370 protein-coding genes and 4 tRNA genes (2 of these 374 cut by a window edge) are annotated in these 461373 nt (G+C 63.4%); 195 read left to right on the top strand and 179 right to left on the bottom strand.

Going from position 1 to position 461373, the window contains the following annotated elements:
- The 9 genes from ISS97_RS11875 to ISS97_RS11835 form a co-directional block, all read left to right on the top strand.
- On the top strand, nt 1-258 hold the 3' end of the coding sequence (locus ISS97_RS11875; RefSeq protein ID WP_379986456.1) for an NAD(P)/FAD-dependent oxidoreductase. The gene continues 999 nt to the left of window position 1, outside the view; the window shows 258 of its 1257 coding nt (coding positions 1000-1257); the start codon falls outside the window, past its left edge; the stop codon is at nt 256-258.
- Nucleotides 255-2966 (top strand): molybdopterin-dependent oxidoreductase, encoded by a 2712-nt coding sequence (locus ISS97_RS11870; RefSeq protein ID WP_379986457.1) that lies wholly within the window; start codon nt 255-257, stop codon nt 2964-2966. The genes ISS97_RS11875 and ISS97_RS11870 overlap by 4 nt, the downstream gene beginning before the upstream one ends.
- Nucleotides 2967-2995: 29 nt before the next feature.
- Complete coding sequence (cysG, locus tag ISS97_RS11865; protein WP_379986459.1) at nt 2996-4435, top strand: siroheme synthase CysG; 1440 nt, start codon at nt 2996-2998, stop codon at nt 4433-4435.
- 26 nt (nt 4436-4461) lie between these two features.
- On the top strand, nt 4462-5301 hold the full coding sequence (locus ISS97_RS11860) for a uroporphyrinogen-III synthase (protein WP_379986461.1): 840 nt from the start codon (nt 4462-4464) through the stop codon (nt 5299-5301).
- A 25-nt stretch (nt 5302-5326) separates the two neighbouring features.
- Nucleotides 5327-5479 (top strand): hypothetical protein, encoded by a 153-nt coding sequence (locus tag ISS97_RS11855; protein WP_379986462.1) that lies wholly within the window; start codon nt 5327-5329, stop codon nt 5477-5479.
- Nucleotides 5480-5582: 103 nt separating this feature from the next.
- Nucleotides 5583-6248 carry a hypothetical protein gene (locus ISS97_RS11850; protein ID WP_379986463.1) on the top strand — a complete coding sequence of 222 codons (666 nt, stop codon included), beginning with the start codon at nt 5583-5585 and terminating at the stop codon, nt 6246-6248.
- A gap of 44 nt (nt 6249-6292) precedes the next feature.
- A complete protein-coding gene (locus ISS97_RS11845; protein ID WP_379986464.1) occupies nt 6293-6913 on the top strand; it encodes a helix-turn-helix transcriptional regulator in 621 nt (206 codons plus the stop codon).
- A 106-nt stretch (nt 6914-7019) separates the two neighbouring features.
- Nucleotides 7020-8870: a chloride channel protein gene (locus ISS97_RS11840; protein ID WP_379986466.1), complete on the top strand. Its 1851-nt coding sequence runs from the start codon at nt 7020-7022 to the stop codon at nt 8868-8870.
- Nucleotides 8871-9090: 220 nt separating this feature from the next.
- Nucleotides 9091-10719 carry a family 43 glycosylhydrolase gene (locus ISS97_RS11835; protein ID WP_379986468.1) on the top strand — a complete coding sequence of 543 codons (1629 nt, stop codon included), beginning with the start codon at nt 9091-9093 and terminating at the stop codon, nt 10717-10719.
- Here ISS97_RS11835 and ISS97_RS11830 read toward each other — a convergent pair.
- Both ISS97_RS11830 and ISS97_RS11825 read right to left on the bottom strand, forming a co-directional pair.
- Nucleotides 10716-11381, bottom strand: coding sequence for a response regulator transcription factor (locus ISS97_RS11830; RefSeq protein WP_404580102.1), 666 nt, complete (start codon nt 11379-11381; stop codon nt 10716-10718). The genes ISS97_RS11835 and ISS97_RS11830 overlap by 4 nt on opposite strands.
- Nucleotides 11357-12493, bottom strand: a complete 1137-nt coding sequence (locus ISS97_RS11825; RefSeq protein ID WP_379986470.1) for a sensor histidine kinase — start codon at nt 12491-12493, stop codon at nt 11357-11359. Before ISS97_RS11825 ends, ISS97_RS11830 begins: the two co-directional genes overlap by 25 nt.
- Before the next feature lie 149 nt (nt 12494-12642).
- On the opposite strand from ISS97_RS11825, the gene ISS97_RS11820 reads away from it, so the two are divergent.
- From ISS97_RS11820 to nadS, 3 genes are all read left to right on the top strand, one after another.
- Nucleotides 12643-13722 carry a serine hydrolase domain-containing protein gene (locus tag ISS97_RS11820; RefSeq protein ID WP_379986472.1) on the top strand — a complete coding sequence of 360 codons (1080 nt, stop codon included), beginning with the start codon at nt 12643-12645 and terminating at the stop codon, nt 13720-13722.
- Nucleotides 13723-13839: 117 nt separating this feature from the next.
- On the top strand, nt 13840-14172 hold the full coding sequence (locus ISS97_RS11815; protein WP_379986474.1) for a type II toxin-antitoxin system RelE/ParE family toxin: 333 nt from the start codon (nt 13840-13842) through the stop codon (nt 14170-14172).
- Between the two features lie 2 nt (nt 14173-14174).
- The gene (gene nadS, locus ISS97_RS11810; protein ID WP_379986476.1) at nt 14175-14465 is read left to right on the top strand and encodes a NadS family protein; all 291 of its coding nucleotides are present in this window, start codon (nt 14175-14177) and stop codon (nt 14463-14465) included.
- 104 nt (nt 14466-14569) lie between these two features.
- Here nadS and ISS97_RS11805 read toward each other — a convergent pair whose 3' ends face one another.
- A complete protein-coding gene (locus tag ISS97_RS11805; protein ID WP_379986478.1) occupies nt 14570-15565 on the bottom strand; it encodes an AraC family transcriptional regulator in 996 nt (331 codons plus the stop codon).
- 81 nt (nt 15566-15646) lie between these two features.
- On the opposite strand from ISS97_RS11805, the gene ISS97_RS11800 reads away from it, so the two are divergent.
- A complete protein-coding gene (locus ISS97_RS11800; protein WP_379986479.1) occupies nt 15647-16495 on the top strand; it encodes an NAD(P)H-binding protein in 849 nt (282 codons plus the stop codon).
- A gap of 60 nt (nt 16496-16555) precedes the next feature.
- Here ISS97_RS11800 and ISS97_RS11795 read toward each other — a convergent pair whose 3' ends face one another.
- The 4 genes from ISS97_RS11795 to ISS97_RS11780 form a co-directional block, all read right to left on the bottom strand.
- On the bottom strand, nt 16556-16927 hold the full coding sequence (locus tag ISS97_RS11795; protein WP_379986480.1) for a cupin domain-containing protein: 372 nt from the start codon (nt 16925-16927) through the stop codon (nt 16556-16558).
- Nucleotides 16928-17745: 818 nt separating this feature from the next.
- On the bottom strand, nt 17746-18072 hold the full coding sequence (locus ISS97_RS11790) for a carboxymuconolactone decarboxylase family protein (protein ID WP_379986481.1): 327 nt from the start codon (nt 18070-18072) through the stop codon (nt 17746-17748).
- 191 nt (nt 18073-18263) lie between these two features.
- Complete coding sequence (locus ISS97_RS11785) at nt 18264-18857, bottom strand: class I SAM-dependent methyltransferase (RefSeq protein ID WP_379986482.1); 594 nt, start codon at nt 18855-18857, stop codon at nt 18264-18266.
- A complete protein-coding gene (locus ISS97_RS11780) occupies nt 18854-19504 on the bottom strand; it encodes a DedA family protein (protein WP_379986483.1) in 651 nt (216 codons plus the stop codon). Before ISS97_RS11780 ends, ISS97_RS11785 begins: the two co-directional genes overlap by 4 nt.
- 172 nt (nt 19505-19676) lie before the next feature.
- Here ISS97_RS11780 and ISS97_RS11775 point away from each other — a divergent pair, with 172 nt between their 5' ends.
- Together ISS97_RS11775 and ISS97_RS11770 are read left to right on the top strand one after the other, a co-directional pair.
- Nucleotides 19677-20342, top strand: a complete 666-nt coding sequence (locus tag ISS97_RS11775; protein WP_379986484.1) for a response regulator transcription factor — start codon at nt 19677-19679, stop codon at nt 20340-20342.
- Complete coding sequence (locus ISS97_RS11770) at nt 20339-21736, top strand: sensor histidine kinase (RefSeq protein ID WP_379986485.1); 1398 nt, start codon at nt 20339-20341, stop codon at nt 21734-21736. The genes ISS97_RS11775 and ISS97_RS11770 overlap by 4 nt, the downstream gene beginning before the upstream one ends.
- A gap of 18 nt (nt 21737-21754) precedes the next feature.
- On the opposite strand, the gene ISS97_RS11765 is transcribed toward ISS97_RS11770, so the two are convergent.
- The 4 genes from ISS97_RS11765 to ISS97_RS11750 all read right to left on the bottom strand — a co-directional run bounded on the left by ISS97_RS11765 (nt 21755) and on the right by ISS97_RS11750 (nt 24157).
- Nucleotides 21755-21976 (bottom strand): hypothetical protein, encoded by a 222-nt coding sequence (locus ISS97_RS11765; protein ID WP_379986486.1) that lies wholly within the window; start codon nt 21974-21976, stop codon nt 21755-21757.
- 82 nt (nt 21977-22058) lie between these two features.
- The gene (locus ISS97_RS11760; protein ID WP_379986487.1) at nt 22059-22514 is read right to left on the bottom strand and encodes a fasciclin domain-containing protein; all 456 of its coding nucleotides are present in this window, start codon (nt 22512-22514) and stop codon (nt 22059-22061) included.
- A gap of 938 nt (nt 22515-23452) precedes the next feature.
- Nucleotides 23453-23755, bottom strand: coding sequence for a TonB-dependent receptor (locus ISS97_RS11755; protein WP_379986488.1), 303 nt, complete (start codon nt 23753-23755; stop codon nt 23453-23455).
- Nucleotides 23756-23851: 96 nt separating this feature from the next.
- Entirely contained in the window at nt 23852-24157 is a 306-nt protein-coding gene (locus ISS97_RS11750) for a hypothetical protein (protein ID WP_379986489.1), read from the bottom strand.
- 488 nt (nt 24158-24645) lie between these two features.
- Between ISS97_RS11750 and ISS97_RS11745 the strand changes: the two genes are divergently transcribed.
- Nucleotides 24646-25098 carry a fasciclin domain-containing protein gene (locus ISS97_RS11745; RefSeq protein WP_379986490.1) on the top strand — a complete coding sequence of 151 codons (453 nt, stop codon included), beginning with the start codon at nt 24646-24648 and terminating at the stop codon, nt 25096-25098.
- Here the strand turns inward: ISS97_RS11745 and ISS97_RS11740 are convergent.
- On the bottom strand, nt 25095-25991 hold the full coding sequence (locus ISS97_RS11740) for an NAD(P)-binding domain-containing protein (RefSeq protein ID WP_379986491.1): 897 nt from the start codon (nt 25989-25991) through the stop codon (nt 25095-25097). The genes ISS97_RS11745 and ISS97_RS11740 overlap by 4 nt on opposite strands.
- Nucleotides 25992-26339: 348 nt before the next feature.
- On the opposite strand from ISS97_RS11740, the gene ISS97_RS11735 reads away from it, so the two are divergent.
- The 9 genes from ISS97_RS11735 (at nt 26340) to ISS97_RS11695 (ending at nt 45710) form a co-directional block, all read left to right on the top strand.
- Complete coding sequence (locus ISS97_RS11735) at nt 26340-34964, top strand: GH36-type glycosyl hydrolase domain-containing protein (protein WP_379986492.1); 8625 nt, start codon at nt 26340-26342, stop codon at nt 34962-34964.
- An 84-nt stretch (nt 34965-35048) separates the two neighbouring features.
- Nucleotides 35049-36701: a phosphoglucomutase (alpha-D-glucose-1,6-bisphosphate-dependent) gene (pgm, locus tag ISS97_RS11730; protein WP_379986494.1), complete on the top strand. Its 1653-nt coding sequence runs from the start codon at nt 35049-35051 to the stop codon at nt 36699-36701.
- Nucleotides 36702-36854: 153 nt separating this feature from the next.
- A complete protein-coding gene (locus ISS97_RS11725; RefSeq protein WP_379986495.1) occupies nt 36855-37265 on the top strand; it encodes a hypothetical protein in 411 nt (136 codons plus the stop codon).
- Between the two features lie 69 nt (nt 37266-37334).
- Nucleotides 37335-38624: a TolC family protein gene (locus ISS97_RS11720; protein WP_379986496.1), complete on the top strand. Its 1290-nt coding sequence runs from the start codon at nt 37335-37337 to the stop codon at nt 38622-38624.
- Nucleotides 38621-39901 (top strand): efflux RND transporter periplasmic adaptor subunit, encoded by a 1281-nt coding sequence (locus ISS97_RS11715; protein ID WP_379986497.1) that lies wholly within the window; start codon nt 38621-38623, stop codon nt 39899-39901. Before ISS97_RS11720 ends, ISS97_RS11715 begins: the two co-directional genes overlap by 4 nt.
- Nucleotides 39898-43083 (top strand): efflux RND transporter permease subunit, encoded by a 3186-nt coding sequence (locus ISS97_RS11710; protein ID WP_379986498.1) that lies wholly within the window; start codon nt 39898-39900, stop codon nt 43081-43083. The genes ISS97_RS11715 and ISS97_RS11710 overlap by 4 nt, the downstream gene beginning before the upstream one ends.
- Nucleotides 43080-43379: a copper-binding protein gene (locus ISS97_RS11705; RefSeq protein WP_379986499.1), complete on the top strand. Its 300-nt coding sequence runs from the start codon at nt 43080-43082 to the stop codon at nt 43377-43379. The genes ISS97_RS11710 and ISS97_RS11705 overlap by 4 nt, the downstream gene beginning before the upstream one ends.
- Entirely contained in the window at nt 43372-43917 is a 546-nt protein-coding gene (locus ISS97_RS11700; RefSeq protein ID WP_379986500.1) for a hypothetical protein, read from the top strand. The genes ISS97_RS11705 and ISS97_RS11700 overlap by 8 nt, the downstream gene beginning before the upstream one ends.
- A 194-nt stretch (nt 43918-44111) precedes the next feature.
- Nucleotides 44112-45710 (top strand): hypothetical protein, encoded by a 1599-nt coding sequence (locus ISS97_RS11695; protein WP_379986501.1) that lies wholly within the window; start codon nt 44112-44114, stop codon nt 45708-45710.
- 239 nt (nt 45711-45949) lie between these two features.
- Here ISS97_RS11695 and ISS97_RS11690 read toward each other — a convergent pair whose 3' ends face one another.
- The 8 genes from ISS97_RS11690 to ISS97_RS11655 all read right to left on the bottom strand — a co-directional run bounded on the left by ISS97_RS11690 (nt 45950) and on the right by ISS97_RS11655 (nt 52780).
- Entirely contained in the window at nt 45950-46798 is an 849-nt protein-coding gene (locus ISS97_RS11690) for a class I SAM-dependent methyltransferase (protein ID WP_379986502.1), read from the bottom strand.
- Between the two features lie 54 nt (nt 46799-46852).
- Nucleotides 46853-48148 (bottom strand): S8 family serine peptidase, encoded by a 1296-nt coding sequence (locus tag ISS97_RS11685; RefSeq protein WP_379986503.1) that lies wholly within the window; start codon nt 48146-48148, stop codon nt 46853-46855.
- A complete protein-coding gene (locus tag ISS97_RS11680; RefSeq protein ID WP_379986504.1) occupies nt 48145-48783 on the bottom strand; it encodes an anti-sigma factor family protein in 639 nt (212 codons plus the stop codon). The genes ISS97_RS11685 and ISS97_RS11680 overlap by 4 nt, the downstream gene beginning before the upstream one ends.
- Nucleotides 48780-49379: an RNA polymerase sigma factor gene (locus tag ISS97_RS11675; protein ID WP_379986506.1), complete on the bottom strand. Its 600-nt coding sequence runs from the start codon at nt 49377-49379 to the stop codon at nt 48780-48782. The genes ISS97_RS11680 and ISS97_RS11675 overlap by 4 nt, the downstream gene beginning before the upstream one ends.
- Nucleotides 49380-49442: 63 nt before the next feature.
- On the bottom strand, nt 49443-50156 hold the full coding sequence (locus ISS97_RS11670) for a TorF family putative porin (RefSeq protein WP_379986508.1): 714 nt from the start codon (nt 50154-50156) through the stop codon (nt 49443-49445).
- Nucleotides 50157-50405: 249 nt separating this feature from the next.
- On the bottom strand, nt 50406-50771 hold the full coding sequence (locus ISS97_RS11665) for a c-type cytochrome (protein WP_379986509.1): 366 nt from the start codon (nt 50769-50771) through the stop codon (nt 50406-50408).
- Between the two features lie 61 nt (nt 50772-50832).
- On the bottom strand, nt 50833-52206 hold the full coding sequence (locus ISS97_RS11660) for a cytochrome C (protein WP_379986511.1): 1374 nt from the start codon (nt 52204-52206) through the stop codon (nt 50833-50835).
- Nucleotides 52207-52255: 49 nt separating this feature from the next.
- Nucleotides 52256-52780 (bottom strand): cytochrome b, encoded by a 525-nt coding sequence (locus ISS97_RS11655; RefSeq protein WP_379986886.1) that lies wholly within the window; start codon nt 52778-52780, stop codon nt 52256-52258.
- A 340-nt stretch (nt 52781-53120) separates the two neighbouring features.
- On the opposite strand from ISS97_RS11655, the gene ISS97_RS11650 reads away from it, so the two are divergent.
- The 15 genes from ISS97_RS11650 to ISS97_RS11580 all read left to right on the top strand — a co-directional run bounded on the left by ISS97_RS11650 (nt 53121) and on the right by ISS97_RS11580 (nt 68602).
- Complete coding sequence (locus ISS97_RS11650) at nt 53121-53558, top strand: sugar 3,4-ketoisomerase (RefSeq protein ID WP_379986512.1); 438 nt, start codon at nt 53121-53123, stop codon at nt 53556-53558.
- Entirely contained in the window at nt 53543-54208 is a 666-nt protein-coding gene (locus tag ISS97_RS11645) for an acetyltransferase (RefSeq protein ID WP_379986513.1), read from the top strand. The genes ISS97_RS11650 and ISS97_RS11645 overlap by 16 nt, the downstream gene beginning before the upstream one ends.
- 7 nt (nt 54209-54215) lie before the next feature.
- On the top strand, nt 54216-55169 hold the full coding sequence (locus tag ISS97_RS11640) for a glycoside hydrolase family protein (protein ID WP_379986515.1): 954 nt from the start codon (nt 54216-54218) through the stop codon (nt 55167-55169).
- Nucleotides 55156-56085, top strand: a complete 930-nt coding sequence (locus ISS97_RS11635; RefSeq protein ID WP_379986516.1) for a GNAT family N-acetyltransferase — start codon at nt 55156-55158, stop codon at nt 56083-56085. Before ISS97_RS11640 ends, ISS97_RS11635 begins: the two co-directional genes overlap by 14 nt.
- Nucleotides 56085-57197, top strand: a complete 1113-nt coding sequence (locus ISS97_RS11630) for a DegT/DnrJ/EryC1/StrS family aminotransferase (RefSeq protein WP_379986517.1) — start codon at nt 56085-56087, stop codon at nt 57195-57197. The genes ISS97_RS11635 and ISS97_RS11630 overlap by 1 nt, the downstream gene beginning before the upstream one ends.
- The gene (locus ISS97_RS11625) at nt 57194-58468 is read left to right on the top strand and encodes an O-antigen translocase (protein ID WP_379986518.1); all 1275 of its coding nucleotides are present in this window, start codon (nt 57194-57196) and stop codon (nt 58466-58468) included. The genes ISS97_RS11630 and ISS97_RS11625 overlap by 4 nt, the downstream gene beginning before the upstream one ends.
- Nucleotides 58465-59394, top strand: a complete 930-nt coding sequence (locus tag ISS97_RS11620; protein ID WP_379986520.1) for a glycosyltransferase — start codon at nt 58465-58467, stop codon at nt 59392-59394. The genes ISS97_RS11625 and ISS97_RS11620 overlap by 4 nt, the downstream gene beginning before the upstream one ends.
- Nucleotides 59395-59405: 11 nt before the next feature.
- A complete protein-coding gene (locus ISS97_RS11615; RefSeq protein ID WP_379986522.1) occupies nt 59406-60560 on the top strand; it encodes a hypothetical protein in 1155 nt (384 codons plus the stop codon).
- A gap of 18 nt (nt 60561-60578) precedes the next feature.
- Nucleotides 60579-61415: a Wzz/FepE/Etk N-terminal domain-containing protein gene (locus ISS97_RS11610; RefSeq protein WP_379986524.1), complete on the top strand. Its 837-nt coding sequence runs from the start codon at nt 60579-60581 to the stop codon at nt 61413-61415.
- A gap of 596 nt (nt 61416-62011) precedes the next feature.
- Entirely contained in the window at nt 62012-62896 is an 885-nt protein-coding gene (locus ISS97_RS11605; protein ID WP_379986526.1) for a class I SAM-dependent methyltransferase, read from the top strand.
- Between the two features lie 13 nt (nt 62897-62909).
- Nucleotides 62910-64115 (top strand): amidohydrolase family protein, encoded by a 1206-nt coding sequence (locus ISS97_RS11600; protein WP_379986887.1) that lies wholly within the window; start codon nt 62910-62912, stop codon nt 64113-64115.
- The gene (locus tag ISS97_RS11595; RefSeq protein WP_379986527.1) at nt 64115-64813 is read left to right on the top strand and encodes a class I SAM-dependent methyltransferase; all 699 of its coding nucleotides are present in this window, start codon (nt 64115-64117) and stop codon (nt 64811-64813) included. The genes ISS97_RS11600 and ISS97_RS11595 overlap by 1 nt, the downstream gene beginning before the upstream one ends.
- A 37-nt stretch (nt 64814-64850) precedes the next feature.
- Nucleotides 64851-66365: a B12-binding domain-containing radical SAM protein gene (locus tag ISS97_RS11590; protein WP_379986529.1), complete on the top strand. Its 1515-nt coding sequence runs from the start codon at nt 64851-64853 to the stop codon at nt 66363-66365.
- Nucleotides 66366-66377: 12 nt separating this feature from the next.
- On the top strand, nt 66378-67493 hold the full coding sequence (locus tag ISS97_RS11585; protein WP_379986531.1) for a glycosyltransferase family 4 protein: 1116 nt from the start codon (nt 66378-66380) through the stop codon (nt 67491-67493).
- Nucleotides 67490-68602 carry a glycosyltransferase family 4 protein gene (locus ISS97_RS11580; RefSeq protein WP_379986533.1) on the top strand — a complete coding sequence of 371 codons (1113 nt, stop codon included), beginning with the start codon at nt 67490-67492 and terminating at the stop codon, nt 68600-68602. Before ISS97_RS11585 ends, ISS97_RS11580 begins: the two co-directional genes overlap by 4 nt.
- A 701-nt stretch (nt 68603-69303) precedes the next feature.
- On the opposite strand, the gene ISS97_RS11575 is transcribed toward ISS97_RS11580, so the two are convergent.
- Both ISS97_RS11575 and ISS97_RS11570 read right to left on the bottom strand, forming a co-directional pair.
- On the bottom strand, nt 69304-70524 hold the full coding sequence (locus ISS97_RS11575) for a nucleotidyltransferase family protein (protein ID WP_379986534.1): 1221 nt from the start codon (nt 70522-70524) through the stop codon (nt 69304-69306).
- Nucleotides 70525-70529: 5 nt separating this feature from the next.
- Complete coding sequence (locus tag ISS97_RS11570; RefSeq protein ID WP_379986535.1) at nt 70530-72011, bottom strand: B12-binding domain-containing radical SAM protein; 1482 nt, start codon at nt 72009-72011, stop codon at nt 70530-70532.
- A gap of 339 nt (nt 72012-72350) precedes the next feature.
- Here ISS97_RS11570 and ISS97_RS11565 point away from each other — a divergent pair, with 339 nt between their 5' ends.
- Together ISS97_RS11565 and ISS97_RS11560 are read left to right on the top strand one after the other, a co-directional pair.
- Nucleotides 72351-73373 (top strand): serine kinase, encoded by a 1023-nt coding sequence (locus ISS97_RS11565; RefSeq protein ID WP_379986536.1) that lies wholly within the window; start codon nt 72351-72353, stop codon nt 73371-73373.
- Nucleotides 73374-73529: 156 nt separating this feature from the next.
- On the top strand, nt 73530-75254 hold the full coding sequence (locus ISS97_RS11560; RefSeq protein ID WP_379986537.1) for an ATP-binding cassette domain-containing protein: 1725 nt from the start codon (nt 73530-73532) through the stop codon (nt 75252-75254).
- A 723-nt stretch (nt 75255-75977) separates the two neighbouring features.
- Here ISS97_RS11560 and ISS97_RS11555 read toward each other — a convergent pair.
- The 4 genes from ISS97_RS11555 to ISS97_RS11540 are packed head-to-tail and all read right to left on the bottom strand — an operon-like array spanning nt 75978 to nt 79120.
- Nucleotides 75978-76589: a peroxiredoxin gene (locus tag ISS97_RS11555; RefSeq protein ID WP_379986538.1), complete on the bottom strand. Its 612-nt coding sequence runs from the start codon at nt 76587-76589 to the stop codon at nt 75978-75980.
- Between the two features lie 37 nt (nt 76590-76626).
- Entirely contained in the window at nt 76627-77544 is a 918-nt protein-coding gene (gene folE2 / locus ISS97_RS11550) for a GTP cyclohydrolase FolE2 (protein WP_379986539.1), read from the bottom strand.
- Nucleotides 77545-77565: 21 nt separating this feature from the next.
- The gene (locus tag ISS97_RS11545; protein WP_379986540.1) at nt 77566-78465 is read right to left on the bottom strand and encodes a hypothetical protein; all 900 of its coding nucleotides are present in this window, start codon (nt 78463-78465) and stop codon (nt 77566-77568) included.
- Between the two features lie 25 nt (nt 78466-78490).
- The gene (locus ISS97_RS11540; protein ID WP_379986541.1) at nt 78491-79120 is read right to left on the bottom strand and encodes a class I SAM-dependent methyltransferase; all 630 of its coding nucleotides are present in this window, start codon (nt 79118-79120) and stop codon (nt 78491-78493) included.
- A 267-nt stretch (nt 79121-79387) separates the two neighbouring features.
- Between ISS97_RS11540 and ISS97_RS11535 the strand changes: the two genes are divergently transcribed.
- The gene (locus tag ISS97_RS11535; protein ID WP_379986542.1) at nt 79388-79756 is read left to right on the top strand and encodes a YciI family protein; all 369 of its coding nucleotides are present in this window, start codon (nt 79388-79390) and stop codon (nt 79754-79756) included.
- 57 nt (nt 79757-79813) lie between these two features.
- Here the strand turns inward: ISS97_RS11535 and ISS97_RS11530 are convergent, their stop codons facing one another.
- Nucleotides 79814-81355 (bottom strand): FAD-dependent monooxygenase, encoded by a 1542-nt coding sequence (locus ISS97_RS11530; RefSeq protein ID WP_379986888.1) that lies wholly within the window; start codon nt 81353-81355, stop codon nt 79814-79816.
- Nucleotides 81356-81440: 85 nt separating this feature from the next.
- On the opposite strand from ISS97_RS11530, the gene ISS97_RS11525 reads away from it, so the two are divergent.
- Complete coding sequence (locus tag ISS97_RS11525) at nt 81441-82079, top strand: TetR/AcrR family transcriptional regulator (protein ID WP_379986543.1); 639 nt, start codon at nt 81441-81443, stop codon at nt 82077-82079.
- 376 nt (nt 82080-82455) lie between these two features.
- Nucleotides 82456-83637: an autotransporter outer membrane beta-barrel domain-containing protein gene (locus ISS97_RS11520; protein WP_379986544.1), complete on the top strand. Its 1182-nt coding sequence runs from the start codon at nt 82456-82458 to the stop codon at nt 83635-83637.
- Between the two features lie 627 nt (nt 83638-84264).
- On the opposite strand, the gene ISS97_RS11515 is transcribed toward ISS97_RS11520, so the two are convergent.
- Nucleotides 84265-84660, bottom strand: coding sequence for a carboxypeptidase-like regulatory domain-containing protein (locus ISS97_RS11515; RefSeq protein ID WP_379986545.1), 396 nt, complete (start codon nt 84658-84660; stop codon nt 84265-84267).
- 535 nt (nt 84661-85195) lie between these two features.
- Here ISS97_RS11515 and ISS97_RS11510 point away from each other — a divergent pair.
- The 4 genes from ISS97_RS11510 to ISS97_RS11495 all read left to right on the top strand — a co-directional run bounded on the left by ISS97_RS11510 (nt 85196) and on the right by ISS97_RS11495 (nt 91043).
- Complete coding sequence (locus ISS97_RS11510) at nt 85196-86863, top strand: ABC-F family ATP-binding cassette domain-containing protein (protein WP_379986546.1); 1668 nt, start codon at nt 85196-85198, stop codon at nt 86861-86863.
- A 129-nt stretch (nt 86864-86992) separates the two neighbouring features.
- Nucleotides 86993-87487, top strand: coding sequence for a hypothetical protein (locus ISS97_RS11505; RefSeq protein WP_379986547.1), 495 nt, complete (start codon nt 86993-86995; stop codon nt 87485-87487).
- A gap of 138 nt (nt 87488-87625) precedes the next feature.
- Nucleotides 87626-88042: an organic hydroperoxide resistance protein gene (locus ISS97_RS11500; RefSeq protein WP_379986548.1), complete on the top strand. Its 417-nt coding sequence runs from the start codon at nt 87626-87628 to the stop codon at nt 88040-88042.
- Nucleotides 88043-88148: 106 nt separating this feature from the next.
- Nucleotides 88149-91043: an ATP-binding protein gene (locus tag ISS97_RS11495; protein ID WP_379986549.1), complete on the top strand. Its 2895-nt coding sequence runs from the start codon at nt 88149-88151 to the stop codon at nt 91041-91043.
- 36 nt (nt 91044-91079) lie between these two features.
- Here the strand turns inward: ISS97_RS11495 and ISS97_RS11490 are convergent, their stop codons facing one another.
- On the bottom strand, nt 91080-91349 hold the full coding sequence (locus tag ISS97_RS11490; RefSeq protein WP_379986550.1) for a hypothetical protein: 270 nt from the start codon (nt 91347-91349) through the stop codon (nt 91080-91082).
- A 344-nt stretch (nt 91350-91693) separates the two neighbouring features.
- On the opposite strand from ISS97_RS11490, the gene ISS97_RS11485 reads away from it, so the two are divergent.
- On the top strand, nt 91694-92356 hold the full coding sequence (locus tag ISS97_RS11485; protein WP_379986551.1) for a class I SAM-dependent methyltransferase: 663 nt from the start codon (nt 91694-91696) through the stop codon (nt 92354-92356).
- A gap of 20 nt (nt 92357-92376) precedes the next feature.
- Here the strand turns inward: ISS97_RS11485 and ISS97_RS11480 are convergent, their stop codons facing one another.
- From ISS97_RS11480 to ISS97_RS11470, 3 genes are read right to left on the bottom strand one after another with little or no spacing between them, the layout of a single operon-like run.
- The gene (locus ISS97_RS11480) at nt 92377-93054 is read right to left on the bottom strand and encodes a response regulator transcription factor (RefSeq protein WP_379986552.1); all 678 of its coding nucleotides are present in this window, start codon (nt 93052-93054) and stop codon (nt 92377-92379) included.
- Between the two features lie 31 nt (nt 93055-93085).
- Nucleotides 93086-93457, bottom strand: a complete 372-nt coding sequence (locus ISS97_RS11475) for a response regulator transcription factor (RefSeq protein ID WP_379986553.1) — start codon at nt 93455-93457, stop codon at nt 93086-93088.
- A complete protein-coding gene (locus tag ISS97_RS11470; RefSeq protein WP_379986554.1) occupies nt 93457-96813 on the bottom strand; it encodes a PAS domain-containing protein in 3357 nt (1118 codons plus the stop codon). Before ISS97_RS11470 ends, ISS97_RS11475 begins: the two co-directional genes overlap by 1 nt.
- Nucleotides 96814-97070: 257 nt before the next feature.
- Between ISS97_RS11470 and ISS97_RS11465 the strand changes: the two genes are divergently transcribed.
- From ISS97_RS11465 to ISS97_RS11430, 8 genes are all read left to right on the top strand, one after another.
- The gene (locus ISS97_RS11465; RefSeq protein ID WP_379986555.1) at nt 97071-97484 is read left to right on the top strand and encodes an organic hydroperoxide resistance protein; all 414 of its coding nucleotides are present in this window, start codon (nt 97071-97073) and stop codon (nt 97482-97484) included.
- Nucleotides 97485-97498: 14 nt separating this feature from the next.
- Nucleotides 97499-98245, top strand: a complete 747-nt coding sequence (locus ISS97_RS11460) for a 3-oxoacyl-ACP reductase family protein (protein ID WP_379986556.1) — start codon at nt 97499-97501, stop codon at nt 98243-98245.
- Nucleotides 98246-98400: 155 nt separating this feature from the next.
- Nucleotides 98401-99774: an epoxide hydrolase family protein gene (locus ISS97_RS11455; RefSeq protein ID WP_379986557.1), complete on the top strand. Its 1374-nt coding sequence runs from the start codon at nt 98401-98403 to the stop codon at nt 99772-99774.
- Nucleotides 99771-99959 (top strand): putative signal transducing protein, encoded by a 189-nt coding sequence (locus ISS97_RS11450; RefSeq protein WP_379986558.1) that lies wholly within the window; start codon nt 99771-99773, stop codon nt 99957-99959. Before ISS97_RS11455 ends, ISS97_RS11450 begins: the two co-directional genes overlap by 4 nt.
- A 69-nt stretch (nt 99960-100028) precedes the next feature.
- The gene (locus ISS97_RS11445; RefSeq protein WP_379986559.1) at nt 100029-101081 is read left to right on the top strand and encodes an alpha/beta fold hydrolase; all 1053 of its coding nucleotides are present in this window, start codon (nt 100029-100031) and stop codon (nt 101079-101081) included.
- 24 nt (nt 101082-101105) lie between these two features.
- Nucleotides 101106-101615: a cytochrome P460 family protein gene (locus ISS97_RS11440; RefSeq protein WP_379986560.1), complete on the top strand. Its 510-nt coding sequence runs from the start codon at nt 101106-101108 to the stop codon at nt 101613-101615.
- Between the two features lie 171 nt (nt 101616-101786).
- On the top strand, nt 101787-102563 hold the full coding sequence (locus ISS97_RS11435) for an alpha/beta fold hydrolase (protein WP_379986561.1): 777 nt from the start codon (nt 101787-101789) through the stop codon (nt 102561-102563).
- Between the two features lie 106 nt (nt 102564-102669).
- Complete coding sequence (locus ISS97_RS11430; protein ID WP_379986562.1) at nt 102670-103491, top strand: alpha/beta fold hydrolase; 822 nt, start codon at nt 102670-102672, stop codon at nt 103489-103491.
- A 152-nt stretch (nt 103492-103643) separates the two neighbouring features.
- On the opposite strand, the gene ISS97_RS11425 is transcribed toward ISS97_RS11430, so the two are convergent.
- Nucleotides 103644-104891 carry an NHL repeat-containing protein gene (locus tag ISS97_RS11425; RefSeq protein WP_379986563.1) on the bottom strand — a complete coding sequence of 416 codons (1248 nt, stop codon included), beginning with the start codon at nt 104889-104891 and terminating at the stop codon, nt 103644-103646.
- A 568-nt stretch (nt 104892-105459) separates the two neighbouring features.
- On the bottom strand, nt 105460-107007 hold the full coding sequence (locus tag ISS97_RS11420; RefSeq protein WP_379986564.1) for a 2OG-Fe(II) oxygenase: 1548 nt from the start codon (nt 107005-107007) through the stop codon (nt 105460-105462).
- A gap of 112 nt (nt 107008-107119) precedes the next feature.
- On the opposite strand from ISS97_RS11420, the gene ISS97_RS11415 reads away from it, so the two are divergent.
- The 6 genes from ISS97_RS11415 to ISS97_RS11390 all read left to right on the top strand — a co-directional run bounded on the left by ISS97_RS11415 (nt 107120) and on the right by ISS97_RS11390 (nt 115712).
- Nucleotides 107120-107779: a TetR/AcrR family transcriptional regulator gene (locus ISS97_RS11415; protein WP_379986565.1), complete on the top strand. Its 660-nt coding sequence runs from the start codon at nt 107120-107122 to the stop codon at nt 107777-107779.
- A gap of 7 nt (nt 107780-107786) precedes the next feature.
- On the top strand, nt 107787-108479 hold the full coding sequence (locus ISS97_RS11410; RefSeq protein WP_379986566.1) for an HD domain-containing protein: 693 nt from the start codon (nt 107787-107789) through the stop codon (nt 108477-108479).
- A 502-nt stretch (nt 108480-108981) separates the two neighbouring features.
- The gene (locus tag ISS97_RS11405; protein ID WP_379986567.1) at nt 108982-111192 is read left to right on the top strand and encodes a DUF6531 domain-containing protein; all 2211 of its coding nucleotides are present in this window, start codon (nt 108982-108984) and stop codon (nt 111190-111192) included.
- Nucleotides 111189-114998, top strand: a complete 3810-nt coding sequence (locus tag ISS97_RS11400; RefSeq protein WP_379986568.1) for an RHS repeat domain-containing protein — start codon at nt 111189-111191, stop codon at nt 114996-114998. The genes ISS97_RS11405 and ISS97_RS11400 overlap by 4 nt, the downstream gene beginning before the upstream one ends.
- 18 nt (nt 114999-115016) lie before the next feature.
- Nucleotides 115017-115424: a hypothetical protein gene (locus ISS97_RS11395; RefSeq protein WP_379986569.1), complete on the top strand. Its 408-nt coding sequence runs from the start codon at nt 115017-115019 to the stop codon at nt 115422-115424.
- Between the two features lie 63 nt (nt 115425-115487).
- Nucleotides 115488-115712, top strand: a complete 225-nt coding sequence (locus tag ISS97_RS11390; protein WP_379986570.1) for a hypothetical protein — start codon at nt 115488-115490, stop codon at nt 115710-115712.
- 473 nt (nt 115713-116185) lie between these two features.
- Here ISS97_RS11390 and ISS97_RS11385 read toward each other — a convergent pair whose 3' ends face one another.
- On the bottom strand, nt 116186-116446 hold the full coding sequence (locus ISS97_RS11385; protein ID WP_379986571.1) for a hypothetical protein: 261 nt from the start codon (nt 116444-116446) through the stop codon (nt 116186-116188).
- Between the two features lie 412 nt (nt 116447-116858).
- Here ISS97_RS11385 and ISS97_RS11380 point away from each other — a divergent pair, with 412 nt between their 5' ends.
- The 8 genes from ISS97_RS11380 to ISS97_RS11345 all read left to right on the top strand — a co-directional run bounded on the left by ISS97_RS11380 (nt 116859) and on the right by ISS97_RS11345 (nt 122571).
- On the top strand, nt 116859-117224 hold the full coding sequence (locus tag ISS97_RS11380; RefSeq protein WP_379986572.1) for a type II toxin-antitoxin system RelE/ParE family toxin: 366 nt from the start codon (nt 116859-116861) through the stop codon (nt 117222-117224).
- On the top strand, nt 117221-117655 hold the full coding sequence (locus ISS97_RS11375) for a helix-turn-helix transcriptional regulator (RefSeq protein WP_379986573.1): 435 nt from the start codon (nt 117221-117223) through the stop codon (nt 117653-117655). The genes ISS97_RS11380 and ISS97_RS11375 overlap by 4 nt, the downstream gene beginning before the upstream one ends.
- Nucleotides 117652-118182, top strand: a complete 531-nt coding sequence (locus ISS97_RS11370; protein WP_379986574.1) for a hypothetical protein — start codon at nt 117652-117654, stop codon at nt 118180-118182. The genes ISS97_RS11375 and ISS97_RS11370 overlap by 4 nt, the downstream gene beginning before the upstream one ends.
- A 413-nt stretch (nt 118183-118595) precedes the next feature.
- A complete protein-coding gene (locus ISS97_RS11365) occupies nt 118596-118961 on the top strand; it encodes a PadR family transcriptional regulator (protein ID WP_379986575.1) in 366 nt (121 codons plus the stop codon).
- The gene (locus ISS97_RS11360) at nt 118958-119863 is read left to right on the top strand and encodes a sensor domain-containing protein (RefSeq protein ID WP_379986576.1); all 906 of its coding nucleotides are present in this window, start codon (nt 118958-118960) and stop codon (nt 119861-119863) included. The genes ISS97_RS11365 and ISS97_RS11360 overlap by 4 nt, the downstream gene beginning before the upstream one ends.
- Nucleotides 119864-119899: 36 nt before the next feature.
- Nucleotides 119900-121237, top strand: coding sequence for a hypothetical protein (locus ISS97_RS11355; protein WP_379986577.1), 1338 nt, complete (start codon nt 119900-119902; stop codon nt 121235-121237).
- 19 nt (nt 121238-121256) lie between these two features.
- Nucleotides 121257-121706: a DUF1579 domain-containing protein gene (locus ISS97_RS11350; RefSeq protein ID WP_379986578.1), complete on the top strand. Its 450-nt coding sequence runs from the start codon at nt 121257-121259 to the stop codon at nt 121704-121706.
- A gap of 76 nt (nt 121707-121782) precedes the next feature.
- Nucleotides 121783-122571 carry a hypothetical protein gene (locus ISS97_RS11345; protein WP_379986579.1) on the top strand — a complete coding sequence of 263 codons (789 nt, stop codon included), beginning with the start codon at nt 121783-121785 and terminating at the stop codon, nt 122569-122571.
- Between the two features lie 142 nt (nt 122572-122713).
- Here the strand turns inward: ISS97_RS11345 and ISS97_RS11340 are convergent, their stop codons facing one another.
- From ISS97_RS11340 to ISS97_RS11330, 3 genes are all read right to left on the bottom strand, one after another.
- The gene (locus ISS97_RS11340) at nt 122714-123916 is read right to left on the bottom strand and encodes a DUF1501 domain-containing protein (RefSeq protein ID WP_379986580.1); all 1203 of its coding nucleotides are present in this window, start codon (nt 123914-123916) and stop codon (nt 122714-122716) included.
- A gap of 10 nt (nt 123917-123926) precedes the next feature.
- Nucleotides 123927-125483 carry a DUF1800 domain-containing protein gene (locus ISS97_RS11335; RefSeq protein ID WP_379986581.1) on the bottom strand — a complete coding sequence of 519 codons (1557 nt, stop codon included), beginning with the start codon at nt 125481-125483 and terminating at the stop codon, nt 123927-123929.
- A 504-nt stretch (nt 125484-125987) separates the two neighbouring features.
- Entirely contained in the window at nt 125988-126275 is a 288-nt protein-coding gene (locus ISS97_RS11330) for a hypothetical protein (protein WP_379986582.1), read from the bottom strand.
- A gap of 114 nt (nt 126276-126389) precedes the next feature.
- On the opposite strand from ISS97_RS11330, the gene ISS97_RS11325 reads away from it, so the two are divergent.
- On the top strand, nt 126390-126995 hold the full coding sequence (locus ISS97_RS11325; RefSeq protein WP_379986583.1) for a class I SAM-dependent DNA methyltransferase: 606 nt from the start codon (nt 126390-126392) through the stop codon (nt 126993-126995).
- Between the two features lie 246 nt (nt 126996-127241).
- Here ISS97_RS11325 and ISS97_RS11320 read toward each other — a convergent pair whose 3' ends face one another.
- The 4 genes from ISS97_RS11320 to ISS97_RS11305 all read right to left on the bottom strand — a co-directional run bounded on the left by ISS97_RS11320 (nt 127242) and on the right by ISS97_RS11305 (nt 132158).
- Complete coding sequence (locus ISS97_RS11320) at nt 127242-128447, bottom strand: DUF3472 domain-containing protein (RefSeq protein ID WP_379986584.1); 1206 nt, start codon at nt 128445-128447, stop codon at nt 127242-127244.
- 759 nt (nt 128448-129206) lie between these two features.
- On the bottom strand, nt 129207-130013 hold the full coding sequence (locus ISS97_RS11315) for a DeoR/GlpR family DNA-binding transcription regulator (RefSeq protein ID WP_379986585.1): 807 nt from the start codon (nt 130011-130013) through the stop codon (nt 129207-129209).
- On the bottom strand, nt 130010-131230 hold the full coding sequence (locus ISS97_RS11310) for an amidohydrolase family protein (RefSeq protein WP_379986586.1): 1221 nt from the start codon (nt 131228-131230) through the stop codon (nt 130010-130012). The genes ISS97_RS11315 and ISS97_RS11310 overlap by 4 nt, the downstream gene beginning before the upstream one ends.
- 61 nt (nt 131231-131291) lie before the next feature.
- Nucleotides 131292-132158: a class I fructose-bisphosphate aldolase gene (locus ISS97_RS11305; RefSeq protein WP_379986587.1), complete on the bottom strand. Its 867-nt coding sequence runs from the start codon at nt 132156-132158 to the stop codon at nt 131292-131294.
- A gap of 108 nt (nt 132159-132266) precedes the next feature.
- On the opposite strand from ISS97_RS11305, the gene ISS97_RS11300 reads away from it, so the two are divergent.
- The 10 genes from ISS97_RS11300 to ISS97_RS11255 all read left to right on the top strand — a co-directional run bounded on the left by ISS97_RS11300 (nt 132267) and on the right by ISS97_RS11255 (nt 150935).
- Nucleotides 132267-133469, top strand: a complete 1203-nt coding sequence (locus ISS97_RS11300; protein WP_379986588.1) for an SIS domain-containing protein — start codon at nt 132267-132269, stop codon at nt 133467-133469.
- A complete protein-coding gene (locus tag ISS97_RS11295) occupies nt 133466-134437 on the top strand; it encodes a carbohydrate kinase family protein (protein ID WP_379986589.1) in 972 nt (323 codons plus the stop codon). The genes ISS97_RS11300 and ISS97_RS11295 overlap by 4 nt, the downstream gene beginning before the upstream one ends.
- Complete coding sequence (locus ISS97_RS11290) at nt 134434-135396, top strand: 1-phosphofructokinase family hexose kinase (RefSeq protein ID WP_379986590.1); 963 nt, start codon at nt 134434-134436, stop codon at nt 135394-135396. The genes ISS97_RS11295 and ISS97_RS11290 overlap by 4 nt, the downstream gene beginning before the upstream one ends.
- A gap of 172 nt (nt 135397-135568) precedes the next feature.
- Nucleotides 135569-138646, top strand: a complete 3078-nt coding sequence (locus tag ISS97_RS11285; RefSeq protein ID WP_379986591.1) for a TonB-dependent receptor plug domain-containing protein — start codon at nt 135569-135571, stop codon at nt 138644-138646.
- Between the two features lie 111 nt (nt 138647-138757).
- Complete coding sequence (locus ISS97_RS11280) at nt 138758-140815, top strand: alpha-galactosidase (RefSeq protein ID WP_379986592.1); 2058 nt, start codon at nt 138758-138760, stop codon at nt 140813-140815.
- Nucleotides 140816-140876: 61 nt separating this feature from the next.
- Nucleotides 140877-142367 carry a hypothetical protein gene (locus ISS97_RS11275; RefSeq protein ID WP_379986593.1) on the top strand — a complete coding sequence of 497 codons (1491 nt, stop codon included), beginning with the start codon at nt 140877-140879 and terminating at the stop codon, nt 142365-142367.
- Between the two features lie 110 nt (nt 142368-142477).
- Nucleotides 142478-145486 (top strand): TonB-dependent receptor, encoded by a 3009-nt coding sequence (locus tag ISS97_RS11270; protein WP_379986594.1) that lies wholly within the window; start codon nt 142478-142480, stop codon nt 145484-145486.
- 69 nt (nt 145487-145555) lie between these two features.
- Nucleotides 145556-146773, top strand: coding sequence for a metallophosphoesterase (locus ISS97_RS11265; RefSeq protein ID WP_379986595.1), 1218 nt, complete (start codon nt 145556-145558; stop codon nt 146771-146773).
- Between the two features lie 37 nt (nt 146774-146810).
- Nucleotides 146811-149045, top strand: coding sequence for an alpha-N-acetylglucosaminidase (locus ISS97_RS11260; RefSeq protein ID WP_379986596.1), 2235 nt, complete (start codon nt 146811-146813; stop codon nt 149043-149045).
- Between the two features lie 21 nt (nt 149046-149066).
- The gene (locus tag ISS97_RS11255; protein ID WP_379986597.1) at nt 149067-150935 is read left to right on the top strand and encodes a beta-galactosidase; all 1869 of its coding nucleotides are present in this window, start codon (nt 149067-149069) and stop codon (nt 150933-150935) included.
- Nucleotides 150936-151023: 88 nt separating this feature from the next.
- Here ISS97_RS11255 and ISS97_RS11250 read toward each other — a convergent pair whose 3' ends face one another.
- The 7 genes from ISS97_RS11250 to ISS97_RS11220 form a co-directional block, all read right to left on the bottom strand.
- Nucleotides 151024-152349, bottom strand: a complete 1326-nt coding sequence (locus ISS97_RS11250) for a carbohydrate porin (RefSeq protein WP_379986598.1) — start codon at nt 152347-152349, stop codon at nt 151024-151026.
- Between the two features lie 80 nt (nt 152350-152429).
- Nucleotides 152430-154277, bottom strand: coding sequence for a translational GTPase TypA (gene typA / locus ISS97_RS11245; protein ID WP_379986599.1), 1848 nt, complete (start codon nt 154275-154277; stop codon nt 152430-152432).
- A 207-nt stretch (nt 154278-154484) separates the two neighbouring features.
- Nucleotides 154485-155390, bottom strand: coding sequence for a hydroxymethylglutaryl-CoA lyase (locus ISS97_RS11240; RefSeq protein ID WP_379986600.1), 906 nt, complete (start codon nt 155388-155390; stop codon nt 154485-154487).
- 33 nt (nt 155391-155423) lie between these two features.
- Nucleotides 155424-157421 carry an acetyl/propionyl/methylcrotonyl-CoA carboxylase subunit alpha gene (locus ISS97_RS11235; RefSeq protein WP_379986601.1) on the bottom strand — a complete coding sequence of 666 codons (1998 nt, stop codon included), beginning with the start codon at nt 157419-157421 and terminating at the stop codon, nt 155424-155426.
- Between the two features lie 451 nt (nt 157422-157872).
- Nucleotides 157873-158391 (bottom strand): cupin domain-containing protein, encoded by a 519-nt coding sequence (locus tag ISS97_RS11230; protein ID WP_379986602.1) that lies wholly within the window; start codon nt 158389-158391, stop codon nt 157873-157875.
- Nucleotides 158392-158427: 36 nt separating this feature from the next.
- Complete coding sequence (locus tag ISS97_RS11225; RefSeq protein WP_379986603.1) at nt 158428-158817, bottom strand: VOC family protein; 390 nt, start codon at nt 158815-158817, stop codon at nt 158428-158430.
- 47 nt (nt 158818-158864) lie between these two features.
- A complete protein-coding gene (locus ISS97_RS11220; protein ID WP_379986604.1) occupies nt 158865-159659 on the bottom strand; it encodes an enoyl-CoA hydratase/isomerase family protein in 795 nt (264 codons plus the stop codon).
- A 130-nt stretch (nt 159660-159789) separates the two neighbouring features.
- Here ISS97_RS11220 and ISS97_RS11215 point away from each other — a divergent pair, with 130 nt between their 5' ends.
- From ISS97_RS11215 to ISS97_RS11205, 3 genes are read left to right on the top strand one after another with little or no spacing between them, the layout of a single operon-like run.
- Complete coding sequence (locus tag ISS97_RS11215; protein ID WP_379986605.1) at nt 159790-160032, top strand: FeoA family protein; 243 nt, start codon at nt 159790-159792, stop codon at nt 160030-160032.
- Nucleotides 160029-161879 carry a ferrous iron transport protein B gene (gene feoB / locus ISS97_RS11210; RefSeq protein ID WP_379986606.1) on the top strand — a complete coding sequence of 617 codons (1851 nt, stop codon included), beginning with the start codon at nt 160029-160031 and terminating at the stop codon, nt 161877-161879. The genes ISS97_RS11215 and feoB overlap by 4 nt, the downstream gene beginning before the upstream one ends.
- Nucleotides 161876-162178, top strand: coding sequence for a DUF6587 family protein (locus ISS97_RS11205; protein ID WP_379986607.1), 303 nt, complete (start codon nt 161876-161878; stop codon nt 162176-162178). The genes feoB and ISS97_RS11205 overlap by 4 nt, the downstream gene beginning before the upstream one ends.
- Nucleotides 162179-162274: 96 nt before the next feature.
- On the opposite strand, the gene ISS97_RS11200 is transcribed toward ISS97_RS11205, so the two are convergent.
- From ISS97_RS11200 to ISS97_RS11190, 3 genes are all read right to left on the bottom strand, one after another.
- Nucleotides 162275-163882, bottom strand: coding sequence for a carboxyl transferase domain-containing protein (locus tag ISS97_RS11200; protein WP_379986608.1), 1608 nt, complete (start codon nt 163880-163882; stop codon nt 162275-162277).
- Between the two features lie 239 nt (nt 163883-164121).
- Nucleotides 164122-164505 (bottom strand): hypothetical protein, encoded by a 384-nt coding sequence (locus ISS97_RS11195; protein WP_379986609.1) that lies wholly within the window; start codon nt 164503-164505, stop codon nt 164122-164124.
- Nucleotides 164506-164649: 144 nt separating this feature from the next.
- Nucleotides 164650-165834 carry a thiolase family protein gene (locus ISS97_RS11190; RefSeq protein ID WP_379986610.1) on the bottom strand — a complete coding sequence of 395 codons (1185 nt, stop codon included), beginning with the start codon at nt 165832-165834 and terminating at the stop codon, nt 164650-164652.
- 495 nt (nt 165835-166329) lie between these two features.
- On the opposite strand from ISS97_RS11190, the gene ISS97_RS11185 reads away from it, so the two are divergent.
- Entirely contained in the window at nt 166330-169146 is a 2817-nt protein-coding gene (locus ISS97_RS11185; protein WP_404580100.1) for a S8 family serine peptidase, read from the top strand.
- Between the two features lie 80 nt (nt 169147-169226).
- Here ISS97_RS11185 and ISS97_RS11180 read toward each other — a convergent pair whose 3' ends face one another.
- Nucleotides 169227-170384 carry an isovaleryl-CoA dehydrogenase gene (locus tag ISS97_RS11180; RefSeq protein WP_379986612.1) on the bottom strand — a complete coding sequence of 386 codons (1158 nt, stop codon included), beginning with the start codon at nt 170382-170384 and terminating at the stop codon, nt 169227-169229.
- A gap of 213 nt (nt 170385-170597) precedes the next feature.
- Between ISS97_RS11180 and ISS97_RS11175 the strand changes: the two genes are divergently transcribed.
- On the top strand, nt 170598-171131 hold the full coding sequence (locus ISS97_RS11175; protein WP_379986613.1) for a hypothetical protein: 534 nt from the start codon (nt 170598-170600) through the stop codon (nt 171129-171131).
- Nucleotides 171132-171161: 30 nt separating this feature from the next.
- On the opposite strand, the gene ISS97_RS11170 is transcribed toward ISS97_RS11175, so the two are convergent.
- The 35 genes from ISS97_RS11170 to ISS97_RS11000 form a co-directional block, all read right to left on the bottom strand.
- Entirely contained in the window at nt 171162-172004 is an 843-nt protein-coding gene (locus tag ISS97_RS11170) for an alpha/beta hydrolase (protein ID WP_379986614.1), read from the bottom strand.
- A 153-nt stretch (nt 172005-172157) separates the two neighbouring features.
- Nucleotides 172158-172598, bottom strand: a complete 441-nt coding sequence (locus ISS97_RS11165) for an excinuclease (RefSeq protein WP_379986616.1) — start codon at nt 172596-172598, stop codon at nt 172158-172160.
- Between the two features lie 58 nt (nt 172599-172656).
- Nucleotides 172657-173385: a 3-oxoacyl-ACP reductase FabG gene (gene fabG, locus ISS97_RS11160; RefSeq protein WP_379986617.1), complete on the bottom strand. Its 729-nt coding sequence runs from the start codon at nt 173383-173385 to the stop codon at nt 172657-172659.
- Nucleotides 173382-173846 (bottom strand): hotdog family protein, encoded by a 465-nt coding sequence (locus ISS97_RS11155; RefSeq protein ID WP_379986618.1) that lies wholly within the window; start codon nt 173844-173846, stop codon nt 173382-173384. Before ISS97_RS11155 ends, fabG begins: the two co-directional genes overlap by 4 nt.
- Nucleotides 173843-175033: a beta-ketoacyl-[acyl-carrier-protein] synthase family protein gene (locus ISS97_RS11150; RefSeq protein ID WP_379986619.1), complete on the bottom strand. Its 1191-nt coding sequence runs from the start codon at nt 175031-175033 to the stop codon at nt 173843-173845. The genes ISS97_RS11155 and ISS97_RS11150 overlap by 4 nt, the downstream gene beginning before the upstream one ends.
- Nucleotides 175030-175752, bottom strand: coding sequence for a class I SAM-dependent methyltransferase (locus ISS97_RS11145; protein ID WP_379986620.1), 723 nt, complete (start codon nt 175750-175752; stop codon nt 175030-175032). The genes ISS97_RS11150 and ISS97_RS11145 overlap by 4 nt, the downstream gene beginning before the upstream one ends.
- Nucleotides 175749-176252 carry an acyl-CoA thioesterase gene (locus ISS97_RS11140; protein ID WP_379986621.1) on the bottom strand — a complete coding sequence of 168 codons (504 nt, stop codon included), beginning with the start codon at nt 176250-176252 and terminating at the stop codon, nt 175749-175751. Before ISS97_RS11140 ends, ISS97_RS11145 begins: the two co-directional genes overlap by 4 nt.
- 248 nt (nt 176253-176500) lie before the next feature.
- Nucleotides 176501-177469, bottom strand: a complete 969-nt coding sequence (locus tag ISS97_RS11135; RefSeq protein WP_379986622.1) for an LpxL/LpxP family acyltransferase — start codon at nt 177467-177469, stop codon at nt 176501-176503.
- A complete protein-coding gene (locus ISS97_RS11130; RefSeq protein WP_379986889.1) occupies nt 177462-178073 on the bottom strand; it encodes an ApeI family dehydratase in 612 nt (203 codons plus the stop codon). Before ISS97_RS11130 ends, ISS97_RS11135 begins: the two co-directional genes overlap by 8 nt.
- Before the next feature lie 2 nt (nt 178074-178075).
- Complete coding sequence (locus ISS97_RS11125) at nt 178076-178621, bottom strand: COG4648 family protein (RefSeq protein ID WP_379986623.1); 546 nt, start codon at nt 178619-178621, stop codon at nt 178076-178078.
- Nucleotides 178609-178878 carry a phosphopantetheine-binding protein gene (locus ISS97_RS11120; protein WP_379986624.1) on the bottom strand — a complete coding sequence of 90 codons (270 nt, stop codon included), beginning with the start codon at nt 178876-178878 and terminating at the stop codon, nt 178609-178611. The genes ISS97_RS11125 and ISS97_RS11120 overlap by 13 nt, the downstream gene beginning before the upstream one ends.
- Nucleotides 178875-179669 (bottom strand): lysophospholipid acyltransferase family protein, encoded by a 795-nt coding sequence (locus ISS97_RS11115; RefSeq protein WP_379986626.1) that lies wholly within the window; start codon nt 179667-179669, stop codon nt 178875-178877. Before ISS97_RS11115 ends, ISS97_RS11120 begins: the two co-directional genes overlap by 4 nt.
- Nucleotides 179645-180391 (bottom strand): beta-ketoacyl synthase chain length factor, encoded by a 747-nt coding sequence (locus tag ISS97_RS11110; protein WP_379986627.1) that lies wholly within the window; start codon nt 180389-180391, stop codon nt 179645-179647. The genes ISS97_RS11115 and ISS97_RS11110 overlap by 25 nt, the downstream gene beginning before the upstream one ends.
- On the bottom strand, nt 180388-181638 hold the full coding sequence (locus tag ISS97_RS11105) for a beta-ketoacyl synthase N-terminal-like domain-containing protein (protein WP_379986628.1): 1251 nt from the start codon (nt 181636-181638) through the stop codon (nt 180388-180390). Before ISS97_RS11105 ends, ISS97_RS11110 begins: the two co-directional genes overlap by 4 nt.
- Nucleotides 181635-182861, bottom strand: a complete 1227-nt coding sequence (locus ISS97_RS11100; protein WP_379986890.1) for a beta-ketoacyl-ACP synthase — start codon at nt 182859-182861, stop codon at nt 181635-181637. Before ISS97_RS11100 ends, ISS97_RS11105 begins: the two co-directional genes overlap by 4 nt.
- Before the next feature lie 31 nt (nt 182862-182892).
- Entirely contained in the window at nt 182893-185256 is a 2364-nt protein-coding gene (locus ISS97_RS11095) for an MMPL family transporter (RefSeq protein ID WP_379986630.1), read from the bottom strand.
- Nucleotides 185253-185942, bottom strand: a complete 690-nt coding sequence (locus ISS97_RS11090) for a LolA family protein (protein ID WP_379986631.1) — start codon at nt 185940-185942, stop codon at nt 185253-185255. Before ISS97_RS11090 ends, ISS97_RS11095 begins: the two co-directional genes overlap by 4 nt.
- The gene (locus tag ISS97_RS11085) at nt 185930-186718 is read right to left on the bottom strand and encodes a glycosyltransferase family 2 protein (RefSeq protein ID WP_379986632.1); all 789 of its coding nucleotides are present in this window, start codon (nt 186716-186718) and stop codon (nt 185930-185932) included. The genes ISS97_RS11090 and ISS97_RS11085 overlap by 13 nt, the downstream gene beginning before the upstream one ends.
- A 15-nt stretch (nt 186719-186733) precedes the next feature.
- Nucleotides 186734-187003 carry an acyl carrier protein gene (locus ISS97_RS11080; RefSeq protein ID WP_379986634.1) on the bottom strand — a complete coding sequence of 90 codons (270 nt, stop codon included), beginning with the start codon at nt 187001-187003 and terminating at the stop codon, nt 186734-186736.
- 298 nt (nt 187004-187301) lie between these two features.
- The gene (gene yccS, locus ISS97_RS11075; protein ID WP_379986636.1) at nt 187302-189458 is read right to left on the bottom strand and encodes a YccS family putative transporter; all 2157 of its coding nucleotides are present in this window, start codon (nt 189456-189458) and stop codon (nt 187302-187304) included.
- Nucleotides 189459-189499: 41 nt separating this feature from the next.
- Nucleotides 189500-189799: a helix-turn-helix domain-containing protein gene (locus ISS97_RS11070; protein ID WP_379986637.1), complete on the bottom strand. Its 300-nt coding sequence runs from the start codon at nt 189797-189799 to the stop codon at nt 189500-189502.
- Between the two features lie 12 nt (nt 189800-189811).
- On the bottom strand, nt 189812-190171 hold the full coding sequence (locus ISS97_RS11065) for a type II toxin-antitoxin system RelE/ParE family toxin (protein WP_379986638.1): 360 nt from the start codon (nt 190169-190171) through the stop codon (nt 189812-189814).
- A gap of 149 nt (nt 190172-190320) precedes the next feature.
- Complete coding sequence (locus ISS97_RS11060) at nt 190321-191424, bottom strand: Glu/Leu/Phe/Val dehydrogenase dimerization domain-containing protein (RefSeq protein WP_311839154.1); 1104 nt, start codon at nt 191422-191424, stop codon at nt 190321-190323.
- Between the two features lie 246 nt (nt 191425-191670).
- Entirely contained in the window at nt 191671-194580 is a 2910-nt protein-coding gene (locus ISS97_RS11055) for a TonB-dependent receptor (RefSeq protein ID WP_379986639.1), read from the bottom strand.
- A gap of 203 nt (nt 194581-194783) precedes the next feature.
- On the bottom strand, nt 194784-196745 hold the full coding sequence (locus ISS97_RS11050; RefSeq protein ID WP_379986640.1) for a glycoside hydrolase family 127 protein: 1962 nt from the start codon (nt 196743-196745) through the stop codon (nt 194784-194786).
- Between the two features lie 333 nt (nt 196746-197078).
- A complete protein-coding gene (locus tag ISS97_RS11045) occupies nt 197079-199442 on the bottom strand; it encodes a twin-arginine translocation signal domain-containing protein (RefSeq protein ID WP_379986641.1) in 2364 nt (787 codons plus the stop codon).
- Between the two features lie 541 nt (nt 199443-199983).
- Nucleotides 199984-201393, bottom strand: coding sequence for an amino acid permease (locus ISS97_RS11040; RefSeq protein ID WP_379986642.1), 1410 nt, complete (start codon nt 201391-201393; stop codon nt 199984-199986).
- A gap of 68 nt (nt 201394-201461) precedes the next feature.
- The gene (locus ISS97_RS11035) at nt 201462-203219 is read right to left on the bottom strand and encodes a DUF885 domain-containing protein (RefSeq protein WP_379986643.1); all 1758 of its coding nucleotides are present in this window, start codon (nt 203217-203219) and stop codon (nt 201462-201464) included.
- Between the two features lie 184 nt (nt 203220-203403).
- Nucleotides 203404-204603, bottom strand: coding sequence for a M24 family metallopeptidase (locus ISS97_RS11030; RefSeq protein ID WP_379986644.1), 1200 nt, complete (start codon nt 204601-204603; stop codon nt 203404-203406).
- On the bottom strand, nt 204600-206198 hold the full coding sequence (locus ISS97_RS11025) for an aldehyde dehydrogenase family protein (RefSeq protein WP_379986645.1): 1599 nt from the start codon (nt 206196-206198) through the stop codon (nt 204600-204602). The genes ISS97_RS11030 and ISS97_RS11025 overlap by 4 nt, the downstream gene beginning before the upstream one ends.
- Before the next feature lies 1 nt (nt 206199).
- Nucleotides 206200-207105 (bottom strand): dihydrodipicolinate synthase family protein, encoded by a 906-nt coding sequence (locus tag ISS97_RS11020; RefSeq protein WP_379986646.1) that lies wholly within the window; start codon nt 207103-207105, stop codon nt 206200-206202.
- Nucleotides 207098-208417, bottom strand: coding sequence for an FAD-dependent oxidoreductase (locus ISS97_RS11015; protein ID WP_379986647.1), 1320 nt, complete (start codon nt 208415-208417; stop codon nt 207098-207100). Before ISS97_RS11015 ends, ISS97_RS11020 begins: the two co-directional genes overlap by 8 nt.
- A 261-nt stretch (nt 208418-208678) precedes the next feature.
- Complete coding sequence (locus tag ISS97_RS11010) at nt 208679-208924, bottom strand: (2Fe-2S)-binding protein (protein ID WP_379986648.1); 246 nt, start codon at nt 208922-208924, stop codon at nt 208679-208681.
- Complete coding sequence (locus ISS97_RS11005) at nt 208921-210033, bottom strand: NAD(P)/FAD-dependent oxidoreductase (protein WP_379986649.1); 1113 nt, start codon at nt 210031-210033, stop codon at nt 208921-208923. Before ISS97_RS11005 ends, ISS97_RS11010 begins: the two co-directional genes overlap by 4 nt.
- The gene (locus tag ISS97_RS11000) at nt 210030-210971 is read right to left on the bottom strand and encodes a 4-hydroxyproline epimerase (protein ID WP_379986650.1); all 942 of its coding nucleotides are present in this window, start codon (nt 210969-210971) and stop codon (nt 210030-210032) included. Before ISS97_RS11000 ends, ISS97_RS11005 begins: the two co-directional genes overlap by 4 nt.
- Before the next feature lie 142 nt (nt 210972-211113).
- Between ISS97_RS11000 and ISS97_RS10995 the strand changes: the two genes are divergently transcribed.
- The 3 genes from ISS97_RS10995 to pdxR (ISS97_RS10985) all read left to right on the top strand — a co-directional run bounded on the left by ISS97_RS10995 (nt 211114) and on the right by pdxR (ISS97_RS10985) (nt 214506).
- Nucleotides 211114-211854, top strand: a complete 741-nt coding sequence (locus tag ISS97_RS10995) for an AraC family transcriptional regulator (RefSeq protein WP_379986891.1) — start codon at nt 211114-211116, stop codon at nt 211852-211854.
- Nucleotides 211855-212338: 484 nt separating this feature from the next.
- The gene (locus ISS97_RS10990; protein ID WP_379986651.1) at nt 212339-212884 is read left to right on the top strand and encodes a helix-turn-helix domain-containing protein; all 546 of its coding nucleotides are present in this window, start codon (nt 212339-212341) and stop codon (nt 212882-212884) included.
- A 179-nt stretch (nt 212885-213063) separates the two neighbouring features.
- The gene (pdxR, locus tag ISS97_RS10985) at nt 213064-214506 is read left to right on the top strand and encodes a MocR-like pyridoxine biosynthesis transcription factor PdxR (RefSeq protein ID WP_379986652.1); all 1443 of its coding nucleotides are present in this window, start codon (nt 213064-213066) and stop codon (nt 214504-214506) included.
- Nucleotides 214507-214903: 397 nt separating this feature from the next.
- Here the strand turns inward: pdxR (ISS97_RS10985) and ISS97_RS10980 are convergent, their stop codons facing one another.
- From ISS97_RS10980 to ISS97_RS10970, 3 genes are all read right to left on the bottom strand, one after another.
- Nucleotides 214904-215260, bottom strand: a complete 357-nt coding sequence (locus ISS97_RS10980) for a hypothetical protein (RefSeq protein WP_379986653.1) — start codon at nt 215258-215260, stop codon at nt 214904-214906.
- 130 nt (nt 215261-215390) lie between these two features.
- Nucleotides 215391-215720, bottom strand: coding sequence for a hypothetical protein (locus ISS97_RS10975; RefSeq protein WP_379986654.1), 330 nt, complete (start codon nt 215718-215720; stop codon nt 215391-215393).
- Between the two features lie 200 nt (nt 215721-215920).
- Entirely contained in the window at nt 215921-216718 is a 798-nt protein-coding gene (locus ISS97_RS10970) for a M48 family metallopeptidase (RefSeq protein ID WP_379986655.1), read from the bottom strand.
- Nucleotides 216719-216827: 109 nt separating this feature from the next.
- Between ISS97_RS10970 and ISS97_RS10965 the strand changes: the two genes are divergently transcribed.
- Both ISS97_RS10965 and ISS97_RS10960 read left to right on the top strand, forming a co-directional pair.
- The gene (locus ISS97_RS10965; protein ID WP_379986656.1) at nt 216828-217430 is read left to right on the top strand and encodes a TetR/AcrR family transcriptional regulator; all 603 of its coding nucleotides are present in this window, start codon (nt 216828-216830) and stop codon (nt 217428-217430) included.
- Between the two features lie 19 nt (nt 217431-217449).
- The gene (locus ISS97_RS10960) at nt 217450-218385 is read left to right on the top strand and encodes an alpha/beta hydrolase (protein WP_379986657.1); all 936 of its coding nucleotides are present in this window, start codon (nt 217450-217452) and stop codon (nt 218383-218385) included.
- Nucleotide 218386: 1 nt separating this feature from the next.
- Here the strand turns inward: ISS97_RS10960 and ISS97_RS10955 are convergent, their stop codons facing one another.
- A complete protein-coding gene (locus tag ISS97_RS10955) occupies nt 218387-218722 on the bottom strand; it encodes a hypothetical protein (protein WP_379986658.1) in 336 nt (111 codons plus the stop codon).
- A gap of 216 nt (nt 218723-218938) precedes the next feature.
- Here ISS97_RS10955 and ISS97_RS10950 point away from each other — a divergent pair, with 216 nt between their 5' ends.
- Together ISS97_RS10950 and ISS97_RS10945 are read left to right on the top strand one after the other, a co-directional pair.
- Nucleotides 218939-220033 (top strand): sensor histidine kinase, encoded by a 1095-nt coding sequence (locus ISS97_RS10950; RefSeq protein WP_379986659.1) that lies wholly within the window; start codon nt 218939-218941, stop codon nt 220031-220033.
- On the top strand, nt 220030-220812 hold the full coding sequence (locus tag ISS97_RS10945; RefSeq protein WP_379986660.1) for a LytR/AlgR family response regulator transcription factor: 783 nt from the start codon (nt 220030-220032) through the stop codon (nt 220810-220812). The genes ISS97_RS10950 and ISS97_RS10945 overlap by 4 nt, the downstream gene beginning before the upstream one ends.
- A gap of 15 nt (nt 220813-220827) precedes the next feature.
- Here ISS97_RS10945 and ISS97_RS10940 read toward each other — a convergent pair whose 3' ends face one another.
- Together ISS97_RS10940 and ISS97_RS10935 are read right to left on the bottom strand one after the other, a co-directional pair.
- A complete protein-coding gene (locus tag ISS97_RS10940; RefSeq protein WP_379986661.1) occupies nt 220828-221688 on the bottom strand; it encodes an energy transducer TonB in 861 nt (286 codons plus the stop codon).
- Between the two features lie 63 nt (nt 221689-221751).
- Nucleotides 221752-222621: an energy transducer TonB gene (locus ISS97_RS10935; RefSeq protein WP_379986662.1), complete on the bottom strand. Its 870-nt coding sequence runs from the start codon at nt 222619-222621 to the stop codon at nt 221752-221754.
- A gap of 242 nt (nt 222622-222863) precedes the next feature.
- Between ISS97_RS10935 and ISS97_RS10930 the strand changes: the two genes are divergently transcribed.
- The 4 genes from ISS97_RS10930 to ISS97_RS10915 all read left to right on the top strand — a co-directional run bounded on the left by ISS97_RS10930 (nt 222864) and on the right by ISS97_RS10915 (nt 228794).
- Complete coding sequence (locus ISS97_RS10930; RefSeq protein ID WP_379986663.1) at nt 222864-223514, top strand: YceI family protein; 651 nt, start codon at nt 222864-222866, stop codon at nt 223512-223514.
- A 147-nt stretch (nt 223515-223661) separates the two neighbouring features.
- Complete coding sequence (locus ISS97_RS10925) at nt 223662-224783, top strand: PepSY-associated TM helix domain-containing protein (protein WP_379986664.1); 1122 nt, start codon at nt 223662-223664, stop codon at nt 224781-224783.
- A 95-nt stretch (nt 224784-224878) separates the two neighbouring features.
- Nucleotides 224879-228340 (top strand): methylmalonyl-CoA mutase family protein, encoded by a 3462-nt coding sequence (locus tag ISS97_RS10920; protein ID WP_379986665.1) that lies wholly within the window; start codon nt 224879-224881, stop codon nt 228338-228340.
- Between the two features lie 76 nt (nt 228341-228416).
- The gene (locus ISS97_RS10915; protein WP_379986666.1) at nt 228417-228794 is read left to right on the top strand and encodes a carboxypeptidase-like regulatory domain-containing protein; all 378 of its coding nucleotides are present in this window, start codon (nt 228417-228419) and stop codon (nt 228792-228794) included.
- A 41-nt stretch (nt 228795-228835) separates the two neighbouring features.
- Here ISS97_RS10915 and ISS97_RS10910 read toward each other — a convergent pair whose 3' ends face one another.
- Nucleotides 228836-229807: a hypothetical protein gene (locus ISS97_RS10910; RefSeq protein ID WP_379986667.1), complete on the bottom strand. Its 972-nt coding sequence runs from the start codon at nt 229805-229807 to the stop codon at nt 228836-228838.
- A gap of 330 nt (nt 229808-230137) precedes the next feature.
- Here ISS97_RS10910 and ISS97_RS10905 point away from each other — a divergent pair, with 330 nt between their 5' ends.
- A complete protein-coding gene (locus ISS97_RS10905) occupies nt 230138-233089 on the top strand; it encodes a TonB-dependent receptor (RefSeq protein WP_379986668.1) in 2952 nt (983 codons plus the stop codon).
- A gap of 27 nt (nt 233090-233116) precedes the next feature.
- Here ISS97_RS10905 and bla read toward each other — a convergent pair whose 3' ends face one another.
- The 4 genes from bla to ISS97_RS10885 all read right to left on the bottom strand — a co-directional run bounded on the left by bla (nt 233117) and on the right by ISS97_RS10885 (nt 236939).
- Nucleotides 233117-234040 (bottom strand): subclass B3 metallo-beta-lactamase, encoded by a 924-nt coding sequence (bla, locus tag ISS97_RS10900; protein WP_379986669.1) that lies wholly within the window; start codon nt 234038-234040, stop codon nt 233117-233119.
- A 135-nt stretch (nt 234041-234175) separates the two neighbouring features.
- Nucleotides 234176-234904, bottom strand: coding sequence for a hypothetical protein (locus ISS97_RS10895; protein WP_379986670.1), 729 nt, complete (start codon nt 234902-234904; stop codon nt 234176-234178).
- A 314-nt stretch (nt 234905-235218) separates the two neighbouring features.
- Nucleotides 235219-235851: a cytochrome b gene (locus tag ISS97_RS10890; protein ID WP_379986671.1), complete on the bottom strand. Its 633-nt coding sequence runs from the start codon at nt 235849-235851 to the stop codon at nt 235219-235221.
- Complete coding sequence (locus ISS97_RS10885) at nt 235848-236939, bottom strand: catalase family peroxidase (RefSeq protein WP_379986672.1); 1092 nt, start codon at nt 236937-236939, stop codon at nt 235848-235850. Before ISS97_RS10885 ends, ISS97_RS10890 begins: the two co-directional genes overlap by 4 nt.
- 195 nt (nt 236940-237134) lie before the next feature.
- Here ISS97_RS10885 and ISS97_RS10880 point away from each other — a divergent pair, with 195 nt between their 5' ends.
- The gene (locus ISS97_RS10880; protein ID WP_379986673.1) at nt 237135-237983 is read left to right on the top strand and encodes a helix-turn-helix domain-containing protein; all 849 of its coding nucleotides are present in this window, start codon (nt 237135-237137) and stop codon (nt 237981-237983) included.
- Between the two features lie 32 nt (nt 237984-238015).
- Here the strand turns inward: ISS97_RS10880 and ISS97_RS10875 are convergent, their stop codons facing one another.
- Together ISS97_RS10875 and ISS97_RS10870 are read right to left on the bottom strand one after the other, a co-directional pair.
- Nucleotides 238016-238786, bottom strand: coding sequence for a hypothetical protein (locus ISS97_RS10875; protein ID WP_379986674.1), 771 nt, complete (start codon nt 238784-238786; stop codon nt 238016-238018).
- An 11-nt stretch (nt 238787-238797) separates the two neighbouring features.
- Nucleotides 238798-239163: a hypothetical protein gene (locus tag ISS97_RS10870; RefSeq protein ID WP_379986675.1), complete on the bottom strand. Its 366-nt coding sequence runs from the start codon at nt 239161-239163 to the stop codon at nt 238798-238800.
- Nucleotides 239164-239434: 271 nt separating this feature from the next.
- Between ISS97_RS10870 and ISS97_RS10865 the strand changes: the two genes are divergently transcribed.
- Entirely contained in the window at nt 239435-241075 is a 1641-nt protein-coding gene (locus ISS97_RS10865) for a WG repeat-containing protein (RefSeq protein ID WP_379986676.1), read from the top strand.
- A gap of 48 nt (nt 241076-241123) precedes the next feature.
- Here ISS97_RS10865 and ISS97_RS10860 read toward each other — a convergent pair whose 3' ends face one another.
- Entirely contained in the window at nt 241124-241915 is a 792-nt protein-coding gene (locus tag ISS97_RS10860; protein ID WP_379986677.1) for a DUF2182 domain-containing protein, read from the bottom strand.
- Nucleotides 241916-242099: 184 nt separating this feature from the next.
- The gene (locus ISS97_RS10855) at nt 242100-242864 is read right to left on the bottom strand and encodes a DUF899 domain-containing protein (protein WP_379986678.1); all 765 of its coding nucleotides are present in this window, start codon (nt 242862-242864) and stop codon (nt 242100-242102) included.
- A gap of 133 nt (nt 242865-242997) precedes the next feature.
- Between ISS97_RS10855 and ISS97_RS10850 the strand changes: the two genes are divergently transcribed.
- Nucleotides 242998-244218: a helix-turn-helix domain-containing protein gene (locus ISS97_RS10850; RefSeq protein WP_379986679.1), complete on the top strand. Its 1221-nt coding sequence runs from the start codon at nt 242998-243000 to the stop codon at nt 244216-244218.
- 9 nt (nt 244219-244227) lie between these two features.
- Nucleotides 244228-244884, top strand: coding sequence for a Vgb family protein (locus ISS97_RS10845; RefSeq protein WP_379986680.1), 657 nt, complete (start codon nt 244228-244230; stop codon nt 244882-244884).
- 131 nt (nt 244885-245015) lie between these two features.
- On the opposite strand, the gene ISS97_RS10840 is transcribed toward ISS97_RS10845, so the two are convergent.
- The 6 genes from ISS97_RS10840 to ISS97_RS10815 form a co-directional block, all read right to left on the bottom strand.
- Nucleotides 245016-245576, bottom strand: coding sequence for a Spy/CpxP family protein refolding chaperone (locus tag ISS97_RS10840; RefSeq protein ID WP_379986681.1), 561 nt, complete (start codon nt 245574-245576; stop codon nt 245016-245018).
- 63 nt (nt 245577-245639) lie between these two features.
- The gene (locus ISS97_RS10835; protein ID WP_379986682.1) at nt 245640-245984 is read right to left on the bottom strand and encodes a hypothetical protein; all 345 of its coding nucleotides are present in this window, start codon (nt 245982-245984) and stop codon (nt 245640-245642) included.
- A gap of 239 nt (nt 245985-246223) precedes the next feature.
- Nucleotides 246224-248578 carry an XVIPCD domain-containing protein gene (locus tag ISS97_RS10830; protein WP_379986683.1) on the bottom strand — a complete coding sequence of 785 codons (2355 nt, stop codon included), beginning with the start codon at nt 248576-248578 and terminating at the stop codon, nt 246224-246226.
- A gap of 13 nt (nt 248579-248591) precedes the next feature.
- Nucleotides 248592-249203 carry a hypothetical protein gene (locus tag ISS97_RS10825; RefSeq protein ID WP_379986684.1) on the bottom strand — a complete coding sequence of 204 codons (612 nt, stop codon included), beginning with the start codon at nt 249201-249203 and terminating at the stop codon, nt 248592-248594.
- Complete coding sequence (locus tag ISS97_RS10820; protein ID WP_379986892.1) at nt 249193-250887, bottom strand: type IV secretory system conjugative DNA transfer family protein; 1695 nt, start codon at nt 250885-250887, stop codon at nt 249193-249195. The genes ISS97_RS10825 and ISS97_RS10820 overlap by 11 nt, the downstream gene beginning before the upstream one ends.
- Before the next feature lie 241 nt (nt 250888-251128).
- Nucleotides 251129-251938 (bottom strand): class I SAM-dependent methyltransferase, encoded by an 810-nt coding sequence (locus tag ISS97_RS10815; protein WP_379986685.1) that lies wholly within the window; start codon nt 251936-251938, stop codon nt 251129-251131.
- 131 nt (nt 251939-252069) lie between these two features.
- Between ISS97_RS10815 and ISS97_RS10810 the strand changes: the two genes are divergently transcribed.
- The gene (locus ISS97_RS10810) at nt 252070-252366 is read left to right on the top strand and encodes a hypothetical protein (RefSeq protein WP_379986686.1); all 297 of its coding nucleotides are present in this window, start codon (nt 252070-252072) and stop codon (nt 252364-252366) included.
- A gap of 30 nt (nt 252367-252396) precedes the next feature.
- Here ISS97_RS10810 and ISS97_RS10805 read toward each other — a convergent pair whose 3' ends face one another.
- Nucleotides 252397-253083, bottom strand: coding sequence for a hypothetical protein (locus ISS97_RS10805; protein WP_379986687.1), 687 nt, complete (start codon nt 253081-253083; stop codon nt 252397-252399).
- 224 nt (nt 253084-253307) lie between these two features.
- Here ISS97_RS10805 and ISS97_RS10800 point away from each other — a divergent pair, with 224 nt between their 5' ends.
- Together ISS97_RS10800 and ISS97_RS10795 are read left to right on the top strand one after the other, a co-directional pair.
- Nucleotides 253308-253517, top strand: a complete 210-nt coding sequence (locus ISS97_RS10800) for a CsbD family protein (RefSeq protein ID WP_379986688.1) — start codon at nt 253308-253310, stop codon at nt 253515-253517.
- 345 nt (nt 253518-253862) lie between these two features.
- The gene (locus tag ISS97_RS10795) at nt 253863-254204 is read left to right on the top strand and encodes a hypothetical protein (protein WP_379986689.1); all 342 of its coding nucleotides are present in this window, start codon (nt 253863-253865) and stop codon (nt 254202-254204) included.
- Nucleotides 254205-254305: 101 nt separating this feature from the next.
- Here the strand turns inward: ISS97_RS10795 and ISS97_RS10790 are convergent, their stop codons facing one another.
- The 7 genes from ISS97_RS10790 to ISS97_RS10760 all read right to left on the bottom strand — a co-directional run bounded on the left by ISS97_RS10790 (nt 254306) and on the right by ISS97_RS10760 (nt 267601).
- Nucleotides 254306-255178, bottom strand: a complete 873-nt coding sequence (locus tag ISS97_RS10790; RefSeq protein WP_379986690.1) for a DoxX family membrane protein — start codon at nt 255176-255178, stop codon at nt 254306-254308.
- 387 nt (nt 255179-255565) lie between these two features.
- On the bottom strand, nt 255566-256474 hold the full coding sequence (locus ISS97_RS10785) for a TolB family protein (protein ID WP_379986691.1): 909 nt from the start codon (nt 256472-256474) through the stop codon (nt 255566-255568).
- 136 nt (nt 256475-256610) lie between these two features.
- On the bottom strand, nt 256611-258110 hold the full coding sequence (pdxR, locus tag ISS97_RS10780) for a MocR-like pyridoxine biosynthesis transcription factor PdxR (RefSeq protein WP_379986692.1): 1500 nt from the start codon (nt 258108-258110) through the stop codon (nt 256611-256613).
- A gap of 81 nt (nt 258111-258191) precedes the next feature.
- The gene (locus ISS97_RS10775; protein WP_379986693.1) at nt 258192-258809 is read right to left on the bottom strand and encodes a hypothetical protein; all 618 of its coding nucleotides are present in this window, start codon (nt 258807-258809) and stop codon (nt 258192-258194) included.
- A 98-nt stretch (nt 258810-258907) separates the two neighbouring features.
- Complete coding sequence (locus ISS97_RS10770; RefSeq protein ID WP_379986694.1) at nt 258908-266614, bottom strand: autotransporter-associated beta strand repeat-containing protein; 7707 nt, start codon at nt 266612-266614, stop codon at nt 258908-258910.
- Nucleotides 266615-266793: 179 nt separating this feature from the next.
- The gene (locus ISS97_RS10765; RefSeq protein WP_379986695.1) at nt 266794-267156 is read right to left on the bottom strand and encodes an ArsR/SmtB family transcription factor; all 363 of its coding nucleotides are present in this window, start codon (nt 267154-267156) and stop codon (nt 266794-266796) included.
- On the bottom strand, nt 267140-267601 hold the full coding sequence (locus ISS97_RS10760; RefSeq protein ID WP_379986696.1) for an SRPBCC family protein: 462 nt from the start codon (nt 267599-267601) through the stop codon (nt 267140-267142). The genes ISS97_RS10765 and ISS97_RS10760 overlap by 17 nt, the downstream gene beginning before the upstream one ends.
- Before the next feature lie 176 nt (nt 267602-267777).
- Between ISS97_RS10760 and ISS97_RS10755 the strand changes: the two genes are divergently transcribed.
- Both ISS97_RS10755 and ISS97_RS10750 read left to right on the top strand, forming a co-directional pair.
- Nucleotides 267778-268575, top strand: a complete 798-nt coding sequence (locus ISS97_RS10755) for a creatininase family protein (protein ID WP_379986697.1) — start codon at nt 267778-267780, stop codon at nt 268573-268575.
- 53 nt (nt 268576-268628) lie between these two features.
- On the top strand, nt 268629-269822 hold the full coding sequence (locus ISS97_RS10750) for a YVTN family beta-propeller repeat protein (RefSeq protein ID WP_379986698.1): 1194 nt from the start codon (nt 268629-268631) through the stop codon (nt 269820-269822).
- Nucleotides 269823-269990: 168 nt separating this feature from the next.
- Here the strand turns inward: ISS97_RS10750 and ISS97_RS10745 are convergent, their stop codons facing one another.
- Complete coding sequence (locus ISS97_RS10745) at nt 269991-270257, bottom strand: GIY-YIG nuclease family protein (RefSeq protein ID WP_379986699.1); 267 nt, start codon at nt 270255-270257, stop codon at nt 269991-269993.
- Between the two features lie 99 nt (nt 270258-270356).
- Between ISS97_RS10745 and ISS97_RS10740 the strand changes: the two genes are divergently transcribed.
- On the top strand, nt 270357-270698 hold the full coding sequence (locus ISS97_RS10740; RefSeq protein WP_379986700.1) for a zinc ribbon domain-containing protein YjdM: 342 nt from the start codon (nt 270357-270359) through the stop codon (nt 270696-270698).
- Nucleotides 270699-270795: 97 nt separating this feature from the next.
- On the opposite strand, the gene ISS97_RS10735 is transcribed toward ISS97_RS10740, so the two are convergent.
- The 3 genes from ISS97_RS10735 to ISS97_RS10725 all read right to left on the bottom strand — a co-directional run bounded on the left by ISS97_RS10735 (nt 270796) and on the right by ISS97_RS10725 (nt 273312).
- Nucleotides 270796-271263: a DUF6491 family protein gene (locus tag ISS97_RS10735; RefSeq protein ID WP_379986701.1), complete on the bottom strand. Its 468-nt coding sequence runs from the start codon at nt 271261-271263 to the stop codon at nt 270796-270798.
- Between the two features lie 117 nt (nt 271264-271380).
- Nucleotides 271381-272187 carry an alpha/beta fold hydrolase gene (locus ISS97_RS10730; protein ID WP_379986702.1) on the bottom strand — a complete coding sequence of 269 codons (807 nt, stop codon included), beginning with the start codon at nt 272185-272187 and terminating at the stop codon, nt 271381-271383.
- A 111-nt stretch (nt 272188-272298) separates the two neighbouring features.
- Entirely contained in the window at nt 272299-273312 is a 1014-nt protein-coding gene (locus tag ISS97_RS10725; RefSeq protein ID WP_379986703.1) for an SGNH/GDSL hydrolase family protein, read from the bottom strand.
- A gap of 251 nt (nt 273313-273563) precedes the next feature.
- Between ISS97_RS10725 and ISS97_RS10720 the strand changes: the two genes are divergently transcribed.
- On the top strand, nt 273564-273938 hold the full coding sequence (locus ISS97_RS10720; RefSeq protein ID WP_379986704.1) for a hypothetical protein: 375 nt from the start codon (nt 273564-273566) through the stop codon (nt 273936-273938).
- A gap of 538 nt (nt 273939-274476) precedes the next feature.
- Here the strand turns inward: ISS97_RS10720 and ISS97_RS10715 are convergent.
- A complete protein-coding gene (locus tag ISS97_RS10715) occupies nt 274477-274773 on the bottom strand; it encodes a hypothetical protein (protein WP_379986705.1) in 297 nt (98 codons plus the stop codon).
- 84 nt (nt 274774-274857) lie between these two features.
- Nucleotides 274858-275121, bottom strand: a complete 264-nt coding sequence (locus ISS97_RS10710) for a metal/formaldehyde-sensitive transcriptional repressor (protein ID WP_379986706.1) — start codon at nt 275119-275121, stop codon at nt 274858-274860.
- Between the two features lie 56 nt (nt 275122-275177).
- On the opposite strand from ISS97_RS10710, the gene dmeF reads away from it, so the two are divergent.
- From dmeF to ISS97_RS10680, 6 genes are all read left to right on the top strand, one after another.
- On the top strand, nt 275178-276167 hold the full coding sequence (gene dmeF / locus ISS97_RS10705; protein ID WP_379986707.1) for a CDF family Co(II)/Ni(II) efflux transporter DmeF: 990 nt from the start codon (nt 275178-275180) through the stop codon (nt 276165-276167).
- A gap of 429 nt (nt 276168-276596) precedes the next feature.
- Nucleotides 276597-279488: a TonB-dependent receptor gene (locus ISS97_RS10700; RefSeq protein WP_379986893.1), complete on the top strand. Its 2892-nt coding sequence runs from the start codon at nt 276597-276599 to the stop codon at nt 279486-279488.
- Between the two features lies 1 nt (nt 279489).
- On the top strand, nt 279490-281724 hold the full coding sequence (locus ISS97_RS10695; protein WP_404580097.1) for a beta propeller repeat protein: 2235 nt from the start codon (nt 279490-279492) through the stop codon (nt 281722-281724).
- The gene (locus ISS97_RS10690) at nt 281721-283364 is read left to right on the top strand and encodes a GH35 family beta-galactosidase (RefSeq protein WP_379986708.1); all 1644 of its coding nucleotides are present in this window, start codon (nt 281721-281723) and stop codon (nt 283362-283364) included. Before ISS97_RS10695 ends, ISS97_RS10690 begins: the two co-directional genes overlap by 4 nt.
- Before the next feature lie 8 nt (nt 283365-283372).
- Nucleotides 283373-285895 carry a glycoside hydrolase family 3 C-terminal domain-containing protein gene (locus tag ISS97_RS10685; protein WP_379986709.1) on the top strand — a complete coding sequence of 841 codons (2523 nt, stop codon included), beginning with the start codon at nt 283373-283375 and terminating at the stop codon, nt 285893-285895.
- Complete coding sequence (locus ISS97_RS10680) at nt 285892-288759, top strand: TIM-barrel domain-containing protein (protein ID WP_379986710.1); 2868 nt, start codon at nt 285892-285894, stop codon at nt 288757-288759. Before ISS97_RS10685 ends, ISS97_RS10680 begins: the two co-directional genes overlap by 4 nt.
- Nucleotides 288760-289426: 667 nt before the next feature.
- Here ISS97_RS10680 and ISS97_RS10675 read toward each other — a convergent pair.
- Nucleotides 289427-290593: a XylR family transcriptional regulator gene (locus ISS97_RS10675; RefSeq protein WP_379986711.1), complete on the bottom strand. Its 1167-nt coding sequence runs from the start codon at nt 290591-290593 to the stop codon at nt 289427-289429.
- A 179-nt stretch (nt 290594-290772) separates the two neighbouring features.
- On the opposite strand from ISS97_RS10675, the gene xylA reads away from it, so the two are divergent.
- Genes xylA through ISS97_RS10650 form a run of 5 tightly spaced genes read left to right on the top strand, consistent with a single transcriptional unit; the run spans nt 290773 to nt 297387 of the window.
- Nucleotides 290773-292089 carry a xylose isomerase gene (xylA, locus tag ISS97_RS10670; RefSeq protein WP_379986712.1) on the top strand — a complete coding sequence of 439 codons (1317 nt, stop codon included), beginning with the start codon at nt 290773-290775 and terminating at the stop codon, nt 292087-292089.
- A gap of 7 nt (nt 292090-292096) precedes the next feature.
- Nucleotides 292097-293632 carry a xylulokinase gene (xylB, locus tag ISS97_RS10665; RefSeq protein ID WP_379986713.1) on the top strand — a complete coding sequence of 512 codons (1536 nt, stop codon included), beginning with the start codon at nt 292097-292099 and terminating at the stop codon, nt 293630-293632.
- A complete protein-coding gene (xylF, locus tag ISS97_RS10660) occupies nt 293629-294636 on the top strand; it encodes a D-xylose ABC transporter substrate-binding protein (protein WP_379986714.1) in 1008 nt (335 codons plus the stop codon). Before xylB ends, xylF begins: the two co-directional genes overlap by 4 nt.
- Before the next feature lie 8 nt (nt 294637-294644).
- Entirely contained in the window at nt 294645-296192 is a 1548-nt protein-coding gene (gene xylG, locus ISS97_RS10655; protein WP_379986715.1) for a D-xylose ABC transporter ATP-binding protein, read from the top strand.
- A 52-nt stretch (nt 296193-296244) separates the two neighbouring features.
- Nucleotides 296245-297387 carry a sugar ABC transporter permease gene (locus tag ISS97_RS10650; protein ID WP_379986716.1) on the top strand — a complete coding sequence of 381 codons (1143 nt, stop codon included), beginning with the start codon at nt 296245-296247 and terminating at the stop codon, nt 297385-297387.
- A gap of 35 nt (nt 297388-297422) precedes the next feature.
- Here ISS97_RS10650 and ISS97_RS10645 read toward each other — a convergent pair whose 3' ends face one another.
- Nucleotides 297423-298199 (bottom strand): IclR family transcriptional regulator, encoded by a 777-nt coding sequence (locus ISS97_RS10645; protein WP_379986717.1) that lies wholly within the window; start codon nt 298197-298199, stop codon nt 297423-297425.
- A gap of 206 nt (nt 298200-298405) precedes the next feature.
- On the opposite strand from ISS97_RS10645, the gene fucP reads away from it, so the two are divergent.
- Both fucP and ISS97_RS10635 read left to right on the top strand, forming a co-directional pair.
- The gene (gene fucP / locus ISS97_RS10640) at nt 298406-299698 is read left to right on the top strand and encodes an L-fucose:H+ symporter permease (RefSeq protein WP_379986718.1); all 1293 of its coding nucleotides are present in this window, start codon (nt 298406-298408) and stop codon (nt 299696-299698) included.
- 1 nt (nt 299699) lies between these two features.
- The gene (locus ISS97_RS10635; RefSeq protein ID WP_379986719.1) at nt 299700-300059 is read left to right on the top strand and encodes an L-rhamnose mutarotase; all 360 of its coding nucleotides are present in this window, start codon (nt 299700-299702) and stop codon (nt 300057-300059) included.
- Nucleotides 300060-300485: 426 nt separating this feature from the next.
- Here the strand turns inward: ISS97_RS10635 and ISS97_RS10630 are convergent, their stop codons facing one another.
- From ISS97_RS10630 to ISS97_RS10605, 6 genes are all read right to left on the bottom strand, one after another.
- The gene (locus ISS97_RS10630; RefSeq protein ID WP_379986720.1) at nt 300486-301628 is read right to left on the bottom strand and encodes an alpha-hydroxy acid oxidase; all 1143 of its coding nucleotides are present in this window, start codon (nt 301626-301628) and stop codon (nt 300486-300488) included.
- 212 nt (nt 301629-301840) lie between these two features.
- A complete protein-coding gene (locus ISS97_RS10625) occupies nt 301841-303160 on the bottom strand; it encodes an L-fuconate dehydratase (RefSeq protein WP_379986721.1) in 1320 nt (439 codons plus the stop codon).
- Nucleotides 303161-303209: 49 nt separating this feature from the next.
- Nucleotides 303210-304076 carry a fumarylacetoacetate hydrolase family protein gene (locus ISS97_RS10620; protein ID WP_379986722.1) on the bottom strand — a complete coding sequence of 289 codons (867 nt, stop codon included), beginning with the start codon at nt 304074-304076 and terminating at the stop codon, nt 303210-303212.
- Between the two features lie 13 nt (nt 304077-304089).
- Complete coding sequence (locus ISS97_RS10615) at nt 304090-304836, bottom strand: SDR family oxidoreductase (RefSeq protein WP_379986723.1); 747 nt, start codon at nt 304834-304836, stop codon at nt 304090-304092.
- Nucleotides 304833-305708: an amidohydrolase family protein gene (locus ISS97_RS10610; RefSeq protein WP_379986724.1), complete on the bottom strand. Its 876-nt coding sequence runs from the start codon at nt 305706-305708 to the stop codon at nt 304833-304835. The genes ISS97_RS10615 and ISS97_RS10610 overlap by 4 nt, the downstream gene beginning before the upstream one ends.
- Nucleotides 305705-306736 carry an aldo/keto reductase gene (locus ISS97_RS10605; RefSeq protein WP_379986725.1) on the bottom strand — a complete coding sequence of 344 codons (1032 nt, stop codon included), beginning with the start codon at nt 306734-306736 and terminating at the stop codon, nt 305705-305707. The genes ISS97_RS10610 and ISS97_RS10605 overlap by 4 nt, the downstream gene beginning before the upstream one ends.
- Nucleotides 306737-307198: 462 nt before the next feature.
- On the opposite strand from ISS97_RS10605, the gene ISS97_RS10600 reads away from it, so the two are divergent.
- The 10 genes from ISS97_RS10600 to ISS97_RS10555 all read left to right on the top strand — a co-directional run bounded on the left by ISS97_RS10600 (nt 307199) and on the right by ISS97_RS10555 (nt 326063).
- Nucleotides 307199-308215, top strand: a complete 1017-nt coding sequence (locus ISS97_RS10600) for a glucokinase (protein ID WP_379986895.1) — start codon at nt 307199-307201, stop codon at nt 308213-308215.
- Nucleotides 308216-308334: 119 nt separating this feature from the next.
- Nucleotides 308335-309939 (top strand): alpha-L-fucosidase, encoded by a 1605-nt coding sequence (locus tag ISS97_RS10595; protein WP_379986726.1) that lies wholly within the window; start codon nt 308335-308337, stop codon nt 309937-309939.
- Nucleotides 309908-311569, top strand: coding sequence for an alpha-L-fucosidase (locus ISS97_RS10590; protein WP_379986727.1), 1662 nt, complete (start codon nt 309908-309910; stop codon nt 311567-311569). Before ISS97_RS10595 ends, ISS97_RS10590 begins: the two co-directional genes overlap by 32 nt.
- Nucleotides 311566-312609 (top strand): glycosyl hydrolase family 18 protein, encoded by a 1044-nt coding sequence (locus ISS97_RS10585; protein WP_379986728.1) that lies wholly within the window; start codon nt 311566-311568, stop codon nt 312607-312609. Before ISS97_RS10590 ends, ISS97_RS10585 begins: the two co-directional genes overlap by 4 nt.
- Nucleotides 312606-314822, top strand: a complete 2217-nt coding sequence (locus ISS97_RS10580; RefSeq protein ID WP_379986729.1) for a glycoside hydrolase family 20 protein — start codon at nt 312606-312608, stop codon at nt 314820-314822. Before ISS97_RS10585 ends, ISS97_RS10580 begins: the two co-directional genes overlap by 4 nt.
- 96 nt (nt 314823-314918) lie before the next feature.
- Nucleotides 314919-317822, top strand: a complete 2904-nt coding sequence (locus tag ISS97_RS10575) for a TonB-dependent receptor plug domain-containing protein (protein ID WP_379986730.1) — start codon at nt 314919-314921, stop codon at nt 317820-317822.
- Between the two features lie 71 nt (nt 317823-317893).
- Complete coding sequence (locus ISS97_RS10570; protein ID WP_379986731.1) at nt 317894-319255, top strand: alpha-L-fucosidase; 1362 nt, start codon at nt 317894-317896, stop codon at nt 319253-319255.
- Between the two features lie 31 nt (nt 319256-319286).
- Entirely contained in the window at nt 319287-321950 is a 2664-nt protein-coding gene (locus tag ISS97_RS10565; RefSeq protein WP_379986732.1) for a beta-mannosidase, read from the top strand.
- Complete coding sequence (locus tag ISS97_RS10560; protein WP_379986733.1) at nt 321947-323389, top strand: glycoside hydrolase family 125 protein; 1443 nt, start codon at nt 321947-321949, stop codon at nt 323387-323389. The genes ISS97_RS10565 and ISS97_RS10560 overlap by 4 nt, the downstream gene beginning before the upstream one ends.
- 241 nt (nt 323390-323630) lie before the next feature.
- Nucleotides 323631-326063 carry a GH92 family glycosyl hydrolase gene (locus ISS97_RS10555; RefSeq protein ID WP_379986734.1) on the top strand — a complete coding sequence of 811 codons (2433 nt, stop codon included), beginning with the start codon at nt 323631-323633 and terminating at the stop codon, nt 326061-326063.
- A gap of 176 nt (nt 326064-326239) precedes the next feature.
- Here ISS97_RS10555 and ISS97_RS10550 read toward each other — a convergent pair whose 3' ends face one another.
- Nucleotides 326240-326737 (bottom strand): VOC family protein, encoded by a 498-nt coding sequence (locus ISS97_RS10550; RefSeq protein ID WP_379986735.1) that lies wholly within the window; start codon nt 326735-326737, stop codon nt 326240-326242.
- 207 nt (nt 326738-326944) lie between these two features.
- Nucleotides 326945-327346: an ExbD/TolR family protein gene (locus tag ISS97_RS10545; protein WP_379986736.1), complete on the bottom strand. Its 402-nt coding sequence runs from the start codon at nt 327344-327346 to the stop codon at nt 326945-326947.
- 176 nt (nt 327347-327522) lie between these two features.
- Here ISS97_RS10545 and ISS97_RS10540 point away from each other — a divergent pair, with 176 nt between their 5' ends.
- From ISS97_RS10540 to ISS97_RS10520, 5 genes are all read left to right on the top strand, one after another.
- Nucleotides 327523-328347 carry a DUF3014 domain-containing protein gene (locus ISS97_RS10540; protein WP_379986737.1) on the top strand — a complete coding sequence of 275 codons (825 nt, stop codon included), beginning with the start codon at nt 327523-327525 and terminating at the stop codon, nt 328345-328347.
- Nucleotides 328348-328425: 78 nt separating this feature from the next.
- A complete protein-coding gene (locus ISS97_RS10535) occupies nt 328426-328881 on the top strand; it encodes a MarR family winged helix-turn-helix transcriptional regulator (protein ID WP_379986738.1) in 456 nt (151 codons plus the stop codon).
- Between the two features lie 101 nt (nt 328882-328982).
- On the top strand, nt 328983-329546 hold the full coding sequence (locus ISS97_RS10530; RefSeq protein ID WP_379986739.1) for an isochorismatase family protein: 564 nt from the start codon (nt 328983-328985) through the stop codon (nt 329544-329546).
- A gap of 40 nt (nt 329547-329586) precedes the next feature.
- Complete coding sequence (locus tag ISS97_RS10525; RefSeq protein ID WP_379986740.1) at nt 329587-330885, top strand: MFS transporter; 1299 nt, start codon at nt 329587-329589, stop codon at nt 330883-330885.
- Between the two features lie 133 nt (nt 330886-331018).
- On the top strand, nt 331019-332230 hold the full coding sequence (locus tag ISS97_RS10520; RefSeq protein ID WP_379986741.1) for a multidrug effflux MFS transporter: 1212 nt from the start codon (nt 331019-331021) through the stop codon (nt 332228-332230).
- A 353-nt stretch (nt 332231-332583) separates the two neighbouring features.
- Here the strand turns inward: ISS97_RS10520 and ISS97_RS10515 are convergent, their stop codons facing one another.
- Nucleotides 332584-333081 (bottom strand): hypothetical protein, encoded by a 498-nt coding sequence (locus tag ISS97_RS10515; protein WP_379986742.1) that lies wholly within the window; start codon nt 333079-333081, stop codon nt 332584-332586.
- Nucleotides 333082-333307: 226 nt separating this feature from the next.
- Between ISS97_RS10515 and thpR the strand changes: the two genes are divergently transcribed.
- The 3 genes from thpR to ISS97_RS10500 all read left to right on the top strand — a co-directional run bounded on the left by thpR (nt 333308) and on the right by ISS97_RS10500 (nt 334988).
- Nucleotides 333308-333916: an RNA 2',3'-cyclic phosphodiesterase gene (gene thpR / locus ISS97_RS10510; RefSeq protein ID WP_379986743.1), complete on the top strand. Its 609-nt coding sequence runs from the start codon at nt 333308-333310 to the stop codon at nt 333914-333916.
- Between the two features lie 81 nt (nt 333917-333997).
- Nucleotides 333998-334762 carry a class I SAM-dependent methyltransferase gene (locus ISS97_RS10505; protein WP_379986744.1) on the top strand — a complete coding sequence of 255 codons (765 nt, stop codon included), beginning with the start codon at nt 333998-334000 and terminating at the stop codon, nt 334760-334762.
- Nucleotides 334763-334766: 4 nt separating this feature from the next.
- Entirely contained in the window at nt 334767-334988 is a 222-nt protein-coding gene (locus tag ISS97_RS10500) for an oxidoreductase-like domain-containing protein (protein ID WP_379986745.1), read from the top strand.
- 164 nt (nt 334989-335152) lie between these two features.
- Here ISS97_RS10500 and ISS97_RS10495 read toward each other — a convergent pair whose 3' ends face one another.
- On the bottom strand, nt 335153-336190 hold the full coding sequence (locus ISS97_RS10495; RefSeq protein WP_379986746.1) for an HDOD domain-containing protein: 1038 nt from the start codon (nt 336188-336190) through the stop codon (nt 335153-335155).
- Between the two features lie 179 nt (nt 336191-336369).
- On the opposite strand from ISS97_RS10495, the gene ISS97_RS10490 reads away from it, so the two are divergent.
- The gene (locus tag ISS97_RS10490; RefSeq protein WP_379986747.1) at nt 336370-337365 is read left to right on the top strand and encodes an LLM class flavin-dependent oxidoreductase; all 996 of its coding nucleotides are present in this window, start codon (nt 336370-336372) and stop codon (nt 337363-337365) included.
- Between the two features lie 453 nt (nt 337366-337818).
- On the opposite strand, the gene ISS97_RS10485 is transcribed toward ISS97_RS10490, so the two are convergent.
- Nucleotides 337819-338655: a DUF72 domain-containing protein gene (locus ISS97_RS10485; RefSeq protein ID WP_379986896.1), complete on the bottom strand. Its 837-nt coding sequence runs from the start codon at nt 338653-338655 to the stop codon at nt 337819-337821.
- A 159-nt stretch (nt 338656-338814) separates the two neighbouring features.
- Between ISS97_RS10485 and ISS97_RS10480 the strand changes: the two genes are divergently transcribed.
- Complete coding sequence (locus ISS97_RS10480) at nt 338815-339798, top strand: TolB family protein (RefSeq protein WP_379986748.1); 984 nt, start codon at nt 338815-338817, stop codon at nt 339796-339798.
- On the opposite strand, the gene ISS97_RS10475 is transcribed toward ISS97_RS10480, so the two are convergent.
- The gene (locus ISS97_RS10475; protein ID WP_379986749.1) at nt 339799-340584 is read right to left on the bottom strand and encodes a phosphatase PAP2 family protein; all 786 of its coding nucleotides are present in this window, start codon (nt 340582-340584) and stop codon (nt 339799-339801) included.
- A gap of 136 nt (nt 340585-340720) precedes the next feature.
- Between ISS97_RS10475 and ISS97_RS10470 the strand changes: the two genes are divergently transcribed.
- The 3 genes from ISS97_RS10470 (at nt 340721) to ISS97_RS10460 (ending at nt 344898) form a co-directional block, all read left to right on the top strand.
- Nucleotides 340721-342388, top strand: a complete 1668-nt coding sequence (locus ISS97_RS10470) for a serine hydrolase (protein WP_379986750.1) — start codon at nt 340721-340723, stop codon at nt 342386-342388.
- Nucleotides 342389-342509: 121 nt separating this feature from the next.
- Nucleotides 342510-344174, top strand: coding sequence for an alpha/beta hydrolase (locus ISS97_RS10465; RefSeq protein ID WP_379986751.1), 1665 nt, complete (start codon nt 342510-342512; stop codon nt 344172-344174).
- Nucleotides 344175-344367: 193 nt separating this feature from the next.
- On the top strand, nt 344368-344898 hold the full coding sequence (locus ISS97_RS10460; RefSeq protein ID WP_379986752.1) for a DUF3761 domain-containing protein: 531 nt from the start codon (nt 344368-344370) through the stop codon (nt 344896-344898).
- 91 nt (nt 344899-344989) lie between these two features.
- On the opposite strand, the gene ISS97_RS10455 is transcribed toward ISS97_RS10460, so the two are convergent.
- Complete coding sequence (locus tag ISS97_RS10455) at nt 344990-346918, bottom strand: CocE/NonD family hydrolase (RefSeq protein ID WP_379986753.1); 1929 nt, start codon at nt 346916-346918, stop codon at nt 344990-344992.
- Between the two features lie 449 nt (nt 346919-347367).
- Complete coding sequence (locus ISS97_RS10450) at nt 347368-347679, bottom strand: putative quinol monooxygenase (RefSeq protein ID WP_379986754.1); 312 nt, start codon at nt 347677-347679, stop codon at nt 347368-347370.
- A gap of 94 nt (nt 347680-347773) precedes the next feature.
- Between ISS97_RS10450 and ISS97_RS10445 the strand changes: the two genes are divergently transcribed.
- Together ISS97_RS10445 and ISS97_RS10440 are read left to right on the top strand one after the other, a co-directional pair.
- Nucleotides 347774-348130, top strand: a complete 357-nt coding sequence (locus ISS97_RS10445) for a winged helix-turn-helix transcriptional regulator (protein ID WP_379986755.1) — start codon at nt 347774-347776, stop codon at nt 348128-348130.
- A gap of 40 nt (nt 348131-348170) precedes the next feature.
- On the top strand, nt 348171-349055 hold the full coding sequence (locus ISS97_RS10440; protein ID WP_379986756.1) for an AraC family transcriptional regulator: 885 nt from the start codon (nt 348171-348173) through the stop codon (nt 349053-349055).
- A gap of 190 nt (nt 349056-349245) precedes the next feature.
- Here the strand turns inward: ISS97_RS10440 and ISS97_RS10435 are convergent, their stop codons facing one another.
- Entirely contained in the window at nt 349246-350061 is an 816-nt protein-coding gene (locus ISS97_RS10435; RefSeq protein ID WP_379986757.1) for a helix-turn-helix domain-containing protein, read from the bottom strand.
- 24 nt (nt 350062-350085) lie between these two features.
- Nucleotides 350086-352494, bottom strand: coding sequence for a DUF3772 domain-containing protein (locus tag ISS97_RS10430; protein ID WP_379986758.1), 2409 nt, complete (start codon nt 352492-352494; stop codon nt 350086-350088).
- A 92-nt stretch (nt 352495-352586) separates the two neighbouring features.
- Here ISS97_RS10430 and nfi point away from each other — a divergent pair, with 92 nt between their 5' ends.
- The 8 genes from nfi to ISS97_RS10390 all read left to right on the top strand — a co-directional run bounded on the left by nfi (nt 352587) and on the right by ISS97_RS10390 (nt 363683).
- Nucleotides 352587-353300 carry a deoxyribonuclease V gene (nfi, locus tag ISS97_RS10425; protein WP_379986759.1) on the top strand — a complete coding sequence of 238 codons (714 nt, stop codon included), beginning with the start codon at nt 352587-352589 and terminating at the stop codon, nt 353298-353300.
- A gap of 558 nt (nt 353301-353858) precedes the next feature.
- Complete coding sequence (locus ISS97_RS10420; RefSeq protein WP_379986897.1) at nt 353859-355706, top strand: ABC transporter ATP-binding protein; 1848 nt, start codon at nt 353859-353861, stop codon at nt 355704-355706.
- A 666-nt stretch (nt 355707-356372) separates the two neighbouring features.
- The gene (gene pilV / locus ISS97_RS10415) at nt 356373-356906 is read left to right on the top strand and encodes a type IV pilus modification protein PilV (RefSeq protein ID WP_379986760.1); all 534 of its coding nucleotides are present in this window, start codon (nt 356373-356375) and stop codon (nt 356904-356906) included.
- Nucleotides 356903-358216: a PilW family protein gene (locus ISS97_RS10410; RefSeq protein ID WP_379986761.1), complete on the top strand. Its 1314-nt coding sequence runs from the start codon at nt 356903-356905 to the stop codon at nt 358214-358216. The genes pilV and ISS97_RS10410 overlap by 4 nt, the downstream gene beginning before the upstream one ends.
- 46 nt (nt 358217-358262) lie before the next feature.
- Nucleotides 358263-358916, top strand: coding sequence for a pilus assembly PilX family protein (locus tag ISS97_RS10405; RefSeq protein WP_379986762.1), 654 nt, complete (start codon nt 358263-358265; stop codon nt 358914-358916).
- A 15-nt stretch (nt 358917-358931) separates the two neighbouring features.
- A complete protein-coding gene (locus ISS97_RS10400) occupies nt 358932-362654 on the top strand; it encodes a pilus assembly protein (protein ID WP_379986763.1) in 3723 nt (1240 codons plus the stop codon).
- Nucleotides 362644-363075 carry a type IV pilin protein gene (locus ISS97_RS10395; RefSeq protein WP_379986764.1) on the top strand — a complete coding sequence of 144 codons (432 nt, stop codon included), beginning with the start codon at nt 362644-362646 and terminating at the stop codon, nt 363073-363075. The genes ISS97_RS10400 and ISS97_RS10395 overlap by 11 nt, the downstream gene beginning before the upstream one ends.
- Nucleotides 363076-363080: 5 nt before the next feature.
- Complete coding sequence (locus ISS97_RS10390; protein WP_379986898.1) at nt 363081-363683, top strand: GspH/FimT family pseudopilin; 603 nt, start codon at nt 363081-363083, stop codon at nt 363681-363683.
- Between the two features lie 318 nt (nt 363684-364001).
- On the opposite strand, the gene recD is transcribed toward ISS97_RS10390, so the two are convergent.
- From recD to ISS97_RS10370, 4 genes are all read right to left on the bottom strand, one after another.
- Nucleotides 364002-365948, bottom strand: coding sequence for an exodeoxyribonuclease V subunit alpha (gene recD, locus ISS97_RS10385; RefSeq protein ID WP_379986765.1), 1947 nt, complete (start codon nt 365946-365948; stop codon nt 364002-364004).
- A complete protein-coding gene (gene recB / locus ISS97_RS10380; protein WP_379986766.1) occupies nt 365938-369615 on the bottom strand; it encodes an exodeoxyribonuclease V subunit beta in 3678 nt (1225 codons plus the stop codon). Before recB ends, recD begins: the two co-directional genes overlap by 11 nt.
- The gene (recC, locus tag ISS97_RS10375) at nt 369612-373136 is read right to left on the bottom strand and encodes an exodeoxyribonuclease V subunit gamma (RefSeq protein WP_379986767.1); all 3525 of its coding nucleotides are present in this window, start codon (nt 373134-373136) and stop codon (nt 369612-369614) included. The genes recB and recC overlap by 4 nt, the downstream gene beginning before the upstream one ends.
- A gap of 814 nt (nt 373137-373950) precedes the next feature.
- Entirely contained in the window at nt 373951-376410 is a 2460-nt protein-coding gene (locus ISS97_RS10370) for a TonB-dependent receptor plug domain-containing protein (protein WP_379986768.1), read from the bottom strand.
- A gap of 339 nt (nt 376411-376749) precedes the next feature.
- On the opposite strand from ISS97_RS10370, the gene ISS97_RS10365 reads away from it, so the two are divergent.
- Together ISS97_RS10365 and ISS97_RS10360 are read left to right on the top strand one after the other, a co-directional pair.
- Entirely contained in the window at nt 376750-377202 is a 453-nt protein-coding gene (locus ISS97_RS10365; RefSeq protein ID WP_379986769.1) for a DUF3574 domain-containing protein, read from the top strand.
- 166 nt (nt 377203-377368) lie between these two features.
- Nucleotides 377369-379042 carry a SulP family inorganic anion transporter gene (locus tag ISS97_RS10360; RefSeq protein WP_379986770.1) on the top strand — a complete coding sequence of 558 codons (1674 nt, stop codon included), beginning with the start codon at nt 377369-377371 and terminating at the stop codon, nt 379040-379042.
- A 224-nt stretch (nt 379043-379266) separates the two neighbouring features.
- On the opposite strand, the gene ISS97_RS10355 is transcribed toward ISS97_RS10360, so the two are convergent.
- Nucleotides 379267-380604, bottom strand: a complete 1338-nt coding sequence (locus tag ISS97_RS10355; protein ID WP_379986771.1) for an MFS transporter — start codon at nt 380602-380604, stop codon at nt 379267-379269.
- A 151-nt stretch (nt 380605-380755) separates the two neighbouring features.
- Between ISS97_RS10355 and cyoA the strand changes: the two genes are divergently transcribed.
- From cyoA to ISS97_RS10330, 5 genes are all read left to right on the top strand, one after another.
- Nucleotides 380756-381715: a ubiquinol oxidase subunit II gene (gene cyoA, locus ISS97_RS10350; protein ID WP_379986772.1), complete on the top strand. Its 960-nt coding sequence runs from the start codon at nt 380756-380758 to the stop codon at nt 381713-381715.
- 54 nt (nt 381716-381769) lie between these two features.
- Nucleotides 381770-383773 carry a cytochrome o ubiquinol oxidase subunit I gene (gene cyoB / locus ISS97_RS10345; RefSeq protein WP_379986773.1) on the top strand — a complete coding sequence of 668 codons (2004 nt, stop codon included), beginning with the start codon at nt 381770-381772 and terminating at the stop codon, nt 383771-383773.
- Entirely contained in the window at nt 383766-384401 is a 636-nt protein-coding gene (gene cyoC / locus ISS97_RS10340; protein WP_379986774.1) for a cytochrome o ubiquinol oxidase subunit III, read from the top strand. Before cyoB ends, cyoC begins: the two co-directional genes overlap by 8 nt.
- Nucleotides 384398-384805: a cytochrome o ubiquinol oxidase subunit IV gene (gene cyoD / locus ISS97_RS10335; protein ID WP_379986775.1), complete on the top strand. Its 408-nt coding sequence runs from the start codon at nt 384398-384400 to the stop codon at nt 384803-384805. Before cyoC ends, cyoD begins: the two co-directional genes overlap by 4 nt.
- Before the next feature lie 67 nt (nt 384806-384872).
- Nucleotides 384873-385643, top strand: a complete 771-nt coding sequence (locus ISS97_RS10330) for an SURF1 family protein (protein ID WP_379986776.1) — start codon at nt 384873-384875, stop codon at nt 385641-385643.
- Nucleotides 385644-385704: 61 nt separating this feature from the next.
- Here ISS97_RS10330 and ISS97_RS10325 read toward each other — a convergent pair.
- Nucleotides 385705-385779, bottom strand: a tRNA-Val gene (locus ISS97_RS10325).
- 157 nt (nt 385780-385936) lie between these two features.
- On the opposite strand from ISS97_RS10325, the gene ISS97_RS10320 reads away from it, so the two are divergent.
- Nucleotides 385937-386266 (top strand): lipid-A-disaccharide synthase N-terminal domain-containing protein, encoded by a 330-nt coding sequence (locus tag ISS97_RS10320; RefSeq protein ID WP_090454021.1) that lies wholly within the window; start codon nt 385937-385939, stop codon nt 386264-386266.
- A 41-nt stretch (nt 386267-386307) separates the two neighbouring features.
- Here ISS97_RS10320 and metH read toward each other — a convergent pair whose 3' ends face one another.
- From metH to ISS97_RS10305, 3 genes are read right to left on the bottom strand one after another with little or no spacing between them, the layout of a single operon-like run.
- On the bottom strand, nt 386308-388995 hold the full coding sequence (gene metH / locus ISS97_RS10315; protein WP_379986777.1) for a methionine synthase: 2688 nt from the start codon (nt 388993-388995) through the stop codon (nt 386308-386310).
- Nucleotides 388996-389000: 5 nt separating this feature from the next.
- Nucleotides 389001-390089: a homocysteine S-methyltransferase family protein gene (locus ISS97_RS10310; RefSeq protein ID WP_379986778.1), complete on the bottom strand. Its 1089-nt coding sequence runs from the start codon at nt 390087-390089 to the stop codon at nt 389001-389003.
- A gap of 10 nt (nt 390090-390099) precedes the next feature.
- Complete coding sequence (locus ISS97_RS10305; protein ID WP_379986779.1) at nt 390100-391026, bottom strand: ArsR/SmtB family transcription factor; 927 nt, start codon at nt 391024-391026, stop codon at nt 390100-390102.
- Between the two features lie 261 nt (nt 391027-391287).
- Between ISS97_RS10305 and ISS97_RS10300 the strand changes: the two genes are divergently transcribed.
- Nucleotides 391288-392448 (top strand): acyl-CoA dehydrogenase family protein, encoded by a 1161-nt coding sequence (locus ISS97_RS10300; RefSeq protein ID WP_379986780.1) that lies wholly within the window; start codon nt 391288-391290, stop codon nt 392446-392448.
- Nucleotides 392449-392568: 120 nt separating this feature from the next.
- Here the strand turns inward: ISS97_RS10300 and ISS97_RS10295 are convergent, their stop codons facing one another.
- Together ISS97_RS10295 and ISS97_RS10290 are read right to left on the bottom strand one after the other, a co-directional pair.
- Nucleotides 392569-395781, bottom strand: a complete 3213-nt coding sequence (locus tag ISS97_RS10295; RefSeq protein WP_379986781.1) for an efflux RND transporter permease subunit — start codon at nt 395779-395781, stop codon at nt 392569-392571.
- A gap of 14 nt (nt 395782-395795) precedes the next feature.
- Nucleotides 395796-397010 (bottom strand): efflux RND transporter periplasmic adaptor subunit, encoded by a 1215-nt coding sequence (locus ISS97_RS10290; RefSeq protein ID WP_379986782.1) that lies wholly within the window; start codon nt 397008-397010, stop codon nt 395796-395798.
- 403 nt (nt 397011-397413) lie between these two features.
- Between ISS97_RS10290 and ISS97_RS10285 the strand changes: the two genes are divergently transcribed.
- From ISS97_RS10285 to ISS97_RS10260, 6 genes are all read left to right on the top strand, one after another.
- On the top strand, nt 397414-398001 hold the full coding sequence (locus ISS97_RS10285) for an RNA polymerase sigma factor (protein ID WP_379986783.1): 588 nt from the start codon (nt 397414-397416) through the stop codon (nt 397999-398001).
- On the top strand, nt 397998-398636 hold the full coding sequence (locus ISS97_RS10280; RefSeq protein WP_379986784.1) for a zf-HC2 domain-containing protein: 639 nt from the start codon (nt 397998-398000) through the stop codon (nt 398634-398636). The genes ISS97_RS10285 and ISS97_RS10280 overlap by 4 nt, the downstream gene beginning before the upstream one ends.
- 2 nt (nt 398637-398638) lie before the next feature.
- Nucleotides 398639-399901, top strand: coding sequence for a S8 family peptidase (locus ISS97_RS10275; RefSeq protein WP_379986785.1), 1263 nt, complete (start codon nt 398639-398641; stop codon nt 399899-399901).
- 356 nt (nt 399902-400257) lie between these two features.
- The gene (locus tag ISS97_RS10270) at nt 400258-405192 is read left to right on the top strand and encodes an NAD-glutamate dehydrogenase (RefSeq protein ID WP_379986786.1); all 4935 of its coding nucleotides are present in this window, start codon (nt 400258-400260) and stop codon (nt 405190-405192) included.
- A gap of 151 nt (nt 405193-405343) precedes the next feature.
- Nucleotides 405344-406105: an NAD kinase gene (locus ISS97_RS10265; protein WP_379986787.1), complete on the top strand. Its 762-nt coding sequence runs from the start codon at nt 405344-405346 to the stop codon at nt 406103-406105.
- Between the two features lie 183 nt (nt 406106-406288).
- Nucleotides 406289-407227, top strand: coding sequence for a 5'-nucleotidase (locus ISS97_RS10260; protein ID WP_379986788.1), 939 nt, complete (start codon nt 406289-406291; stop codon nt 407225-407227).
- On the opposite strand, the gene ISS97_RS10255 is transcribed toward ISS97_RS10260, so the two are convergent.
- Together ISS97_RS10255 and ISS97_RS10250 are read right to left on the bottom strand one after the other, a co-directional pair.
- On the bottom strand, nt 407228-407746 hold the full coding sequence (locus ISS97_RS10255) for a hypothetical protein (protein ID WP_379986789.1): 519 nt from the start codon (nt 407744-407746) through the stop codon (nt 407228-407230). It lies immediately after the preceding gene.
- Nucleotides 407747-407960: 214 nt separating this feature from the next.
- Entirely contained in the window at nt 407961-408836 is an 876-nt protein-coding gene (locus ISS97_RS10250) for a DMT family transporter (protein WP_379986790.1), read from the bottom strand.
- A 157-nt stretch (nt 408837-408993) separates the two neighbouring features.
- On the opposite strand from ISS97_RS10250, the gene ISS97_RS10245 reads away from it, so the two are divergent.
- From ISS97_RS10245 to ISS97_RS10220, 6 genes are all read left to right on the top strand, one after another.
- A complete protein-coding gene (locus ISS97_RS10245; RefSeq protein ID WP_379986791.1) occupies nt 408994-410163 on the top strand; it encodes an acyl-CoA dehydrogenase family protein in 1170 nt (389 codons plus the stop codon).
- Nucleotides 410164-410262: 99 nt separating this feature from the next.
- Complete coding sequence (locus ISS97_RS10240; RefSeq protein WP_379986792.1) at nt 410263-410811, top strand: GNAT family N-acetyltransferase; 549 nt, start codon at nt 410263-410265, stop codon at nt 410809-410811.
- Nucleotides 410808-411347: a hypothetical protein gene (locus ISS97_RS10235; protein ID WP_379986793.1), complete on the top strand. Its 540-nt coding sequence runs from the start codon at nt 410808-410810 to the stop codon at nt 411345-411347. The genes ISS97_RS10240 and ISS97_RS10235 overlap by 4 nt, the downstream gene beginning before the upstream one ends.
- A gap of 135 nt (nt 411348-411482) precedes the next feature.
- Entirely contained in the window at nt 411483-413750 is a 2268-nt protein-coding gene (locus tag ISS97_RS10230; protein ID WP_379986794.1) for a thiamine pyrophosphate-dependent enzyme, read from the top strand.
- A gap of 73 nt (nt 413751-413823) precedes the next feature.
- On the top strand, nt 413824-414369 hold the full coding sequence (locus ISS97_RS10225) for an Ivy family c-type lysozyme inhibitor (protein WP_379986795.1): 546 nt from the start codon (nt 413824-413826) through the stop codon (nt 414367-414369).
- A gap of 539 nt (nt 414370-414908) precedes the next feature.
- On the top strand, nt 414909-415460 hold the full coding sequence (locus ISS97_RS10220; RefSeq protein WP_379986796.1) for an NADPH-dependent FMN reductase: 552 nt from the start codon (nt 414909-414911) through the stop codon (nt 415458-415460).
- A gap of 119 nt (nt 415461-415579) precedes the next feature.
- Here the strand turns inward: ISS97_RS10220 and ppk1 are convergent, their stop codons facing one another.
- Together ppk1 and ISS97_RS10210 are read right to left on the bottom strand one after the other, a co-directional pair.
- Nucleotides 415580-417754 carry a polyphosphate kinase 1 gene (ppk1, locus tag ISS97_RS10215; protein WP_379986797.1) on the bottom strand — a complete coding sequence of 725 codons (2175 nt, stop codon included), beginning with the start codon at nt 417752-417754 and terminating at the stop codon, nt 415580-415582.
- A gap of 161 nt (nt 417755-417915) precedes the next feature.
- Entirely contained in the window at nt 417916-418812 is an 897-nt protein-coding gene (locus tag ISS97_RS10210; protein WP_379986798.1) for a LysR family transcriptional regulator, read from the bottom strand.
- Nucleotides 418813-418903: 91 nt separating this feature from the next.
- On the opposite strand from ISS97_RS10210, the gene ISS97_RS10205 reads away from it, so the two are divergent.
- On the top strand, nt 418904-419884 hold the full coding sequence (locus ISS97_RS10205) for an NAD-dependent epimerase/dehydratase family protein (protein ID WP_379986799.1): 981 nt from the start codon (nt 418904-418906) through the stop codon (nt 419882-419884).
- 12 nt (nt 419885-419896) lie between these two features.
- Here ISS97_RS10205 and ISS97_RS10200 read toward each other — a convergent pair whose 3' ends face one another.
- Nucleotides 419897-420703: an AraC family transcriptional regulator gene (locus tag ISS97_RS10200; protein ID WP_379986800.1), complete on the bottom strand. Its 807-nt coding sequence runs from the start codon at nt 420701-420703 to the stop codon at nt 419897-419899.
- 105 nt (nt 420704-420808) lie between these two features.
- On the opposite strand from ISS97_RS10200, the gene ISS97_RS10195 reads away from it, so the two are divergent.
- Nucleotides 420809-422050: an MFS transporter gene (locus ISS97_RS10195; protein ID WP_379986801.1), complete on the top strand. Its 1242-nt coding sequence runs from the start codon at nt 420809-420811 to the stop codon at nt 422048-422050.
- Between the two features lie 550 nt (nt 422051-422600).
- On the opposite strand, the gene murB is transcribed toward ISS97_RS10195, so the two are convergent.
- The 5 genes from murB to amaB all read right to left on the bottom strand — a co-directional run bounded on the left by murB (nt 422601) and on the right by amaB (nt 428132).
- Entirely contained in the window at nt 422601-423629 is a 1029-nt protein-coding gene (gene murB, locus ISS97_RS10190) for a UDP-N-acetylmuramate dehydrogenase (protein WP_379986899.1), read from the bottom strand.
- Between the two features lie 10 nt (nt 423630-423639).
- A complete protein-coding gene (locus ISS97_RS10185) occupies nt 423640-424692 on the bottom strand; it encodes a quinone-dependent dihydroorotate dehydrogenase (RefSeq protein ID WP_379986802.1) in 1053 nt (350 codons plus the stop codon).
- Nucleotides 424693-424961: 269 nt separating this feature from the next.
- The gene (locus ISS97_RS10180) at nt 424962-425729 is read right to left on the bottom strand and encodes a class I SAM-dependent methyltransferase (protein ID WP_379986803.1); all 768 of its coding nucleotides are present in this window, start codon (nt 425727-425729) and stop codon (nt 424962-424964) included.
- Between the two features lie 5 nt (nt 425730-425734).
- On the bottom strand, nt 425735-426514 hold the full coding sequence (locus ISS97_RS10175; protein ID WP_379986804.1) for an SDR family NAD(P)-dependent oxidoreductase: 780 nt from the start codon (nt 426512-426514) through the stop codon (nt 425735-425737).
- A gap of 82 nt (nt 426515-426596) precedes the next feature.
- Nucleotides 426597-428132, bottom strand: a complete 1536-nt coding sequence (gene amaB / locus ISS97_RS10170; protein ID WP_379986805.1) for an L-piperidine-6-carboxylate dehydrogenase — start codon at nt 428130-428132, stop codon at nt 426597-426599.
- 612 nt (nt 428133-428744) lie between these two features.
- Between amaB and ISS97_RS10165 the strand changes: the two genes are divergently transcribed.
- From ISS97_RS10165 to ISS97_RS10150, 4 genes are all read left to right on the top strand, one after another.
- Complete coding sequence (locus ISS97_RS10165) at nt 428745-429176, top strand: nuclear transport factor 2 family protein (protein WP_379986806.1); 432 nt, start codon at nt 428745-428747, stop codon at nt 429174-429176.
- A 71-nt stretch (nt 429177-429247) separates the two neighbouring features.
- A tRNA-Arg gene (locus ISS97_RS10160) sits at nt 429248-429324 on the top strand.
- A 126-nt stretch (nt 429325-429450) separates the two neighbouring features.
- Nucleotides 429451-431943 carry a glucose/quinate/shikimate family membrane-bound PQQ-dependent dehydrogenase gene (locus tag ISS97_RS10155; protein ID WP_379986807.1) on the top strand — a complete coding sequence of 831 codons (2493 nt, stop codon included), beginning with the start codon at nt 429451-429453 and terminating at the stop codon, nt 431941-431943.
- 318 nt (nt 431944-432261) lie between these two features.
- A complete protein-coding gene (locus ISS97_RS10150; protein ID WP_379986808.1) occupies nt 432262-432738 on the top strand; it encodes a hypothetical protein in 477 nt (158 codons plus the stop codon).
- 60 nt (nt 432739-432798) lie between these two features.
- Here the strand turns inward: ISS97_RS10150 and ISS97_RS10145 are convergent, their stop codons facing one another.
- The 12 genes from ISS97_RS10145 to phnG all read right to left on the bottom strand — a co-directional run bounded on the left by ISS97_RS10145 (nt 432799) and on the right by phnG (nt 445988).
- A complete protein-coding gene (locus ISS97_RS10145) occupies nt 432799-435063 on the bottom strand; it encodes a TonB-dependent receptor (RefSeq protein WP_379986809.1) in 2265 nt (754 codons plus the stop codon).
- 651 nt (nt 435064-435714) lie between these two features.
- Nucleotides 435715-437316, bottom strand: a complete 1602-nt coding sequence (locus ISS97_RS10140; RefSeq protein WP_379986810.1) for a PepSY-associated TM helix domain-containing protein — start codon at nt 437314-437316, stop codon at nt 435715-435717.
- Nucleotides 437317-437323: 7 nt separating this feature from the next.
- Complete coding sequence (locus ISS97_RS10135; RefSeq protein WP_379986811.1) at nt 437324-437584, bottom strand: hypothetical protein; 261 nt, start codon at nt 437582-437584, stop codon at nt 437324-437326.
- Nucleotides 437581-437856 (bottom strand): hypothetical protein, encoded by a 276-nt coding sequence (locus tag ISS97_RS10130; protein ID WP_379986812.1) that lies wholly within the window; start codon nt 437854-437856, stop codon nt 437581-437583. Before ISS97_RS10130 ends, ISS97_RS10135 begins: the two co-directional genes overlap by 4 nt.
- A gap of 22 nt (nt 437857-437878) precedes the next feature.
- Nucleotides 437879-440101, bottom strand: coding sequence for a TonB-dependent siderophore receptor (locus tag ISS97_RS10125; protein ID WP_379986813.1), 2223 nt, complete (start codon nt 440099-440101; stop codon nt 437879-437881).
- Nucleotides 440102-440368: 267 nt separating this feature from the next.
- Nucleotides 440369-441511, bottom strand: a complete 1143-nt coding sequence (locus ISS97_RS10120; RefSeq protein ID WP_379986814.1) for an alpha-D-ribose 1-methylphosphonate 5-triphosphate diphosphatase — start codon at nt 441509-441511, stop codon at nt 440369-440371.
- Between the two features lie 35 nt (nt 441512-441546).
- Nucleotides 441547-442260 (bottom strand): phosphonate C-P lyase system protein PhnL, encoded by a 714-nt coding sequence (gene phnL / locus ISS97_RS10115; RefSeq protein ID WP_379986815.1) that lies wholly within the window; start codon nt 442258-442260, stop codon nt 441547-441549.
- Nucleotides 442257-443027, bottom strand: coding sequence for a phosphonate C-P lyase system protein PhnK (gene phnK / locus ISS97_RS10110; protein WP_379986816.1), 771 nt, complete (start codon nt 443025-443027; stop codon nt 442257-442259). Before phnK ends, phnL begins: the two co-directional genes overlap by 4 nt.
- Nucleotides 443024-443887: an alpha-D-ribose 1-methylphosphonate 5-phosphate C-P-lyase PhnJ gene (locus tag ISS97_RS10105; protein ID WP_379986817.1), complete on the bottom strand. Its 864-nt coding sequence runs from the start codon at nt 443885-443887 to the stop codon at nt 443024-443026. Before ISS97_RS10105 ends, phnK begins: the two co-directional genes overlap by 4 nt.
- A complete protein-coding gene (locus ISS97_RS10100; protein WP_379986818.1) occupies nt 443884-444966 on the bottom strand; it encodes a carbon-phosphorus lyase complex subunit PhnI in 1083 nt (360 codons plus the stop codon). The genes ISS97_RS10105 and ISS97_RS10100 overlap by 4 nt, the downstream gene beginning before the upstream one ends.
- A complete protein-coding gene (gene phnH, locus ISS97_RS10095) occupies nt 444967-445545 on the bottom strand; it encodes a phosphonate C-P lyase system protein PhnH (RefSeq protein ID WP_379986819.1) in 579 nt (192 codons plus the stop codon).
- A complete protein-coding gene (phnG, locus tag ISS97_RS10090; protein WP_379986820.1) occupies nt 445542-445988 on the bottom strand; it encodes a phosphonate C-P lyase system protein PhnG in 447 nt (148 codons plus the stop codon). Before phnG ends, phnH begins: the two co-directional genes overlap by 4 nt.
- 130 nt (nt 445989-446118) lie before the next feature.
- On the opposite strand from phnG, the gene phnF reads away from it, so the two are divergent.
- The 4 genes from phnF to ISS97_RS10070 all read left to right on the top strand — a co-directional run bounded on the left by phnF (nt 446119) and on the right by ISS97_RS10070 (nt 448645).
- Nucleotides 446119-446850, top strand: coding sequence for a phosphonate metabolism transcriptional regulator PhnF (gene phnF / locus ISS97_RS10085; RefSeq protein WP_379986821.1), 732 nt, complete (start codon nt 446119-446121; stop codon nt 446848-446850).
- Nucleotides 446850-447512: a DUF1045 domain-containing protein gene (locus tag ISS97_RS10080; protein WP_379986822.1), complete on the top strand. Its 663-nt coding sequence runs from the start codon at nt 446850-446852 to the stop codon at nt 447510-447512. The genes phnF and ISS97_RS10080 overlap by 1 nt, the downstream gene beginning before the upstream one ends.
- 11 nt (nt 447513-447523) lie before the next feature.
- Entirely contained in the window at nt 447524-448084 is a 561-nt protein-coding gene (gene phnN / locus ISS97_RS10075) for a phosphonate metabolism protein/1,5-bisphosphokinase (PRPP-forming) PhnN (protein WP_379986823.1), read from the top strand.
- A 150-nt stretch (nt 448085-448234) separates the two neighbouring features.
- Complete coding sequence (locus ISS97_RS10070) at nt 448235-448645, top strand: YybH family protein (RefSeq protein WP_379986824.1); 411 nt, start codon at nt 448235-448237, stop codon at nt 448643-448645.
- An 84-nt stretch (nt 448646-448729) separates the two neighbouring features.
- Here ISS97_RS10070 and ISS97_RS10065 read toward each other — a convergent pair whose 3' ends face one another.
- The 3 genes from ISS97_RS10065 to ISS97_RS10055 all read right to left on the bottom strand — a co-directional run bounded on the left by ISS97_RS10065 (nt 448730) and on the right by ISS97_RS10055 (nt 451209).
- Complete coding sequence (locus ISS97_RS10065) at nt 448730-449206, bottom strand: RidA family protein (protein WP_379986825.1); 477 nt, start codon at nt 449204-449206, stop codon at nt 448730-448732.
- A 161-nt stretch (nt 449207-449367) separates the two neighbouring features.
- Nucleotides 449368-450669 (bottom strand): DUF5690 family protein, encoded by a 1302-nt coding sequence (locus ISS97_RS10060; RefSeq protein ID WP_379986826.1) that lies wholly within the window; start codon nt 450667-450669, stop codon nt 449368-449370.
- Nucleotides 450670-450804: 135 nt separating this feature from the next.
- On the bottom strand, nt 450805-451209 hold the full coding sequence (locus tag ISS97_RS10055) for a hypothetical protein (RefSeq protein WP_379986827.1): 405 nt from the start codon (nt 451207-451209) through the stop codon (nt 450805-450807).
- A 67-nt stretch (nt 451210-451276) separates the two neighbouring features.
- Between ISS97_RS10055 and ISS97_RS10050 the strand changes: the two genes are divergently transcribed.
- Nucleotides 451277-451900, top strand: a complete 624-nt coding sequence (locus ISS97_RS10050; RefSeq protein WP_379986828.1) for a TetR/AcrR family transcriptional regulator — start codon at nt 451277-451279, stop codon at nt 451898-451900.
- Nucleotides 451901-451963: 63 nt separating this feature from the next.
- Here ISS97_RS10050 and ISS97_RS10045 read toward each other — a convergent pair.
- Nucleotides 451964-452039 (bottom strand) — tRNA-Ala (locus ISS97_RS10045).
- Between the two features lie 61 nt (nt 452040-452100).
- Entirely contained in the window at nt 452101-453216 is a 1116-nt protein-coding gene (locus ISS97_RS10040) for a ribonuclease D (protein WP_379986829.1), read from the bottom strand.
- Nucleotides 453217-453323: 107 nt separating this feature from the next.
- On the opposite strand from ISS97_RS10040, the gene ISS97_RS10035 reads away from it, so the two are divergent.
- The 6 genes from ISS97_RS10035 to lon all read left to right on the top strand — a co-directional run.
- Nucleotides 453324-455276 (top strand): SUMF1/EgtB/PvdO family nonheme iron enzyme, encoded by a 1953-nt coding sequence (locus tag ISS97_RS10035; RefSeq protein WP_379986830.1) that lies wholly within the window; start codon nt 453324-453326, stop codon nt 455274-455276.
- 236 nt (nt 455277-455512) lie between these two features.
- A tRNA-Leu gene (locus ISS97_RS10030) sits at nt 455513-455597 on the top strand.
- 76 nt (nt 455598-455673) lie between these two features.
- The gene (tig, locus tag ISS97_RS10025) at nt 455674-456966 is read left to right on the top strand and encodes a trigger factor (protein ID WP_379986831.1); all 1293 of its coding nucleotides are present in this window, start codon (nt 455674-455676) and stop codon (nt 456964-456966) included.
- 40 nt (nt 456967-457006) lie between these two features.
- On the top strand, nt 457007-457636 hold the full coding sequence (gene clpP, locus ISS97_RS10020) for an ATP-dependent Clp endopeptidase proteolytic subunit ClpP (RefSeq protein ID WP_379986832.1): 630 nt from the start codon (nt 457007-457009) through the stop codon (nt 457634-457636).
- 104 nt (nt 457637-457740) lie between these two features.
- Nucleotides 457741-459033 carry an ATP-dependent Clp protease ATP-binding subunit ClpX gene (gene clpX, locus ISS97_RS10015; protein ID WP_379986833.1) on the top strand — a complete coding sequence of 431 codons (1293 nt, stop codon included), beginning with the start codon at nt 457741-457743 and terminating at the stop codon, nt 459031-459033.
- A 170-nt stretch (nt 459034-459203) separates the two neighbouring features.
- On the top strand, nt 459204-461373 hold the 5' portion of the coding sequence (gene lon / locus ISS97_RS10010; protein ID WP_379986834.1) for an endopeptidase La. The gene runs 335 nt beyond the window's last position; only the first 2170 of its 2505 coding nucleotides appear in the window; it begins with the start codon at nt 459204-459206; its stop codon lies beyond the right edge, outside the window.

The following is a 461373-nucleotide window of genomic DNA, read 5'->3' as shown; positions in this document are numbered from 1 at the left end:
TCGGCGGGTGACTTCATCGGCGGCGCAGGCACCGAGGATCTGGTGTTGCGCGATCCGCGCCGTAGCATCTACAAGCGGCTGGTGCTGAGGGAAAACCGTCTCGTCGGTGCGGTGCTGTATGGCGATGCGAAGGATGGCGGCTGGTATTTCGAGCTGATCCAGAACGGCACCGACATTGCGCCGTGGCGTGATCGCTTGCTGTTCGGCCGTAGTTATTGCCAGCCATCGGCTGCGGGAAGCACCGGAGTGGCGGCATGAGCGGCGCGCTCGCCACCACCTGCCCGTATTGCGGCGTCGGCTGCGGCGTACTTGCCAGCGCCGGTGCCGATGGTGGGGTGAGCATAACGGGCGATCCCCGGCATCCCTCCAATCTCGGCCGGCTGTGCGTGAAGGGTGCCGCGCTGGGCGAGACTCTGGATCTGCAGGGGCGTTTGCTCCACCCCATGCTTCGCGAACCGGGCGGTGCGCTACGGCGAGCGGATTGGAACGAAGCACTCGATCGCGTGGCCAATAGCTTTCGCCAAGTTATCGATAGCCACGGCCCGGATGCGGTGGCCTTCTACGTGTCCGGCCAACTGCTGACCGAGGACTACTACGTCGTCAACAAGTTGGCCAAGGGATACATCGGCACCGCCAACATCGACACCAATTCGCGCCTGTGCATGTCCTCGGCGGTAGCAGGACACAAGCGCGCATTCGGCGAGGACATCGTGCCGGGTTGTTATGAGGATCTGGAGCAGGCCGAACTTATCGTGCTGGTCGGCTCGAATACGGCGTGGTGCCACCCGGTCATCTTCCAGCGCATGGTCGCAGCCAAGGAGCAAGGCGCAGGTGTGCGCATCGTGGTCATCGACCCGCGTTTCACCGCGACCTGCGAATCGGCGGATCTGCATTTGCCGATCAAGCCGGGCACCGATGTCTGGCTGTTCAACGGCCTGCTGTCGTTCCTGTTCCGGCATGGTGCGATGGACGCCGCCTTCGTCGATGCACATACGAAAGGGCTGGTGGAGGCATTGGCGGCGGCCGACGCCGATGCCGGCGACCCCGCCGAGGTGGCGCGCATCTGTGGTGTGCAGTTGGCCGACTTGCTGACCTTCTACCGCTGGTTCGCACGTCACGAGAAAACCGTCAGCCTGTTCTCGCAGGGCGTGAACCAGTCGTCCAGCGGTACGGACAAAGTCAACAGCATCATCAATTGTCATCTGCTCACCGGACGTATCGGTAAGCCGGGGAGGGGGCCGTTCTCGATCACGGGGCAGCCCAACGCCATGGGTGGCCGGGAAGTGGGCGGGCTGGCCAACATGCTTGCCGCGCATATGGAGCTGCACGACACCGTGCATCGCGACATCGTGCAGTCGTTCTGGGATTCGCCGCACATCGCCTCCCAGCCAGGACTGAAGGCGGTGGAACTGTTCGATGCGGTGTTGCAGGGCAAGGTAAAGGCACTGTGGATCATGGGCACCAATCCAGTGGTGAGCCTGCCCGATGCCGATGGCGTGAAGCGTGCGCTGGAAGCGTGTGAACTGGTGGTCTGCTCCGACATTGTCGAAGCGACGGACACTAATGCGTTCGCCCATGTGTTGCTGCCTGCGCTTGGCTGGGGCGAGAAGAACGGTACGGTGACCAGCTCCGAACGGCGCATCTCCCGCCAGCGGCCCTTTCTTCCGGCGCCGGGCGGAGCGCGAGCCGACTGGCAGATCATCTGCGACGTTGCACAGCGGATGGGCTTCGGGCGTGATTTCCAGTTCGGTGGACCACGCGATATCTTTGTAGAGCACGCGCGGCTGACCGCTTTCCGCAATCATGAACCGCAAAGCGACGGCTTGCCGGCGGCGCAGCGGCAGCTCAACCTCGGCGCGCTCGCCACACTAAGCCAGCAAGATTACGACGCCCTCGTGCCGGTGCAGTGGCCGGTGACCGACGAGGTAAGAGGGTCGTCGCGCATGTTTGCGGACGGTCGCTTTGCGCACAGCGATGGCCGCGCGCGCTTCATCGCTACACCCGGACGCGCACCTGCGCATGCGCCCGATGCCGAGTATCCGCTCGTGCTCAATACCGGCCGCGTGCGCGACCAGTGGCACACCATGACGCGCACCGGAAAATCTTCCCGGTTGGCGGGACATGTCAGCGAGCCGTACATCGACATGCATCCGCATGACGCGCTGCGCTTCGGCGTGCGCGAAGGCGAGCTGGCGCGAGTGCATTCGCGCTGGGGGGCAATGGTTGCGCGCGTGCGCCATGGTGGCGGCATCCTCGTTGGCCACGTGTTCGTGCCTATTCACTGGAACGACCAGTTCGCCTCCGATGCGCGTGTCGGCGGGTTGGTCAATCCGGTGGTGGATCCTGTTTCCGGCGAGCCGGAGTTCAAGCACACGCCGGTGATGGTGGAGCCGTTCCCGGTGCGCTGGTATGGGTTTGCGTTCGGCCGGCGGCCGTTTCCGCCGGCCGGGCCGAGCTATTGGACGCTCATCCGTGGCGAGCGTTTTCTGCGCTACGAGATCGCTCATCGCGATCGGCTGGCGGATTGCGGGGCCTGGGCGCGCGCGTGGCTTGGCGTCGACGATCCCGACGCCGACTGGCTGGAGTACGAAGACCGCAGCAGTGGCGTCTATCGTGCCGCCTATGTGATCGACGATCGCATCGAAGCGTGCATGTTCCTTTCCGCACGCCAGGACCTGCCGGCGCGCCAATGGCTGGCCGGCCTTTTTGCGCTGGACCGGCTCGAGGAAAGCGATCGCATCGGCCTGCTGGCCGGCGAGCCACCGGATGCTGGCGCCGACAGCGGACCCATCGTGTGCTCGTGCTTCGGGGTGGGGCGCAACACCCTTTGCGCAGCGATTCGCGAGCAGCGGCTGGAAACGCCTGCTCAGATCACCGCCAGCCTGCGTGCGGGCGGCAATTGCGGCTCCTGCGTACCGGAGTTGCGGCAACTGATTGTCGAGATGCACGCGGAGGCGAGCGCGTGAAGCGATGAAGCCATCACCGAGGGCAAGCTATGAAGCTGTATCCGCTATTCGCTGATTTGAAAGGGTTGCCGGTGCTGGTGATCGGCGGCGGCACGGTAGCCGAGCGCAAGGTTGCCGCTTTGCTTGGTGCGGGCGCGAAAGTGCGAGTGGGCGCGCCGCAATTGCATCCCGCCCTCGCAAGGTTGGCGGATGAAGGGCAGGTGGAGTGGTTGCATGGCGGCTATCAGCCGGCTTGGCTTGATGGTGTGTGGCTGGCGATTGCCGCGACGGATGATCGTGACCTCAATGCACGGGTTGCCGCGGATGCGACGGAGCGGCGCCTCCTTGTGAACGTGGTCGATGACGCGTCGCTATCGCGCTTCCACGTGCCTGCGGTGGTCGATCGCTCACCGCTGATCGTGGCTATCTCCACCGCCGGTGCGGCGCCGGCACTGGCGCGCCGCCTGCGCGAGATGCTGGAGCGCCTGTTGGATCACACGCTGGGGGCGCTGGTGACGCTTGCACAGCAGCATCGCACCCGTATCGTGCTTCGTTTTCCCGACCTGGCGGAGCGTCGCGGCTTTTACGACTGGCTGCACGATGGTCCCGTGCTGCCGCTGCTCCGCCGCGCCCAGCCCGCCGAAGCTGAGCGGACCTTGTTGAGTGCGTTGAACACGCGTGGCGTATCGCCGGGCAAGGGCTCGGTGACCCTGGTGGGCGCCGGACCGGGCGATCCCGGGTTGCTGACACTGCAGGCGTTGCGCGCACTCAATCAGGCCGACGTGATTCTCCATGACCAGCTGGTTAGTGCTGACATCCTGGCGATGGCCAGACGCGACGCCGAACGCATCGATGTCGGCAAGCGTTGCGCCGGCCGCCATGTACCGCAGGACCACACCCATCAGCTCATGCTCATGCATGCGCAGGCCGGCAAGCGCGTAGTGCGGCTCAAAGGCGGCGATCCGTTTGTATTCGGCAGGGGCGGTGAGGAGATGGCTTTCCTGCGCGAGCATGGTATCGATTGCGACATCGTGCCCGGCATTACCGCCGCGGTGGCATGCGCCGCCTATGCGGGTATTCCGTTGACGCATCGCGACTATGCCCAGTCGGTCTGCCTGCTGACCGCGCATGGCAAAGACGCGACCGATACACTGGACTGGCACGCGCTGGCCAATCATCGCCAGACCTTGGCCATCTATATGGGAGTGGAACGCATCGATGTATTGACCGCACGCCTGCTTGAGTACGGACGTGGGCCCGATACGCCCTTCGCCTTGATCGAAAACGGCACGCTGCCGCGGCAGCGCGTGATCACCGGCGCGCTTCACGCGCTGCCGGCCCTGGCCAGGCAGCACGCGGTGGGCACGCCAGCGCTGCTGGTTATCGGGGAGGTGGCAGCGATGGCGCGTGATCGCGCGTGGTTTGGCGAACTCATCACCCAACGGCCGGCTACGGCGGCTGCGCAGATGGCCTGTGCGGAGCCGGCGTGAGCGTGGCTTTCTTTCGGGAGTGATCCATGACGCCATCTGTCGAGTCGAGTCATGCCCTGGCGGGCCGGTGCATCGCGGTTCCCGAATCGCGTGAGCTGGATGTGTTTGCCGCACTGCTGGAACGGCGCGGGGCAGAGGTCTGGCGTTGCCCTTTGGTCGATATCTGCGATGCACCCGATCCGGCACCGGTGCTTGAGTGGTTGCGCATGTTCAACGCCGGAGGTTGCGACGATCTCCTGCTGTTCACCGGTGAAGGGCTGCGCCGCCTGTTGAGTGCCATCGACCGACACGCACCCGACCGGCGCGAGCGCTTTGTCGAACGGCTCGGCGAAGTACGCATCGTTGCGCGAGGGCCAAAGCCCGGGCGTGTGCTGCGCGAACTGGGCTTGCGACCAGCGCTGGTAGCCGAGCCGGCAACGACGGCCGGCATGATCGCGATGCTACGGGACCTCGATCTGCGTCGTCGGCGCATCGGCGTGCAGTTGTATGGCAGCGACCCCAACGCACCGCTGATGGCGTTTCTTGCCGAGGCGGGCGCGCTGGCCTTGCCCGTGGCGCCTTATGTCTATGCCGATGCCGCCGCCGATGCCGACGTGGTTACCCTCGTCGAGCGCATGCGGCAGGGCGGCATCGATGCCATTGCCTTCACCAGCCTGCAGCAGGTGGATCGTCTGTTCCGCGTCGCTGAGGAACGAAAGATAGGCACAGCGTTGCAGGAAGCGCTGGCGCAGGTGGTCGTTGCCGCTGTGGGGCCTCTTGTCGTCGATGCACTTGCGACGCGTGGTGTCAGTGTCCGGGTCGTTCCCGCGGGAAGCTACTACCTGAAGCCGCTTACCAACGCGCTGATCACTGCCCTGGCGCGCTGATGCCTCCACCCTGCTTGTCCTTCGCATGTGCACCGAGCTGACGCTGGTGGCGACCAACTTTCCCACGCTGATCATCTTCAAGCACCTGGAGTTTTACTGGGCAAGGACGCTGAGAATCCTGAAGCAATATGCGGAGCGCTACGACCGGCTCGGCTCGGAGGCTGCGCCCTCTATCTAGCTAACGCCTTATGGAATAGGCTTTACACATAGGTTTATTGCGTGCCATGAGGGCGCGCCCAGAATGAGCGCCGTCGCATAGGGCGACGTTCCGGGGTAAACCAATGAATATTCGACTTCTATTCGCAACGGCCTTGTCGCTGGCCTGTGCGGGCCTGGCTTTCGCGCAGCCTTTGCCCTTGGCGGCAGCTTCCATGATGGACGGCATGAGCATGGACGCAGGTGCATCGGTGGCGGCGCCCAAGTTGCAGGCAGCGATGCGTTCGCTGTGGCACGAACATGTGGTGCATACGCGTGACTATGCGCTGGCCGTGCACGCGCACGATGCGGCCAAGGCAAAGGCGGCGGAAGATGCGGTGGTGACCAACGCGAGAGCCATCGCTGATGCCGTTGGCGGCTTCTATGGCAAAGCGGCGGGCGATCAGATGTTTACTTTGCTGGCAGGGCACTGGGGTGGCGTGAAAGCGCTCACGGCGGCGGACAGCGCGCACGACGCGGCGGCCCAGGCAGCGGCGATGAAGACGTTGAACGCGAATGGCACCGAGATCGCAACGTTCCTCGCCGCAGCCAATCCCAACTTGCCGGAGCCCACGGTGGCCAGCCTGTTGGCCGGGCACGTCGCGCATCACTCCGCGCAGATCCAGGAAATCATGGCCGGCGACATGAAGACGGAGGCCACGACCTGGACGGCGATGCAGGCGCATATGAATGTCATCGCTGACGCGCTGGCCGGCGCCATCGCCAAGCAGTTTCCTGACAAAGCCGCGTGAGCATGAGTGGCCTCGGCCTTCTAGGCGAAACCCAGCAGCGTCTCATGAGGGCGCTGCTGGTCGAGCACGCGGGCTGCACGGTCGAAACGCTCTGCATGAAATTGCGCATTACGCACAACGCGGTACGCCAGCATCTGAGTGCGCTGATCGCACACGGTTATGTCGAGCGTGCCCAGTCCAGGCCCAGCGGAGGGCGGCCCCTGGCCACCTTCCGCATGACCGAGCAGGGGCGTTCGCTGTTTCCCCGCAACTACGGGGTGATAGCCACGGAAATGTTCGCCGCGCTTCGAAGCCGGCTGGGCGACGAACAGCTCGACCAGTTCATGCAGCAGATGGGGCTGTCGCTGGGGCAGCGAGAGGTGCCGTTGCCGGCGACGGCAACTCAGGAAGAAGTAGTGCGTGTGCTGGCTTCCCATCTTGATGGGCTTGGCTATGAGGCTTTGCCGGTCAAGTATCGGGACGAGTGGCAGATCGAGGCGTTCAATTGTGTTTTCCACGCCCTGGCCTCGCAGCACAAGGAAGTCTGCAAGTTCGACGTCGCTTATATGAAGGCGGCGAGCGGACGCAACGTCCACCATATGGAATGCATCGTGCGCGGCGGGCAGTGCTGCCGGTTCCGGGTCGATGCCGCAGCGGCGAAGTCGGACGGCGATGCGGATAGCTGACGCCGGCGGCCGGCCGATCCCGTTTTGGATGGCCATTCATTTTCCAGCCAGCTACTGAGCCTCCAAACGCGTACTCTTGCGCGGCCTCGGTTCTGAGTCGCCTTCCATGCACGACACCACTAACGATCCGCACTCGCGTGCGGCGATTCCGCTTGCCCCTTCGCTGGATCCGGTCCTGGCCGAGGCCCATATGCCGCGGCGCTTCCGGCCGCTCGACCGGCGGGTGTTGTGGATTTCCGCCATGGCGATGGTGCTGGGTGCGGTCATGGCCGGCGTGGCGCGCGCACTGACGGCGCTGATCGGGCTCATCACCAACCTGGCGTTCTATGGCCGCTGGAGCGATGCGTTTGTCAGCCCCGCGGGTAACCGGCTTGGATTGTGGGTCATCCTCGTACCTGTCATCGGCGGTCTGATTGTCGGGGTCATGGCGCGCTGGGGATCGCAGGCCATTCGTGGGCACGGCATTCCCGAGGCGATGGAGCAGGTGCTGATCAACGAGAGCCGGATCAAGCCGCGCCTTACCTGGCTGAAGCCGGTTTCCTCCGCGGTGGCGATCGGCACTGGCGGTCCGTTCGGCGCGGAAGGCCCGATTATTGCGACGGGCGGTGCGCTTGGATCGTTGCTGGGGCAGTTCGTGCATGTCACGGCCGACGAGCGTAAGACGCTGCTCGCTGCGGGTGCCGCGGCTGGCATGGCGGCGGTGTTCTCCGCGCCGGTATCCGCGATTCTGCTGGCGATTGAACTGTTGCTCTTCGAGCGCCGCGCACGTTCGCTGATCCCGGTGGCGTTGGCTGCTTTCATCGGCACCGGTGTGCGTTACGTCATCGAGGGCAGCGAGCCCATGTTCGCCATGCCTGCCTTGGCGGCGCCGGGTCTGGCAGCCTTGGTTGTCTACGCCTTGCTTGGACTGCTGACCGGCGTTGCCAGTGTCGGCATCACGCGGCTGACCTATGCCATCGAAGATGGTTTCGAGAAGCTTCCGATCCACTGGATGTGGTGGCCGGCGCTGGGTGGTTTGGTGGTGGGCGCCGTGGGTTACATCGCGCCGCTGACCCTGGGCGTGGGCTACTCGAATATCGGCGCCGTGCTCTCGGGCGAGCTGGGTCTGAGTGCGATGCTGGCGCTGTGCTGCTTCAAGTTGCTGTCCTGGTCCATCGCGCTCGGCAGCGGTACGTCGGGGGGGACGCTGGCGCCGCTCTTCACTATCGGCGGAGCCCTGGGTGGTGTGCTCGGCCTTGGCCTGTTGCATGCGGCGCCGTGGCTGCAGATCGATCCGCGCATGGCGGCGCTGGTCTGTATGGCGGCGATCTTTGCCGGTGCGTCGCGTGCTTTTCTCACCTCGATCGTGTTTGCCTTCGAGACGACCTTGCAGACTCATGCGCTGCTGCCGTTGCTGGGTGCCTGCGCTGCGGCGTACCTCGTGTCGGGCCTGATGATGAGGCACACCATCATGACCGAGAAGATCGCCAGGCGCGGCGTGCGCGTGCCGAGTGACTACGCTGCCGACCATCTCGACCGCATCCTTGTGCGCGACGCCTGCAGCCGCGACGTAGTCAGCTTGCGTGCGAACGATTCGCTGGCCACCGTCCGTCAGTGGATGGAAGGCGGTGGCGCCACCACCAGGCATCAGGGCTTTCCGGTGCTGGATGAGCAGGATCGGTTGGTTGGCGTGATCACCCGTCGCGATCTGTTCGATCACCCATCCCCTGAGATGCTGGTGGGCGCGCTGATCAGGCGGCCGCCGCTGGTAGTGGACGAAAACCACACGCTGCGCGATGCGGCGGACCATATGGTTGAAGCCGATGTCGGACGCCTGGTGGTGGTCGATCGTTCCAGCGCACATCGCGTCACCGGCATCATCACTCGCGGCGATCTGCTCGCGGCACATGCACGCCGGTTGCGCGAGGCGCGGGAGATCCATCGGCATTTTGCGGGCAAGGCATCGGCTAGTCGCTGAGCTGCCCGTACTCGGCAGTTTCCGGTGTTGACGCGCACCACGCGCAGCGTTTCGTCGGCCGAAGCGGGCGCGGCTGCTGGCTCCAGCTTCACCTGGAAGGCTTCCGCCGTCATCTAAAAACGTAACCGCTAATGGCAGGAATCGTAAGGCGCGCTTGCCCGAAGATGCGTGGGCGTTGCTGGAGCGTTTCCGGCTTCAACACAAATAAGAGAGTGAGGGTATGGTGGACAGCTCACGTCGCAATACCTTCAAGTTGTTGCTGGCTGGTGCGGCTTCCGCGCCGTTTGTCATGAGCCCGGCGGTGGCAGCTCAAGGCGCGGTGCGTAAAAGGCGCCTCGCATGGAAGCCCGGGATCGAAGGCCAGAGGAAAGCCGATCTCGGCGACGGCACCTATCTGAATCCGATCATGGCCGGCGACCATCCGGACCCCACCATCCTCAAGGATGGCGACAACTACTACATGACGTTTTCGTCGTTCTATGCCTACCCGGCGGTGATCATCTGGCACTCCACCGATCTGGTGAACTGGGCGCCGGTGGGGCCGGCGGTATCCAAGTCGCTCGGCCCTATCTGGGCGCTCGATCTGTGCAAGCACAACGGCCGCTACTTCATCTATATCCCGGCCAACCCGATCGGCAAGGGATGGTCGATCTACGCGGTGTGGGCCGATCGCATCGAAGGCCCATGGAGCGATCCGGTCGATCTGAAGATCCCCGATTGCATCGATCCCGGCCATGTCGTGGGCGAGGATGGCAAGCGCTATCTGTTCGTCAACGGCATCCGCAAAATACGCCTGACCGATGACGGCCTCGCCACTGACGGCACGCTGGAATCGGCCTATCAACCTTGGCGATATCCCGATGATTGGGTGGTGGAGAATTTCGCGCCGGAAGGGCCCAAGCTTCTTCGCCACGGCGAATGGTTCTATCTGATTACCGCCGTCGGCGGTACCGCGGGTCCGCCGACAGGGCACATGGTGATCGCCGCCCGTTCCAGATCGATCCACGGTCCGTGGGAGCATTGCCCGCACAACCCGCTGGTACGCACCACGAGTGTCGATGAGCCGTGGTGGTCACGCGGACATGCGTCGCTGGTGGAAGGCCCGGCCGGCGATTGGTGGATGGTCTATCACGGTTACGAGAACGGCTTCCGCACGCTTGGCCGGCAGACGCTGCTGGAACCCATCGAATGGACCAGCGATGGCTGGTTCCGCGCCAAGGGCGGCGATCTCTCCAAGCCGCTGCCGAAACCCAAAGGCGGGGAGGGCGGGCCATCGGGTCACGCTCTTTCGGATGATTTCAGCACCAACAAGTTCGGCGTGCAGTGGTGCTTTCATGACCCCGCGCCGGACGAGATGCAGCGGATCGCCTATGAAGCGAAGGGGCTACGCATCGCCGCCAGGGGACGCTCGCCGGCAGACAGCTCGCCGTTGAGCTGCATCGTCGGCGATCGCTCGTATGTCGCTGAAGTCACCATCGAGCTCACCGGCAAGGCCGAAGGTGGGCTGTTGCTTTTCTACAACCACAAGGCCTTCGTCGGCATCGGCTTTACGCCGGACGGCATGAAGACCTATGAATACGCCGAAGAACAACCCTGGATGCGCGTGGCGATACCGACATCCAGCGTGCGGCTGAGGCTGATCAACGACAACAACGTCATCACCTTCCACTACTCACACGACGGCGGACGGACCTGGGTCCTGCATGGACTTCGCATGGAAGTCTCCGGCATCCACCACAACGTGTTCGGCGGCTTTCTCAGCCTCAGGCTCGGTATCTACAGTGCGAATGAAGGAAGCATTCTGTTGCGGGACTTCACCTATCGCGCGACGGGCGACATTCAAGGCTAGATGATCTTCAGGGTGATGGCTTTCAGCACGGCGCGTGTCCGATCGCGCGTGTCCAGCTTGTCGAAGATATCGATGAGGTAGTTTTTGACGGTGCCTTCCGCGATGTGGATCGCCTGGCCTATCTCGCGGTTGGTGTATCCGCCCGCCAGCAGGCGAAGGATGTCGATCTCGCGCTTGTTGAAGCGCCCGCTGGGCGCGGCGTCATCGTGATAGGCATAGCGTGTGCGCAGCAGGTCGGTCGAAATCGGGGCGATGACGGTACGCCCTCTGGCGACTTCCTCGATCGTCGCGACCAGCTCCATCGGCGAGGCATCTTTCAGAAGAAAACCTTCTGCACCGGCTTCGGCGGCGCGCAGGGCCATGTCCGGGTCATGGAACGTGGTCAGCAAAATGACGGGTGGAGACTTTGGAAGCTGCCGCAGTCGCTCGCACAGGCCGAAGCCGTCGAGTCCCGGCATGCGGATATCGGAGAGCACGACATCGACGGCCGTTGTCGTCATCTGGTGGAGCAGTGACTCACCGTTGTCGGCCTCGATGACGACCTCGAACTGCTCGAAGCCGCCGAGTAGCGCCTTGAGGCCGCAAAGCACCAGCGCCTGGTCATCCGCCAGCGCGATGCGAATACGCTTCGGCCCGATCACGGCCACGCTATGGGCAACCATGCAGACAGATGGAACCCGGTGTCGCCGGCGCGCTCGAATTCGAGATCGCCGCCCAAGGCCTGGAGACGCTCCCGCATTCCGCTCAATCCATGTCCGGCGCGTACAGGGGCGCGCCCGCGGCCATCGTCCCGGATCACCAGTCGTACTTGGTCGCCGTCGCGGGACAAGGTTGCCCAGACATGCGCCGCGTCGCCGTGGCGCGCTGCGTTGGTGAGGCCTTCCTGGAAGGTGCGCAGCAGGGCCTCGGCCTGGTCGAGTGTGGCGACGCGTGCATCGTCGGCAATGTCCAGAAGTACGCGAGGCCGGGGGAAGGGCGCCGCAAGCCGATGCAGCGTTGCGCCCAGTTCCAGTCCGTCGTGCAGCCGCAGTTGGTGCACCACGCCGCGCAGATCGTCCAATAGTTCTTCGGTCAGACGCGAGCACAACACCACCGCCGCCGCCTGATCGAGGTGCCGGTTGTGGGTGATCGCCGCGAGGTTCAGGCGCAGCGCGGTGAGTTTGTGTCCCGCCACATCGTGCAGTTCGCGCGACAAGCGCAAGCGCTCCTGGTGTCTGGCGGACTCGGCCAGCATGCCGCGCGTGGTCAGCAGCTCGGCATGCGCGCTGGCGAGCATGTTCCGTGCGTGCTCCGCGTTCTGGGCGAAGCGTGCGACCATGATGGCGAACAACTGAAGGCTGGCGTGCAGGCTGACGTAGGTCAGCGGCGCATCCATTTGCCGGAACATCAGGACGATGGTCAGCAGCAGAGCGTTCAACGCCACGTAGACGGCGGTCAGCATCCGCACATTGAGTAACCGTGCGAAGGCCAGCATCGGCACGATCAGCAATGCGGCGGCGGAGTTGTAACGATAGAGGGCGACCAGGGCCAGTGTGATGGCGCTGAGTGTGGCGGCCAGTGCGAGCTGGACGGCATCGTGGCCGCGTATGCCAATCGATGCCAGGAACACCAGAAGAAACACTGCATGCAGCGACCTCGACAATCCGTGGACTGGAAACAGGGCGCCCAGCGTGGTGGCTGCCAGCGGGCCAGACCATAACTCAAGTCCAATCGCCGCCCATGCCATCAGGCCTGCCACCGCAATCGCCGATTGGGGAGATATCGCCAGCCTCATGCGGGCTAGCTTTCCGTCTGCCGATACGAAAGGCAAGCGGAAACGGAAAGTGGTGACTTTCGTCACCCGGCCTGGTGACTTTCGATGCCTGACGCAGTCAGCACGCGTGACCAGACTGCACGCCACATCCTGATCAAGGTCTGGCGAAAATGAAGATAAAGCTGGCACGTGCCGCGAAGATGGGGGGCCTCCTGTTTGCCCTGCTGGCAGCCATCGGTCTGGTAGTGACCTCGCTACCGGTCATATCGCGTGGAGAGCGCAATGCGTTCGCCACCACGTTGCAGCCCGCGTCCGTCAAGGACAGCGCACTCATCGAGCAGGCTTATGCCTATCTGCCGCAGAAAACGCAGTTCGATGCTTTCGTCGCACTGAAAGACGGCAGGCAACTGGCGCAATGGGGAGAGGCAGATCTTCCGATCAATACCCATTCGGTGAGGAAGAGCCTGCTCAGTGGGCTCTACGGCATCGCTATCGCGCGGGGCTACATCCGTCTGGACCAGACGCTGGGCGAGTTGGCCATTGACGATAAGGTGAAGCCGCTGACTGCGCTGGAGAAGTCGGCAACGGTGCGCGATCTGCTGATGTCTCGCTCTGGTATCTATATCGAAGCCGCCGGTGAGGCGCAGGGTATGAAGGAGGGGCGCCCTCGCCGCGGCTCGCATCGGCCAGGCGAATTCTTCTACTACAACAACTGGGACTTCAATGTGCTCGGCGTCATCTTCGAGCGCCGCACCGGCCTGAGCATCGGGCAGGCCTTCTACGAATGGATCGCCAAACCGACCGGTATGACCACCTTCAAGCCGGGACACGTCATCTACGACCAGCCCGGCTACACCGAGCATCGCCAGTTCGTGATCTTCATGAGCGCCGCGGATCTGGCGCGATTCGGCATGCTCTACGCCAACAACGGCGCGTGGAACGGACACCAGGTGATACCCGAAGCGTGGATTCGTGAAAGCACGCAGCCGTACTCGGACATCCACGACATGCCGCCCTTCGACGCTTATGGCTATCTCTGGTGGCTGGACCGCCGCAACCATGTGGTGTGGGCCGACGGATGGGGCGGTCAATTCATGATCGTCGATGCCAGGCATCATCTGGTGGTCGTCGCCCGCAATGACACCGGGCGTAGCCTGCTGCAGATGGGCCTGTTTGCCGCCTTTGGCAAAGACGGGTGGCGCAGTCACCTGCAGACGTTGCACGGGATGATGGTCGGGGCGTCCGATTAGTTTGTGGAGCCCGCCGATCGCTGCTTCTGCTGATGCTGCCTGGGCGTGCTTGGAGCGGTTTCGAAGGCACCGGATTGATGATATTGCTGGCTATACGCCATTGACGTATATACGTCAATGGCGTATATACGCGCCATAATCTTCATCGAGACTCCGGTTTTCACCCGTCAGATCGCTGCACTTGTGGATGACGACGATTACGCCGATTTCCAACGCGCATTGGCAAATGACCCCGAAGCGGGTGACGTAATTCCTGGAACGGGTGGACTCAGGAAGATTCGCATGGCCGCCAAAGGCCATGGCAAACGCGGTGGTGCGCGAGTGATCTATTACTACTTCAGCAGTGCGTCGCAGATAGCACTTCTGCTGGCGTATTCAAAAAATGAAGCCGAGAACCTCACTGCGTCGCAGAAAAAAGCGCTCAAGCAAGTGATTGAGCAGTGGAGATGACCATGAAAAAAGAACTTTTCAACGAACTCATGCAAAGCGTTACCCAGATGGATGAAATTCGTCGGGGCGAGCGTGCTTCTTCGCGCGAGGTCTACATTGCTTCTGAGCAGGTGAAGCGTATCCGTTCGCTCACCAAGCTCTCTCAGGCCAAATTTGCGAAGGTCATTGATGTGGAAATTGGCACGCTTCAGAACTGGGAGCAGGGGCGCCGCAATCCGACCGGTCCGGCGCGGGCCTTGTTGCGCGCTATCGAGAAAGATCCGCAACACGTACTTGCTGCGCTTATTGATTAAGGAGGCGATGTAACTGAGGGTTACATCGTCTGGAGTAAATGCCGCGCATCGCGCCCATTTCGAACCCATGAGAAAAGCGGGGCGGGTTCACGTCCCTCCACGTCTTAGTCCGAAAAACCGTTTTCCGCCTGCGCGCTTCTTTCCTGCCGCTGCTTCGCATGCTTCTGCCGATGCTGCCCCGGTGCCAGTCCGCGAATGCGCTTGAATGCCTTGGCGAACGCGAATTCATTTTCATAGCCGACACGGTCGGCGACGTGCGCAATGGCGTGCCCATCGGCGAGCAAGCCCGCGGCCACGGTCATGCGCCAGCGCGTGACATAGCTCAGTGGCGGCTCCCCCATCGCTTGCTGGAAGCGCCGCGCAAAAGCCGCTCGCGAAAGCCCGGCGCGCTGCGCCAGTGATTCGACGGTCCAGGCGTGCGCGGGATCGCCGTGTACGGCATGCACGGCAGGTCCGACGACCGGATCTTGCAGGGCGCCGAACCATGTCTGCGGGTGGCTTGCATCCTGCTGTGCGGTCCATAGCCTGAGCGCATAAACAAACAGGAGATCGACCAACCGGTCGATGATCAGAGCGGTACCGGGTGCTGCACCTTTGGCTTCCGCCGCCAGCCATTGCATTGCCGCTTCGAGCGGCGTGCCGCGCAGCGTATCGGCTGGCAGATGCAGCAGTTGCGGCAGGCCGCGCAGCAGCGGGTTCGTGCCATCCGGCGCAAACGAATAGGAGCCGCACAGCACGCTGGCCGACGCGCCGGTTCCCGGATTCGGCAGGCTCATGCGTTGGCCCGGTGCGAGGTCGCCAACCGCTTCGTGAATCTCGATGCTCGGAGTGTCGGGCTGGTCGGCCAGCACATGTCCGGCGCCATGGGGAAACACCACGATATCGCCCGCGCCGAGCTCGACCGCATCGGCACTGTCGTCGAGCATTGCCCAGCAACGCCCCTCGGTGACCACATGGAAACCGGCGCGACGGTTGGTGTCCGCGAAGTGCAGAGCCCAGGGCGCGCGAAGCTCGATGCGTGCAGAAAGCGCCCGGCCGAGATGGGCGGCCTCGAGGACTTGGGCGAGCACGTCGAAGCGGGAATCGAGACGTTCGAACATGTATGGTAGCTTTTCACCCATTCATAAGCGCGTCAAGCGGCCGTAGCCTGACACCTCACTCACCACCCTTGAGGTGCTTTCATGACTGCTACCGTTCTAGTGCTCGGCGCCACCGGAAAATCCGGTCGCCGCCTTGTTCCCTTGCTCGAGGCTCGCGACGTCACCGTGCGTGCGGCCAGTCGGCAAGCCAGTCCGCAACACACGCCGTTTCACTGGGACAAGCCCGAAACGCATCAGGCAGCACTGGAAGGCGTCGATGCGATCTATGTGATCGGCCCGGATTTTGTGGAAGACCCATCGGGCGTCATGGCTCCCTTCCTCGATCGGGCGAAACAGCTCGGCGTCAAACGCGTCGTCGCCGTTTCCTCGCTGGGGGTTGGCTTTCCTCACGAGCCGGAGGATTCAGGGCGGCGCAAAGTGGAACAGCTGGTGATGAACTCAGGCATGGAGTGGACACTGCTTCGTCCCGGCGGCTTCGCGCAGAATTTTTCCGAGTCATTCTTTCTGCCCGGCATTCTTCATGCGGATACCGTAGCTACGGCAACGGGCGACGGTGCCGTAGCCTTCGTCGATGCGGAGGACATCGCAGCGGTTGCCGCTGCCGCGCTGACCGAGCAAGGCCATGCGCAGGCCATCTATCCCATCACGGGCCCGCAATCACTCACCTTTGCGCAAGCCACCGCCGTCATCAGCAAGGCGGCGGGACGCGAGATCCGTCATCGGAACATCTCTTCGGACGAATTTGCCGCGATCCTGCAGGGCGGCGGCGTTCCGGCCGACTATGCAGCAGTGGTGGTGCGAGATCAGGAAGCGATCCGGGAAGGCGCGGGTGCTGTCGTAACGGATACCGTCGAGCGAGTGACGGGCCGCCCGCCGATGGCGTTCGATGCGTATGCCGCGCGCGCGGCGGCTGCGTGGGTGCGGGGATGAGGGTTGCCTGAAGGAGTCATTTTTCCGTTGGCGAAAAAATGACTCCGGATCCTCTGCTTGCTACACCGGGCGTAACTGATCGCTCAGCGAGCGCGTCTTCTCGGTCACCACGTTGCCCGTGTGCTGCGTGGTCTTGCGCTCGATCAGCATGAGCTGGCATTCGCTCTCGGCGACGGGGTTGTGCCGCACGCCTTTGGGCACCACGAACATCTCGCCTTCGCCCAGCTCCACCGCGCCATCATCCATCTCGATGCGCAGGCGGCCTTTCAGGATGAAGAACAACTCGTCCTCGCCTTCGTGGCTGTGCCAGGCCAGCGAACCCTGGACTTTGGCGACCTTGATGTAGGCGTCGTCGACTTCCGCGACGACGCGCGGAGACCATAATTCGGTGAGCGATTCGGCGATCTGCCTGGGTGATTTGATGGATGACATGGGTATATTTCCTGCCGGCGAAAGTGTCGGATGAGCATGACGCCAACGAGTGTTGGTTGCCAGATGTTCTATCGGCGAAAGCTGGGGGGAGTGGTTTGGGCTTGTTTGAAATCGCTGCGCTGGAATATGTGGAGCAGGTGCTGTGGTTGTGTGGTCGCGCCAATCGTTGCGTTATCGCGCTCTGGTCGCTTATGCAGCGGGCATGTCGGACGCCTGCCGGCGCCCGAGTCACTTTCTCTTTGCTGACCCAAAGAGAAAGTAACCAAAGAGAAATGGTCTGGAAGAGCGCGGTGTGCTTTGTAGCTACGCGTCTTCCAGTGTCGGACGTTGGGTTTGCTCGTGCCCCCTCCCCTGCTCGCAGGGGAGGGTTGGGGTGGGGTGAGTACTTGAGAAGGCGTATCGGGAGAGGTTGTCACAAGGGCTTACCCCCTCCCAGCCTCCCCCTGTCCCACGGGACTAGCTTTGCGTCGCAAGCAGGGGGAGGAGAAAATCGCGCGGCTCTGACAACGCCAATCAGCTCCAGCGAAGAGAGCACGAAGCGAAGCTATCCCGATGTCTGGCACTGGAGGATGCGCAGCTACGGAGCACGTCACCTGCTCTCAGGCCATTTCTCTTTGGTTACTTTCTCTTTGGGCCAGCAAAGAGAAAGTGACCCGGACCGCGGCAGCGGTTCGGAAGCCCGCGGCAGGCGAGCCCGGTCGCGATAACGCGACAACCATGCGCACCACTCTGGATTCCGGCCTACGCCGGAATGACGAAGCAGAAACGGTGAACCGCACACCCACCCCCTCACCCCAGCCGTGAGAGCGCGAACCAAGTCATTGACCTGCTTCTTCAAACGCACGCTGCGCAATAGGCAGTGCCGAGGCCGCCGTGGGCCAGCCCGAGTAGAAGGCGAGGTGGGTGATGACTTCGATCAGCTCGTCCTTGCTCACACCGTTTTCGAGCGCCTTCTTCATGTGGAAGGGGAGCTCGTTGAGGCGATAGAGCGAGATCAGGCTGGCCACGGTGATCAGGCTGCGATCGCGAGGCGAAAGCCCTGGCCGCTCCCAGACGTCGCCGAACAAGACGTTGTCGGTGTAATCGGCGAGGGCAGGGGCAATGTGGCCGAACGCCTTGCGGCCGTTGGTGGGCTTCTCTGACATGGGGGAAATCTCCGGATGTGGCGATCGATGCGTTGTGGCGGGGATGCGATGAGAGGATAGGTGTGGCTCGGTCACCGATAAAGGCCGGAAGACCGGATGCCTCTATGCGATGGGTTCATGAATGGCGGTAGGTGTGGCCATGCGCTGACGCCAGGCCCGCTTACGAGCTCGCCTTAGACCCGACAACCGCCTCAGATCGCCAGGCTGACCGACCTGCGGCGGCGGAAGCGATAGACCGAGGCCGGCGGCAAATTCAGCAGAGCGCTGCCCACGCGTGTAGCCTCCAGGCCCAGTTCGCGAAGCTCGTGCGGTGGCAGCGGGCAACGTGGTCCGTAAGTGAATTGGTGAAACGTGCCGTCCTTGCGTAACTGGCGCGAGAACAGGCCGTCGACGATAGTCAGGACTTTCTCTCGGGGCATCGATAGCAGTGGCAGCCCGCTGATGACCACACCGGCGCGCTCGATGCCGAACAGTGGTTCGGTTATCCCGAGATAGTCGGCATCCATGTTCAACACGCGTGTGTCCGGAAAGCGTTGCATCAGCGTGCTGGCAAATGTTTTGTCGCTCTCGACCAGGGCTAGCCGATGCGCGGGAACCCCTCGGTCGAGCAGGGCCTGAGTAAACACGCCGGTGCCGGGCCCCAGTTCGATCACCGGACCGCTGCGAGGTCCCATATCCCTGGTGATCAGCCGCGCAAGTGCGGCCCCGGACGGTGCCACGGCACCGATTTTCGACGGGCCGCGCAGCCATGCGCGCAGAAACAGCAAGGTGTCGGTGAAGGTCATGGTGCGGAGTTCCGGTGGGTGTCTGGATGCCGGGTGGCCAGCCAGCGCCATAGGGCGACGATGAGGATTTCGCATGCCAGCAGCACGATGAATGTCTGTAGCGCGAGCGCCGAAGCGTTGACCGAATCCGCCCATCGACCGGCGAGAAGGCCGATGCCGATAAACAACGTGTTCCAGAGCACGAGTCCCGGCAGCGTGCAGGCAATGAAGCCGAGGGCGCGCAGGCGAAGCAGGCTCGCCATGCCCGGAGCGATCAGACGCACCACCGGAATCAATTGGGCGATGAAGGCATAGCGGCGCTGATGCGCGCGCAAACGGTGAGCGATGTCCTGCACGGAGGCGGGCGGCAAGCGCATCAGCCGGGCCGAACCGTCGATCAGTGCCGTGGCACGGCGTTGCCCGAGCATCATGCCGGTCGAGTAGAACAACAGGCATCCGGTCAGGCCGCCTGCGCAAGTCGCGGCCAGCGCCTCCGGCAGCGACCATTCGCCATGCGCGGCGCCGATACCGACGGCAACCAGGACGGCGTAAGAGGGCAGCACCGGAATCAGCCGCTCGGCGACCGCCAGGGCGGCCAGCCCCAGCAAACCATGCATGGCGATCCATGCCATCAGTTGGCCCACGGGATCCGCGGCAAGGATCATCATGGCGGCAGTCGCCGTGAGGGTTCGGCGGGCGGAAGAGCAACGGCGGGCATGGCAGGTAACCTCGATGCGTAGGCTCGTGACGGGTGCATCGTCGGTTACCGGTTTTAAGGACGTCTTAATCGCGTGACGCCAAGCTCCAGGCATTCGGCATAGACAAGGGAGGGCATGTCCAATGCAGATATTGTTGGTGGAGGACGATGCCATGCTGGCCCAGGCCGTCGGCGACGGCGTACGCCAACAAGGCTGGGAGCTGGACTGGGTCGCGAATGCCGGCGCGGCAAAGACCATGCTGGTCGACCACGGCTACAACGCCGTGCTGCTGGATCTGCATCTGCCCGGCAGTTCCGGTCTCAGCGTGCTGACGGCGCTTCGCGAACGCTATGACACAACGCCCGTGCTGATCATCACTGCCCGCGATCAGTTGAGCGAGCGGGTGCGCGGCCTCGACGCGGGTGCCGACGATTACGTCGTCAAACCTTTTCAGTTCGATGAACTGTACGCACGGTTGCGCGCCGTACTGCGCCGAAGCCAGGGTAGGGTGGCTCCCTTGTTGAGCTGTGGCGAACTGCAGCTGGATCCCAGCCGGCGCGAAGTCACCTTTCGAGGTCAGCCGGCCGCGTTGAGCTTGCATGAATACCGGACACTGTTTGCGCTGATGGAGCGCAAAGGCCGCCCTGTGACGCGCAGCCAACTGGAGGATGCCGTTTACGGCGGCAACGGACATATCGAGAGCAACACCATCGCGGTCTACATCCACCAGCTTCGGCGCAAGTTCGGCGAAGAGCTGGTGATTACCGTCCCCGGTCTCGGCTACCGGCTGGGCGAGGCCTGCGCATGAATTCGTTGCGGCGGCGTTTGTTCGTGATGCTTCTGCTGTGCTTTTTGGCCTTCTGGGGATTGTGGGTGGGGCTGTTCGGTGTGTTCTTCAGTCATGAAGGCACCGGCCTATGGGACGACACGCTGTCGTCCCATGCGCGGGAAATCGTGCAGTTCATGCCGAAGGACTATCAGCTGCTGGCGATTGCGCCGGTGACGGGTCTGTCCGCCAAAACCTGGATGCGCGACGACATGAGTTACCAGGTATGGGTGGGCCGGCGACTGCTGGTTCGTTCACCGGGTGCACCGGATACGCCACTGAAACCGGATTTCCTCGACGGCTTTGAACGCCGCTCAGTCCGGGGCGAGCCCTGGCGGATCTATGCCGTCAGCGACGATGCGCGGCACATCCAGGTACAGGTAGGCAAACCGCAAAGCGACTACGAGGGCATCTATCTCTGGTTAGCTGGAGTGACGCTGGCCAGTCTGGTGTTGATGATGGGACTGCTCGGACTGGCCGTGCGCTGGGGCATCCGCTGGTCGCTCGCGCCGGTAACGACACTGAGCAAGACCATGCAGAGCCGTGTGTCGCTCGATCTGACGCCATTGCCTACGTCAACGTTGCCGGCGGAACTCCGCCCCTTGCTGGATGCCTTCAACGATCAACTGGTGCAGCTGGATCGGGCCGTGCAGGCCGAGCGCCATTTCATCGTGGATGCCGCACACGAACTGCGTACGCCGATGGCGGTGCTGTCGGCCAATGCGCAGGTCGCCCTGCACGCCACCGATGTGAAGCAGAAGGACGCCAGCCTGCGGCAATTGCTGGCCGGGGTGGAGCGTAGCGCGAGACTGTCTGAACAGCTGCTGGACCTGGCGCGGCTCGATGCGACGCGGCATGCCCGGCCGCGAGTGCCGATAGATCTGGCCGAGTTGATAACCATCGTGCTCGGCGATTTCGACATCGTGGTGCAACAGAACCATCAGCGCATCGTGTTGCAGATCGAGCCGACGCACGTCATTGGCGACATGGACGAACTCGGCATCCTGATGCGCAATCTGCTGGACAACGCGACACGCTACGGTGGCAGGGGCGCTTGTATTGAAGTGGCATGCGGACATGATGCTGGCACCGCTGCGTACCTGTGCATCGCCGATGACGGTCCTGGTGTGCCGTTGGAAGATCGCGAGCGGATCTTCGACCGCTTCTACCGTGTGGCAGGCACCGATCAGCGCGGTAGCGGCATCGGCTTGTCCCTGGTGGCGCGTATTGCGCAGTCGCACCATGCGCGGATCGAGCTGGGTCCGGGCGTCGGCATGCGTGGTCTTGGCATCACCGTTTTGTTTGGCGCCGGTCGTGGTCCAGGGGATCTCCGCGGCGCTACAACCACGGCGGGATTTCGTTCCGAGGCCACATAGTCGTTCCTTGGGTTTTGCTCACGCCATGGGATAGGGCACGCCTTGTCGCGTGCAGACTTCATCGATCTGGGCAGCCAGCCAGTCGTCGTCTTCATGATAGGCACTGCTGAAGACACTCGCGAAGATGCCATTCGTCGATTGCAGGAATTTCATGTCATTGGCGTAGCGGGTACGAAGGGCGGATATGGCGGCTTCAATGCGACTCAAAGTCCCTCGCATCTCTTGTCTGGACATGTTCATGGAGCTTCCTCCATTGCTGAAAAATCGGTGGTTGGGAGGTTTCTCGTGGTGAGGCTGATCCTCACCACAAGGCTCTTGCCCGTTATGGCTTGGTAGGCACGATGACGGTATCGATCGCATGGATGACGCCGTTGCTCGACGCGATATCCCGCTCCGTGATGCGGGCGCCGCCGATGCTGAGCTTGTCGCCATCTTTCCTGATCGGTGCCGACTGGCCTTGCATCATTCTCGCGGCGGTCAATTGCTCGACCTCGACGGAGGATGTCCGGCCTGGCAGCACGTGATATTTCAGCACCGAGATCAACTCCGCCTTGTTCTCCGGCTTCAGCCAGTTTTCCAGCGTGCCTTTGGGCAGTTTTTCGAATGCCGCATCGGTAGGCGCAAATACGGTGTACGGCCCTGAATCCTTGAGCACATGGGTGAGCTCGGCGGCTTCGAGGGCATTGCTCAACGTATGGAAGGAGTCATTGGCTGCTGCCGTATCGACAAGATTCTTGGGCGGCGCGCCGTTAGGGGTGTTGGAATCACGATTGGACATGGGGTTGCCTTGAGTGGTGATCCGCAAGGCGGATCTTGGGCGGACAAAACCGCGACTCCGATGCAGATCGGAGAAGTACTCAGATGGCGTTAGGGAGAGGACCGCGTGGCTGAGCTGCCTGCCAAGGAAGAGGCTTGCCTTCCTGGCACCATCGCAGCATGCGCTTGCGGTTGTTAGGTAGGGGTAACGTGCCTTCCGGAGATCGAAGAAGGCGCTGCGCGCCATCGATTCATGCGGAACATCCGGCCTTTACGGGCTGGAATCGATACGTGCTATCGGGCCTTCAGCGTGATGGGAGAAGGCCGTCCCTATTGGGTAAATTCCGGCGATCCGAGTTCGCCATATCGGCGGCTGCGATGTGCGCTTCGCTTTCTGAAACATACCAATGCGAGGTGACGCCGAATCGACCGCGGACGAGGCCTTCTGCACAGGTCAGATGCCAGCGGCCGCGCCAAAGGCCCGCTGCATTTGGTCCATCGGTCGATGTCTCGATGAGAGTCGGTGACATAGGCGTTCCCCCGCGCGTGTTCAGCCACGCTAGTCCTAAAGCAGGAGAGTTACAACACATAATCCGGGCGCAACACATCGCCGATCGACCTGCCATTCGCGATGACTTCGCGGCGCCACGGTATCCGTCAACTGAATAAGTAACGGGAGCGGTCGTATGATGGATTTCCTACAGGGGAATTTCATATGAAGGCGAATCCCTATCCGACGGAGGAATGTCTGCTCCGCTATCGGGCAACGCATGGATTCTTTGATCTCGCCGATTTCTTTGAAGTGCGCAAGGGCGCCTCTCGACTTGTGCCCTGCCGATGTCGATCCAGTTGCCTGGAGCCTTGCGTGGGCGGCTGCGGCTGCCAGGCATGCGCTTGGCGCTCGGCGGCGAACGGTCAAACGGTGAAGAGACATTGGCTGCAGCATTGAGCGGCGTATAGCTATGTCAGGTTGCCCACCGTGTGCTGCACAGGTGTCCTTGTTCCCAGTGCCTGGCCGGCGTCGCGTCGGCGGTCCGAGGCAGGCCTTGACTGGGCCCACGTGAGCTCGATGTCATCCTGCACGGCTTCATCGACCTCCCCGGCAGGGACCCCTAGAAGTTCGTTGACGCGCCCGTGCCGCATGCCGAAGAAGATGCCGCTACGTCGGTAGGACGCGGACCACGTGACACGATCCGCGCTTGCGTGCTCGTACTCACCTACGTAGGTAAAGCCGTTGGTGGTCTTGCCGGAAATGCTGGTCATGATGGTTGCCTTTGGGATGGATCGTTGCCTGCACCGACTTCCCCAGGATGGGGAAACGTGCGGACAGCTCGAGTGTTGCTGGACCGGCGGCTGTCGTCAGCGATCGTGAAGATCAGCGCTTGAGTAAGGTGCGCCATCGTCATGTATGCCATTGGCGTCCATGTCTTGCCAGTCCTTGCCCGGTTCTGGCGAATCGATTCCGGGAATGATCGCTCGCTGCGGCGTCGGGGCTTTTGCCCGCCGCGAAGCCACCGACGCGTCGTAGCCCGGAAACCAGCGATTGCGCTGTTCGCTGTCCGCGGCATCCGGAAGGGGCGCGAAGTGCGGCTTATGCGGGTGGAAGTGGAGCGAGTTCGTTTGATGGGGTGTATGCATGGAGTTGCCTCGAGTGTCGATCTGCATCCTGCAGGTCATAAGCAAGCGCTAGCCCGCGGCTCCGGCCAAGGCGGAGAGAACTCAGAGGCCTTGCAAGAACAACCACAGATAATCTGAGGCGACCGGAGCGGGTCTAACGAAGCCCCGGCGCACGATCAACATGCGCTTCGTGTTGTTACGCCCCTGTAAGGTCTTGCCGGGGGCGCGATGCAAGCCTGGCTCCGGAAGCGGTTCGCCTTTCCCGATTGCACTCAGGTATCTCGATGCTTGGGATCTTTGAAGTACAGGCCATGCTGGCTGCTTTGCGCCTGCGGGCCATGCCTTCGGATTACTGTCAGCTAACAAGTGCAAGCGCATGCTGCTGCGGCGCCAGGAAAGAAAGTCTCCTCCTTGGCAGGCGTCTCAGTTACGCGGTCCTCTCCCTAACGCCATCTGGGTACTTCTCCGATCTGCATCGGAGTCGCGGCTTCGGCCGCTCCGGATCCGCCCTGCGGATCACTACTCAAGGCAAACTTATGTCCAATCATGATTCCAATACTTCGCGCACTGTTGGCAAGAATATCGTCGAGACAGCGGCGGCCAACGGTTCCTTTCATACGCTGGGCAAAGCCATGGAAGTGGCCGGACTCACCAATATCCTGAAGGGCAACGGCCCTTACACCGTCTTTGCGCCGACGGATGCGGCGTTCGAAAAGCTGCCCAAGGGCACGCTGGAAAACTGGCTGAAGCCGGAGAACAAGGCGGAGCTGATCTCCGTACTGAAGTATCACGTGCTGCCGGGTCGCACATCAGTCGTCGAAGTCGGAAAGCTGACCGCGCCGAAGATGATGCAAGGCCAGACCGCACCGATTACGAAGGACGGTGACAAGCTCCGCATCGGCAGCGCCACCATTACCGAGCCGGATATTGCCTCGAGCAACGGCATCATCCACGCGATCGACACGGTGAACGTGCCCACTAAGCACTAACCAACAGGATCTTGTGGCGGGGTACGCCCCGCCGCAGGACTCCGTGCGGGTGTCCCATCACTGCCGCTCTCAGGAGTGGAGCTACGCAGCAGTTCGAACAACGAGCACGCGAGTACGGGGGTGGTCACGCTTAGCTCGGACGCTTCATCGAGAATCCACTTTTCATCGAACCCATCGCTCCGGTCGCTTGTCTGACGATCCACTCCCACCAGGCCGTTGGCTGTCAGATCAAGAAGACGAGCGCGCGCGGCATCGCCGTGGCTCCAGATCGTCGCCAGTTGAGAGAAATCGAGCGTGGGGTCTGTTTTGCGATGAAGGATGGCGAAACCCTCCTTGACCATCTGCGCCATGGCTGACGCCATGGCGGCATGGATCATCCTGGCGAAATGGCCCGATCCTTCCGGACCCACTCGACCCCAGGCTTGAGTGCGCGCGGGATTCAGCGCCTCGAAAAGCCAACTCAGATGCTCAATGGTTGATGGATCTCCTCCGATAGCCATGCCGCCACCTTCCGCAGATGGCCATGCTCCGCACTCGCCCACATCGATGAGCTGAAAGCGAAACCGTGAGAAGACGTGTGCTCGACGCTGTGTGTCCTTGTAATAGGAGCAGCCCGCGTCAATGACCGTGTCACCTATGCTGAGCAACGGCAGCAGCTCGGTATAGATATGTTCGGTTTCAGCGCGGTCAGGCAAGGCCATCCATAGCGTACGGGGAGGCGGCAAAGCTATCGCCAGGTCATCGAGGCGATCGACCAGCGTCAGCCCCGGATACAAGGTTCTTTCGTTCCCATCCCGGCCCGGACCGAAGCCGACGACCTGATATCCGGCCTCCAGCCATTGCATGGCGACGCGAGCGTTGGCCGCTTCGTATCCAATCATGCCGATTTGCATCGCTTGCCTCTTCGATCCTCTAGTATCGAGGAATACCGGCATCTGATCATCAAAGTCTGATCGGGATGCGGTTATGCCCTCGTGAGGCCCGCGACGTCGTTTCGACGTCCAGGTGGCCTTCCTTCGTGCCAATCATGGCCCATCTACCTGGTGCTCCCTTCACGCAGCGGCCTCGCCGGGCGGCGTAAAACCGCATGCCGGGAAGCAAAAGCCGGGCGTGATCGCGTTTGAGCGCGGAAAGGACGCTACATCCACAACCTCATAACGGGATGGTCGCTTTTGAAGATAAGCAGTCCTCTGGCTTTGCTCAGCCTACGCCACCTCCGGGCCATCCTTCGCAGAGAGTCCATGTTGCGTCGTGGCAGCTTTGCGCAAGAGCCGGCCTTGCGCTCGGAGCTGTACAGCGCTGACCAGATGGAGGCGTACGGCGCGGTGCTGGCAAGCCGGCATCGTTCGAGCAGGCACTCCAGGGCCAATACGTTGTTGACGCGTCTTGCCGACAACGAAGCGGTCCTCTCGCACACTTGCGAAATGCTCACGCGCGCCTTGGGCGGCGGACAGCGCATCACGCCCGCGGGCGAATGGCTGCTCGATAATTTCTATCTGATCGAGGAGCAGATCCGCACGGCGCAGCGACATCTGCCCAAAGGCTACAGCCGCGAGCTTCCGCGCCTCGTCCATGGGCCATCCGCGAGACTGCCGCGCGTCTATGACATCGCGCTGGAAACCATCTCGCATGGCGACGGCAGGGTGGACAGCGAGAGCCTGCGACGCTTCGTGACCTCCTACCAGACGGTCACCGCGCTCACGCTGGGTGAACTGTGGGCCATTCCGATCATGCTGCGCCTGGCGCTGATCGAGAACCTGCGCCGTGTGGCTGCCCGTGTGATGGAGAACTGGGGTGACCGCAACCTGGCCGACGAATGGGCGGACCAGATGACCGAGATCGCCGAAAGCGATCCCAAGAGCGTTGTACTCGCGGTAGCCGACATGGCGCGATCGGATCCTCCGATGGCCAGCTCGTTCGTCGCGGAACTGACTCGCCGATTGCAAGGACAAAGTCCGGCATTGGCATTGCCGCTGACCTGGATCGAGCAACGGCTCGCGGAATCGGGCCTGAGCGTCGAGCATCTGGTGCAGATGGAAGCTCAACAGCAGGCCGCCGATCAGGTGTCCATAGGCAACAGCATCGGCAGCCTCCGCATGCTGTCTGCGATGGACTGGCGCGAGTTTGTCGAAAGCACCAGTGCGGTCGAACAGGCGCTGCGCGAAGACCCTGCGGGTATCTATGCCGCCATGGATTTCGACACGCGCGACCACTATCGGCATGTCGTCGAAAGGCTGGCCAAACATTGCGGCCATGCCGAAGTGGAGGTGGCCCGTGCGGCGGTCGAGCTGGCCCGTTCCGGAAGCGGGCAGGGCGCTGCGCCGTCGCACGTCGGCTTCTATCTGGTGGACAAGGGGGCGGTTACCCTGGAGCGAACGATCGCCGCCCGGAAAACTTTTTCACAACGACTGCAACGGCTCGTTCTGGCGGCGCCGCTGGAAATTTACCTCGGCCTGGTCGCACTGCTGACCCTGATGCTCGCGCGTCCATTGATGCTCGGCATCGGGCTGAACGGCATCCATGGATGGATGGCCGCGCTGATCGCCATTCCCACGGTGCTTGTCACCAGCCAGCTGGCCATCGGTCTTGTGAACTGGCTGGCGACTATCGCCGTAACGCCGCAGATGCTGCCGCGCCTGGATTTCAGTGAAGGGATTCCCGAGCATGCACGCACGCTGGTGGTTATCCCTACGCTGTTTTCCAGCCTGCAGGATGTCGACGAGCTGGTCGAAGGTCTTGAGGTGCGCTTTCTCGCCAATCGCGACGAGCACCTCCATTTCGGACTACTGACTGATTTCACCGATGCAGCGACGGAAACCGTGGAGCAGGACGCGACCTTGTTGCTGTTTGCGAAGCAACGCATCGACGCGCTCAACGCGGCCTATCCCGATGTACATGCCGACCGGTTCTTTCTCTTTCATCGGCCGCGCCACTGGAATGAAGCCGACAAGGTATGGATGGGCTTCGAGCGTAAGCGGGGCAAGCTGGCCGAGCTCAACGCGTTGCTGCGCGGCACCGGGCGTGACCGGTTCTCGCTGATCGTCGGGCGCACGGATATTTTTCCGGAGATCAAGTACGTCATCACCCTCGACGCCGATACGCAATTGCCGCGCGATTCCGCCCGGCTGTTCATCGGTGCCATGGCGCATCCGCTCAATCGCGCTGTTTATGATCCCGCCAAGCGGCGCATCGTTTCCGGCTACGCCATTCTGCAGCCGCGCGTGGGCATCAGCCTGCCCAGCGCGACGCGTTCATCCTTTGCGCGACTTTTTGGCAGCGACGCAGGCGTCGACCCGTACACGCGAGCGGTATCGGATGTCTACCAGGATCTGTTTGGTGAAGGCTCCTTCATTGGCAAAGGCATTTACGACGTCGATGCTTTTGAACGGGCGATCGCCAGGCGTTTCCCCGACAACAGCATCCTGAGCCATGACTTGCTCGAGGGCTGCTACGCCCGATCCGGATTGATCAGCGATATCCAGCTCTACGAGGAATATCCCTCGCGTTACAACGCCGATGTGAAACGGCGTCATCGCTGGATGCGCGGCGACTGGCAGCTGCTGCCATGGCTTCTGCCTTGGGTACCCTTGCCGGGCAAGCGTCGCGAGCGCAATCCGCTTTCCGCGCTGTCGTACTGGAAGATTCTCGACAACCTTCGCCGCAGCCTGGTGCCGCCGTCGCTGCTGGCGCTGCTTCTGCTCGGTTGGCTGGATGTGTCGCAAGCCACTTCGTGGACTTTCGCCGTTCTGGCGGTTGTCCTGGTTCCGCCGGTGCTCGCCTCGTTGCTGGATCTGTTCCAAAAGCCGAGCGAGGTGGTGCTCGAACAGCATCTGGGAGGAGCGCTGTATTCGGCCGGACAGCATTTCGCCCGCGCACTGCTGGCATTGATATGGCTGCCACACGAGGCGCTGTACAGCCTGGACGCGATCGTCCGAACACTTTGGCGTATGGCCATCAGCCGGCGGCGACTTTTGCAGTGGAACTCATCCAGAGAAGTGGATCGCGTCCGCACCAACGATCTGGCTGAACTGTTCCGGTCGATGTGGATCGGCCCGCTGCTGGCCGTGGTGACCTTGACGGTGTTAGGGCTGCGGAGGCCAGAAGCATTACCGGTGGCCGTACCGTTCTTGTTGATGTGGCTGATGTCGCCTGTGGTGGCGTGGTGGATCAGCAAGCCACCGTTGATCAGCACGTTCCAGCCGACGCCGCGAGAGCGGCGATTCCTGCGCCGGCTGTCGCGCAGGACCTGGGCGTTCTTTGAAGCACATGTCGGACCGCAGGAGAACTGGCTTCCGCCAGACAACATGCAGGAGCAGCCGGAGGCCGTCATCGCGCATCGCACTTCCCCGACCAACATGGGATTGGCGTTGCTGGCGAACCTTGCCGCCTACGATCTCGGCTACCTGACGGCGGGGCGGCTGGCGGAGCGCACGGCCGCCACGCTGCAAACGATGCGGAGCATGGAGCGGTATCGGGGGCATTTCTATAACTGGTACGACACGCTGTCACTGCAACCGCTGCGGCCGCGATACGTATCCGCCGTGGACAGCGGCAATCTGGCTGGCCATCTGCTGACCCTTCGTCCTGGCTTGCTTGCGCTGCCGGATGATCCGGTGTTTGACGAGCGCATGTTCGAAGGCCTGCATGACACTTTGGACATCCTGCGCGAAGCCGTGGCCGCGGAACGCCCGGAAGGCGTCGAGGCGCTACTGGGTGTCGAGGCTGAACTCGAGGCCGCCCTCGCCGCACCGTCGGAAACGCTGGCGATCGCGCGGGATCGCATGCAGAAGATGTTGGATCGTGCGGAGAAGGCGGCCATCGAAGTGAAAGCCGTCCTCGATGGCCATGCCGATTTCTGGATGCAGCGACTGCTGGAGCAGTGCCGCGATATCCACGAGTACCTGGCCTCCTTGGCTGGGCTATCCGGTGTCGAAGGAGAGAGTGGCCAGGAGGGCATCCCGACACTTCGGCAAATAGCCTATATCGACATGCATGAAGCGAGCGGGGTGACGGATGCGCAGTCTTCGGTCCTGGCTGCGAAGCGGCGCGCGACCAAGTTGATCGACGCGCTCGTCACGTTGGCCGGGCAGGTGGCCGACCTGGCCGACATGGAATATGAATTTCTCTACGACACCCATCGCGACCTGCTGTCGATCGGATACAACGTGGAGGAACGGCGGCTCGATACCGGCTTCTACGACCTGCTGGCGTCGGAGGCGCGGCTCACCAGCTTTGTCGCGATTGCCCAGCAGCAGCTGCCGCAGGAAAGCTGGTTCACGCTCGGCCGGCTGCTGACCAGCGTGAGCGGTGAACCGGTGCTGCTGTCGTGGACCGGCTCGATGTTCGAGTACCTGATGCCGATGCTGGTGATGCCGAGCTATGAAGGCACGCTGCTGCACCAGACTTGCCGCGCCGCCGTCGACCGGCAGATCGAGTACGGCAATCAGCTGAGCATTCCCTGGGGCATTTCCGAGTGCGGATATAACGCGCGCGATATTCATTTCAACTACCAGTACCGGGCCTTCGGCGTTCCCGGGCTTGGCCTCAAACGCGGCCTGGGCGAGGAGCTGGTCGTTGCGCCTTATGCGTCGGCCCTGGCGCTGATGGTGGCCCCCGAGGCGGCCTGCGCCAACTTGCAGCGCCTTGCCGGCGAGGGGTTGGAAGGGCGCTTCGGTTTGTATGAAGCCATCGACTACACCCCCGCGCGTTTGCCGCGCGGACAAAACGCGGCGGTCGTTTACTCCTTCATGGCACATCACCAGGGCATGAGTCTGTTGGCGCTCAGCTACGTGCTGCGACCGCGCCTGATGCAGAAGCGCTTCGAATCCGAGCCAAGCTTCCAGGCCACCTTGCTGTTGCTGCAGGAGCGGGTGCCCAGAACGGCGGCGGAATATCAGCACGCCACCGGGTTCGCCTCGCTGGAAGCTCCGTCGCTGGTATCCGAAACCCTGTTGCGCGTGTTTGCCGATCCGAACCGGGCGGAGCCGGCCGTGCAGCTGCTTTCCAATGGCCGCTACCACGTCATGGTGAGCAGTGCGGGCGGTGGCTATAGCCGACACCGGGACATGGCCGTGACGCGCTGGCGGGAAGACATCAGCTCCGACAACTGGGGCATGTTCTGCTACTTGCGCGATGTCGCCAGTGGCGAGTTCTGGTCCAGCGCTTTCCAGCCGACCTTGAATAAACCCGAAGCCTACGAGGCGATCTTCTCCGACGCGCGTGCCGAGTTTCGCGTGCGCGAACGGGACTTCGACGCCCATACCGAGATCGTGGTGTCGCCCGAGGACGACATCGAGCTTCGTCGCATCCGCATCACGAATCGTGGGCGAGTGAGGCGGACCATCGAGATCACCAGCTACGCCGAAGTGGTCCTGGCGCCGCCGATGGCCGATGCGGTGCATCCCGCTTTCAGCAACTTGTTCGTGCAGACCGAACTCGTACGCGCGTTGCAGGCCATCGTATGCACGCGGCGCCCGCGTTCCAGCCAGGAGCCGGTGCCATGGATGTGCCATCTGCTGGCCGTGCATGATGCCGACATCGACGAGATTTCCTACGAGACGGACCGCGCCAAGTTCATCGGCCGTGGCCGCAGTGTGGCTTCGCCGCTGGTCATGGAGGGCACCGCGGAGCGTCTCTCGGACAGCGAGGGTTCGGTGCTTGATCCCATCGTCGCCATCCGCTGCCGCATTACGCTGGAGCCCGAGCAGTCCGCACTGATCGACATGGTCACCGGCATCGGTGACAGCCGCGATGCCTGCGTGCACCTGATGAAGAAGTATCGCGACCGTCATCTGGCCGACCGCGTGTTCGACCTTGCATGGACCCACAGCCAGGTACTGCTGCGCCAGTTGAATGCCAGCCTGGCCGACGCGCAGCTGTATGAGCGCATGGCGACGTCCATCATTTATGCGAACGCCTCACTGCGTGCCGACACCGGCATTCTTCTGGCGAACCGGCGTGGCCAGTCGGGCTTGTGGGGCCAGGCCATTTCCGGCGATCTGCCGATCGTGCTGCTGCACATCGCGGAGCTCGCCAATATCGATCTGGTACGCCAGCTGGTGCAGGCGCATGCGTACTGGCGCCTCAAAGGCCTGGCGGTCGATCTGGTGATATGGAACGAGGATCACGCCGGTTATCGGCAGCAGCTGCAGGACATGATCATGGGCCTGATCGCCTCCGGCGTGGAGGCGAGCCTGCTGGATCGCCCGGGCGGCATCTTCGTGCGGCCGGCGCAGCAGATATCCAACGAGGATCGCATCCTGGTGCAGGCCACCGCACGCCTGATCGTCGACGATAGCCGCGGCAGTCTGGTCGAGCAGATCAGTCGCCGGCGGGTGAGAACCCAGCCGGTGCCGTTCACCCCTGTGGCGGGCCGGCTCACCACTGACGAGGTCGCCGGTCGCACCGCGACCGAAGCGCCAACCAAAGAACTGTCGCTAAGCAATCCCTATGGCGGATTCAGTGCGGACGGCACCGAGTATGTGATTACCTTGAAGGCGGGACAGGTGACGCCCGCGCCATGGGTCAATGTGCTGGCCAATGCAAAGTTCGGCACGGTGATTTCCGAAAGCGGCGGTGCCTATACCTGGGGCGAGAACGCCCATGAGTTCCGGTTGACGCCCTGGCAGAACGATCCCGTGACCGACGGTTGCGGCGAGGCCCTGTACCTGCGCGACGAGGAAACAGGCTACTACTGGTCGCCCACACCGCTGCCGCGATGTGGTGCGGGTTCTTATGTCACCCGGCATGGCTTTGGCTATTCGGTGTTCGAGCACGCGGAAGAGGGCATCAGCAGCGAGTTGTGGGTTTACGTGTCGTTGGATTCCGCGGTGAAGTTCTCCGTGCTCAGGGTGCGCAACGCATCCGGACGCACGCGCCGTCTTTCCGCGACGGGTTATGTCGACTGGGTGCTGGGTGAATTGCGCAGCAAATCGGCGATGCACGTGGTGACCGAGTCCGATCCGATGACCGGGGCACTCTTTGCGCGCAACGCCTACAACACGGATTTCCCGGGAAGGGTCGCCTTCTTCGATGTCGACAACGCCGCGCGCACTTTCAGCTGTGACCGCAGCGAATTTCTTGGCCGCAACGGCAGCCTGCGCGCACCGGCGGCGATGGGGTACGCGCGCCTGTCCGGACGCGCCGGTGCCGGTCTGGATCCTTGTTCGGCCATCCAGCTCGCCTTCGAACTGGATGATGGCGACGAGCAGGAGATCATCTTCCGGCTTGGCATGGCCGGCGACGCCAAGGCGGCCAGCGATATGGTGCAGCGATTCCGTGGTATGGGCACGGCGGCCAACACTCTGGAAGCCGTGCGCACGCACTGGCGCTGGACGCTGGGCAAAGTGCAGGTGCAGACGCCCGATCCAGCAGTGAATGTGCTTACCAACGGCTGGCTGATGTACCAGGTCATCGCTTGCCGGTTCCTGGCGCGCAGCGGTTATTACCAGTCCGGTGGCGCCTACGGATTCCGCGATCAGTTGCAGGACTCCATGGCGATGATCCATGCCTCGCCCTACAGCTCGCGCCAGCATTTGTTGCTGTGCGCCGCGCACCAGTTCGTCGAGGGCGATGTGCAGCACTGGTGGCATCCGCCGCTGGATCGGGGCGTGCGCACGCGCTGTTCGGACGACTATCTGTGGCTCCCCTTGGCCACCAGCCGCTACGTACTCGCTACGGGTGACACCGGCGTGCTCGATGAGGTCGCGGGCTACCTTGAAGGGCGCCAGGTCGGGCTTGATGAGGAGTCTTATTACGACCTGCCAGGGCATTCGGATCTGCACGAAACGCTCTATGAGCATTGCGTTCGCGCCATCGGACACAGCATGCCGCGCGGCACGCATGGGCTTCCGCTGATGGGGATCGGCGACTGGAACGACGGCATGAACCGCGTCGGTGAACACGGCCGCGGCGAGAGTGTTTGGCTGGGATTCTTCCTTTACGACGTGTTGCTCCAGTTCGCGCCGGTGGCACGTCTGCGCGGTGATGAAGCGTTCTCCGCCTGCTGCGAGGTGGAGGCCGCCAAGCTGCGCACGAGCCTCGAGCAGCATGGCTGGGATGGTGCTTGGTACCGGCGCGCGTACTTCGACGATGGCACGCCCTTGGGTTCGGCTACCAACGATGAGTGTCGGATCGACTCCATTGCGCAAAGCTGGTCCGTACTATCCGGCGCGGGTGATGCGGCACGCCAGCAGCAGGCGATGAATTCGCTGGATCAGCATCTGGTACGTCGCGACGTTGGATTGGTGCAACTGCTCGAGCCGCCGTTCGACAAGTCCTCGCTCGATCCCGGCTACATCAAGGGATATGTGCCAGGGGTCCGCGAGAATGGAGGGCAGTACACGCATGCGGCGATCTGGGCAACGATGGCATTTGCCGAACTCGGCGACAGCAAGCGCGCGTGGGAATTGCTGGGCATGATCAATCCGGTCAATCACAGCCTGACGGCCGAAGCCATGGAGATCTACAAGATCGAACCCTACGTCGTGGCGGCCGATGTCTATGGCGTGGCGCCGCATACTGGACGGGGAGGGTGGAGCTGGTACACCGGTTCGGCCGGCTGGATGTACCGGCTGATCGTGGAGTCGCTGCTTGGCCTGCATGTGGAAGGCGAGCGCCTGCATATCAGGCCTGTGCTGCCCTCCGCATGGCGTTCTTTCAGCATGGATTACCGATATCGCGAGACGGATTACCACATCACCGTCCTGCAGGAGACCGGTCTTGACGATGGGGATCAGGTCAGCCTCGACGGTAAGGTGCAGGCGGAGCAGAGCATCTCCCTGGTCGATGACGGCAAGGATCATCAGGTGGAGATCCGGCATCGATCCGCGCCGCAGAGTCATCCCGGCACAGACATCGCGTCATGACGAGGCTGTCGATGTCTGAGCTTGACGTCTTGCCTCATCCCATGCCCTGATTCGGCAATACCACGACTACCTGGAATTCAAGCAATGAGCGCCACGATCCATCCGCTTGCCGGCAAGTTAGCTCCGGCGTCACTACTGGTGGATGTGTCCACGCTGCTGAGTGCCTATGCCAGCCTGCGGCCGGACCCTGGCGTGCCGGCCCAGCGTGTGGCGTTTGGTACGTCGGGACATCGCGGCAGCTCGTTCGACCGCAGTTTCAACGAGTGGCATGTACTGGCGATCACCCAGGCGATTTGCGAATACCGCAAGGGCAAGGGCATCGACGGGCCGTTGTACATCGGTTTCGACACGCATGCGCTGTCCCTGCCGGCCTTTGACAGTGCGCTGGAAGTCCTGGCCGCCAATGGCGTGGAAACGATGATCGCCAAGGGTGACGAGTTCACCCCGACGCCCGCGATTTCCCACGCGATACTGACCCACAATCGCGGCCGCACCGCGGGGCTGGCCGACGGCATCGTCATCACGCCGTCGCACAATCCACCGGATAGCGGCGGCTTCAAATACAACCCGCCCAATGGCGGGCCGGCCGATACGGACGTTACTGGCTGGATCCAGAATCGCGCCAATGCGTTGCTTGAAGGCGGCCTCAAGGAGGTGCGTCGTGTACCCGCTGAGCAGGCGCGTCGCGCGGCGACGACGCATCAGCACGATTTCATCGACGCGTATGTGAGCGATCTCGCCCAGGTCATCGACTTCGATGCCATTCGCGCCAGTGGCATCCACTTGGGTGTCGATCCGCTTGGGGGCGCTGGTGTGCATTACTGGGCACCGATCGCCGAGCGATACAAGCTCGACCTTACGGTAGTCAGCGAGGTGGTCGACCCCACATTCCGGTTCATGACGGCGGACTGGGACGGCAAGATCCGGATGGATCCCTCGTCGTCGTATGCGATGCAGCGGTTGATCGGCCTCAAAGACCGTTATGATGTGGCCTTCGCCTGCGATACGGACCATGACCGCCACGGCATCGTGACCCGGAGCGGCGGCTTGCTGCTGCCGAACAACTATCTGGCGGTATTGGTTGACTATCTCTTTCAGCAACGGCCGGCGTGGAACACCGCAGCGGCCGTCGGCAAGACGCTGGTGAGCACGGCGCTGATCGATCGCGTGACGAAGCGGTTGGGGCGCACGCTTTACGAAGTGCCCGTCGGCTTCAAATGGTTTGTCGATGGATTGTTCGATGGCTCGCTGGGCTTCGGTGGCGAGGAGAGCGCCGGCGCCTCCTTTCTGCGCAAAGACGGCACCGTGTGGGCGACCGACAAGGATGGCATTGCTGCCGCCCTGATGTCGGCGGAGATGACCGCGCGCCGCGGCCGCGATCCCTACGAGTCGTATCGTCTGCTGGCCGCTGAACTGGGCGATCCGGTATCGGATCGTGTCGAGGCACCGGCCAATGCCGAGCAGAAGTCGAAGCTGTCCAAACTCTCGCCGGCACAGGTCAAAAGCACCGAGCTGGCCGGCGAGAAGATCGAGAGCGTGCTCGACCGCGCACCTGGCAACGGCGCGGCCATCGGTGGGATCAAAGTGATCTCCGCCAGTGGCTGGTTCGCTGCGCGGCCGTCAGGCACGGAAGACATCTACAAGATCTACGCGGAGAGTTTTCAGGACAAGGCGCATCTGCAAGCGTTGTTGCAAGAGGCGCAGCAGATCGTCGACGTTGCACTTGCCGCAACGTAAGCGGAGCACTATTTGCGCGAATGCGGTCAACGACGGACGCTGGCGTTAGGGCGACGCTTCGATCCAATCGTTGGATCATGCGGCTCCCGATAGGCTCGACAGGTGACACCTCTTGACTTGACCAGGGTCCAGCTGCGCTAAGATGACCGAGCCATGCGCAAGCCTCTTCGCCTGACCCGCCGTCACCGCGCCCTCTGGATCGGGCTGGTGATGTTTTGCCTGCTGTTTCAGCAGCTGGCGATGGCGGCCTACGTTTGCACGCTGCCGGTAAATCCTGCGGATGTAGTCATGACGGGCGACTGCGCGGCAATGGGCATGACCGAGGCAAACCAGCCGGCAGCTCATCAAAGTCAGGATCCACGCTGCACGGAGCATTGCGCCGACCACACGGTGTCGAGCCACGATGCCCGCTTGCCGATGGTGCCGCCTTTGCTGCTGCCCGCGGCGTCGCCCGTCATGCCGGGAACCATCGCGCTGGCGCCCGAGCGTCGCGCGTTGCCCGATCCCACCCTGCAGCGTCCCGATCCACCGCCCACGCTGCGGTTCTGCTCTCTGTTGATTTAGCTCCCGATCGCCACGCGTTCGCCGGCTGTGTGCGCACGGCTGTTCTGACCTGTGTGATCGGAGCTCATCATGTTTTCCCGTCTTTATGGCGTCCGCACCTATGGGGTGCGGCATACGCGTTGGTTGCCATGGGCAGCCACACTTTTTCTGACCTTGCCCGCGTGGGCAGATAACTCTGTCGCGCTGACACTCGACGCGGCCACACGCCAGGCCGTCGAGCGCGCGCCCTTGCTGGAAGCGCGGCGTGCTCAATCGGAATCCGCGCGGCAGGAAGCCGCCCGCGCGGGCGCGCTACCGGATCCCCAACTCACGGTCGGTATCGACAATCTGGCGATCCAGGGACCTGGCGCCTATACCGCCGGTGGCGACAGCATGACGATGCGTACCGTGGGCATCAGCCAGGTGCTGCCGTCGCATACCAAGCGGCTCGCGCAGAAGACGATGGGTGCCGCCAGCGCGGATCTGGCTGCCGCCACCGAACTCATGACCCACCTGTCGATCCAGCAACAGGTGGCCGATGCCTGGGTGGGGGCCTGGGGCGCGCATCACGAAGTACGGATGTTGCAGATGCTTCGGCGAGCCTGGGCTCAGGACGTCGCTGTTGCCCAGGCACGACTGCGCGGCGGCACGGGCAGTGCCGCGGATGTGCTCGCGGCGCGGATGGAGGCACTCGATCTCGAGAATCGCATCGACGAAGCAGACGCCAGGGAAGCCCAGGCGCGAGCGAGTCTGACGCGTTGGCTGGGCACGTCGACCGATCAACCGCTGGCGGACGCACCGGATTTCTCATTGCTCCCACATAGCGAATCCGACTTGCTGGCCGGCCTGGATCGCCAGGGCAATTTGCTGGGTTGGCCGGCACGGGAGCGGGCCGCCGAAGCCGCTCTGGCCGTCGCGAAAGCGGACAAGCGGCCCGAGTGGAGCCTTGGCATGAGCTACGGCTCGCGCACGCGCGGCCTGTCCGACATGGTCTCGCTGCAGGTCGGTGTGAGCCTGCCGCTGTTTACGCGCAACCGGCAGGATCGCGGGGTGTTCGCTCGCACCGCCGATCTCGATGCGGTTCATGCGGAACACGAGGATGCGCGCCGGCAGCAGACCGAGGCGATCCAGGCCGCCTGGGCGCAATGGCAATCGTTGGGCCAGCAAGTGCGCCGGCATCGCGATGAACTGCTGCCGCTGGCGGAGGACCGTGCCGCGCTGGCCCTGGCCGCTTATCGCGGTGGCGCCGATATCCAGCCTCTATTGCAGGCGCGGCGCGACGAGATCGCGCATCACGCCGATTACGCACGCATGCAAACCGAATACGGCCGCGCCTGGGCGGCGCTGGCTTATCTGATGCCAGAAGGAGTGCTCCCATGAAGCGCATCGTGTGGGTTTCAATAGCCGCGCTGACGCTGTTGTTGACGGCAACGCTGGCCTATTGGGCGGGCCATCGGCAGAGCTCCGCTCCCGTTGTGGGTGGTCCCGCCAAGGCAGCCAGCACTGCCACCGTTCTCTATTGGTACGACCCGATGATCCCGGACCAGCATTCCGACAAGCCGGGACTGTCATCGATGGGCATGGAGATGGTGCCCAAGTATGCCGACGCGGGGGCAGAGAAGAATCTCGTGCGCATTGACCCGGCGACGGTGCAGAACCTCGGCGTGCGTACCGCATTGGTCGAGCGCCGCGTGCTTGCCGGCGATGTACGGGTGCCCGGCACCATCGCCTGGGATGTGCGACATGCGAGCACGGTGAGTGCGCGCGTCGATGCGGTGATCGCGAAACTCGATGTGCGCGCACCTTACACAGCTGTGGTTGCCGGCGAGCCCCTGGTCGAACTGCTCGCGCCGCAATGGAGCAGCGCCATCGCCGAGGCGGATGCCTTGCAGCATGTGCAGTCGGCGGACGCCAAGGCGTTGCGTGGAGCGGCCCAGCAGCGCCTGCAGGTGCTGGGGCTTTCTCCCTCCGATGTACGCGCATCGGGCCGCCAAGGGCAACCGACGATCACGCTGCATGCGCCGCAGGCCGGCGTAGTCACTTCGCTCGATGTCCGCGAAGGACAGCGTGTGAGTGCGGGGCAGACCTTGATGACCATCAACGGCCTCGACACCGTCTGGGTCGAAGCGGCCCTGCCGCAGGCCGTGGCCGGCACCGTGCATGCCGGCATTCCGGTGACGGTACGCGTCGATGCGCTGCCCGGCCGGGTCTTCGAAGGCAAGCTCGAAACCCTGTTGCCCGATATCGACATGAGTACGCGTACGCAGCGTGCGCGCATCGTGCTCGCCAATCCCGGCGCTGTGTTGAGTCCAGGCATGTTCGCCCGTGTCCGCTTTGCGCCTGTACAAGGCGAAGCTGTGCCGGTGGTGCCGGATGAGGCGCTGATCGCCGCGGGTGAGCGCAGCCGCGTGATCGTTGCCGAGGGCGAAGGGCGCTTCCGTCCTGTCACTGTGCGTACCGGACGAACCGCCGATGGTTATACCGAGATCGTGGAAGGACTGCGCGGTGGCGAGCGGGTGGTGCTCTCCGGCCAGTTCCTGATCGACTCGGAAGCGAGCCTGTCCGGTGCGCTGGAGCGCCTGGATACGGGAGCAGCCCAGCCGGCGCCGGGCAGCAGCGCGCCCATGCCGGGCATGCCGATGGGAGAAGGGCGATGATCGGCGCGCTGATCCGCAGCGCGATCGCGCATCGCGTGCTGGTATTGCTCGCGGCGGTGTTGCTCGCCGCCATCGGCGTGTTCTCGACGCTGCATACACCGATCGATGCCTTGCCGGACCTCTCCGATACCCAGGTGATCATCCGTACCAACTGGCCGGGTCAGTCACCGCAGATCGTGGAGGACCAGGTCACCTATCCATTGGCTACCACCATGTTGTCGGTGCCAGGTGCGAAGACGGTGCGCGGTTATTCGTTCTTCGGCGACTCGTATGTGTATGTCCTGTTCGACGACAGCACCGATCTCTACTGGGCGCGTTCGCGGGTGCTCGAATACCTGAGCCAGGTGCGCGACCGCCTGCCTTCCGGCGTAAGTCCGGCGCTGGGTCCCGATGCGACCGGTCTGGGCTGGATCTACGAGTACGCGCTGATCGACCGCACGGGCCAGCATGATCTGGGTCAGCTGCGCGCGCTGCAGGATTGGTTTCTTCGCTACCAGCTCAAGACTGTGCCCGATGTCGCCGAAGTCGCCAGTCTCGGCGGTATGGAACGCGCGTGGCAGATCGTGCCCGATCCGCAACAGCTGGCCGCCCGGCAGATCACGGTGGAACAGTTGGCGGAGGCGGTGAATGCGGCCAACGGCGCCAATGGCGGCTCGGTGATCGAGCAAGGCGAAGCGGAATTCATGGTGCGCAGCGAGGGTTATCTGCACACCCGCGAAGCCTTCGAATCCGTACCGGTGGGCACCAACAAAGAAGGTGTCCCCGTGTTGCTGCGCGAGGTGGCTACGGTGCGGCGCGGCCCGACCTTCCGCCGTGGCATCGCCGAACTGGATGGCCAGGGTGAGGTCGCCGGTGGTGTGGTGGTGCTGCGTTCGGGCAAGAACGCCAAGGCGGCCATCGCGGCGGTCAAGACGCGGCTCGACGAACTCCGGCGCAGCCTGCCGGCCGGTGTAGAGATCGTGCCGACCTATGATCGCTCGCAGCTCATCGATGCGGCGGTGGACAACCTCAAGGGCAAGCTGCTGGAAGAATTCCTTGTCGTAGCCCTGGTGTGCGTCCTGTTCCTCGGCCACCTGCGATCCGCCCTGGTGGCGGTGATCACTTTGCCGTTGGGCGTGCTGGCCGCCTTCATCGTGATGCATGCGCAGGGCGTGTCGGCCAACCTGATGTCGCTCGGCGGCATCGCCATTGCGATCGGCGCGATGGTCGATGCCGCGGTGGTGATGATCGAGAACGCGCACAAGCATCTGGAGCATTGGCGCGAGGCTCATGGCGACAAGGAGCCGCAGGGCGCCGAACGCTGGACGCTGATGGCGGAAGCCGCCGCCGAGGTCGGGCCCGCGCTGTTCGTGAGCCTATTGATCATCGCGCTTTCGTTCGTCCCGGTGTTCGCACTGGAAGCGCAAGAGGGACGGTTGTTCAAGCCACTCGCGTTCACCAAGACCTATGCGATGGCGGCCGCGGCCGGTCTCGCCGTGACACTGGTACCTGTGCTGATGGGCTACCTGGTGCGCGGGCGCATTCGGGCCGAACGCGACAACCCGATCAATCGCGGACTGATCGCGTTATACCGGCCGATCCTGGAAGCAGTGTTGCGCTATCCCAAGACAACGCTGGTATTGTCCGGCGTGCTGTTGTTGAGCGCGCTATGGCCGCTGAGTCGTCTCGGCAGCGAGTTCATGCCGCCGATGGACGAAGGCACGTTGTTGTACATGCCGACGGCACTGCCGGGGCTTTCCGCTGGCAAGGCGTCCCAGTTGCTGCAACTCACCGATCGCATGATCAAAACCGTGCCGGAGGTCGACCATGTCTTCGGTAAAGCGGGACGGGCGGAGTCCGCCACCGATCCGGCACCGCTGGAGATGTTCGAGACCACCATCACCTTCAAGCCGAAGGAGCAGTGGCGGCCGGGCATGACCATGGACAAACTCAAGGCCGAGCTGGACAAGGCGGTACGCGTGCCGGGTCTGACCAACCTGTTCGTGCCGCCGATCCGCAACCGCATCGACATGCTGGCCACCGGCATCAAGAGTCCGATCGGCATCAAGGTGCTGGGCACGGATGTCGCGACACTGCAGTCAGTGGCGGATCGGATCGAGGCCGTCGCGCGTCAGGTGCCGGGTGTCCGTTCGGCCATCGCCGAGCGCGCGGCCAGCGGGCGCTATATCGATGTGCGCATCCGCCGCGAAGACGCCGCGCGCTATGGGCTGACCCAGCAGCAGGTGCAGCGTCTGATCGCCACGGTGATCGGTGGCGATCCGATCGGCCAGACCGTCGAAGGGCGCGAGCGTTATCCGATCGTGTTGCGCTATCCGCGTGGCGATCGCGATTCGCTGGCCGCGCTCGCGCAGCTGCCTATCGTGGCGGCCAGCGGTGCGCAGTTGACCTTGGCGCAGGTCGCGGATCTGCGCATCGATGCCGGGCCGCCGATGCTCAAGAGCGAAAACGGCCAGCTGGCGACCTATGTCTATGTCGACACGGCGGGGCGGGATCTCGGCGCCGTGGTGAGCGACCTCCAGCGCGCGGTGGGCAAGCAAGTTCCACTGCCTTCCGGCGTCACCGTGGCCTGGTCCGGGCAGTTCGAATATCTGGCGCGGGCGATGGATCGCCTGACCTGGGTAGTGCCGGCGGCGCTGGCGATTATCTTTGGACTGATCTATGCCGTGTTTCATCGGGTGAGCGAGGCGGCGCTGATCATGCTCAGTGTGCCGCTTGCGCTGACTGGCGGCCTTTGGTTGATCTGGGCGTTAGGGCATGCCGTTTCGGTAGCGACAGTGATCGGCTTTATCGCGCTGGGTGGCGTGGCGGCCGAATTCGGTGTGGTGATGCTGCTGTACTTGCGCCACGCCTGGGATCGCCGGCTTGCACTCGACCCGCGGGCGGGCGAGGCGGTGCTGGACGATGCGATTCGCGAAGGCGCGGTGCAGCGTGTGCGTCCGAAAGCGATGACGGTCGCCGTGATTCTCGCGGGTCTGTTTCCGATTCTCCTGGGGCAAGGCGCCGGCTCCGAAGTGATGCAACGCATCGCGGCTCCGATGGTGGGTGGCATGCTCACGGCGCCTTTGCTTTCCATGCTTGTCATTCCCGCGGCTTTTCGACTGATGGCCCGGCGTCGATTGCGTCGGAGCCGTTTGGCGACTCACTCCACCTTCCCCCATCCGCAAGGGGATTCACACACATGAAAACCCATATCACGATGCTCGCCCTGGCCCTGTCTTCCACCCCGGTGTTCGCAGCAGGCCAGGACATGCCGAACATGCCCGGCATGTCTCACGCCGCCGCGCCAACCGAAGCTCAGGGTGTCGGTATCGTCAAGGCCATTGACGCAGCCAGAGGCACGATCACCTTGCAGCATGAAGCCATCGCTTCCATTCGCTGGATCGCAGCCTGCATGTTGCGGATGGCGGAGCGGTTCCTGGCCGATGCGCGGGCATCGGCTACCGCATGCCAGAATCGCAAACGATCGTTACATGGGTGATCTGGTTCGCACGGACCGTGGCCTCGACCGTTTCGCAACGCGGAAAGACAGCGTGCTGAACATCGATCCGCAGCTCATAGATGCCCGCAGGCACGGCCACTATGAACTGACCTTGCGTATGGGTGGTCGCGTGAGCCACGACGTTGCCTTGGGTGTCGCGAAGCTGCACGGTCACGCCCTGATAGGGCGTTGCGTCCGGTTCGCCGGCTCGCTGCGGTCCGGGGTGTGCGGGCGAGATGCTTACCGTCCCGCTTACCCCGGTGAAGTGGTTGGCACTCATGCAGGGCCGTGCCGGCATAGCCAACGCCATCGCACCGAGCACGTACACGAGTATTCCACGCCACACGAGATCGACCCCGAAAGTTGGCATGACGCCACGTACACGCTAACCATGCCACACACGCTGCCGATTGAACTGGTGCACAAGTTTCTGCGATTTAGCCTTGAGCGTTCGTGTGATCCGGCTGCGGATCATCGACAGCTTTGCGCAAGATTCTGGCAGGCGCGCTTCTCGCTTTGGTCAACTTCATCCGAATAACTCCGATTGACGAAACGCCAAATACAGGACTACGTTCTGGCGGCCTTATCGAGGGGGAGGCGTGACAGGACGTTGCGTGTCGATAGGCGATCCCGATGTGTGCATTGCGTGAGTGGCTGCCAACGCGGCCGCATGCGTCGTATGCGCATGCCGGGATACCAATCAAGACAACGTATCTCAACTGGAGGGACATCATGTTTGTGAGAGCAACAGGCATAGGTTGTAGCGCGCTGTGTATCGCTGTCGGCATCGCCCTTGCGGGCCCTGTCCACGCAGACACCCAGTCCGCACCGGAAGTGACTTCCGCCGCACAGCACGACACGCTGCATTCCTTGCGCGGCACCATGCCGCGACCCGATGATTTCTCCAAGAGCGGCCAAAATCATAAGGCGCGCCCCTTGCCGTGGCTGGATGGCCCCGGCAATCCAACGGATGCCGCCGTACAGGGTTCCGCGACCGGCAGCTTTGCACCGACGCTGGGTTCCGGTGTCGACGGTGTCGGCAACGGCTTCAGCGGTCCGCAGGGGACGTTCACCGTCAACAGCGCGCCGCCGGATACCAACGGTGCGGTGGGCGCGACCCAGTACGTACAGATCGTCAATAGCGGTTTTGCCGTATTCGACAAGGCCACCAAGGCCGTGACCTACGGCCCGGTGTCGACCAATACGCTGTGGTCGGGCTTCGGTGGCCCGTGCGAAACCGATAACGACGGCGACGCCACCGTGGTGTACGACAAGGCCGCCGGACGCTGGGTGATCTCGCAGTTCGCGGTGACGGCGTCGCCGTACTTCGAGTGCGTGGCCGTCTCGGCCACCAGCGATGCCACGGGTGCGTACTACCGTTATGCGTTCCCCTACGGCACGACCTTCCCCGACTACCCGAAGATGGGCGTGTGGCCGGATGCGTATTACGAGACCTTCAACATGTTCAACGGCAACACGTTCGCCGGTGCGAAGCTGTGCGCCTACGATCGCAATGCCATGTTGAGCGGTGCCGCCGCCACGCAGCAGTGCTTCCAGCTCTCAACCAGTTATGGCGGCGTCTTGCCGGCGGATCTGGACGGCAGCACCGCGCCGCCGGCGGGTTCACCGAACTACCTGATGAACTTCGGCACCAGCAAGCTGAACCTGTGGAAGTTCCATGTGGACTGGACCAACACCGCCAACACCACGTTGACGGGACCGACGGCGATTCCGGTGGCTTCGTTCGCATCGGCCTGCGGCGGCGGCACGTGCGTCCCACAAACGGGTACCAGCCAGAAGCTCGATTCGCTGGCTGACCGTTTGATGTTCCGCCTGGCCTACCGCAACTTCGGCGATCACGAGTCGCTGGTGGTCAGCCACTCGGTGAAGGTCGGTACGACCAAGCAGAACCCGTATACCGGCGTACGCTGGTATGAAGTGCGCAGTCCGAGCGCCACGCCGGTGGTGTATCAGCAGTCGACCTTCTCGCCCGATACCACCTACCGCTGGTTGAGCTCGGTCGCGATGGACAAGCAGGGCAACATGGCGTTGGGCTACAGTGCGTCGAGCAGCGCGATCCATCCGGCCATCCGTTACACCGGTCGTCTGGCCACCGATACGCTGAGCACGATGCAGGCGGAGGCCAGCATCGTCGAAGGTACGGGCTCGCAGAGCGGCAGCAACCTGTCGCGTTGGGGCGACTACAGCGCGATGACGGTCGATCCCACCGACGACTGCACGTTCTGGTACACCAACGAGTACCTGAAGACCACGGGCGCGTTCAACTGGAGCACGCGTCTGGCGTCGTTCAAGTTCGCGACCTGTCAGTAACCGAGAACCCCTTGCCCGACCGGGCAAGGGGTTCTCGTTGGTCTTGAATGGCTGTCCGAGCGTGGCCTTTATTTCGTCCAGATCCATCCGCGTCGCCAAGAAGGGATTCGGATGCTCCTGAATCCCGGTGTCCCAGGCGGTCGACGCATATGGCCCTCTCGGTAGACCAGTGACGACGCCGCGCTGGATGTCGCGATGCGGCGTGTCAATGGATCGGGCTCCTGCGACCTTCCATGGAATCAGTCGCCGCGCGCCCCGACCACCAGCGTGAAGCTCTGCATGAAATGAAAGTCTTCGCGACGCAGTGCGTAGTCTGCATGCTGTGGATCGCACAGGCGCGAGAGTTCGGCGTAGTCCTCGCTCGACAGAAAAGGCCGCAGCCGTTCTCCCCACGTGCCGCGGAAAATCGCCTCCAGAAGATAGGCCTCTGTGTCGGCGCTCACAGGAAAGATGCGCTCGATGATGAACGTCCGTGCTTTCACATGGCGAAGCCCCGCGTTGCGCATAAGACCTACGGTGGCGCGAACGGCCTTGAGATCCTGTTCTTGCAGCCCGTATCGCTCCCGGTAATAGCGCCGCACGGCTTCGTTGGTCAGCCGTTCGAGCCGCGAGTCCCACGCAAAGTACATATCGGGCAGGAACGAGCTCTGGCCAAGCGCGATTCGTCCGCCGGCGTGCAGTAACGAGGACAGCGCTTGCAGAGCAGTCAGGGGATCGGGAAGGTGATGAATGGTGTTGACGCACCAGATGAGGTCCAGGCTTGCTGCGTGAAGCGGCAACCGGGACAGATCCGCCTGAAAGACAAGGCTGTTCTTTCGGCCCTGCGCGCAAGCCGAAAGGTGGGGTGCCGAAAGATCGGTGCCGACAGCGAAGCCGCCAGGTTCGACGGTTTCCGACAACCAGCGCAGCGCCTCGCCCGTTCCGCAGCCAGCATCCAGTACGCGCATGCCTGGCCGTAGTTTCAGGCTGGCGATGGCTTCTCGCAGCTCAGGCTCGGCGAAGGTATTGAAGCGTTGCAATTTGCGTGAGTAATCCCGCCCGGCGCTATCGCCAAGCGGCCCGCCAGACTGCATCGGATCGGATCTCATGCAGCATTCCTTTCGAGGCCGCGCGCGACTATTGGCAGTCAATACATGACGGCGTCAGTGCGAACGCTTCTGCTGTTCGCGCAGTGCCACGACGGCCGCGGCCGCATTCACCTGAAGCATGTGATTGGACACCTTGCTGCTATCCAGCAGCAGTTGGCGGATAGCGTTTGCGTCGAGGCCAGGCGCCAGGGACAGCAGCAGCGCAGCGATACCGCTGACGTGCGCGGCAGCCATCGACGAGCCCGTAGTGAAGTCGTAGCCGCCGTTGGGCTGCGTGGTGAGGATGTCTCTGCCGGGGGCGCTGAGCACGCCGGGTGGGGCGGCGGAGGTGTTGCTTGCGCGTACGACGATGACGCCGGGCACTTGGTTGGGGAAGCCGTCCGAATCACCCTCCGGCGGCGAGGCCGCGATGACGATGCGGCCCTGGCGCAGCAGATGGGCGAGTAGTTGGTTGAGCAGCGGGTCGGCCGGGCCGCCAAGGCTCAGGTTGACGATGCGCGCCTTGGTATCGATCACGGCGGCGAGCGCCTTGGCGAGCGTAAAGGAGTTGCAGTGCGCGCCGCTTTGCGATGAGGGTGGATACCAGCACGCCTTGAAGATGCTCAGTGTCGCGCCAGGGGACATGCCGACGATGCCCTGGTGGTTGTCGCCGACGGCGGCAATGATGCCGGCCACTTCGGTGCCGTGGCTGTCACGGTTGAACGCCGAGGTATCCGTGTCGACAAAGTCGCGCACCTCCCCAATGCTCCCCTGAAGATCGGGGTGCGCGGTATCCGCGCCGGTGTCGACGATCGCGATATGGACGTCGTCGCCACGGCTCAGGTTGTGGGCGATCGCCGCACCGGTTTCGACGAAGCCATGCTGCAGATCGGTATAGGGATCGTTGTAGCGATGGCCGCTTTCCTGCGCATCGGCGTAGACGTCGTAGTCTTGCAGCGGTTGCGCGAGCTGCACGCGCGCATCCTTGGAGAGTGCCGCAAGCAGTGCTTCGCGGGTCATGCCCGCCGGCGGCTCCAGCACGATGCAGTACAGATCCAGCGCCTTGATCGGCCAGCCGGTGATTTCCCGGATGCCGTAGGTTTCTTTCAGCGACGTCAGCGTGGAAACGGCGCGTTGCCCGGCACCGTAATGGCCGGAAGGCAAGTAGCCCAGAACGCTCGAGCCTGCATGCGTGGTGGGTGGGTCGAGCGGATTGGCGACGGCCAGAATGACGTCGCGCTTGGGGTCCATGGCCAGCACATTGGCGGCGTTGGCATCGACGGAGGTCGTTCGTGGCGTCATCGGACGCGGCGGCGCGCAGGCGCTCAGCGCTGCCGCCACCACGACCATGGCGAGAATGGCCTGTTTCATGGGGTCGGTGCGACGGGCTCCGCCAGGCGGATGCTGCGGCTTGCGCGCAGCTTCCGCAGCGTGTCTGGAGATGCCGACGCGATGTTGACCGGCACGACCGTATAAGCGCCGACATCGTTGGGGCCGCCCGCCACTTGCAATTGCAGTTCATGGAGCAGAGCGTTCCAGTCGGCCAGCCTCATCGTTCCGTCCGGCACGACATGGATCGCGCCAGGTGCCGTCGGCGGAGCATGCTGGCTAAGCGTGCGATAGGACGGCTGCGCTTCCTGCGCGGACCACAACCTGGCGCCTAGCACGCCGATGCCCACGGCCTGCACCAGCACGGCGGCAACCAGTGCGCGTGTCACCCAGCTGGTGGCACGCGCGCGGGGCGGCATGTCATCGGCATCGGGAGCATCAAGGCGTGCCATCAAACGCCGCAACCCGGCCTCCGCGTCGACCGGGACGTCCGAAGGCAACGAGACGGCCATGCGGAGCCGGCTCTGCTGTTCGAATTCGGCACGGCACGATTCGCACTGCGCGAGATGCTGCATCAACCATTCGTCCTGCCGCTGTGGGTCGTTGTCCTGCAACGCCCAAGGCATGGCCTCCCAGGCACGGGCGCAATCTTTGCCGGTGTCGACGGACAACTTCATGGAGTGTTCTCTTTCTGGATGGGCCTGCTCTGTACAGGTATATCGCCGGCGAGTGCCGGCAGTGTATTGCGCAGCCTGACCCGCGCGTGAAACAGGCGCGCTTTCACCGTACCGACGGGGCACTGCATGATGACGGCGACGTCGTCCATGGTATGGCCCAGTCCATAGACAAGCTCGACGACCAGTCGCTGGTCTGCCGAGAGGCGGTTGAGCCCCTGAGCCAGCCAGTCGCGGAGCTCCCGTTCCTCGTCAGGGCAGTGGGATGGATATCGCGCTTCCGACCGTGCATCGTCCTCGACCGGTTCGTCGCCGTGCTGGCGTAGCGCCTTCAATCCGCAACGGTAGGCGATGCCGATGATCCAGGTGGATACGCGCGAGTCTCCGTGGAAGCTGCCGGCTTTCTGCCAGGCGATCCAGAAGCAGTCGTTAATGACTTCGTCGATCACGTCAGGCCGCCGCGTGAGGCGCGAGAGAAACCGGCTCAACCTGCCGTGGTAACTCCGGTACAGCATGGTCAAGGCCGCACGATCCCCTGCTGACATGCGTTCAAGCAGCATGCGGTCGGTCGCGTCTGCATCGATGTCCATGTCGTTCATGACCGTTTCTGGAGAGGGTTGGATACCGTGAGTGTCCTGCCGAAGGAAAAAGGTTGCTGCCGATCAGAAAGAGAACGATAGGGTCGCCACCCAGGGAGCGACGTCGAGGCTGTTCCGGGAACGTTTGTACCCGCTCGTCAGTATGCGGTCGAGTTCCAGATGCCAGGACTCGTACGTCCACGTCAGGCCGACATGGCCATAGCGGTAGGCATTCCATCGCGTGTAGGCGTAATAGCTTACCCCGCCGTCTTCGTGCGAACTTGCTTGATCGTGGTCGTAGTAGCGATAGGAGACGACTTTGGCCTGGGAGATACCCGCGCCGGCGGAAAAACCGAAGTGCCGGGGCAGGGGCCAATGAAAGCCGACGTCCGCCGCGCCGCGCAGCCGGCGGTCGCCGGGGCCTACGCCGTGAATGGCGGACAGCCCGAAGGTAAGCACGTCCCGGTACACCCAGCCCAGGCCCGCTTCGACCCGGTCATAGGCGCGTGCCTGCCTGGGGCCGTTCGGGTAGACGTAGTAACTCAGGCTGGCTCCCATCTCCCAGTCGGGCGCGAGCGTCCAGTAGCGCGCCGCCTGGGCGAATGTCTCGGTGAGGCGATCCAGCCTGCGGGCTTCCGCGCTTGCCGACAGTCGCAACGACCAGCCTTGGGGTGATGCCCAGGATATGGCGCCCTGCACGATGGGCGTCTCGCGCGTGACAGGCAATCCGCGGTCCACCAGTTGCGAACTCAGCGCCACGGTGCCGCTCAGATTCGCCGATTGGGCATGGATCGCCAAAGGGAGGCATGCGCCGATGGCAAGTGAGGTGCAGCCAAGACTGCGACGGAAAAGTCCCGTACGTCGTCGCCTGGTGAAGCCCTGGTGAAGCAGGTGTGCATGCCGGATGCGGTGGCCCGCTATGACCGAATCAAACACGCGCCACCGCAGAACCGCGAGGCCCTGCAGGTATTGGATTGGGTATGACAGTGCCCGCCGCCTAGTCATGCGTTATGCAACATCGGCTCATCGTCTGATTGCCCCGTGAAGCTAGTGGAACGTATCCAGGTACGAGATGAGATCTTCGAGCTGCTTGGGATCGTCAAGGCCACTGTACTTCATCTTGGTGCCGGGGTTGGCCTTCCTGGCCGGTTGCGAAAGATAGGCGTGGAGCTTGTCGGTCGTCCACGTCCAGGGCGCCTGGTGCAGGGCGTCGGAGTAGTGATAGTCGGGGAGGCTGCCGGCCGCACGCCCGACGATGCCGAACAGGCTGGGGCCTTTCTTGTTGTGTCCTTGCTTCACGCTATGGCATTCGGAGCATTCGCTCTTGAACACGTCGGCGCCGGCGTTGGCATCGCCAGCCCATACATAAGACGAGCCCGTCATCCACGCCATCAACATGCCTGCGGCAGCCATGCACCGCAGGGCCCTCGTCAAAATCGTTCGGGTCACTTACTTGCTCCTGTCGGATGTCTTTTTAGAACGCGACGCTTGCGGAAATGGAGAACTGGTCCAGATCCCGTGCGTTGGTCACAGGAGCACCTAAACCGGGAGCGACGCCGAAGATGTTGTTGCGGACGCCGTTGAACTTGGTGAAACGGAACCAGGTGGCCGCGAGCTTCAGGTTGGCGAAAGGCAGCCAGGAATCCTCCTTGCCAAAGGGTGCCCAGAACAGGGTGATGAGCTGGCTGGTCGTGGCAGGGTCGCCGTAAGGCGGGTACCGCACCGGGTCGCGCGAGCCGGTGCTCTTCAGGTAGGCCAGCGTGATGCCGTAGCTCTGTTTGAAGGTATAGGTCAGGCCCAGGGTCTGGTCGTGCGCGGCGACATGCGATTTGGTCAACAGACCCGGAGCGAAGGGCGCCGCGAAGGTGCTGCCGTAGTCGCGCTGCTCGAGAATGTTGACGTAGCTCAGCTGCACGATGTGTTCCCTGTTACCGATGAACTGGTAAGTGAGGTCGTAGCCCAGATCAGTGATGTCGTCCTCGCGTGCGTTGCGGGGAAGCTTGCGCTTGGTGGTCAGTCCGACCACGCCCGCGGAGAAGAACTGGTGCTTGAACTCTTTCATATAGGCCAGGCGCAGATAGCCGGTGCCGCTGAGTTTGCCCGGGTCATCCGACGGGCGATAACCGAAGTCCGACTGCGTGGAGCGGGGCATCGCCATGTAGGTGCCCACCGCGCCGAGCCAGTTCGAATCGAGCACACCGTAGGCCACCGCGCCGATGACCCGCGTCGCCAGCGCATTGGGACTCGAAGGATTGAGCAGCGTGCCCGAGATCGCCGGCGGACCAAAGTTCGCGGCATTGGGCAGGGCGCCGATCGGATCTTCGAATCCCGGACTGTTGTTGACGCTTACGCCCAGTGTCGTGTCGTGGCCGCCCATCTTCAGTTCCTTGGCGACATAGCGGATATCGACATTGCTCAGCTTGGTGTGGAAGTGATCGTTGCCGGTGTTGTCCGTTTCCACTTTGACGTAGCCGCCGACGTGGTCGGTGATGCGTCCCGCCAGATAGAGGTCGGCCTCCGTGAGTTGCGTCGTGTTGTCGCCACGGGTCGGCACCGTATGCGTGCCAATCAGCTGGACGGCCGCGGGAATGCTGGAACCTTTGCCGCCGGTGTCGGTATAGCCATTGAGCTTGAAGCGGATGCCGTAGGGGGTCAGTGCGGGGCCATAGGCGCCCGCGTGACAATCCGCACAAGGTGAGCCGGTTTGCCTGGCGTAGGCGGGCGTGGCATGGGCGCTGTGACTGGCCAACAGCAGCGTCATCGCCACGCACAGCCACACGCGAGTGACCAGGGAATGGCGTGCAGATCGGCACCAGCGCTTCGCGAATGGAATTAGATGGGTTGGCATGGGATGTCCTTGCCTTGATGGAATGGCATTGAAGAGGGCCATGGCCGCGTCAACCCCGGCGATGCGGCAGCATCATCCGAAGCACTCGGTCCTTGAGGATGAAGTGGTGCCATAGCGCCGCGACCACATGCAGCGTCACCAGGCCCAGCAGCAGCCACGCGACCGATTCGTGCCAGGCCGTCAGCGTGTCCGCCAGATCCTCGTCGGCGCCGACAAGCGCAGGCAGCGTGATGCCAAAGAAGTGGACGGGCTTGCCCTCGGCGTTGCTGAGCGCCCAGCCGAGCAATGGCTGGACCAGGATCAATACGTACAGCGCGAGGTGCGTCATGGCGGCGGCAGCGCGCAACGGCCACGCGGTATGCCCCTCTGACGGAAGCCGGCCCAGCCGCCAGCGAAGCGCCGCGCGCACGAAGAACAGCAACAGGATCAGCAGGCCGAAATGGCGATGCCCTTCGAGCAGCCATAGGCGCAGGGCGCGTCCGTCGACCTGGTCGCGAATCAGGATCAGGGTGACGCCGAGCAGCAGGAAGAGTGCGGTCAGCCAGTGCAGGATCATCAGCGATCGCGGCCGCATCAGCGGCAACGCTGCGTCGTTGCGATCCCCGGATAGTGCGGACGTGCGCACGCTATCCGATGACTGCTCATGTCTGGCCGTATCCGAGTTGCTTTTGTCTGCTGCCATCGTTCCGTGGTCCCCGTGCATGGCCTGTGCCATGGCTTCGCGCCGAGCGTTGGAACACGCATCGGTCATCGATGTGTTCCCCGGGAGGTTGGTGCCTGCTCGGCCGGGAAAGGTTGCATGCATCGGCTTCGACGATTCGCGGATGCCCTGGATAGGCGCACGCAACCTTTTGTCGGGCGTCCGGCACTCAGGAAACAACACCCTCATCCACGTCCAACGCCTGGCTACGGACATGAAAATCGAGCGCATCCAGTTGCAGCAGCATGGCGACAGCCGCGGCATGCTTATCGCCTTGGAGCAAGATCGCAACGTGCCGTTCCAGATCCGGCGTGTGTATTACCTGTTCTCCACCAAATGCGATGTGCATCGCGGCATGCATGCGCATCGCAACCTCATCCAGCTGGCCGTGCCGGTGCGCGGATCCGTCACTTTCCTGCTGGACGACGGGGAGGGACCGTGCGAGGTGGTGCTGGATGACCCATCGCAGGGCCTGCTGTTGCGGCGCATGGTCTGGCGCGAGATGTACAACTTCAGCGAGGACTGCGTGCTGATGGTGCTTGCGGATCAGCTCTACGATCCCGCGGACTACATCACCGACTACGCTTCGTTCCTACGTGACGTCCACGGCAGCGCGCATCAAGGGGATGTAGCCGCATGCCTCGGTCGCTAGTGCTCATCGGCGCGGGCGAGTTTGCGCAGATAGCCCGGGAATACTTCGAACACGACAGTGATTACGACGTCGTCGCCCTCAGTGTCGAGCGCGACTATATCGATCAGGCCCAGTCCGACGGGCTGCTGGTCGTCGCCTATGAAGAACTCGATGCGATCTATCCACCCTCGGAGGTCGAGGTATTCGTCGCGATTCCCGCGAGCCAGCTTAACCGGTTGCGCACGCGCTTCTACCTGGATGCGAAGCGCAGGGGCTACCGCTGTGCCAGCTACGTGAGCACCCACGCCTTCGTCTGGCGCAACGTGCAGATCGGCGAGAACAGCTTCATCTTCGAGAACAACGTGATCCAGCCGTTCGTCCGCATCGGCAACAACTGCATCCTGTGGAGCGGCAACCATGTGGGGCATCGCACGGTGATCCATGACAACGTATTCGTTGCATCGCATGCGGTGATTTCCGGCTACTGCGACATTGGCGAGGGCAGCTTCATCGGGGTCAACGCGACTTTCAACGATCACGTAAAGATCGCACCGGACAGCGTGATCGGCGCCGGCGCGCTGGTGACGCGGAATACCGAGCCGGGCAGGGTCTACGTCGGGTCGCCGGCGCGTCCGTTGCCCGACCGCTCCAGCTTCGACGTGACGTTGTGAGGGCTGGATGACTGCCTGGACCAAGAAAGGGCTGGTATTCGAGACCTCACGGCAAGGTGTGGGCGGATGGATGGCTCACTCGGCGTTGACTCCCACGCCGTACCGGATCAATGAGGATGTCATCCGCGTCTATGCCGGCTTCCGCGATGCCGATGGCGTGAGCCGGATCGGTTATGTCGACGTGCGCGCCGACGATCCGTCGCGCGTGGTCCGGGTCAGCGCCGAACCGGTGCTCGACATCGGCAGGGACGGCTGCTTTGACGACAACGGTGTGATCCTGGGCGATGTCGTCGATGCTCCTGGCGGCTTGCACATGTTTTACGTGGGCTTTCAGCGCGTGGCGAAGGCCAAGTTTCTCGCCTTCACCGGCCTGGCGATTTCCCGCGATGGCGGCGAGCGTTTCGTGCGCGCCCAGGAAACGCCGATTCTGGATCGCGCGCCGGGACGAAGCACCATCGGTGCGATACATACGGCGATCCGCGAAGCGGGCCGCTGGCGGCTTTGGTACGCGGTAGGCGACGACTGGGAGCTCATCGATGGGCAACCCTTTCCCCGGTATCACATCCGCCATGTGGAAACGTCGGACCTCACGGCGATACCCCGGGACGACCAGGAATGCCTGCGCCCGCACGGTAGCGAATATCGCATTGGCCGCCCGCGTGTGTATCGCCTCGATGACGGCTACGTCATGTATTTCACGCGGGGCAATATCAATGGCGAGTATTTCCCCGGCGTGGCCTTCAGCCGTGACGGCCTCCATTGGAAACGTTGTGACGAAGCACTCGGGCTGCCGCTTTCGGTCGCCGGATGGGATTCACGCCAGATCTGCTACCCCGCGCTGATCCGCCAGCGCGACAGGATGCTGATGTTCTACAACGGCAACGACATGGGCGTCGATGGCTTCGGCCTGGCGATAGCACCGCAAGGGCAGATCAACGGTGACAGCCATGCTCGCGGTTAGGCCCTACTCGCCAGCGGATGCCGCCGCCTGGGACGCCGTCGTCGAGCGGTCGAGGAGCGGCAACTGGCTGCATCGGCGCGATTACATGGACTACCACGCCGACCGCTTCGTCGACCGGTCGCTGTTGATCGAGCGGGACGGCGAGCCCGTGGCGGTCTTTCCGGCGAACCTCAAGGGAAACACCGTGGTCAGCCACGGTGGACTGACCTACGCGGGCCTCCTCAGTACGCCGGCGCTGCGCGCCGAATCGACGCTTGCCGTGTTCGAGCAGATTGGCGCGTTCTACCGGGCGCTGGCGGCGGAGCGCGTGATCTATAAAGCGGTGCCGCACGTGTTTCACCGCTATCCCGCGGATGAAGACCTGTACGCGCTCCACCGACTCGGCGCGCAGCTGCAGCGGCGCGACATCTCATCGGTGATCGCGCTACGGGAACCCTTTCGATTTACGGAAGAGCGGAAGCGCGCCGTCAGCAAGGCGAGGCGGCTGGGGTTGCGTGCGCAGGTCAGCAGCGAGCTTGCGGAATTCCATGACCTGCTCACCGAAGTGCTGCACAAGCACGACGCCACGCCGACACACCGTCTGGACGAACTGCAGCTGTTGCGGTCGCGCTTTCCCGAACAGATCGTGCTCTATGAAGTGCGCCACGAAGGCGAGCTGCTGGCGGGTGCCGTCGTCTACGACTTCGGCCGGGTCGTGCATACCCAGTACCTGGCGGCCTCGGACGAGGGCCGGCGGCTGAATGCGCTGAATTTCCTGCTGGCCGAACTGATCGACGTCTACGGCGACAGGCACTACTTCTCCTTCGGCATTTCCACTGAGCAGGAGGGCACATCCATCAACAGCGGCCTCATCTCGCAAAAAGAGTACTTCGGCGCGCGTGGCGTGGTGCATGACTTCTACGAGTGGAGGCTCTGATGGACGTGCCATTCCTCAGCCTCAAGGAGGTCAATGCGCGCTACGCCGACGAGCTGAAGGCGGCCGTGGGGCGAGTCATCGATTCCGGCTGGTACATCCTGGGGGAGGAGGTGGCTGCGTTCGAAAAGGAGTTCGCCGCGTACTGCGGTGCGCGTCATGCCGTGGGAGTGGGCAACGGTCTGGATGCGCTATCGCTCATCCTTCGTGGCTACAAGGAGCTCGGCGCACTGAGTGAAGGTGATGAGGTCATTGTGCCGGGCAACACCTTCATCGCCAGCTTCCTCGCGGTAACCGAGAACCGGCTTGTGCCGGTACCGGTGGAACCCGATCCTTCGACCTTCAATATCGATCCGGCGCGCGTCGAAGCCGCCATCGGCCCGCGAACGCGCGCCATCATGGCCGTGCATCTGTATGGCCAACTGGCCGACATGCCGTCGCTCGCTGCCATCGCCCGCAAGCATGGACTGTTGCTGATCGAGGATGCCGCACAGGCCCACGGTGCAGCGAGCGCGGGGCGCAAGGCAGGTTCGCTCGGCGATGCGGCCGGCTTCAGCTTCTTCCCCGCCAAGAATCTGGGAGCGCTGGGCGACGGCGGCGCCGTGGTCACCGACAACAGCGCGCTGGCCGAACGCGTGGCAGCCCTGCGCAATTACGGATCGGAGGTGAAGTACCACCATCCGTACCAAGGGGTGAATTCGCGGCTCGACGAAATCCAGGCCGCCATGCTGCGCGTCAAGCTGAGGTATCTCGATGGCGACACCGCACACCGCCGCGAGGTGGCGCGTCGCTATCGCGAGGCCATCTCGCATCCCGACATCGCACTGCCTGGCGTGACGCACGAAGAACAGCATGCCTGGCATCTCTTCGTGGTGCGCAGTCCGCGACGCGACGCGCTGCAGAAGCACCTCCAGCACTGCGGTGTACAGAGCCAGGTGCACTATCCGGTGCCGCCGCACCAGCAGCCGGCTTACGCCGAGTTGCAGGGATGCAAGCTGCCGCTGACGGAGCAACTGCATCGCGAAGTGCTGAGCCTGCCCATGGGGCCGTCTTTGCCGATGGACGCCGTCGAGCAGGTCATCGCGGCCTGTCAGTCGTTTGGAGGCGCGCCGTGAATCTGGTGCGGGCCAGCATCTATACCGCCGCCGCGACGGCCGCGCGCCTGCTCGCGGGCCTGGTGGTGATCAAGCTGGTGGCCTGGTTCGCCGGACCGGAGGGCGTGGGCAAGCTGGGGCAGTTCATGAGCCTGATGTCGTTGCTCGCGGTACTTGCGGGCGGTGGCATCAGCTCCGGCGTAGTGAAGTATGTAGCCGAGTATCGCCATGATCCCCGACGCCTGCGGCGCCTGCTTGGCGCCGCGCTCTGGTATGCGCTAGGCGCGTCGCTGGTGATGGGTGGATTGACGCTGGTCTTCAGTCCGCAGATCGCCCAGTGGCTGCTGGGCGATCTGCGCTACACCAGCCTGATTCGCGTACTCGCGTTCGCGCAGCTGGGGATTGCGCTGGCGAACTACATCCTTGCGGTGATCAACGGTTTCATGGACGTGCGTCGCCTGGCGCTGGTGCAGGTGGGCGGCTCCATCCTCAACGTCGCGATGGTGGCGTGGCTGTCGCAATGGCTGCATCTTTATGGCGCCTTGCTGGCCTTGGTACTTGGCCAGGCGCTATGGCTGGCGGTGGGGTGGCCGGCGTGGCGCCGCAGCCCGTACTTCAGGCGCAGCATGCTGCGGATGCGGTTCGATCGCGAGATGGTGGCGAAGCTCGCGGTGTTCTCGACGATGACGCTCACATCCGCGCTGCTGTCGCCGCTGGTCAATATCGCGATCCGGGATCACCTCGCGCTTCAGTTCGGCTGGGAGCAGGTGGGTTACTGGCAGGCGGTAAGCAAGGTATCGGATGCGTATCTGCTTTTCGTTACCACCGCCATCAGCGCCTACTACCTGCCCAGGCTGGCCTCGGTCAACGATCGGGCGGGGCTGGCACTCGAGTTTCGTCACGCTTATCGATTCTTCCTGCCGCTGGTCGTGCTGGCGGCCCTGGCGATCTATGCCATGCGGGACTGGGTAACGCTGGCGCTGTTCAATGCGGATTTTGCGCCGGCCAACGGTCTGTATGGACCGCAGTTGATCGGCGACGTCATCAAGGTCGCCTCGTTCGTTCTGTCCTATCTCATGCTGGCCAAGGCGATGACGCGCTTGTTCATCATCTCCGAGTGCGTGTTCGCGATGAGCTACCTCGCGCTGGTCTATGTCTTTGTCGCGCGCTTCGGCCTGGTGGGTGCGGTCTACGGATTCGCCGTCAACTACACCCTGTATCTCGTTTTCAACGTCGTCGTGGCGCGGCGCTATCTGGGAGGGCTGAAGCAATGGTCGGCGCAGTACCCATGATGCCGACGGAGGCGCCGCTGGTTTCGGTGCTGATCCCGGCGTTCAATCACGAGTGCTTTATCGAGCGCTGTCTGGACAGCATTCTGGAAGACCCGTATCCGTCGAAGGAGCTGGTCATCATCGATGACGGATCCACCGACGGCACGGGCCAGCGGATCGCCGACTGGATCGAGCGCCATCGCGGCGAGATATCCATCGAGTACGTGCAGCGCGAAAACCGCGGCGTGGCGGCCACGCTCAACGAACTGGCGGCGCGCGCGCGCGGCGAGTATCTGCGGCTTGGCGCGAGCGACGACTATCTCCTGCCCGGCGGCCTGGATACCCAGGTGGGCTACCTGCTGGCGCACCCGCGGAAGTGGGCGGTGATCGGCGACTCGATCGTGGTGGATCGGGAGGGCAGGGTGATGCACGAAAGCGGCATGCGCGATCTCCACCACGCGGACCTGCGCCTGTACAGCACGGACGAAGGCATCCGTTTCGCGGTGATCAGCCACTGGGCCATCGGTGGGCCGGTGGCCCTGGTCCGGAAACGCGCGCTTGAAACCGTGGCTGGCTGGAACGAGAACCTTTGCATCGATGACTGGGATTTCTTCCTGCGCTTGGCGGCCCACGATGCGATCGGTTTCATCGACGCGCGGGTCTGCGCCTATCGCATCCACGGCGAGAACATGAGCCGCACGCGCAATAGAAAGGCCAGGATCATCAATCTGACCGAAGCGCAGAATGTCGCCCTGCGCCGGCAGGTGATGTTCGGCGAGCCGTATCGCACCCTGCTCAGGGCGGAGTCGCATCACATAAGCGCCAAGATCTCGTTCCTGAGAGGCGAGCTGGGGCCGCTCATGATCCATATGGCTGCCTATCTTTCGCTGGGTGTCCTCTCCCGGCTGAAGATGCGGTCGGCGGCGCACATGGTGGAGCATGCATGATGAAAGCGGGCATGACCCATCTGCTGCGCCTCCCGTCAGCCTATCTGACGTTGCCGGTATCGATTTCCTGCGGTCTGACGCTGCTCAGCTATGACCTGCCGTCCGGGTATCTGGAGGGGATCATGCTGCTGTTGATCACCTCGCTGGCGATCATGGTGTTTGACGTGGCCGCGGGGCTCCGCTTACCGGAGTCGGCGCGGTTCCGTGCGAAGAGCTACGTAGGCACGCGGGAGTCTTTCGTTGCGCTGGGCTTCGCGGCCTTCATCATCCTGTTCTGCATCTTCGACCTGCTGCTGTTTCCCATTCCGTTGATCGACGCGCCAGCGTCCTACGCCAAGATGGAGGGCGGGCGCGAGCACGTTAGGCACATCTCGGACATGTGCTGGGTGCTGCCGCCGATCGGCCTGCTATGCACCAGGAACAAATGGCTGCGCAACGCGCTGATGTTCATCGGCCTGGTCTTTCCTATCCTAGTGATCGATCGCAACCGCGTGTTTGCGGCGTTGTTCGCCACGGCGCTGGTACTGGTGTTTCGCCGGGACGAGCACACGCCGCTGCCGTGGAAGACGGTCAGTCTGCTGGCGATTGCCGGAGGCACCATCTTCTCGGTGCTGGGTATCCTGCGCTCGGGCACGCTCGATACTGTCACGCTGCCTTTTAGCGACTTCTATCGGGCGGCACCGGTCGGTGTCCGCTGGCTGCTGCTCTATGCCGGCGCCGGCCCGTACAACTTCGCCGCCCTGCTGGCCAAACACTATTCAAACTCCACATTTCTGATCAACCAGCTGGTGCCGCTGGCCGGATCGATCGCGACCGCCGGCACGGATATCCCGCTTGATGCCTCGAACATCAACGTGGGATCGGAGTTCCTGCCATTCCTGCTGGCGTTTGGTCCTTACGGCGCCGTGTTCTCGATGGTTGCTCTCTATGCCATGCAGCGGTGGAGCGTGCGGCGGCTCTATCCGCAGGTATCGCTGTTCGCGCTGCTGATCTTTCTCCGTATGTCTTACGTCTGCGTGATGTCGCCGTTCGCGCCGCAGGCCTTCACCTGGACCAATGCCGGCTTCATAGCCCTTTGTCTGTTGCTGCAAGCCTTGGCGCTGTTGCTGCCCAACCGGCGTGTCGATGTGGTGGTCGGGACGCATGCGCAGAACCCTTCTTCGTAACACTTGGGGTGAGTCGAAATGATGGAAAAAGATGAGGTCTACCTGGTCGATATGTGGCGGATACTCGTCCGCGAGTGGCGATGGTGGCTGGCGATGCTGGTCCTGGCTGTCGCGGCTACGTTCGCCTTCACTCACCTGGCGAAGCGCCAGTGGGAAGCCACTGCGTGGATACAGATTGGGCAGGTCGGTGCGGTGCCCGCGGGCCAGGATCCGAAGGTCGAATCACTGGCCAGGGTGCTCGAACGCCTGCAGACAGCGGCCTTCCAGAATGAGGTGATGCAGAGCATCGGCTTCTCGCCCGAGTCGCGCGAATCGCGGATCTATCGCAAAAGCCTGAAGCTGGAACCCCTGCCTTACGCGGGGCCGCTGGTGAAACTGACCGTGCGCGGCAGCTCCCCACAACAGGCGCAACAATTTGCAGAGGCCACGGTGAGCCGGCTGCACGCGATCCACCAGGGACTGGAGGCCAAACCACTAGCGCTGGCTCAGGCGCGACTGAATGAAGTGCAGTCGGAGTTGAGCGGCGCGGTGGCCGAGCGCAATCAGTGGAAGCAGGCGGTGAGCCAGAGCGACCCCGCAGGCAAGGCAGGGCAGGGCACGGCGCTGACGGGAATGCTTGCCGCCAGCATGCGTGGCGATATCTATGGATTGTCGGCGGCTAGGAGCGATCTCTCCACTCGACTCAGTACGACATATACGTATGAGACGTCGTTGCTCTGGCCGGTCTATGTTCCTGAGCATCAGGCGTTTCCCAATCCGGTGTTGTGCTGGGGGATAGGTATTTTGTTCGGTCTGTGCCTGGGAGTTTTTGCTGCGATGGTGAGGAATGCGCTGCGGCGTCGGAAGTCGGACTAGGAGCCTGTTGAGGTTCTCTGCCTTTTTATATCGGTCTGCTCCTCCTCTTGCTCATGGAGGGAAGCCTTCGGTTCGCGGTTTCCTACTGTGATGTGGGGTTATCGCGACCTGGCCGCTTATGCAGCGGGCATTTCGGACGCCTGCCGGCGCCCGAGTTACTTTCTCTTTGCTGGCCCAAAGAGAAAGTAACCAAAGAGAAATGGCCTGAGAGCAGGCGGTGTGCTCTGTAGCTGCGCATCTTCCAGTGCCAGACGTCTGGAGGGTTTCTCTGTTTGCTCTCTCTTCTGGATCTGATTGGCGTCGTGAGAGTTGCGCGTGCCTTTCTCCTCCCCCTGCTCGCAGGGGGAGGCCGGGAGGGGGTAAGCCCTTGAGAAAACCTTTCCCGAAACGCTTTCTCAAGTACTCACCCCTCCCCAACCCTCCCCTGCGAGCAGGGGAGGGAGCAGGGCAACAACGCCGGCAGGCGTCCGACATGCCCGCTGCATAAGCGGCCAGGTTGCGATAACCCAACGATTGTCGCGAAGTTCAACCAAAGCCCCCCAGACAGGCACTCACCCACTAGACGAATACAGCGCACCGGTGAGGCGTAGATGGATATGAGCGGACAATACGGGCTCGGCCGCGGCAAGCAGCACCGGCCTGTGGGATGGGGCGCCCGCCCGCCACACCAGAGTTCATTGGATGATTGGCAACTGCTCGATACGCAGCAGGCATTCGACAGCGTTGCGGCTGACTACGACGGTCCGCGCGGCAACAACGAACTGATCCAGCGCATGCGCGTTTCCCTGTGGGAAACCGTGCTCAATACGATCCCGGTGGGATCGACCCTGCTGGATCTGGGGTGCGGCACCGGCCACGATGCCATCGAGTTCGCTCGCTTCGGTTACCAGGTGGAGGCAACCGACTGGTCGCCGCAGATGATCGCGCGCACCCAGTCGCGCGTCGCGCTGGCTGGCATGGAGTCGCGTGTGTCGGCCACGCATCTGGGCATTCATCAGCTCGACCAGCTGCAAGGGCAGTTCGACGGAATCTATTCGAACTTCGGTCCGCTCAACTGCGTGCCGGACATGCATGTGGTCGCCAGTGAGTGCGCGCGGTTGCTCAAGCCTGGCGGGCATCTGGTGTTTTCGGTGATCGGCCGGATCTGTCCCTGGGAGGTCGTGCACTACGCCTTGCGTGGCCGCTTCAAGCGCGCCGCGGTGCGTGGCCGTCGTGGCGCCTCGGCGGTGGGCATGAACCACCACACGATCTGGACCTATTACTACCTGCCGCGCGAGTTCTATCGCGTTTTCGAAGAGCACTTTGCGCTGCAGAGCTACCGGGCGTTGAGCCTGTTCCTGCCGCCGCCTTACCTGGTCGATTACTACCGCCGTCACCAGCGCCGATGCCGACGGCTCGGCTGGCTCGACGATCACCTGGGCGGGTTGCCGCTGTTGCGCAACATGGGCGATCACTTTCTGATCGTGATGCGGCGGCGCTGAGGCCGTGGGCGCGTTGCCATCCACCGTGAATGTCACGCTTTGCGGTGCGGCCACAATCACGCCCGCCGGCATCTCGCGCGCACCGCTGCCGGTTCGGTGCGGGCGGGTGGCCACATCGCCGGTGGCATCCAACTATCGGGTCGATCTTCACGACCATCTGATCTTTCCCGGTCTGATCAACGCGCACGATCACCTGCACGTGAATAGTGTTCCTCCCTTGCGGGAAGGTGCACCGTTCTCCAACAGCTACCAGTGGATCAAAGCGTTTCAACCGCACTTCGAGCAACCGGATGTCGTCGCAGCACTGAACTGGCCGAAGGCATGGCGACTGAAGCACGGCGCGCTCAAGAACCTGCTGGCCGGCACCACGTGCGTGGCTCACCACGATCCCTGGGATGCGGTGCTCGATGCCGTTGATTTCCCGGTGGCGATGTTGCGCGATTACGGCTGGAGCTATGCCTTGGGCTGGGCGGGTTACGGGCCGCCGGTACGGGAGAGTTTTCTCGCGACGCCGACCCAGTGGCCCTGGCTGATTCACCTGGCCGAAGGTACCGATGCGACGGCGCAATCGGAGCTGTCGATGCTGGAAGAGCTCGGCTGCCTGGCGGCCAATAGCGTGCTGATCCATGGTGTCGGTCTGAGCGAACGCGATATGGATCGCATCATTGCCGCGAACGCCGCCGTGGTCTGGTGTCCGGCAAGCAATCATGCACTGCTCGGCCGCACACTGGATCCGCGCCGGCTGGCGGCGGCGGGAAGGCTCGCCCTCGGTACGGACTCACGCCTGAGCGGCGCACGCGATCTGCTCGATGAAATGCTCGTGGCCTTGGCGCTCGACGGCCTGTCACCGCAGCAACTGCTCGAACTCGTGACTACGCGCGCTTCGCGAATTCTTCGACTGCCACGGCGCGGCCATCTGACCGCCGGCACGTACGCGGACATGGTCATCGTCAGGGATGGCGGCGGTGATGTGGCGGCCAATCTCGTGGGCGTCAGGCGCGCCGACATCCGCGCGGTGATTCGCGATGGCATGCCATGCGTTGCCGATCGCGATTTCGCCGACTGGTTCGCCGCGTTTGGCGTGGAGACCGTGCCGGTGCTGCTCGATGGCAAGCCCAAGCTGCTGGCCCGCTCGTTGGCCGAACCGAACCTGATGGCGATGGAGCCTGGGCTCGAGTTGTCAGTGCAGCACGATGTCCCTGCCGAGGTATGCCACTGATGAGCAACATACCCATCCTCGAACCCGCCGAGGCTTACTCGCTATGGGCACCGCACTATCCGGCGCGTGCGCACAACCCGGTGATGCAGGCGGAGCAGAACGCGATGCTGGCCCTGATGCCGGCCGAGCTTGCGGGATTCAGCGTGTTCGATGCCGGCTGCGGCAGCGGTCGCTATATGCGGCATGCACTGGTTCGCGGCGCAAAACGCGTAACAGGTGTGGACCCTTCGGCGGCGATGCTCGACCGGGCGCGCGATGAACTGGCCGACCTTCGCAGCAACGCCGTGATCGAGTTGGTACAGGGCAGCCTGGAAGCCTTGCCCATGCCCAGTGCCTGGGCGGACCTCACGGTCTGCGGCCTGGTCGTGGGCCATCTCGATGATCTGGAGCAGGCACTGGCCGAACTGCGCCGCGTCACCCGGCCAGGCGGCATGCTGTTGTGTAGTGACGTGCATCCGACCGGCCATGCGCTGGGCTGGCTGCGCGATTTCAAATCGGGCGACAAGCGCTACGCCGTGCGGCACACGCCGCATCTCTATAGCCACTGGCACGCCGCCTGCGCGACGCTGGGCCTTGAGATCGAGCAGGTGATCGAGCCCATGCTCGATCCTGCCGATATTCCGGCGGAAGCGCGCTTCGATCCGATCGCCTTGCGAGTGCCTGTCGCGCTGGTATTCCAGCTCAGGCGCACCCCCTGAATCACTCGAGCCACATCACTTCAGGCCGAACCCGCGTATGCCGAACCCGCCCAACACCTTGCTCGTCAATCCGACCATCACCCGGCGCGCCAGCGCGCGGTTTCCGCTATCGCTGCTGCATCTTTCCGCGACGCTGGATCGAAGCGGCAGCAGCCGGATCATCGACGGCAATATCGACCGCCACTTTGTGGCTTCTACGCTCCGTGCCATCGAGCAGGATCGGTTCGATGCGGTGGGCATCAGTGTCATGGGCGGTCCGCAGACGGCGCCGGCCATCGCGGTTTCGCAAGCGATACGCGAACGCTTTCCGGCTTTGCCGATTGTCTGGGGCGGGTACTTCCCGACGCTCTATCCGGAGGTGGCGTTGTCCGCTCCGTATGTCGACTACGCGATCCGGGGGCAGGGCGAGAAGACCCTGCAGGAGCTCGTTACTGCGTTGAGCGCGGAGCCTTCGGCAGCGCCGGCAAACATCGCCGGATTGTCATGGAAGCATCAGGGCACCGTGGTGCATAACCCCAATCGCCACTTCAGCTTCGCCGATCCGGGCCGCGTGCTGCCCTACGACAAGCTGGGAGATCCCCGGCAATACCTCGCACGCACCTTTCTTGGCCGGCGCACCGCGGCGCACCAGGTGGCGATTGGCTGCCGGTTCCGTTGCACTTTCTGCGGTGTGGCGGCGATGTTCGGCGGCACCACGATGCTGCCGGCCGCGGCGCGTCTCGAGCGCGATCTCAGCTATCTGAAGTACAAGCTCGGCGCGGACTCGATCCAGTACTTCGACCATAACTTCTTCGATCGGGAAGAAGACATGCTGCCGTTGCTGGAAGTGATGGCCAAGTACGCGATGCCGTGGTGGTGCTATGCCCGCGCCGATGCGCTGCTGAACCTGTCGGACGAAGCCTGGAAGCTGGTGCGCAAGAGCCGGTTGAAGATGGCCTACATCGGCGCGGAATCGCCCAACGGCCAGATGCTCAAGGAAATCCGCAAGGGCACGCGCCCCGACCAGACGCTGGCGGTAGCGGAGTTGTGCCGGCGCCATGGCGTGATCCCTGAACTCTCCTTCATGGTCGCGCCGCCCGAAAACACAGAAGAAGAAACCGAACACACCTTCGAATTCATCCGCGAGCTGAAGCGGATCAATCCGGAGTCCGAGATCATCGTCTATGTCTACACGCCGCTGCCGGAGAGCAGTCGCCACGAGAAGGACCGCGGCCGCCGTGCCGCCACGCCCTTGCGCGATATCAACGGTGAGCCTGTGATGTTCCCCAGCACACCGGAAGAGTGGACGCAGCCGCAATGGGTGAACTATGCATGCCACGCCGATGCGCCCTGGCTCGATGACAAGATGCGCCGGCGCATTCACGACTTCGTGACCGTGCTGCGCTGTCGCTATCCCACTGTGCAGGATCTGAATTCGCCACCGTGGGCCAAGCGGGCGCTCAGTGCCACGGCATCCTGGCGCTACCGTTTCCGCCGTTATGACCGCCCTTGGGAACTCAACCTGGCGAACCGGCTCGTGCGTCTGCGCATGCCACAGGTCTCAGGCCTGTAGACGGAGGCCGCCTTGCACGTCGCGCAGATCAACTTTCTACCGGCGCCGAAAGGCCAGCCGCTCGCCGAGACGCTCGAGCAATGGCCGTCGCTGGCGGATATCGCGGAGCTTGTGGCCGGCTCCGGTGCGCGCGTGTCCGTGGTCCAGGTGGCAGCGCATACCGAGCGCATGGCGCGTGCCGGTGTCGACTACCACTTCGTCGATGCTACAGGCGATGGAGCGGATCGAAGCCAGCGCCTTGCCGGTCTGCTCGATGAGATCAAGGCCGATGTGCTCCACGTTCACGGCCTGAGCTTCGCCGAAGACATCTATACGGTGTCGCAGCATCTGCCGCGGCTCCCGGTTTTGCTGCAGGACCATGCCGATCGCATACCCGGCTACTGGCAGCGCCGCCAGTGGCGGCGGTGGTATGCGGTGGCCTCGGGCGTCGCCTTCACATCGACGCGATTGGCGCAGCCTTTCGTGCAGGCCGGCCTGTTCGCGCCGTCGACGCGCCTGTTCGCCATACCGGAATCGAGCTGCCGATTTACGCCCGGCAGCCGCACCGACGCATGCGCCGAAACGGGCCTCTATGGCAATCCCTCGGTGCTATGGGTAGGGCATTTGAGCGAAGGCAAGGATCCGCTGACGGTGCTCGATGGCATCGCACTTGCCGCCGAGCGCCTGCCCGGATTGCAACTGTGGTGCGCGTTTGGCAACGCGCCGCTGCTTGGCGCGGTGCAGCGACGCATCGCCGCTGCACCGCGACTCGCAGGGCGCGTGCATTTGCTGGGCAAGGTCGCGCACGCAACGGTGGAGTCGCTTATGCGGGCGGCGGATCTGTTTGTCTCTGGCAGCCTCGCGGAAAGTTGCAGCTATGCCGCGCTTGAAGCGATGGCGTGTGGTGTCGTGCCCGTGGTCACGGACATTCCTTCTCATCGCGCGCTCACCGGCGATATCGGGGCGTTGTGGCCTCGCGGCGATGCCCATGCATTGGCTGAGGCGCTTGTGCGCGCTGCGGCCGATCGCCCCTCTCCTGAGCGGGTGCGCGCGCATTTCGATGCGCATCTGTCGTTCGCCGCCGTGGGCCGGCAATGGAACAGCGCCTATGCCCAATTGCTGGATCACCGGTGCCGGGTGGCTCCATGAAACTCGCGCTGGTGGTGCCAGGCGGCGTCGATCGTTCGGGCGAGTACAGAGTGATTCCGGTGTTGCTGGCGCTGATCGAGCGATTGGCCCGCGAGCACGAAGTGCATGTGTTCGCCTTGCATCAGGAGCCGCAGCCCGCGCGCTGGCGGCTTGCGGGCGCCTATATCCACAATATCGGGGACCACCGAACGCGTCTTCGTGCCATCCGCGCGATCCGCGAAGAACATAAGCGTGACCCCTTTGATCTGATCCAGGCTATTTTTTCGGGATCGTGCAGTCTGATCGCCGTGATGGCGGCTGCGCTGTTGAACCTGCCCAGCCTGGTGCACATCGCCGGTGGAGAACTCGTCGCCTTGCACGACATAGGCTACGGCGGACGACGCTCGTGGAAGGCCCGGCTGCGCGAGGCCTTGGTACTGCGCAGCACGAATGTGATCACCGTGGCCAGCGAGCCGATGATCGATGCCGTCGAAGCACTCGGCTTGCGTGCCCATCGGGTGCCGCTCGGGGTGGATCTGCGGGGATGGCCGCCACTCGCTCCGCGGCGGCGAGGGAATGGCCAGGCACGATTGATCCATGTGGCGAGCCTCAACCGCGTCAAGGATCAGGCGACGCTGTTGCGCGCGCTGGCGTTGCTGGCCGGGGCGGGGCTGTCGTTCCAGATGGATATCGTCGGCGTGGATACGTTGCAGGGAGAAATAGAGCGTCTGATTCGCGATCTGGGATTGGAGACGCATGTTCGCCTGCTGGGATTCAAGACCCATAGCGAACTGCGGCCGCTGATGGAGAACGCCGACGTGCTGGTGATGTCCTCGCGACACGAGGCCGGCCCGCTAGTGACGCTGGAGGCCGCTGTCGCGGGTGTGCCTACAGTTGGCACCGCCGTCGGGCATATTGCGGAGTGGGCGCCATGGGGTGCGCTGGCTGTCCCTGTGGGAGATCCGGAAGCGCTGGCCGATGCCATTCATGGTCTGCTTGTGGATGAGGAGTTGCGGCTGAAGCTGGCTATCTCTGCGCAGCGCAGGGCTATTGTCGAGGATGCGGACCATACGGCGCGCGCCTTCGAAGCGTTGTATTTGCAGTTGTTGGTGACGGATTCGCCGCGTTGAATCGGGAGTCTGCTTTCTAGGTTTGTGTCGATTTGCTCTTCCCCTTGCTTGGGGGAGAGAGCTGGGGTGAGGGTTCGGCCCTTGCGATGTCCCTTCCTCCTCGTCATTCCGGCGTAGGCCGGAATCCAGGGCGTTGTCGCTTCGGTTGTCGCGTTGTCGCGACCTGGCCGCTTACGCAGCGGGCGTTCCGACTCGCTGCCGCGAGCCGGGTCACTTTCTCTTTGCTGGCCCAAAGAGAAAGTAACCAAAGAGAAATGGCCTGAAGAGCAGGCGGTGGGCGTTGTAGCTGCGCATCGTCCAGTGCCAGACATCGGGATAGCTTCGCTCCTTGTTCCGCTCTGCTCTGGAACTGGTTGGCACCGTCAGACCCGCGCGTGCTTTTCTCCTCCCCCTGCTCGCAGGGGGAGGCCGGGAGGGGGTAAGCCCTTGGGACAACCTCTCCCGAGACGCTTTCTCAAGTACTCACCCCTCCCCAACCCTCCCCTGCGAGCAGGGGAGGGGGCACGAGCAAGCCCAACGTCTGATGCTGGAGGATGCGTGACTACAAAGCACGCCGCGCTCTTCCCGACCATTTCTCTTTGGTTACTTTCTCTCTAGGCCCCCTCGGGGGGCAGCAAAGAGAAAGTGACTCGGGCGCCGGCAGGCGTCCGAAACGCCCGCTGCGTAAGCGGCCAGGTCGCGATAACGCAACGACTGGCGCGTCATTCAACCGGCAAAGGGTAAGCCAGCGCCGCGCGCACAACATAGAGTGTGTCCATGCGAGGCGCCCCACTGGTAAGCCACCTAAGCATGCGCCGCCCACGCGATTGCGTAACCCACGGCTGATCCCGCAGCCAGAGCTGCGTGCGCACCATGTCGCTGCGCTCCTGGATCGTCTCTTTCGAAGGCTTCACGCGGTTAACGACGTAGTTTTTCGCCTCGCCCAGCGATCGGGACCATTCGACGCCAGCGAACGCATGCAGCCACAGCTCCGAGCAGGACACCTGCGTCAGCGTCTGGTGATGCGAGATGGTGCGGAGCAGTGGCGGGCATTCTGTTTCGAATCGATCGCGCAGTTGGGCGAGTGCGGCATCGTCGTAATAGCGCGTGGTCAAGGTGACCGGCGGAAGTGCCCACCAGGGTGCGTCGTCATCGGTGTGGGTGTGCCAGAGCGCATCCCATTCATGGGGATGCACGCGCATCGCCAGGAGTGCGATGTCGTTCAAATGGATCAGGCGAAGCGTCCTGTTGCATATGTTGCCTGCGGCGTGCAGTAGCAGGTGGCTCAACAGGGCAGCGGTTGACGGGTACGGGTTGAGTCCTGGCTGCGGATCGCCGGGATAGATGCGATCGGTGATATCGATGGTATGCACCGGCAGCCGTTCCTGGATGCGCGTATGCAGCTCGATGTTGATGGGCGTATCGCGGTGTTCGCCGAGCACGGCCGGTGGCGAACCCTCCCGCGGCTTGAAGACGCGATGCTTCCACTGCGCAAAGGAGGCCTCGTAACCGAGCGCCTGCAGCAGCCTGCCTGCCTTTTCGGCATCGTGTTCGTGGACCAGCAGGTCGATATCGGCCATCGGACGATCGCCGGGGAGGTAGAGTCCCGGCGCATGTAGCGCCGAACCTTTCAGCGGGACTATCGCCACTCTTTCGGCACGTGCCGCGGCGTCGATCTGTTCCAGCAGGGCGAAGATGCGCTTGCATCGATGTTCGACATGCGCGCGCTGGTCGACGAGAAACTCGGACCAAGCCGGGTTGCTCCATGGGGAGAGCGTACATAACAGCGGTGATATGCCATGCGCGGCGGCAACCGCCATGGCCATGCGCCATTCGAGATCGCTCCAGTCCGGTGCCGTTTCACTCGGTCGTGCGAGCTGGTGCGCAAGGGTCTCCGTCGTGCGTCGCAGAATAGCCTTGAGGGTTCTCAGCGGCGGCAGCATGTTGGCTAGCTCATGGCCTTGGCTTTGTTCTGCGCAGGCAGGGGCAGCGGAAGCAGGGCCTGTTCGGTGCGGTGCAGGTGTTCGCGGGCGAGCAATGCATCCCAGCGCGCATGGATCATGGCCTGTGCGCGGTCATGATCCTCCTGTCGTCCATTGATCGACGACTGCTGGAGCGTCACCTGCTCGTGCAGCAGGTCGCGCACTTGGCGGTAGAACTCCGAGTCATAGGCGCCATGGAACATCATCGCGAGGTCGTCGCTTTCCTGCCAATGCGTCTTGGCGCCAAGTTGTGACCTGACCTGCTCATAGAACTTCGTGCCCGGCAGTGGGTAGGACACGCTGACGCCGATGTCGTCGGGAGCTGCTTGCACGATCAAGTCGCGTGTCGCCAGCAGATCGACCAGTTGCTCGCCGAGATAACCCAGCTGGATAAAGAAGCCTACGCGAATACCGTTCTTGCCCAACCGCTCGCGTGCAGCGATGAGATCGGCAACTTTCGTACCCTTGTTCATGCTGTCCAGCACGCGCTGGCTGCCGCTCTCGGCGCCCAGCCATACCTCGGCGCAACCTGCACGTTTCAGTGCGGCGGCCATACGCTCGCTGATCAGGTCGGCGCGCGTCTGGATCGTGAATGGGACCGAGCCGTCGAGCTCATCCAGATGCATGGCGAACTCTTCCACCCAGCTCACGTGGAAACCGAAGATGTCATCCGCCAGCCAGATGTGGTCGGGCCTGAAGGCCGTCTTGAGGTGGGCCATTTCTTCGGCGACGTCGCGTGCGGGGCGCCTGTTGTAGTGATTTCCCCAGATGGGTTTGGCGCACCAGTTGCAGCGGAAGGGACAGCCGCGGGATGCCGCCATGTTCAGACTGAAATAGCCGTGTCGCTCCTGCCACATCGCGCGATAGCGCTCGATGTCGATCAGGTCCCATGCGGGATGTCCGGCGATGCGTGGATCGGGCGGCACGGCGCCGATGCGCTTCTGGCCGTTGGCCACCGATGCCACGCCGGCGATACCGGCTGTCCACGTCGCATCATCGATGTCGGGCGCGCGCTCCAGCCGCTTCACCAGTTCGACCAATGGCGCGATGCCTTCGCCGATAAGCACGACCTGTGCGCCGGCCGCCAGGAACACTTCCGGCTGGTCGGAGGCATCGGAGCCCGCGACGATCACCCTTGCGCCGTTGGCGCGCGCTTCGCCGATCATCTGGCAGGCCGCCTCGCGCATGCGCGCCAGGCACATCTTGGTGAGATAGTTGAAGTTGTCCTCGTAGAGCACGACGACATCCGGCCGCAGCGAGCGCACCGCTTCTTCGTACGCCTGCGTGTCTTGGGCGAGCATGGAGTCGAATAACGCCACGTCGTGCCCCAGCTGTCGCAACATCGCTGCGACCTGGATGGTGGCAAGGGGAGGGTAGGGCTTGCCACGCTCCCACTGCTTTCTATCGAAATGCAGGTAGTAAGAGTGGCCGACCTGGATCTTTAGCATCTCTGGAGAGCCTTATGGAGATAAGCATCGGGTGCACGCGTACGTCGCCATCGACCGAAGCCCGTAGGAGCGCACCCTGTGCGCGAAAGTGGCCGCGAGGCCGCCGCTTTACGGGGTGAGAAAGAACGGCAGCCTTGCGGCTGCTTTCGCGCACAGGGTGCGCTCCTACCGATAATCAGCGTTGCCTTAACGTTCAGTTGGAAGTGAGTGCCAAGTTGTCCGGCCAGGGTTGCCTTGTGGCAGAAAATTATTTGGATGACCGCTGGCGAAGCGTTGTGCTATCACATGCAGCGATCTTTCGATCGACGCTCATGCCCTCCACTTCGGGCCTTCAAGTTCATGTCTTCGACGTCAAGCCATCCCGAAAGCGCATTCGGTACCGATCCCTTCCTGGAGCGGGGCGACGATGGTCGCGTGTTGCGCAGGCAGTTGCTGGGGGGAAGTTTTCGGTTCGAAAGTGCCAGCGCCAGGTTGCTTGACCTGGTCGATGCGGCCTATGCCGGCCTGCCGCAACACAAGCTGCCGATCATCGCACCGGAGTTTCATGTCGAACTGCGACTGGTGCCGCCGCGCAGGAAGCCGGTAAGCGGCGAGCCGCCAGCGGTGCAGATGCAGTCGGGTGCCGATTTGCTGTGCGGCATGATGGATGCTTCCAACTATGTCGTGATGTCTCCGGCGCAGGGAAAGGCACTGGTGGTGGCATCGGAAGACATGCTCGATCACCCCTATCACGTGCGCTACGAGCTGATCGAATTCGCCGTCTTTACGTTGGCGACCCGCGGCCTTGGACTTGTTCCGCTGCATGGCGCTTGCGTCGGAAGGAACGGGCGGGGTTTGTTGTTGCTGGGGGCAAGCGGTTCGGGCAAGTCGACGCTGGCTCTGCACAGTCTGCTGTGTGGGCTCGATTTTCTCGCCGAGGATGCCGTGTTCGTCGAGCCGGGTAGCATGTTGGCCACTGGCATAGCGAATTTCCTGCACGTGCAGGCCGAAGCGCTGCGTTTCGTCGACGATGCCGAGGCCAGGTACTGGATCGGCGAAGCGCCGGTTATCCGCCGCCGGAGTGGTGTGGAAAAGCACGAGGCCGACCTACGACGTGGACAGGGCTCGATCGCCACTGCGCCGCTGGAGCTGGCCGGCGCCGTGTTTGTTTCCAGTGAGTGGGGCGATGATCCGGAGGTCCTGCTGGAAAGGCTCCCCGAAGCCGATGCCGTCGCGCGGCTGACCCTCGACCAGCCTTATGCATCCGGCCAGCCCGGTTGGCAGGCGTTCCAGCAGCGCCTTGCAACGCTGGGCATGTACGAACTGCGCCGGGGTGCCCATCCAAGGAACTCGGTGGACGCCTTGCTGACCTTGCTGCGCTGACTTACCGCAAGGCCTTCCCGGCCATGCACACGCAACCTTCCTTATGGCGTTGGGCACTCACGGTTTGGGACCGCGGTGGAGGGAGCGTCATTCTGCGTCGACACATCAGGCCGCTGCAGCCATGGCTCTCGCTGCCCCTAAGGGACGGTAGCCGACATGGCTGATCACGCATTCCGCACACCCGACGCATCCGAACCATGGTTGCGCGTGATGATGCGCACGCTCACCCGCAGCGACATGGCGGAAATCGCCATCTACGTTCTGCTTTCGCTCGGCGCGGCGCTGGCGGGCGGACTGGCCGCCGTAAGCCTTGTGCCGCTGATCCAGCCAGGGCTGCCGCCGCCGCTTGTGGGCGGTCTGCTCGACCTGCGCGGCGGATGGGTTGCGCGGGCACTGCTTTTTGCGGGCGTTACCGCGGTGTTTACCTTGTTGCGCTGGCAGACGGCGCGCCTGGGTGCGCGACTGGTCAGTCGCTATGGCGTGCGTCTTCGCCGGCAGGTTCACGCCAGGTTGATCGGTGCATCGCTGCGGGCGCTCGCCGATTCGACATCGGCCGAAATTGCCAATGCGCTTACCCATAATGTCGAGATCGCTGTGCAGGGATTCGCAGCGATGCTGCAGTTGCTGGTGGCAGGTCTCACCTGCATGGTCAGCCTGGGACTGGCGCTATGGGTGTCGCCGCCCCTGGTGCTCGCAGCACCGGTGCTGGCCGCGATTGGCCTGCTGGCATCGCGCATGTTCGGCCGCGAACAGGCGCAGGTGAGCCGGCGCTATGTGGCCGATATGACCAGCCTGTTCTGGCATAGCGAGGATTTCCCCCGCCGGTTGCGTCATGTGCGTTCGTTCGGCCGCGAAGAGGCGGAGAAGGCGAGTTACGGCGAAACGTCGGCGCGTCTCGGCGATGGCTATCGTCGTCAGCTGGAACTGGTGGCTTCAGGACGCCTGGTGGTGGAGGTCCTGGCGGCATGCGGCATTGTGCTCATCTTCGTGGTCGCCCAACGCTGGGGTGGTGTGGAGCAGGCATCGCTGATTGCCGTGTGCCTGCTGCTCGGACGGCTTCTGCCGTATCTGGCCGCTACGCGACAGAGCTTTCAACAGTTGCGCACGGCCGGTTCAGCGCTCGAACTCTGGCAGCGTTACATGGATGTGGAGCCGTCCGGTGCCAGCGCAGCGATCAGACGCCCGGTGTCTCGCGACACGTTGCATATCGATAGTCTGCGGGTGATACCGCCATCCTCAGGCGTGGTCGTCAACGGACTGATGCTGAAGCCCGGTGAGCTGACCCTTGTCTACGGCGACTCGGGCATCGGCAAGAGCAGCCTGACCGATGTCCTCGCCGGCATGATGGCGCCGCAGTCTTTCAGTGCGCGCATTGCCGGACGTGCCATCAGCTTCGACGAGTATTGCGAGCTGGTTCGGGATGGTGCGTACGTAAGCCAGAGTGTGCGCCCGTGGCAGCGCACCGTGCGCGAATGTCTCCTATGGGCCGAGCCCGATGCGACGGAAGACACATTGCGCAGTGTGCTCACGGACGTCGGTCTCGATGAGCGCCTGGCGCGATCGCCCGATGGACTCGATACGGCGCTGCACGATGCGACCAGCCGTATGTCCGGTGGTGAGCTGCAGCGGCTGCTGCTGGCTCAGGTGCTACTGCGCCAACCCTATCTGGCGTTGCTGGATGAAGCTACGAGTGCACTCGACGCGGCGGCCGAGCTGAGCGTGCTTTCGGTGCTGAAGCGGCGCCTGCCGCATACGATCATGGTTGTTATCTCTCATCGTCATGGGGTGATGGCGGTGGCTGATCAGCAGTTGATGCTTGATGGTGGGGTGGTGGCGTCGATCTGTCGGGATTCGTTGCGTGCTGTGGCTTCGCGGCCGTAGGGGCTTGTTCAAACTCTCCGAGTTTGTATCGATACGCTCTTCCCCTTGCGTGGAGGGGAGAGCTAGGGTGGCGGGCCACTCCCTATGCCATTCCCACCTACTTCGTCATTCCGGCGCAGGCCGAAATCCAGTAGTGAAGCGCTTCGATTGTCGCGTTATCGCGACCTGGCCGCTTACGCAGCGGGCGTTCCGAACCGCTGCCGCGGTCCGGGTCACTTTCTCTTTGCTGGCCCAAAGAGAAAGTAACCAAAGAGAAATGGCCTGAGAGCAGGCGGTGGGCTCTGTAGCTGCGCATCTTCCAGTGCCAGACGTCTGGAAGGTTTCTCTGTTTGCTCTCTCTTCTGGATCTGATTGGCGTCGTGAGAGTTGCGCGTGCCTTTCTCCTCCCCCTGCTCGCAGGGGGAGGCCGGGAGGGGGTAAGCCCTTGCGACAACCTCTCCCGAGACGCTTTCTCAAGTACTCACCCCACCCCAACCCTCCCCTGCGAGCAGGGGAGGGGGCAGGAGCAAACGCGACGTCTGACACTGGAAGATGCGCAGCTACGAGGCGTGTAACGCTCTTCCAGACCATTTCTCTTTGGTTACTTTCTCTTTGGGTCAGCAAAGAGAAAGTGACTCGGGCGCCGGCAGGCGTCCGACATGCCCGCTGCATAAGCGGCCAGGTCGCGACAACCCAACGATTGTCGCGACCAACACAAAGGACAATCCTCAGTGCCACCCAAAATCAGGGCGCCTTGCCCGCCTTGATCCCCTGCACGATCGACAGCGACTTCGACACATGCTGTTTCGGCGTCAGGTGATCGTCATCCGAAGAGAAGGTGGCAACTATCTTGCCGTTGCTGCCGATCACGTAGGTCACGCGAGGAATAAAGGCGTGGTCGATCACGGCGCCTCGCACGTCCTTCATGCCGGGCTGTGCTGCCATGGGTTTGAGGTCATAGGAGGCAGCGACTTTGCCGTCGGCATCGGAGGCGACGGGGAATTTGCCGGCGCAATAATCCGGGTCGGATGAAAACTGGTTGAGTCGTTTGAGGCTGTCGGCGGAGACGCCGATGATGGTGGCGCCGGCGGCATCGAATTTTTCCTTCTCTGTCGCAAAGGTATGCGCTTCGATGTCGCAGCCGCCGGTATAGGCCGATGGGTAGAAGTAGACCACCACGGGTCCTTTCTTCAGCGCTTCCTTGAGCGAGAAGCTGAAGTCTTTGCCGGCAAGGCTGGCCTCGAGAGCGAAATCGGGTGCTGCTGCGCCCGGCTTGAGCGCGGCGGTGGCCGGCATGGCGATGAAAAGTGCCGCTAGCGAGCCAAGGGTCGCCGCTGTAACAAAACGCTTCTTCATGCTTGATGTCCTATGGGTGGATAAACAGTCTGGTGAATTATTTGCTCGCGTTCGCGACGGCATTGTGCGGATGCAGGCTTTCTCGATGTTCGACCATGATCCTGAAATCGGCGATGTCGGTAGCGGCATTCAGCGCTCGCTGAATACGGCGTGCGGCGTCTTCACAGAACATCAGGTTACTACCGTTGGCGAGGGCGAAAGCCTGCTCGTCCTGGCGTTTCACCGCCGTCTGTACCGGCGTACCCAGCGATTGTTCGACGCGGTCGAGCAGGGCGATCAGATCGAGCGGTACGCCATCGGCCAAGCGTACTCGTATCCGCGCCACGCTGCGTTGCGCATGAGGGGTGGCGACCATGCCTTTCTCGCTGCCCAGCCACGCCAGCACGGAGGCATGGTCGACGGTGTGGCTGGCATCGAAATCTTTTGCGAACTGTTGCTGGATAAGCTGGCGCGATAACGCCGCCGAAGCGGGGCAGGTAGAGGAATAGACCACTTCGGTTCCCAGCTCCAGTTGGAAGCCATGGGCGTCCAGGCTCGCGTCGATCGATACGGGATAAATACGCCAGCCGCTATGTTCGCTGCGCAGCGCGGCGCGCCGGATCAGCTGTTCGAAGCTTATGCTGATACGCACGCGATCGGCCAATGCCTTGTGCGACTCAAGGAGCGCATGCATCAGGCTTTCGATCATTGGCACGGTAAGTGCGTGAGCACTCAGATGCTCGTCAATGAGCAAGTAAAGACGAGACATATGGATGCCGCGACGGTCGGGTCGAATCAGGTTGACGAAGACGCCGATACGGGCGCGGCAACGCTGGATCTCACCGTCGCCGGCATCGAAACGCACCACGCCATCGATCCGGTCCATGCCGACCCAGTCGAGCAGGCCATCCGAATGCGGCCGCGCATCGGCGGCCACATCCGGCATCAGCCCACTGGCTTCATGAACTCGCTTCACTTGGTTCCCGTCCGGCACGGGCTAGACCTCCGCAAGCGGCAAGTTCTGCCGGCGGCGATAGGCCTGATGAAAACCCGCCGTGTGATGCAACTGGGTGCCTTCCGCCAGAGATTCGTCAGAGATGATGCGGCCAAGGAAAAGCGTATGCGAGCCGATTTCCTGGCTATGTTCGATGGCGAGCTCCCGTACACGCAGTGCTGAAGCCACGGCGGGAATGCCGAACTCCCGCGTCAATCGGGCAGGAAACGGCAGTGCATCCCAATCCATCAGCGGTTGCTTGTGATGCTCGCTGAGTTTGTAGACAACCCCCTTCATTGTCGCCGGGATGCTGGACAGAGCCACCCGGCGCACTTCGCGCATGGTGGGCATGGAGACGTTGGTGCTGCGCAGCGCGAGCGAGAAGTAACCGCTGCGCTCGAGTGGGCCAATCAAATCCATCGGGAAGATATTCCGATGGTCCGGTGCGTCGACGGAAACAAGGATGACCGGCCGCGGACACAGATAGGCAATCATCAGCTGCTGGACCGCCGCAGGCTCCAGGGCAGAATGGGGCGACCCCTGATTTCCCAGCATAAGGCGGTTCTGCAGCCACGCATTCCACGGGCGCAAGGGCCAGCCCAGGCAGCGGTGTTCGCCAGCTGCAATGTGGTAGAGGGTGAGCGATGTGTCTTCGGTGACGACGTACGCCGTGCGTTCCAGGCGCAACGTTCCGAGAAGTCTTCCCGTAGTACGGTCGCGGTATTCGATGAAGGGATGCAGGCCGGCGTCGATGCTGGTGGCGATCACCAGCGGCTTGAGCGAAGCCACCGTGTGGTCCGCCGTGACGTCGGCTGACTTGCCGTCCCAATGCAGGGTGGCGGTGACCATTTGCTGCGGAGGAGCAACGGCAACCGTCGACCATTGCGGCAGTGGGCGAACCAACGGTCTTACCCAGTCCTTCCACATGTCAGGTACGCCGAAAGAGCAGGAACATGTAGAGCTGGGTGGCCGTGCCGAGGCCGCGCGGAATAAGGCGTTCCAGCCGGAAGTACGGCGCCGCCGCGCGCGCTACCACGCGGGGTGCGAAGCGATGGATGCTGCTCTCGCTCGGGATGGCGTAGTGACCTCTGCGCACGAGATTGACGACGTTCGCCCGCCACCAGCTGTAACGCGCATCGCAGAGGTAATAGGGATTGAGCATGCTGGCCAGGATAAAGCCGCCGTGGCGGACCACGCGCGATAACTCCTCAAACAGCGTGGTGTGATCCGCGAAATGGTTGAGGACCGCAAAGTTCGCTGTTACCGCCTGTACCTCGCAAGTGAGGGGCGACCCCACGGTAACGATGGTCTTGCGATCGATTTCGTCGCGGCAGTACTGCGCCAGGTATGCGCCCATTGCTGCCGAAGGCTCGTACACGAAAGTGGGGTGTCCGTTGGCCGCATAGGTCTTTGCATCAATGCCGGTACCCGCGCCGAAGTCCAGCACGTCCGCTCCTTCGGGCAGCAGATCCAAGGCCAGCTTCTGAAACCGGTCGCGCACCGCGCGGTCGCGCGGCGAGGCCAGAATGAATTGGTGGTACTGCTCTCCCGTATGCATGTCGTCCACTGTCTAGCTGGCGAAATCGGTGCCAGATGCCCTGTCACCGATATTCCGGTGGTCGAGTCACTGCTCGACGTGAGTGCCGGCCAGGTCGTGGAAGGTTGCGTGGGGCCAAGCGGTTCTCTATGCCATCCTGGCATGACAGCGAATCGCGCCCGCGCCTCAACGGCCGGAAAAGCTTTGCAGGAGGGTGTCGATTTTCGGAAACCCCGTTCGTCGTTCTGATGTCAGGACAACGAGTCCGGCTCAAACAGGAGACAGGCAATGCGTGTGATGGTGCTCGTGAAAGCGACCGAAGACAGTGAGAAGGGCTTTTTCTCCACGCCCGAAACGGCCGAGATGCTTGAGGCGATGGGCAAATTCAATGACGAGCTGGCCAAGGCCGGCATCCTGCTCGCCGCCGATGGCCTGAAGCCTTCCTCGGAGGGCAAGCGTGTTGCGTTCGATGGTCCAGGCCGCATGGTCACCGATGGGCCCTTCGCCGAGACCAAGGAGCTGGTTGCCGGCTTCTGGCTCTGGGAGGTCAAGGACATGGACGAAGCGGTTGCCTGGGTAAAGCGCTGTCCCAATCCCATGCCGGGACCGAGCGAGATCGAAATCCGGCCGCTCTATGAGATGGACGATCTGCAATGAGGGTCTGATGCATTCGGCCACGAAGATCCGTGGCTGGATGCGCGAGAAGCTCATGGGTCAGACTCGCGTATCCCTCGGCTCGCCGAACCATCGCGATGCGGCCTGGGCAACTTCATCAGGGGCAGGCGCGGCCTCCGTAGCCCAGGCGACGATGCCATCGGGTCGTACCAGCATGGCGCTCAAGCCCAGCCTGTTTTTCGCGTCGCTTGTGATGTAAGCGACGCGATCACCCCAGCGCGTTGCCACTGCCCGAAGCGCTGCACGAGCGTCAAAGTCCAAGAGCAGGCCGCTACCCGTCCTCAGGTGTTCGCCAAGTCTCGTTCCATGGGTGAGCTCGAAGTCGGGAGCGCTGCGCCCCACGAGCGGATGGCCATCGCCGAGGTCATGGCGGAGAGAAACGCCCCACACGCGTTCGGCGAAATATGTCGCGCCGTCGCGTGTATCGATGAGGTCGCGAATGATGGCTTCAAGCGCGCGCGAACTCTTGCTCGGCCGCATAAGCGCGACTTGCGCGCGCGACCAATCGAGGACTTTCGCACCGATCGGATGCCGTTCGCTCGAATAGGTGTCGAGCAGGCCATCCGGCGCGTAGCCACGGATAGTGGCTGCAAGCTTCCATGCAAGGTTCATCGCATCGCCAAGCCCGAGGTTGAGTCCCTGGCCGCCGAGCGGTGAATGGATGTGCGCGGCGTCACCGGCAAGCAGCACGCGTCCTCTGCGATAAGCGGTTGCCTGGTAGGCGCGATCCGTCCAGGTCGTTGCAAGCTGAAGGGCCGTCACGGTGACATCGGTGCAGGAGACACGACGCAACACCGCCTGCACGTGTTCGCGTGTGATCGGCTGGATCCGGTGGGAAGCCCCATCGTCGAACTCGACCATCGCAATCGTTCCGGGCTGCGCGTAGGTGTACATGCCCGTCGGCGTGTAGTGGCGGCCGGGGCGGAGCTTATCCGGATCGGCCAGGTCGACTTCAACGGAGTAACCGGTGAACTCGGGATCGGTACCGACGAACTCAAAGCCTCCCGCCTTGCGCACTGTGCTGCGGCCGCCATCACAACCGACGAGCCAGCGCCCGCGAAACGTTTCACCGTCCACGCGAACGGTTACGCCTTCGTCCGACGGGTCGAAGTCTTCGACGGTGAGGCCACGTCTGATGTCGACCCCCATCGCGCTCGCGCGAGTGGCCAGCGTGGATTCGAGGGACTCTATATCGACGGCCATGCTAGTGCCGGCCGGACTCGGCAGGCGGTACGGCCACTTCGATGCGTCGATATGGTCCTGGTAGAACTGGATGCCGGCGAAGTGGCCGCCCGGGCGGCGAGGCTGGTCCAGCCAATGCGCCGCCGCCGATGTGTTGCCACCACCCGCGCCACCTTTTGAAACCTGCAGCGCCGCGATGTCGTCCAGCAAGCCGCGGCGGTAGAAGGCTTCGATGGTGGGCGCCGAAAGGCCTCGCATACCGAACGGAAGGCGCTTCAAAGGGGAGCGCGGATCCTCGGCCCGCTCCAGCACCAGCACGGAGAGACTGGCGAGGCGCAGTTCACAGGCGAGAAACAGGCCGACAGGGCCTGCTCCGGCAATCACGACGTCATAAATCAAGGCAATGTCCTCAAGCGGGCGCCAGGCCAGCGGGGTGGGGAGTGTCATGGCGAAAATCTTACACTCGGTGTAAGATTGTTGGGTGATGAGCATCAGCATGTCAAACCGTCCAGGACACCGGGATCGCAAGAAGGCGGAGACCCGCCAGGCGATTTCAAACATCGCTACGCGATTGTTCGTCGAGCGTGGCTTCGAAAATGTTTCGGTCGATGAGATCGCGCGCGAAGCGGACGTCGCCAGAAAAACGGTGTTCAACTACTTTCCGCGAAAGGAAGACCTTGTCTTCGATCGCGAAGAGGAAGTGCGGGCGTTGGTGCGCGAGGCGCTTGCCGATCGCGGCAAGCAATCGCCCGTCGACGCGTTCCAGATGTTGATGCGTACGCTGGTAAAGAAGCGGCATCCGTTGTTCAGGATGACGGCGCGGCCCGTCCGGTTCTGGCGCACCGTCGCGGAGAGTCCGGCACTCACGACGCGTGCGCGCGAGCTGCAGGTAACGCTCTCCGATGATCTTGCGGAAATGCTGTCCGATGCGGCGGGCAGATCGCACGCCGACCCCGTCGCCCGCCTGGCAGCGACCATGCTGATGGGCACGCTGGTGGTTGCCTATGGCGAGGCGCTTCGCGCGTTTCGCGAGAAACGGAAATCCGAAGCGGCTTTCGTGAGGGTGATGGAGCGCGGCTTCGCCGGAGTCAACACCGCGCTCGCCGGGACGCCTTACGTCTGACGCCGATGAATCCCTTCAGGCGGATCGTTGGTCAATAAACGGTCAGATGTCTGTCACCAAAGTGTATACAGGACCGATAACCGAAGTGTGTAGCGCGAGTGCATGAAGGCACGGAAGTGTGAGGTGCGTGAGCTGCGCTATGTGGAGGCGAAGCTCATGAAGATCTGCAACAGTTCGCCACAAGCTTGAGCTGGCTCGCAGATGAACACCGCATTTCTATCGCGCATCGACGAGACCATGCACACATAATTTTGTGGTGCGACAAGGATACTTGGCAGTTGCCACGCTCGGTGGCGGTCATCGAGAGCCATGTATGCCTATTCGCAACCGCGGTCTCGGCGCGATGAGCGTTAGTGCCCCACACGATCAACCGTCCATGCACACTTCGGGACGGCGCATCAGGCGCCTGTTGTTCATCGGGACCGCGTTGGCGGTCGCCACACCTTTCTCAGCGGCGATGACGCAGAGCCAGCCTTTCGTCGCCTCCGGTTCGCCCAATCAGGTGGCGGTCGCCACTGCTTTGCAGTCACTGCCGGTGCGAAGCTCGTTACGGACATCCCTGCAAAGCCAGTGGCCCGCAGATCCGGCTAGCGCACGCGCGGGATACGACCGTCTGTCGGGCGAGATCCACGCTGCGGTTGGCACGCAGATGATCGAGGACAGTCATTTCGCCCGCGACGCAACCTTTGCGCGGCTTTCCTGCGCGGCCGGCTGCGCTGACGGCAGCCATCTGTGGGCACAGGCCGCTGGTGGCTGGAGCCATCAGGGCAACAACGGCAATGCCGGTGCGGTCACGCGCGATATGGGCGGCGTGATGGGCGGCATCGACACGCTGATCTTCGACAATCGTTGGCGCGCGGGCGTGTTGTTTGGTTACGACCATTCATCGCTCACCGCTGACAGCCGTTACTCGACCGCCAGCACTCACGACACCACCTACGGCGCGTATGCGGGAACGCAGTGGGGCGCGCTCACGTTCAAGATGGGCGCGGTGTTTGTGCGCCACGATATCGCCACCGACCGGTTCGTGCAGGTCTCCGGACTGACTGCGGCCCACCTTGGCACGGATTACTACGGGCATACCGCCCAGGCCTTCGGTGAACTCGGCTATGGCCTGCGTTGGGGCGGCAATACATGGCAGCCTTACCTGCAACTGGCCCAGGTGCGGCAGAGCTTCGAGTCATTCCGCGAATCCGGTGGACCGGCCGCGCTCGTTGGCCGCAGTCACGAAGCCGACGTGACCTATTCCACTCTGGGCGTGCACTTCGTAGCTGACAGCTTCCAACTCGGCACGATGGCGGTGAACGCGCGCGCCGGCATCGGCTGGCGCCACGCCATGGGTGACGTGGACGTCGATCACACGCTGGCGTTCCGTGCCGGTGGCAATGCCTACAACGTGCGCGGCCTGGTCGTGAGCCGGGATGTCGGCGTGCTCGACGCCGGTCTGGATTTCACGCTCGCACCCGACGCGGTGTTTTCGCTGAGCTATACCGGCCAGGCCGGCAGCCAGCGCACCGTGGACCAGGACCTGACTGCGGCTATGTCGGTGCGCTTCTGAAGCGTGCCGGGGTAGTTGTAGAGAAACGGCTCGATCGGGAATGCGCGGAAAGAATAGAACTCATCCGGCGCACAAGAAAATGCGCGCCCCCAAGGGGCGCGCAAGAGCGCCTCTATAGCGAGGCTTACGGCAATAGCCAGTGGATCAACAGTCCGAAAAAGTGCTTCAGATCATCGGTATTAACCATGGCGCACCTCCGAAGATGGGCGAATGCCTGTAAGCCCATGTCACGCAACGAGCCTCAGGTCCACGTCGGCATGGTCCACCTCCTCAACGAGTGAACGGATGCGAACGCGGCCGGAATCTAGCGCAGGCATGGCGCCGGCAATGCGACCGAAATCCCACAATTCATAGGGAGTGGCATGTCACAGGGAGTAGCACGTTCGCGCAACGCGGCGCGATCGCTTGAGCACGCGGAATGGCTTGGGCATGACGCCAAAATCCATGTACTTTTGGAAACCAATGCGCGCGCCGTAGGCGGCGTGATATGCGTAATCCCATGCGAGGGACGAGCGAGATCGAGATACGGCCGTTTAACTAAACGGCCAATTTGCCGTAGGTGGCCCGGGCGTGGGCGTCAGGTGTTTGGTGTCATGCCAGATGGCATGACACCAAGAGCCCGCGCGATCAGTGATTGAACGATCCCGTGCACTGGTCGTTGTCGCAAGCAAAATCCACTTCGGATGCCCTGGATGCAAAGAGCGGAACACCCTGCACCGTGGCGAGCGTCTTGCCGTCCTTTTCCAGCGACACCAGGTAGGTTCCGGGCAGCAATGCGGAGAGGTTGTAGCGGCCTTTGCTGTTAGGGGACCCGTGACGGGTAAGGCCCTTGTCACTGTGTACCGTAATGGTGCTGTCGGTTGGGGCCTTGCCCACAATGCTGGAGCTGGTTGACTGCGCGTATGCCGTGTTGAGTGCGATGGCGCCGAATGCGCTCACGGCTATCGCCGTCATGAACTTGAGCGCGTAGCGGCGAGTTTGATGCTGGTGCCCAATGGGCAAGAGTTTTTTGTTGGTTTTCATGTGGGGGCTCGGAGGTTATGGCGCGACAAACCGATCAACTGCTCGCATAGCAGTCGGTTTGCGATCGATATCAGTTGAATCGAGGCAGTGGGGTGGCTGCCGAGGTACTTATCTTCCTTGTTGGGGAAGCGTCTTTTCTTGCGACAACTTGGTTCACACCTGATCGCCGGAATCGTTCCGTTGGATGATCCACGAGAAGGTATGGTTTAAATTAACCGAGCAGGCTTGGGTGGGGCATGTGAAGGTCGTAATGCTTTTCTTGCCGCGAGCTCATTCCCACAATCTTTTAATTTTGGCGCCGGTCACCATGGCTTGTGCTTCGGCTTCGGTCAGGCGATGTACAAGCAAATGTAGCCCTCAAGCGCTAATATAAATTCCCTATCTGCAGAGATATCTCCTGACATGTGAGTAAAGCGATTCCCCCCGACGACCCATGCCGGACTGCGTGACGCTGAGGTTTCAGCGTTCATCGCCCCATCCGGTTGGCCCCTGCCTGACGCCTAACGTTGCGACGGGCTCCGACGGAGAATCCCATATGTCCGAAGCGCACATCCGCGTTTCCAATCTTTCTTTTGCCTGGCCCGACGGCACACCTGTTCTGGCCGATCTTTCGTTTGCGCTTGGCCCATCGCGCACGGGGCTGGTTGCCCCCAATGGCGCCGGCAAGAGCACCCTCCTGAAGCTTCTGGCGGGTGAGCTGCAGCCGTCGGCCGGCACGATAGATGTCCGCGGAATCCGAGCCTACCTCCCACAACATCTGCCATTGACGGAGGCGGCAACCGTGGCGGATGTCCTGGACATTGCGCCGAAACTGGTCGCGCTGGATGCCCTATTGGCGGGCCATGGGATGCCTGCCCAGCTGGATATTCTGGACGGTGACTGGGATGTTCGCGAGCGCGCCCACGCTGTGCTGACGCGCCTTGGGCTCGCCGACGTTGCCCTGGACCGAAAGCTGGCGACGCTCAGCGGCGGGCAAGTGATGTCACTGGGGATCGCCGCCAAACTCGTGCAGCGTCCGGACGTACTGCTGCTGGATGAGCCCACCAATAATCTCGACGTCGTCTCGCGGAGCCGCCTCTATCAGGTACTTGCCGAATGGCAGGGTTGCCTGGTGGTGGCCAGCCACGACAGGGAACTACTGCGCGGCATGGACCAGATTGCCGAACTGTCGCGCGGCAACGTCCGCTGGTTCGGTGGCGGTTACGACAGCTATCGCGACACAGTGGATGCCGAACAGCGCGCACTCGTCGAGCAGGTGCAGAACCTGCGCAGTGAAGTCCGGCGCGAGAAGCGCGACAAGCAAGAGGCGCGGGAGCGTGCCGAGCGCAGGGCGGGAAATGCGGCGCGAGGTCTCTCCGACGCCGGCCTTTCCCGTATTGCGGCGGGCAATCTCAAGCGCGGCGCGCAAGTGTCGGCGGGCAAGGCCGACGGCTTGCATGCTGATCGTCTTGCGAGGGTTCGCACGCGTCTTGCTGATGCCGCACGTGATCTTGAAGTGCCGACTGCATTGGACTTCACGCTGCCAGCCACCCGGGTTCCCGCTCAGCGCGTGCTGTTCTCATGCGAACACCTGCAGATATGGCATGGCAAAAAGCCGCTGTTCGGGGAGGATGGCCTGACCATGGCCATTCGCGGTCCAGAACGCATCGCTCTGTCGGGCGACAACGGTTCCGGCAAGACCACACTGTTGCGCGTCATGGCAGGAGAGCGTTCGGCCGATTCCGGTGCGATCCGGCGGGGGGAAGGGCGTGTGGCGTATCTCTCCCAGCGACTGGAGCTGGCCGATCCCACCCGTAGCGTGGCTGAGTGCCTGGCCGACTACGCGCCTGGCATGCCGGCCCAAGAGCGGGCGAACCTGCTTGCGCGTCTCCATTTTCGCGGCGAGCGCATGCAACTGCCCGTCGCCGACCTATCGGGTGGAGAGCGGCTGCGCGTGGTCCTGGCATGCGTGCTGCACGCCGATGTCGCCCCCCAACTTCTGCTGCTCGACGAGCCAACCAACAATCTGGATCTCACCAGCATTCGCCAGCTGGAGGAGGCGTTGCGTGCCTACGAGGGCGCGCTAGTGGTGGTAAGTCACGATGCCGCGTTTCTCGAGAACATGGGTTTGACGCGACGTCTTGCGCTGACCCATGGCCGTCTGATGGAGGAGGCATGTGAATGGAACACAGCGTCCCGGGCCACCGTCGCTAACGGGACCTAACACCAAATAACTGGCGATTCCGCCGACCGGTCTTCAGGCTAGCCAAAACAGCAAGGGCCACTGGCTGCGCGTCTCCGGACAAGGTGGCCAGATGGGCGGCGGCGATGGCTGTGGCCGGAGGGTGGAATCATGCGTGATGGGTATCACGGTGCTTGCTTTGAAACGGCAGGGCGCGTGTCCAATGAGGAGTTATGCGCCTGGTTGAGCGCCGATGCAAAGAGCGATAGCCGATCGTTTCAACTGTTGTTTCAGGCGACGACGCCGCTGCTCTTCGCGTTTTTCGAGGGGCAGCTGCGAGAGCGCAAGGCTGATCTGAATCTATTGGTCATGGAGACCCTTGTTGAGGTCTACCGGCAACGCGCGAGCTATGAGCGGAGCCAGCCATTTCGCGCCTGGTTGCTTGGACTGGCGCGTCTCCGGGTGGCCGACTACCTGCGCGGCGAGCATGGTCTTCCGGCTTCCGGAAAAGCTCGTGACGCATCGGGGAGCGATACCTGTGTGACTGCGGACGATACCGATAGTGAGTCCGTAAGTCTTCTTCGCAAGCTTGCCTTAAGCCACGTCAATGGCGCCCGCTCTATGCGCCTGACTCAAGCCGTCTCCGCCGAAGCTACAGCGCTATAGGCGGCGATCCTCTCTAGCTGCACATACGCCCTCCGGTTTTATTCGGCGGCAGGAGTACCAATGCCTGCCGCGTCTGGACGCGGAAAATACCTGCCAGTGCCGGATCGCAGTACCTCAAGTTGAGCTCCACGGAAAACCATGATCACGGTCCGGAAGATTCTTCATAGCGGCAAGACCTACACAACGGGCGGCCGTGACGGCGTGGCCCGCAGCGATGACGGCCGCCTGGACGTCAAGCTCTCGCCACCGGGTGCGCCGGGCGCCGGCACGAATCCCGAGCAGCTCTTTGCGGCTTGCTGGTCGGCTTGCTTCATCGGCGCACTTCGCCACGCGGCACATGCGCGCAAGATCGGTTTTCCCGCCGACGCGTCGGTGGTGGCAGAGGTGGACCTGGGGCACGGCGAACAAGGCTTTTTTCTTCAGGCCCGGCTGACGGTATCCCTGCCCAAGCTGGATCCCGACATGGCTCAACTGCTGATCGATGCGGCTCATCAGAACTGTCCTTATTCGAAGGCGACGCGCGGCAACATCGATATCGCCATCGGGTTCGTTTGACCGAACTGGTTTGAATAGCCAGGGATCGCCTATGATGTAAGAAATTTCGGCCCCGAAAGGTCGCCGTTGTTCCCCACGCCACACACGATCCCAGAGAGCGATTCCCGTGGAGTCCGCCCCTGACGAACTGCACGATTCGGGTCACGTGGCCATTGCGGTCGGTCCGTTCCAAATCGTCCCCGCCAAGCGTCTGCTGACCAAGGACGGCGTGCCGATAGACATCGGCGGCCGCGCGCTGGATCTCTTGATTGCGCTTGTAGAACAGCCCGGCCGGGTCGTTCCCAAACGGGAATTGCTACGGCGCGTATGGCCTGATGCCGTCGTTGAGGAAGGCAGTCTGCGCTTCCATATGAATGGCTTGCGCCGTGCACTGGGCGATGGGGAGGGTGGTGCCCGATACATCAGCACCCAGGTGGGTGTGGGTTACGCGTTCGTGGCCCCTGTCGAACGGCGGCCTCCGGCGGTGGACACTTTTCTGCCGGCAGCTGCCGGCAAAGCAAGCCGTGTGAATGGCCTGCCGCCGCGCATGCGGCTGATCGGACGCGATGACGATATTCATCTGATCGTCGATCGTCTTGCTTTGCCAGGTTTGTTCAGCATCGTCGGCGCCGGCGGCGTGGGCAAGACTAGTCTGGCCGTCGAAGCGGCCTATCAACTAACGGGCGGCAACTACGAGCGGGTGCACTTCGTCGATCTGGCCCAGGTCGAGGATCCCTTGCTTGTGCCATCGGCCCTGGCAGGTGTAGTCGGCATTCCAGTGCAGGCGGAAGACCCGGTTTTTGTGCTGTTAGCGCACCTGCAGTCGCGCAACGTCCTGTTCGTTATCGACAACTGCGAGCATCTCGTCGAGGCGGTTTCGAGCATCGTTGAGCGCATCCGGGAAGGTGCGCCTGGAACGGCAGTGTTGGCTACCAGCAGAGAGCCGCTCAGAGCCCGTCATGAACAGGTGCACTGGCTCGACCCGTTGGGTTTTCCGGCAGAGATTGGTGATTACTCCGTAGACAGCCTGCTTGCGTTCCCGGCAGTGAAGCTTTTTGTCGAGCGTGCATCGGCTGGCCATGCCTCGTTGATGCCGACTGCCGACGAAGTTCGCCTTATCGCGGACATGTGCCGCCGCCTGGACGGCATGGCGTTGCCTATCGAGCTCGCTGCCGGACGCGTGGCAACGCATGGCATCCAGGCCACCCACACCATGCTGGGTAAACGTTTTTCGCTGGGTTGGGCCGGCCGGCGTACAGCGCTGCCGCGGCAGCAGACCCTGCGTGCGATGCTCGACTGGAGCTATGGCCTGCTGTCGCCCATCGAGCGCCTTGTCTTTGACCGGCTGGCTGTTTTCGTGGGGCCGTTCTCGCAGGACGCGGCCTCGCAAGTCGTCTCTGATGCACAGATCGATCAGATGAACGCGGCAGCCGTACTGGATCAGCTTGCGGCGAAGGGGCTGGTGGCGCTCGATCATTCCGAGGCCATCCATTCCTATCGGCTCCTTGAAATGACGCGAGCCTATGTCAAGGAATGTCTGGCTTCGCGCGGACAGGACGAAGCGCATGCGGTCGCCTTCCGCCATGCGGCGTACTACACGGAACTGCTCGGTAGCCTGGGCTCATCGCCCGACGAGATATTCGACAACTCGACACGGCTCGTGAGCCAGCTCGGCAACATCCGCAGCGCGTTGGAATGGAGCTTTGGCCCGCAGGGCGATCCCGGCCTGGCCCTCCCGCTCGCGGCGGCAAGCGCGCCCTTGTTCCTGCATTTTTCCCTGCTGGTGGAATGCCGCACCTGGTGCGGCCGGGCGGTCGAATTGCTCGAGCTTGGCTATTTCGGTACGCCCGCCGAAATGGAGCTGCAGGCGGCGCTCGGGCTGGTGTTGATGTTTACCAGGGGCAACAGCGGTCCCGCTGAGGCCGCATTGCTGCGTGCCATGGATATCGCCGTGGCGTTGGGCGATCACTGGTCCCAGTTGCGTCTTCTGGGGCGTCTTCAGATCTTCTATGAGCGCATTGGCGACTTCGCTTCTTCACTGGCGTGGGCGGAGCAGGCCATGGGCGTGGGTGACGCCATCGGCGAGCCGGAAGCGATTTCGGTGGCGGCCTCGCTCGCGGGCGTTTCTCATCATTTGCTGGGCAATCAGGCACTGGCGCGCAGCGAACTGGAGAAGTCGCTCAAGCACAGCCTGCCGCCACGCCGAAGCCATACGATTCATTATGGCTTCGACCATCGCAACCGCACCTGCCTGGCGTTGGCCCGCACGCTGTGGCTGCTGGATTTCCCCGACGAAGCGCGGCAGTGGGCGATCCGTGTCGAGAGCGAAGCGGCCACGCTGGATCATCCGGTGACGCATTGCATTGCATTGGTCTGGACACTGGGCATCTACATCTGGCTGGGCGATCTGGAAAGGGCAGAGGCCAGTTTGCAAACCTTCTCGAGGATTGCTGAGGCGAACATGCTCGCGCCGTACATTGCCGCCTCATTGGGTATGCGGGGGGCGATAGCCATCAGGGCAGGCCAACCGGACGAGGCCATTGGCTGGCTGGAAGAAAGCCTGGCACGGCTGCATGGCATGCGTTACGAGTTGCTCACTACGACATTCGAGCTGGCACTGGCTGAGGGTCTGATCCTGAGCGGTCGTTACAACGAGGCGGATCGTTTGCTGGACGGCACGATCGATCATTGCCGCATGAGTGGCGACGCCTTCGCGCTACCCGAATTGCTGCGCGTCAAAGCGGGCATCTTCAAAGCGCGTGGCGATGAGGAGCGTGCCTCCCTCGAAGCCATGCTGCAGGAATCGCTCGCCCTGAGCCGAAGCCAGGGCGCGCGTGCGTGGGAGTTGCGCACGACCATGGATCTGGCTCGCCTGTCGCTGGAGGAAGGTCGGCCCTCCGTTGCGCTGGATATGCTGGCGCCATGGCGCGCCAATGCATGGGCGGATGCCGACAGCATGGATCGCCGCGACCTGGCACAACTCTGGAAGGACGGGCAGGCCGCTGTTCAAAAGCAGAAATGACATCGCACTGTCGCGCATCGGCACGCGCGAGCAGTGTCATCTTCGGTATTCCTCTTCAATGCCACGAAGGAATGCCAGGACATCGCTGACACGTCCGTTGTTTACCAGCGACTCGGCCGTCATGTCGCCCAATCCGGCGATGGGCGTATCGCGGTACCAGGACATGATCGCGGCGATGTCGGGCTCGACCCTGGCCGCGGCCTTGATCACTGCCAAAGCATCTGCGTTGAGGATGTGCCGGCCCGGCCTGTATGCCACCGGAGCCGATGGCACGACGGACATTCGGTAAGGACGTTCTGCGTTCATGGCATGACCTCGGCCCAGCGGTTGCAACAGGGGGAGCGACGGCCATGGGCTCGAGCGATGGCTTGAGCTACCGGATGGAGGAGGGCCGCGCAACGCAAGGCCATTGAAGCGAAGACGCCGTTGCCGGGCTATCGAACGAAGGTATCGGTCTTGAAGGGGGCGGCGGTCGTATAGCGATGATGCGCAGGGACAGCCGATATAGCGCGCCCTTTGCCAACACCTTCGTGTAATGGCATCTTTCGCCAGCTGCTGGTGATATCTGGCGCATCTGCACATGTCCATTCGGCGAGCCGCTATCCGGCAACTTCACTCGCCGCCATTTTCCTGGATCCCTGGATACTCCATTGAGCAACGACACCGGCAAAGGCGCGGGCATCTATTCCCCACTGGTTCTCAAACTGTATGACTGGTGGGTGTTGGGGATCTCCAATCACTACGCGTGGGAATGCCCGACACGCGACGTGCTCCTGCCGTTTTTTCGGCTGCACAGCGGCCGCCATCACCTGGATGTAGGCGTCGGCACCGGTTACTACTTTTCAAAGGCCGACCTTCCCGCATCGGCGCTGGTCACGCTGATGGATCTCAATCTGTCCAGCCTGCAAGCCGCGCAGCGGCGTCTGAATCGCCCCTCCACCAAGGTGATCCAGCACGACGTCATGACGCCCCCGCCAAGTGGCATGGAAGCCACGTTCGATGCGATCTCGCTCTTCTATCTGCTGCACTGCCTACCGGGCACGATGGACGAAAAAGCGGCCGTGTTCGCGCACCTGAAGCCGCTACTCCGGCCCAGCGGTGTGCTTTATGGTGCCACCATCCTCGGTGACGAAGTCGGCCACAATCGCATGGGCCGCAAGCTGATGGACGTCTACAACCGCAAGGGCATTTTTGGGAATCGCCACGATACGCGAAACGGCCTGGAACGGGCTTTGCAGGAGCATTTCGCCGAGGTCACCATCCGCGTCGAAGGAAAGGTGGCCTTGTTCGAGGCGCGCTGGCCAATGCTTTGACCGTTCCGGGGTGTGCCGCCTTACCCGGGCAGCGCCATGGCATGGCCAAGCAGGTCGGCCATCTTCACAAGCTCAGGTAGCGAGCGCGCTCCCATCTTGCGCATGACCCTGCCGCGATGAGCCTTTACCGTGATCTCGCTGATACCGAGATCCGCGGCGACCTGCTTGTTGAGCCGCCCTGTGACCACCATCGCCAGCACTTCCTGTTCCCGTCGCGTCAGTGAGGCGTAACTTTCACGCAGCGCACGCAACTGGCTCTCGTGTCCCAGTGCGGACCGGCTGGCTTCGATGGCGTCGGTGATCGCACGCAGCAGCACCTCGCTGTCATAGGGCTTGGTCAGCACCTCGACAGCGCCCGCCTTCATCGCGCGCACCGTGAGTGGTACGTCCCCATAGCCGGTGATGAAGATGATCGGCATGCCGGGACGCTTACCGGCAATGCGTGCCTGTAAATCCAGGCCGTTGAGGTCGGGCAAATGGACGTCCAGAAGCAGGCAGCTGGGGCCCGGCGGCTCGGGTTGCGACAGAAAAGCCTGCGCGGATTCGAGCAGCACGGGTTGCCAGCCTGCGTGATGAATCATCAACTCCAGCGACTCGCGCACGGAGAGGTCATCGTCAACCACATAGACGACGGGTGTCGGGGCAGGCATGGCCAATGCGGTAGATTCGTTGGCGTGGCGGGAATGTGCGTTCAACATGCCATGGCTTCCTCGTACTGTCGATTCGGTGTCAGGCGACCGGGAATGCGGCGCTGAGTGCCCGGAGCAGGGCGGCTTCGCTGAAGGGTTTGAATAGGCAATCGACGGCCCCGTGGCGCATCAGCTGTGGGCGATCGCCGGCATCGCCGTGGGCGGTGATGAAAATGACCGGAATGTCGCGGCCGCTCCGTTGCAGCTCCTGTTGCAGCTCCGGTCCACGCATCCCTGGCATGGCGATATCCACGATCAGGCAGCGCGTCGCATCCACTTGTCCGGAGGCGAGAAACGCCTCCGCCGAACTGAAGGCCGCCACCATGAAGCCGAACTCCCTCAGCAGGTCCGGCAATGATTCGCGCACCGACTCGTCGTCATCGACGACCGAAATAAGCAGCTGATCACCCATCACCGTGCTTCCTTGGCGCAGCCGGAAAGCACAGAGGTATCGGCCCAGGCCGAGTCATGTTCGAGTACCACATCGGTAGTCTCGGACCAGACAGGGATGGCCAAGGTGAAGCGGGCGCCGGGTCCATCATTCGGCGTCGCCCACAGCTCGCCGCCATGGCGTTCGAGAATGGAACGGCTCACCGACAGGCCGATACCCATGCCCGTACTCTTGGTCGTATAGAACGCGTGGAACAAACGCTCGGTGTCCTGTGTGTCAAAGCCGATGCCATTGTCGCGAACGGCCAGGCAGGCGCGCCCTTGGTCGTCGAGCGATGTACTCACGTGAAGGTGGTGCGGCCGGTCGGTTATGGCATGCATGGCGTCTGCGGCGTTGAGTATCAGGTTGACGATGACTTGCTGCAGCTGCACGCGGTCGCCGCGGATCATCGGAAGGCCATCGGCATATTCGGTTTGCAGCATCACGCTGTTGAGCTGAAGTTCGCCGAGCAGCATGGCGAGCACTTCGCGTGTGGCTTCGTTGAGATCGACCGGCTCCGCCGAGAGATCCTTCTTGGTGAACAGCGCCCGCAAGCGCTGAATCACTTCGGATGCGCGGTTGCCGTCGCGAATGGTGCGACGGGCCGTCTCGCGTGCACCGTCGACGTTGGGCGGGTCCGACGCGAGCATGCGCAGGCAGGTGTTGGCGTTGGTGATGATGCCTGCAAGCGGCTGGTTCACCTCATGGGCAATGGAAGCCGTCAGGGCACCAAGGCTTGCTACGCGTGCCACGTGAGTGAGTTCAGAGCGCACTTTGCCGAGGGCTTCTTCGGATTGCCTGCGCTGGGTGATGTCCTGCATCGCGGCAATGTATTCCAGGCCGCCGTCCTCGTCTTTTGTCGCATGGGCGACGAGGTGCACATGTTTCACGCGACCGTCGGGCATCAATAGACGGTGCTCGTGTTCGAAGTCCCGGCCATCGGTCCGTCGCCGCTTCAAGACATCCTGCACGGATGGCATATCTTCGGGGTGGATACGCGCGTACATCACGTCGAGCGTTGGCGTCTCTTCCGGATCGACTTCGACAATGCGATAGATTTCATCGGACCAGGTGATCTCGTCGGTGCTGACGCGCCAGGAGAACGTGCCGGTCAGGCTGAGGCGTTGGGCCTTGGCCAGGAATGCTTCGCTCTGCCTGAGCGCGGTCTCCCAGCGTGCGCATTCGATGGCGATATGCGCCAGGTGCGTAAACCGTGCGATGAAGGCCTGATGTGTGGGTTCGGGCTCCCGCACTTCGCGATACAGAATAGAAAGAATGCCGGCCACCATGCCGTTGACACAGGTGATCGGCACCGACCAGTTCGCCCGAATACCGTGCGACATGGCTACCGAACGCCATGCTTTCCAACGCGCTTCCCGTGCGATATCGGGCGATATCATCGGTTGCGCGGCGAGCGCGCTCCAGGCCACTGGGTCTGCATCCGCGTCAGCGGCACGGGCAAGCACGTGACCCATCAGCTCAGGAGGGACATTGGGCGACGCACCCGCCTGCAGGAAAAGCAGCGGACCTTCTTCGCGCAATGGCTGTGAGCGTCGCGGATCGATCAACACGATGCTACACATGGCGCCATCCATGATCGTTTCGATCAGGCGGCAGACCTCATCCAGTATCGAGGCCAGCGATGTGCCCCCAGCCATCATGGCCAGCAGTTTCTTCTCGCCTGCCAAAAGCGCTTCGGCCTGCTTGCGGTCTTCAATATCGGTGTTCGCGCCGTACCATTTCACTACGCGGCCGGCAGCATCCCGTTGCGGCACAGCGCGGATAAGGAACCAGCGGTAGACATCGTCGTGCCGACGAAGCCGCGCTTCGTATTCACCCGGCTGGCCCGACACGAGAAGTGCCTGCCAATAGGCGGCCAGCGCTACCGCATCGTCCGGATGCACGGCCGATGTCCAGCCGAAACCGCTGGCTTCTTCCATGGTCATGCCGGTGTATTCGCACCAGCGCTGGTTGAGAAAGTCCACGCTGCCATCGGGCGCCGTGCTCCACACGAATCCCGGTACGGCATCGATGATGCTGCGCAGCCGGTCTTCCGAGGCGAGCACGTCGTCCAGTGCCTGCTCAATGGATCGCTGCGACCGCATACGTTCGATGGCGATGCTCGCGATGTGCGTGAGCTGAGCGATCAGCACAAGGTCCTGCGGCGTTGGCGCCTTCGGATGGTTGTAGTAGATCGCAAAGACACCAAGGACCTCGCCGGATGCGGCGATGACCGGTGTCGACCAGCAGGAATACAGGCCATGCGCCATGGCCAGGGCTGGCCAGCGTGTTGTGGTCCAGCGCGTCTCCGTCGCTAGATCGGGGGCTATCACCTGCTCACGAAGGCGGATGGCCATCGGGCACGGCCCGATATCGGTGCCGATAGCGCAACCCGAAATGATCGAAACGAAGTTGGGGGGCAGGCTCGGTCCCGCACTGAGTTCCATGCGTGCGCCGCTGGGGTCCAGCAGCATGACACTGCAGCGACAACCGGAGATCGTGGTTTCTACCAGACGGCAGAAGGCGTCGAGTACGCCCGTGCGCGGCTGACCTCGCGCAACCATTTCCAGCAGCTGCTTCTCGCCCGACAGTAACGCCTCTCCGCGCTTCTGTTCCTCGATGTCGGCATCGACGAGGAACCAGCGAGCGATATTGCCGTCGCTGCCGCGCAACGGCAGGCCGCGCGCCTGGAACCAACGGTAGATGCCGTCGGCGCGACGGACGCGATGGACGGAATCATACGGCTCGCCAGATTCCACCGCGCGCTTCCAGCCTTCCGCCGCTGCGGGGAGATCCTCGGGATGAACGGTGTCCACGGCTTTCGAGCCGGTCAAATCATCGAGCGTCGCGCCCAGGTATTCCCGCGCGAATCGATTGAAGTACTCGCCCTCGCCAGAGGGCGAGGCCAGTCCGATGAACGCAGGGATGCTATCCACGATCTCGCGCAAATCACTATCACGCACATCCGTAGGCCGATCGGTTCGGGTGTAGGAATCAATATCCGTGCCCACGCCGCACCATTTCACGATCTTGCCTTCGCCGTCCCCGAGTGGGCGCATGCGCAAGACAAAGCGATGGTACGTACCATCGAAGCGTCTCAGCCGCGCATCCGTTTCGAACGGTGAGCACGATGCGTGTCCCAATTGCCAGGCGCGAAGCAGGTTGGCCAGATCGTCGGGATGCGCAATGGCCTCCCATCCTGGTACGTATTGGCTGTTGCTGTGGTGGCCCGTGTATTCGCGCCAAGCGTGATTGACGTGATCGACGCTCCCATCGGGAAGGGCGGTCCACACCAACCCAGGCAGCGCATCGAAGACGCTGCCGAGCTCCATTTTCATACCGGCCTCACTCGGCGATCGCCGTTAGTCGAGCATGCACCAATCATAGGCACCCGCCCATCATACTTTGGTGTCGGTTTTCTTCATCTATGGGTTGTCGCTCAGACGGGATGAGAACAGCCATTTTTTTACGCATTATCCAAAGGTATCGATCGATACCAACGTGCAATCGCTTCGCTGGTCCCGGCCTGTTTTGATCACTCGGCATTCCGAGCCCCGGAATACGCATACAACGATCAAATGCAAGGACCCAAGCCATGACTCCTGAAAAGGTTCTGTATACCGCCAAGGTTCACACCACCGGCAATCGCGATGGCGGTACCTCCCGCAGCAGCGATGGCCTGCTGGATATCCATCACGCGCTTCCTGGCTCTGGCAAGGGCACCAATCCCGAACAGTTGTTCGCGGCGGGCTGGTCGGCTTGCTTCGATGGCGCAATGAACATCGCCGCCCGTCGGATGGAAGTGAAGTTGCCAGCCGAACGCGCCATCGACGCCGAGATCGATCTCTGCCTCACGGGTGAGGACTACTTCCTCCAGGCGCGCCTCAACGTCAGCTTGCCTGGCCTGGATCACGACACGGCTCGTGCGGTGATCGAAGCGGCACACCAGACCTGCCCGTACTCCAAGGCGACTCGCGGCAACGTGCAGATCACTCTCAACCTGGTTTGACAGGGGGCTTGACCATGACCGACTCGAAAGCACTGGCCGGCAAATGTGCCCTCGTTACCGGAGGCTCCCGCGGCATCGGCGCGGCTGTTGTCCGGCGCCTCGCCGACGACGGCGCCGCAGTGGCCTTTACCTATCAATCGTCGGACGGGCCGGCCGCGGAGCTTGCGGCGAGCGTCGAAGCGAACGGCGGAAAGGCATTCGCGATCAAAGCGGACAGCGCTGACCCCACGCAGATCGAACGAGCAGTAGCCCAAGCGGCGCAGGCGTTTGGACGTCTGGATATCCTCGTCAACAATGCCGGCATCCTCAGCCATGGCCTGGTGGACAGCTACCCGCTATCTGACTTCGACCGGGTCCTGGCCGTGAACGTACGGGCCGTGTTCGTGGCCACGCAGGCAGTGCTTGTCCATATGGGGAAGGGCGGCCGCATCATTACTGTTGGCAGTGTTGCGGCGGAGCGGGCAGGGTTCGCCGGCTCGTCTGCGTATTGCATGAGCAAGGCGGCGGTAGCCGGCCTTACCCGCGGCATGGCGCGTGATCTCGGGCCACGCGGCATTACCGTCAATGCGGTACAGCCCGGCCCCACCGAAACCGACATGACCAACAGCGAGGTAGTTCGCGAGTTGGTGCGCCCCTTGCTGGCGGTGGACCGCCTGGGGACCAGTGATGAAGTGGCCGGTCTGGTGGCCTATCTGGCCCGTCCGGAAGCGGCATTCGTTACAGGTGCGGCATTGACCATCGATGGCGGCTATCTCGCCTGAGTTCCAACGGGACGATTAGCACCAAGGTATCGACCGACACCATCGTGCAATCGCCGTCGTTGCATTCGTCTGTTCTCATCGGCGCGCCGCGGAATACATCGCTTGCAGCCGGGTGCCATATGCGTTCAGACCAACCCGATCCACCGGAGCCCCCTATGCCCCACCATTTTTCACCAACGCTACGCAGCCGCGGATTTACCCTTGGCGCCATGGTGCTTGCCTGCGGCCTTGCTTTCGTCAGCTTCGCGGGACCGGTTGCCGCCGGTTCGCTGGCCCTTGCGGAAAGCAACACCGGCCAGCCCGCTTCCAGTGCGGGCAAGCAGGACGATACCCGTATCCGACCGTTTCATATCCACGTGCCGCAGGCTCAATTGGACGACCTGCGCAAGCGCGTTGCGCAAACCCGCTGGCCCGACGAGGAAACGGTCAAGGACGAATCCCAGGGCATCCAGCTGGCTCAGGTGCGGGAGCTGGTGCGCTACTGGGGCAGTGGCTATGACTGGCGCCGGCTGGAAGCAAAGTTGAATGCGCTGCCGGAGTTCGTCACCACGATCGATGGTTTGGATATCCAGTTCATCCATGTGCGCTCGCGCGAGCCGAATGCGATGCCGCTGATCCTTACGCATGGCTGGCCGGGTTCGCCGCTGGAGTTCCTGAAGTCCATCGGTCCGCTCACCGATCCGGTGGCTTATGGCGGACGTCCTGAAGACGCTTTTGACGTCGTGATCCCCGCCATTCCCGGCTACGGCTTTTCGAGTCGGCCCATCGACCTCGGCTGGAACCCCGACCGGGTCGCGCGCGCCTGGGACGTACTGATGAAGCGGTTGGGCTATACCCATTATGTGTCGCAAGGTGGCGACCACGGCTCGGTAATTTCGGATGCTCTCGCGCGTCAGGCACCTTCGGGGCTGCTCGGTATTCACCTCAATATGCCTGCCACGGTTCCCGGAGAACTGATGAAGTCGATCAGCGCCGGCGATCCCGCGCCGGCCAGCTTGTCTGCTCCGGAAAAGCGCGCGTACGACGCGCTCAGTACGTTCTTCGGCAGGAGCGCGGCGTATGGCGCGATGATGGTGACGCGGCCGCAGACCATCGGTTACTCGCTTGCCGATTCGCCCAGCGGAATGGCCGCCTGGATGTACGAGAAGATTGCCGAATGGAGTGACAGCGAACTCCATCCTGAGCGCGTGATCGGCCGTGACGAGATTCTCGACGACATCACCCTGTACTGGTTGACCAACACCGGCGCTTCGTCGTCGCGTTTCTACTGGGAAAACAACAACAACAATTTCAGTTCGGCCACGCAGAAAACGCGTGAGATCAAAGTGCCGGTGGCGATTACCGTGTTCCCGCACGAAATCTATCGCGCACCTGAAAGCTGGGCCAGACAGGCCTACCCGTCGCTGTACTACTTCCACGAGGCCCCCAAGGGCGGGCACTTCGCTGCATGGGAACAGCCGCAGCTGTTCGCCGAGGAACTGCGCGGCGCGTTCAAGCCCTTGCGCAAGCGTGCGGACGCCAGACCATGACGGTCATCAGGACCTACACCACAAGCCTGGCCGCCGAACTGGCCAAGCTTGCCCTGGAAGGCGCCGACATATCCGCCATGGTGCTCGGCGTCGATGTCGGCATGGAAGGTGGCGGGGCAGGCGTGCAGTTGCTGGTGGCCGATGAATACGCAGAGGCGGCCCTGGCCGTACTCGATAACCGGTGATGCTGTGTCGGTGCTTGGGCAAGTGGTGCTGTTTCGCCAAACGAATCGTTCATTCACGGGAGATAACCGATGTGCCAGAACAATGATTCCAGTCGCCGCCATGTGCTGGCCGCAGCGGCCTTCGCTATCGCGCTCGCTCAGTTCGGCATGACGGGCGCGGCCCTTGCGGAGTCCGCTCCATCCGATGCGACGCAGGCATCCAAGATAGTGGTGGGGGCGCCGAATCCGCTCGGCACGCTGAAGCAGATCCATGCCGGGGTGCTGGATGTGGCGTATGCGGAGCTTGGCCCCATCGATGGACCGGTGGTCATTCTCCTGCATGGCTGGCCCTACGATATCCATGCCTACGACGAGGTCGCGCCTGCGCTTGCGGCAAAGGGCTACCGGGTGCTTGTTCCCTATGCACGTGGCTATGGCGCGACTCGCTTCCTTTCCGCCACGACGCCGCGCAACGCCGAGCCGGCCGCGCTGGCCAAGGACGTCGTCGATTTCATGGATGCGCTCAAGATCCATCGCGCCGTTCTCGGCGGATTCGACTGGGGTGCGCGTTCGGCCGACATTGTCGCGGCCTTGTGGCCGCAGCGGGTCAAGGCGCTGGTATCCGTCAGCGGTTACCTCATCGGCAGTCAGGAGGCCGGCAAGCAGCCGTTGCCGCCGAAGGCCGAGTACCTATGGTGGTATCAGTTCTATTTCGCCACCGAGCGCGGACACCAGGGATATGCGAAGTACACGCGTGAGTTCGCGAAGCTGATCTGGCAGCTTGCTTCACCACAGTGGCACTTCGATGACGCCACCTTCGAGCGTAGCGCCGCTGCGCTGGATAACCCGGATCAGGTCGCCGTTGCGATCCACAACTATCGCTGGCGGCTGGGCTTGGCCGAAGGCCAGGAAGAGTACGCCGCACTGGAAGAACGCCTGGCCAAGTCGCCCTCGATTACCGTGCCGACCATCACTATGGAAGGAGACGCCAACGGTGCGCCGCATCCAGTGGCAGAGGCCTATCGCAAGTACTTCACCGGCAAGTACGAGTATCGCCTCATCACGGGTGGCATCGGTCACAACCTGCCACAGGAAGCGCCGCAGGCATTTATCCAGGCCGTTATCGATGCGGACCGTCTCTGACGCTGATGTGAGGGGAGCGATCCAATGAAATCGCCTTATCCAATCCTCGTACTCGTCGGCGGTGCCGCCATAGGCATAGCGACGGCGGCCATCGCGATGAGCGCGCAGGACAACAAGCCGGCGTCGCCGATCTTTAAGGTCACCGTGCCCGATGGCTACCGGCAGTGGCAGCTCATCGCCCCTGCGCAGGAGGGCGCTCCGCTGAACGAGCTGCGCGCCGTCGTTGGTAACACGACGGCGATAAAGGCCTACCAGCGCGGCGCGCAACCGTTTCCGGATGGGACGGTGCTGGTGAAGTTGGCCTGGAAACACGAGCAGTCGCCCGAGTTCGAATCCGCATCCATTCCCGGTGCGCCGACGACCGTGCAGGTCATGGTCAAAGATGCCCGGAAATATGCCTCGACGGGCGGCTGGGGTTTTGGCCGCTTCATCGACGGCAAGCCGGCCGATGAAGCGCAGCATCGTACGTGCTTTGCCTGTCACGAGGCTCGTGCCAAAGCCCGTGATTATGTGTTCACTCGGTATGCCCCATAACGGCATGGGATCTGCGGCGGGAAAGCCAGCACGCCTGATGCTTGTTCATTCGCCCGGGTTACCCGGTTCGCCAGCCGGTGGATGCCTGTCCATGGTCACTGGAGTGTGATGCGTCATCATCTGGATGTTTTTTCCAAGCCGGAACCACTTTTCTACCTCAAGGAGATTTACATGAAGAAGCTATTCCTCAGCCTGGCCATGGCCGCCGTCATGGTTACCGGAACGAGCGCGTTCGCGCAGACGCAGAAGCCTTGCATCGTGCTGGTGCATGGCGCATTTGCCGATGCGTCGAGCTGGGCCGGCGTTATCAAGATCCTGCGCAAGGACGGTTATGTCGTCATCGCTGCCGCCAATCCGCTTCGTGGCGTGAAGAGCGATGGCCAGTACATTGGTAGCCTGGTAGGCAGTCTCAAGGAACCGGTAGTGCTGGTCGGGCACTCCTACGGTGGCAGCGTCATCACCGAGGCGGCCAACGATCATTCAAACGTCAAGGCGCTGGTGTATGTCGCCGCTTTTGCTCCGGCGACAGGCGAGAGCGCCGCCGAGCTGTCCAATAAATTTCCGGGAAGCACGCTGGGGCCGACCCTCGCGTCGCCGGTTCCGCTTTCGGATGGCGGCAAGGATCTCTACATCTTGCAGGACAAGTTCCCTGCGCAGTTTGCAGCCGATGTGCCGGCAGCGCAGGCGGCCCTGATGGCGGCCACCCAGCGTCCGATCACGGAAGTCGCGCTCAATGAAAAGAGCGGCAAGGCCGCATGGCAAACCATTCCTTCCTGGCACATCTACGGCGCCGCGGACAAGAACATCCCGCCGGAAGCGATGGCTTTTATGGCCAAGCGCGCCAACGCTAAAGACGTCAAGGTGGTGAAGGGCGCGTCCCATGTCGTCATGGTGTCGCATGCGGAAGAAGTCGCGCACTTGATCGAGGAAGCGGCAGCGGCGAAGTAAAGCGTCAGCTTCCGCGGTACCGGTATTGCACGTGGCTGGATTTGCAGCGAGCGCTTCCAGCCACGGCGCAGTCGCACCTACCTCACCTCGACCAGGACACTCTGACATGACCACGATGACCGCCAAAGACGGAACGCAGATCTACTACAAGGATTGGGGAAAGGGTCAGCCCGTCGTGTTTTCGCACGGCTGGCCGCTGACCGCCGACGCCTGGGATGCCCAGATGCTGTTCCTGAGCTCGCACGGCTATCGCACCATCGCGCACGACCGTCGCGGTCATGGCCGTTCGGGCCAGCCGTGGAACGGCAACGACATGGATACCTATGCCGACGATCTCGCGACGCTGATCGAGAAGCTGGACCTGAAGAACGTGGTGCTGGTCGGTCACTCCACCGGCGGCGGTGAAGTCGCTCATTATATCGGTCGTCACGGCAATGCACGCGTGGCCAAGCTGGTGCTGATCGGAGCGGTGCCGCCGATCATGGTCAAGACCGCCAACAACCCCGGTGGCCTGCCGATCGACGTGTTCAACGACATCCGCCAGAAGACCCTGGCCGACCGTTCCCAGTTCTTCAAGGATCTCTCCGGCCCGTTCTTCGGCGCGAATCGCGCGGGATCCAAGGCGACGCAGGGTATGCGCGACTCCTTCTGGATGCAGGGCATGATGGGCGGCCTCAAGGGGCAGTACGACTGCATCAAGGAGTTCTCCGAAGTCGACTACACGCCGGACCTGAAGAAGGTTGAGGTGCCGACGCTGGTCATTCACGGCGACGACGACCAGATCGTGCCGATCGACGACTCGGGCCGCCTGTCGGCCAAGATCGTCAAGCACGCGACGCTGAAGGTCTATCCGGGCGCGCCGCATGGCCTGACCGCCACCCATCAGGAGCAGGTCAACAACGACTTGCTGGAGTTCATCCGCTCCTGAGTCACCCTGGCGCTGGTCGTGGTTTCCAGGATCGGCGCTAGACCGAGGACGCCTGGCGTCTTCGATGCTTGCTGCATTCCCCCTCCCGCAGCGGGCGAGAGGGGGAGGCTTTCCTGATGCTGCCGTTGAGGCTGGCGATTTCGAGCGGCGGCTTATTGATAGCGCGCAACAACGAAGGTCACTGGCGAGTTGCCATAGCCCGCGACGATGATTTTGCCGTCGCCTTGTATGGCGAGCCCTTGAACAGCGGCATTCGCGCTGCCGACGGTGGTGGCAGCCGGTCCGAAGCTGTAGTCCTGGTTGCCGAACTGGTCGTAGCGATTCAAGGTCAACTGGCGATAGCTGCCCGCACTGGAGTAGCCGCCGACAATGATTCCTCCGTTGGCGTCGATGGCAACATCGTTGCCGATCGCATCGCCGCTACCGATGGCGGTAAGGACCTTGCCAGTGCCGGATCCAAAGGTGCTGTCCAGCGCGCCGGTGCTTGTGTAACGAACGGCTGCAAATCGGTAGTAGCCGGAACTCGTGCTGTTCGCGTAGCCGGCGGCGACGATCTTGCCATCGATTTGAATCGCCAGCGAAGTGGCGATGGCGGAGTTGCCGGTGAAAGTGCCGCCCACATTGGTCAGAACTTTACCGCCGGCACCGAACGTGGTGTCCAGCGCGCCATTCGTGGTGTAGCGCGTCAACGCGAATACGGTGCCACCGCTCGACGCGTAGCCGGCTAGCACGGGTTTACCGTCCGCCTGGATGACCAGGTTGTTGGCGTAGGCAGAGCTAGTGCCAACCGCCGAGGTGACGGTACCGGAACCGCTGCCGAAGCTGTAATCCAATGTTCCGCTGCTGGTAAGGCGCGCCAGCGCAAAGCCGGAACCGGCATAGCCCGCTACCCAGATTGAGCCGCCCTGTACGGCTACGGCGTAGGCCTCCGAAGCCCCCGCGTAGAAATTGACGGTCGCCTTGCCCGAGCTGCCAAAGGTGGTGTCCAGCGAACCATCCGTGTTGTAGCGATAAATGGTGAAGTTGCGGGTGGAGGTGAAGTTCGGGCACGAGGTACCCGCAACGACGATCTTGCCATCCGCCTGCAGGGCGAGTGCGCGCGCCTGTCCCGAGCAGCTGCCGGACGGCGTGGTGGTGACCTTGCCGGTGCCATTGAAGCTCGTATCCAGCACACCACTCGTCGTATAACGCGCCAGTGCAAAGTCGCCGAGGGCGTCCTGGCCGGCGGTGACAATCCGTCCGTCCGGTTGGATAACAACCCGGGCGGCAGCACCGTAGTTGCCGAATGCGGTGGACGTGATGCCTGCTGAACCGAACGTGGAGTCCAGCGATGCGGCCTGTGCGAGCGTTGCAAGTGCGCTGATAGCACTAATAGCTATACCAAACGATATCTTCATCATGTTGCTGATCACTGCGTGTTCTCCCTGTTGAATGTGGTTGAATCTATTTGGGTCTCAATTCAATTCACCATCGCTTGCTGCGTAGCTTCCTGCCCGTAACGCTGCCCCCTTTAACGTTGAAGTTGGTCTTGATTGCTACCCCATGGTTGATCTGACGTTGATGAGCTGATCCGTCAGAAGCCCCAGTCGAAGGTGTGCCTGCAAGCACTTATTGCTTCCTAGTAATCATCCGACTTATCGGTCTCATAGGTTGCGCCGCGTGACACCATTGTTTGTACAACTGGTGCATACATTGGTGTCATGCCCACACGTGGGCATGACACCAAAGTCCGTGCAGTTTTGGAGACCAAAGTGTGTGCAGTGGAGGCGTCTTGTGTACGTACTTTGCTGACTGTTGAATAGCAACGTGTGTACAGGGCTAATTGAAACAAATGCTTAGGTGGTCACGGTTGCAGGGTACATCTGCGATTTGACAACCAAAGTATGTGCCGGACAGGCCACTAGAACGCTTCAGGTGCCTTGCCTCCGAGAAGGTAAAGTGACGGTGAGGTCGAAGTCATTCGCCGTCCTACCTCCATCGCAACTCACCATCGTATCCGCAGCTCACCCTTGAGCCGCTTCGGAGCTCGATGACGTCAGTAACGAAGTTTCCGTGGGTGTCTTCGTGGATCAACTCTGAAGGGTTACCGCTCCAAATGCGGAGACGATTGTCTTCACCGCACGTTGCCAATACTCCGTCATGGAGAAACCTAACCCGACGAACGGCCGCGTCATGCGCTTTGAAAGACACCAGTTCGCGTACATCGCTTAGGTCCATAGACAAAAAAGTGACCTGGCCGCTTGCGTCGCCGATGGCTAGGTGGGCCGGGCCACCCGTTAAGTCCGGTTGGAACGCATCTATCGTTCTTAGTGCGCAGCTTGTGGGAAATGTGGCGATGCACTGGCCTGATCCCAGGTTCCAAATTCGCACGCTGCCATCTTCCGATGCACTTGCAAGCAGATCTTGCCCAAGATTGACCAGTCCCCATACCCAGCCGTCGTGTCCCACCAGCGATCGAACTAACGTTCCATCCTCAGACCAGAGACGGATCGTGTGATCTGCACTCCCCGTCGCGATCATTCGTCCCGAAGTGAGCACGATTGAAAGAACCGCCGCCCTATGTGCCGTAACGGATCGAATGCAACGCTCCTCGGCGACATCCCAGTACCGCAGCGTGCGATCGCGGGAAATGGATGCGATCACACCGGGGCGCACCTCAATCAATCCAAGCACGGACTGGCTATGCCCGGTGAGTGAGCTGCTCAATGCCCCCTCTTCATGCCAAATACGGATGCTTCCATCTCGCCCGCCGCTGGCCACACGTCCGTCATCTAGTTCAATGAGCGTCCAGACGTAGCCTTGGTGATGCGAGACGCTAGTGTTGACGGGAGTCAACATCTCTGGCGCGCCGCGAAACAGGAGGTCGCTTCGCAGTACGTGTTTGACCCCACGAGTAACTTCTTCCCCCGCATGCCAAATGCTGTGATCAAAGACAATCAGACTGCCGGCGTGGGGACGAACGCGAGCGACAAGATTTGACTTGCCCTCTCCAGCTTGAGGGCCCGCCGCGTAAAACAGCGTGTCGCCACCTTCAAAATCGTCACCATCCGTCAGGTACACCATGAAGGTGAGCATGGAGCGGCAATCGGAGTCCCGGTGATGTACCCCATCCTGATGAATGTGGAATCGTTGCCCGGGCTGGTAGCGGCACAGACGAAATCTCTCGTTGATGCTCTCTAATTTCCAGTTCGGTATTAGGTCGCCTGGTAGTAGGCGCTCGATACCGCCCGGGAGCTCTTCACGCAGGCGACTCAGCAATTGCGCAGCTAGCTGTGCGTCAGCCAGAACCTGCCGGTCGTTATTTCTGTAAGAGGGGGGATAGTCCAGCTCAGCGCTGGAGAAACCGCGTCCTTCGGCAGCTTCGATTAAGGCGGTGCACTCGGCCCTGGAAAGGAAGCCTGGGATCAGTACGCAGGTTCCCAGCTCTCGTGGGAGAGGCTGCTCGATGATCCGGCACGGGCCGCTATTGGTTACGCCTGCTTCTTCCACTACCGACAGACTGCTGATCGCATCCATGGAATTCACCATTTATTGGTTGATCACCCAATTTATACGAAAACCTACCTGACCCAGCTCTAGTAATCAATCATTTTTTGGGTGTATAACCAATTTATAGAAAGGAGTCCTCGTGCCGCGCAAACCCAATACCGAGCTTCGTAGGCAGCAGATCGTTGATGGGCTACTCAAGACCGTAGCCGCGCAGGGCTATGGGGGAGCTACCATCCAGGCCATTGCGGCGGCTTCCGGACTGGCCCCGGGGCTCATTCATTACCATTTCCGCGACAAGCGCGAGATCCTGGTGGCGCTGGTTGATCAGCTGGCCCATTACGCATTGCGCCGCTTCGAATCCCGTGCCTCCTCGGCGAACACTGCGCAGGAGCGTCTGCGGGCCTATATCGATGCACGTCTTGCCTATGGGGAGGATGCCAACCCTGACGCGGTCGCGGCCTGGGTGATGATTGGTGCGGAGGCTGTGCGCGATCCCGACGTACGCGAGGTGTACCAGCAAGCGATAAGCCAGGAGATAGCGCTGATTCGAAAACTGCTCAGGGCATACCTGATCGAGAGCGGTAAACGGGTACGCAAGCTGGATGCCTTCGCTGCCGGGCTGCTGGCGTTTGTCGAAGGAGTGTTCGTCCTGGCGAGCAACGCACGCACCATTGTCCCAACGGGGTTCGCTGCAGACATGGCGACCGAATGGGTTCATCGGTACGTCGCTTCAGAGCCAGCGGCGAATGGCGTGCCGAAACAAGTAAAAACATTCCGCGCCCCCGCAAGGGCAAGGTGAGGTGGCGATGAGTGGCCTACTGAGTGTTCGGAATCAAGATGCAGGGATTTTCGTCGCCTCTGACATTAATCATTGGCGACGTGCATGGGCCGGGCTTGGTATTGAGTCCGCACCTGACCAAGTCTTCGATGAATTGCTGGCGCGCTATGAGGAAGCTCATCGTGCCTATCACACGCGTGAACATCTGGAAGAGTGCCTTGTACTGCTGGATGAGGTATGGAGCCAGTGTGACCATCCGGAAGAAGTGGCCATTGCTCTGTGGTTTCATGATGCGATTTACGAACCTCGGCGCTCCGACAACGAGGCCGCCAGCGCCAAATGGCTAGCCACAGTTGGCGATACGATGGGTGTGGAAGCACAGTCGATCGAGCGTATGCATGCGCTCGTCATGGCGACGCGGCACACCGCGTCAGTCGAACAGCCCGATGCGCAAATACTTGTAGATATCGACCTTTCGATTCTTGGTGCGTCACCTGAGCGTTTCGACGCTTACGAGGCACAAGTACGCCGCGAGTATCGTTGGGTTCCTGGCATGATTTACCGGGCTAAGCGTGCGGATGTCCTGAGGAGCTTTCTGGGGCGTTCCGCGATCTACACCACGCCTTTGTTCCGGGACCGATTTGAAGAGTGGGCGCGGGCGAATATCGCTCGCTCACTCGCCACACTGGAACGATGGTGGCCCTTGCCTGTGGAGCCTTAGTCTTCCGTTGCTGCATCGAGGATGCTTATGCATTTCAGCTCGAATATTCTCGATAGCGCTATGGTCAAGGAACATGTTTAGAGGCATGTAGACGCCAGAGGAGCGGAGGAGCGCATCTGTGTTCGTATTCCACAATTCCGGGCGGTCGTTGCCGTAGTACACCCGAGCTAAGCGTTGGATCCGCCAGCTGCAATAAGGCTTCCCTCGCGCAATAACGGGTCAGCTACAGATCGATCCGCCCCCATCCAGCCCCCAAGACCGCAATCGCAAGATTTTTTTGCAATGGGCCCACAAGTTCTTGACGCCTCTTGGCCGCCCATGTCAAATGGCCCCAGCCGTGCGCAATGCATGGCGGCAATCAGGGGAGATGATAGGGATGTTGCAACGGCCATTGGGACGGCTGGTCCGTCTGCGCGTATATGTGTACGACTTTTGTCGACGTACCAGAGAGTTCGTAGGATTTTGCGATCATCTATTTCGTCTTCGATCAATACGAAACGCATTGCAACCGTTGCGATATGTAGCGCTGGCCGTGTTGGGCCTGGGCTTGTTGCATGTCCCTCATGCTGCCAATGCGGAGGTGATGGTCTGCCAAAGCAGCGATACGGCCACGCTAGACCCGGCCTCCGGCGCATGGACCGTGACGCACACCTCCAGCTGTCATGTCGAGTTCGGCGATAACGGCGGTCCAAGGGAGCCTCAGGATGGCGGTCCATTGGGTGGCGGTGGCGGTGGCAACGTTGGAACGGTTCCCAACCAGGGCGACAAGCCCAACAACAAGCGCGATTCCAACCAGAAGACAGGCTGCGATCGCGCAGGCGGCGTCCAGCAGGCTGGCAACCCGGTCGTGTTCTCCACTGGCAACAAGATCGAGCCCGAGGTGGATTTCACCAGTGGTGGCGAGATGGGCCTCCGGCTCACCCGCACCTACAACTTCTATTGGGATGGCATCGGCATCTTCGGCCGCCGCTGGCTGAGCGACTACGACTACAAACTGCTGTTCACCACGGACGATCCCACGTCCGCGTGCTATCCCCGACCGGGCAACGGCACTTGCGATCCCACTGGCCAGACGATCTGGGCGCAGCGCCCCGACGGCCGCAAGATCAAGTTCAACTACGCAACGTCGCCCGCGCCCGGCTGGTACGAGGATAAGCCTTCGCCTATCGCCAAGATCTTGAAGATCGGCGGTAGCTACCAGCTCTATAGCGAAGACCACACGGTCGAGCTCTACGATGCGTCCGGCTTCCCCGTCACTATCAAGAACCAGCAGGGGATCGGCTGGAATTTCACCTACGATGGCAATCACTACCTGACCCGCGTGACCCATGATTCTGGACGCCACGTGGACTTCACTTGGAGCAATGGCCTGCTCGCGCAGGTCACGGATCCCGCCGGTAACGTCTACCAATACACCTACAAGACCATTGCGCTGACCTCGTCGAATACGATGCAGATGCGCTCGACGGCAGCCACGGCGCTCAGGCCCATGCTGATGATGCAGCCGGAGCTGGACGATCCACCGCCGACGCCATCAGCGCCTCCCATCCAGACCATGGTCGCCCTGCTTACCGGTGCGACCCAGCCCGGTACGCCGTCGACGTCGCATACCTATGTCTACGAAGACAGTCGATTCCAAACAGCACTAACTGGCAAGCTGATCCAGGGCGTGCGCTATTCGTGGTTCACCTATGACGCCAACGCACGTGTTACCGAAACTAAGCACGCCTACGACACAGAGCGCTATCAGTTCGCTTATACGCTCGACGCCAATGGCAACGTTACCGCCACTACGGTCACCAATCCGTTGGGTAGGGCGACCACTTACTCGTTTGATGCCAACGGCAACCAGGTGTCGATTGATGGCCAGGCGTCGACTCATTGCCCTGCCAGCTTCGCCATGCGTCAGTACGACTCCAACGGCTACATGTCGGCGTCGACCGATTTCCGGGGCAATATCACGGCTTACGAGTCGGATGCCAAAGGCCAGTTGCTGAAGGCCACTGAGAATGCCGGGGCCGATCCCACTGTGCAGCGTGTCAGGACGTATGCCTGGGACGATTACAATCATCGGACCAGGGAAACGTTGGTCGGTCAGCGTGAGATCGCCTATGTCTATGGAGCGGATCAGCGGATTGCGTCCGCCACGGTGAAGAACCTGTCGTCTGTGGTCGCTGCCAGTTCGAACCAGACACGCACCACCACTTATACCTACACCACATGGCCCAGCGGCCTGATTGCCACGATGACGATCGACGGTCCGCTGGCGGGCTCGGGCGACGCCACGGTCCTGACGTATTCGCAAGCAGGTGATCTGCTGTCATCCAAAAATGGCCTCGGCCAGACCACGACATACGACAACTACAACAACCTCGGCTTGCCCGGGAGCATCACCGGTCCCAATGGCGAAAAGGAGGCCTACGTCTATGACGGGCACGGCCGCATCGTCGACCGGCAAACCTTCCGCAACGGCGGCACGCAGCACACGTATTACGAGTACGACGGCTTCGGGCGGCGCTCGCGCATCACAGCGCCAGATGGCATGACGCATTCTTACCAATACGACGCTGCTGGCCGCCTCATATCGGAGTACGAGCCAGAGCCAGGCGGCACGTTCGCACAGACGGTCTATACCTACAACGCCATGTCGCTGCCGACTTCGATCAAGAAGCAGCGCGTCTTCGTGGAGCCGCAGCGGGGGACGACGCCGTGAGTAACAAAGGAATGTTTCGCTTCATTTTTTTGTGGAGCCTACTTCTCGGTGTTGTGATAGCCAAGCCCGCCATCGCGTGTGACGTCATCATCGATAAGCCCACATCCGACCAGGTTTTTTTGGCTCCGGCCAGCATTACGGTCACTGGTCATTCCACGTGTGGTCCGCGTCCCGTGCCCTACGATATTTATCTGGATGGAGGGAAGATCGCTCAAATTAGCGGAGGGGGCACCAGTTTCACCTATACCTTCTCAAACAACGCCTGGGGTGGTCATAACGTCAAGGCCGGCATTGGCGCGGTGATCGGTCTCGACCGTCATTTCCTGGTAGTGCCACCTGGATCGGGTTCGATCTCGGCCTCGCCTCAGGTATGCAATATTCCAGCGGGTGGTAGTACGTGTACTTCCACTATCAGCTGGACATCCAACCGGTATGACTATGCGGGGCAAAGCGAAGTCGTCGTCACCGATCTAAACAATAACAATCCTCAAACGTTCTACGGTTGGAACGGTACGCAGTCGGGTTCGGCTGCCGCTTCATGGATTACTACGGCCGGATCCCGGTTTCACCTTAAGGATTTTGTTGACCAGCATGATCTTGCCACCGTTGATGTGCGTGGCAATCTGCCCCCGGATATCGCTCTAACAGCACCTGGAAGCGGCAGTACTTATTACACGCCTGCCAACATCGCACTTAGCGCAAACGCAAGCGATCCCGATGGTAGCGTCCAGCGAGTGGAATTCTGGGTGGATGGGAATAACGTGGGGACGGTCTACTCTGCGCCCTACCAAGTCACGTGGAACAACGCCGGTGCAGGTTCTCATTCTGTCCAGGCGATTGCCTATGACAACTTGGGCAACTCGCGTTGGAGCTCGACCTCAACCATTACGGGTATCGCCTCGGTTGTCACGGGTCATATCGACGGTGTAACGCCCGACGGTTGGATTACCGGGTGGGCTTGCTCAACCTCTTGGGCTGGATCGATCAATGTTGATCTGTATCTCGGCGGTCCTTACGGCACTGGTACGGGCATTGGCCGCTATCTTGCCAATCAATCCAGCGAGCCAGCGGTTGCCAGCGCTTGTAATGTAGGCAGCGGTAGCTACCGCTTCAGTATTTCGCTCTCGGAAGCGCAGCGCCTCCAATACGCTGGCAAGACGATCTACCTCCATGGGATATCGCCTGTGGGGGCGAGCAACAATTTGTTGGGCGCCTCGGGCAATTTCGTGGTTCCGACGCCAGTGCCCAATGCTCAGTTCGTCGGCCAGTCGGTGAATGCAGCTATGCAGACGAATGCATCGCAGACGGTGACGCTCCAGTTTAAGAACACCGGCACGCGTACCTGGACTCGCGCGGCTAACTTCAAGTTGGGGCCGCAGAATCCGCCAGATAACTCGACTTGGGGTGTTTGGCTAATCGACCTTCCTGCAGATGTTGCTCCCGGCCAGACGGCGACGATCAGCTTCGCGATCCGAGCTCCTGGTACGCCGGGTACCTACAACTTCCAATGGCAGATGCAGCAGCAGAGCGTGGTCTGGTTCGGCGATCTCAGTAGCAATGTGGCTATCACGGTTAGTGCGCCATCGCCCGTAGTATCTACCTACAGCAGCGTCGACTATGACGAACTGGGGCGGGTGATCGCGCGCAGGGATAGCGCCGGCAATGTAAAGGTCAGCTATGCCTACGATGCCGACAACAACGTCGTACAGATTACCGATGCGCTTAATCGCCCCACGACCGTGGAGTACGACGCGTTCAATCGCCCCATCAAGTCGACCGATCCGGCCGGTGGCATCACCCAATACGCGTACGACACCGCCGACAACCTCGTCCAAGTGATCGACCCGCGCGGCAAGACGACCACGTATACCTACGACGGCTTCGCGCAGCTATGGATGCAGGTCAGTCCGGATACGGGCGCGACGGCCTATACCTACGACGCCACTGGACTGCGCACCGGCATGACGCGCAATGACGGCAGCTCGCTGACATATGGCTACGACGGCATCGGTCGCCTTACTAGTGCTGGCAGTGGCCAGGAAGTGCGCAGCTATACGTACGACTCGTGCGCTAACGGCAAGGGACGCCTGTGTGGTTTCAGTTCGGCGATCGGGGTGTCCACCAATACCTGGACCCATTTCACCTATACCGTCGATGGACTGCTGGCGACGCGCGACGATGCCATGCAAGGCACCGAGAACTGGACGGGCTACAACTACGACGACTCCGGTCGTCTGACCGGCATTAGCTATCCCAGCGGCGTCAGTGTGGGATACGGCTACGCTTACGGTAAATTGAGCACCGCGACACTCACGGCCAATGGTGCCACCAGCAATCTCGCCACCGGATTGAGCTATCAGCCGATGGGGGCGGTTACAGGCTGGACGGTAGGCAATGGCCTCGCACGCAGCTACGGCTACGACGGTGACGGCCGCCTTACCGGCATCAGCACCGGCAACTCCAGCGGCCTGGTGCAAAGCCTGACCTACGGCTTCAACCTGGCCGACGAGATCACGGCTGTCACTAACGGCTTCAATACCGGGCTTAGTCAGAAGTATGCCTACGACGCACTCTCGCGCCTGACCAAGCAGGAGTATGGCTCGGGCGGACAGCAGCTCCGTGAGTACGATGCGGCGGACAATCTGACTCATAACAACGGTCCGTGGGACGAATACCTCGCCGTAGACGCAAACAGCAATCGAGTCGCCAATATGGGCGACCACACCTACAGCTACGATGCGCGAGGCAACCGTTCCAAGTATCAGTTCCGTGGTTCCACCGCGATCTATGTCTACGACGCCTTCAATCGGTTGAATCAATACAGCCGGGACATCGATGCAAGTTTCAGTGAGCCCAATGGACCAAATGGCGAAGCGATTTATCACCCGGCCGGCACATGGTCTTACCTCTATGACGCGCAGGATCAGCGTGCAGGCAAGAGCGGCCCCGAGGGGCAGACCCGTTATATCTACGGCACCCAGAGCCAATTGCTGGCCGAGTACGGTCCAGGTGGCTGGAAGAGCTATCTATGGCTGGGAGGAGAGTTGGTTGGTGTCTACAGCAGCGCTGGCTTGGGTTACGTGCACACCGACCACCTAGGCCGGCCGGAAGTGGTGACCAATGGGGGGCAGCAGCAAGTATGGCGAGCTGCCAACTACGGTTTCGGTCGGACCGTTGTACAAGACGCCATCGGTGGCCTGAACCTTGGATTCCCGGGGCAATATCTGGACACTGAGTCTGGAGTTTGGCAAAACGGGTTCCGTGACTATGACAGCCGGTTGGGGCGGTATCTGCAAAGTGATCCAATCGGATTGATGGGGGGCATTAATACGTATACCTATGTCAATGGGAATCCAATATCTCTCGTAGACCTCTACGGTTTGGCCGGACAATATACGTTTGGTGTCAGCTTAACCGTGGTAACCCCATGGGTTGGTTTCTCCGCAAATATAGGCGCTGGCATTAGCTTCGATGGCTGGAATTCTCGTGGATACAATCAGGCTCAGCTAAACGTCTCCAATCCAGACAGTTCACATGGATTCTTCGTCGGCGTTGGGCCAAGCGCGGGGGTATCTAAAGGGCCTACTCCAACCACGGGAGTTGGAAGCTCCCCGTACATTGAGGGGGATGCAGCTGCAATTTTTGGTCTCGGCGTGTCAGCCACGAAAGACGATTGCGGCAATATCTCGTGGGGTCTCAATCGAGGCATTAAGGCATCTCCTGGCGCGGGTGCAGGCGGCTTCTCAGGAACCTCTTATGGCGCAACTCTTGTTGGGCCGACCCTGGGCACCGTGCTTGGTCACTAGAGGCATTTACACGCTTATATGAAAATCAATCATCCAATCTTCTTCGAAACGGCGGCTCTTAGCCTTCTGCCCACAGTCATCGCACTGCTTTCCTCGTCAGGAAACGGGGGGGCGCACATTGACATTTTGGGGGCTAATTTCAAATCTTTGCCGCTTATTGAGGCTGCGATATTTTTTGGTCTTCTTGGGCTGTTCAGCCGATTCCACAGTCGAGTTCGTCTGCCGGCGTTAATTGCTTGGGCTGCACTATGTTGCGCGCTGTCGATGGTGACAGTTGTTGCGGTCAGCTGGCTGGTCAAGGACGACATGGTTGTTGGTTACCTAGAGGCGGGGTTAATCTTGCTGAATGCATTGGCGGCCGTTCTGGCTTGGCTGGCAATACGATTTATCGCCAGCTATTGCACGCGCAATAAGCTACGTCGATGACAGGGGTGGTATATCTTTGGACGGCCGGACCTAATGGCTCGGTGCTTATCGTTAAGGTTTGCAATGAAAAGTGATCTGCTGCCTTATTTGCCTTTAATTGCCGGCGCTTTGCTGTGGTTAGTGGGGGGCAATCTTGTGCTGCGACGGATTATGGCGCGAGAGGGATTGCGCTGGCCCGCTTACCCGTCACTGAAAAGTTTCAAAATCGGAGAGATAGTGGCGTTGACGTTTTTTTTCCTTGCAGCACTGGCAGGTTTTGCTTGCACGGCTGCCCTTTCGGACTACTAGTCAAGGTCAAGGATGTGCCCACTGTCTATGTAAGTGCCTGCACGGAATGCAGGGCGTGTTGTATCAGCCGACGAGGCGGTACCGAGGTCGTCGAGGGCCTTGCTCGTGTCATCGACAGAACAACCCATTTCCCATCGAGATTGACCCAGCGGCACCTAGGCTCTTCCCGCTGTGGTTGTAAGTGTGCCGTCCCATCCCGGCAAGTTCACAGAGTCAGCGCCACGGATCGGTTGGGGCGACGTTGCGCTGATAAGTCGGCGAACTAGTACGGGAAGCAGGCCCTGCCCACAGGTGGGCATGACGCCAATATATGTGTAGGTCTGATAACCATAGTCTGTGCCACAGCGGCGCGTTATGTACCTACTTTGCTTGTCGTCCAAGAGCAAAGTTTGTGCACTGATCAATAGATCAAAGACTTAACTGAAAGGTTTCGACGACGAGAGGCGCACTTTGACAAGCGGGCGACGGTAGTGTCACGACGTCGACGGTTCCCCATCCGGAGCGGATGCCTTCGGCCCGCGGAAGATTACGACTCCGAAACGGTCGCCAGCGTCGTTTATGGTGAGCCCGAATTGCTCCGCCAGGGCTTTGCGCTCGGCACGGGCCTCTTCCTCACGACCTCCCGCGGTGGCGTTGATGTGCTGCAAGGCTAGCTCGAACTTTAACCTTCTGGCTTCTGCGGAGGTAGCCTCCGCCTTGTACCGCTCGCGCAGGTGATTGAGGTGCGGCGGCATCCGCATTTCCAGTCGACCTGAGACCCATCGGCTGAGGTCCGATTCCGACCCATGGCAGACATTGGTCAGTCGTCATCGAAGCTACTGGAGGACGGCATTGCCCCTGCCCAAGTCCGCACTATTTGAGCTAGCGCCGGCATGGCCTGGTCCGATGGACTGGGCGAATACGCGCTTGCGTGGGGCGAGGTTGTGACAGCCTGTCGGCCTTAGCGGGCATCCAAGGTAGGCTTTCTTCAGGTTCCTCAGCTTACCGCCTCTCTGCGCCAGCTTCTAAGCGCGCGTACGGCCGAGCCGCCGAGGAGGGGGGGGGGTTGACACTGTTAATATGTGAGTTAACATCGACTCAATTTCAGGGCGCACGCCAAAGGGGAAGCCATGCATCGACAACGCATGAATCCAGGAGTGTTTTCCGTTGAAGACGAAGGAATGCTATTCCGGCAGTAAAAAGGCGATCGAGTTGCTGGAAATGAATGATGGCAGCTGTGAAGCCCAGGTCTTTCTCGACAGCCTAGACAAGAGTGACAGGCGAAAGATCGACGTTCTTTTCGAAATGATGGGCGAACAGGGAAAGATCTCGAACAAGGAAAAGTTTAAGAAACTTGAAGGGACGGACGGAATCTTCGAGTTCAAGTCCTTCCAGATTCGATTGTTGTGCTTCCTTCACCATAGCCGCGTGATCATTTGCCGCGGTGTCAGAAAGAAGAAAGAGAAACATGATCGGGGAGACATCTCTTACGCGGAAACGTGTAGGAGGAATTTTCTTGGAGAAAACAAATGACCTGTAAGAATCACAACTGGGTCAACAGGCAACAGGCCTCCGACGAGGATCGTCGGGAATACGAACGCGAGCGGCTGATTCTTTGGACGACTGAGTTGTTGGCTGAGCTCATGGAGCAGACTGGGACCAGCAAAGCCGATTTGGCGAGAAAGCTTGGTGTCAGTAGAGCTCACATTACGCAGATGCTTTCGGGGGCTCGCAACGTGACCCTGAATACTCTGGCCGATGCCTCCTGGGCGCTCGGTAGGCGAGCTGTTGTTAAGTTGGAACCCCTGCGATCCAATGAGTTTATTTCTTCGCCCGTGCACGCCGTTACTCACGGCGCGCCGCGGGTGGTCGAGTTTGCTAAGAAGGGTTGCGCCCCCGTCGGCGACGTCAAAATTGAGGCAAAAGATGCATTCTTTGCGGGGTTGTATGCGGGGGTTGCGTGACGACTAATCTCGAATTGGCGCGCGAGGTTGGCGCGCATGTTGTTCTGCGCTCTATCACGCTCAGGAACGCGCACATCGATTCGAACCTGAATCCGTTGCATGTGCCTTCTGATGTGGCGATGACTCAGGGATATCGTAGTTCGTTCTCTCAGCACGAAGAGGATGGGCGCAAGCAGCTTATTGTTCTGACGGATTTTAAGTTTTCTGCAAAAGTTGGGGCCGGCGACAACTCTGATGCCGAAGGCGTCGAGCAATCTGACGAAGACCTTGTCGCTTTGGAGGCCACCTTTCAGCTTATTTATTCCCTTCCCTTGGAGCTGACGGTGGACGAGGAGTGCTACAAGCACTTCGCGGAGATTAATGGGCCTTACAACGCCTGGCCGTACTGGCGAGAGCTTGTGCAATCGGTTACGGGGCGAGTCGGTCTGGCTGGAATCACGATCCCGGTGTTTAGGCCCCCAAAGATCGAAATTCAGAAGCAGGAGAAAAAGATCGCCAAGGAGAAGAAGACCAAGGCGACCAAGTAGGCGCGAATCATGCCCCATGTCGGTGATCGCGATTCAGACGGTTTGTAAGGTTCCCTTCCGACCCGAAGCGGCAATGACCGCCCTCGACACATAACGGACATTACGAGAACGGGGCGTTCTACGCAGCTCCCTTATGGGTCGGCCCCCCATCTTGGCGTTCAAGCTAAGCCCGTTCTTTGGTGGGCGTTTACGGCCCTTAGGTGGCGCTCGCCCTTCCTGTCCCAGAGGTGGCTGCGTCGACTGACACCATTGTTTGTACATCCCCTCTGACACCAATGTTTGTACAACGCGTACATACATTGGTGTCATGCCCACACGCACCTGGGTGCAGCGCCCATGACTTCCGGCGCATGGACTAGTGTTAACTAAGCACTATGATTCACTCACGGGTAAGTAGCCGTGAGGGTATGTCGATGGATGACAGCGCTGGTTTGCTGAAGAAATTCCAGAAGGAGCTCTCGGCGGGCACGGTGTCGCTTGTGTTGCTGGCCGTGCTCGGGCAGTCGCGGCAGCCGATGTATGGCTATCAGATCGCCAAGCGCCTGGAAGAGGTAGGCGAGGGCGTGCTGGCGGGCAAGCAGAGCGCGCTGTATCCGGTGCTGCGCAATCTCGAGGCCTACGGTCTGCTTGGCAGCGAAGTGGAGCCCTCGGTCAGCGGGCCGCCGCGGCGTTATTACCGCATTACGAAGTTGGGTCGTGAAGTGTTGCGCGAGTGGGTGGCGGCCTGGAGTGCGACCCGCGATTCCGTCGATGCCGTTTTGCAAGGAGGGGTGATATGAACACGCCGCGTACCATTGCGGAGTATCTGGAGCAGCTGCGCGCCGCCCTTCGCGGTGCGGACCCTGCATTGATCCAGGATGCGTTGTACGACGCGGAGGAACACCTGCGCGCCGAACTGGCCGAGCAGCCCGGCCGCAGCGAAGCGGACATGCTGGCCCATGTGGTCGGCACGTATGGCGCACCGGAGGAAGTGGCGGAGATCTATCGCGATCAGGAGATCAAGATCCAGCGCGCGCTGCGTCCGCCGCCGACGCCGAAGCGGCATTCGCTGGCGGGGCGTTTCTTCGGCGTGGCAGCCGATCCCCGCACCTGGGGGGCGATGTTCTATATGTTGCTGGCCCTCGCGACGGGTATTTTCTATTTCGTGTGGGCGGTGACGGGTGTATCGCTGTCGGCGGGGTTTTCCGTGCTGATCATCGGCATTCCTTTTATCGTGTTGTTCCTGGGTACCGTGCGTGCGCTGTCACTGATTGAGGGGCGCATCGTGGAGGCCATGCTGGGCGTACGCATGCCGCGTCGGCCGCCGTATCCGGAGCAGTCCGCACAGTCGTTGATGAAGCGGATCGGGACGATGTTTTCCGACGCGCGCACCTGGACCACGTTGTTCTACATGATTCTGATGTTGCCGCTGGGTATCGTCTACTTCACCCTCACGGTGACCTTGATGTCGGTATCGATCGCTTTCATCGGCGCGCCGGTGGCTTATCTTTTCGACGACATCAACGATCACATCACCATCAACTGGGGTGTCGGCGCGCATGTGCCTGGCTGGGGCGATGCGTTCCTGTTGTGCATCATAGGCATCGTGTTGCTTTTCGTTACCTTGCATCTGGTGCGTGCACTGGGCCATATGCAAGGGCAGATCGCCAAGCATTTGCTGGTGTCGCGTACTGCCGCTTGATCGCAGGTTCTATCGACCCGTTGCCGGAGGTGCTTCATGCGTCGTTCGCGTATGTATCTGGTCGTTGCGTTGAGTCTGTGTATGCCCGCCGGCCTGCTGGGTGCGGTGGAGGCGCCTGCCTTCGATCCGGCGCAGGCGCGGCGCTGGTTCGATGAGGCGCATCAGCAATGCGCGGCCGACCACGGTGTACTCTGGGGCAAGAGCCTGTGTGGACCAATGATGTTCGTCGAACCGTCGACTCGACGGTTGATGACCAATCAGGCTGACGCGCAGGGCCTGCTGAAACCTGAGCATGGCGTGTTTACGGGGCGGCTGCCTGATGACGTGCCTTTCGCCAACTCCTCGGTGACCTGGGCCGGCGTGCATTGGGTGCAGTTGAACTGGCCGGCGCCGGACGATGGAGGGCAGCGGCGCGCCGTGATGGCGCACGAATCCTTCCATCGCATACAGGACGATCTGGGACTGGCACCGGCGCCTGAGGGCAGCAACGCGCATCTCGATACCATGCAGGGCCGCTATCTGATGCAGCTGGAATGGCGTGCCTTGTCGGCGGCGCTGGCCGCGACGGATGACAAGCTGCGCCGACAGCATGCGGAAGATGCCTTGGTGTTTCGTGCGGTGCGTTATCAGCATTTTGCCGGGGCTGCGCAGAGTGAACGCGCGCTGGAGCGCAACGAAGGCCTGGCCGAATACACCGGCATAGCGGTAGGCGCGACGACGCCGGCGGAACGCTTGTCGCTGACGCAGAACGATCTGGTTTCGCATGTATCAGCACCGAGCTTTGTACGCTCTTTTGCGTATGCCACCGGTCCCGCGTACGGCCTGCTGCTGGATCGCTATGCACCCGCCTGGCGGAAGGCGATACGGGCGCATGAAGTCGGGCTTTCCGAACTGCTTGTCGGTGCGCTTGGCTTCAAGGCTGGTGCGGTGACGGATGCACAGGCGGAGCAGCGTGCTGCTGCATATGACGGTGCCGCGCTGCTCGCGGCGGAACAGTCGCGCGAACAGCAACATCAGCAGCAGGTGGCGAAATACAAGGCCGCGCTTGTCGATGGCGCGCTGCTGGTGTTGCCGCTGAATAAGCCCCAGGTGATGTTCAATCCGAGCACACTGGTGCCGCTCGGCGATGCCGGTACGGTCTATCCCACCATGCGGGTGTTGTCGGACTGGGGCTCGATCGAAGTGCGCGAGGGCGCCTTGCTGTCGGCTGACTGGAAACACCTGACCGTTGCGGCACCCGGCAAGAACGCGGCGAAACAGGGCACGATCGAAGGCGCCGGCTGGACGCTGCATCTGGCGGAGGGCTGGCAACTGGATCAAGGGGCGCGGCCCGGCGATATGACGTTGAACCTTATCCACCAAGGGGCGCATTGAGCGCCCATCGACGAGAGGCATGACGATGCTGGGGGCATTGGAATTTTTGATCGGCCAGTGGCAAGGCGAGGAACAGATCGCGACCACGCGCTGGGGGCCGGGCGGTCCTGCAATGGCAACGGTCGATGCGCGCCTGGAGCTGGGCGGCAAGGCGATCGTGCTCGATTACCGCGAGACCCGCGATGGCGAGCCGGCGCTGCAGGCGCACGCCGTCATGGTGGCGGGGCCGGAGCACGATCAGTTTGGTCTGTACTGGTTCGATAGCTTCGGTTTCATACCGGCCAACGCGGCGCCTGGGCATTGGGACGGGCAGCGCCTGGTATTTCTGCGCAGCTCGCCGCGCGGGCAGACACGGCATATCTACGTACCGGAAGGCGACGGCCTATACCGCCTGACGCTGGAGAGTTCGTTCGATGCCGGTGTGCATTGGGAGCCGGTGCTGACCGGGAGCTATCGCCGCGTGGCGTGATGTGGCGAACGGCAGTTGTCCGGTTTTGCGTTGTCTGCTGTGATGCGTGCCTTTCCCATCCCCGGAAATCATACGCATGGATCGCTTGGTTTTCTTTCGCCCGGTTGTTCGTTCTTCTGCTTTGCTGGTTGTGCTGATGGTCGGCGTATTTCCTTTGGCTGCGCGCGCCGGCGTTTGCGAAGCGCCGTGGATGCACGACGGCGGCGAAATCCGCCTGGCGGTACAGGGTGCGGCGGGCATCCACGCTACGATCAACGTCGCGCAAGTGAAGAAGGATGGCGCCGGCAGCTGTCATGCCGAAGTCACCACGCTGGCGTCGGCCAGCCGCATCGGCGTATCCAACGAAACCCGTACGGCTTATCGGGTCGAGGTAAAGGCGGACCGCGCCAAGGTGATCAAGCATGAGGCTGACGGCCAGCTTGCGGCGCGTGCGGGCAACGCCAGTGCGGCGGGTTCCATCAGTGCGAAAGGGTTGGAGACGCTCTCCTACACCGGCTTGATCACCGGTGAAGGCCAGCGCCTGCCAGGCGAGACCTACGAGCTGAGCATGGATGCGCAGATGGCCGCGAGCGGCATGCCGGCGGGACAGATAAAGATGCCGTCGGCCAAGGTGACGTCGAGCGAGAAACTGGTTGGCGAACGCACTGCACTGGAGACGCGCATCGGCCGGCTCATGTGCTGGCCGGTACGCTACGAGCGCATCACGCGCGCTGGCTCCATCACCGTGGCTGGCCACACCATGCTGCCGCCTGCGAACACCGCGAAGATGACCGACTGGTATTGCCCGGATGTGGCGCTGGTGATGAAGCAGGAGTCGGTGCAGGGCGGGCAGACGGGTGTGGTTGAAGTGGTGTCGGTGAAGTAACCGGCGCCGCTCAATTTCCGTAGGAGCCCACCCCCGGATCAAGTCCGGGGCAGGCGCTGTGGGCGACACCGCCCGGTAAGACCGCGCTCTGGCTCCGACATCGGCCCTGCTGGCGCAGGGCCATCGCCCACAGGGTGGGCTCCTACACCAGTTGTAGATCCTTTGGACGCGCGCCGGGGAATACATTTTGCAGCTGGCCGGTGGAAAGGCCCCAGGTGCGGTTGAACAGGCCACCCAGCAGGTCGCGGTAGTTGTTGAGCACGGGATAGTCGCGGTTCTGCAGCAGGCTTTGCGCATTCACCGCTACCTGCGAGCCGGCGATGCGTCCACCGTTGATGCGTCCGCCCATCACCCAGTACACCGTGCCATGGCCATGGTCGGTGCCTTTGTTGCCGTTCTCGCGGAAGGTGCGGCCGAATTCGGAGACCACCACTACGATGGTGTTGTTCCATTCGTCGCCGAGCGCGTCGGCATAAGCGGCCAGACCCTGGCCGAGGTTGGTGAGGTTGTTTGCCAATGGGCCGGTGGTGCTGCCCTGGTTTACATGCGTATCCCAGCCGCCGACATCGACAAAGCCGAGCCGGTACTGTTGGCGCATCAGCGTGGCAATGCGCTGGGTTTCCTCGGCGAAGTTCTTGGCTGAGGCCGCGCCGCGATTGGCTTTCATCATCTCGTCCTGCAGGTCCTTTGACACCTTCTGGCGCAGCTCCAATCCATCGGCCGCGGCGGCAGCGAGCGAAGTGCCCTTGTACATGTCGGAGAGGATGGCCGACTGCCGGTCATCGAACGTCGGCTTGGCGACGCCGCGCAACGAGATATTGGGAATGTCCTTCTTGCCGCCCTGGAAACTCAGCGGCAGCGCGTCGGTGAAGGCGATCGAAGGCACATCCGTGAGCGCACCGGACAGGCGCGCCATGAAGCCGGAGCGGTAATCGCTGCGCTGCTGGGTCGGTTCGCCGGACTCGATGTTGTCCTGCGTTTCGAAATGGCTGCGCGACATGTCGTCGGTACCGGCGAATGGCACAAAGGCCACCTGCTTGCGCTGCCACAGCGGATAGATGGTGTCGCGCAGCACCGGGTTCAGGCCCCACTGGCTGTCCAGCGCGATGGCGCTGTTCGCGTTGTTCGCGTCGGGGCGTGCGATGGCCAGCGTGGGGCGCGATTCGTAATAGAAGTCGCTGCCGTAGGGCACCAGCAGGTTGTTGCAATCGTAGCCGCCGCGCAGGAACACCAGCAGGAAGCGCGGCGCACTGGCCGGTGCCGCGAACAAACGGCCAGAGAAAGAGAGAGAGGGAGCGGCGACGGCGGCGGTTGCCGCGGCGAGCAGGAATTGTCGGCGGTTCATGGGTGCCACCTCAGCGGTAATTGAAGTCGGGCGAAGAGAGCAGGAAGGTGTTCCATTCCTGTTGCGAGGCGGCCTTGGCCAGCGCATCGCGCGTCGCGGAAGAAAGGTGCGGATCGATCGCGTCGTAATACAGCCGCGAGGTCAGCATCGGGAAACCGGGTGCGGTGGCGTTGCTGCCTTCCGGCACAAACAACCGGTTGTTGCCGGTGCCGATGGCGCGCGCAATCTCGAAACGTTTGGCCATCTGTCCGGAGCTTGCCCAGCCGCTGGCGTCAAGCGGCCAGCCGTCCGGCGTCAGGCGGCCGTAGATCGGCTCGCCGAGCTGATTGAGCCAGTTGAGCATCGGGCGCGCGTTGACCACCGGTTTGCCGTCATAGGCGAGACGCACCGACGACACCACGAACTGCGTCGGGTCCTTGAACTTCTTGCCCTGGCTGGCAGTGAGTTCCTTTGACTCGAGCATGGTGCGCAACACTTTGGCGATATCGCCGTCGGTGCGCTGGAACGTCTTGGCCATGCGTGCCACTAGCGCCGGCGGCGGATCGTCGGCGACAAAGTAGCGGGCCAGTTTGGTCGAGATGAACTGTGCGCAGGCCGGCTGGCGGGTGATCAGGTCGACGGCTCTTTCCACTTCGTCGAAGCCGCTGCCCTTGATGTGCTGGCCGAGCAGTACCTTGTCGCTGAAATCATGGCGGGCCGGGTTGAATTCGAACAAACCGTTGCGGACGTAGAGCGATGCGAATTTGGGGTTGAGCTTCTGCGGCTTGTCCTGCTTCGGCGCGATGCCGACGCCGGTAAGGACCAGCGCGAGCTGCTGCACGTCCTGCTGTGTGTAGCCCGAGCCCACGCCGAGCGTATGCAGCTCCATCAGTTCGCGTGCGTAGTTCTCGTTGACGTGGCCTTTGGCGTTCTGCGCGTTGTCGAGGAATTCGAGCATGGCCGGGCTTTCCAGCGTGGCCATCACCAGATCCTTGAACTTGCCCAGTGCATGCGGCCGGATGCTGCCTTCCGAGTACTCGCCGATCACCCAGCGCACGCGCCCCTTGGCGCCGTACACACTGAAGTGGTTGAGCCAGAACCACACCATCTGTTCCTTCAGCTGGTTGGAGCCGTACACCGCGCGCAGCAGCTCGGTCTGTTGCGCCTGTTGCAGCAAGTCGTTGGCATGTTGCTGCTGCGCCTTCCTGGCGGCGACCTTGTCATCGCCGTCGGGCATGTCCTTGATGCGCTGCTGTTCTTGCTGCAGCGACTCCAGCAGCTGATCGGGCGGCGTGCGTACTACTTCATAGCTGCTGATCAGTTCGGCGATCTCCGGCGGCATGCGGTCGTCGGCCTTGTTGTCGAGCTGCTCATCCAGATAGCGCGAGCGGCCGAGTTCGCGATAGCGGGCCACGCTGGCGCTGTCGAGATCGAAGCCATCGCGGCGTAGCCATGCGATGTCCTCGGCACTCAACGCATCGGCGTTGCGGCTCATCGCGGCGGCGGGGCCGAGCAGCAGCATCAGGGTGAGCAGAGGGAGCAGGCGGCGGGTGGCCTGGCGTAGCGGGTGACGGTCGGCGGGTGACATGCGTCTTGGCTTCCTGGCTAAGGACGATGGAGGTTGCTTGGCATTTCAACGCAGGACGATGTCATGGGAGGACATGGGTGGGGTGTGGAGTGGGGCGCATTCGGGGGGGATTCATTCGGGGGGAAGGGTTTGCTAAGGGTTCGTATGAATTTGCGTTGGATTGTTTTGAGGGGTGTGGTGGTGAGCTTTGCTCGCTCATTACATATCGCCTACTGTGTCATTCCGGCGAAGGCCTGAGGCGCTTTACAACAGCGAAGCTGGTCATCCAGAGTGGTGTGCTTCGGTCGTCGCGTCTGCGTGCTCTGGCCGCTTATGCAGCGGGCATTTCGGACGCCTGCCGGCGCCCGAGTTACTTTCTCTTTGCTGGCCCAAAGAGAAAGTAACCAAAGAGAAATGGCCTGAGAGCGGGCGGTGGGCTCTGTAGCTACGCTCTTTCCAGTGTCAGGCGTCGGGATAGTTTTGCCCTGGTGCGTGTCCCGTCCCAGGGAGGAGGATGTGAGGGGCTTAGAACTCTTCGACGAACTCCAGCACGACATCCAGCAGGCGCGCTTCGCATTCGGCTACGTCTCGTACGGCATCGGCGTGTCGGGTGTCGGGGGCGCGGACTTCGATGTAGACCAGTTCGCCGCCTTCGTCGTCGACGAGTTCGCTGGAGCTGGAGTCGTCGCGCATGTTGTCCATGAGGTCGTCGACCTCTTCCACGTGTTCGATGCCGTCGATGCCGTGGAGGGCGTTGATGAGGGTGTTGGCGTGGTCGCGGCTGCCGATCATGCGGATGCGGATCATGGGCATGGCGGACTCCTGGACGGTACGGCTCCACGCGTTATGGTGAGCCCGTGCATGTAAGCGCAAGGTCAAGGGGATGCCGCGTCTCGGCTACCATGCGCCGTCTGCCGGAGAATCATGATGAGTAAAGCCTACGACCGCGCCTATTTCGACAAGTGGTATCGCGATCCGAGTCACGCGGTGGGTTCGCCGGCGGAGTTGCGGCGCAAGGTCGCGATGGTGGTGGCGCAGGCGGAGTACTACCTGGCGCGGCCGATCCGCAATGTGCTGGACGTGGGCTGCGGCGAGGCGACCTGGCGTGCGCCGCTGCGCGCGTTGCGGCCGGATATTCATTACCGCGGCCTGGACGCGAGCGAGTATGTGGTGGCGCGCTACGGGCGCAGCCGCAATATCGGGCTGGCGCGTTTCGGGCAGCTGGCGGAGCTGCGTTTCGATCAGCGCTTCGACCTGATCGTCTGCACCGATGTGCTGCACTATCTCAAGCCGGCGGAAATCCGCGCGGGGCTTGTGGGTATCGGCGAGATGCTGGAAGGCATCGCCTTCCTCGAAGTGTTCACCAGCAAGGACGACGTGGCCGGCGACCACGACGGTTTCAACTCACGGGCGCCCGGCTGGTATCTGCGGGAGTTCAGCCAGGTGGGGCTGCTGTCCTGCGGCTCGCACTGTTATCTGGGGCCGCGGCTGGAGCGGCATATCGCGGCGCTGGAGCGGGCGCAGTTGAGCTGAGCCGTAGTGACGGTAGTGGAAGGCCTGCATGCGGGTGCGGATGTCCTTGGGTGCGAAGGGCAGCTCGCAATCCGCACGCGCGCTGCCGTGCGCGGCGATCAGGATGAAGCAGCCGAGCAGGTAGCTCGTCGATAGCTTTTTCATGGACGGCATGGTCGCGATGATCGAGGGCGGCCACCATCCGTTTCTTGCTAAGGCATCGCAGCCGGTCGGTTCGATGACCGGCTGCGATAGATCAAGCGCGTATCAAGGCAGGTTGTCGAGATTCACATCCGGCTTGATGCCGGTCGGTGTACGCGTAAATGTCTGGCCGGAGGATACCGACGGGGTGAAGAACCCATCGTTGCGCAGATAGAACTGGTTGCCGATCACGCCGCCGGCGAAGTCCAGGCGCTGCTTGTTGAGGCCGGTGGGATCGGCATCGTAATAGGCGGACGTGATTTCCACCCAGTCGCCGCCCGCGGGTTTAGCCCACTGGTTGCCGAAGGCGGCACGGCGGCCGATGTAACCGAGATCCGGATCGAAGGATTCGAGGAAGGAATACATCCCGCGCAGGTAATGCGTGTCGCCCACGTACTTCCAGGTGGCGATCAGATGCCAGTCGCAATTGCCCTGGCTGTTCTGCGCATTGCAATTGCCCTGCGCGCCAGCGCTGGCGAACCACGCGGTAAACAAGGTGTTGCCGTTGCCATCGGGCTGCGCGCGGGTGAGGAAGCGATAGGTCTGGCCGGCGACCCATGCATAGCGCAGGTGGCTCTGGCCGCCGGTGCCTTCACCGCCGAAGCCGTTGGTGATTACGCCTGGGCCCTTGTTCACCAGCGTGGTGTTGCCCGTCGGCGAGTCCCACACGGAGAACAGGATGCGGCGCTCGGTTGGCGAGTTCACTTGCATGCCGAAGTAGCCGACGTTGAAGCCATCGGCCATGTAGTAAGAGCCGACCGGGTCCTGACCTTCCGGCACGGTGACTTCGCTATAGAAGTACTCCGTGTTCGTGGGCACCTTGTAGCCGAGATGCACCGAGGGCCCGCGCCGCGACCAATAGAAATTGGCCGGATCGTTCGCATACACCGTGCCGGCCGCCGTGGCGCTGCCCGAAATCTGCAGGTCGGTGATGTCGCCGTAGTAACCGCCGTCGGTGCTGACACCTTGCAGATCCACTTTGACGTAGCCCGGCTTGTCGATGGTGAAGCTGCCAGCCGGGAAAGGCGAGGGTGCGGTGCTGGAGAGATTGACCAGATGCGACTGCCCGCCGATCGAGACTTTCACCGTGCTGTGGCTGGCGCCAGTCAGACTGCCCGCCAGCGAGAGCTGCAACTCGCCAGCTTGCTGCACATCGAAGTAAACGCTGACGACGGCTTTGCTGGAATCCCAGTTATGCAAGCCGGTGTCAGTGATGGTTTCGTTCTTGGTGGGCGAGGTATTGGTGATGAAGGCATTGCCCCCCAAAGGCACCGACGCGTCCTGCGCCGCCGCCGCCCCGCACGAAAGCGTCAACAAAAGCCCGAAGAACTGACATGCAAGATGTCGCATAACTCCTCCCAAGGTTGATGGACCGTAGTGCATCGAAAGCCCGAAGCAGCGCTGCAGAGAGACAGCCCGGCGCGGGCGGAAAGCAGGCGAGCCGGCATCACAGGCTGAAAGCATGTGATAACAAACGAAGAGTAACGAAAGAAATAAGAAGTTCATACACTTTCATTCGATACTTTCGCTGCGCGAAAAAAGCGAAGGCAAAGCCAGAGCGAGGGCGAAGCCCAATGCTCTGTCGGCTCTTGATCTTCGGGTCCCCTGTGAAGCGGTGAGGGTTGGACGATCAGGCCCCGAAGGGGGCATCGGCATGGATGCCGATGCCTTTTCGACAGGACACGGATGTCCTGTCGAAAAGCCCGGCCAACCCTCACGGACTCGGAGGGCGAAGCCCGGAGAGCGCGCAAGAGGGGTGCCTTTTCTTTTGGTTACTTTTCTTTGGGCAAGCAAAGAAAAGTGACTCGGACCGCGGCAGCGGTTCGAAAGCCCGCCGCAGGCGAGCACGGTGGCGACAACGCGAACATCGTGGCGCTTCACTACTGGATCCCTGCCTGCGCAGGGATGACGAAGTAGGAGGGGGTATCGCAAGTCCGCCTTCTAGGGGCAGGACGGCGGGGATGTTCTTCGTTCACCCTGCCTATGCAGGGACGACGAACAAGGGAGCTATGCGACGTACGCAAAAAACGCTCAGACGAGCGTGACCTCCACCCCAGCCCCCCGCAACGACTCCACCATCTTCGCCTCAGCACTGCTATCAGTAATGACGCGATGCAAATGCTGCACCGGAGTAATGACAGACAAACTCCGCTGCCCAAGCTTGCTCGCATCGAACACCGCGATAGTCTCGCGCGACACGCGGATCATCAGCGCATTGAGCGACGCTTCGAGCGGATCGGGAGTCGTCACGCCAACCACCGGATCGAGTCCGTCCACGCCGAGGAAAAGCTTGTCCGCGGAAAGCTTGGACAAAGCCTGTTCCGCATCGGGGCCCACCAGCGAATACGAAGTGTCGCGCAACAGCCCGCCAAGCATCATCACGCGGATATGCGGCAACCCGGACAACTCAAGCGCGATATTCAACGCGTTGGTAATCACCGTAAGCGACTCGAACTTCATCTGGCGGATCTGCCGCGCGATCTCCACCGTGGTGGAGCCGGAGTCGAGGATGATGGTTTCGCCGTCGTTGATCAGCCGCGCCGCAGCCTGGCCGACGCGCAGCTTCTGCGCGTGATAGCGCGTCTCCTTGATGTTCAGCGGCGTGTCGTGCGTGCTCGGCGCGGGAGCGGGCAGGGCGCCGCCGTGCGAACGTGCGATGGCCGAGCTGCGTGCGAGTGCTTCCAGGTCATTGCGGATGGTGACGGCGGAAGTGCGAAAGCGGCTGGCCAGTTCATCCACCGTCGCGCGGCCCTGGTCTTCGACGTACTCGACGATCAGGCGCCGGCGCTCCTCCACCAGCAGGCGGCGCGAAGGGGCGGATGCTTGGTCTTCACTCATGCAGGGAGGCTCGGCAGGCGCAAAAGTCGGGCGGCGTTGTCATGGTATACCTTGCGCAGGATAGCGTCAGGCAGGTCCAGCCCATAGATCGACCAGCGCCCTTGCGGCGGCGTTTCGGCCGGCGCGTAGTCGAAGTATTCGTCGTCGGTTTCCAGGAAGCGGTAGTAGATCTCGTACAGCGCGTCGCCGAACAGTTGCTGCGGCACGTCGTCGCCGTAGGGCGAAGGCACCGCGTCGGTGCCGAACAGGATGCGGTCCTGGTAGCGCTCGAAGAACCGCCGCGCGGTGCGCGGCTGACGGCCGAGCTCGCCGATGCGGGCGCTGATATCCACCACGGTGTTGGGGTAGCGGTCCAGGCAGGCCGATACCGCTTCCAGATTCTCCGCACCATTGCCCACGTGCATCAGGGCGAAGGTGGTGCGCGGATGGCGCGCGATCATGCGGTCGCGCGCGGCGAGGATTTCAGCGTTGCTGGGAAATTCGGGGCCGTAGAACGACCAGTCCGGATGACGGCTGAGTTCTTCGTAGCGTTCGTTGCCGGGGTCGGTAGGCAAGAAGAACGCTTCCGGATCGGACACGTGCAGGAACACCGGCATGCCGTAGGCCGCGCAGGCCTCCCACATCGGATCGAAGCGGTGATCGTCCACCGCCACCAGCGGGCCGCTGTCGATCTGCTCGCGCAGATACAGGCCAAGCGTCTTCAGCAACTTCAGTCCGCGCGCGCCGATGCGGTGCGCGTGCGTGATGGCATCGCCCTGCAGTTGCGCGTAATCCGGCCGGTCGAACAGCTCGAACGAAGGTTCGGTAAGGGTAAGGAAGCGTCCAGGGGCGGCTTGGTCGAACAGGCGGATGCTTTGCTCCAGTCCCTTGCCGGTGCCGCCGGTGAGATTGACCAGGGTGCGGATGCCCTTGCGATCCATCACCGGCAACAGATCGTCGGGTTGCGCGAATACGGTGATTTCCTCACCCATCGACACACCGTTGCGCACGTTGGCGGTCCAGGTGAGGTGCGTGTGCATGTCGATCACCGGGAAGCGCGGGCGCTCCACCCGTGTCTGCTTCACATGCAACATGCTGCGCGGCTTGAAGTCGCACAGACGCAGCGCGTTCTTGCTGGTGTCCGGCGCCGTCTTGAGCTGATTTTTGCTGCCTTCGACGCGCACGGTGCCGGCGCCGGTGGGTGGTGCGCAGCAGAAGCAGGAGGGGGCTTGGCTCATCTTGATCTCGGCTCTTCTTCCTCTCCCTTTCGGTTGCCCGGAGGGGAGATGAAGCGGGGCATCAACGCGGGTGCTTGGCCATGATCTTGTGCACTTCCTTGACCAGCGCGACGGCCTGATCCAGCGGGCGCAGCCACATGTTGCGGCCGAACATCACGCCCTGTGCGCCGGAGTCCATATAGAACTCGACCTTGCGCAGCACGGCCGCGTCGTCGTCGTTCTTCTCGCCGCCGGAGAACAGCACCATGGTGCGGCCGGCCGAGCGCACCACGCGCTGGCTGCGCGCGCTGGCGTCTTCATCCAGCTTGTCGTACGGGGCGGGTGCGTTGGTGCGGTTGTCGTTGGGCTCATGCAGCTTGACGATGTCGGCGCCCAGTTCCACCGCGACGCGCGCGGCATAGTCCTGCGCGAACAGGCTGTTCTTGCCGCCCTTGGCTTCGATCGCCTCGCCGCGCGGATACGACCACACCACCAGCGGCATGCCGTAGCGCTCGCAGTCCTGGCGCACCTTTTCAAACTGGCGGAACTCGTCGTGCTGGCGCGGCGAACCCACATACATGGTGTAGCCGACGGCGTCGGCACCCAGGCGCACGGCGTCTTCCACCGAAGCGAACAGCGGCGACGTGGCATGTGCATCGCTGGGAATGTTGGTCTTGCCGTTGAGCTTGAGGATCAGCGGAATGCGGCCGGCGTAATCGGCCATGTACTTCTCGGCCAGACCCACGCCCAGCGCGATCGCGGAGAAGTTGCCTTCCACCGCCAGCCGGAACTGGTACTCCGGATCGATCGCCGGCGGGTTGGGGAAGAAATCGGTGGGGCCGTGTTCCAGGCCCTGGTCCAGCGGCAGCACCAGCAGACTGCCGTTGCGCGGGCCGTGCCCGTAAAGAAGGCGCCACAGACGTGCGCGCTTGCCGTGCGAAAGCGACAATTTCGAAAACTTTTCGGAAGCTTTCGAAAGGGCTTGTAAGCTCTGATTCATTTCGAATACCCTGAATTCCGTGACCGAACGGTTTCACATTCGAGCGAATCGGGCAAAATGTCAATACTTGATAAGAAAACGAAAGCAAATGATGCCCTCGCGGAGCTGCGTGCACGCTCGCTGGCGGAGCAGCAGGCCGTGGGCTATGCCGACACCTTGCGCGAGATTCTTCAGCAGCCGGCGACCTGGCGCGGCACCGCCGCCCTGTTGCGCGAGCCGGCGGTGCGCGAACGCATCGCACAGGCGCTGACGCCGCAGCCCGGTTCGATCGTGCTGACCGGTTCGGGCAGCTCCATGTATATCGGCGAATGCCTGGCGCCCACGTTGCAGGCGGGGCTCGGCATTCCCGCGCAGGCGATCGCCGCCGGCACCTTGCTCACGCATTGGCGCAGCGTGCTGCCGCCGGGGCCGGGCCTGCTGATTTCGCTGGCACGCTCCGGCGACAGCCCGGAAAGCGGTGGCGTGGTGGATCGCGTGTTGGCCGACCGGCCGGACTGGCGTCATCTGGTCATCACCTGCAACGCCAACGGCAAGCTCGCCACGCGTTACAACCATGACCCGCGCGTCAGCGTGGTGGTGCTGGACGAACGCACCAACGACCGCAGCCTGGTGATGACCAGCAGCTTCACCAATCTGTTGCTGGCGGGCAGTGGTCTGTTGCTTGGCACACAGGATGAACTTGCTGAAGAAGCCGTATCGCGCCTGGCGTCGACGGTGGAAGCGGTGTTCGCGCATCAGGCTGATGCGCTGGCCGAACTGGCCTCTCGCGATATTGAGTCGGCGGTGTATCTCGGCAGCGGCGGCGCCATCGGCGCGGCGCGCGAGGTGGCGCTGAAGATGCTGGAGATGACTGGCGGCAAGGTCATCACCATGGCCGAGACTTTCCTTGGGTTGCGCCACGGGCCGATGTCGAGCGTCCGTCCTTCCACGCTGATCGTGGCGCTGCTTTCACCTGATCCGGCGGTGCGCGGTTATGAACTTGATCTGTTGCGCGAGCTGTCGCGCAAGCAATTGGGCATGGCGACCTTGCTGGTGGGTGAGAACCTGCCCGCCGACGTGATCGCGCAGGGTGACGTGGCGATCGATCTGCACGGCCTCGGCTATGACGGCGAGCTGCCTTCGCATCTGGCCGGCGTGGTCGTCGGGCAATTGCTGGCGATGTTCCGCTGTCTGCAACTGGGCGATCGCCCGGACACACCCTCGCAAGGCGTGCTCACCCGCGTAGTGCAGGACTTCACCCTGCACGGGACGGACGCGTGACAGCCGGTGGCCCCGTAAAGCCTGATCTGATCAGGCAAGACCTGATCAGGCGCGTGCTGGTCGTGGGCGAGATCAATGCCGATCTTGTGCTCAAGGGCCTGCACGCCGCGCCCGCGCCGGGCAAGGAAGTGCTGGCCGACGATTTCCTGATGACGCCGGGCAGCTCATCCATGATCTGCGCGATGGGGCTGGCGCGGCTGGGTAATCCGGTGGCGTTCCACGGCAAGCTGGGTCTCGACGCCTGGGGCGAGTATTGCCTCGGTGCGTTGCGCGACGCAGGCATCGACGTGACTTCGCTGCGGCCCGATGCCGCGCTGCGTACCGGCGTGACGGTATCGCTTTCCACGCCGAGCGACCGCTCGCTGGTGACCTTCGCCGGCGCCATCGCAGCACTGCGCGCGGATGAAGTGAGCGCCGGGTTGCTGGCGAAAGCCGAACACCTGCACGTGTCGTCTTACTACTTGCAGCAAGCGTTGCGCCCCGGCTGTCGCGAGCTGTTTGCGCGAGCGCATGCGGCGGGGCTCAGCACCTCGCTCGATCCGGGTTTCGATCCGGCGCGGCAGTGGGGCTCCGATCTGGGCGATACGCTGCACGAGGTCGATCTGTTCCTTCCCAACGAGGAGGAGCTGAAAGCGATCACCGGATACCACGATGTGCGCGACGCGCTGATCGCGCTCGACAACGGCCGCACGCGCACCGTGGTCAAGCGCGGCCGCCTCGGCTGCGCCACCTTGCACGAAGGCGATCTGCTCGAAGTGCCAGCCTATGTCGTCGATGCAGTAGACAGTACTGGCGCAGGTGATTCCTTCGATGCTGGCTTTCTGCATGCCTGGCTGCGCGAGATGCCGTTGCGCGACTGCATGCGCTGGGGCAGCGCCTGCGGCAGTCTTTCCACGCGCGGCATCGGCGGCACCACGCGGCAGGCTGATGCGGAAGAAGCGCGTGCGCTTGTGGCGAAGGCGCCATGATCACGGTGGGCGGATTCAATACGGCGATCGACCGGCTGATCCGGGTCGATGCCTTGCGTTGTGGCGAGATCAACCGCGCGCTGGATGAGCAGGTTTATCCTGGCGGCAAGGGGCTGCACGTCGCGCAGACCATCGCCGCGCTGGGCGAACGCGTGCAGTTGGTGGGCCTGGTCGACGCGGCGCATCGCAATCTGATCGCACAGCATCTGAGCAAGCGCGGCACGTTGTTCCATGGGGTCGAGATCGGCGCCAGCATCCGCACTTGCCTGGCCGTGCAGGATGCCTCCGGCAGGATCACCGAAGTGCTCGGCCAGGGGCCGCAGCTCAGCGCGGCGCAACGCGACGATCTGCTGCTGACCTTCCGGCGCTGCATCGACGAAAGCGATCTGCTGGTCCTTTCCGGCAGTCTGCCGCGCGGCATGGCGGAGACCACCTATGCCGAACTCGTTGCTCAGGTGCATGCCATGGGCAAGCGCTGCATGGTCGATGCCAGCGGCAAGGTGATGCGGCATGCGTGGCAGGCGCAGCCGTTCCTGGTCAAGCCGAATCGCGACGAAATCACCGAGCTGCTGGGACGTCCCGTCGACGATCTTGCGGCCGCCGCCGATGCCGCGCTCGAACTGTTCTCGCGCGGCGTGACCATGCCCGTGGTGAGCATGGGGGCGATGGGCGCTATCGCTGTCGATGCCAGCGGCGTCTGGCATGCCTCGATTGAATTGACGGACATCCGCAACACGGTCGGCTCGGGCGATTGCCTGCTGGCTGGCTTGGCGGTGGGCACAGTGCGCGGCATGAAGCTGGAGCAGACGCTGCGTCTGGGCGTGGCCTGTGGCGCTGCCAATGCGGCCGCCGAGGAAACCGGCTACGTCGAGCGAAAGATTGTGGAGCGCTTGCTTCCCCAGGTGCGGGTACAGCGCCTGGCGGACGCGGTGAAACGGAGTTCGGCGGAATCGATGTGAGCAGGCGGCCGCTTTCCGGGAGGAAGCGGCCGTTTGCGTAGGAGGTTTCAAAGCAACAAAAGCAGGTTCGTGGAGAGGTGGAGCTTCCACGGGCAACCAACAACGACTGCACCGGACGGGGAGCAACCAGGTGTCCGCGCAGTCCGCTAGCGAACCACGGGAGAGGGTAGTCATGCGTGCAAAGAAAAGCGGTGGCTGTACGTTCGATGGCAGGAGAAAGCGCCTGCTCGCGTCATCCATCAGCAAGTCGGTGATGGCCATGCAGTTGGCGTGGGGATTGGGTGGTCTCGCGTTCGCAGGCATGGCTATCGCGCAGGTCGACACCTCCGCGCCAGCTGACGCTGCCGCGAAAACAGCGAAAAAGCAGGATAAGGACGCCGCCCCTGAAAAGGCCGTGCGTCTGCAGCAGGTCACCGTCACCGGATCGAATATCCGCAGCGTCGATGTAGCCGATGCGCAGCCGGTCATCACGATCGATCGCGTCGCCATCGAGCGCCAGGGCTTCGCGACGGTCGGCCAGATCCTGCAGAACGTTTCCGCCGCTGCCACGCCCGACCTCAGCATGTCGGCACCCGGCGACCTCGGCCCCAACCAGGGCGGCCAGTTCATCAACCTGCGTGGCCTCGGCGCGCCGCGCACGCTGGTGCTGGTGGACGGCCAGCGCATCGGTGCCGCGCACGGCGGCTACACCAACGTCAACGTGATCCCGGCCTCGATCATCGATCACATCGACGTGCTCGCCAACGGCGCGTCGGCGATCTACGGCTCCGACGCGATCGCGGGCGTGATCAACATCATCACCCGCAAGAACTACAACGGCGCCGAGGTCAACACCTACAACGGCATCTACTCGCCGCACGGCGACGGCATGCAGAGCCAGTACGACTTCACCTTCGGCAAGAGCACCGACAAGTGGGGCGTGGTGTTCAGCGCCTCGTACCAGGACCAGCGCCCTGTATGGACCAGCTCGCGCGATTTCTCCAGCTACCCGTGGACCGATCGCCATCCGTACTACGGCCGCACCTATGTCGGCCTGCAGCCGATCATCAGCAACGCAACCTTTCCGGATGGCAGTCATCACGGGGTGGTGCTGAACCAGGGCGGCAATCCGTTCAATCTCAGCGACTACCACCGGGTCAAGCCGCGCGTCTTCAATGACGGCGGCGACGTAGGCAGCCTCGCCGATGCCGGCGACTACACCTACAACAACCTGAGCGGCCACCAGAACATGCTGCGCACGGCCGATACGACGAAGAACCTGTATCTGGATGCGCACTACAACATCACATCGAACATCACCGCGCATTTCAATGCCGGCTACAACATCGACCATGAGAAGGCGACCGCAGGCACCAGCACCATGTACAGCGGCATGGGCGGGCATGACGACTTCCCGTCGCTGCTGTCGGCCGACAGCTACTACAACCCGTACAACCAGCCGGGAATGACGCCGCAGGACGTGAAGTTCTACCGCAAGCTCGCCGGCATCACCTTCAACAGCTACAACAATCCCAAGAACTATCGCTACAGCGCCGGGCTGGAAGGCAACTTCAGCGTGGGCGATCACCTGTTCAACTGGGACGTCAATTACTACGACAGCAAGATCACCGGCGTTAACACGCGTACGGGTTACTTCAACCTTCCGCATGCGCGCGACGGACTGGGGCCGTCGTTCAAGGACACTGATGGCGTCGTCCGTTGCGGTACGCCGGGCAACGTGATCGCCGGCTGCGTGCCAGTGAATGCGCTGGGCGCGCTGACGCCGGAGATGCTGCAGTACCTGCTGGTCAACAGTGTCGAGCACTACGGCAGTGAGGAGAAGGCGGCCACGGCCGATTTCGGCGGCAACCTGTTCGCCTTGCCCGGCGGCGATTTCAGTTTCGCCACCGGCGTGCAGCATCGCACGGTATCCGGCTACGACCGTCCTGACGCGTTCGCGGCGGCTGGCTATTCCACCGATGGCGCGGTGGGTCCAAATAAGGGCAGCTACTTCTTGAACGAGGCGTACGCCGAGGTCAATGCGCCATTGCTGAAAGACCTGCCGGCGATCAAGAGCCTTTCGCTGGATGCCGCGATCCGCTATTCGAACTACAGCAACTTCGGCAGCACCACCAACAGCTCGTTCAAGCTGACCTGGCAGCCGATCGAAGATCTGCTGGTGCGTGCAAGCTATGGCACCGGCTTCCGCGCGCCGACGGTCAACGACCTCTATCAGGGGCGTTATAACGCGGGCGGCTTCACCGATCCCTGCGATGCTGTCTACGGGCCGGCCGGATACGGGTATAGCGACACCGTAGCGCAACGCTGTCTGACCGGCTTCGGCGGACTGCCCGGCGTGGGTGCCAATTTCCGCCAGGTCGATCTCACCGGCCAGCCGGTGACGCAGGCCGGTGCGGCGGGCATCACGGAGAGCTTCAATGGTGGCAATCCGCATCTCAAACCGGAGACCTCCTACAACGGGCAGGTAGGCCTGGTGTATAGCCCGTCGTGGTTGCAGGGCTTCAACGTCTCGCTCGATTACTGGCGCTACAACATCCGCAACCTGATCACCGGCATCACCAATGACCAGGTGCTGGCGAACTGCTACCAGTTCGGTATCGAGTCGGCTTGCGGACAGTTTCAGCGGCAGGCCGGATCGAACCAGATCATCAATCTGCTGAATCTGGAAACCAATGCGGGCTGGCAGAAGACGGCCGGTTACGACTTCTCGTTTGCCTATGCCTTGCCCAAGTACTCATTCGGCCAGTTCAAGCTGGGCCTGACGGGCACCTACGTCGATAGTTACGACATGCTGCCGACGCTTGGCTCGGCGGTGGTCCATGGCGCGGGCATCGCCTCGTCGCAGACGGCGATGTCGGTGTGGCGCCTGCGCGGCAACTTCACCATCGACTGGTCGTGGCACGACTTCGGCGCCAACTGGACGATGCGCTACTTCTCGCCGCTGAAGGCGCCGTGCGCATTCCCGCCGCCGGATACGCGTTCCGCGTTCCCGTGCAGCTTGCCGGACTACTTCGCACCGGGCACGGGTCCGCAGCCGATGACACAGATCGCCTCGGTCACCTTCAACGATGCGCAGGTGTACTGGAAGGCGCCGTGGAACGGCACGTTCTCGCTCGGTGCCAACAACGTCTTCAATCGCAAGGGTCCCTACGTCTACGGCGGTTATGCGGGCAGCGACACGCCTTACAACTACAACGCCTCGTACGACATCGGCCGCTACGTGTACGTGCGCTATCAGCAGAAGTTCTGACGCGCTCCATCGGGAGGGGCGCAGCAACGAGGTTGCGCTCCCTCCCTTTCCATTCGCTCGCGGCGGTGTATGGCCGCCGCGGGGACTTCGAACAAGGGTGAGGTTTCAGGCATGTCATGGATTTCACGTTCTACCCGATGCACCGCTGACACAACGCCGCCGCGTGGTCGCTATGCCGCACAGCGCAAGCTGCTGGTGGCCATGCTGGCAGCCGGCATGGTCAGTCTGTTGAATGCCGCGCCAAGCGAGCACGCAGCCACGTTTTCCAAGCAGGGCGATACGCAGCAGTTCGGCAACGCGAGCATCGCCGCGACATGGAAGCTGGCCGGCGGCAAGCTCGGCGACATGGTGGTGACGGACGGGCTGAACCATCAAGAGTTCGCAGTGAGCGCGCCGTTCGTACTGACCATGGCGGATGGCAGCAAGCTGGCCTCCGGCGATCTGCGTGTGCTGTCCGCGCCGAAGCAGGTGAAGCTGCCGGTCGATCCGAAGGCGTCGCGCATGGCGGAGCGTCTTCCCGGCAGCGCGGTGCAGGCAAGTTTCGGCGACGAGGCCGGCCGCTTCCGCATCGACTGGCAGTGGGTGCAGCGCGAGGGCTCGGACTATCTGCGCGAAATCGTAACCATCACCGCGCTGAAGCAGGACGAGGCGATCAAGCAGGTCAGCCTGCTGCAGTCCAAGGCCGCGGATGCGGAAGTGGTGGGCACGGTGGCGGGTTCGCCGGTGGTGGCCGGGCGCGACTACTTCGGTTTCGAGCATCCACTGTCGAGCAGCGAGGTGCACGGTACCCAGGTGCGTCTGTGGATTGACCGTGAGCTGCCGCTACGCAAAGGGCAATCGGTGACCTATTCGGCGGTGGTCGGCGCCACGCACGACGATCAGTTGCGGCGCGACTTCGCCCACTACCTGGAGCGTGAGCGGGCGCGACCCTATCAGCCGTTCCTGCACTACAACTCGTGGTACGACATCGGCTACTTCACGCCCTATACCGAGGCGCAGGCGCTGGACCGCATCCACACCTTCGGTGAGGAGTTGAGCGTCAAGCGCAAGGTGAAGCTGGATTCGTTCCTGTTCGACGACGGCTGGGACGACCGCAGCGGAAGCTGGCATTTCAGCAAGGACTTCCCGCGCGGCTTCCTGCCGTTGCGCGACGCGGCGGCCAAGTACGACGCAGCGCCGGGCATGTGGTTATCGCCGTGGGGCGGCTACGGTCCGCCGGCCAAGGAGCGTGCCGAGAATGGCGCCAAGGCAGGCTACGAGATCATCGATCGCGGTCTCGCACTGTCGGGCCCGAAGTATTACCAGCGTTTCCATGACGCGGTGATGGAGCTGGTGCACAAGGACGGCATCAATCAGTTCAAGTTCGACGGCACCGGCAATGCCAACAAGGTATTCCCGGGCAGCGTGTTCGACAGCGACTTCGGTGCCGCAATCCAGTTGATCGAGGATATCCGCGCGGCCAAGCCGGATCTGTTTATCAATCTCACCACCGGCACCACCGCGTCGCCGTTCTGGCTGCGCTACGCCGATTCGATCTGGCGCGACGGCGAAGACGACGAGCTGACCGGCGTGGGCAGCAAGCGTGAACGCTGGATCACTTACCGCGATCGCGAGACGTACCACAACATCGTGGTGAAGGGACCGCTGTTCCCGCTCAACTCGCTGATGCTCCACGGCATCATCTACGCGAAGGAGAACCACAAGCTCAATACCGATCCGGGCCACGACTTTGCCAACGAAGTGCGTTCGTACTTCGCCACCGGCACGCAGCTGCAGGAGCTGTACATCACGCCGTCGCTGCTTAGCACGCAGGACTGGGACACGCTGGCCGAGGCCGCGCGCTGGTCGCGCGTCAATGCCGAGGTGCTGCGCGATACGCACTGGATCGGCGGCGATCCGGGCCGGCTGGATGTCTACGGTTGGGCGGCGTGGTCGCCGAAGAAGTCGATCGTCACCTTCCGCAACCCGAGTGCGCAGGCGCAGACCGCAGTGATCGACCTGCAGCGCCAGCTTGAGCTGCCGGCGGATGCCGCACGGCGTTTCAGCGTGCGCGATGTGTGGAAGAGCGGTGGTGATCCGTTGCCGCAGCGATTGGATGCCGAGCACGCCAGCACGGTGCAGCTTGCGCCGTTCGAAGTGCTGACCCTGGAGCTGACACCGGAAAGCTGAGTCATATCGCCTGCCGGCCGCCACGCGGCCGGCAGGCGCCGACATGTCCTGGGGAGGAATGATGTCCGCACACGATCAGACAAGACGCCAGCTGCTGAAAGCCGCAGCACTGCTGCCGCTGGCTGCCACCTGCGGCGGCCTGGCGCGCGCGGCGGGGCGGCTGTCACCCGGCTCGTCGGTGCCGGTGCGGTTTGCCGTGCGGTTGGAGCGTCCCGGGCGCGTCGTCAGCGACACGCTGACGGGACTGAGTTACGAGACGGGGCAACTGGCCGATCCCGCGTTCTTCTCGGCCGACAACCACGCGCTGGTGCAGTTGTTTCGTGCGTTGAGCCCCCATGGCGTACTGCGCATCGGCGGCAACACCAGTGATTACACCGTGTGGAGCGAGCATCGCGGCGAGCTGCCTGTGCAGCGCACCCATAAGGGCGGGCCGCAACAGCCGGTGGTGCTTCGGCCCGAGGCATTGCATGCGTTGGCCGGCTTTCTTCGCGCTACCGGCTGGAACCTGGTGTTCGGCGTCAATCTGAAGATCGGTGTGCCGGCGATGGCGGCGGAGCTGTCGAAGGCCGTGAAGCAGATCGTGGGCGACGATCTGCTGGCGATCCAGATCGGCAACGAGGCGAACAACTACGAGTCGGACTACGCCGCTTTCGATGCCGCCTGGGCGCCCTATGCCACGGCGATCCGCGAGACCGATGTACCGATCGCGGGTCCTGATACCGGCGCGAACACCGACTGGGTGATCGAATACGCGAACCGGCACGGCGCGGACAACGTCTTTCTCAGCCGCCACTACTACCGCGAGGCGGCGCCAAAAGGTTCGATCCCGGATCTGCTCGGCGGCGATGCCGAATTCTGCGCGGAGATCGAACAGGTCATGCAGGCGGCCGACGCACATCATTTGCCGTTCCGGCTGACGGAAGCGAACTCCTATTACCTCGGTGGCCGCGATGGCGTGAGCAACGCATTCGCGTCGGCGTTGTGGGGCGCGGATTTCATGCTCGCCATGGCACAGCGCGGTGTGGCCGGCATCCATTTTCATGGTGGCACGCTGGAGTCCGTGGAGGCCTCGCTGGGACGCAGTGCGGACACGGCGGCCGCTGCCAGCGACCTTTCCGCGCGGCGCGATGCCGTCACGTCGCGCTACTCGGCGATTGCCGGCAATGTCGAGTTGGGCTTTCAGCCGCGTCCGCTGTTCTACGGCATGTCGCTGGCGCAACAGTTCGCCGGCGCACGCATGTTGCACGGCCAGCTCGATGCCGGTAGCGCCAATCTCACGGCGTATGCCGCACAGCGCGATGACGCGCTGCTGATAGCGCTAATCAACAAGGACGCCGCGCACGATGCCTCGGTATCGCTAGCCGGCCTCAATGGTTATCGCAAGGGTCGCCTGATGCGTTTGCGCGCGCCCGCGCTGGAGAGCCGGCATGACGTGGTTTTCGAAAGTGATGCCGATGCCGGCAGCGCCGTCGTCGTGGATACGCACGGTCTTTGCCATGTGGAGCTGCCGCGTGGCAGCGCCGCATGGATTCGTTTGCTTCGTTCGGTCTGAAGGGCTCGTCAGGGATGTTGTGGCCTGCCGGCATGCGCCGGCGCGAGTGGGAGGAAAGGGTTACGCACGACGGGTGAGCTGGTTATCCAAATGATGGGGAGAGAGTGAGCATGAGCAACAAACACGCAATGATGTGCAGGAGCAGACTGAGTCTGCTGATCGCGATGGTACTGGCCAGCGGTGGCGCCTACGCGCAGTCCACCACCGGTACCATCGTGGGGCAGGTGCCCGCCGGTATGGGGGACACCGTTACGGTACAGAGCGACAACGGCCTTCAGCGCGACGTGCAGGTGGACAGTCGTGGGCGCTATGCGGCGAGCCAGTTGCCGCTGGGCAATTACACCGTGACTCTGAAGCACAATGGCCAGGCCGTGCAGACGCGCGACAACGTTGCGTTGCGCGTCGGTGTGACGACGGATGTGTCGTTTGCCGAAGCTGCGGCCAAGAACCTTGACGGTGTGAAGGTCACTGCCAATGCGCTGCCGGCCATTGATGTGACCAGTGTGGACTCGCGCACGGTGATCACCGCCGAGCAGCTGGCCAAGTTACCCCTGGGCTTTTCGGCGGAAGCGATTGCGCGCCTGGCACCGGGTGCAGTGAACAACGCTGGCGGCTTCACCAGCGCCACGGGCGGTTCGCTGGTGAGCTTCGGCGGCTCGGGTGCCAACGAGAACGCGTACTACATCAACGGCTTCAACACGACCGATCCGTTGAAGTCGGAGGGCGGCCTGACCTTGCCCTACGGTTCGATCGATCAGCAGGAAGCCTATACCGGCGGCTATAGCGCGCAGTACGGCCGTTCCGACGGCGGCGTGCTCAACATGGTCGGCAAGCGCGGCAGCAACGAGTGGCATTTCGGCGGCATGGCGAGCTGGGAGCCGGCATCGCTGCGTTCCTCGGCGAATAACTGGTACTACCAGAACGGCCAGCCGAATCCGCCGCTGGCGACGGGCACGCTGTATTCGCCGCGCAGCAAGAACGAATACTGGATCACCACCTACGACGCCTATGTCGGCGGTCCGCTGATCAAGGACAAGCTGTTCTTCTTCGCTTCAGCCGAGATGGCCAAGCAGCAGGGCAGTTCGGTGGGCAACGTGACCAGCAGCGCGCCCTATCAGAAGTACACCTATCACATGCCCAAGTGGTATGCGAAGGTGGACTGGAACATCAACGATAGGAACATCCTCGAACTGACCGGTGCTTCCAACAAGCGCTCCTACGGAGCCGACCTGTACCGTTACAACTTCCAGCAGCTCGCGCCCGGCCGTTTCGTGAGCCATGCGGACGGCACCAAGAACGGTGGCGACCTGTGGAGCGCCAAGTACACCGGCTATCTCACCGACAGCCTCACCTTGACGGCGTTGTACGGAAAGATGCGTACCACTGCGTTCCAGCAGCCGGTGGGCTACAACCCGAACCTTGCCTACGTGAGCGGCATTACGTCCCAGAACCCGGCCATCACCGGCGGCCAGCCCCTCTTCAATAGCCAGAACACCACGTCGCTGTACGATCCCGGCCGCGGCAACGCCACCAGCAATCTGCGGATAAGCCTGGAATACAAACTGGGTGACCACACGCTGACGGCCGGTATCGACAACCTGACGGCGCAGGCGCTGAAGCAGGGCAGGGTCACGTCAGGTCCGGGTTACAGCTGGACCTATGGTCACTCCGATCATCCCACCAATCCGGTCGACCCCGGCCTCGGCGTAGGCGCTCCCGCGGATTTCCCGAACGGCGCCACGGGCTACTACGTGATGAAGAACGTCAACAGCCAGTTGGCGAATGTCAGAACGGTGGAGCACGCGCAGTACATCGAGGACAACTGGCAGGTAAACGACAAGCTGCTGTTGTCGCTGGGCCTGCGCAACGACCAGTTCACCAATTACAACGCCAACTCGCAGCCGTACATCAAGCAGACCGCACAGTGGGCGCCGCGCCTTGGTTTCGCCTGGGACGTCAATGGCGATTCCAGCTTCAAGGTGTTCGGCAACGTCGGTCGCTACTACCTCGCTTCGCCGCTGGAGCCGGCGCTGAGCGCGGCGGGCGCACAGACCAGCACCACGCAGTACTTCACCTATAGCGGCATCAACCCGGACGGCACGCCGAGCGGGCTCACCACGATGTCGCCGCCGGTGTCAGCCAACAACAACTTCGGCATTCTGCCTGATCCGAAAACGGTGACGGCCAAGAACCTGAAGTCGATGTATCAGGATGAGTACATCCTGGGCTTCTCCAAGACGCTGGGCCACGACTGGCTGTATGGCGCCAAGGCCACCCGCCGCGTCCTGCGCAGCGCCATCGACGATTTCTGCGACGTGGATCTGATCACGCAGAAGGCGCAGGCACTGGGCTACAACGTCAGTTCGCTCAACAGCTGTTATCTGATCAACGCAGGTCGTGCGAACACCTTTATCGTGTTGGACGATAAAGGTCAGCATCATGAGGTGCCGCTCAGCCGCGGGGAACTCAACTTCCCGCCGATGAAGCGCAAGTACTACGAGCTGGAGGCGTTCCTGGAGCATCCGTTCGACGGCAAGTGGTACGGCAAGCTCGACTACGTGTTCTCGCGCAGCTATGGCAACACCGAAGGCTGGACCCAGTCCAACGTGCAGTCGGATGGACCCAGCGAATCGGCCGACTGGGATAACGCGCCGATCATGGCTTACAGCAACGGTGATCAGGGCAACGATCACCGGCATCAGATCAAGCTGTGGGGCTTCTACCAGATCACCCCGGAGTGGCTGGTGTCCGGCAACTTCTCGTTGATCTCGGGCGCTCCAAAGGTCTGTCTGGGTCTGTTCCCGGGCGACAACCCCGATCCGGCCGGTTACGGTTCGTCGTATCACTTCTGCAATGGCGTGCCGGTAACACCGGGCAGCATCGGGCGCCTGCCCTGGCAGCGACAGGTGGACTTGGGCGTGAAGTACACGCCGATGTTCGCCGCGCAGCGGCTCGGCCTGCACCTGGATGTGTTCAACGCGTTCAACAGCCAGCCGGTGGTCAACATCACCCCCAGCCTGTATGCGAAGCCGGATGGCACGTTGAATCCGCTGTACGGTACACCCAGGGTCATGCAGGCGCCGCGCTATGTGCGTTTCTCGGTGACCTACGACTACTGAGTGAACGGCATCCGTCCTCGGGATCATGCCCCGGGGACGGATGCCGCATCGTTGTCAGGGAGGTAAAGAATGAAAGACTGGTTGTTGCGCGCGGCGATAGTGCTGGGTGTGGTTCTGCCTCTGGGAGTGGCGGCGGGGCAGGGAGCCGCTGCGGTGCGGGCCAAGCCGGCGGCGGTCGCGGACGACGACGCCAACGCGCCATACAAAACGTTCGACACGACGCCCGCCATCACCATGGGGCCGTTGCTGCTCGATATGTCGGATACGTCGGTGGTGATCGAGTGGATGACCGATGCGCCCAGCGATGCCAGGGTGAGCTACGGCGAAGGCACGATCGAACACGAGGTAGTGCCGCAGGTGGACGGACTGGTGCCGGTAGGCACCGTGCATCGGGTGGTTGTCCGTGGGTTGTTGCCGGGGCACAGCTATCAGTACCGGGTTTCGTCGAGGCGGGTGGTGGCGTTGAAGCCTTATTGGCCCGATCGCGGGCAGACGGTCGAGAGTCCCATCCATAGCTTCACCACTTTCGATACCGCGAAGCAGGCGGCGAGCTTTGCGGTGATGACGGATACGCACGAAGACGTAGTGCGCATCCATGCGTTGATGAATCTGGTGCGGCGGAAGCCGGTGGATTTTGTCGTGCATACCGGCGACAGCCTCAACTATGGCGTCAGCGAGAATCAGCTGAAGGACAAGTTCATGGACCCGATGGCGACGGGTTTGCAGGGACACATGCCACTGCTGTACGTAAGGGGAAATCACGAATACCGCGGCGAGTTTGCCCGCTCGCTGGGAGACTATCTGCACTCGCAGAGTGGCAAGTACTACTACACGCGCGATCAGGGGCCGCTGCATCTGGTGGTGGTCGACACCGGCGAGGACAAGCCCGATGCAACGAATGTCTATGCCGGGCTGAACAATTTGCGCGACTACCGGCAGGAAGAATTCGCCTGGCTCCAGCAGACGTTTGCCGACGAAACGAGGACGCGCACGGCGCCCTTCACCGTGGTGCTTGGGCATGATCCTGAGTGGGGCTGGCTGGATGGCCACAATGAGGCATGGATGCAGCTTGCGAACCGCGCCAAAGTGGACTTGTTTATCGCTGGCCATCTGCATCGCCTCGAGCGCTTCGCGCCGGGAAGCCACGGCAATGACTTCCCCATTCTCGCGCTGGGTCAGGATCAGATCGCCCAGGTGGAAGCCAGCGAGCACGAGTTGAAAGTGACGGTGGTGGATCGCGCCGGCCGCACGCTCGATACCTTCTCGATCCAGCGGAAGAGCAAGTAGTCTCTCGTGATGTCGCGAGAGCGGGGTGGGTGGGGATATGAAATTCGCCAGTGTCGATATTCGTCGCACACGCGCATGCATGGGTGTGCTTGCTCTGTGCCTGTCGCTGTTCTCTTGCGCAGCTCTTGCCGGTTCCGCGGCAGCATTCGATACCGCGCCAGCGCGCGCAGCGTTGAAGCGTCTGCTGCTACGGCACCAGGCGCAGATCGAACTGGTGGTGCTGGACGCAGGTGGTGCCGAGCGTTTCGAGGTCGGTGGCACGCCAGGCCATATCAAGGTGGCCGGCACCTCGCCGGCGGTGTTGCTTGCCGGCGTGGAGGCGTATCTCGAGCGCGTGCCCAAGGTGAGCATCGGCTGGCCGGGCGACAGTCTGGATCGTCTGCCAAAGACCCTTCCGGCTCCGCCGCAAGCGTTCGACAGTCGTGCCGTGGTGCCGGACCGCTTTGCCTTGAACGACGTCGACGATGGCTACTCCGATGCCTATCTCGACTGGCCGGGTTGGGAGCGCAAGATCGATCTGCTGGTGCTGCGTGGAATCAATGAAGTGTTCATGCCGGTGGGCTCGGAAGAGGTCTACCGGCGTACTTTTCGCGAGTTCGGCTACAGCGACGAAGCGCTGCGGGCCTGGATTCCGGCGCCTGCGCATCAGCCCTGGTGGCTGCTGCAGAACATGTCGGCGTTTGGTGGGCCGGTGTCGGCGCGCCAGTTCGAACAGCGCACGGAGCTGGGGCAGAAGATCGTTGCGCGACTGCGCGAGCTGGGCATGACGCCGGTGTTCCCGGGGTACTTCGGTACCGTACCGCCGCAACTGGCGGTGCACTATCCCGGAACCAGGCTGGTGCCGCAGGGTGCGTGGGTCGGCTTTCAGCGGCCGGACTGGCTCGATCCGCGCGAGCCCTTGTTTGCACGGATTGCGGCAGCGTTCTACCGGCATCAGCGTGAGCTGTTCGGCGACAGCGCCATGTTCAAGATGGATCTGCTGCATGAAGGTGGCCGGGCCGGTGATGTGCCGGTGGGCGATGCGGCGCGCGGCGTGATGGCGGCCTTGCAGACGGCGCATCCCGGTGCGCGCTGGGTGATGCTGGGCTGGCAGCACAATCCACCGAAGGCGGTGGTCGAGGCGGTGGATCGCGACAAGCTGCTGGTGGTCGACGGATTGTCGGATCGCTACGACGGCATGGATCGCGAGAAGGATTGGCCGGGCGTGCCGTATGCCTTCGGCACCATTCCCAACTTCGGCGGGCATACCACGCTGGGCGCGAATACCACGGTGTGGGTGGAGCGCTTTGCGGCAGCGCGTGCCAAGCCGGGCAACAAGCTGCGCGGCATCGCCTATATGCCCGAAGGGAGCGGCACCGATCCTGCCGCGTATGCGTTGTTTACCGCGCTGGCATGGCAGTCCGACGCGATCGATCTGGGCCACTGGTGGAAGGACTATGCGACGAGCCGCTACGGTGGTGCCGATACGCACGCGGCAGAGGCGTGGCGGATACTCGGCGATACGGCATTCGCGATGCCATCCAGCGAGTGGTCGGAGGCACAGGACAGTTTGTTCGGCGCGAGGCCGGATCTGCAGGCGCGCAGTGCGGCCACGTGGTCGCCGACGGCGATGCGCTATGACGCTGGGCGTTTCGAGGGCGCTGTTTGCGCCTTGTTGCAAGTGGCGCCCGAGCTGCGCGAGACATCAGCTTATCGCTACGACCTGGTCGATGTGACGCGACAGGCTGTCAGCAATCGCGCGCGGCTTCGGCTGCCGCAGATCAAGGCAGCCTACGAGGCCAAGAATGTATCGGCCTTCCGCGAGCTGACCGCGCAGTGGATGGGCGATATGGAAACGCTCGATCGGTTGCTGGCCAGCGATCCGCATTTTCTGCTGGGGCGCTGGCTGGTCCATGCGAAAGCTTCAGCGGGAAGCGACGCGGAGCGCGCGCAGCTCGAGTACGACCAGCGCTCGATCCTTGCCAGTTGGGGCGATCGTTCCGGCGCGGACGGCGGTGGTCTGCACGACTATGCCAATCGCGAATGGTCCGGCCTGGTTGGCGGTTTGTACGCTGGGCGGTGGCGGCGCTATTTCGCGTCGCTGGAGCAATCGCTGGCCGGGCAAGCTCCGGCACCGATCGACTGGTTCGCGCTGGAGCAGGTCTGGGCGCGATCCCGTGAGGCGCTGGCCACTGAGCCGCAAGGCGATACGTGGCAACTTGCTCACAAAGCGGCGCATCGGCTGGGCATCTGTGCCGGCGGTGACGTACTCTCGAAGATCCCGCATCCCTGATCCTGTTTCGAAGGAGTCCTCGTGCAGCGACGCGATTTTCTGCGCCTTACCGCCTTGTTCCCACTGGGAGCCGCCAGCATGCGCCCGGCCGCAGCGAATGGCCGTGCCGTTTCGGCGGTCGAGCGCATGCCCGATGGACGTGCGCACCGGTTCGAGCTTTCGGCGAAACAGTTCCTGCTCGACGGCCAGCCGTTCCAGATCCGCAGCGGTGAGATGCACCCCATACGCATCCCGGACGAGTACTGGCGGCACCGCATTCGCATGGCCAAGGCGATGGGGCTCAACACCATCGCGGTCTACGTGATGTGGAATGCGCTGGAGTCGGAGCCGGGCGTGTTCGATCTCAAGACCGGCAGCCGCGACTTCGTCCGCTTTATCCGGCTGTGCCAGGAAGAGGGGATGTGGGTCTACCTGCGTCCGGGACCTTACGTATGTGCGGAGTGGGATTTCGGCGGCCTGCCGCCGTATCTGCTGCGCGATGAGGGCATACGCGTACGGCACAAGGACGACGCGCGTTACATGCAGGCGGTGGGGCGTTATCTGGACACCATTGCACCGCATATCGTGCCGCTGATGGCTGCGAAGGGCGGGCCGATCCTGATGGTGCAGGTGGAGAACGAATACGCTTCGTTCGGCAACGACCTGCACTATCTCAAGCAGTTGCAGGCGATGTGGCGCGAGCGCGGCATCGTGGGGCCGTTCTCCATTTCCGACGGCCTTGGGCAGATCCAGAAACAGAAAACCTACCTGCCGGGCGCGGCACTTGGACTGGACGGCGATACGGATTTCGCCGCGGCGCAAACCATCGCCGGCGAGGCGCCGGTGTGGGTGGGCGAGGGATATCCGGGATGGCTCACGCACTGGGGCGATGCGGATTTCCAGCGCGGCGATTACGTCGCGACGCTGGGTCAGCTGATGGCGCAGGGGCGTTCGTTCAATCTCTACGTCGTTCATGGCGGCACCAACTTCGGTTTCACCGCCGGTGCCAACGCCAACAACGATTACTCCAATTTCGAGCCGGTGATCACCAGTTACGACTACGGTGCGCCGATCAACGAGCGTGGCGAGGCGACGGCGGACTACGCGAAGTTCCGCGACATCATCGCGGCTCATGTATCGCACAAGCTGCCGGAGGTGCCTTCGCCGCCAACTGCGATGAGTTTTTCCGCAACTTTGCTTAAGCCCTATGCGTCGCTATGGGACAACCTGCCAGCGCCAGAGACTGTGCCGAAGCCGCAGTCGAATGAGCAGTTGTTCGCGCAGGATCACGGCATAGTGCTGTACAGAAAGACGGTGCGTGCGGGTGGGCACCTGGCGATTGATGGGCTGCGCGACTATGCGACCGTGTTCAGTGGCGATCGCTATGTGGATTACTTGTCGCGTGTGCACAAGCCGGGGCTGCATGATCAGGCAACGGTCGCGATTCCTGCGCCGGGCAAGGCGGATGGATCGACGCTGGATATCCTGGTCGACAGCTTTGGGCATGTGGGCTACGGGCAGGCGATGGCGGATCGCAAGGGCATCGTCGGCGACGTGCGTCTCGACGATGCAGCGCTGTCGGACTGGCAGGCCTACAGTCTTCCACTGGATGAAAAGTTTCTCGACACGCTGCGCCCGCTGACGAAAGCGGCCTCGCGTCCTGGTCTGTTCTTCCGCGGAAAACTCACGCTCGATCGGGTGGCCGACAGTTATGTCGACATGAGTGCGTGGGACAAGGGCTATGTATGGGTCAATCGCCGGCTGCTTGGCCGGTACTGGCGCATCGGGCCGCAGCAGCGTCTGTACTGTCCGGCCTCATGGTTCAAGGCGGGCGATAACGAAGTGCTGGTGCTCGATCTGCATCGCACCGAGGCGGCTTCCATTCGCGGATTCGAAAGCCTCCACGGTTGAGCACGCATCTTTGTAGGAGCGCACCCTGTGCGCGAAAGCCCCGCAAAGCGGGGCCGCTCTACGGCCCTTTCGCGCACAGGGTGCGCTCCTACAGTTCGACGTGGGCGCGCAGGGAGACGAAGCGGGCAGGGCCGCGATCGCGGTTGTAGCCGGGGTTGTGCACCAGCTGGAGATCGGGGCTGAGCGTGAAGTATTTGCAGACCGCGAAGCTGTAGTACGCCTCCAGGATCTGTTCGCGACCGTAGCGCAGCGCGCCGTCGCCGAGCACGAAACCGTTGCCGCCTAGTGCCAGGTAGTCGCGATGGACTGATGAAAGGCTGTTGATCGCTACGGCAACACTGAAGTGATCCTGGGTACGTCCCCAGTGCGCGCCGGAGAGCTGGAAGCCGCCGCTGACGGTGCGATCCACTTCGGTGAAAGCGAAGGATTCATTGCGGCCGTCGTTCCAGCCGGCGCGCATGAACAGGCCGGTGTCGCCTTGATCGGCCAGTGGCAGTTCGCCGTTGATGGCGAAGCCGTACTTGTGGCGGCCGGGCCGGTCGTCGGCCTTGATGTCGGGAAGCGTGCCGTTGGCCAGCGCGATGGCGATGGCCTCGCGATAGATGCCCATGCGCGCCTGGTTCTGGAAGGCGAGCAGGCGTAGTACCCAACCGTCCGCCTGTGGCTGCAGGGTCAGTTCCATTTGCTGGCCACGCGCATGGCGCAGGGAGCTTTCCAGCTTCTGGCCGTTCGCCTCGTAGGGCATGCGGTAGATGCCGTAGCGCAAGCTCCAGGTCGGGTTGATCCAGCCGATCATCAGGCCTTCGGTATAGCCGCGCGTGTCGGCAGCGAAATCCCAGGCGGTGTTGTTGAACAGCGCCCAGTTCATGAACTGCGTGCGTGTGCCGCCGGCATAGCGGTTTTTGTCGAAGTCGTCGTTGACGGCCATCTTGCCGATCTTTACTTCGAGGCGTCGCGCCGCTTCCTTGCCGGGCAATTGGTCCTGCGCGCGTTCGACATCGGCGGTTTCGTCGCCGAGGGGTAGTGTCCAGCGCAGATAGCGGCGCGCGACGTAGGGACCTTTGCCCAGGCTGCCCGAGCCCGAGCGGATCACGTCGCCATTGGGTAGTCCGCCGAGGCCGGTCGCGCCGCTGACACCCTGACCCTTGAACATCTCGACATCGAAATAGAACTGCAGATGCGCGGGCAGGGCGACACCGAAGTAGGCACCAAAGGTGTGAGAGCGTTCGGTGTCGCTGCGGGCAAGCAGGCTCTGCTTGCCCGCATAGGGCGAATGCAGGCTGTCCTGGTGCTGGTCGATGAAGGTGTACTGCGCACCCAGCCATTGCGGGATGAACAGGGATGCCTCATCGGCCTGCGCCACGCCGGTCAGGGCGAGCAGGACGGGCAGCGTCAGCGCGGCGAGCTTCTTCATGCAGGCTCTTTTCGATCCAGGTAAACAAAAGGCCGCGCATTGGCGACCTTTTGTCTCAATCACATGACAGCTGCACGGGCTTAACCGCCGCGCGAAGCCTTCTTGCGATCGTTTTCGGTGAGGTGCTTCTTGCGCAGGCGGATCTCCTTGGGGGTGACCTCGACGAGCTCATCGTCGTCGATGAAGTCCAGCGCCTGTTCCAGCGAGAACTTGATCGCGGGGCTGAGCTGGATCGCATCGTCCTTGCCCGAAGCGCGCATGTTGGTGAGCGGCTTGGGCTTGATCGCGTTGACCGTGAGGTCGTTGTCCTTGGCGTGGATGCCGATGAGCTGGCCTTCGTACACCGAGTCGCCTTCGGCGGCGAACAGCTTGCCGCGATCCTGCAGCGGCCCAAGCGAGTAGGCCGGGGTGGTGCCGGCAGCGTTGGCGATCATCACGCCGTTGAGGCGTTTGGCGATCGCGACCGGCGTGTACGGACCGTAGTGGTCGAACACGTGGAACAGCAGGCCCGAACCCTGGGTGAGGGTCTTGAACTGGTTCTGGAAGCCGATCAGGCCGCGCGCCGGGATCAGGTACTCAAGGCGCACACGGCCCTTGCCGTCCGACACCATGTTCTTCAGGTCACCCTTGCGGATGCCCAGACGCTCCATGACGCCGCCCTGGTGCTGCTCTTCGATGTCGACCACCAGCTGCTCGATGGGCTCCATCTTCTGGCCGTCGATTTCCTTGAGGATCACTTCCGGACGCGACACAGCCAGCTCGTAGCCTTCGCGGCGCATGTTTTCGATCAGCACCGAGAGGTGCAGTTCGCCACGGCCCGAGACCAGGAACTTGTCGGCGTCGGAGCCATCTTCCACGCGCAGTGCCACGTTGTGGACCTTCTCGCGGTCGAGGCGCTCACGCAGCTGGCGGCTGGTGAGGAACTTGCCGCCCGACAGATCCTTGTTGCCGACGAACGGCGAGTTGTTGACCTGGAAGGTCATGCTGATCATCGGCTCGTCGACGCTCAGCGCCGGCAGCGCTTCGGGCACCTCCAGAGAGGTCACCGTGTCGGAAATGGTCAGCTCGGAGATGCCCGAAATAGCGACGATGTCGCCGGCTTCGGCGCTGTCCTGCTCGATGCGCTCCAGGCCGAGGAAGCCGAGTACCTGACCAATCTTGCCCTGGCGCTTCTTGCCATGACGATCAATCACGGCGACCGGCATGCCCTTCTTCAGGGTGCCGCGCTGGATGCGGCCGATGCCAATGACACCGACAAAGTTGTTGTGGTCCAGCTGGCTGATGCGCATCTGGAAGGCGCCATCCGGATCGACGTCCGGCTTCGGCGCGTGCTTCATGATCGCTTCGTACAGCGGGGTCATGTCGCCTTCGCGGGCGTTTTCGTCCAGCGAGGCATAACCGTTCAGCGCCGAAGCGTAGACGATCGGAAATTCCATCTGCTCGTCAGTGGCGCCGAGCTTCTCGAAGAGATCCCACACCTGCTCGACAACCCACTCCGGACGGGAGCCCGGACGGTCGACCTTGTTGACGACCACGATCGGCTTGAAGCCCATCGCGAACGCCTTCTGCGTCACGAAGCGGGTCTGCGGCATCGGGCCGTCCATCGCGTCGACCAGGATCAGTACGGTGTCGACCATCGACAGCACGCGCTCCACCTCGCCGCCGAAGTCGGCGTGGCCTGGGGTGTCGACGATGTTGATGCGGTTCTTGGCGCCCGTCTTCTTGTCTTCCCAGGTGATGGCCGTGTTCTTGGCCAGGATCGTGATGCCACGCTCCTTTTCCTGGTCGTTGCTGTCCATCACGCGCTCGGCCAGCACGGTGCGCTCGGAGAGCGTGCCGGACTGCTTCAGCAGCTGGTCGACGAGCGTGGTCTTGCCGTGGTCGACGTGGGCGACGATGGCGATATTGCGCAGATTTTCGATGGACATGGGATTGGCTCGGGCGACCGGGTGGCCGTCGCGTGGATTTCTCAAGGGCGAATCGGACGATTATACGGATTAATGTGACAGCTTGCTTGAACCGAAGCTGCCAGAACCCGTAGGAGCGCACCTTGTGCGCGAAATGGGCCGAATGGACCGTGCTTTTAGCCCTTTATGGGGGCGCAATGAAGGGGCGGTCGCCCACAGGGTGGGCTCCTACAGGGGCGCCGTGCGTGCGCGGGTCACCCGGCTCGCCGTTTCCTTATGCAGCTGCGCGGCGAGCCAGGCGCCGGTGGCGATCAGCAGATCCAGGTCGATGCCGGTATGGATGCCCATGCCATGGAGCATGTAGACGACGTCCTCGCTGGCCACGTTGCCGGTGGCGCCCTTGGCGTAGGGGCAGCCGCCCGTGCCGGAGACGGCGCTGTCGACGACGCGAACGCCTTCTTCGAGGCAGGCGAGGATGTTAGCCAGGGCCTGGCCGTAGGTGTCGTGGAAGTGGACGGCGAGGGCGTCCATCGGGACTTCCTGCGCGACGGCCTTGAGCATGGCGCGCGCCTTGGCAGGCGTGCCGACGCCTATGGTGTCGCCGAGGGAGATTTCGTAGCAGCCGAGTTGATGCAGGCGCCTGGCGACGCGCACGACATCGCTGACCGGAACCTCGCCCTGGTAGGGGCAGCCGAGCACGGTGGAAACATAGCCACGCACTTTCACGCCATCGGCCTTGGCGCGTTCCATCACGGGCAGGAAGCGTTCGATCGATTCGTCGATGGAAGCGTTGATGTTTTTCTGGTTGAACGCTTCGGAGGCCGCGGTGAACACGGCGATCTCGGTGGCGCCGACGTCGCGCGCGCGCAGGTAGCCCTGTTCGTTGGGCACCAGCACGGGGTAGCTCACCCCCGGTACCTTGCGGATGCCCCGGAATACTTCGGCGGCGTCGGCCAGCTGCGGCACCCACTTGGGGCTGACGAAACTGGTGGCTTCGATGGTCTGCAGGCCGGTGGAGGAGAGGCGATCGATCAGCGCGATCTTCACGTCGGCCGGCAGCAGGGTCTTTTCGTTCTGCAGACCGTCGCGGGCGCCGACTTCGACGATGCGTACGTGGTTGTTGGTAGCGGTCATGATGGCGAGCCTGATACGACGTGTGACATCAATTCACTGCGCAAAGCGCACCAGCACGGTGTCGGCTTCGACGAAGTCGCCTTGCGCCGCGCTCACGTTTTCGATGGTGCCGGCGCGCGGGGCTTTCAATGCCAGCTCCATCTTCATCGCTTCCATCACCAGCAGCTCCTGGCCTTCCTCCACCGTATCGCCGGGCTTGGCTTTCACCAGCACGATGCGGCCGGGCATCGGCGCGATGATCTGATTGCCGCCGGCGCCCTGTTTGGATTCCCAGGCGAAGGCGACGGCGCGGGCGAGGCTATGGCGATAGCCCTCCGCGTCATGCAACAGCACGCGCTGGGCATCGGCGCGCAGCGGCAGGTGCAGGGCTTCGCCCTGGAAGCGGGCGCTGAGGGTTTCGCCGTCGTGGCGCGCGCCGTGCACGTCGCAGGTGGCATCGCCGTGGCGTAGCTGATAGTGACCGTCGTGACCGTGGGCTTCGACCTCGTAGCGCTGCTCACGCAACGACAGCGCGATGATGCGTTTGCCGGCATGGCCGACGCGCCATGCGTCGGCGCTGGCCCATGGTGAGAATGGGTCGGTGTTGTGCTGGGCGCCCGTGGTCACGGCGCGTTCGTCATGCAGCAGCGCTGCCGTCGCGGCGGCGAACAACACGGTATCGGACGGCGCCGCGTCACCGACGAGGAATTCGTCGAGGTGCCGGTCGAGGTAGCCGGTATCGATGCGGCCCTCGACGACCGCCGGATGGCGGGCGAGGCGTTCGAGAAAGGCGATGTTCGATTTCGGCCCTGCGATCTCGCAAGCGGCCAGCGCTTCGCGCAAGCGCTGCAGAGCTTGCGTGCGGTCGCGGTCATGCACGATGAGCTTGGCGATCATCGGGTCATAGAAGATGGTGACGGTATCGCCTTCAATCACGCCGCCATCGATGCGCACATGGCGCGACGCCGTGGGCAGCCGCAGGCGCAGCAGCTTGCCGGAGCCGGGCAGGAAGTTCTGTTCCGGGTCTTCGGCGTACAGGCGCACTTCGATGGCGTGGCCGTGCGCGTGGACCTGCTCCTGCCGCAACGGCAGCGCTTCGCCAGCGGCAATGCGCAGCTGCCATTCGACCAGGTCGAGGCCGAGCGTTTCCTCGGTGACCGGGTGCTCCACCTGGAGGCGTGTATTCATTTCCATGAAGAAGAATTCGCCGTCCTGGCCCACGATGAATTCCACCGTGCCGGCGCCGACGTAATTCACTGCCTGGGCGGCAGCCACCGCCGCCTCGCCCATGGCCTTGCGACGCTCGGGCGTGAGGAAGGGTGAGGGCGTTTCTTCCAGCACTTTCTGATAGCGGCGCTGCGCGGAGCATTCACGCTCATTGAGGTGGATCACGCTGCCATGGCTGTCACCGAACACCTGAAACTCGATGTGGCGCGGATGCTCCACGTAGCGCTCGAGGATCACACGCGTATCGCCGAAGGCGTTGGCGGCTTCGCGCTGCGCCGAGGCGAGCGCGTCGGCGAACTCTTTCTCGCTGTGCACGATGCGCATGCCCTTGCCGCCGCCGCCGGCCGCGGCCTTGATCATCAGCGGGAAGCCGGTATGGCGTGCCTGTTCGGCGAGGAACCCGGCGTCCTGGTTCTCGCCGTGGTAGCCCGGCACCAGTGGCACTGCATGTTGTTCCATCAGCGCCTTGGCGGCGGCTTTGGAGCCCATGGCGTCGATGCTTTCCGGGCGCGGGCCGATGAAGGCCATGCCGGCCTCGGTGCAGGCGCGCGCGAAAGCGGTGTTCTCCGACAGGAAGCCGTAGCCGGGATGAATAGCCTGCGCGCCGGAGCGCTTGGCGACGTCGAGGATAGCGTCGCTGCGCAGGTAGGAGTCGGCGGGGCGCGGGCCACCGATCGGCCAGGCTTCGTCGGCGAGGCGCACATGTTGCGCGTCGGCATCCGCTTCGGAGTAGACGGCGATGGTGTGGATGCCCAGGCGCCGGCAGGTGCGGATCACGCGGCAGGCGATTTCGCCGCGGTTGGCTATGAGGACGCGGTTGAACATGCGGAGGATCCGGGGGTGTTATGCAAAGTGCATAACGCTAACAGATGGGGGATGTGTAGCCGATGCGCGGCGCAGCAATCGTGTTGTTCTGCGGTGCGCCTTCCTACTTCGTCATCCCTGCGTAGGCAGGGATCCAGTAGTGAAGCGTTTCGATGTTCGCGTTGTCGCGACCGGGTCCGCCTGCGGCGGGGTTTCGTCTCGCTGCCGCGAGCCGAGTTACTTTTCTCTGCTTGCCCAGAGAAAAGTAACCAAAAGAGAGGGCACCCCTCTTGCGCGCCCTCCGGCCAAGCCTCACCGCTCCACAGGGGACCCGTTACGGGCTCGCTTCGCATCGCCTAGTAAAGCGGTTGCTCCCTCCCCTGCTTGCAGGGGAGGGTTGGGGAGGGGTGTGGGTGCTCGGGATGACGTTGCTACAGCGCGGGTTGAGATTTGCCGAAGGCCCCTCCGCGCTTCACTCGCCTTCCCAGTAATCCACCGATTCCCCTCTGCGCCCCACGGTGCGGAAGATCTGTGGTGTGCCATCGGCGGCAGGCCCGAACTCCGCGATGACGCCGTATTTGTTGCTGTCGGGGTATTCGCAGACTTCGGGGGTTTGTTTGGTGCTGATGCTGAGGTAGCGCAGGTCGGCGTTGCTGGTGTTGATGATTTGGTGGGCGCTTTCGGGGCCGCCGGGTGGGCAGGCGATGATGTCGCCGGCGCGGATGGGGTGGCGGTCGTTGCCGATGCGGACTTCGCCTTCACCTTCGAGGACGAAGAACATTTCTTCGTTGACGCGGTGGTTGTGGAGGGGGTAGCCGCGTTTGCCGGGCGGCAGCACGGTGAGGTTGTAGCCGAGTTTCTGCGCGCCCAGGTTCTGCGAGATGCGTGCTACGTGCGGGCCGTAGCGTTCGGCGGCGGCGCCGGAGGCAGCGAAGCCTGGTGGCAGGGGCTGTGGGTCGAGGGTGGCGATGTTGACGATGGGATGGGGCATGGCGGGTCCTTTGGGGACTGGCTTGATCTGCCTGATTTACTCGGGCGAATGGCAGACGGCTTCGATGTTGTGGCCGTCGGGGTCGAGTACGAAGGCGGCGTAGTAGTTGGCGTGGTAGTGCGGGCGCGGGCCTGGCGGGCCGTTGTCGGTGGCGCCTGCGGCCAGTGCAGCACGATGGAAGGCGTTGACGGCGGCGCGGGTCGGCGCGACGAAGGCGACATGCATGTTCGACAGCGGCGCGATCGGGTCGGCGCTGATCCAGAAGCAGGGTTTGCCTTCGGTGCCGAAGCCGGCATGCGAGCGATCACCGGTGACTTCGACAGTGACTTCCATGATCAAGGTGGCGCCCAGCGGTGCCAGCACCTTGGTGTAGAACACCTTGCTGAGCGCGTAGTCGGAAACGCGTACGCCGATATGGTCGAGCATGATGCCGCTCCGTGACGAGGTTGGAGCGGGATCATGCACCAAACGTATTACGCCGGCTTGTGCCAGTGGGGCGCGCGTTTGTCGAGGAAGGCGCCGAGACCTTCCTGGCCTTCCCCGGATACGCGCAGGCGCGCGATCAATGCGGCGTTGTCGCGGTCGGTCTGTTCGGCGTCGGCCTCGCTGATGCCTGCGACGCGCAGGGCCAGTTGCTTGGCTTCGGCCTGGGCGATGGGGCCGGCCTTGGCGAGTGCGCCCACGGTGGCGTCCACCGTTTCATCTAGTGCGTCGGCGGCGACGGATTGATGGAGCAGGCCGATGCGTTGCGCGGTCGTGGCATCGAACAGTTCACCGGTGAGGAACAGGCGGCGCGCCTGACGCAGGCCGATGGCGTGGATCACATAGGGCGAGATCACGGCGGGCACGAGGCCGAGTTTGACTTCGGTCAATCCGAACTTGGCGCTGTCCACGCCGATGGCGATGTCGCAGCAGGCCACCAGGCCCACGCCGCCACCGTAGGCGGCGCCGTTGACGCGCGCCACGGTGGGTTTGGGCAGGAATTGCAGGGTGCGCATGAGGCGCGCCAAGCGCAGCGAGTCTTCGCGGTTTTCCGCTTCGCTGGCCTTGGCCATGCCGCGCATCCAGTTGAGATCGGCGCCGGCGGAAAAACTTGCGCCTGCGCCGGTCAGCACCACGACGCGCACGGAGGTGTCGTTGCCGGCTTCTTTCAGCGCCGCGGTCAGCTCGGCGATCAGTCCGTCATCGAAGGCGTTGTGCAGCTGCGGGCGATTCAGCGTGATGGTGCGGACGGCGGCGCGGTCGGCGATCTGGAGGCTGGCGTACATGGGGATCTCTCTCGGTCGAGAGCCGCATGTTAAGGGAAGCGGGGCGGTGTCCCGGCACTCCTTAGCTAACGCATCACCTATCGAACCGCTTTAATGTACAATGCGAACCATTCTTATTTGAGTGGTTGCCGTGCGACTGTCCGACCTGCCGAAAGGGGCGCCTGCCGTGGTGGACCGAGTGGACGATGCTCATGCTTCCGACCCGATTGCGCAGCGATTGCGCGACCTGGGTTTCGTCGAAGGCGAGCCGGTTCGCGTGGTCGCCCGCGGGCCGCTGGGTGCCGATCCGCTGTTGATTCAGATCGGCTCCACGCGTTTCGCCCTGCGACGCACCGAGGCAGCGCGCGTCACTGTGCGAATGGAGGCGGCATGAGCGCGAGCACGCTGCGCATTGCCCTGGTCGGCAATCCCAACTGCGGCAAGACCGCGCTGTTCAATCAGCTCACCGGCGGCCGCCAGAAAGTAGCGAATTACGCAGGCGTGACGGTGGAGCGCAAGGAAGGTCGTTTCACTGCGCCTTCCGGTCGTGTGCTGCACCTGCTCGATCTGCCGGGCACTTACAGTTTCGACGCGAACAGTCCGGACGAGCAGATCACTCGCGACGTCTGCGAAGGTGTTTATCCGGGTGAGCCCGCACCTGATTTGATCGTCTGCGTGGCCGATGCGACCAACCTGCGCCTGCATCTGCGCTTTGTACTGGAAGTGAAGCGTCTCGGTCGGCCGGTCGTGCTGGCACTGAACATGATGGATACCGCGCGTCGCCGCGGCATCGTGATCGACGTGCCCGAGTTGCAGCGTCGTCTCGGCTTGCCGGTGGTGGAAACCATCGCGGTGAAGCGTGGCGGTGCGAAGGCACTGATCGAACGCGTGGACGGCGAAGTGCCGGTGGCTGCACCGGCGCAGCCGGATGATGCAGCCAGCCGCGCCGATCTGCACGCCGAGGTGCGTGCGTTGCTTGCCGCGACCGTCACCATGCCGCGCAGCACCGACGCGATCGATGACGCGCTCGATCGCTGGGCGCTGCATCCGGTATTCGGACTGGGCATTCTCGCGGTGCTGATGTTCCTGATCTTCCAGGCCGTGTTCTCCTGGGCCAAGCCGCTGATGGATGCGATCCAGGAAGGTGTGACCGTGCTGGGCACGTGGTCGACGCAGGCATTGCCGGCCGACAGTGCGCTGCACAGTCTGCTCAACGACGGCATCTTCGCTGGCCTTGGCGCGGTGCTGGTGTTCTTGCCGCAGATCCTGATCCTGTTTTTGTTCATCCTCATCCTTGAGGAGTCGGGCTACCTTCCGCGCGCGGCGTTCCTGCTGGACAAGCTGATGTTCAAGGCGGGCCTGACCGGGCGCGCGTTCATTCCGCTGCTGTCGAGTTTCGCCTGCGCCATTCCCGGCATCATGGCCACGCGCAGCATCACCGATCCGCGCGATCGCCTCACGACCATTCTTGTCGCGCCGCTGATGACCTGCTCGGCACGCCTGCCGGTGTACACCTTGCTGATCGCCGCGTTCATACCGCAGCGCACGGTGTGGGGTGTGTTCAACCTGCAGGGCGTGGTGCTGTTCACGCTGTACGTCGCCGGCATCGTCAGCGCGCTGACGGTGGCGTTCGTGATCAAGCGCTTCCGCAAGGACAAGAGCGAGCATGCGCTGCTGATGGAGCTGCCGTCGTATCGCCTGCCGCATGTGCGCGACGTGGCGCTGGGGCTGTGGGAACGCGCCAAGATCTTCCTCAAGCGCGTGGGCGGTATCATTCTCGCGCTCACTGTGTTGCTGTGGTTTCTGTCCAGTTTCCCGGCACCGCCGGCAGGCGCGACGCAGCCGGCTATCGATTACAGCCTGGCCGGCCGCCTGGGCCACGCGTTGCACTACGTGTTCGCGCCGATCGGTTTCAACTGGCAGATCTGCATCGCGCTGATCCCGGGTCTGGCCGCGCGCGAAGTGGCGGTGTCCGCGCTGGGCACGGTGTATGCGATGTCTGGTGCGGATGAGGCTGTCGCCAGCCAGCTTGGCCCCGTGATTGCGCAGCAGTGGTCGCTGGCCACGGCGCTGTCGCTGCTCGCCTGGTACGTGTTCGCGCCGCAGTGCATGTCGACGATGGCAGTGATCCGCCGCGAGACCAATTCCTGGCGCAATGTAGCGATCACTGCTGGTTACCTGTTCGGCCTGGCCTACTTGGCTTCGCTGATCACCTATCAGATCGCGAAGGCGCTGACATGAGTGCTTTTGCGCTGGTGCAGGCGGTAATCATCGGCGTGCTGGTCGCGACCAGCACGGTAGTTGCCTTCCGCAAGTTGCTGCCAGGCGTGAGTACGCGCTGGATGGCCGCTGCTTCGGCTTCGCTCAACAAGCCGTGGCGCAAGCCATGGCTGCGCGCCATGGGTCGCTGGCTGCAGCCGGCACAGGCAACCGGTAATTGCGGTGATGGTTGCGGCACCTGCGGCAGTTGCGGGCCGAAGCCGCCGGCCGCGGCGAAGCATGATGTGCAGCCGTTGGAGTTTCGCCCGCGCTCACATTGAGTGTAGGAGCGCACCCTGTGCGCGAAAGCCACGCATCGCGTGGCCGCTTTTGCCTCATCGGTGAAGGGTGCCGCCCTGCTCACACAGGGCGCGCTCCTACATGCGGAACACGCCGTATCGCTGCGGCTCGATCGGCGCATTGAGCGAGGCGGAAATGGCCAGGCCGAGCACGCGGCGCGTATCGGCCGGATCGATGATGCCGTCGTCCCACAGCCGCGCGCTGGCGTAGTAGGGGTGGCCCTGGTGTTCGTACTGCTCGCGGATGGGGGCCTTGAAGGCTTCCTCTTCCTCCGGGCTCCACTGCTTGCCGGCGGCTTCGATACCGTCGCGGCGCACGGTGGCGAGTACGGAGGCAGCCTGCTCGCCGCCCATCACGCTGATGCGCGCGTTTGGCCACATCCACAGGAAGCGGGCGCCGTAGGCGCGGCCGCACATGGCGTAGTTGCCGGCACCAAAGCTGCCGCCGATCACCACGGTGAATTTCGGTACATGCGAGCAGGCGACGGCGGTGACCATCTTGGCGCCGTCTTTGGCGATGCCGGCATTTTCGTATTTCTTGCCGACCATGAAGCCGGTGATGTTCTGCAGGAACACCAACGGCACGTTGCGCTGGTTGCAAAGTTCGATGAAGTGGGCGCCCTTGAGCGCGCTTTCGGAGAACAGGATGCCGTTGTTGGCGATGATGCCGACCGGATAGCCGTGGATGTGGGCGAAGCCGCAGACCAGGGTCTTGCCGTAGCGCGCCTTGAATTCGTGGAATTCCGAGCCGTCGACGATGCGCGCGATCACTTCGCGGATATCGAAGGGGCGGCGGGTGTCCTGCGGGATCACGCCATACAGATCCTCCGCCGGGTAGCGCGGTTCCGACGGCTGGCGCAGCGCCAGCGGCATGTCCTTTCTGCGGTTGAGGCTGGCGACGATGTCGCGCGCGATGGATAGCGCATGCGCGTCGTTCTCCGCGAAATGATCGGCTACGCCGGAGACGGACGTATGGACGTCTGCGCCACCCAGCGCTTCGGCATCCACCACTTCGCCGGTCGCGGCTTTCACCAGCGGCGGGCCACCGAGGAAGATGGTGCCCTGTTCGCGCACGATGATGGTTTCGTCGCTCATCGCCGGCACGTAGGCGCCGCCGGCGGTGCACGAGCCCATCACTACCGCGATCTGAGGAATGCCCAGGCCGGACATGCGCGCCTGGTTGTAGAAGATGCGGCCGAAGTGCTCCTTGTCCGGGAATACCTCATCCTGCAACGGCAGGAAGGCGCCGCCGGAGTCGACCAGGTAGATGCAGGGCAGGCGATTCTCCAGCGCCACTTCCTGCGCGCGCAGGTGCTTCTTCACCGTCATCGGGAAGTAGGTGCCGCCCTTCACGGTAGCGTCGTTGGCGACCACCACCACTTCGATGCCGTTGACCCGGCCGATGCCGGTGATGATGCCGGCGGCGGGCGCAGCATCGTCGTACATGCCGTGCGCGGCGAGCGGCGACAGTTCGAGAAAGGGCGAGCCTGGATCGAGCAGGGCGCGGATGCGCTCGCGCGGTAGCAGCTTGCCGCGTGCGGTGTGCTTGTCGCGGGCCTTCTCGCCGCCGCCTTCTGCACTGCGCGCCAGTTCGCGATGCAGGTTATCGACCAGTCCGCGCAGCTGTGCGCTGCTGGCCTGAAACTCGGGCGAACGGGTATCGATCTGCGAAGCGATGACGCTCATGAGGCTGGACTGCCGTCGATGGGAATACGCGATGATAACGGCGCCCGCGCACTCTTCGAAATCTTTGGTGCCGTAGGAGCGCACCTTGTGCGCGAAAGCGGCCCGGAGGGGCGCCGCTCTTCGGCACATGTGAGATGGGCCCTGCTACGCAGGGCTTTCGCGCACAGGGTGCGCTCCTACACAGGCGAAAAAAAACCGGCCGCGCGAGGCGGCCGGTTTTCTGGATACCGCGAAGGGGATTAGTGACCCTTCATCGCATCCTTGGCCTTGTCTGCAGCGTCCTTAGCGGCGCCAGCAGCGTCCTTAGCCGAATCAGCAGCCTTGCCGGCAGCGTCAGCAGCGTTGGTGGCAGCGTCCTTGGCCTGCTCCATGGCGCTGGCCGGAGCGGCAGCGGTGGAGGCCGGAGCAGCAGCGGTCGAAGCCGGAGCAGCAGCCGGGGCAGCAGCGGTGGAAGCCGGAGCAGCGGCCGGAGCCTCAGCAGCAGCCTTCTGAGCCTGATCAGCAGCCTGCTGAGTCTGGTCAGCCGACTTCTGGGCGTCCTGCGCGGAATCCTGCGCGCCGTTGCTGCAAGCCGCCAGCAGCGCGACGAGCGCGGAGGCGAGTAGGGTACGCGTGAACTTCATTGTTGAATCTCCTTTGCCGTGGAATGCCGTTTGGCGGGCGTATTAATAACGCTTTCGCGGAATTTGCGCCACATCTTTATTTAACAAGGCCGCCCCCGGTTATCCCCCTTTCATGGGAAGGGGATAGCCAGCTTAAGGCGATTCTCAGTCGATGCATTCCACCGCGATGGCAGTGGCTTCGCCGCCGCCGATGCACAGGGAGGCGATACCGCGCTTGAGGCCGCGCACCTTCAGGGCATTGAGCAGGGTCACCACCAGGCGGGTACCGCTGGCGCCGATGGGGTGGCCGAGGGCGCAGGCGCCGCCGTTGACGTTGAGCTTGTCGTGCGGGATGCCCAGCTCGCGCATCGGTGCCATGGCCACCACGGCGAAGGCTTCGTTGATCTCGAACAGGTCTACGTCCTCGACCTTCCAGCCAGCTTTGTCCAGCACCTTCTTGAGGGCGCCGATCGGGGCGGTGGTGAACCACTCCGGTTCCTGCGACTGGGTGGCATGGGCCACGATGCGGGCCAGTGGCTTGATGCCGCGCGCCTTGGCGTCGTCGGCCGAGAGCAGCACCACGGCGGCGGCGCCGTCGGAAATGCTCGAAGAACTTGCGGCGGTGATGGTGCCGTTCTCCTTGCGGAAGGCCGGCTTCAAGGTCGGGACCTTGGCGATGTCGGAGCGACCGGGCTGCTCATCGGTATCCACCTTCACCTCGCCCTTGCGGCTGGCGACGGTGACTGGAACGATCTCGCCGGCGAAGGCGCCGTTCTGCTGCGCGGCCTGGGCGCGCTTGACCGACTCGATGGCGAATGCGTCCTGCTCCTCGCGGGTGAAGTGGTACTTGTCGGCGCACAGCTCGCCGAACACGCCCATGGCCTTGCCGTCATACGGATTGGTCAGGCCGTCCCAGGCCATGTGGTCGACCAGCTGGCCGTCGCCGTAGCGGATACCGGTACGGGCGTTGACCATATGCGGCGCATTGGTCATCGACTCCATGCCGCCGGCCACCACGATGGCAGCCGAGCCGGCCTTGATCAGGTCGTGGCCCAGCATGATGGTCTTCATGCCCGAACCGCACACCTTATTGACGGTGGTGCAGCCGGTGGCGGGCGGCAGGCCGGCGTGCAGCGCCGCCTGACGGGCCGGTGCCTGGCCGAGGTTGGCGGGCAGGACGCAACCCATCAACACTTCCTGGACGTCCTGTGCGGCGATGCCCGCCTGTTCCAGCGCGGCCTTGATGGCCGTGGCGCCCAGAGTAGGGGTAGGTACGCCGGTGAACTGGCCGAGGAAAGAGCCGATGGCGGTGCGCTTGGCACCGGCGATGACAACACTGACGTCCGACATGGGGATCTCCGCAAAGGACTTGTGGGCGTGGGTGCCCGGTAGCTAACTGGGGAATTATCGCAGCCGCCTACCACTGCCGGCAAACCGCTGGCCGCGCACAGGTTTTACGACATACCGCGCAGTTGGAGATGCTCCGAGCCCTTTTACGCAGCCGTCATGATGTATGGGAGGCCCGCAGGGTGTGGTCCGCGGTGACGGCAAGGCTGGCTGCCTTGCCTAGACGTGGGCCGCAGCCTGCGGGCCTCCCATACATCACCCTGACATTTAACTTCGAGACGCGAGGGTTGGCTCTGTCTGCCCGCAACTCCGCGGCGCGCCGGCTTGACAGACGGCCAGTCTGCCAGCGCCGACACACCACGAATTTGCGGGCAGACAGAGCCAGTGACGGCTGCGTAAAAGGGCTCGGAGCATCTCTTATTACGGTGGTGTTGTGCGACCATAAATACCAGCCGGCAGGTATCTACAGGGAGCCGGGCAACGCGAGGGGAAGCGAGCATGATCACGGGGATGCAGTGTCTGAGGCGCCGCGAAGCGGCTGTCGCCATTGTCATGGCGTTGAGTCTGAGCGCTTGCGGTGGAGGCGGTGGCGGCAACGGCAATGTCCGGGCCAGCACGCCGCCCACACCGCCACCGGTGACACCGACCGCGCCACCGCCGACCACTTCGGCGCAACCGCCGATCGACGCGCAGCTCAGCCTTACTAATACGTATGCCGCGCATAACCAGGGTTTCACTGGGCAGGGCGTCACCATCGGCGTGGTCGACAGTGGCGTGATGCGCAATCACCCCGCGTTGGCCGGGCGTGTGCTGAAGGATCTGATCTACGTTGACCCGACCACCAACAACACCGCGGTCGACGATGTGGTTGGCCACGGCACGTGGGTGTCCCAGATTGCCGCGGGGCAGACCTACGCGCAGTTTCCTGGCGGCATAGCGCCAGGTGCGAATCTGATCTCGGCACGTATCATCAGTGACGTCGCGCCGAAGGATGATGGCTCCGGCATGGGCAACCAGGTCACCACGGCCGACCCGCTCGACCAGATCAACGACGACCTGATCGCCAACGGCGTCAAGGTCATGAACAACTCCTGGGGCGGTTTGTATTGGAGCGCCACCGCCACCGCGACCACGCAGAGCTTCCACGACGCCTATAACAAGTTCATCAACAACTGGGGCGGGCTGGTGGTGTTCGCGGCGGCCAACGATTCCAAAGCCAATCCCAGCGATGTGGCCGCGTTGCCGAATCGTGCGCCGGACCTCACTCGCGGCTGGCTCGCCGTGGTCGCGGTGGACAGCAACAACCCCACGCAACTGGCGAGCTATTCCAATGCCTGCGGTATCGCCATGAATTACTGCCTGGCGGCACCGGGCGATGTGATCGTCAGCGACAAGAATGCGCCAACCGACACCAGATACTGGGAGGTCAAAGGCACCTCGTTCGCGGCGCCGCAAGTCTCCGGCGCAGCCGCGCTGGTATGGCAGGCCTATCCGTATTTCAGCAATGACCTGGTGCGACAGACGTTGCTCGGCACTGCCACCGATATCGGCGCCGTCGGACCGGATGCGGTGTTCGGCTATGGCCTGCTCAACGTGGGCAAGGCGGTGAACGGACCGGCGAAGTTCGACTGGGGCGATGTCACGGTGAACTTCAGTGGCAGCTCCAACTGGAACAACGCGATCTCTGGCGCGGGCGGCCTGATCAAGCAAGGCAGCGGCACGCTCAACCTCACCCAGCCGGCGAGCTTCACCGGATTGACCCAGGTGCAGGCGGGCATGCTCACCGCCAAGGCGCTGGCTTCCAGTGTGAATATCAGTGCAGGCGGCACCTTGAGCGATACACCCAGCATCGGCGGCAGCGTGAGTAATGCCGGCGTGCTGACCGTGCGTGGCGGCGACGTCACCGTGGGCGGCAGCTACAACCAGAATGGTGCCGGCCGGCTCGCGCTGGAACTCGGTTCCGCACTGCGCGTGATGGGCATGGCGAGCCTCACCGGCGGCGATCTGTATGTGATCGGCGCCGGCTCCACCTATCAAGTCAACTCGCACACCAATGTGCTGGTGGCGAACGGTGGGCTGAGCGGCACCTTCTCTGCTTTGAACAAAGCTTCCAACGTTTTGCTCACCGCCACACTCAACTACGACGCCAGCAGCGCGTGGCTCAACGTGCAGCAAGTGCAAGTAACGGCGGTACAGGGCATGAGTTACACCGCCGCCTCGATGGGCGCGGCGCAGCGCGTAGACACTGCCTTTGGTCAGATCAACACGCAACTGACGCAAGGGGCTGCGAGCGGCCAACCGGTTTCAGCCAGTTTTATCGAAGGCGCGGCAAAGCTGCAGCAATCGCCCTCGGTGAAGGCGGCGCAGCAGTCGCTGGAGAGTCTGTCGGGTCAGTTGCACGCGGCCAGTGCGGCGATGACCTTGCAGGCGATCGATGCAGGCACACGTGCGCTGTCCGATCGTTTCGATCGGCTGCTCGATGCCCCCGCTGGTGGCGGCTGGGCGCAAGGGCTGGGGTATCAGGGCGCGATGGCGCGCAGCGGTTATGGCAACGTCGGCCTCGATATCAGCGGTTGGATGGTGGGACAGGATCATCGCCTGGGCGGCAATGGCATCGCGGGCTACGCGGTGAGTCAGGTGCAGGGTCTCGGCCGTCTCACCGACAGTGCCGACCAGGGGCGCAGCCGCGCGGTGGAAGGCATGGCGTACGGCGGCGTGGTCCGCAACGCGTGGTATGCGATGGGCCGCATCGGCGTGGGCGACTACCAGGAGAACATGCGCCGCTATCTGCGTCTCGGCAGTCAGTCGAGCGCGGTCGCCAGCGACAACCACGGTCGCTACGGCGTGGCGTACGGCGAAAGCGGTTATCGCTGGTCACTCGGCGGCATGCAGCTGACCCCTTACGTGAATCTGCAGTACACCTGCATCCAGCGCGATGGATTCAATGAGCTGGGCGGGGATGGTTTTGGCCTGAAGGCGAGCGCGCAAACTATCGAGCGCTGGCAGGCGGGAGCTGGCATGCGCGCTTCGCAACGCTGGTCGCTGGCGAACGGCGGCAGTATCGGTTTGCAGGCAAGGCTGCTGTGGCAACAGACTTTCGCGAGTCGCGGCGATGTGTTCGATGCGAGCTTCAGCGGGTTGAATCAATGGGCGCCGCTGGGTGGCGTCGGGCTGGCGCGTTATGCGGGTCTGGCCGGTGGTGCGTTGGACTGGCGCTTCTCGCCGCGGGCGAGTCTGGTGCTGGGGTATGACCAGTATTTCGGGCAGCGGGATCAGGCGAAGATGGCGACGCTCGCCTATCAGTACACCTGGTGAGGTTGCGGTCCTTCGTCATGCCGGCATCGCGATCAGCGTAAGCCATTCGCGATGCCGGTCGTGTAAGCCGAACTTTCTATTTACGACTTGCCGTGGAACAGCTCGCGGCCGATCAGCATGCGGCGGATTTCATTGGTACCCGCACCGATCTCATAAAGCTTGGCGTCGCGCAGCAGGCGGCCGGCGGGGAACTCGTTGATGTAGCCGTTGCCGCCGAGCGCCTGGATGGCTTCGAGGGCTACCTTGACCGCATTCTGCGAGGCATTGAGCAAACACGCGGCAGGATCGATGCGCGACTTGGAGCCGCTGTCGAACTGCTGCGCAACCATGTAGGCGAAGCCACGCGATGACTGTAGCGCGGTGTACATATCGGCCACCTTGCCCTGCATCAGACCGAAGGTGCCGATGGGGGCGTTGAACTGCTTGCGTTCGCGCACGTAGGGCAGGGTGAGATCCATTGCCGCCTGCATCAGGCCGATGGGGCCGCCGGAAAGCACCAGGCGTTCGGTGTCGAGGCCGCTCATCAGCACGCGCACACCTTCGTTCACCTCACCCACGATGTTTTCGGCGGGGATCTCGCAATCCTCGAACACCAGCTCGCAGGTGTTGGAGCCACGCATGCCAAGCTTGTCCAGCTTCTGCGCGGTGCTGAAACCTTTCATGCCCTTCTCGACGATGAAGGCGGTCATGCAACGGCTACCGGCGGCGCGCGGCGCGGTACGCATGTACACCAGCAGCACGTCGGCGTCGGGGCCGTTGGTGATCCACATCTTGGAACCATTGGCGACCCACACGTCACCTTTCTGTTCGGCCTTGCAGCTCATCGAGCCGACCACGTCGGAGCCGGCACCGGGCTCGCTCATCGCCAGCGCACCGACGTACTCGCCGCTACACAGCTTGGGGATGTACTTGCGACGCTGCGCTTCATTGCCGTTGTGGAAAATGTTCTGCACGCAAAGGTTGGAGTGCGCACCGTAGGACAGGCCCACCGAACCCGAGGCGCGGGAGATCTCTTCCATCGCGACCATATGCGCCAGGAAGCCCATCCCGGTGCCACCGTAAGCTTCGGGAATGGTTACGCCGAGCAGCCCCATTTCGCCAAACTTACGCCACAGGTCGGCGGGGAAGACGTTGTCGTGGTCGATCTGCGTGGCGCGCGGTGCGATCTCCTTTTCCGCGAAGGCGTGAACGCTTTCGCGCAGCAGGTCGATCTCTTCACCGAGGGGAAACGGGCGCATCGCAGACTCCGGCAAGGCATAGGGGGGATTAAAATGGTAGCTCACGCGGCCCGCCGGGCCTTGGCGCAGCGCATCACAGTGGGTCGGAAATCGTCCGATTGCGGAATGCCCCTGACTGGCTCAAAGTGGCGCCACATAAGCGGTAGGGGCAGTTCGGGGGCTATGGATGTGAGGGGTCTTTTTGTGCTTCCGGCGCTGCTCGGAGGCTTGTTCGTGTGGATGGTCCTGCGCCGACGGCAAAGCCAGGTGCCGGGGGCGAATTCCACGGTACCGATGACGCTCGAGCTGGGTGGCCTGCGGCTGACCCTGCTGCATCGTCATGCGCCCGACGCATCGAATGCCTGGTGCCGCAATGCATTGATGGCGGATGCGCATTGCAAGACAGAGCAACGCGAATTGCGTGCGAAGGGCGCGCTGCTTTCCGCGGTGGATCTGCAGGCGTGGCACGGAAAATTGCCGGCGTTTCTGGCGGGCGAGCGTACCGAACTGCATCTATGCGCCGACGGCGATTGCGTGGGGCTGTACCTGCAGCGCCCGCTGCGCGACGACATGACGGCGGTAACAGTGGTGCTGTTGGATCCGCAGATCTATGCCGCGGCGGACCGGCAAGTCGACGAGTACCGCACGCGCAACAGCGCGTTGTTCCTGGTGACGCCTGGGCAGCTCATGCGCTTTGGTGCGGATCTCGAACAAGCCATGCAAGGCTTTCCGGTCTATCCCGGTCACGCGGTGGGCCAGACCGCTTAGGGTCTCTCTGCCTTATCGGCATAGCCGGATTCAACGCTGGCCAGGGCGCTTGGTGAAGCCCAGCGTTTCCAGCCAGCCGTAATATGCATCGATCCAATGATCGCTGCTGGTTCCCTGTTTGTGCATACCGAAGCCGTGGCTGCCCGAGCTGAAGATATGCGCTTCCGGTTTATAGCCCGCGTTCTTCAGCGCATCGTAGAAGCGAGTGACGGCGTCGAGCGCCACCGGATCGTCCTGCGCCCAGGCCATGAAGATCGGCGGCAGTTTCGCCGGGATGGCCGGCATGCGGCCGAAGGGTGCGCCATAGATCAGCGCGACGAAATCGGGGCGTGCGGCGGCATCCGGTTGAAGCAGGGCGCTGCTGGCTACCATCGCGCCGGCCGAGAAGCCGATGAAGCCCACTCTGTTCGGCGCGATGCCCCAGGCTGCCGCATGTTGCCGCACCAGCTTGACGGCCTGAATGCCATCGGCGATGCCGTACTGGCCGGCCTGATCCATATCGAGATCGGCGGGTATGCCTTCCTGGCGCTTCTCCACCACGCGGTACTTGAGTACGAACGCAGCGATGCCTTTGCGTTGCAGCCAGCGCGCCACGTCGTTGCCTTCATGGTCGATGGCCAGAGCCACGAAGGCGCCACCCGGCGCAATGATCACGCCGGTCCCGGTGGCCTTGGCGCGCTCGGGAAGATAAGCGGTAAGCGTGGGTGTCACCACATCGATGATCACCGTGCCGACCGGTGTGTTCTTTTCGACCTGCTCCTTCTGCGTCCAGTGCTCCGAGCCCGGCGCGGCGCCGGGCCACAGTTTCAGCGTCTGTGCGTAGGCCGGGCAGGCGAGAAGCAGGGGCATGAGGATCGCAAGAACTCGGCGCATGTCGGGTCTCCCGAAATGCGGGCGAGCGTGCCAGTGAGGTAGTGACGCTTACGTGGAATAGAGCGGCTTCCGTGCTTCGGCATTCGCGCAAGCTGACCGCGCATGTGGCCGGCCGGAAACGGGCGCACTCCGTGGAATGCGCCCGTCGTGACCTCAGTGCACTTTGGCCAGCTTGCCCTTCAACTGCACGCCGGACATCAGAAAGCCGACGTGGCATTCGTACTTCTCGCTGTCACGGTAGGTCGCGCCGTTGTAGTCGCTCACAATGTCCACCACGGCATTGGCGCCGGCCGCCTTGGCCTGGTCTTGCAGGCCGATCAAAACGCTCTGCAGCACCCAGTCGCAGGACACGTCGTCCTTCTTGCCGAAGGCATTGGTCTTGCGGCTGACGTCGACATCCTTGATCACGGTAGCCTTGCTGCCCGCCGCGTCGCCGGCCAGGTAGAACTTCACACTGCCATCGAGCTTGCCGCTCTTCTGCGCTTCGGCCACGACCTGCTCGAACGGCAGATGCACGACCTTGTCGGCCGCCATGCTCACGGCGGGCAGGGCGAACAGGAACAGGGCGCTCAGGCTGAGGTGTTTTGCTTTCATGCGGGTCGATCTCCTTGAGTGGGTGGAACAACAACGGCGAGGAAGGACTCCTTCGCTTTCAGCACAAGCCGCCGTTCACGGCCAGGACTTGTCGGGTGATGTAACCGGCCTCCGGGCTCACCAGGAACTGCACGGCGGCGGCGACTTCATCGGGCGTGCCCATGCGCTGCATCGGGATCATCGCGAGGATTTCTTCCAGCGGCAGTTCGGCATCGAGCATGTCGGTGTCGATCAGTCCCGGTGCCACGCAGTTCACGGTGATCTTGCGCTTGGCCAGTTCAATCGCCAGCGCCTTGGCGGCGCCGATCACGCCGGCCTTCGACGCGCTGTAATTTACCTGCCCGCGATTGCCGATCAGGCCGGACACCGAAGTGATACAGACGATGCGCCCCGGCGTACGGCGGCGGATCATCGGCATGATCAGCGGATGCAGCACGTTATAGAAACCGTCCAGATTGGTGCGCAGCACCTGATCCCAGTCGTCACCAGTGAGCGCGGGGAAAGCGCCATCGCGGGTCAGGCCGGCATTGCAGACCACGCCGTAATACGCACCATGCTCGCCTACGTCTGCTTCAAGTGCAGCGGCGCAGGCGGCGCGGTCGGCGATGTCGAATTGCAGGATGCGCGCTTGCCGGCCCAGCGCCTGGATGCTGGATTGCACCGCTTCGGCCTCGTCACGGCGCGAGCGGCAGTGCAGCACCAGGTCGTGGCCGGCGGCAGCCAGGCGCAGGGCGATAGCGCGGCCGATGCCGCGGCTGGAGCCGGTGACCAGAATAGTGTTGGTCATGAGCGTGATTCCTGTGCGTCGTATGCGGCGAAGGTAGCTGCATCCGGTGGGCTGAAGACAGTGAGGCGTGCTTCGGCATGCCCGCCGGTCGCGTCGATGCGGCAGGCGAACACGCCCATGCCGTCCTCGTCGTGGAAGTGGCGCACGGCCTCGATGCGCAGCTCGCTGTCGGCGGAGAAGGCATCCACATCGCACTGGTATTGCCGTGCGCCGAGCAGAAAGCCAAGGCGGATCGGTTCGCCGGCCGCCCGCGCATGACAGCCCGCCCATGTCGCGATGGTCTGTGCCATCAGCTCGATACCGACCCATGCCGGCAAGGTGCCGTCGCTTTCGACGAAGGTGTTGCCGGCGCGCACGGTGCGCGTGCATACGATGCGTTCGGCCGCCAGTTCGATCACGCGATCGAGCAGGATCATGTCGCCCGTATGCGGCAGCACCTCGGCGATCGGCGGCAGTGTCACGTTGCGTCTCCCAGCACTACGCAGGCGTTGTTGCCGCCGAAAGCGAAGGAGTTGCTCATCAGACGGCGAGGGCCACCAACCGGCAGGTGGCTGCCTGTCCCGGTGAAGGTCAGGATCGGCAAGGCGGGGTCGGCCACGCCATCCCACACCTGCGGCGGGAGGCGGCGTTCGTCTTGCGGGTCGCGCAAGCTGAGCCAACAGAATGCGGCTTCCAGCGCACCAGCAGCGCCCAGCGTGTGGCCGGTCATCGACTTGGTGGACGAGCAGGGCACGCCGTGCGCGAACACCGCCGCCACCGCCTGGCTTTCCATCGCATCGTTATGTTCGGTCGCGGTGCCGTGCAGATTGAGATAGTCGATCTGCGCGGCGTCCAGCCCGGCGTCGCGCAATGCCTCGCGCATGGCCTGCTGCGCGCCGAGTCCCTGCGGATCGGGCGAGGACATGTGATACGCATCGGAGCTGGCGCCGCCGCCCAGCAGCTCCACCGGACCGGGTTCGCGCGTCATCAGGAACAGCGCCGACGCTTCGCCGATATTGATGCCACGGCGATGGCGTGAGAACGGCTGGCAACGTTCGTCGTCCAGCGCTTCCAGCGCGTGGAAACCATTGGTCGGCAAGCCGGCCAGCGTGTCCGCGCCACCGCACAGCACGGCATCGCACACGCCCATGCGCAGCAGGCGCCGCGCGCTCAGCAGCGCACGTGCCCCCGAGGTGCAGGCGGTGGAAATACCGTAGCAGGGGCCGGCCAGATCCAGCCATTCGGCCAGGAACTCGGCGGGCGCGCCCAGCTCCTGGTGGGCATAGCGATAGTCCGCCGGCCATGCGCCATCGCGGCGATAAGCGGCGATACCGTGGCATGCCTCATCGATGCCGGTGGTGCTGGTGCCGATGATCACACCGATGCGCTCGCTGCCGTAACGTGCCATGGCGGCGCGGATGGGTATTTCGATCTCCAGCGCGGCAGCGAGCAGCAGGCGGTTGTTGCGATTATCGCGGCATCCAGCCAGCGCGGCAGGGACGGGTGGCAGTTCCATGCGCACAGCGCCCAGCGGTAGCGCACGATCCGGCAGCCAGCCGGTCTCCTGGCGAATGCCGCTGTGATCACCGGCGAACAGCGCCTCGGCGACGGCGGCTTTGCCGGCGCCCAGCGCGCACACCACACCGAGTTCGTTGAGGTAGGTCTTCATGTGTCTGAAAGCGGTTTGCGCGCCGCCACGTTGACGAGGGTCTCTTCGCGCTGACCGGGGGGCGGCGGTGTGCGCAGACCCCAGCGTTCCAGCAGTCCGAAATCGCTCGAACGGCTCCACCACAGATAGGGCAGGGATACGTGGCGATGCTCGAACGCGAAGCCCTGTCCGCGCAGCATGGCGAGATATTCATCCGCGCTCTTCTGCACCTCCATCGGGTGACGGAAGAACCAGCGGATCACCCAGGTATCGATATAAGCCTTGGTCGATTCGGCGAACAACAGCAGGCCGCCCGGTTTCAGCACGCGCCAGAACTCGGCCAGCGCACGCTCCTGCTCCACCAGGTGATGAAAGGTCTGGTGGCAGAACACGATGTCGACGCTGGCGTCGGGCAGTTCGATGCGCGCGCAGTCCCCGGTGACCAGCTCGGCCTCAATCCCTTCGCGCTGCGCTTCGTCGCGCGCCAATGCGAGGCTGTGCGGGTCGGCGTCCAGCCCGATCATCCGATCCGGTCGGAACGCATCACGCAGCAGTCGGAACGAGCGGCCCTGGCCGCAGCCCACGTCGAGCAGCACGCCACCCTGTGGCAACGGTTCGCCGATCAGGCGCTTGAGATCGTTGATGGCTACACGCAGCACGTGATGCTGCCAGGTATGCGTGCGCAGAAACTGGAAACCCAGGCGAGTTTCCGGCACATAAGTGGCGCTGGCGTAAGTCATGCGTCGGTCATCATCGGTGCGGCGTCGACGGCCGTTGCCTGCGACACGGTGTGGTTATCGGCGGCCATCGACGCCAGGCGGCGTTCGACGATATCGGTGAACACGCGCGGTGAAAGCAACTGCATTTCACCCTGGGTGGTTACAGCCACCTGCACGGTGCTGGCGCGAGTCATGCGCTCACCGGTCTGCGCGTCGCTGATCAGATAGTTCACTTTGAGCCGGTTTCGCCATTCGATCAGTTCGGCGCGCACGATTACGCGCTGGCCGAAACGAGCGGCGCGTGCGTAACGCAGTTGCAGGTCGATCACCGGCCATACATAGCCGGCGGCTTTCATCTGCGTGTAGTTGTGGCCGATCTCGTCGAGCAGCGCGCAGCGCGCTATCTCCAGATACTTCACGTAATGGCCGTGCCAGACCACGTCCATCGAATCCACGTCGAAGAATGGCACCAGCACCTCGATCTCGGTGCTGAGAGCCTGTTCACTATCTTTGCGTAGCACGCGTTGCTCCTCTGTGGGCGTCAGGTGGTGGGGCGTGGCGCAGTGCCTGACGGCTGTCAGGCCAAGCCGCGCACCGCCGCATGGCGCCCACAGAGGAGCAACCCTGCGGGCCGGGTCTGTTTGCCCGCATGGCGGCGTCATCACTCGGTTGTGTACGGACGTACACGCCCTCGTTCTTCCTTGCCCTGCGCGCAAACAGATCCCGGCGCGTGCCACGCAAAGATAGTGAACAGGCTCTAGGAACGCCTTTAGCGCGCATGCTCGGTCTCCGCGTTCGGCGTTTGCCAGTAGGGGTAGAAGTTGAACCATTGCTGCGGCGCCTCCAGGCAACGCTGCGCCAGTCGCTCGGCATAGCCCTGCACCCAGCCGCGAATGGCTTCATCGCGCTGCCCGCGTGCCCAGGTCGGCGCATCGATAAAGCGTTCCAGATGGATGCGGTAACGGCCATCCACTTTCAGGCAACAGATCAAGTTGACCGGGCAGCGCAGCAGGCCGGCCATCAGCCAGGGGCCCTGGGGGAAGGGCGCAATGTGGCCCATGAAATCCACGCTGACGCAGCGTTCGCCATGCAGCGGCACGCGGTCGCCGGCGATCGCCAGCCATTCGCCACGATCGATGCGCTGTGACAGATCCATCATCAGCGCGGTGTCCAGTTCGCTCACCTGGATCAGGCGCATGCGCTGCTCGCCGGCTTCGCCCAGGAGTCGGTTGAAGCGGCTGACATGGCGGTTGTGCACCAGCACGTTGAGCGGCACCTGCTCACCCAGTTCGGCCATGGCGCGGCAGACATCCAGGTTGCCCAGATGCGTGCACACCAGGATCTGCCCGCGGCCGCTGTGCTGGCTCGCCAACAGCTGCGTGCGGACGCCATCGGGATCGCGCAGCTCCACATGTTCCAGCCGGAGCTTGCCGTTCCACACATCCAGCCGGTCCAGCAGGCAATCGGCGAAGGCCATGTACTGGCCGAACACCGAGCGCAAGCGCGGGCGCAGTGCGGGGCGCCCGCTCCACGCCGCAAGGCGCGCTTGATATTGCCGCACTGCGCGGCGGGTGCGGCCGCTGAAGATAAAGAAATACAGCACGATCACATGCAGCAGCGGGGAGATGGCGCGCCGGCTCAGGCGCCGCGCCGCCATGGCGGTGAACTTCATCAGGATGAAGCTGCCGCGTTCCTTCTGCGTAGCCCAATGACGTTGCGGCGGGAGCGGCTCAGCCATGCGCGGCCTCCCACGCGAAGCGGCCGGACGAAGCTTCGATGTCGCCCAGCTGATAGGCGAAGTGCAGCCGGTGTGCTGTCGCGTCGTGCCGCAATCGCAGTTGCACACGATCGCCCGGTCGCAGCAGACGCTGGAACTTGAGCATCTCCATGCGACGGCATGCCTTGGGCGTATCCAGCCGTGCCGCCGCGAACTCGAGAGCCCAGGCCAGCTGCACCACGCCGGGCAACACCGGCAGATGCGGGAAGTGATCGGCGAAGTGACGCAGGTCCAGTGGTATCAGCAGTTCCAGCGCACTCTCATGGCCTTGCGTATGGTCAGCCAGCAGCAGCGGATGTTCAGCACGCGGCTGGGCGAGCAGGGCATCGATCTGTGCGGCGCTTTGAACCGCATTCCATTGATCGCACAAGCGCCAATGTGTGGGTATGCCAAGAGCGTGGGCGGCGAGATGGTCGCGCAGCGCACCGAGGCATGCTTGCCGCCCCTGGCCGCGCAGCGCGGCGATGCCCTCGGCGCTCAACATCAGGCATACACCGGCATCGCCCACGGCAGCGTGCGCCACCCAGGGGTGTGCGCCGAGCGTGGTCGCGATCGCCGATGCCATGCTCACGCCGCTTTCCCGAGGCGTCGGCGCAGCAACCATTCCCCACCGAACAGCACGCCCATGATCAGGTAGGCGATGAAGCCGTTGTACAGCGTCCACCATCCCAGCGGCGCCCACAGGGTGAGCGCGCTGGACATCAGGCCGTTGAACACGAAGAAACCCACCCACGCCCAGGTGACCTTACGCGTGTACGGAATCGCTTCCGGCGGCAACACCGGATTGCTGACGCGTGCGATGCGTTCCACCATCGGCGGTCCAAAGCGCAGGCTGATGCCGAACACGAACAACAGCAGCGCGCTGATCAGGGTCGGATACCAGCGCAGCATCGTCGCTTCGCCGCTGAAGGCGAGCAGGACGCAATAAGCCAGCGCGGCACCCACCATCCAGCGGCCGCCGGGCTGTTTCAGCAGGCCGGGCGCGCGGATCAGCCACACCGCACCGAGAATCAGCGCGAACAGCGGCGTAGAGACGTGCTCCATTCCGAAATACACCAGGAATGGATACAGCAGCCCGAGCACGGGCAATAGCAGTGGCATTAGCTTGCGCATGCGGCCCGTTGTGCCTCGACGAAAGCAGCCAGGCTCGCCACCGTGGCGAAATGCTGGCGCGCGTCACGCGAATCGGACGCGATCTGGATGTCGTAGCGCTTTTGCAGCGCCAGCGCCAGTTCCAGCGCATCCACCGAATCCAGTCCCAGTCCCTGACCAAACAGCGGCTGCTCCGGCGGAATGTCGGCGGCCTGCAGGTCCTCTAGGTTGAGGGTGTCGATGATCAGCTGCGCAATATCCTGTTGCAATGCGTTCATGACGAAGCGAGTTCCTTGAGGTAAAGGTGTTGCAAGTGCTCGTTGAGCCGGCGTGAGGCTATCGGCAGAGGCGCGTCCGCATTGAATGTGGCCGGATCGATATCCGCACCCACGCGCAGGCGCACCTGTGTGCGGCGGTAAGGAATGCTGTACCAGGGCTCGGCCTTGGTCAGCGTGGTCGGCCGCACGGTGATGAACACCGGGGTGATGACGCGCGCGCCGCGCAGTGCGATCGCCGCGGCGCCGCGATGAAACACCGGCGCCTGTCCGGGCGTGGTGCGAGTGCCCTCGGGAAACACGACCAGGGTCTGCCCTTCGCGCAGCACATCGGCCGCCTGTTCCAGCATTTCCGGGCTGCCGTTATTGCTGATGTATTCGGCGGTGCTGATCGGGCCGCGCATGCAGGGGTTGCGCCACAGGCCTTGCTTGACGATGCAGTTGGCATCGCGGATCTGCGAGATCAGGAAGACGACGTCGATCAGCGAGGGGTGGTTGGCGATTACCATCTGTCCCGGCCGGCCGAGGCGCTCGGCGCCGTCCACCTCGAACGTCAGCACGCCGGTGCGATACATGAATTGCGCATGCAGCCAGAACGCGCGGCTGATCGCGGCGCGCACGCGACGACGATGCGCCAGCGGCCCTCCCGGCAGCAGCGAGAGCAGCGGAAACCATACGAGCCGCAGCAGCAGCCCGCCGATGCCGAAGAACAGGAAGCTGAGGCCGGTCGCGACCAGCCGCCACGGATAGAAGTCGCGCCTGCGCGCGCTCAAGGGAGCGGCTGCCAGATCCATCGTCGCATCTTCCATCGGTGATCAAGCACAGCGCGCGGTGTATGCAGTGCGCGCAGGAACGCGAGCGCATGCGGCCACTCGCTGGCGAGGGCTTCGGCCGTGTTGCGTTCGAGCCGCAACTGCCAATGCGCGTTGACCGGCTCGGGACGTTCCGGCTGGCCTTTGCCTACGCGCAGTGCCAATGCATAAGAGAACGGCACATCATCGATCAGGCCGTCATAGGCGGCTGGCGGCCGCTCCTCGGCGAACACGACGATGGCTGCCGGTGCGCCCTGGTCGAGCAGGGTGGCGGCTTCGAGCATGGCATGCTCGAAGGCATCGATTTCGCCCGCGATGGCGCTGGATTCGCCGCGCTGTCCACGCAGGATCGACCATTGGCCAGCGATGGCGTTGTGCACCGACAGACCGAACTGGGTGGGCGACAGCGGCTGCTTATCGGCGACGTCACCGAGCAGCGCATACGTGCGCTGGATTTCACCGTGGCGCGAAGCGAATACCAACGGCAACTGCTCGTCCTCGCCGCACAGCGGCCAGGCCACTTCCATCGCCATGCGTGCCATGCGGCTGAGGCGGCGGCGCTGCATGGGTGGCAGGAAGGCGCAGTCGGGCTGCTCACCCTGGTCGGCTGGTGTCCATGGCGATTGCGCCCAGGCCAGCCAGTCTTCGTCGCTCTGCAGCGAGGGCGCCCAGGCGCGCCATTGGGCGACGTGCAGGGCGATCACGCGTGGGCTCCATCAAACGCGCGGAACAGCAACGACGCGCAACTGCCGCCGAAGCCGAAGCTATTGGACAGTACGCTGCCAACGCGCTGCGCAGTCAGTGCAGTCACCAGCGGCGCCTCGGCAAAGTCGGTGTCGGCAGTTTCGACGGCGCTGCCTGCCGCCAGAAAGCCGTGTTCCATCATCAACAGGCTGGCAATGGCGTCCAGCGCACCGGCCGCACCGGGCGCGTGGCCGATCAGCCCCTTGATCGACGACATCGGCGGCGGTGCCGCATCGCGTTCCGCGAATACTGTGCCGATCGCCTGCCATTCGGCGAGATCGCCCAACGGTGTGGAGCAGGCATGCGTGTTGATGTAGTCGGGATGCTCGTTGTCGGCCAGCGCCTGGCGCATGGAGCGCGCAATGCCTGCCGCGCCGGGGCCGACCATGCTCTGCGCATCGGTACTGGCGCCATAGCCGCACAGCTCGGCGAGGATGCGCGCACCGCGTGCGCGGGCGTGCTCGAGCGATTCGAGTACCAGCACGCCGGCGCCCGCCGCCAACACAATGCCATCGCGCTGTGCATCGTAGGGACGCGAGGCCGATGTCGGCCGATGATTGCTGTTGACTGACAACGCACCCATCGCATCGAACCACAAGGCGGTGGTGTCGTGCAGTTCTTCGCTGCCACCGCACACCACGACATGCTGCTTGCCCAGCTGGATCAGCTCCATCGCATGGCCGATGGCATGCGCGCCGCTGGTGCAGGCCGAGCTGATCACATGGCTGCGGCCGCCAATATCGAAGGCATGCGCGAGGCCGGCGGCGAGCGCGCTGCTCATGCCTCGCGGCACGATGAAGGGCGACAGTTTGCCGGCGCCGCGCTCGCGGAAACTGGCGAGTGCGATCTCATGCTCGCTCAAGGCGGCGCCGCCACCCATCACCAGGCCGCAGCCGGGCGATTGCAGATCGCTGGAGGTGAGCCCCGCCTGCGTAATGGCTTCGCCCATGGCCTGCCAGGCATACCAGGTGGTGGCGGGGAGAAAGCGCCGCAGTTTGCGTGGCGGTTCCACTAGCGTGGCTGTGTCCACCGGACCGCCGATCTGGCAGCGCATACCGAGCACGGCAAGGCTTTCCATGTAACGGATGCCGCTGCGCGTGTGGCGCAGCGCATCGAGCAAAGCCGTATTGTCAGGGCCCACGCAGGACACCGAGCCCATGCCCGTCACCACGACGCGCGGCTGGCGATGCGCAACGACACTGCTCATGCAGCGACGGCCTTGAAGATCAGTGAGGTGTTGATGCCACCGAACGCGAAGTTATTGTTCATCACGTATGGCGTGTCGATGCGGCGGCCTTCACCCACGATGTAATCGAGCGCCGCGCATTCCGGATCGGGTTGCTGCAGGTTGATGGTGGGTGCGAACCAGCCTTCGCGCATCATCTCGATCGCCCACCACGACTCCAGCGCGCCACAGGCGCCGAGGGTGTGGCCGACGTAGCTCTTCATGGAGCTCACCGGCACACCGGTGCCTAGCACGCTGGCGGTGGCGTGGCTCTCGGCCACATCGCCGCGGTCGGTCGCGGTGCCGTGCGCGCTGACGTAGCCGATCGCTTCCGGCGCCAAAGCGGCATCGCTCAGGGCCATGCGCATCGCCACCGCCATCGTGTCGCTGGTGGGCTGGGTGATGTGGCTGCCATCGGAGTTGCAACCGAAGCCGATGATTTCAGCGTAGATGCGTGCGCCGCGTGCGCGGGCGTGTTCGTATTCCTCCAGCACCAGGGTAGTGGCGCCTTCGCCTACCACCAGGCCGTCGCGCGCACGGTCGAATGGGCGTGGAGTGAGCTGCGGATCATCGTTGCGCGTGCTGGTGGCGAACAGCGTGTCGAACACTGCCGCGCCGGGACCGGACAGTTCCTCGGCGCCGCCACACAGCATCAACGTCTGCTTGCCCTGCTGGATCGCCTCGTAGCCATAGCCGATAGCCTGGCTGCCCGAGGTACAGGCGCTGGACGTCGGCACGATGCGGCCCTTGAGACCGAAGAACACGCCGATATTCACCGCCGTGGTGTGCGCCATCATTTGGATATAGCTGGTGGCGGTCACACCCTGCATGGAGCCGGTGGTGAGCATGTGGCCCATCGCGCGGATCGGTTCCACACTACCGCCGGAAGAGCCATAGGCCACACCCATGCGACCATCGCGGATGTCTTCGCTGCCATGCAGCCCCGCGTCGTGCAGCGCACGTTCGCTGGCGGCCACGGCGAGCTGCGCCACGCGGCCCATCGAGCGCACCTGTTTGCGCGGCCAATTCGGCAGCTGGAAATCGTCCACCGGGCAACCGAGGCGGCCGTTCAAGGCGTCGAAGTAATCCCACTCCGGCATGCGCCGGACGGCATTGCGGTACTCGCGCAGGCGCGCGGCGATGGTGGGCCAGTCATGGCCGAGCGGCGTGACGCCGCCGATGCCGGTAACGACCACGCGCTTCATCGGCATGTGCCCAGCGGGAAGAAAAAGATGTTCATGCAGATACGTACTCGCGAGCGGGCCGCGCCGCCGGCACCAGCAGTGCCGTGAAGCCGATACCCAGTAACAAGGTGATGCCAAAGTGTTGCAGCGCCGGCATTGAACTCAGTGCCAGCAGGCCGAAAGAGAGCAGGGCGGTGACCGCTGACAGCAGCACGCCAGCGTAAGTCGCGCCGGGCAGATGCGCCGCATGCGGTTCGCCTTCGTGCAGGAACACCGCGTAATTGGCGCCCACGCCAAGCACCAGCATCAACGCCATCCAGTGAAACAGCGTCAGCGGCTGGCCCAGGTAGCCAAGGGCTGCGAGCGTGAGGCCGATACCCAGCAATGGCGGCGCCATGACGCGCGGCGCGGCGCGTCCGTAGCGCCACACGAACACCAGCGCGACCAGCGCGAATGCGGCGAGCAGCCAGATACTGGCGTATTCGCGATAACGTCCGAACAGCGTGGAAATGCTGGCCGGCTTGTCGACCAGCTCCACGCCCGGCAGGCCTTCGGCGGCTGCGCGCAGCACGGCGACATCATCCTGTCCCTGCGGCAGCACGATCGAGCCGATACCGTCCTTGCCTTGATCCATCCACAGATAGCGGAACGGTGTGGATACCGGAAGTGTCAGCCATGTCGTCAGCGTAAGCGGCTGGCCGGGCCAGGTATCGAGATACGCCGTGGCGACATCGGTACGAAGCCCTGCTTGCTGAAGCTGTGCTTCCAGTTGCGCGCGCGATGCGAACAGTGGCGCGAGTGCCGCATGGTTTTCCTGCTGGCGGCGCGCCGAAGGCAGCATGCCGGCTACGCCGGTCCAGCTTTCCAGCTGTCCGTTCTGCGCCAGCGATTGCAGGCGTGCTTCCAATGCTTCCTCGCGTTGCAGCACCTGTTCGGCATCGTCGCCATGCACCAGATAGAACTGGCTGCCATTGCCGATGCCGGCGATATTGCGGATGCGCGCTTCCTGCCGGCTGAGTTCGACTGGCGGAGAGATCAGCAGATGGATGTCGTCGTCATGCCCAAGCCGCCACCAGCCCGGCACAGCAACGAGCAGCAACAGTGCGATAGCCAGCACGCCGCGCCGGCCGATGCCGAGCCGTCCGGCCAGCGTCTGCAAGGCAAGCGCGCCGCGTACCAATATCGGCGACAGCGGCTTCGTTGCCGGCGCGGCCAACAACGCGGGCAGCAACCAGAACACGCTGAAACACGCGGCGAGCATGCCGACCATGGCGAAGCAGGCCATCTGGCGCAGCGCGGGGAATGGCATCAGGCCGAGCAGGGCATAGCCGAGCAGCGACGTGGCCAGGGCCAGCAACAGGGCGGGACGTACCTGACGCACGCCCTGCATCGCCTGCCAGCGAGGACCGGCGTTGGCGCGCGCACACAAATACTGGATGGAGTAGTCGACCGCCTCGCCGAGCAGTGCCGCGCCAAACACCAGGGTCAGCAGGTACACCTGGTCAAACAGCAGCACGGTAGCGGTGAGCGCGCAGATCACGCCGATGGCGGTGGAGAGAAACGCTACCAGCAGCGGGCGCGGCGAGCGGAAGGTCCACAGCAGCAATATCGCGATGCCAAGCGTCGATGCGAGACCCACTACATGCACGTCGTGCTCGGCACCCGCGCGCGCCTCGGCGGCATGGAACACCGCGCCGGCGCGCAGCAACTGCATGCCGGGATGATTGTGTGTCACGGCTTGCTCGGCACGCGCCAGCGCCGCCAGCGCGGCGCGCTGCACCTGATCGTCATAAGAAGAGCCGCGCAGTGTGGCGATCACCATGACATAGGTGCGGTCGTCGCGATGCGCGGTAAGCAGATCGTCTTCGGGCAGCAGCGGTGAGCGGCTCCAGGGTTGCAGGTCGAGCCAGTGCTGCAGCCAGCCGAAAGGATCGTCCTGCAGCTTCACGCCGATACCGGCGAGGAACGGCTCGTTGAGGCGATGCTTCAGCGCCTGCTCCGCGTCATAGCCCGGCTGGGTGAGCGCTGTACGGTCGGCATCGGTCAGCAAGTGGAAGCGATGCGCGAGATACGGTGCGATCAGCTGATCCAGATCGAACGGTGGCAGCTCGGCGGTGATCGCGGCGAACGCAGGATCGGCCGCGAGCTGTTTGCCCAGTTCGCGTGCGGCCTCTTTCGCAATGGCGTCGTCGGCATGCTCCACCAGTAGCACCATGCGGTCGCCGTTGGCATGCGCCAGGCGTTCCACCGCGGCCTCGGCCAGCGGATGGCGTTCGGTGGCCGGCAGCATCGCTAGCAGGTCGGTCTGGATCGGAGAGGTCCCGCGTCCGAATAACAACCATGCGCCGAGACCCGTCACCAGCAGTGCGAAGGCACTGAACAGCAGGGCGCGCAGAGGCGGGGTGAGCCGGCTCACGGGGGCATGCCCAGTGAGCGTTTTTCCAGCGGGCTCAGATCGCCGGCGTCGCGGGTGTCGGCGAAACGGATCTGCGTGCTCTCGCCGCTCTGCAATTCGACATGGATACCTTGCAGAAAACGATCGCCATCCAGATCGATGTGCCGGAGCACGCGCGCCATGCGTTCCTGCCGCGGCGTGAAGCGCAGCGTCCAGCGCGCTGTGCTGCCCTCGGCCCGGATATCGAACTGGCGCAGGGCGTCTTCCTGCTTGCCCGATAGCATGGACTGCAGCATCTGCGATACCTGCGCCACGCCGCGGTCACCACCGCGCACCGGTTGCGCGAGGCCCTGTTCATCGACCCGCGCGGTGCGCCCGCCGGTGAGCGCGAGCGTTTCGCGATACGGATCGTTGACTTGCCAGAGCATGCCCCTGCCGACCACGAATAGCAGCTGGCCACGGCTTACCTGCGGTTGCGTCAGCGCCGGATTTTCGCGGCTCTGGGTGAACGTGGCGCGTACGCTGGTATGGCTGCCCAGTTCGTCGAGGATGTGCTGCAGCAGGCTGGCTTCCTGTGCCTGCGCACTCAGCGTCGTACAACAGAGTGCAACCCAACAAAGCAGGGCAGTTATTGAGAAGTGCGGCCATGGATGGCCGCTTTTTGACTTTCGCCGGCAGGGATGCCGGCCCTCATTCATATCGCGCATGACGCCTCCCGGCGACTCACACGGCGCCATAGCAGCAGCGGCACGCGCGGCAGCATGCCAAGCAGCAGCCGGGTATGCATCGCCGAGATGCGCAGGTTGTCGCGCCACATGCGGAAATGCGAAAGCCCGTTCTCCGGATAGATCACCCGCGTCGGCAGGTTGCGCACCGGCAGGCCGCGCCAGATCAGGCGCACCGCAATCTCGGTGTCGAAATCCATCCGCGCTGGCAGCGGCTTGCGTGCGATCTCGGCGCAGGTGGCCGCCAGCGGATACAGGCGATAGCCGCACATCGAATCCTGGATCGCCAGCGACAGCGTCTCGATCCATACGAATACATGCGTGACGTAGCGACCATACAAACGCGCGCGCGGCACGCTGTCGTCGTAGACGGGCTTGCCGCAGACCAGGGCGCGCGGATCGCTGCGGCTTTCGGTGAGAAAGCGTGGCACATCGGCCACATCATGCTGACCGTCGGCATCGATCTGCAGCGCATGGGTGTAGCCCAGTTCGCACGCCGCCAGCAGCCCGGCAGTGAGCGCGCGGCCTTTGCCCTGGTTGTGCGGCAGACGCAGCAGGTGCAGATCCGGCTGATCGAGCACCAAGGCGTCGAGCACCTCGCGCGTGGCCGCGTTGCTGCCGTCGTCGACGATCACCACCGGCAGGCCATGGCCGCGCAGCGACTGCACCGTGCGCGCGATCGTGTCCTTATGGTTATAGATGGGAATCAGCGCGCAGGGCAGGAATGCCCCGGCGGCTGCGGCTGCACGCGCTTGCATCGGCGAAGGCGCGGATCAGCGGTCGAGCAGCGTTTTGACGGTGGCGACCACATCGCTCACCGTGCGCACGCTTTTGAAATCCTCCGGCTTGATGCGCGTGCCGGTCATGTCCTGCACCTGGATGGCCAGGTCGACGGCATCGATGCTGTCGAGCTCGAGGTCGGTGAAAAGATGGGCGGATGGCGTCACGCGGGCCGGCTCGATCTCGAAGGTGTCGTGCAACACCTGCCGGAGACGGGCCAGGATGTCCTCGTCGCTGATGCCGCTTGCCATGGTCGTGCTCATAAGTCCCTAGTCCCGTGCGTCCGCTACGTCCCTGTCGCGTCGTACTGCGCCTCGCCGGCCGCTCCTGTGCAAACAACACGGAGACGCGACGGCGTCCGGCAGGACGTAGCCGTGATCGAAAGCCCGTTGCATTCTTTTACCCGCCAGGCGGGTCCCCTGTTCCACTTTGCCTTTGTAGGCAAAGCCTTACATTTTTCAATTTCTACTATGGATTCTAGCAGAACTTGGGTGGCTGGCAGCCCAGCCAGGCCATCGGTTGGGTGCTGCCGCTGCTGGATACAGGTCTTTCAGGCGCTGACTATTCGGCCGGAAGTTCTTCAGCAAGCGCGGCAAGGCGGTCGCGTTGGGCGAGCACCAGGGCGAGTTGGCCCAACACCAGGCGTGCGGTTTCGTCATCGGTGTCGATGGTGCCGAGCGCCTCGGCCATGGCGGGTTCGTGTCCGTTCGGCGTTGCGGCGCTGCGCGTGGCGAGGGCCTGCGCCAGCCGTTCCAGCGCCATGATCGTCTGTTCGCCGGCACGAGTGATCATGTCGCGCGCCGCTCCTGGCATCAGCGCCTGCCGGTTGGCGCCCAGCGCCGAGAGGTGACCGAGCAGGCTGTGCGCCGCGCCAAGAAAACGCAGCAGCGCTTCGCTGCCCTGACGATGCCGTCCCGGTTCGCGCAGCATATTGGAGAGCACACCGCTCAGCGTGGCGTCGGCGTTGTGTGCGTCGCGGCGGGCGATGCGGTAATCGAGGTCATCGCGCTTGCCGCTGGCGTACTGGCCGAGGATGCGTGCCAGGTAGCGCGCGTCGCAGTGCAGCGTGTCGGCCAGCACCTGACTGAGCCGTCGTCCTTGCCAGTCGGGCAGGATCAAATGGATCGCGAGCGCCGCGATGCCCGCGCCGATCAAGGTATCCAGCAGGCGCGGCCACATCACTTCGTAGCCCTTGCCAACCTGGTTGAAGCACAGCACCACGAACAGCGTGATCGCGGCGGTGGCGGTGGTGTACTGGCGATGGCGCATGGCGAAGAAGCCCACGCCGGTGACGATCAGCAAAGGCACCTGGGCCGGCCCGAACGGCAGCAGTCGCAGCGCCGCCCAACCCGCGACCAGGCCCACCAGCGTACCGGCCACGCGTTGCAGCAAACGGCGCCGCGTGGCGCCGTAACTCGGCTGGCAGATCAGCAAGGTGGTCAGCAGAATCCAGTAGCCGTTACGCGGGTGCACCAGATGCAGCACGCCATAGCCGGCCAATAGCGCCAGGGCCAGGCGCAGCGCATGGCGGAAGCGGAACGAGCGTGCAGTGAACTGGATACGAATGCGTTCCCATGCCTCGCTCAGATCTTGCGGGCCGGGATCCTGCAGGGCGCTTTCCGCGCCCTCGGCCGGTGCGGCCAGCGGCGCCTCATGCGAGAGCAGTTGCTGGATCGCATTCATATTGCGCACTAGTGCGTCGAGCGAGCGCAGCAAATCGGCGGCTGGCGGCTGAGCTTGTCGATGCAGTGTTTCCAGCGACGTGCACACATCCTCCAGCGCCGCGCCGGCGCCGTTGTCGCCCTTGAACGGTATGCGCTGGCGCAGTGCATCGGCGCGGCGCCGGCACAGGCCGGCTTGCAGGCGCAGCAGATGCTCGCAGCGGAACAGCACATCACTATGGAAGAAAGCTTCGGCGAGTGCATCGTACGGATAGTGCGAGGAGCTCACCCGCTCATGGATGTCCTGCGCGGTGAAATACAGGCGCAACCGCGCCGCAGTGGAGCCGCGCGGGCGGCGCGGACCGATACGGTCGATCAGCACCAGCCGCGTTTCATTCAAGGCCTGCACCACTTTTTCGTTGCGCATGGCCAGGCCGGGTTGCATGGCCTCGCGATCAAGTCCGTGCACCGGCGCGAACAGCGCCGCTTTGTCTTCCAGATAATCCGCCAACGCATCGAAGGTGCGCGCCAGCGCATGCCGCACCGCCTGCTGCGGCGACAGCGCGCTCCATAGCAGCGACAGCACGCCATACCAGGCGGCACCGGCCAGTAGCAGCGCTGGTTCGCGCAGACTGCCGGGATGCGTTTCGGCATCGGTGCCGATCATGGTGTAGACCGAGAGCAGCAAGGTCGCACCAGCGATAGTCGCGTAGCGGCCGCTGACCGCACCGAGCATGACCAGTCCGAACGTCGCCAGCGGCAGGCCGAGCGCAAACAGCGGCGGATACGGCAACAGCCTCTGCACGGCGAATGCGGCGACAGTGAAACACACCAAGGTAATCAGCAGCGTGCCCAGCCGGCTGCGCCAATGATCCTCGGTTTCCGCGAGGGCGCAGGCGATCACGCCCAGCAGCGCCGGAATGGCATCGGCAAAGCGGCCCACCGCCAGGCAATACAGAGTCACACCGCCCAGCGCGAGAAATACGCGCAGGCATTCGGCGAAGCGGTCGGAGCCGCGCAAGCGGCGCCAACGGTCGATAAGAGGAGAGCGGGGCATCGCCGATCCCAACGCAGATGAATGCGGATCCCAGGCTTGGGTCACGCTACTTTCATCAGAACGGACCTGCCCATTCGCGACGCAAAGGTCACCAGCATGTCGAGACTGAATTTTTCGACCTTGCCTCGGCGAAGATCGGAGATGCGGCTCTGACTCACCTGGAGAATTTTTGCGGCGTCGGTCTGCGTCAGATGCCGCGCCTGAATCATTTTCTCGATTTCGATCATCAGCTCGGAGCGCATTCTATGGACCGTGGCTTCCGGTTCGGAAAAGCCGAGATCGGCGAATACGTTGCCGCTGGAGTGGGTGATCTTCGAATCGTCGCGTTTGGGACGGGGCATCGTAGTCATTCCTCAAATACGGGACAGGTCTTGCACGAGAGGGTGATGTAGCTGAGGACTACCTGATCTCTTTGAACCGTTTCCGGGCCAGATCGATATCGATTTGGCAGTTCTTTGCGTCTTCTTGTTGAAGGCATGCAGCACGTAGACCACATCGCCAATGTTCGCCACGTAAAGAACGCGATAGATACCTGCTTCATCCCGAATACGTATTTCGCGCACTCCGTCACCCACGCTTGTCATGGGTTTCCAGTCATGCGGGTCAAGTCCATTCTGGATTCGATGCAGCTCATATCCGGTCTCTCGACGGGCATCGACGGGGAAATCTTTTAAATCATCAAGGGCCGATCCAAGAAAGGCTAGCTGCTTCATGCAAGGCGATCTCCTTTACAGCGGGAGTTATACAAACATTTAGATATATATGCAAATACTTGGATATTGTGCGGCATAAAGAAGCCCGCCAGGGCGGGCTTCTTTGATACACGTCTCCCGGCAAGCCGGGCGGGCGTGAGGAGCTGCGCTTACTGACCGCGCATGCGACCGGCAAAGCGCGGCGCGCCGTTGCCCATGTGCGGCAGCTTGATCTTGCCGATCGAGCTGATGCGCTCTTCGGCCAGACGGTCGGCAGCCTTGTAGGTCGGCACGTTCTCGGTCTTGCTGATCTCGAAGATGCGGCCCAGGTTGTAGTAGATGGTGCGCATCATGCGCATCGCGCGCTCGCGGTTGTAGCCGTCGATTTCCAGCGACACGTTCATCACGCCACCGGCGTTGACGGCGTAGTCCGGCGCGTACAGCACGCCGCGACGGGTCAGCTCGTCGCCGATGGAATCGGTGGCCAGCTGGTTGTTGGCCGCGCCGCAGATGATCTTGGCCTTGATGCGGTCGATGGTCTGCTCGTTGAGCGTGCCGCCCAGTGCACACGGCGAGTACACGTCGGCGTCGACGTCGTAGATCTCGTCCAGGCCCACGGCTTCGCAGCCCAGCTCGTCCACGCAACGCTGCACCGCATCCTTGTTGATGTCGGTGACGAACACCTTGGCGCCCTGTTCGCGCAGCAGCTTGATGAACTCGCTGCCCACGTGGCCGCAGCCCTGCACGGCGTAGCTGTACTTGCCCACGTCTTCGTTGCCGTGCTTGACCTGCAACGCGGCCATCAGGCCCTGCAGGGTGCCGAACGCGGTGAACGGCGACGGGTCGCCCGAGCCGCCATGCACCTGGTGCACGCCGGTCACGTATTCGGTTTCACGGAACACGTATTCCATGTCGTTGACGTCGATGCCGACGTCCTCGGCCGTGATGTAGCGGCCGTTGAGCGAGTTGACGAAGCGGCCGAACGCGCGGAACAGCGCCTCCGACTTGTCCTTCGACGGATCGCCGATGATCACCGCTTTGCCGCCGCCCAGGTTCAGGCCGGCCACGGCGTTCTTGTAGGTCATGCCGCGCGACAGGCGCAGCACGTCGTTCACCGCATCCTGCTCGGTCTTGTACGGCCACATGCGCAGGCCGCCCAGGGCCGGGCCCAGCACCGTGTTGTGGATCGCGATGATGGCTTTGAGGCCGGCGTCTTTGTTATGGCAAAAGACGACTTCTTCGTGGCCCGTGTTGGCGATGGTTTCGAAAATCATGGAACGCTTGACTCCGTGGGTAGGAATGCCGGGTTTAGGGGAGTGATCCGGCCAAGGCACTGAAAAACCTGGCAATCATCGCTCCCAAAGGCGGCTGGGGGCGTCGATTGGACGGCGTAGTCTAGTACCTGATCGGAAACCTCCACACTGCGACGCAGCAAACGCAGCAGCGGCGGGCACTTCCACGGGGCGGGTCCAAGGCCCAGACGGCCGGCCCCGCGGCCGGCCGTTATCCTTGCCATGGGATCAGAAGGTCAGCGTGGCGCGCGCCCAGAAGTAGCGGCCCATCACGTCGTAAGTCGCCACATCGGTATTCGAGTTGGTGACGTTGTTCTGATAGAACAGCGGCGGCTGCTTGTCGGCGATGTTGTCGATGCCGAGATCCAGCCGGGTGTGCCATTTCTCGAAGTTATAACCGGCCTGGATGCTGTGGTAGGTGTACGCGCCGATCCTGCGCACCACGGCGGACCGATCGGTATCGGCCGACAGCTGCTGATTTTCATCGGCGCTGCCGATCTGGGTGCGCCCGATGTAGCGGACACGCCAGCTGGCGCTCCACGGACCGAGACTCCAGTTCAACATGGCCAGGCTGCGCCACCGCGGGAAATCGCCGTAGGCGTAGGTGTACTTGCCAGCGTTATGGATGGTCACCGAAGACGGATCGGCTGGATTCGGGTTGATGTCGTAGCGGGCCACATAGGTGTTGTTGAGGCTGACATTGAAGCGGCCGAAGCGCGTCTGGTCGAAGCGATAGGCGATGCTGCTGTCCACGCCCTTGGTCGACAGCGAACCCAGGTTGACCGTGGGCTCCGCGACGTAGTCGATATCGCCGGTGTTGAGGCGATGGATGAAACTGCAGAACGGACTCGATGCATTGGAGTAGCACTGGTTGAGCACCGTCTGCGCCGAGATCGAGGTGATGGTGTCGTTGAGGTTGATGCGCCACACATCCGCGCTCAACGACAGGCCCGGCAACCATTGCGGGTCATACACCACGCCGAAGTCGAACGACTTGCCCTTTTCCGGCTTCAGTTGATAACCGGCGGCAATCGCACCAGAGGTTTTGGCGCCGATCTGCGGGTTGGCCTGCTGGTAACTGCCATTGGTGGGCACATTGGCGCAGGCGCTGGCGTGGCCGCCGGTGTAGAAGTTGCACGGATCGTTGACCGTCGGCGAATCACCGCCGATACCGGCATAAAGTTCGTTGATGTTCGGCGCGCGGAACACCTGTGAAACCGTGCCGCGCAGCAACAGGTTTTCGATCGGACGCCATTCCAGTGCGACCTTGCTATTGGTGGTGTTGCCAGCGCTGCTGTAGTCGGAGTAGCGCGTGCCGACGGTCAGGTTCAATGAGTGCGCCCACGGCTCGTCGGCCAGCAGTGGGATCAGGGTTTCCGCATAGGCTTCCTTCACGTTGAAGCTGCCGGACAGCACCGTGGTACAGAACTCCACTACACCGCACAGGCCATTGAGATCGGCGACGGCGCCGGGATCGGTACGGGTCGAGGTGCTTTCCTTGCGGTAGGACATGCCGACCGCCAGATTGACCGTGCCGGCGGGCAGGGCGAACAGATCGCCGTTGGCATTGGCCTCGAACTGCTTCACGGTGTAGCGCGTGGTCGCAACAGGATTGACCTGGATCGCTTTCAGCGCGGCGATGGTGGACGGGTCGGCGACGTTGAAGATGTTGATCGGCGTGCAGTTGGCGATCGGGTTGGCCGCCGTGCCGCAGGTCACCGCGCCGCTACTGCTCAGGAACGACGGCCCCAGCGCTTGCTCCAGCTTGGCGTAGTCGAGGAAACCGTAGTTGATCGATTTCTGCCGCATGTTGCCGTAGTTGATATCGGCATCCCACTGCCAGGAACTGTCGCCGAAGCTACCGCGCAGGCCGGGATTAATCTGGGTGTTGTAGGTGTTGTAGACGTAGCGGCGATGCCCCAGCGTAGTGATGCGTGTGTTGTAGTTGCCGTAGCTGTTGCCGGTGGCGCGGTCGGTGCCGAAGTTGACCCCGAACGGGTTGTAGTAGTTGTCCGCGGAGACCAGGAAGTTATCGCCGTTGGCGAAGATCGGGATCGGCGCCAGTTCGGAATCCGATTGCGTCTTGGTGTAGTAGAGGTTGACGTAGGCTTCGAGATGGTCGGCCAGCTTGTACCTGCCGAGCACAAAGAAATTGTTGCGCTCTTGCGGCGTCTGCAGAATGTTGTCGCGCTGGTAGTTGTACGTATCGGCGCGCGAATAGCAGTGATAGTCGCTGAGCGACGTGGCACCCGTGACGCCCGGATTGAGCGACACGCGCGAACTGCAGCCGAGCTGGCCGGCCAGTGCGCTGGGCAGGGTGATCGAGCCCACCGGCGTGGCCGACGAACCGCTATAGACGACCTGGCCGTCGGTCAGGTTCAGCGCGTCGCGGGAGAAGCCGCGGTTGCCCGCCTGCACCGCATCGATCGAGTGGTGGCTGATGCCGGCCACGATGCTGCCGTTCGCGCCGGTGTGTCCCGCGGTCAAGGTGAAGTTGCGGCGAAAGCCGTCGCTGTGCCGGCTTTCGCCGAAATCCGTGGTGAATTGCACGCCGTCGAAACGGTCGCGCAGGATGAAGTTCACCACGCCACCGATCGCATCCGAGCCGTAGATCGCCGAGGCGCCGTCGCTCAGCACTTCGACGCGATCGATCATGTTGGACGGAATGCTGTTGACGTCGTTGTAGGCAAGGCGCACGCCGTTGACAAGAATCAGCGTGCGTTTGTCGCCGAGGCCGCGCAGCGAAATGGTCGCCGCGCCGGTACCGCCGCCGCTGTTGGTGCTGGCGTTGGTGGCGTTACCGGCGATGGAGGGCAGGTCCTGCACCAGATCGCCGAGCGTGGCCTTGCCGGTGGCGGCAATCTGCGAACGGTCGATGGTCACCACCGGGTTGGCGGTTTCCACATCCACACGACGGATGCGCGAGCCGGTGACGGTGACACCTTCGAGATTCTTGGCGGCTTCCGGATTCGAGCCTTCGCTGTTGACGCTGGCATCCTGCGCATAGGCGTGCGCGGCTGCGCCGAGCAGGATGGAACTGAGTGCGATCCTGACGGTGTAGCTGAGTACGCGTTGAGCCAGCGGCGCTGAAGGTCGACAGGATCGATAAGGGGCGGGCGGGCGGGAGATCGGGAGCATGGCATTCCTCGCGTGGGCGGCTAGTTGGTATCGGGCGGTGCCGCGGTTGAAGCGAGCCCCGCGACGGGCATTTCGCCTTCCATGGGCAACAGTGGGCCGTGCCGGGCCAGGCCCGGCTTTGCGTTCACTGGGTGACGGCTACCGGCGTGCGCGCGCCGGTAGCCGTCCATGCATCCGTCGCAGCGGCGACGGAGGTTGCGTGCTCAGCCGCTGCTGGGCGCGCCGGGTTCGACTTGCCAGTACACGGCGTAACGTTCACCGTGCACTTGATTCAGGGGCGCCACGGCGACGTTGCCATCGCGGGTAGCCGCCTCGAAGCGGAGCTCCTGCGCCGAGATCACGCGCAGCCACGTGGTCGTCGCGGTCTTCTCCGCGATTACGCGAGGCGCGGGCCATGGCTTGGGTTCGGGCTTGGGCGCGGCGTCGTAGCCGCAGTACTGCATGTCGTGGGTCAGGCCCTTGCTGCCGAGTCGAGCGGCCAGCACGAGCGGGCCATAGAGCATCGCGCGCTGATCGTCGTCGCCGGGCAGGGCTTCGCTATAGAGCTGCATCGGCAGGTCGAGCTCGACGCGATCGCCATCGTGCCATTCCCGTTTCAGCGTGAGGTAGCTGCCGGGCGAGGCGAACACATCGAGTGCCTGGCCATTGAGGCGCACGCGCGCGCCGGCGGCGATCCAGGAGGGAATGCGCAGGTTGAGGGCGAGCTGTGCCGGCGCGGCAAGCTTTATCTCGAAGCGCGTCAGCGGTTCGCGCGGGAAAGCGGTTTCCTGGCGCAGTCGCAGCTTCTGTTCCGGCCAGTCGAGCTCGGAAGGAATGAACAGGTTGATGTAGAGGTCGCGACCGTCGCGGAAGTAGATGCTGTCGTTGAAGCGCGCGAACTCCTCCGCGCCTGAGCCGGTGCAACACCAGAACGAGTCGGTCGGCGAGTTGTAGAACTTCGCGGCGCCGGGTTGCAGCGGGTAGTAGTACAGCTTCATGCCGTCGGCATCCTGGGTGCCGAGGCGAGCGTTGTAGAGCGTTCGCTCGTAGTAATCGAAGGCGCGCGGATCGCCATTCCACGCATAGACGTGACGGGTCAGCTTGAGCAGGTTGTAGGCCACGCAGCATTCGGCGCTATACAAGCCAAGCTGGCCCTTCAGATCGCTGGGGCCGGTTTTCCAGAACTCGTCGTTGCTGGAACCACCGGTGGCGTAGGTCCGGTTCTCGGTGACGGTTTCCAGGAAGAACTCGCTGATGCGCCGGTAGCGTGGCTCGCCGGTGAGCTCGTAGCGGCGCGCGGCGCCGAGCACCTTCGGGATCTGTGTATTGCTGTGCAGGCCTTGCAGCTCGTCGCGGTGCGCGGCCAGCGGCTCGAACAGCGACGCCTGGTCGAAGCGGTGCGCGGCTTCGCGATAGCGCTCGTTGCCGGTGATCGCATACAGCTCGTACAGCGCGTCGTTCATGCCGCCGTACTCGGTCTTCAGGATGTGCGCGACCTCGGTATCGGAGAAACCATTGAGCCAGCGCACCGTCCAGTTACCGACGCCGATGGCGACCTGGAGCGCCTGCGCATTGCCGGTATGCGTGTACATGTCGAGCATGCCGGCCAGGATCTTGTGGATGGTGTAGAACGGTGCCCACACCTTTTGCCCGCTGCTGAGGCGGTCGAAGAAGCTTTCGGGAAAGGCGCTCAGATAGCCATTCGGCTGCTGGCAGGCAGCCAGCGCGGCCACCAGCTCGTCGCCGCGCTGCTTCAGCACTTGATCGCCCATCGTGGCATAGGCCAGCGCAGCCGCGGAGAGATAGTGGCCGCCGCTGAAATGCCCGCGCAGTTCGCAGTCGGGTTTCTCCCAGCCACCCAGCGGTTTCGCGGTGGAGGCGATGCCGGCCTGCACGCGGAAACTGTGCGCCAGGCGATCCACGGGAAGGCTGTGCAGATAACGCTGGTTGATCGCAGCGGCACGCGAGAAGTCGCTGTCCAGCAGACGCACCTGATTCAGAGCGAACGCCTGCATGCGGCGCACAGGTTGTTCACGCGGGCCGAGACCGAGCGCGGTGTCGGCCGGGGTGCTGGCATCGGCCAGGTCGGGCGCCAGTGCGAACACCTTCGGCATGATCGTGAGCGAAGCCAGCGCCGCGGTGGCGCGCTTGAGAAATCGCCTGCGATGATCAACGCCTTGCGGCATGCACTGCTCCCCGTTCGTATGGCCTCGTACCTAACTTGTGGCACTGGTACATCGCATGCATCCCCCGATGCGCGCTTTCATCCTGCCGTCACATAAGCAACCCGTCTTGTGTCATTTGCGGCCGTGAAATGCGGAATTCCGCACAGTGGTGGTTTTCTACATGAACGTGGCGCGATGCTGCTAAAAATTTAGACGTCTATATGCAATGACATGTAGGAGCCCACCCTGTGGGCGAAAGCCCTGAATCGTAGGTTGCCTGTTTTTCCAGGGCAAAAACACGGCCATGCTCGCGCATGGCCTTCGCGCACAGGGTGCGCTCCTACAGGAACGGTGTCAGATGAAAAGGGCGGTGATGTGCAGCCGCTGGCCTGGTTCGCCGCGCAGGCGGACCGCATCGTCCTTCAGGTCATGAGTGCCGGCTGTTGCACCGTCCACTGCCACGGCGCCGAGTCGTTTGCCTTCTGGTACGCGGAGGCTGAGCCATATGGACTTGGGGGCGGAAGTCGCCGGAAGCGTCACATCCGCCGTGATCTCGCCGTTTCCATCGGGTTGCAGTTGCAGACTGGTCCGACCCCAGCGTGTCGGGGCATCGGCGATGGCGATGGGCTCCCGGCCAGCCATCCAGCGGCGCGGCACCGCGCGGGCGAGGTATAGCGTGTCGCCGGCACTGTCGTCGAACACCAGCATCCACCGCAGCAGCAGCGGAATGGTGAGCTGCGCCGGTATGCAGAACAGCGGCATGCCGCCGCTGAGGTCCGATACCTCGCCAGCGGTCCAGCTGCCCGGCGTATGCGCGTGATAGCGATGCGCGTAGAGAAACAGCAGATATTCGTCGATGCGTCCCAGGCGCAGCAACTGCTGCGCATAGCCGTAGGAGATGAAGCCGAGAATGTCGCGGTTCTCCGCGCTGGGAGGCGCCACATTGGCCACGACCCCGAGACTGGTGGCGCCGTGGCCACGCATGCAATCAATCACCAGATGCGCGAGGTCATCCGGCAGCACATCGGCCTGCAACAACTCGGCATAGGCACGATGTGGCCACTGCTGCTCACTGGGCTTCTCCTTCAACAGCGATTCGCGGAAGGTGAGTTTCGCGCCGGGTAGCGGGCCAACGTAGGGCGGCTTGAGATCGTGGCGGATATGGGCGCGCAGGCTGCGTACGACCTGATCGGTGAGCATGTCGGCGCGTTTGCGCCAGCGTGGCGCGCTGCTGTCGTCGTGGCCGGCGATCTGAGGCCAGGCCGTCGCCAGATCCCGCAGCCCGCGCGCGGCGAGGGCGCTGTTGGCGTAGTAGGGCTTCCACCACAGTTGTGGCTCGGGAAACAGGCAGGCGTCGGACTCGTTCCAGCCGTGGATCAAACCATGGCCCGGATCATTGGCCGGCAACTTCAGGCTGGCATCGTGCAATTCCAGCAGGATCTGCACGGTCGCTTCGATCTTGCCGCGATGCTTGCGCAGCAGGGCAACGTCGCCGGTGTACCGCAGATAGCGCGCAAGAAGCGACAGCGTCAGGCCGAACTGGCCGGTCTCCGCGCCGCGCATATTGATCATGCCGTCGGGTTGCACGAAGTCGGTGAAGTAGCCGTCCAGTACCGTCGCCGCCTGCGCAAAGCGACCCCATTCCAGGTTGGCGTAGAGCGAGCTGGTGAAGGTGTCCTGGAAGCCGTCGTATTCGTTGCCGTAGTAGTCGCGATCCACTGCACCGTATTTCGGATAGCTGCCGCCCGGGCGCACCACCAGTTCGCGGGCAAAGGCGAAGCGCGCCATGTCGCGCCAGCTCGCATCGGGCAGGCTGGCCGCGCAGACATCGGCGAGCCGCCGTTGCCAGTCATCGTGAAAACGCAGCAGGGCGCGGTAGAAATCAGCGGCCGAGGGCTCCTTGCGACGCGGCGGATAAGCCGGATAACTGTGGCCAAAGCGCACTTCGCGCATGCGGCCGTGCTCGATCAGCGCGGTGCGATGCCAGGTTTGCACCACGAAACGATCGTCGGCATCGACATCGGCAAACACTAGTACGTCGTACCAACGGCCATCGCCCAAGGGAAACACTTTGTGCACCGCTGGTAGCCACCCGCCGAGCAGGCCTTCGCGACGACGCACGGCGAGCGCTTCGTCGCGCAACGCAGCCACGTCCTGTTCCGGATGGAAGGTGCGCGTACGGCCATTGGGAAACACCGGCATCGTATCCGCGCTCTGCACCGTGCCGACGAAGGTGGTCCAGGGCAGCCGGCCGGCGTAGTCCTTGGGATCGAGCTTCGAAGCCAGCGGCGGTGCCGCCAATCGGACCTGCTCCGGATCGGGTTCACCGCGACTCAGCAAACGGTCTGCGAGCAGATCCGCATCCGCGAGTGCCACCTGCGCGAGCGTCATGCCGAGATAAGGCGGCTCGCCCGAAGCGTGGCAGGCTTCGGTGCGTTTACCGAGCACACAACCGCCGTCAGGACCGAGCAGGGTGATCGCGCCATCAGGATCGCGCAGATCTTCGAAAACACGCCAGCCAGCCCCGTCGATCCCGAAACCTTCCAACTGGACGTGACCCGCCGTCGATACCGCCGCAACCGGTACACGCGGCGGCGCGGCAAGTGGCGCACCGCTTAGAGGCGCCTGGAGCGCGACAGCCTGGACCGGCGTCCAACGGACCACGCCAGCCACGGCCCCGGTAGCGGCAAGACCCTGCAGAAAACGACGTCGATCCATCGGCTAATGACCCCTGTGCTATCGCGCCACTCCATCGCGCTACATCAATAAAAGAAAGCCCGCGTACGCGCCCGAAAACACAGGCGGAAGAGGGGGAGGTGGCTTCCGTACGCGGGCCGAAACTCAGATTCCCATGCGGCAGGTTCGTGGTCTTGCATCGATCCAACCACCATCATGCGGAATCCCGCACATTTGCAATGAAGCGAGTCGCGCCGCAGCCGCGGCAGTTCTTGATCTGGCTCTAAAGTTCGTCGGTACAGAGGCGAGGGCAGGACGATCAGCCCTGGGGAAAATGATCCAGACGTCTGGCACTGGAAGATGCGTAGCTACAGAGCTCGTCGCCTGCTCTTAGACCATTTCTCTTTGGTTACTTTCTCTTTGGGCCAGCAAAGAGAAAGTAACTCGGGCGCCGGCAGGCGTCCGAAATGCCCGCTGCATAAGCGGCCAGGGCACGCAGACGCTAAAACCGAGCGACACCACCACTGGATCCCTGCCTACGCAGGGATGACGAAGTAGGCAGCAACGTCACGAGCACCGCACATCAAGCAGCGCTCATAGCGAGCCGACTATTACGCCGTCCATAAGCGAAATACAGCACACAACCCAGCAACAGCCAAATGGCAAAACGCAGGTAGGTGATAGTGGGCAATCCCCAAATCAGCCAACAAGAAAATCCCACCCCAATCACCGGCACCACCGGCACCCAAGGCGTCCGAAACGGCCGATGCAACTCCGGCTGCCGCCACCGCAACACCGCCACGGCCGTGCAGATCACGATAAAGGCCCCCAGTACCCCGATATTCACCAGCTTCGCCAACTCATCCAGCGGAAACAGCCCCGCCGCCGTCGCCGTAACACCACCCAGCAGTACGGTGGAACGATGCGGTGTACGCCAGCGCGGATGCACGCCTGCGAACCACGCGGGCAATAGCCCGTCGCGCCCCAGGCTGAAACCAATGCGCGCCCCGGCCATGAGGTTGGCGAAGATCACGCTGGTGATACCGCAGACCGAAGCCAGCGAGATCACCACCATTACCCACGGCAAACCGATCTGGATGAACGCACCGGCCACCGGTGCGGCATTGTCCAGCGTGGTGTAGGGCACGATGCCGGTAAGCACCAGGCAGATGGCGAAATACAGCAGCATGGCGATGCCCAGCGACAGCAGCACCGCGCGGGGCAGGTCGCGCTGCGGATTGCGCGATTCCTCCGCGGCGGTGGTCAACATGTCGTAGCCGAACACCGCGAAGAACACCACGGCCGCACCCGTCACCACGCCGTGCATGCCGAACGGCATGAAGGGATGCCAGCGCTCCGGCTTCACGTAGGCAACGCCCGCGATCACGATCAGCGCGGCACCGGCGATCTTGATCGCGACGATCAAGGTATTGAAGCGCGCGCCCCATTCCATGCGCATGGCAAGCAGGGCGGTGATGGCGAGCGAAATCAGGATGGCGGGCAGATTCACCACGCATCCCGGCGCGCTGCCCCATGCACCTCGCGCCCACACCGGCAAGGGAATGCCGAACGCATCCAGCAGCGCCTGCGCATAACCCGACCAGCCTACGGCCACCACGGCCGCGATCAGCGCATATTCCAGCAACAGATCCCAGCCGATGATCCATCCCGCGAACTCGCCGAGCACCGCGTAGCCGTAGGTGTAGGCACTGCCGGAGACGGGAATCAGTCCGGCGAACTCGGCGTAGCACAGCGCCGCGGCCGCACTGGCGATGCCGGCAATCAGGAACGAGATCAGCACCGCCGGTCCGGCCTGTGTCGCTGCGACGGTGCCGGTAAGTACGAAGATCCCGACGCCAATGATGCCGCCCAATCCGATGGCGGTGAGTTGCCACAAGCCCAGCACACGGTGCAGGCCGCTACCGCTTTTCGCCGCCTCGCCTTGCAAGGTTTCCACCGGCTTGCGCCGCGCCATGTCGTTGATCAGGCCCATCGGTTCCTCCCCGGAACAGCGTGCAGTTTTTGAGTGTGTCGTTTTGTTGTTGTGTTCCCTGAAGCTGCTTATTTCTCCTGGGCGTAGGGCGACTTCCCGCCCTTCGCTATAAATGCATCCACCTGTTGCTGCAGCACGGGCAGCGGCACCGATCCCAGTGACAGCACGGTGTCGTGGAAGGCTCGGATGTCGAACCGCTCGCCCAGCGCTTTCTCGGCCTTGGCGCGCGCATCCACGATGGCGAGTTCGCCGAGGTAGTAGGACAGTGCCTGTCCGGGCCAGGCGATGTAGCGATCCACTTCGGTTTCGATTTCGTGTTCGCTCAGCGCAGTGTGGTCGCGCATGAAGGCCTGCGCCTGTTCGCGCGTCCAGCCGAGATGATGGATGCCGGTGTCCACGACCAGCCGGCAGGCGCGCCACATCTGGTAGCTCAGATAACCGAAGCGGTCATAAGGCGTGTCGTACATCTCCATCTCGACGCCCAGGCGCTCGGAGTACAGCGCCCAGCCTTCGCCGTAGGCGGAGATATAGGTGTAGCGGCGGAAATCGGGCAGCCCCTCATGCTCGGCCGCAAGCGGCATCTGCATGGCGTGGCCGGGTGCGGATTCGTGCAGCGTGAGCGCGGTCAACGAGTACAGCGGGCGCGAGGGCAGGTCGTAGGTGTTGACCAGATAGATACCCGGGCCGCCGCGTCCGCCGGTGTAGAACGGCGCCAGATCGGCCGGCACCGGTTCGATGGCGAAGCGCTGGCGGGGCAGGCGGCCGATGTAACGATCGATCTTGCCGTCCACGCGCTTGGCGACCCATGCCGCGTCCTTCAGCAGTTCCTCGCCGCTCTTCGGATAGAACTTCGGATCGGTGCGCAGGTAGTGCAGAAACTCGGGGAAGCTGCCCTTGAAGCCGCTGTCGCGGATGGTCTGGTCCATCTCCTGGCGGATGCGCGCGACTTCTTTCAGGCCGAGCTGGTGAATCGCTTCCGGGCTCATGTCCAGCGTGGTGAATTCGCGAATCTGCGTGCGATAGAACGCCTTGCCGTTCGGCATGGATTCGGCGGCAAGGGTCGTGCGCGCCTGCTTCATGTAGGTGTTGCGCATGAAGTCGAGCAACTTGGCGTAGGCGGGGATCACCGATCGCTGGATCGTTTCGCGGCCTTGTGCGCGCAATTGCGCCTGCACATCGGCAGGGATCAGCGCCGGCATGCGGCGGAACGGGGTGTAGAACAGGTTGTCGTCGCCCTTGGCGTTGACCACGTCGGCGATGGACTGATCGCGTCCGGTCAGCGTCACGCGCGGTACGCTGAAGCCGCGGGCGAGGCCGGCGCGCATGTTCGCGATCTGTTCGTCGAAGTAACGCGGAATGTCATCCAGCTGGCGCAGATAGCGGCGGTATTCCTCCGCGGTGCGCAACGGATGCCGTGCGGTGAAGCCGAGATTGGTCCAGAACGCCGTATCGCTGTTGAACGGCATTTCCCAGGTGCGGAAGCGCTGATCGGCCAACAAGGTCTCGATCTGATTGCGATACACCGCGTAGTTGACTGGATCGTCGCCATGCAGTTGCGCCGGCGAGATCCCGTCGAGTTTCTTCAGCACTTCGGCCCAATAGCGCTCACGCTCTGCTTGTGTCGCCGCATCGACTTTGGGCAGATGGTCGGCGGCCTCGCCCTGGCTGTCTTCGTCATCCGCACCCTTGAATTGCGCCTGGCGCCATGCCCATTCCTGCGTGTAGACGGCGCGGAAGCGGGCGCTTGTATCGTCGGCGGCGTGCGCCTGCACGGCGGCGATGGCGAGGCAGACGGCACAGCTCAGGCTGACGATCAACTTGTTCATGGCGCAATCCGATCTCTTGTAGGAGCCCACCCTGTGGGCGAAAGCCCTGCGCAGCAGGGCAGCTATTCAAGAGCGCGGCCCTTCCGGGCCGTTTCACTCAGGCCATCCATGGCCCTCGCCCTATGGGCGGCTTTCGCCGTGCAAACCGGCAGTCCTGCCGGTTTGTCGCCCACAGGGTGGGCTCCTACGCAAAGGGTTGGTCGATGGCGGGCGAGGGCGGGGTGAACCACGCAGCGCCTTCCTGGGTGACGTAGAAGTGATCTTCGAGACGCACGCCGAAACGGTCGGGCACCACGATCATGGGTTCATTGCTGCAACACATGCCGGGGCGCAGTTCGGTCTGATCGCCGCGCACCAGGTAAGGCGTTTCGTGGATGCTCAGGCCGCAGCCATGGCCGGTGCGATGGGGAATGCCTGGCAGGCGGTAATCCGGGCCCAGTCCGGCACGCTCCACCACAGCGCGGGCCGCCGCATCAACGGTCTCGCAATGCACGCCGGGGCGAATCGCTTCGAAGGCCGCGCGCTGCGCTGCCTGTTCCAGTTCCCAGATCCGCTGTTGTTCCGCGTTGGCACGGCCGAAGATATAGGTACGGGTGATATCGGAGTGATAGCCCTGCACCGTGCAGCCGGTGTCGATCAACACCAGTTCGTCCTCGGCCAGGTACTGCTCGCCAGGGATGCCGTGCGGATACGCCGTAGCCTGGCCGAATTGCACGATGCAGAAGGTGGAGCCGTTGTCCGCGCCGAGCGCACGATGCGCGTCGTCGATAAAGCGCACCAATTCGGTGCGGCTGATGCCTTCGCGCATCAGGCCGGCGGCAAGGCGGTGCACCTGCAAGGTCATCGCCGTGGCCTGTTTCATCAACGCCAGCTCGGCTTGTGACTTGCACATGCGGCAGCCGTCGACGATGGCGCTTGCATCGCTCAGCGGTTTGCCGCCCAGCACTGCGCGCAATCGCTCGGCGACCACGTAGGGCGCGGCCGGATCGAGCGCGAGGCTGCCGGCGCCGCGTTCGCGCATGGCGTCCGCCACCAGTTGCTGCGGGTTGTCGTGCTCTTCCCACAGACGCACGTCGGCGGGAATGCGCAATACGGCGGTCAACGAGCCGACTTCGAAGCCAGGGCAGATCACGATGGGATCGCCGCTGGCGGTGAGCAGCATGCCGACCAGGCGCTCGCTGGCGCCCCAGGCGACGCCGGTGAAGTAGCGCAGCGATGTGCCGGCGGTGATCAGTACGGCATCGACTTGTTGTTCGCGCAGAAGGGCGCGGGCGCGTTCAGTACGTTGCTGGTATTCGTCCGCGCTAATTGCAGGTGCGACGGCAGTCCAGGGTTTCAGGCTGGTCCTGGCCTGCGCGATATCGAGACCGCCGATTTGCGTCATGCGTGCTGTGCTCCCTGGTCTAGATCGTCAATGCACCAGCAGCCATCGATGCAGCGCGCCACGCCACCAGGGTTGTGATCGCGCAGTTCCGCCGGGAGCTGGTGATCCGGCACATGGTCGTAGCAGTGCAGAGCCGTAAAGCGGCGGATGGCCGATGGCATGCCGACGGCGGTGAAACCGGGATGGCCGGTGCTGGGATAGGGGCCGCCGTGATTCATGGCGGGGCTCACCGCCACGCCGGTCGGCATGCGATTGCCGATCAGGCGGCCGACATGCGGGCGCAACGCATGGGCGACTCGCGTCCAGGTTTCCTCGTCGCTGCCGTTCGTAGCGCTGTAGAGCGTGCCGGTGAGGTTGCCCTCGAACGCGGCGGCCACTTGCGCCATCTGCGCGACATCATCAACGCGCACCAGCAGGCTCGCCGGGCCGAACGCCTCCGTCTGCAGGGCCTTTGGGGCGCGCAGGAACTGCGCGGCATCGACGCTGAGCAGGGTCGGCGCGTGACGATAGCCGGGCGCGGCAGCTTCGCCGCCGGCGAGTACTTCAGCGCCCGCCGCGCATAGCGTGGCAATGCCCTGGCGCAGGTGGTCGAGCACACCGCGCGAGAACAGCACGCTTGCCGCCGCGTTCGCGAAGTGCGCGGTGGCGGCGGCCACGAACGCATCGCCCGCCTCATCGCGCGGCACGATCACCACGCCGGGATTGGTGCAGAACTGGCCGCTGCCCATCGTGCAGGAAGCGAAGAACTCCTGCGCCAAAGCTTCGCCGCGTTCCGCCAACGCGCCAGGCAACAAGAACACCGGATTGACGCTGGACAGTTCCACATAGGCAGGAATGCCGGCCGCATCCGCGGCAGCCTTCAACGCCAGCCCACCCGCGCGGCTGCCCGTGAAACCGATGGCGCCGAGACGCGCGTCGCCAGCCAGTTTCGCGCCGATCTCGTGGTCGAAGTGATACAGCATCTGCACGGACGCCGATGGCAGACCGCTCTTGCGCAGCGCGGCCAGTGCCAGTTGGGCGAGCCGTTCGCTGGTGGCCAGGTGCGAGGGATGTGCCTTGGCGATCACCGGATTGCGTGCCGCGATAGCCGAGGCGAAATCGCTGCCGGCGATGGCGTTGAAGGCGAACGGAAAATTGTTCGGCCCGAACACCAGCACCGGCTTGCTCAGCGGCGCGTGATGCGAACGCAGGCCGGCCGCCGTGTCGATCACCGGTGATGTCCATGCATAGCTGCGCACCGCCTTGGCGGCCTGTCGAAGCTGGCCAGTGGTGCGCGGCAATTCCACCGCGGCCAGGCGCGGCTGCTTGGGCAAGGCAGTCTCTGCATGCGCGAGCGCGACCAGTGTGTCGGCGTCAGCCTCGATGCCATCGGCATAGGCTTCGAGGAAAGCGGCGATGCGTTCCGGTGGTGTCGCGGCGAGTTCATCCGCCACGGCCACCGCGGCACGCAGCGCGGCTTCCACATCCGCCGCGCCGACGATAGGGAAGGCCGGGCCGATCGCTTCGCCGGTGGTGGGATCTTCGGCGCGAAGCGTGCCCACCAGCTCACGTGGCAACTGCCAGTCGCCTTCGATCAGCAGAGGCTGCACGTTCATCTCAAAGCACCGGTGTGCGGGCGATGGCGTGGTCGATCACTTTCAGCGCGGCCTCGCGTTCGGCGCCAGTGATGAGGAGCCGAGGCGCACGCACGCGCTCATTGCCAAGGCCAACCTTGTCCTGCACCAGTTTGATCAGCTGCACGAACTTGGGCACGGTGTCGAGGCGCAGCAGCGGCAGGAACCACGCATAGAGTTCGGCCGCCGCATCGGCACCGCCGTCGCGGGCCAGTTCAAACAACTTCACGGATTCCTTCGGATACGCGTTGACCAGGCCGGCAATCCAGCCGCGCGCGCCCATGCTGACGCCTTCGACGATGGCGTCATCCATGCCCACCAGCAGTTCGAGGCGATCGCCAAGCAGCGAGCGGATGGCGGCGAAGCGGCGCACGTCGCCGGAGGATTCCTTCACGGCCTGCACATTGGGGAATTCATGCGCGAGTTCGGCGATCTGCTCGGGCGAGAAGTCCGTCTTGTACGCGATGGGGTTGTTGTAGAGCATGCACGGCAGATCGGTGGCGGCGATCACCGCGCGCAGATGCGCACCCATCTCGCGCCAGTCGGTGGAGTACACATAGGGCGGCAGCACCATCAGGCCGGAGCAGCCAAGCGCCTTGGCCTCGCGCGCCAGGCGCACGGCTTCGTCGGTGGAGAGGGCGGCGATGCCCGGGATCACGGGTGCGCGGCCATCGAGGGCTTTCACCAGCGTACGGATGATCGCCAGCTTCTCGTCGAAACTCAGCGTGGCCGCTTCGCCCAGCGAGCCGAGCGGGACGATGCCGGTACAGCCACTGTCGATCAGCGTGCGTGCGTGTTCGGCGAGGAAGGCATGGTCGACCTGGCCATCGGCGGTGAACGGCGTGGTGATGGCGGGAATCACACCGCGCCAGATGGATGCGTTACTCATGATCGGCTACCTCGGTATTCGTCGTCGGAAAGGGAAAAGTCGTCGCACCCGCCAGGGTGGCGAGGCGTGCGGGAAACAGGGGCGGGCGGCTGCCGCTACGAGAAAAGCGGCCGAGCTCGGCCAGCACGGTGCCGCAGATGCGGCCCTGGCACGCGCCCATGCCGCAGCGCGTGGCGAGCTTGGCGGCACGGGCATCGCTGAAGCCGTCCAGTTCGCCGAGCGTCACGTCTTCGCAGCGGCAGATCAGGGTCTGCGCATCGGCGAGCTGATGCAGGCGCGGGTCGAGTGCGAAATGAGTGGTAAGCAGTTCGGCGAAGCCACGGGCCTTGTCGCGACGCGGCAACAATGCGTCGGCGGCCGCCGTATCGCCAGCCGCCATATGACCGACGATAGCGCCTTCGAGCCGCGCCACCGCCAGGCCGCCGATGCCGTTGGCTTCGCCTGCGGCGTAGATGCCAGCCACGCTGGTGCGCAGCCACGAATCGACTTGTACCTGAGGATGCGCGCCGCGATGCACCGTCGCGCATCCCAGCAGTTGCGCCAGCTCCACGTTGGGCACCAGGCCATAACCCACCGCGAGCAGATCGCAGTCGAGGCAGGTCGTGCCATGCGGCCCTTCGATCTCCACCATGCGCAATGCGGTTTCGCCATGCGCGCGGCGGACGAAGGTACCGAAGCGATACGGCACACCGGCGAGTTGCGCACGCAGCGTGACGGCTTGAGCCGCACGTGCCGGCCAGCGCAAAAGTTGTCGCGCAAAGGTATGCACGCGAGCCGTTGGCGCTTGTTCGTAAATGCCTTGCAGCCGGGCGCCATGTGCGCGCAGGGTCGCCGCGGCAGCCAGCAATAGCGGGCCGCTGCCGGCGATGACCACACGCTTGCCGGCGATCGGCCAGCCTTGCTTCACCAGCGCCTGCAGACCGCCGGCGCCCATCACGCCCGGCAAGGTCCAGCCGGGGAAGGGCAGCAGCAATTCGCGCGCGCCTGTGGCAAGAATCAGCGAGGTATACGAAAGCAGGGAGCTGCCTTGCGGTGTTTCCACGCGCAGGGCGGATGGTTCGGCGGCGACAACCTGATGATTGGTCAGCAGTTCGACGCCATGCAGATTTGCGATGGCCTCGCGCGCGGCACGCGGCGCGGCGCGGCGCACGTCATGGCGCCACACCTGTCCGCCGGCACGCGCCTGTGCGTCGATCAGGCCGACACGTACACCGTGGCTGGCGGCCGTCTGCGCGGCGGCAAGTCCGGCGGGGCCGGCACCGACGATCAGGACGTCATAACGCTTAAGGCCACGCTGATGAAGTATCGCCATCGTCATGATGCCTGGAAGGCTCGCCGGCGCCGCCGCGTGGCGCAGCGAAGACTGGCCGTCTTGGCAAGCCGCGCGGCGGCGCCGGCGAGCCTTCCAGGCATCACCCCATCATTTGAAATCTCATATGTCGGGGCCAGCCCTGTCTGTCCGCATACCTTCGGCCCGTCGTCTCGACAGACGGCCAGTCTGCCTTCGCCGACGGTCCTGTGGTCTGCGGACAGACAGGGCTGGTGACGATGGCGATACTTCATCAGCGTGGCCTTAATCACGGCAGCGCACCTGCATGCCTTCGCGTGCGGTAGTCATGCATGAGCGCACATGCGCGACGCCGTCGATCCGCACGCGGCATTCGAAGCACACGCCCATGCCGCACAGCGGTGCGCGTGGTGCGTCACTCACCGAGCGGCGGAAATGCAGGCTGACGTGCGCGATGGCGGCGGCCACGCTCGCGCCGGCCGGCACATCCACCTCCTGCCCGTCGATGCTGAGGCGGACCATGCCGCTCATGCGGCCATCCTCGATGGCGCGTAGGGCGTTGGATCGATCGCCGGTTCGCGGCCCTGGATCAGATCCAGCAACAGGTGCGCGCTGCCCAGGGCGGTGGTCACGCCGAGCCCCTCGTGGCCAGCCGCGACCCATTGGTCAGTGCCGCCAGGTACGGCGCCGAGGTAAGGTCGGCCATCCGGCGTGGTCGGACGAAAGCCGGTCCATGCGCGCAAAGCCTGCAGCTCGCGCAGCGCGGGAACGAAAGCGAAGCAGCGTTCCAGCATACGTTGCAGCATCGCGGGCGAGACCGCGGCGTCGGTGGCGCTGAACTCGCGTGACGAGCCGATCAGGATCTGTCCGGTAGGGCGCGGCTGCACGTTGAAGGCGACACTGCTGTCGGCATCGCCGTGCGCACTGTCCGCGTAACCGAGTTCGAGCAACTGGTGGCGCAGCAGGTTCGGATAGCGCTCGGTGATCACCAGATGCCCTTTGCGGCCACGCATCGGTAACTGCGGCAGCAGCGAGGGCAGGGCGCAGCCGGTGGCGACCAGTACGGGACCGCTGAGGGTGCTGCCATCGTCAAGTTGTGCGCCACCACGCGGAAGGGCTTGTACGCGACGGCCGGCATAAAGCCGCGCGCCACGCGATTGCGCGCGCTGCACCAGGTAACGCGCCACGCGCGGCGGATACACCACGGCCTCGCGCGGCACCAGCATGCCGCCGCTCATGCCGGGCGCGAGCGCCGGCTCCAACTCGTAGAGGTTTTGGGCATCGAGTACATGCGCTTCGATGCCAGCCGCGGCCAGGCGCACACTGCGCGCTGCGGCAGAGGCCAGTTCGGCATCGCCGCGTGCGACCCATAGCGTGCCGCAGCGGCTGAATTCGGCTTCCTTCAAATCGGCAAAGGCTTCCCATTGCCGCAGCGAATAGCGCGACAACGCCAGCTCGGCCGGGTCATCGTCCATCGCTACCAGATGGCCCATCGCCGCCGCCGTCGCGCCGCCACCGATCGGACCGGGCTCGACGATGGCGACGCGCAAGCCATCCGCGCTCGCCGCATCGGCACAGGCAGCGCCGACCATGCCGGCGCCGACCACGATCAGGTCAAAGCTGGCGGCAGCCGCCTTCATTCCGCGCCGCTGCCCCAGGTAAAGGCGTCGGCTTCGTCGAACAGCAAGGTGGAGCGCGCCACCACATAGGCAGTGCCCGTGATTCGCGGCAGCACCCCGCGCGTGCCAGGCGTATAGCGGCCCTCGAACACGCTGCCGAGAATGCTTTCCTGCCGCCATGTCTCGCCCGGCGCCAGCTTGCCATCAGCGGCCAGGCAGGCCAGCTTCGCGCTGGTGCCGGTGCCGCAGGGCGAGCGGTCGTAGGCAAGGCCGGGGCAGAGTACGAAGTTGCGCCCATCCATGCCGGCCACCGGCGAATCGGCATTGATCTCGATATGGTCGATTTCACCGTTGTCCGCGCCGGTGATGTCGCGCGCTACCAGCGCGCGCCGCACCGCTTCGGTATAGACCGTGAGTTCGCGCTGATGATGGATCTCCAGCGGCAGCGGCGTGTCCTTGGTGATGAAGAACCAGTTGCCACCCCAGGCGATATCGCCGTGCACCGTGCCGTAACCCGGCACCTCGATCTGCACGTTGCTGGCATGGCGGTAGCTCTCCACGTTGTCGATGGAAACGCGGCCGTCCTCATGCAGCTCCGCGCCCACCGTGCCGACTGGCGTCTCAATGCGGTGCATGCCGGGACCGATACGGCCCAGATGCTGCAGCGTGCGCACCAGGCCGATGGTGCCGTGGCCGCACATGCCGAGATAGCTGACATTGTTGAAGAAGATCACGCCCGCGCAGGCTTCCGCCGTCTGCGGCGGCAGCAGCAGCGCCCCCACTACGGTGGACGAACCGCGCGGCTCGCAGGCAATGGCGCTGCGCCATCGATCGAACTCGCGGCGGAAGCGTTCGCGCTGTTCCATCAGGCTGCCGGTGCCCAGATCGGGGAAGCCGGCGATGACGACACGAGTCGGTTCGCCGCCAGTGTGGGAGTCGATCACGTCTATGGTGTGCATGGCGTCTATGCTCGCTTTGCAGGCGATTGGACGTCTAGAAACGCTTGGCAGCCGGCGATGCGGAAATCGGCACAATACGAAAACACTTGCGCATCCTATGCTGCAAGTGCAAAAAAGGTGGGCGCACAATGATGGGGGTTCGATGGAAATGAAGATTTCGGCCGATGAGCTAGAAGCACTCTTCGATGCACTGCCCGACGTAGTGTTCTTCGTCAAAGACGGCAACGGCCGCTACACCCACGCCAACCTCACCCTGGTGCGCCGCCTGGGTCTCAAGCATCGCGCCGACGTCATTGGCCGCAGCGTCACTGAACTCTTTCCCGCGTCGCTCGGTGGATCCTACGCCTCGCAGGACCGACGCGTGCTGGAGGGCGAGGTGATCGAAAACCAGCTGGAAGTCCATATGTTCGCCAATCGTGTCGCGGGCTGGTGTCTGACCTGCAAACGCCCCCTGCGCCAGCGCGGCGAAGTGCGCGGCATCGTCGGCATCTCCCGCGACCTCGGCAAACCCGACGGCCGCCACCCCACGTACGTACGCCTGCGCCGCGTCCTCGCTTACCTGCAAGAGCACTACGCCGAAAGCGTACGCGTCGCCAAACTCGCCGAACTCGCCGACGTCTCCGTCGCCCAACTCGAACGCCACTTCCGCCGCGTCTTCCAGCTCACCCCCCAGCAAGTCCAGACCAAACTACGCATCGAAGCCGCCATGCGCCTCCTCTCCGGCGACCAAAGCGTCGCCGCCATCGGCCTCGCCTGCGGCTTCGCTGACCAAAGCGCATTTGCACGGCAGTTCAAAGCGACAGTCGGAATGACGCCAAGGGACTACCGCGCGATGACGACGGCGAGTGCGAAAGAGAAGCGTGAGAGCAGTGCGCGCTTATAATTCAGAAGAAATTATCCCGACGTCTGATACTGGAAAAGGCACGGCTACAGAGCCCGCGGCAGGCGAGCCAGGGCACGCAGACGCGGCAACCGGGCGACAACGCCCTGGATGACCAGCTTCGCTGTTGTGAAGCGCCTCCGGCCTGCGCCGGAATGACGAAGTAGAAACGGCATTGCAAGGAGCGAATCCTCATATCCAATCGCCGTGCATCAATTGGCTTTTAGCGATCCGCATAAATTGGCTATGTACCGCCCGAGCTGCGCACGCCTATCTTCGTCTCCAGAAACACGTAACGAAAAGTTGATGCTCCCCCACTCAACTGCTTAACGTCGTTATCCAGCTCACCGGAAGATCCCCGCTTCCGCGTGAGTCCTTCTTCCCGCCTTCCTGATCCGGAGTGAACCCTGTGTCCGCTTTGGTATCCATGCCCGATGACGTCCTGATAGCCGCGGCTACAGAGTCTCCGCTCGAACCCGCCGCGCCTATGCAACCTTACGTATGGGCCGCCATGCCACCCTCGTCGTCGGCTCAGGCCGATACGCAGGGTTTTTCCGACCGTATTGATCTACTGATCGAGCGTGCGGGAAGCGTAAGCGCACTCGCACAATGCTGCGGCGTCACCGAGCGCACAGTGCGCAACTGGCGCAACGGCCATGGCGACATCTCGCGCGATCGCTGTCTCGTACTCGCGCGCGCGCTCCACATATCGCCACTCTGGTTGATCAGTGGCGAAGGCTGCATGACGGATGGTTTGGCGGAGAGTGCGTCACCGGTTGTCGACGCCCAGGATCGGCAGCCGAGCATTGACTGCGAGCGGCTTGCTGCCGCGTTGCAGGTGTTGCAGTCGTACATCGTGCTGGTCGGTGGCTCACTGAGTCTCACGCAGCGGGCCGAGGTGATCGCCGAAATCTACGGCATGCTCACTCAGCCGGGACCAAGCGATGCTGGGCGACTCATCGCCTTCCACAAGATGCTTGCCGTCTACCTGCGCAAGACGGACCTGCGTGTGTATTCCTCCGCGTCCGGCTGAGCCGGAGCGCGATGATCGTTCTGAGTATCTGCTTCGCCCGACAGATCATTTCGAACCTGTGCCACCAGCGACCAGGTATCTCACGCAAGACTCTCTGGCGTGAGATGCGTACGCATGATGAGTGGCTCGTTCGAAAGCCGAATCCCTCTTCGACCAACCCGATCTCAGAGTGTGCAGGCATGTATCTGGAACTCGATGGCCACGGCCCCCATTACACGCAGCTGATCCGCGTGCTCAAGTCAGCCATCCTCGATGGCCGCATGGGTGCTGGTTCGCGTCTGCCGCCCACGCGAGAGCTAGCACTCGAATTGGAGCTGTCACGCACAACCGTGCTGGCCGCCTACGAACAGTTGCGCGCCGAAGGCTTCATCAACGGCCGCGTCGGTTCGGGCAGTTACGTGACCGGGCTGCAACTCACGCCGCTATTGCGGCATGTCGCGAACACGGCCGACACCCCCACCTCGCGCTATGCGGAGAGGGCGCGACAGTTCCGCGAGCGCCGGATCGGTCGTCTCCATTTCGGCCTGCGCTACGACCTGCGCTACGGCGACCCGCTAACCAATCCCGCCCTCAATGCCGCATGGGGGCGTGAACTGGCGCGCGCGGCGGCCTACTCGCCGCTGACGGTAACCGGCTCATGGGGCTTGCCGGCATTGCGGCAGCAGATATGCGAGTACCTTGCGCGACGTCGCGGCCTGCACGCGCAGCCGGACGACGTCCTGATCGTCACCGGCACCCAGCAGGCGTATGCGCTGTGTGCACGCGTGTTGCTCGATGAGGGCGACACAGCCGTGCTGGAGGAGCCGCGCTACTTCGGCGCGTATCACATCCTGGCGGCGCACGGTGCAAAGCTGTGCCCAGTGCGCTCGGATGATGACGGGCTGGTTTGCGATGAGTTGCCGGACGAAGCACCGAAACTCATCTGTGTCACGCCCTCGCATCAGTTCCCCACGGGCGCCGTGCTGTCGCTGTCGCGCCGCATTGAGTTGTTGCAATACGCCGAAAGCAAGCGTTGCTGGATCGTGGAGGACGACTACGACGGTGAATTCCGCTACGACGCGCATCCGCTGGCCGCACTGCGTTCGCTCGACGAGGGCGACCGTGTGATCTACGCCGGCACCTTTTCCAAGACCCTGTTCGGCACGCTGCGCATGGGCTACCTGGTGCTGCCGGCGGCGCTGCGCGAGGACTTCATTACCGCCAAGTACCTCAGCGACGTTTCCTCCCCCGGCATAGAGCAGGCCGCGCTGGCCCACTTCATGGAAAGTGGCGGGTTCGAACGGCACCTGCGCCATGCCCGCAAGGAACTGCGCGCACGCCGCGAAGCAATGATCGCTGGCTTGCATCGCCATGCGGGCGAACGCGTGCGGATAGTGCACTCGCCGGCCGGCATGCACGTAGTGGCCTGGTTGAACGGCTACGACCACGACCGCGCCGAGGCACTGATCACGCACGCACACGACCGCGGGCTCGGCCTGTACCCCATGGCACCGCACTACTTCACGCCACCAGCCCAATCGGGTTTGTTGCTCGGCTACTGCAGCTTGTCCGTCGCCGAATTGCGCGAAGCAATGCAACTATTCGGCGAATGCCTGGACGCCGTTCCAGCGGGTGCGTACTGACACACCTACGTGTGCGTGATGGTTGGGTGATCTGGCGCTGAAGAAAACTATCCCAACGTCTGGCACTGGAAAAGGCGCAGCTACAAAGCGCACCGCCTGCTCTCAGGCCATTTCTCTTTGGTTACTTTCTCTTTGGGTCAGCAAAGAGAAAGTAACTCGGGCGCCGGCAGGCGTCCGAAATGCCCGCTGCATAGGCGGCCAAGGCACGCAGACGCGACAACCGAGCGATAACGCCACTGGATGACCAGCTTCGCTGTTGTGAAGCGCCTCCGGCCTACGCCGGAATGACGAAGTAGAAGCGGCGTCGCAAGAGCCGAACCCGCACCCGAAGAGAGAGAAAGAAAAAAGCCCCGCCAGTTGGCAGGGCTTTTTCATCAGTCAAAGGAGGCGAACGGACTCACCCGTTAACCCACACCCCCACATTCAAATGCCAACCATCATCACGACGCTCATAGTGCGGATGCACATAGTGATACCCCGGCCGCACCACCTCCCAATGTCCGGGAATCGCCACATACTCGCGCCCGTTCCAGCGCCAGTAACCGCGCGCCCACACATAGCCCTGACGCGGCATCGGCTCCACTTCCACCACACGCGGCGGTGGCGGCTGCGGGGCTACCACCACTTCCTCCACCACTTCGCGCCGTACCACGGGGCGTTCCACCACCACGGGACGATCGTGGACAACACGCTCTTCGACGCAGCCGCTGGCAAGCAGGGTGAGTGCGGCGAGAGCAATAAGACGGGTCGACATGTAGAGGCCTCAGTGAGATGTGGTGAATGGTGCGGATGAGAGCGTGCGTTTCATGCGGCGACACTCTCATCCATCGTGCCTTTGCGCTGGCTTTGGAAAACGCGCGGACCTATCGCAGGTTGTTGCGCGTTCAGCGGCCCCAGTAGCCGTCGTGGAAGCGCCAGCCGTTGCCATGGCGTACCCAGCCTGCGGGGCGATAGCGATAGCCCGGGCGCGCCTGCACCCAGCGGCCGGTTATCCACATGTGGCGACGCATATGTGGATTCCATTGCCAGTAACCCGGCGCCCACGCGTAACCGCGACGCGGCGGCGGCACGCGTTCAAAGCGCGGCGGCGGTGGAGCCACGCCGATCTGTACGGAGACGCTGGTGCGCGCGACGGCTTCGGGGACATAGGCGGTGCTTCCCAGCGCTAGGCCTATGGCGGTCAATACGGCAAGCTTGCGTGCGAGCGGATTCATCAAACTCTCCTTCTATAACGCAGCCGCGATGTGCAGCGTGCAGGTGGAGAAAACGAAGAGCCGCCCTGCGTGTTGACGACGCCTCGTAAGTTTGTTCAGAAAACGGTCGGCTGAGGTAGGAGCGCACCCTGTGCGCGACAGCCCGCGAGGCGGGGCCGCTCTGCGGCCCTTTCGCGCACAGGGTGCGCTCCTACAGAAACTCAAAGACGGCAGTTGGGTGTGTGTCCGCTGGCGCGTGCCTGTTCGTACACCGGCATCAATTGCTGCGCCTGTTGGCTCAGCGATTGTGCGCGGCCCGACGATGAAGGGTGAGTGGAGAGGAACGCCGGTGGCTTGGCGCCGCCTTGCGCGCCCATCTTCTGCCACAGCGCTGCCGCGGCGCGCGGATCGAAACCGGCTTGCGCCATATAGCGCTGACCCAGCGTATCCGCCTCGCTTTCCTGTGTGCGCGAGAACGGCAGCAGGATGCCGACTTCCGCGCCGACGCCCAGAGCCGCGGCAGCATAGCCGGCGTTAGTGCCGCGGGTTGCGGCATAAGCGGTACCGGCCAGTACGGCCGCCTGCGTCGCCATGTTGTCCGACATGCGCTCGGCGCCATGGCGTGAGACCACATGCGACAGCTCATGGCCGAGCACCACGGCAAGCTGATCCTGATCCGTGGCTACCTTGAACATGCCGCGGTTCACGCCGATGCGGCCGCCGGGCAGGGCAAAGGCGTTGGCGCTGTTGTCGTCGATGATCTGCACTTCCCACTGCTGGGTATTCCACGGCGGCGGCAGCACTCCGATCAGCGCGTTGGAAACGCAGGTGGCGTAGGCGCGTTCGCGCGGCGAGTCGACAAACTTGCCTTGCTTGCGCATGTCGTTGAACGCGCTCAGGCCCATCTGGCTCATGTCGTTGTCCGACACCATCATCAGTTGCGAGCGGCCGGTGGGCGAGGTGGCACAGGCAGCCAGCAGACTGCACAGCGCCGGCGCCAGCAGATGGCGGAATTTCATGCGTAAACCTCCCTGGTAGACGTGACGCGAAGCATAACCTTGCGACCGCCACTAGGGCGTGTTCGCCGGCCTCTGGAAAAGAACGAACGATCGTGCTATTTTCCGGGCCATGAACGATACCGTCGCCACCGGAAAGCGCGCCGCCACGCGCCGCCTGATCCTCGACCAGGCCTATGCCATGGCTTGCAGCGATGGGCTGGAAGGCCTGTCCATCGGCTCGCTGGCGCAGGCGGTGGAGATGTCCAAGAGCGGCGTGTTCGCCCACTTCGGTTCCCGCGAAGACTTGCAGCTGGCCGTGCTGGAGCTCGGCGCCCACCGTTTCATGGCCAAGGTGCTTCTGCCCGCGCTGAAGCAGCCGCGCGGGTTGCCGCGCCTGCGCGCGGTGATCGCCCACTGGTGCGAATGGGCACGCGTGTATCAGAGCGGCTGCGTGCTGCTTTCCGCCGCCAGCGAATACGACGGCCGCGACGGCGCGCTGCACGACGGTGTGGTGCGTCAGCAGGCCGGTTGGCGCGACGAGCTGCAGAAATCGATCGAACTGGCGGTGGCGGAAGGCCACCTGCATGCCGACACCGACGCCGCGCAGCTCGCTTTTGAAATCTACGCCTTGATGCTCGGTTTGCATCACGACGCCGGCCTGTTCGGTTTCGACGAGGCACGCCGTCGCACCGATGCCGCCGTCGATCGCCTGTTCACCAGTTATCAGCCCTGATCCCCGCAGGAGCACGCCCATGTCACGCACGCAAGGCTCCAACCATCGCCGGCATTCCACCACCGCCATGCTGAAACTCAGTGCCGTGCGCGCCAGCTTCGCGCTCGGCGGACGGCTCGCGCCGATGCGCACCGTGAATCGCGCCGCGCGCCTGTTCGCCACGCCGTTTGCCAGCAGCCGCATACGCGCGCAATCGGCGCGACCGGATCAGGACATGCGCCAGGGCAGCTTGCAGGTGGGCGACGAAACCATCGCGACTTATGTGTGGGGCGATCCGTCAACACAACCCTATGCGCTGCTGGTGCATGGTTGGTCCAGCTTTGGATTGCGCTTTATGCCATGGGTGCAGCAGCTTCGCGAGATGGGCCTTGCCGTGGTGACTTTCGATCAGCCCGGCCATGGTCGCAGCAGCGGCAAGCTATGCACCTTGCCGGACTTCATCACCACCATTCGCGCGGTGGGGCTGCACTTTGGCAATGCGGCGCTGGCCGTCGGCCATTCGCTTGGTGGCGCCGCATTGGCTTTGGCGCAGAGCGAGCAATGGCTGGCGCAGCGCCTGATCCTGATCGCGCCCGCCGCCGATATGGAAGCCGCTGCGGGCCGCTTCCTGCGCTTTGTGCATCTTGGCGATCATCTGCGCGGCGCCTTTCTGGCGTGGCATGAGCAACGCACCGGCGTGCAGGTGAAAGAGCTGCAGGTGCATCGCCATCTGCCGGCACTGGGCCAAGCGGGTTTGATCGTGCATGACCTCGACGATCGCGACGTGCCGTGGGAAGAGGGCGAACGTTACGCCCGCTACTGGCCAGGGGCGCGTTTGCTTACCACGCAAGGGCTGGGTCATCACAAAGTGTTGGATGCGCCGGAAGTGCTCGACGCGTCATTCGCTTTCCTGCGTGGCGAGATCGTAGGCGACCGCGTGGTGGCTTCGCCGAACCTGCCGTTCGGCGTGGCTTGAGTCACGACTGTTCTTTCGGTGCGGAACGACCGGTGTGAAAGCTGCGGAACCGGCATACGTTGAAACCGCGCCGAACCCATACGCGGCCATCCGCGAAAGTCATGCGGAAATCGCGAACGCATCCGCCATCAGCATGCTCCAGCGCGATCGTCGTCGAATCGCCGCCGGGTAGTGACCGTTCTCCTAGCGCGATGTCGTGGAAGTCGTTGGTGCCGGTTGTCGCTACCGCGAATGACGCGAGGCTGCTCGGCGCGTTGTTGTAGAGATCGAGATAATGCGTCTGCGCGACGGCGAGCGCCGGTGCGGCCGCGAGTACAACAAGCATGACGATGCGCATGAAGGTCCCCTCCTGAGATCGACGGTCTCCGCGACACCTCGCGGATGTGTGGATTGGAGGGGCGCGTTGGCCGCCCGGAAAGCGATTCGTGACGAATCGTAGCCAGCAAAGGACGAATCGTAGCCGGCATGGACGAACGCTATTCGCCACATGGAAAGCCTGTGTAGGATGCGGGCGCCGGCAGCGATGTTCTCCGCCGGCCTGGACCTTGGGGGAATGCCGGTGCGATTTCTGCGTTACATGGCGGTGTGGACCATCCTGGTGGTGCTTTTCGCGCTGCAGGGATACGCCACCGATGCGGTGCGCGGTTTCACCTGGAGTGCGAGCGACTACATCCGCTGGTCGATGATCCAGTGGTACACGCTCGCCGCGTTGGCGCCGGCGGTGTTCTGGCTGGCGGCGCGCTATCCCATCGAACCTTCACGGCGTTTGCGTTTTCTTCCCGTACACGTGCTGGCCAGCGTGGCATTCACCGCTTGCGCGGTGCTGCTCGCCGCATCGATGGCGCATATCCTTGAGCCCGGCGAACCGCCGGTGGCCGAACAGCTGTCGCAGTTCATCAGCAAGTACGCCGTCACCGACATGTTTGTGTACTGGATGCTGCTGGTCATCTGGCATGCGGGGCGCTTCTACCGCGAGAAGAACCGGCGCATGGTGCAGTCGGCACAGTTGCAGGCACAGCTCGCCCAATCGCGCCTGCAGGTGCTGAAGATGCAACTGCAACCGCATTTCCTGTTCAACACCCTGCATGCCATCTCGACGCTGATCCGCGAAGACGCCGCCGTGGCCGAAGACATGCTGCTGCGGCTCAGCGATCTCCTGCGTGCCTATCTCGACGACGACCGCCAGGAGATCGCCCTCGCCAGCGAGCTGGAGTTGCTGGATCTCTACCTCGGCATTCAGCGCATCCGTTTCAAGGATCGCCTGACCACACGCGTGGATGCCGCGGCTTCCGCACTGGATGGCGCGGTGCCCGGCCTGATCCTGCAACCACTGGTGGAAAACGCGATCCATCACGGCATCGGCAAGCATGCCGGCAGCGATCAGGTGGAGGTCACCGCCTATCGCGATGCGGACAGTCTCTACCTTGAAGTGCGCAACCATGGCAGCACGCTGGACATGCCGCAGGAAGAGGCCTTCGGGCGAGGTGTGGGTCTGTCGAATTCGCGGCTGCGGCTGAAGGAATTGTATGGCGACGCGGCGACGATCTACCTCGATGCCTTGACGCCGAAGGGTGTGGTCTGTCGTGTGCGACTGCCGTTCCGCGCGCTGCCGGCGAAGTCCGGTTTCGCGGCCGGAGTAGCAGCGTGAGCATCCGCACCCTGGTGGTCGACGACGAGCCCATCGCGCGGCATAGCGTGGTGCGCCTGCTGCGTGAAGACGCCGACATCGACATCCTGGGCGAATATGGCGATGGCGCCAGCGCGCTGGAAGCGATACGCCGATGCGCACCGGACCTGGTGTTCCTCGATATCCAGATGCCCGAGATGACCGGCATCGATGTGATTGCCAGCCTGGGCGAGGAGCGTTTGCCGGCTACGGTCTTCATCACCGCTTTCGAGCAGTACGCGGTGCGTGCTTTTGAAGCCAATGCGGTTGACTACCTGGTCAAACCATTCAGCCGCGAGCGCTTCATCACCACGCTACGGCGTGCCAAGCACCGGCTATTGGCCGGCGCCGGCGTGGCTGATGCCGTGCCCGCGCAAGTGTTGCAGGCCCTGGCCGAACTGCGCCGTGAGCAAAGCTACGCGCGGCGCATTCCGGTGTCGGTCGACGGTAGTGTCACTTTGCTTGATGTCGCGAACATCGACTGGATCGAAGCCAATCGCAACAGCGTGCTCCTGCACATCGGCAAGCAGGTCTACGAACTGCGGGAAACCATGGTGGCCCTGGAGGGACGGCTCAACCCGCGCCACTTCGCGCGGGTACACCGCTCGGCCATCGTCAATATCGATCGCATCAAGGCGATCCATCCCTGGTTCAAGGGTTACCACATGGTGGTGCTCACCACGGGCGAGCAGCTGCGCATGAGCCGCTATCAGCACGAGACCTTTATGGGCCTCGCGCGGTTTCAGACGCGAGACCCATAGCGTCGACCGTATTCGTCAGGAATGGTCGAGTGGCGTCTTCAACTGCAGGCCGCTGCCGACCATATGGATGCCGTCGTCTGCCAGCGCGTCGGTCGAGCCGCCCTTGTCGTCGTTGGCCTGCGGGTACTTGCTACGCCAAGGGATCGGTTCTTTCGGGCCGGGCACGTAGGCCTGCCATTGGCCGTAATAGGCACTCTCCGATACGTTGGGCATCACCATGTGGAAGACGACAGGCACTCGTACGATCCAGGAGTCGTCATTGGCATGCGGGCCGGAGGTCGGCAGGTCGTAGGTCCATTGACGCGCGGCCCTGACGCTGGCTTCGGCCAGTATGCGGCGCCATGTTTGCATGCCTTTGTCGGTGTCCACCACGTCGAGGTTCACTTGCTCTGCGTCGACGTCGGCTACCTTGCCGCTGCGGTCGATGCGCGCCAGTAGAAAGACCGTGCCCGATACACGCGCTCTGAGGGCGAGTTCCGGATATTTGGGAGCTCTCCTGTCCTTGAAGCGCACCGAGTCTGAGTCTTCTTCGGCCCCCGGATCACCGAAGGTAGCGCCTGCCACGCGTACAACGAAGTTGCTACTGTTGTCCTCTCTTTTGGCTACCACGCGCAGGCTCATCTTGGCTTTTGCCACTACGGGCTTGCCATCGAGCATCACTGGCTCGAAACGCCAGGTGGCAGAGGCGCGGCGAATAAGGTCGACAACTTCGGGAGGCAGTTTCTCCACTTTGTCCAGTACATGTGACTGCGTGCGACCGTCCGTCCCTACGACCACCCAGCCGGTGACAAGCATGCTGGCTTCTGCCTGCTTGCGCACCTCGCTTATGCTTTCGGCCGAGGCCAATCCACAGAACACCAGGCACAGCAGTGCCATCCATAACCGTTTCATGCTTACTCCCCCTTTGGATTCAAACGTGTTGCTGGTGCAGTCGCCGCGTCAGGAATGATCGAGCGGTGTTACGAGCCGCAAACCGCTGCCGAGCATATGCACCGTGTTGTCGGCCAGCGCGTCGGCGGCGCTGCCCTTGTCGTCGCTGGCCTGCGGATATTTGCTCAGCCACGGGACGGGTTCTTTCGGGCCGGGCACGTAGCCTTGCCACTGGCCGTAGCGGTTCGTATCGGGCTTGCCGATCTGATGCAGATTGAAGTTCACCGGTACGCGCGCGATCCAGTATTCGTCCTTGGCGTGCGGGCCTGATGCCGGCGGGTTGTAGGTCCACTCGCGTGCGGCCTGGATGCTGGCGTCCGCAAGGATCTCGCGCCAGCGACGCAATTCGCTGGCGCTGGCGACCAGGGCGAGATTGACCTGCTCGGCGGAGACGTCGGCCACCTTGCCATCGCGGTCGATGCGCACGATCAGGTAGACCGTGCCGGATACGCGCGCTTCGATGGCGCGTATGGGGTAGCGGGGCGCGATATGGCGGTCCTTGAACGAAACCTGCTCGTCCGAGGTGCCATCGCCGAACGTGGCGCCGGCGATTCTCGCGGTATAGCCCTCGCTGCCTTCTTCGCGCTTGGCCACCACGCGCAGATTCATCTTGGCGCGCGCGGCTACGGGTTTGCCGTCACTCAACACGGGTTCGAAGCGCCAACCGGCGGAGGCCTTGCGGATCAGGCTGATCACTTCGGGCGGCAACTGGTCGGGCTTGTCCAGTTCATAGGACTGCACACTGCCATCAGGCGCCACCACGATCGTGCCGGTAACCACCATGCTGGCTTCGACGCGCTTGCGTACCGCGTAGACCCCCTCGGCGGAGGCCAACCCGCAAAGCACCAACAGCAACACCGCTATCCATAACCGTTTCATCTCCATCTCTCCATGTTGGGGCGAGGGTCTGGCGGACGGCCGAGTATCGCGCGCGCCCCTTTGCCGTGGCTAGCGCAAAACGGCGATGGGCCGGCCTGTCGAAAACGCGTCCGCCCGTTCGTCTAACCCATGAAGACGGTTGTTGCATGCCGATCATCGGCAGGACATCCATCTCAAACCCTGACACGCATTACCTTTTCACTAGGCGGCGCTTGTCCCCATTGCCCTTCAAGGAGTTGAAAATGTTTGCCAAGACCTATTTCGCGCTGCGTACCGTCGGCATGGCGTCGTTCATGGCTGCCGCCGTCGGTGGCATGAGCGGTGCTCATGCGAGCGCGGCCACCTACAGCATCGATCCCATGCATACCTACCCCAGCTTCGAGGCCGATCACTTCGGCGGCCTGTCCACCTGGCGCGGCAAGTTCAACAGCAGCAGTGGCAAGGTGACGCTGGATAAGGCGGCGGGTACCGGCAGCGTGGAAATCACCGTTGACGCATCCAGTGTGGATTTCGGTCTGGACAAGATGAACGAGGTGGCGCGAGGACCAGAGCTGTTCGATGTGGCCAAGTACCCCAAGGCCGTCTACAAGGGCAAGCTCACGGACTTCGTCAACGGCGCGCCGACCAAGGTCGTGGGTGAGCTGACCCTGCATGGGGTAACCAAGCCGCTCGATCTCACCATCCATTCGTTCAAATGCACCCAGCATCCGATGTTCAAGCGCGACTGGTGCGGCGCCGATGCCAGCGCCAGTTTCCAGCGCGACGCGTTTGGCATCACCGGTGGCAAGGATTACGGCTTCAAGATGGATGTAGCGCTGCGCATCCAGGTGGAAGCCGTGATCGATGAAGCACCGGAAGCGAAAAAAGTCGCCCTCGCCACGCCAGCTCAGTAAGCCGCGGGGGCAGGGCAGTCATGGCGGGGTGGGATATCTTTGATGAGAATGGTTCGCATTAATCTGTGCTAAGGTCGCGGCCCGGCATCACTTCGCCCGCGCCCTTATGCAGCTTTTCTCGTCCCGCCCCGCCGTGGTTTTCGCGGCATGACGCCCGCGTCCCATCCGCCCGTACGCCATCGCTGGCGGCTGCGCGACGTCCTGCGCAAGTTGCATCTGTGGCTGGGCCTGAGCATCGGTCTGTTGTTCGCCGTGCTGGCGCTGTCCGGCACGGTGCTGGCCTATCAGACCGAGCTGTTGAAATGGCGTCACCCCGAGCTGACCCAGCACGCCTTGCCCACGGCGGAGCAACAGGCCGCGGTGCTGCAACACATCCATGAAACCCGGTGGCCCTTGCCGCTGCGCAGCGTCGATCTGCCGGATGCGGACTTGCCGGTGTGGCAGCTGTTCCTCGATGGACAGACGCGTGTCTATCTCGACCCGATCGACGGCAGGCAACTGCTGCTACGCTCGCCGGACAACGACTGTGTGCTGTGGCTGCGTTATCTGCATACGCATCTTCTCGGCGGCAAGACCGGTGAGTTGTGGCTTGGCGTGATCGGCATTGTCGAACTGTCGCTGTTGCTGATCGGCCTGGTGCTGTGGTGGCCGCGCAAGGGGCATTGGCGCCATGCCGTGCATATGTATGCGCAGCCGCCCATTCGGCGTTGGCGCAGTTGGCACCAGAGTGTGGGCGCCATCGCGTTTCCCTTGCTGCTGCTCAGTACGCTGACTGGCGTCACGCTGATTTATAAGGACACCACGCGTGCCGCGCTGAGCAGTCTGTTCGGTGGTAAGCAGGCGCCATCGAAGTTGCCGACGCTCACGCCGCGTGACGCCCCGGTGCAATGGTTACCGGCACTCGTCGCCGCGCAGGCAGCATTGCCGCAGGCGGAATTGAACCGCATCACGCTGCCCAGCGCGAAGAACGCCGCCTTGATCATTCGCGCACGTGGTCCGGAGGAATGGAATGTGGTCGGCCGCAGTGTCGTGGTGGTCGATCCATACACCGCCAGTGTCATGGCAGTGCAAGACGCGCAGCAGCAGGGCCGGGGCAACCGGTGGAGCGACAACATCTATCCGCTGCATGCCGGTGCGGTCGGCGGCTCCACCTGGCAATTCGTGATTGCCATCGTCGGCGTGTTGCCGGCGTTCTTTGCCGTCACCGGTTTCCTGTTCTGGTGGACACGCACGCGGCATCGGAAGCACGCGCAGCGCGCTTCCGGCTAGGCACCCGTACGCGCCGGTACGCCGGCCGGCATCGCGCGCTTAACAGCGATCCCCACTAGAATTGTCGGGATCAAGCACACGATGTCGGAGTTGCCATGAGTTCCCCCGCCCAGCACGTCCCCGCCAGTGCTGCAGTGCACGAAACCCGTCCCCTGCGGTTCGTGACAGCAGCCAGCTTGTTCGACGGTCATGACGCCGCGATCAATATCATGCGCCGCATCATCCAGTCGCAGGGCGCGGAGGTCATCCACCTCGGCCACAACCGCTCGGTGGAAGACGTAGTGCGTGCCGCCTTGCAGGAGGATGCCGACGCCATCGCGCTGTCGTCCTACCAGGGCGGCCACGTCGAATACTTCAAGTACATGGTCGACATGCTCAAGCAGCATGGCGCCGCGCACATCCGCGTGTTCGGCGGCGGCGGCGGCACCATCACGCCGGAAGAAATCCGCGAGCTGCAGGCCTACGGCGTCGAGCGCATCTACCACCCCAACGACGGCATGAAGCTCGGTCTCACCGAGATGATCGAAGACGTGATGAAGCGCACCCGCGCCGCTGCCGACCAGCGCGCGAACGGTGCTGTCGCGGCGCCGCAGGTGGATATCGACGACGAGATCTCCATCGGCCACATGCTTTCGTCCATCGAAGAGGGCGGACTGTCCGAGGCCGAACTCGATCACCTGCGCAAGCAGTGGAAAATGGCCGGCAAGCAGACGCCGGTGCTCGGTGTCACCGGTACCGGCGGCGCGGGCAAATCGTCCGTGGTGGACGAGCTGCTGCTGCGTTTCCTGCATGCCTTCCCCGAGATGCGCATCGCCGTGCTCGCCGTCGATCCCACTCGCCGCCGTAGCGGTGGCGCGTTGCTCGGCGACCGCATCCGCATGAACTCGCTGCGCAGCCATCGCGTGTACATGCGCTCCATGGCAACGCGCCGCCAGCACGCTGCGACCAGCATCGTGCTGCACGACTGCATCGATTTCCTCAAGGCGCAGCCGTACGACCTGGTGATCGTCGAAACCGCCGGCATCGGCCAGAGCGATTCGGAGATCGTCGACCTGGTCGATTTCCCGATGTACGTGATGACCAGCGACTACGGCGCGGCCAGCCAGCTCGAAAAGATCGACATGCTGGACTTCGCCGAGCTCGTGGTGCTCAACAAGTTCGACAAGCGCGGTGCCGAAGACGCGCTGCGTGACGTGCGCAAGCAGTGGAAACGCAACCGCACCGCCTTCACGCTCACCGACGAGCAGGTGCCGGTGTATCCCACCATTGCCAGCCAGTTCAACGATCCGGGTGTGACCTGGATGTTCAGCAACCTGTGCCGTCTGCTGCGCGACAAGCTCTCGCTGCCCGCGCCCAAGTGGACGCCGGAGCTGGACACCACGCTCAAGGAACCGCGCGCTACCGTGCTTATCCCCGGCAGCCGCGTGCGCTACCTCGCCGAGATCGCCGAGCAGGGCCGTGGGATCAACAGCGAGATCGAACGCGAAGCGAGCTTTGCCAGCAAGGCTCAACATTACTACGAGTCGCTGAAGGATCTGGGCGACACGCACCTGCCGCGCGAACTGGCTCGCTATGAATCCGCCGCACTGCATGAGGAGGGCGTCGATCGCACCTTGCTCACCCTGCGCCAGCGCTACAACGAAGCGCTGAAGGAACTCAGCCACGAAGCCATCCACCTGCTGCACGAGTGGCCGGCGCGCTACAAGTCCGTCACCGCCGATGTCAACGAATACAAGGTGCGCGACAAGGTGATCCGCGTAGAGAACTACCGCGAGTCGCTCAGCCACCAAAAGATCCCGAAAGTCGCGCCGCCCAAGACCAAAGACTGGGGCGACCTGCTGCGCTTCCTGATGCGCGAAAACCTGCCGGGCCATTACCCCTACACCGGCGGTGTGTATCCGTACCGCCGCACCGGCGAGGATCCCACCCGCATGTTCGCGGGCGAGGGCACGCCGGAGCGCACCAACCGCCGCTTCCATTACCTGAGCCAGGGCGGTGCCGCCACGCGTCTGTCCACCGCATTCGACTCGGTGACGCTGTACGGCGAAGACCCGGCGCCGCGTCCGGACATCTACGGCAAGATCGGCAACTCCGGCGTCAACATCGCCTCGCTGGACGACATGAAGAAGCTGTACTCCGGCTTCGACCTCAGCGCGCCGAGCAGCTCGGTCTCAATGACCATCAACGGCCCCGCGCCGATCATCCTCGCGATGTTCATGAACACCGCGATCGATCAGAACGTGGAGAAATACCTCAAGGAGGACCCAGCACGCTGGGCCGCCGCCGAGAAGCGCATCGCGGAGCTGTTCGCCAACGGCAAGCGTCCGACGTACTCGGGCGACCTGCCCAAGGGCAACGAAGGCCTCGGCCTCGGCCTGCTCGGCGTCACCGGCGACCAGCTGGTGGATGCGGAAACCTACGCACGCATCAAGGAAGAAACCCTGCAGACCGTGCGCGGCACCGTGCAGGCGGACATCCTCAAGGAAGACCAGGCGCAGAACACCTGCATCTTCAGTACCGAATTCGCGCTGCGCATGATGGGCGACATCCAGCAGTACTTTGTCGACCACAAGGTACGAAACTTCTACTCGGTGTCCATCTCCGGCTATCACATTGCCGAAGCCGGCGCGAACCCGATCAGCCAGCTCGCCTTCACGCTCAGCAACGGCTTCACCATCGTCGAGTACTACCTCGCCCGAGGCATGAACATCGACGACTTCGCGCCCAACCTGTCGTTCTTCTTCTCCAACGGCATGGACCCGGAATACACCGTGATCGGCCGCGTTGCCCGCCGCATCTGGGCGCGTGCCATGCGCGAGCGCTACGGTGCCAGCGCACGCAGCCAGATGATGAAGTACCACATCCAGACGTCAGGCCGTTCGCTGCACGCGCAGGAAATCCAGTTCAACGACATCCGCACCACGCTGCAGGCGCTGTACGCGCTGTTCGACAACTGCAACAGCCTGCACACCAACGCCTACGACGAAGCCATCACCACGCCCACCGAAGAAAGCGTGCGCCGTGCCGTGGCGATCCAGATGATCATCAACAAGGAACTGGGCCTCAATTTCAACGAGAACCCGTGGCAGGGCAGCCACGTGGTGGATGCTCTGACCGACATCGTGGAAGAGGCCGTCTACAAGGAGTTCGAGGCCATCAGCGAGCGCGGCGGCGTGCTTGGCGCCATGGACACCATGTACCAGCGCGGCAAGATCCAGGAAGAGTCGATGTACTACGAGCAGAAGAAGCACGACGGCAGCCTCCCGCTGATCGGCGTCAACACCTTCCTGCCCAAGGACCACGGCGGCGAGATCGCCACCGAGATCGAGCTCATCCGTTCTACCGAAGAAGAGAAGGGCCAGCAGATCGACAACGTGCTGGCCTACGGCAAGGGCCGCAACGCGCTGGCGCCGGAAAGCCTCAAGGTGCTGCAGAACACCGCCCGCGACCGCAAGAACGTCTTCGAGCAGTTGATGGAAGCGGTGAAGTACAACTCCCTCGGCCAGATCAGCCACGCGCTGTATGACGTGGGTGGCGAATACCGCCGCAACATGTAAGAAACAGGGGGCCGCAAGGCCCCTTGTCATTTGGCAGTGCCGCTACGACGCGAAGTCCGCCATTGAGAGACCGCCTATGAAATTCATCCCATGGACCCTGCTGCTTGCCGCGTGTCAGCTGTCGGCCGGTTGCGCACCGGCCTACATGCGCGTGGCGCCCAGTGTGTCGGGTGTCGTCGTCAATGCGACCGACGGGACACCGGTGACCGGTGCGGACGTCTATCTGAACGAGTTTCCGTCACGTGGCACCAAGTCGGGACCGGACGGCCATTACACGATTCCGGCCATTCGGCGATGGACACTATGGACGGCCGGCGACCTGGTTCACGAGCGAAAGCCCGGATACCTGATCGTTGCGGATGCGCCGGGATACTTCCAAGGGCAGAAGACGTGGGATATGGGCGATACAGCGCCGCAGAACATCAAGATGAGTCGCAAGGTCGCCGGACACTAAGCGCGCGGTAGCGAAAGCGTTCCGGCTTCAACGGAACGCCGTCAAGTCCGAGTGGCCTTATCCCGCCTGATGGCGTCGAAGAAGCTCGGTGGATGCAGGCAGACCATGTCGATATTGCCGAGCTCGATATTGATGAAGGTGCGCGTGCCCTGATCCTTGGTCTGGGTGCGCAGGGTAGGCGTGCCATAGATGAAGGCGATGCATTCGCCATTTTCCTTCAAGGCCTGTTCGAGCCGCGCCCTAATTCTTTTCTTGGGATGGTCTTCGACGAGATCCCTGCGAATGAAGAAGGACGGCTTCGCTTCGCCGAGCAGGTTCTGATCCTCATCGACGAGGCGGGCCGGGGATTTGAACGCCAACAGATAATCGCCACCGGGTTTCAGTTCCGAGACCTGGGCCTTGCCCCAATAGATCCTCGGCTTCTGGCCGATGGGCACCTTGCGTTTGGGGTAGATGCACTCGAAGAGAGCGTTGAACGGGATGGCTGTCTCGGTGCCGACCGTCAGCGTCTGGGTCGCGTCCACATCGGCTTTTCGATACTTGAGCCATCGGGTGATAACGCTGCTGACTGAAAACAGCTGTCTGCTGGTCGTGGCCGCGTCGGCGCGGGATAGCCCCTGCTTGTGGCGTCGCAGTGCGCCTCCCGCCGGAACGTCGGCGATTCCCACATGGCGCACATCGTGGCTGGGTGGACGATGCAGGACAAAAACGTCCGGACCCACCGTGTTTCCCTGGCCCGATCCGAGGTTGGCAGAAGATGCGGCTGTCGACGCTTTTGCCACATCGTAAGGGCAGTCGGGCCGATGGGGCGGGTACAACCGGAAATGCGGCTGCACGCCAAGACTCTGTTCCGGCTTGTCCATGTTGGCGCAGGTCACCCGTGCCGCGCACTGCTCGTCCGGACAGCTAAACGCCCGCTTGTCGGAAAGCATGCCGTCCCAGAACAGGTCATAGGCTTCTTCAGCGGTGATCGGCTTTTGGAGTTCTTCGTTGAAGGCTACGTCCAGGTGCATGGCTGAATCTGATTTCCTGTTTTGACCGTTTGTCGAGCGCTTCAATGCGATCTCAATGAACTGCCCGCGTGGACGAGTATGGCTGCTGAGCGTGCATGCTTCATTCGCATTCTGCAGCACATGACGCCTGCACATTTGATTCACTCACCTGAACCTTCCCACTGGATCTTGCTGCGTCGCAGGATGACGCAGCAATTTCTCTCGATCATTCTCTCCGCCGTTTCCAGGCATACCGCTGACAGGGGCGAGCCACACGTTCGTGTGTGCACGCAGGTGTGTGTGTGTTGCCTGGCCGGCGCTAGGGGCGCTTTTTCTCTGGGGAGGGATGGCATGAGTAGTCGCAAGACGTTGCAGGGGAAGGTTGGAAGCTTTGCTCGCATGTCGCGCCGCCCGTTGGCGGCAGCATGCGCGGTGGCCTTGCTGGCTGGCGTAGCTTCCAGTGGTGCATGGGCCCAGGAGGCGCAGAACCCGCCGCCGGCCAAGCCCGCCGATACGAAGGCCGCTGCGCAGACGGGCCAGGTTCCCGCCAAGACCGAGAAGAAACCGCCGCAAGGCTCGGTGAGCAATCTGGATGCGGTCATCGTCACCGGCATCCGCGGCAGCATCGAGGGGGCGCTGAAGGCCAAGCGCAACTCCGACAACATCATCGAGGCGATTTCCGCCGAGGATATCGGCAAGCTGCCGGACGCGAGCATTGCCGAAAGCCTGGCGCGCCTGCCGGGCCTTGCCACGCAGCGCATGGATGGCCGCGCCAATGTCATTTCGATCCGCGGCCTGTCGCCGGATTTCGCCGGCACCACGCTCAACGGTCGTGAGCAGGCCACCATCGGCGAAAACCGTGGCGTGGAGTACGACCAGTATCCTTCCGAGCTGATCAGCGGTGCGGCCGTCTACAAGACACCCGATGCCAGCCTGGTCGGGCAGGGGCTTTCCGGCACGGTGGATCTGCACACCATCAAACCGCTGGACCTGCCCAAGCGCGCCATCGCCATCAACCTGCGCGGCGAGCACACCAGCAACGGCAAGCTCAACCCCGGCTCGGGCGTGGGCGACATGGGGCATCGCGCGAGCTTTTCGTACATCGATCAGTTCTTCGATCACACCCTGGGTCTGGCCGTGGGTTTTGCCCAGCTCGATTCGCCGATTCAGGAGAAGCAGTACCAAGCCTGGTGGTGGAGCGTAGACAACGGCTCGGCAGGCATCGAGCAGAACTGGGGTGGTCCGCATACGCCGGGCCTGCCGGATAACGTGCTCTCGCAAGAAGGCATGCAGCTGCGAGCGCAGTCGGAGAACCAGTTGCGCAATGGTTTGATGACGGTGCTGGAATGGGCGCCGGGTGACCATTTCCACTCCACGCTCGACCTGTACTACTCCACCTTCAACGAGCGCAAATACAAGAACGGTGTGCAGTGGTCGAGCAGCCCCTATAACCATAACGGGGTGCCGGTCTATAGCAACGTGGGGATCAATCAGGCGCTGCCGTATCCCATCGTGACCTCGGGCACGATGAGCAACATCGCGCCGATCCTGCAGAACGAATACATCAAGGAACACGACAAACTGTTCTCGGCGGGCTGGAACAACCAGTACGACTTCGGCAACGGCTGGGTGGTGACTGGTGACCTGTCGTATTCCAGCGCCAAGAAAAAGCTGCGCGATGCCTATCTGTTCGGTGGTCTGGCCGGCAACCCCACCACCGATGTGTTCTTCAACACACCGACGGGCGACGGTTATCCGTACTTTCGCCCCGGCATCGACTTGAACGATCCGTCGCGCGTCGTGTTCACCGATCCGGACGACTACGGCTACAACGGCCGCCAGGAGTTCGACAAGCAGAAGGACACGATCCGCGCCGCGCGCCTGGAAGTGAGCCACCCGCTGGGCTGGATCTTCAGCAGCGTGAACGTGGGCGCCGCCTATTCGGAGCGCAAGAAGACCAAGCAGGCCGATGTGTTCTTCGCCTGGCTCAACGGCAATGGCGACGACGGCACACACGGTCCTTATGACCCGACCTTCGGTGCGCCGGTTGGCTCGTCATACCTGCGCGGACCGACCTCGCTGGGTTATGGCGGCATCCCGGGTATCCTCAATTACAACGTGCTGGATGCGCTGGCGAACCAGTTCTACCTCACCGAGCGCAATGGGCAGTCCGACTGGAGCCGCAATTACTCGATCACGGAAAAGGTCCCGGTCGCCTACGCCAAGTTCAACATTGAGACCCACGTCGCCGACATCCCGCTGCGCGGCAATGTGGGTGTGCAATTCGTACGCACGGACCAGTCCTCCACCGCGTTGCAGACCAATGGCAACACCCTGGTCGGCAGGCTCACCGGTGGCGCCAAGTACAACAAGGTGCTGCCCAGCTTGAATCTGGTCGCGCAGATTGCGGACGGCCAATACCTGCGTTTCGGCCTGGCCAAGACCATGGCGCGTGGACGCATCGACGACGAGAAGGTGGCCAGCTCGGCGTCGGTGGCGCGCGTTACCGAAGGTCCGGCGGCGGGGCAGGTGCTGTGGTCCGGCAGTGGCGGCAATCCGCAGTTGAAGCCGTATATCGCGGTGGGTACGGACCTGTCGTGGGAGAAGTACTTCGGCAAGTCCAGTTACGTGGCCGTCGCCGTGTTCAACAAGAATCTGTTGAACTACATCTACAACAAGACGGTGCTGGACTTCGACTTCGCCAAGGCTGGCTTCATCAACGACACACCTTCGCTGGTGCCGACGAGCAATATCGGCTCGTTTACCCGACCGGAGAACGGCAACGGCGGGCGCATGCAGGGCCTGGAGTTGTCGGGCGCATTGGAAGGCGGGCTGGTGGCTCCGATGCTGGATGGCTTTGGTGTGCAGGCGAACTTCTCACTGACCAACAGCTCGATCCCGGAGAGTGCGGTCTCGTCCATCCCTGGCGGACCGAAAACCTTGCCCGGCCTGTCGCGCAAGGTCGCCAACCTGGCGGTGTACTACGAGAAGTACGGCTGGTCGGTGCGCGTCGCCGAGCGTTATCGGTCGTCGTTCACCGGCGAAGCGGTGCCGCTGTTCGACCAGCTCGGTTACGTGAAGGTGTTGGCGGACAAGCAGACCGACTTGCAGGTCGGCTACGCCTTCGACGAACGCAGCTCGTGGAGCGGTCTGTCGCTGCTGCTGCAGGTGAACAACCTCACCAACTCCGAGCAGAAGACCCAGCAGATCTCCGGCTTGCCCAACAACGTGCAGGTGGCGCGCCCGCTGGACTACACCACGTGGGGCCGCACGGTGATGTTCGGTGTGAACTACAAGCTATAGCGATGCCTGTGGTCTAAGTGTTTGTGCTCAGAGAGCCGGCTTTGCAGCCGGCTTCTCTTTGGTCACGCGGGCATCGAGAATCTTTTCGTACTTGTCGGCGTAGGCGCGGCAGGCGTTCGGGTCAATGAAAGGATTCGGTGTTGTTTTCGACTGCAGCAGCGCGAGCTTGCCGTCGAATCCGGAATGGTCCGGATGGGCCGAGATCAGGATGTCGCAGGGCAGCTTGGCAAAGCCACGTATACCCTTGCGGTAAGCCTCGGTGATATCGCCGTGCGTCGCATCTCCGCTGAAGTGGAACCCATCGGCGGCGACGGGATTGAGGCTGGCAGCGAAGATGACGTTGAGACATTTTTCGCCTTCGCATGATGTCCAAGACCAGCTCGTGCTGCCCGGCGTATGCCCCGGCGTGAAATGCGCGGTCACGGCCGTGTTGCCCAGGCGCAAGGTTTCGCCATCACCGATGCCGCGCACCTTCGCAACCGGAGCGAAGGCTTCGATCTCTCCCGCTTGCGGGTCATCGCTGGCAACGTGGCCGGCACGCAATGCCTGCGCGCCGCGCGGGCTGGTCACCACCGTTGCACCGCTATCGCGCGCCAGTGCGGCGATGCCGCCGGAGTGATCGAAATGCGCTTCGGTGTTGAGAATGAATTTGATGTCTTCCACCCGAAAGCCGAGCTTACGGATGTTCGCCTCGGTCGACGACACCGATTGAGGCAGCGCGCCATCGACCAGGATCAGGCCGGCATCTGTCTTGATCAGCGCCAGGCTCAGGCCGCCAAAACCCACGTAGTAGGTGTTGCCGTAGATGCGCACGGGCTCCTGCGGGCGAAGCCACTTGTCGGCATAGGGCGAAGGGATGGGCTTGGTCAACGGATCGGGTGCGGTCGCGGCGAAGGCCGTCGCGGTGAATGCAAACGTAGTGATCAGCGCGCGTACCGCAACCTGTTTCATAGGCTATCTCCCCAGTCGAATGCTTGAAGGGTAAGCGCCCATGCTTCGCCGTCAACCCTGCATTCCGGCATGTCCGCAGCACAAACGAGCGCCTCGCCGGTCAGGCAAGGCGCTCTCACGACCTGTGGCTGCGTTCTATTTGATCGTCAGGTAGTAGGTATACGTCATGGACATCATGCTGCCGCCCATCATGCCCGTCGAGGTGCGCACGATGGTGTGCTGGCCTGGCGACAGCGGCTTGAACAGCATGTAGTAGCCGTTGTTCAAGTCAGGCTGCCAGGACGTGGTGATGCAGCTGTCGAACGTGGACTGCAAGCTCGGGTCGCCCTTGACCGAGAACACGTTCTCCGAGATGTACTGGTAATCCAGCGCATCGTGGATCGGCCGTCCGTCCAGGGTCACATTGAGCGACATCATCATCATGTACTTCTTGCTGTCGGCGACCAGGAAGTCGTACAGCGATTGCCCGGGTGCTGGCCCGAAGCTTGGATCGGGGCAGGGGTAGGTATCACTGACGAAGCCGACCATCAGCAGGATGGCCTTATTGCGCGGAATGGTGCAGCTGCGTGTGAGGCTGCCGGACATCATGGGCGAGGCGATCGGTGCGAGGAACCATACCGGGCCTTCCTGGCCTTCGGCGCAGTTCGCGCCGGTGGGATCGAAGAACGGATTCTTGTCGAACGGTTGCGCGTAGAGCCACTGGATGGAGCGGTCGGCCCAGCCGTAGATGCTCTTGTCGAATGGGCGCGAATGCCTGGGGTAAAGCATCGGATTCCCATCGTTGTCGGCATCGGGCGGTGGTGCGGCGTAGGCCGCGCCCATCACACCGCAGGCAATAAGCAAGGTGCAGAACGTCTTGTACATAGACCCCTCCATAGCAAGCTGATGAGAAGCGGGAAACACGGGTGTGGGGACGGTGGTGTTTCTTGCCGAGGCTCCCTTACGGGGAAGCGCGGTCAGATTGACGCGCGGCACAGTGGCTTGCTTCCAGAAACGTGCCTGCCGTTTCCGTGATCGTGGCGCAGGGCGCAACTGGCTCCCTCCCCTGCTCGCAGGGGAGGGTTGGGGAGGGGTGAGTACTTGAGAAAGCGCGTCGGGAGAGGTTTTCTCAAGGGCTTACCCCCTCCCAGCCTCCCCCTGCTAGCAGGGGGAGGAGCAAAGCTGAGATTCGACGCTAATCAAGAGGGTGGCGGGGTGTCATGTTTAGTGGCCTGCAACTCCACCGATACTTGTGCTTCGGACTCCGCCGCTGGTATCGCTTTGGCATCGATACGTTCCGGCATCCCGAACGTCATGCTCTGAAACACCCCATCGCGCCGGATCAGCGCGTGATACAGCGCCGCACCCACATGCCCCAGGATGGTCAGGAAGAACAGATAGGCGAGATACCGATGCGCCTCGCGCAGCCACGCAAACAGTGTGGCGTTTTCGGGAAGGATGGCCGGCAAGCGCAAGGTATCGCCCAGCATGATGGGATAGCCGCCCGCCGACTGCATAGCCCAGCCGATCAACGGCATCGCCAGCATCAGACCGTAAAGCACCCAGTGCGACGCGTGCGCCACATAGCGTTGCCAGTACGGCATGTCGTCGGGCAGCGCGGGTGGCTGCGTGCGCAGGCGTACCGCGAGACGCACGATCACCAGCAGCAGAATCGCAACACCCAGTGGCCGATGGATGGCCAGCAACCATGGATGCTTCGGCGACACCGTGCCGACCATGCCGACGCCGATAAACAGCATCGCCAGGATCAGCACGGCCATGGTCCAGTGCAGCACGCGGGCGAACGGATGAAAGCTGGCAGGTGTGTTCATCGCTTGCTCTCCGCGTGAGCTGCGTCGGCATGCGGTACGCCAGGCAGGCCGGCTTCCTCGCTGGTGCGGCGCAGATACGAATTGGCGTAGGCCGCCGAACGCGCAGGCAACAGCGGATCGTCGGAGATCTGGATGCCGGCGGGCAGCACGGTCGGGTCGTAGTTGATATCGCGGCAGTCGCCGCTGTCCTGCGCCTGTTCGCGCTCGATCACCAGCGTGCCGGCGTCGATGGTGGTGCGATCCGCAGGCCATGCGCGGGTAGCGTCGTTGGTCGGATCGCCGGGCGCAGCCAGGGTCAGCAGCAGATGCCAGCGCAGCGGACCCTGGGCAAGGCGTTGCTGCAAGTCCCGGGTCAGGTAGTCGCTGTCGGCGGCACTGTGCGCCGCATGGCCGTCGTCGCTGGCCTCCGGTACAACGCGCCAGCGCACCGCATGACGCTGGCCCGCTGCGTCGATCAGGTAGAACGCGTTGAGGCTGTAGTAGCTATCCGTACTGAAGCTCGCCGATGGCTTGGCCGTTTTGGCCCAGGCGCGAAAGGCCGCCGTCTCCGGATGCGCAGCGAAGAACGCCGCCAATTTCGATGGGTCAGGCTTGCCGGTGGCCGGGTCGGGCCGGCTGGCCTGCACCTGTTCGTAGAACGCCTGCGGTGTCGCCACGGCGAACACCGGCGAGTTGTTCATCCCGGTGCGCCATTGTTGGCCATCGGCGAGATTGAAACGCAGCGCCAGGCTGCGGATGGGCGTGCCGCCATCCGGGGCATAGGGATTGCCGCCGGGAATCGCAAAGCGCCCCACCACCGGTGTGCGCACCGGCGCGAACACCCTGGCGGTGGAGTACGGCACCGCCGCACCCGTGCTTTCGAAGTACCCGCCGACGCAAACCCCCTTGGCGTGATTGCGGCGATAGCCAGGATGCAGGCCGCCGTTGGTCTGCAAGGCATCGACGATGCGCGCCGGCGTGAGTCGCCGGGGCGCCAGCCAGCCGGCGACATAGGCAAAGGCGGCGGCCAGCACGCCGACCGCGAGGCCGATCGTGATCCATCGCCAGGCAAGGCGCGGCGAAGGCGGGGTATCCAGGGGATCGGGCACGGGACGGCTCCTGACCGGGTGGTCTTGGGGGTAAGTCTTTTCTTCGCTCCCGCACGCCGGGCGGTTACCCCGCGGCCTTGCCACAGTTTCGCCTGGCGCGCTTCCAGAAACTTGCTATGCGTGCCGCACCGGGTTCCGGCGCTACCGGCAGGCGTATGATTGCCCCTGGACTGGCGCTCCGTGGGGGCTGCGCGTATGTCGATCATGCAGGCTGTTTTGCAGTCACCGCACTTCGTGGTGTTCAACCAGGTGTGCAAGTACCCGCGCGTCAATTGCGGCTACGGGAAGGGTGACGAACCCGCACGTTTCATCTTTACCCGGCGCGGCTCCTTCGCCATTCGCGTCGGCAGCAAGACCTACATGGCGCGACCGGGCCAGGCCATCCTGCTGGGCAAGCACATCGAGTACAGCGTTTCCCATCCCGACATGTGCGGCTGCGATTGCTGCACGGATATCTGGATCGACGACGCCATGCTGGACGCGCTGGGTGCCGCCAACTCCTCCGCATCAGCCTCCCGCGAATTTGCACACGATCTGCAATTCCAGAAAACCCACGTGGAAATGTTGCTCTGCATGCAACACAACGGCGGCGACAAACTCGAGGCCGAGGAAGTGCTGTTGGGCATGCTCGACCATCTGCTGCAAATCCATGCACCCGCGCGTCAGAAACGAAAGAGCGCCGGCACCGCACGACAGGTAGAGCGCGTGGAAGAGGCCATCATCGGCCACGCCGGAGAAAACCTCGGCATCGATGAGCTGGCGAAACTGGCCGGCTGCTCACCGTTCCATCTCTGCCGCATCTTCCGCCAGGGCACCGGCCAATCGCTGCGGCAGTTTCGTTTGCAGCAACGCCTGGGAACCGCGCTTGGGCGCCTGGGCGAAGGTGAGGAAGACCTTGCCGCGCTCGCCTGCGACGTGGGCTTCAGCAGCCACAGCCACATGACGGATGCGTTCAAGCAGGCGCTGGGCAAATCGCCGAGGGAAATGCGCGAGGAGCTGAGGCAGAGTGATCTTCGAAGGTTGAAAGCGCGATTGTGCGCATAGCGCGCAATCGCGATGACACTACCCGGCGAAGTTCAGGGCGCCGTAAAGGCTTTGCTCGCGAAACCCAGACGCCGGAACTTGCTGTCAGCCGCACTCACCGCAAGCACATAAGGGCGACCGCTGACCAGATGCACATCACTCAAGTCGGCCGTGCCCTGGGGACCCAGCACCAGCGTCTGCCATACCGTGGCATTGCCATGGCCGGAAGTGGCGATGGCAGGATCGAGCACAAACACCAGCGTCATCATCGCGCCGCCCGGCGGCGTCCAGCGGACATCATGGCCGTTGATGGCGACGGAGAAGCTGCTCGGTGTGTTCTGGCCAACGGCAAACAACTCGAACGTACCCTTGGGCGCGATGTAATAGCTGATGCACGATGGGATATCGATGTGCTGCTTGCCACCGGCCACGGTGAAGGTGCCCGCATAGGCGCCCTTCGCCGCGGAGTACGCGCCTTCCATCGAACCCTTCTGCTGCGTGCCGTCCACGGTGCCGCTCCAATTACCGCTCAGCGACGCGGCCTTCTTGGTGCCGGAGACCGTACCTACGTTGTTGCTCTGGCAGCCGAAGTAGGTGAAGTACATGGTTCCCGAAAAACTGCTGTCGGAAGCTGGCAGGTTCAGATACACCGAGCCCATGGTCGGGTCTTCGGGGTTGGTGGCGGGGTCTTCCTGGTAGTAGCCGACATACACGCCGCCCGGTGGCGTCGAGGCATTGGCGGCTGGCGAAGCAGGGCTGGCGGCCCAGGCGCAAACGGGCAGGGCGGCGCAGAGGGCGAGTGCGCGGAGCGAGCGTTTCTTCATGGTGGGTTGCCTCAGAACTTCAGCAACGGCAGGCCGACTTGCTTGCGGCAATCATTGCGCATGGCCTGCTCTTCCGAGACGGTCTGCTGCAGCGACGGCGCAGCCTTGTCGTTCCGGCTCGCCAGTGCGCGCTTCGCAAACTTCTCGCCGAAGCATTTGCAGTAGTCCCCCAACTTGGGGTTGCCCTTCAAATCGGCTTCGCCGTGCGGCGCAGGTATGTTGGTGCCCTGGGTGGCGCACATCTGCGCGTATTGCTCGGTGGCCTGCGCCAGTGCATCGGCATGCGCTGGTGACGCGGCGGCCATGCCGATCGCGATGCTGAGTGCGAAAGCAGGAGCGGCCCGGAGGCCCAGGGACAGATGGCGAATCACGTTCATTACTCTTCCTTTGAGTGCTGCGAATAGGCCTGCGGAAACCTGAGGCCGCCAAGGTAGGCGCGCATTATGTCGAATCGATAAGAATAATCGTGAGGTAAACTCCGCAGACCAGGGGCGCCGCCGGCCCCAGCTAGAGAGCTGCCGGCATCGCCAGGGGAACAGGGCACGGTCATTCGCGACCGCTGTCCGCGCGCTCGGCGCGGGTCATGCGGTTCAACGGAAGCACTACCAACCAAGGCATGGGAGCCACATTTTGACCCCGACTAAAAACATGTTCTGTCGCTCGCTGCTGGCTGCGAGCGTGGCCGCACTGCTGCTCAGCGCCTGCGGTTCCTCCGGCGACAAGCCCGCCGCGGCGGAGCCCGCGGCACAGGCCAAGCCACCCGCACCGGCCGCGTTCAACGTCGCTCTTTGCGTCAACGACGACTGCGGTGTGGTCGATCAGGCCGCCAACGTACTCATCCCCTTCAAGAACGACTACGACAACTTCAGCCCCTTCCTGATGAAGGACACGCTGCTGGTTCAGAAGGATGAGCAATGGCTGCTGCTGGATGCCAAGACGCGCCAGCCGATCAAGACGCTTTCCGGTGACATCTACACCGTCACCCCGGGCTACTTCGGCTTCGAGCGCGACGGCAAGATCGGCCTGATGGACTACCAGGGCAATGAAGTCGTGGCGCCACGCTTCGACAGCGTCTTCTCTGGCGGCGAAGATCAGTACATCAATTACCAGGTTGGTGAGAAATCCGGCGTCATCGATGTCCACGGCAAGCAGCTCACCGACGCGGTCTACGACAGCATGGTGGTGCGCGAAGACCTGGATACGCGCGGCGGGCTGATCACCGCCGATCGCGGCGACCAGAAATGGCTGATCAACCTCAAGGATGGCTCGCAGAAGCAGGTGGAGTACGGCAGCCTCGGCGAGATCAACGACGGCCATATGGTCGCCGCGGCGCCTGACCACATCCGTAGCGGCCTGACGGACGCCAACGGCACGCTCGTGGTCCCGGTGAAATACGAGTGGATGGGGCTGCCCAGCGAAGGGCTCGTTGCGTTCCGCGAAAAATCGGCGGAGCCCTGCGGCTACATGGATTACACCGGCAAAGTCGTCATCGAGCCGCGTTTCGTGCAATGCGAACCCTTCGGCAAGAAGGGCGCCCTGGCGAAGCTGCAGAGCGACGACAGCAACCCTGCAAAGAACAAGTTCGGCATGATCGACCGCAGCGGTGCATGGCTGGTCCAGCCCAGCTATGACGCGGTGGGCGAGGCCGAGCACACGCTGCTGGGCATGCTCGGCCACAAGCAGGGTTACGGTTCCATCTTCCGCCAGGCCGATGCCTTCTCGTATCTGTCCGGCATTTTCGATCTGGACCAGGGACGCGAGATCATTCCCGCCACCTACCAGCAGGTGGGCGTGCTCACGCCGCAGCGCTTCGTGTTCAGCGGCGCCGATGCGCCGAAGATCAACGTGTCCATCCTCGGCCAGGTCACACCCGTGCCCGCACTCGGTGTGATGGACGCCGCCGGCAAAGTGCTGACGAAGCCGGAGACGTTCGCCGACATCCGCCTCGACAAGACAGGCCGATACCTGGTCGCTCGTGATGGCGAGGAACAGCCCCACGAAGCCTTGCTCGATCTCGACGGCAACCAGCTGATCGCGCCGCAGTGGCACGAGCTGCACATCGACACCCAGCGCAACATCATCCTCGGCTACGACCTGCGCGGTACCGGCGACGATGCCGTACGTGTGATGCGCGCCGCATATGACCTGCAGGGCAAGACGCTGTTCACCGTCAAACACACCGACTGCGGTGCGGACCAATTGGTGGATGGCAGCGGCAAGGTCATCTGGCCGCAGGATGTGAAGCCGTATTGCAAGTCGGCGGAGCAGCAGGCGAGTACCGAAGGCTGATCAACCGGTGTAGTGCCCTCGAAGCGAGCGATGCTTCGAGGGCACTCACTACGCAGGTATGACGGCCCGCACGATCAGCAACGCACCCGCCACAACCGCGACGGCGCCGATCGCTCGCGCAGCACGCTCGCCGTGCGGTGCAAGACGTTCCATAGTGATGGCGGCTGTCACCAATGCCATCACGCGCAGATCCATAACGCCAATCACCAGGAAGATTGCCGTCAGGCCGGCGCAGCAGTAGCTGCAATGAAGGCCAAGGCGCAGGCCATGTCGCCATGCCTCGCTGATGTTCGCCTGCAACTTATGGCGATGTCCCGGCGCTCCCCGGCAGCATGCAAGGTGATGGGCCTTCCACGCGGTGAACTGCAGCGCACCGGCGATCAGCACGACCATGCCCTCCATCAACGGCACGGCGCGCGCCAGCGCCGGCTGCTGCATCTCGGCCGCGGCGAGGAGGGCGCCCAGTGGGAAAGCGATGACTCCCAATGTCGTCCATACGAGGAAGTAAGCCAGACCCGTAACGAGAGTCAGCTGGCCGAGTCGTATCTCACCGTTATCGCTAATCGCCTGGCGATAGCGCCACAGCATGGGGATCAGTGACGGCAGCATCATCGCCACCATCATCACGGCCCACATGCCAAGGAACGTCAGCGCGGCGCCGGGCCACGTCTGTCCGCACATCGGCATCCATGCCATTGACATGGTCCAGTGGCCGGGCATCGGCATGCCGCCCATGGCGGACATGGACGAGCACCAGGCGATGGTGATGGCCGCGCTGGCGGCAAAGAGCAGCGCGGCGATGCCAAAGAATGCTTGTTGAGAGGCTCGCTCGGACATCATGCGCCGGTCTCCAGATCTTTCGCTCAATTTGCTCGTCATCCCGGCGTAGGCCGGAGGCGCTTCACAACAGCGAAGCTGGTCATCCAGTTCAAATAACCGTGCGAAGCACTCAAAAGCGATTTTCGTGTGCTGCGCACGCGTACTTCACTGGATCCCGGCCTGCGCCGGGATGACGAGCAAGAACTCAACCCTGCGCGTACTCATCGTGCCGGCGCCACCAGATCCCCGTCTCATTGCGCCCCAGCGGTGCGCGATCGAGCCAGTGATACATGCCCCAGATGCCATCCACGCCGCGCGCATAGGTGGAATAGGTGTGGTAAACCACGCCGTCTTTCAGCACGAACGCACTCATGCCTGGACGGTCGCGCGCATATGTCGCCACATCGGTTCCACAGGTGGCGGCCAGACGGACCACAGGTTCCGGTGCTTCGGCTTCATCCATCGCGTGGCCGCCGCGCTCGTAGTTGTATTCGATAAGTCCCTTGCGCTGTTGCTCCTCAGTGAAGGAGACGTCGAAGTCGAAGTTGAAATCGCTGTCGGTCGAAGACGCCCACGGGAACGTCCAGCCCATCCGCTGCTTGTACGCCCGCAGCTTGGCCAGCGGCGCCCGCGACACCGCGGTGAACGCCACGTCGTGGTTGGCCAGATGAACAGCGATGCCATTGAAGCCATCCGCGACCGCCGAGCAGGATGGGCAGCCCGCCGTGTAGTCGGGTCCGAACATGAAGTGGTAAACGAGCAGCTGCGAACAGCCCCGGAACAGCTCGGCCAGCGGGACATTCCCCTCGTCGGTCTCGAATCGATACGCCTTGTCGATCCGCACCCACGGCAATGCCTGCCGTTGCCGCGCCAGTTCATCACTACGCCGCGTGTGCTCCTTTTCCGCCTTGAGCAGCTCGATCCTTGCTGCCAGCCATTCGTTGCGAGTCCCGGTGGTATGTGTCGTCATAACCTTTCTCCGTCTGGTGCCGTTCGTACCGTGCCGGTACGGCGTGCTGGTGAGTGGACGTGAGATAGACTGCGACGGGCCGGCCGGAGGGTGGGAGTGACAAGTGTGGCGCGATTGAGATGAGCTCGATTCGATGGACTCGTTGATCACGGCGGCGGCACGCGCGCTGGCCGCGGGAGACCCCCTGGGGGCACTGAACCGCGTGGCCCTGCGCGATGACCCACCCGCGCTCGCGCTTCGCGGGATTGCCATGGCGCAGCTCGGTGATTTCGTCCGCGCCAAAGCCCTCGTACGTAGCGCGGCGCGCGCCTTCGGTGCAAAAGAGGCTGTGGCACGCGCGAGGTGTGTGGTTGCCGAAGCGGAAATTGCGCTGGTCTCGCGCGACCTGGGCTGGCCCGAGAAGGCGCTCGACGCCGCGCGGATCACCCTCGAAGCCCACGGCGACCGCGTGAACGCCGCGCACGCTCGCTATCTCGAAATCCGGCGCCAGCTTCTGATCGGGCATCTCGACCTGGCCGAGCGTACGCTTGCCGGACTCGATGCCTCGCTCTTCCCGCCCGCCCTGAGGGCCGCCCACGAACTGGCCGTTGCCGGCATCGCCATGCGCCGCCTGCACGCGAAGACGGCGCACGCGGCGCTCACCCGGGCCGCGCAGGCGGCGCGTCTCGCCGCCATCCCTGCGCTGACGGCGGAAGTCGAAAACGCGTCCCTCGCACTCCATACCCCCGCGGCACGCCAACTGGCGCGCGGCAAAGAGCGGTTACTTCTCCTCGAAGACGTTGAAGCTTTGCTGGCGTCGAAGGCGCTTGTGGTCGACGGGTGCCGTCGCGTCATGTGTAACGCGGGCGAGATGGTCTGGCTCGCCAGGCGCCCGGTATTGTTCGAGCTCGCCAGCGCGCTGGGCGAAGCGTGGCCCGACGACGTGCCAAGGGATGCGCTCATAGAGCGTGCCTTCCGCGCCAGGCATCCGGATGAATCGCATCGCGCCCGCTTGCGTGTCGAGATCGGGCGGCTGCGCAAGGCGCTGCGGATGCTGGCCGATGTGAGCGCCACCACGCGAGGCTTCACGCTGGAACCACACAGTGCACGTGAGGTTGTGGTGCTGGCGCCGCCGGTGGAAGAAAAACATGCGGACGTACTCGCCTTTCTCATCGACGGCGAATCCTGGTCGAGCTCAGCGCTGGCGCTGGCGCTTGGGGCCAGCCAGCGCAACGTACAGCGGGCACTCGATGCACTCGCGGCGACAGGCAAAGTACAGTCGTTCGGTCGCGGGCGGGCCCGCCGCTGGATGACCCCGCTCATGCCGGGATTCGCGACGGCCTTGTTACTCCCTGCGTCACTACCGAATGATTAGGATGGACGCATGAAGCCGACACCTGCCGACATCATTAGAGAATACGGACCCTTCCCGGGCGTGGACAAAGTGGCTGGCGTCACCTATGACGGCGAGCACGTCTGGTTCGCCAGCGGAGACAAGTTGAACGCCCTCGACCCGGCGAGCGGCAAGACGTTGCGTTCGATCGATGTCGCCGCCCACGCCGGCACAGCCTTCGACGGCAGGCACCTGTTTCAGATTGCCGAGGATCGCATCCAGAAAATCGACCCCGATACCGGCCACGTACTTTCCACCATCCCGGCCCCCGGCAACGGTGGCGATTCGGGGCTCGCCTGGGCGGAAGGCACGCTCTGGGTGGGTGAATACCGCGCCCGCAAAATCCACCAGGTCGACCCCGCCACCGGAGCGATTCTCCGCACCATCGAATCCAGCCGTTTCGTCACCGGCGTCACCTGGGTGGAGGGCGAACTCTGGCACGCCACCTGGGAAGGCGACGACAGCGACATACGGCGCATCGATCCGCAAACCGGCGAGGTCCTTGAGCGACTCGAAATGCCGCCTAACTCCGGCGTGTCCGGACTCGAATCCGACGGCGGCGACCGGTTCTACTGCGGCGGCGGCATGAGCGGAAAGGTGACCGCTATCCGTCGGCCGAAGCGTAGAGTGGCGAGCGGAAGCAAGTAAGCGAAGCGGTGCCCGGGCACCCAATGGGTAGGAGCCCACCCTGTGGGCGACCGCTCTCCCCGAGCGCCGCACGCGCGTGAATCGCGCACAGGGTGCGCTCCTACAAAGCGTTTGCCAGATGACGCGCAAACTCAAGGACCGCTAGCCGGTCCTGCCGACGACGCACTCGCCGGCGCCTTCCCCTTGCCCTTATGCATCCGCGGCCCCTCGCGGCTTTTGCCGCCACGCCCACCCTGATTGCGATACATATCATCCGCCATGCGCTTCTGATCATCAGAGAGCACCGCGTACAGATCGCTCATCGCGGAAGAAAGCTTCTGCATATTCTCCGCATGCAGTTGGGTGAGGTCGGCATACGACTTCATCGCCTCCACCGCATTCATCGTGCCCAACTTCTGCGCACGGTCGCGGAAAGCCTGATCAGCGCGGTTGGCGTTGTCGCGCATGGTCTGCGCAAACGCATCCCACTGCTTCGACTGCTTATCGGTGATCTTCAACGTGCCGTGCATCTCGGTGATGCGCTGCTCCACGGCATCCGCGCGTCGCTCAGCGCGGCTCTTGGTCATGGCGGCTTTGGGCGCCGCCGCTGCGGAAGTGGCTGGCGCGGGTGAGGTCTGCGCCCAGGCGGCAGGGGCGAGCATGGCGAAGGACAACAGCGCGGGCACAGCCAGAGTGCGAATCACGGGCTTCATAGTGGGATGCTCCGAATCACAGGGCGAATCGACGGCGATCAAGAAAGGGCGCAACGGCGCCTGCTAATAGCCGGGCGGATAGCTGTCGTCGTAATACACAACACCGGGCGGAGGAGGCGGAGGCGCGGTGCGATACACCACCTCCGGCGGCGGCTGCGTGCTCGAGTTGGCGATAGCCGCGCCGGCCACCACACCCAGCAGCGCACCCACAATGACGGCACCGCTGTTATCGCGGCCACCGCGCCGACGATGGTCGTAACGCGGCGGCGGCACCGGCCGCCCATGGTGATAACCGCCACCAGGACGATAGCGCTGCGCCTCCACCGGCAAGGACGACGACAGAACCAGCAAGGCAAGCAGCGCCACCGCAATCTGGCGGGCGCGCAAGAAACGAAAGGTGCGAGTCATCAACGTACCCTCCTCACATGCAACGGTAGTCGTAACGAACAGACCGGCATCGGTCGCTTGCGCAGTGAAGTCGACGCAAAGGGCAGGGCCGCCAGGGCGAAGTCCGGCCAGGCCGGATCGAACCCGCCGGAATCTAGGCCATGACATGTGTAGGTTTCCTCAAGAGGGGGCGGGAGCGGGCTGGCTCCCGGCCTGGCGCAGGCAATCCTCGTCATCGCACAGGAAGTTGCGTCGCGCTTTCACATCGTCATCTTCGGTCCCATGCTTTGCTGCTGTGTCTGCATGCGAAGTTGCTCATTGAGCTGTTGCTGGTGGTCCATTTGCTGATTGACGGTTTGCAGTTGCTGGTGCGATTGAACCAGTGGAACATGCATCGCCTGCTGCGCATCCACGGCGCCCCAGCCGGTGCGCGGGTCGTCGATATCGCCGCGAAACGCCTGAAACAGATGAATGTTGGGGGAGACTTGGCCGGTCTCGCGGTTCTGGCCGAACTCCATGTGGGTCACCTCCCGCAAGCCAGCCCGTTTTGCTTCGATCAGGGTGCCGGTGGCCAGCCGCTCCATTTGATCTGGATCAAGGCGAAAGCCGCGTGCGTCATGCAGCTTGGTCAGCTGCTCTTGAATGCTGCGGTACGTGCCATGGTCGGGATGCTCTGGGTGTCGCGGGTCGAGTTCGTGAGCGTCAGCGTTCGGGGTGGTGACTGCATGGGGCGTGGATCGGAGATGGGCCACTGGGGCTGCCAGCGCCGGCTCGCGGAGCTCGCTATTCATCGATGCGGGGGCTTGCTCCGGAATGGGCTCACGGGGCGTGGGCGGATTCGGTGGCGCCGGTTCCGCTGAAAGGGCTGGCGAAGGCCTTGTCGCCGCAACCGCGCGGTGAATCCCTTCCATGTGCGCCGTTGGTCTGTCGAGGTGGGCGGGTTCGACGCGCGTTTCTTTCGTCAGGGCTGGATCGTGCAGGGTGCGCTGTTGCGTCTGCTGGTGCGACAACGTCGGCGCGTGATGCCCCGGCGGCCTCCGGCCGAGTTCCTGCTCGGTGCGCTGATTGATCATCTCTACCTCGCGCAGCAAGGCGTGTTCATGCGCGGAGTCGGGGTGCATCTCGCGGTGCACCGGTGTCAACGAGCGCGGACTGATGGTCTCTGGCGTATCGAAGAGCGACGGCAGTACGGGGATGTTGCCGACCTCCTGATGGCGCTGGCGGTCGAGCGCGCGATGCCGGGTCGAAGGGGTGTGGTGGTCATGCGACACGACCGGCACATACTGGTTGGCGTTGGGGCCATCCCTGGTGTGATCGAAATGGTGGGGCGCGGAGGGCAACTGGCTGCTGTCGAAGTACGGCCGGGGCGTTTTGTCCTTGCCCAGGTCGATGCCTTCTTTCTCCAATAGCTCTTCGCTCAGGCCAAGGCGCTGCATGTCGATGGTCAGCTCGGGCTTGTGCCCCTGGAACGGCCGGGCCTTGTCCTCGGCCTCGATCACGCGCTCGATGGCCCAGCGTCCGTAGTAGTTGGGGTAGTTGGCTTCGCCGCTGCGGCCGACGACGAGAGGGCGCTGCCCGGGTTGTGCATGCTTGGGATCAGGGCGGTCGAAATAGTGGTGCCCCATCGCGGCGATGTTGGCGGGTGTGGGGGAGAGGGTGCCGTCTTGGTTGAAATTTAAGCCTGGGCGTGGCTCGGCCTTGGTGCGAGTTGAGCTTGGGTCCTGCTGGACGAAGTCGGCTGTCCTATTGTTCTGGGTGTCCAGCATCTCATCCAAACCGGCTGTTGGAAGAGCCTGCTTTTGGTGGCTTAGCAAGGCGTTCCAGCCGGCGATTTCAGCTTTGGCTTCATCTTCGCGGCTAGCTTGGATGAGATTAGCGATAGGCCGGGTATAGTCGTGTACGGACGATTTCTCGGCGGCCGTCGCCTCGATGGCCTTCATGAAGGCGGTGATTGATTGCTGCTTGGCCGCACTGTTGAAGCTATGCTGGATTTCGTGCCCCATCACAAAGGTCAGGTCTCGCGCGTCGAAGCGTCCTTGTGGATTGTCTTCCGCCTTGGTCTGCAAACTTAGCGCCGGCAGGTTCATCGATTGATGGCCGGGATCGTAGGTGCCACCCGCGCCGCTCTTGGCGTCGAGGATATTGAGCTGTTTGAGGTGACCTTCGCTGACTGAGCGCTTGATTTCGTCTGAGAGAGCCGGCGAACCGTTGATGGTCGATTGAAGGTTGTCCAGCATGCCCTGCGACACAGGCAGGAGATCGCCGTCGGTATCGCCATAACTGCTGTTCGCGAAATGCACCATCATGCTCTGTAACTTCACAATGGATTTCAGATCGCCGCTGGCGCCGGTGCCGAAAGGTGACAAGCTGCTAGATGGCAGGATGACCAGACGCGATGACAGATCATAACTACCGGTCAGATGGCGAAGGCCATCGCCCGATTCCACGGCAAACCCTGTGAGTTGGTCCTTGGTGGCCTGCCGGTTCAACGTATCCAGTAGAGCGGCATCTGCCGTAACGGCTTCTCTTAACTGCGCAACCTGTTCAGGACCGATGCCTGGTTGAGTAGCGAATTGTGCGAAGGCGGCTTCTAGATGGGGATTGGGCTTCGCCATGGAATGCCTCCATTCAGTTCAACGTTCCAATGAATACGACGCAATTTTGCGGCCGGCCCTCATGGCCTCGTGGAGTTAGCTCCCGGAGTCGAATGGATAGCGTGATGTCATTCTTGTAGTAGCGCCAATCCATCAACTGCCCGATTTCGCCATAAATAGGCGTGTCGTCATAACCCATGGCTTTGAGCGCATGGTGATAGTCGTCGAAGTTGAACGTACACACGGGTGCCATGCTTTCGCTCTCTTCTCGATTGACGAGATACAGCCCCACACCGCGTAAGACGGCGGGTGATTCGCCGATGTAAACCAGCTTGTATCGCCACCCATTTCCAAAATCAGTGCTCAGATAACCCGCGTTTTTTCCGTCGATTTCGAGCGTAAGTCCGGTCGATTCCTTAATCGTCTCCACGCTTAAATCGCTACGGGATTTGATATTTCCAAGCAGTTTGAGAAATCGCTTGCTGATTTCCTCAGCGCTCAATGCGGGATTGACGATCTTGTGATCTCCAGGCGCCATGACTGAGGTCTCCTGTGTGGTGGCGATAGCTTTGGGCGACGGGGTCGAGCAGGCCGTCAGCAAGGCGGTTGCCAAAATTGCTAACGTGCGCGTTGTCTTATGGAGCATTGGGGCCTCCCAAATGCAAACATGGAACGTCCGTTTTCGGCAGTAGCCGACGGGTGAAATATTTGTCCTCGTAATACCTTATCTTGTCGCACAGGACGGGATGCGGAATGCCCTCATAGAAGAACACCTCCTTGTCATTGCTCATCGCCTTCAACTCCTGTGGCAGCATGAGCGCGCGCCGTTCGTCCGATTCGCTTCGGCTCACGTCCCTGCCGCGCGTAATGTTCTCCCTGCGTACCGTGGTATAGCCGAGCATCTCCGAATAGTCATTGGCATCGCGTTGCTCGCGCGGGGTGTAGACGATTTGCAGTGCGTGGTTGGTGACGAAGGTGCGCGCCACATCCCGGCCGTACACCGCCTCCAGTTGGGAAACGCTCTGGATGATGGGCAGCAGTCGCAGGTTGTAGCCGGCAATGAATGACACCGCGCTGGCAAGGATGTCTACCCGGCCGATGGCGGTGAACTCATCCATCAACAGCAGGCATTGATGGGCCAGTTCCGGATTCTGCGAGGGCAGCTCTTTGGTGTTGAGTTTGATCAACTGACTGAAGAACATGTTGATGATGATCCGGCTCTCGGCCAGCTTGTTGGGCTGGATGCCGATATAGATCGTCATCTTGCGTTTGCGCAGGTCGGTGAGCAGAAAGTCGTCGCCGCTGGTGGCGGCATCGAGCACAGGGTTGATGAACATATTCAACGGCTCGCGAAAGCTGCCCATGATCGATGAGAAAGTGTCATCGGCTTGCGAGAGCAGGTTGCTGAATGCGTTCCCGGCTTCGGCGCTAAGGAAAGGTTGTTGCGATAGCTGCCGTAGGTAGTCCTTCAAGGCACTTCCATCGCCGGATGACAAACGGAACACCATGCCGAGAGTGGGTTCCTTGATGCGCCCGGGAAGGCCGTCCTTCGTGCGCAGCGCGTCCATCCGCTCGAACAGGTACAAGGAGAAGGCGAGAAAGGCGTTGCGGGCCTGGCTTACCCAGAATTTGTTGTCTGGCGAACCATCGGGGTAGAGCGTTTCCGCCAACGCCATCAGGTCGGAGATGCGAAAGGCAGGATCGTTGGTGACGTAGTGCAATGGGTTCCAGCGATGGGAGCGACGGTCTTCGGCAAAGGGATTGAACAGGAAGATGTCCTGCCCCTGCGATTGACGCCAGCCGCTGGTCAACTCGTAATTCTCTTGCTTGATATCCAGCGCCACCATGGAGCCGGCATAGCTCAGCAAGTTGGGGATGACGATGCCGACGCCTTTGCCGGAGCGCGTAGGGGCGGCAAGGAGGGCGAATTGCTGCCCGGACATGTGGATAAACCTGCCGCGCATCTTGCCGATGACGAGGCTAGTCGACGAAGGCGCGAACATCTTTTGCCTGGAAAGGTCGCTGGCGGTGGCGAAACGCGCTTCACCATGCAGAGCCTTCGGCCTGGGTCTGAACAGCCACACAAGCAAGCCAAACCACGCCAGAACAGGCGCGCCAAAGCCGATGGCTCCCGCGATATGAATGCGCTTCGCATACAGCGCAAACGCAGGCTGGTCCAGCGCCTGTAGGTATTGCCAGTAGGTATTCCACCGTACCGGGGATCCGTGCAGGCCGAGCAGTAGAAATGTGAGATATCCCGATGCGTACAGGCCGCCGATGATCACCAAAAACAGCGTGATTACGGCCGATGCCGCCTTCCATGGATGCATGCGCCAAACTCCTGGTCCTGCTGGTTTCATGATTGCGTAAGTCGCAACCAATGCCAGCGCATCGTGCATGCATGGGAGACGATACGCCATGAGATGAATCTCACGACATATCGTGGCTTATTGAGCGAGCGGCATTAGATCAGCAGCATTCCCTGTGGCCCATTTGAGATCGATACGCCGAAAGGGTTGCCTTGTTGCGTGCGTAAGGCGTCCCTTGCTTACCTGGCAACGAGGGATTCCCTTACGGCTTCACAAACCTCAACGTCATCCGATCCGACTCCCCAATCGCCTTCATCTTCGCGTGCTCATCCTCCGGCCCCGCCAGATCCGGCGGGAGCCGATGCACGTTGATGTCTTCCGGGTCATCGGGGTTGGCGTTGATCTGCGATACGCCGCTCAATCGAAAGCCGGTCTTGAGAGCTAGCGCGATCAGATAGTCCTCGGGGATGCGGTGCAGTGCACCCGCCGTAACGACGGGTTCGGCGAAGGGTTTGGCGCGGTGTTCGGTGAGGCCGAGTACACCACCGGGTTTGAGTACGTCGAAGGCGGATTTGAATACGGCTTCGATGGTGTCGGGGCTGTTGATCAGCCAGTCGTGGGTGTTGCGGAAGGTGAGCACCATGTCGGCGGAGTTGCTGGGGCCGAGGTTCACTTGGTCCGGCGGCGAGAACGGAATGATTTTGGCGATGTGTCCGTAGACCTTCGGCTCGGCCTTGAGCTTGGCGGCGAACTTCTCCGCCTTGGCCGGCGCGGCTTCGATCAGATGGCCGTGCGCATAGAGGAAGGGCGCGAGGATTTCGGTATACCAGCCGCCGCCCGGCGACAGCTCGATCACCGTCATGTCCGGCTTGATGCCAAAGAACTGCAGCGTTTCGATAGGGTGGCGATAGCGGTCGCGCGCCTTGTTGGCGTCCGAACGCCACGTGCCGTTGACGGCTTGTTGCAGTGCCGCGGTGGTGTCCGGCGAGGTGGCCGGGGCGGCGCTGGTGAAGGCGGGAAGCAGCAGTGCGGTGGCGAGCAGGGCGAGGCGTTTGCAGGTGCGGCGGAACATGGTTCGACCTCCTGGCAGGGAATGTTCAAGCCTACGCCGAATGGGGCGTGATGCCAGAGGCCGCTGTTTGCCTTGTTGTGATCATTCCCTTATCAATGCCTGGGCGAGTCAACTTATCCGGGCGGCCATGCATGAAGCAGTCAACGGCATCGAATCTGGCATTGCTCTTGGCCCCGTTGGGCTGGGGATTTGCCTTCATAGGGGTGACGGCTCAACTGGGTGATCCCGATCCGGACATCCCGGCCGCTGTGCTGGAAGCGGAGCGGCTGAAGTACATGGTGGTGTTCTATCTCGGCGTGTTCCTTATCGCCGGTGCGCTGTGGGCCTCCGGCTATAGCTTTTCAGAAGCCAAACGTCGCGCGGTGGTTGCCGCATTCATTGGCGTTGCTCCGCTGATCGCGCTGGTTGTTGGCAGCTTGATCTTCTGATTTGGGGAAGATGCTATCGATGGTCGCTTTCTAAGTAGATGCGGCCTGAGCACTTTGCGGCTCACGAAGTTCTGCTTTAGTCGCCGCTTTCTTCAGCAAGCTCTCAAAGAGCTGGACGCGAAGACGGGCGCTGACCTGAAGCATGCACGTCCAGTAGCAGAGGATGAGCACGCAGCTAAAGAAGATCTCTGGCCAGCTGAGTTGAGGCGGCCAGTGCATACCTCTGAACTGGATGTACAACGCAACGACGATCGGAAGTATGCCCAGCTTCTCAAGGCTACCCGTGAGTAGGGGCAATTTCTCCTTCATGCGCTCGTTGCGATGGTTTGCATAGTCGGCGAGCTTCTGCAGTTCTTCTGATGGAAATTCGCTCAGCCATTGGACAAGCGCTAGATGGTGCGGCATATCAAAATCGAGTTCGTCGGCGCACTCGCGCCGCTCGCTTTGGAAACCGGGTAGCCGCGGCGGAAACTTGGGAATGATCGCGATGGCGAAGCTGATCAGTTCAATGATCAGCATCACGAGGGTAATCGCCAAGGTGTAGAGCTGATTCGATGGAAGTAGCTTGGCAGCCAGCAAGCCAAGCACTGTGGCCATCAAGCCGATCGAATAGGCCAGTTGGGTCTTTCTCGATAGCTGAAGAGACGCACCTGGCTGCTCAGGCAATGCGTCAATGCGGTCGTTCAATGCTCTGAACGTCAGTCCGGTCTGCTCCATGTGAACTCCCCCTGTTCATGGCCTAAGCATAGGCGAAGTCGCGCCTGAGTAAGTGGTCATGAAAATCCCTCAGTCACCCAACAAAATAACGACACCCCCTTGACCACCATGAACCGCCTTAATTGCCGCACACATTCCAGGAACACTTAGTTCACTGCGCGGCGCGTTGAATGCGCGGGCGCATCGTTGTGATGCGTCAACGTGACCAGCGGAGGCGACAACTGATGAACGAAGACATCATTCAAGGTCAGTGGAAGCAGCTTGGTGGGCAGATCAAACAGCAGTGGGGCAAGTTGACTGACGACGATCTCAAGATCGCCGAAGGCAACCATGAATATCTTTCCGGTCGTCTGCAAGCGCGCTATGGCCTTGCCAAGGACGAGGCCGAGAAGCAGGTGAAGGCTTTCGAGAAGAGCCTGCACAACGTGCATTGACGGGTTAACGCGAGGACAGGGGCCGCGCTGCCAGCGGCCCCGCTTCGTTCGATACATGACATGCGCAGCGATGCTCGTGCCGGCGATGGCGCGCGGCTCGCGCGTGTTGTTGGATGGGTGGGCGGCGGTGTGATGGTGCATGCGTAGCTGCCACAAATCGCATGCCTTGCAGCGGCAAAGCCCTACAGATTGCCGCTCAATCCTTTGCTACTTTCGGGCGGTCGTCGGCGCCGTTCTTCATGGGATGGCGCGGGCGGTCATTGCAGCAATGCAGTGAAAAAGCGCGGGCCGCATGAGCTGTCACTCATACGACCCGCTAACCAAACCAACTTAGATGGAGTTGATATGGCTAAGCCAGATCATACGGTAGTCGCTCGCCCATCGGGCTCCCCCGATAACAAACCGACGAATCCACTCAGCCGCCCGTTCTATCTGGATACGGCGGATGATCCGGGGCAACACGTGCTCGCCAAACTCGGCAGCATCGCCATGGCGATCAACGTCATCACCTGCCTGCTTGCCAACAGCGATGCGTTTCGCGACGCGCAAGCCCACAACGAACCCACCGAGCCCGGCCACTGGCCGCTCGCGCCGGCCTGCGCGGAGGGTCTGTTCGCAGCGATCTACTTTCTAAATCAGTACGCTGAAACGCTCAGCCATGAGTCGTTGGTGAGTTCTGGCGTCTGATGATCGTCAGTGGCGCCTCGTTCCAAGTGACGAGGCGCCTGACACGCGTGTGGAGGTTCGTGAACGTGCGCGGGTCATCTACGTGAGGTGACGGGTGGTGCCTATTCCGCGGTTGTCTTCCAGGCCGGCGCGCCCAAGGCCAACCAAGGCAAGCCCCGATAAGACTCCGCCACCACCCAAGCCCCACACGCAATCGCCGCCGAAATCACAAACGCCGTCAGCGCCAACCGGTCCACTGGCATCGCGAACAGCTTGGGTCCCCACACCAGCAGCGTGATCACCCACAGCATCGCCGCCTCGAGCGTCGCAGCCAGGCGCGGGAAGATGCCGAACAGCACGGCGATGCACGCGGCGATGCTGCCGGCTCCTGTCAGGTAAGCCCAGCCCAGTGGCAAGGGCAACCAGCTCGGCACGAGCTCGACGGTTTGCGGGCTGTAGAAGAAGTGGGAGAGGCCGATCATCGGCAGCGAGAGGGAAAACAGCAGGCGGGCGTTGCGAATGCCTTTACTGCCGGCGAGAAACGCGGGCTTGCCATCGTTGTCGGCGAGCCATGCGTAGATCACCCAAGCGCCCGCCACGATCACTGCGATCTCACCGAAGCCGAGCCAAGTTGCTTCCATCTGTGGCACGGCGACCACGGCCGGGAGTTTCAGCAATACCGCCCATAGCACCATGTAGACGAACAGGATGGCGGCGGCGGGTTTGGCGAGCGGGCGGATAAGCAGGCCGATGCCGGTGGCCAGTTCGATCACGGCGAACGCGTAGGCCAGTAATTGCTGGCCCGGCATGTGCTCGATGGGGATGCGTTGCCATACCAGTGCGACATCGCCGTAGATCAGGCCGATGACGCCGAGTGCCGCCATCACGATGGCGAATGCCACGTACGCCAAGCTCATGGAGAGGGCTTTGGCGTCCGTGGTTGCGGAGAGGCTGTCGGTGAACGTGGTGCGGTCGGGGTGAATCGATCGTTCCATACCTTGTCTCCCTCGGGTGTGCGCGGCACACAGCGGTGGTGCTGAAAGGCGAATGGCTATCGGATACCTGGTTGGCGTTGAGTCTTAGCCGATCATGGTTTTCTCCTCCCCCTGCTCGCGACGCGAAGCTAGTCCCGCGGGACAGGGGGAGGCTGGGAGGGGGAACGCTTTCTCAAGTACTTACCCCTCCCCAACCCTCCCCTGCGAGCAGGGGAGGGAGCTAGAAGCTGAGGCTTGATGCTAATCAGGTTCGATCTCGCATGTGCAGGCCGGCACTTAGCTTGCACAAACCGTTTTTATAGGTAAGCGGCGCCCAAATACCTAGGGCCAATCATGGCGCCATGCATAAGGCCAATACGATGATCGCTTCGGCAGGGCGTGCGTCGATCACTTAGGGTTTGCCGATGAGCCTGGGCTCTTCTTGCTGGCGGTGTCGCCGCACATCGGCGGCCACGCCTCCTTGCCTTCCGGCTGCCACACAAAGAATTCGCCGGACTTCGGCTCGCCCGTGTCGCGCGCGAACAGCAGCGATTTGCCGCTGGGTGAAAACATCGCGCCGATCTCGCTGCCGTTGACGTTGATCTCCGGCCCCAGCTTCACTTTCGGCAGCCAGCCTTTCGGGCCGAGGCGGGATTCGTAGAGTCCGCCGTCGGCCTCCACGATCAGTCGTTTGCCATCCGGTGAGGGCAGGGGTTCGTATTCATCGCCGGCGCTGTTGATGGCGGGGCCGGCGTTCTCCACGGTCCATTGGCCGGGGCTGTTTTCACGCGCGCGCCAGATGTCGTTCTTGCCCAGGCCGCCTGGCCGGTTGGAACCGAAGTAGAGCCAGCCATCGGGCGCGAGGCGCGGAAACCATTCCGCTTCGTCGGAGTTCACCGGAGGCGGCAGGCGCACGGGTGGTTTCCAGCTGCCGTCAGGCGCACGGTCGGCCTTCCAGATATCGAGATCCTTGCTCTTCATGCTCCCGGTGGCGCGCGTGGAGATGAAGTAGATCGTATGGCCATCCGGCGTGAACCACGGATCAGCCTCGGTGCCTGGGCCGGCGAAAGGCGCATCCACCGGTGTGGTCCACGTCTTGCCGTCGCAGTGCGAAGTGAGGATGCGCCAGCCGGAGAACTTCTTGGAGCTGCGCACGAAATACAACGCGCCGGTTTGCGGATCGAACGCGGGATGCGATTCGAACAGATCGCTGGATACGCCGGTGGGTGTCCACGGTTGCACCGTGGCAGGCGTCTTGTCGCTCGCAGAGCAGACCGGTGCGACAACGGCGAGAAGGACAGCGAGACAACGCTTCATAGGCATCGCCGGAAAGCTCCCCAGAGTGACGGTCGATGGTATCGCAGTGACGGCGTTTGCCTATGTGACTTTTGCCACGGAGCCACGCCTTCCGGGATGTATGTGAAAGCGCGGCGGTGAGGCGCGTAGGGTGATGCTAGGAGCCCTTGGCGGTATCGATGGCACGCCGTACCGCCTTGAGGCCTGCTTGCACGACGTTGCGCGAAGCCCCGGCAAATCCGAACACAAGTCCGCCGCGATCCGTGGCGCCGTATTTGGAAAGCGGGTGAATGTCGACGCCAGCTTGCGCGCACGCTGCCGCAATGGCGCGATCATCCAAACGCTGATGTGCTTGCTTGAACAGGCCGGTGACATGCATGCCCGCATTGGCCGGCCCGAAATCCAGCACGTCGGCCAGCACCTTGGCTTCTTCCAGAAACGCCTGTCGCCGTTCGTCGTAGATCGCGCGGGTTTTGCGCAGGTGATTCGCCAGGTGTCCTTCGTTGATGAAGGCGGCGAGCACGCCTTGGGTGAGCAGGGCGGTGTGGCCGTCGGCAATGTGTTTGGCGTCGACGAAGGCGGCGATCAGCGCTTCGGGAACGATGGCGTAGGCGATGCGCAGGCCGGGGAACAGGATCTTGTTGAAGCTGCCGACATAGATGACGCGGCCGTGGCTGTCGATGCCTTGCAGTGATGCGATGGGGCGGCCTTCGTAGCGGTAGTCGCCGTCGTAGTCGTCTTCGATCACATAGGCGTCGGCTTCGCGTGCCCACTCGAGCAGCGCTTTCCGCCGCAGCAGCGACATCTCGTAACCCAGCGGATATTGATGCGACGGCGTGACATAGGCGAGGCGGGCGCGCGGTTCCAGCTGCCGGCCAGCGGCGACGTCGAGGCCTTGTTCGTCGACGGGCACCTGCACGATTTGCAAGCCGGCGGCGCGCAGGCAGTGTTGTACGGGTTGGTAGCCCGGCCGTTCGGTCCAGGCATGGTCGCCGGGATCGGCGAGCGCCTTGCCGGCGAGCTCCACCGCTTGTTGCGTGCTGGTCACCACGATCACTTGTTCGGGCGAGCAGCGCACGGCGCGCATGGCGGATGCATGGGCGGCGATGGCTTTGCGCAGCGTGGGCAGGCCGTTGCTGGCGCCGTATTCCCAATAGTCATTACCGGGGCGGCTCGCTTCGCGATGTAGCAGGCGGTTCCAGATATCGCGCGGGAACAGATCGGAAGGCGGTAGCGAGGGCGTGAACGGCGTGGCCGACGCAGCTTGATAGTGGCCGGGATAGGCCTGCAGTGCCTTGGCGCGCTCGGATAGACGAGGTGCCGTTTCGCACCGCTTGGTGGGCGTCAGGCGTTTGGGGATACGCGGGGTCGCATCGCGTTCGGGTAATTGTGGCGCGACGAAACTGCCGGCGCCGCGACGCCGCACGATGTAGCCATCGGCGACCAATTGCCCGAGTGCCCAATCGACCGTATTCCGCGCGACACCGAAATCCTTGGCGAGCGTGCGGCTCGACGGAAGCCTGGCGTTGCGTGCGAGCGCGCCACTGGTGATAGCACCGCGTATGCGTTCGCAGATACGCGCATACGCGGGTACGCCGGCTACCGTTTCAAGGCCGGTCACGTCGACGGAGAATACGGAGCTGGCATGTTTGGCCATCCGCCGATGATAGGGCCAGCCCTGCGCTGTCGAATAGCCGGGGCGCCGCCGCGTTTTCTTGCGTGGGGTGCAGGCCGTCGCTCAACCCTTCACGCGCGTGTGATCGATCAGCCAGTTGGTCTCCCACGTCTTGCCGCCATCCTTGGAGAACGCCTGTTCCCAGTGGGCTTTATCGGGCCCGAGCCGGGTCCACAGAAAGCGGATTTTGACGGGCAGGTCATCGTCGTGGTCGTCGCCGTAGAACACGCCGTGGTCGCCGTTGAAGCCGCCGACGACCGGGGGGAACAGCACGCCGGTGCTGCTGTTGATCCAGTACAGCGACCACTGGCGTTTGGCGCGGTCGAAGAGGCGCACGGTCATGCCGGACCAGCCTTTGGTGGGGAAGACGCCTTCGTCGATGTTCACTACGCCGCCAAGGTGGTTGTTACAGACGAGGGAGGCGGGGAAGGTCTCCCAGTCGTCGCTGTCGACCCAGCGTTTCTTCAGGCGGCGGTTGACGAAGTTCCAGTGGCCGACGAAGAAGTCGAAGTCGTGGATGTCGCCGGTGGGGACGGTGAGGCCCGGCGGCGCCCACGCTTCGGAAGGTGTCTTGGTATGCGCGGCGAACGCGTTGGCGACGGGCAGCAGGCTCAGGGCGCTGGCGCAGGCCAGCCCATCAAGCATCACTTTCCGGCGTGTGGTGGAGATGGACTCGCTCATGGGGCTCGCTCATCGAGTGGGCAGGCACAAGATGAGCCCTCCCCACCGGCAACGGGAAGGGCCATTTAGAGGGAGGCGGCTAGGCCACTGTCGCCAGCTCAGAACACGTAGCGCACGCCGGCGGTGCCCTCGGTGCCGGTGCTTCCCCGGCTGCCGCGCGCGAGGCTGCGCTCGAAGGTCACGTAGGCGTTCCACATTGGTCCGATCTGCGCGGTAACGCCGCCGCCGAAACGCAGCGACGATCCCGCGCTGGCGGTCGCAAAGCCAATATTGTCCAACTGCTCGCGCTTGCCGCTTCGGAAATCGTGCGCGTAGTCGAGGGTGAGGAAGGGGGTGATGAGGTGATACGCGTCGCCGCCGAAGCTAAGCGGGTGCTCGGCGCGTATGCCGGCGCGCCCGAGCACGCTGTCGTCGCCCTTGAGTTGCAGGGCGACCTGGTCGAGATCCACCGTGTGATCGAACGACACGCGCTGATAGGCGATGGAAGCGCGCGGCTCGATGGTGGTGCCGTTGAACTGGAAGGGATAGCCGCCTTCCAGTGAAGCCAGCCAGCCGTGGCCGCCGAAGCGGTCGAGTACGCCTTGCTGCATGGTGCTGGCGCTGATGTGCCGGTAATAGGTGCTCTGCAGCACGGCGTCGAGATACCAGCCGCGCGCGGCCATGTACGTTGCGGTGCCACCCAGGCTTTGCGCATCGAAGCTCAGGCGCGCGTGGTTGATGGGAACGTTGAGATGCGTGCTGCCAAGGCTGCCGATGGCATCCAGATGCAACTGGTCGCCTTCGGACAACAGGTTGCGGTCGATCCAGCCGGCGCCGACTTGCAGGTACCACAAATCCTGTTTGACGTTGGGCAGCTGGTTGCTGATCTGCGAGCCGCTCCAGTTGCTGTAGCGCGCAAACGTTTCGACGCTGTTCGGCGCGTTGGCGCTTTGCTCGATATCGCCCAGGCGTTTGTGCAGATCGTCGGCGAGCGCAAAGCCGTAGGAGAAGACCGCGGGCGGCAGGGCGCGATAAGCAACCACCTGCGGCAGCACCACTGCTTCGCCCGGCGCTTCGCCGTTCGGGCCTTCGCCAACGGGGAGACCCGCGGGCACGTAGACATTGTTGGTGGTGAATCCACCGGGCGTCACGTTGCCAGTAATGCCTGGGCCTGGCTGCGTAGCAGGGGGCAGCGTGCCCGTATTGGTAGTGGTTGTCGGGGGCTGCACGACGGGGACTTGCAGGCGATAGTCCGCAACGGATTTGATGCCGGCCGCTGCGAGCCGCGGATCGATTTCCGAGGTGGCCGACGCACCGGCCGGGAACTGATACAGACGCAGCTCATACGGCCCTGACGCGACGAAGCCATGCGGCAACTGGAACGCTGCCGCGTTCGCCGTGCCGCCGACCTGCACCACCGAAATGCCGCTGGTGTTGGTGTCGCTGGTGAGTGCCGGCGTGCCGCCCGGCAGGGCTTGTATGTTCAGTGGTGTGGTGCCGCTGACGTTGCCTTCGATCAGTAGGCGGTCGGTGGTCTGGTTGCCGGGGCCGCCGGCGTTGAGCACGGTCTTGATCAACAGCGATCCGCCCTGGCCTGCGTAGTTGCCGCCGACCAGCAAACTGCCGGTAAGCGCGGGCGGATCGGGCGCGACGACGCCGAGGTTGATCAGGTTGCCGGTGGTTGAGCCAATGCCCGACAGCGTGCCACCGGCCTGTACGGTGATGTCCGAAGTGAGCGAGCCGTCGAGTTCCAGCGTGCCGGCATTGACGGTGGTGGCGCCGGTGTAGGTGTTGGCGCCGGTGAGCAGGGTAGTGCCGCTGCCGGCCTGGATCAGATTGCCGGTGCCGGAAACGACGTCCGCATAGGTCACGGTGTCGGAGCGGTCGAAGATCAGCGTGGCATTGTCGGTGATATTTCCCGTGACGTTGCCGCTGGTGCCGCCGGCGCCGAGTTGCAGCGCGCCGCTGCTGATGGTGGTGCCGCCGCTGTAGGTGTTATTGCCGGTAAGCACGGTGGTGCCGCTGCCGATCTGCGTCAGGCTGCCGCTGCCGGAAATCACGCCGGGGAAACTGCTGGTGTCGGAGCGGTTGAACGACAGCGTGGCGTTATCGGTGACATTGCCCACGATGCTGCCGCTGGTACCGCCATCGCCGATCTGCAAGGTGCCCGCGCTGATGGTGGTGCCGCCGGTATAGGTATTGCTGCCGGTAAGTACGGTGGTGCCGCTGCCGATCTGCATCAGGCTGCCGGTGCCGGAAACCACACCTGCAAACGTGCTGCTGTCGGAGCGATTGAAGGACAGCACGCTGTTGTTGCTGACATTGCCGGTGATGCTGCCGCTGGTGCCGCCATTGCCGATCTGCAAGGTGCCAGCGCTGATGGTGGTGCCGCCGCTATAGCTGCTGTTGCCGGTGAGCACAGTCGTGCCGCTGCCGATTTGTGTGAGGCTGCCCGTGCCGGATACGGCACCGGGGAAGGCGCTGGTGTCGGAGCGGTTGAACGACAGCACGCTGTTGTCGGTGACGTCACCCACGATGCTGCCGCTGGTGCCGCCATCGCCGATCTGCAAGGTGCCGGTGCTGATGGTGGTGCCGCCGGTGTAGGTGTTGCTGCCGGTGAGTACGGTGGTGCCGCTGCCGATCTGCGAGAGGCTGCCCGCACCGGAAACCACACCGACGAACGTGCTGGTGTCGGAGCGATTGAACGACAGCACGCCGTTGTCGGCGATATCGCCCACGATGCTGCCGGCGGTGCCGCCTTCGCCGATCTGCAGTGTGCCGTTGCTGATGGTGGTGCCGCCGGTATAGGTGTTGGCGGCGCTCAGCACGAGCGTGCCGGGGTCGGCCTTGTTCAGCCCCTGATTGCCGGCGAGCACAGCATTGATGGTGGCGGTGACGCCGGGATCCACGCGGATCATCGGCGCCGCGCCGCCGGGCAGGGCGGTGAGGGTCAGCGCATTGCCATTGCCTTCGATGCGATAGCCATTGGTAAGGAACTGCAGCGCTGACGCGGTGACCGGTTCGCCGAGCGTCACCGTGCCGGCGGTGGCGGTGAAGATCGCCATGCCGGGGATCCAGCTCTGGTTGATATTGCCGGTGACGTTGGTCCAGTTGCCGCTGCTGTTGTTCCAGATGCCATTGCCGCCATCGATGACGCTGTTGCTGCCATTGGCCGGCACGCCGTCCCAGAACTGCACGGGCAGGCCGTTGATGAACTTGATCAGGTTGACCTGGTTGGGCACGGCGGTCTGGATCACCGCTTCGTTCGCGCCGCCGGGAATGGAACCCAGCGTCAGTCCCGGCCCGCTCAGCGCGCCGTCGTAGTTGATCAGGCGATAGCTGCCGGGCGTGCTGGCGAATTGGCCGGTGTCGTTGACGTTCAACACGCCGTTGAGCGAGAGGTCGCCGGTGTCGTTGATCAGGTCATTGGGATTGCCGACGACATTCGGCATGGCGAGGTCGTAGTTGAGTTGCGAGTGCAGGGTCAGCCCACCGACATACAGAGTGCCGGCTGCACCGATCTGCGCGCCGGGCGCCAGCGTGCCGCCGTTGATGGTGACCGGCCCGGCGATGATGCCGGCGCCGCCCAGGGTGGTGCCGCTATTGACGGTGACTGCCGTGTTGCCCAGCGAGCCGTTGACCAGCAAGGTGCCGGCGCCGACTGTGGTGGTGCCGGTATAGGTGCTGTTACCGGTAAGGGTGAGCGTGCCGCCGCCGATCTGGGCGAAGTTGCCGCTGCCGCTGATTGCGCCGGCATAGGTCACCGCGTCGCTGCGGTTGAAACTTAGTGTGGCGTTGTCGACCACGGCCTGGCCGCTGCCCAGCGTGCCGGTGGTCCCTCCGTTGCCTACCTGCAGGGTGCCGCCGCTGATGGTGGTGAGGCCAGCGTAGGTGTTGGCGCCGGTAAGAGTCAGCGTGCTGGTGCCTTGTTTCTCCACGGTGCCGGTGCCGCTGATCACGTTGCCGTAGGTGGCGTCGGAGCGGTTGAACACCAGTGCGCTGTTGTCGACGATGTCGGTGGCGACGGTGCCGTCGACCGTGCCATTGCCGATGCTCAGCGTGCCTGCATTGATGGTGGTCGCGCCCGATTCGGTCACGCTGTTGGTGATGATCAGCGTGCCATTGCCGTTCTGCGCCAGAGTGCCGGTGCCTGTGATGGCGCCGCCGAAGGTCAGTGTGTCGGAGTGGTTGAAGATCAGCGCACTGTTGTTGGTGACGTTGCCGCTGATGTCGCCGAGCGTGCCGCCGTCGCTCACCTGCAGGGTGCCGCTGCTGATCGTGGTGCCGCCGGTGTAGGTGCTGTTACCGGTGAGGATGGTGGTGCCGCTGCCGGCTTGCACCAAGGTACCGCTGCCGCTGATCGTGCCGGTATAGGTCAGGGAGTCGTTGCGATTAAATACGAGCGTGCCGTTGTCGACGATATTGCCGGGCACGCTGCCGCTGGCGCCGCCATTGCCCAACTGCAGCGTACCGGCGCTGATGGTGGTGCCGCCGTCGTAAACATTGTTGCCGGTCAGCACCAGCGAACCGGCGCCCAGCTTGGTCAGTGCGCCGTTGCCGTTGATCTGCTGCGCGAGAACCGTCGTATTGCCATGGGTGTCGATGCTTCCGCCCGGCAGGTCGAGGGTGATGGCGCGTGTGGCGGCGGGATTGAAGCTGGCATCGAGGCGCAAGGTGCCGCCGGTGAAATCCAGCCCGCTGGTGGCCGCGCCGAGGTTGGCGTCGCTGCTGACCGCGAGGGTGCCGCTGTTGAGAATGGTGCCGCCGCCATACGTATTCGTGCCGCTGAGGCTGAGCGTGCCGGCATCGGTCTTGGTGAGCGCGCCGGCACCATCGACCGTGCCGCCCAGTGTCAGGATCGTGCCGGCGACTGGCGCCAACGTGCCGCCATTGGCATTGAGAGTGACATGGCGTGCGGAAGTGAAGCTGGCCGTAGTGGCCAGGGTGCCGCCGTTGAAGGTAAGCGCTCCGCTGGCGGCACCGAGATTGTTGTCCGCGGCGACCTGCAGCACACCTTCGTCGACGAAGGTGCCGCCGGTGTAGGTGTTGGTGCCGCTCAGCACCAGCCGTCCGCTGTCGCGCTTGATCACAGTGGTCGCGCCGCCACTCCCGTCGACGATGGCGGCGTTCACGATCGCCGTGATGCCTGGATCGACGCGGATGACCGTGCTGGGGTCGCCGGCGAGCGTGAACCCATTGCCCTGGATCTGATAGCCATCGGTGAGGAACTGCATGCCGGTGAAGGCCACGTTCTGGCCCAGCGTGACGGTGCCAGCCGTGCCTTCGAACACAGCGAAGCCGTTGCTCCACGGTGCGTTGGCGCTGCCGCTGGCGTTGGTCCAGTGCGTGGTGGTGGTGTCCCATACCGAGGTTCCGCCATCGACGACGCCGTTGGCGGTGGTGTTGGGGCCATCCCAGAACTGCAGCGAGAACCCGCCGCCGGACACGATCAGATTCACCTGGCTGGGCACGCTGGTCTGTACCAGGAAATCGGAGGTGACGAAGCCATTGGGCAGCGTGCCCAGCGCGAGCCCGTTGTTGGTGAGCGCGCCGCCGTAATCAAAGATGCGATAGACGCCGTTGCCGAAGCCGCCGGCGTCGCTGATGTTCAGCGTGCCAGCGAGGGTCAGGTTGCCGGCGACTTCAGTGAGGTCGTTGGTCGAGCCGCCCACGATATTCGGCAGGCCGAGCTCGTAATCGAGCTGCGAGCCGCTGTTGAGCAGCAGTGATCCGACATGCAGCGTGCCGGGGCTGTCGCCTGGCGAGAGGTGGCCGCCGTTCGCGATCGTGACCGCGCCACTCACCGTGCCGGAACCGCCCAGGGTGGCGCTGGCGTTCACCAGCGCATCGCCCGCGATGGAGCCGTCGACATTCAGGCGACTGCTGGCGACCGTGGTGAGGCCGGTATACGTACTGGTACCGCTCAGGGTCAGCGTGTTGGCACCGGCCTGGGTCAACGTGCCCGTGCCGCTGATCGCGCCGGCATAGCTCATGGTGTCGCGATGGTTGAAAACCAACGCGCCGTTATCCGTGATATTGCCGGCTACGCTGCCCGCGGCGCCGCTGCCGTTGCCCAGTTGCAGCGTGCCGGCGGCAATGGTGGTGGGGCCGGTAGCAGTGTTGTCGCTGGTAAGGATCAGCGTGCCGCTACCGGCTTGGGTAAGCGAGCCGGTGCCGCTGATGGTGCCGGCGTAGGTGACGGTGTCGCTGCGGTTGAAGACGAGTGCGCTGTTGTCGATGATGTCGCCGTTGATCGCGCCGCTGGTGCCGCCGCTGCCGATCTGCAAGGTGCCGCTGCTGATGGTGGTGCGGCCGGTGTAGGTGTTGGCACCGGTGAAGATGGTGGTGCCGCTGCCGGTCTGCGCGACGTTGCCACTGCCGGCGATGATGCCGGGGAAGGTGACGATGTCGGAGCGGTTGAAGGCCAGCGTGCCGTTGCCGTTGACGGTGACGTTGCCGGCGATGCTGCCCGTGGTGCCGCCATTGCCCAATTGCAGCATGCCGGTATCGACGATGGTGCCACCGCTGTAGGTTTCGGCGCCGGTAAGAATGGTGGTGCCGCTGCCGATCTGCCGCACCGCGCCGGTGCCGGAGATCGTGCCCGGAAAAGTAACGGTATCGGAGCGGTTGAAGCTGAGGCTGCCGTTGTCGGTCACATTGCCGAGGACGCTGCCGGTGGTGCCGCCGTTACCCAGCTGCAGTTCGCCGGCGCTGATGGTGGTACCGCCGGTGTAAGTTTCGTTTTTCGTGAGGCTGAGAATGCCGTTGCCGCTCTTGGTCACGCCGCCGCTGCCGCTGATCAGGCCGGCGTACGCGCTATCGGCGATCTGCGTGAACAACACCTGGCCGTTATCGGTGACGCTCGGCGGAAGGGCGGACGCCTGACCCGCCAGCGTGCCGGCCGGATCGACCACGATGCTGCCGGTGAAACCGGTGTTGTTGCCGGTAACCGTCAGCGTGCCTTGATTGACGTTGACGTTGAGATTGCCGGTGATGGCGCCGGTCAGCGTCCACGCGCCGGGATCGATCTTCTTCAGCGTGGCGAAGCCCTGGATGCTGCCCGGCAGCGATTGGCTCCCCGAGCCCGCGAGCGTGATGCTGTCGTTGCCGCCGCCGCCCTTCAGCGAACCGGTGATCTGCGATCCCGTGTAGAGCGTCAGCTGATCGTTCTTGCCAAGGAAAACCAGGTTGCCGTCGATCAGGCCGCGGTTGGTGAAGATGGTATTCGCGCCGGGGTTGCCGCCGATCGCGCCATGCGTGGAGCGGATGATGCCGGTGGCGTTGTTGATCACCGTGTTGGTGCTGCTGCCGCTCTCGAAGTAGATCGCGAACGACGGATTACCCTGGATCAGGCCGTTGTTGATGATGGTGTTGCCGGTGCCGCGCGGGTTGATCGCTTCAGCGGTGGGTGCGGTGCCGTTGCTCAGTACGGTGGCGCCCACGCCGACCGTCATCGTGGTGTTGCTATTGAAGTCGATGGTGTTGTTGCCGGTGCCGGTGGGGCCGCCGCCCGTCGTGGCCGTGTTGATCACCGAGGCGTAGTCGCCGATGTTGATCGTGCCACCGGTGTTGATCGCGATGGCTTCGGCGTTGCCGGCGGAAATCTGTCCCGCGTTCGCCGTACTGGTACCGGCATTGACGGTAACGGTGTAGTTGTTTTGCGTGCCGTTGCCGACGCCCGCGGTGTAGGGGTTAGGTGCGGTGTTGTCGCACGTGGCCGATGATGCGCCGATCGTGCAGGTCGCATGCGCCGCCAGTGGCACGCCGGCATAGAGAACAGCGAGTAGCGCCAGTGCAAGGCGCGTGGGCCGATGGCGGATCGCCATGGCATGACGGGTCGATCCACCAACAGTTCGCATGCGCGCCCCCGGTCTTCAATCCCGGCGCGTAGCTTATACGCAACAAACATCAACAAAAGGCGAACTTGCGACGTGTTTTTCAGGTGCTAAAACAAGCAAGTTTTTGCGTTCGGGCGTGATGCGCGCGCCACGGTGGATTCGGGTCCCTAACGTTCGACCATCGACTTCAATCGCGACAACGCACGGTCCCATTGCTGCGCAATGGTTTCGAGCGAGCGCCGCGCCTGCTCGAGCTGCGAAGGCTCGAACTCCCACAAGCGTTCACGCCCGAGTTTGACGTCGCGCACCAGCCCGGCATCCGCAAGGACTTGCAGATGTTTGGTCACCGCCTGGCGGGTGATGTCGGTACTGGTAGTGAGTTGCGCGATGGACATCGCGCCACCTGCGCAGAGCAGGGCGACCAGGCGCAGACGGGTGGCATCGCCCAGCGCGGCGAAGATCGGCGCGGAACGCTGCAGCACGGGTGTTTCCGCCGCGCTGCGTGTGGACGGCTTAGTGCGCGGCGACATACTTCTCGATGTTCTCCATCTGCTCGGTCCAGCCGCCGCTGTTCATGCGGTAGGCCTCGCTGCGGCGCTCCACCGGAATCCTGTCGAAGCCTGACTCGACGACGCGCAGCAGAGTGCCGTCGCTGGCTTCCTCCAAAGTGAACTCGACCAGCGTGGTCGGCTCCTTTGAGTAGTCGGCGTCCGGGTCGATGGCGTAGGGATGCCAGCGGAAAGCGAGGTAATGCTCGGGCTTCACACTTTCCACCAACGCTTCAAACACCAGGTGTTCGTAGCCGGGGTAGGTGATGTTGCCCTGCGTGTACTCGCCGGCGATGAAACGCTTGCCTTTGAGGGCGACGCCGAACCAGTCGCCGAAGGATTCGGCGTCGGCCAGCGCCCGCCACACGCGTGCGCGTGGGGCCTTGAGCAGGATCTGTCGTTCGATGCGATCAGTCGATGTGTTCATGGGCAACCTCCGGGTTGCATATTAGGTCGGGCGTTTTTCAAATGCAACTGTTTGGTTGCATGAGGCCGATGGGCCTCGATTAACGCTGTCGGACGGGCGGAATGTCGCTGCCCGTCCCATCGGCCCGGGACGGTGTTACCGTTCCGCGCTGTCGACGCAGTAGATCCGGTCAGCCCATGAATCACTCACTACGGCGGGCAGTCGCCGCCACCCTGATGCTCGCCGCCGCGCAGGCGTGCTGGGCGCAGACACCCAGGACGGTGTTGCTGGAAGAGCTCACCTGGACCGAGGTGCGCGACCAGGTCGCCGCGGGCAAGACCACCATCATCATTCCCATCGGCGGCACCGAGCAGAGCGGCCCCGGTATCGCGGTGGGCAAGCACAACGCGCGCGCCGCGTGGCTGGCGCAGCACATCGCGGAGCAGCTGGGCAATGCGCTGGTCGCGCCGGTGGTGAGCTACGCGCCGGAGCAGGGGCATGCCAAGTTCCCCGGCACCATCAGCGTGCCCGATGGCGCGTTCGAGCAGATCCTGGCCGCGGCTGCGCAGAGCTTCGCCGCGCATGGCTTCAAGAACGTGGTGTTCCTCGGCGACCACGGCGGCTACCAGAGCGATGTGAAGCAGGTCGTGGCGCAGCTCAACAAAGCCTGGGCCGGCAAGGCGGCCAAGGCCTTCGTGCCGCCGGCGTATTACCAGGCCAGCTCCGACGGCTATGCGCAAATGCTGCGCCAGCGCGGCTTCCGCGATGACGAAATCGGCACGCACGCGGGCCTGGCGGATACCTCATTGCAGTTGGCGGTGGCGCCGCAGATGGTCCGGCTGGACAAGCTCAAGGCCGGCCCCAAGCTGGGGGCGGCCGATGGTGTGTACGGCGGCGACCCGCGTCGCTCTAGCGTGGCGCTTGGGCAGGCAGGCATCGATGCTATCGTTGCGCAGACCGTGGATGCGATCCGCAAAGACACGGCCGGGCGCTGACTTTCCGCGCCCACTAGATTTAATCCCCAAAATTTTCGAGAACGGAATTCCCCATGATGTCTTCTCTCCGTAGCGTCTCGCGGCTCGCTTCCCTGACGAGTGCCGTGCTGGCTGGGCTTTGCTTCACTGGCGCCGCGATGGCCGCGTCGCCTGCCGTCAAGACGGTGCCCGGCATGCCTGCCGTACTGAACCCTGACAACATGTATACCGAGGCGCGCCTCAACAACTTCAGCCCCAACGTGAAGGGCGCGCTGGAGCGCATCTATGTGCCGAACCTGCGTTCCAATACGGTGTCGGTGATCGATCCGAAGACCTACAAGGTGGTCGACACTTTCCCGGTGGGCAGCAGCCCGCAGCACGTGGTGCCAGCGTGGGATCTGCAGACGCTGTGGGTCACCAACAACGCCGAGGGCAAGACCAACGGCAGCCTGACCCCGATCGACCCGAAGACCGGCAAGCCTGGCAAGGCGATCGAGGTCGACGACCCGTACAACATGTACTTCACGCCCGACGGCAAGGAAGCCATCGTGGTGGCCGAGGCGCATGCGCGCCTGGACTTCCGCGATGCGCACACCATGCAGCTGCGTAGCAGCCTGGATGCGCCGGAGTGCAAGGGCATCAACCATGCCGACTTCGCCATCGACGGCAGCTACGCCATCTTCACGTGCGAGTTCGGCGGCAAGCTGGTCAAGATCGACATGGTCAACCGCAAGGTGCTTGGCTATCTCGAGCTCGAGAAGAAGGGCATGCCGCAGGACATCCGCGTGTCGCCGGACGGCAAGATTTTCTACGTGGCCGACATGATGGCCGACGGTGTGTACGTGGTGGATGGCGCCAGCTTCACCAAGATCGGCTTCATCAAGACCGGCATCGGCACGCATGGCCTGTATCCCAGCCGTGACGCCACCAAGCTGTATGTGGCCAACCGCGGTTCCAACCATGTGCATGGCGAGCGCCGCGGCAACAAGAAGGGCATCAACAAGGGCAGTGTGTCGGTGATCGACTTCGCCACGCGCACCGTGGTGGCCAACTGGCCGATCCCCGGCGGCGGCAGCCCGGACATGGGTAACGTCAGCGCCGACGGCAAAGTGCTGTGGCTGTCGGGTCGCTACGATGATCTGGTCTATGCCTTCGACACGACCACCGGCGAGGTGCGCAAGATCAAGGTTGGCGCCGAGCCGCATGGACTGGCCGTGTGGCCGCAGCCGGGGCGTTACTCGCTGGGGCATACCGGCATCATGCGCTGAGGTTTGTAGCTCCTCCCCCTGCTGGCAGGGGGAGGTTGGGAGGGGGTGAGCCCTTGTGAAAACCTCTCCCGAGCCTTGTCTCAAGTACCTACCCCTCCCCAATCCTCCCCTGTCCCACGGGACTAGCTTCGCGTCGCGAGCAGGGGAGGGGGCAGAAGCTGCTTCTGCTTAAGCGCTGCTTTCCAGCAGATACGCAATCTTCTTGCCCTTCGGAAGTTGCTTGATCTCCCACTCCGCGCGCGACGCCGCCGCACGATCGGCATAAGCCCTCGATCCAATCAGCCGTAACGGCGGATGCGAGCGCGTATATCGGGCGCCGCGCCCCGCGACATGCGCTTCGTAGCGCGCGTCGAGATCATTGGTGATCCCCGCATAGAGCGACCCGTCGCGGCATTCGATCAGATACAGGCACCAGGGGCGGTCGTTGGTCGGCACGGTTCTACGCAGTCATGGCAATGGCTGCGGATGGTAGCCAAGCCGGTGCGGGAGCGGGCGGTTATAATTTCCAGCTCATTTCTCACGCAGGCCCCGCCGATGTCCGATATCCCCGCTTGTCCGCAGTGCGGCATGGAAAATACCTACCCCGACGGCGACAACTACGTTTGCGCCGATTGCGGTCACGAGTGGCCGATGGTGGCTGCCGCATCGACGGACGAGGGCACGGTGGTGCGCGACGTCAACGGTAACGTCCTCAACAGCGGCGACTCGGTGGTGGTGATCAAGGACCTCAAGGTGAAAGGTTCCTCCATCCCGCTCAAGCAGGGCACCGTGATCCGCAACATCCGACTGGTGGACGGCGACGCCGAGCACATCGAAGGCAACTCGGACAAGATCAAGGGGCTGGTGCTTAAGGTCTGCTTCCTCAAGAAAGCCTGAGGCTGCTTTTTGTAGGAGCGCACCCTGTGCGCGATCGGGCGCACCACTTCGCCGGGTTGTCGCGCACAGGGTGCGCTCCTACTGATACATCAGGGGATCACGGTGCCTTGGACGACGGCAGATCGCTTTCGTTCCTGCCGCGTGGCCCGGTGACGAGGGAGCCGCGTACGCCTTGCACCTGCACGTTGGCGACTGGGCGCGCTTCCAGTATCTGGCAGCGTCCGCCAGCCTCGTCCAGGCGCCTCACGTAGTCTGTTCCGACATAGACGCGAGCGTCGTGGGCATAAGTCACCCAGATACGTTTTACGCTGGTCAGACCGGGGCAAAGGCTGGTGTGGAGCAACCATGTCTGGTTGTCGTTCTGCGAGTGGATCAGTAGATCCCGGTTACCCAAGGCCTCCCACGATGCGTCGCGGTCGTTGACTTGCAGTGAGGCGACGGGATCACCGGCCTGACTTTGCAGCGAGGCCAACCTTGCTGCGGTGTCGTTTTCGTCGCGTGCCTGGGCGGTTCCAATGACAAGCGTGAGCGAGAGAGCGGCGAGTCCAAGCTTGGTTGCTTTCATACACACTCCTTTGGCATGACGGCAGATGGTGCGCCGAAGTCTGCGCCTTCGCGATCAGAGCCTACAAGTGCGTAGATAAGCGTGGCTCATTCATAGGCCTGCCGTTCGGCCCAGCTCTTACCCATTCAAGAATGACAATGCGGTCTCCGCCATCCTCGGTGAGGCGACGATGTCGTAATGCGTCAGATCCGGCAGGATCGCCAGGCGGTTGCGGGACATGTGTTCGCGCTGCCAGCCGGCGTCTTTCAGGCCGCCGCCAAGCAGCTGATAGAAGCGAATCTGATGTTCCGGACGGATCATGTCGCCGTCGCCAAAGATCAGCATGACCGGCATCGGAAGTTTGGCGACGTCGACGGACCAGTCGTAAGGCTGGCGGATCCAGTCGCCCATGGCATCGAGCAAGCGCGGGAAATCTTCTACGTGCGGCGCCACCGCCGCGTAGGCGTGATACATCGGGGTGTTTTGCATCATGGGTGCGGCTTCGGCGGATAGCATGACCTGTTGCGCGCGTATTTCCGGATACCAGCTGTCGTCTGCATACGGCGTGGAAATCAGGGCCAGCCGGCGCACATGTTCCGGATGCTGTACGGCCAGGCGCAGTGCCACGCTGCCGCCGAAGGAATAGCCCAGCACGTCGACCTGCGCATGGCCGAGCTCTTCGAGAAGCTCGGTCATGTCGTCGGCGATCGCTTCACAGCGGATCGGCCGATGGCCGAGCGAGCTGCGGCCGTGGCCTTGCAGGTCGACGGTGATCACCTGCCGCTGCCCGGTGAACGCCGGCAGCACCGGGCCAAACATGTCGGCGGTGCCGAGTCCGCCGTGCAGGAGCAGGAGCGGTTCGCCCTGACCGCGGACTTCGTAGTAGTAATCGACGCCATTGAGTTTCAGATGCCCGTTGCTGGCGGGCAGGGGGCTGATTGGCATGGCGGTTCCTCCTTGAGAATGTCGGGCCTTCGCGATGCCGTAAGCGGGCGTGCCGCATGTCGCGCTATATAGACGACGAATGGGCACGCCGCGAATCGACGGCTTCGCCAGTCACCAGTGCCGCACCAGCTGCTCCATCATGCCGCCGATAATCTGATGCGCCCGGCGTGTCGGGTGGTACTCGTCCCAGAACAGATAGGCATCCGGCGTAGCGCACGCGGGCTGCGGCACCGGAAAGGTGACCTCGCAGGCATCCGTGGTGTTGGTGATGCCGTAGCGCGCCGCGTTGTCGATGATCTGCCGCGTCTTGCCACCCCAGTCGAACAGCCGGATCGATAGCCCGTCGCGAACTTCGGCCGTATGCAGCGTTTCTTGCAAGCGTGTGTTGTAGCGCGAGGCGAACGCATCGGCGATGTTCGACTGGCCGGCGGAAAGAATGTACGGCAGGCCTTTCAGATAGAACGACTCGGAGACCAGAAAGCGGCGCGCGCCGAGTTCGGCGAGGCGATGCACAGCCAGCGCGGTGTTCTCCGCAGCGCGGTCAGCCATGTCCTGGATCGTGGCCGGCGTCTGCGTTCCGACAAACAGCGTGCCTGGCTGAGCGAAATCGATGAACTTGAAATAGTCGTTGGCGGAAATCGCCACGACATAGAGCGCATGCGGATCGGCGCGGAGGACGCCCAGATCATGCCGGAAACTGGCGACCTGGGCCTGGATGCCAGTGGCGGTGTAATCGTCCACCCAGGACTCGTAATTCTGGTCGCCGGACATGGCGCCGCCGACGGCATAGTCGGTCAGCTTCATATGCAGCGCGCTCGCGAGATCCTCCACCGCCACCAGACCGTTGGAATAGCGCCCTTGGTAGTAGAGCTTGGGATTGGGCATCACCACCGCATTCGGAACACCGGCGGCAACCGCCTTCGTAGTCAGGTTCAGCTTGACGCCGCTGTCGGTATAGCTGTCGCCGAACGCGAAAATCTGGGTGACGGTGGCATGTGCATCGCCGGCTTCACTCGCGCGCGGCACAACGCCTGACAAGGCAAATGCGGCCAGGGCCAGCAGTAAAAGCGAGTGCTGCCGGGTCGGCCGGCATGAGGGAAAGGCTTTCCACGTAGGGCTGTGCATGACCCGCTCCCGCCTCAGGGCAAGAGCGCGCACGCTAACTCGCGGCATGAATGCGCTTTGTGAATGCCATGTGTGGGCGCGAGGCATTCAAGTGCCGGCGCGAACAGCCGATAAATGCCCCAGGTGCGCCTTTTTCTCCACCAATGGCATTCGATCCCCGATGCGGGCACTATCGTGCCCAGCGGGGCGTCAAGCTTTCGCTTGTCGCGGAACCGGGCGCTCATTGTCTCCCCAGCAAGGTACCTCGCCACATGACCTTTCATAAGTCGCACTCGAAATGGTCGGCCAACCGCGTCGACTGGAGCGACCCGGATCTGGAAGCGCTGCTGCGCAGGTCGGAGAACTGGAAGCTCGACAACCGCGGCGCCTTCTCGCCGCAAGACGTACAAGTCCATATCGGCTGGGGCGCCAGCGGCGGCCGCCACGCCGTACTCGTATGGGAACGCGACCAAGCCCTCGTTCTCGAAACCAACTTCCCCATCCCCGCCAACGAACACGTCCGCATCGACCGCCCCACACCCACCGGCGTGCGCAGCGTATGGGGTACCGTGGTGGAAGGCCGCGAAGGTTATCGCGAGGAAGACAAGGCGAAAGGGATACACGTGCACTGGGTACACGTGCGCTGATTGGCTGGTTTGGCGCGCAGCAAATTCATTGGGACTAGCGACGCTGCGTAGCAGCGCCCTCCCAAGCACCCACCCCTCACCCCAGCTCTCTCCCCGGAGGGGAGAGGGAGCTGTATGCGTTGCTCTGCTCTGCTCGGCGATGCGAAGCGAGCCCGTAATGGGTCCCCTGTGGAGCGGTGAGGGTTGGACGATCAGGCCCCGAAGGGGGCGCAGGCAGGGATGCCTGCGCCTTTTCGACACGACATGGATGTCGTGTCGAAAAGCCCGGCCAACCCTCACGAACCCGTAGGCGAAGCCGGAGGGCGCGTAAGAGGGGTGCCTTTTCTTTTGGTTACTTTTCTTTGGGCAAGCAAAGAAAAGTAACTCGGCTCGCGGCAGCGAGACGAAAGCCCGCGGCAGGCGAACCGGGGCACGCACACGCAAACATCGAAGCGCACCACTACTGGATCCCTGCCTGCGCAGGGATGACGAAAGTAGGAGAGAGTGACTCAGGATCAGAACTCGCTCCCGGTGAAAGAGGGAGCGGGACGCCAAAGCATCAAGGCTTACTAAACCCCATATGCAAAGTAATCTGATCCCCCACCTTCAACCCCGCCATAGCCGCCGGCGGAAAATGCACCTTCAACGCCATCCCACCCGCCGTAACATCCACCGTCCCCGACTTCGGATCAGTCGCCATCACCGTCGCCGGCATCGTATGCATACCCTGCACATTGGCGTGCATGCTGCCCATCTTGTCCTGCGGCATAGCGTTTTGCGCCGCCACACTGCCGACGGCCAGCGCAAACCCAAGCGCGGCAAGCAGTGAAAGGCGCCGCATAGATGAAGTACTCATGGCGATCTCCCTCAAGAAAGCCCCGCTGCGACAGCAAAGCCTGCTCCCCACCCCGTGTAGATCGCCTGATTACAAGGTTAAGTCTCAGCGCAGATAAGCCCGCAACACGGCCAGCACCGGTTCCAGCTCATCGCTGCGCGAGCCCTTGGGCGCGACATGCTCCTTGAGATGGCCCTCCATCAACTGCAGCATCAAGCCCTGCACAGCGCCGCGGATCGACGCAACCTGCTGCAGGATGACGCCGCAGTCGTCGTCGGCCTCGATCGCGCGCTCCAGCGAGGCGACCTGGCCACTGATGCGGCGTACGCGGGAAATTAACGGTTTCTTGTTCTGCGCGATGTGGGCCATGGTCTGCTCCGGGCGTATCGATATAGTATGGGGGGGTATACTAAACCTCTGGCGCCATGAACACCGCACCCGATACCTCGCCCTACCTGCATTCCCATCAGTTCAACGATGGCAATCCGCTTGCGGAGAAGAACACGCTGCGCGCCACGGTGATCACCGCGGTGATGATGGTGGTCGAGATCACCGGCGGTTACATGCTGAACTCCATGGCCCTGCTGGCGGACGGCTGGCATATGAGTTCGCATGCGCTGGCGCTGGGGTTGTCGCTGGCGGCTTATGCGCTGGCGCGCAAACTCGCCCACGACGGCCGCTTCGCCTTCGGCACCTGGAAGATCGAAGTGCTGGGCGGCTACAGCAGTGCCTTGCTGCTGGGCGTGGTGGCGGCGCTGATGCTGTTCCAGTCGGTGGAGCGGTTGTTCGCGCCCAGCCCCATCCACTACAACGAAGCGATCGTGATCGCGGCCATCGGCCTGGGCGTGAATCTGCTATGCGCGTGGCTGCTGAAGGATGGTCATCACGGTCACGAACACGGTCATGCGCACGATCACGGCCACGATCATGTTCATGGACATCATGCCCACGACATCAATCTGCGTTCAGCCTACCTGCACGTGATCGCCGATGCGGCGACCTCGGTACTGGCCATCGCCGCGTTGCTGGGCGGCAAGTATTTCGGCGCGAGTTGGCTGGATCCGGTGATGGGTATCGTCGGCGCGTTCCTGGTCGCCAACTGGGCCGTCAGCCTGCTCAAACAGTCTGGCAGGGTCCTGCTGGATGCGGAGATGGATGCGCCGGTGGTGCAGGAAATCCGCGAGGTGGTCGTAGAACATTTCCCGTACGCCGCGGTGAGCGACCTCCACGTATGGCGGGTCGGCAAAGGACGCTTCGCCTGCATTCTCGGGCTGGTCAGCACGCAGCCGCTGACGGCCGCCGCGGTGCGCGGGCGCCTGGCGGTACACGAGGAGCTGGTTCACATCACGGTGGAAATCGCCGACGCTGGAAGTTCGCCCATGGCTTTCTTTCAGCGCGGAAGCGGCAACCGATAATCCTGCCTGCTTCTTAACCGTCGTATCGCGACGCGTTTTTCCTGACGTTCTTGCCGCCGGAATCCTTGCTGCGCCGATGTTTGCGAGGCAGCGGCGAGCCGATCCGGCGCAGGCGGGCGGCCCCTCAATGTGGCGAACGCAAATGAAGAAACATTACCCCCAACCCTTAATTTCGCAATTGTGCGCCATAGCCCCGCACTTCAGCATGCGCCCTGTCATAGGTCGGTCATGGTTGAAGGAGTCGTAGGACCCAGCCACCGGATCGGGGAGCCGGATCGGCCAGTGAAGCCGGTGGACGCCGTCCACCGCTCATAAAAATCTGCGGGGAGTGTATTGACCATGATCGAAAGAGTGCATGGCGGGGCTTCGTGTCACCCATTCAAGGCGCAGCAGCGGTTTTCCGGCGCGCGTCTTGCCGTTGCGGTGGCGATGGGCCTGGCCTTGATGTACGGGCCTGCGGCTCTCGCGCAACAGGCCAGCGACGGCGCCAACACTGCGACCCCGGCAGATAGCGCAGCCAAAGCCAAGCCCAAGAAGAAAGGGAGTGAGGCCGAGAAACCGGTTCAGAACCTCACCGGTGTCACCGTCACTGGCGTGCGCGCCAGCCTGCAGTCAGCCCAGCAGCTGAAGCAGAACGCCGACCAGATCGTCGACTCGGTCACCGCCGTGGATATCGGCGCGCTGCCCGATCGCAGCGTCACCGAGACCCTGCAGCGCATTAGCGGCGTCACCATCGATCACTTCATGGCGCGCAACGACCCGGATCATTTCTCCGCCGAAGGCAGCGGCGTGATGATCCGCGGCATGACGCAGGTCCGCGGCGAGTTGAACGGGCGCGACGTGTTCAGCGCCAACTCCGGCCGTGGCCTCAGCTTCGAGGACGTGCCGGCCGAGCTGATGGCCGGCGTGGACGTGTATAAGAATCCCTCCGCCGAGATCATCGAAGGCGGCATCGGCGGCACGGTCAATCTGCGCACGCGCCTGCCGTTCGACTCGCCGGGACGGGTGATCGGCTTCACCGGCGGCGTCAACGAAGGCGACTTCGCCAAGAAGAGCAAGCCGTCGGCTTCGTTCCTCTACAGCAATGTGTGGAAGACCGAGAACCATGGCGAATTCGGCGCCTTGTTCGACGTGGCTTTCTCCGAACTGGCCACGCGCTCGGACGGCATCCAGATGGAGCCTTACGTCAGGCGCAACGACGCCGCCGTACTCAAGGGCACCAATTTCGCTAACGTCTATGTGCCTGGCGGCGCCGACTGGCGCACGCTGGACTTCCAGCGCCGCCGCATCGGCCTGGCCGGCGCGCTGCAGTGGCGCCCCAACAAGGATCTGGAGCTGACCAGCCAGGTGCTGCGTTCTGATTACCGCATGCAATGGGACGAGTTCGGCGGCATCTTCAATGACACCAGCAACAACGTGCATCCGGCCGGCGGCGGCACCTTCAACTACGACAGCAATGGCGTGTTTCAGAGCGGCACGCTGGCGTCCGATTCGTGGCGCGGAAATCTGACGACCGACGGCGTGCGCTTCATGGCCGACCGCCGTTATGCGACCCAGCGCACCATCACCACCGACTGGTCCAACAGCCTCAAGTACAACATCAACGACCAGATGGTGCTGTACGCCGATGCGCAGTTCGTCAAGTCGACCAGCCAGTCGCTGGACTTCACCGTGTTCGACGCCACCTATCTGCCCGGCGTTACCCTGAACGTGCCCGGCGGATCCAAGCCGACCATCACCTCCGATCCCGCCTCCTACGCCACCAATCCGGCGAATTACTTCTGGAGCGCGGCGATGGATCACCATGAGCGGAACAAGGGGCTGGAGCGCGCCCTGCGGCTGGACCTCGAATACAACTTCGAGGACAGCAAATGGCTGCGTTACGTGAAATTCGGCGTGCGCGCCACCAGCCGCACCGAGCTGAACAAGAACAACGGCTACAACTGGGGCGTGGTTTCCGACAACTGGGCCGCCATCGATAGCCCGAGCGGACTGGCGGACCTGGCCACCTATCTGCCGGGTATGTCCTCGCTGTACGCGTATTCAAACTTCTTCCGCGGCAACGCCAGCATGCCGCCGCAGCTGTACTTCCCCAGCGACAAGCTGGTGCGCGACTATCACTACGCCTACCAGCAGCTGCATGCGTTTGGCTCGGCCACGGGCTGGGCGCCGCGCGATATCTATCGCAAGCAGGACATCAACGACCAGAGCGAAAAGACCAAGTCCGCCTACGGCGTGCTGTACTTCGGCAACGACGATGCGCTTGGCGTGCCGGTGGACGGCAACGTGGGCATCCGCCTGGTGCGCACCGACGTGACCGCGAGCGGCTACGGCCAGTTTCCGGACCTCACCACCAGCGGCGTCGACCCCAGCCTGAAGGCCATGTACTACGGCCAGTATTTCCCGCTGAACTTCAGCGGGCACTACAAGAACGCGCTGCCCAGCTTCAACCTGCGCTTCAAGTTCACCGACAGCCTGCAATGGCGACTGGCCGCGTCCCGGGCGATGAGCCGTCCGGACTTCACTCAGCTGCAGCCGTATCTGCAGATGGGTGCCACGCTCACCTCGGACAACACCGCGGTGACCAAGTGGAACGGCTCGGCCGGCAATCCGAACCTCAAGCCGATGCGCGCCAACCAGTACGACACCGCGCTGGAATGGTATTTCGCACCCACCGGCCAGCTGTACGCCACGCTGTTCTACAAGGACGTGCGCGACTACATCGCCAACCAGACGCGCACCGAGACCTACAACGGCCAGCCGTTCGAGGTGACCCGTCCGTACAACATGAGCAAGGGCAGGATCCGCGGCGGCGAATTGGGCTACCAGCAGTTCTTCGATTTCCTGCCCGGCTGGCTGAAGGGCTTCGGCGTGCAGGCCAACTTCACCTATGTCGACAGCAAGGGCGGCACCAACAGCGCCACCGATCCGTACTCCAACACCACCGTCACCGGTGTGGTACTGCCGCTGGAAGGCCTGTCCAAGCGCAGCTACAACCTGGTGGGCATGTACGAGTATGGCGACTGGTCGATGCGCCTGGCCTGGAACTGGCGCTCGCGCTACCTGCTGACCGCCAGCGACGTGGCCACCAAACTGCCGACCTGGTCGGACGATTACGGCCAGCTCGACGGCTCGATCATGTACCGCCTCAACAAGAACGTGCAGGTGGGCCTGCAGACCAACAATCTCACCAACTCCACCACCAAGGTCCTTATGGGACCGACCAGTTACGCGGACGGCACGGTCGACCACCGCCTGTACAACCGCGGCTGGTTCATCAACGATCGCCGCTACGAGTTGGTGATGCGCGCGTCGTTCTGAGATGGTAGCGCGCATCCGCACCATGATGGCGGCGCTGGCAGCCTGCCTGCTATGCGCCGCCAGCGCCGCCGCGGCCGACGATGCAGTGGCGTACCGCTATGCCAGCGTGCGTATCGGTGGCGGAGGTTTCGTCAGCGGGCTGCTGTTCCATCCTCTGGAACATGGCCTGTACTACGCACGCACCGATGTCGGCGGTGCCTATCGCTGGGACCGCTCTGCGGCGCAATGGGTGTCGGTAACGGACTGGATCGAAGCGAAGGACGAGAACCTGCTGGGAATCGACAGTTTCGCGGTCGACCCCAGCGATCCGGAGCGTGTCTATCTTGCCGGCGGTACCTACACCACGGAACGCGTCGGCAACGGAGCGATCCTGCGCTCAGCCGATCGCGGCAAGCATTTCGAGCGCGCGGACCTGCCGTTCAAGCTGGGTGGCAATGAGTTGGGGCGCGGCAATGGCGAGCGGTTGGCGGTGGACCCGCACGATGGCCGTGTGCTGTTCTTCGGCTCGCGCAGTGCCGGGTTGTGGCGTAGCGACGATCGTGGCGCGCACTGGGCTCGGGTCGACAGCTTCCCCGCCGTGGCGACATCGCCCTCGGCGAGCGCGGAAAACAGCTGGCGGCGCCAGGCCATCGGCATCGTGTTCGTGGTGTTCGAACCCGCTAGCGGCAAATCGGGCAAGCCGACGCCGACGCTTTATGCGGGTGTGTCCACCCGCGAGACCAGCCTGTTCCGCTCCGATGATGGCGGGCGCAGCTGGAAAGCCGTGCCGGGCCAACCGGCGGGCCTGCGTCCCAACCATATGGTGCGCGCTGGTGACGGCAGTTATTACCTGAGCTACGGCGACGAGCCCGGACCCGACGCCATGCATGCCGGTGCGGTGTGGAAATACGAGCCATCCGCGCAACGCTGGACCGACGTGACGCCGATGCCGCGCACCGCGCAGGACACTCAAGGCTTCGGCTGGGGCGCGGTAGCTGTCGATCCTCGCGATCCAAAGGTGGTGATGGCCGCCACTTTCTCGCGCTACACACCACGCGATGAACTGTTCCGCAGCACCGACGGCGGCGCGCATTGGCGCGCCGTGTTCCCGCACTCCGAATTCGATCACGGCACCACGGTGTGGACGCGCGAGCACACGCCGCACTGGCTGGCGTCCGTCGTCATCGATCCGTTCGATGCGGATCACGTGATGTTCGTCACCGGCTACGGCATCTGGGCGTCGCGCGATATGCGCGCGTTCGACCAGGACGGCACGGTGCACTGGACATTCCAGGACGAAGGGCTGGAAGAAACCGTGGCGCTTGGTTTGATCAGCCCGCCCGAAGGTGCGCATCTGCTTAGTGCGTTAGGCGATCTTGATGGCTATCGCCACGACGATCTGGATACGGCTCAGTTGCAGTTTGCCGCGCCGCCGCGTTACGCCAATAGCCAGAGCATCGACTATGCCGCCGCCAAGCCTGCGCTGATCGTGCGCAGCGGCTACCTGCGCAAGCCGTTCGGTGCCGCGGTCCGCGCTGCGTGGTCGCAGGATGGTGGCAAGCAGTGGAAAGCATTCGCCAGCGAGCCGCCAGAGGGGCAGGGTGCGGGCAATATGGCCATCGCGGCCGATGGTGGCGCGGTGCTGTGGGCGCCGGATCGCGCGCAGCATGTCTACCTCACCCGCGATTTCGGTCAGCATTGGCAAGCGGCGGAAGGTCTGGGAGTCGGTATGCATGTACTGGCGGACCGGGTCGACCCGAAACGTTTCTATGCCTACGACCGCAACTCCGGCGCACTCGCCGCAAGCCGCGATGGTGGTGCACATTTCGCCGCGATCGGCGGCGAGCTGGGCACAGCGGCGAAGGGGCGGGAACAGACGCGCGTGCAGGCGTCGCCAGATGCGGCCGGTGAGTTGTATGTCGCCAGTCGCGAGGGCGAACTGCTGCGCGGTGACGACACTGGTCGTGTCATCAAGCGGCTGCCCGGACTGACCGGTGTCGATGCTTTTGGCTTCGGTAAAGCGGCGCCGGGTCGAAGCGCACCGACTTTGTTCGTGGCCGGCCGCCTGCATGGCGCGCATGGCATCTTCCGTTCCGTCGACGATGGCGAGAGCTGGCAGCGCATTGACGATGCGGACCACCGCTATGGCCGCATCAGCCATCTCACCGGCGATCCGCGCGTGTTCGGCCGCCTTTACTTCGCCACCAGCGGGCGCGGGATTTTCTATGGCGAGCCGGCGGCGAAGGCGTCCCCATGAAATCCATCAAACCCTTTCTTGGCCAGGGACTGTCCATGCGCTCATCGTTTATCCGGCGCGTGCTGCTCGCAGCGTGCGCTTGCGTGTTCGCGGGTTCCGTGTTCGCCTCTGAACTGCCGAAGGTCGTCAATGACAACGGCCGTCATGCGCTATTCGTGGATGGCAAGCCGTATCTGATCCTCGGTGCGCAGGTGAACAACTCCAGCAACTGGCCGGACATGCTCGGCGAGGTGTGGCCGGCGATCGAGCGGATGCAGGCCAATACCGTGCAAGTGCCGATTGCATGGGAGCAGATCGAGCCGAAGGAAGGACAGTTTGATTTCAGCTTTCTCGACACCCTGGTGGCGCAGGCGCGCGAGCATCACGTACGGCTGGTGCTGCTGTGGTTCGCCACCTGGAAGAACAACGGGCCGGCTTATGCACCATCGTGGGTGAAGCTGGATAACCGTCGCTTTCCGCGCATGATCAACCGCGAGGGCAAGCAGCTCGGTTCACTGTCGCCGCACGTCGCGGCCACGCTGGAGGCGGATCGCAAGGCCTTCGTACAGCTGATGACGCATTTGCGTGCGCTCGATGGCGAGCAGTACACCGTCATCATGGTGCAGGTGGAGAACGAGTCCGGTACCTACGGCACCGACCGTGATCACTCTTCTGCCGCGGATGCGCTGTTCGCCGGCAAAGTGCCGGAGCCGCTGCTGCATGCCACCGGCAAGTCGGCGGGCAGCTGGAGCCAGGTGTTCGGTGCGGACGCGGCCGAATATTTCCAGGCATGGTCGGTAGCGCACTACATCGATCAGATCGCCGCCGCGGGCAAGGCGGTGTATCCGCTGCCGATGTACGTCAATGTGGCACTGCGCGATCCCTTCAAGCCCGGGCCGCCTGGCAGCTATGCCAGCGGCGGGCCGACCGACAACGTGCTGCACATATGGAAAGCCGCCGCGCCCGCGCTGGACGTGCTGGCACCCGATATCTACATGCGCGATTACCCGCGATACACCGCCGTGCTGGAGCGCTACGCACGCAAGGACAATCCGTTGTTCGTCGCCGAGACCGGCAATGACAAGGTGTACGCACGCTACCTGTATGCCGCGCTCGGCCATCACGCCATCGGCTTCTCGCCGTTCGGCATGGACTACACCGGTTACGCCAACTATCCACTGGGCGCGCGCAAGCTCGACGAAGCCACGCTCGACGCGTTCGCGGCGAACTATCGCGTGCTGGCACCGATGGTGAGCGAGATTGCTGCCGCTGGTTACGCTAATCAGTTGTGGGGCGCCGCCGAGCCGGAAGCCACGCACGAGCAGATGCTGGACCTCGGCGACTGGCAGGTGCACCTCGGCTATGGCCAGTTGCAGTTCGGCGTCGATCCGCCGCAAGGCAACGCGGAGCTCGACGGCGGTGTGCTGATCGCGCGGCTTGGCCCCGACGAATACCTGGTGACCGGCCGCAACGTGCGCGTGAATTTCTTCCCGGGCCGCGAACGCAAGGACATCCATTTTCTGCTCGACCGTGTCGAAGAGGGCCATTACGACCATGGCCGCTGGATCTTCCGCCGCCTGTGGAACGGCGACCAGACCGACTACGGTTTGAATTTCACCGGCCAGCCGCAGGTGCTGCGGGTCAAACTGGCTACGTACTGAGGAACACCATGCGCAAGACTGTGCTTGCCTGGGCGCTGCTGGCGTCCGTATCCATCACTTATGCCTCCGACTTTGCGCTGCCACCACCCAACGATGCCGGTGTCGATCAGCGCGTGGATAGCTTGTTAGGCAAGCTCACGCTGGAACAGAAGGTGTCGCTGCTAGGTGGTGTGGACGGCTTCTATACGCGCGATATTCCGCAGATTGGCCTGCCGCGCATCGCCATGTCCGATGGCCCCATCGGTGTACGTGCGCCTGGGCCTTCCAATGCGTATGCCGCTGGCATCGGCCTGGCGGCGAGCTGGGACCCGGCGCTGGCCGAGCGCGTGGGCAACGCGATGGGCCTCGACGCGCGGGCACGCGGCATCGGCTTTCTGCTCGGCCCCGGCGTGAACATGTATCGCGCGCCGCAGAACGGCCGCAACATGGAGTACTACGGCGAAGACCCGTATCTCGCCGGCAAGATCGCGGTGGGTTTGATCCGTGGCGTGCAGGGGCAGGGCGTGGTCGCTACCGTCAAGCACTTCGCCGCCAATAACTCCGAGTACGATCGCCGTCACCTCGACACGCTGATCGACGAACGCACCCTGCGCGAGATCTACCTGCCGGCGTTCGAGATGGCGGTGAAGGAAGGGCAGGTCGGCGCGGTGATGAGCAGCTATAACCTGGTCAACGGCGACTACCTCGCCGAGAACCGCCGTATCAGCCACGACATCCTGAAACAAGAATGGGGCTTCAACGGTCTCTTCATGTCCGACTGGGGAGCCACTCACGACGGCATCAAGGCGTTCAAGGCCGGTCTGGATCTGGAGATGCCCGGGCCCGAAGCGATGACGCCCAAGTTGACGCTGGATGGTTTGCGCGACGGCGCGCTGTCGCGCGACGATCTCGACGACAAGGCTCGGCGCCTGTTGCGTACCGCGGTACGTTTCGGCTTCCTCGATCGCGCGGCACGCGATTACGGCATTCCGCTGTTGGGTGGCGAGTCCGATCAGGCGGCGCTGGATTCCGCGCGCGAGGCGCTGGTGCTGCTGAAGAACGAGCACGACACACTGCCGTTCGACGCGAACCGCATGAAGACCATCGCCGTGATCGGTCCGGCCGCGTATCCCGGCGCCGGCAGCGCGGGCGGCAGCTCGCACATCGATGCGTTCCGTACGGAGAGCATCCTCACCGGCGTGATGGATAAGGCGGGCGCGAAAGTGCGTGTGCTGTACAGCCGCGGCCTGCCGAGTACCGACGAGGTGTTCAAGAAGGAAGTATTCGTCACCACCGATGGCCACAGCGGCCTGCTGCGCGAGACCTTTGGCAATCCGGATTTCGCCGGACAGCCGATCGACCACACGGTAAACACCAAGATCGATCAATGGAAGCCGGAGCTATGGACCACGCCGGCGACCGACCGCCAGAGCATCCGCTGGAGTGGCCGCTACGTACCGCAGGCCACCGGCAAGTATCTGTTCCTCACCGCCGCTGCGAGCAACGACACCTACACGCTTTATCTCGACGGCAAGCCGGTTATCGAACAGCCGCTGCGCGAAGGCCAGGCACCGCACTACACGGTCGTGTCGCTGCAGGTCGGCAAGCCGGTGGAAGTGCGGCTCGACTATCGCCCCGACGTCAGCTATAGCCGCATGAGCCTGGGTGCCATCGCGGTGGACAAGATGATCCCGGAAGACGCACGCAAGATGGCGGTGATGGCCGATGCGGCCGTGGTCGCTGTCGGTTACGACGCCACGTCGGAGAGCGAGGCCTTCGACCGCAGTTTCGATCTGCCATGGGGGCAGGAGGCACTGATCGAGGCGGTGGCCGCGGCGAACAAGCGCACCGTGGTCACGGTGACCTCCGGTGGCGCGTATGCCACGGATCGCTGGCTGGACAAGGTGCCGGCGTTGCTGCAGAACTGGTATCCGGGTGACGAAGGCGGCAAGGCGATTGCCGAAGTGCTGTTCGGCGACCGCTCGCCGGAAGGCAAGCTGCCGATCAGTTTCGAGCACCGCTGGCAGGACAATCCGACGCACGATTTCTATGACGCGACTACTGCTGCCTCGGGACGGCCGACGGTGCGTTACGGCGAAGGCGTGTTCCTCGGCTATCGCTGGTACACCAGCCACCCGCGCCAGACGCAGCCGTTGTTCGCGTTCGGCCATGGGCTTTCATATACGCGCTTCGATTTCAGCAACCTCACACTGTCGCCGGCCAAGCCGACGACGGACGGTCCCGTCACGGTGTCATTCGACGTGCGCAACAGCGGCGCGCGCGAAGGCGCCGAAGTGGCGCAGGTCTATGTGGGCGATCCGTCCGCCGCCGTGCCGCGCCCGGCCAAGGAATTGAAGGCTTTCAGCAAGGTGCGGCTGGCACCGGGCCAGACGCAGCGCGTCACGCTCAGCCTCGATCGCCGCGCCTTTGCCTATTACGACGTGAAGAGCCATGACTGGAAAGTCGATGCAGGCCGCTTCCGCATCTACGTGGGCAACGCCTCCGACCACACTCCGCTCAGCGCCGATCTCACGCTCGGGAAGCAGCCATGATTCGTCCGTCGTTGAAATGGTTTCCACTCTGCGCTGTCGCGCTCGCCGTACTCGTGGGCTGCGGCAAGTCGCCTTCGACCGAAGGCTCGGCCGCGAGCAGTCACGCACAGAAGCTGGATGACGGCGTGATCGTGCGGCTCGACGGTTCGCCGCAAAAGGTACGCCTGCAGCTGGTGGACGAGCGCATCGTGCATGTCACCGCCACGCCCGATGGCAACTTCGAGCTGCCGGCCAGCCTGATGGCGCTGAAGAGCGGTGGCGATGCGCGTTTCACTTTCAGCGAAAGCGCGGACGCGGTGACGCTGAAGACAGCGAAGCTGTCCGCGCAGGTATCGCTGCGCGATGGCGCCGTGCATTTCTTCGATGCCGCCGGCAAGCCGGTGCTGGCGGAGCGCGCGGGCGGGCGCAGCTTCGAGCCGACCATGGTCGACGGCAAGCCGTTCTACGCGATCCGCCAGCGCTTCGACTCGCCGGCCGACGAGGCCTTCTACGGTCTGGGTCAGCACCAGAATCGCCAGATGAACTACAAGGGCGAGGATGTGGAACTGGCCCAGCACAACATCGACGTGGGCATTCCGTTCGTGGTGTCGTCGCGCAACTACGGCCTGCTGTGGGACAACAATTCGATCACCCGCTTTGGTGATCCGCGCGAGTACCAGCCGCTGAGCCAGTCGCTCAAGGTGTACGACGCCGAGGGCAAGCCCGGCGGTCTTACCGCGAGCTATTACGTGGGCGACGCGCTCAAGGTGAAGCGCGTCGAGGCGCAGCCGGACTACCAGTACCTCAAGGATCTGAAGCAGTGGCCGGCCGAATCGCCCGCCAAGACCACCAGCAAGGTGGTGTGGGAAGGCAGCATCGAGCCGGCAGTGTCCGGCGAACACAAGTTCCGCCTGTATTCGAGCAGCTACGCCAAGGTGTTTCTCGACGGCAAGCCGGTGTACGACGACTGGCGACAGAACTGGAACCCCTGGTATCACAACCTGCGCCTGCCGATGGAAGCGGGCAGCCGTCACAGCCTGCGTATCGAGTGGGAGCCGGACAGCGGTTACCTCACCATGCTGCATCTCGACCCGCTGGCTGGCGGCGAGCAGAGCGAGCTGTCGCTGTTCTCCGAGCTGGGGCATGCGGTGGACTATTACTTTGTCGCGGGCGACAACCTCGACCAGGTGATCGCCGGCTACCGCACGATCACCGGCAAGGCCACCATGCTGCCGCGCTGGGCCTACGGTTTCTGGCAAAGCCGCGAGCGCTACAAGACCCAGGCCGAAATTCTCGACACCGCCAAGCGCTACCGCGAACTGGGCCTGCCCATCGACAACATCGTGGAAGACTGGAGCTACTGGCCGGAGAACGCCTGGGGCTCGCACGACTTCGACGCCGCGCGCTTCCCCGATCCCAAGGGCATGCTCGACCAGCTGCACGCCATGCACATGCAGCTGATGATCTCGGTGTGGCCCAAGTTCTATCCCAGCACCAAGAACTATCAGGAGCTCGATGCCAAGGGCTATATCTACCGCCGCAATGTGGAGCAGGGCGAGCTGGACTGGATCGGCAAGGGCTACCTGAATTCGTTCTACGACCCGTATGCGAAAGAAGCGCGCCAGATCTACTGGCGGCAGATCCACGACAAACTCGGCGTGCTTGGCATGGACGGCTGGTGGCTCGATGCGTCAGAGCCGGATATCCATTCCAACCTAGACATCGCCGAACGCAAACTGCGCATGGGGCCGACTGCGCTCGGTCCTGGCGCGGCGTTCTTCAATTCCTATCCGTTGATGCACACCACCGGTGTGTATCAGGGCTCGCGCGAAAACGATCCGGATCGCCGCGTCTTCATCCTCACCCGCTCGGCCTTCGCTGGACAGCAGCGCAACGCCGCGGCGACGTGGAGCGGCGACGTGGTTTCGCGCTGGAGCAACCTGCACGACCAGATCTCCGCTGGCATCAACTTCTCCATGTCCGGCATCCCCAACTGGACCACTGACATCGGCGGCTTCGCCCTGGAGAAGCGCTACGAAACCACCACGCCCACTGCGGCTGATCTGGCCGAGTGGCGTGAACTCAACCTGCGCTGGTTCCAGTTCGGCACCTTCAGTCCGCTGTTCCGTTCGCATGGGCAGTTCCCGTACCGCGAGATCTACAGCCTCGCGTCACCCGGCACACCCATGTATGAAGCGCTCGCCTACTACGACCGCCTGCGCTATCGCCTGATGCCCTACATCTACACCCTCGCCGGCGACACCTACTGGAAAGACAGCAGCATCATACGCGGCCTGCCGATGGACTTCCCCGGCGACGCCAACGTCCGCAACATCAACGACGAATACCTGTTCGGCCCCGCCTTCCTCGTCGCTCCGGTGACCGAGTACCGCGCCACCTCGCGCCAGGTCTACCTGCCCGCCGGCACTGCCTGGTACGACTTCCGCAGCGGCCAGCGCCACGACGGCGGCACCACCATCACCGCCGACGCCCCACCCGAACGCATGCCCATCTTCGTCCGCGCCGGCTCCATCGTGCCCACCGGCCCCGCCATCCAATACACCGGCGAAAAACCTGACGCACCCATCACCCTGCTGATCTACAGCGGGGACAACGGCCAGTTCTCCCTCTACGAAGACGAAGGCACCAACTACGGTTACGAGAAAGGACACTATTCGCGCATACCGCTCAGCTATGACGAAGCCGGCGGCAAGTTGACCCTGGGCAAGCGCGAAGGCGATGGCAGCGGGGCACCAGCGAAGCGGAAATTTGTGATCCGGCGTATCGATGGCAGCAAACCGAATGCGGATGGCAATGATGTAAGCGAAGACATCAGTGTCGACTACGACGGCGCAGAGCAAAAGGTGGCGCTGAAGACCAAATAGCAACGCCATGGGTAGGAGCCCACCCTGTGGGCGATCGTCTTTTCAGATTGCCCCGCGCAAGGGAATTACTCGGGCCATCCATGGCCCACGCCCTTCGGGCGGCTTTCGCCGTGCAAACCGGCAGTCCTGCCGGTTTGTCGCGCACAGGGTGCGCTCCTACCCATATCCCATTTCAACGTTATCGTGAGCACCCACCCCTCACCCCAACCCTCTCCCCGGAGGGGAGAGGGAGCTGTTGCTCTGAATGCTCTGAAAGGCGATGCGAAGCGAGCCCGTACCCGGGCCCCTGTGGAGCGGTGAGGGTTGGACGATCAGGCCCCGAAGGGGGCGCAGGCAGGGATGCCTGCGCCTTTTCGACACGACAGGGATGTCGTGTCGAAAAGCCCGGCCAACCCTCACGAACCCGTAGGCGAAGCCGGAGGGCGCGTAAGAGGGGTGCCTTTTCTTTTGGTTACTTTTCTTTGGGCAAGCAAAGAAAAGTAACTCGGCTCGCGGCAGCGAGACGAAACCCCGCCACAGGCGGACCCGTATGGAGCAACGCGACAACCGAGACACATCACTACTGGATTCCGGCCTACGCCGGAATGACGAAGTAGGAGGGCACGTCGCAGGGGCCGAGCCCTCACCTCGCTCCTCTCCCGAAGAGAGAGGGAGAAAAGCTAAAGCGCTAAGCGCGAGCCATACTCAAAAACTGCCTTGGCGTGCAATTAAACTCCCGCCTAAACACTGCATACATATACTGCAACGACGTAAACCCACACCGCACCGCCACGTCCGCCAGCGGAATCGAACTGTCCTCCAGCATCGCGCGCGCCATCTCCAGCTTGTGCTCCAAAATCGTCTGGTGCACCGTCTGCTTCAGCTCCCGCTTGAAGTGCTCCTCAAGCAAAGTGCGCGAAATCCCCACATAGTCGGCCACCTGCTCGGTCTTGATACCGAGGCAGGCGTACTGGCGGATGTAATGCCGTGCACGCATCACGTGCGGACTGCGCATGGGCTGATGCAGGCTGCTGGCCTGCACGTTAATGCCTACCGGTGGCACGAGCACGCGCGTATTGGTGCAGTCGCCACCGTGCAGCATCTGATGCAGCACCTGCGCGGCCATGCGGCCCATCTCCTCGGCACCCTGGGTGACTGAGGTCAGCGGGATGCGGCTGAGCAGCTGGGCCATCGGATCGTTGTCGATGCCCACTACGGCGATCTGTTCGGGAACCGGCACGTCGGCCACCACGCAGGCCTGCAGCAGCTGGCGCGCGCGTGCATCGGTGACGGCGATGACGCCGATCGGCTTGGGCAGCGATTTCACCCACGCCACCATGTCCTCCTGCGCACGGCCCCAGCCGCCCGCGCTGGTCGGCGAGCCGCGGTAGACCATACCCTCCAGGCCGTCCGCATCGATCATCTGCAGGAAGGCGGTTTCGCGTTCGTGCGCCCAGCGGTTGCCGGGCGAGGGAGGCAGGCCGTAGAAGGCGAAGCGCTGCAGGCCCTGGGCGATCAGGTGGTCGTAGGCGAGGCGCACCAGCTTGGTGTTGTCGGTGGCGACATACGGCGTGTTGGGCGGGTACTGGCTGTCGTCGGCGTAAGAGCCGCCCACGGCGACCACCGGCATCGGCAGGTGCGTGAGCGTCTCGGCCACGGCGGGATCGTCGAAGTCAGCGATGATGCCGTCGCCGCGCCAGTGCTGGATACCCAGCGTGCGGCAGCGGAAATCCTCTTCCATGAAGAGGTCCCATTCGACGCGGGTGGATTTCAGATATTGACCGATGCCGGAGATGACCTGGCGGTCATAAACCTTATTGGCGTTGAACAGCAGGGCGATGCGGTGCGGTGACATGGGGCGTACCACTGACTGTAACTAACGGCGGTTGCCGCGAAGTTCCGACGCTACCAGTTACTTATGCGCCAGGCATGACGCATCGCGACAGGGAAAAATGACCAAGGCGATGGCGAATTTCGTAATTGCGCCCTGATAGGCCCGACTGCAGCATCCAAAAGCATTCAGGAGGCTTTTAGATGACTTACTTCGATCACGTGGCGCCGATCCGCTACGCCGGTGCCGACGCCGACGATTCCCTCGCATTCCGCCACTATGACCCGTCCCGCCTCGTACTCGGCAAGCGCATGGACGAACATCTGCGCCTGGCGGTGTGCTATTGGCACAGTTTTGTGTGGCCGGGTGCCGACATGTTCGGCAGCGGCACCTTTCAGCGCCCCTGGCAACAAGCCGGCGACCCCATGCGCCAGGCTCGGGTAAAGGCCGATGCGGCGTTCGATTTCTTTGCCCGCCTGGGTGCGCCTTTTTATACCTTCCACGACACCGATGTGGCGCCGGAGGGCGACAGCCTCGCCGAGTACGCGAACAATTTTGCGGCGATGGTGGATGTGCTCGAGGCCAAGCAGGCCCAGACCGGCATGAAATTGCTGTGGGGCACGGCAAATCTGTTCAGTCATCCGCGTTACGCGGCCGGCGCGGCCAGCAGCCCGCAGCCGGAAGTATTCGCCTACGCGGCCAGCCAGGTGTTTCATGCGATGGCCGCGACCCAGCGGCTGGGCGGTGCCAACTATGTGCTGTGGGGCGGCCGCGAGGGTTACGACACCTTGCTCAACACCGACCTGCACCGCGAGCGCGCGCAGCTCGGTCGCTTCTTTCAGATGGTGGTGGAGCACAAGCACCGCATTGGTTTCAAGGGTGCTTTGCTGATCGAGCCGAAGCCGCAGGAACCGACCAAGCATCAATACGACTACGACAGCGCCACGGTGTACGGCTTCCTGAAGGAGTTCGGCCTGGAGAACGAGGTCAAGGTCAATCTGGAAGCGAACCACGCCACGCTGGCCGGGCATTCGTTCCATCACGAGGTGGCGACCGCGATCTCGCTGGGCATCTTCGGCAGCATCGACGCCAACCGCGGCGATCCGCAGAACGGTTGGGACACCGACCAGTTCCCCAATAGCGTGGAAGAGCTGACCCTGGTGATGTACGAGATCCTGCGCCACGGCGGTTTCACCACCGGCGGTTTCAATTTCGATACCAAGGTGCGCCGCCAGAGCAGCGACGCGGCGGATCTGTTCTATGGCCATATCGGCGCGATGGATGCGCTGGCGCTGGCGTTGGATCGCGCCGCGGGCATGATCGAGCGCGATCTGCTGGCGGAGTTCAAGGCCGAGCGCTATGCCGGCTGGGATGGCGGCTTCGGCAAACAGATTCTCGATGGCGGCTTCAATCTGCAGACGCTGACGGAGGAAGCGGCCCGGCGCGATCTGCGCCCGGCGCATGTCTCCGGCCGGCAGGAATGGCTGGAGAATCTGGTCAACCGCTTTATCTACGGCTGAGCACGCGATGTTTCTCGGCCTGGATCTGGGTACGTCGGCCGTCAAAGCGGTATTGATCGACGAAGAAGGGAAGGTGCGGGCGATGGCCTCGCACCCTCTCTCGCTTTCTCATCCGCACGCGCGCTGGTCGGAGCAGGATCCTGCGACGTGGTGGGCAGCCGCGCTGTCTGCCGTCGAGCAACTGCTTGCTGCCGCGGCGGCGGAGGGTATTTCGTCGCGGCGAGTGGCCGCCATCGGTCTTAGCGGGCAGATGCACGGTGCGACCCTGTTGGACAGGAACGATCGTGTGTTGCGCCCGGCGATCCTGTGGAACGACGGGCGCAGCGATGCGCAGTGCCGCGAGCTTGAGCGCGTTCCCGGTTTCCGCGGCATCACCGGCAACCTCGCCATGCCGGGTTTTACTGCGCCCAAGCTGGCCTGGGTGCGCGAGCACGAACCGCGCATTTTCGATCAGGTAGCCAAGGTGTTGCTGCCGAAGGATTACCTGCGTCTGTGGCTCACTGGCGACTACGCGACCGATATGTCGGACGCGGCGGGCACGCTATGGCTGGATGTGCCGCGGCGCCGCTGGAGCCAGTCGATGCTCGATGCCTGCGGTCTGTCGGTGGAAACCATGCCGAGGCTGCATGAGGGCACCGAAGCGACGGGCCGGCTGCTGCCCGAACTCGCGGCGCGCTGGAATATGGACCGCGTGCCGGTGGCCGCCGGTGGCGGCGACAACGCCGCTGGCGCGGTCGGTGTCGGCATCGTCGGCCACGGCCAGGCCATGCTTTCGCTCGGCACGTCGGGTGTGTATTTCGCGGTGTCGGATGGTTTTCTGTCGCGGCCGGAACAGGCGGTGCACAGTTTCTGCCATGCCTTGCCAGGCACCTGGCATCTGATGTCGGTGATGCTCAACGCCGCCAGTTGTCTTGATTTCACCGCACAGCTGACGGGCCGCTCTAGCGTCGCCGAGATGCTGGCTGAAGCCGAACGCAGTGCCGGTCGCGACGACGGCCCGATGTTCCTGCCGTATCTCACCGGTGAGCGCACGCCGCATAACGACGTACATGCCTGCGGCGCTTTCAGCGGGCTGCGCGCGGACAGCACCGCAGCCGATCTGGCGAACGCGACACTGGAAGGCGTGGGGCTAGGTCTGCTCGACGGCATCGAGGCCGTCGATGCCGCGGGATTGCACGCGAATGAAGTCACGGTGATCGGCGGCGGTTCGCGCAGTGCGTACTGGACGCAGATGCTGGCCGACATCATCGGTCGGCCGCTGACTCTGCGCAGCGGCGGCGATGTGGGTGCCGCACTGGGTGCGGCACGGCTCGCGCGATTGGCAGCGGAGCCGGGTGCGTCGCTCGCCGAAGTGTGCGCCATGCCACCGCTTGTTGCGGTGCGCGAGCCAAATCGCGCAAGGCATGCCTATTATCGCGAACGCCGTCAGCCGCTGTTCCGCGAGCTGTACCGGCAACTGCAACCGCTGTACTCAGGAGCGAGCGGCCGTGACGGATCACCGGCCGGGCGCTCCGCTGCCAGTCATCACGAGGGATGCTCATGAAGAATCTGTTCGCGCGGGCGCTGCTGCCGGCGCTGTTGCTGGCGGCCATGGTGCCGGCGGCACATGCCAGCAAGGACAAGCCGGTGATCGGCTTTTCGATCGACGACCTGCGCATCGAGCGCTGGGCGCGCGACCGCGACTACTTTGTCGCCGCCGCCGGTGCGCTGGGCGCCAAGGTCTACGTGCAGTCCGCCGATGCCAGCGAGGAGCGGCAGGTGGCGCAGATCGAGAACCTGATCTCGCGCGGCGTCGACGTGCTGGTGATTGTGCCGTTCAACTCCAAGGTGCTAGGCAACGTGATCGCTGAAGCGAGGCGCAGCGGCATCAAGGTGGTGTCCTATGATCGCCTGATCCTGGGCACGGACGTGGATGCGTATATCTCCTTCGACAACGAGAAGGTCGGCGAGCTGCAGGCGCAGGGTGTCCTGAACGCCGCGCCCAAGGGCAATTACTTCCTGCTCGGCGGCGCACCCACCGACAACAACGCCAAGCTGATCCGCGAAGGCCAGATGAAAGTGCTGCAGCCGGCAATCGCCAGCGGCGCGGTGAAAGTCGTCGGGCAGCAGTGGACACCGGAGTGGGACGCTTCCAAGGCGATGCGCATCGTGGAAGACGCGCTGACCGCCAACGGCAACAACATCCAGGGCGTGGTCGCCTCCAATGACGGCATTGCCGGCGGCGCGATCCAGGCGCTGGCCGCGCAGAAGCTGGCAGGCAAGGTGCCGGTGTCCGGCCAGGATGCCGACCTTGCAGGCGTGAAGCGTGTGGTCGCAGGCACGCAGGCGATGACCGTGTACAAGCCGATCAAGCTGCTGGCGGGGCAGGCCGCGCAACTGTCGGTGTCGCTGGTGCGTGGCGACAAGCCGGGTTTCACCAGCAAGATGAATAACGGCAAGAAGGATGTGGACACCGTCCTGCTCAAGCCAACCCTGCTGACCAAACAGAACGTCGATACCGTGATCGCCGACGGCTTCTATACCCACGCCCAGATCTACGGCAAGTAAGGGTAGGGATGATGGCGGGGGGCGATCTTCTGTTCGAAATGCGCGGCATCACCAAGGCGTTTGCCGGCGTCAAAGCCCTGGACGGCATCGACCTGAAGCTGCGCGCCGGCGAATGCGTGGGGCTGTGCGGCGAGAACGGCGCGGGCAAGTCCACCTTGATGAAGGTGCTTTCCGGCGTATATCCGCACGGCAGTTGGGAAGGCGAGATCCTCTGGCGCGGCGAACCGTTGCGCGCGCGCTCCGTGCGCGACAGCGAGCGCGCCGGCATCGTCATCATCCATCAGGAATTGATGCTGGTGCCCAAGCTCTCCGTGGCTGAGAACATCTTTCTTGGCCACGAACTGACCCGGCCGGGCGGGCGCATGGACTACGACGCCATGTACGCCAAGGCCAGCGCCCTGCTGAAAGAACTCAAGCTCGATGACGTGAACGTGGCGCTGCCGGTGATGAACTACGGCGGCGGCCACCAGCAACTGTTCGAGATCGCCAAGGCGTTGGCCAAGGACGCGAAGCTGCTGATCCTGGATGAGCCGACTTCGTCGCTGACTGCGCGAGAGACAGAGGTGTTGCTCGGTATCGTCGAAGACCTCAAGCGCCGCGGTGTGGCCTGCATCTATATCTCGCACAAGCTGGACGAGGTGGAGCGCGTCTGCGACACGGTGAGCGTGATCCGCGACGGCAAGCACATCGCCACGCGACCGATGGCCGAACTCGACACCGACGCCATCATCTCCCTGATGGTGGGACGCAAGCTGGAAAGCCTGTTTCCGAAGGTAGAGCACGCCATCGGTGAAGTGATTTTTGAGGCGCGCCATGTGAGCTGCCTGGATCCGGTGAATCCCCAGCGCAAGCGCGTGGACGATGTGTCGTTCGAATTGCGGCGCGGCGAGATTCTCGGCATCGCCGGCCTGGTGGGGGCGGGGCGTACCGAACTGGTCAGCGCGATCTTTGGTGCCTATGCGGGCCGTAGTTCGGCGGAGCTGGTGCTCGAAGGCAAGCCGTTGAGAGTCCGTTCGCCAGGCGACGCGATCCGAGCCGGCCTGTGCATGGTGCCGGAGGATCGCAAGCGGCACGGTATCGTGCCGATGCTCGGCGTGGGCGACAACATTACGCTGGCGACCTTGCAGCACTACGCGCGCGCCGGGCACATCGACCGGCAACGCGAACTGCAGGTGGTGGAAGCGCAGATCGGGCAGCGCCGGGTCAAAACCGCGAGTCCGGCACTGCCCATCGCGCGGCTGTCGGGTGGCAATCAGCAGAAGGCGGTGCTCGCCAAGATGCTGCTGGCGAATCCGAAGGTGCTGATTCTTGACGAGCCGACGCGCGGCGTGGATATCGGCGCCAAGGCGGAGATCTATCGCCTGATCTTCGAGCTGGCTGCGCAAGGTGTGTCGATCATTCTGGTGTCGTCCGAGCTGCCCGAAGTGCTGGGCCTGGCTGACCGTGTGCTGGTGATGGGCGAGGGACGCCTGCGCGGCAATTTCCCCAATCAGGGCCTCACCCAAGAACAGGTGCTGGCCGCCGCGATCGACGCCGGCCCGCGCGCCGCCGCCTGAATTCATTCGCCCCCCAAAAAAACGCTACGAAGAAACAGCTACGGAATCCGCGATGCAAGCCCAGCACATCCAACAACTGTTTACGCGTTACAAAATTCTGGCCTTGCTGCTGGCGGTGGCGGCGATATGGATTTTCTTCCACGTCGCCACGGAAGGTGCCTTCGTCACCCCGCGTAATGTGTCCAACCTTCTGCGCCAGATGGCGATCACCGGCATGCTCGCGTGCGGCATGGTGTTCGTGATCATCGCGGGCGAGATCGATCTGTCGGTGGGCTCGCTGCTAGGCCTGCTCGGTGGCGTGGTCGCGGTGCTCACGGTGAACCTGCAATGGTCCACGCCGATGGCTATCGCCGCCGTGCTCGTGCTGGGTGTGCTGATCGGTCTGTTCAATGGCGTGTGGGTGACGCGCATGCGCGTGCCTTCCTTCATCGTGGGCCTGGGCGGCATGCTCGCGTTCCGCGGTGCGCTGCTTGGCGTGACGCATAGCTCGACCATCTCGCCGGTGCCGGACGACCTGGTGTACCTGGGGCAGGGTTACGTGGCGCCGATGCTGTCAGGCCTGCTGGGCGTGGTGATCTTCGCGGCGCTGGTGGTGCTCACGGTGCTGCGCCGCCGTCGTCGCGCGGCGCTTCAGCTCAATCAATTGCCGTGGTGGACCGATGTGCTGAAGCTCATCGCGATCGGTGCGGCACTGGCCGGTTTCATCACCACGCTCAACCGTTACGGCGGTGTGCCGCTGCCGGTGATGATCCTGGTAGCCCTGCTGGCGGTATTCACCTACCTCGGCACACAGACCGTGCTCGGCCGGCATATCTATGCGGTCGGTGGCAACCTGGAAGCGACGCGGCTGTCAGGTGTGAACGTGGCGCGCGTGAAGCTGGTGGTGTTCGGCATCATGGGCCTGATGTGCGCCTTCGCCGGCATCATCAACACCGCGCGTCTCGCCGCGGGCTCACCCTCGGCTGGCAGCAACGGCGAACTCGATGCCATCGCCGCCTGTTTCATCGGCGGCGCCTCCATGCGCGGCGGCGCGGGCACCGTCCACGGCGCACTGATCGGCGCGCTGGTGATGGCCAGCCTCGACAACGGCATGTCGATGATGGACGTGGACACCTACTGGCAGTACATCGTGAAGGGCACGATCCTGGTGCTGGCGGTGTGGGTGGATGTGTTGTCGGGGTCGCAGCGGGATTAACGCCGCATAGGTACGACGGCAGAAGCGCGCTCGGTTTATTCCTTCCGCACCGGCGCCCCGTACTGCAACGCATCCGAGATATCGCTCGCCGCCTGCCGCAACTGCGCCTGCGTATGCAGCATGGTGATCGACGAGGCGCGGCGCTCGATAAAGGGAATGGTGAGCGCGCACACGGCATGGCCGTGCTGCATCACCGGCGCGGAGAGGTCGGTGACGCCGTCGACGATGTGGCTGGGTGCGCTGGCGTAGCCGCGGGCGCGCACCTGCGCCACCAGTTTCAGGAGCTTCTTGCGGTCGAGGTCGGGCTCATGGGTGGCGATCATGTCCAGCCACAGGTTGCGGATCTCGTCGCTCTGGTAGGCCAGCAGCACGTGGCCGGAGGTAGCCTGCGACATCGGGCGGCGATGGCCGACGCGCACGACCAGGCCGATTTCACCGGGCGGGTCGATGCGGGCGATCACCACGATCTGTTCGCGCGACGGCACCACCAGATGGCATGACTGTTCCACCAGGTCGGCGAGGCGATGCATCACCGGCAGGGCGGCTTCGACCGCGGTCTTGAGCTGCGGCTGTTCCATGCCGAGGCGGAACAGCCGCGGCGTGATCGAGTAGCCGGTGTCGCCTTCGCCGCGGGTGATGTAGTCGCGCTCTTCCAGTACCTGCAGCATGCGGAAGATTTCGCCGCGCGAGCGGCCCACGCCTTCGGACACCTCGGCGATCGTCAGCGGCGTCGGCGAGGCGGCGAGCAGTTCGAGAATGTCCAGGCCTTTGTCCAGCGCAGGCGCGCGGTACTTGGGTGGTGTCTTGGGCATGACGCGATGGATCCCCGGTTGATGGTGAAGCTTGCCTCAACTGTGATGCGCACCGCCACGCCATGGTTGCCGCGTGGATGGACGTCTGGACGTCGATGCTGCGATGCGACTTGTGCTACAAGTGAATATATTGTTCATATTTGCACATTGAGTCGAGTCTTGTCATTGGCCCCGCACAACGGGTGCCGTCCAGCGGGAGCAGTGATTTGGACATCAGTACCGAGCACCGGTCAGCGGCAACCGCGCAGGCCACCCAGATCTACCGCCGCTCCATGCTTCCCCTGGTGTTGATCGTCAGCCTGTTTTTTCTGTGGGGCGTCGCCAACAACCTCAATGACGTGCTGATCGCACAGTTCAAGAAGGCTTTCGTACTCAACGATTTCCGCGCCGGGCTGGTGCAAAGTGCGTTTTATCTGGGCTATTTCCTGGTGGCGATGCCGGCCGGCATGTATATGCGGCGCTTCGGCTACAAGAGTGCGGTGGTGTTCGGGCTGGCGCTGTACGGCATCGGCGCGCTGCTGTTCTGGCCGGCGGCAGAGTTTCGCACCTACGGTTTCTTCCTGTTCGCCCTGTTCGTGATCGCGAGCGGGCTGGCGTTTCTGGAGACCTCTGCCAACCCCTTCGTGACACTGCTGGGGCCGCGCGAATCGGCCGCGCAGCGGTTGAACCTGGCCCAGGCCTTCAACCCGCTCGGTTCGATCACCGGCATTCTGATCGGCCAGCACTTCATCTTCTCTGGTGTCGAGCGTTCATCCGACGAGCTGGCCGCCATGAGCGCGGCGAGCCGCGCGGCCTATCTCGCGCAGGAAACCGCCGCGGTGCAGTTGCCTTATCTGGTGATCGGGCTGGTCGTGCTGGGCTGGGGCCTGCTGATCCTGCTGACGCGCTTCCCCGCGGTCCATGCGGTCGGTGAAGAGCCTGCGGCGGGCGAGGGCGTATTGCGGACGCTGCTGCGTGATCGACGCTTCACCTGGGCCATGCTGGCGCAGTTCTTTTACGTCGGCGCACAGGTCGGCGTGTGGAGCTATCTGATCCGCTATGTGCAGGCAAGCGTGCCCGGCACCCCGGCCAAGACGGCCGCGAATTTCCTCACCGCATCGCTGGTGTGCTTCATGGCCGGCCGTTTCGCGGGCGGCGCCTTGATGAAGTATCTGGCGCCGCGCCGCCTGCTGGCGCTGTTCGCGGCGATCAACATCGCGTTGACCGTGTTCGCCCTCCTGGCGCCGGGCTATGCGGGTGCGTGCGCGCTCGTCACGTGCAGCTTTTTCATGTCGGTGATGTATCCCACCATCTTCGCGCTGGGCGTGGAAGGCCGCGGCGACGACGAACGCAAGCTCGGCTCGGCGCTGCTGGTCATGACCATCATCGGCGGCGCCGTACTTACCGCGGCGATGGGTGCGGTGTCCGACGCGGGTGGCATCGCCAGGGCGATGGCCGTGCCGGCGGTGAGCTTCGCGGTGGTACTGCTATTCGCACGCCGCCAACAGCCAGGAGCCTGAGATGCCACGCCAGTATTTCGCCCTCGACCTGCGGGACGACGCGCTCGCCATTGCCGAATACGAACGCTGGCATCAACCCGGCCACATCTGGCCGGAGATCGTCGCCTCGATCCGCGCTGCCGGCGTGAGCGACCTGGAAATCTTCCGCACCGGCAACCGGCTGATGCTGGTGATGGACGTACCCGAAGATTTCGATAGCGCGGCCAAGCAAGCCGCTGACGCCGCCGATCCGCGCGTGCGGGCGTGGGAGGCGTTGATGGATACCTTTCAGCAGCGGCTGCCGTGGGCGAAGAACGGAGAGAAATGGGTGCAGATGACCCGAATCTTCTCGTTGGGCGAGTGCATAAAAAGCGATCGCTAGGCGCCGATGCGTTTGCGCTGGCTGTAGCCAAGAAGATGCTTTTGATCTTCAACAGCGGTGAGGGCCGTGCAAAAGGCCCTAAAGAAAACCATCCCGAGGTTTGGCACTGGAAAGGGCGGTTCTACAAAGCACACCGCCTGCTCTGAGGCCATTTCTCTTTGGTTACTTTCTCTTTACTCCGGGCATCCATGCCCTCCGCCCTTCGGGCCAGCTGCGCTGTTCGCACCCGCTCCTGTGCGGGTGCGTGGGCCAGCAAAGAGAAAGTGACCCGGCTCGCGGCAGCGAGTCGGAAGCCCGCGGCAGGCGAGCCAAGGCACGCAGACGCTAAAACCGGGCGATAATGCCACTGGATGACCAGCTTCGCTGTTGTGAAGCGCCTCCGGCCTTCGCCGGAATGACGCAGTAGTAGGACGCAATGTTGCTAGTTCAGCGCCGCCAGATCACCTCAGGCGCAATCGCTCGCACATCCGTCTGCCCAGTCAACGCCATGCTCACACTCAGCTCGCGCCGTATCAGCTCGATCGCCTTCGTCACACCAGCCTCACCCATCGCACCAAGCCCATAAAGAAACGCCTTGCCGATCAACCCGGCACGCGCACCACTGGCCAGCGCCTTCAGCAAATCCTGTCCGCTAAGGATGCCTCCGTCGAACAACACCTCAAGACGATCGCCAACATCCTGCACGATGGACGGCAGTACATCGATGCTGGCAGGAGCGCCATCGAGCTGGCGGCCGCCATGGTTGGAAACGACGATGGCGTCGACGCCGTGATCAGCGGCGAGGCGTGCGTCGCGCGGGTCCATGATGCCTTTGAGGATCAGCTTGCCGGGCCATAGCTCGCGGATCCAATCCAGATCCTTCCAGGTGATGGTGGGATCGAACTGGCTGGCGATCCATTGGGCGAGTGTGGTGAGGCTGTCGGTGCCGCCGATGCGGCCTTGCAGGTTGCCGAACGAACGACTGGGCGCGCGCAGCACGCTCCAGGCCCAGCGCGGTTTGCTGGCGATATCCAGCAGGTTGTGCAGGGTGAGTTTGGGCGGTACCGACAGGCCGTTCTTGATTTCGCGGTGGCGCTGGCCCTGCACGGTGAGGTCGGCAGTGAGCATCAGCGCCGAGCATTCGGCGGCCTTGGCGCGGCTGATCAGCTCGCGCGCGAAGCCGCGGTCGCGCATCACGTAGAGCTGGAACCAGAACGGCTTGTCGACGGCGGTGCGCACCTGCTCGATCGAGCAGATCGACACGGTGCTCAGGCAGAACGGAATGCCGGCCGCCACCGCCGCGCGTGCACCAAGGATTTCTCCGCTGCCGTGTTGCAGGCCGGTGAGTCCGGTCGGCGCGATGGCCAGCGGCATCGACACCGGCTGCCCGACGATCGTCGTGGCGAGCGAGCGCTGGTCGACGTCGATCATCACGCGCTGGCGTAGCTGGATGCGTTCGAACGCGTGACGATTCTCGCGCAGCGTCACTTCGTCATAGGCGCCGCGATCGGCGTATTCGAAGAACGCGCGAGGTACGCGGCGGCGGGCGAGTTCGCGCAGATCCAGTACATTGGTGATCGGCGTGGCCATGGCGATTCCTCAGAGCCAGTAGAGTTTGTGTAGGAGCGCACCCTGTGCGCGAGAGCCCTGCAAAGCAGGGCCGCCTTTGCCACATTGGACAGAAAGCGCGGCCCTGCACGCTGTTTCACTCGGGCCATCCATGGCCCTCGCCCTGCGGGCGGCTTCACCGTGCAAACCGGCAGTCCTGCCGGTTTGTCGCGCACAGGGTGCGCTCCTACAGGTCATGCGTTCAATGCGTGGAGAGGTTCCTGCCAGGCAGGGCCATCCGGAAAGCGGAACTCGGCGATCGAGGCGTCGAACATCTGCGCAGAGAAACCTGGTGTCGTCGGCGCCAGATAGCGACCGTCGCGGATAGTCACCGGATCGACAAAGTGCTCGTGCAAGTGATCGACGAACTCGATGGCGCGATCTTCCTTTTTGCCAGTGATCGCCACGAAGTCGGCCATCGCCAGATGCTGCACCAGTTCGCACAGGCCGACGCCGCCGGCATGCGGGAACACGCGCACACCGAACTTCGCCGCCAGCAGCAGGATCGCCAGATTCTCGTTGACGCCGCCGACGCGCGCGGCATCGATCTGCACCAGATCGACGGCACCGGCCTGGAACAGCTGCTTGAACATCACGCGGTTGTGCGTGTGCTCGCCGGTGGAGACCGGCGTCGGCGCGATGGCGCGACGGATGGCGGCGTGGCCGAGCACGTCGTCGGGGCTGGTCGGTTCTTCGATCCAGGCGAGCTTCACGTCAGCCAGCCGGCGCAGCCATTCGATCGCGCGATGCACATCCCAGCGCTGGTTGGCGTCCACCGCGATAGCGACATCCGGCCCCACCTCGGCGCGCGCCAGACGGCAGCGGCGTATATCGTCCTCGACGTTGTGGCCGACCTTGAGCTTGATGGTGCGGAACCCGTCGGCCACTGCTTCGCGAGCGAGGCGCAGCATCTTTTCGTCCGAATAGCCGAGCCAGCCGGGCGAAGTGGTGTAGGCGGGATAGCCTTCCGCCAGCAACTGTTCGATGCGTTGCGCCTTGCCGCGCTCGGCGGTGCGCAGCAGTTGCAGCGCTTCGTCGGGCGAGAGCGCGTCGGCGAGGTAGCGGAAGTCGATCACGCTCACCAGCTGTTCCGGTGTCATGTCGGCGATAAAGCGCCACAGCGGCTTGCCGGCGTGGCGCGCGGCCATGTCCCACGCCGCGTTGACCACTGCGCCGATGGCCATGTGCATCACACCCTTTTCGGGGCCGAGCCAGCGCAGCTGCGAGTCGCCGATCATGCGCGCGGCAAAACCGCCGAGGTCGCCGATCACTTCATCGAGACTCAGGCCGACCACGTAGGGGCGCAAGGCATCGAGCGCGGCCTTCTGCACGTCGTTGCCGCGGCCGATGGTGAAGACCAGCCCATAGCCGGCGAGGCCGTGCGGATCGTCGGTGCGCAATACGGCATAGGCGGCCGAGTAGTCCGGATCCGGATTCATCGCGTCGGAGCCATCGAGCTCACGCGACGTCGGAAAGCGTACGTCGTAGGTATCCAGTGCAGTGATTTTCACCATGCGTCCGGCCTCCTTGTGCCGGAGAGAAGCAATGTCGTGACGGGACGGCTCATCGTGCGTTGCCCTGGTCGGCGGGATGCGCATGCACTTGCTGGCGTTGCCGGCCGAGCCCGTCGATGCCGAGTTCGATCACATCGCCGGGGCGCAAATAAGTGGGCGGCTTCAAGCCAAGGCCCACGCCGGCAGGCGTGCCGGTGCTGATGACGTCACCGGGCAACAGCGTCATGTAGCGGCTGATGTAGCTGACCAGCTTGGCGACGCCGAACACCATGTCGCTGGTGTTGCTGTCCTGATAGCGATGGCCGTTTACTTCCAGCCATAGGCGCAAGCTCTGCGGATCGGGTACTTCGTCGGCGGTGACCAGCCAGGGACCGATGGGGCCGAAGGTGTCGCAACTCTTGCCCTTCACCCACTGCCCGCCGTGCTCAAACTGGAATTCGCGCTCGGAGAGATCGTTGACCACCACGTAGCCGGCGACGTGCGACAGCGCTTTTTCCAGAGGCACGTCGCGGGCGGTCTCGCCGATCACCACGCCCAGCTCCACCTCCCAGTCGGTGCGGGTGGAGCCACGTGGAATCACGACGTCGTCGTTCGGCCCCATGATTGCGCTGGTGGCCTTCATGAACAGCACGGGCTGATCGGGCACGGGCGCGCCGGTTTCGGCGGCGTGCTTGGCGTAGTTCATACCCACGCAGATCATCTTGCCGACCGGCGCTACCGGTGCGCCGAAGCGCGGCGTGCCGGAGACCTTGGGCAGGGTGGACGGATCCACGGCGGCCAGGCGTTGCAGGCTTTCGCGGCTGAGCGTGTAAGGATCGATATCGGCGACGATGGATGAGAGATCGCGCAGTTCGCCCGCGCTGTCGATCAACCCTGGCTTCTCGGTGCCATGCTCGCCATAACGGACAAGTTTCATCCCGTGAGTTCCTTCAGTTGGACCAGCCGCCATCCACAACGTGGACCGTGCCGGTAGTGAATGCGGATTCGTCGGAGGCGAGATACAGCGCGAGCGCGGCGATTTCTTCCGGCGTGCCGAGGCGGCCCATCGGCTGACGCTCGATAAAGCTGCGCCACACGGCTTCCTCGTCGCCGCCCAGCGCCCGCACGCGGTCGCCCAGTGAAGGTGTTTTCACCGTGCCGGGGCAGATCGCGTTGCAGCGCACGCCGCGTGCCACAAAGTCGGCGGCGATCGAGCGGGTGAGGCCGATCACCGCGGCCTTGGTGGTGCTGTAGGCGAAGCGGTTCGGCACGCCCTTGATGCTGGACGCCACGGAAGACATGTTGACGATGCTGCCGCGCCCGCGTTCGAGCATGCCGGGCAGCACGCGCTTACACAGGTGGAACATGCTGTCGACGTTGATGCTGAAGGAGCGCTTCCACGCCTGCTCGTCGGTGTCCAGGATGGTGCCGGCGTGCACGAAGCCGGCACAGTTGAACAGCACGTCGATGCTGTTGTTGGCGGCGACCAGCGCGTCGATTTCGTCGGTACGGGTCACATCCAGGCGCTGCGTGCGGATCGACGGATGCGTCGCCGCGAGACTTTCCAGCGCGGCGGTGTCGATGTCGGTCGCCAACACCTGCGCACCAGCTTCGGCGAAGGCGAGGGCGGTGGCGCGGCCGATGCCGGCGCCAGCGGCGGTGACCAGGGCGTGCTTGCCGGCCAGGCGTGTATTCATGGCTGGGATTCCTTATGAGGCGAAGGAGATACGGCGAGATCGAGGCCGTAGAACGCGGCCGCGTTGCCGCCGAAGATGTCCGCTTCGCGACCGGGCGCGAAGCGATGGGCCAGCACGCGGGCCAGTGCCAGCCAGTGCGCGTAGTCGCCGCGCAAGGTGAGCACCGGCCAGTCGCTGCCCCATAACAGACGTTCAGCGCCGAAGCAGTCGAAGACGTGTTCGACGTAAGGTGTGATGGCATCGTCGGGCAGGCCCGGCGCGAGCTGGGTCAGCAGGCCGGAGAACTTGCAGTACAGCATGGTGCGCTCGGCGAGGCTAGTGATATGCGCCGCCCAGTCGTGGGAGTCGCTGCCGTCGATGGCTGGCTTGCCTGCATGGTCGAGCACCGCGCGCAACGCGGGTTCGCGCACCAACCGCTTGAGCAGCGACGGCAGTTGATCGGGACGCACCAGTGCATCGAAAGCCAGGTCGTGCTGCTGCATGCTGGCAAACGCTCTATCCAGCTTGGGGCGTGCAAGCCAGTCGGGATCGGCGATGTCCTGCGCCATCGGGCGCAGGCCGATCAGTAGGCCGCGACCGTCGCGCACCAGCCGTTCGATGCGCGCATCCACATCGTCCGCTTCAAAATCCACCCAGCCGACCACGCCCACGATGCTCTTATTGTCGCGCGCGAGTTCAAACAGGAAGCGGGTTTCCGCTTCGGTGGGTGCGGCCTGTACCAGTACGGTGCGCTGCACTTCTGTGGCTGCGCGCAGCGGGGCCATGTCGTGCGGCAGGAAATCCCGTTGCAATGCCGTGGGCGCATCCGCCAGCCAGCCGTAGTCGCCGCGGCTGACCTGCCAGTAATGCTGATGCGCGTCGACCAGGGTCATGGGGTGACCGCGCTCGGTGCGAGCAGGCCGGCGGCGCGCAGCTGCGTCCACAGTTCGGGTGGCAGCGCGGTGTCCAGTCGCGAGACGGCACTATGTACTTCGCTGGCCGAGCGCATGCCGCAGACCACGGTGGCGACAGCAGGGTGAAGCAGCGGGAATTGCAGTGCGGCGGCACCGAGGCTGGCGCCGGTCTGCGCTGCGATGTCGTAGAACCGCTGTGCGCGTGCGCGCGTCGGCGCATCGGCCGGCGCGTAGTTATAGGTATCGCCCGGGCCGTCGGCGGCGCCAAGCAGGCCGGAGTTGTAGGGGGCGGCGGCGAGGATGACGACATCGCGATGCAGCGCTTCGTCCATCACGCGCGTGCTGTCCTGCTGCTCGAACAAGGTGTAGCGGCCGGCCAGCATGATGGCGTCGAGCGCGAAGCGCGGCATCACTTCCAGGCAGATGGCTTCCTCGTTGACGCCGAGGCCGATGGCGGCACACACGCCTTGCGTGCGTAGCTCGGCCATTGCGGGCAACGCTTCGTCCAACGCCTGACGCAGGATCTGCGGATGTTGCGCGCCGTGCGTGAGCGCGCCGATGTCGTGCAGCAGCAACAGGTCGATGCGGTCGGTGCGCAGGCGGCGCAGGCTGCTTTCGACCGAGCGCAGCACACCGTCGCGGCTGTAGTCGAAGATCGCCTGGCGGTTGTCCACGGCAAAACCGTCGGCGAGTGGTTCGCGGCCTTCGGCGCTTTCGATCAGGCGACCGACCTTGGTGGAAAGGGTGTAGCTGTCGCGCGGTTTGGCGGCCAGTACGGCACCGAGGCGTTCTTCGCTGAGGCCGTAGCCGTAGTAGGGCGCAGTGTCGAAATGACGGATGCCGCGGCGCCATGCATGTTCGATGGCCTGCGCGGCGTCAGTCTCGTCCACGCCGGCGTACAGGTTGCCGATGGGCGCACCACCGAAAGACAACGGCGTCAGCCCGAGCCGTTTGCCAGTGGCCGGTGCGCTGCTGCCTTGCTGGTTGTGGAGGCCAGGTTCCGCCATGCCAGAGCTCCGCGAACTGGGAATACCGAGAGTGACTCGTCGATAGCGACTCGCACCGCATCCAGGCCCGCTGATGCGCGGACTCTGGCGGATGCTGGGCGCCCGCTCAACCGCCACTTGCCCGGTCTGAGCAAGTGTGCACATATGAAATATAGTTTTACAAGTGATCTTTGCGTGAGGCTGTCGATCGCGAGAATTTCCTGTTGCACTGCAACTTGCATCGATCTATATAAATATGAAACATCGATTCGCCCATGAAATGTGCGGCGGGTCGCTGTAACGACGAATCGGGTCTTGGGGGCGGGGAGCCTTGAACGTGTATCTGCACGAGATAATTTCAGCGTCCGCCTGCGCCTTTCCGGCGCCCGGGAGCTGCGCATGAATGGCCGCGCGGCGGCAATCGGTGGCGGCGCTGCCGATGTGCGCGAACTCCCGCGGGTGCGGTCGTCCGGAACGCCGGACATGATCGCGCCCAACGTCTGTCCGCCGTTCCTTGCCGCCGATGTGGGCGGCACCCATGCACGCATGGCGTTGATGGCCCCCGGCACCCGCGTCAGCGGGCCGGTGGTGCTGGCTTACAAGGTCTATCGCTGCGCCGACTACGCCGACATGGCCAGCATCGCGCGCGCCTTCTGCGCCGAGCTGCCGGAGGCGCCGCGACAACTGGTGCTGGCCTGCACTGGCTGCGCACTCAACGGCGTGGTGATCAATGAAAGCTTGCCGTGGCCGATCGTGCCGGCGGCGATCGCCAGCGCACTGCAACTCGACGACGTGCTGCTGCTCAACGATTTTGAAGCACTGGCGCACGCCACGGCTTATATCGATATCGCCCGTTCGCCGCTGGTGAACGCGCCGGCTCATCCGGATGTGCCGGTGATCGGGCCGATGGTGGTGGTCGGACCAGGCACCGGACTGGGCGCCGCGGTGCGTCTGCCCGGCACGCCGCCTACGGTGCTGGCAAGCGAGGCGGGGCAGACTCAGCTCGCCGCGCGCGTCGGTCGCGAGCAAGAAGTACTGAGTCTGCTGGCTGCACCCGATACCCACGTGTCGTATGAGCACGTGCTGTCCGGCCCCGGCCTGCTGCGTCTTTATCGCGCGCTATGCGCCGAAGCCGGACAGGAGGCGACGTGCGCCGAGCCGGCTGACGTCAGCGCCGCCGCCGTCGACGGCAGCGATGCGCGCGCGGTGGAAACTTTGCAGCTGTTCTGCGGCTGGCTGGGTTCGTTTACTGGCGATCTGGCCATGCTTTATCAGGCCACTGGCGGCATCTGGCTGGCTGGCGGTTTTCTGTCGCGGATCGTGGCGTTCATGCGTAACAGCGCCTTCGCCGACCGCTTCCTCGACAAGGGCGTGATGCGGCCTTTCCTGGAAAAAGTCCCGGTGCGCGTGGTGGATCACGGCCAGCTCGGCGTGATCGGCGCGGCAAGCTGGTTTCTCGATCGCCAGGCGCGAGCCAAGGGAGAGCGGGAGTTTCGATAGTCCGCAGCGCGGCGTTCCAGCCGCGTTGCTCGCCACCACCACCATTGCCCGAGGTTTTGCCATGTGTCGATCCCTTGCCTGCTGTCGAACTAGCCCCGGCCCGGTGGAGCACTGAGCGGATGAGCAAGGGCGCGCTGCATCGTCTCGCCATGACGTCCACGTGGATGCTGGTTGCCGTGTCGCTCGCGGCGACGGCCGGCGCACCGGACGCGGGCACTATCGAGCAGCAGTGGCGGCAGGCCAACAGCAAGTACGACGGTGCGCGACAGGCCGTGCTGAAGCAGGTCGATGCGCAGGCATGGTCCGGGCCGTTCCAGCCGGACTGGTCCTCGCTGGCGGAATACAAGACGCCCGATTGGTATCGCGATGCCAAGTTCGGCATCTTCATCCACTGGGGCGTGTACTCGGTGGTCGCGTACAAGGGCGAGTGGTATCCGCGCCATATGTACGAGCGCGAAGGGCAGTACGCGAACTACTACCAGCATCAGATCGCTACTTACGGGCCGATGCCGCAGGTGGGCTACAAGGATCTGATCCCGAAGTTCAAGGCCGAGCATTTCGATCCGGCCGCATGGGCGAAGCTGTTCCGTGAAGCTGGCGCACGCTATGTGGTGCCGGTGGCGGAGCATCACGACGGTTTCGCCATGTACGACTCGAAGCTGAGCGACTGGACCGCGGTGAAGATGGGGCCGAAGCGCGACGTGATCGGCCAGATCGCCACGGCGGTGCGCGCGGAAGGCATGAAGCTCGGCTTGTCCTCGCACCGCGCCGAGCATGACTGGTTCTTCGAATACGGCCGCCGCTTTGATTCCGACGTCAACGATCCGCGCTACGCGGCGCTGTACGGTCCGGCGCATCCGCTGCAGGGCGCGAAGGGCGAGGACGGCAAGGAGGTCGACTGGACCTTCGTTTCCGATGCGTATCTGGACGACTGGCTGGCGCGCTCCGCCGAGATCGTGCAGGACTACCACCCGGACCTGATGTACTTCGACTGGTGGATCGGGCAGACGCGTTTCAGCGGCGCGCTCGCGCGCTTCGCTTCGTTCTACTACAACCAGGCCGCCGCGCGTGGGCAGGGCGCAGTGCTGAACTACAAGCTCGATTCGATGCGCATGGGCAGCGGCACGCTCAACATCGAACGCGGGCAGGCGGCGGACATCCGGCCGCAGCCATGGCAGACCGAAACCTCGGTCAGCCAGGATTCGTGGGGTTATGCCGAGGGTGACACCTACAAGAACCCCGACGAGATCGTGCACCTGCTCGCGGATGTGGTGAGCAAGAACGGCAACCTGCTGCTCAACATCGGCCCGAAGGGCGACGGCAGCATTCCCGACGAAGCTAAGAACATGCTTCAGGCTGTGGGCCAGTGGCTGCACGCCAACGGCGAGGCGATCTACGGCACACGGCCGTGGCGTCAGTTCGGCGAAGGTCCGACCAAGGTCGCCGCCGGCACCATGCAGGACAGCAAGACCGCGCCGTACACCGCGCAGGATTTCCGCTTTACCAGCAAAGACGGCCGGCTCTACGCCATCGAACTCGGCTGGCCCGACGACAGACAGGCGGTGATCCATGCGATCGGCGCCGACATGAAAGTGCGTCGTGTCACCTTGCTCGCCACCGGCGCCGAGATTCCCTTCCAGCAGCAGGCGGATGGCTTGCATCTGCGCCTGCCCACATCCCCCAAAGGATTGCATGCCTATGCGTATCGCATCGAACTGCTCTAAGCCCCGCCATACCGCGCTGCGTCGCGCATTGAGCGTTGCGCTGCTGCTTGCGGCCGGTAGTGTTGTCGCGGCCGATCCGGCCACCGCGCCAACCGCGACAACGCAGAGCCCGCAGCAGAACGACCTGATCTGGCAGAAGGCCAGCGCCAAGTTCGATCCGCAGCGGCGCGCCTTGCTGGCCGAGGTGGAGAGGGGCGATGGCGCCGGTCCGTTCCGCGCCGACTGGGCGTCGCTGCAGGCTTACCGTTCGCCCACGTGGTACGACGATGCCAAGTTCGGCATCTTCATTCATTGGGGTGTGTACTCGGTGCCGGCGTTCGGTAGCGAGTGGTACTCGCGCAACATGTACGTGGAAGGTTCGAACGAGTTCGCCCATCACGTCGCCACTTACGGACCGCAAAGCGAATTCGGCTACAAGGATTTCATTCCCAAGTTCAAGGCCGAGCATTTCGATCCGGCCGTGTGGGCCAAGCTGTTCCGCGAAGCCGGCGCGCGCTACGTGGTGCCGGTAGCGGAGCATCACGACGGCTTCGCCATGTACGACTCGAAGTTGAGCGACTGGACCGCGGTGAAGATGGGGCCGAAACGCGATGTGATCGGCCAGTTGTCCAGGGCGATCCGCGCGGAAGGTCTGCATTTTGGCCTGTCTTCGCATCGCGCCGAGCACGACTGGTTCATGGGCAACGGGCGCAAGTTCGCTTCGGACGTGAACGATCCGAAGTACGCCGAGTTCTATGGTCCCGCGCAGGTGCGCATGGCAGGCTCGGACAGCGACGCGCTCTCCACGGACTTCACTTTCGTTTCGCAGGCGTGGCTGGACGACTGGCTGGCGCGCACCACGGAACTGATCGACGACTACCACCCGGACCTGATCTATTTCGACTGGTGGATCGGCCATCCGACCTTCCGTAACTCGTTGCCGAAGATGCTCGCCTATTATTACAACCAGGGCGCGGCGCGCGGCGTGGTGGTGAACTACAAGCTCGGCGAATTCGCTGAAGGCGCGGGTGTGCTGGATGTGGAGCGCGGCCAGCTCACGGGCATCCATCCAACGCATTGGCAGACCGACACCTCGATCAGCAACGATTCCTGGGGCTACATCGAGCACGACACCTACAAGTCGCCGCAGGTGCTGATCCAGCTGCTGGCCGACGTGGTGAGCAAGAACGGCAATCTGCTGCTCAACATCGGCCCGCGCGCGGATGGTGTGATCCCGGAGGGAGCGCAGGACACGCTGCGCAAGATTGGCGGCTGGCTCAAGGTCAACGGCGAGGCGATCTACGGCAGCAAGCCGTGGCGGCAGTTTGGCGAAGGCCCGACCGAAGTGGCGGGCGGCTCGTTCCAGGACACCAAGACCAAGCCGTATACCGCCGAGGATTTCCGCTTTACCACGCACAACGGCAAGTTGTACGCGATCGAGCTGGACTGGCCGGCGGGCGGCAAGGCGGTGATCCGCTCGCTCAAGCCGAGCGACGGCGTGCGCTCGGTGCAGCTGCTCGCCAATGGCAAGGCAGTGTCGTGGAAGCAGCAGGACGATGGTCTGCATGTGACGCTGCCGGCGAAGCCGGTGGGTGAATACGCCTATGTGCTGCGCATCGAGCTCGCCGCTGAGCAGGGGGCGGCCCGATGAAGCGTCTGCTGATGTTGCTGCTGCTCGTGCCGGCGCTGGCATTCGCCAAAGCGCCGAGCGCGATGTTCTACATGATGGGGTCGCAGAAATCGATCGACTCCTTCGTCGCGCATGCCGACAAGATCGACGTGCTGGTGCCCACCTGGTATGGCGTGGACGAGAACGGCCTGGTCTCGGGCCAGCCGAACGACTACGTGATGAAAATCGCCAGGGAGCATCGCGTGCCGGTGATGCCGATCCTGTCGGCCAATGGCGAGCGCGAGAAGTTCCATAAGCTGCTTGGTAACGTTACCGCGAAGAAAGCGATGATCGCGTCGCTGATCGAACAGGCGAAGCTGTATGGCTTTACCGGCTTCCAGTTCGACTTCGAAAACATCGCCTGGACCGATCGCGATGCGCTGACCGCGATGACCAAGGAAACCGCCGATGCGCTGCACAAGCACGGACTGAAGCTCTCCATGGCGATCGTGCCGAATGCACCGGGTTATGCCGGTGGTGGCGCGTTCTCCAAATGGATGTGGGAATACTGGCGTGGCGCCTATGACCTGAAGGCGCTGGCGCAGTCGCTGGATCTGGTCTGCCTGATGACCTACGACCAGCACACGCGCTGGACCACGCCCGGCCCGGTGGCCGGCATGCCGTGGACGATGGAGCACCTGGAGTACGCGCTGAAAGTGGTGCCCAAGGAAAAGCTCTCGCTCGGCATTGCGCTCTACGGCTATCACTGGTTCGCGGGCAATCCGGTGAAAGACGACGGCAAGGAGTCGTCGAACATATCGGCGAGCTACATCGATGCGGACGAATCGTTTCCGCTGGCCAAGCAGTTCGGCGTGACGATGCAATGGGATCCGGTGGAGCACGAGTCCTGGTTCTACTTCTATCGCGACGGTATGCGCGAATGGGTGTTCCTGCCCGACGCGCATGCGTTCCGCGACCGCTACGACGTGGTGAAGAAATACGGCCTGCAGGGCTTCTGCTCGTGGGTGCTTGGTTCGGAAGATCCGAAGGTGTGGGATGAACTGCCGGAGGCGCAGCGATGAGCCGCCGTATCGCGATCGTGGGATTCGTAGTGGTCGCATCCGTTTGGGCCACGCTGGCGCGGGCGGCGCTGCCGCTGGTGCCGTATCCGAGCCATGCCGAGGAAGGCAAGGGCAGCTTCGTGCTGGACAAGCAAGTAAGCATCGACGCGCCGACCGACACGCGCTCGAAAGAGATTGCTGCATTCCTGCATGACGCCATCGCGGAGCAAGCCGGTATCGACTTGCCGGAGCATGCAGCGCGCAAGGGGCGCCATATCGTGCTCAAGCTGGATCCCGCCGTCGTCGGCGACGAGGCCTATCGGCTCGACGTGACGCCGCGTGGCATAGCCATCAGCGCGGCTACCGGCAAGGGGCTGTTCTGGGGCGTGCAGACATTGCGCCAGTTGCTGCCGGTCATACCCTCGCAAGAGACGAAGGTGTCGATTCCCGCCGTGCGGATCGAAGACGAACCGGCCTTCGTCTATCGCGGCCATATGCTTGATGTGGGGCGGCATTTCTATCCGGTCGCCTTCATCAAGAAGCAGCTCGACCTGATGAGCTACTACAAGCTCAACACTTTCCGCTGGCATCTCACCGAGGACCAGGGCTGGCGCATCGAGATCAAGCAGTACCCCAAGCTCACCGAAGTCGGTGCCTGGCGTACCGAGCCGGACGGCAGCCGCCATGGCGGTTTCTACACGCAGGATCAGGTGCGCGAGATCGTGGAGTACGCGCGCCAGCGCAACATCATGGTGATTCCGGAGATCGAGATGCCGGGGCATAGCTCCGCGGCCATCGCGGCGTATCCGGAACTGTCGTGCGCCAAGAAGCCGATCAAGGTGCCGTCGGGCTGGGGCGTGTTCAGCGACGTGTTTTGCCCACCCGACGAGAACGTCTACACCTTCCTGCAAAACGTGCTGGACGAAGTGCTGCCGCTGTTCCCTTCGCCCTATGTGCATATCGGCGGCGACGAAGTGCCGGCCGGCGCGTGGGCGCATTGCGAGGCTTGCGACAAGCTGATCCGCGACCAGGATCTGGGCGACGAGAAGGGGCTGCAAAGCTACTTCGTGCGCCGTATGCAGGTGTATCTTGCCGGCAAGGGCAAGACCATGATCGGCTGGGACGAGATCCTCGAGGGCGGCGTGGACGCTTCGGCGGTGGTAGAGGTGTGGCGCGGCGACGAGGGCGCCGGCAAGGCCCTTGCCAACGGCAACCGCATCATCAACGCCAGCCCGTATTACCTCGATACCCCGTTGTCGCGCCTGACGGTGGAAAAGCTGTATCTCACCGATCCGCTGGGCGAGTCGGGGCAGGCCCGGCGCGAACAGGTGCTGGGCGCCGAGGCGCCGCTGTGGAGCGAGCGCGCGGATCCGTTGAATGCAGAAGTGCGGCTGTATCCGCGCCTGATCGCCTTCGCCGAGCGCCTGTGGCGCGGTGGCCCGGCGGACGCCGCGAGCTACGCGGATTTCCATCAGCGCCTGCAGGCACAGTATCCGCGCCTGGATGCATGGCAGGTCGGCTACGGTCCGGAAGACCGCAACGTGGCCGAGTACGCGCTGTCGATCAACGCCAAGCGTGATGGCTGGCAGCTGCAGGCACAGCGCGGCTTTGCCGATGTGGAGAACCACTACACGACCGACGGCAGCGAGCCGACGGCGTCGTCGCCATCCTTCACCGATACGCTGGAGCTGAGCGCACCCGGCACGCTGCGCGTGGTGCCGTTCCGCAAGGGCCGCGCCTACGACCATCCGCACAGCTTCCAACTGGAGCGCAGTCCTGCGTTTGGCGCCACCGCGAGTTACGATCCGGCCCCCAGCCCGACCTACAGCCAGCACGGCGCCGCCGCGCTGACCGACGGTGTGCTTGGCGGCGAGAACTTCAAGGACGGCACCTGGCTGGGCTGGGAAGAGGCCGATCCGCGCCTCACGGTCGATCTGGGCAGCGCCACCGACGTGCACGAAATCAGCGTCGGCGTGCTGCAGCAGGCTGATTCCTGGATCTGGTGGCCCCGCAAAGTGCGCTTCTCGGTCTCCGACGACCAGCAGCACTGGAAGACCTTGCGCGAAGTGAAGGTCACGCCCATCGCCACCGATAGCCTCGGCCATGTGCAGCGCGTCGCCTTCACGGCCGCCAAGCCGATCCATACCCGTTACGTCCGCGCGGAAATCACTCGCCATCCCGCGCAGGACGATCGTCATACCTGGACCTTCGTGGACGAGCTGATCGTGCGCTGAGGTACCGGTTGTTTTCAGGAGTAGTGGTTTTTAAACAGAAGCGGTTCCGTTCGTTACATCCCTCAGGGGAGGGTCAACATCATGGGGAGGATAGTCATGTCACACACAGCATTTCGCCGAAGAGCGCTAGCCAATGCGTTGGCGGTTGCCTTGTTCACGCCGTTTGTCGCTCACGCGCAAGCGGCTTCCGCGCCGCAGGATGCATCCGCGCAAACACCACCTGCTGACGCGAGCAAGAAGGCTGCCACGCTGGAAAAAGTCGTGGTGACTGGTTCGCGCATTGCGCGCGCAGAGGTGGAGGGGCCTGCACCCGTCTCGATCATCACCGGCGCGGATATCCAGAAGCAGGGTTTCACCACGGTCTACGAGCTGATGAACTCCATCACTCAGGCTGGTATTGCCGAGACCGCGCCTAGCTGGGGCAGCACCTCGGTCAATGCACGCCAGTTGAATCTGCGCAACCTGGGTTCGAACCGCAGCCTGTTGCTGATCGATGGACATCGCGTAGTTGACTACCCGATGCCAGCCAGCGGCAAGACCAACTTCCAGAACTACAACAACGTGCCGACCGGCATGATCGACCGCGTCGAGATCCTGGCCTCCGGCGCCTCGGCGATCTATGGCTCCGATGCGATCGGTGGCGTGGTCAACATCATCCTGAAGAAGAACTACCAGGGTGACGACATCAAGGTGCAGGTCGGCACCTCCAAGCGCGGCGGGCGCGATTTCGCCGACTTTAACTTTGTCGGCGGCAAATCCGGCGAGAACTGGAACATCATCTATAACCTGCAGCGTAGTCATCGCACGCCGTTGTGGGGTCGTGATCGTCCCTACACCGCCTCCGATGCCGATGCCGGCTATGGCGCATGGGACCAGAATGCGCGCATGTTCGGCTATCCCCGCTATACCGGCCTGTCCTTGAACGATGCCAACGGCAACTTCATCGCACCGCCGGCAGGCGCCTGTTCGCAGGCGGGCTTCAAGGACAACTTCAGCCTGTATCACAAGCAGACGGTGGGCACCAACGGCCACACAGTCGATCCCACCAACATCACTGATGGGGGTTCGTACTGCGCGCAGAACGCACTGTTCAACAACTGGGTGCTGACGCCGGGGCGCGACGACAAGGACGCCTACATCGCCGGCAACTATGATTTCGGCAATGGCCTGCAGGCTTATGGTTCGGTTGGCTACTGGGGCACCACCGGCACCTCCAACACGCAGCTGCCGTTTCTGTACCCCTATGGAAGCCTTCCAGGCTCGTTCTATGACCAGACCTCTGGGCAGCTCATCACCAACTACTTCCGCCAGCTGACGCCAGGCGAGATGGGTACCTACGGCAATACCCATGACGTAGAGCAGAACTGGGACATGCATGTGGGTCTGCGCGGCACCATTTTCGATGGCCGCTTCAACTGGGACGCCAACCTCGGCCATGCCAAGTACATCGTGCGCGAGTCGTACACCGGCCTGAACGAGCAGGGCATGTTCAATTACTTCTTCGGCCAACAGCTCGGCACTACCAATGTCGGCGGTACCGACTACCCGGTGTACGCGATCAACCAGCAGCGCTTCTGGAATCCGATTACGCCGGATCAGTACCGCACGTTTGCGGTGGGCGGCGAGAACACCGCGACGTCATGGATGGATCAAGCCTCGTTCAATCTGACCGGCGATCTGTTCAACACCTGGGCCGGCCCGGTCGGTTTCGCCGGTGTGCTGGAAGCAAACCACGAGGGCTACCACCTCATTCCCGATGCGCGCGGCAATACCGTCAGCTTCGGCGACCCCTTCCAGGATTTCAATGCGGGTGGCGGCACGCGCACACGTTTCTCGGGCGGCACCGAGTTCCGCATTCCGCTCGCTTCGACGCTGACCATGACGCTCTCCGGCCGCCTGGATAAGTACCGCGACGCCAGCAGCACCGACATGGCGCGTACCTGGGGTGCGGCGATCGAATGGCGGCCGCTGACTGGCGTGTTGCTGCGTGGCACTTACGGCACGAACTTCCACGCGCCGGACATGCAGTACATCTACCAGCGGGATTCGCAGCGGACGGTCGGCATCTATTCCGACTATTACCAGTGCATCGCGAATCACCAGTCGACCTGCGAAGCGACCCAGCACACCACGTACTACACGCTGCACGCCGCCGGTGGCCGCAACCTGCTGCCGGAAGAGGGTCATTCCTGGACTTACGGCTTCGTGTGGGACGTGAACTGGGTCGAGGGTCTGACGGTTTCTGCCGATTACTGGCATATGGGCGTCGACAACGCCATCGACAACGTCAATGAAGACACCGTCCTGAAGGACGAGGCGGGTTGCCGTACTGGCCTGCAGGTTGGCGGCGCGCCGTACACCGACCATGCGCAGGGCTCGGAGTATTGCAAGCAGGTCATAGCTAACGTTATTCGTGACGCCAACGGTAACGTATCCACGGTCCACACCGGTCCGATCAATCAGACCAACTTCTATGTCAGTGGCGTGGATGCCAACGTCAGCTATCGGCTGAAGACGCAAGACTGGGGTACCTTCAATTTCGGTCTCGATTGGACCGACAACCTTTCATACAAGCTGCGCAAGAAGGCCAGCGATCCCCTGCTGAACACCCGCTACGACCGCGTGGCGACCAGGACGCGCGCTACGGTGAACTGGCGGAACGGGCCGTGGGACGTGACGCTCTATGGCGATCGCCAGGGCGGCGTGCGCGCACCGCACTACGGCGGCTGCGAAGTGCTGGCCAACGGCATCACGCCGGGACTGGGCGATGCGGATTGCGTGGTCTACAAGGGGCACACCCCGGCGTGGATCACCTATAGCACCACCATCGGGTATCGCTTCAACGAGCGCTTCAAGCTCGGCTTCACCGTGTCCAACATCTTCGACAAGGTGGGCTATATCCCGTACTACGCAGGTGGCTTCGAGTTCATTCCGACTTTGAACGGCGCGAACTACAACGGCCGCGAGCTTTCGCTGCAGTTGGAGTACAAGCTTGATTGAGTGATGGGGGAGGGGGAGCGAGAGCTCCCCCTCCCAGATACACGCCGTATAGAAAACGAGAAACCAAACGCATGCCGACATTTTCCTCAGGATTGTTGTCCCTCGCGCTGGCCGTCAGCGCCACCTGGTCCGCCGGCGCTATCGCGCAGAACGCTTCCGACCTGAAACCCTCGCCGCAGCAATCGCACTGGCAGGATCTGGAATTCGGCGTGATCGTGCATTTCGGCACCAACACCTTCCTCGACCGCGAATGGGGTGACGGCAAGGCGGATCCCAAGGTGTTCAACCCCGATCGTGTCGATGCCGCTCAATGGGCGCGCGCCAGCCGCGCGGCGGGTGCGAAGTACATGGTGATGGTCGCCAAGCATCATGACGGCTTCGCGCTGTGGCCCACCGAGCAGAGCAATTATTCGGTGAAGAGCAGTCCGTGGCAGAACGGCAAGGGCGATCTGGTGCGCATGGCTTCCGATGCCGCGCGTGCAGAGGGGCTAGAGTTCGGCATTTATCTGTCTCCGTGGGATCGCCATGAGCCGCGCTATGCGAACAGCAAGGCCTACGACGCCTATTACCTCTCGCAGATGGACGAGCTCGTGCAGCACTACGGTCCGCTGACCGAGTGGTGGCTGGACGGCGCGGGCAGCGGCGGCCATGTCTACGATTTCGGCAAATATCTGGAAGAGCTGCGCACCTACCAACCGAACGCCATGGTATTCGCCGATATGGCGCTGTTCGAATACGGCGACATCCGCTGGGTGGGCACCGAAGACGGTCATATCCGCGGCGAGAACTGGAACGTGATCGACCGCCACGGCTATCTGCGCTGGCGGCCGGTGGAAGTGGACACGCCGCTGCACAAGCTGCACTGGTTCTGGCACCCCAACGACGAAGCGACGCTGAAGAGCGTCGATGAGCTGATGGATATCTGGGAGAACAGCGTGGGGAAGGGCGGCCAGCTCATGCTCGGCATCGCGCCGGACCGCCATGGCCTGTTGCCCGATGCCGATGTGAAGCGGCTGGAAGAGTTCGGCAAGGCGGTGCAGGCGCGCTACGGCGATGCCGCCAACCTCGCGCGCAAGCACGTCAAGGCCGATCCCGAAGCGGAGCGCGCGCTCGATGGCGATCGCGATACGTTCTGGTCGGCGCCTGAGGGCTCGCATCACGCGGTGCTCGAAGTCGATCTGGGCCGCCCGGTGACCTTCGACCGCACGCTGAGCATGGAATGGCTCGACGACGGCCAGCAGGTCCGCAACTATGCGGTGGAGATCTGGGACGGCCATGCCTGGAAAACGGTGGCGCGCGCCGAGGCGATCGGGCATATGAAGGTCGATACCTTTGCACCGGTCACAGCACAGAAGCTGCGCCTGCATATCCTGTCCAGTGTAGGCACGGCACGCATCCGCGAGTTCCAGGTGTTTGACGGCCGCACCCGCTGAGTACCGCCAGTAACGATTAAGGAAACGATTCATGCAGCGAAGCAACCTGATCAGCCGGCCGCGTTTCTTGCTGGCCATCGCGCTACTGCTGGCCGGTGGCCACGCCATGGCCGCGCCGCTCGCCACTCAGGTGCTGCAAAGTGGTTGGCAGTTCCATCTGGCGCCCGACTCGGGCACGGCCAAGAGTCATCCGGAGGCTGCCGAATGGCGCGCGGCCACGGTCCCCGGCAGCGTGCAGACCGACCTGCTTGCGGCGGGTGTGATCGGCGATCCGTTCTACCGCGACAACGAGGCGCGGCTGCAATGGATCGGCCTGGCTGACTGGGATTACCGCCTGAGCTTCAAGGTGGATGCGGCCACGCTCAAGCGCGAGCATGTGGAGCTGGTGTTCGATGGTCTGGACACGTTCGCCGACGTTTCGCTCAACGGCCGCAAGCTGCTCGCCGCGGACAACATGTTCCGGCGTTGGCGCGTGCCGGTGAAGGGCGCGCTGCGCGCGGGCGACAACCGGCTGGAGGTGCGCCTGCATTCGCCGATCGCGCGCTTGCTGCCGTGGCTGCTCAAGCAGCCTTACGCGCTGCCGGGTGAATTCGATTCGGCTTTCGGCGATGAGCCGAAGGGCAAGCAGACCGCCAATTACATCCGCAAGGCCAATTACCAGTATGGCTGGGACTGGGGTCCGCGCTACGTCACCCTCGGCATCTGGCAGCCGGTGAAACTGGAGAGCTGGGATCGCGCGCGTCTCGCCGATTTCCATATCGCACAACAGCACGTCGATGCCGACGCGGCGGAGTTGCGTGCCGAGGCGACCGTGCAGGCCGATCAGGCTGGCAAGGCGCAACTGGCAGTGAGCTGGACCGCGCCGGACGGCAGCCGCCACGATGCGACGCAAGAGGTCGACCTGCGCAAGGGTGACAACACGCTCAGTCTGCCGATCCGCATCGAGCAGCCGCAGCGCTGGTGGCCGGTGGGCTACGGCCCGCAGAACATGTATCGCTTCGAGGCCACGCTCAGCAGCAACGGCGAGGCGCTGGCCAGCGCCGAACGCGGCACCGGCCTGCGCAGCGTGGAGCTGCGCCGCGACAAGGATGCCTGGGGCCGCGGCTTCGCCTTTGTCGTTAACGGCGTGCCGATGTTCGCCAAGGGCGCCAACCTGATTCCGTTCGACAGCTTTCCCACGCGCGTGACGCAGGACGGCATGGCGCAAATCCTGCGCTCGGCACGCGACGCCAACATGAACATGCTGCGCATGTGGGGCGGTGGGCATTACCAGAGCGACGCTTTCTATGAAGAGGCCGACAAGCTCGGCCTGATGATCTGGCAGGACTTCATGTTCGGCGGCGCGATTCCGCCGTACGACGAGGCCTACCGCGAAAACACGCGCATCGAAGCGGTGGAGCAGGTCACACGGCTTCGCGACCATCCCAGCATCGTGCTCTGGTGCGGCAACAACGAAGTGCAGACCGGCTGGGAAGCCTGGCCGGACCGCGAGAAGTTCCGCCAGTCGATTTCCGCCGAAGAGCGCGCAAAGGTGGAGCAGGGCATGAAGACCCTGTTCGGCGAAACTCTGCGCAACGTGGTGCATCAATACGCGCCCGACGTGCCGTACTGGGCCAGCTCGCCCAGCACCGATTACGAAGGCGCGGCCAACAAACTGGACGATGGCGACTACCACTCGTGGAGTGTCTGGTCCGGTTCCAAGCCGATCGAGGACTATCTCACTAGCACGCCGCGCTTCCAGTCTGAGTACGGCCTGCAGTCGTTCCCGGTGATGGCGACGGTCAGGGCCTTCGCGGCCGACGATGACATGTCGCCGAACTCGCCGGTGATGCGCGCGCACCAGAAGTTTGCCAACGGCGATGGCAACGATCGCCTGCTGTTGTACATCCGCAAGTACTACGGCGAACCCAGGGACTTCGCTTCCTTCGTCTATCTCAGCCAGGTGATGCAGGCCGAAGGCATTGAGTTGGCGGCGGAGCATCTGCGCAGCACGCGGCCGCAGGCGATGGGTTCGCTGTACTGGCAGTTGAACGACGTGTGGCCGGGCGCCTCGTGGTCGAGCGTGGATTACTTCGGGCGCTGGAAGGCGCTGCAGTTCCATGCGCGCCGCTTCTACGCACCGGTGCGCGTGGCAGCGATCCACCGCGAGGGGCATAGCGACGTGTTCGTGCTGTCCGACCGCACCGAACCGTTCCAGGCCACGCTGCGCAGCCGCGTGATGAATATGGAAGGCAAGGTGCTGCGCGAGCGCAAGCAGTCGATCAAGGTAGCATCGCTGGCCAGCACCAAGCTCGCCAGCCCCACCGATGCCGAACTGCTGCATGGTGCCGATCCGCGCAAGACCTTCGCGGTCTATGAGCTGCTCGATAGCAAGGGGGTCCTGTTGTCGCGGCACCTGCTGTTCGTGCAGCCGCCGATTGCGCTGCAACTGCCCGATCCCGAGCTGAAAGCGGAACTGCGCGACAACGGGCAGGGCATGGTGCTGGAAGTGAGCGCTGGGCGTCTCGCGCGCGAAGTGTGGGTCGATTTCGGCAGGCTCGACGCCACCGTGGAAGACAACGCCTTCGATCTGCTGCCCGGCGAGAAGCGGGAACTGCGTGTGGACAGCCGCGAGAGCTTCGACGCCCTCCGTGGCGCCCTGCGCGTGCGCTCGCTGGCTGGCGCGACGCAACCCGTGATGGAGCAGAAGCCATGAGTGCCTCGCGCCGCGACGTATTGAAGCTGATGTCTTTCGCACTCGGCGCCGCGGCGCTGGGCGGCGCGCGACCCAGTTGGGCCGCGTCGGCCGCGCGCTTCGTGAGCCAGCGCCCGCCGGTAGGCAAGCGCAAGTTCACCAGCGCGGCGGTGGAGCAGTTGATCGCGCGCACCAAGGCGCGGATCGCCGATCCCGAGTTGGCCTGGCTGTTCGAGAACTGCTTTCCGAATACGCTGGATACCACGGTGGAATTGGGCAGCCTGCGCGGCAAGCCGGATACCTTCGTGGTCACCGGCGACATCGACGCAATGTGGCTGCGCGATTCCTCCGCGCAGGTATGGCCCTACGTGCCGCTAGCGGCCAAGGACGAAGACCTGCGCCGTTTGTTTCGCGGGCTGATCCGCCGCCATGCGGTGTGCATCGCCATCGATCCCTACGCCAACGCCTTCCTGCCCGATCCCACGGCGAAAACAAATCTGGATTGGGCCAAGCAAGACGTGACCGATATGCGTCCCGGCGTGGCCGAGCGCAAATGGGAGATCGATTCGCTGTGCTATCCGGTGCGGCTGGCCGCGGCGTACTGGAAAGCCACTGGCGACCGCACGCCGTTCGATGACGACTGGCGCGCGTCGATGCGCCTGGTGGTGGCGACCTTCCGCGAACAGCAGCGCAAGCACGGGCCGGGGCCGTATCACTTCCAGCGGCGCTCGGAGGTGCCGACGGAAAGCCAGTTCCTCGGTGGCTATGGCAACCCGACGCGACCGGTGGGCCTGATCCATTCGATGTTCCGTCCCTCCGACGATGCCTGCCTGTATCCCTTGTTCATTCCCGGCAACCTGTTCGCTGTGTATGCGCTGCGCGAGCTGGGGCCAATGACGCTCGCGCTGTTCGACGACAAAGCCTTCGCCGAGGAATGCAAGGCGCTCGCCGACGAGGTGCAGCACGCCGCCGAAACGCATGGCGTGATGCGCGATGAGCATGGCGATGAGATCTGGGCCTATGAAGTTGATGGCTTCGGCAATCAGTTGTTCATGGACGACGCCAATGCGCCAGGGCTGCTGAGCCTGGCGTATCTGGGTTGCTGCCCGCAGGACGATGCACGCTATCGCCGCACGCGAGCGCGCGCGTGGAGTGCACACAATCCGTACTTCTTCGCGGGCAAGGCTGCCGAAGGTATCGGTGGTCCGCACGAGGGCCTGCGCATGATCTGGCCGATGTCGATCATGATGCGCGCCTTCACCAGCCGCGACGATGCCGAGATCCGTCAATGCCTGTATTGGCTGAAGACCACGCATGCCGGTACCGGCTTCATGCATGAGGCTTTCGATCAGGACGATCCGGCGCATTTCACCCGCCCTTGGTTCGCCTGGGCCAATACCTTGTTCGGCGAGCTGATTGTCGAGCTGGCGGAACGCAAGCCAGCGCTGCTGCGTGGCTGAGGTTTCCGCACGATGATCCATACACCCCACTGTAGGAGCGCACCCTGTGCGCGACAAACCGGCAGGACTGCCGGTTTGCACGGCGAAGCCGCCCGCAGGGCGAGGGCCATGGATGGCCCGAGTGAAACGGCCCGCGAGGGCCGCGCTTTGTTCAAGAGCGGCCCCGCTGGCGCAGGGCTTTCGCGCACAGGGTGCGCTCCTACACGTTGTTTCTTTTTGTTTCGCTACCGGAGTACCACCCATGGTGACACGCAGGCGTTTCCTGCAAGGCGCAGTGGCCGCAGCCCTGCTGGGCAACCAGCTCGGTCCTTTCACCGGCATCTCGACGGCGCATGCCGCGGGTGCGTCGCCCACGGGCGGCGCGGCCGATGCGGCGACGGGCGTGTCGCGCTACGTGGATGTATTCATCGGTACGGGCGGTCACGGTCATACCTATCCGGGCGCCACGATGCCGTTCGGCATGGTGCAGCTCAGCCCCGACACCTTCAATGCGCAGTGGGACGCGTGTTCGGGTTATCACGAAGGCGATGGCTCGATCATGGGTTTCTCGCATACGCACCTGAGCGGTACCGGCGCGAGCGACATGCTCGACTTCCTGGTGATGCCGGGTACCGGGCCGGTGCAGTTGAAGCCTGGCGACCGCGAATACCGGGGCCTGAACTATCGCTCGCGCTACGACGGCGTGCCGCCAACCAATGAGGCACCCACCGCGAGCAAGCCGATCGAGCGCGGCTACCGCTCGCGTTACGACCGAGCTGACGAACACGCCGTGCCGGGTTATTACCGCGTGCTGCTGAAGGACTACGGCGTGCTCGCCGAGCTCACCGCGACCCAGCGCGCCGGCCTGCATCGTTACACCTTCCAGAACAAGGGCGAAGGCCATCTGCTGGTCGATCTCGCGCATGGCTATCGCGACGATCCGGTCACGCCGACCAAGGTCAGCGACGCGACCCTGCGGCTGATCGGCAAGGACACCTTGGTGGGCGGCCGCCGCGTGCATCAATGGGCAAATGGCCGCTACATCTATTTCGCGATGAAACTGTCGCGGCCGTTCGATAAGGCCGTGCTCTATGACGAAGATGTGCCGCTGGCCAATGCCACACAGGAGGCGAAGGCCACCCATCTGAAGGCGGTGCTGCATTTCAACGATGCGCACAAGGCGCCGTTGCTGGTGAAGGTGGGCATTTCCGCGGTGGATATCGAGGGTGCCCTGCGCAATCTCGATGCCGAGGTCGCCGGCTGGGATTTCGACGGCGTGCGCAAGGCGGCGGCGGAGAGTTGGGAGCACGAGCTGAGCCGCATCCAGATCGATACGCCGTCGGATGACGTGCGGCGCATCTTCTATTCCTCGCTTTACCACACGATGTTGGCGCCGACGCTGTTCAGCGATACGGATGGGCGCTACCGCGGCATGGACCTGGCGGTGCATCAGTTGCCTGAGGGGGCGCACAACTACAGCACCTATTCGCTGTGGGATACCTACCGCGCGCTGCATCCGCTGTACACGCTGTACCAGCCGGAACGCGTGCCCGATCTGGTCAACGGTCTGCTGCGCATGGCGGCAGAGAGTCCCGATGGTCCGCCGGTGTGGCCGCTGCAGGGTGTGGAGACCGGTTGCATGATCGGCTATCACTCGGCGGTGGTGGTCAGCGAAGCGGTGGCCAAGGGCTTCCCCGGTATCGATCCGAAACAAGCCTGGTCGCTGTTCCGCAAGCGTGCGTTCGAGGACGACTATCGCGGCCTGCCGTTCTATCGCGAGCGTGGCTACATCCCCAGTGACAAGGAAGGCGAGGCGGTCAGCAAGACGCTGGAATACGCCTATGACGACTGGGCGCTGTCGCATCTCGCCGATGCCGCCGGCGCTACCGAAGACGCCAAGAAATTGCGCGAGCGCTCGCGCAATTACCGCAACGTGTTCGACAAGAAGCTGACTTTCGTGCGTCCGCGCGGCAGCGACGGCAAGTGGTTGGAGCCGTTCGATCCTCGCGGCATGGGGCATTCGAGCCAGTGGCGCGATTTCACCGAGTCCAACGCCTGGCAGGCCACCTTCCTCAACCAGCACGACGTGTATCACTACGCGGAACTGTTCGGCGGCCAGCAGCCGTTCGAGCACAAGCTGGATGAGCTGTTCCACACCAGCTCCGCGTTGCCAGCCGACGCGCCGCCGGATATCGCCGGCATGGTCGGCCAGTACGCGCACGGCAACGAACCCAGTCACCACGTCGCCTACCTGTATGCGTACACCGGCGCGCACTACAAGACCCAGGAGCGCGTGCGTTCCTTGCTCACCACGATGTACAAAGCCGAGCCCGATGGCCTCGCTGGTAACGAAGACTGTGGACAGATCAGCGCCTGGTATGTGATGAGCGCGCTGGGTCTGTACGCGGTGGATCCGGTGAGTACGCACTACGTCTTCGGCAGCCCGTTGCTCGATCGGGCGGAGATCCGGATGGGCGACAAGCGACTAGTGGTGGAGGCGCACGGCAATGGGCCCGATGCGCCGTACATCCAGTCGGTGAGCTGGAATGGCAAGCCGTGGAGCAAGAGCTGGATCGGCCACGCCGAACTTGCCAAGGGCGGCACGCTCAGCTTTCAGATGGGCGGTACGCCGAACAAGGCGTTCGGTGCGGCGCCGGGGGATCGGCCGCCGTCGTTTGGCAAGGTGGCAGGGTAGATCTCCCGGAGCCTGCACGTGACCGGTGTAGGAGCGCACCCTGTGCGCGAAAGCCCCGCTTGAGCGGGGCCGCTCTCCTTTCCTGGATGGCAAAAGCGGCCCTGCTACGCAGGGCTTTCGCGCACAGGGTGCGCTCCTACAAGGGGTGCGCGTGGGCTAGAGATATGGGGCAGGCTTTAAGCCGCCACCTTCTGCAACACATTCAAATCAATCTTCTTCATCTGCATCAGCGCCGCCATGGCTTTCTGTGCCTTGGCCTGGTCCGGCTGGCTTAGCAGTTCGATCATCTGGTCCGGCACGATCTGCCAGGACAGGCCGTAGCGGTCTTTCAACCAGCCGCATTGCTGTGCCTTTTCGTCGCCGCCGGCTGAGAGCAGCTTCCAGTAATGATCCACTTCGTCCTGCGAGCGGCAGTGGACGACCAGCGATACGGCCTCATTGAACTTGAAGTGCGGGCCCCCGTTGAGTGCGGTGAAGTCCTGTCCATCGAGCTGGAAACCCACCGTCATGGCTGTGCCTTCAGGCTGGCCTGACGCCTGGGCGGCTTCCTTGCTGTAACGCGTGGTGGCGGTGATCTTGGAGTTCTCGAAGACGGAGACATAGAACTTCGCCGCCTCCTCGGCCTGGCCGTTGAACCACAGGAAGGGGGTAATGCGCTGGAATCGGGTGCTCATCGATGTTTCCTCGCGGTGTCTGTCAGGAATCCAGGGACAGAGCGTCGGGCCGGTGCGGTGGCAGGGTGGACGGCGCTCTTGTCGATGCGACGAACGGGGCAGGCCCTTTTCGACAAGGTGCGGAGGCGGAGCTTGTCAGGGCCGCTGCGCCGGGCATGTGAAGGCTGGCGTGAGAGGGCGATGCCGTTGCGGCATCGCCCTTGGCACTCAATGACTTGCGGCGAAGTCGATACGCGACAGGCCCTGTGCCTTGGCTTCACTCAACACATGAGCCACCGCCTGATAGGCCGCACCATCGGCAGCATCGATGCTCAGGCGCGGCTGCAGGTTTTGTTGCGCTGCGATAGCCAACTGGGTTTTCAGCTGCGGCTCGTCCACCGGGGTGTCGTTCCAGTACAGCGCGCCGTCCGCGTGGATGGCGAGGCGGATGGTGTCTGCCCGATCCGCGATGGGTTTGTTGCTGCCCTGTGGCAGGTCGATCCGCGTCTTATGCGTAATCACCGGCGCCGTGATCATGAAGATGATCAACAACACCAGCAGTACATCCACTAGCGGGGTGACGTTGATATTCGAAATGGCACTGCTTTCGACACGTGCAGAGAAAGCCATGGTTCTTCCTCCTGGGCGAACGCAACGATGTGTGGACGATGGGAATGCCGCGGCCATAGGGGGATGCTGCGGCGGTTTCAGCTTACTCCCGGATTCGCGCGATTTGCCATGCTCGCGTGAACCATCGGGGTATCGGCCAGTCAGAACCCTGATTGGCAAGTGATGAGGGTAGTGCAGTGAAAAATCGGCAATCTTCGTTTGGGGCGTGGGTGGTGGCGGTGATCGTGCTGGCAGCGGCGATCGCGGCTGGCGTGTTCATCTGGCGCAAAGGTGTGCAGGGCGTGGAGCAGACGCCGGCACCGGCGGCGAGTTCGACGGCGGGGGCGCCCGCAGCGGCTTCGTCAGCGCCGGTGGTTCGGCATCCGATCAGCGACGCCGCGCCCGCATCGGCATCGACCGCGCCGTTGCCCGCGCTGGAAGGCAGCGACGACACCGTCGCGAACGAACTGGCGCAACTCGGTGGCGATGGACTGGCCGGATTGCTGCTGCGCGATCAGATCATCCCGCGCATCGTGGCGACGGTGGATGCGCTGCCGCGCCAGGGAGTCGCCACGCGTATCCTGCCGTTGCGTACGCCGCAGGGCGCGTTTGCGGTGAATCAGGAAGACGGGCACTTCACGCTGGCGCAGCGCAATGCGGAGCGCTATGCGCCGTATATGCGCGTGGTGGAGCAGGTGGATGCGAGCAAGGCGGTGGCCTGGTATGTGCGCTATTACTCGCTGTTCCAGCAGGCGTATCGCGATCTCGGCTATCCGCGCGGGTATTTCAACGACCGCCTGATTGCCGCCATCGACAATATGCTGGCGACGCCGCAAGTGAGCGGGCCGATCGAGCTGGTGCGTCCCGATGTGTACTACCGCTATGCCGACCCTTCGCTGCAATCGCTGTCGGCTGGGCAGAAGCTGCTGCTGCGCATGGGGCCGGAGCAAGCCGCGAAGCTGAAGGCCAAGTTGCGCGAGATCCGCGCGGGGCTGGTCAGTCACTCGCCCGGTCAAGGCTGAACCGCTGTCGGCAGCTCGTCTTGACGTCGCCAGATATGAAGGTAAACTTTGTAGTTAGACTTCATATTTGGTGGGCTCATGGCGAGCAAGCAACGATCCGAAACCGGGGCAGCGCGTTTATCCGCCGCCGTGGCGGACCTGCGCGTGGCGATCGGCAAGCTGAGACGGCGGCTACGTGATGAAGTGAGCCTCGGCGACCTGACCTGGTCGCAGGTGGCCGTGCTCGGTCATCTGGAGCGCGGCGGGCCAGCGACGGTGACTGCGCTTGCACAGGCCGAAGGTGTGCGCCCGCAATCGATGGGCGCCACCATCGGTGCGCTAGAGGCGGCCGACATGGTGAGCGGTGCGCCGCATCCCACCGACGGACGGCAGACCTTGTGGTCGCTCACGCCGCGCTGCCGCGATCTGATCAAGGTCAGCCGCGTGGCAAGGGAAGACTGGCTGCTGCGCACCATCCACGCCGAACTGACACCGGCGGAACAGGAGGTGCTGGCGAAGGCCGCGCCTTTGCTCAAGCGCATCGCCGAGGCGTAACCGAACCTCTCGAACCTTCAGACATTCATCGCTGATCGGGGCGCCGTGTCGTGCGCTGCCGGTTGTCACTCGTACGCATACCTCTCCGGAGAATCCACACCATGGCCATCACCACGCTCGATCCGAAGACCGCCCTGATCGTTGTTGATCTGCAGAAAGGCGTCGTGGCTTATCCCACCGCGCACCCGGTGGGTGACGTGATAAAGCACGCGAGCGAACTGGCCGCTGCTTTCCGCCAGCACGGTTTGCCAGTGGTGTTGGTCAATGTCACCGGTGGGGCACCGGGGCGCGCCGAGCAGAGCAGCGTGCTTGGTGAGCTACCCGCTGACTGGGCTGAACTCGTGCCCGAATTGAACCCGCACCCGCAGGACCACACGGTGACCAAGCGCACCTGGGGCGCTTTCAGTCACACCGACCTCGATGCCTATCTGAAGGCGCGGGGCGTCACGCAGGTGGTGATCGCCGGCGTCTCCACCAGCATCGGTGTCGAGTCGACCGCGCGGCAGGCGCACGAGCATGGCTTCCACGTCACGCTCGCCCTCGATGCCATAACCGACAGGCATGCGGATGCGCATCTCAACAGCGTGACGCGGATCTTCCCGCGACTGGGCGAGACCGGAACGACGAAGGATATTCTCGATCACCTCGACGGCACCCGCGCGTGAATGCATGGATAGTTAAGCGCGGCGATCGGCAGGCGATTCGATGAGCGGCATGTTCCGCTCGCTGCGCAACTACAACTACCGCGTGTGGGCGAGCGGGGCGATCGTATCCAACGTGGGCACGTGGATGCAGCGCACCGCGCAGGACTGGCTGGTGCTCACCGAGCTTACGCGTCATAACGCGACGGCCGTGGGCGTGGTGATGGCGCTGCAGTTCGGCCCGCAGGTGCTGTTGCTGCCGCTGACCGGTTTTGCGGCCGATCATTTCGACCGGCGCAAGTTGCTGTTCGTGACGCAGGCGACCATGGGCGTGCTGGCGCTCGGCCTCGGTGTGCTCACTATCGCCGGCGTGGTGCAGCTATGGCATGTGTATGTGTTTGCCTTGTTGCTCGGCTGCGTGGCTGCATTCGACGCGCCCGCGCGGCAAACGTTCGTGGCGGAGCTGGTGGACGAAGCGGACTTGTCGAATGCGGTCGCGCTGAATTCCACTTCGTTCAATGCCGGGCGGATGATTGGTCCGGCCATCGCCGGTGTGCTGATCGCGGCGGTGGGCACCGGATGGGTGTTTCTGATCAACGCGGTGTCGTTCGCTGCTGTGATCGCTTCGCTGTGCCTGTTACGCCGCGAGGCTTTACATTCGGGACCGCGCGGGCTGCATACGCGCGGAAGCCTGCTCGAAGGTTTCCGCTATGTATGGCAGCGGCCCGATCTGAAAGCGCTGCTGTTTATGCTGTTCCTGATCGGCACCTTCGGGCTTAACTTTCCGATCTTCATCTCCGCGATGTCGGTCAGTGTGTTTCATGCGGGCGCGGATCAGTACGGACTGCTGAGCTCGATCATGGCGCTGGGTTCGGTCGCCGGCGCGCTGCTCGCCGCCCGGCGTGCGCAGCCGAGCATGGCTGTGCTGTTGGCCGGGGCAGGGGTGTTTGGCATCGGTGTGGCGTTGGCCGCGGTGATGCCTGGTTTTCTATCCTTTGGCGTAGTGCTCATTCTTGTCGGCGCCTGCGCGCAGACTTTCACGACCAGCACGAACAGCCTGGTGCAGCTGTCCACTACACCCGCGATGCGCGGCCGGGTGATCGCCATCCTGCTCGCCGTCGCGCTGGGCGGCACGCCGATCGGTGCGCCGCTGGTGGGTTGGGTAGCCGATACCTTCGGGCCGCGCTGGGCGCTGGGTGTGGGTGCGGCTTCCGGTTTCGCCGCGATGCTGGTCGGGTTGCGTTATCTGGTGAAGTACCATGGCCTGCGCGTCGGCTTCGGCGGTGGCCGCCTGCGTGTCGACTTCGATCGCCGGATGCCTGCGCAGGATGTGTCTGCCGAAGCGCCGCGCCAGCAGGCTTGAATTTTCATACTCATTGGTTTAATAATTAGCCTCTCCTGCTGAAGTCCCGATGCCCTGTCGCATCGGATGGATCTTTGGCCGAGCCGGGCGCAAGGCCCGCGTTTCGTATCCCGCGATTTAAGGACATTCACTCATGACATCCCGGCTTCTAGGGGCGGCGTTGATTCTTGGTCTGCTGTCGGCGATCGGGCCGTTCGCGATCGACATGTATCTGCCCGCGCTGCCCACCATCAAAGAAAGCCTGCACACCGATGTGGACACGGTGCAGATGAGTCTGATGGCGTTCTTCATCTCGCTCGGCATCGGACAGCTGATCTATGGCCCGTTGTCCGACATGGTGGGACGCAAACCGCCGATCTATTTCGGCCTGGTGATCTTCGCGCTGGGCAGCGTGGGCTGCGCGATGGCGCCAGACATCCACACCTTGATCGTGTTCCGTTTCATCCAGGGCCTGGGTGCCTGTGCCGGCATGGTGGTGCCGCGCGCGATCGTGCGCGACATGCATACCGGCCACGACGCGGCGCGCCTGATGTCGTTGCTGATGCTGGTGTTCAGTGTGTCGCCGATCCTCGCGCCGCTCACTGGCAGTCTGGTGATCCGCCTGGCGAGCTGGCGCGGGATTTTCTGGACGGTGACCGGTGCGGCGATATTCGGCCTGATCCTGGCGGCGACGGTATTGAAGGAAACGCGTCCGCGCGAGCAGCGCGTGGACAGCAACCTGCGCTCGGCGCTGCAGGCTTACGCCACCTTGCTCAAGGATCGTCATTACCTGGGGCTGGTACTGATCTGTTCGTTCGGTGTGGCGAGTTTCTTCGCGTATCTGGCGAACTCATCCTTCGTGCTGATCAACCACTATGGCCTGACGCCGACGCTTTATAGCTTCGCGTTCTCCATCAATGCGGTGGCGTTTATCGGCGCGGCGCAGTTCACCGGCAAGCTGGGTGCGCGCTATGGCCTGGCGCGTCTCGTGCGTACCGCGGTGGTGGGTTATGCGGTGGTGATGCTGGCTTTGCTGGGGTTGAACCTGGCGGGTGTGGATAGCCTGGGTGTGCTGATGGCGCTGCTGTTCGTTGGTTACGGTTTCCTTGGCCTGGTGATTCCGAGTTCGGCGGTGTTGGCGCTGGAGGATCACGGGAAGATCGCCGGTACGGCGTCGGCGCTGCTGGGCACGATGCAGTTTGTGACCGGAGCTTTGGTGGTTGGTGTGATCGGGCGGTTTATCGATGGGACGGCGGTGCCGATGGTGGGGGGGATTGCTGCGTGTTCTGTGGTGGCGTTGGTGTTGGCGCAGGTGACTTTGCGGCATCGGCGGTATGTGGTGGCGGAGTCGGTGGCGGCCGACTGATGCTTTGTCTCCCTCTCCCCAGGGGAGAGGGTACGGCCCTCGTGCAACTCCTTCCTACTTCGTCACCCCTGCGCAGGCAGGGGTCCAGTGGCGTTGTCGCTCGGTTTTGGCGTCTGCGTGCCCTGGCCGCTTATGCAGCGGGCATTTCGGACGCCTGCCGGCGCCCGAGTCACTTTCTCTTTGCTGGCCCAAAGAGAAAGTAACCAAAGAGAAATGGCCTGAAGAGCAGGCGGTGTGCTTCGTAGCCGCGCCTTTTCCAGTGTCAGACGTCTGGACGGTTTTCTTCGAGGCCCGTCGTCCGTTTTCACCGCTTCACTGAGAACCCTTTCTTTGGGTTCGCTATCCACAGCCCTTTACGTCAACACCGTCCTCGCATGAAACGGCAGCATCGTTGCTCCGGTGCCGGCGACGGCTGGTTCGGCGCGTTCGAGTTTGTCTTTGTTGGCGTCGATGACGACGAGGATGTGGCCGGCGTCGAGTTCGCCTTTGAATTTGCGGTGGATGATGTCGGGGACTTCGCTGCCGATGAGGGCGCCGGTCCAGCCGCCGACAGCGGCGCCGGCGAGGGTGAGTGCACCGGCACCGGCGAGGGTGATGCCCAGGGGTGGTACGGCGGCGGCGATGAGGCCGATCAGCAGGCCACTGCCACCGCCGCAGGCGACGCCGCGGAGGGCGGAGGGGGCGAAGTCGGTGCGGCCGGTGAGGAGGTGGTCGGGGATGCGTTCGAGTTCGATGTCGTCACGTGCGACCAGCGAGATGTCGTAGTCGTCGACACCGGCATCGCGTGCCGCCTGCATGGCGGCGCGTGCACTGGCGAGATCGTTGGTGCTGAAGATGCAACGGGTTTTCATGGCGGACTCCCACCGTTTCCGGCGTGGCGCGCCTCGCGTGTGACCGCGCCGTTCGGTGCGGCCGGCGGGCAGGGGTTACGGGAATATCATTTTCCTGTGGTTGTAACGGGCATGTGACCCTGTTGTTAATGCGCAAAGCACGCGGTGTGGTTCATTCGGCATGTCGGTTCGGCGGCCGGGCAGGTAGTCTTTGCGGAGCAAGCTGCCACAAGCCATTCACTCGATCATGTCTTCCAGACCTACCTCCGACGCTCAACAACTCGACCTCCTCGGCGGCGCGTCGTCGACGCCGGCCGAAGTGCATCGCCTGTTCTTCGCGCTGATGCCTGACGAAGTTACCCGCAACAGCCTGTCGCGTACCGCCGATGCCTTGAAGGCTGGGCATGCGGCGTTGCGCGTGCGCTGGATCGCACCGGCGCGCTATCACGCCACGGTGCATTTTCTCGGCGACCATCCGATGCTGCGCCAGGATGTGATCCAGGGCGCCAAGGCCGCCGGGGATGCGCTGGTCGCGTCGTCGTTCGACTGGTCGCTGGATCTCGCCTCGACGTTTCGCGGCCGCGAGCCCCCGCTTATTCTGCGTGGCTCCATCGTTCCCGACGCACTGCAACAGCTTTGGCAAAACCTGCGCGAGAGACTGATCCGCGCCGGTCAGGGCGCACAGATGGAGCGCACCTTCACGCCCCATGTCACGCTGGGCTACAGCCGCGGCGGCATGTTGGAGCCGACGCCTGTCGAGCCGGTACGCTGGCGGGTGGAGCGGCTGGCCTTGATTCATAGCGTGGTGGGGCAAAAGGACTATGAAGTGCTGCAGCGCTGGGATTTGGGGGGATAGCCCGGGATGCCGAAGGTCATGACTCCGCCGGTCCGGTTTGGGCGCACAATGCCGCTCCCATCATCTTCAACGGAGTCCGTCATGCGTACGACCGTTCTTGCTGCGCTGATTGCCTTTGCGCTTCCCGCAGCTGTGCTGGCCCAGTCCTCTGCGCCGAGCGCGCCTTCGTCCTACGTCACTGCCGCGGTCAATGACCCCGCGCGCAAAGACGATGTTGCCAATGATGCGCGGCGCAAGATCGCCGACCTGATGACCTTCTCCGAGGTGAAACCCGGCCAGAAGGTGCTGGAACTGATTCCGGGCAGCGGTTATTTCACGCGCGTGTTCAGTGCCGTCGTGGGGCAGGCCGGCCATGTCTACGTAGTGTGGCCGAATGAATACGCCAAGGAGTCGGAGTCCGACGTGGCCGGCTCGAAGGCATTGGTGGCGCAGCCGCATTACGCCAACGTGAGCGTGCTGACCCAGCCGGCGAACCAGTTGAGCGTGCCGCAGCCGGTGGACGTGGTGTTCACTTCGCAGAATTACCATGACTATCCGGACAAGTTCATGGGCAAGGTGGATCCGGCTGTGCTCAACAAGCAGGTGTTCGCGGCGCTGAAGCCGGGTGGCTTGTATGTGATCGTGGACCACGTCGCCGAAACCGGCTCCGGTCTGCGCGATACGGATACCCTGCATCGCATCGATCCCGCCATCGTGAAGAAGGAAGTGGAGGCGGCGGGCTTCGTGTTCGACGGTGAGAGCAGTGTGCTGCGCAATCCCGCCGATCCGCACAACATCAAAGTGTTCGACAAGTCGATACGCGGACATACCGACCAGTTCGTGTATCGCTTCCGCAAGCCGGGTTGAGGTTTTGCTCGACGAGCACGACGACAAACCGCCGGAGGGCGCATCGGCGCCCTCCGACGATCCGCGGCCGGTACGTCCGGTCGAGCCGGATGCCGGGGATTGTTGCGGCGAGGGCTGCGTGCCCTGCATCTTCGATCTCTACGAAGAAGCGCTGGAGCGCTACAAGGTCGCCCTGACGGCGTGGCTGGCGCGGCATCCGGAAGCGGGACCCGATAGCAACGCGTAGGAGCGCACCCTGTGCGCGAAACGGCCCGCAAGGGCCGCGCTCTTCTGGATTCTCTGTCTTGTCGTGTAGGGCTTTCATTCGGGCCATCCATGGCCCTCACCCTGCGGGCGGCTTCGCCGTGCAAACCGGCAGTCCTGCCGGTTTGTCGCGCACAGGGTGCGCTCCTACACGGCGCTGCGTGTGTGCTCGAACTGGTGTTGCAGATCCTGCTGGCAACGCGCCAGCTGCATCGGCGCGAAGCGTTCCGGCCACGCCTGGCTGAGGTCGGGGCAGCTGTCGATGACGCGGTGATCGCTGAGCAATTGCGCCATCGCCAGTACATGCGCGGCGCGCAGCGTTTTGCCCAGCGGCGATGGCGTGGCGGGCATCTCGGTCTGGGCGAATTCCGTTAGCGCCTGGGTCACGTTCGGTGGCAATTCCCAATGCCTGGCGGCGCGCAAGGTGAGTTGCGCGGCGACCTGGGCGCAACCCTCGAGAAAGTCCGCGCTGAGCATCTCGGGCGCGGCCACTTCTTCCACGTCGAGCAGATGGATCACCGCGCCGGTACCGGTGTTGCACACGATGCCGGCGAGATACGCCTCGAACGGATCGCAGCCGGCGTACTTGCCGAGGAAGGCGCTGGCATGCGCGCAGCGCTCGGCGTGATCCCATAGCCGCTGGCCCGCGACCAGCCCGCGCGCGCCGGCGCTGGCCTGCAGGATCGGTTTCATCATGTGTTGGGTGGCGACGCGTCGCAGCCCATCCTGGCCGAGCAGTACCACAGCATGCTGCAGGCTCTGGATCGAATGCAGGGTGCGGTAGTAGATGCTGCGGCTGACCCGCATCACCTCGCCCACGAGCATGGGATCGCGCCCGACCAGCTTGGCCAGTTCGGCGCCGGCCACGTTGTCGTTCTTCAGTGCGTGCAGCAACTGCGGCAGCACCGCGGGAAGGCGCGGCAGGCTGCGCACATCGAAACGTTCGCTGACGATCTGCAGGCGCCTCAGCAGGGCTGGCTCGCCGGGATGATCCGGTGCGCCGCTTGCCGCATCGGGCAGGCCGAGCATGAAGCGCTGATAGCGCTCGGCCAGCTGCGCCAACGGGAGCTCGACGGCGCCGGCCGACGGTGTGGCTGGCACATCCGGCTGGCTGCGCAAGGTGATGCGCGGACGCCGCTCCGGCGTGGGCCGGGTAGCGAAGACGCGTCGCCATAGCCAATTCATTGGTGTGTCGCCCCCATGGCCGCGCGGACACGGCCTCCCCGACGGGGTTATCGGCATGACCCGGGGGAAATGTAGGGCGACCCGCTGGCGGCATCGCCGATCTGCGAAGCGCAGCATGTCCGGACTGGGAATCGCGGCGCCTGCCCCCAGATGAAAGGGCTTGTTACCGAGGACGTCCCATGATTCCGTTTTCTGTACTCGATCTCGCGCCGGTTACCCAGGGCAGCACGCCGACCCAGGCGTTCGCCAACAGTCTCGACCTGGCGCGTCTGGCCGAGCGCCTGGGCTATACGCGCTACTGGCTGGCCGAGCACCACAACATGCCGGGCATCGCCAGCGCGGCCACGGCGGTGCTGATTGGTCACATCGCTGGCGGCACGTCGACCATCCGCGTCGGTGCGGGCGGCATCATGCTGCCAAACCATGCGCCGCTGCAGGTAGCCGAGCAGTTCGGGACGTTGGCCTCACTGTATCCCGGCCGCATCGACCTCGGCCTGGGCCGCGCGCCCGGCACAGACCAAGCCACCGCGCGCGCTTTGCGGCGCTACTACGAAAGTGCCGAAACCTTCCCCGATGACGTGCTCGAATTGCTTGCCTACTTCGAGCCCGCAGCACCGGGGCAGCCCGTGCGCGCTGTGCCGGGTGCCGGCATCGACGTGCCGGTGTGGTTGCTGGGTTCCAGCCTGTTCAGTGCGCGTTTGTCAGCGGCGCTTGGGTTGCCGTTCGCGTTCGCTTCGCACTTTGCGCCGGATGCGATGGATGAGGCCGTTGCGCTATACCGTCGCGATTTCAAACCGTCGGCTCGCCTGTCCGCACCGTACGCGATGCTGGGTGTGAATGTGGTGACCGCGGAAAGCGACCGCGAGGCGAAGCGCTTGTTCACTACGCAGCAGCAGAGCTTCATCAATCTGCGGCGTGGTCAGCCGGGGTTGATACCGCCGCCCATCGACGATATCGAGAGCTATTGGACGCCTACTGAGAAGTTTGGTGTGGAGCGTGCGCTGGCTTGTGCGGTGGTGGGGGATGTCGACACGGTGCGTGATGGGTTGGCTGTGTTTATCGAGCGTCATCGTCCGGATGAGTTGATGGTTACGGCGAATGTGTTTGATCACGAGGCGCGGAAGAGGTCGTTTGAGTTGGTGGGGAGGGTGCGTGAGGCGCTAGTTGGCGCGTGACGCTTTTTCTCCCTCTCCTTTGGGAGAGGGGGCGACGATTGAGCCATTCCCGCCTACTTCGTCATCCCTGCGTAGGCAGGGATCCAGTGGCGTTGTCGCCTTGATGTTCGCGTTGTCGCGACCGGGTCCGCCTGCGGCGGGGTTTCGAACCGCTGCCGCGGTCCGAGTTACTTTTCTCTGCTTGCCCAGAGAAAAGTAACCAAAAGAGAGGGCACCCCTCTTACGCGCCCTCCGGCTTCGCCTGCAGGTCCGTGAGGGTTGGCCGGGCTTTTCGACACGACATCCATGTCGTGTCGAAAAGGCGCAGGCATCCGTGCCTGCGCCCCCTTCGGGGCCTTTTCGTCCAACCCTCACCGCTCCACAGGGGAACGGTTACGGGCTCGCTTCGCATCGCCCTTTAGAGCAATAGGCTCTCTCACTTTGGTGAGTGGATGCATTGCGGATACGAAGAGCTCAGGCTTTCGCATCCACTTTCTGTTGCAACGCCATTGCGGCTGCCGGATTCCGGTGCTTCGCTGCGCTGATGAAAAACACAAAGACATCGCGCGCCACGTCTGGCGTATGCGGCGCGGCCACATGCGGTAGCTCTGCCACATCCTCGCCGGCTGACCAGCGCTGCGCGCGGTCTGCCCATTGATCAAGCGCGCTGGCTGTGTAGCCGGTGGCGACGCTGTCTTCGCTGCGCATCAGGCGCGCGTAACTGAAGTCGCCGGTGAAGTCGGCGAGTGATGGATAGTCGGGCGAGTCGGTGAATACGGTTGGCACGGCATGCGGCCGTACCAGGTTCACGTAGCTGTCGCTGAGAAAGCTTGGGTGGCGTACTTCCAGGACATGGCGCAGTGGTTGTCCGTTCAATTCGCGCGGAAGCAGGTCGAGAAATGCGGCGAGGTCGTCGGCGTCGAAGGGACGTGATGGCGGTAGCTGCCACAGGATGGGTCCCAGGCGGTCGCCCATTTCTGCGAGACCGCCGTGGACGAAACCGTTGATGCCTTTGCCGGTGGTCGACAGCCGCTTGCCTTCGGTGACATAGCGTGGCGCCTTCAGGGAGAACACGAAGCCGGGTGGTGTTTCCGCGGCCCAGCGTGCGTAGGTTTCGGCTTTCTGTGCGCCGTAATAGGTGCCGTTGATTTCGATCGCGCCCAGGTGTTGGCTGGCGTATTCCAGTTCGCGGCGTTGCGGCAATCCGTCGGGGTAGAAGTTCTTGCGCCATGGCGCGTAGTTCCAGCCGCCGATGCCCACGTGGATGCGCGAGGCGGCGGGGCGATCCGCGGTGGCGAACAGGTCATCGATGGGCATGGCGGGCGAGCGATGGAGGGTGGGGCGCCATGATGCCACGCGTATTGGAGTGCGCACGGTAGCTCGTGACTTCAGGCACGCGCCGCGCCCTGGTGGAAGGCGTATCCAGTCGCATCCTTTCTGCCGTTCCACCACTACTACGGGGTTGGGCTCATGAAGCTGCTTGCATGCACGTCGCTGGTGCTGTTCCTGTCGGTCGCTGCCCCTGCTGAAGCGGATGTGTCTTCACCGCTTGTACCGGAGGTGTTTGCGCCGGGCGTTATTTCGGGGCCGGCCAATGAAGATTCGGTGGCTTTCGCGCCGGATGGCAAGACGGTTTTCTTCGATCGCATCAGCGGGTCGAATGCGGTGATTCTGGAATCGCACAAGAAGGGTGATACGTGGTCTACGCCGCGGCTCGCTCCGTTCTCGGGACAGTGGCAGGATCACGACCCGGCGATGGCGCCCGATGGTTCGTTCCTCGTGTTCACTTCGAACCGTCCGGATGCATCCGATGGCAAGCCACTCGCGGCGATGATGGCCAACGGCAAGGTGTATCCGGATTTTGGTGGTCATCTGTGGCGGGTCGACCGCAAGGGCGATGGCTGGGGTGAGCCGGTGCGCTTGCCCGATGCGGTCAACGACAGCACGCGTACCTATGCTCCCAGCGTCGCCAGCGATGGCAGCGTGTATTTTCAGCGTCCCGGCGAGGACGGCGACTTCCGTCTGTATCGCTCACAGTATCGCGATGGCACGTATCTGGCGCCGGTGCTGGTCGCGCTGGGTGATGCCTCCGGTCACAAGCTGGATCCTGCTGTGGCACCGGATGAATCCTTCATCGTGTTCGACGCAAATGACGCGAACAAGAGTGGTCCGGATCGCTTGTACATTGCTTTCCGCGAAGGCGAGGGCTGGGGCAAGCCGATCGATCTCGGCGACACCGTCAACGTCGGCGATCCGTGGGGTGCGCATCTGGGGCCGGATCACCGGACGCTCTACTTCAGCAGCCATCGCGCGACGCGGGTGAGTTATCCGCGTACGCGCGAGCAGGCCGAACGCGATCTGGCGCGCATGCAGGCGTGGGACAACGGGGGCGAGAACATCTGGTCGGTCTCGCTGGCGCCGTGGCTCGACGCGCACCGCGCCTCGGCGCATTGATCAGCGTGCGGTGCGCAGGCGCAGCCACTCGGCGATGCTGATGCATAGCAGTAGCCACACCAGGCCAAAGGCATAACCGGCGACGACATCGCTGAGATAGTGCACTTGCAGCAGCACGCGGCTGATGCCGATCAGGCCGACCAGCAGCACGGCGGTGAATATCACCGTGCGGTGCCAGCGCGTGGGCAGCAGTCGCAACAGCACATAGGCCAGCATGCCGTAGAACACCATCGAACCCAGTGCGTGTCCGCTGGGGAAGCTCCAACCGGACTCGGTGACAAAGCCGTGGTTGTGCAAGGGGCGCGGGCGTTCGATCAATGCCTTGATACCACTGGTGAGCGGCATGATGCCAAGCTGGGCAAAGGCCCATACACCGGCCAGCGCCCATTCCCCGCGCAGTAGCAGGTAGAGCAATACCAGGGTGGCTGCGGTGGCAACCCATGGCGTGCCGCCGAGCTGGGTGAGCATGGCGATGATCTGCAATGCCAGCGGCGGCATATGCATGCGCAGCTGCTCAGCCAGCGCAGCGTCGAAGTTCGCCACGTTCCCCGGGCTGCCGGTGCCAACGGCGAATGCGATGCCGCCGAACAGGAGCAGCATGAGCGTGGCCAGTGCGATCCCGGTTTGCCAGCGCATCACGCCGCGCTGCCGGCGTCCAGCAAGCGCGGCGACCCGCAGTCTCGCGCTGCGCCGCCAGGCCAGGTCGCCGGTCAGCAGGGCCAACAGCAACAGTGCCGCCCATAGGGCGAGTGCGTGCGCCGCGATCCAGTCCGTCGTTAGTGCCATCGTGTTTCCGCAGGGTATTGCCAGCCAGGCATGATCGTTGCCCGCTGGCCGCGCGTCGAGCCTTGTGACTTCCAGCGCTGGCATTGGCCCGGCTTTGCCACGATAGTTGGGCGCTTTCAAACCGGTGGAGCCGAAGATGTCCCAGCGAGTCCTGTCCCCGCGTCTGGCAGGTTGTGCGGCCTTGTTCGTGTTTGCTTCGACGGCATGGGCACAGCCGCCGATAGCGCCGGGCGCCGCTGCGCCGGAGATGGCCGTCACCGCCAAAGCCGATGCGCTGCCGCCGCAGTTGCAGGATTTCCAGGCCTATGTGGACAGCGCGCGCAAGCAGTTCGACGTGCCGGGCATCGCGGTGGCCATCGTCAAGGACGGCAAGGTGGTGATGGAGCAGGGCTTCGGCCTGCGCGAGCAGGGCAAGCCGCAGCCGGTGGATGCGCGCACGCTGTTCGCCATCGCTTCCAACACCAAGGCCTTCACGGCCGCCGCGCTGCAGATGCTGGCGGAGCAGGGCAAGCTGAAGATGGACGATCGCGTGATTGATCATCTGCCCTGGTTCCAGATGTCCGATCCCTACGTGACGCGCGAGATGCGCATACGCGACCTGCTTGCGCACCGCAGCGGTCTGGGTCTGGGTGCGGGTGATCTGCTGTATTGGCCGCCGACTTCCTACACCACCAAGGAAGTAGTGCAGCGCCTGCGTGAAGTGCCGCTCGCGACGAGCTTCCGCAGTGCCTATGCCTACGACAACATCCTGTTCGCGGTGGCGACGCTGGTGATCGAGCAGGTGTCGGGCCAGAGCTACGCCGACTTCATTCGCAACAACATCTTCAAGCCGGTAGGCATGGATGAGTCGCTGGTCGATATGACCTACCTCAAGCCCGGCATGGATACGGCTATCGGCCACGCCAAATTCAACTTCAAGGAATTGAAGCCGGTGCCGCCAATGGCCTGGAGTAACAACCCCGGTGCGGGCGGCATCTACGCCAGCGTGCATGATCTGGCCAAATGGATGAATGTGCAGCTCGCCGGCGGCCGCCTGCCGAATGCCGACGGCAAGGAGCGCCGCCTGTTCAAGGAGGAGAGCCAGAAGCAGATGTGGTCGATGCTCACGCCGATGAAGATCGGCGAGCCGCCGGTGCCCGAGCTCGCGGCGGCGAAGCCGAACTTTGCGGGTTACGGCGAAGGCTGGTTCCTCTCCGATTACCGCGGCCAGCGCATGGTGTGGCACACCGGCGGCTGGCCGGGCATGGTATCGCGCCTCACGCTGGTGCCTGAGCTGAAGCTCGGCGTGGTGGTACTGACCAACCAGGAATCCGGCGCCGCTTTCAACGCGGTGACGTATCGCGTGCTCGATGCGTATCTGGGCAAGGACAAGACCGATTGGGTGGCCGCTTACGCCGCCGCGGTGAAGAAGTCCGAAGGCAAGGCCGACGACAGCTGGAAGAAGCACGAGGCCGAACGCGACAAGAACAGCAAGCCGTCGCTGCCGCTGGCCAAGTACGCCGGCAGCTATCGCGACCCATGGTATGGCGACGTGGTGGTCAGCCAGGAAGGCGGCAAGATGCGCCTGCGCTTCTCCAAGACCGCGCAGCTGGTTGGCACCATGGAGCCGTGGCAGCACGACACCTTCATCGTGCGTTGGGACGATCGTTCCTTGAATGCCGATGCCTTCGTCACCTTCTCGCTCGATGCCGACAGTGCGATCCGCGAAGTGCGCATGCAGCCGATCTCGCCGCTGACCGATTTCAGTTTCGACTTCCAGGATCTGCGCCTGACACCTGTAAAGGTCGATACCAAAGAAGGTTGATCTAACGCAGACATGCCATCGGGTAAAACGCCCGATGGCAGCGGCGGCGGGCCCCAAGGAGTGGGGGTGGGGCCAGCGTCAATCGCCGATGCGACCGGTTCTATGGCTGGGGGAGACTGTCATGCTTCGTCGTCGTCCTGTTGTCGCTTTGTGCCTGAGCCTTGCCTTGTTGTGCGGCGCGGCGCTGGCGCGTACCGATGTGCCGCGCGCGCATCATTTTTTCCGTGTGACCCTGGATAGTGCGGAGACCGCGCCGGTGTCCGGCCGCCTGCTGCTGTTCGTGATCGACGCCAAGACTGCCAAGGCGCAGACCAAGGACGGCAAGGTCGACGCGGTCGACGTCGATCCGCTGAATCCCGGGCAGACCCTGGTTGCCGCGCGTGAAGTCGATCGGCTGGCGCCCGGCGAATCGATCGATGTGGATGCGGATGCGCAGGCGTTTCCCACCGGCATCGCGCAGCTGGTGCCCGGTGATTACCTGGTGCAGGCCGTGCTCGATGTTGATCACAGCTACAACTACACCGGCCGCGGCGCGGGCGATGTGATCAGCGACGTGGTGCCGATGCGTTTGCCTGAGGCGATCATGCCCAAGTTGTCGCTGGCCAAGACCGTGCCGGAGAAAGATGCGTGGACGCTGCCGCCTTCGGCGCCGCAGGCCATGCGCGATGCGATGCCGGCGGCGCAGCAGCGTGCCGAGGCGATCGATTTCGTCAGTCCTTCGCTATCCGCATTCTGGGGCCGGCCGATCCATATGCGCGGCCTGGTGCTGGTGCCGCCGGGTTACGATCCGAAAGGCAAGCAGCATTACCCGGTGGTGTATTACACCCACGGTTTCGGCGGCGGCCTTGCGCGCTTCGCCGGTCCGGTGACCACCGCTTACGCGGCGATGGAGAAGGGCGAAATGCCGCCGATGATCTGGGTCTTTCTCGACCAGTCCAGTCCCACTGGCACGCATGAATTCGCCGACTCGGTGAATAACGGTCCCTGGGGCAAGGCGCTTACCGAAGAGCTGATTCCGCATCTGGAATCGCACTACCACATGGATGGCAAGGCGCGCGGGCGCTTCCTCAACGGCCACTCCTCCGGCGGTTGGGCCACGCTGTGGTTGCAGACGCGCTATCCGAAAGTGTTCGGCGGTACCTGGTCGACTTCGCCGGATCCCAGCGATTTCCACGACTTCACCGGTATCGATCTGTATGCGCCGAAGGCCAACGCGTACCGCGAGCCGGACGGTTCGGCGTATCCGCTGATTCGCGACAAGGGCAAAGTGCTCGCCACCTTCCAGCAGTTCGCGCAGCTTGAGCGGGTGCTCGGCGGCTACGGCGGCCAGCTCGCTTCGTTCGAGTGGGTGTTCTCGCCGCGCGGCAAGGATGGACGTCCGCAGCCGATGTTCGATCGCGATAGCGGCGACATCGATCCTGCTGTGGTGACGTACTGGAGCGATCACTACGACATCGCCAAGCGCCTGCAGGCGGACTGGCCCAAGTTGAAGCCCGACCTCGACGGCAAGATCCACGTGATCGTGGGCACCGCCGATACGTTTTATCTGGATGGTTCCGCGCACCGGCTGAAGGATGCGCTGGACGGGCTGCATGCGAAAGCGGAAGTCCGCTTCATTCCCGACAAGACCCACTTCGACCTGTATGCGGAAGGCGACGACCGTTCCGCGTTGCTCAAGCAGATCACCCGGGAGATGTACGCCGTGGCGCGGCCACCGGCCGAGCCGTCCAAGCCCTCCAAGGCAAAGCATCCCAAGAGTGGCCATAAGGTCGCGGCCGCTCCGTAAAAGCTTGCGAAACAGCCGCATGGATGATGAATGCGCCTTGCGATGCGGCATGGCGCTTTCATGGTTTTGATGCATAGTCGCCGCCGCAGGTGCCGCGCAAGCACACCTGGGTGCATCGTCGCAGCGAACGACCGCTAGGCGGTTCCGGCGGGCGGCGATCAACGGAAGTTATTCGCGCTGGAGGGAGTCAAAAATGAAATCGTACGGTTTGATCGCAATCATGGCGGCCTGTCTGTTGGCCGGGCCTGCAGCGTTCGCTCAGCAAGCGTCGGCACCGGCGGGTTCCACGGGCCAGTGCAAGGACGGCAGCTATACCGACCACGCCACCAAGAAGGGTGCATGCTCGGGTCATAAGGGTGTGAAGGAGTGGTACACCGCCGCCGCGGCTGCCGCTGCTGCTCCGGCCGCCGCGCCGGCTGCCACCCCGGCCGCACCTGCCGCCGTCGCGCCGAAGGCCGCGCCAGCCGCAGCACCTGCTGCTGCACCTGCCGCGGCTCCGACTGCCGCCGCCGCGCCCGCTGCGAAGAAGGGCATGCCGGAGCCGGCGGCCACGGCCGCGCCGGGTGGTGGTCCGGGCATGGTCTGGGTCAACACCAGCAGCAAGGTCTACCACTGCCAGAACGACAAGTGGTACGGCAAGACCAAGAAGGGCGAGTACATGAGCGAAGCCGATGCCACCGCCAAGGGTTTCCATGGCGAACACGGCAAGAAGTGCTCGCCGTAAACGCGCTGACTGATCGCGTCGCAAACGACGCGTCGTAAAAAGAAAAGGGCTGGCGTTTTCGCCAGCCCTTTTTTGTTTTCAGGCAGAAGGATTACTTGCCGCCAGACACCACCGGCAGGCTGATGAAACTTGCCGTGCCCGGTGTATGCCATACACGCTGTGTCGCCTTCTTATAGTCGCTGGCTTTGGCGTCGAAGATGTTCGGTACATAGGTCTGCGGGTTGCGGTCGTACAGCGGGAACAGGCTGGACTGCACCTGCACCATGATGCGATGGCCCGGCTTGAACACGTGGTTGGTGGTGGGCAGGCCGAAGCTGTAGAGCAGCGGCTGATCCGACGCGATCGCCTGCGGGTGTTCGAAGCTGGTGCGGTAGCGGCCGCGGAAAATATCCAGCGACACCGCCAGCTCATAACCGCCCATGGACGGATTCGAGGCGACCGTGTCGGGATACACGTCGATCAGCTTCACCACCCAGTCGCTGTCGGTACCGCTGGTGGATGCATACAGATTCACCTGCGGCGCGCCGCCGATATGCAGCGGCTCCTTCAGCGGTTCGCTGACATAGGTGAGCACATCGGGACGGCCGTCGACGAAGCGCTGGTCATTCACCAGCCAACGCGTCCACGCATCGTGGTCCGCGAAGTGCACCGGGCGCGGCTGGTACGGCACTGGCTTGGCGGGATCGGAAACGTACTCGTCGAACTTCGCGGCCGCATCGCCGGGGGCGGTGAACGACAGTGCGCCATCCGTGCCGAGATACAAGGCCTTCGGCTTGCTTGCGCAGCCCTTGTCGCAACTCAGTGGCCACGACTTGTAGTGGTCCCAGCGGTTCTCGCCGGTGTTGTAGATCAGCACCGGTGGCGTGTTGGCCTTGGGCGCGCCGTCCACCAGGTATTGGTCGAAGAACGGCTTGAGCACATCGCGGCGGAACTGCAGCGCGGTGTCGCCATCCCATTGCAGCGGGCCGAGCGAGCTGCCGTCGTAGTTCACCTGGCTGTGGCGCCATGGGCCCATCACCAGGTAATTCTTGTCGTTGCCCTTGTCCTTCGGCTCGGTCGCTTCGTAGCTGTGGATCGCGCCCCACATGTCCTCCTGGTCCCACAGGCCCTGCAGCCACATGGTGGGCACCTTCAGCGGCTGCTGCGCCATGACCTTGTCCAGTGCCTGACCCTGCCAGAACGCGTCGTAAGACGGATGCTCGTCCAGCTTCTTCCAGAACGGCAATTGGTCGAAGCCGTTGGCGCGTGCGTAGTCACCGGCGGAACCGGCGGCGAGGAAGTTGCTGTAATCGTCGAAGCCGACGCGCGGCGCGCCTTCGCCCTTGCCCTTCTGCGCCGTCTGGCCGCGGATGTAGTCGAAGTTGGTCTGGCGGTAGGCGCCGTAGTGGAACCAGTCGTCGCCCATCCAGCCATCCACCATCGGGCTTTCCGGCGCGGCCACCTTCAGCGCGGGATGCGGATTGACCAGCGCCATCACCACGGTGAAGCCCTCGTACGAAGAGCCGAGCATGCCGACCCTGCCGTTCGATTCGGGCAGGTTCTTCACCAGCCAGTCGATGGTGTCGTAGGCATCGGTGGAGTGGTCGACTTCGCTGGAATTCAGTGGGCCGCGCAGCGGACGCGTCATCACGTACTCGCCTTCGGAGCCGTACTTGCCGCGCACGTCCTGGAATACGCGGATATAGCCGCCGCGCACGAACACCTCGTCACCCTGCGGCAACTGCGCCAGCATGCTGGGCGACTCCGTGCGAGCGGCGCGGCCGCTGGCGTTGTACGGCGTGCGGGTGAGCAGGATCGGCGCATGCTTCGCACCCTTTGGAATCACGATCACCGTGTGCAGCTTCACGCCGTCGCGCATCGGGATCATCACGTCGCGCTTGATGTAGTCGCTGCTCTCGGTAGGTGCCGTGAACTTGGCGGGGATATCCGGCGTGAGCGGCGCGGTCTGCGCCTGGGCGAAGCTGGCGCCAATGGCAGCGGCGAGTACGGCGGCAACGAGCAGGGGACGGCGGACGGGCATGGAACCTCCGGGCAGGCGGGCCGCCGGTGGTCCATCAGGGCGGCAGGGTGGGAAAGGGCTGCGTCATTGCAAGCGTTCGACTTTAAGGGAGCTGGCCGGGGGTTCCCACCATGACTTTCTGCCTATGGGGTGTGTTTCTCCCTTTCCTCTCTGGGGGAGAGGGGGGCGACTCCGCTTCCTACTTCGTCATTCCGGCGAAGGCCGGAGGCGCTTCACAACAGCGAAGCTGGTCATCCAGTGGCGTTATCGCCCGGTTGCCGCGTTATCGCGACCGGGCTCGCCTGCCGCGGGCTTCCGAACCGCTGCCGCGGTCCGGGTCACTTTCTCTTTGCTGGCCCAACCCCCCGAGGGGGCCTAGAGAGAAAGTAACCAAAGAGAAATGGCCTGAAGAGCAGGCGGTGTGCTTCGTAGCCGCGCCTTTTCCAGTGTCAGGCGTCGGGTTGGCGCGTTCAATTGGCCGTGCCGCCAACCACCCCAGTCAGCTCGTAGTGCCGCATTTCCTCGATCTGCGGCACGTAGGGGCGGATGGCGGCCAGGAATGGGGGAAAGTGCTCGCTGCGGCGGAAGCCCTGCAGGTGATCCTCGGCGGAGGTCCAGCGGATGCGTAGTACGTATACGCCGGGCTCCTCGGCGCAGCGGCTCAGTTCGTAGCCGAGGCAGAAGGGGCTGGCCGCCAGGCTGGCGGCGGCGCGCGCATAATCGCGCTCGAAGGTGGCACCGTCGGCCGCAGGCAATTTGTAACGGATGTATTCCACGATCATGCAGCGTCTCCGCGAGGCACGTTGTAGGGTCGGAGGGCATCATGGCGTGAAGCGGTGGCATGCGATACGCACCGTCCGGTAACTGGGGGCTGCGATGATCCAGGATGAAGCGACAACCTATGTATGTCCGGTCGAGCTGGCGCTGCAGGCGATCGCGGGCAAGTGGAAGCCGGCGATCCTTTGGGAGCTGACCGCCGGCGCACGGCGTTTCAGCGAGTTGCAATCGGCATTGCCCGGTATCGCGCACAAGGTGCTCAGCCAGCAACTGGCGCAGTTGCAGCGCGACGGCATGGTGATGCGCAGCGAGCCGGCGAGCGATGCGCCGCCAGGCTATATGTTGACCTTGCTGGGTGGCACGCTGCGTCCGTCGCTCGATGCGCTGGCGCAGTGGGGTAAGGCGCATGGCGAACGGGTCAGCGCGAATGCGCAAGAAATGAACCGTCATCGCTGACGACGCGCGGCAGACTGCTTGCGAGCCAGGGAGCCACGCTATGAAAAACCGCACTCGCAACGATTATCTGCAACGTATCGACCGTGTCATTGCCTTGCTGGAGCAGACGGTCAACGAGGGTGATGATTTGCCTGATCCCGCCCGACTGGCGGAGGTGGCGCATCTGTCGCCGTTCCATTTCCATCGCGTATATCGCGCGCTGACCGGCGAGACACTGGGCAACACCGTGCTGCGTTTGCGCCTGTTGCGCGCGTTGCGACTGCTTGCCGATCCAGCGCAGTCGGTGACCGAGGCGGCGTTGGCGGTGGGCTATGAAACACCGCAGGCGTTCGCGCGTGCATTCCGCCAGGCGTTTGATGCAACGCCTACAGAGTGGCGCGGGCAGCAGGAGCAACTGGACGAAGCTATCGAGCGTATGAGCCGCGCGCCTGCCGACAGCACGCGGGCACCGGCACTGCTGCAAGTGGAAGTGGTTTCGGTAGAACCGTTCCGGGTGGTCGCGGTGCGTCATCGCGGTAACTACGATGATCTGGGCGAGGCTTATGCCGGTCTGTTCGAATGGGCCGTTGAGCAGGGCGTGATCGAACAATTCATCGGCATCTACGGTGTGCCGGTGAGCGACCAGCGCGACACTCCGCCGGACGCGTGTGAGTTCGATTGTGCGCTGGCGTTCGATCGCGATGTTGCGCCAGGTGAAGGCATGCAGGTGCTGCCCTTGGGGGGCGGGCGCTGGGCGCGTCATCGCCATGTGGGTGCCTATCTGGGCACCGGTCTGGACGAGGCGACCGATGCGCTGCTGGCGCAATGGCTGCCGGCCAGCGGGTATCGACTGCGTGATGCGCCGGTGTTTCATCACTACCTGGATGATCCGGAACAGACGCCCGAAGCCATGTTGCGCACGGATATCTACGTGCCTCTTTCTTAGAGCTGGTTCAAATTCTCTGCGCTGAAAGATTGGGGCACTGGGTGTTCTTTGTGGTCGCGACAATCGTTGGGTTATCGCGACCTGGCCGCTTACGCAGCGGGCGTTCCGAACCGCTGCGTAAGCGGCCAGGCCGAAACAGCCCAACCTGGAGAGCGCATACCAGGAGCGCCTGCCCCTCCCAATTGCTCAATCAATCCAGCGGCAGGTGATTCACAAAGGGCCCGCGCGCTGCCATGAATGCCATCGGCGTCATCCCGGCGAACTCGCGGAACTCGTGCGCCAGATGCGCTTGGTCGCTATAGCCGTTGTCGGCGGCTACGCGACTCCAGTCGACCGAGTCGACGCGATGCGCTTCCTCCACCACCATGCGGAAACGCAACAGTCGCGCATAGCGCTTCGGACCCATGCCGATCTGGCGGCGAAACAGACGGCCGAAGCGGTATTCGGAGAGGCCGATGTCGCGCACCAGTGCGCCGATACGCGCGACGCGTGGTTCGCGATGCAGCACGGACAGGGCATGGCCTATCGCCGGGTCCAGTTGCGGCTGGTAGATGCGTTCCCGCAGCCAGCGCTCCAGCACACTGAGCCGCTGCACGGGGTCGGCCGTATGCAGCAGGTGCTCGCGCAGCTGGCGCGCGCTGCCGCCGAACATATCCTCCAGGCCGATATCGCGTTCGATCAGCACGCCGTGATCCTCGCCGGTCAGCGCATGCGCACCACCGGGGCGGAACACCACACCCATCACACGCACCTGTTCGGCGGTATCGATGATCTGGCTACGCAAGCAGGGGCCGCCGATCACGGCGGCCGGCGAGCGCGTGCAGATACGCGTGGCGTCGTCGCGATAGACGCGGGTTTCGTCTTCGTGAAGGTTGATGATCAGCGCGGCGCCCGGCGTGGGCAGCACGCGTTCCAGATGATGCGCGGCCGGCGGCATGTCCCAGTCCCACAGACGCTCGACGAGGGCATTGAGCGGTGGAGCGGGCAGGGTGGTGTGATATCCCATCGGCGGGTTCCGGTGCTGACCGTGTCAGGTTTTCGGCGGCATCGGGGCGTCGGTCGACGCGGGTATGGTGCGCACGATCATGTCCTGCGGCGTGGACAGCGGCAGATCGGCCTTGCGCAGCTGGCCGAGGATCTCGAACAGCAGATCGCTCTTGACGTTGCTGACATCGCGCGGATTGCCGATATAGGCGGTGCACAGGAAGGTCATCGAACCGCCGTCGAGGTTGTCCAGCTGCACATTGGGCGAAGGCGTTTCCAGCGTGGTGGGATGCGCCTTCAGCGCGTCGAAGATGATTTTCCGCGTCTTCGCGGCGTCGGTGCTCAGCGGCATCGGCAGGCGGATCTGTACGCGCCCCAGCGCACCCGCCTGGGTCACGTTGCGCACGTTCTGGGTGATCAGCTGCGAGTTGGGCACGATCATGATGGAGCGATCGCTTTGCTGGATCTCAGTGGCGCGCACATTGATACGCTTGATGTCGCCCTCGGCGCCGCTGAGGCTCACCCAGTCGCCCACCTTCACCGGACGTTCGGCGAGCAGAATCAGGCCGGAAATGAAGTTCTGCACGATCGCCTGCAGGCCGAAACCGATACCGACGGTCAAGGCGCTGGCCACCCAGGTGATGCTCTGCAGATCCACCTTCAGCGCAGCCAGCACCAGCACGAACACCAGCACGCTGCCGACATAGCCGAGCAGGGTGACGATGGACATCTGCATGCCCGGTTCCAGCGAGGTCTTGGGCAACAGCTCGTGGCCCAGCCAGCGTTTGATCAGGCGCATCACCAGCGTGCCGACCAGCAGCACCAGCAAAGCCGTAAGGATGTTGCCCGGCACGATGGGCAGGGTGCCGATGGAGCGCACCGCAAACAGTTGGCCGCCGCGCGAAAGTAACTCTTCCGGACCGGCACCATAGGGCGCAAGCAGCAACGGCAGGGCCACCAGCAACAGGAAAGCGCGCGACAGGCCCGACAGCACCACGGCGGCCTGCTCCAGTCGCGCCGGCGTCACGCCGAAGGCTTCCTGGATGCGGTTGCCTGAGCGCGAGTCCGGCGAGAACAGGGTGGCGAACAAATCGTTGACCAGATGCATCAACAGATACAGCGACGCCACGACGAAACCGCCGCGCACCATCTGCCGCGCCACGAAGAAGGCGAACGCGATATAGCCGGTGAGCAGGCCAAGCAGCGAGAGCGTCACGCCGACGAAAGCCGCCGCCACCAGCAGGCCGACCCACAAGGGGCGCTTGGCCGGCGCTTCGCCGGAAGCGATCAGCGCGCGCCGCGCGCGGCCCATGCGGATCAGTGCCGCCGCGACCAGCGAGGCGATCAGCAGGCTGAGCAAGCCGTTGACCGCCACCGTCGCGCTGAGGCTGGCGCCGATATGGTGAGTAACCCGCTCGGCCACGCCGAGCAACACCGTGCACCAGGCCAGCAGCCACGGGAACGGATGCAGGCGGCGCGCCAGATCGTCGGTGATCGCCGGCATGCGCCATGACGGCCGTCCGGCACTCAGCAAGGCACGGCCGAGTCCGGCCATGCACGATGTCACTACTGCCAATCGCACCAGCCCGAGCGCGAAGTCGCGCAGCTCGTCGTCCAGCGTGCTGTTCCAGTCGATGCCGAGATAGACCAGATAGGCGGCGACGCTATAGGTGAGCGTGGTACCCAGCGTGATGAACAGCGCCAGCGCGCTGCGGCGCAGATGCCCCGACGGCATGCGATTGGTGGTGACTTGCACCAGCACGCGTTCCAGTTGCCGCCGCCCCAGCGCGAGCAGCGCAATGGCGGCGATCAGGCAAAGCACCAGCGGTGCACGGTTGGGGGATTGCCAGGCCTGGCGCAACGCACCGAGCGCATCCGCGCCGAGCAGCTTCAATCCCGCCTGGTCGTCGGGCACGCTGCGCGACAGCGAACTCCAGAACGTACCGCTCAGCGGCGACGCAGTGCGCTGGCTGATCTGCGCGTCGAACAGGTCACGGCGCAGGCCGGCGATCTGCGTGATCAGTTGCTGGGCTTCCAGGCTGAGCGTCTGCGCCTGCTTGGTCTGCGCATCCAGGTCGGCCTTGGCCTTGTTGAGCTGCTTGCGCTGGGCGACCACTTCGGCGGCTTCCGGCGGCGCGCTCTTGTCAGGCGCAGGGCCGAGTACGTCGAGCTTGGCTTTCAGCGCGTCCGCCTGTGGCGCAAAGCTGGCGCTGAGCTGGTCGGCCTGCTGCTGCAGTGCCTGCACCTTGCCGCGCAGATCCACCAGCCCGCCATCGTTGAGCTTGTCGGTTTCGGTGAGCGCCTGCTTGATCTGGTCAAGCTGGCTGTTCAACTGATCCACAGTGACTGGCGCCGGCTGCGGCGGCACCGTGCTGGAGCTGTCCTGGGCCAGCGAGGGGGCGCTGCAGCCGATGGCCAGCAGCAGGATCAGCAGGAAGCGAAGCGCGGTAGACATGGCCGGCATCATCCGGGCGCATCCGTGCAGGGTCAATCAAAACTGTCGCGGCTTTGACGGCCTGTTCAGACGCGGGGTTGCAGCCTTGGACGATGGACTGGAAAAGCGTGATCGAGTCCGCTCCCGTCTGGAGCGGCAATGTGGCGAAGGCGCGTGCCGTGCAGAGCGAGCTGGCTGCATGTGTGAGTCTGGTGGACGACTATCCGCCGCTGCGCGTGATTGCCGGTGTCGATGTGGGCTTCGAGGACAACGGCACTATCACCCGAGCCGCCGCCGTGCTGCTGGATGCCAGCACGCTGGTGCCGATTGCGCAGGTAGTGGCACGCCTGCCCACCTGCATGCCGTACATCCCCGGCCTGCTGTCGTTCCGCGAGCTGCCCGCGGTGTTGCAGGCGCTGTCCGAGTTGCCGCAGGTGCCGGATATGGTGTTCGTGGACGGGCAGGGCATTGCGCATCCGCGCGGGCTGGGTATCGCGGCGCATCTTGGCGTTATCACCGGGCTGCCGGCGATTGGTGTCGCGAAGACGATTCTGGTCGGTAGTCATGGCGCCGTCGGCGAACGGCGCGGGGATCGTGCGGAGCTGGTGTATCAGGGACGGGTGATCGGCACGGTGTTACGCAGCAAGGATCGGGTGAAGCCGCTGATTGTGTCGCCGGGGTATCGGGTGAGTGTGGCGGGGGCGGCGGAGCTGGTGTTGGCTGGGTGTACGCGGTATCGGTTGCCGGAGGCTACGCGGTGGGCGGATCGGGTGGCGTCGCGGCGTGGTGGTTCTTCTCCGTCGCTCTTCGGGAGGGAGACGGAGTGAGGGATTGGTCCTTGCGATGCTGCCCCTACTTTGTCATCCCTGCGTAGGCAGGGATCCAGTGGCGTTGTCGCTTGGTTGTCGTGTTGTTGCTCACTGGTTCGCCTGCGGCGGGTTTCGTCCTCCTGCCGGAGGCCGAGTTACTTTTCTTTGCTTGCCCAAAGAAAAGTAACCAAAAGAAAAGGCACCCTCTTGCGCGCCCTCCGGCTTCGCCTACGGGGCCGTGAGGGTTGGCCGGGCTTTTCGACACGACATCCCTGTCGTGTCGAAAAGGCGCAGGCGTCCTGCCTGCGCCCCCTTCGGGGCCTGATCGTCCAACCCTCACCGCTCCACAGGGGACCCGTTACGGGCTCGCTTCGCATCGCCTTTCAAAGAAAAAAAGAAGAGCAGCTCCCTCTCCCCTTCGGAGAGAGGGTTGGGGTGAGGGGTGGGTGCTCGGGATGGCGTTGTTACTTCGCTGCTTCAGCTCTTGTATCCCTCCGCTTCGACCTCAACTTTTCTCTTCCTCGACATCTATTTCAGGCACCATGCCGTTCCTGGCATGGCTGGAGCGCCGCGATGATTTTCCGTTGGTTTGAATCGCTCATCGATGCTTTCAAGGAGCCGGTGGATGGGATGCCACCGCAGTCGGTGTGGCGTTTTTACGTGTTTTATCTGCGCCAGGTGTGGCCGGTGTTTGCGGCGGCGATCGTGGTGGGTTTTGGCGTGGCGATTGTCGAGGTGTCGCTGTTCGGGTTTATCGGCAGCATTGTCGATATGGCGAAGGGGGCGCCGGCGGCGGATTTCTTCCAGAAGCATGGGAATGAATTGCTGTGGATGGGGTTTGTCGCGTTGATTGCGCGGCCGGTGTTGATCGGGCTGCATGATCTGTTGGTGAATCAGGCGATCGTGCCGAATCTCACCAGCCGTATCCGCTGGCAGAACCACCGTTATGTGATCCGCCAGAGTCTGGGGTTTTTCCAGAACGATTACGCGGGGCGCATTGCCAATCGCATCATGCAGACGGGCGGTTCGTTGCGTGAGTCGGCGGTGCAGATCGTGGATGCGATCTGGTACGTCACCATCTATACCGGCAGCGCTATCGTGATGTTCGCCAAGGCGGATTTCTGGCTGGCCGCACCGCTGGTGGTGTGGCTGGCGGCGTATGTCGCCACGCTGGCGTTTTTTGTGCCGCGCACCAAGGAGCGTTCCTGGCGACAGTCGGAGGCGCGTTCGCGGTTGATGGGGCGCATCGTCGACGGGTATAGCAACATCCTCACGCTCAAGCTGTTTGCGCATACACGGCGCGAGGAGGCTTACGTGGCTGACGCGATGGGTGAGCAGATCAAGCGCATGCGTGCGATGACGCGGCTGACCACGGCGATGGATGCCACCATCACCACGCTCAACGGTTTCCTGATCGTGGGTACTTCGGCGCTGGCGATCTGGTTGTGGAGCCAGGGCAAGGTAACGGTGGGCGCGATCGCTCTGAGTACCGGGCTGGTGATCCGCATCAACAATATGTCTGGCTGGATCATGTGGGTGGTCAACGGCATCTTCGAGAATGTCGGCACGGTGCAGGACGGCATGGAGACCATCTCGCGTCCGCGCACGGTGCAGGACAGCGAGGGCGCGATGCCGCTCGAAGTCACCAATGGCGCCGTGCGTTTCGACGACATCCATTTCCACTACGGCAAGGAAGGTGGGGTAATCGCTGGCCTGGAGCTGGCTGTGCGTGCGGGCGAGAAGATCGGCCTGGTCGGTCCTTCCGGCGCGGGCAAGTCGACCCTGGTGAATGTGCTGCTGCGCCTATATGACCTGGAAGGTGGCCGCATCCTGATCGACGGTCAGGACATCGCGCACGTTACGCAGGAAAGCCTGCGTTCGCAGATTGGCGTGGTGACGCAGGATACGTCGCTGCTGCATCGCTCGATCCGTGACAACCTGCTTTACGGTCGTCCGGATGCCAGCGAAGCGCAGATTCTCGAAGCGGTGCGCAAGGCACGCGCGGATGAATTCATTCCGGAACTGGTCGATGGCGAGGGGCGCCATGGCTATGACGCGCACGTCGGCGAGCGCGGCGTGAAACTTAGCGGTGGCCAGCGTCAGCGCATCGCCATTGCGCGCGTGCTTCTGAAGGATGCGCCGATTCTGGTGTTGGACGAGGCGACGTCGGCGCTGGATTCAGAGGCTGAGGCCGCGATCCAGGACAGTTTGGAGCTGTTGATGCGCGGCAAGACGGTGATCGCGATTGCGCATCGGCTTTCCACCATTGCGCGGATGGATCGGCTGGTGGTGATGGATAAGGGGCATGTGGTGGAGACGGGGACGCATGCGGAGTTGATTGCGCATGGGGGGTTGTATGCGCGGTTGTGGCGGAGGCAGACGGGTGGGTTTGTGGCGGCGGAGGATGATACGGTCGTCGCCTGATTTTTCTCTCTCTTCCTTATTGAGCTGATTCGACTGAGCTGATTCGCCTCTTGCGACTCGCCTTCCTACCTCGTCATCCCTGCGTAGGCAGGGATCCAGTAGTGGTGCGCTCGGTTTTCGCGTTATCGCGACCGGGTTCGCCTGCGGCGGGCTTCCGCCTCGCTGCCGCGAGTCGGGTCACTTTTCTTTGCTTGCCCAAAGAAAAGTAACCAAAAGAAAAGGCACCCCTCTTACGCGCCCTCCGGCTACGCCTACGGGTCCGTGAGGGCTGGCCGGGCTTTTCGACACGACATCCCTGTCGTGTCGAAAAGGCGCAGGCGTCCTGCCTGCGCCCCCTTCGGGGCCTGATCGTCCAACCCTCACCGCTCCACAGGGGACCCGGGTACGGGCTCGCTTCGCATCGCCTTTTGGAGCAACGGCGGTCTTTTCCCCTCAGGGGGAGAGTTGGGTTAACTGGTAGTCTGGTGTCGCAAATAGTTGCGCTACCTTTCTGCCGGCCGCCGCCTCCGGCTGTCGGTCCATGCCGCCAAATCTTGTGATTTACCGCATGTTTTCCCTGTCCGGGCTGCCCGCTCGTCAGGTTTTTGCTACCGCCTGTCTCACTAATGCTTGTCGTAATAATTTACGATTGTAGGGTTGGCGAAAGCTTTACAGGGGAGACAGGGGATGCGTGTCGGGTCGCGGCAGCGAGGGGTCTCGCTGATTGAGGTGTTGATGGCGGTGCTGATTTTCAGCATCGGTCTGATCGGGCTGGCCGGGTTGATGGTGATGGCGGCGCGGTCGAATCAGGCGGCGTATCTGCGTACGCAGGTGACGTTTCTGGCGGGGAGCATGGCGGATCGCATGCGCGCCAATCCGGTGGCGGTGTGGAACGGGGCTTACAACGACATCAATTATCCGGTGGCTACGGCGAAGAGCTGTGATGCCGATACGGCGTGTACGCCAGCGGAAGTGGCGGCGCGCGACAAGTTTGAGTGGAGCACGCTGCTGAGTGCGGCGGTGCCGGACCCCAAGGCGACCATTCAGTGCACTGGTCGCGATGCGGTGGGTTATGCGCTGACGGATGACCACATCAATATGCGTCCGCCTTATGGCGGCAATTGTGTGTTGCGTATCCGGTGGCAGGAGCGCAAGGCGGGCGACAAGGGTACCAACAGCGAGACAGCGCCACAGACGTTTGCCTGGGAGTTTCAGCCATGAAGGCCGTTCGCATGTTTCGCGCCGGCCAGGCCGGCCTGACCCTGATCGAATTGATGGTGGCGATGGTGCTGGGGCTGATTGTGGCGGCCGGGGTCATCACGGTGTTTCTCACCACGTCCAGCCACAACCGCGTGCAGACACAACTGGCGCATCTACAGGAGGATGGCCGTTTCGCCATCACGCGGCTGGTGTCGGACCTGCGCATGGCGAACGGGCAGTACTGCAGCAATTCCGGTGGTGTGAACAACGAGGGTGGCGGCATTTATCTGTCGCAACTGCGTGCACCAATGGTGCAGGCCGACAATCTGTTGGGCGCTTTGCATGACGTCAGCACGCCCTGGGGCGCGGATCCTTATCCGGCCAAGCCGAGCGAGCCGTACAGCTTTCCGTCGTTCCTTTCGATGCGCGGCTATCAGTGCGGCAAGACCTCATGCACGCCGACGGTGCCTGATGGCTTGCCGTCGATCGGCAAGAATAAGGGTGACCGCGTGGCCGGCTCTGGCGTGTTGACGCTGCGCTATCTCGACTCGTCGGGCGGCTGGGCGTTGGGCGGTACCAGCACGATGGTGCCGAATGGCGACGGTACGGTGCATCACATCGCGATCAGTCCGGCGACGGGTGAGCCGGCGATCGACAATGACCACTACAAGCCCGGTGATCTGATGATGCTGGCCGACTGCTCGAACGGTCAGATCTTCGCGGCCAATCTGCAGGACACCAATCAGTTCTACCCGGACGCCATCGACACCGGTAACAACTTGGCGATGCCGGTGGCGCAGCAGCCGCTATCTGCACCGCGCCTGTTCAATTTCACCCGCGACTTCAAGACGGTCACGTATTTCCTGCGCGTGGTCGATCTCGGCGACGGTCGCACCACTGGTGCGCTGGTGCGTCGGGTCAATGGCGAGAACAGCGAAATCGTGCGTGGCGTGGAGCGGCTGGATTTCCTCTACGGCGTGGAAGATGCCAGCGGTGCCACGCGTTTCCTCACCGCCGATCAGGTCGACGACCGCGCCGCCGGCACCATCGCCTGTCCGCCGCCGGCACCGAATCCGCTCGGTGACAACTACGGCTGTCTGTGGCGCGCGGTGAAAAGCATCGAGGTTCATCTGCTGATGAACGGCCAGCAGATCAACGGCGTGCTGACCGGCAACGAGATGCGCTACGCCTACAGCATCGACGGCAATACCTCGCCGCAGTTGCCGGACGACGCGAGCAGGGCGGTGAAGCCGGCCGATCAAGGTTTCGACAACCGCATGCTGCGGCGCGAATTCAACGCGCTGGTCTCGGTACGCAATTACAACCCCTGAGGCGGGCGCCTTGCGCGCTCCCGTCCGTTAGCAAGTGGAGTTTCCGATGTCGAAGTCGCATGGCATGCGCGTGTCCCATCGCTCACGGCAACAGCGTGGCGTGGTGCTGGTGGTGGCGCTGATTTTTCTATTGCTGCTGACTATCCTGGCGATCAGTGCTTCCGGCCATTCGCTGTTGCAGGAGCGCATGGCCGGCGGCCTGCGCAATGCGCAGCAGGCCGAGCTGGCCGCCGAGACCGCGTTGCGTGGCGCCGAATGGCGTTTGTGGAAAGCGGGCAGCGATGGTTCGGTCAATTGCGGTACCACCGTGATTACCGATTGCTACGTACACGATCCGGCCAGCCCGATCACCACCGTGGTGGCGTTCCGCACCAAGACCGGCTGGGTGACCGAGGGCGCCACCGAGTACAAGGGCAACAGCGGCAGCTACGACTACACCACGCTGTCGAGCAGCACGCTCAAGGCGGAAGAGCGCAAGGTCGCGGTGCTGGCGAAGAACCCGCACTACATCATCGAAGACCTCGGCCCCGAACTGCCGCCCGGCACCGGCCCCAGCCACGAATCAGGCGTGACCAGCAGCACCGGTACCGGCCCGTCCAATACAGGGCGCCACGTTTATCGCATCACCGCGCGCGCCACCGGTGGCAACGAGAACACGGTGCGCATGGTGGAAAGCACCTTTGCCGCCAAAGGCAATTGAGGATCGGGGGAATCCATGAACATACGCATTTCGGTCAAGGGGCGTCAGCGATTGTCGGCGACAGCCGGCAGTCTGTTGCTGAGCCTTATGGCGGGCTATTCCGCAGTATCAATGGCAGGCACGGTGGAGCTGAGCCCTGGTCCGCCGGCGGCGACCATTACGGTGGCGCCGAACTTGGTGTTGACGTTTGACGATTCGGGGTCGATGAACTGGCATCACATGCCGGATCAGCGGCCTTACGTAAACAACACGGCCTGGGTCAGCAGTAATACGGACCAGCAGCAGGGAGCGACGGAAAACCGCACATTTTCCAGCTCGGGTGCTCCCTTCTTGTGTGCGGGCGTGATTACGCCCGGCATCACCGACGCCACCGACCCGCGCTCGTGGAGCATGAACGGCGTCTATTTCAATCCTGATAACAAATACGATCCGCCAAAGAAGGCTGATGGTACGTCCATGCCCAATGCGAGCTTCACTGCGGCATGGGACAACGGTATACAGGTCAACCGCAATCAGAACCCTACGGGAAGCAACAATATCCGCAATCTCGGCAACTACAGTTTTTGCGGAAAGACTGGCGCCGGTTATTTCAAATACACGCGAGCTGCCAGCACGCTGCCGGTGGATGGCAATACAGGGCGCTTCACATCAGCGGCGACGACCGCTCTCTACGCTAACCGGTCGGGCGACTGGCAGTGGGTAGTGGTGACGTCTGACACCGACAAGCAGAATTTTGCCAACTGGTACTCGTACTACCGTACGCGCAGTATGGCTGCAGTCAGCGCCATGTCATTGGCCTTCGCCTCGTTGAAGGACAACGTGCGTGTGGCCTGGCAGAACATCAATGCCAACACGCTGGGCAACTCGACCAAGATCTTCAAGTTCGTTGATAGTGCGGCGACCAGCAACGTGCGTACCTCATTTTACGACTGGCTTTTCGCAACCACGTCTACCGGCGGTACGCCAAACCGGTCAGCGGCGAAGCGTGTGGGCGACTACTTCACCGATCGCAGCGGCAGTGACGACAGCAATCCTTACTGGGACAGGGACGTCAACAAGGAACTGATCTGCCGCAAGAACTTCCATATTCAGATGACCGACGGCCTGTGGAACGGCGACAGCAACGTAGCGGCCCCGGGGAAAACGGATACGGAGGGCCGCAGCCTTCCTGATAGCTTCCAGGGCTTTTCCACCACTGATCGGGAAAGCAAGGTTGTATGGAACGAAGAGAGCAATTCGCCGGTGACTATGGCCGACATCGCTTTCCACTATTGGGCGACAGACCTGCAAGACGGCCAGAAGGGCAATACCAATAGTCTGTTCTATAAGGAGGCCAGTCGCCGCAAAGTGCCGATGAACATCGTCGACCAGTCGACCGATTTGTTCGGTACGCCGTTGGCCAAGGACGCCGATCCGCGTACTAACAAGGAGATCTACTGGAACCCGGCCAACGACCCGGCGACCTGGCCGCATCTGGTGCAGTATATGATCGGTTTCGGCGCCTCCGGCACGTTGCTCAATAATGATGCGACCTATGCGAAGCTCCGTGCCGGCACCGTGGCATGGCCGGTGCCGGCAGTAGGCACCGACGACGGCCGCAAGATCGATGACATGTGGCATGCGGCGCTCAACAGCCGCGGCAAATACTTTGGCGTAAGCAGTCCGTCTGCCCTTGTCGAAGCGCTCAACAAGATCATTTCCAGCATCCTTCTTCAGTCCACCACACCGATGGCAGGCGGTCTCAACTCCGCGGTGCTGACGGCTGCTTCGGTGACCTATCAGGCTGGTTTCGATCCGGGCACCTGGAGCGGTTCGATCAAGGCTTTCTCCGTTGGTTCGGATGGCTCGATCAGCAAAACAGCACTGTGGGACGGCCGCAGCCTGCTTGACGCGCGCGTGCAGGATTCGCGTGTCATCCTGACCAGCACCGCGGTGGGCGAAGGCAAGGGCGCGGCGTTCACCTGGGCCAATGCGGGCGAGGCGTTGAAGGCGGTCGACGCCGGCTTTGATGAGAAAAACACCGGCGCGAATCGCTTGCTCTGGCTTCGCGGTGACCAGAGTAATGCCGGCAAGACCTTCCGCCAGCGCAGCTCGGTGTTCGGCGCAGTCATCAACGGTCAGACCTTGTATCTGGCCGCGCCGACGGGCGGCTATCTCAATACCTGGCCGAAGGATTCACCGGAGGCGACGGCCGCGAAGGCTGGCAAGAGCTACGAGCAGTTCCGCGCCGATCACTTGAAGCGTGCGCCCACGCTGTTTGTCGCCGCCAACGACGGCATGCTGCACGCCTTCGACGCGACCACGTCGACGACCGACGCCACCAAGGTCGACGTCACGCCCAGTCCCGGCAAGGAGCGCTGGGCCTATGTGCCGTATTCGGCCTACGGACGTCTTACGGGCTGGTCGTCGCTGACCAACTTCAGCTTCATGCCCTCGGTGGACGGCACGCCGGTGAGCAGGGATGTGTATTTCAGCTCGGGCACCAAGCAGGGCTGGCACACCATCCTGGTGGCAGGCCTGCGCCTCGGCGGCCGTGGCGTGTACGCGCTGGACGTGACCGAGGTGGCCTCCACCGAAAGCAGCACATCAGGCAAGGTGATGGGGCCGGCCGATCGCGTGCTGTGGGAGTTCAACAACACCAGCACGGGCGGCGCCAACCTCGGTTACACCTTCGGCCGTCCGAACATCGGTCGCCTAGCCAACGAAAAATGGGTGGTGCTGGTGCCTGCGGGTTATTTCCCGGAAGGCAGCACTGATGAGGCTGCGTCCAACACTTTCAGCTCGCTGTTCGTGCTGGATGCACAGACCGGCGAGCTGTTGCGCGAGCTGAAGACACCAACCACGGTGAGCGGCATCGACGGCGCCATCGAAAGCTATGGCCTGTCGACACCGGTGATGGGCGACTACAACAGCGACCAGGTCGACGATGTGGCCTTCGCCGGCGACCTGCTCGGCAATATGTGGCGCTTCGACCTGACCGACGGCGATCCTGCCAATTGGAAGGCCGAACTGTTCTTCCGCCCCAAGAACCCCGGCTACCGTCCGGTGACGGTGATGCCGCGCCTGTTTCCAACACCGGGTGCGAGCGGCTTCACTGTGGTGTTCGGCACCGGCAAATACCTCGGCGGCAAGGACAACGTGGTCGACGACAACACCCGCGTGCAGGCGGTGTACGGCATTCGCGACAGCGGCAAGGCTGGGCAGGCGGTAGTGGAGGAGGGCACGACGCTGCTGGTGCAACAGCTACTGGTGGAGAAGGACAACGTACGCGGACTCACCACCAGACAGGTGCCCGCCGCCGACGCCGACAAGAAGCCGATCCGCGGCTGGTACTTCGACCTCGATATCGCGGCGGCCAAGGGCGAGCGCGTGGTGGTGGATGCCACTGCCTTGTTCGATTCGGGTCGCGCGATCATCACCACGCTGATTCCGCAGACCAACGATCCTTGCGACCCCGCGCCGCGCGGCGCGCTGATGGTGATCAACGCTGCCACTGGCGGAGCGGCCGAAGGCGTGAACTTTGGCGACATCGTCGGCTGGCCCGCCGATTACACCCAGGCCGGCGCGCGCGTCACCAATCCACCCACCGGCGGCTTCCTGCCGGCCACCGTCTCCATGGGCGGCGGCAAGGTCTACATACCCGGCGTAGACGTCGACAAAGAACCCAAAGAAACATTCTCGTTCGGCGATACCGTGTGGCGCCGGCGCTCGTGGAGGGCACTCATCAATGATCGCTAAGCACACACCCGCACGCGGCTTCACCCTGATCGAACTGATGATCGTGGTGGTGGTGATCGCCATTCTCGCCGCCATCGCGATTCCCTCGTATGGCCGCTATGCCTATCGCGCACGTCGCGTGGATGGCAAGGAGCTGCTGTTGCGTATCGCCAATGCGCAGGAGCGTTATTACGCGACCTTCAATCGATATGGCACATTGCCCCAGATTGGCTTTGCCGATCCGGCGGTTTCCGAGAAAGGTTATTACGCGGTCAGCGAGCTGGCACCCAGTGGAAGTAGCGCCCAGGCATACATTGCTACTGCGGTGCCCTCAGGTATGCAGAGCAGAGATGTATGTCAGTCGCTGGCGATCACCAACACGGGCGTGAAAACACCCGACGCCAGTAGTCTCACCGCGAACAGCAACGGTCCCTGCTGGTGAACGCCATGCACAGAGCTTCATCCCACCAGCGTGGCCTGAGCCTGATCGAGTTGATGATCACCATCATCGTGCTCGCGATCCTGTCGGCCATCGCCGTACCGAACTTCCGCAACCTTATCCACCGTCACCAGATCACCTCCGCTACCAACAACCTCGTCGGTGCCTTCGCCTACGCACGTAGCGAGGCCGTTTCTCGCGGAACGTTTGTTTCTCTCTGCCCCAGCACCGACGGCGCTACTTGCGCCACCACCACTGCCTACGACACCGGCTGGCTCATCTACACCTATCCGATCGGCACCGACGGCGCCGATCAGTCCTACGATGCTGCGAAGAGCATCTTTCAGCTGCTGCGCAATATCCCCCGCCAGCAAAACATCAGCATCGTCGCGAAAGACAATAAGATCATCACCTACGGCCAACAAGGCCAACTCAAACGCCCCATCCCCAGCGACGGCAGCCCTCCCATCAGCTTCGTTGTGTGCAACAAGAATGATGCTGGCGAAGCCAGCAATACATCTGGCGTACCAGGTACGCGGATTGATTTGAGCGGAGCGGGCGGGGCGAGGAGCAAGACGTTGGCGGCGGGCTTGGGGTGCACGTTGGATTGAGGGGCAATGCCACGCATCAAGGCAAAACCATCCCGACGTCCGGCACTGGAAGATGCGCAGCTACGATGCGCACCACCTGCTCTTAGGCCATTTCTCTTTGGTTACTTTCTCTTTGGGCCAGCAAAGAGAAAGTGACCCGGACCGCGGCAGCGGTTCGGAAGCCCGCGGCAGGCGAGCCAGGGCACGCTGACGCTAAAACCAAGCGACAACGCCACTGGATTCCGGCCTACGCCGGAATGACGAAGTAGAAACGGCGTCACAAGGGGCCACTTTCACTCTAGTCCTCCTCAGAGGAAAGAGGGAGCAAAGCGCAACGCGTCAGCGCAACCGATCCCTCAACCCCGAATGCCGAACCGTCACCCTCCCTACCGCCTCAGCCACCACATCCCCCCCACCCACCAACGTAAACCACCGCCGCGCCCGCGTAACCCCCGTATACAAAAGCTCCCGCGTCAGCACGCCACTGGCCCGCTCCGGCAGCACGAGCGCCGTGTGCTCGAATTCCGAGCCCTGCGACTTATGCACCGTCATCGCAAACACCGTTTCCAATTCACCGAGGCGCGAAGGAAGGATGAAGCGGATACGTTCCGTCTGCGCCTCACCCGAACTGTCGGCGACGAGGAAGGCCACGCGCAGGCGAGGTTCGCCATCAGCCGAAGGCACGCGCAAGGCAATGCCAACGTCGCCGTTCATCAACCCAAGGTTGTAGTCGTTGCGTGTCACCAATACCGGCCGGCCTTCGTACCAGTCGTGGCCGGCATCGATCAGCTGGGCGCGTTGCAGAATGCTGGCGATCTGCTGATTGAGGCCTTCCGTACCGTAAGGGCCATTGCGCAAGGCGCATAGCAGCTGAAAGCGGTGGAAGGCATCGAGTACGTGGCGAGCCCATTGCGCATGCGCTTCATCGCCAGCATCGATGGCCGGTCGTTCCTGGCGCAGCACTTCAAGATAGTAGCGATAACCCAGCGGAGCATCGCCCCCGTGAGCAGCAAAATGTTCGCGCCCGCCGTGCAGCACGAGGGTGGCGAGTTCGCTCGCATCCGCGACGCCGTCGATCCAGGCGATATCCGGCTGCGGCGATTGGAACAGGTTACGTACGCCGCCAAGATCGCCGGCGTTCACAGCCAGCGCCAGGCGGCCGATGCCGCTGGTGGCGTCGAAGCGATGGCTGTGTCGCAGCATCACCACGTGCTGATCCAGCGCGTGAGCGTCGCTGCGCACCCACGGCTGCACGTCGTTACCGGTAGTCGTGCGCAGCCAGTCGGCAGTGGCTTGCTCGTAGTGGCCGCCTTCGGCACGGCGGCACAGATCGCCAAGCACGGCACCGGCTTCCACCGAGGAAAGCTGATCCTTGTCGCCGAGCAGGATCAGGCGTGCCGACGAGGGCAGCGCGGCGAGCACGGCGGACATCATCTCCAGGTCGACCATCGACGCTTCGTCGATCACCAGTACATCCAGCGCCAGCGGATGCGCGGCATCGTGGCGGAAACGGCGGGTGTCGGGCCGTGCGCCGAGCAGGCGATGCAATGTGTCGACGGTGGCCGGAATCGCCATGCGCACGGCATCGTCGACGTCGAGGCGCGCGAGCTGGCCGTGGATAGAAGCGTTGAGCCGCGCGGCGGCCTTGCCGGTAGGCGCGGCGAGACGGATGCGCAGTGGTCGCGGCTGTTCGCGCAGATGCAGGGTCTGCAACAGGCCGAGCAGGCGTACCACCGTCGTGGTCTTGCCGGTGCCGGGGCCGCCGGTGATCACGGTGAAGGCGCCGTGCGCCGCCAGCGCACAGGCGACGCGCGGCCAGTCCGGCTGCGCGGCGGAGGCGGGAAACAGGCGGGCAAGTTCTTCGCTCAGATGTCCTGGCACAGGCTGCGCGACCGACCAGCGTTCGCTGATCGCCTGCGCCACCTGGCGTTCGTGGTTCCAGTAACGCCTCAGGTACAGGCGCGTGCCGTCCAGCACTAGCGGCGTGGCGCCTTCGCCGCTGCCGATCCATGTGGGCAGTGAGTGTGCCTGCAGCGCTCGCTCGATCGCGTCGCGCCAGTGCGAGGGCCAGGATTGTTCGTCGGCGAGCATCTGCCACATGGAAAGGTCGAGGCAGAGATGACCATCGGCGAGCTGTCGGCTGAGCAAGGCAGCGAGCAACAGCCACGCAGGATCGGCTTGCGTGTCCTGCTCGGCGAGGAAGCGCGCGAACGCGGTGTCGAGCGCGCGCAGGCGCTTCTGCTCGATGGCATGGGCGAGCAGGGCGAGCCGGGAATCAGGCTGCATGCGCTTGCTCTCCCTGTGCGAACAGCACGTCCATCGCTTCGATCAACTGGCGCGGCAGGCGTTCGCGGTGCACACCATGACCTTGCGCGTCGACGCCACGCAGATACAGGTACAGCACGCCGCCGATATGGCGGTCGTAGTCGTAGTCGGGCAGGCGCACGCGCAACTGGCGATGCAGGGCCAGGGTGTAGATGGCGTACTGCAGGTCGTAGCGCTCGCGCAGTACGGAGTCGCGCATGGCCTCGGCCGTGTAGGCGCTGGCGTCCGGGCCGAGCCAGTTCGATTTGTAGTCGACCACGTAGTAGCGGCCGTCGTGTTCGAACAGCAAGTCGATAAAGCCCTTGAGCATGCCGTTGAGCTGGTCCCGCAGCAGCGGCAGGCGCGGGCGTGCCTCCAGCGTGTGTGCGGTGACCAGGCGATCCAGCACGGTGGTGTCCACGCGATGCGCGGCGAACCAGAATTCCAGTTCGGCGCGGTAGCTGGTGGTACGGCGCAAGTCGCCGAGGGCGAGCATGCGGTCATCGGCCAGCGGTAAGGGCATGCGCAGCAGCGACGGCAACCAGCGCGACAGGGTTTCCACCTGATCCTGCCAGGCGTGGCGTTGGCAGCGGCGCATGATCTGCTCCGTGGCCAGCGAGGGATCGTCCGCTACCTGCGCGAAGCCTTCTTCCGCAGCCCATTCCAGCAGGTCGTGCAGGAAGGTGCCGGCCATCGCGCCGCGAGGGAACGCGTGAATGCCGCTGCCCGCGCTGCTCACGAGAGCCACGATGGGCTCTGCCTGCTCGATGCTGGCTTCGGCGAGCCGGTCCTGCGTGGCGGTTTCCGGCGCGGCGGGTGCGTTGCTGCTGTCGTCTTCGCCGTAGCGCAGCGCACTGTAACTGGCGATCCACCAGCGCTCGCCGGGTTGGCCAGGATAGTTCCGCGCCGGCTGGAGTTCGGTGGTCTCGCTGATGGCGGGACGGTAGGCCGAGGTCTGTGGCACATCAGGCAACGATTCGATCCGGATCGTTGCCTGATCGTCGGCGACTGCCCGCAGCACGGGCATCAGGTCGGCGGGTTCGATCATCTCGCCGCCGGAGAGCAGGTAACCAAAGGCGGACTTGTGCAGCGATGGGGCTTTTTCATTACCCACACGCAGGCAGGCCACACCGAGCCAGCAGGCGTGGCGCGCGCGCGTCAGGGCCACGTAAAGGAGCCGCAGATCTTCCTGCAGGCGTTCGCGTTCGGCGCGGCTCCAGGCATGTTCGTCGGGTTGCAGGTCCGTGTGCGGCTGGCCGTCGTCGTCGTGCCACACAAAGCTGTCGCTGCGCTTCAGTTCGCGCAGGCTGCAAGCGAACGGCAGCAGCACCAGCGGATATTCCAGACCCTTGGATTTGTGGATGGTCACCACTTTGATCAGTTCCGCCTCGCTTTCCAGGCGCACGATCTGTTCCTCGGCGGTGTCGGCCTCGCCGTCGTGGGCCGCGGCGATCTGTTCGCCGAGATGGCGGATCAACGCGTGTTCGCCGTCGAGCATGGCGGCGGCCTGCTGCAACAGTTCGGCCAGGTGCAGCAGGTTGGTCAGCGCGCGCTCGCCGTCGTCGCGCGCGAGCCAGCGCGAGGGCAGGTCGAAGCGATGCAGCATGTCGTGGAGCATCGCCAGCACGCCGTGACGCAGCCAGGTCTCGTGGAAGCGGCGGAAGCGTTCGCCGCATTGTTCCCAATAGCGCTCGTCGCTGTTGAGGCGGTCGAGTTCGGCGTAGCTCTGGTCGAGGCTGGGCGTGGCGAGCGCCGCGCGCATGGCGCGATCGGAGCCGGGCTCGGCGCAGGCCTTCAGCCATAGCAGCAAATCCGCCGCTTCGGATGAGGCGTAGACGGAATCGCGGTCGGACAGATATACGCTCTTCAGACCATGCTCGCGAAGCGCCGAACGGATCGCGATCGCTTCCTTGCCGTTGCGCACCAGCACGGCGATATCGCCTGGCTTCAATGGCATCAGCGGCTGGTCCTTTGCCTGGAAGCCGCAGCGCCCGTGTTGCGCGGCGTCGAGCAGTTGCACCAGCCAGGCCGCCGCCTGGGTGGACATGCGCTGGCGATAGGCGGTGCTGCCAACAGTTTGGCCCGGATCCAGCACGGCGAGCTGCAGCGCGGGCAGCGGCGCGCCATCAAACAGCAGTTGATCGTCGCGCCCGCGGGCCAGCACCGGCTGGAATGGCAGGCCGCGATCGCCGTGACCGAAGCCGAAGGCGCCTTGCGGGTGATCGTCGGCGTAGGCATAGACGCGATTGACTGCATCGACCAGGGCGGTGGTGGAGCGGTAATTGGTGGTCAGCGTCCAGGTCGGCCGGCTGGCGGCGTTGCGTGCCTGCAGGTAGGTATGGATATCGGCGCCGCGAAAACCATAGATGGCCTGTTTCGGATCGCCGATCAACAGAAGGCCGGTGTCGGCGCGCTGCGCATAGATGCGCCGGAAGATCTGCCACTGCAGCGGGTCGGTATCCTGGAATTCGTCGATCAGCGCGACCGGATACTGCGCGGCGATGGTGTTGGCCAGCCGCTCCCCGCTGGGGCCGCGCAAGGCGTCGTCGAGGCGCGTGAGCATGTCGTCGAAACCGAGCTGTGCACGCTGCCGCTTGGTCTGGTCTTTTCGGGCGGCGATCCAGGGCGCGGCGTGGGCAAGCACCAGCGGCCTGATCTGATCGAGTGCGCCCAGGCTTTCCACCGCCTCGCCGATGGCGGCGAAAGCGGCATGCACCGGCGCGGTCTTGTTCTTGTTGGCGGAGGTGCTGAGCTTGGCCTGGGTGAAACGGCGCAACACGGCTTCATCGATGGCTTCGCCCTGCGCCCAGGCGCGCATCGCGGCCAGATCGTCCGGCATGCGCTTGGCGGGATAGCTGCGTCCGTTGAGCACGCCCTGGCCCATGGCTTTGGTCAACGCTTCTTCAATGGCGGCGATATCGTGCAGCCACAGCGCACGCGCATGCGATTGCGTCTGTTGCGAATGCGCCAGCGGCGCCTGCAGGGCGGTGCGCACGTCATCGACGCGCGGCAGCGGTTGGCCATGCAGCCGCAGTTGATCGGCCGGCTGGCGCAGCAGCGGTTTCAGCGTGCGCTGCAGATCCTGCGGGGTCTGCCACCAGCGCGCGAGCAGGGCGGCGCCATCGCGGTCGAGGGTGAGGCATTGCAGGCGCCAGTAGTCGCGCACTGCCTCGGCCAGCAGTTCGCTTTCGTCGGTGTCGGTGTCCTGTACGAAGGGATGGCCGCTGTCGAAGGCGTGCTGGCCCAGCATGCGCTGCGACCAGCCGTGGATGGTGTGCACCGCGGCTTCGTCCATCCACTGCGCGGCCAGTTCCAATTGGCGCGCAGCGAGCGCGCGGCTGTGCTCGTCCGGGTATTCGGCGATCAGCGCAGCGAGAAATTCATCGGGCACACCGTTGCCGCGGAACAGGCCGGCGGCTTCCGCCAGGCGTGCGCGGATGCGGTCGCGCAATTCCGCCGTGGCGGCCTTGGTGAACGTTAGCACGAGGATCTGCGCCGGCAGCAGGGGCGCACCGGTGCCATGGCCGAGCACCAGGCGCAGATACAGCGCGGCGATGGTCCAGGTCTTGCCGGTGCCGGCGCTGGCTTCGATCAGTTGCACACCGCGCAGTGGCAGGCGCAGGGGTTGGAGCGGCGCGCTGGCGCTCATGCGTCCTCCCCTGGCTGTTGCACATGGGCGGCGAGTGGCCGGTACAGCGGCAACCAGTTTTCAAAGCCGGCTTCGTGCATGGCCTGGAAGGAAGGCCATGCGCGTTGCAGATACGGATCTTCATCGACCTCGCCCGCGCGCTGAGCCGCATCGTCGCGGTCATACGAAAGGCGGGCCGCGGCGAAGGTGTCCTTACCTTCGTTCTCGGCCTGCAGCCACGCGAAGGCGGTCTTGCGCGCGATGGGTAGCGGTGCGCACATGCCGTTCACGACGGCGTGCAGTAACGCGTCGAGCAGTGACGCGGCTAGGGCTTGTTCCATCGCCGGTAGCCAGGGCTGGGCGTCGATACCCACGATGCGTGTCTGCAAGGCCAGGCCATTAGCGTTGGCGAACAGGTGCGATACCCAAGCCGGAATGAGTTTGTCCAAACGCAATACACGTTGGCGCAGCAACGGGCCCTGGATCAGCTCAAGCCGCAGATAGCTTCCTCCATCGCCGCGATGCAGGTCGGCCAGCCAGTCCTCGACCATCACGCCATGCGCGGCATAGCGAAGTTCGTATTTGTCTTCCAGGCGTGGCCAGCGCTGCTCCGCCACTCGCCACAAGGTCGCGAGTGCGCGGGCTTCGGTGGCGATGTTGTCCTGCCACAGTTCGCCGAAGCCACCGGGCGGCAGGCGGCCTTGCTCGCGCAGATGCTGCACCGCTTCCAGCACGGCGTCATGCATGCCGGTCTGCGCGGGATCGGCGAGTGCGGCGCGCAGCACCGACTGGATCGCGCCGTAGCGTTCCAAGCCGTCGAGCGCGAAGGGTTCTTCGTCGGCGGTTTCCGCATCCTCGGCGGTGAAGTGCACCTTCAGGCGCTGGTTGAAGAAATAGCGGACGGGACGTGTCAGGAAACTCTGCAACTGGCCGAGGCTTAGCGCGGCATCGGGTTGCCAGGGTGCAAGCGCGTCATCGGCTTCCCCCTGACTAGCGATGCGATGTGCCTGCTGCCATTCGTGCGCATAGGTAAAGACGCGCGGGTCGTCGCCTGCGCCGAAATAGCGCTTGCTGAAAGGTTGCAGCGGGTATTCGGTGGTCAGGGCATCGAGCAGGTTCGCGGCTTCCGTCGGGCGCTTCCAGCCGGCGGCCAGATAGTCGCGCAGCTGACCGACCAGCACGGACGGTGGCAGCGCGGTGTTGTCGCGAGCGCTGCGTCCCACCCAGCTCACGTACAGCGCGTCGCGCGCGGAGAGCAGGGCTTCGAGGAACAGGTAGCGGTCGTCCTCGCGGCGCGAGCGGTCGCCGGGGCAGGCATGGCCGGGCAGTGCCATCAGGTCGAAATCGGCTGGTGCCTGGCGGCGCGGGTAGTCGCCATCGTTCATGCCAAGCAGGCACACCACGCGGAACGGAATCGCGCGCATCGGCATCAAGGTGCCGAAGCTCACTGCGCCGCCCATGAAACGCTGCGACAGGCGCGTGGCGTCGATGGCTTCCAGCCAGTGTTCGCGCACGATGTTCAACGGCAGCGGTTCGGCCAGGGCGGCTTCGTCGCAGGCTTGCAGCCATTCATCGAGTGCGTCGTCCAGGCGGCCGAGGCGGTCGCCATCATCACTGTCATCGGTAGCGAAGAAGGCCAGCAGCAGGGCGCGCAGGCGGGTCACCCATTCCATGGGTGTGGCTGCACCGCGCAGCTGTTGCCAGGTCTGCTCGAGCTGTTCCAACAGTTCGGTCAATGGGCCAAGCAGGGCCGCATCAAGACCGCCTACTTCGCCGTAAGGCGCCATCGCCTGCCAGGTTTCGCCATGGCCTACGGCATAGCCGAGCAGCAGCCGGCGCAGACCGAACTGCCAGCTGTTCTGTGCCTGCGCCGGCAGGCCGAGACTTTGTTTCTGTGCGCCGTCGAGACCCCAGCGGATGCCGGCGCCTTCGATCCAGCGGCGCAAGGTCGGCAGGCCGGCCTCGTCGAAACCGAAACGCTTGCGCAGCGCGGGCACGTCGAGCAGATCGAGGATGTTGCTGACGGTGAAGCGCGACTCCGGCAATGACAGTAGATGCTCCAGCGCCACCAGCAGCGGTGCGGTGCTGCGATCGGGCTGGTCGGCCACGGAGTAGGGCAGATAGCGCGGGTCGTCCGCGGCGATGCGGCCGAACACGGCCTGCACATGCGGCGCATAGGTCTGGATATCCGGCACCATCACGATCACATCGCGCGGCGCCAGCGGGCGGCCTTCGCTGGCGGCCTGCTCGAACAATGCGAGCAGCTGGTCGTGCAGGATCTCCACTTCGCGCTGCGGATTGTGGGCGATGTGGAAGCGCATGGAGTCATCGCCTTCACGCCAGATCTGCTTCTGCGCGGAATCGGCCGGCAACGGTTCCAGATCGAGGATGGCCTGCTGCACCTGATGCAGCAGGGTGTTCTTGCCCACGTCGGAGAACAGATCGATGCCACGGCTCCAGGCGGCGAAGCGGCGGCGGTAGTCGTCGGGGCGATCGAAGCTGTCGAGCAGGCGGATGTAATCGCGACCTTGCTTGCCCCAGGCCGCCAGCAAGGGATTGGCGTGCAGGTGCAGATCTTCAAAGCGAGGTTCGTCCGGCAGGCCCGGCTTGCCGGACTGGCGTCGCTGGCTGGCCTTGAGCAGTTCGCGGTCTTCGATGATGTCGGCCCAGTAGTGGCGGCAGGGATTGGCCACCACCAGCAGGATCTGGCAATGCCGCGCCAGTGCGGTCAGCGCTTCCAGGGTCTGTTGCGGCAGTGAGGAAATGCCGAACACCACGATGCGGCGCGGCAAGGCCTCCGGCCGCGTCGACAGCGCCTGCGCGCGTTCGACAAAGGCCTGATGCACGGCGGCGCGATGGCTGTGGCGTTCCGCTGCGCCGACATCCTGCAACAGCAAGCGCCATAGCCGCGCCTGCCAGCGCTGCTCGGAAGAAAGCGGGGTAACGCGATCGCGCCAGTCGTCGGCCAGCACGTCGCGGCCGTGCTCCCAATCCGCCAGCCAATGCGCGCGATACACCTGGTACTGATCGAACAGATCGGCGATGCGCGCTGCCAGCTGGTAGCGCTTGCGCCAGTCCGGATCGCCGCCGAGGAAGTCACGCAGTGGACGGAAATCCGCGTCGTCCAGGTGTTGCGGGATCAGACGCAGCAGGCGCCAGGTGAGACGCGATTTGTCGAACGGTGAGGTCGGCGGTACGGCATCGCGCCCGAGCACGGCGCGATAGGCCTCCCACAGAAAACGTCCCGGCAATTGCACCTGCACAGCTGCGCTGATGCCCAGGCCGCCCTGGTCCGCCGGTCGCGCCAGGGCGAGCTTCAGCCACTGCGCGATGCCGTTGCTTTGCACCAGCATCAGTTCGTCTTCGAGCGGGCGCAGTGGTGCGCGTGCGAGCCAGGCGGTGAGCAGGTCGCGCAGGTCTTCCAGGCGGTTGCCGTGGATGACCATCAGGCCCGGTTCGATGGGGATCTCGAGGGGGAGGGCCAGGGTGGTGGTCACTGGGGTGGGAGGTGGGCGCGCATGGGGTGGGATTGTGGCGGACATTGGTGTTGTGGGCGAGTGGTGGAGTGCCTGCTATTCACTCGCCTTCCTACTTCGTCATCCCTGCGTAGGCAGGGATCCAGTGGCGTTGTCGCCTCGATGTTCGCGTTGTCGCGACCGGGTCGCCTGCGGCGGGGTTTCGTCTCGCTGCCGCGAGTCGAGTTACTTTTCTCTGCTTGCCCAAAGAAAAGTAACCAAAAGAAAAGGCACCCCTCTTGCGCGCCCTCCGGCTTCGCCTACGGGTCCGTGAGGGTTGGCCGGGCTTTTCGACAGGACATCCCTGTCCTGTCGAAAAGGAACCGGCATCCATGCCGGTTCCCCTGCGGGCCTTTTCGTCCAACCCTCACCGCTCCACAGGGGGCCCGTTACGGGCTCGCTGACGCATCGCCTTTCAAAGAAAAAGAAAGAGCAGCTCCCTCTCCCCTCCGGGGAGAGGGTTGGGGTGAGGGGTGGGTGCTTGGTAGAGCGTTGCTACTTTGTGTGTTGCTGTGCGCGCTCGAATTCGCGCAGCGTGTGCTTGCGCATAAGCAAATAACGCACCGCCATAACGAACATCGCCGCATGCTTTTGGCATGCGGCGATGGGTGTTACGGGTGAAGCTGGCAGTGGGCCCGTGCGCGTGGCGCGCGCGAGTTGTTGCATTTGTGGCATCGCACGACGTTGATGTCAATACTTTGATGTGTTTGATGATCGGTTGTCGTGGACGTCCAAATTTTTTTGTGGGGGATGTTGGCGTGATTTTTTTGTGTGGTGTTGGTGATGGTGTGCGGGATTTTTTGTTGACGTGTTGGTGTTATCGGCGCGAAAAATTTGACGGTCAGAAGGTGTAGCGTGCGCGGCCGTACCAGTACGCGCCGTTCACTCCGATGGGTGAAATGACGTCGTAGGGGAAGTTGCCGGCGTAGTTGATGTCGCTGTTGGAGCGGGTGGGGTATTGGTTGGTGAGGTTGTAGCCGCCGAGTGCCACGCTGAATCGGGAGGTGAGGTGCAGTTCGGCTTCGGCGTCGAGTTGCCAGCGCGCGGCGTAGACCTGGCGGGGTTCGAAGCCGCCGCCGAAGTCGAAGACGCGCACGGTGGAGCCTTGCCGGGTGACGCGGCCGAGCAGGGACCAGCGGCTGTTGTTCCAGCTGGCGGTGAAGGAGCCGCGCTGGCGCGGGGCGGCGTCGGTGAGGGTGTTGCGCTCTTCGTCGCCGAACAGCACGTTGCCGGCGCCGGTGGCGGCGAGTTCAGGTGGTGTGGCGCGGACGCTGCGGATATCGGTGTGGTTGCGGCTGTAGGCGAGAGTGAGCAGCAGGTTGCCGCCGGCCCAGGGTGTGCGGTAGTTGCCGACCAGTTCGGCGCCGCGCGTGCGGGTGTCTACGGCGTTGGTGAAGAACGCCACGCTTTGAACGCCGGGGACGCCGAAGTGCTGGAGGATGTAGTCCTCCAGTCCCGCGCTGTCGATGGTCTCGGACAGGGTGACGCGGTTGTCGATGCTGATCTGGTAGGCGTCGAGGCTGAAGTCGAAGTGCTGCCCGATCTGTCCGGTCAGGCCCAGGCTGAAGTTGCGCGACTTCTCCGGCTTCAGCGGTTGCGCGCCAAGTCCGCGCGCGATGGGGTTGTTCACCGAGAGGATGCGGCCAGTGACCAGTTTGCCGTCGGCGCCGTAACCGCTGGTAGTGGATTCGAAACCGATCTGGCTCAGCGAGGGCGCGCGGAAGTTGTTGGAGGCGGCGCCGCGCAGGGCGAAGCCGGGGGTGAATTCCCAGCGTGCGCTGAGCTTGCCGCTCCAGTTGCCGCCGAAGTCGTTGTAGTGCTCGTAGCGTGCGGCGGCGTCGGCGAAGAAGTGATCGGTGATGTCGCTGGAGACTTCGGCGTAGGCGGCGCCGACATTGCGCGACAGTCGCGCGGCGTCCTGCGGTTGCAAGCCGCCGCCGGCCTGCGCGCCGACGGGCGCGTCGGTATAGGGGCCGGCGGCGTAGGAAGCCGGATCGCCGGGCAGGGTGCGGAATTGTTCGTGGCGATACTCGGCGCCCAGCGCCAGGGTGAGGTAGCGGCTGCCGACGGCGAACTCGCGGTTGCTATCCAGATTGGCGCTGCCCTGATTGAAACGGTAGCTGCCGATATGGAAGGCGGTGGGGCTGTCGGGACCCAGCGAGGCGTTGAGCGAATGGCGCAGGTCGTAGTCGAAGGCATTGCTGCCCCAGTTCAGGCTGCCGTCCACATTCCAGTCCGCCAGCTTGCTGCGCACGCCGGCAGCGGTCTGCACGTCGCGGTTGTGGCCGATGGATTCCGGGCGATAGCCGTCGGTATAGATCGACGGCACGTTCGCGCTGCTGTCGGGGTAGCGGAAATAGTTGTCGCCGATGGTGTGGCGCTGGGTATAGGTACCAAACCAGTAGAGCCGGGTGTTGTCGCTCAGCGGCAGTTCGCTGTTGAGCCAGCCGCTGTAGTTCTCGGACTTGGGGTCGCCCGCGGCGTAGTTGCGTTGGCCGCGCAGGGCGAGGTTGGCGGGCGTGGGATCGGCCAGCCAGTCGGGTACGGTGTCGTTGCCCGCGCGGTTGGTGGCGTCGTGATGAGCAGCTTCGATGCCGGCGCGGAAGAAGCCGGTGCTGGCGAGCCGAGCGCCGAACTTGGCGGCGGTGTAGCTGCTGTTGCCATCGGTGATGGTGCGGTCGGTCGGACGGAAATGCGTGTGGTTGGCGCCGTAGGAGGCCACCACTTCGCCGCCTTCCGGCGCGTCGTCGAGAATGATGTTGACCACCCCGGCGATGGCGTCCGAGCCGTATTGCGCGCCCGCGCCATCGCGCAGCACTTCCACGCGCTTGATTGCGCTGATCGGGATTGCGTTGAAATCCACCGGTGTGGTGCCGCGCCCGATCTTGGTGTCGGTATTGACCAGGGCCGAGGTGTGGAAGCGCTTGCCGTTGACCAGCACCAGCACCTGATCGGGCGACAGCCCACGCAACTGCGCCGCACGCACGTGATCCGAACCGCCAGAGTTGGACTGGCGCGGGAAGTTGAACGAAGGCAGCAGGTTGGCCAGGGCCTGGCCGAGCTCGCCGTTCACCGCGCCGGCGGCGCGCAAGTCATCTTGGCTCAGCACATCCACCGGCACCGGTGATTCGAGCGCGGTGCGGGTGCTGGCGCGCACGCCAGTCACTACCACCTGGTCCAGCGTGTGCGCCTGCGTGCTTTCGGTGGCTTGTTGAGCCTGCACCGGTGCGACGGCGACCGCGGCGATGACGAGCGCGACCGGCAGGCGGGCGCGGCGATGCTTCCTGAGACGTGCGGGCATGCGTTTTCCTTGTGGAGCGACAGATCGCGCCGCGCATGGGCGCGGGTCGGCAAGTGGCAGGGGGAAGGCGCTGGAATCAGCGCATCGTGCGGCGGCTCAGCGGCAACAACATCGCCGCATGCACATGGCATGCAGGGAGGTGTATGGCTTGTGGAGCGGCGTGTTCACGATGAAGGGGCGTCAATGTGGATAGGAGCGGGCGGATGTGGGCGGGCATACAGTGTATGTCGCAAAGTATCCGGTCGGGCATTTGTTGCATTGCGGAAGCTTCATGTCAATACTCTTGCGCGTCTGACGGTCTATCCGTCTGGACGTCCAAATATCAAGCAAGGAATATCGATGCTATTTCAACGTGTGCTGTCGGGGATGCTGGTTCTTGGATTGATGGCTGGCTGCGTCATGCAACCCTCTGCCCCGACGAGCGCAACGTTGCAAGGCGACGCGGCGCACCCGGCGGCGACGCAGGGTTGGGTGGAGACGCGGCTGTATTTCGGCCTGGGCCTGGTCGACAAGCCGGAGAGCGGTGTGAGCGAGCAGGCATGGCGAGCGTTTCTCGATCAGGAGGTGACGTCGCGCTTTCCGGACGGCCTCAGTGTGATCGACGTGTATGGACAGTGGCAGGGCAAGCAACAGTCCTCGCCCGAACGGTTGCGTTCGAAACAGTTGGTGATCGATTACCCGGACACGTCGGAGAATCGCGCCAAGGTGGAGGCGATCCGCGCGGCATGGAAACAGCGCACAGGCGACCAGTCGGTGCTGCGGGTGACGCAGCCAGCGGATGTGTCGTTCTGACGGGCGTGTACGCCGGCCGTCCCGCACCCAGCTCGTCATTCCGGCGCAGGCCGGAATCCAGTAGAGAAAGAGCTGGTAAAGGCGATCGCGCTGACTCTGCGCTTCACCACTGGATGATTCGCTTCGCTCACCCCTGCGGGGCCGCCCTTCGGGCGTTCTTCGCACTATGCGCTCGTCCGGCCTGCGCCGGAATGACGAATGTAGCCACCATCTCTCGGCCTCCTACAGAGAATCTCCTTTGAACAACATTCCTTCACGCCGCTGGCTGACGCCCGGCGACCTCAATGGCTTCCTCGGGCTGGTGGTGGACAACCTGTCCATCATGGCGTTTCTGGCCACGGCGCTGATCGGCATCTTCGGGTTCCCTGCCGATATCGTGTTTCTGCATATGTTCCCCGGCACCGCGCTGGGTGTATTGCTGGGCAACCTGGCTTACACCGCGATGGCGCGGAAGCTGGCGCGGCAGAGTGGGCGCGAGGATGTCACTGCGATGCCGCTGGGGCTGGATGCGCCCACCAGTATCGGCATGGCGCTGCTGGTGCTCGGTCCGGCGTTTCTGCATTTCAAGCAGAGCGGCATGGATGAGCACGCGGCGGCGGTGGCGACGTGGCAGTTGGGTATGGCCTCGCTGGTGGTGATGGGCGTGCTGAAGTTCGTGCTGTCGTTCTTCGGCGCGGCGGTGCAGCGGCATGTGCCGCGTGCGGGGCTGCTTGGTTCGATCGCCGGCATCGCGCTGGTGTTGATGGGTTTTCTGCCGCTGGTGGAGATCCTCAAGGTGCCGGTGGTGGGCTTCGCGGGGTTGGGTGTGGTGTTGTATGCGCTGGTGGCGCGCGGACGCCTGCCGTTCGGTTTGCCGGGGGTGCTGGTGGCGTTCGTGATCGGTGCCTTGCTGTATTACGTGCTCGGGCCGCTGGGTTGGCTGGGCACGGGTTATCACGCACCGGCGGCCTGGCAATGGCGTTTCGCGCTGCCGCTGCCGACGCTGCAGTGGATGCAGGGCATCGCGTATACCGTGCCTTACCTGCCGCTGATCCTTCCGTTTGGACTGCTGATGGTGGTGGGCGGTATCAACGTCACCGAGAGTGCACGCGCCGCGGGCGATGACTACTCGACCCGCGACATTCTTCTGGTGGAGGCGCTGGCCACACTGGTGGCGGGTTTCTGTGGCGGCGTGGCGCAGACCACGCCGTATATCGGGCAGCCTTCGTACAAGGCGATGGGCGCGCGCAGCGGCTACACCTTGCTGACTGGTGTGGTGATCGGCCTGGGCGGTGTGTTCGGTTATCTGTCCAACCTGGTGGAGCTGGTGCCGCTGTCGGTGCTGGCGCCGATCCTGGTCTTCGTGGCGATCGGCATCACCGTGCAGGCCTTCGAGGCGACGCCGATGCGTTATGCGGCGGCGGTGGTATTCAGTTTCTTTCCGGCCATCGCGCGCATGGTGACGATCAAGCTGAGCGATCCCACCTATGTGTCGCCTGAGCATTTTGGCGCGCTGTTCAATGATCGCGCGCACGGCATTTCCGAACTGGCCGTGATCACCGTGTTGGGCAATGGCTTCATCATCACTTCGATGATCTGGGCCAGCTTTGTGGTGGCGCTGATCGACGGCAAGGCCGCGCGTGGCGCGTTGATTCTCTTGCTGGGTGGCGCGCTCAGCCTGTTCGGCCTGATCCACTCCGTGGAGCCGGCGGGCGGTGTGTATCTGCCGTGGTTGCTGGATACCGGTGAGCGCAGCCTGGTGTGGCAATTCGCCGGGGCCTATCTGGTGCTGGCAGTGGTGTTGCTGCTGTTGTCCTTGCAGCGGACTGACGTGAACAAAATGTCGAAATCATCGGCGTAAGGCCGCCACGCGATTGGCTCGACGACACTTCACGCTGCTTTCGCGCGTCGTCGGGCATTCAATGGTACGTCGAAGGGGAATCCTGCTTGCGTCCGGCCGGGTGCGGTGACATGGCCCGGCGTCGGGACGCAGGTGCGAGAGATAAATGACGTGCGCGGTTGAGCGTTATGGCCATTAGTACGGCCGACAGCAAAGGGCCCGGCGATGCCGAGCCCTTTCTTTAATCAATCGCGGGCTTCGAGAGCTCGATTGAGTCGCAACGCACCCAGCGTGCAGATGGCGCCGGAGAGCAGGTAGAGGCTTACCGCACCCAGTCCGAATTTGGACGACAAACTCAGTGCTACCAGTGGTGCGAATGCGGCGCCGATCAGCCAGGCGAGATCGGAAGTGAGCGCGGCGCCGGCGTAGCGGAAGCGGATCGGGAAGTTGGAGGTCACGGTGCCGGCGGCCTGGCCGTAGGAGAGGCCGAGGAGGGCGAAGCCGATCAGGATGAAGGCATCCTGCGCGGCCTGTTGACCACCGAGCAGCCACGGGGCGAAGAAGCTGAAGATGCCGATCAGGATCGCCAGCAGGCCGAGTGTGGTGCGGCGGCCGATGCGGTCGGCGATGAAGCCGGAGGCGATGGTGCCGACGATGCCTACGCCCGCGCCGATCACCTGCACGATCAACACATTGTTGACCGACTGCGTCGCGCCGAGGGTGATCCACGATAGCGGGAATACGGTGACGAGGTGGAACAGCGCATAGCTGGCGAGTGCCGCGAAGGCACCGAGGAAGATGTTGTGATCCTGCTTGCGCAGCATCTCGAACATGCCGATGGGTTCCAGTTCGCGCTCTTCCAGCAGCTTGGTGTATTCCTCGGTCACCACCAGGCGCAGACGCGCGAACAGCGCCACGACGTTGATGGCGAACGCGACGAAGAACGGATAGCGCCAGCCCCAGCTGAGGAAGTCGTCGCTCGACAGGTTGGCGTGCAGGAACAGGAACAGCGCGCTGGCGAGCATGAAGCCGATCGGTGCGCCGAGCTGGCCGAGCATGGCGTACCAGCCACGGCGGCTCGGCGGCGTGTTGAGCGCGAGCAGCGAGGGCAGGCCATCCCACGAGCCGCCAAGGGCGATGCCTTGCAGGATGCGGAAGATGGCGAGCAAGGCGATAGCATGGCCGCCGATCGTGTCATAACCCGGCAAGAAGGCCATGCCTACCGTGGAGCTGCCAAGCAAGAACAGGGCCGCGGTGAGCTTGGTGCCGCGGCTCCAGCGGCGCTGGATCGACATGAACAGGGCGGTGCCGAATGGACGCGCGACGAACGCCAACGCGAAAATCACAAAGGACAGCAACAATCCGTCAAGGCGATTCTCGAAGGGGAAGAACACAGACGGAAATACCAGCACCGAAGCGATGCCGAATACGAAGAAGTCGAAGTATTCGGACGCGCGGCCGATGACCACGCCCACGGCGATCTCGCCGGGAGCGACCGTCGAATGGCCGTTGTGCTGCGGCGCAGTGTCTTGCGCCAGGGGGCCTGCCGACGGATCGGGGTGGTGCTCAAAAGTGCTCGACATCGTCATGGCTCGGTTCGAAAGAATGACTTGGACTGGTTAAGCATCTCACTGACGGGGTTTTGCTGCCATGAGACAAAGTGTCCTATTCCTGCATCGCAGCAAACGGGTTAATTTTCCGGTTCCCCCTACGCTTCGGGTAGTTCCCTCAGCCATGTTCACCAAGGCTCTCCGTGGGCTGCTGCTGCCTGCCGTTCTGCTGCTGACGGGTTGTCAGACGGTTTTGATGTCGCCCTCCGGTGACATGGCAGTGCAACAGCGCGATCTTATCGTCGCCTCCCTGGTACTGATGTTGCTTATCGTCGTACCGGTGATTGCGCTCACCCTGTTCTTTGCCTGGCGCTACCGCGCGTCCAACAAGAAGGCCACCTACCGGCCGGACTGGGATCACTCCACCGTGCTGGAGTTGCTGATCTGGTCGGCGCCGCTGCTGATCATCATTGCACTTGGCGCGATGACCTGGGTGAGTACGCATAAGCTGGACCCGTTCCGTCCGCTGGAGCGCCTGTCGCAGGGCCGCGAGGTGCCGGCCGACGTCAAGCCGCTGGTGGTCGAAGTGGTGGCGCTCGACTGGAAATGGCTGTTTATCTACCCGGAGCAAGGTATTGCGACGGTGAACGAGCTTGCCGCGCCGGTCGATCGCCCGATCCAGTTCAAGATCACCGCCTCGACCGTGATGAATTCGTTCTTCATCCCATCGCTGGCCGGCCAGATCTACGCCATGCCCGGCATGGAGACCAAGCTGCACGCGGTGATCAACAAGCCCGGTGTCTATGACGGCTTCTCCGCCAACTACAGCGGCGCAGGTTTCTCCGGCATGCACTTCAAGTTTCACGGCGTGAGCGAAAGCGAGTTCGAGCAGTGGGTGGTCAAGGCGAAGCAGGGCAGTGCGCTGAATCGCGATACCTACATGCGTCTGGAAAAACCCAGTGAGAACGAACCGGTAACCCGTTTCTCCAGCGTGGCGCCGGACCTCTACGAAGCCATCGTCAATCTTTGCGTCAAGCCCGGTACGCCGTGCATGCACGAAACCATGATGAAGGACGCCGCCCGTGCGGCCCAGCCTGCCGCTGGCGAGCATGACATGCACGACATGGCGAACATGGAGCATTGACCGTGAGCCGCCTGACCCGTCTTTTGTGTTGTATCGCCTACCCAGGTGTCCAAGATGTCTGACCATCCCGACCTCGCCAAACTGATCTTCGGTCGCCTGACCTGGGAAGCGATCCCGCTCCACGAGCCGATCCTGCTGTACACCTTTATCGCGGTGGCGCTGGGCGGTGTGGTGGTACTTGGCGCTATCACCTATTTCCGTCTGTGGGGCTACCTCTGGCGCGAATGGTTCACCAGCATCGATCACAAGAAGATCGGCATCATGTACATGGTGCTTGGCCTGGTGATGCTGCTGCGCGGCTTTGCCGATGCGATCATGATGCGCTTGCAGCAGGCCGTCGCTTTTGGCGACTCGGCGGGGTATCTGCCGCCGCATCACTACGACCAGATCTTCACCGCGCATGGCGTGATCATGATCTTCTTCGTAGCGATGCCGATCGTCACCGGTCTGATGAACTATGTGGTACCGCTGCAGATCGGTGCGCGCGACGTGGCGTTCCCGTTCCTCAACAACTTCAGCTTCTGGATGACCACCAGCGGCGCGGTGCTGGTGATGATGTCGCTGTTCGTGGGCGAGTTCGCGCGCACCGGCTGGCTGGCGTATCCGCCGCTGTCGGGCATCGCGGCCAGTCCCGACGTGGGCGTGGATTACTACATATGGGCGTTGCAGATAGCGGGCGTGGGAACGCTGCTATCCGGCATCAACCTATTGGTGACCATCATCAAGATGCGCGCGCCGGGCATGAAGCTGATGCAGATGCCGGTGTTCACCTGGACCGCGCTGTGCACCAACGTGCTGATCGTGGCGGCGTTCCCGGTGCTGACCGCGGTGCTGGCGCTGCTTTCGCTGGATCGCTATATCGGCACCCACATGTTCACCAACGAGCTTGGCGGCAACGCCATGATGTATGTGAACCTGATCTGGATCTGGGGTCACCCGGAGGTGTACATCCTGATCCTGCCGATGTTCGGCGTGTTCTCTGAGGTGGTGTCGACCTTCGCCCGCAAGCGCCTGTTCGGCTATACCTCGATGGTGTATGCCTCGATCGTGATTACGGTGCTGGCCTATCTCGTATGGCTGCACCACTTCTTCACCATGGGCTCGGGCGCCAGCGTCAATTCGTTCTTCGGCATCACCACGATGATCATCTCGATCCCCACGGGAGCGAAGATCTTCAACTGGCTGTTCACCATGTACCGCGGCCGCATCACTTTCGAGCTGCCCATGATGTGGACGGTGGCCTTCATGGTGACCTTCGTGATCGGCGGCATGACCGGTGTGCTGCTGGCTGTGCCGCCGGCGGACTTCTCGCTGCACAACAGCCTGTTCCTGATCGCGCACTTCCATAACGTGATCATCGGCGGCGTATTGTTCGGTGCCTTCGCCGCGATCAATTTCTGGTTCCCCAAGGCTTTCGGCTTCAAGCTTGATCCGTTCTGGGGCAAGTGCTCGTTCTGGCTGTGGGTGGTGGGCTTCTACTTCGCCTTCATGCCGCTGTATGTGCTTGGCCTTATGGGCGTGACCCGTCGCCTGAGCCACTTCGAGGATCCGTCGCTGCAGATCTGGTTCCAGATCGCCGCTTTCGGTGCGGTGCTGATCGCGCTGGGTATCGCGGCGATGCTGATCCAGTTCGTGGTGAGCTTCCGCCGCCGCGAGTCGCTGCGCGACGTTACCGGCGATCCGTGGGACGGTCGCACGCTGGAGTGGTCCACGTCGTCGCCGCCGCCGGCCTACAATTTCGCGTTCACTCCGGTGGTGCATGACAGCGATGCCTGGTGGCAGATGAAGGAGCACGGTTATCGCCGGCCGCTGTCCGGGTTCATCGACGTGCATATGCCGAAGAACACCGGCGCGGGCATCATCCTCGCCGGCATCAGCACGGTGCTGGGCTTTGCCCTGATCTGGCAGATGTGGCCATTGGTGGTGCTGGCGTTCGTGTCACTGCTGGCGACTGCAATCGGTCATACCTTCAACTACAAGCGCGACTACTACATCCCGGCCACGGAAGTGGCCCAGGTCGAAGCGGCGCGTACGGAGCAGCTGGCCAGCCATGTCTAACTCAACCTCCATCGCCATGGGCGCCGAGGCGCGCGAGCCACTCCAGTTCCACCTGGAGACCGAACACCATCCGCAGAACGGTACGCTGCTGGGCTTCTGGCTGTACCTGATGAGCGATTGCCTCATCTTCGCCTGCCTGTTCGCCGTGTACGGCGTGCTGGGCCGCAGCTATGCCGGCGGTCCCACCGGCGCCGAGGTGTTCGAGCTGCCGCTGGTGGCATTGAATACGTCGCTGCTGCTGCTGTCGTCGATCACCTACGGTTTCGCCATGCTGGAAATGCAGCGCAACCGGCAGCGCGGCACCCTGATCTGGCTGGCCATCACCGGCCTGCTCGGCGCGGGCTTTATCGGCATCGAGCTGTACGAGTTCACGCACCTGATCGCCGAGGGCTATGGCCCGCAGCGCAGCGCGTTCCTGTCGTCGTTCTTCACCCTGGTGGCCACGCACGGCCTGCACGTCAGCTGCGGCATCATCTGGCTGATCACCTTGATGGTGCAGGTCTCGAAGAAGGGTTTGATCGCCGAGAACAAGCGCCGTTTGTGGTGCCTGTCGATGTTCTGGCACTTCCTCGACGTGGTGTGGATCGGTGTCTTCAGCTTTGTCTATCTGATGGGAGTGCTGCCATGAGCGCGCACGCCGATACGCATGCCGCTCACGGCGGCCACGATCACGGCCATGATCATGATCACGACGAGGGCGCCGCCCACGTCTCGTTCAAGGGTTACATGATCGGCTTCGTGCTGGCGGTGATCCTTACCGCGATTCCGTTCTGGCTGGTGATGAGCGGCGGTTTCAAGACGCCGAGCACCACCGCGCTGGTGGTGCTGGGTTTCGCCGCCGTGCAGATCGTGGTGCACATGGTGTACTTCCTGCACATGAACACCAAGTCGGAAGGCGGCTGGAACATGCTGGCGCTGATCTTCACCGCGGTGCTGGTGCTGATCACGCTGAGTGGTTCGATCTGGGTGATGTACCACCTCAACCACAACATGATGCCGGCGATGATGCAGGACGTGCGGAACCTGCCATGAGCAGGCGCCTGTCTATGGTGCGAACCGCAAGGCCATGCCAGGGCTAGGCGCTACCCCGGAAACATCGATGGAACGCGGCCCGCGCGGGCCGCTGACTCTCATCGCCCTGGCGCTGTTCGCGCTGGTGGCCTTTGCGAGCTTTGTCGCCCTTGGCACCTGGCAGGTGCACCGCCTTGCGTGGAAGCGCGATCTGATCGCACGTGTGGATCAGCGCGTGCACGAGCCCGCCACCGCCGCACCCGGTCTATCCCAATGGCCGCGGATAACGGCGGCTACCGACGAGTACCGGCACGTCCATCTGAGCGGCGTGTTTCTGCATGACCAGCAGACGCTTGTCACAGCAAGCACCGCACTCGGCAGTGGCTATTGGCTGTTGACGCCGCTGCGCATGGCCGATGGCGCCGTGGTGCTAATCAATCGCGGCTTCGTTCCGCCGGACTGGTGTGGCCGCAAGGCAAGCTGCGTGGCGGGGCCGGAAGGCGAGACGACCATGACCGGGCTGCTGCGCATGCCCGAGACCAGGACCTTCTTGCGCCAGAATGATCCGGCGCACCAGCGCTGGTATGCACGCGACGTGCAGGCCATCGCGGCCGCGCACGGTCTGGGGCAGGTCGCACCTTATTTTGTGGATGCGGATGCCGATCCCACGGATGCAACCGGATGGCCGCGGGGCGGACTGACGGTGATCAGCTTTCCCAACAACCATCTGGTTTATCTGATTACCTGGTATCTGCTTGCGCTGATGGTGGCAGTTGCTGCCATCTATGTTGGCCGGCACGAGTACCGATTGCGCCGTTCGCTGCGAGAAGCACCGGCACCCCGAACGGTGCGGAGCTGACCCGGGAGCGGGCCGCGCAAAGAAAAAAGCCACCCGAGAGGGTGGCTTTTTTTGAATCGAGTGGTGGGCGGTACAAGGATCGAACTTGTGACACCTGCCGTGTGAAGGCAGTGCTCTACCGCTGAGCTAACCGCCCGCCGAGAGCGCGCAAATATACGGGGTGTTTTGTCTCAGGTCAATGCCCCGGGAGCGAGGCCCAGGCTGGCGCGGGGCGTTTTTGCCGCAGGTCCGGAAAAGTGAGGGCAAAGGAGCCGGCGGGTACAATGCGCCGGCCTCAAGAATGGACCCTATTTATGCACGACGCCCTTGCCAACCTGCACATGATCACGCTGACACCGTGGAAGCTCATCGGCCTGCTTGGCACGCTGCTGTTTACCGCGCGCTGGTTCGTACAGTTCTACGCGACCAAGAAGCAGAAGAAGGTAGTGGTACCCATGTCATTCTGGTACCTGTCGGTGGCGGGCAGTGTGCTGACGCTGGCGTATTTCATCTGGGGCAAGAACGACTCGGTCGGCATCATCCAGACGGCTTTCCCGATGCTTGTTTCCATCTACAACGTGTTTGCCCATCTGAAGCAGCACAAGCCCGAGACAGTGCGTCCGGGCGGTCCCGAAGAGACCTGATGGTGGTGCTTCCCCCTGTTGCACGCAGGGGGGAAAGCGCTTCAATCCGGGTCGTAATCCAGATTCGGTGCCAACCAGCGTTCCGCTTCCTCGCGCGTCCAGCCCTTGCGCTTGGCATAGTCCTCGACCTGTTCGCGAGTGAGGCGGCCCACCACGAAGTACTGGCTCTCCGGGTGCGAGAAGTACCAGCCGGAGACGGCCGCCGTGGGATACATCGCGAAGCCTTCGGTGAGTTCGATACCGGTGTTGGCGGTGGCATCGAGCAACTTGAACAGCGTGGTTTTCTCGGTGTGATCGGGGCAGGCCGGGTAGCCGGGGGCGGGGCGGATACCGCGGTATTTCTCGTCGATCAGCGCGTCGTTATCCAGCGTTTCGTCCGGTACGTAGCCCCAGAATTCGCGGCGCACGCGTTCATGCATGCGCTCGGCGAAGGCTTCGGCGAGGCGGTCGGCGAGCGCCTTGAGCATGATCGATGAATAGTCGTCGTGCGTGGCCTCGAAGCGGGCGACATGTTCCTCGATACCGACGCCGGCGGTAACAGCGAAACCACCGACCCAGTCGCGCTTGCCGGCTTCCTTCGGTGCGATGAAATCGCCGAGTGAGAAGTCGGGGCGTTCTACCGGCTTGTCGACCTGCTGGCGCAGGTGATGCAGAGTGGCGAGTTTCTTGCCGTCCGCTGCATAGACCTCCGTGTCGTCGCCGGCCTGCGCGGCCGGCCAGAAGCCGATCACGCCGCGCGCGGTCAGCCACTTTTCCCCGATGATGCGGTCGAGCATCTCCTGCGCATCGCGGAACAGTTCGGTGGCCTGGGTGCCGACGACCTCGTCCTGCAGGATGGCTGGATAACGGCCGGCCAGCTCCCATGCGTTGAAGAAGGGACTCCAGTCGATATAGCGGCGCAGTTCGGCCAGATCATAGGCGTCGAAGACGGTGATGCCCGGCCGGTTCGGTTGCGGCGGTTCGTAGCTGGCCCAGTCGCAGGTGAAGCGTTGTGAGCGTGCCTTTTCCAGCGACACCAGTTGCTTGCCGGGGCCGCGATTGCGGTGGCGCTCGCGCACTTCCGCATATTCGGCCCGGACCTTCGTCATGAAGTTGTCGACCAATTCCTTGCTGACCAGCGACTGCGCCACGCCCACGGCGCGCGAGGCGTCCTTTACCCAGACCGTGGGCGATTTGTAGTGAGGCTCAATCTTCAGAGCGGTATGCGCGCGTGACGTGGTGGCGCCGCCGATCAGCAGGGGAATGTGGAAATCCTGCCGCTGCATTTCGCGCGCGACCTGGCTCATTTCCTCCAGCGAGGGCGTGATCAGACCGGACAGGCCGATGATGTCGGCGTTGTGCTCGCGCGCGGTATCGAGAATCTTCTGCGCCGGCACCATCACGCCGAGGTCGATCACCTCAAAGTTGTTGCAGCGGAGCACGACACCGACGATGTTCTTGCCGATGTCATGCACGTCGCCCTTCACCGTGGCCATCACGATGGTGCCGTTGTTCTTGCCTGCGTCGCCGGTGCGCAGTTTTTCCGCTTCGATATACGGCAGCAGATAAGCCACCGCTTTCTTCATCACGCGGGCGGATTTCACCACCTGCGGCAGGAACATCTTGCCGGCACCGAACAGGTCGCCGACCACGTTCATGCCGTCCATCAGCGGGCCTTCGATCACGTCGAGCGGGCGGGAGGACAGCTGGCGGGCTTCTTCGGTATCGGCTTCGACGTATTGGTCGATGCCATGCACCAGCGCGTGGCTGAGGCGGTCGCGCACGTTTTTCTCGCGCCAGACCAAGTTCTCGACGACGACTTCGCCTTTCTTCGCCTTGAACTTCTCGGCGACGTCGAGCAGGCGCTCGGTGGCGTCGGGGCGGCGGTTGAGCACCACGTCCTCGACGCGGTCGCGCAGTTCTTCCGGCACGTCGTCGTAGATCATCAGCGCGCCGGCGTTGACGATACCCATGTCCATGCCCGCCTTGATGGCGTGGTACAGGAACACGGAATGGATCGCTTCGCGCACGGTGTTGTTGCCGCGGAACGAGAACGACACATTGGAGACGCCGCCGGAGATATGGCTGGCCGGGAAGCGCTTTTTCAGCTCGCGCGTGGCTTCAATGAAGTCCACTGCGTAATTGTTGTGTTCCTCGATGCCGGTGGCGATGGCAAAGATGTTGGGGTCGAAGATGATGTCTTCGGGCGGAAAGTCGAGCCGGGTCGTGAGCAGTTCGTAGGCGCGCGAACAGATTTCCACCTTGCGTTGGCAGGTATCGGCCTGGCCCTGTTCGTCAAAGGCCATGACCACGACAGCGGCGCCGTACTGCTGCACTTTGCGCGCGTGTTCGAGGAAGATTTCCTCGCCTTCCTTCATCGAGATCGAGTTGACGATGCCCTTGCCCTGCAGGCAGCGCAGGCCGGCTTCGATCACGGTCCACTTGGACGAATCGACCATCACCGGTACACGGGCGATGTCGGGCTCGGCGGCGATCAGATTGAGATAGCGGGTCATCGCCGCTTCCGAATCGATCAGGCCCTCGTCCATGTTGACGTCGATGATCTGCGCGCCGTTGGCGACTTGCTGGCGCGCGACGTCGACGGCTTCTTCGTAACGTTCTTCCTTGATCAGCTTCTTGAACTGCGCGGAGCCGGTGACATTGGTGCGCTCGCCGACATTGACGAACAGCAGGTCGGGCGTGATGACCAGCGGCTCGAGGCCGGAGAGTCGGGTGTGGCGAATGGTCATCGTGCTCAGGCGGCTTGTACGGTAAGGGCGGAGGGGAGGGCGCGCGGCGGACAATGCCGCACAGCTTCGGCGATGGCTTTGATGTGCGCCGGCGTAGTGCCGCAGCAGCCGCCGACCAGGTTGAGCAGGCCGTCGCGGGCGAAGCCGCCGATCACCGAAGCCATCTGCTCCGGGGTTTCGTCATATTCGCCGAACGCATTCGGCAGGCCGGCGTTGGGGTGGGTGCTGACGAAGCAGTCGGCGACGTTGGCCAGAGTCTGCACGTGCGGGCGCAGGTCGGCCGCGCCGAGTGCGCAATTGAGGCCGACGGTGAGCGGGCGTGCATGGGCCACTGAGTAATAGAACGCCTCGGCCGTCTGGCCGGAGAGGGTGCGGCCGGAGCGGTCGGTGATAGTGCCGGAGATCATCACCGGCAGGCGCGCACCGCGCTGGTGGAACAGCTCGCTCAGCGCGAACAGCGCCGCCTTGGCATTGAGTGTGTCGAAAATGGTTTCGACCATGATGACGTCGGCGCCGCCATCGATCAGTCCGTTGGCCGACTCGGTGTAATTGGCGGCGAGCTCTTCGAACGTGACATTGCGGAAACCCGGGTCGTTGACGTCCGGCGACAGGGAGGCGGTGCGGCTGGTGGGGCCGAGCACGCCGATCACGAAGCGCGGTTTGTCCGGCGTCTTTGCGGTGTACGCATCGCACGCCGTGCGCGCCAGGCGCGCGCCTTCGCGGTTCAACTCGTACGCAAGGTGTTCCAGGTGATAGTCGGCCTGGCTGATGCGGGTGGAGTTGAAGGTGTTGGTTTCGACCAGATCGGCACCGGCTTCGAGATACGCCTCATGCACGCCGCGGATGATCTCAGGCTTGGTCAGCGTGAGGAGGTCGTTGTTGCCTTTGAGATCGCAGCTGCCGGGGTGGTCGTGATGATGTTCGTGCGTGCTGTCGCGGCCTTCCACGAAACGCTCGCCGCGAAAGCCGGCTTCGTCCAGCTGGTGGCCTTGCAGCATGGTGCCCATGCCGCCGTCGAGGATCAGGATGCGCTGGCGCAATGCGCTTTCCAGCAAGGCGACGCGATCGGGGTGGAGCCAGGGGAGGGTGCTCATGATTCGGTCCTCACGGTTTGCGCGCGAGCAGGCTGATGACTTCGAAATGCGGCGCCTTGCGCTCGCGGCTCAGGCGCGTGCAACTCAGCACGTCCAGGCCTGCGCTCTTGGCGTAGCGGTCCAGCTCATCGCGTGAAAAACCCAGATTGCGGTGATCGAACGGTTCCACCACCGCACGGTGGTCGTGCTTGCCCAGCGTCACCGCCAGCAGGCGGCCGCCGGTACGCAGCAGGCGCGAGGCTTCTGCTACCGCCTTGGCCGGCTGTTCCGCATAAGTAAGGGCGTGCAGCATCAACACCAGGTCGAAGCGGCGTTCGCCGAGATCGAGCGCGTGCATGTCGCCCTGGCGCACTTCGACGTTGGTGAAGGGTTTGAGGCGCTGCGCGGCGGCTTCGGCCACGCGTTCGCTGGAGTCGACGCAGACGATCGAGCGCGCATGCGGCGCCAGCAGTTCGGCGGTAATGCCATCGCCGGAGGCGATGTCCAGCACGTCGCCGGTTTCCAGCAATTGCAGCAGCGAACGCGCCAGGGTTTCCCAGGTGCGGCCTGGTGAATAATGACGCTCCATGTCGCCCGCGACGGTATCGGCCCAGCCTTCCTCGCGGGCACGCTGGGCGAGTACGCCGGGCAGGCGCGCGGCGTCGTCGTGCAGCAAGGCGTCGTCAATACTGTCGCGCAATGAGCGGATCAGCGTCTGGCGATGTTCGTCACCCTCGCTGTTGGCGCGGTAGTAGGCGGAGACACCGGCGCGACGGTCGCGCACCAGCTCGGCTTCCTTGAGCTTGGCCAGATGGGTGGACACGCGCGGCTGCGCCAAATGCAGCACGGAGGCCAGTTCGGCGACGGTCAATTCTTCGCGTTCGAGCAGGGCCAGCAGGCGTACCCGGGTGGGGTCGGCCAGCAACCGCAGGACGCTGGAAGCGGTGGCGAGATCCACGCTGCATCCTTATATCGCGATAAAGAGATGCATAAGGCTAGGCGCCCGCACCCAGCGCGTCAAGATGCTGTAGGAGCGCACCCTGTGCGCGAAACGGCCCGTTAGGGCCGCGCTCCTTAAAAAGCTGCGGTATTCAAAAGCGGCCCCTGCTACCGCAGGGCTTTCGCGCGCAGGGTGCGCTCCTGCGTGCTGCGGTCGCACAAGGGGTTTTTGCGACCTCCCGCTAAAATGGGCGGCTAGCCTCACTCTGGAGCCTTCCCCATGGATTTCCGCTTTACCGAAGATCAGCTTTCGATCCAGTCCATTGCCCGCGATTTCGCCCAGAAGCGCATCGCGCCGGTTGCCGCCGAGCTGGATGCGAAAGGCGAATTCCCGCTGGAGAACATCCGCGAGATGGGCCAGCTGGGCCTGATGGGCATCGAGGTGCCGGAGGCGTACGGCGGCGCGGGCATGGACCCGATTGCCTATGTGCTGGCGATGATCGAGATCGCCGCGGCCGATGCCGCCACGTCCACCATCATGTCGGTGAACAATTCGCTGTTCTGCAACGGCATCCTCAAGCACGGCACGGAAGAGCAGAAGCAGAAGTTCGTGCGCGCGATCGCCCAGGGCGAAGCCATCGGCGCCTACGCGCTGACGGAGCCGCAGTCGGGCTCTGACGCCTCCGCCATGCATACCCGCGCGACCAAGAACGCGAATGGCGACTGGGTGATCAACGGCAAGAAGAGCTGGATCACGTCTGGTCCGGTGGCGCGCTACATCATCCTGTTCGCCATCAGCACGCCGGGTATCGGCGCCAAGGGCGTGTCGGCCTTCATCATCGACACGCAGCTGCCGGGCTTCCACGCAGGCAAGACCGAGCCGAAGCTCGGCATCCGGGCCTCAGCCACCTGCGAGATCGAATTCACCGACTACATCTGCCCGAAGGAAAACCTGCTGGGTGAGGAGGGCAAGGGCTTTTCGATCGCGATGGGCGTGCTCGACGCCGGCCGCATCGGTATTGCCTCGCAGGCCGTGGGCATTGCGCGTGCGGCTTATGAAGCCACCCTGCAGTGGTCACGCGACCGCAAGGCGTTCGGCCACCCGATCGGTACCTTCCAGATGACCCAGGCCAAGATCGCCGACATGAAATGCAAGCTCGACGCGGCCACGCTGCTGACCTTGCGCGCAGCCTGGACCAAGGGCGAGACCGATAAAAATGGTGGCCGTTTCGGCACCGAGGCCTCGGTGGCCAAGCTGGTCGCTTCCGAAGCGGCGATGTGGATCGCGCATCAGGCGGTGCAGATCCATGGCGGCATGGGTTATTCGAAGGAAATGCCGCTGGAGCGTTACTTCCGCGATGCCAAGATTACCGAGATCTACGAGGGCACCAGCGAGATCCAGCGCATGGTGATTGCGCGCGCCGAGACGGGTCTGCGCTAAGTCGGATTGCTGCGTTTCGACAAACGCCCGGCCGGGAAACCTGCCGGGCGTTTTCGTTTATGCGCCCATAAAAAAGCCCCGGCATTGCTGCCGGGGCTTGAGGTGTTGCCAGGTCGTTGTTTACGTCCCGCGACGCGGGTCGGAATCGAACGGACCCTGCTCGTTCGCGAGGTGACCATGCGTGGGCGGAATCTTGTTCGACGGTTCGTCGAGCTTGTCGCCCAGCGCGCGGCGCACGACCACGTAGAACACCGGGATCAGCAGCAGGCCGAGGAAGGTGGCGAACATCATGCCGCCGATCACGCCGGTACCGATCGAGTGACGGGAGTTCGCACCCGCACCGGTCGAGATCGCCAGCGGGAACACGCCGAGGATGAAGGCCATCGAGGTCATCAGGATCGGACGCAGTCGCAGGCGGGAGGCCGTCACAACCGAATCGAACAGCGACTTGCCCTGTTGCTGCTGTTCCACCGCGAATTCCACGATCAGGATCGCGTTCTTCGCGGCCAGACCGATCACCGTGATCATGCCGATCTTGAAGTACATGTCGTTCGGCAGGCCGCGCAGCATCGAGAACACCACCGTGCCGAGCAGGCCCAGCGGCACCACCAGCAGCACGGCGACCGGAATCGACCAGCTCTCGTACAGCGCGGCAAGGCACAGGAACACGATGACGATCGACAGCACCATCAGCAGCGTGGCCGAGTTGCCGGCCAGGATTTCCTGGTACGACTGACCCGTCCAGTCCGCGCCGAAGCCCTTGGGCAGGTCGTTGTTGACGATGTTCTGCAACGCCGCCATGGCCTGACCGGTGGAGTAGCCCGCGCCTTCGCTGGCCACGATTTCGACGGCGGAATAGCCGTTGTAGCGCGTCAGTGCCGGAGAGCCCGTATCCCACTTGGTCTGCACCACGCTGGAGAGCGGGATCATGTTGTACGGGTTGGTTGCCGTTTTGGTTGCACTCTTCGCCAGCACGCTGGGCGAGAAGATGTGCTGCAGCGCTTCGGGCCCCATGCGATAGGGCTGGTCGGCCTGCAGGTACACGCGCTTCACGCGGCCACCGTAGATGAAGTCGTTGACGTAGATCGGCGCCAGGGTCAGCTGGACAGCGGTATAGACATCGCTGACCGAAAGCCCCATCGACTCCGCCTGCACACGGTCCACCTTCATGGCCCACTGCGGAGCGTCAGGCAGCGAGTTGGGGCGGGTGCCGACCAGGGCCGGATTACCCTTCGACTTGCCCAGCACCATGCCCATCGCCTGCATCAACTCACCATGCGACTGGCCGGCACGCGCCTGCAGATACATGTCGATGCCGCCGAACTGGCTGAGGCCGCGGATGGTCGGCAGGTTCACCACGAAGATCTGCGCATCACGGATGCCGTGCAGCACGCCGTTGGCCTGCATGATGAGCTCGTCCGCGGTGATCTTGCGCTCGCTCCAGTCCTTCAACTTGATGAAGGCCATGCCCGCGCTTTCGCTCTGGCCGACGAAGCTGAAGCCGCTGATCTGGTACATGCCGACGATGGAGTCATTCAGCGGACTGTTCTTCAGCCGCTCGCGCATCTCTGCCATCACGGCTTCGGTGCGCTTGATGGTGGCACCGGGCGGCAGGTTGACGATGGCCAGCGCGAAGCCCTGGTCTTCGCTGGGCACGAAGCTGGTCGGCAGCTTGGTGTACAGGAAGCCGGCAAGGGCCGCGACCAGCGCGAACACAATCATCCAGCGCGGCGCATGGCGTGCTGCGCTGCTGATGTGGCCGCTATAGGTATGCGTGACCTTGTCGAACAGCGTATTGAACCCGCGATAGACGACGTTCTTCTTCTCGTTGTGCGTCGGCTTGAGCATGGTGGCGCACAGCGCCGGGGTGAACGACAAAGCGAGGAACGCGGAGAAGCCCATCGACACCGCGATGGTCAGCGCGAACTGCTTGTAGATCACGCCCGAAGCGCCAGCCTGCAAGGCCGACGGAATGAACACCGCCGCCAGCACCACTGTGATGGCCACCACGGCGCCGGTGATCTGGCCCATGGCTTTGCGGGTGGCCTCCTTCGGCGGGAGGTGTTCCTCGGTCATGATGCGTTCGACGTTCTCGATCACCACGATCGCGTCGTCCACCACGATACCGATGGCCAGCACCATGCCGAACAAGGTCAGCTGGTTGATGGTGAAGCCCAGGGCGATCAGGCCTATGAAGGTGCCGAGCAGGGCAACCGGAATCACCAGGGTGGGAATGATGGTGGCGCGGATGTTCTGCAGGAAGATCAGCATCACCAGGAACACGAGGATGATCGCCTCGATCAGGGTGTGCACCACTTCATTGATCGAGACTTTCACGAACGGCGTCGTGTCGTACGGCGCGAACCAGGTGACACCCTGCGGGAAGTCCCTGGCCAGTTCGTCCATCTTGGCGCGCACTGCGGTGGCGACGTCGAGCGCGTTGGCACCCGGCAGCAGCTGCACGCCCAGACCGCCGACCGGCTGACCGTTCCAGGTCGAGACCAGGCCGTAGGTCTGTGGACCGAACGAGACGCGGGCTACGTCGCCGAGCCTGACCACCGTGCCGTCGCTGTTGGCGCGCAGGATGATGTTGGCGAACTCCTCCGGCGTGGAGAAACGGCCTTCGGCCGACACCGTGGCGGTGAAGCCCTGGTCGGCGGGAGCCGGATCGGCGCCCAGCGAGCCGGCAGCGAACTGCACGTTCTGGGTGGAGACGGCATCGCGCACGGCGCTGGCGGAGAGGCCATAGCCCTGCAACTTGTCCGGGTTCAGCCAAATGCGCACCGCGTACTCGGCACCGATCACACGGGTGCTGCCCACGCCGGGGATGCGGCCGACTTGATCGGAAACCTGCGAGGCGATGATGTCGGCCAGGCGGTTGCCGTCGATCTCCGGATTCGTGGAGACCAGCGATACGAACATCAGGAAGTCAGGGTTGTTCTTGGCAACCACCACACCTTGCTGGGTCACCGCCGAAGGCAGGCGCGGCTGGGCCAGCGAGACTTTGTTCTGCACCTGCACCTGGGCGATGTCCGGGTTGGTGCCGGTCTCGAAGGTGAGGGTGATGGAAGCCGTGCCGCTCGCGCTGGAGGACGAACTGAAATACAGCAGGTGGTCGATACCGGTGAGCTGCTGCTCGATCACCTGGGTGACGTTCTTCTCCACGGTATCGGCGTTGGCGCCGGGGAAGGTCGCCGACACCACGACCTGCGGCGGTGCGATGTTGGGATAGGACTCAATACCCATGTTCAGCATCGCAATCGTGCCGACCATGGTTATGAGGATGGCTACCACCCAAGCGAAAATCGGGCGGTCAATGAAGAAACTCGGCATGTCGGTCGGCTCCCTTACTGCTTGCCGGCGGCAGGCTTGGTGCTACCTGGTGCGCCTGCTGGACCGTTGCTGTCCTTGTTCGGCTGCCACGGCGCGGCCTTGGCGGGTGCGCCCGGCTGCACGGCCTGGAGTCCCGACACGATGACCTGATCGCCGGCGGCAAGACCGCTGGTGACGATCCAGTTGCCGGAAGCCATGTTGTTGGCGACCACGTTCTTGCGCTCCACCTTGCCGTCCTGACCGACCACCAGCGCATAGGCGCCGGCGACGTCGCGCGCGATGGCCTGCTGCGGGATCAGGAACACATTGGCCTGCTCGCCGAGGTTCGCGGTGATGGTGACGTAGGTGCCCGGGAACAGGCGGTGCTGTGGGTTGGCCAACTGCGCACGCAGGTTGACTGTACCGGTGGTCGGATCGACGGCGGCGCCGGAGAAGTCGAGCGTGCCCTTCTGGTCGTACTTGCTGCCGTCCGGCAGGGTGACTTCCACCGAGGTCTTGTCCGTATCCGACAGTACGACGTGACCCGCCGTCTGCGCCGCGCGGAGGCGATCCAGGTCCGCGGCGCTCACGGTGAAGTTCACGTACAGCGGATCGAGCTGGTCGATCGTGGTGAGCAGGGTCGAGTTGGCGCCGCCGTCGGCGCTGCTGTTGCCCACGATGGCGCCTTCGGTCAGCTGCTGCTGCCCGGCGCGGCCGTCGATCGGCGCGGTGACGCGGGTGAAGCCGAGGTTGATGCGAGCGCTTTCCACGGCGGCCTGCGACTGCTTCACCGCGGCGGCGGAGCTGCGCTCGTTGGCTTCGGCGGTGTCGAGGTCGGACTGGGAGATGTAGCCCTGCGGACGCAGCTGGCGATAGCGCTCAGCGGCCTTATGCGCATTCGTATAGGTCGCCTGCGCCGACGTCAGGTTGGCCTGGGCGGAGCTCAGGGCGGCCTGATAGACCGAGGGTTCGATCTCGAATAGCACCTGGCCCTTCTTGACGTCGGTACCTTCCTGGTAAACGCGCTTGAGCAGCACACCCGAGACGCGGGCGCGCACATCGGCGCTGCGATAGGCGGAGACGCGACCCACCAGGTCCTTGCTCAGCGGTGCGCTCTGAGGCTGGGCCTTGACCACACCCACCTCCGGCGGAGGCATCTGCGGAGGACCTTGTTCCTTCTTGCCTCCGCAGGCAGCCAGTGCCAGCAGGCCCAGGCACATCACGGGTGTGCGCAGTGACGAGGACTTCATGGGGACTCCATTCTTTAAGTATCGGGGTATGTGGTGGCGCCGACCCCCGGATCGGCGGCCAGACCTGAAGCTTTATGGCTCGCAAACGGCCTGCCCAGTGCCTGACGTCCCGCTTTACAGCGGAAACGGGGTGTGGACAAGCGTTCGGACAGCCCATCGAGCCGGGTGATCGGGGCTGACTATACCGTACAGTTTACAATTTGCTTTTGCGTATGGTCTAGCCCCGAATTCTTCGTATTTTTATCGCGAAGAGAGCGTGATGCCGGCTGGGACACCCTCCTTTGGTGGATAGGGCCGACCGGTGGGGAGGCGTATATGTGTGCGTGACGGGCTTGGGTTTGAACCGGAATCGTCGAGCCGGCCATACACAGGCAACGAGGGCGAGCGCGCTCCGAGGGCCGTCATGTCGATCCTGCCGTCCAATTTATCCGGGTCGTCGCACAGCCGCGCGGCGCAGGACGAGATCGTGTTGCTGGGCCGCGTCGCTGCGGAGGAAAGGAGCGCCTTCGAGGCTCTGTACCGGCTCTATCGCCCGCGCCTGCTGCGTTTCATCGACGGCATGCTGCGTCAGCGCGCGCTGGCCGAAGAGGTGCTGGACGACACCATGATGGTGGTGTGGCGCAAGGCGCACACCTTTAACCATTGCTCCAAGGTGTCCACTTGGATCTTCGCCATTGCCTACCGCCAGGCGCTCAAGGCGCTGAAGCGGCGGGAGAGCGTACTGCCGCCAGAACTGCCGGAGAGCGCCGAGCTTGGTCCCGGCCCCGAGCTGGAATGCCAGCAGGAGGAGCTGCATCGGCAACTGGCCCAGGCGATGGAAAGCCTGTCGGCCGACCACCGCGCCGTGATCGAGCTGACCTATTACCTGGGTTACGGCTGCCGCGAGATTGCCGAGATCATGGATTGCCCGGTCGATACGGTGAAAACGCGCATGTTCTACGCGCGGCGCAAGCTTCGCGCGCTGCTAGAGGCGCGGAAGGAGGCCATATGAGCGGGCGAGTGCTGCGATTCGAAGGGCCGGCGCACATCGAGGCCGAGCGACTGTTGCCATGGCTGGTGAATGGCACGCTGGAAGGCGAGGAGCGGGCGCTGGTGGAGCAGCATCTGGCCGAGTGCGTGCAGTGCCAGCGTGATGTGGCGTTACTGCGTTCGCTGCAGGCGGCATGCCGCGACGAGGTCATCGTCGATCCGGGCGCGGTCGACGCCGAATATTCGCTGCAACGCCTGCGCAAGCGCATCGATGCCGAGCGCGATCCCCGCCGCATCCTGCCGCGTCGCTGGGATAGCGGGCGATCGTGGCTGCATGCGGCGATCGCGGTGCAGGCGGTCATCATCATCGCGCTGGCATTCGCCTGGTGGCATGCCGGCCAGCCGGCGGCTTACCGCACCCTGGGCGCGGCGGACGTGCCAGCGGCACGCCTGGTAGTGGTGTTCGATCCACACCTGAGCGAGCAGCAGATGCGTCTGCTGATCCGCGCCAGTGACGCGCATATCGTCGATGGTCCGACGGATGCCGGGGCTTATGTGTTGAGTGTGCCGCAGTCGCGCTCCGACACCGTGCGCGAGGCACTGCGCGCGGCGCCGGGCGTGACCCTGGTCGAGAACCTCGATGGCGGCAGGCATTGACCATGCGCTGGCTGGCGTTGCTCGCGCTGTGCTGCGTCGCCCTGGCAGGATGCGCCGCTGGCGCTGTGCGGCCCGCAGCACCTGATACGGCGCAGGAACGGGCGCGCATCCTGGTGATGTTGCGCGCCGCGCCGCCGCACTTCCTTCCACTCGACAGCTACGCTGGCCAATACCAGTCCTCGCCCGATCATGAGGCGCATCGGCGTGTCGCCATGCAACTGGCGCGCAAACACGGTCTGGTGCTGGTCACCGATTGGCCGATGCCGGCACTCGGCCTGGATTGTTTTGTGATGCAGGCGCCGCGTCAGGACGCAGTAATGCCTACGGTGCTGGCGCTGACCGCCGACAAGCGGGTGGAGTCCGCCGAGCCCATGCAGTTGTTTCACGTACTGGGCAAGGGTGATCCGCTGTACAGCTTGCAGCCGGCGGCGCGAGCCTGGCATCTGTCCGAGCTGCATGCCGTGAGTACCGGCAAGGGGCAGGTGATTGCTGAGCTCGACAGCGGCGTGGAACTGGCGCATCCCGATCTGGCCAGGCAGGCCACCCAGGCGCGCAATTTTGTCGACGATGGCGATTACCGCGCCGAAGCGCACGGCACCGAAGTGGCGGGCATTCTCGTGGCACAAGCCGATAACGGTATCGGCATCGCCGGCATCGCCCCGGATGCGCGCCTGTTGGCCCTGCGCGCCTGCTGGCAAGAGCGGCCGGAAGCGTCTGCGGCCGTGTGCAGCAGCTTCACCTTGGCCAAGGCCTTGCAGTTCGCATTGGAGCGCCGCGCACAGATCATTAATCTCAGCCTGGCCGGCCCGCGCGACCGCCTGCTGGAGCGTCTGCTGGATGTGGCACTGGCACATCGGGTGACGGTGGTGGGCGCGCTGGATGAAACCGCAGCGGATGGTGGCTTCCCAGCGGCCTATCCCGGCGTGCTGGCCGTCGCTGGCGAACATGCGGCCAGCCCGTTGAAGGGCCTGCTGCGCGCACCGGACGAGGGCATTCCGACGACAGTGCCGGGCGGGGGCTTCGGCTTCGTCGATGGCTCTTCGTTCGCGGCGGCGGAGGTCAGCGGCCTGGTGGCGCTGTTGCGCCAGCTGTCGCCGGCGATCCGCCCCGAGGCGCTGCTCGACGCGCTCAGCGCGGCACCTACGCCAGGCTTGGATCCGCCACGGTCTGCCATGATCGATGCCTGCGCTGCCGTGGCGCGCGCCAGCGGGCGTTGTGCCTGCGACTGTCGCGCGGCGAGTGCGTCGATGTCGGTGGCGCGATGAGAGTCCTCGGCATGTTGCGCCGCAGCGGCCGTGACGTGCATAAAGCCTGTGCTGCACATGCGCGTTACGACATACGCGCGGGTATTGGATTCAACTGGCAGGCATGGAATGCGCAGCGGGCCTGGACCGATACACGTGGCGCTTCCACTGGGCCCTATGCATTCGGTTATCCCACCGCAGGAAGCTTGGACGATCACGCGTGGGTATTGAATCTTTTGCACGCTTGGTAGACATGCTTGGTAGAACACACTGAGAGCTGAAGTTTGTGCCGCAGTGCAGGTGGCTAAGCATGCGGGGCCGGCGTATCCTTTTGCGGCTTTTCTGCTCCATTCCGTCCCCACAGACAAGTAGATGCCATGAATGCGATTCGTGCGGCCAGTGATAATCCGATCCAGGCTGTTGTTTTCGAAGAACTGAAAAAAAGCGGCTTTCCCACCCAGCGCCTTGATGAGGCGCAATTTTTTATCGGCGCCTTCTTCTCGCGCATTGCCTCCAGCGATCTTGAGCTGCACACCGCCGCTGAATGGGCCGCGCTGGTGGCCGGCCTGCTCGAGTTCGCGCAGCAGCGTCAGCCCGGCCGCGCCTCGGTACGTGTGATCAATCCCGAATTCGGTCACGCCGGCCGCAGCCTGGTGCAGATCGTCACCGACGACATGCCGTTCCTGGTCGACACGGTGAGCATGATTGTGTCAGCCAAGTTGCAGATCCACGCGGTGATCCATCCAGTGGTGAAGGCCGTGCGCGATGCGACGGGCCGCCTGCAGCAGATGGGCGCGGAAAATGGCACTCCCGAATCGGTGATGCATTTCGAAGTGGATCGCATGGCCGGCGACGCCGAGATGGCGCAGCTGAAGAGCCAGATCGAAGCCTCGCTGGAAGACGTGCGCGTCTCGGTCAACGACTGGGCCAAGATGCGCGACAAGGCGCTGGCCATCGCCGACGACCTGACCAAGCGCCAGCTGCCGATCCATGCGAGCTCGGTGGAAGAGGCGAGCGAATTCCTGCGCTGGGTGGCCGACGACAACTTCACCTTCCTCGGTTATCGCGAATACGAAGTGACCCAGGCCGACGGCGACGAAGTGCTGCGCTCGATGGAAGGCTCGGGCCTGGGCATCCTGCACAAGCAGGAGCGTTCGATGGCGCCGCGTTCGCTGCGTTCGCTGGTGGCCAGCGAGCTGCCGCAGTCGGGTTCGACCGACGCCATCATCCTGACCAAGACCAATGCGCGCTCGCACGTGCACCGTCCGGGTCATATGGATTACATCGGCGTGCTTCGCTTCGACGCCAACGGCAAACCGGTCGCGGAGCAGCGCTTCCTCGGTCTTTTCTCCTCCAACGCCTACATGGCGCGCCCGCAGGACGTGCCGCTGGTGCGCCACAAGGTCGAAGCCGTGATGGCCCGCTCGGGCCTGAAGCGCGATTCGTACTCCGGCAAGTCGCTGCGCCACATTCTGGAGACGCTGCCGCGCGACGAGCTGTTCCAGAGCAACGAAGACGAGTTGTATACCACCGCCATCGGCATCCTCGAGCTGCGTCAGCGTGCCCGCACGCGCCTGTTCGTGCGTCGCGACCGCTATGGCCGCTTCTTCACCTGTCTGGTATTTGTACCGCGCGAGCGCTTCAACACCTCGGTGCGCGAGCGCATCGAAGCGCTGTTGCGCGACGCGCTGCATGGTGAGCAGAGCGATTCGGCGGTGCTGATGGGCGAGGCCGCGCTGGCCCGCCTGCATGTGGTGGTGCGCCCCAAGATCGGCGACCACGTGAACTTCGACGCCGTCAAGCTGGAAGAAGGCGTGGCCGCGATCGTGCGCAACTGGCATGACGATGTGCGCGATGCGCTGGTCAAGCGCCTCGGCGATCACGACGGTGTGGTGCTGGCGAATCGCTACGCCAAGTCACTGCCGGCAGGCTATGTCGAAGACGTGTCGCCCGCCGCTGCCGCCGAGGACGTGCGCCAGCTGTCGCTGCTGAAGGGCGACGACGCCGTGCGCATGTCGTTCTATCACCCGGCCCAGCGTCCGGAAGAGTTGCGCTTCAAGGTGTACCGCAGCGGCACGGATATCGCACTGTCCGAAGTGCTGCCGCAGTTGGAGAATCTCGGCCTGCGCGTGCTCACCGAGCACCTGTACGAAGTGAAGTCCGAAGGCACACCTCTGTTCATCCAGGACTTCGAGGTGCAGCCGGTCGGCAACCTCGCGTTCACGGTTGAGCAGGTCGGCTCGCTGTTCGAGGACGCCTTCGAGCACATCTGGCGCGGCAATGCCGAGAACGACGGCTTCAACCGTCTGGTGCTCGGTGCCAAGCTCGGCTGGCGCCAGGTCGCCATGCTGCGCGGCTACTGCAAATACCTGCTGCAAACGGGCGTGGCGTTCTCGCAGAGCTATATGGAAGACGCCTTCAACCGCTATCCGGCCATCGCCGGCCTGCTGGTGGAGCTGTTCCTCGCCAAGTTCGATCCGCGCCGCGAGAGTTTGTCGGCCGACGAACTGAAGGCAGCGGGCGAAGCGCTGTCGGGCGAAATGACCGCGCTGATTCCGGAAGCCGTGCGTACCGCGCATCCGGCGCTGATCGACGGCCTGGTCGCCGCGCTTGCCAAACCGCGCGACGAACAGATCAAGGTAATCGAAGAGACCATCGGCGTGCTGCTGGAGAACGTGTCCAGCCTCGACGACGATCGCATCCTGCGCAGCTTCATGGCCTTGATGCGCGGCACGCTGCGTACCAGCTTCTTCCAGCAGTGGGACGGTGCCTACCGCGGCTACATCAGCTTCAAGTTCGACTCGCATCGCGTGCCGGATCTGCCGAAGCCGGTGCCATATCGCGAGATCTTCGTTTCCGCGCCGCGCGTGGAAGGCATCCATCTTCGCTTCGGCGCGGTGGCGCGCGGCGGCCTGCGCTGGTCCGATCGCCGCGAAGACTTCCGCACCGAAGTGCTGGGCCTGGTGAAGGCGCAGATGGTGAAGAACACCGTGATCGTGCCGGTCGGCTCGAAGGGTGGTTTCTTCGTCAAGCGTCCGCCGGTGAATGGCGATCGCGACGCGCAGCTGGCGGAAGGTATTGCCTGCTACCGCATGTTCATCAGCGGCCTGCTCGACATCACCGACAACCTGGTCGAAGGCAAGGTGGTGCCGCCGCACGACGTGGTGCGCCATGACGCGGACGATCCGTACCTGGTGGTGGCGGCCGACAAGGGCACCGCGACGTTCTCCGATATCGCCAACGCGATTTCGGTGGAGCATGGTTTCTGGCTGGGCGATGCGTTCGCTTCCGGCGGCTCCAACGGCTACGACCACAAGGGCATGGGCATCACCGCCAAGGGTGCGTGGGAGTCGGTGAAGCGCCACTTCCGCGCGCTGGGTCGCGACAGCCAGACGCAGGACTTCACCTGCGTGGGCGTGGGCGACATGTCGGGCGACGTGTTCGGCAACGGCATGCTGTTGTCGCAGCACATCCGCCTGCTGGCTGCGTTCGACCATCGCCACATCTTCCTCGACCCGAACCCGGATGCGGCGCGTTCCTTCGTCGAGCGCGAGCGCATGTTCAAGTTGCCGCGTTCGAGCTGGGAGGATTACGACAAGTCGCTGATCTCGGCTGGTGGTGGTGTGTATTCGCGCACGCTGAAGTCGATTCCGGTGTCGCCGGAAGTTCGCGCCGCGCTCGGCATCAAGGCCGACGTGACGCAGATGGCGCCGACCGATCTGCTCAACGCCATCCTCAAGGCGCCGGTGGATCTGCTGTGGAACGGCGGTATCGGTACCTATGTGAAGGCCAGCAGCGAAACGCATGCCGACGTGGGCGATCGCGCCAACAACGGCCTGCGCGTCAACGGTGGCGAGCTGCGCTGCAAGGTGGTGGGCGAGGGCGGCAATCTAGGCATGACCCAGAAGGGCCGCATCGAAGCCGCCCAGCACGGCGTGCTGCTCAATACCGACTTCATCGACAACTCGGCCGGCGTAGACACCTCCGACCATGAGGTGAACATTAAGATTCTGCTCGACGACGCCGTACAGCGCGGCGAGCTGACGGTGGAAGCGCGCAACCAGCAGCTTGCGGCCATGACCGACGAAGTCGGCCAGCTCGTGCTGTGGGACAACTATCGCCAGAACCAGGCGATCACCCTGATGGAGCACCAGTCGGTGCGCCGCCTGGGTTCGATGGCCCACTTCATCCGCACGCTCGAGGGCGAAGGTCTGCTTGATCGCCAGGTGGAAAACCTGCCGAGCGAAGCTGAGTTGACCGAGCGCAAGACCCGCGGCCAGGGCATGACCCGCCCCGAGCTGTCGGTGCTGCTGTCGTATGACAAGATCAAGCTGTTCCAGCAGATGCTCGACTCTGATGTGCCGGAAGATCCGTACCTCTCCAAGGAGCTGGTGCGCTACTTCCCCGAGCCGCTGCACGACAAGTACGCCGCGCACATGCAGCGCCATCGCCTGAAGCGCGAAATCATCGCCACCGCGGTCACCAACTCCACCATCAACCGCATGGGCGCCACCTTCATGATGCGCATGCAGGAAGACACGGGGCAGGGGCCGGCGGCGATCGCCAAGGCCTACACCGCCGCCCGCGAAATTCTTGGCGCGCGCGAACTGTGGGCCGAGATCGAGGCGCTGGACAGCAAGGTGGCCGAGGACACGCAGATCGACGCGATCATGCAAATCTGGTCGCTGCTGCGTCATCTCACCCGCTGGCTGCTCAGCCGTCCGGGCGGCACGCTGGATATCGCCGCCAACGTGGAGCGTTACCAGGCTGGCGTGACCGCGTTGCGTACGGCATTGCCCGGTGCACTGACCGAAACCGGCAAGGCCGATTTCGCGACTAGCCAGGAGAAGTGGGAAGGCATGGGGCTGCCGGAAGATCTGGCGGTCCGTCTCGCCCGCATCCCCGAGCTGCGCGCCATGCTCGACGTAGTCGAAGTGGCTCAGCAGAGCGGTCAGCCAGTGGACAAGGTGGCCAGCGTGTTCTACGAGCTGGGCGAGTCGCTGGACCTGGAGTGGCTGCGCAGCCAGATCGAGGCATTGCCGGTGGAAGGCCACTGGCATGCTCAGGCCCGCGGGTCGCTGCTGGACGAGCTCAATCACCAGCATCGTGCGCTGGCCCTGCAGGTGCTGACGCTAGCCGGCAACAGCAAGGACGTTTCGCCGGTGCAGGCGTGGCTGCAGCGCGACGACGCCACGCTCAAGTACACGCGCAGCATGCTGGCGGAAATTCTCACCCAGAACGCGGATTACCCGATCGCCTCGGTCGCGGTCCGTCGCCTGGCCCAGTTGGCGCAGGTGCCGATCAACCAGTAAGTAGTCCGAAGCAAGGAGTCCATGGCGGCTGTTAGGCAATGGACTCCTGATTACGTTGAGAGGAAAGGGCGCAGACCTGTCTTGGTCTTGCGCCCTTTGCTTATCTGAGCTCAACTGGCGTCCTCGCTCACTGACCTCCTCACGGTTCCCTATGGCCTACGCCTTCGTCGCCAGTGAAACCAGCGTTGCCCAGCAGGCGCGCCGCAAACTGGTCGATCGCTATGGCGACACGCCGCCGGAACAGGCGGAGGCGATCGTGGCGCTCGGCGGCGACGGCTTCATGCTGCGCACCCTGCACGCGTATCGTGCGCTGCCGGCGGCGGTCTACGGCATGAAGCTGGGGCGAGTGGGCTTTCTGATGAACAAGCATCGCATCGACGACCTGGAAGGGCGGATCGGGCGCGCGCATGCGGCGGTGCTGTATCCGCTGGAGATGCAGGTCACCGACATCAACGGCGAGGTGCATCAGGCGCTGGCTTTCAACGAAGTCTCGCTGTTGCGCCAGAGCAACCAGGCAGCACATCTCGAAGTGCAGCTCAACGAAGCGGTAAAGCTGGACACACTGGTGTGCGACGGCATCCTGGTTTCCACACCCGCAGGTTCCACCGCCTACAACCTCTCCGCGCATGGCCCGATCCTGCCGCTGGATGCCAACGTGCTGGCGCTGACCCCGATCAGCCCGTTCCGTCCGCGTCGGTGGCGCGGCGCCATCCTGCCGCACCGTACCCAGGTGACTCTGCGCGTGCTCGATCCCGGCAAGCGGCCGGTGAGCGCCACCGCTGATTTCCATGAAGTGCGCGATGTGCGCGAAGTCCTGGTGAAGCAATCGGAAGGCCTGGGCGTCCGCCTGCTGTTCGATCCGGAACACAATCTGGAACAGCGCATTCTGGATGAGCAGTTCGCACCGGACTGATTCGGCGCTTTCGTAGGAGCGCACCCTGTGCGCGAAAGCCCTGCGTAGCAGGGCCGCTTTTGCCACATGATGGAGAAAAGACCAGCCCTGCTACGCAGGGCTTTCGCGCACAGGGTGCGCTCCTACGGGCAATCCCCGGCGCTCTTTGCTAGATTCAACGGCATCATCGTCCATAGCACTTCCATGACCCGCGCAGGCACTATCCACGATCCCACTGCCGCCACCGACAATCGTCTGGTGGTCGCCATTTCCTCGCGCGCGCTGTTCGACCTCGGCGACAGCCATGCCTTGTTCGAGCGCGACGGACTGGATGCCTATCGCGCCTTTCAGATCGATCACGAGAACGAGATTCTCAAGCCGGGCGTGGCCTTTCCGCTGGTGCAGAAACTACTTGGCCTCAACAAGCTGGCCGGCGACGTGCCTCCGGTCGAGGTGATTCTGCTCTCGCGCAATTCGGGCGATACCGGTCTGCGCATCTTCAATGCCATCCAGCACTACGGCCTGGAAATCAGCCGCGCCGCGTTCACCAGTGGCGCGCCGACCTCGGACTATATCGCTCCCTTCAAGGCGGACCTGTTCCTGTCCGCCAACGCCGAGGATGTCGGTCGCGCGCTCGCCGCAGGTGTGGCCGCCGCCACCATCCTTCCCTCCGTGGCGCCGCCGCGGGCCAGCGAGCAGTTGCGCATCGCCTTCGACGGCGACGCGGTGATCTTCGGCGACGAGGGTGAGCGCGTATCCCGCGAAGAAGGCCTGGAAGCCTTCCACCGCAGCGAAACCGAACGCGCCGACGAGCCGCTTTCCGTTGGCCCGTTCCGCGGCTTTCTCACCGCTGTGCATCGACTGCAGGCGGCGTTCCCCGCCGAGGATTCACCTATCCGCACAGCGCTGGTCACCGCGCGTTCGGCACCGGCGCACAAGCGCGTGATCCTCACCTTGCGCCGCTGGGGTGTGCGTATCGATGAGGCCCTGTTCCTGGGCGGTCGCGACAAAGGACCGTTCCTGGACGCTTTCGGCGCCGACATCTTCTTCGACGACTCCCCGGCTAACGTGGAATCCGCGCGGCAGCATGTCGCGACCGGACATGTGCCGCACGGCATCAGCAACCGCGGGCGCGGCGACTGACTAGAGGCACTCGGTCAGGCCGTCGTAGATCGACTTGTCGGTATTCGGCAGCATGGCATCGATCGGATTGCGCCCTTTCAGCGCGGCGACCAACTGTGTCGCGCTGGTATGAGCGGCAAGCGGGCTAGCGCATTGCCACTGATGCAGCGCCACCACCACACGGCCATCGCCGGGATTGATGTCCTCCGAGCTGGCCGCGATCACCCACACGCATTCGCCGATATTTCCGCTGGCGGTCTCGACCGAGCAGCGGTAGCTGAGCGCTTCCAGATTGGCGTACTCGCCCTCGCAGAACGTATCGCCACAGACGTCAAGAAAATTGAGCTTGAGCTGGTAGGTGATGTCGAGCCAGGCGTCCCGATCCTGCCAGTCGGGCAGGTAGTCGTATATGTCGACATAGGCAGGCGCGAGCGTATTGCGCTGGGTGTTCTTGCTCTTGGCCAGCGATAGCGCTGGAGCACAGAGGAAAGCGGTAAGCAGGGTCGCTGCCACAACAAGGCGTGAAGTGCGGATGCGCATGAGTCCATCTCCGTTCGTAGGCGTCTCGTCCAGACGCAGGACTCATTGGGCATCACGGCCATGGTCCGGAACAGGCGGCCTGCGCGGGATATCGCGTAAGGAGACCGAGTTGCTTTTTGCGGAGGAAGTGAAGGCTCGTGCGTCGGTATTGATCGACCGCTGGTGCCCGCTCACGCTGATCAGTGGTCCGGAGTTTTTCCGGACAAGCTTCCCGCTACACCAACCTGGTCCGCCGCCACCAGGGCGTCACCTTGCCTTCCCGCACCAAAGTGAACAGGCCCGAGCCCAGGATCAGCGCGATGCCGATCAGCATGGGCCAGTCCAGATGGTCGCCAAACAGCCAGTAGCCGAAGCCGATGGCCCAGAGCATCTGGCTGTATTGGGTGGGGGCGACGCGATTGGCGGGTGCGTGCTGAGTGGCAAACATCAGCAATACACCAGCGAAGCCGGCCAGCAGGCCATAGCCGGCCAACAGGCTCCACTGCTTGAGGTCGGGCCAGATGAAATGGGGCAGCATCAGCAGGCCGCCAGTCACGAGTGGGCCGATCACCCCGGCGCCGTACAGACTGATGCGTTTTTCATGGGCGCCGGCCATGCGCAGGGCCACCACTGATACCGCGCCAAAGAGCCCGCATGTCATCGCGGCCAGATGCCCCGTGCCCAGCGCGCGGAAACCCGGCCGCAGCACTACCAGCACGCCGATAAAACCGGCCACCACCGCCGACCAGCGCCGCCAGCCCACGTGTTCCTTCAGGAACAGTACCGAGAGCAGGGTCACGAAGATCGGCAGCAGGAAGATCAGCGCAAAAGCTTCCGCCATCGGCAGCGCCGTGAATGCGATCACAGCCGTGATGTTGCAGATGGCGCCGGAGATGGCGCGCACCCACCACAGGCTGGGGCGGTTGGCCTTGAACACCTCGATCCAGCGATCCTGCGGCTTGCGGATAAAGGGCAGTGCCGAAAGCATCATTACGGCGCCGAAAAACACCGCCTCGTAGGCGGGCAGCGTGCCGTGCAGGGACTTCACGAAGGCGTCGCTGATCGCGTAGGCCGCGTAGCAGGCAAAGCCCAGGAGTACACCTTTGATCATGGGGATTCCAGCGGAAAAGCGGGGGGGCGGCAGGCCGGGCCATGGTCCCATAGCGAGCCGGCCACGCCTACCCGCCGGTGTTGCACCTCGTCATGACCTGGAGGGACAGGGGCCGCTAGAATCGAGGGCTTGTCCCACCCACGTACGGAATCCCTGCATGTCCGCTCGCCTGAATCCGCTCGACCTGTACGACGTCCGCTCGCTGCTCACCGACGAAGAGCGCATGGTGCAGGACACTGTTGGCCGTTTCGTCGATGAAAAAGTGCTGCCGATCATCGGCGACGCGTTCGATCAGGCGCGGTTTCCGCAGGAGCTGGTTCCGGAGATCGCCAACCTCGGCCTGCTGGGCGCGACCATTCCCGAGAAATACGGCTGCGCCGGCATGAACGGTGTGAGCTACGGCTTGATCTGCCAGGAGCTGGAGCGCGGCGATTCGGGCCTGCGCAGCTTCGCCTCGGTGCAGAGCTCGCTATGCATGTACCCGATCTACGCCTACGGCACCGAAGAGCAGAAGATGCATTACTTGCCGAAGATGGCGGCAGGCGAAGTCATCGGTTGCTTCGGCCTCACCGAACCGCACGGCGGTTCCGACCCGGCCAACATGAAGACCCACGCCAAGCAGGACGGCGGCGACTGGGTGATCAACGGCGCCAAGATGTGGATTACCAACGGCAACCTCGCGCACATCGCGATCGTGTGGGCGCAGACCGAGGACGGCATCCAGGGCTTCATCGTGCCCACCGACACCAAGGGCTTCACCGCGCAGGAAGTGCACAAGAAGATGAGCCTGCGCGCGTCGGTTACCTCGGCGCTGTTCTTCGACAACGTGCGCGTGCCGGAAGCCAATCGCCTGCCGAACGTGAAAGGCCTGAAAGGCCCGCTCGGCTGCCTTACCCAGGCGCGTTACGGCATCACCTGGGGCCCGATCGGTGCCGCGCAGGCGTGCTTGAAGGAAGTGCTGGACTACACGCAGGAGCGTATCCTGTTCGGCCGTCCACTCGCTTCCAACCAGGCCGTGCAATTGAAGATGGCCGACATGGCCCGCCGCATCACCACGGCACAGTTGCTGTCGCTGCAGTTGGGTCGCCTGAAGGACGCCGGCAAGATGCAGCCCACCCAGGTCTCGCTCGCCAAGTGGAACAACTGCCGCATGGCCATCGATATCGCGCGCGAATGCCGCGACATCCTCGGCGGCGCCGGCATCACCACCGAGCATTCGGCGATCCGCCATGCGCTGAACCTGGAATCGGTGATCACGTACGAAGGCACCGAGACCGTGCATCAGCTGGTGGTGGGGCGCGAGCTGACTGGCATCAACGCGTTCTGACAGCTCGATGAAACAAGAAGCTGCGGCCTTTCATTTCGTCATTCCGGTGTAAGCCGGGATGACGCCAGGGGCGTGTTGATTCCTGTGGAGGTGCGTAAGGTGAACTGGCAAGACATCCGCATCGAAACCGACCGTCTGATCTTGCGCCCGCCACGGCGCGAAGATTTTGACGGCTGGGCCGCCAATATGGCCGATGAGGAAGCGGCGCGTTTCATCGGCGGGTATCAGCCGCGCGCCGCCGCGTGGCGCGGCTTCCTCACCATGGTCGGCGCCTGGGCGATCCAGGGCTTCGGCATGTTCTCGGTGATTGAGAAGAGCAGCGGGCAATGGCTGGGCCGGCTCGGCCCGTGGCAGCCCGAAGGCTGGCCAGGTACGGAAGTCGGTTGGGGGCTCGCGCGCGCGGCGTGGGGTAAGGGTTACGCGCTCGAAGGTGCTATCGCCAGCATCGACTGGGCGTTCGAGCATCTTGGCTGGACCGATGTGATCCACAGCATCGATCACGACAACAAGCCCTCGCAGGCGCTGGCGATCCGCCTCGGTTCGCGCAATCTCGGGCCCGGCCAGTTGCCGGCACCGCTGGAAGATGTGAAGGTCGACATCTGGGGTCAGTCGCGCGAGGAATGGCTGCAGCGCAGGAGACGGCCATGAGCGCGGACACTAAGACGGCGCGCGACACCTTGCGGCAGACACTCGTCCACGTCGTGCCCGATCTGCAGAAATACTGCCGCGAGCCGTGGTATCTGATCGGCAGTGCTGCGGCGTCGCTGGTCGGCGCGGACGTGAGCGTGGCCGATGTCGATGTACTCGCCAGCGCCGGCGATGCGGCGCAGCTGGAAACTCAGTGGCGCGATCTGCGTGATCCCATTTACATGCCGGCCGGTGCGGAGCATTTCCGCTCGCGTTTTGCGCGTTTCCGTTTTCCCGGATTGCCGGTGGAAGTGATGGGCGACCTTGAGCTCAATCGCGGTGATGGCTGGCGGCCCGTGCAGGTGCATGAAGTGGCAAGCATCAGCGTGGCCGGCTTTGCCGTGTCGATTCCATCGGTGGCCGAGCAGATCCGCATTCTCGAGAGTTTCGGGCGGCCGAAGGATCTGCAGCGCGCCGCTCTGCTCAAAGCGCTGAATTCGAGTAGCGCAGCTTTTAACTCCTCCCCCTGCGAGCAGGGGGAGGCCGGGAGGGGGTAAGCCCTTGCGACAACCTCTCCCGAAACGCTTTCTCAAGCACTTACTCTTCCTCAACCCTCCCCTGTCCTGCGGGACTAGCTTCGCGTCGCGAGCAGGGGAGGGAGCATAAGCTCCCGACGAGATCGCCTGTCCATCATGATTGCCCTTCCGTTTGCTCTCAGCGCCCGCCACAAAGGCTTCAATCGCGCCGAAATCGTCGACCAGAACTTCACCGAGTTCGTGCAGCTGTGGCAGGGCGATGTGCGCCATGCGCCGGATGACGGGCAGCCGGTGCTGCCGGGCAGCGCGCTGGACGCGCGTGGATTCCGCGAGTTGCTGGAATCGCAACTGATCTCGCGCCATCTCGACCTGATGGCGCGCGTGCTGCGCGTGCAGAACAAAGTGTTCTACACCATCGGCTCGAGCGGTCATGAAGGCAATGCCATGGTGGCGCGGCTGACGCGGCACACCGATCCGGCCTTCCTGCATTATCGCTCTGGCGGTTTCATGGCAGAGCGCTTCCGCAAGCTGCCTGGCATGGATCCGATCATGGATTCCGCGCTGTCGTTCGCCGCCAGCAAGGACGATCCGGCTTCCGGTGGCCGCCACAAAGTGTGGGGCAGCAAACCGTTGTGGGTGCTGCCGCAGACGTCGACCATTGCCTCGCATCTGCCCAAGGCCTTCGGTACGGCGGTCGCGATCGAGCAGGCACGCCGCATCGGACATGCGCTGCCGATTCCCGAGGACAGCATCGCGATCTGCTCGTTCGGTGACGCGTCGTCCAATCACGCTTCCGCGCAATCGGCCTTCAATGCCGCTGGGTGGACGGCGTACCAGAAGCTGCCGGCACCGGTGCTCTACGTGTGCGAGGACAACGGCATTGGCATCTCGGTGAAGACACCCACCGGCTGGATCGCCAACAACTTCAAGCATCGCGCGAATCTCGATTATTTCTTCGCCGACGGCCTGGATCTGGCCGAAGGCTACGCGCAGGTGCAGCGTGCGGTGGATCACTGCCGCGATACGCGCCGTCCGACTTTTCTGCATCTGCGCACCACGCGCGTGATGGGACATGCCGGCACCGATTTCGAGATCGAGTGGCGCAGTGTGGAAGAGTTGTTCGCCCTTGAATCCAGCGACCCGCTGCTGCGCTCGGCGGACATCGCTCTGGCTTCCGGGTTGTATACCAAGGTGTCGCTGCTTGAGCTTTACGAGACCACGCGCAAGCGCTGCTTCGAAGCCGCGGAGGATGCGGATCGCCGTCCGCGCCTTACCTCGCTCGAAGACGTCATGAAGCCGCTGGCGCCGTACACCCCGGCGGCGGTGAAGGCTGAGGCCGAGCGCGTCGATTACGCCGAGCGCCGTCTCGCGGTGTTCGGCAGCGAAGACAAGCTGCCGGAGAAGCAGCCGCCGCGCCACCTGGCCATCCAGATCGGCCAGGCCTTGCACGACGTGATGGCGAAGTATCCCGAGTCGCTGCTGTTCGGCGAGGATGTGGCGCAGAAGGGCGGCGTGTATACCGTCACCAAGGGCCTGTTCAAAACCTTCAAGGGCAACCGCGTGTTCAACACGCTGCTCGACGAGACGGTAATTCTCGGCCTGGCCCAGGGCTACGCCAACATGGGCATGTTGCCGATGCCGGAGATCCAGTATCTGGCGTACTTCCACAACGCCTGCGATCAGATCCGCGGCGAGGCTTGTAGCCTGCAGTTCTTCTCCAACGATCAATACCGCAACCCGCTGGTGATGCGCGTGGCTTCGCTGGGTTATCAGAAGGGTTTCGGCGGTCACTTCCACAATGACAACTCGATTGCCGCGCTGCGCGACATTCCCGGGCTGGTGGTGGGTTGCCCCAGCCGCGGCGACGATGCGGCCACCATGCTGCGCACCCTGATGGCGCTGGCGAAGGTGGATGGCCGTGTATGCGCCTTCCTCGAACCCATCGCGCTGTACATGACCAAGGATCTGTACGAAGCGGGCGACGGTCAGTGGCAGTTTGCCTATCCTGCGCCGGATCAGGCGATGCCGCTGGGTGAAGGGCGTGTCTACAACGAAAGCGCCAACGACCTGGTGGTATTCACCTTCGGCAATGGCGTGCCCATGGCATTGCGCGCCGCGCGCGCAATCGAGGCCAAGCACGGCTGGAAGACCCGCGTGGTCGACCTGCGTTGGCTGGCGCCGCTCAACGATGCCTTCATCGCCGAACAGGCGCGCAGTGCGAAGCGCATCCTCGTGCTGGACGAGGGGCGCAAGAGCGCCGGTGTAGGCGAGGGCGTCATCACCGCGATCGTCGAAGGCGGCTGCGGTGCGACACCGCTGCAGCGTGTGATGGGTGCGGATACCTATACACCACTGGCCGGTGCAGCCCTGCTGGTGTTGCCGGGCGAGGCCGAGATCGTGGCGGCGGCCGACCAGCTCGCCTGAACGACAGAGGAAGGTTTCGATTCAGTCGGGGCTGCGTAAGTTGGCGAAGGTGTAGTCAACGAAGGATCCGACGATGAAGCTTTCCGCCATCGCTCTCGCGTTTTCAGCCGCCCTGGCCTGTGCGGCCTGTTCGCAGGACAAGAACGGAGCCGCATCGGCGCCCGCCGCCAGCGCCACGACGAACAAAATCGACGTGGCGAGCAGTGTCAGCGCGGCCGAGAGCTTGCCTGTTGATGCCGATACGGCAGCCAAGGGGCCGTATCTGTTCGACCTGCTGCAGCGCCCCGATTTTTCAGCAGCCTTCGCCAAGTTGTCCGGTGCCTCCGATTTGCCCGACTGGACGCGTCAGGGCGGTACGTCCGCACCGGCGCAGCATGTCGTGGTGAGTGGCAAATCCATGCTGGTGGCGAGTGGCTGCAAGCCGCACGATTGTCCGGGGGAGCGGATCGTGTTGCTCTATGACGAGAAGACGCATGATTTGTGGGGTGTGTTCGCCAAGCGCACGGGGGAGGCGCCGGTGGATGTGGGCGATACCCGTAATGATCAGTTGAGTTGGCTTGGGGGGCCGGATGAGGGGGTGAAGGTTTTGTTGAAGAGGAAGTTGTATTCGCCGGAGTGAGGGCCTGGCCCTTGTGACCAGCCTACCTAACTTCGTCATTCCGGCGCAGGCCGGAATCCAGTAGTGACGCGCTTCGATTGTCGCGTTATCGCGACCGGGCTCGCCTGCGGCGGGCTTCCGCCTCGCTGCCGCGAGTCGGGTCACTTTTCTTTGCTTGCCCAAAGAAAAGTAACCAAAAGAAAAGGCACCCCTCTTACGCGCCCTCCGGCTTCGCCTGCGGGTTCGTGAGGGTTGGCCGGGCTTTTCGACACGACATCCCTGTCGTGTCGAAAAGGCATCGACGTCCTGTCGATGCCCCCTTCGGGGCCTTTTCGTCCAACCCTCACCGCTCCACAGGGGACCCGTTACGGGCTCGCTTCGCATCGCCTTTCAAAGAAAAAGAAGAGCGGCTCCCTCTCCCCTCTGGGGAGAGGGTTGGGGTGAGGGGTGGGTGCTCGCGATAGGGTTTGGTGTTGCGTCAACAACGCTCTTCCAAAGCATCACCCAGACTTAACTGCGGCTCGGCATGCTTGGCACTCCAGCAAAGGCGGGAGGAAGTGATGAGTACGATTAAGGTCGCGGTTTTTGTGGGTAGTTTGCGTAAGGAGTCGATCAACAAGAAGCTGGCTTTGGCGGTGGAGCGGTTGGCGCCGAAGGAGTTGGTGTTTGAGCATGTGCCTATCGGTGGGTTGCCGCTCTATACGCAGGATTTCGATGGCGATTACCCACCGGAGTGCGGGCGCCTGAAGCAGACGGTCGAGGCGGCTGATGCGTTGTTGTTTGTGACGCCGGAGTACAACCGCTCCATGCCTGGCGTACTCAAGAACGCGATCGATATCGCGTCGCGGCCGTGGGGAACCAATTCTTTCGCGGGTAAACCGGGCGCGGTGATCGGTGCCTCGGTGGGAGCTACTGGCACGGCGCTGGCGCAGCAGCATTTGCGTAATGTGCTGGCTTACCTTGATGTGCCTCTGCTAGGGCAGCCGGAAGTGTTCATCCACTTCAAGGATGGTTTGCTGGATGACCAGGGCCACATCGGTAGTGAAGGTACGCAGAAGTTTCTGCAGGGCTTCGTCGATCGCTATGTGGCTTGGGTCAAGCGCTTCGTCTGAATGCGTGTAGGAGCGCACCCTGTGCGCGAAAGTCCTGCGCAGCAGGGCTGGGCTCCGGGATACGGAGCGCGGCCCTTACGGGCCGTTTCGCGCACAGGGTGCGCTCCTACGTAATGGCTTCAGGCTTCGGTGGAGGCGCCTACGCCGCAGATTTTTTCCAGCAGCTGCGATTGCACGTTGCGTGTGCCTTGTCCGGGCGCGGGGTGCTGGCGTACATACTGGCCGTCAGGCTGCAGTTGCCAGGAGCTGGAGTTGTCGCTGAGGTAAAGCTCCAGCTCTTTCTTCAGGCGCTGCTGCAGTTTCTTGCTCTCGATCGGGAAGCCGGTTTCCACGCGACGGTCGAGGTTGCGCTCCATCAGGTCGGCGCTGGCCAGGTAGAACTGTTCGTCGCCGTTGTTGGCGAACCAGTACACGCGACTGTGCTCCAGGAAGCGGCCGACGATGGAGCGCACGCGGATGTTGTGCGACACCCCGGGCACACCCGGTCGCAGGCAGCACATGCCGCGCACGATCAGTTCGATCTTCACGCCGGCCATGCTCGCCTTGTAGAGCGCGCGGATGATCTTGGGGTCGGTGATCGCATTGATCTTGGCGATGATCTGCGCCGCGCGTCCTGCGGTGGCGTGAGCGGTTTCGCGCGCGATCAGGTCGAGCAGGGTCTTCTTGAGGGTGAATGGCGCATGCAGCAGCTTCTTCATGCGCAGCACCTTGCCCATGCCGGTAAGCTGGCTGAAGAGCTTGTGCACGTCTTCGCACAGCACCTGGTCGGAGGTGAGCAGGCTGTAGTCGGTGTACAGGCGCGCGTTGCCGGTGTGGTAGTTGCCGGTGCCCATATGGGCATAGCGCACCAGTTCATCGCCTTCGCGGCGCTGGATCAGCATCAGTTTGGCATGCGTTTTCACGCCCACCACGCCGTAGATCACCATGGCGCCGGCCTGTTGCAGGCGTGAGGCCAGCGTGAGGTTGGATTCTTCGTCGAAGCGCGCACGCAGTTCGACGACAACGGTTACTTCCTTGCCGGCGCGCGCCGCATCCACCAGCGCATCGACGATCTCGGAGTTGGCGCCGCTGCGGTAAAGCGTCTGCTTGATCGCCAGCACGCTCGGGTCTTTCGCCGCCTGATGCAGCAGGTCCACCACCGGTGCGAAGGATTCGTAGGGATGCAGCAGCAGCACGTCCTGCTTGCCGATCACCTGGAACAGGTCCTCGGCTTTTTTCAGCGTCTTGGGAATCGCGGGCGTGAAGGGCGGGTAGAGCAGTTGCGGCGCATCGGTCTTGCCGATCAGGCCGAACAGGCGCGACAGGTTCACCGGGCCGTTCACCTCATACATTTCGGCTGCGGTGAGGCCGAACTGCTTGAGCAGGTAGTCGGTGAGCTCCTTGGGGCAGTTGTCGGCCACCTCGAGACGCACCGCATCGCCGAAGCGGCGTGAGTACAGTTCGCCGCGCAGTGCGCGGGCGAGGTCTTCCACGTCTTCCGGATCGATGGTGAGGTCGGCGTTGCGGGTCAGGCGGAACTGGTAGCAGCCGTGCACCGACATGCCGGGGAACAGCTCTTCGGTGTGTGCGTGGATGATGGAGGACAGCAGCACGAAGTTGTCGCCGCCGCTGCATACATCGTCCGGCAGGCGGATCAGTCGCGGCAGCACGCGCGGCGCCGGCACGATGGCCAGGCCGGAATCGCGGCCGAACGCATCCACGCCTTCCAGCTGCACAATGAAGTTGAGGCTCTTGTTCACCAGCAGCGGGAACGGGTGCGTCGGGTCGAGGCCGATCGGCGTGATCAGCGGCGCGACTTCATGGCGGAAGTAGCGACGCACCCATAGCTTCTGTTTGTGCGACCACTCGTTGCGGCGCACGATGCGGATACCCTGGCGGTCCAGCTCGGGCAGTACGCGTTCGTTGAGGATGGTGTACTGCCGCTCGATCTGCTTGTGCGCGATCTCGCTGATCTCGGCCAGCACGCGCCGGGGCGAGATGCCGTCCGGCCCCACGATTTCATGATCGAACGCGATCTGGCTTTTCAGGCCCGCCACGCGGATCTCGAAAAACTCGTCCATGTTGCTGGAGAAGATCAGCAGGAACTTCAGCCGTTCCAGGATTGGCTTGCGCTCGTCCAGCGCCTGCTCCAGCACGCGGATATTGAACTGCAGCTGCGACAGCTCGCGATGGATGTACAGGCTGCTGTCGTTGAGGTCATGCGCCGCGGCGGCGGGTGTGCTCGCTATGGGCAGGTCCAGGGCAGGCGCGCTTTCTTCGACCGTAACGGTAGAGCGGTTTTCACTGCTGGACATCATGTCTTTCCTGGTCCCCCACTGGCGGGGACGCTACGGGGAATAGGCATGCTACCCCGTTCCCGCGGCAAGCACGTCCTCGACCGGCCCGCGGCATGGGGCCGTTTCGCGACCGGTCATATTGCTACGGTCTTCTGACAGCGGCATGACATGGCGGGCGGTCAATGGCTGTTGGCGTAGTCGATCAGCGCCGTCGCCAGGTGGTCGAACAGCTTGCGCACGGCGAGGTGGCGGCGCATGTCCTCGTGCATCACGACCCAGGTATCCATCCCCAGTGCCAGTTTCTCCGGCAGCAGCCGCACCAGCTGCGGTTCGCGCGCGGCCAGCGGTACCTGGCAGAAACCGATGCCATAGCCGGCGCGGATCGCCGCCAGTGCCGCGAGGTCGTTGTCGGTACGCAAAGCGAACAGCTCGCGTGTATAGGGCAGGTCTTTCGGGCGCAGGCTGCGGATATAGGGGGTCTCCTGATCGAAGCCGATAAGGCTGTGTTCGCGCAAGGCTTCGACGGTTTCTGGCTGGCCGTGTGCGCGCAGGTAGCGCTTGTGTGCATAAGCCCCCAACTCGATGCGGCCGATATGGCGCGTGACCAGCGCCTGCTGGGTGGGGCGCGCCATGCGGACGGCGATGTCGGCATCCTTGCGCAGCAGGTCTTCGGGCTGATTAGTCACGGACAGCTCGATCACCACCTCCGGCTGCGCCTTGCGAAACGCGGCGAGCATGGATGGCAGCACTTCCACACTGATGATTTCGCTGGCGGTGACCCGCACCACGCCGCGGGTCTTTCCGTCCTGCGCGGTGGCGGCGCGGCGTAGTGCGGCGGTGGCGGCGGCCATGGCCTGTGCGTGGGGCAGCAGGGCATAAGCCATGTCGGTCGGCACCAGCCCCTGTGGCGAGCGGGCGAACAGATCGACGCCCAGCGCGGTTTCCAGTTCGCGGATATGGCGGCCCAGGCTGGGCTGGGTCATGGCGAGTCCACGCGCGGCGGCGGACAGGCTGCCTTCGCTCATGACGGCGAGAAACGAGCGGTAGAGGTTCCACTGGGGATCATGCTTGGCCATGCATATTTGTATAGCAGATGTTTGTGGATCGCCAATTTTCTTTGGTCTCGGGCGGGGCCAAGCTAGCCCCATACCCCACGAGGAGTTCGCCATGAAGACATCGAAAACAGCCCTGGTCGTCGGCGCCAACGGCGGCGTCGGCAGCGAAACCTGCTTGGCCCTGCTGCGGCATGGCTGGCAGGTACGTGCCATGGCACGCATCCCGAAAGCGGATGCGCTGGACGGCGTGGAGTGGCTGCGTGGTGACGCGATGGTGGCGGCCGATGTGATGCGCGCTGCGCAGGGCGTACACGTGATCGTGCATGCGGTGAACCCGCCGGGTTATCGCGGCTGGGACAAGGTGGTGCTGCCGATGCTGGACAACAGCATCGCTGCAGCCCGCGCCGTGGGTGCGCGCATCGTTCTGCCGGGCACCATCTACAACTACGGCCCCGATGCCTTTCCGCTGTTGCGCGAAGATGCGCCACAACATCCTCAGACCCGCAAAGGCGAACTGCGTGTGGCGATGGAGCAGCGACTGGAACAGGCCGCGCGCGAAGGCACGCCGGCATTGATCCTGCGCTGCGGCGATTTCTTCGGCCCACGCAGCACCGCCAACAGCTGGTTCTCGCAAGGCCTGACCAAGCCCGGCGCGCCGGTGCGCAAGGTCAGCTATCCGGGCGCCTTCGATATCGGCCATGCCTGGGCCTATCTGCCGGATGTCGCCGAAACATTGGCGAAGCTGCTCGACCGCAGCGACGAACTGGCTGACTTCGCGCGCTACCACTTCGGCGGCTACTGGCTGGATGGGCGCGGGATGGTGGAGGCGGTCCGTCGCGCGGTCGGCAATCCGGACATCGTGGCCGGGCGTTTTCCCTGGTGGCTGGTGACGCTGGCCTCGCCTTTCGTGGAGACGCTGCGCGAGATGCGCAAGATGCGCTACCTGTGGCGTACACCGGTGCAACTAGATGACACGCGACTGTTGGCCTTTCTTGGCGTATCGCCGTACACGCCGATCGAGCAGGCGATCCGGCACACCCTGGAAGGGGCGGGGTGCTTGCCGGCCGGGTCTGTGCTCGCGACAGCCGCGTGAGCGATGAGCCGTCTAGTGCGGCGATGTCTTCTCGCGCGGATGCTGATCACCCGCCAGGTAGCGGCTCGGCGGTGCGCCGAGCACGCGCCGGAAGGCCGCAGTGAAGGCGCTGGTGCTGCCGTAGCCAAGTTCGATAGCGACCTGAGTGATGGATTCGCCGCGTCCCAATCGGGTAAGCGCGGCCAGCAGGCAAGCCTGTTGCCGCCATGCCGCGAAGCTCATGCCGGTTTCCTCGCGGAAGGTACGGGTGAAACTGCGTCGGCTCATGCCGGCCTTGTCGGCCATGGCATCGATGTCGATCTCCAGCGCCGGTGCGTCGAGCATGACGCGGCACAGCCGGCGCAAGCGCCGGTCGCTGGGCAGCGGGGTGTTGAGCGCCAGGGGTTGCATGGCGCGCACTTCATCCACCAACAACGCCATGAGGCGGCCGTCGCGGCCCTCGAGATCGTATTCCACCGGCAGGTCCACGGCTTCCTGCAGCAGCTCATGCAGCAGTGGCGAGACCGTGATCACCTGGCAATGCGTCCAGAGTCCGGCGGCAGCGGCGGCCTCCGGCCGGATGTACGCGCTGCGCGTGCTGACCGTGCCATCCATATGCACTTCATGCATGACGCCGGCGGGAATCCACAGGGCGCGTCGCGGCGGCACCACCCAGCTGCCTTCCGGGGTAATCGCCTTGACCACCCCGGTGACTGCGTACAGCAGCTGATGGCGCTTATGCGTATGAGGCGGGAGTACGAAACGGCCGGGGTAGTCGTTACCCGTCGCCACCACATCGCGAGGCGTGTCTTCGTATTGAGTGACGCGGGTCTGGCGCATGATTGGCCCGAATTCTATATCTATTGACCCAATACCGCATGCGGGCCGCCCGTCGCGGCTCTAAGGTGCGCGACATACCGCCACAACACTCCCCCGAGTCCCCACATGCGATCCCCCGCTGAAGAAACCTTGCCGTCGCCATTGCCCGCCGTGCCTGTCCGCCAAGAGCAGGCGACCGAATTCGGTATTTTGGGCGCGATCAGTTTTTCGCACCTGCTCAACGACATGATCCAGTCGCTGATCCTGGCGATCTACCCGATCCTCAGTGCCAGCTTCCATTTGAGCTTCGCGCAGGTCGGCTTGATCACGTTGACCTATCAAGTCACCGCCTCGCTGCTTCAGCCGGTGGTGGGCATGGTCACCGACCGCAAGCCAATGCCTTACTCCTTGCCGATCGGCATGGGGTTCACCTTGTGCGGGTTGTTGCTGCTGGCGACCGCGCCGAATTTTTCGCTGCTGTTGCTGGCAGCCGCGCTGGTCGGCACGGGCTCTTCCGTGTTCCATCCCGAATCCTCCCGCGTGGCGCGCATGGCCTCGGGCGGCCGGCACGGCATGGCGCAGTCGCTGTTCCAGGTGGGTGGCAATACCGGCGCGTCGCTAGGGCCGCTGTTGGCGGCATGGATCATCGTGCCGAACGGGCGCGGCAGTGTCGCTTGGTTTTCGCTGGCGGCGCTGCTCGCCATCGTGGTGTTGCTGCAGGTGAGCCGCTGGTATCGCGAACATCATGCGGTGCGTGGGAAGGCCAAGGCGCACCACGCGCTGCAAGTGACGCTGACGCGCGGGCAGGTGAGCGGTTCGTTGTTGATCCTGGGTCTGCTGATCTTCTCGAAGTATTTCTACCTGGCGAGCATCAGCAGCTATTTCACTTTCTACCTGATCCATAAGTTCGGCGTGTCCGTGCAGAACGCGCAGACGCATTTGTCGGTGTTCCTGTTCGCGGTGGCGGCGGGTTCGCTGGTGGGTGGGCCGGTGGGTGACCGCATCGGGCGTAAGTGGGTGATCTGGGCGTCGATCCTTGGCGTTGCGCCGTTCACGTTGCTGTTGCCGCATGTGGATCTGTGGTGGACGGGTGTGCTGACCGTGGTGATTGGTTTGATTCTGTCGTCGGCGTTCTCGGCGATTCTGGTTTATGCGCAGGAATTGATTCCGGGGCGTGTCGGCATGATCTCCGGGCTGTTCTTTGGTCTTGCTTTTGGCATGGGTGGTATTGGTGCGGCGGTGCTTGGGCGGCTGGCTGATGCGCATGGCATCGAGTATGTCTATCAGCTGTGTGCGTATTTGCCATTGCTGGGGGTGATTACGGTGTTTTTGCCGAATTTGGAGCGGCCGTGTCGTCAGGCTGTTTGAGTTCTGCTCCCTCTTTCTTCGGGAGAGGGTTCGGCTCTTGCGACATTCCTTCCTGCTTCGTCATTCCGGCGAAGGCCGGAATCCAGTGGCGTTGTCGCTCGGTTGTCGCGTTGTCTCGCACTGGTTCGCCTGCGGCGGGTTTCGTCTCGCTGCCGCGAGCCGAGTTACTTTTCTTTGCTTGCCCAAAGAAAAGTAACCAAAAGAAAAGGCACCCCTCTTACGCGCCCTCCGGCTTCGCCTGCGGGTCCGTGAGGCTTGGCCGGGCTTTTCGACACGACATCCATGTCGTGTCGAAAAGGCATCGACGTCCTGTCGATGCCCCCTTCGGGGCCTTTTCGTCCAACCCTCACCGCTCCACAGGGGACCCGTTACGGGCTCGCTTCGCATCGCCTTTCAAAGAAAAAGAAGAGCAGCTCCCTCTCCCCTCCGGGGAGAGGGTTGGGGTGAGGGGCGGGTGCTTGGGATAGCGCTTCTACAGAATCGGTAGGAGCGCACTCTGTGCGCGATGCGCGCAGCGCCGGTCGCGCACGGGGTGCGCTCCTACGAAGGGCTAGCTGGCGCTGATGACGACGGGTTCGGGTTCGAGCTTTACGCCGAATTTGGCTTGTACGCCTTCGATGACGCGTTGTGCGAAGGCCCAAAGCTGTGGGCCGGTGGCGTGGCCGTGGTTGACCAGCACGAGTGCGTGGCGGTTGGAGATGCCGGCATCGCCTTCGCGTTGTCCTTTGAAGCCGGAAGCTTCGATGAGCCACGCGGCGGAGAGTTTCCAGCGTCCGTCGTTGCCGGGCCAGGCGGCCAGTTCCGGGTGTGCCTGCTTCAGCGCTTCGCCGACGGAGGCGTCGACGATGGGGTTCTTGAAGAAGCTGCCGGCGTTGCCGATCACGGCGGGATCGGGAAGTTTTTTCGTGCGTAGATGCACGACGGCTTCGGCGACGTGGAACGGCGCGGGTTTATCGACGCCCATGCGCGTGAGTTCTTCGCGAATACCCGCGTAGTCCAGGCGTAGTTCGCGCGAGCGGGGCAGGGCGAAGCGCACGGCGGTGACGATGTAACGGCCGGGCTGGTGCTTGAAGATGGAGTCGCGATAGGCGAACGCGCAAGCGGCGCGGTCGAGGACCGCCACGCGGCGTTCGATGGTGTCCCACGCCTCCACGCTTTCGATGAACTCGGCGACCTCGGTACCGTAGGCGCCGATGTTCTGGATGGGGGCGGCGCCGACGGTGCCGGGAATCAGAATGAGATTCTCCAGGCCGGCGAAACCCTGGCCCAGGGTCCAGCGTACGAAGTCGTCCCAGCGCTCGCCGGCGGCCACGGCGATGCGTGCGACGTCACCGTCCTGTTCGACATGCACGCCGCGCGTGGCCATGGCGATGACCGTGCCGTCGAAGTCGCCGGTGAACAGCATGTTGCTGCCTTCGCCGAGCACCAGCAGCTTGCCGTTGCGCACCGCGGGAAAGTCGAGCAGTTCGGGCAGTTTGGCGGCGTCGCGCACTTCGGCGAGCAGTTTGGCGCGAGCATCCACGCGCAAGGTATTGCGCGCGCCGAGCGCGGCGTTCTCGATCAGCGTGTAGCCGCCCATATCCGTGCGATTAGCCAGCATGACCGCTCTCATTTGGAGCAGCCTCGCGCTGGCGGCGGATCTCGTTCACGCATTCGGCGATGAGCTCTGGACCGCGATAGACCATGCCGGAGTAGATCTGTACCAGCGAGGCGCCGGCATCGATCTTGTCCGCGGCATCGCCGCCGTCGAGGATGCCGCCCACGCCGATGATGCCGATATCGTTGCCCAGCCGCTTGCGCATGCCACGCAATACGGCGGTGGAGCGCGCGAACAGCGGCTTGCCGGAGAGGCCGCCGGTTTCATTGCCGTGCGGGTCGCTGGCTACCGCGGCGTGGTCGATGGTGGTGTTGGTGCAGATCACGCCGTCGACCTTGGCGGCCAGCAGCACGTCGGCGATGGCGTCAAGTTCGGTCTCGCTGAGGTCGGGTGCGATCTTCAGCAGCATCGGCTTGCGCGCGCCGGTCTGCGAACCCAGGCGCTCCTGCGCCTCGCGCAGGGTTTCGATAAAGCGGCGCAGGGTGGCTTCTTCCTGCAGGTCGCGCAGACCTTGGGTGTTGGGCGACGAGATGTTCACCGTGATGTAGCTGGCATGCGCGTAGATGCGCTCCAGGCAGAACAGATAGTCGTCCACCGCTTTTTCGTTGGGCGTGTCTTTGTTCTTGCCGATGTTGATGCCAAGCACCCCGCGATAGCTGGACTGCTGCACGTTGCGCACCAGGGCGTCGACGCCGGCATTGTTGAAGCCCAGCCGGTTGATTACCGCCTCATGGTTGGGCAGGCGGAACATGCGTGGCTTGTCGTTGCCCGGTTGCGGGCGCGGCGTGGTGGTGCCGACTTCGACAAAGCCGAAGCCCAGCGCGCCCAGCGCATCGAGATGGTCGGCATTCTTGTCCAGGCCGGCGGCGAGGCCGACCGGGTTGGGGAAGCGGATGCCGAAGGCCGTGGTCGGCAGCTCGGCGGGCGGTTTGGCGGCGAGGTGCAGGAAGTTGCTGCGATGAGCCACATCCAGGCCATACATGGTCGCGCGGTGCGCTGTTTCCGCGTCGAGTGCGAACATCAAGGGTCGGAGGTATTTGTACATATCAGAGCCTGTTTATGGTCTCTCCGTAGCCCGCGCCGGGTCTGTATGCGCGCAGGGCAAGGAAGAGTGAAGGAGTGTACGTCCGTACACGACTGAGCGATGACGCCGCCCTGCGCGCATACAGACCCGGCCCTCCGGGTTGCCGTTGAATGGCTGCCATGCGGCGGCGCGCGGCTTGGCCTGGCAACCAGTCAGGCGCTGCACCACGCGCCACCACCTGGCAGCCATTCAACGGCAACGCGGGCCACGGGGAGACCATAAACAGGCTCTTAGCCTGGGTAGCCCACGTAGACGCGGGTGTCGTAATCGAAGCTTACCTTGCCGTGTTCGGCGCAGGCGTCGAACAGTTCGCGCAGCGCGGCCAGCATCGGTTCGTGCATCGGGTGGCCGGCGGCTGGCGCATAGGAGGAGGACATCAGACGGCCCTGCAGGCTGTCGAAATCCAATAGCTGGCGATGCTCGAAACTCGCAGTGCCGCGATAGCCATCGCCGAACCACTGGCGCATGCGCGGTTCGTCGGCATAGCGCTCGGCTACGCTGGTGTAGTCGGTACCGTAGCGCTGCAGCAGAGCTTCATAGCCCTCAAGGAATGGCGTGCTGGTGAGCCGACGGCTGTTCCAGTAGATCGCGGCCAGGCCATGCGGGCGCAGGATGCGGTGGAACTCGTGGCGCGTGGCCTCCTCGTCGAACCAGTGGAAGGCCTGTGCCACGGAAATCAGATCCACGCTGTGTGCGGCCAGCCCGGTGGCATCGGCGCGGCCGTCGAGCGCGCGGAAGTTCTCGTCGCGTCCCAGCCATTGCTCGGCCGCGCTGCGCATGGCGGCATTCGGCTCGACCGCGATCACGTGATAGTCCGCATCGAGAAACATCTTGCTGGAGATGCCCGTGCCGGCGCCGATGTCGGCGACGAGCCAGCGTGGCGTCACGCCGTGTTCGCTTTGCAGCCATTGCAGGAGCGCATGCGGATAGTCGGGACGGTAGCGAACGTAGTCCTCGACGCGGTTGCTGAAGCGCTCAGTGGATTGCAGATCATTCATGGCATTCATCCCGTCAGCGATTGGCCGCCGTCGACGCAGAGCGTCTGGCCGGTGATCCAGCCGGCCCACGGCGAAGCAAGGAATAGTGCGGCGTGTGCGATTTCTTCCGGATGGCCGAAACGGCCGAACGGAATCTTGCCCAGCGTGGCGCGGTAGAGCTCGGGTTCCTCGCGCTTGCGGCGGTCCCACAGGCCGTCGGCGAACTCGATCGAACCGGGTGCGACGGCATTCACGCGAATGCGGTGCTCAGCGAGCGCCAGTGCCTGCGAGGTGGTGTATTGGCTCAGCGCAGCCTTCACGGCTGCGTACGGCGCGCCATGCCGGCGCGGATGAAACGCGGCGATGGAGCTGGTGTGCAGGATGCTGGCATGCGGCGAGGTCTTGAGATGAGGCAGGGCGAAACGCGAAGCGCGTACCGCCGCCATCAGGTCCACCTCGAAGCCGGCGGTCCAGCCTTCGTCGTCTTCGCTGAAACCGTAACCGCTGGCGTTGTTGATCAATACATCGATGCCGCCGAGCGCGGTGGCGGCGTCGTGCACGTAGCTTTCGATGGCCTTCGCATCGGCCAGGTCGCAGCTCTTTGAATGCGCCGTGACGCCGTGCGCCGCGATGGCTTCACGCGTTTCCGCCAATGCCTGTTCGCCGCGCGCGCAGATCGACACCGCTGCACCGGCCTCGGCAAAGGCCAATGCCATGCTGCGGCCAATGCCGCGGCTGCCGCCGGCGATCACGACGCGATAGCCGTGGAAATCGAAGCTGGTCTTGGCGGTCGTTGTCTGCGTCACGGAGAAGGCCGGCTGCCGATGAAAGTGGTCGGGCGTGATGACCGCAGGCGCCCCGGCCGGAGCCGGGGCGCCGGTGTTGCGCTTACAGGTCGAACTTGATGCCCTGCGCCAGCGGCAGTGCGTTCGAGTAGTTGATGGTGTTGGTCTGGCGGCGCATGTAGACCTTCCATGCGTCCGAACCCGATTCGCGACCGCCGCCGGTTTCCTTCTCGCCGCCGAACGCGCCGCCGATCTCGGCACCCGAGGTGCCGATGTTGACGTTGGCGATGCCGCAGTCCGAGCCGGCTGCCGACAGATACTGCTCCGCCGACTTCAGGTTCTGCGTGAAGATGGCCGAGGACAGACCCTGTGGCACGGCGTTCTGCAGCTCGATGGCTTCGTCGAGCGACTTGAACGTCATCACGTAGAGGATCGGCGCGAAGGTTTCGGTCTGCACGACTTCGTCGCTGTTCTTCAGGCCGGTGACAATGGTCGGCAGCACGAAGTTGCCCTTGCGGTCGTTGAGTGCTGCACCACCGGTGCGCACCATGCCGCCGCTGGCCTTGGCCTTTTCCACGGCGGCGAGATAGGCGCTCACGGCATCCTTGCTGTTGAGCGGGCCCATCAGCGTAGTGGCCAGGGTCGGGTCGCCGATCTTGCCTTCCACCTGCTTGTAGGCGGTGACCAGCTTCTCGGTGACGTCGGCAGCGATCGACTCATGCACGAACAAACGGCGCGTGGTGGTGCAGCGCTGGCCGGCCGTGCCGACGGCGCCGAACACGATGGCCGGAATCGCCAGTTTCAGATCGGCGCTTTCATCCACCACGATGGCGTTGTTACCGCCCAGCTCCAGCAGCGAGCGGCCCATGCGCTGCGCCACGCGCTCGCCGACCATGCGGCCGACCTTGGTGGAGCCGGTGAAGCTGATCAGCGGAATGCGCTTGTCGTCGACGAAGGTCTGCGACAGATCGGTGCCAGCGTCGTTGAACAGGAAGAAGATATCCGGGAAGCCGCCGGCCTTCAGCGCCTCGTTGCAGATCTTGATGGTGGCGATGGCCGACAGCGGCGTTTTCGGCGACGGCTTCCAGATGCACACGTCGCCGCAGATCGTGGCGAGGAACGCATTCCACGCCCACACCGCGACCGGGAAGTTGAACGCGCTGATGATGCCGACCAGGCCCAGCGGCTGGTACTGCTCATACATGCGGTGGCCGGGGCGCTCCGAGTGCATGGTGTAGCCGTAGAGCATGCGGCTCTGGCCTACCGCGAAATCGGCGATGTCGATCATCTCCTGCACTTCGCCGTCGCCTTCGGGCTTGATCTTGCCCATCTCCAGTGCGACCAGCGAACCCAGTGCGTCCTTGTGCTTGCGCAGCGCTTCGCCGCACAAGCGCACGGCTTCGCCGCGCTGCGGGGCAGGGGTGGTGCGCCACACTTTGAAGGCTTCCTGCGCGCGCTTGACGATGATCTCGTAGTCGGCGGCGCTGGAGGCGTGCACGGTGCCGATCACCTCGCCAGTGGCCGGGTTCACCGGCTGCAATGCGCCGGCGTCGGTGGTCTTGGACCATTCGCCCTGGCCGAGATAAGAGCCCGAGTGTTCGTTGCCGAGACCGAGCGCTTTGAGGATTTCGTGGGACATGCGTGCTCCTGAGCCTTGGCGCCGTGTGGCGCTGATGGGTGAAAGGAGGGAATTCTAGCAGGAGGGGTGTTGGGGGCAGGTTTTGGGGTTTGTTGCTTTGCGGCGAAAGTGGGGGTTTGCTTGCACTCCTCCCCAATTTCGTCATTCCGGCGAAGGCCGGAATCGAGAGGGATGTGCTTCGGTTGTTGCGACTGCGTGCCCTGGCCGCTTATGCAGCGGGCATTTCGGACGTCTGCCGGCGCCCGAGTTACTTTCTCTTTGCTGGCCCAAAGAGAAAGTAACCAAAGAGAAATGGCCTGAAGAGCAGGCGGTGTGCTTCGTAGCTGCGCATCTTCCAGTGCCAGACGTCGGGATCGTTTTATTAACGCCTGATCGGCAGTGCCAAGCTTTTGCTCCCTCCCCTGCTCGCAGGGGAGGGCTGGGGAGGGGTAAGTACTTGAGGTCGTGTTGCCTATGGCGCGGGTTACTTCTCACCTCAGCGCTCAATGCCCGCAACCAGTACTTCCGCCCTATACGCCGAACTTCAACGGTGGCGACAGGTCGCTGTACGTGGCCGGTTCGGAGCATGGCTCCGCGTCGTCGTCCAAGGGCGCAAGTCGATGGAGGTGGGTGATGAAGCGTGTCGTCTTTGCCGGATGGGTTGTGGGTGTGTGTGGTGTCTGGTCGTTGGCTGCGGGGGCGGTGGAAAGTGGGCCGACGGAGGCGGCGCTGCGCGATGTGGAAAGTGCCTGGAGCCGAGCCTTTGTCACGGGTGATGCCAAGGCGCTGGATGACTTGCTCGATCCGGCCTATGTGTCGGTGAGTACGAGCGGTGTGCCGCGGCCGAAGGCGGAGATCATCGCGGCGGCGAGTCGTTTTGCGGCGGAGCATCCGAATACGCCGGTGCAGCCGCTACCGCCAACCTCGACGTTCAGCGTGAAGGGGAGTGCGGCGGTGGTGACGCATCACGGGGCGCAGGACACATCGGTGGATGTTTTCTACTACAGCCAGGGGCGCTGGCATGCGTGGTATTCGCAGCACACCAAGCTGACGCCGGCGAGTTGAGCGCCACGGGGGCGTATCGCCTATACTTTCGCAGTCTCGCCGTTCGCCGCAAAGGCGTCGCGAGGTGCTTCGCCCCCGTAGCTCAGTTGGATAGAGCGTCCCCCTCCTAAGGGGAAGGTCGTACGTTCGAATCGTATCGGGGGCACCATTCGACGATTTCCGCGGGCCGGCCTTTGTCGGCCCGCGGTCGTTTGGGGATGTGTAGAACAGCGTCACGAATTCCCTACAAGCGCTCGACAACCATGTGACGCGGAATGCATGGATTGAGGAATGTATGAGCACCACATCGCGACCAGCCGCTCCACTCTGGTTCACCGGGGGATTGTTCATCCTTCTGGGCTTGTTGCTTACGATCGGTGGCGCGTGGCTGCTGCGTTACGGCGGCTCACCGTATTACCTGGTGGCAGGCTTGGTCGTGGTGTTTACCGGTTGGCTTGCATGGCGCGGCAGGCGTTTGGCGCTGGGTGTCTATGCGCTGGTGTTGCTTGGCACCGTGTTGTGGTCGGTGTGGGAGGTGCGTTTCGATTGGTGGCAGTTGGTGCCTCGCGTGGCGGTGTGGCTGGCGCTTGGTGTGTGGTTGCTGCTGCCTTGGGTGTCGCGCCGTCTGGTAGTGGCGGGCACGCAGCCGGCCTTGCGCTGGGCGGATCGCTCCTGGCCGTTGTGGGTGGCTTTCGGTGCAACGGCAGTGGTTGGCGTGGTGGCGTACTTCACCGATTACTACACGCTGGCGGGTGAAGTGCCGGAAGCAAACATGGCGGCTTCGACGGTACCGGATGGCGCGGGTACGCCGCAGGGCGACTGGCTGGCTTATGGTCATTCCGGTTACGGCGACCGTTATGCACCGGCGACGCAGATCACGCCGGCCAATGTCGCGAAATTGCAGGTGGCATGGACCTTCCATACCGGCGATTTCAAGGGGCCGGGCGACCCGGCCGAAATCGCCAACGAGGTCACGCCACTCAAGGCCAACGGCAAGCTGTATATCTGCACGCCGCACAACATCGTGATCGCGCTGGATCCGGATAGTGGCAAGGAGCTGTGGCGGTTCGATCCGAAGATCAACCGCGACGCCAAGAACTATCAGCACATGATTTGTCGTGGCGTGGCCTATTACGACTCCGGTGCCTACGCATCGCAGGCGGCCGCCGACGGTTCGGTGGCAAACAACCTGCCCGAGCCACCCAAGCCAACACCAAAGGGAGCCGTGGCGGCGGAGTCGATTCATTTCGACAGTTGTCCGCGCCGCATCTTCGCGCCGACAGCGGATGCCACCATCGTTGCCCTCAATGCCGACAACGGGGAGCCGTGCACGGACTTCGGAAATCACGGCGTGATCGGCTTGTATCAGGGCATGTCGATGACCCAGCGCGGTTTTCTCAACCCGACCTCGCCGCCGGTGGTGACGCGCCATGTCTTGATCGTTTCGGCCAGCGTGACCGACAACGACTCTACCGATGAACCATCCGGGGTGATCCGCGGTTACGACATCACCACGGGCCAGTTGCTATGGAACTGGGATGCGGCTGCTCCCGGCGAGACCGCACCGTTGCAACCGGGACAAACCTACAAACACAACTCGCCCAATGCGTGGAGCGTGTCCAGCGTCGACGAGAAGCTTGGCCTGGTCTATATCCCGATGGGCAACCAGACGCCGGACATGTGGGGTGGCAACCGCTATACCGAAGGCGAGCGTTTCAACAGCGCGATCGTGGCGCTGGATATTGCCACGGGCCAACTGCGCTGGGTCTATCAGACCGTACATCACGATCTGTGGGATATGGATATCGGCGGCCAGCCCAGCCTGGTCGACATCGATACGCCCAACGGCAAGACGCCCGCATTAGTGGCTTCGACCAAGCGCGGTGACATTTATGTGCTGGATCGCCGCGACGGCAGGCTGCTGGTGCCCGCACCCGAGAAGCCCGTGCCGCAAGGTGCGGCCGAAGGCGATCACACCTCGCCGACGCAGCCGTTTTCCGAGCTGAGCTTCAAGCCGGAACGCGCCCTGCGCGAAAGCGATATGTGGGGTACCAATCCATTCGATCAGCTGATGTGCCGGATCAAGTTCAAGCGCCTGCGCTACGACGGCATCTTTACGCCGCCTTCCGAGCAAGGCTCGCTGGTGTATCCGGGCAACTATGGTGTGTTCGACTGGGGCGGTGTCGCAATCGATCCGGTGCGACAGCTGATCATCGGCAACCCCAATTACATGGCGTTCGTGTCGAAGTTGTTCACGCGCAGCCAGGAGGAGGCCAAGATGGCCAAGAAGGGCGGCACCGGCAGCGAGCACGGCCTGCAGCCAATGACCGGTACGCCGTTCGCCGTCGAGCTGACACCGCTGCTGTCGCCACTTGGCATTCCCTGTCAGGCGCCACCATGGGGTTATGTGGCTGCGGTCGATCTGAAGACGATGCAGAAAGTGTGGATGCACAAGAACGGCACGGTGGTGGACAACGCACCGCTGCCGATTCCGCTGCCACTCGGCGTGCCCAGCCTCGGCGGATTGATGATCACCGGCGGCGGTGTCGCTTTCATGAGCGCGTCGCTGGACAATTACCTGCGTGCCTACGATGTGCGCACCGGCAAGAAGCTATGGGAGTCGCGCCTGCCGGCGGGCGGGCAGGCCACGCCGATGAGCTATGTCTCCGACAGGAGCGGTCGCCAGTACGTCGTCATCATGGCCGGTGGGCATGCTTCGTTGGGGACCAGGATGGGTGATGCGCTGATTGCCTACGCATTGCCTGCCGAGGACGTCGCCAAACATTGATGCATTGCCGCGTAGCGAAGCGGTCCGATCAAGCCCGTTCATCCACGCGCCTGTGACATGGGCATTCACGCCTCATGGACGCGTGCCGTGGATAGTGGCGCTGCCCCCGGCGCGGGCATCGAGTTTTCTGTATTGGGAATCCTGGATAGAAGCCCGCTTCGCGATTAGAGCGAGGGAGGCAAGCGCGATGCTGTCGCCGGCTTTCGGTGATCTGGCCTGCTACTCCAGATCAGGACTGGGCTTCAGCAGCGCCTTCTTTCCACGCTCCACGCGGTTTCCGTCCACGGCTCCTCGGCCTAAGACCTCAAGGAGACGACCATGTTTGCCGCGCTGGAATTCGACCATGGCTTGTTCAAGCCGCAGATCAAATGGGTTGTGGTGGAGTGTTCGGGAGTAGGCCGCAAATGCGGCGGACCCATTGCCTTCCCGCCTCGCCGAGACCGTGCCTACTTTGTTTCGCCGGTGACTGCCCGTGCCGATGCCGAAGCCTATGCCGACTTCAAGAACCGCCAGGAAAGCGGACTTCTCAGCGATGTCGAGAAACACGCTTTGTCGCGCGCTGAGGCGGGTGACCATCCGCAGCGGCATCTGGCGTATGCGTGGGATCATCTATTGATGGCCGATCTGCCGTTGTCATGGGCCGTGCTGGAGTGGTCGGGCAATGACGACGAGGACGGTCAACGCATCGATTCAGCGTACTTCACGCATACCTCCGAGGCCGAGGTCGACGCCAAGGTCTTCGCTTTCCTGCGCGAAAGTCACTTGAGCAAGGACAAGGCGCAAGCCGCGGCTTGAGACGGCATGCCGTTCCACGGTGGAGGGAATCCCGGGCAGGCCGGGACTCCCTCCGTCCGATCAGAACGCCATATCCACCGACAGGAAGCCCTGTCGCGGCGAACCCACCAGCAACGACTGGAACGTGCCCGTGGGATCGCTGTTGGTGAAGCCGTTGCTGTCGATGGTGGCGATGTATTTCTTGTTGAGCAGGTTGCTCACGTTCAATGACACTTTGAGGTTCTTGGCGAAGCCGACGTTCTTGCGCTCCCACGACAAACCCGCATCCCACAGCCAGAAGCCGGCGATGCGCTGGTCGTTGACGAAGGTGTAGTAGCGGGCGCCGGTGTACTTGGTGCCGAGCGTGGCGCGGAAGTCACCAAACTTGTACGAGAGCTCGCTGGCGAACATCTGCTTGGGCGAGTCGACCACGGTCTTGCCCTTGGCGGGAATCAGCACGCCGGCGTCCAGGTAGTTGTCCTTGTACTTGGAGTCGTTATAGGTGGCCGAGTTGAACCAGCGCAGCGACTCCGTCGGCTGCCACACGAAGGTGAACTCGGCACCCTTGGAGTTGACCTTGCCCACGTTGGCGATCTGGTTGGGGCAGCTCACCACGCCGGCGCAGGGCACGATGACCAGCAGGCGGTTCTTGAAGTCGATGTTGTACAGCGCCAGCGAGGACTGGATGGTGTGGTCGACGTAGCGCAGGCCCAGTTCGCTGTTGCTGGAGCGTTCCGGGCGAAGCGTGTTGCGCAGGCTGTCGAACGTCTTCTGGTCTGACGACCACGCACCGTTGGCGCCTGGCTCATAGGCGTTCTGGTTCATCGAGAACGACGCGAAGGTTTCCCAGCCATTGCCGAATTTGTAGTTGGCGCCGACCTGCGGCAGGAAGCCGCTTTCCGCGGTCAGCGCGCCACTGGCGCGACCGGGCAGCAGGGCCACGGCGTTGGTGGTGATGTTGTGGCCCTTGAAGCCGTAATCGATGCGCAGCGCGTCGTTCATCAGCGTCCAGCTGTCCTGCAGGTACCACTGGCGCGTCAGCGTCTTGAAGCGCTGGCGGAATTTGGCGTGGTAGTACGTGTCGTAGGTCTGGTCCTGGTCGATCGGGCCGGACAGCGGGTTCGGCTGGAAGCTGCGTGCGATGGTGTACTGGCTGTCCTCGAACCAGAAACCGCCTTCGATGTGGTGGCTGCCGAGATCGTAAGACAGCGAGTTGACCATGCCGCCGCGCGTCATCAGGTAATGCGAAAGGCGCAGCGCGATCGGTGCGTCGCCCGGCGCTGGCGTGTAGGGCAGGTCGGAGAGCGGTGCGAACCAGTGACCCTGGCCGAGATCGTGGTGATAGTACGGCTGCACGTTCAAAGTCAGGCGGTCGTTGAGGAAGAACTCGCCCTTTACGGACACCAGCTCGTCGTTACGGATGCCGTTGCCGTTGTAATAAGTGTCGTCCGCCGTCTGCACGCAACCGCTGTACTTGCCGTTGGCGATGTCGACAGCGCGCTGCCAATCCGGCGCGAGGTAGTCGAACTTGTAGCCGCAGCGCTTGAGCGTATCCAGCGAGAGATCGAGGTAGGGCTGCTCGACACGGCGCACGACGTCGAGCAGGCCGGTGACGCGGCCGCCGGTCCATTCGTACATGGCCTTGGTGTTGAGCTGCTTCTGGGTCTGGCTGTCGTCGCCTTTCCATTTAGGCGCATCGACGTACATGCCCGAGATATAACCGCTGAAGCCGCCGATGCTGCCGGTGTCCGCGCGGATGTAGCCACGCTTGAAACCATAGGAGCCGCCGGTGGCGTTGACGCGCACGCTGGGCGTGGTGCTCGGGTTGTCGGTGTAGAGCTGCACCGTGCCGCCGAGGTTGCTGGTGGAAGCTGTGCCCAGTGCGCCAGAGCCCTGTGAGAGTTCCAGCTCGGCGAGGTTCTCGCTGATCCAGGCGCGCGTCACGCTGAGGCCGTCGCCCGAGTGGTAGTCGGTATTGCCCATCGGAATGCCGTCGAGCGTGTAGCCCAACTGCGTGTGGTTGAAGCCGCGCAGGCTGATGCGCGAGGACCACTCGTCGGTGCCGAACGGATCGTTGGAGACGAAATGCACGCCCGGCATGGTCTGCAGCATCTGGATCGGGCTGGTGCCTGGCACGGCCTGGTCGATCTGGGTCTTGTCGATCTGCTGCACCTGGCGGGTGGCGTTCTGGCCGACCACCGAGATCGTCTCCAGCACCTTGGCATCTTTCGCGGCCGGCGCGCTGGCATCGGCGGCGGCAGCCGGGCTGGTGTCGTCGGTGGCGTGTGCAAGCAGCGGGAAGATGGCGAGCAGCGCAAGGCAAAGCGGAGTGCGGGGCAGCTTCATGTCGGGCCTTAGAGGGTGGATGTTTTGGGTGGCGCGCGCGGAAGGCGGGCGCACGTCAACGACGCGGTGCGTATTGCAGTCGACGTGGGTTGCATGGTGGTTTAGGGGTGATTGCGTGGTGTCTGCGGGGAGGCGACAGGTGGGGGCGGTTGTCTAGACCTCTTTGTTCCCGCTGCCCTCTGGCGTGAGGGGTGGGGGCTTGGCTCACCGCTTCTACTTCGTCATCCCTGCGTAGGCAGGGATCCAGTGGTGTTGTCGCTCGGTTGTCGCGTTCTCTCGCACTGGTCCGCCTGCGGCGGGGTTTCGTCCTCCTGCCGGAGGCCGAGTTACTTTTCTCTGCTTGCCCAGAGAAAAGTAACCAAAAGAGAGGGCACCCCTCTTACGCGCCCTCCGGCTTCGCCTACGGGTTCGTGAGGGTTGGCCGGGCTTTTCGACACGACGTCCCTGTCGTGTCGAAAAGGCGCAGGCATCCGTGCCTGCGCCCCCTTCGGGGCCTGATCGTCCAACCCTCACCGCTCCACAGGGGACCCGGTTACGGGCTCGCTTCGCATCGCCTAGTAAAGCCGTTGCTCCGTCCTCTGCTCGCGACGCAAAGCTAGTCCCGTGGGACAGGGGAGGGTTGGGGAGGGGTAAGTCCTTGGGACGACGTTGCTACTTGGTGATCTGAAGTGAGCTTTCGTCCGCCATGGCGTAGCTGGGAGTTTCCGCCCACACGCTATTCGCCTCTCCGGCCCGCGCGCGTTTTTTAGTTGCCCGCGCCAGTGCAATGAATCCGACACCGAGTGCGATGCCGGTGAGGTCGACGAAAAGCACGGCGGTGGTTTGTGCTGTCCACGCGGCGGTCCATGCATCGCTGTTGCGGATCAGATCGAAGGCGGAAGTGAGGATGTAGGCGGCGGCGGTGATCCGCAGCAGTTCACTGGCGGCACGGGGAATGGGGCGCAGGCAGGTGTAGGCGATGGCTAGGGTGACGCAGCCGTAGAAGGCGAGGCTTTGCGGCAGGGCGGGTGGGATGTGGGTGAGGTCGGCTAGGGCGGTGGCGGTGAAGGAGAGTGCGATGCCGAGGCAGCTGCCGATGCAGAGGCCGATGGTGGCGCGTGCCATCACCAGGGTTTTGCGTGGTTGTTCGGTGTGGCGGCGTTTGCGGCGGGATTCGATCCACAGCAGGTTGCCGGAGTAGAACAGGAAGGCGCCGGCGAGGCCGAGGAGGAAGTAGAGCCATTGCACGGTGCGGCCGCCGAAGCTGCCGAAATGCAGGGCATACATCGATGAGTTGGTGATGCCGTTGACGCTGTGGGTGTCGCCTATGTGGCGCTCCAGTACATCGCCGCTTGCACCGTGCAGGGCGATGGTGCCGTAGGTACCGAGGGTGTGTTGGGACAGGCCGCGTATCTGCACCAGGGCGTTGGCGTCGCCGTAGTAGCTGAAATGGATGTAGTCGGGTTCGAAGGTGGAGACGCCGGTGGCGAGTGCGGCGGCTTTGGCGCGGGCCATCAATACGTCCGCTGGCAGGGTGGTGGCGGGCTTGCCGCTGGCGGTGACTACGGGCGCGGTGGCGATGGCCTTGGCGAAGGCGCCGTCGAGTTTGCCGTCGAAGGCGATCAGGTTGAGCGCGGCGAACAGCGGCACGAACAGGCACATCAACGCACCGGTGATGGCGAAGATGATGTGGAAAGGCAGGCTGAGTACGCCGATGACGTTATGTGCGTCTTGCCACAGGCGCTTGAGGTTGCGGCCGGGGCGTAGCGCGAACAGGTCGCCCAGCAGTTGCGGCAGGTGGATGAGCAGGCCGGAGATCAGTGCCAACCCGTAGATCACGCTGACGATGCCCATGAAGTACAGGCCGACCACGGGAATGCCGAGCGAGTCGTGCAGTGCGTAGACGAAATCGGCGAGATTGCCGCGGGTGGCGCCTTCGTCGTCGACGGGATGTTCCAGCGCATCCGCGGTGGCGAAATGTTCTTCGCCATCGTTCCAGTAAGCGTAGGGTGCCTGCGAGGTGCCGGGTGGTGGCAGCACGATGCCGAAATTTTCGCGCGCCTTCGGATGCGTTTGCAGCAGGTGGTCGATCAGCGTCTGCACCGGCACGTTCTTGGCGGGCGTGCCGCGCCACGGCGGGTTCTGCCATAGCGCGATGTCGTGGTGGAACACGGTGAGCGCGCCGGCATAGAAGGCGATGAACAGGGCGAAGCCGGCCAGCAGCCCGGTCCACGTATGCACGGTCTGGAAGGTGCGGATGGTGGAGGATTTCATCGTTGCGTCAGCCGGTGGCGACGTGGCGCGACAGCCACAGCAAGGCGAAGACAAGCAGGTTGGCGGCGCCCAGCGTGAGCCAGGCGCGCGTGCCATTGCGGAATAGATAGCTGCCGATCATCACGCTGGTCCATAGCGGGAAGAACAGCAGCAATACGGGAATGATCCAGGCATCGCCATGCTCTGGCAGCCAGTACAGCAACAGCGCCAGCAACGAGCCTGACAACGGAAAACCGGCCAGCGTGCCGGCCAGGCAGCGGGCGATCATCGGCGGCCTTCCTTCGCAACGGCTGGGCCGAAGCGCCAGGCGAGATAGGGCAGCGACACGCAAGACAGCATGAACGTGATGAGCGCGGCGGCGATGCCCGCGCCGATGCCCGCGGCCGTTATCCATAGCGCCAGGCTGACGGCCCCCAATACCGTTGCCGACAGACGCGCGGAGGCCGGCAGCGGCATTGCGCGCAGCCGTTGCTGCGGACTGGCGAGATAGAGCAGCAGTGCGCATCCGGCGTTGGCGGCGAGGGCGAGCAGGGCGGTCAAGATGGTGGGCTCCGTGTCCCGCTCAGAAGCGGTAGGTGACGTTCAATTGCCAGTTGGTCGGCGCGCCGTAATAGCCCTGCGCCCAGTAAAGGCTGGCGATGTACTTGCGGTTAGTGAGGTTGTCCACGTTGAGCGTCGCGCTCCACGATGGGCTGATGCTGTAGTTCGCCATCAGGCCGAGCAGGGCATAGCTGCCCTGGCGGGTAAAGATTTCGCGGCCCTGTGTATCGAGCGCGCCCTGGTCGCGCACGATCTTGTCCTGCCAGCGCAGCGAGCCACCCACTTTCAGACCGGTCAGCCACGGCAGGCGATACGTGGTGGTGATACGCAGGGTGCGGCGCGGCACGTAGGTGCGCACGTTGTGGTCCTGGTCGTCCTGGATGCGCAGTTGGGTGAAACCGGCGCTGGCTTCCCAATCCTTGGTGAGGCTGCCGGCGATGTCGAATTCGTAGCCGGTAGAGGTGGCATTGATGCCGCGGTAGTAGCTCTGCGCCGTGACCGGATTGATGCCTACCGATTCGGCGTAGTTGTTTTGGTGCGAGCGGAACACGGCGAACGATGCATTGAGGCGCTGATCCATCCAGGCGCCCTTGATGCCGGCTTCCAGGTTGTTGCCGGTCACCGGATCGAGCACGCGGTTGTTGATGTCCACTTCGGTCTGCGGGTTGAAGATCTTGGCGTAGCTCGCGTACAGCGAGTAATTCGCGTTGAGGTCGTACACCGCGCCGGCGAACGGCGTGGACTTGGTTTTCTCGTAAGCGTGCGGCACGCCATAGTTCTGGCCGGTGCTGTGGATGTAGGTGAGGCTGGCGCCGGTGATCAGCTTGAGATCGTCAGTGAGGTTCCAGCGCGCGGTGGCATAGGCGCTGCGGCGGCGGAGATGGAACTGCGCGCCGTTGAACGAGGCATCGAACGACGGCTTGGGATAGTGGCCGGTCCAGTCCCACAGGGCCGGCAGCGGCGTGCCGATGTCGCTGGAGTAACCGGAGAGCTGGTCCACATCACTCTTGCCGGCGTTCACACCCAACACCAGTCGATGCTCGCGCCCGCCCAGGGTGAATGGGCCGCTCGCGTACATATCGACGTAGTACTGCTTTTCGGTGCTGGTATAGCGCGAGGGGTAGCTGTACAGCCCCAGGCCGGTTGCCGCGTCGGGCGTGCCGTAGGTATAGAACAGCTCGCTGTCATTGGTGATCCGGCGATAGTTGAGCGCGGCCTTGAGATTCCAGCCGTTGTCGAAATCGTGCGATAGCGAAACGTACGACTGCGTGTTGGCCGAATCCCAGTGCGCCCAATCGGTGGAGGTGCTGGTGGAACGGCGGTAGTTCGTCGGCGTGCCGTCGGAGTTGTACAGCGGCAAGGCGCCCCACATCGGGCTGTCCGGTGCGTTCTTCTGCCACGACACACCAGCGGAGAGCAGCGTGTTCGCGCCCAGGTCGGCTTCGAGCATGCCGGCGGCGATTTTCTTGTGCTGTGAGTAGCGGTCCAGATAGCTGTCCGTGTCCTGGTTCGCTACGACCAGGCGGCCGCGCACGCTGGCGGACTGATTGAGTGGGCCGGAGATATCGCCATCCAGCCGTCGGTTGTTCCAGCTACCCACGGTGGTGCCCACGCTGCCCTGCAGATCAGCGGTGGGGCGCTTGCGTACGAAGTTGATGGTGGCGGATGGATTGCCGGTGAACGAGAGCAGGCCGTTCGCGCCGCGCAACACTTCGATGTGATCGTAGATGGCTGTATCGATATCGCCTTCCTGCTGGCCGTTGGCGAAGGGCAGGCCGAGACCGTCGGTGAGGAAGTTGGTGATATCGAAGCCGCGCGCGCCGTAATAGGTACGGTCAGTCTCGATCTTCTCGACGCTGATGCCGGTGCTGCGTGCGAGCACGTCATTGACGTTGTTCAGGCCGAAGTCGTCCATCTGCGCACGGGTGATCACGCTCACCGATTGCGGCGTTTCACGCAGTGACAGCGGCAGGCGCGTGGCGCCGCTGGCGACCGGTGTGGTGTAGGAGCCTGTGCCTTCGGTGCTGTTACGGTCGACGCTGGCGGTGGCGACGACGCCTTCCAGATCGGTGACATGCTCGGCCTTCGCCGCGCTGCGACGCTTGTTGGCGGCTTCCGCCGCGTCGTCCTCGGTGGCGGGCCTATCGGTGGCGAATGCGGAGAACGTCAGCAGGCAGGACAGTGCCAGCAGCGTGCGGCGATGCGAAAAAAGGGAACGTCGACGGGTATGCGCGTGGCCAGCCACAGGGCTTCCTTAGTGCGATGGCCCGGAGTGCGAGTCATCGGATGGGAGGATGCGGCTGGGTCGGCGGAGCGACGTGGCGTGCGTTCGATCTAAATGATAATAATTCTTATCTTGTCATGCCGGCAAGAGGCGCGGCACATGCCGTAGGAGCGCACCCTGTGCGCGAAAGCCCTGCGTTAGCAGGGCCGCTTTTGCCACATGGGAAGAACGGAGCGGCCCTGCTAACGCAGGGCTTTCGCGCACAGGGTGCGCTCCTACGGTGGTGGCTCAGAACGATCGGTTGCCGCCCACCCACACATTACGCACGATCGGCAGCCCATCCACCGCGCCCATGCGTACCAGATCCGCGCGCAAGCCGGCTTTCAATTCGCCGCGATCCCTGAAGCCGAGCGCCCGCGCCGGGTTGGCCGACACGGTGGCGATCGCACGCGGCATCGACCAGCCGGCCTGGCTGTGCAGCAGGAAGGCACCATGCAGCAGGCTAGCGGGTACGTAGTCGGATGAAAGCATGTCGAGCCGGTCGGCCTCGGCCAGCGCAAGCGCGGCGACGTTGCCGGAGTGGGAGCCGCCGCGCACGACGTTGGGTGCGCCCATCACGGTGGTGAGGCCGAGTTTGCGCGCGGCATCGGCGGCTTCGCGGGTGGTGGGGAATTCGGAGATGCTGACGCCGATGCGGTGGGCGTGTTCGACCTGGGTGGTGTCGGTGTCATCGTGGCTGGCGAGCACGATGTCCTGCCCCTGCACCATGTCGAGGACGGCCTTTTCGTGACGTGCGCTGTAGGTCGCCTGTTGTTCGGCACGCTGCTTCACGACGTTGTTGAATTCGTCTTCGGTCCAGCTCGTGTGATTCTTGCTGTAGTACTTGCGGTACTGCTGGATGTCACGGTATTGGCGCTGGCCTGGGGTGTGGTCCATCAGCGAGATGAGGCGCACGCTGCTGTGGCGCATCAGTGGTTCGAGCGCTTCGATCAGGCGCGGGTAGGCCAGCTCGCAGCGCAGGTGGATCCAATGATCGGCGCGCAGGGCGCCGCTGTTCTGGCCGGCGAGGATGGCGTCATAGGTGCTGCGCAGGGTTTCAATGCGCACGCTTTCTTCTTCGAGATCACCGACGGAGAGCGCGTCGAATACCGTGGTGATGCCGGCGGCGACGACCTGAGCGTCGTGCGTAAGTACCGCGGGCAGCGACGGCCACAACACGCCTGCGCGCGGCATGAGGTGCTTTTCCAGATTGTCGGTGTGCAACTCGATCAGGCCGGGGATGACGTAGTCGCCCTCGCAGTCGATGGCGCCCGGCGCCTGGGTGGAGCCTTCGTCGATCAGGCGGATAAAGCCGTTGCGGGCGATCAGGGTGCCGTGCATGACGCGGTCGTCGAGCACGATGTTGGCGTTGGTGAGAACGAGGTCGTTCATGGGCTCATCAATCAAGTGGGTTCAATCAAGTGGGTTCAGGCCGGCGCCATCGGGCGCATCGGGAACAGACGGGTAGCGACGCGGTCGCGCATGTCCTCGTCGTGGAAGATGCCGAGCACGGCAGCGCCGGCGTGGCGAGCTTCCTCCAGCAACTGGGCGACGACCTGGCGGTTTTCGGCGTCGAGTGAGGCAGTGGGTTCGTCCAGCAGCAGGAGTGGGCGATGCACGATCAGCCCACGCGCGATGTTCACGCGCTGCTGTTCGCCGCCGGAGAAGGTGCCTGGTGGTAGTGCCCACAGGCGCTCCGGCACGTTCAGTCGACGCAGCAGCGCGCCGGCACGCTGGCGCGCCTCTTCTACGGAGATGCCGGCACCGATCAGCGGTTCGGCGACGATGTCCAGTGCAGGCACACGCGGGATCACGCGCAGGAACTGGCTGACATAGCCGAGGGTACGGCGTCGCACCTCCAGGACCTGGTGCGGCGTTGCCTCGGCCAGGTCGAGCCAGTGGCCGTCGTGACGCACACGCACTGCGCCATGGCTGCTGCGGTAGTTGGCGTAGATCACCCGCAGCAAGGTGCTTTTGCCGGCGCCGGAGGGGCCGGACAGCACCACACATTCGCCAGCGTGCAGGGTGAGGTCGATGTCGTCGAGTACGTCCAGTCGGGTGTCGTGCTGCTGATGCAGTTCGAAGGATTTGGCCAGGCCGCGGAGTTCGAGCATGGCCGGTGAAGCGATGGGAGCGGTCATGTGGTGAGCACCGAGGAAACGAGCAATTGGGTATAGGGGTGTTGCGGGTCGTCGAGGATCTGGTCGGTGAGGCCGCTTTCCACTACGCGGCCGCCCTGCATCACCAGCGTGCGCGCGGCGAGGAGACGCGCCACGGCGAGATCGTGGGTGACCATGATCGCGGCCAGACCCAGCTCGTTCACCAGCCGGCGCAGCAGGTCGAGGATGCGCGCCTGCACCGAAACATCGAGGCCGGCGGTGGGTTCGTCCATGAAGACTAGGCGTGGTTGCGTCACCAGGGTGCGGGCGATCTGCAAGCGCTGCTGCATGCCGCCGGAGAAACCGGTGGGTGCGTCATCGATACGTGCGGGATCGATTTCCACGCGCTCCAACCAGCCGCGCGCGATGCCGCGCAGACATCCGTAGTCGCGCTGGCCGAGCGCCATCAAGCGTTCGGCGACGTTGGCCCCGGCACTGACGTTGAGGCGCAGGCCGTCACGCGGATTCTGCGTAACGAAGCCCCATTCCTCTCGGGCAAGACGGCGGCGGTCGGCTTCGCTGAGTGCGCCGAGGTCGAGCCAGTCACCGTTCTTCTGGTGATAGCGGACGATGCCGGCGGTCGGCGCCAGTTGCGCCGCCACGGTGTTGAGCAGTGTGGATTTGCCGGAGCCGGATTCGCCGACGATGCACAGCAGTTCGCCCGGATGCAGATCGAAGCTGACATCTTCGCAGCCGACGCGTCGGCCATAGTGGTGGCCCAGTCCGCGGACTTGCAGGAGGGCGCTCATGCGGCCTCCTCGGCAGCGTCGTCGCTGCGCTGGCTGCAGTAGTCGGTGTCGGAGCACACGAACATGCGCGTGCCGCGATCGTCCACCACCACTTCATCGAGATAGCTGTCGCCGGCGCCGCACAGGGCGCAGCGATGCTCCCAGCGCTGAATCTCAAAGGGATGATCGTCGAAGGCGAGGCTTTCCACGCGGGTGTAGGGCGGGATGGCGTACAGGCGCTTCTCGCGGCCGGCGCCAAACAGCATCAGGGCCGGCGAGCGGTCGAGCTTGGGATTGTCGAATTTCGGAATCGGCGAGGGCGAGGTGAGATAGCGGCCATCCACCATCACGGGATAGTCGTAACTGGTGGCGATATGCCCGTACTGGGCGATGTCTTCGTACAGCTTCACGTGCATCAATCCATAGTCGGCGAGCGCATGCATCGTGCGTGTCTCGGCCTCGCGTGGTTCCAGGGTGCGCAGCGGTTCGGGCTCGGGCACCTGGAACACCAGCAGCTGATCCTCGCGTAGCGGTGTTTCAGGAATGCGATGGCGGGTCTGGATTACGCTGGCTTCGGTCGTGCGCTCGGTGGTCGTGACGCCGGCCACGCGCGCGAAGAAGCGGCGGATGTTGACGGCGTTGGTGGTGTCGTCGGCGCCCTGGTCGATCACCTTCAGTACGTCGTCCGGCCCCAGCAGGGCGGCGGTGACCTGGATGCCGCCGGTGCCCCAGCCATAGGGCAGTGGCATCTCGCGGCTGCCGAACGGCACCTGGTAGCCGGGGATGGCGACGGCCTTGAGCAGGGCGCGGCGCAGCATGCGCTTGGTGTTTTCGTCGAGGAAGCCGAAGTTGTAGGACGCGTTGTTGTGGGGCGTGCTCATGCCGGCTCCTCCGTTCCTGCCGTTTTGCGCTGTTGCGCGGCGAGGGTGCGCAGCAATGAAAGCTCGGCCTGGAAGTCCACGTAGTGCGGCAGCTTCAGGTGTTGCACGAAACCAGAGGCTTCCACGTTGTCGGAGTGCGAAAGCACGAACTCCTGATTCTGTGCTGGTGCATAGGCGGCTTCGCCCAGTTCGTCGCAGCGCAGCGAGCGATCGACCAGAGCCATCGCCATGGCCTTGCGTTCGCCTTCGCCCATGCTCAGGCCGTAGCCGCGCGTGAACTGCGGCGGCACGCCGTTGCCGCCGTGGAACTGGTTGATCATCTGGCACTCGGTAAGGGTGATTTCGCCGATCTCGATGGCGAAGCCAAGTTCTTCCGGACAGATCAGCACATCGACCTCGCCCATACGGATTTCGCCGGCGAATGGATGGCTTTCCGCATAGCCGCGCTGGGTGGAATAGGCCATGCCTAGCAGGAAGCCTTCGTCGCCGCGTGCCAGGTTCTGCAAACGGGTGGCGCGGTCGGCGGGGAACATCAGCGGATCGCGGGTGAGGTCGGTGGGTTCCGGATCGCTGCCGGGGTCGATGCGCTCGATCAAGGCTTCGGCGTCGAGCAGGTCGAGTACGCGCGGCATGGAAGCGGCGAGTGGCTCGTCGGCTTCGACGGTTTCGCTGGGGGCCGGTGCGCCGAATTCCAGCAGGCGTTGCGTGTAGTCGTAGGTCGGGCCAAGCACCTGCCCACCGGGGATGTCCTTGAACGTGCCGGAGACACGGCGGCGCACACGCATCGCTTGCGTCGCCAGCGGTTCGGTGTAGCCAAAGCGCGGCAGTGTGGTGCGATAGGCGCGCAGCAGGAAGATGGCTTCCTGCATGTCGCCCGCGGCCTGGCGGATGGCCAGTGCGGCGAGGTCTTCGTCGTAGAGCGAGCCTTCCTGCATCACCCGCGCCACGCCCAGGCGCAGCTGCTGGCGAATCTGCGCCAGCTCCAGTTCCGGCACGGCGGTGTCGCCCCGGCGCGCTTCGGCGAGCAGTTCCAGCGAACGGGCGATGGCCCGTTCGCCGCCTTTCACGGCAACGTACATTCAATCCTCCGGCTGACGGGTCGTGCGCGGCAGCGCGAGAACGTGCTGCGCGGCGACGAAGTACAGGTCGATGCCCAGTGGCAATCGCGAAGCAAGCGCTGCGCGTTCGGGCCAGAAGCGCTCGGGCAGGCCATCAATGCGCACGCGTTCGACGTCGCGAATACCGGGGCCGGCAAAGCGCGGGCCGATACCGGGATGGAAGGCTTCCGCCTGCACGATCAGGCTGGCGGAGCGGTCCGGATAGTGCGGGTCACCCAGTGCGAAGGCATCCAGTGGGGGCATCGTGGCGGGATCGGTGACGAGTGCGAAATCGGCATCGGCCGGTGTCTGCACGAGCCGGCAGCCGGTGTGGAAGCGCAGGTGTTGGGACAGCGCTTCGTCCGCCTGCTGCAGCCACACGCTGGTGCTGGTATCGCAAAGCGTGAGCAGGATCGCCATGGCGGCCGGTGTGGCCGGGGCGGGCGCGGGCGCCAGCACCGGCAGGAGGCGCGATGACGCCGGACGCGACATGGCTTGCAGCAACTCGCGAAAATTGCGCTGGCTGTCGAAGACGGGGTGAGAGAACGCGGCAAGCATCATTCGCCCCGCACCACGGTGAAGAATTCCACCTTGCTGGCCGCGGCCTTGCGGCTGGCCGCCTCGCGGCGGGCCTGCAATGACTGGCGCAACGGTTCCAATACCTGCCTGCTCAACTGCGGATGTTTATCGCTGTCCTGCAGCCAGGCGTCGGCGCAGGCTGCCAGCTCGGCGTGCCTGGTGTTGCTGCCGCGCACCCAGGCGTGGCCGATGTGGCCATCGATCTGCACGCTGCAGCGGGTGACACTGACTTCGCCCAGATTGAACTGAGGGCCGGTGCCGCCGATGCGCCCGCGCAGCATGTAGAGGCCGGTCTGCGGCGGACGCAGCCAGGTGGCGTCCGCCGGCGGTGCGAACGGCGTCATGGCCGCGGCCAGTTCGGCCGGTTCGGCTTGCGCCAGCAGCGACATCCATTGCGGGCGCGCCAGGTGTGGAGAGGTGTCCATGTCTATTCCCGGGTTTGTCACAAATGTCTAGTTATCTAGACAGGGCGGAGCGCTGGGCTCCGTTGCGAAACATTCCAGCAGGGCAACGTGCCGCTGCCGTGACGGTGAATAGACAAGCGAGGCGAGTGGTATGGGCGAGGTCGAGCGGGGAAAGGGCGTGGCGCTTTGGAGCCAGATCGGCGACATCCTTGCCGAGGACATCCTCAAGGGGCGCGTACGTCAGGGCGAGCAGTTGCCGTCGGCGCAGGAGCTGGCGGAACGCTTCGACGTGAACCGCCATACGGTACGCCGTGCCATCGCCGCACTGGAGCAGCGTAACCTGGTTCGCACCGAACAGGGACGCGGCACCTTTGTGCAGGAGCAGACGCTGGATTATGCGATCAGCCGGCGCACGCGCTTTACCCAGAACATGCGCAATCTCAACGTCGAGGCCGATATCGAGTTTCTCGGCGATACGCGCGAGGTGGCGCCGAGCCAGGTCGCCGAAGCGATGGGCTTGGGGCGTCATGAATATGTCTTCCGCATCGAGACCTTGAGTCATGCGGATGGACATATCGTGGACTACAGCACGGCTTATTTTCCGGCGGCGCGCTTTCCCGGCCTGCCGGCAATCTACCGGCGCACGCAATCGGTAACGCGCACCCTGGCCGAGTTTGGGGTCAGCGATTACGTGCGCAAGCACACGCGCGTGTCGGCGCGACTGCCTGATGCGGAGACGGCGCGGCTGATGAAACAGCCGTCCAATCGACCTGTGCTGCATGTGTTGTCGATCAATGCGGATCCGCGGGGCGTGCCAGTGCAATATGGCGTCACGCGCTTCTCTGGCGATTGGGTGCAACTGGTGCTGATGGCGGACGACTGATGCGCTACGCGATTTATTACTGCCCGTCTGACGATAGCGAGCTGGGGCAATTTGGCCGCACATGGCTGGCGCAGGACGGGGAGGGTCTTCCGGTGCTCGATGTTGAGCGCGCCGATGCGCTGCTTGCCGACGTGTGCCGTTATGGATGGCACGCCACGCTGCGAGCACCTTTTGAGTTGAGCCAAGGGGCTTCATGCACGGCCTTGCGCAACGCAGTGGCAGTCGTTGCTGCGGCAACGCCAGCTTTTGAGCTGCCGCTTCAACTCGACCGGCTGGCCGGTTTTCTTGCCTTGCGCCCCCATGGCGCCAGCACAGCGGTGGATGCGCTGGCGGCAGCGTGTCTGTACGCGCTGGAACCCTTACGAGCGCCGTTGTCGACAGAAGTATTTCAGCGCCGCGCTTTGAATATCGACGCGACTGAACGCCTGTTACTTCAACGTTATGGCTATCCCTACGTGCTCGATCGCTATCGCTTCCATATGACGCTCTCCGCGCCGGCCACGGCGTTCGAGGAGCAACGTTTGCGCGACTGGCTGACTCCGCGCGTCGCGGCGCTCGGCGCTGCGCGCGTGGATGCCTTGGCCATTTGCGGTGAGGAGGCGCCAGGCGCTTCCTTCCATGTGATCGAACGCATTGCCCTGCAGGGAGCAAAGGCGGCATGAGTAGCGGACGCTTGTATTACGTGATGGGGCCTTCAGGTGCCGGCAAGGACAGCGTGCTGGGCTGGGTGCGCGAACACGGCATCTCGCATGGGGTGCTGTGCGCGCATCGCTATATCACGCGGCCGGCGCATGCGGGTGGGGAAAACCATGTCGCGCTGAGCGAGGCTGAGTTCCAGTCACGCGAGCGGCGTGGTTTGTTTGTGTTGACCTGGCAGGCGCATGGCCTGCACTACGGCATTGGGCGCGAAGTGGAGCAATGGTTGCTGCGCGGCGCCGATGTGCTGGTGAATGGTTCGCGTGGTGCATATGAGCTGGCGTGCGAACGCTTTCCTGCCATAAGGCCGGTGTTGATTACAGCTAGCCAAGAGTGCATGGCTAGGCGTCTTGCAGCGCGTGGACGCGAAAGTGATATAGATATTGCGGCCCGTCTCGCGCGCAGCGAGTCCTATCGAGTACCGCCGCATGCGCTGGTGATTCGCAATGATGGGTATCTGGCCGATGCCGGGGCCAGATTGCTGAGTGCTATTCAGCGAAATTCGATGGAGCAAGAGGTTGCTTTGCCGGAACGGTAAGAGCATCCGCATCGTTTATGTTTTGGTGGTGTAGCTGCGATGGGATACGTCTGATTGCTGGAGGCGCATGGCTGAACTAACTTCATGAAGGGAGTGCCGATGGTTTGTGCCGTTGCAAAGAACTTTTGTCGAGTGCGTTAGGAGTAGTGCATGTTGAACGTCAAGGACATTACTGGACCTGAGAAGATTGGTGAGGCTTTTGCGCGAATATTCAATGATCATTTCGATGTCGATGATCTGATCCTTCTCTACGAGGAGGGTGCGACGTTTTTTGATGGTGAAACTCCCGTTGTCGGGCATGACGCCATCCGCAAGGCTCTGGCTCCTCTGGGAGGAATGCCGGGAGTGATGGAGTCGAAGGTGAATTTCTGTGTTGTAAACGGTGATGTCGCCTTGATGAGGGCTGACTATCGGCTAGTTGATGAAGGGCGTGTCGTTCTTACGGGCAGTTCCGTTGAGATTGTCCGGCGCCAGGCAGACGGGACATGGCGCTATATGATCGATCATCCGACTGGGGCCAGTTTGGCGTCCCAGTCGCTGAACAAGGATGCTTCTTCATAGTCACTTCTTAATGAAGTCGATAAATCGCTTGCTTTGCGCACCCCTGTTTTTGAGGGCGAGCAAAGAAGATGCTTGCTGAAAGTACTACCGCGGTGTTACCGCAACGGCTTCGACTTCGAGTAGCAAGCCTTCTTTGGACAGCCTGTTCACTTCCACCAGCGTGCTGGCCGGCGGCTTCTGGGTGTTGATGTATTTGTCGCGCGCGGCGCGCAGCGCCTGCAGCTTCGACATGTCGGTGACGTACATGTTGAGCTTCACTACGTTGTCGAAGCTGGCGCCCGACGCCTCCAGTGCGGTCTTTAGATTGGCGAAGACCTGTTCCGCCTGTGCGGCGAAATCGCCTGCGCCGACCAGTTTCCCTTGCGCGTCCAAAGCGATCTGGCCGGCTATATAGATGGTGCGGCCACTGTTCGGAACGTCGACGATATGCGTGTAGCCCGTCGGCCTGGACAGGCCTGGCGGATTGAGGTGACGGATGCCTGTGGGCGAATCCGTCGCGAAGGTCGTAGTCGCGGCAAGCAAGCCAAACAAGGCGCAGCAGAAGACGGAGAGACGATGCACGGCACACTCCAGGCTTGGGGGTAGGCCAGCATCATAACCATCCCCTGTAGGAGCGCACCCTGTGCGCGAACGCGTTGCGATAGCAAGGCTGGCTGGTTCTATGAAACACGGCCCTGGCGGGCCGTGTCGCCCACAGGGTGGGCTCCTACATGATCTTTGCTTCAGGCAGGTGTTGGCAGTCCTATCGGGAAACGTGCGCGCCGCGCTTTGGCACGAAAGTAGGCGGCCGAGGCGAGCGTGACCAGCATGCCGAGCATGGACAGCGTCACCACCGTATCGCCGTAAAACGCAGCCCAGGACAGGTGCATGCCGCCGAACTGCTTGGCGAGGATCACGGCGACGCTTCCCAGGTAGCCGCTGGCGTCGGCGATATACATCACGAAGCCAACATTGCCGGTGACGCGGAAGGTGGCCAGCATGCGCTCGAAGAAGGTGGAGTTGTACGGCACATAGGCGAGGTAGAGGCCGAAACCGCTGCCGCCGATCCAGCCAAGCGGCGAGATCAGGCCGTGATGGTAGAGCCAGGTGGCGAGTACCGCGGTGGCGAAGCCGCTGAAGATCAACAGATGGTTGAGCATCAGCGCCTTGAAGTTGTCGCGCACCAGCATGGTGCTGGCAGTGATCAGCAGTACGGCGATCGCGATCGGCACTTCGGTTTCAGTGAAGACTGACGCATTGCCGCCGCGGCCCAGATCGGTCCATATCTCGGCGGCGAAGTTGTCGCGGAAGTCGCGTGCCACGGTGAGTGCGACATAGGCCACCACGACCATGGCGACGCCGGGCAGGAAGCGGGCGAGAAAGGCGCGACGAGTAGTGGTATCCATCGGCACGCGGGCATGGCGTGCGGCGATGTCGGCAGCGTCGGGGGCGGGCAGGTGTTCGAGCATCCATACCGCGAGGCACAGCAGCGGCACGAACAGCATGCCGGTGGCGAAGGGCATCCAGAATTCGCTCACGCCATGGCTCACCATCAGCCACATGCCAACCGACTTCACCACGCCGGAGCCGACGATAAAGCTGGCGCACATGAAGGCTGCCATCATTTCGGTGCCGCGGCGCCCTTCGAGGTAACCGAAGATCACGCCCCACACCATGCCGAGCGGCAAGCCGTTGAGAAACAGGCAGGTGATATTCCACGGCGCGGGCAGTACGGCGAAACCGAACAGCGCCAGCCACGCAAAGCCGATCAGCCCCGCCAACGCGCGGGCGCGGCTGTGCCGCTGCATTTCAGCGATCCAGGTGATTCCGCGGAATTTGCTGAGCATGTAGCCCAGCACCTGCGCGATCACCAGCCACACTTTGTAATCGACGCCAGCGAAATGCATGCCTTCGAACGCTGCCGCGGTGAACGGCTTGCGGAAGGCATACATCGACGCATAGGCGAGAAAGGCGGCGCTGCCGGCCAGCAGATTGACCAGCATCGGATGCGGACGCTGGCCGGAAACGGGGAAGCTAAGACGCACGCAGGCAGTCCTCGGCGGAAGTGTCGGCAGCGTGCGGCGGTTAGGTTACAGCGCCATGGCGATGTCTAGGCGGCTCGGGGCGATTGTTGGGAGCGTCGTGTTTGACGTGCCAGATCCATACGTCGAGTGAAGCGTTCAGGCGTATCGCGCGGTGGCCATGAGCACGGCAGCTAGTGCCAGCAGCACGGCAGCCATGCGATGGGCTCTGGTTGCGCGCGAGCGTGCGATGGCTTCATCGGGGTTGTCGGGTTGCAGCCGTTTCAGGATCGGACCGACGAGGAAGCCTTGCACCAGCAGGGCGAGCACGGAGCATAGGGCGCCGGCCACGAGCAATAGCTCCCCGCGTCCCAATGCGCCGCTGTGGACGAGATGTCCCATGGTGCCGCCTGACAGGATGGCGACGGTTGCTGCGATCATCTGCGGGCGGAACAGCCGTTCGGCACCTGTGCCGCCCAGGCGGGCGAGCGTGAATGTGGAGCCTGCCCAGAAGATGGTGGAAAGGATATGAAGTGACAGAACCAGCATGAGCACTTGCTGCACGGCACACTCCTTGGTGATCAGGTAAATTAGATATACATAGTGTTTATTTAATTGGCAAGAGGTACTCATGCCCCCGCGCAGCTATACGAGTTCGGTCCGACAAGCCGCTGCCGCCGAAAAACGCGACCAGGTCATCCAGGCCGCGGCGACGGTATTGCGTGAAGGAGAGGGAGTCACCGGTTTTTCGCTGGATGCGGTGGCGCGTGCGGCGGGTGTGACGCGGCTCACTGTGTACAACCAGTTCGGATCGCGTCAGGGATTGCTGGAAGCGGTGTTTGACTGGATTGCGCAGAAGGGCGGCCTGAACCGCTTGTTTGCTGTGGCGACCGAGGCCGACCCGCGGAAGGGACTTGAGCAGCTGATCGATATCTTTTGCGAGTTCTGGAGTCACGACCATGCGATTGGACGATTGCATGACGCGATGGCGCTCGATCCAGAATTCGCGTCGGCACTGCTTCAGCGCAACGAGAGGCGCCGGCATCTGGTCGCTGCGCTGCTGGAGCGCATGCACCCAGGACGCGCATTTCGAGCGGCTCGGCAAGACGCTACTGATCTGATCTTCGCGCTCACTGGGCAACGGATGTATCAGGCCCTGAGCGAGAAACGCTCGGCCAAGGCGTGTCGCCAGCTGATTGGATCGGCCTGCCAGGATGCCGTCGAGCGAATGCTGGGCAGGCATGACAAGACATGAAAACGAAGACCCAAAACAAAAACGGCGCTTCGCAAGCGAAGCGCCGTTTTGGCTGGATAGGATTGGTGGAGCGGAGGAGGATCGAACTCCCGACCTTCGCATTGCGAACGCGACGCTCTCCCAGCTGAGCTACCGCCCCACGCGAGCCGCAGATGTTAGCAGTGGCGTCCGGTATCCGCCAAGCCCCTGGTCCGGTGGGATCAGCCTGGCAGCAGGCGGGCGAGGCGGTCATGGAGCTGGTCGCGGCGCCAGCCTTCGAGGAAGTCGGGCCAGCGGTGGGTGACCACGTATTCCTCGAGCACTTTGCGTGGGCACAGCAGACCGGCGGGAAGATCGAGTTCGACGGCAAGCGCGTCGACCTGATCCTTCATCGCGGCCAGGGCCTTTTTGGCGTCGGCTTGCGGTGTGCCGGGGATGGAGGCTGTGGCGGCGATCTCGTCGTCGCTGATCGGCAGAGCGAGCAGGTCGAACAATTCGGTGCGCTGCGGGGAACGCAGGGCGCGCTGGCCGCGGCTGCGCTGTTCCAGGTCGGCGGCGTTGAGCGGCGGTTGCTGCGCCAGGTTCATCGCGAGGGCATCTTCGAGCAGCCAGGGGCGCGGCCGGTCGAGCTGGCGCGCGGTCTGGTCGCGCCACAACAGGATGCGGCGCAGCCTGGCCTGTTGTGCCGGCTGCCATTCGGCGGCGCCGCGGAAACCTTGCTGTGGCTGCGGGTCGCCTTCGCGGAAGCAGGCGCGGCGTTTGAGGCGCTCGCAGTCTTCCGCGTGCCAGGCGCTGCGGTCGCGCTGGATCAGGCGCTCGGCCAGTTGCTCGTGCACAGGAGCGAGATAGACCACATCCAGCGTTGCGTAGGCGCGTTGGGATTCGGTGAGCGGGCGTTGCATCCAGTCGGAGCGCGTTTCGCCTTTGTCGAGTTCGGCGCCGACGAGTTCAGCGACCAGGGCGCGGTAGCTGATGCCCAGCCCCATGCCGACGAAAGCGGCGGCGATCTGTGTGTCGAACAATTGCCGCGGGCCACCAGGCAGCAGTGGCGCCAGCGCTTCGAGATCTTCGCTGGCGCTGTGCATCACTGTGATTATGTCGCCCTGGCCCAGTTGCGGGCGCAGCGCATCGCCGATATCGAAGGCGAGCGGATCGACCAACGCATAACGCCCTTGCCAGCCGAGCTGCAACAGGGCCAGCTGCGGATAGAACGTGTTCCGGCGCATGAACTCGGTATCGAGATCGAGCGACGCATGGGCGGGCAAGGCGACGAGCCACTGCTCGAGTGCGTCGCGGCTGGTGATCCAGTCCGCGGCCGGCGTGGTGGGGAGTTGCATTCAAGCTTCCTTGGGATACCTGGCAGGTGATGTCGCTCATTGTCCTGTCAGGGGTTTGTGCCTATGTTTAGCGAAGCACCATAGCAGGCCGCCCAAGGACGCCCAACATGCCGAGCAAGGAAACCGTACGACGCCAGCGCACCATGGGTGGAGCGATCGGCGTAGTCGTGCTCGGCATGGCGCTGGTCTATCACTTTTTTCCGCGCGTGTTTCATGTCGACCCCACGCGGGTGGCGACGCAGCGTGGAATGAACCTGGGGCCGGTATCGGCGGCGTCGAACGGGGCGCGCTTTCAGGCGATGGCGGGTGCGCAGGCGGAGCTTGATGCGGGGCCGCCGCTGACGCTGGCGCCGACTGATGTGATTGTCGCCCGCATGGGCAACAAGAATGCGCACTTGCCCGAACAGCTCAGCGCCGATACGCCTGAGGTGGAGGCTTTGCTCGAGCGTGCGGGTAAGGCCTTGCGTGCTGGTCAGCTGGTGGGCGACAAGGACGGCGCTGCCGCCCTTTATGCCGAAGCGCTGAAGTTGAAGCCGGATAGCCGTCGGGCCGCACAAGGTATGTATGAGGTGCGTGCGCGGCTGGTGGCGGAGATTGGTCAGGACATCGCGGTGGGTGACGCCGATGCGGCCGGCGAGTTGCTCGGTTCGCTCAAAACGCTGCCCAACGCGCAGGATGACGTGACCCAACTGGAAACCAAGCTGAAGACCTTGGCTCAGGTGCGCCCGATGCTGGCCAAGGCGGCCAGTTTGCTGCAGCAGGGCAAGGTGGATCAGCCGAAGGGCAATAACGCTCTGGAAGTGTATCGGGAGGTCCAGCAGCTGGATCCTGAGAATGCCGTGGCTGGGCAGGGCATCTCGCAGGTGCAGCGCGCAGTGCTGGATCGCGCGCTGGCTGCGGTGGCGCAGAACGATTTCAAGGGCGCAAACGATGCGCTGACCGAGGCCGGCACGATTGTCCCCGGTTCGCAGCAATTGCAGGACGTGCAGGGGCGTGTCGACGGGATCCGCCATCAGCGCGCCAGCGGGGTGTTGGCGCAGGCGCGCTCCGCGCTCGATGCCGGCAATCTGACCCTGGCGCAGCAGCTTGCCGAGCAGGCCAAGGAACTCAGTGCCGACATTCCTGGGCTGAACGATTTCCAGGAGCGGCTGACCAATGCCCGTTTGTACGCCAGCTACAAGCCGGGGCAGGTCTTCAACGATCGCTATGTGGACTTGCCAGGGCAGACGCCGGCCATGGTGGTGGTTCCCACCGGCAACTTCGCGATGGGTGCGCCGGATGACGAGTCGGGACGTAGCGATTCGGAGTCGCCGCAGCATCAGATGACGATCGCCAAAGGCTTTGCCATGGCGCGTGCCGAAGTCAGCATTGGGCAGTTCCGCGAATTCGTGCGAGCCAGTGGCTACCAGCCGGATTCAGTGAAATTGGGCGGAGCCAGTGTTTATGACGAGCGCAGCGGCGCGCTGCGCGACGATCCCGATGCCACTTGGCAGAGCGATTACTCAGGCCGTACCGCCAGTGACGACAAGTTGCCGGTGGTCAATGTCTCGTGGAACGACGCCAAGGCTTACGCCGACTGGCTGAGCCAGCGCACCGGCAAGCGTTACCGTTTGCCCAGCGAGGCGGAATTCGAATATGCACTGCGCGGCGGCACGACCACGCGCTACTGGTGGGGCAATGGCACGCCGCCACGCAAAGTGGAGAACCTGACTGGCAGCGGCGACCGTTCGCAGAGCGGACGGCGCTGGAGCAACGCCTTCGCCAACTACCGCGATGGCTACTGGGGACCGGCGCCGGTGATGAGTTTCGAGGCCAACCCGTATGGTCTGTACGACATCGACGGCAATGTGTCCGAGTGGGTGCAGGACTGCTGGCATGACAGCTACATACGCGCGCCGCTGGACGGCGGTGCATGGGTCAACCCGGGATGTTCGGTCCGTGTGGTGCGCGGCGGCTCGTGGGGAAGTTCGCCGGAGCAGGTGCGCTCGGCCTATCGGCAGGGGGCTGACGGCAGTGTAAGAAATGGCCGTGTCGGCTTCCGGGTGCTGCGGGAGCTCTGAGTTTTCCGACGAAAACACTTTTCGCTCAAGGCCTTCGCTTCATTGGCCGGCGCCTGGCGGATTCCCTTGTGTTGCCGCGGCACGCAACCGTAAAATGGCCCGCTTTCGTGTAAGGGAATCATCGACTTAGGGCGAGGTGCCCGGATACGGGGCGGGAGGCGAGCGCGGGCTTGATGTTCGCGGTAATCCCCTTTGAAATCCGTGGCTTGTGGGCATCTCCTCACGGTTGCGCTGATGCGAAAGTGGCGGAATTGGTAGACGCACCAGATTTAGGTTCTGGCGGTTAATCCCGTGCGGGTTCGAGTCCCGCCTTTCGCACCATCCCTTTGTTTTTGCAGGCGGCCGGGGGCCGCCGGCGCCTGTGACGGGCGCACTTTCAGGTACTCCAGGAGACGTCATGCAGGTTTCGGTTGAAAACGTCGGCAAGCTCGAGCGCAAGCTCACGGTGAAGTTCCCCGCAGAGCGCTTCGAGACGCAGGTGACTGCGCGTATCGCAGAAATGGGCCGCACCGTGCGCCTGAAGGGTTTCCGTCCGGGCAAGGTGCCCACCACGGTGATCCAGCAGCGTTTTGGCGACCAGGTTCGCGGCGAAGTGCTGTCCGACCTCATCGGCACCACGCTGCGTCAGGCGGTGGAGCAGGAAAAGCTGCGCCCGATCGCCAACCCGTCGGTGGACACCACCGGCCGTCCGGAGAACGGCGAGATCACCTATACCGCTACCTTCGAGATCATGCCGGAGTTCCCGGAAGTCAACGTGGCCGCGCTCGAGATCAAGCGCCCGGTGGCTGAAGTGACCGATGCCGACATCGAGAAGATGATCGAAACCCTGCGTGCCCAGCGCCGCAGCTTCGACCCGGTGGAGCGCGCCTCTGTCGAGGGCGATTTCGTGATGTTCGAATACTCGGCCGTGGCTGGTGACTATCGCTTCCCGACCGAAGGTCTGGAGCGCGCCGGCAGCGTGCTGGGCTCGGGCACCCTGTTCAAGGCGCTGGACGAGGCGCTGACCGGTCGCAAGGCTGATGATGCGTTTGAGGCCGAGATTGCTTTCCCGGCGGATTTCCGCAATGAAAAGTTGGCCGGCCAGAACGCCCAGGTCAGCTTCAAGATCGTCAAGGTGCAGGAGCCCAAGCTCCCGACTGTCGACGCTGAGTTCGCTAAGCTGTTCGGTATCACCGATGGCGACCTGGACAACTTCCGCAAGGAAGTGCGTGCCAATCTCGAGCGCGAACTGAAGGCAACGCTGATGGCGCGCCTGAAGTCGGAAGTGGCCGAAAAGCTGGCCGACTCCCATCCGGAATTGGATGTGCCGAAGGTGATGGTGCAGTCCGAAGCCCAGAATCTCGCCGCTGGCAGCGTGCCGCGTGGGCAGCAGCCGCCGCCGCAGTTGATCGAGGCCGCGACCCCGATCGCGCGCAAGCGCGTCATCGCTGGCCTGCTGATGGGCGAAATCGCCCGCAAGCAGGAGCTCAAGCTCGACCGCACCCGCGTGGCCGAACAGCTGGCCGCCATTGCATCGACCTACGAGGAGCCGGAGAAGGTCATTGAACTCTATAACGGTGACCCCCAATTGATGTCCGGGCTGCAGAACCGCGTAATGGAAGACCAGGTGGCCGTGTGGGTGGCGGACAACGCCAAGACCACCGACGAGAACCTGAGCTTCGACGAGGTCATGCGCCCGGTCAGTGCCTGAGACGTATAAGATCAGGCCCATCAACCGGAGAGCGACAAGCATGGCCATGGATCCGATCCAGAACCTCAACCTGGTACCTATCGTTGTCGAGCAGACCGCCCGCGGCGAGCGCTCGTATGACATCTACTCGCGCCTGCTGAAGGAGCGTGTGATCTTCCTCGTCGGCGAGGTCAATGATCAGGTTGCTAACCTGCTGGTCGCGCAGATGCTGTTCCTTGAATCGGAGAATCCGGACAAGGACATTCATCTCTATATCAACAGCCCGGGCGGTGCGGTCACCGCTGGGCTGGCGATCTACGACACCATGCAGTTCATCAAGCCCGACGTCAGCACCATGTGCATCGGCCAGGCCTGCAGTGCGGCCTCGCTGTTGTTGATGGCTGGCGCCAAGGGCAAGCGCTATTCGCTGCCCAATTCGCGCGTGATGATCCACCAGCCGTCGGGCGGTGCCCGCGGCCAGGCGACCGATATCGAGATCCAAGCACAGGAAATCCTGTACCTGCGTCGCCGCCTGAATGACATTTATGTGCAACACACGGGCCAGCCGCTGGACAAGATCGAGCGGGACATGGAACGCGACCGCTTCATGAGCGCCGAGGCCGCCCGTGACTACGGCCTGATCGACCAGGTGCTGGACCGCCGAGCGGTCGAGACGGTCAAGTCGGCCTGATTTGCGGCCGTTATAGAGCTTGAAAGCCGGGTTCTGCGTCTGTAATCGGACGCGGAACCCTGTGCTATTCTCGCCTCGCAACCGATTTACAGCAGGGTTACAGCATGACTGACGAGCGTCAGGGCCGTTCCAACGACAGCGGCAAGATTCTCTACTGCTCCTTCTGCGGCAAGAGCCAGCACGAAGTGCGCAAGCTGATCGCGGGCCCCTCCGTGTTCATTTGCGACGAGTGCGTAGAGCTCTGCAACGACATCATCCGCGAAGAGCTGGAGGAGAAGGCCGCCTCCGGGCGCAACCAGCTGCCCAAGCCGCGCGAGATCATGGAGACGCTCGACCAGTACGTGGTTGGCCAGACCCGCGCCAAGAAAGCGCTGGCCGTGGCGGTGTACAACCACTACAAGCGCATGGAATCGCGCCAGAAGAGCGACGAAGTCGAGCTCGGCAAATCCAACATTCTCCTGATTGGTCCGACCGGCTCGGGCAAGACGCTGCTGGCGGAAACGTTGGCGCGCCTGCTCAACGTGCCGTTCACCATTGCCGATGCCACCACGCTGACCGAAGCCGGCTACGTGGGCGAGGATGTCGAAAACATCATCCAGAAGCTGCTGCAAAAGTGCGACTACGACGTCGACAAGGCGCAGTCGGGTATCGTCTACATCGACGAAATCGACAAGATCTCGCGCAAGAGCGAGAACCCGTCGATCACGCGCGACGTGTCGGGTGAAGGCGTGCAGCAGGCGCTGCTGAAGCTGATCGAGGGCACGCTGGCCTCGGTGCCGCCGCAGGGTGGCCGCAAGCATCCGCAGCAGGAATTCCTGCAGGTCGACACCAAGAACATCCTCTTCATTTGCGGCGGCGCGTTCGCCGGTCTGGAGAAGGTGATCCAGCAGCGCTCCGAAACCACGGGCATCGGCTTCTCGGCCGAAGTCCGCAGCAAGGAGCGCACGGAGAACCTAGGCAAGGTGCTGGCTGATGTGGAGCCCGCTGACCTGGTGCGTTTCGGTCTGATTCCGGAATTCGTCGGCCGTCTGCCGGTGGTCGCCACCCTGGATGAGTTGGACGAGCCGGCTCTGGTGAAGATCCTCACCGAGCCGCGCAACGCCGTCACCAAGCAGTTCAAGAAGCTGTTCGAGATGGAAGGTGTGGAGCTGGAATTCCGCCCAGAGGCTTTGCAGGCAATCGCCCGTAAGGCGCTCAAGCGCAAGACCGGCGCTCGCGGCCTGCGTACCATTCTTGAGCAGGTGCTGCTGGACACCATGTACGAGCTGCCCTCGCTGGAGCACGTGAGCAAGGTGGTTGTGGATGATGCTGTGATCAACGGACAGGCTGAGCCCTATCTGATTTATCGCGGCAATCTGCAGCAGCGCGTAGCGGGCGAGGGCGGCGACGCCGCCTGAAAGCCTGCCATAGCCTGAATGAAGCGGCCTCGGCACTGCGCCGGGGCCGTTTTTGTTTTCCGCGAAGCTATCCGCACTTGTGTGGAAGCGGCCCCACCTCCACTTGACGGAAAGATGCCTCCGGCGCAGTGTCGGGGCGTAGTCGCATTACTCCCCGAGGGACCTTTTACATGGCAAAAAATGCCCCCCTTCCTGTCGCCAGCGGTGCCGCGCTGGACGCCCTGCCGGTACTGCCGCTGCGCGACGTGGTGGTCTACCCTCACATGGTCATCCCGCTCTTCGTCGGCCGTGACAAGTCAATGCGCGCGCTGGAGCGCGCCATGGAGGGTGAGCGTCAGATCCTCCTCGTAGCGCAGAAGAGCCCCGATATCGATGATCCGGCTGTGGCCGATCTGCATGAGATCGGTACGCTGGCTGGTGTGCTGCAATTGCTGAAGCTGCCCGATGGCACCGTGAAGGTGCTGGTCGAAGGCCAGGCACGTGTCTCCGTTGAGAAGTATCAAGAAGACGGCGGCATGCTGATGGCGACCTCGCGCGTCATCGAGCCGGTCTATAGCAACAAGGAGCGCGAGCTCGATGTGGTGTCGCGCACGCTGATCTCGCTGTTCGAACAGCTCGTAAAGCAGAGCCGCAAGTTGCCGCCGGAAGTGCTGGCGACGCTGTCGGGTATTGATGATCCATCGCGCGTGGCCGACTCCATCGCGGCGCATCTCTCCGTGCGCATGGCCGACAAGCAGAAAGTGCTAGAGACCGCGGACGTCGGTCAGCGCCTCGAGTTGCTGATCGGTCTGGTCGATGGCGAGATGGACTTGCAGCAGGTGGAGAAGCGCATCCGCGGCCGCGTGAAGTCGCAGATGGAGAAGAGCCAGCGCGAGTACTACCTCAACGAACAGATGAAGGCCATCCAGAAGGAGCTCGGCGAGAGCGAGGAAGGCCCGAACGAGATCGAAGAGCTACAGAAGAAAATCGAACAGGCAGGCATGCCCAAGGCCGTGCTGGCCAAGGCGCGTCAGGAATTCAGCAAGCTTCGCCAGATGTCGCCGATGTCAGCTGAGGCTACGGTGGTGCGTAACTACCTCGACTGGCTGGTCGGTGTGCCGTGGAAGAAGCGCAGCAAGGTGCGCAAGGATCTACAGCTCGCGCAGGACGTGCTCGACGCCGATCACTTCGGTCTGGAAAAGGTCAAGGAGCGCATCCTTGAGTATCTCGCTGTGCAGCAGCGTGTGAATGCCATGAAGGGGCCGATCCTTTGTCTGGTCGGCCCGCCCGGTGTCGGTAAGACCTCGCTTGGCCAGTCGATCGCCAAGGCGACTAACCGCAAGTTCGTCCGCATGAGCCTGGGTGGTGTGCGTGACGAGGCCGAGATCCGCGGCCATCGCCGTACCTATATCGGTTCGATGCCGGGGCGCATCGTGCAGAACATGAACAAGATCGGGACCAAGAATCCGCTGTTCGTGCTGGACGAAATCGACAAGATGTCGATGGACTTCCGTGGCGATCCGTCTTCTGCGTTGCTGGAGGTGCTCGATCCGGAGCAGAACCACGCATTCAATGACCATTACCTGGAGGTCGACCTCGACCTGTCCGAGGTGATGTGGATCGCTACGGCCAACTCGCTCAATATCCCTGGCCCGCTGCTCGATCGCATGGAGGTTATTCGCATCCCGGGTTACACCGAAGATGAGAAGTTGGCGATCGCGCAGAAATACCTGTTGCCGAAGCAGCTCAAAGCAAATGGGCTGAAGCCGGAAGAGCTGAGCGTGTCTGAAGATGCCGTACGCGACATCGTGCGCTATTACACGCGCGAATCCGGCGTGCGTAATCTTGAGCGCGAAGTGTCCAAGATCTGCCGCAAGGTGGTGAAGGAACTGACGCTTGGCGAAGTGAAGAAGAGCAAGGTGAAGGCAAAGGCTACGGCCGCAAAGACGGCCAAATCCAAGGCTAAGTCGGCACCTGGTCATGCCAAAGTCGATTCGTCCAATCTTGAGCACTATCTGGGTGTTCGCCGATTCGATTTCGGGCGTAAGGAACTCCAGAACGAAGTCGGCCTGGTTACAGGCCTGGCCTGGACTCAGGTCGGTGGCGATCTGCTCAGCATCGAAGCTTCAGTGGTTGCCGGTAAGGGGCGATTGGTGAACACCGGTCAGCTTGGCGACGTCATGAAGGAGTCCATCCAGGCGGCGCTTTCGGTGGTTCGCGCCCGGGCTGAGCGGCTGGGTATCGATCCTGAGTTTCATCAGAAGCTCGACCTGCACATTCATGTGCCGGAAGGTGCAACGCCGAAGGATGGCCCCAGTGCAGGTATCGCCATGTGCACGGCTCTGGTCTCGGCGTTGACCA

The organism is Dyella koreensis, assembly GCF_044904565.1.
In the GTDB taxonomy this organism is placed as follows: Bacteria; Pseudomonadota; Gammaproteobacteria; order Xanthomonadales; family Rhodanobacteraceae; genus Dyella_D; species Dyella_D koreensis.
This window is presented reverse-complemented; position numbering and strand designations above follow the sequence as displayed.

Coding starts and splice junctions, on each gene's coding strand:
- ISS97_RS11870 (WP_379986457.1), top strand. CDS start 255: ATGAGCGGCGCGCTCGCCACCACCTGCCCGTATTGCGGCGTCGGCTGC.
- cysG (WP_379986459.1), top strand. CDS start 2,996: ATGAAGCTGTATCCGCTATTCGCTGATTTGAAAGGGTTGCCGGTGCTG.
- ISS97_RS11860 (WP_379986461.1), top strand. CDS start 4,462: ATGACGCCATCTGTCGAGTCGAGTCATGCCCTGGCGGGCCGGTGCATC.
- ISS97_RS11855 (WP_379986462.1), top strand. CDS start 5,327: ATGTGCACCGAGCTGACGCTGGTGGCGACCAACTTTCCCACGCTGATC.
- ISS97_RS11850 (WP_379986463.1), top strand. CDS start 5,583: ATGAATATTCGACTTCTATTCGCAACGGCCTTGTCGCTGGCCTGTGCG.
- ISS97_RS11845 (WP_379986464.1), top strand. CDS start 6,293: ATGAGGGCGCTGCTGGTCGAGCACGCGGGCTGCACGGTCGAAACGCTC.
- ISS97_RS11840 (WP_379986466.1), top strand. CDS start 7,020: ATGCACGACACCACTAACGATCCGCACTCGCGTGCGGCGATTCCGCTT.
- ISS97_RS11835 (WP_379986468.1), top strand. CDS start 9,091: ATGGTGGACAGCTCACGTCGCAATACCTTCAAGTTGTTGCTGGCTGGT.
- ISS97_RS11830 (WP_404580102.1), bottom strand. CDS start 11,381: ATGGTTGCCCATAGCGTGGCCGTGATCGGGCCGAAGCGTATTCGCATC.
- ISS97_RS11825 (WP_379986470.1), bottom strand. CDS start 12,493: ATGAGGCTGGCGATATCTCCCCAATCGGCGATTGCGGTGGCAGGCCTG.
- ISS97_RS11820 (WP_379986472.1), top strand. CDS start 12,643: ATGAAGATAAAGCTGGCACGTGCCGCGAAGATGGGGGGCCTCCTGTTT.
- ISS97_RS11815 (WP_379986474.1), top strand. CDS start 13,840: ATGGCGTATATACGCGCCATAATCTTCATCGAGACTCCGGTTTTCACC.
- nadS (WP_379986476.1), top strand. CDS start 14,175: ATGAAAAAAGAACTTTTCAACGAACTCATGCAAAGCGTTACCCAGATG.
- ISS97_RS11805 (WP_379986478.1), bottom strand. CDS start 15,565: ATGTTCGAACGTCTCGATTCCCGCTTCGACGTGCTCGCCCAAGTCCTC.
- ISS97_RS11800 (WP_379986479.1), top strand. CDS start 15,647: ATGACTGCTACCGTTCTAGTGCTCGGCGCCACCGGAAAATCCGGTCGC.
- ISS97_RS11795 (WP_379986480.1), bottom strand. CDS start 16,927: ATGTCATCCATCAAATCACCCAGGCAGATCGCCGAATCGCTCACCGAA.
- ISS97_RS11790 (WP_379986481.1), bottom strand. CDS start 18,072: ATGTCAGAGAAGCCCACCAACGGCCGCAAGGCGTTCGGCCACATTGCC.
- ISS97_RS11785 (WP_379986482.1), bottom strand. CDS start 18,857: ATGACCTTCACCGACACCTTGCTGTTTCTGCGCGCATGGCTGCGCGGC.
- ISS97_RS11780 (WP_379986483.1), bottom strand. CDS start 19,504: ATGATGATCCTTGCCGCGGATCCCGTGGGCCAACTGATGGCATGGATC.
- ISS97_RS11775 (WP_379986484.1), top strand. CDS start 19,677: ATGCAGATATTGTTGGTGGAGGACGATGCCATGCTGGCCCAGGCCGTC.
- ISS97_RS11770 (WP_379986485.1), top strand. CDS start 20,339: ATGAATTCGTTGCGGCGGCGTTTGTTCGTGATGCTTCTGCTGTGCTTT.
- ISS97_RS11765 (WP_379986486.1), bottom strand. CDS start 21,976: ATGAACATGTCCAGACAAGAGATGCGAGGGACTTTGAGTCGCATTGAA.
- ISS97_RS11760 (WP_379986487.1), bottom strand. CDS start 22,514: ATGTCCAATCGTGATTCCAACACCCCTAACGGCGCGCCGCCCAAGAAT.
- ISS97_RS11755 (WP_379986488.1), bottom strand. CDS start 23,755: ATGACCAGCATTTCCGGCAAGACCACCAACGGCTTTACCTACGTAGGT.
- ISS97_RS11750 (WP_379986489.1), bottom strand. CDS start 24,157: ATGCAGATCGACACTCGAGGCAACTCCATGCATACACCCCATCAAACG.
- ISS97_RS11745 (WP_379986490.1), top strand. CDS start 24,646: ATGTCCAATCATGATTCCAATACTTCGCGCACTGTTGGCAAGAATATC.
- ISS97_RS11740 (WP_379986491.1), bottom strand. CDS start 25,991: ATGCAAATCGGCATGATTGGATACGAAGCGGCCAACGCTCGCGTCGCC.
- ISS97_RS11735 (WP_379986492.1), top strand. CDS start 26,340: ATGTTGCGTCGTGGCAGCTTTGCGCAAGAGCCGGCCTTGCGCTCGGAG.
- pgm (WP_379986494.1), top strand. CDS start 35,049: ATGAGCGCCACGATCCATCCGCTTGCCGGCAAGTTAGCTCCGGCGTCA.
- ISS97_RS11725 (WP_379986495.1), top strand. CDS start 36,855: ATGCGCAAGCCTCTTCGCCTGACCCGCCGTCACCGCGCCCTCTGGATC.
- ISS97_RS11720 (WP_379986496.1), top strand. CDS start 37,335: ATGTTTTCCCGTCTTTATGGCGTCCGCACCTATGGGGTGCGGCATACG.
- ISS97_RS11715 (WP_379986497.1), top strand. CDS start 38,621: ATGAAGCGCATCGTGTGGGTTTCAATAGCCGCGCTGACGCTGTTGTTG.
- ISS97_RS11710 (WP_379986498.1), top strand. CDS start 39,898: ATGATCGGCGCGCTGATCCGCAGCGCGATCGCGCATCGCGTGCTGGTA.
- ISS97_RS11705 (WP_379986499.1), top strand. CDS start 43,080: ATGAAAACCCATATCACGATGCTCGCCCTGGCCCTGTCTTCCACCCCG.
- ISS97_RS11700 (WP_379986500.1), top strand. CDS start 43,372: ATGGGTGATCTGGTTCGCACGGACCGTGGCCTCGACCGTTTCGCAACG.
- ISS97_RS11695 (WP_379986501.1), top strand. CDS start 44,112: ATGTTTGTGAGAGCAACAGGCATAGGTTGTAGCGCGCTGTGTATCGCT.
- ISS97_RS11690 (WP_379986502.1), bottom strand. CDS start 46,798: ATGAGATCCGATCCGATGCAGTCTGGCGGGCCGCTTGGCGATAGCGCC.
- ISS97_RS11685 (WP_379986503.1), bottom strand. CDS start 48,148: ATGAAACAGGCCATTCTCGCCATGGTCGTGGTGGCGGCAGCGCTGAGC.
- ISS97_RS11680 (WP_379986504.1), bottom strand. CDS start 48,783: ATGAAGTTGTCCGTCGACACCGGCAAAGATTGCGCCCGTGCCTGGGAG.
- ISS97_RS11675 (WP_379986506.1), bottom strand. CDS start 49,379: ATGAACGACATGGACATCGATGCAGACGCGACCGACCGCATGCTGCTT.
- ISS97_RS11665 (WP_379986509.1), bottom strand. CDS start 50,771: ATGGCTGCCGCAGGCATGTTGATGGCGTGGATGACGGGCTCGTCTTAT.
- ISS97_RS11660 (WP_379986511.1), bottom strand. CDS start 52,206: ATGCCAACCCATCTAATTCCATTCGCGAAGCGCTGGTGCCGATCTGCA.
- ISS97_RS11655 (WP_379986886.1), bottom strand. CDS start 52,780: ATGCGGCCGCGATCGCTGATGATCCTGCACTGGCTGACCGCACTCTTC.
- ISS97_RS11650 (WP_379986512.1), top strand. CDS start 53,121: ATGAAAATCGAGCGCATCCAGTTGCAGCAGCATGGCGACAGCCGCGGC.
- ISS97_RS11645 (WP_379986513.1), top strand. CDS start 53,543: ATGCCTCGGTCGCTAGTGCTCATCGGCGCGGGCGAGTTTGCGCAGATA.
- ISS97_RS11640 (WP_379986515.1), top strand. CDS start 54,216: ATGACTGCCTGGACCAAGAAAGGGCTGGTATTCGAGACCTCACGGCAA.
- ISS97_RS11635 (WP_379986516.1), top strand. CDS start 55,156: ATGCTCGCGGTTAGGCCCTACTCGCCAGCGGATGCCGCCGCCTGGGAC.
- ISS97_RS11630 (WP_379986517.1), top strand. CDS start 56,085: ATGGACGTGCCATTCCTCAGCCTCAAGGAGGTCAATGCGCGCTACGCC.
- ISS97_RS11620 (WP_379986520.1), top strand. CDS start 58,465: ATGATGCCGACGGAGGCGCCGCTGGTTTCGGTGCTGATCCCGGCGTTC.
- ISS97_RS11615 (WP_379986522.1), top strand. CDS start 59,406: ATGACCCATCTGCTGCGCCTCCCGTCAGCCTATCTGACGTTGCCGGTA.
- ISS97_RS11610 (WP_379986524.1), top strand. CDS start 60,579: ATGATGGAAAAAGATGAGGTCTACCTGGTCGATATGTGGCGGATACTC.
- ISS97_RS11605 (WP_379986526.1), top strand. CDS start 62,012: ATGAGCGGACAATACGGGCTCGGCCGCGGCAAGCAGCACCGGCCTGTG.
- ISS97_RS11595 (WP_379986527.1), top strand. CDS start 64,115: ATGAGCAACATACCCATCCTCGAACCCGCCGAGGCTTACTCGCTATGG.
- ISS97_RS11590 (WP_379986529.1), top strand. CDS start 64,851: ATGCCGAACCCGCCCAACACCTTGCTCGTCAATCCGACCATCACCCGG.
- ISS97_RS11580 (WP_379986533.1), top strand. CDS start 67,490: ATGAAACTCGCGCTGGTGGTGCCAGGCGGCGTCGATCGTTCGGGCGAG.
- ISS97_RS11575 (WP_379986534.1), bottom strand. CDS start 70,524: ATGCTGCCGCCGCTGAGAACCCTCAAGGCTATTCTGCGACGCACGACG.
- ISS97_RS11570 (WP_379986535.1), bottom strand. CDS start 72,011: ATGCTAAAGATCCAGGTCGGCCACTCTTACTACCTGCATTTCGATAGA.
- ISS97_RS11565 (WP_379986536.1), top strand. CDS start 72,351: ATGTCTTCGACGTCAAGCCATCCCGAAAGCGCATTCGGTACCGATCCC.
- ISS97_RS11560 (WP_379986537.1), top strand. CDS start 73,530: ATGGCTGATCACGCATTCCGCACACCCGACGCATCCGAACCATGGTTG.
- ISS97_RS11555 (WP_379986538.1), bottom strand. CDS start 76,589: ATGAAGAAGCGTTTTGTTACAGCGGCGACCCTTGGCTCGCTAGCGGCA.
- ISS97_RS11540 (WP_379986541.1), bottom strand. CDS start 79,120: ATGCATACGGGAGAGCAGTACCACCAATTCATTCTGGCCTCGCCGCGC.
- ISS97_RS11535 (WP_379986542.1), top strand. CDS start 79,388: ATGCGTGTGATGGTGCTCGTGAAAGCGACCGAAGACAGTGAGAAGGGC.
- ISS97_RS11525 (WP_379986543.1), top strand. CDS start 81,441: ATGAGCATCAGCATGTCAAACCGTCCAGGACACCGGGATCGCAAGAAG.
- ISS97_RS11520 (WP_379986544.1), top strand. CDS start 82,456: ATGCACACTTCGGGACGGCGCATCAGGCGCCTGTTGTTCATCGGGACC.
- ISS97_RS11515 (WP_379986545.1), bottom strand. CDS start 84,660: ATGAAAACCAACAAAAAACTCTTGCCCATTGGGCACCAGCATCAAACT.
- ISS97_RS11510 (WP_379986546.1), top strand. CDS start 85,196: ATGTCCGAAGCGCACATCCGCGTTTCCAATCTTTCTTTTGCCTGGCCC.
- ISS97_RS11505 (WP_379986547.1), top strand. CDS start 86,993: ATGCGTGATGGGTATCACGGTGCTTGCTTTGAAACGGCAGGGCGCGTG.
- ISS97_RS11500 (WP_379986548.1), top strand. CDS start 87,626: ATGATCACGGTCCGGAAGATTCTTCATAGCGGCAAGACCTACACAACG.
- ISS97_RS11490 (WP_379986550.1), bottom strand. CDS start 91,349: ATGAACGCAGAACGTCCTTACCGAATGTCCGTCGTGCCATCGGCTCCG.
- ISS97_RS11480 (WP_379986552.1), bottom strand. CDS start 93,054: ATGTTGAACGCACATTCCCGCCACGCCAACGAATCTACCGCATTGGCC.
- ISS97_RS11475 (WP_379986553.1), bottom strand. CDS start 93,457: ATGGGTGATCAGCTGCTTATTTCGGTCGTCGATGACGACGAGTCGGTG.
- ISS97_RS11470 (WP_379986554.1), bottom strand. CDS start 96,813: ATGAAAATGGAGCTCGGCAGCGTCTTCGATGCGCTGCCTGGGTTGGTG.
- ISS97_RS11465 (WP_379986555.1), top strand. CDS start 97,071: ATGACTCCTGAAAAGGTTCTGTATACCGCCAAGGTTCACACCACCGGC.
- ISS97_RS11460 (WP_379986556.1), top strand. CDS start 97,499: ATGACCGACTCGAAAGCACTGGCCGGCAAATGTGCCCTCGTTACCGGA.
- ISS97_RS11455 (WP_379986557.1), top strand. CDS start 98,401: ATGCCCCACCATTTTTCACCAACGCTACGCAGCCGCGGATTTACCCTT.
- ISS97_RS11450 (WP_379986558.1), top strand. CDS start 99,771: ATGACGGTCATCAGGACCTACACCACAAGCCTGGCCGCCGAACTGGCC.
- ISS97_RS11445 (WP_379986559.1), top strand. CDS start 100,029: ATGTGCCAGAACAATGATTCCAGTCGCCGCCATGTGCTGGCCGCAGCG.
- ISS97_RS11440 (WP_379986560.1), top strand. CDS start 101,106: ATGAAATCGCCTTATCCAATCCTCGTACTCGTCGGCGGTGCCGCCATA.
- ISS97_RS11435 (WP_379986561.1), top strand. CDS start 101,787: ATGAAGAAGCTATTCCTCAGCCTGGCCATGGCCGCCGTCATGGTTACC.
- ISS97_RS11430 (WP_379986562.1), top strand. CDS start 102,670: ATGACCACGATGACCGCCAAAGACGGAACGCAGATCTACTACAAGGAT.
- ISS97_RS11425 (WP_379986563.1), bottom strand. CDS start 104,891: ATGATGAAGATATCGTTTGGTATAGCTATTAGTGCTATCAGCGCACTT.
- ISS97_RS11420 (WP_379986564.1), bottom strand. CDS start 107,007: ATGGATGCGATCAGCAGTCTGTCGGTAGTGGAAGAAGCAGGCGTAACC.
- ISS97_RS11410 (WP_379986566.1), top strand. CDS start 107,787: ATGAGTGGCCTACTGAGTGTTCGGAATCAAGATGCAGGGATTTTCGTC.
- ISS97_RS11395 (WP_379986569.1), top strand. CDS start 115,017: ATGAAAATCAATCATCCAATCTTCTTCGAAACGGCGGCTCTTAGCCTT.
- ISS97_RS11390 (WP_379986570.1), top strand. CDS start 115,488: ATGAAAAGTGATCTGCTGCCTTATTTGCCTTTAATTGCCGGCGCTTTG.
- ISS97_RS11385 (WP_379986571.1), bottom strand. CDS start 116,446: ATGCCGCCGCACCTCAATCACCTGCGCGAGCGGTACAAGGCGGAGGCT.
- ISS97_RS11375 (WP_379986573.1), top strand. CDS start 117,221: ATGACCTGTAAGAATCACAACTGGGTCAACAGGCAACAGGCCTCCGAC.
- ISS97_RS11365 (WP_379986575.1), top strand. CDS start 118,596: ATGGATGACAGCGCTGGTTTGCTGAAGAAATTCCAGAAGGAGCTCTCG.
- ISS97_RS11360 (WP_379986576.1), top strand. CDS start 118,958: ATGAACACGCCGCGTACCATTGCGGAGTATCTGGAGCAGCTGCGCGCC.
- ISS97_RS11355 (WP_379986577.1), top strand. CDS start 119,900: ATGCGTCGTTCGCGTATGTATCTGGTCGTTGCGTTGAGTCTGTGTATG.
- ISS97_RS11350 (WP_379986578.1), top strand. CDS start 121,257: ATGACGATGCTGGGGGCATTGGAATTTTTGATCGGCCAGTGGCAAGGC.
- ISS97_RS11345 (WP_379986579.1), top strand. CDS start 121,783: ATGGATCGCTTGGTTTTCTTTCGCCCGGTTGTTCGTTCTTCTGCTTTG.
- ISS97_RS11340 (WP_379986580.1), bottom strand. CDS start 123,916: ATGAACCGCCGACAATTCCTGCTCGCCGCGGCAACCGCCGCCGTCGCC.
- ISS97_RS11335 (WP_379986581.1), bottom strand. CDS start 125,483: ATGTCACCCGCCGACCGTCACCCGCTACGCCAGGCCACCCGCCGCCTG.
- ISS97_RS11330 (WP_379986582.1), bottom strand. CDS start 126,275: ATGCCCATGATCCGCATCCGCATGATCGGCAGCCGCGACCACGCCAAC.
- ISS97_RS11325 (WP_379986583.1), top strand. CDS start 126,390: ATGAGTAAAGCCTACGACCGCGCCTATTTCGACAAGTGGTATCGCGAT.
- ISS97_RS11315 (WP_379986585.1), bottom strand. CDS start 130,013: ATGAGTGAAGACCAAGCATCCGCCCCTTCGCGCCGCCTGCTGGTGGAG.
- ISS97_RS11310 (WP_379986586.1), bottom strand. CDS start 131,230: ATGAGCCAAGCCCCCTCCTGCTTCTGCTGCGCACCACCCACCGGCGCC.
- ISS97_RS11300 (WP_379986588.1), top strand. CDS start 132,267: ATGTCAATACTTGATAAGAAAACGAAAGCAAATGATGCCCTCGCGGAG.
- ISS97_RS11290 (WP_379986590.1), top strand. CDS start 134,434: ATGATCACGGTGGGCGGATTCAATACGGCGATCGACCGGCTGATCCGG.
- ISS97_RS11285 (WP_379986591.1), top strand. CDS start 135,569: ATGCGTGCAAAGAAAAGCGGTGGCTGTACGTTCGATGGCAGGAGAAAG.
- ISS97_RS11280 (WP_379986592.1), top strand. CDS start 138,758: ATGTCATGGATTTCACGTTCTACCCGATGCACCGCTGACACAACGCCG.
- ISS97_RS11275 (WP_379986593.1), top strand. CDS start 140,877: ATGTCCGCACACGATCAGACAAGACGCCAGCTGCTGAAAGCCGCAGCA.
- ISS97_RS11270 (WP_379986594.1), top strand. CDS start 142,478: ATGAGCAACAAACACGCAATGATGTGCAGGAGCAGACTGAGTCTGCTG.
- ISS97_RS11265 (WP_379986595.1), top strand. CDS start 145,556: ATGAAAGACTGGTTGTTGCGCGCGGCGATAGTGCTGGGTGTGGTTCTG.
- ISS97_RS11260 (WP_379986596.1), top strand. CDS start 146,811: ATGAAATTCGCCAGTGTCGATATTCGTCGCACACGCGCATGCATGGGT.
- ISS97_RS11250 (WP_379986598.1), bottom strand. CDS start 152,349: ATGAAGAAGCTCGCCGCGCTGACGCTGCCCGTCCTGCTCGCCCTGACC.
- typA (WP_379986599.1), bottom strand. CDS start 154,277: ATGTCCATCGAAAATCTGCGCAATATCGCCATCGTCGCCCACGTCGAC.
- ISS97_RS11240 (WP_379986600.1), bottom strand. CDS start 155,390: ATGACCGCTACCAACAACCACGTACGCATCGTCGAAGTCGGCGCCCGC.
- ISS97_RS11235 (WP_379986601.1), bottom strand. CDS start 157,421: ATGTTCAACCGCGTCCTCATAGCCAACCGCGGCGAAATCGCCTGCCGC.
- ISS97_RS11230 (WP_379986602.1), bottom strand. CDS start 158,391: ATGCCCCATCCCATCGTCAACATCGCCACCCTCGACCCACAGCCCCTG.
- ISS97_RS11225 (WP_379986603.1), bottom strand. CDS start 158,817: ATGCTCGACCATATCGGCGTACGCGTTTCCGACTACGCGCTCAGCAAG.
- ISS97_RS11220 (WP_379986604.1), bottom strand. CDS start 159,659: ATGTACGCCAGCCTCCAGATCGCCGACCGCGCCGCCGTCCGCACCATC.
- feoB (WP_379986606.1), top strand. CDS start 160,029: ATGAGCGCGAGCACGCTGCGCATTGCCCTGGTCGGCAATCCCAACTGC.
- ISS97_RS11205 (WP_379986607.1), top strand. CDS start 161,876: ATGAGTGCTTTTGCGCTGGTGCAGGCGGTAATCATCGGCGTGCTGGTC.
- ISS97_RS11200 (WP_379986608.1), bottom strand. CDS start 163,882: ATGAGCGTCATCGCTTCGCAGATCGATACCCGTTCGCCCGAGTTTCAG.
- ISS97_RS11195 (WP_379986609.1), bottom strand. CDS start 164,505: ATGAAGTTCACGCGTACCCTACTCGCCTCCGCGCTCGTCGCGCTGCTG.
- ISS97_RS11190 (WP_379986610.1), bottom strand. CDS start 165,834: ATGTCGGACGTCAGTGTTGTCATCGCCGGTGCCAAGCGCACCGCCATC.
- ISS97_RS11185 (WP_404580100.1), top strand. CDS start 166,330: ATGATCACGGGGATGCAGTGTCTGAGGCGCCGCGAAGCGGCTGTCGCC.
- ISS97_RS11180 (WP_379986612.1), bottom strand. CDS start 170,384: ATGCGCCCGTTTCCCCTCGGTGAAGAGATCGACCTGCTGCGCGAAAGC.
- ISS97_RS11170 (WP_379986614.1), bottom strand. CDS start 172,004: ATGCGCCGAGTTCTTGCGATCCTCATGCCCCTGCTTCTCGCCTGCCCG.
- ISS97_RS11165 (WP_379986616.1), bottom strand. CDS start 172,598: ATGAAAGCAAAACACCTCAGCCTGAGCGCCCTGTTCCTGTTCGCCCTG.
- fabG (WP_379986617.1), bottom strand. CDS start 173,385: ATGACCAACACTATTCTGGTCACCGGCTCCAGCCGCGGCATCGGCCGC.
- ISS97_RS11150 (WP_379986619.1), bottom strand. CDS start 175,033: ATGAAGACCTACCTCAACGAACTCGGTGTGGTGTGCGCGCTGGGCGCC.
- ISS97_RS11145 (WP_379986620.1), bottom strand. CDS start 175,752: ATGACTTACGCCAGCGCCACTTATGTGCCGGAAACTCGCCTGGGTTTC.
- ISS97_RS11135 (WP_379986622.1), bottom strand. CDS start 177,469: ATGGCTGAGCCGCTCCCGCCGCAACGTCATTGGGCTACGCAGAAGGAA.
- ISS97_RS11130 (WP_379986889.1), bottom strand. CDS start 178,073: ATGGCATCGGCGATCGCGACCACGCTCGGCGCACACCCCTGGGTGGCG.
- ISS97_RS11125 (WP_379986623.1), bottom strand. CDS start 178,621: ATGCGCAAGCTAATGCCACTGCTATTGCCCGTGCTCGGGCTGCTGTAT.
- ISS97_RS11120 (WP_379986624.1), bottom strand. CDS start 178,878: ATGAACGCATTGCAACAGGATATTGCGCAGCTGATCATCGACACCCTC.
- ISS97_RS11115 (WP_379986626.1), bottom strand. CDS start 179,669: ATGGATCTGGCAGCCGCTCCCTTGAGCGCGCGCAGGCGCGACTTCTAT.
- ISS97_RS11105 (WP_379986628.1), bottom strand. CDS start 181,638: ATGAGCAGTGTCGTTGCGCATCGCCAGCCGCGCGTCGTGGTGACGGGC.
- ISS97_RS11100 (WP_379986890.1), bottom strand. CDS start 182,861: ATGAAGCGCGTGGTCGTTACCGGCATCGGCGGCGTCACGCCGCTCGGC.
- ISS97_RS11090 (WP_379986631.1), bottom strand. CDS start 185,942: ATGCGCGATATGAATGAGGGCCGGCATCCCTGCCGGCGAAAGTCAAAA.
- ISS97_RS11085 (WP_379986632.1), bottom strand. CDS start 186,718: ATGCAAGCGCGTGCAGCCGCAGCCGCCGGGGCATTCCTGCCCTGCGCG.
- ISS97_RS11080 (WP_379986634.1), bottom strand. CDS start 187,003: ATGAGCACGACCATGGCAAGCGGCATCAGCGACGAGGACATCCTGGCC.
- yccS (WP_379986636.1), bottom strand. CDS start 189,458: ATGCCCCGCTCTCCTCTTATCGACCGTTGGCGCCGCTTGCGCGGCTCC.
- ISS97_RS11070 (WP_379986637.1), bottom strand. CDS start 189,799: ATGCCCCGTCCCAAACGCGACGATTCGAAGATCACCCACTCCAGCGGC.
- ISS97_RS11065 (WP_379986638.1), bottom strand. CDS start 190,171: ATGAAGCAGCTAGCCTTTCTTGGATCGGCCCTTGATGATTTAAAAGAT.
- ISS97_RS11060 (WP_311839154.1), bottom strand. CDS start 191,424: ATGATTTTCGAAACCATCGCCAACACGGGCCACGAAGAAGTCGTCTTT.
- ISS97_RS11055 (WP_379986639.1), bottom strand. CDS start 194,580: ATGCTCCCGATCTCCCGCCCGCCCGCCCCTTATCGATCCTGTCGACCT.
- ISS97_RS11050 (WP_379986640.1), bottom strand. CDS start 196,745: ATGCCGCAAGGCGTTGATCATCGCAGGCGATTTCTCAAGCGCGCCACC.
- ISS97_RS11045 (WP_379986641.1), bottom strand. CDS start 199,442: ATGGATCGACGTCGTTTTCTGCAGGGTCTTGCCGCTACCGGGGCCGTG.
- ISS97_RS11040 (WP_379986642.1), bottom strand. CDS start 201,393: ATGGGCCTGATCAACGACATGGCGCGGCGCAAGCCGGTGGAAACCTTG.
- ISS97_RS11035 (WP_379986643.1), bottom strand. CDS start 203,219: ATGAACAAGTTGATCGTCAGCCTGAGCTGTGCCGTCTGCCTCGCCATC.
- ISS97_RS11030 (WP_379986644.1), bottom strand. CDS start 204,603: ATGACGCAAATCGGCGGTCTCGATATCGCGCAGGCCAGGACCAGCCTG.
- ISS97_RS11025 (WP_379986645.1), bottom strand. CDS start 206,198: ATGAACGTGCAGCCTCTGCTGATCGAAGGCGACTGGCAGTTGCCACGT.
- ISS97_RS11020 (WP_379986646.1), bottom strand. CDS start 207,105: ATGAGTAACGCATCCATCTGGCGCGGTGTGATTCCCGCCATCACCACG.
- ISS97_RS11015 (WP_379986647.1), bottom strand. CDS start 208,417: ATGGCGATACTTCATCAGCGTGGCCTTAAGCGTTATGACGTCCTGATC.
- ISS97_RS11010 (WP_379986648.1), bottom strand. CDS start 208,924: ATGAGCGGCATGGTCCGCCTCAGCATCGACGGGCAGGAGGTGGATGTG.
- ISS97_RS11005 (WP_379986649.1), bottom strand. CDS start 210,033: ATGAAGGCGGCTGCCGCCAGCTTTGACCTGATCGTGGTCGGCGCCGGC.
- ISS97_RS11000 (WP_379986650.1), bottom strand. CDS start 210,971: ATGCACACCATAGACGTGATCGACTCCCACACTGGCGGCGAACCGACT.
- ISS97_RS10995 (WP_379986891.1), top strand. CDS start 211,114: ATGGAAATGAAGATTTCGGCCGATGAGCTAGAAGCACTCTTCGATGCA.
- ISS97_RS10990 (WP_379986651.1), top strand. CDS start 212,339: ATGCAACCTTACGTATGGGCCGCCATGCCACCCTCGTCGTCGGCTCAG.
- pdxR (WP_379986652.1), top strand. CDS start 213,064: ATGTATCTGGAACTCGATGGCCACGGCCCCCATTACACGCAGCTGATC.
- ISS97_RS10980 (WP_379986653.1), bottom strand. CDS start 215,260: ATGTCGACCCGTCTTATTGCTCTCGCCGCACTCACCCTGCTTGCCAGC.
- ISS97_RS10975 (WP_379986654.1), bottom strand. CDS start 215,720: ATGAATCCGCTCGCACGCAAGCTTGCCGTATTGACCGCCATAGGCCTA.
- ISS97_RS10970 (WP_379986655.1), bottom strand. CDS start 216,718: ATGAAATTCCGCCATCTGCTGGCGCCGGCGCTGTGCAGTCTGCTGGCT.
- ISS97_RS10965 (WP_379986656.1), top strand. CDS start 216,828: ATGAACGATACCGTCGCCACCGGAAAGCGCGCCGCCACGCGCCGCCTG.
- ISS97_RS10960 (WP_379986657.1), top strand. CDS start 217,450: ATGTCACGCACGCAAGGCTCCAACCATCGCCGGCATTCCACCACCGCC.
- ISS97_RS10955 (WP_379986658.1), bottom strand. CDS start 218,722: ATGCGCATCGTCATGCTTGTTGTACTCGCGGCCGCACCGGCGCTCGCC.
- ISS97_RS10950 (WP_379986659.1), top strand. CDS start 218,939: ATGCCGGTGCGATTTCTGCGTTACATGGCGGTGTGGACCATCCTGGTG.
- ISS97_RS10940 (WP_379986661.1), bottom strand. CDS start 221,688: ATGGCACTGCTGTGCCTGGTGTTCTGTGGATTGGCCTCGGCCGAAAGC.
- ISS97_RS10935 (WP_379986662.1), bottom strand. CDS start 222,621: ATGAAACGGTTATGGATAGCGGTGTTGCTGTTGGTGCTTTGCGGGTTG.
- ISS97_RS10930 (WP_379986663.1), top strand. CDS start 222,864: ATGTTTGCCAAGACCTATTTCGCGCTGCGTACCGTCGGCATGGCGTCG.
- ISS97_RS10925 (WP_379986664.1), top strand. CDS start 223,662: ATGACGCCCGCGTCCCATCCGCCCGTACGCCATCGCTGGCGGCTGCGC.
- ISS97_RS10920 (WP_379986665.1), top strand. CDS start 224,879: ATGAGTTCCCCCGCCCAGCACGTCCCCGCCAGTGCTGCAGTGCACGAA.
- ISS97_RS10915 (WP_379986666.1), top strand. CDS start 228,417: ATGAAATTCATCCCATGGACCCTGCTGCTTGCCGCGTGTCAGCTGTCG.
- ISS97_RS10910 (WP_379986667.1), bottom strand. CDS start 229,807: ATGCACCTGGACGTAGCCTTCAACGAAGAACTCCAAAAGCCGATCACC.
- ISS97_RS10905 (WP_379986668.1), top strand. CDS start 230,138: ATGAGTAGTCGCAAGACGTTGCAGGGGAAGGTTGGAAGCTTTGCTCGC.
- bla (WP_379986669.1), bottom strand. CDS start 234,040: ATGAAACAGGTTGCGGTACGCGCGCTGATCACTACGTTTGCATTCACC.
- ISS97_RS10895 (WP_379986670.1), bottom strand. CDS start 234,904: ATGTACAAGACGTTCTGCACCTTGCTTATTGCCTGCGGTGTGATGGGC.
- ISS97_RS10890 (WP_379986671.1), bottom strand. CDS start 235,851: ATGAACACACCTGCCAGCTTTCATCCGTTCGCCCGCGTGCTGCACTGG.
- ISS97_RS10880 (WP_379986673.1), top strand. CDS start 237,135: ATGTCGATCATGCAGGCTGTTTTGCAGTCACCGCACTTCGTGGTGTTC.
- ISS97_RS10875 (WP_379986674.1), bottom strand. CDS start 238,786: ATGAAGAAACGCTCGCTCCGCGCACTCGCCCTCTGCGCCGCCCTGCCC.
- ISS97_RS10870 (WP_379986675.1), bottom strand. CDS start 239,163: ATGAACGTGATTCGCCATCTGTCCCTGGGCCTCCGGGCCGCTCCTGCT.
- ISS97_RS10865 (WP_379986676.1), top strand. CDS start 239,435: ATGTTCTGTCGCTCGCTGCTGGCTGCGAGCGTGGCCGCACTGCTGCTC.
- ISS97_RS10860 (WP_379986677.1), bottom strand. CDS start 241,915: ATGATGTCCGAGCGAGCCTCTCAACAAGCATTCTTTGGCATCGCCGCG.
- ISS97_RS10855 (WP_379986678.1), bottom strand. CDS start 242,864: ATGACGACACATACCACCGGGACTCGCAACGAATGGCTGGCAGCAAGG.
- ISS97_RS10850 (WP_379986679.1), top strand. CDS start 242,998: ATGGACTCGTTGATCACGGCGGCGGCACGCGCGCTGGCCGCGGGAGAC.
- ISS97_RS10845 (WP_379986680.1), top strand. CDS start 244,228: ATGAAGCCGACACCTGCCGACATCATTAGAGAATACGGACCCTTCCCG.
- ISS97_RS10840 (WP_379986681.1), bottom strand. CDS start 245,576: ATGAAGCCCGTGATTCGCACTCTGGCTGTGCCCGCGCTGTTGTCCTTC.
- ISS97_RS10835 (WP_379986682.1), bottom strand. CDS start 245,984: ATGACTCGCACCTTTCGTTTCTTGCGCGCCCGCCAGATTGCGGTGGCG.
- ISS97_RS10830 (WP_379986683.1), bottom strand. CDS start 248,578: ATGGCGAAGCCCAATCCCCATCTAGAAGCCGCCTTCGCACAATTCGCT.
- ISS97_RS10825 (WP_379986684.1), bottom strand. CDS start 249,203: ATGCTCCATAAGACAACGCGCACGTTAGCAATTTTGGCAACCGCCTTG.
- ISS97_RS10820 (WP_379986892.1), bottom strand. CDS start 250,887: ATGCATCCATGGAAGGCGGCATCGGCCGTAATCACGCTGTTTTTGGTG.
- ISS97_RS10815 (WP_379986685.1), bottom strand. CDS start 251,938: ATGTTCCGCCGCACCTGCAAACGCCTCGCCCTGCTCGCCACCGCACTG.
- ISS97_RS10810 (WP_379986686.1), top strand. CDS start 252,070: ATGAAGCAGTCAACGGCATCGAATCTGGCATTGCTCTTGGCCCCGTTG.
- ISS97_RS10805 (WP_379986687.1), bottom strand. CDS start 253,083: ATGGAGCAGACCGGACTGACGTTCAGAGCATTGAACGACCGCATTGAC.
- ISS97_RS10800 (WP_379986688.1), top strand. CDS start 253,308: ATGAACGAAGACATCATTCAAGGTCAGTGGAAGCAGCTTGGTGGGCAG.
- ISS97_RS10795 (WP_379986689.1), top strand. CDS start 253,863: ATGGCTAAGCCAGATCATACGGTAGTCGCTCGCCCATCGGGCTCCCCC.
- ISS97_RS10790 (WP_379986690.1), bottom strand. CDS start 255,178: ATGGAACGATCGATTCACCCCGACCGCACCACGTTCACCGACAGCCTC.
- ISS97_RS10785 (WP_379986691.1), bottom strand. CDS start 256,474: ATGAAGCGTTGTCTCGCTGTCCTTCTCGCCGTTGTCGCACCGGTCTGC.
- pdxR (WP_379986692.1), bottom strand. CDS start 258,110: ATGGCCAAACATGCCAGCTCCGTATTCTCCGTCGACGTGACCGGCCTT.
- ISS97_RS10775 (WP_379986693.1), bottom strand. CDS start 258,809: ATGAGCGAGTCCATCTCCACCACACGCCGGAAAGTGATGCTTGATGGG.
- ISS97_RS10770 (WP_379986694.1), bottom strand. CDS start 266,614: ATGGCGATCCGCCATCGGCCCACGCGCCTTGCACTGGCGCTACTCGCT.
- ISS97_RS10765 (WP_379986695.1), bottom strand. CDS start 267,156: ATGTCGCCGCGCACTAAGCCGTCCACACGCAGCGCGGCGGAAACACCC.
- ISS97_RS10760 (WP_379986696.1), bottom strand. CDS start 267,601: ATGAACACATCGACTGATCGCATCGAACGACAGATCCTGCTCAAGGCC.
- ISS97_RS10755 (WP_379986697.1), top strand. CDS start 267,778: ATGAATCACTCACTACGGCGGGCAGTCGCCGCCACCCTGATGCTCGCC.
- ISS97_RS10750 (WP_379986698.1), top strand. CDS start 268,629: ATGATGTCTTCTCTCCGTAGCGTCTCGCGGCTCGCTTCCCTGACGAGT.
- ISS97_RS10740 (WP_379986700.1), top strand. CDS start 270,357: ATGTCCGATATCCCCGCTTGTCCGCAGTGCGGCATGGAAAATACCTAC.
- ISS97_RS10735 (WP_379986701.1), bottom strand. CDS start 271,263: ATGAAAGCAACCAAGCTTGGACTCGCCGCTCTCTCGCTCACGCTTGTC.
- ISS97_RS10730 (WP_379986702.1), bottom strand. CDS start 272,187: ATGCCAATCAGCCCCCTGCCCGCCAGCAACGGGCATCTGAAACTCAAT.
- ISS97_RS10725 (WP_379986703.1), bottom strand. CDS start 273,312: ATGCACAGCCCTACGTGGAAAGCCTTTCCCTCATGCCGGCCGACCCGG.
- ISS97_RS10720 (WP_379986704.1), top strand. CDS start 273,564: ATGACCTTTCATAAGTCGCACTCGAAATGGTCGGCCAACCGCGTCGAC.
- ISS97_RS10715 (WP_379986705.1), bottom strand. CDS start 274,773: ATGAGTACTTCATCTATGCGGCGCCTTTCACTGCTTGCCGCGCTTGGG.
- ISS97_RS10710 (WP_379986706.1), bottom strand. CDS start 275,121: ATGGCCCACATCGCGCAGAACAAGAAACCGTTAATTTCCCGCGTACGC.
- dmeF (WP_379986707.1), top strand. CDS start 275,178: ATGAACACCGCACCCGATACCTCGCCCTACCTGCATTCCCATCAGTTC.
- ISS97_RS10700 (WP_379986893.1), top strand. CDS start 276,597: ATGGGCCTGGCCTTGATGTACGGGCCTGCGGCTCTCGCGCAACAGGCC.
- ISS97_RS10695 (WP_404580097.1), top strand. CDS start 279,490: ATGGTAGCGCGCATCCGCACCATGATGGCGGCGCTGGCAGCCTGCCTG.
- ISS97_RS10690 (WP_379986708.1), top strand. CDS start 281,721: ATGAAATCCATCAAACCCTTTCTTGGCCAGGGACTGTCCATGCGCTCA.
- ISS97_RS10685 (WP_379986709.1), top strand. CDS start 283,373: ATGCGCAAGACTGTGCTTGCCTGGGCGCTGCTGGCGTCCGTATCCATC.
- ISS97_RS10680 (WP_379986710.1), top strand. CDS start 285,892: ATGATTCGTCCGTCGTTGAAATGGTTTCCACTCTGCGCTGTCGCGCTC.
- ISS97_RS10675 (WP_379986711.1), bottom strand. CDS start 290,593: ATGTCACCGCACCGCATCGCCCTGCTGTTCAACGCCAATAAGGTTTAT.
- xylA (WP_379986712.1), top strand. CDS start 290,773: ATGACTTACTTCGATCACGTGGCGCCGATCCGCTACGCCGGTGCCGAC.
- xylB (WP_379986713.1), top strand. CDS start 292,097: ATGTTTCTCGGCCTGGATCTGGGTACGTCGGCCGTCAAAGCGGTATTG.
- xylF (WP_379986714.1), top strand. CDS start 293,629: ATGAAGAATCTGTTCGCGCGGGCGCTGCTGCCGGCGCTGTTGCTGGCG.
- xylG (WP_379986715.1), top strand. CDS start 294,645: ATGATGGCGGGGGGCGATCTTCTGTTCGAAATGCGCGGCATCACCAAG.
- ISS97_RS10650 (WP_379986716.1), top strand. CDS start 296,245: ATGCAAGCCCAGCACATCCAACAACTGTTTACGCGTTACAAAATTCTG.
- ISS97_RS10645 (WP_379986717.1), bottom strand. CDS start 298,199: ATGCCCAAGACACCACCCAAGTACCGCGCGCCTGCGCTGGACAAAGGC.
- ISS97_RS10635 (WP_379986719.1), top strand. CDS start 299,700: ATGCCACGCCAGTATTTCGCCCTCGACCTGCGGGACGACGCGCTCGCC.
- ISS97_RS10630 (WP_379986720.1), bottom strand. CDS start 301,628: ATGGCCACGCCGATCACCAATGTACTGGATCTGCGCGAACTCGCCCGC.
- ISS97_RS10625 (WP_379986721.1), bottom strand. CDS start 303,160: ATGGTGAAAATCACTGCACTGGATACCTACGACGTACGCTTTCCGACG.
- ISS97_RS10620 (WP_379986722.1), bottom strand. CDS start 304,076: ATGAAACTTGTCCGTTATGGCGAGCATGGCACCGAGAAGCCAGGGTTG.
- ISS97_RS10615 (WP_379986723.1), bottom strand. CDS start 304,836: ATGAATACACGCCTGGCCGGCAAGCACGCCCTGGTCACCGCCGCTGGC.
- ISS97_RS10610 (WP_379986724.1), bottom strand. CDS start 305,708: ATGACCCTGGTCGACGCGCATCAGCATTACTGGCAGGTCAGCCGCGGC.
- ISS97_RS10605 (WP_379986725.1), bottom strand. CDS start 306,736: ATGGCGGAACCTGGCCTCCACAACCAGCAAGGCAGCAGCGCACCGGCC.
- ISS97_RS10600 (WP_379986895.1), top strand. CDS start 307,199: ATGATCGCGCCCAACGTCTGTCCGCCGTTCCTTGCCGCCGATGTGGGC.
- ISS97_RS10595 (WP_379986726.1), top strand. CDS start 308,335: ATGAGCAAGGGCGCGCTGCATCGTCTCGCCATGACGTCCACGTGGATG.
- ISS97_RS10590 (WP_379986727.1), top strand. CDS start 309,908: ATGCCTATGCGTATCGCATCGAACTGCTCTAAGCCCCGCCATACCGCG.
- ISS97_RS10585 (WP_379986728.1), top strand. CDS start 311,566: ATGAAGCGTCTGCTGATGTTGCTGCTGCTCGTGCCGGCGCTGGCATTC.
- ISS97_RS10580 (WP_379986729.1), top strand. CDS start 312,606: ATGAGCCGCCGTATCGCGATCGTGGGATTCGTAGTGGTCGCATCCGTT.
- ISS97_RS10575 (WP_379986730.1), top strand. CDS start 314,919: ATGTCACACACAGCATTTCGCCGAAGAGCGCTAGCCAATGCGTTGGCG.
- ISS97_RS10570 (WP_379986731.1), top strand. CDS start 317,894: ATGCCGACATTTTCCTCAGGATTGTTGTCCCTCGCGCTGGCCGTCAGC.
- ISS97_RS10565 (WP_379986732.1), top strand. CDS start 319,287: ATGCAGCGAAGCAACCTGATCAGCCGGCCGCGTTTCTTGCTGGCCATC.
- ISS97_RS10560 (WP_379986733.1), top strand. CDS start 321,947: ATGAGTGCCTCGCGCCGCGACGTATTGAAGCTGATGTCTTTCGCACTC.
- ISS97_RS10555 (WP_379986734.1), top strand. CDS start 323,631: ATGGTGACACGCAGGCGTTTCCTGCAAGGCGCAGTGGCCGCAGCCCTG.
- ISS97_RS10550 (WP_379986735.1), bottom strand. CDS start 326,737: ATGAGCACCCGATTCCAGCGCATTACCCCCTTCCTGTGGTTCAACGGC.
- ISS97_RS10545 (WP_379986736.1), bottom strand. CDS start 327,346: ATGGCTTTCTCTGCACGTGTCGAAAGCAGTGCCATTTCGAATATCAAC.
- ISS97_RS10535 (WP_379986738.1), top strand. CDS start 328,426: ATGGCGAGCAAGCAACGATCCGAAACCGGGGCAGCGCGTTTATCCGCC.
- ISS97_RS10530 (WP_379986739.1), top strand. CDS start 328,983: ATGGCCATCACCACGCTCGATCCGAAGACCGCCCTGATCGTTGTTGAT.
- ISS97_RS10525 (WP_379986740.1), top strand. CDS start 329,587: ATGAGCGGCATGTTCCGCTCGCTGCGCAACTACAACTACCGCGTGTGG.
- ISS97_RS10520 (WP_379986741.1), top strand. CDS start 331,019: ATGACATCCCGGCTTCTAGGGGCGGCGTTGATTCTTGGTCTGCTGTCG.
- ISS97_RS10515 (WP_379986742.1), bottom strand. CDS start 333,081: ATGAAAACCCGTTGCATCTTCAGCACCAACGATCTCGCCAGTGCACGC.
- thpR (WP_379986743.1), top strand. CDS start 333,308: ATGTCTTCCAGACCTACCTCCGACGCTCAACAACTCGACCTCCTCGGC.
- ISS97_RS10505 (WP_379986744.1), top strand. CDS start 333,998: ATGCGTACGACCGTTCTTGCTGCGCTGATTGCCTTTGCGCTTCCCGCA.
- ISS97_RS10495 (WP_379986746.1), bottom strand. CDS start 336,190: ATGAATTGGCTATGGCGACGCGTCTTCGCTACCCGGCCCACGCCGGAG.
- ISS97_RS10490 (WP_379986747.1), top strand. CDS start 336,370: ATGATTCCGTTTTCTGTACTCGATCTCGCGCCGGTTACCCAGGGCAGC.
- ISS97_RS10480 (WP_379986748.1), top strand. CDS start 338,815: ATGAAGCTGCTTGCATGCACGTCGCTGGTGCTGTTCCTGTCGGTCGCT.
- ISS97_RS10475 (WP_379986749.1), bottom strand. CDS start 340,584: ATGGCACTAACGACGGACTGGATCGCGGCGCACGCACTCGCCCTATGG.
- ISS97_RS10470 (WP_379986750.1), top strand. CDS start 340,721: ATGTCCCAGCGAGTCCTGTCCCCGCGTCTGGCAGGTTGTGCGGCCTTG.
- ISS97_RS10465 (WP_379986751.1), top strand. CDS start 342,510: ATGCTTCGTCGTCGTCCTGTTGTCGCTTTGTGCCTGAGCCTTGCCTTG.
- ISS97_RS10460 (WP_379986752.1), top strand. CDS start 344,368: ATGAAATCGTACGGTTTGATCGCAATCATGGCGGCCTGTCTGTTGGCC.
- ISS97_RS10455 (WP_379986753.1), bottom strand. CDS start 346,918: ATGCCCGTCCGCCGTCCCCTGCTCGTTGCCGCCGTACTCGCCGCTGCC.
- ISS97_RS10450 (WP_379986754.1), bottom strand. CDS start 347,679: ATGATCGTGGAATACATCCGTTACAAATTGCCTGCGGCCGACGGTGCC.
- ISS97_RS10445 (WP_379986755.1), top strand. CDS start 347,774: ATGATCCAGGATGAAGCGACAACCTATGTATGTCCGGTCGAGCTGGCG.
- ISS97_RS10440 (WP_379986756.1), top strand. CDS start 348,171: ATGAAAAACCGCACTCGCAACGATTATCTGCAACGTATCGACCGTGTC.
- ISS97_RS10435 (WP_379986757.1), bottom strand. CDS start 350,061: ATGGGATATCACACCACCCTGCCCGCTCCACCGCTCAATGCCCTCGTC.
- ISS97_RS10430 (WP_379986758.1), bottom strand. CDS start 352,494: ATGTCTACCGCGCTTCGCTTCCTGCTGATCCTGCTGCTGGCCATCGGC.
- nfi (WP_379986759.1), top strand. CDS start 352,587: ATGGACTGGAAAAGCGTGATCGAGTCCGCTCCCGTCTGGAGCGGCAAT.
- pilV (WP_379986760.1), top strand. CDS start 356,373: ATGCGTGTCGGGTCGCGGCAGCGAGGGGTCTCGCTGATTGAGGTGTTG.
- ISS97_RS10410 (WP_379986761.1), top strand. CDS start 356,903: ATGAAGGCCGTTCGCATGTTTCGCGCCGGCCAGGCCGGCCTGACCCTG.
- ISS97_RS10405 (WP_379986762.1), top strand. CDS start 358,263: ATGTCGAAGTCGCATGGCATGCGCGTGTCCCATCGCTCACGGCAACAG.
- ISS97_RS10400 (WP_379986763.1), top strand. CDS start 358,932: ATGAACATACGCATTTCGGTCAAGGGGCGTCAGCGATTGTCGGCGACA.
- ISS97_RS10395 (WP_379986764.1), top strand. CDS start 362,644: ATGATCGCTAAGCACACACCCGCACGCGGCTTCACCCTGATCGAACTG.
- ISS97_RS10390 (WP_379986898.1), top strand. CDS start 363,081: ATGCACAGAGCTTCATCCCACCAGCGTGGCCTGAGCCTGATCGAGTTG.
- recD (WP_379986765.1), bottom strand. CDS start 365,948: ATGCAGCCTGATTCCCGGCTCGCCCTGCTCGCCCATGCCATCGAGCAG.
- recB (WP_379986766.1), bottom strand. CDS start 369,615: ATGAGCGCCAGCGCGCCGCTCCAACCCCTGCGCCTGCCACTGCGCGGT.
- recC (WP_379986767.1), bottom strand. CDS start 373,136: ATGTCCGCCACAATCCCACCCCATGCGCGCCCACCTCCCACCCCAGTG.
- ISS97_RS10370 (WP_379986768.1), bottom strand. CDS start 376,410: ATGCCCGCACGTCTCAGGAAGCATCGCCGCGCCCGCCTGCCGGTCGCG.
- ISS97_RS10365 (WP_379986769.1), top strand. CDS start 376,750: ATGCTATTTCAACGTGTGCTGTCGGGGATGCTGGTTCTTGGATTGATG.
- ISS97_RS10360 (WP_379986770.1), top strand. CDS start 377,369: ATGCGCTCGTCCGGCCTGCGCCGGAATGACGAATGTAGCCACCATCTC.
- ISS97_RS10355 (WP_379986771.1), bottom strand. CDS start 380,604: ATGTCGAGCACTTTTGAGCACCACCCCGATCCGTCGGCAGGCCCCCTG.
- cyoA (WP_379986772.1), top strand. CDS start 380,756: ATGTTCACCAAGGCTCTCCGTGGGCTGCTGCTGCCTGCCGTTCTGCTG.
- cyoB (WP_379986773.1), top strand. CDS start 381,770: ATGTCTGACCATCCCGACCTCGCCAAACTGATCTTCGGTCGCCTGACC.
- cyoC (WP_379986774.1), top strand. CDS start 383,766: ATGTCTAACTCAACCTCCATCGCCATGGGCGCCGAGGCGCGCGAGCCA.
- cyoD (WP_379986775.1), top strand. CDS start 384,398: ATGAGCGCGCACGCCGATACGCATGCCGCTCACGGCGGCCACGATCAC.
- ISS97_RS10330 (WP_379986776.1), top strand. CDS start 384,873: ATGGAACGCGGCCCGCGCGGGCCGCTGACTCTCATCGCCCTGGCGCTG.
- ISS97_RS10320 (WP_090454021.1), top strand. CDS start 385,937: ATGCACGACGCCCTTGCCAACCTGCACATGATCACGCTGACACCGTGG.
- metH (WP_379986777.1), bottom strand. CDS start 388,995: ATGACCATTCGCCACACCCGACTCTCCGGCCTCGAGCCGCTGGTCATC.
- ISS97_RS10310 (WP_379986778.1), bottom strand. CDS start 390,089: ATGAGCACCCTCCCCTGGCTCCACCCCGATCGCGTCGCCTTGCTGGAA.
- ISS97_RS10300 (WP_379986780.1), top strand. CDS start 391,288: ATGGATTTCCGCTTTACCGAAGATCAGCTTTCGATCCAGTCCATTGCC.
- ISS97_RS10295 (WP_379986781.1), bottom strand. CDS start 395,781: ATGCCGAGTTTCTTCATTGACCGCCCGATTTTCGCTTGGGTGGTAGCC.
- ISS97_RS10290 (WP_379986782.1), bottom strand. CDS start 397,010: ATGAAGTCCTCGTCACTGCGCACACCCGTGATGTGCCTGGGCCTGCTG.
- ISS97_RS10285 (WP_379986783.1), top strand. CDS start 397,414: ATGTCGATCCTGCCGTCCAATTTATCCGGGTCGTCGCACAGCCGCGCG.
- ISS97_RS10280 (WP_379986784.1), top strand. CDS start 397,998: ATGAGCGGGCGAGTGCTGCGATTCGAAGGGCCGGCGCACATCGAGGCC.
- ISS97_RS10275 (WP_379986785.1), top strand. CDS start 398,639: ATGCGCTGGCTGGCGTTGCTCGCGCTGTGCTGCGTCGCCCTGGCAGGA.
- ISS97_RS10270 (WP_379986786.1), top strand. CDS start 400,258: ATGAATGCGATTCGTGCGGCCAGTGATAATCCGATCCAGGCTGTTGTT.
- ISS97_RS10265 (WP_379986787.1), top strand. CDS start 405,344: ATGGCCTACGCCTTCGTCGCCAGTGAAACCAGCGTTGCCCAGCAGGCG.
- ISS97_RS10260 (WP_379986788.1), top strand. CDS start 406,289: ATGACCCGCGCAGGCACTATCCACGATCCCACTGCCGCCACCGACAAT.
- ISS97_RS10255 (WP_379986789.1), bottom strand. CDS start 407,746: ATGCGCATCCGCACTTCACGCCTTGTTGTGGCAGCGACCCTGCTTACC.
- ISS97_RS10250 (WP_379986790.1), bottom strand. CDS start 408,836: ATGATCAAAGGTGTACTCCTGGGCTTTGCCTGCTACGCGGCCTACGCG.
- ISS97_RS10245 (WP_379986791.1), top strand. CDS start 408,994: ATGTCCGCTCGCCTGAATCCGCTCGACCTGTACGACGTCCGCTCGCTG.
- ISS97_RS10235 (WP_379986793.1), top strand. CDS start 410,808: ATGAGCGCGGACACTAAGACGGCGCGCGACACCTTGCGGCAGACACTC.
- ISS97_RS10230 (WP_379986794.1), top strand. CDS start 411,483: ATGATTGCCCTTCCGTTTGCTCTCAGCGCCCGCCACAAAGGCTTCAAT.
- ISS97_RS10225 (WP_379986795.1), top strand. CDS start 413,824: ATGAAGCTTTCCGCCATCGCTCTCGCGTTTTCAGCCGCCCTGGCCTGT.
- ISS97_RS10220 (WP_379986796.1), top strand. CDS start 414,909: ATGAGTACGATTAAGGTCGCGGTTTTTGTGGGTAGTTTGCGTAAGGAG.
- ppk1 (WP_379986797.1), bottom strand. CDS start 417,754: ATGTCCAGCAGTGAAAACCGCTCTACCGTTACGGTCGAAGAAAGCGCG.
- ISS97_RS10210 (WP_379986798.1), bottom strand. CDS start 418,812: ATGGCCAAGCATGATCCCCAGTGGAACCTCTACCGCTCGTTTCTCGCC.
- ISS97_RS10205 (WP_379986799.1), top strand. CDS start 418,904: ATGAAGACATCGAAAACAGCCCTGGTCGTCGGCGCCAACGGCGGCGTC.
- ISS97_RS10200 (WP_379986800.1), bottom strand. CDS start 420,703: ATGCGCCAGACCCGCGTCACTCAATACGAAGACACGCCTCGCGATGTG.
- ISS97_RS10195 (WP_379986801.1), top strand. CDS start 420,809: ATGCGATCCCCCGCTGAAGAAACCTTGCCGTCGCCATTGCCCGCCGTG.
- murB (WP_379986899.1), bottom strand. CDS start 423,629: ATGGGCGGCTACACGCTGATCGAGAACGCCGCGCTCGGCGCGCGCAAT.
- ISS97_RS10185 (WP_379986802.1), bottom strand. CDS start 424,692: ATGTACAAATACCTCCGACCCTTGATGTTCGCACTCGACGCGGAAACA.
- ISS97_RS10180 (WP_379986803.1), bottom strand. CDS start 425,729: ATGAATGATCTGCAATCCACTGAGCGCTTCAGCAACCGCGTCGAGGAC.
- amaB (WP_379986805.1), bottom strand. CDS start 428,132: ATGTCCCACGAAATCCTCAAAGCGCTCGGTCTCGGCAACGAACACTCG.
- ISS97_RS10165 (WP_379986806.1), top strand. CDS start 428,745: ATGAAGCGTGTCGTCTTTGCCGGATGGGTTGTGGGTGTGTGTGGTGTC.
- ISS97_RS10155 (WP_379986807.1), top strand. CDS start 429,451: ATGAGCACCACATCGCGACCAGCCGCTCCACTCTGGTTCACCGGGGGA.
- ISS97_RS10150 (WP_379986808.1), top strand. CDS start 432,262: ATGTTTGCCGCGCTGGAATTCGACCATGGCTTGTTCAAGCCGCAGATC.
- ISS97_RS10145 (WP_379986809.1), bottom strand. CDS start 435,063: ATGAAGCTGCCCCGCACTCCGCTTTGCCTTGCGCTGCTCGCCATCTTC.
- ISS97_RS10140 (WP_379986810.1), bottom strand. CDS start 437,316: ATGAAATCCTCCACCATCCGCACCTTCCAGACCGTGCATACGTGGACC.
- ISS97_RS10135 (WP_379986811.1), bottom strand. CDS start 437,584: ATGATCGCCCGCTGCCTGGCCGGCACGCTGGCCGGTTTTCCGTTGTCA.
- ISS97_RS10120 (WP_379986814.1), bottom strand. CDS start 441,511: ATGAACGACCTCGTTCTCACCAACGCCAACATCGTGCTCGACGACCGC.
- phnL (WP_379986815.1), bottom strand. CDS start 442,260: ATGACCGCTCCCATCGCTTCACCGGCCATGCTCGAACTCCGCGGCCTG.
- phnK (WP_379986816.1), bottom strand. CDS start 443,027: ATGAGCGCCCTCCTGCAAGTCCGCGGACTGGGCCACCACTATGGCCGA.
- ISS97_RS10105 (WP_379986817.1), bottom strand. CDS start 443,887: ATGAGCACGCCCCACAACAACGCGTCCTACAACTTCGGCTTCCTCGAC.
- ISS97_RS10100 (WP_379986818.1), bottom strand. CDS start 444,966: ATGTACGTTGCCGTGAAAGGCGGCGAACGGGCCATCGCCCGTTCGCTG.
- phnH (WP_379986819.1), bottom strand. CDS start 445,545: ATGATGCTTGCCGCGTTCTCTCACCCCGTCTTCGACAGCCAGCGCAAT.
- phnG (WP_379986820.1), bottom strand. CDS start 445,988: ATGGACACCTCTCCACACCTGGCGCGCCCGCAATGGATGTCGCTGCTG.
- phnF (WP_379986821.1), top strand. CDS start 446,119: ATGGGCGAGGTCGAGCGGGGAAAGGGCGTGGCGCTTTGGAGCCAGATC.
- ISS97_RS10080 (WP_379986822.1), top strand. CDS start 446,850: ATGCGCTACGCGATTTATTACTGCCCGTCTGACGATAGCGAGCTGGGG.
- ISS97_RS10070 (WP_379986824.1), top strand. CDS start 448,235: ATGTTGAACGTCAAGGACATTACTGGACCTGAGAAGATTGGTGAGGCT.
- ISS97_RS10050 (WP_379986828.1), top strand. CDS start 451,277: ATGCCCCCGCGCAGCTATACGAGTTCGGTCCGACAAGCCGCTGCCGCC.
- ISS97_RS10040 (WP_379986829.1), bottom strand. CDS start 453,216: ATGCAACTCCCCACCACGCCGGCCGCGGACTGGATCACCAGCCGCGAC.
- ISS97_RS10035 (WP_379986830.1), top strand. CDS start 453,324: ATGCCGAGCAAGGAAACCGTACGACGCCAGCGCACCATGGGTGGAGCG.
- tig (WP_379986831.1), top strand. CDS start 455,674: ATGCAGGTTTCGGTTGAAAACGTCGGCAAGCTCGAGCGCAAGCTCACG.
- clpP (WP_379986832.1), top strand. CDS start 457,007: ATGGCCATGGATCCGATCCAGAACCTCAACCTGGTACCTATCGTTGTC.
- clpX (WP_379986833.1), top strand. CDS start 457,741: ATGACTGACGAGCGTCAGGGCCGTTCCAACGACAGCGGCAAGATTCTC.